Here is a 461,373-nt window from a genome sequence, read left to right on the forward strand (position 1 = left end):
AGCTTGGCTTCAAGGAACTGGTCATGTTCATGGCCGCGCTGTCGGTCAACCTGGGCCTCATCAACCTGTTTCCGATCCCGGTTTTGGATGGCGGGCGGTTGGTGTTTTACGCGGCGGAAGGGTTGCGAGGGCGGCCGGTGGCGCCCAAGATCGAGGAATACGGCATGCGCCTGGGCTTGGCGCTTGTACTGTTTCTGGTCGTGTTCGTGACATGGAATGATATAACCCAGATGCCATGGGACCGCGTCGTCACATGGTTCAAGGGGTTAATTTAACGGATTGCCAATGATTTAGGCTCATAAAGGCGTACACCTGGGGCCTTGGCATGTACGTTCGGGGGAAGAAATTGGAGCGCCTATCACGTCTCCTTCTTGGTTTTGCGCTGACTGCCGTCATCTGGGCGGCGGCTGCGGATGCATCGGCGCAGGGCCGCGACACGATCAGCGAAATCGTTGTCGAGGGGGCCCAGCGTATCGAGCCGGGCACCATTCGGTCCTATCTTCTGATTAAAGAAGGTGAGGCCGCTGATCCTGTTCGCATCAACCGTTCCCTGAAAAGCCTGTTCGCGACCGGCCTGTTTGCCGACGTCACCATGCGTCAGGACGGCACGCGGCTGATCGTCAACGTGGTCGAAAACCCGATCATCAACCGCGTCGCCTTCGAAGGGAACAAGAAGGTTGAGGATTCGACGTTGGAGGGCGAAGTCACGCTGCGCCCCCGCGTCATCTTCACCCGTGCCAAGGTTCAAACCGATCTGCAGCGCATTCTGGCCGTCTACCGTTCGACCGGCCGGTTCGGCGCGACGGTGGAACCCAAGGTCATCCGTCTGCCGCAGAACCGCATTGATCTGGTGTTTGAAATCAACGAAGGGGAGCCGACCAAGGTCGCCCGTATTTCTTTCATCGGCAACGAGTTCTTTGACGATGACGATCTGCGCGAGAACGTTCAGACACGGGAGTCCGTGTGGTACCGATTCCTGTCGAGCGACGATACCTACGATCCCGACCGCCTGACCCTCGATCGCGAACTTCTGCGCCGCTTCTATCTGCGCAACGGGTTCGCCGATTTCCGCGTGCAGTCCGCCGTTGCCGAGCTGACCCGCGACCGCAAGAATTTCTTCATTACCTTCAGTGTCCAGGAAGGAAAGCGGTACCGCTTCGGCAAGGTCGATGTGGTCACCACCATCCGTAATCTTGATGTCGAGTCTCTTCGCAAGGTCGTCGACATTGATTCCGGCGATTGGTACGACGCAAGCGAGGTCGATAAGACCATCGATTCCATCACCGAAGCGGTCGGCGAGAAGGGGTTTGCCTTCGTAGAAGTGCGCCCGCGCCTGGATCGTGACCGCGATAAGCGGACGATCGATGTGGTCTTCGAGGTCAACGAAGGGCCGCGCGTGTTCGTTGAACGCATCAACATCGTCGGCAATGCGCGCACACAGGACGACGTGATCCGCCGCGAGTTCCGTCTGGTTGAAGGCGATGCCTTCAATGCGGCCAAGCTGCGCCGGTCGCGCACCCGCATCCAGAACCTGGATTTCTTCGAAACCGTAGAAATGGAGCCGGTTCCCGGCAGCGCCCCCGATAAGGCGGTCATTAACGTGACCGTGACGGAAAAATCGACGGGTTCAATCTCCATCGGCGCCGGGTTCTCGACCGATCAGGGCGTGCTTGGTGATTTCGGGCTGCGCGAGCGTAACCTGCTCGGCACAGGCCGGGATCTATCGCTGCGCTTCATCCTGGCCGCGCGGCGCAGCGAAATCGACTTGAAGTTCACGGAACCGTTCTTCCTGAACCGCGATATTGCGGCCGGTTTCGACGTCTTCCGTATCACCGAGGATCTGCAGGATTACGGTTCCTTCGATAAGAAACGGACGGGCTTCCGGTTGCGCGCCGGCTACCATATCACCGAACTGTTGACCCAGAACTGGGCCTATGAACTACGGCAAGAATCCATCCTGGATGTCGATTCCGGCGCGTCACTGGTGGTTCAGGATGCGGCGGGAACCAACTTTTTCTCGTCCGTCGAACACGGCATCACTTACGATAAACGCGATAACCGCCTGACACCGACCAAGGGCTATTTCGCCAAACTTGCGACCAACCTCTCGGGTCTTGGCGGCGATATCTACAGCGTGAAGAACGTCGCGTCTGGCGCCTATCACTGGACGCCTAGCGAAGGCTTCCTTCTCACCCTTGGCGGCAGGGCGGGTATTGTCTACGCATTGCAGGATGACGTCGTATTGTCCGAGCGGTTCTTTGTCGGCGGTCGCGACCTACGCGGATTTTCCGTCGGCGGTGTCGGGCCGCGCGATATTACGACGGATGACTCGCTGGGGGGTGAATGGATGTATTCCGGTACGCTGGAGCTTGGCTTCCCCCTGGGCCTGCCGGCTGAATTGGGTGTCGCCGGCCGCGTGTTCACCGATATCGGTAGCGCCGGGGAGATCGCGACCACCCGCACCGGGATCGAGGATACGGGCTCGCTCCGTGCTTCCATCGGCTTCGGTGTAACCTGGAAATCGCCGTTCGGCCCCCTCGGTCTCGACCTCGGCATTCCGGTGGTCAAGGAATCGTTTGATGAAACCGAGCTTGTCCGCGTGAACTTCGGCACGCGATTTTAGGAGGTTCTTTTGTATTACGTTACCAAGTCCGTTGTTTGGCGCGGCATGATGCTGGCTTTGTGCCTTGCCATTCCCGCCGCCGCCCAAGCCCAGCAGGAATCCAAGACCGGCCAGGCAGCGACGGCAGAGGATATCAACGCGCGCGCCGCCAAGGTGGCCGTGCTGGATGTACAACGCATCCTGCGCGAAGCGAAGGCGATGAAGAACATCCGCGACCAGGTGTCCCAGCTGCGCAAAAGCTATCAGGAAGAGATCGAGAAGATGCAGGGCGACCTGCGTACGGCCAACGAAGAACTGCGCCGCAAGCGCACCATCCTGTCGCCCGACGCCTTTGACGAGGAACGCCGCAAGTTCGATCAGAAAGTGGCCGAGGTCCAGCGACTGGTGCAGTCACGCAATCAGCAGCTCGACCGCGCCAACGCCGAGGCCGTCATCGAAGTCCAAAAGGTCTATAACGCCATTGTTCTCGAACTGGCGAACGAGCGGTCTTACGGCCTGATCTTCCGTAAAAGCGCGACCATCGTCGTTCATCCGCCCATTGAAGTGACGCCGGAAGTGCTGGCCCGTCTCGACAAGCGTCTGCCGGCGGTCAAAGTCACGCCGCCGCAAAAATAGACGCCGATGGCCGACCCCCGATTTTTCACGAGGGCCGGGCCCTTCACCCTGAGACAACTGGCGGAGGCCACGGGGGCAACCTTGGGGCCCGATACGTCTGGCGATCTGTCGATTGTTGACGTCATGCCGTTGTCCTCGGCGGGCGAGGGGCACCTGAGCTTTATCGACAACCGCAAGTATCTGGATGCGTTCCGCACAGCCAAGGCATCCGCCATTCTGGCGGTCCCCAGCCTCGCGGACCAGGCGCCGAAAGGTGCCGCTCTATTGTTGAGCGACGATCCCTACCGTGCCTTCGCCCTGGCGGCGGCGCACTTCTACCCGCGCCCACCGATTGAACCCGGCATCCATCCGCGGGCCCATGTTGCCGACGGCGCGGAAATTTCGCCGGAAAGCCGCATCGACGCCGGCGCCGTGGTCCAGGACGGTGCCGTGATTGGTGCGGGAACCGTGATCGGCCCGGGCGCCGTGGTTGAGCACGGCGTTACAATCGGCGCGGATTGTGCCATTGGGGCCGGGGTCACGTTGCAGTATTGCCTTATCGGGGACCGTGTCATCATCCATCCGGGCGTGCGCGTCGGCCAGGACGGGTTCGGCTTCGCGCCGGGGGCTGCGGGCCATCTGAAGGTGCCGCAACTGGGCCGGGTCATCATTGAATCGGATGTCGAGATCGGCGCCAATACGACCATCGACCGGGGGGCAGGGCCCGACACGGTGATCGGCGCCGGCACGAAGATCGACAATCTGGTGCAGATCGCCCACAACGTACGGATCGGGCGGGGCTGCATCCTCGTCAGCTTCGTCGGTATTTCTGGCAGTACCCATATCGACGATTTTGTTATTATCGGCGGCCAGGTCGGTATCGCAGGCCATTTGTCGGTCGGCAAAGGCGTGCGCATCGCGGCCCAAAGCGGGGTCATGCGCGACGTTCCGCCGGGAGCGACCATCGGCGGTTCGCCCGCCAAGGACAGGCGCGAATGGATGAAGGAATTGGCGACATTGTCCAAGTTGGCCAAGAAGAAAGGAGACTAGGGGAGATGGATTCCGAGGCAAGCACGGAAACCATGGAAATTGATATCAACCGGATCATGGAAATGATTCCGCATCGGTATCCGTTTCTTCTCATCGACAAGGTGATCGATGCGATCCCGGGCACGAGCGGCACGGGCATCAAGAACGTGACCATCAACGAACCCTTCTTCCAAGGCCATTTCCCAGGCCATCCGATCATGCCGGGTGTGCTGATCGTCGAGGCCATGGCGCAGACGGCGGGCGTTCTGGTCATGGCCGGACTGACCGATGCCAAGGATGCCTTGGTCTACTTCATGACAGTGGACAGCGCCCGGTTCCGCAAGCCCGTGGTGCCCGGCGACTGCGTGCATATCCACGTCGAATGCATCCAGAACCGGGGCGACGTGTGGAAATTCAAAGGCAAGGCCGTCGCTGACGGCGTCACCAAGGCGGAGGCCGTATTTGCGGCCATGATCGTGAGACAAAAATGACCGACATTCACGCGATGGCGCAGGTCCATCCGGACGCCGAGATCGGCAGTGGGGTCACGGTCGGCCCGTTCTGTGTTGTCGGGCCTGATGCAGTGCTTGAGGACGGTGTCGAACTGCTGTCCCACGTCGTCGTCGAGGGACACACACGGGTCGGTGCCCATAGCCGAGTGTTCCCCTTTGCCTCCCTGGGGCACGCGCCCCAGGACCTGAAATTCAAGGGCGAGGTTTCGCGCCTGGTGATCGGTGCCAACACGATCATCCGTGAACACGTGACCATGAACCCGGGCACCGAAGGCGGTGGCCTGGAAACCAAAGTCGGGAACAACTGTCTGTTCATGGTCGGCGCTCATGTCGCCCATGACTGCCAGGTTTCTGACAACGTGATCCTGGTCAACAACGCCACCCTGGCGGGACACGTGTCGATCGAGGAATGGGCCATCGTCGGCGGTCTGTCGGCTGTCCATCAATTCGTGCGCATCGGCCGTCATGCCATGATCGGCGGTATGACGGGTGTGACCCAGGATGTGATTCCCTATGGTTCCGTCACCGGCAACCGGGCCAAACTTGAAGGTTTGAACCTGGTTGGTCTCAAGCGCCGCAGTTTCGATCGCGAAACGATCCACGCTCTGCGCCAGGCTTACCGCCTGATTTTTGCCCAGGAAGGCACCATGGCCGAACGCCTGGACGATGTTGCAAACCTGTTCGGCGACAACCAGCCGGTCATGGAAATTGTCGAGTTCATTCGCTCCGATTCCTCGCGCTCCATCTGCCAGCCCCTGGTGGAGGATGCGGCCTAGCTTGCCCCGGCTTGGGATCATCGCGGGCGGAGGCCTGCTGCCCGAGATTCTCGTGCAACGTTGCCATGCCGCCGGCCGGCCCGTGTTCGTTGCCGCGCTGAAAGGGCAGGGGGATGCTGGCCGGTTTTCCGGCACCGAGGTCGAGACATTCCGACTGGGTGCCGTTGGCGGCATCATCAAACGCCTGAAATCCTTGGATATCACCGATATCGTGCTATCCGGCGCCGTGCAGCGGCCCCGTGCCGCCGACCTGATCCCGGATTTGTGGTCGGCCCGATTTCTGGCCCGCACCAAGGCCCTGGGCCGGGGCGATGATGGGCTGTTGACCGCCATCTTGACCGCCCTTGAGGATCAGGAAGGATTCCGGGTTCTGGCGCCCCATGATCTGGCGCCGGATCTGCTGACTCCCGCCGGAACGTTGGGCGTACAGGCGTTGTCGCGGGAAATGGCGCGGGACCTTGCCGCCGGAATTTCCGGCGCCCGCGCCCATGGCCGCCGCGACGCCGGTCAGGCGGTGATTGCCGCGGGCGGCCGTGTGGTGGCCTGGGAAGGCCCGCAAGGTACCGAAGCCATGATCGCGGCTGCTGGGCTCGAGGCACGGGGCGGCATCCTCGTGAAGGCTATGAAACCGGGGCAGGAGCCGCGCGTGGACCTGCCGGCTGTCGGCCCCGACACCGTGGATCAGGCCGTGGCGGCAGGCCTACACGGGATTTCCGTCGAGGCCGGGCGGTCGCTGATCCTGGACCGCGACGAGATGATCCGCCGGGCCGATGCCGCCGGTTTGGCCGTTCATGGCTTCACGGACGCGGATACGGACGGAGGAGCAGTATGACGATGTCTGATGCCCCCCTGGTCTATCTGATTGCCGGTGAGGCGTCCGGTGATGCCCTGGGGGCATCGTTGATGGCGGCGCTGAAGATCCGTCTTGGCGGTGCTGTCCGGTTCGCAGGCGTCGGCGGCCCTTTGATGGCAGACGAAGGCCTCGACAGCCTGTTCCCCATGGATGACCTGGCCGTCATGGGGCTGGCCGAAGTCGTGCCGCGCTTGCCGAGGTTATTGACGCGCATGGCGGAGACCCGCGCCGATGTTTTGGCCAAGAACCCGGCCGTTCTGGTGACCATTGATGCCCCGGACTTCTGTTTCCGGGTGGCGAAGAAGATCAAGGCTCTCAGGCCGGGCCTGCCCATCGTGCATTACGTGGCCCCCACGGTCTGGGCCTGGCGCCCCAAGAGAGCCAAGGCCGTGGCCCGCTTCCTCGATCACATGCTCTGCCTTTATCCGTTCGAGCCGCCTTATTTCACGCGCGAGGGTCTGGCCGCGACCTTCATCGGCCATCCCATCGCCCTGTCCATAGGGGCGCAGCCGGGCGCTGATGACCGCGCCGACGATTTCCGTGCCCGCCACGCCGTCGCCGCCGATGCGCAGGTTCTGGCCGTGTTGCCGGGATCGCGCGGCGGCGAGTTGGACCGTCTGCTGCCCGTGTTCGGCGAGACCCTGACTCGTTTGTGGGCCGGCGGCTGGCGCGGGCGCGTGGTCGTGCCGACCCTGACCCGTCACGAAGACCGGATCATGGCGGCCGTGCAGGACTGGCCGGGCAATCCCCTGGTGGTTGCCGGGAATGATGAAAAATGGCGGGCCTTCGCCGCCGCCGACACGGCGCTCGCGGCCTCGGGCACGGTGACCCTGGAACTGGCCGCTGCCGGCGTACCGACCGTGATCGCCTACAAGGTGTCCGGTGTCACCGCCGCCATTGCCCGGCGCCTGATCCGGACCCCCCATGCCGGGCTGGTCAGCATTCTGCTGGGTGAAGAGGTCATGCCCGAATTCATCCAGGACGATTGCACGGCGGACCGGTTGACTCCGGCCCTACAGGCCTTGCTTGGCGACGAGGCGGCCCGCGCCACGCAGCGCGGCCATTTCAAGCAGGCCATGGCCATGTTGCAGGGCCCTGCCGACGGCCCGGCCGCAGCGGCGGCCGAGGTGGTTGCCGGCGTCATCGGCCGGGCATAGCAAAAGGGCCGCCCCTGTGGGACGGCCCTTCACTCATTTCAAACCGGAAGCGGCTTAGCGCTTGTCGATCGGCACATACGGCCGTTCGGTGTAACCGGTATAGAGCTGACGCGGACGGCCGATCTTCTGGCTCGGATCCTCGACCATCTCGTTCCACTGGGCAACCCAGCCGACCGTGCGGGCGACGGCGAACAGCACGGTGAACATACTGGTCGGGATGCCCATGGCCTTGAAGATGATGCCCGAATAGAAATCGACGTTGGGGAACAGCTTACGGCTGACGAAATATTCGTCTTCCAGGGCGATGCGTTCCAGTTCCATGGCCAGGTCGAGCAGCGGCTCGTCCTTGATGCCCAATTCCTCAAGAACTTCGTGACAGGAATCACGCATGACGTTGGCCCGCGGGTCCATGTTCTTGTAGACGCGGTGGCCGAAGCCCATGAGCCGGAACGGATCGTCCTTGTCTTTGGCCTTCTTGATGTACTCGTTGATGTTGTCCTTGTGGCCGATCTCGCCGAGCATGGTCAAAACGGCCTCGTTGGCGCCGCCGTGGGCGGGGCCCCAGAGGGACGCGATCCCGGCCGAGATGCAGGCGAAGGGATTGGCCCCGGAGGAGCCGGCCAGACGCACGGTCGAGGTCGAGGCGTTCTGTTCGTGATCGGCATGGAGCGTCAGGATGCGGTCCATGGCGCGCGACAGCACGGGGCTGACTTTGTATTCCTCGCAGGGCGTCGCATACATCATGTGCAGGAAGTTTTCCGCGAAGCTCAGCTCGTTGCGGGGATAGATGAACGGCTGACCAAGGGCGTATTTATAGGCCCAGGCGGCGATCGTCGGCATCTTGGCGATCAGACGGTAGGACGCGATCATCCGATGGTGCGGATCGTTGATGTCGGTCGAATCGTGATAGAATGCCGACAAGGCACCAACCACGCCGCACATCACCGCCATCGGGTGGGCGTCGCGGCGGAACCCGCGGAAGAAGTTGGCGATCTGCTCGTGCAGCATCGTGTGATAGGTGATGTCTTTCTCGAACTTGCCCTTCTGCTGACCTGTCGGCAGTTCGCCGTAGAGCAGCAGATAGCAGACTTCCATGAAGTCGGAATGTTCGGCCAGGTCCTGGATCGGAATGCCGCGATACAGCAGGATGCCCGCGTCACCATCGATGTAGGTGATCTTGGACTCGCAACTGCCGGTCGATGTGAAACCCGGATCGTAGGTAAAGCAATCCGTTTCCGCGTAGAGCTTACGCACGTCGATGACGGAGGGGCCGACGCTGGCGTCCATGACCGGCAATTCATAGGCTTTGCCGTCACGGTTGTCCGTCAGGGTGAAGGTGGCGTTCTTGCCGTGGCTGGTGTCACTCATACGTGTCCCTCCTTATGGGCGGCGGAGACAGGGGTCTCCGGTTCGTCTCGGCGCGCATGCCGCGGGGTGTAGCGGTTCTAACGCGTCCGTCCGGGGTTAAAGGCCGGCCAGGGCGTCGTCGAGACGCCCCAAAGTTTCCTCACGGCCCAATACATCCATGATTTCGAATACGCTCGGCGAAACCGTGCTGCCCGTGAGGGCGGCGCGGACAGGCTGTGCGACGGCACCGAGCTTAAGGCCGCCGGCTTCTCCGAATCCTTTGGCGGCGGCCATCAGGGCTTCGTCGCGCCAGGTTTCGGTGGCATCCAGGACGGGGCGCAGATCACGAAGCAGGGCTACTCCGTCCGCACCCAGTTGCTGTTGCGCTTTTTCCGTTTTGGGGATGGGGCGTTGAAGGGCGTAAAAAATAGCGTTTTCAGATAGTTCTGAAATTGTCTTCGCGCGTTCCTTCAAACCAGTCATGCCTTTAAATAGCCGATCCTGAGCCTCTTTAGCAAGTCTTCCTGGATAGGCGGTCTGTAAACGTTCCATGACAAGGTCAGTCAGCCGGGCGTTATCGGCCTCGCGAATGTAATGGCCGTTCAGGCTGGTCAGCTTGGTGACGTCGAACCGGGCCGCCGATTTGCCGACGTTTTCCAGCCCAAACCATTCGATCGCCTGATCCGTGGAAATGATCTCGTCGTCGCCGTGGCTCCAACCCAGGCGCAACAGATAGTTGCGCAGCGCTTCGGGCAGGAAGCCGTCGTCGCGGTAGGCTTCGACACCCAGGGCGCCATGACGCTTGGACAGCTTGGCGCCGTCCGGACCATGGATCAGCGGAATATGGGCGAAGGTCGGCGTGTCCCAGCCCAGTGCCAGATACAGTTGTGTCTGCCGGAAGGCGTTGGTCAGGTGGTCGTCGCCGCGGATCACATGGGTGATGCCCATGTCGTGGTCGTCAACGACGACGGCGAGCATATAGGTCGGCGTGCCGTCGGCGCGCAGCAGCACCATGTCGTCCAGTTGCGCATTGGCCACGGTAACCCGGCCCTGCACCAGATCGTCGATCACCGTTTCGCCCTCGAGCGGCGCCTTCATGCGGATCACCGGATCGACGCCGGCGGGGGCCTCAGACGGGTCGCGGTCACGCCACGTGCCGTCATACATGCGCTGACGGCCTTCCTTGCGCGCGGTTTCGCGCATGGCGGTCAGTTCCTCCGGCGAGCAATAGCACTTATAGGCCTTGCCTTCGGCCAGCAGGCGTTCGGCGGCGGCACGGTGCGTATCCGCCCGTTCGAACTGGGAAATCGGATCGCCATCCCAATCCAGGCCGAGCCATTCCAGCCCGGCATAGATGGCATCGACCGCCGCCTGGGTCGAACGGGCGCGGTCCGTGTCTTCGATCCGAAGATAGAACTTGCCGCCGGCGCCGTGACGCTGGTGATGCTTGGCAAATAACCAATTGTACAAGGCCGTGCGCGCGCCGCCGATGTGCAGATAACCAGTGGGAGAAGGGGCGAAGCGGGTCACGACCGTCATGGCTGTCTTTTTATCCTTTTAGATCCCTGAACGCGGGACTTTAACGGGGGGCGCCGGAGGGATAGCATACTTTCTGTGCGGGCGCAGCATTCCTTGTACCGGCACGAAACCCGGGGATGGACAGGCGTGGGGGCGCCGAGGGTGATATGTCCCTAAGGCATTGGTTCCAAAGTGAGTTGGCCGCGACAGCAGCAGCCAACAGGGGGCGCTGGCCGTTTGCCCTGCCGGTCGGCATGGGGATCGGCATCGGCGCCTATTTCCAGATGCCGGAGGAGCCCCTCTGGTTCGCCGGGCCACTGGTTCTTGTCGGCGCGGTCCTGGCGGCGGTTCTGCTGCGCCGATCAGGCGGCGCACCGTTCCTTATTGCCTTGGTTCTGGCCTTCGTGGCGCTCGGTTTCGCCGCCGCCTCGCTGCGCACGCAAAGCCTGGACGGGCGGCTCCTGACCCATGAGACACCCACCACGGTGATCGAAGGCCGGATCGTCGAATTCGAGCCCTTTCACCAGGGATCGCGGGTGATTTTGGACCGGGTCCGCATCGCGGCACTGGGGCCGCCGGAAACGCCGGAGCGTGTGCGTCTCCGCCTGCGGGGCCATCAACCGGCGCTCAAGGCCGGGGACTGGGTGCGCGTTCGCGGCCGCCTGTCAGCGCCGTCACCGCCCTTGATGCCGGGAGGCTTCGACTTTCAACGCCATGCCTATTTCACGGGGATCGGTGCCGTCGGTTTTTCCATGGGGGCGGCGCGGGTGCTGGAAGGGCCACCGCCCGGGCCGTTCGACTGGCGGATTCACCTGTCGAACCTGCGGGTCCGCCTGGCCATGCGGGTGACCACCGCCGTTCCGGGCGACGCGGGGGCGGTTGCGGCGGCATTGATCACCGGTTACCGGTCGCTGATTCCGGAAGCTGTCCTGAACGCCTTTCGCGATGCCGGGCTGGCTCATCTTTTGGCCATTTCCGGGCTGCACATCGGTTTGGCGGCGGGGATCGTGTTCTTCGGCGCCAGGCGGGTTCTCAGCCTTTATCAGCCATTTGCCCAGCGCTTTCCGGTCAAGAAGGCGGCGGCGCTTCTGGCCCTTCTCGCGGCCTTCGGCTATGCCTTGATGGCCGGCGCCACGGTGCCGACCCAGCGGGCCTTCCTGATCGCCGCCATGGTGCTGGTCGCCGTCATGGTCGACCGGCGGGGCATATCGCTGCGCATGCTGGCCTGGGGGGCGACGGTGGTGCTGCTGATCCAGCCAGAAAGTCTGCTCGGCCCCAGTTTCCAGATGTCCTTCGCCGCCGCCATCGCCTTGGTCGCAGCCTATGAGGCCGCCACGGAACGGGGGATCTGGCGACACGACGGCGACCGGTCCCGCTGGGCAGGGCGAGGTATCGCCCTTTACGTGGCGGGGGTGTCCTTCACCACCCTAGTCGCCAGCATGGCGACGGCGCCCTTCGTGCTATACCACTTCAATCAGGTCGCCAAGTTCGGGTTGCTGGCCAATCTGGTCGCCGTGCCGATAACAGCGCTTTGGGTCATGCCCGCGGCCATGCTGTCGTTCCTGTTACTGCCGTTCGGCTGGGAAAAGCTGGCGCTCATCCCCATGGGCTGGGGCACGGAGCAGGTGATCCGCGCCGCCGACTGGGTCGCGGGCCTGCCCGAGGCGACGGAAATCCTGCCCTCGGCCCCGGCCTGGGCGTTGACCGGCTTGGCGTTGGGTGGATTGTGGCTCTGTGTTTTGCGCGGACGGCTGCGTTTGGCCGGTCTGGCCGGGATCGCCCTGTTCGCCGCCGCCAATGCCCGGGTGGTGCCGCCGGACCTCATCGTTTCGGCCGCCGGCGACCTGGCCGCCGTGCGGGGCGAAGATGGGTATCTGTTTTCTTCCCTGCGCCACGGGCGGTTCACCCGGGAAAACTGGCTGGAACACGCAGGGTATCGCGCAGACGAAGCCACCCAATGGACGCGTGACGGAGGATATGGCCGTCTCCAGAGGGACGGTCTTCGCTGTGACGGTGTCGGCTGCGTTTTGACCCGCGCCGGCTGGCGGGTGGTTCTCGCCGAAACCCGCGGCGCCCTGGCCGAGGATTGCGGTCGCGCCGATCTGGTGATCGCCCTGATTCCGGCCAAGCGAGCCTGCGACGGCACGGGGGCGCGGGTGATCGATCTGTTCGACCTCAAGGCCAAGGGTGCGCATAGCATCACCCTGGGCCAGGCGATCGAGGTTCAGACGGTCAACGACGGTCGCGGCAGGCGGCCCTGGGTGGTGCGTCAGGTGCGGAAACACTGAGAAAGAGTGTGTCGGAGCGTGTGAAGGCTCAGTACTTGCGCATGAGGCCGACGAGACAGCCTTGAACCTCGACCTGGTCGGGGCCGAAGATGCGGGTTTCATAGGCCTTGTTGGCGGGCTCCAGGGCGATCGAGGCCCCCTTGCGACGCAGACGCTTCAAGGTCACTTCCGAGCCCTCGACCAGGGCGACCACGATGGCGCCGTTGTCCGCCGTGTTGGTGCGCTTGATGATGACCGTGTCGCCGTCGTGGATGCCGGCCTCGACCATGGAATCGCCATCAACCTCCAGCGCGTAGTGTTCGCCGCCGCCGAGCATGGAGGGCGGCACGTCAACTGCGTTGGAATGATCCCGCAATGCCTCAATCGGCGTGCCGGCGGCGATCCGCCCATAAAGGGGCAGTGATACGGCCTCGCCGGGCTGGCCGACGTCGCCGCCACCGGAAAGCGGCACGGGACCGCTGCCGAAGCGGCCGGGAATGACGTTGGTGGGGGCCGGTGCCGGGGCGGAACGGGGCGCGGATTGGCCATCGTCCATGTTCTCCGGCAGGCGCAGAACCTCAAGGGCCCGCGCGCGGTGGGGAAGGCGGCGGATGAAGCCTCGTTCCTCCAGCCCCGTGATGAGCCGGTGAATGCCCGACTTGGAGCGCAGGTCGAGGGCTTCCTTCATTTCCTCAAACGACGGAGACACACCGGATTCATTGAGCTTTTTGTCGATGAACACGAGAAGTTGGTACTGCTTTTTGGTGAGCATGCTGTCTCCGCCCCTTTGGCCGCTGATGGTTCGGGATCAAATGCAGAACAAAGTCCGCAACCGCCCGTACCATCAAGACCCTTGCCTTGTTACATCTGCTGTTTCGCGGAAATACAACCGCGAACAATATGATGCAACCTGAATATACACCATATGTTCTACTTTGGTTCACGTATCGTGTCAACTTTGAATCGGATTGGTGGCGGAAATATCGCGGCGGGGGGCGGTCAGGGGAGGTTTAGAACCGCAGGGAGCCGAAGCCGAGGGGCAGGATCTGTACCAGATCACCGGCCTTGGCCGGGGGCGCCCCGATATCGCGAATAATCAGGCAATCGGCCTTGGCGAAGGCGGCCAACATCGCGCTGTCCTGGCGGGGGAAAGCGGTGGCCACGGCGCGGCCGTCGGCTGCGGTGTCCAGGCTGGCCCGCATGTAGTCCTCGCGCTTGCCGTTGGCGGGCAGGTCAGTGCCCAGCACGGCGATTGATTCCCTGTGTTCACCAACCAGTCCCAGCATCTTGGCAAGGGCGGCGCGCAGGAACAGAGCGCTGGTCACGCCCGTGGACACTGGATTACCGGGCAATCCCAGCATGGGCGTGCCGTCGATATGGCCGAAAATCAGTGGTTTTCCTGGGCGCATGGCGATCTTGTAGAAATCCAGTTCGAACCCGCGCCCACCAAGCACCTGGCGCACCAGATCATGGTCACCGACCGACGCCCCGCCCATGGTCACCAGAAGATCGGCACCGCGCGCCCCCGCCAGCGTTTCCGCCAAGCTTTCCGGGGTGTCGCGGGCAATGCCTAGGCTGACCGGCTGACCGCCCATCGCGGTGATATAGGCCGCAAGGGCGAGACTGTTGGAGGAAATGATCTGCCCGGGGCCAACGGGCTGGCCCGGCATCACGACCTCGTCCCCGGTGGCGACGAAGGCGACGCGGGGGCGGCGGCGCACCATCAGCCAGGGCACGTTCATGGCGGCGGCCAGGCCGACGCCGCGGGCGGTGATGACTTGCCCGGCACTCAGCAGCACCTCGCCGGCCTTGAAATCAAGCCCTGCCGGGCGCACGAACTCGCCCTTTTCAGCAGGTTTCTCGATCACCCGCACGGTGTCGCCGTCGCGTTCCGTATCTTCCTGGATGACGATCGTGTCGGCCCCATCGGGCAGGGCGCCGCCAGTGAAGATGCGGGCCGCCTGACCGGGGGCGAGGGCGCCTGAGAAGACATGTCCGGCGGCGGCTTCGCCGATCACCGTCAGATCGATGGGAACGGCCGCCAGGTCGTCCCAGCGCACGGCATAGCCGTCCATGGCCGAAACGGCGGTGGGCGGATGGGTCAGGGTCGAGGCCACGTCCTGCGCCAGCACCCGGCCGAGGGCCGCGTCCAGCGAGACCTGTTCGGCCGGCAGCAGGCCGCAGCCGGCGGAGACTTTTTCCAGGGCGTCGATGACGGACAGCATGGCGGCGGGTTTCCTGGTGATTTATGCGGCGTCGAAGGTGCCGGATTTGCCGCCGGATTTATGGGCCAGACGCACGTCTTCGATGCGCATGCCGCGGTCGACGGCCTTGCACATGTCATAAACCGTGAGGGCGGCGACGGTGACCGCCGTCAGGGCCTCCATTTCGACCCCTGTCTGGCCGGTCAGGCGGCAGGTTGCCTGGATATCCACGGCGTTGCGGGCCGGGTCGCAGGTCAGGTCGACCTTGACCGAGGTCAGCATCAGGGGATGACACAGCGGGATCAGGTCCGGCGTGCGCTTGGCGGCCATGATGCCGGCCAACTGCGCTACGGACAGCACGTCGCCCTTCTTGACGCCCCGGTCCAGGATGCGCTGCAGGGTTTCCGGCGCCATGATGACGCTGCCTTTGGCCGTGGCGGTGCGTTCCGTCGCATCCTTGGCCGAAACATCGACCATCACGGCGTTGCCCTCGGCGTCCAGATGGGTGAAATCGTCGGCCATACCCGCCTATCCTTATGTTTGAGCCTTAGGCCGCCGCCCGTGCGGTCGACAGCAGGGTACGCGTGGCGCTTTCGACGTCGTCCTGACGCATCAGGGATTCACCGATCAGAAAGCAGCGCGCCCCGGCGGTTGCCATGCGTTTCAGGTCAGCCCCGGAATTCAGCCCGCTTTCGCTGACCAAAACACGGTCGTCGGGCACGCCGCGGGCCAGACGTTCCGTGGTTTCCAGGGACACCTTGAGGGTCGTCAGGTCACGGTTGTTGATGCCGATCAGGGGGCTTTGCAGGCGCAGTGCGCGGTCAAGCTCGGCCGTGTCGTGGACTTCGATCAGCACGTCCATGCCCAAGTCGAAGGCGCAATGTTCCAGGTCGCGTGCCGTCGCGTCGTCAAGCGCCGCCATGATCAGCAGAATGCAATCCGCACCCATGGCGCGGGCTTCGATCACCTGATAGGTGTCGATCATGAAGTCCTTGCGCAGCACGGGCAGGGCGCAGGCCGCCCGCGCGGCCATCAGGTATTCCGGCCGGCCCTGGAAATAGGGCTCGTCCGTGAGCACGGACAGGCAGGTCGCCCCGCCGGCTTCGTAAGCGCGGGCCAGGGCGGGCGGATCGAAATCGGCGCGGATCACGCCCTGTGAAGGCGATGCCTTTTTGATCTCGGCGATCAGCCCGAACCCGTCCCGCGACGCCCCCCGCAGGGCATGCAGGAATCGGCGTGGTGCTGATTGGGAATGTGCTTGTTTATTAAGATCTTGAAGGCTGACGCTATTCTTCTGTGCGAGTACGTGGGCGCGCTTGTCGGCGATGATTTTGTCCAACACGTTGGCGGGTTTTTCAGCCATCTCATGTCCCCCCGTTGGTGATGGCGACCAGCCGGTCCAGGGCCTGCGCCGCCGCCCCACCGTCGATTGCCTGCGCCGCCTTGGCCACACCCGACATCAGGTCGTCCACTTTGCCGGCGACGACAAGTGACGCCGCCGCGTTGAGCAGCACGATATCACGGTAGGGGCCCTTTTTGCCCGCGACAAGGTCGCGGATCGCCTGGGCATTGATCTCGGGCGAGCCACCCTTGAGATCTTCAGGCCGTGCCGTCGGCAGGCCCGCATCGGCGGGTGTTACGGTGAAGGTCGTGATGGCGCCGTCCTTCAGTTGGGCGACGAACGACGGCCCGGTGGTCGTCAACTCGTCCAGACCGTCCTCGCCGTGGACCACCCAGCAGGCCTCCGATCCCAGGTTTTTCAGGACCTGGGCGAGCGGTTCGACCCATTGCCGGGCGAACACGCCGGTGAACTGGCGGGTGACTCCGGCCGGGTTGGACAGGGGGCCCAGGATGTTGAAGATCGTGCGCACGCCCATTTCGACCCGCGCCGGCATGACATGCTTCATCGCCGCGTGATGGCGGGGCGCCATCAGGAATCCAATCCCGGCTTCGGCAATGGCGCGTTCAACCAGGGGCAGTTCGGCGTCCAGATTGACGCCCAATGTGGTCAGCACGTCCGCCGCCCCTGATTTCGACGACAGCGCCCGGTTGCCGTGCTTGGCCACGGGCACGCCGCAGCCGGCGACGACCAGCGCCGCCCCGGTCGAAATATTGAACGTGCCGGACCCGTCGCCGCCGGTGCCAACCACGTCGATCGCCCCGGCGGGGGCTGTGACGGGCAGCATCTTGGCCCGCATGGCGCGCACCGCACCGGTGATTTCATTGACGGTTTCGCCGCGTACGCGAAGCGCCATGAGAAGCCCGGCGATCTGCGCCGACGTGGCCTCGCCAGACATGATGACGGCGAACGCATCCTCCGCCTCCTGCGCGGTCAGCGCGGTGCCGTCGGCAACCTTGGCCAGGAAGGGCTTGAGCGCGTCGCTCATGCTGCTGCCTTGGTGCCAGTCATGCCGATGAAGTTCCGCAGCAACGTATGGCCGTTCTCGGAGGCGATGCTTTCTGGGTGGAACTGTACGCCGTAGATCGGCATGTCGCGGTGGGCGATGCCCTGGATCACATCGTCCTCGCTGCGTGCAGTGACGCGCAGGCAATCGGGCACCGTTGCCGGGTCGATGGTCAGGGAATGGTAGCGGGTCGCCGTGAACGGGCTGTCGATCCCGGTGAACACGCCGGTGCCGTCATGGGTAATGGTCGACACTTTGCCGTGCATGGGCTTGGGCGCCAGCACGACCTTGGCCCCGAAGGCCTGGCCGATGCACTGATGGCCCAGGCAAACCCCCAGGATCGGCACCTTGCCGGCGGCGGCTGCGATCAGGTCCAGGCAGATGCCCGCCTTGTCCGGGTCACAGGGCCCGGGAGAGATCACGATGCCCTGCGGCTTGAGGGCGAGAATATCTTCCGGCGTCACCACGTCGTTGCGGTGAACGGTGACCTCGGCCCCCAGTTCCCCCAGGTAGTGCCACAGGTTGAACGTGAAGCTGTCGTAATTGTCGATAAGGACAAACATTCAACACCTTGGACATGGTTTCTGACATGCCGGCGGAATGCCGGACAGGAGCCGTAAAATCGGGCGCCACAATGCCCCTTGGCGTCACCACGGGTCAAGGACATTAGCCCTTATGGAACAGCATATATCGGTAGAGTTCAGCCGTTTGGCCAGGGCTTTTTGCAGGGGCCCGTCGTCAACAACTCATCAGGGTTGCCGCTGTCTTGGGAGCCCAAGCGCAGCTGCATGATCTTAGGTCGCGAATACCCGGCGTTCGGCAGCTGGCGGTGCGAAGCCTTTGGCTTTCAGCGATCCCTGGGTGTGCGCCGCCTTGACGGCCCGGGGGGCGGAGGAGTACCAGCACAGATCAAGAACGGGCGTGACGTAACTTAAGCAAGTGAAAGCAATGACGGAACAGCCCAGCGGACTATTCAAGACGGCGATCAAGGATCCTGCGGTGCGTCTCGCGGCGCTGGGGGGTGCCCTGGCGGGCGCGGTTTTGGTGTTGGTCGTGGTCATGCTGTCCAGCGGCGGCCACAAAGACACGCCGGCCGCCGTGCAGTACCCGCCCGCGCAACAAGGCCAGGTCGCGGCGATTGTCGCGCCCGCCCCCCGTCATGTGACGCAATCCGCGACGGCGCCCGAGATGGCGGAGCCGGCGGCCACACTCGTGCCGGACAATTATCCCACGTATCCCACGTTGCCGGTTGCCCGGGTCGAGAAGCCGGAATCGGCCACGCCGGCGCTTTCTGAACCCCCGCTGCCCGTCGCCGAACAGGGACAAGCCCCCGACGCTGCTCCCGACACCGCCGCCGTGGCGCCGCTGCCCGAGGCGGCCCCGCCGCCCTTGGCCGCCAAGCCGATGATCGCCATCGTGATCGACGACATGGGGGTGGATCAGCGGCGCTCTGCCCGCGCCATGAAGCTGCCGGCAAAGGTGACCCTGTCATTCCTGCCTTATGCCCGTGATCTGAAGAAACAATCGGCCGAGGCCGCCGCCATGGGGCATGAGGTCATGCTGCATGTGGCCATGGAGCCGGAAAGTTCGGAAGCCGACCCGGGCCCCAACGTGTTGTTGACCGGCACGCCGGAGGCCGAATTGCTGGCCAACCTGCGCTGGAACCTGGATCAGATGACTGGCTACCAGGGCATCAACAACCACATGGGCAGCCGCTTTACCCGCGATTTGGCGGGCATGCGTCTTGTCATGGGCGAATTGAAGGCGCGTGGGCTGTTTTTCCTGGATTCCGTGACCAGCCGTGACAGTGTCGGCGCCAAGACCGCCCGCGAGGCAGGGGTGCCCTTCGCCACCCGCGACGTGTTCATCGACCACAGGGACGACGAGGCCTACGTCCACAAGCAGCTTGCCAAGGTCGAGGCGGAGGCCCGCAAACGCGGCATCGCCATCGCCATTGGCCATCCCCGCGACATCACCCTGCGCGCGCTGAAGACCTGGCTGACCAAGGTTCAGGCGGAAGGGTTCGAACTGGTTGGGGTGTCCAGGGTACTGCATCGCCCGGAGGCGGCCCAGACGGGCCTGCCAGGAACTTCCGGCTAGGCTATCCCGCGAACTTCACGGCCTCTTCGGCCGCGCGGATCAGGGCGCGGGATTTGTTGATGCTTTCCTGGTATTCGCCCTCGGGGCTGGAATCATGGACCACGCCGCCGCCGGCCTGGACGTACATGGTGTCGTCCTTGACCACGGCCGTGCGCAGCGCGATGCAGCTGTCCATGTCGCCGTCGGCGCCGAAATAGCCGATGCAGCCGGCGTAGACGCCCCGTCGCACGTTCTCAAGTTCGTCGATGATCTCCATGGCGCGGACCTTGGGCGCACCGGACACGGTGCCTGCCGGGAAGCCCGCGTACAGGGCGTCCAGCGCGTCCAGATCCGGCTTCAGCTTGCCTTCCACGTTAGAGACGATGTGCATGACGTGGGAATAGTTCTCGATATTGAATTGTTCGGTCACCGTCACCGTGCCCGTTTCCGCCACCCGGCCGACATCGTTGCGGCCCAGATCCAGAAGCATCAGGTGCTCGGCCAGCTCCTTCGGGTCGGTCAGCAGGTCGTTGGCCAGTTCCTGATCCTCGGCCGCGTCCTTGCCGCGCCGCCGCGTCCCGGCGATGGGCCGGATGGTGACCTTGCCCTCGCGCATACGGACCAGGATTTCCGGGCTCGAGCCGACGATGGCGAAACCGCCGAAATCCAGGAAGAACAGGAACGGTGAGGGGTTAAGCCGCCGCAGTGCCCGGTAAAGCGCGAAGGGCGGGTAGGGGAAGGGAACGGAAAAACGCTGCGACAGGACGACCTGAAACACGTCACCGGCCTTGATGTATTCCTTGCCCTTTTCGACCATGGCGTGGAATTCGCCCTGGGTCATGTTGGACGCGGGGGAAAGGTCAGGCACGTCGCTTTCCGGATGGGCGCGCGCGGCCTCGGGCAAGGGGGTGTCGAAATCACCGACGATGCGGCGCAGCCGCTCCACGGCGATCCCATAAGCGTTCTGCGCATCCACGCCATCCCGGGGCCAGACGGGGGTAAACACGGAAATCACGTCCTTGATGGTATCGAATACGGCCATCACGGTCGGGCGGATGAACACGCCGTCCGGGATACCCAGGGTGTCCGGGTTGCCGTCGGGAATGTCTTCGACCAGACGCACGGTATCGTAGGCGGCATAGCCGACCAGCCCGGCGCTCATGGGCGGCAGGCCTTCCGGCAGGTCGATGCGGGATTCCGCGACCAGGGAGCGCAGCGACGCGATGGTTCCTTCGGTCTCGGCAACCGGGCAGGGGGCGAAGGCATCGATATCGTCCAGGGCATCGCGGTTGATTTCCGCCGTATTGCCCTGGCAGCGCCAGATCAGGTCCGGATCCAGGCCGATGAACGAATAGCGGCCGCGCACGGCGCCGCCCTCGACGCTTTCGAGAACGAAGCTGTAGGGCTTGCCGCGCGCCAGCTTGAGGAACGCCGACACGGGCGTTTCCACGTCCGCGACCAGTGATGTCCAGAGAACCTGCGGCTCTCCACGCTCGTAAGCCGCGGCAAAGCCGTCAAATGCGGGTTCGATCTTCATGGATCCGCGCGTCCGCCCGGCCGGTCTAGTTGGCCGCGGCCGGCGTCGCGCCGGGGTTCAATATTTGGTTCAGCACGTCCTGATGGACGGTCACGCCCAGGTCCTTGCGCAAAGCCCCCGCCAATTGCGTGACCAAGTCATCCTTCAGAACCGACGTCAGTTCCTGGCGCATCGTGTCGACGCCGGTCTTGTCGGCGGCCGGATCAGCCTGGGTGATGGATTTCAGGCGGGCGATGAAATAGCCGCCATCGGCACGGGTTACTTTGGCCTCGCCCATGTTCAGGGTGAAGATATCCTGCAGCACCTGACCGGGAAGGTCCGACTGGCTGCGCGCCATATAGCGTTTCAGGGCCTTGGTTTCAGCGTAGGCGACCCCGGCATCGGCGGCGACGGCCTTGGCGTCCTCGACCGTTTTCAGGCGTTCGGCCAATTGCTTGGCAAAGGCCAGGGCGGCGTCGCGCTTGCGTTCGGCCATGACGGCATCCTTGACCTGATCCTTGACCGTCTCGAAGGGGCGCACCGCCGGTTTGGTCACCTTATCCACGCGCAGCACGAAAAAGGCGTCGTCACCCATTTCGCGAAGGGTGGAATCGGTCCCTTCCTCGGTCTCGAAGGCGGAGGCGACGATGGCCTGGGCATTTTCCGGCAGGCCCGCCGCCGGCTTGCCGTCGGGGCCGTTGCCGGTGGAATCCAGGGCGGCGATTTTCACCGCCTTGATGTTCATGGCTTCGGCCACGGCTTCGATGGAAAGGCCTTTGCCCAGGTCGTCTTCCATGCGGTTGACCTGTGTGTAAAGCGCGTCGATGGCGCGTTCATGGGCGATCGTGGCGCGCAGCTTTTCCTTGACCTCGTCCAGGGTAGCGACGTGGGCGGGGGTGATCTCGCGCACCTTGACGATGTAGAACCCGATCCCGCCGGGGCCGGGCAGGGGGGCCGTCACGCCGCCAGCTGGTGTTGCGAAGGCCGCATCGGCGATTTCCGCAAGGACCTCGTCACGGGCCACGGTGCCCAAGTCCATGCCGGCTTCATCCATGCCGGCGAATTCCTTGGCGACATCGACGAAAGCCCGCCCTTCGGACAGCGCCTTGGCCGCTTTGTCGGCGGCCGCCTGATCGGGCAGAACCATCTGCGACAAGGTGCGTTTTTCCGGCGTGCCCAAGGTTTCCGCCTGTTCCTTGAAGGTCTTTTCCACATCGGCATCGGTCACGGCGGCGGCATCCGTCAAATCCTTGGCGCTGAGCACGGCCAAGGTCACGGCACGGTATTCCGGCGCGGTGAAGGGGGCCGGATTGGCCTTGTGATAGGCACGAAGTTCAAGTTCGGTCGGCTCGGTTGTGATCTGCGCCGCCGCGTCGGTCACGAACAGGGTTTCCGCGCTGCGGGTTTCCTCGCGGTAGCGATAGAAGGTTTCGGCCAGCACCTCAGGCGCCACGACACCGGCCTCGACCGTGTCGAGCAACTGGCCGCGGGCCAGTTCGCGGCGCGCGCGTTCCAGGAACTCCTGTTCGGTCAGGCCGAACTGGTAGAGCATATTCTGGAACTTCTGGCGGTCGAAACCGCCGGCACCCAGGTTGCTGCGGAACGCGTTGGAAGCGCGCACGGCATCACGCACGATGTTGTCGGACACGGCGATGTCCATGTCATTGGCGGCCTTGGTCAGCAGGATATCGTTGATCAATTGGCCCAGCACGGATTGCGGCAGGCCCAGAAGGCGCGCCGTTTCCGGCGTCAGCTGGCCGGCGAACCGGGGGTTGAGGCGCGCCATCTCGCGACGGACCTCGTTTTCCACGTCGCGGCGCGACAATTCCTTGCCGGCAATTTCGGCGACGGGCTGATCGTCGGGACGGAACTGGACCATGTCCCCGATGCCCCAGGCGCCGAAACTGATGACGAGCAGGCCGAGGATGATCTTGACGACGAGTGAGCCGGTCTTTTCGCGAATTTGACGGAGCATGGAAAATCCTTCTGGGTTGCGCCCTTCTCCTTGGGGCGGCGCATCATAGAGGGGGCACGGAATGCCCGCAACACCACTTGGACGCCGATTGCGGCGCTATTCGGGCGGCTTGCCGATTGGCTTGCCGGGGGGCCTGTGTTAGAGGAGGCACAGCAAGAGAAACCATCCGATACATCCAATACATCCAATACATAGGTGTGACATGAGCCAAGGGCGGACGCCGCTGATCGCGGGCAACTGGAAAATGAACGGCGGACTGGACGAGGTCGATTCCCTGGCCGGCGAGCTGGCCCGGCGCATGACCGCACTGGACGGACCGCCCGCGTTCGATATGGCGCTGTGCCCGCCGTTTCCGCTGCTGCCCATGATCGCCGCCCGAATCGAGGAAAGCGGCCTGGCGTTGGGCGCCCAGGATTGTCATGGCAAAGAGCAGGGGGCCCATACAGGCGACGTCAGCGCGACACTGCTGGCCCAGGTCGGCTGCAGCTTCGTCATCGTCGGCCATTCTGAGCGGCGCACGGACCATCATGAAACCGACGCCCAGATTGTGGAAAAGGCCCGGGCGGCGCAGGCGGCGGGGCTGTGCGCCATCGTCTGCGTCGGTGAGACTGAAGCCGAACGCGACGCCGGCCGCGCCGCCGAGGTCGTGGTCGGCCAGGTCGCGGGATCCGTCCCGGAAGGATCAAACCCGGATAATCTGGTCATCGCCTACGAGCCCGTGTGGGCGATCGGCACGGGCAAGACCGCGACGCCCGGGGATGCTCAGGAAATGCATGCGGCGATCCGCGCATCGCTGGCCGATCGGTTCGGTGCGGACGTGGCGGCAGGGGTGCGTATTCTCTATGGCGGATCGATGAAGCCAGGCAACGCGGCGGAGCTTCTGGCCCTGGCCGACGTCGACGGCGGGCTGATCGGCGGGGCCGCGCTTAAGGCCGATGATTTCTGGGCGATTGCCCAGGCCGTGGCGTAAGCGCGCAAAACGCCCTGGTAATCGGCCTTGCAACGCAGTAAAACGCGGCCCAACTGATTGGGGTCGGTGCGCGGGGCGACTGCGCACGGCCCGTTTGGAAGGAAGTTCGATGCAAAACGTGATCCTGGTCATTCACCTGCTGCTGGCCATCGGCCTCGTCGGCGTGGTGCTGTTGCAGCGCTCCGAAGGCGGCGGCCTGGGCATTGGCGGCAGCGGCGGTGGCGGCGGCATGGGCGGTTTCATGACTGGGCGCGCCACGGCGGACCTGTTGACCCGCACCACGGCGATCCTGGCGACCGCGTTTATGATCACCTCGCTTATGTTGGCGATCATCGCCGCCCACGACCGTAAGGCGGCGACGGGGTCGATTCTCGACCAGCCGGCCCAGACGGCGCCCGCATCGAGCGAACCCGCGGCCCCTGCAGCCCCGATTGCCAAGTAGGGAAATGGCAGGAATCCGCGACTCCCGGAACATCGATCAGAGGCGGGGAATTTCCCGCCTCTTTTCTTTTTGCCCCACCAACCGTCAGTGTATTGTGTAGGCCCATGACGCGGTTCATCTTCATCACCGGCGGCGTGGTCTCTTCCCTTGGAAAAGGACTGGCATCGGCGGCTCTCGGGGCCTTGCTGCAGGCGAACGGATTCAAGGTCCGTTTGCGCAAGCTGGATCCCTATCTGAACGTTGATCCAGGGACCATGAGCCCCTATCAGCACGGCGAGGTCTATGTCACCGACGACGGGGCGGAGACAGACCTCGACCTCGGCCATTATGAGCGCTTCACGGGCGTCGCCTCACGCCAGTCCGACAACGTGACCACGGGCCGTATCTATTCGGACGTGATCGCCAAGGAACGGCGCGGCGACTATCTGGGGGCCACCATCCAGGTCATTCCCCACGTCACCGATGCCATCAAGAACTTCGTGACCTCGAACCTGGAGGACGAAGATTTCATCCTGTGCGAGATCGGCGGCACCGTCGGCGACATCGAAGGCCTGCCGTTCCTGGAGGCCATTCGTCAGCTTCGCAACGACCTGGGCCGCGACCGCACGATGTACATGCATCTGACGCTGCTTCCCTATATCCCGACGGCGGGCGAGTTGAAGACCAAGCCGACCCAGCACTCCGTGAAGGAACTGCTGAGTGTCGGGATTCAGCCGGATGTGCTGCTGTGCCGCGCCGACCGGCCGCTGCCCGAGGGCGAGCGCAAGAAGATTTCCCTATTCTGTAACGTGGACGAGCGCGACGTCATCCCGGCACTGGACGTGGATACCATCTACCGGGTGCCGCTGGCCTACCACGCGGAAGGCCTGGATGCCTCCGTCTATCGCCATTTCAATATCGAGACGGGGGAGCCGGACCTCAGCCGTTGGGAAACCATCGCCGAGACCGCGATCCGCCCCGAAGGCGAGGTGTCGATCGCCGTGGTCGGCAAGTACACGGTGCTGCCCGATGCCTACAAATCCCTGATCGAGGCCCTGACCCACGGCGGCATCGCCAACAACGTCAAGGTCAACATCAAGTGGATTGAATCCGAAATCTTCGAGACCGAAAGCGAAGCCCTGCATACCCTTGAGGACGTGCACGGCGTGCTGGTCCCGGGCGGCTTCGGCGAGCGCGGCTCGGAAGGCAAGATTTCCGCCGTCACCTTCGCGCGCGAACGCGGCGTTCCTTATTTCGGCATCTGCTTCGGCATGCAGATGGCGGTGGTCGAGGCGGCGCGTAATCTGGCCGGCATCAAGGGGGCGAGTTCGACCGAATTCGGCGAGGCCAAGGAGCCGGTCGTCGGTCTGCTGACCGAATGGATGAACGGCAACCAGCTGGAACAGCGCAAGCTGGGCGGCAACCTGGGCGGCACCATGCGGCTCGGCGCCTTTCCCTGCACCTTGCAGGACGGCTCGCGCGTTCGCGAAATCTATGCCGAACAGGACATTTCCGAACGTCACCGCCACCGCTACGAGGTCAATACGGAATATCGTCCACGGCTGGAGGCGGCCGGCCTCAAGTTCACCGGCATGTCGCCCGACGGTCTGCTGCCGGAAATCGTTGAAATCCCCGATCATCCGTGGTTCATCGGGGTACAGTTCCACCCGGAACTGAAATCGAAACCGTTCGAGCCGCACCCGCTGTTCACGTCGTTCATCGACGCGGCGGTCAAGCAGGCCAGATTGGTTTAAACAACACCTGGTCTAAGTCAGCCTTTTTAAGGAAACGCCTTTGTCCTCTTCGATCACCGTCGGCGACCTGACCATCGGCAACGGCCTGCCGCTCGTGCTGATCGCCGGCCCCTGCGCGATGGAAAGCCAGAACCACGCGCTGGACATGGCGGGCGCCTTGAAGGAAATGACCGACAAGCTTGGCATGGGGCTGATCTACAAGACGTCCTTCGACAAGGCCAACCGCACCAGTGCCACCAGCCCGCGCGGCATGGGCCTGGACAAGGCCTTGCCCGTGTTCGAGGCGGTGAAGAAACAGATCGGCTGCCCCGTACTGACCGACGTGCATGACGCCGGGCAATGCGCCGAGGCCGCGACCGTGGTCGATGTGCTGCAAATTCCGGCCTTTCTGTGCCGCCAAACGGATCTATTGCTCGCCGCCGGCGAGACTGGGGCCGCGATCAACGTGAAAAAGGGCCAATTCCTGGCCCCCTGGGACATGCAGAACGTGGTCGACAAGATCAAATCGACAGGAAACCAGCGCGTCATGGTTTGTGAGCGAGGGGCGAGCTTCGGCTACAACACCCTGGTATCCGACATGCGCGCCCTGCCGGTGCTGGCCAAGACCGGCTGCCCCGTTGTGTTCGACGCCACCCATTCCGTGCAACAGCCGGGCGGGCAGGGCGCCACGTCCGGCGGGCAGCGGGAATTCGCGCCCGTGCTGGCCCGCGCCGCCGTGGCCGTGGGCGTCGCCGCCGTATTCATGGAAACCCACGAGGCCCCGGACACTGCACCGTCCGACGGGCCCAACATGATTCATCTAACTGACATGCCCGCTGTGCTAGAAACGCTCGCGGCGTTTGACCGACTGGCCAAGGCCCACCCGGTTTCCCTATAACGCCCCGATCCTGATACCCCACCAGACGGCCCACCGGCCCGACCTGACCGGAGAGACAGACATGACCGCCATCGTCGACGTGTTCGCCCGAGAAATTTTGGATTCCCGCGGCAATCCCACAGTGGAAGTGGACGTGACCCTGGAAACGGGCACGCTCGGCCGCGCTGCCGTGCCGTCGGGGGCTTCGACCGGCGCCCATGAGGCCGTGGAACTGCGCGACGGCGACGATGCGCGCTATCTGGGCAAAGGCGTGTTGGCCGCCGTCGACGCCGTGAACGGCGAAATCTGTGATGCCCTGGCCGGTGCGGATGTCGAGGATCAGCTGTTCATCGACAATGTGATGATCGAGTTGGACGGCACCCCTAACAAGGCACGCCTTGGCGCCAACGCGATCCTGGGCGTCAGCCTGGCGGCCGCCAAGGCAGCGGCGGAAGAGGCGGGCCTGCCGCTGTACCGCTATGTCGGCGGCGCCTTCGCCCGCGACCTGCCGGTGCCGATGATGAACATCATCAACGGCGGCGCCCATGCGGACAATCCCATTGATTTCCAGGAATTCATGATCATGCCCGTGGGCGCGGACGATTTCCCCGACGCCCTGCGCATGGGGGCCGAGGTGTTTCATACCCTCAAGAAAGGCCTGGCCAAGGCCGGACACGCCACCAACGTGGGTGACGAAGGCGGCTTCGCACCGAACCTGAGCAGCTCGGAAGAAGCCCTCGACTTCATCATGAAAGCCATTGCCGACGCCGGCTATGCGCCCGGCGAGGACGTGGTCCTGGCCCTCGACAGTGCGTCGACGGAATTCTACCGCGACGGCAAGTACGTCATGGACGGGATCGGCAAAACCCTGGGCGGCGACGAAATGGCGCGGCTTTACCAGGATCTCTGTGCCAATTACCCCATCAAGTCCATCGAGGACGGCATGGCGGAAGACGACTGGGACGGCTGGAAGGCCCTGACGGACGCCATCGGCGCCACGGTGCAGCTGGTCGGCGACGATCTGTTCGTGACCAACCCGGTGCGTCTGGCCGACGGGATCGAAAAGGGCGTCGCCAATTCGATCCTCATCAAGGTCAATCAGATCGGCACCCTGTCGGAAACCCTGCAGACGGTCGAGATGGCCCACAAGGCCGGCTATACGGCGGTGATTTCCCATCGCTCCGGCGAGACCGAGGACACCACGATCGCCGATATCGCCGTGGCCACCAACGCCGGGCAGATCAAGACAGGGTCGTTGTCGCGCTCCGACCGGCTGGCCAAGTACAACCAGCTGCTGCGCATCAACGAGGACCTGGGCCCGACGGCGCGCTACAACGGCGCCGCGCTGTTTGGATGATCCGCGTTAACCTTTTCGAGTTTCCAAAGTACTGGAAAACAAAGGGGTTTTCCGAGTCCTAACCGAAAATTAACCATCAATCCTTAGATTCGTACATGCCGATTCGCGGAACCGGCATGGGGAATACTGGGGAATAAAAACGATGGCGACGCGCATAGCCTCTCTGAAGAAGAAACTGGCCACGGCCCTGGGACCGACCCTGGGCATTCTGGCCTGCACCTATTTCGCTTATCACACCGTGCACGGTGACCGGGGCGTCACGTCCCTGATGCTGATGCAGGAAAAGGTCGCCGAGGCGCAGATCCTGGCCGACGACCTGAAGGCGCAGCGCGACGAATGGGAACACCGGGTCGAACTCCTCGGCTCGCACTCCCTCGATCTCGACATGCTCGAGGAACGGGCCCGCGTCATGCTGAATGTCGGCTTCGACCGCGATTACGTCATCTTCTTTGCCAAGACGGGGGGCTGAGCCATGGGATCGCTTGCGGAAACTCTGCGTCCGCCTTATTACGCGGCCGTCGTCACGCCGGTTGGCGGGGACATCGACCTGCCGGGCCGTCTGGCCATGGATGAATTGATTTCCCTGGCCCCGCGTCTCGACGGGTTTCTCGGTCTTGAGACCGGCCGCCTGGACGACGGCCGGGGGGCTGCCGTGTGTTATTGGAAAACGCCGGCGGCGATCCAAAGCTGGAAAACCCGCGTGCTGGCGCAAATGGTGGAAGAGGTGAGCCTGAAGAACCGGCGCATCGAGGATGCGTGCGCCATCGAGGTGACGCGCATCGTCAAGCGCCTGTTCGGGCGCAAGACGCCGCTTTCCGTCGAAATCATGAGCACTATTGCGTCACCGCCATTACCGGCTGTCGAACGGAGCGCTGCGTAATGTCCGCCCAGGCGTCCATTGCGGTCGCCGAGGGCAGGGATTTGCTGACCACGGGGTTTGTCGACGCCGAACCCGAAGGCGGTGCCCAGCCAACCTATTTTGCGGTCCTGTTCACCGATGTCTGGGACGGCGACCCGCCGACCAGATGGGCCGAGGCCCTGCGTATGCTCGCCACCCTGGCGGAACAAAGTCCGGGTTATCTCGGTTACGATGTCGAGGTCATGGAAGGCGGGCGGGAATATGCCGTCACCCATTGGGCGTCCCCCGCGTATATCCGGCAATGGAAGAAATCTTCGGCCATCGTGATCGGCGACAACGGCCTGTTGTCACGAATTTACGGACGGGAAGGCTGTCTGTGGCCCTGGCTTGATGCGGCCAAACAGGCCTGATCTGTCATCGTAATGATCACGTATTAACTTTTATTAGATTAATTAAATAGCAGCATTCCTGACCTATATTGTATTTCACGCCTTTTTTCAGCTATGATCTCCTGAAGTGATGGCGGGTAACCGCCGACCCTGGGAGGGATGCGAAAAGGCGGACACCTTTGGCGCGCCATCTGGGGATGGAAACAGTCAGCCAAGGGAGGTCCAATGGCTCGGTCACCCAAGACGGCGGCGAAGGCAAAAACGCCAGCCAAATCATCCACCGCGAAATCCCCCAAGACGGGCCCGACGCCCGACGAGCTTCGCCATTATTACCGCGAAATGCTGCTTATTCGGCGGTTCGAGGAAAAGGCGGGTCAGCTTTACGGCATGGGCCTGATCGGTGGTTTCTGTCACCTCTATATCGGTCAGGAAGCGGTCGTCGTCGGCATGATGGCGGCCTCGAAGCCGCAGGATACGGTGATCACCAGCTACCGCGACCACGGCCACATGCTGGCCTGCGGCATGGACCCCAAGGGCGTGATGGCCGAACTGACCGGTCGGCGCGGCGGCTATTCGCGCGGCAAGGGCGGCTCCATGCACATGTTCAGCCGCGAAAAGAATTTCTTCGGCGGCCACGGTATCGTCGGCGCCCAGGTGCCGCTCGGCACGGGGCTGGCCTTCGCCCATAAATACAAGGGCGACGGCGGTGTCTGCATGGCCTATTTCGGCGACGGCGCCATCAACCAGGGCCAAGTCTATGAAAGCTTCAACATGGCCGCGATCTGGAACCTGCCGGTGATCTATGTGATCGAAAACAACAAGTACGGCATGGGCACCTCCATCGAACGCACCTCCAAAACGGCCGACCTGCACACCCGCGGCTTGGCCCACGGCATCGAGGGCTTTGCCGTCGACGGCATGGACGTTCTGGCGGTCAAGGAAGCGGCGGCCGAGGCGCTCAAGCGCTGCCGCGAAGGTAAGGGGCCGGTCATTCTGGAAATGAAGACCTACCGCTACCGCGGTCACTCCATGTCCGATCCGGCCAAGTACCGGACCAAGGAAGAAGTCCAGAAGGTGCGCCGCGAGATGGACCCCATCGACACGCTCGCCCACAAGCTTCTGGAGGCCAAGGTCGTCAGCGAGGACGATCTCAAGGCGATCGACAAGGAAGTGAAGGCCCTGGCCAACGAGGCCGCCGAGTTCGCACAGCAGAGCCCGGAACCGGACGCGTCCGAATTGTGGACCGACGTCCTGGTCGAAGCCTGAACGAAAACGTCGCACGAAGGGAACATCTGAACATGGCTACGCAAGTACTTCTGCCGGCGCTTTCTCCGACCATGACCGAGGGCAAGATCGCCAAGTGGCTGAAAAAGGAAGGGGACACCGTCGCAAGCGGCGACGTGTTGCTGGAAATCGAAACCGACAAGGCGACCATGGAGGTCGAGGCCGTCGATGAAGGCATCCTGGGCAAGATCCTGGTCCCCGACGGCACGGACGGCGTCGCCGTCAACACGCCCATCGCGGTGATCGTCGAGGACGGCAAGGACGTGACGGACGCCGACAGCGCGCCCGCTGCTGCCGCCCCGGCCTCTGCGGCCGAAACATCGGCTCCGGCATCGGCTGCGCCGGCGACGGCCGCGGCCCCTGTTGCCGCAACTGTCGCCGCCGAACCGGATTACACCGGCGCGATGAAAACCATGACCGTGCGCGAGGCGCTTAATTCCGCCCTGGCCGAGGAAATGCGCCGCGACGGCAACGTCTACCTGATGGGCGAGGAAGTTGCCCAGTATCAGGGGGCGTACAAAATTTCCCAGGGCTTGCTCGACGAATTCGGTGACAAGCGGGTGATCGACACGCCGATCACCGAACAGGGCTTCGCCGGGATGGCCGTGGGCTCCGCGTTCCTGGAACTGAAGCCCGTGGTCGAATTCATGACCTTCAACTTCGCCATGCAGGCGATCGACCAGATCATCAATTCCGCCGCCAAGACGCTGTACATGTCGGGCGGCCAGATGGGCTGTCCCATCGTGTTTCGCGGCCCCAACGGGGCGGCTGCCCGCGTCGGTGCCCAGCATTCCCAGTGCTATGCGTCATGGTACGCCCATTGCCCGGGGCTGAAGGTCATCGCTCCGTGGTCGGCGGCGGACGCTAAGGGCTTGCTGAAATCGGCGATCCGGGACCCCAACCCGGTGATCTTCCTGGAAAATGAAATCCTCTACGGCCAAAGCTTCGAAGTGCCGGACGACGAAGACTGGACCCTGCCCATCGGCAAGGCCAAGGTTGAACGCCCCGGCAAGGACGTGACCCTGGTGGCTTTCTCCATCGCCGTCGGTATCTGCATGGAGGCGGCGGAAAAGCTGGCGGCCGAAGGCATCGACGCGGAGGTCATCAACCTGCGCACGGTGCGCCCCATCGACGTCGAAACCCTGGTCGCTTCGGTCAAGAAGACCAACCGCATCGTCACGGTTGAAGAGGGCTGGCCGACCTGCGGGATCGGCGCCGAAATCAACCAGTTGATGATTGAGCATGCCTTCGACGATCTGGACGCACCGCCGACCCGGGTGTCCGGTGCCGACGTGCCCATGCCCTATGCGGCGAACCTGGAGGCATTGGCCCTGCCCAAGGCCCATAACGTGGTCGAGGCGGCGAAAGCCGTCTGCTACGCGTAGAGGCGGGGGAGAGACATCATGCCGATCAAGATTCTAATGCCGGCCCTGAGCCCGACCATGACCGAGGGCAACCTGGCCAAGTGGCACAAGAAGGAAGGCGACGCCGTCGAAAGCGGCGACGTTCTTGCGGAAATCGAAACGGATAAGGCGACCATGGAGGTCGAAGCCGTGGAAGAAGGCATCCTCGGCAAGATCGTGGTGCCGGAAGGCACCGCCGACGTCGCCGTGAATGCGGTCATCGCCCTGCTGCTTGAGGACGGTGAGGACAAATCCGCGCTCGACGGCGCCGATACCTCGGGTAGCGCACCGGCCCCGGCGGCAGAAGCCCCCAAGGCGGCACCGGCTCCTGCTGCTGGCTCCGCAGCACCGGCACCAGCCGCCACTTCGGCCGCATCCGGCGACCGGGTGGTCGCAAGCCCGCTGGCCAAGCGCATCGCCGCCCAGGAGGGCCTCGACCTTACCGCCATTTCCGGCTCCGGCCCGCGCGGCCGCGTGGTCAAACGTGACGTGGAGGCGGCTTTGGCCGCCGGCACGGGCAAGGCCGCCCCTTCGGCGGCTGCACAGGCCCCTTCGGGCGCCAGCGCCCCGGCCGCCGCGCCGACGCCGACCCAAGGCGATCCGGTGTTCGCCAACATGCCGGAATTCGAGGCCGTCCCCAATTCCTCCATGCGCAAGGTCATCGCCACGCGACTGACGGCCTCGGCCCGCGACATTCCGCACTTCAACATCTCGATCGACGTCGAGATCGACAAGCTGCTGGCCGCGCGCAAGGACCTGAACGGACGCGACGGGGCGGACTACAAGATTTCCGTCAACGACTTCGTCATCAAGGCCGTGGCCGTGGCGCTGCGCCGCTGCCCGGACGTCAACGTGTCCTACACGGACGACGCGATCCTCAAGTTCAAGCGCGCCGACGTCTCCGTCGCCGTCGCCATCGAAGGCGGGCTGATCACGCCGATCATCAAGGACGCCGGATCGCTCGGCCTGGCCGCGATCTCGGCCAAGGCCAAGGAACTGGCCGGTAAGGCGCGGGACGGCAAGCTGCAACCCGAGGAATTCCAGGGCGGCACCTTCACCATCTCCAACTTGGGCATGTTCGGGGTGAAATCGTTCAACTCGATCATCAATCCGCCCCAGGGCGGCATCCTGTCCGTCGGGGCCGGCGAACAGCGCCCGGTGGTTAAGAACGGCGCCCTTGCCGTCGCCACGGTGATGTCCCTGACCCTGGCGGTCGATCACCGCTGCATCGACGGCGCCACGGCGGCCGGATTTGCCAAGGAACTGAAGGCGATCCTCGAAGATCCCATTCAGTTGCTGCTGTAGGCGGGGAGGGCGGAACTCATGACCGACACTTCCTTTGACATCCTGATCATCGGCGGCGGGCCCGGCGGCTATGTCGCCGCCATCCGCGCGGCACAGCTAGGCTTCAAGACCTGCGTGGTCGAGAAACAGCACCTGGGCGGCATCTGCCTCAACTGGGGCTGCATTCCGACCAAGGCGCTGCTGCGCTCCGCCGAGATCTATCACTACATGCAGCACGCGGATAACTATGGCCTGAGCGCCAAGGACGTCGCCTTCGACATCGACAAGGTCATCGCCCGGTCGCGTGGCGTCTCGAAACAGCTGAACGGCGGCGTCGGGCATCTGCTGAAGAAAAACAAGGTGACGGTCGTCGACGGTACCGGCGTTCTCAAGGGCGGCGGCAAGGTTGCCGTTACCGGCACCGACGGCAAGGCGCTGCCGGACCTTTCGGGCAAGCACATCATCGTCGCCACGGGTGCCCGCCCGCGGGCCCTGCCGGGGCTGGAGCCTGACGGCAAGCTGGTCTGGACCTATTTCGAAGCGCTCAAACCCGACATCTTCCCGAAAAAGCTGCTGGTCATCGGATCGGGCGCCATCGGCATCGAATTCGCCAGTTTCTATCACACCCTGGGTGCCGACGTGACGGTGGTCGAGGTCATGACCCAGATCATGCCCGTCGAGGACGCGGAGATTTCCGCCGTCGCGCGCAAGCAGATGGAGAAATCCGGCCTCAAGATCATGACCGAGGCCAAGGTTACGAAGCTGGCCAAGGGTGCGAACAACGTGACCTGCACGGTTGAAGGCAAGGACGGCAAAATCCAGGAGATAACCGTAGACCGGGTTATTTCCGCCGTCGGCGTGCAGGGCAACATCGAAGGCATCGGCCTGGAGAACACCAAGGTCAAAACCGACCGGGGCTGCATCGTCATTGATGAATACGGCCGCACGGCGGAGCCGGGCATCTATGCCATCGGTGACGTCGCCGGCCCGCCCATGTTGGCCCACAAGGCCGAGCATGAAGGCGTCATCTGTGTCGAGAAGATCAAGGGCCTGCCCAATGTCCATCCCATGGACAAGAACCATATTCCCGGCTGCACCTATTGCCATCCGCAGGTCGCCAGCGTCGGCCTGACCGAGGCCAAGGCGAAAGAGCAGGGCTACAAGGTCAAGGTCGGCCGCTTCCCGTTCCTGGGCAACGGCAAGGCGATCGCCCTGGGTGAGCCCGAGGGCCTGGTCAAAACCGTGTTCGATGAAAAGACCGGACAGTTGCTGGGCGCGCACATGGTCGGCGCCGAAGTGACCGAGCTGATTCAAGGCTTCGTCATCGCCATGGGCCTGGAAACCACCGAGGAAGACCTCATGCATACGGTGTTCCCGCACCCGACCTTGTCGGAAATGATGCATGAATCCGTCCTTGACGCCTATGGGCGGGTGATCCACTTCTAGTTCATGACAGACAACGTCCGCCCGCTGCGCCATCCGGAGAAAGCCAAGAACCCGGAAAACCCCCACCAGAAAAAACCTGCGTGGATCCGGGTCAAGGCGCCCACGTCACCGGCCTATGCGGAAACCCGCAAGCTGATGCGCGAACGCAACCTGACGACGGTTTGCGAGGAAGCGGCCTGCCCGAACATCGGTGAATGCTGGGCCCAGAAGCACGCCACGGTGATGATCCTGGGCGATATCTGCACACGGGCCTGCGCCTTCTGCAACGTGGCGACGGGCAAGCCGGGCAAGGTGGACCCCATGGAGCCCGATAATCTGGCCATCGCCGCCGGCGAAATGGGCATGAAGCATCTGGTCATCACCTCCGTTGATCGCGACGATCTGACCGACGGTGGGGCGGGGCAGTTCGTGAAGTGCATCGAGCGCCTGCGCGAGACCACGCCGGAAACCACCATCGAAATCCTGACCCCCGATTTCCGGGATAAACCAGGGGCGCTCGAAGCCGTGATCCAGGCGAAGCCGGACGTGTTCAACCACAATCTGGAAACCGTGCCGCGTCTTTATCCTTCGATCCGCCCGGGGGCGCGCTATTTCCATTCCCTGAAGATCCTGGACCGGGCCAAGGACATCGACGCCAACGTGTTCACCAAGTCCGGCATCATGGTCGGCCTGGGCGAAACCCGTTCGGAAGTGCTGCAGGTCATGGACGACCTGCGCTCCGCCCGCGTCGACTTCCTGACCATCGGTCAGTACTTGGCGCCGACCACCCGCCATGCGCCGGTCGACCGCTTCGTCACGCCGGACGAGTTCACTGAATACAGGCGCCTGGCCGAAGCCAAGGGCTTCCTTCTGGTCTCGGCCTCACCACTGACCCGCTCGTCCCATCATGCGGGTGAGGATTTCGCAAAGCTTCAAGCCGCGCGTCAGGCGGGCCGGGGCTAACGCCATGCCCACCCATGCGGAAATCCGACCGATGCCCTACCGGGCCGATCAGATGTTTGATCTGGTTGCCGACGTCGGCCGCTACCCGGAATTCCTGCCCTGGTGTCAGGCGACCCGCATTCGCGAACGCTCGGATACGCTTCTCGTCGCCGACATGGTGATCGGCTTCAAGATCTTCCGCGAACGCTTCACCTCCCGCGTGACGCTTGACTGGGAGGCCAAGCGGATCGACGTCGCTTACTCGGACGGTCCATTCAAGTATCTGAAAAACCATTGGATATTCGCACCGGCTGAGAACGGGCAGGGCTGCGAAATCGACTTCTACGTGGACTTCGAATTCCGCTCCAAACTGCTGCAATCAGCAATCTCGGTGGTATTCAACGAGGCCGTGACCAAGATGGTCAACGCCTTCGAAAGCCGCGCCGAGGATCTGTACGGCGGCGTGCCGACACCCAACGGCGCGGTCAGCCAGCAAGGCTGAGCAGCAGTTCCAACGCTCGTTTCACGGTCGCTGCCCGCACCGCCACCCGGTCGCCGTCGAACACATGGCGTTCGTGAATGATCTTGCGGCCATGGCGCGCCGCGCCGAAGTGGACGAGGCCGACAGGCTTGTCCTTGGAACCGCCGGTTGGCCCGGCGACGCCGGTGACGGCGACGGCGCAGTCGACGGGGGCATGGGTCAACACGCCCCAGGCCATGGCGCGGGCCGTCTCTTCGGACACCGCACCATGGTCGCGCAATGTCCGGGCGTTGACGTCCAGCAGGTCCATCTTGGCGTCGTTGGAATAGGTGACGAAGCCCCGATCAACCACCGCCGATGACCCCGAGATGCCGGTCAGGGCGCCGGCGATCAGACCGCCCGTGCAGCTTTCGGCGGTGCCCAGGGTCAGGCCCCCGGCTGCATAGGTTTCGATCACATGGCGCGCCAGATCGTCTATCACGGCATCGGTCATGGTTGGGTTCCTCCGGCCATCGCATATCCTAATCCGTAGACCACGACCGCCGCAAAGCCTCCGGCGATCAGATCATCCAGCATCACGCCAAGCGCGCCCGGAACCGCACGGTCGGCCCAGCTGACGGGCCAGGGTTTCCAGATGTCGAACAGGCGGAAGGCCAAGAAACCGGCAATGAACAGTACGGGGTCCAGGCCAGCCGGCAGCAGGGCGATCCATTGCCCCGCGACCTCATCGATCACCACGAAGGACGGATCTTTGACGGTGGAGCGCCTGAGCACCACCGCCGTGGCGAGAATACCGATCACCGTCGCTGCAACCGCCGCGACGGCCAGCCAGGGCCACCCCAAATAGAACAAGATCGCCCAGGCGACGGGCAGGGCGCCCAGGGAGCCGACGGTTCCCGGCGCCTTCGGCGACAATCCGCAGCCGAACCATGTGGCGATGATCATCGCGGGATTGTGGGCCGGGGGACGCTCCCGGCCGGGGGTTGGCGCGGCCCCGGACGTGGTGTTTTCGGTCAATCTGATGCTCCTTTTCGGACCCCGTCGACGAGGTGCCGTAACCGCCTTGAACCGTTTGGAAAGGCCGGAAATTCAACACTTTTGCGGAGTGTTCATGGCCGTGCGGAAATGTAGACTTGAACGCCTTAGACCTTCCCTATACCTTCGACACAGGCATATCGCTTCCGGGGCCGATGGGGGCCTGAAGGCGGCCCAAAAACAACAAAGACTGTCTACCCGGCTCAGGCGGGAAAGCCAAGTGCCGGGCGGCGCCGAACTGGGACCGGAATGACCACGCACGAGGGAAGGAATACGGGGGAATGATTAGACGGGGAGCCTTCGAAACGAATGCCGTTAAGCACTTGCGGGCGCTTATCGATCGGCTGTTCCCGGAACGCCAGTTCGTGGTGCGCACCGAAGGGCGGGTGTCCTACTTCAAAGTTTCCCAACCCCTGCAGATCGTGATGTCCGGCGTCGTCGCCGTGGCGCTGTCGTGGAGCACCTTCACCTCCGTCAGCTTCCTGATGCACGACCAGGTCCTGCAGGCCAAGGACGATGAGATTGCCGGCGCGCGCCTGGCCTATCGTTCGTTGCTCAACGAAGTTGCCGAGTACCAGCGCAAGTTCGCCTCGATCACCAAGGATCTTGAGGAAAACCATTCCCTCATGCTGGGGCTGGTGGAAAAGAACGCCGCCCTGCAGCGCAACCTGAGTTCCGTATCCCGCAAGCTGGAAATCACCGCTGCCGAGCGTCAGCAGGTGATCAGCGCCCGCGAGCGCCTGAAGGAACAATTGGCCACGCTTGAGAATGAAATGACGTCTCTGTCAGGCCGCAATTTCGCGCTGAAGGACAACCTGAACGCGGTCGAAAGCGACCTGCACCTGATCATGACCGAGCGCAACAAGGCGCAGAACGATTCATCGCGCATGCGCAACCGGGTCGATGAGCTGACCTCGCGCCTGAAGGAACTTCAGGAAACGGAAGGCGAGGTCGTCCAGCGCATGAACGAGCGCGCCGGTGACCAGATCGCCGGCCTGGAAAAGGTCATCGAACTGACTGGGTTGGAGCCGGACCGGCTGCTCGGCATCACCGAAGAAGACAAGTCAGGTGTTGGTGGCCCGTTCATTCCGGTCGAACCCGACGGTCTGCCGGCCGGTGACCTGAAGCTTGAGTTGGCCAACCTGGACCGTAATTTGAACCGCCTTGAATCCCTTCAGGAATCCATTGCCCGCGTACCGCTCGCAGCCCCCCTGACGTCCTATTACATCACCTCTAGCTTCGGTAAGCGCAAGGATCCCATGACCAACCGCTGGTCCGCCCATTACGGTGTCGACCTGGGCGGTCCGGTGAAATCCCCGGTTTATTCGACGGCCGCGGGCAAGGTGACCTTCGCCGGCTGGAAGGGACGTTACGGCCGCCTGATCGAGATCGACCACGGGCTGGGGCTGAAAACCCGGTTCGCGCATCTCAGCAAGGTTCTCGTTAAGGTTGGCCAAGAAGTGAAGTTTCATGAGAAGATTGGACTTCTGGGTAGTACGGGCCGAAGCACGGGGCCACACCTCCATTACGAGGTGGTGTTCAACAACAAGCCGTTGAACCCGCTCAAGTTCATCAGGGCAGGAAAGTATGTTTTCAAAGACAAGTAAGGGTACGAGCAGCCAAAGCGGCCAACAGCCCACGGTGAAATCGGCCGGCCCGTCAATTATTTCGGCCGACCTTCGCATCATCGGGGACCTGAGCTCGGAAGGTGAAATCCAAATCGACGGCACCATCGACGGCGATATCCGCACAAAAAGCCTGCTTGTTGGCGAAACCGCCAACATCAAGGGCGAAATCGTCGCAGATCGGGTGCAAGTCCACGGCACCATCAATGGCCAGATCAAGGCCCGGTCCGTGACTCTGGCGCGCTCGGCGCGCGTCATCGGCGACATTCTTCACGAAGATCTGGCGATCGAAAACGGGGCCTTCCTGGAAGGTCACTGCAAGCGCCTGGTCGAAAAGAAGGATGTCGATGCCGTCCGGCAGACCATCGCCTCCGCGTCCACGCCCAAGACTACCCCCGCCGCCGCCGAATAAGGCATCGAAAACGGCGTCGGGACCCGACCGCACTTATTTCGTTTTTAGAACGGCAGGGGCCGCTTGAGGGCTTCCGCGTAAATGTCCGCGTCCGCATTGCCGCCGGAACAGACAACCAGCACGTTCTTGCCCTTGCAGTCGACCTTGCCGGTGATCGCGGCGGCCAAGGCCACGGCGCCCCCCGGTTCCACCACCAATTTCAGATACTTGAAGGCGACAGCCATGGCGGTCATCGCCTCATCATCGGTGACGCAAAGCCCGCTGGTCAGGCGTTCGGAATTGACGGTGAAGGTCAGTTCCCCCGGTTCCGGCGCCAGCAGCGCGTCGCAGATGGAGCGCGCGGCCGGATCGTTGGCGAGGCGCTTGTTCGCGGCAAGGGACCGCGCCGTATCATCGAAGCCCGCCGGTTCAGCCGAATAGACGGCCGTGTCCGGCGACAGGGCCCGCACCGAAGTCGAACAGCCGGCGATCAGCCCGCCGCCGCCGCAGGGGCTGATGAAGATATCGGGCGTCCAGCCCTCGGCGGCGCAGGTCCGCACGGCCTCGGCCGCCAGCGTGCCCTGACCGGCCATGATCAGCGGATCGTCATAAGGTTTGATCAGGATGGCACCGCGTTCTTCGCGCAGCTTGGCGCCCAATTCCTCGCGGCTTTCCGTGAAGCGGTCGAAGGTCACGACCTCCGCACCCCAGGCCTTGGTTAATTCGACCTTGGTCTTGGGGGCGTCCTTGGGCATCAGGATGACCGACGGCAGGCCCAGCATGGAGGCCGCCGCCGCCACGCCCTGGGCATGGTTGCCCGAGGAAAAGGCGACCACGCCGGCGTCGCGCCTGTCTTGGGGAATGCGGGAAATGGCGTTATAGGCGCCGCGGAACTTGAACGATCCGGTGATCTGCAGCGGCTCCGCCTTGACGCGCAGGCGAAAGCCCAGCGCCGCGTTGAGCAGCGGGCTTTCCAGCACCGGGGTGACGACGGCGATGCCTTTCAGAACCTGGGCGGCGCTTTCGATATCGGCAAATGTCAGCACTTCAGACGCGGGCGAGGACGGCATCGATGACTTCCTTGGATGGTTGTTCGCGAAGGTTGGGCGGGTGGCCCACGTTCGGCACCGTGGCATGAATCAGCCCGGGACGATCATGGATCATCGCAGTCAGAATTTTGGCGCTCAGAATATCCGACTTCGCCCCCCGAACAACCCCCGTCGGCACCCGTTTGAGGGCGCGAAAATAGGGCCACAGGTCCGTGCCGCCGGGCGGCAGGGCAAGCAGCGGCTTGACGATATCCAAGTCCCAGTCGCGGTGGATGCGGCCGTCGGGTCCCTCGATGAAGGTGGCCTGCGCCAGGTCCATCCATTCCGCGTCCGTGTCGGCGGGAAGGTCGGGAAACCCGTGGCGCAGGGCGAACACGGCCTGATCCCAGGTCGCGAAGCTGCCGCGCCCCCGCATGCTGTCGATGATCGGTTTCAGGGGGTCGGCCAGCACCACCGCACCGACGTCGTTCAGCACCACCCCGGCCAGCATCGTCGGCATGGCGGCGGCCATGGCCATCGCCATGATCCCACCCATGGAGGTGCCGATCACCACCACCCGGTGCAGGCCCAGCACGGCCAGCAGGTTGCGCATGTCGTCCAGATAGGTTTCCACCCGGTAGTTGGCCGGGTCCGGATCATGGGGGGAGCGCCCGCGTCCGCGCATGTCCGGGCAGATCACGCGCCAGCCCAGGTCTTTCAGGCGCAGGGCCGGCTGATGGAAATCCTTGGAATTGCGGGTCAATCCCGGCAGGCACAGCACGGCCGGGCGATGGTCCGGGCCGTTCCGGGCAGGCGCATAGTCGCGGTAATAGAGTTCAAGCCCGTCGCGGGCCGTGAACCGGTGTTCGGTAAAGCCCGCATCCGTCATGCGAGATTACAGGCCGAGCAGGTCGGGCAGGCCGCTCAGATTGTCGAGCTGCGTGATGATCTTGCCCGGCAGGCGTTCCGGCGGCTGCTTGAACCGGTTGACCCAGACCACCCGGAACCCGAAATTCGCCGCCGCCGCCGCGTCCCAGGCATTGGACGACATGAAGCAGATGCGCCCGGCCTCGACACCCAGGCGGTCGACAGACATTTGATAGACGCTGGGATGGGGCTTGAAGATGCCCACGTCGGCAACCGACTGGACGTCGTCCAGAACGGAACCGATATCGGCGTTGGCAACGGCCGCCGCCAGCATGTCGGGTGAGCCGTTGGACAGGATCGTCGTCTTCAGGCCGGCGGCCTTCAAGGCGGTCAGAACGCCCTTCACCTCGGCATAGGCGTCGAGCTTGAAATAGAGGTCGAGCAGTTTCTGACGCAAGACCGGATCGCCGTCGAGGCCGAGGGCCGCCAGGGAGTAATCGAGACCGTCCTGGGTGACCTGCCAGAATTCCACATACTCACCCATGAGCGAACGCAGCCAGGAATAGGACAGCTGTTTGTCCCGCCACAGGGTGGCCAGCGGCGCCATCTTGTCGCCCAGGTCGTCCTTGCAATGGGCTGCTGCCGCGGCGACGTCGAACAGGGTGCCGTAAGCGTCGAACACGCAGGCCCCGATATCCGTCAATTGGTCGTGCGCCATGTCTCAAATTCTCCCCATTTCCATGCCTGATGATCGCTGAATGGCCTTGCCGTTATGGGCGGCGCCGAAAAGAGGGTCAACAACAGGCGGCTTGATTGCGGGTCACTATCCGGTGAATGGATGACTGATTCGGATTTCCCGGGTCTACGGCTCAGCGCGACAGATCGGCGTGTGGGGCAAAGGCGACTTCCGTGCCCGAAAGGCGCGAACGGTAGACATGCAAATTCTCCATCACCCGTTGGACGTAATCGCGGGTTTCGTCGAAGGGAATCATCTCGACCCAGTCGATGACGTCCACGTCCTTCTGCCTGGGGTCGCCATATTCCTTGAGCCAGCGCCGCACCCGGTGCGGCCCGGCGTTGTATCCGGCCACCGACAGCACGTAGGAGCCGTCGAATTCGGTGATCAGACCGGCCAGATAGGTCTGGCCCAGGGTCAGGTTATAGCCGGCATCCGTGATCAGGCGGGCGCGCGAGAACGGCAGACCCTGCCGCTTTGCCACCACCTTGGCCGTGGCCGGCATCAACTGCATCAGGCCTTGGGCGCTGGCACGGCTGACGGCATTGCCGCGAAAGGCGCTTTCCTGGCGGATCATGCCCAGCACCAGGGCGGCTTCCAAGGGCGGCAGGTTCCATTTCGTCGGGAGGCGGGGCAGGGTGATCGCGGGATAACCGTGAGTGGCCAGCATCAGCCCATCGCGGAGCGATTGTTTGGCGACCCGCACGGCAAGGTCGCGGCGTTCGGCCTCCGCCGCCAGATCGGCGGTCAGCACGCGCCAGCCCGGATTTTCGTCGGCCCGGTCCAGCAGGGTTTCCAGCACGGCGCGCAGCGCATAATCGGCGCCGGCGGCGGATAGGGCGCGGAACGCGCGGGTCAATTCATGGGACTGGAACTGTCGGACCAGATCCGCATCCGGTTCCGGGTCAGGCGGCAGGCGCAGGACAGCCGCCGGGTCGACACGGGCCATAGACAGTTGCCCGTAATAGGTCGTCGGATGGTGGGCGGCACGGGCAAACCATTCGATGGCCCGCTGCGGCTGATTTAGGTCGTCGAAGCTGCGCGCGATCCAATAGGCGCCCCGCGACAGGGATACGGGATAATTGACCCGGGCGTACATGCGCTGGAAATGTTGAAGCGCTACCTTGGGTTCGTTCAAAAAGCGCAGGGCGACCCAACCGGCCAGCCATTCGGCCTCGGCATAATCAGCCCCTTCGCTGAGCCCGTGGTTGCGGGCGATGCGGTAGGCGTCGGTGATGAACCCTTTGCGCAGTGACCGGCGCACCAGGGTTGAGCGTTCCTCCCACCACAGTTCCGGATGGGGCTGATCGCCCGGCAGGTAGCGGACGAGATCAAGGGCCGATTCCTTGCCTTTCTTGCGTCGCCAGCGCAACCGCTCATAAATCAGGCCCGGGTCACGTTGCAGGTTATCCGGCACCTTGGCGACCAGGGCATCCACATTGCCCATCTGGCGGCGCAGGGAAATACGCGCCAGACCGAGCTTCTGGTAGGCCTTGGGCACGCGCCATAAATGGCGGCGCACGGCCCAATAACGGCCCTCCCACAACAGGCGGTCAAGGCGGGCGATATGATCCGATGTGCGGAGACGCTTGCCGTGGCGGCCCATGAAGTGCTTTTCGTCGGCCTTGGAGAAATCACCGTTGATCCAGGCATCGCGCAGCATGGCGGTGGCCCGGTCTTCGTCCTTCTTGTCGCCACGGTTGAGCAACGCCACCGCATAGCGTGCCTTGCCCAGGGCCGTGACCGGTTGCCGCCCCGTGAACCAGGCCAGAACCACATCGTCGGCCTCCGTCGCCGACAGGCGTGCCTCGGCCTTGGCGTTGATGCGCCAGGACCGGGGCCATTGCGGATTGTTGTAGAGGAAGGCCGATAATTCGTCGAATTCCGCCGGGCCGCTGTAGGACGACAGCCGCCCCCATTGAATCAATTTGCGGGCGAGGGGATCCTTGGTTTTGGATTCCAAGGATTTGACCTCGGACCACTTGCCCTGGTCCATGGCCTTGAAGGCCTTGGTCATGATGGCGAGGTCGCGGGAATTGACGGGCTCGGGCGCACTGCCGGCCTTCGGCCCTGCCTGGGCGCCAATGGTCAGCCCGACAAGGACGCAAAAGGCACACACCCACCGGAATACCCCCGATGGCGCTAGGCCCCCTCGTTTTGGCGGCCTGATCACGGATTGCGTGGCAATCTGCCGCATCATGGACGCGATGATACGATTTCGGGGGGCTGGCAACAAGCGGTGCAATCGTGGCAGAAACACGGTCCACCTGGCGGCGGTCCATGCTTGCCGAGGAAGCCGGTCAGGGCTATGGTCCGCACAATCCCGAGGCCCGCACGAGACTAAGGAGTGAACGATGTTCAAGGGCTCTTTCCCTGCGCTGATTACCCCCTTCAAGGATGGAGCGGTGGACGAATCGGCCTTCAAGAACTTCGTTGATTGGCAGATCTCCGAAGGCACCGATGGCTTGGTGCCCTGCGGCACGACCGGCGAGTCGCCGACCCTCAGCCATGAAGAGCATATGAAGGTCACAGAATGGTGCATCGAGGCCGCTGACGGCCGCGTGCCCGTGATCGCCGGCGCGGGATCGAACTCGACCAAGGAAGCGATCGAACTGACCAAGCACGCCAAGGCCGCCGGGGCCGATGCGGCGCTGGTCGTCACGCCCTACTACAACAAGCCGACCCAGGAAGGTCTGTATCTGCATTACAAGACCATCCATGACGAAGGCGGCTTGCCGATCATCATCTACAACATTCCCGGACGGTCCATCGTCGACATGTCCGTCGCCACCATGGCGCGGCTGGCGGAACTGCCGAACATCGTCGGCGTCAAGGACGCGACCCAGGACCTGGCGCGGCCCATCAACACACGTCTCGCGATCAAGAAGGATTTCTGCCAGATGTCCGGCGAGGACGGCACCGCGATCCCGTTCATGGCGGCGGGCGGTCACGGCTGCATTTCCGTGACGGCCAATATCGCCCCCCGAATGTGCGCCGACATGCAGCGCGCCTGGCGGGAAGGGGACATGGCCAAGGTGATGGAGCTGCAGGACCGCCTGACGCCCGTACACAACGCCCTGTTCTGTGAAACCAGCCCCGGGCCGGTCAAGTACGCGGCGTCGCTGCTCGGCAAGTGTTCGGCGGAAACCCGTCTGCCGATCTGCGAGATCGCCGAGACGAGCAAGGCCCGAGTTCGCGATGCCATGACCGCCGCCGGGCTGCTGAACTGACCGCGCCCCTGAGCGCGTGAAAGTCCCTTACCATGGCCACGAAAAAGAAAAAGGGTCCGCCCGGCAACGTGGTGGCCCAGAACCGCAAGGCGCGGCACAACTACTTCATCCTTGAGGATGTCGAGGCCGGCTTGATGCTGACCGGGACCGAGGTCAAATCCCTGCGCCTGGGCCGGGGCTCCCTGGTCGATGCCTATGCGGCGGACGAGGACGGCGAACTGTACCTCTACAACGCCGACATTCCCCGGTATGAACAGGCTGGCCCCAACAATCACGAGCCCAAGCGCAAGCGCAAGATGCTGCTGCACCGGCGCGAGATCGCGCGCCTGTCCGGCGCCGTCAACCGCAAGGGCATGGCCCTGGTGCCGCTCGCGATCTATTTCAACAAACGCGGCCTGGCCAAGGTTCAACTGGCCCTGGCCGAAGGCAAGCACCAGTACGATAAGCGCGAAACCACCAAGGCCCGTGACTGGGGCCGGCAAAAAGCGCGTCTGATGCGCGATAAGGGATAACCCCAATGTCGGGCGGTGGTGACGACGACCGCTTCAAAGACCTGTTCGCCGGGCGCGACGGCTCGCTGTTGGGCGACATGAAGGCCCAGGCGGAAAAGGACGCACCGCTAACCGCGCCGCCGCCGGAAAGCAAGCTGACCCAGACCAAGGAACAATGGGCGCGGGACAAGCGCCTGCCCACGGGCCGATTGGACGGCGGCGGGCGCCTGCCGCCGGGCCAGCATCTTGCCAAGGACTGGCCGATTCTGGATTTGGGCCACCGGCCCCTGGTGCCGACCGATCAATGGGAAATGAAGGTGTTGGGGACGGTTGAGCGGCCCCTGACCTTGTCCTGGGCCCAGTTCCTGGCCCTGCCGCAGGTCGATCTGACCACGGACATTCATTGTGTCACGTCCTGGTCGAAATACGACAACCGCTGGGGCGGCGTCGCCGTCCGGACCCTGGCCGAGGCGGCGAGCCTGCGCGACAATGCGGCCTTCGCCGTGCTGCACAGCCACGACGGCTATACCACCAACCTGCCGCTCGACCATTTCCTGGCGGACGACTCCCTGATCGCCCATTCCTGGGGCGGGGCGCCGCTGCCGCGTGACCACGGCGGCCCGGCGCGGGCCGTGGTGCCCAGCCTGTATTTCTGGAAAAGCGCCAAATGGCTGCGCCAGATCACCTTCCTGGAAAAGGACGCTCCGGGCTATTGGGAAACCCGCGGCTATCACAATCTGGGCGATCCCTGGAAACAGCAGCGGTATGGGTGAGAAGCGTCCCTAGCGCAGGGAAAATGCGACCGACACCAAAAGGATGCCGAGGCTCAGGGCCAGGACGGTCAGCAGGATGCGGCGGCGTTGGGTCATCGGGGCCTCAGTCGTAATAGAATCGCTCGGAAATGATCTGCCCGTCGGGGACGCCGCGATCCAGGAGTGTAGCCTCGATCATCTCGATCATCGGCAGCGGGCCGCATATCACGTGCAGCCAGGAGGCCGCGTCGCGGCCGTCGAACGCCTTGTCGAGGGCTGATGCGTCGATCATGCCGGTCTCGCCGGTCCATCCGGTGGGCGGCTCTGAGAGGAAATGCGTGACCTTGAGGTCGAGAACCCGCGTCATCGCGTCCAATTCGTCCCGATAGACGATCTGATCCTCGACCCGGTTGCCGAACAGCAGAACCAAGGGGCGCCGATCGCCCCGGGCCTGGAGCTCGCGCAGAATCGAGAGGATCGGCGCGATGCCGACGCCGCCGGCATAGAGCGCGATCCCAGCGGCAGCATGGCCGCCAAGCGTCATGTTGCCGTGCGGACCGTCGACGAAGGCGGGGGTTCCGGGTGCGAGGTTCCCGAGGCTGCGGGTGAAATCGCCGACCTCCTTGATGACGAAACTCAACCGGTCGCGCGTACTCGGCGCGGAGGCGATCGAGAACGGGTTCTCGTGCAACGAGAACGGGCTGTGCCCGACGTTGAGCCAGACGAATTGCCCGGCGTCGAAGGCGAGGGCCTTGCCCCGGAGCGGAGCGATGGTGAGCGCCCAGGTGCGGTCACCGATCTTGCGTACTGAGCGGACGGCGTAGGGATGACGCGCCTGCCACAGCGGTTTCAGAAAATAGATCCAGACCAGCGCCAGGAGGGCCACCGCGAGCATCGCCAGCCAGAACCACCTGAGAAAAGGATGCTCGCTGTATCGCCCGGCTTCCAGCGTATGCAGTGTTCCGAACACGGCGACGATTGCCGCGCACAGGCCGTGGGATGCCCGCCAGGATTCGTAGCTGGCGCTTTGCTTGTTGCGGAATATCCCGGAAAGGACAAGGGCGAGCAAGGCCACCCAGGCGACGAGCCCGGTCAGCACCGCGACCAGGCTAAAATCGAGGCTCAGCTGGCGCGTCGTATCCCAGGGCATGGAATAAGCGGGGCCCCGAGTGACGTAGAGCATCGGGTGGATCAGCACGAAGACCGTCAGCGTGCGGGCCATGAGCTGATGGACCCGCATCGTCGTATCGATCCCGAGGTGGCCTGAAATCACGCGGAACCGGCCGGACAGCACGAATTCGGTCAGAATGCCTGCGAAGGCGCACATGGCGAGACCCGACGACAGATCGTCCCGCCACGTTCGCGGTGGCAGACCCTGGAGCCAAGCCGCCACGACCGGCAGCACGAGCAGACTGACATACAGGGCGATCAAGGCAGCGGCCCGGAGGAGGGGGGAAACCCCCGCCGGGGTCGAATGGGCGGTCGATGACGGATCGTCTATCGCGCTTATACGAGTCCCCTCCTGGCGTTGCCGTCCGCCCGTCACCGTCAGATGCTCAATAGCTTGCGCCCTGACGGTGACGGACCGATGGCGATCCGGCCTGTGCCGATGATCTTACCGTTTTGCGAACTGTTTGTCCCCGAACATCACCGCCCGTTCCTCGTCGGAGAGCGGCTTGCGCTCCCCGCGCGCGGCTTCCAGCACCGTCACGCCCTTGGCGACGCCCGGCCGTGCATTGATTTCGGCGGACCAGCGCTTCACGTTGGGGAAATCATCGAGAGAATGGCCCTGGCGGTCGATGGAGCGGGTCCAGGGGAAGGTTGCGATATCAGCGATCGTGTAGTCGGGACCGGCAAGGTAGGCGGATTCCCCCAAACGCTTGTCGAGAATGCCGTACAGGCGCCCGGCTTCCTTGGTGTATCGATCGACGGCGTAGGGGATTTCCACCGGTGCATAGCCACGGAAATGGTGAGCCTGGCCGAACATCGGGCCGATGCCGCCCATCTGCCACATCAGCCATTGCAGGGTGTCGTATTTGGCCGTGGGGTCGGTCGGCAGGAATTTGCCGGTTTTCTCGGCCAGATAGATCAGAATGGCGCCGCTTTCGAACAGGGAGTAGGGCTTTCCGCCGGGGCCGTCCTGGTCGACGATCGCCGGGATGCGGTTGTTGGGCGAGATTTTCAGGAACTCGGGCTGGAACTGGTCGCCCTTTTGGATGTTGATGGGGTGCACGTTGTACGCCAGCCCGGTTTCCTCGAGCATGATATGGACCTTGTGCCCATTGGGCGTGGGCCAGGAATAGAGATCGATCATTGTCGTTGCAGACCTTTCAAAGGTTTCGGTGGCCGCGGAAACCGGCCCATGAACACGGGCCGGCGGGACTGGACCTTGGGTGTATTGCCCGTCCGCGGGATTGGCCCTAGTTTAGGGGAAATTCCGCCGGCCGCCAGTGAATGCGCCGGAACAACAGTTGGTCCGCGGATGAACAATCCGTGAGGAAACGTCCAGAGGCAGTCAAAAGAACGGAAAAGGGACTGAATATGTCGAATGCGCTTCTGCATCTCGTTTTCGGGGGCAAGGTAACCGACCCCCAGGGCCAGGATTTCGTCGATCCGGATAATCTGGAGGTCGTCGGCATCTATCCCAGCTATGCCAAGGCTTTGACGGCCTGGCGCGGCGCGTCACAGTCCCATGTGGACGACGCCAACATGAAGTACGTTATCGTGCACCTGCATCGGCTGCTGGAACCGGAAGAAGCCCACAACCACTAGGTTGGTTGGGGTGGTCAGCTCGCGGGCTTGTCGCTTTCGGGGTCGATCTGCTTACCGTCAAGGTCTTGTTCGCTGCGTCGGCGGTCCGTCTCGTCTTCCCGCCGCTGTGCCTTGTCACGGCCGAATCGGACCCGGTTTTGTTCCGCGGTCCGTTCGCGCTCCTGGCGCTGCTTTTCCTTGCGGTATTGACGTAAGTTGACGATCTCCGCGGCCATCTCGTCTCTCCGTTCGCACCGGCGCGTCTCAGACGGGCGCCATAAAAAACGATAACCCGAACAACCGCTTGCCGCCAAGCCCTTGTTCCGGGGGGATGAATGACGGGTCAGGCCGCCATCAGGGCCGCGATGGCGGTGAACACATCGCGGAACATGTCCGGGGTCAGGCGGCCGGTGTTGGTGTTGTAGCGCGAGCAATGATAGCTGTCGATCAGCCGCCGGCCGGATGTCAGGGCATGGCTGTTGCCGTGGCCGAAGGGGAAATCCTTTTTCCGTTCGTCCAGTGTCGACAGCACGTTGGCATGGGCGACACCGCCCAGGGCCAGGATCACCCGCAGGTTGGGCATGGCCGCGATTTCATCCGCAAGAAAAGGACGGCAGGCCTTGCATTCGGCCCCCGTCGGTTTGTTTTCCGGCGGCACGCAACGCACGGCATTGGTGATACGGCACCCCTTAAGGCGCAGCCCATCGTCCGGCACGGCGCCATAGGTCCCTTCGGTCCAGCCGAATTCGCCCAGCGTGGGATACAACAGGTCACCGGCATAATCCCCGGTGAACGGCCGCGCCGTGCGGTTGGCGCCGCGCAGCCCGGGGGCCAGCCCGACAATCAGAAGCCCCGCATCAAGCGGCCCGAAAGCGGGGACGGGGGCATTGTGCCAATCAGGAAAGGCGGCGCGGTTATCGGCGCGAAATTCGGCCAATCTGGGACATTTCGCACAGTCGCGGGGCGGGTTCTGGAACGCGGCGGGCATGCGGCTTAGACGACTTCGACCTCGGCCTCGCCCTCGTCATCATCGTAATCGTCGTCATCATAATCGTCATCGTCGTCATCGGGCATGACGTTGTTGGACGGACCGCCTGCGCGCTGAATGGCCGCTTGCAGGCTTTGCAGCTCGATGAAGATATCGGCCTGGCGGCGCAGTTCATCAGCGACCATGGGCGGCTGCGAGCGCACGGTGGACACGACGCTGACCCGGCATCCCTTGCGCTGCACGGCATCGACCAGCCGGCGAAAGTCGCCGTCGCCGGAAAACAGCACGATATGGTCAAGCTTGTCGGCCATTTCCATCACATCGATGGCCAGTTCGATGTCCATGTTGCCCTTGATCTTGCGCCGGCCGGCAGAATCCGTGAATTCCTTGGTCGGCTTGGTGACCATGGTGTAGCCGTTGTAGTCCAGCCAATCGACGAGGGGGCGGATCGGTGAATACTCCTGGTCCTCGACCATGGCCGTGTAGTAGAAGGCCCGCACCAAGCGGCATTTTCCGGAGAAAACGGCCAACAGGCGCTTGTAGTCGATATCGAAGTTGAGAGCCCGGGCGGCGGCGTAAAGATTAGAGCCGTCAATGAATAGGGCCACGCGCTCTTCAGGATAAAAATTCATTACCATCAATCCCTTGGTGAAATCACAACGTTAATTTTTTACACAATACCAATAATGAAACACTTAAGCCCCATTCCCCCCAAGCACAAGGATTCAACGCCCGCCGGCCCGGGGATTTCGGCGTGATCGGGCCCGTCGTTATTGGTGTCGGCGGCAACCTGCCGACCGCGGAATTCGGGCCGCCGCGCGCCACCTGCGGTGCGGCATTGCAGGTTCTTTCACAACATCCCCGGGTCGAAATCACGGCCCGTGCCGGATGGTATGAAACCGCCCCCGTGCCGATTTCCGATCAACCTTGGTTCGTCAACGGCGCCGTCGCCGTGGCCACGGACCTGACTCCGGATGCCCTGATGGCGGTCTTGCTGGACATCGAAACCCGGTTCGGCCGCCAGCGCAGCGAACGCAACGCCGCGCGCATTCTGGACCTCGACCTTTTGACCTTCGGCGACCGGGTGTTGACGGGCGACCTGGAGGTGCCGCATCCGCGCCTCCATACCCGCGCCTTCGCCTTGCTGCCGATCCGCGACGTGGCCCCCGGCTGGCGCCATCCATTACTGGGCCGCACGATTGAAGCCCTTTGCGCCGACCTGCCGGCAGATCAGGAAATCCGCCCCTTGACCGATGCCGGCGGTTATCTGGGAACGGAATGGCAGGCCTCCGAATAATTCGCCGAAAGGCTTGAAAATCCGAGCGCCTGAGCATATAACCCACAGCCTTGCCAATGATTGGCGACCCATATTCCTGACATTCCGACCCCGGAGGTTCCGCATGGCCCGCGTTACGGTCGAAGATTGCGTCCAAAAAATTCCCAATCGCTTTGAGCTGGTCATGCTCGCCGCGCAGCGTGCTCGCCACATTTCGGCCGGGGCTCCGCTGGCCGTCGATCGCGACAACGACAAAAACCCGGTCGTGGCTCTGCGTGAAATCGCCGAGGAAGCCGTGACGTTGCCGGAACTCGAAGAATCCCTGATCAAGGGCATGCAGAAATACGTGCAGATGGAGGAATCCATCGAGGATCTTGATCCCGCGGTTCCGGAAGCCATGCAGTTGTCCGCTATGGATGCGACCGCCGGCGCGTCTGACGACGATGATGGCGACGATACTTTGGAAGTGGACGACGGCGCGGACCCTGCTACGATGGGGGCAGACGTCGTTTTCAAGGATGCGGAGATTGGGCTGGAGGACTAAAGTCCTCGTCCATGACACATTCCCGACCGGAACCGTGGCGGTGCCGCGTGTTCCGGCAATCTGAGGGCGGCGTCCTGTTATTGACTGAATAAGGCGCCCCCTTCGTGATCCGCCAGTTCGAACTTGTTGAACGGGTAAAGGCCTACGATCCCAACGCGGACGAGGTCGGGATCAATGGCGCCTACGTGTTTGCCATGAAGGCGCATGGCTCGCAAAAGCGTGCCTCGGGCGATCCGTATTTCTCGCACCCCATCGAGGTCGCGGGGATTCTCACTTCCTACCGGGTCGACAGCGCCACCATCGAGACGGCCCTGCTGCACGACACCATCGAGGATACGGTGGCGACGCTGGAGGATATCCGCTCCCACTTCGGCAACGAGGTCGCGCAGCTGGTTGACGGCGTGACCAAGCTGACCCGCATCGAATTCCAGTCGGACCGGGCCAAGCAGGCGGAAAACTTCCGCAAGCTGGTGCTGGCGATGTCCGAGGACATTCGCGTTCTGCTGGTCAAGCTGGCCGACCGCCTGCACAACATGCGGACCTTGCATTACATCAAAAGCGATGAAAAGCGCCGCCGCATCGCCATGGAAACCATGGACATCTATGCGCCATTGGCGGAACGCATCGGGATGCAGGAAATCAAGACGGAGCTTGAGGATCTGGCCTTCGCTGAAATCAACCCGGAAGCGCGCCGCGCCGTGGTCAAACGCCTGGACACCCTGCGCGAGCAGGGCGGGGAACTGGTGCCCAAAATCATCGGTGAACTGTCGGAAACCCTGTCGGAGAATGGTATCGAGGCCGAGGTCAACGGCCGCGAGAAGTCGCCTTATTCAATCTGGCGCAAGATGCAGAAGCACGACGTGGGGTTCGAGCAACTGTCGGACATCATGGCCTTCCGCATCACCGTGAACAGCATCGAGGATTGCTACAAGGCGCTTGGCGTGGCGCATAACGCCTATCGGGTCGTGCCGGGGCGGTTCAAAGATTACATCTCCATGCCAAAGCCGAACGGTTACCAGTCGCTTCATACCGGCGTGTTCGGTCCGCACCAGCAGCGCATCGAGTTGCAAATCCGCACCAGGGTGATGCACGACGTCGCCGAACTGGGTGTCGCTGCTCATTGGAATTACAAGCAGGGCGGGCCGGCCAAGGACGGCACCCAGTACCGCTGGCTGCGCGAACTGCTCGACATTCTGGAACATGCCTCGGACCCCGAGGAAGTGTTGGAACACTCCAAGATGGAGATGTTCCAGGACCAGGTGTTCTGCTTCACGCCGCGCGGCGACCTGATCAACCTGCCGAGGGGGGCGACCACCGTCGATTTCGCCTACGCGGTTCACTCCGAGGTCGGTGACCACTGCGTCGGTGCGAAGATCAACGGCAAGATGATGCCGCTGCGCACGGAGCTTCGAAACGGCGATCAGGTCGAAATCGTGACGTCCAAGGCGCAGACGCCTAACCCGACATGGGAACGCTTCGTCGTGACCGGCAAGGCGCGGGCGCGCATTCGCCGCTTCGTCCGCCTGCAGGAGCGAGAAGAATACGAAAAGCTCGGCCGCTCCATCCTGCAGCGCAGCTTCAAGGAAGCAGACTACGAGCTTACGGAAAAAGGGTTAAACGCGGCCCTGAAGAAGCTGACCCTGGCGACGGTCGACGATCTCTATGTCGCCGTCGGCATGGGCAATCAGAGCGGCCGTGAGGTTTTGGAAGCCGTCTATCCCCGGGCCAAGCGCAAGAACAAAGACGGCGACGACATCGTCGTGCCGCTGGCCGAGGCCCGCAGCCGCAAGCGCGGCAAGGACAAGGGGGAGGGCGGCGGCGTCCCCATCCAGGGCCTGATCCCCGGCATGGCCATGCATTTCGCCGGCTGCTGCCATCCGCTGCCGGGCGACCGCATTGTCGGCATCGTGACCACGGGGCGGGGTGTCACCGTGCACACCATCGACTGTGACACCCTGGAAGGCTATGGCGACGAGCCGGAACGCTGGCTCGATCTGGCCTGGGATCGGGGCGAGGCGCAGCATGATCTGCATGTCGGCCGCGTCCATGTCACCGTCGCCAACGCACCGGGCTCGCTCGGCGATCTGTCGACCATGATCGCCAAGAACGACGGCAATATCTCCAACCTCAAGATCATCAACCGTTCGACCGATTTCTTCGACATGCTGATCGATGTCGAGGTGCGCGACGTCAAGCACCTGACCGACATCATCGCGGCGCTGCGCGCGTCGCCCGCCGTCAATTCGGTCGAACGCGCGAAAGGCTAGGGCAGGCAAGGATTTGAAGACGATGACCGGATATCTCAGGCTCGGCGTCAACATCGACCACGTGGCGACCATCCGCAACGCCCGCGGCGGCGGCCATCCCGACCCCGTGCGCGCGGCCCGCGCCGCCGCCCAGGCCGGGGCCGACGGCATCACCGCCCACCTGCGCGAAGACCGGCGCCATATCTCCGACGACGACATGGCGCGGCTTGTGGCGCAGATCGACCTGCCGCTCAACTTCGAGATGGCGGCGACGGAGGAAATGCTGGCCATCGCCCTGCGCCATAAGCCGCACGCCGCCTGCATCGTGCCGGAAAAACGCGAGGAACGGACGACCGAAGGCGGCCTGGACGCCGCCGGGGGCATGGGATCCCTGAAGCCCTATGTCGACGCCCTGAACGCCGCCGGCATCCGCGTTTCCCTGTTCATCGAACCTGACCCCGTGCAATTGGACGCCGCCAAGGCCCTGGGCGCCCCCGTGGTCGAACTTCACACCGGCGCCTATTGCGACGCCGGGCCGGCCACCCAGGCGGCGCAGTTGCAGCGCGTCAAGGACGCTGCCGCCCATGCCGAGGCGATCGGTCTGGAATGCCATGCCGGGCATGGCTTGACCTTCGATACGGTCGGGCCGGTGGCCGCGATCGCCACCATCGCTGAGCTGAACATCGGTCATTTCCTGATCGGCGAGGCGATTTTCGGCGGCCTGGAAAGCGCCATCAAGCGCATGCGCGCCCTGATGGACCAGGCCCGGGCCGAGGCCCTGGGCGAACGCTCCGCGTGACCCCGCAGGAACGCCCGCAGACCATGACACCCTGCCCATGATCATCGGAATCGGCACGGACCTGTGCGACATCCGCCGGATCGAGCGTACGCTGGACCGGTTCGGGGACCGCTTCGTCGACCGCCTGTTCGCCGAAGGCGAGCAGAAAAAGGCCTATCGGCGGCAGAATCCGGCGGCCTCCTTCGCTCAGAGCTTCGCCGCCAAGGAAGCCTGCGCCAAGGCGCTGGGCACCGGGTTTCGCCTGGGCGTGTTCTGGAAGGACATGGTGGTCGCCAACCTGCCCACGGGGCAGCCCTATATGCTGATCACCGGCGGCGCCAAGGCGCGGCTTGACGCGTTGACGCCGTCCGGCATGACCGCCCAGGTTCATGTCTCCCAGACCGATGAATACCCCCTGGCCCACGCCATGGTGATCATTTCCGCCGTTCCCGCGATGGAAGGCGCTTGACCTTTGCGCCCGACCCGCGTTTCATCCGCCCGCCGAAACCATCCGGCGACCCAGCCATTCCTTCCAGGCAACACCCTAGGCATTCCACGGAAAAACAACATATGAGCGGCGACAAACCAGGCGGATTCTGGGACACCCTGAAAACGGTCGCCTATGCGATCCTGATCGCGCTGGTCGTACGTACCTTCGCGTATGAGCCCTTCAACATCCCGTCGGGCTCCATGCTGCCGACGCTGTTGATCGGCGATTACCTGTTCGTGTCCAAGTTCTCCTATGGGTATTCCAAGCATTCGTTGCCGTTCTCCATGCCGCTGATCCCGGGGCGCGTCTTCGAGGATACGCCGGAGCGCGGCGACGTCGTGGTGTTCAAGCTGCCGTCCGACAACAAGACCGATTTCATCAAACGCATCGTCGGCCTGCCTGGTGATGAAATTCAGGTGACGGGTGGCATCCTGCACATCAACGGCACGCCGGTTGTTCGCGAACGGGTCGAGGATTTCGTCTCAACCGACGATTTCGGCACCACCCGGCGCGTGCCGCGTTTCGTCGAGACCCTGCCGAACGGCGTGAAGCACTTCATTCTGGAAGAAACGGACAACGACCCCATGGACAACACGCGGGTCTACAAGGTGCCCGCCGACAAGTTCTTCGCCATGGGTGACAACCGTGACCGGTCCAATGATTCCCGCTACGGCGATGTCGGGTTCATTCCCAAGGAAAACCTCGTGGGCCGCGCCGAATTCCTGTTCTTCTCAACCCAGGGCTCCCTGTGGCGGCCTTGGCAATGGCCGTCGACGGTGCGCTTCGAGCGCATCTTCCAGGGCATTGAATGAGCGGCGGCAGCACATCCAAGCGCCATTCGGCCCTGCAGGACCGCCTGGGCCATCGTTTCGGCGATCCTGACCTCCTTACACAGGCCTTCAAGCATGCATCGGGGCAGACGGACCGCCTGAATTCCAACGAACGCCTGGAATTCCTCGGTGATCGGGTGCTGGGGCTGGCCGTCTCGGCGTTGCTTTATGAGCGTTTTCCCGGGGAAAGCGAGGGCGAACTCGGCTACCGCTTCACCGCCCTGGTGCGCAAGGATACCCTGGCCACAGTGGCCCGCGATCTGGACCTGGCGTCCTGCCTGGCGCTTTCGCCCGGCGAAAAAGCGGCGGGCGGGCGGGACAACCCATCGATCCTGGCCGACGCCTGCGAGGCCGTGATCGGGGCCCTGTTCCTGGACGCGGGATACGACGTTGCCGCCGATTTCGTCAAACGCATGTGGACCCCCTTGGCCGATGCGCACACGGGGCCCCTGAAGGACGCCAAGACACGGCTTCAGGAACGCTGTCAGAAGGACGCCTTGCCGCTGCCGGTCTATGCGGTGACGGACCAGACCGGGCCGGACCACGCGCCGACCTTTACCGTCACGGTGCAGGTCGCGGGGCGCGCGGAGCAGACAGGGACGGGCAACGCCAAACAGGAAGCCGAACAGGCCGCCGCCACGGCGATGCTGGACAATTGGGGGACAGGATGAACGAGACCAAGGCCCGCGCCGGCGTCATTGCCATCCTGGGCGCGCCCAACGTCGGCAAGTCGACCCTGGTCAACCGTCTGGTCGGGGCCAAAGTCTCCATCGTGTCGCCCAAGGTGCAAACGACGCGAACCCGCGTGCTCGGCATCTTCATCGAAGGATCGGCGCAGGTCATCCTGATCGACACGCCAGGCATTTTCGAGCCCAAGGGACGGCTCGACCGGGCCATGGTCGCCGCCGCCTGGTCGGGCGCCCAGGATGCCGATGCCATCGCCCTGTTGATCGACGCCAAGGACGGTGTGGACAAACGCTCGCAGGCGATCATCGACAAGCTGATCCTGGGCAACCGCAAGGCCTATCTGATCCTCAACAAGATTGATCTTGTGGCCAAGCCGGTGTTGCTGTCCCTGGCGGAAAAATTAATGGGTACAGGCGTCTTCACCGATTGCTTCATGGTGTCCGCCAATACCGGAGACGGTGTTTCCGACCTCGCAAAGCTGTTCGCCACCGCCGTGCCAGAAGGTCCGTGGCTGTATCCCGAGGACGAGATTTCCGACATGCCGGCGCGCCTGCTGGCGGCCGAGATCACGCGCGAAAAGCTGTTTCTCAAACTCCATCAGGAACTGCCTTACAAGATCACCGTCGAGACCGAGGACTGGACCCAGAAGGCCGATGGTTCGGCCCATGTGCGCCAGGTCATCTATGTCGAGCGGGACAGCCAGAAGGGCATCGTGCTGGGCCGCCAGGGGGCCATGGTCAAACAGATCGGCGCCGCCGCGCGCACCGAACTTCAGGATTTGCTGGGCCATCCCGTGCATCTGTTCATCCACGTCAAGGTACGCGGGAAATGGCAGGACGACCGTGAACGCTATGCCGAATGGGGCCTGGACTTCGATGCCTGATCAGGGTCAATCGACTGCACCTGAAACGCGCAGGTAGGGCGTTCCGCCATGGAATGGCACGATAAGGGCTACATCCTGGCGACCCGCAAGCACGGTGAGAGTGCGCTGATCGTCAGCGCCCTGACGCAGACGCGGGGCCGCCAAACGGGGTTGGTGCGGGGCGGGGCAGGGCGGCGCAAGCGCGGCGGTCTGCAGGTCGGCAACCTGGTCACTCTCGATTGGCGCGGCCGCCTGCCGGAACACCTGGGCAGCCTGACGACCGAAGTGCTGGAAACCCCGGCGGCGGCGCTGATGAACTGCCCGGACGGCCTTGCCGCGCTCTCCGCCGCCTGTGCGGTGACCGAGGCCCTGCTGCCCGAAGGCGAAGACCACCCCGCGATCTTCCACGGCCTGGCGGCGTTGTTCGGGGTCCTTGACGATGCCGACGTCGGGTCGGCCTATGTGAAATGGGAAATGGGCGTGCTCGGCGAATTGGGCTTCGGCCTTGATCTCGCCGCCTGCGCTGCCACGGGAGAGACGGAAAACCTGACCTATGTCTCACCCAAGACCGGGCGTGCCGTCTCGGCCGCTGCCGGCAAGCCCTATCATGGGCGTCTGCTGGCCCTGCCGGCGTTTCTGCGCGGCCCCGGGACGGCAGAGACCCCGGACGAGGTCGTCGACGGCCTCAAGCTGACCGGGTTTTTCCTGGAAAGCCATGCCCTGGAAGGCCGGGCCGGGCGCTTGGCCGCCCGTGACCGCTTGGTGGAACGCTTCCAGGCGAAAAAATAACCGATTTGTCGCCATCGGCGCATTGACCGCCCACCCCCTGAATGTACTATATCTGGTGCATGAATTCAGCCCTCCGCCCCAAATGCGCGGAAAACCTGCAATCTAAGGAATCCTTGCGATGACCGCGATCACCCCGCCCGGCGACTTCGGCGGCGAAATCCGCGATACCCCGCTGTCCCAGGCGCTGAGTGAGCGTTATCTGGCCTATGCGCTGTCGACCATCGTGTCGCGCTCGCTGCCGGATGTGCGCGACGGTTTGAAGCCCGTGCACCGGCGGCTGCTCTACGCCATGCGCCAGCTCAAGCTGGACCCGGCCACGGGTTACAAGAAATGCGCCCGCGTCGTCGGCGACGTGATGGGTAAATATCACCCCCACGGTGATCTTGCGATCTATGACGCCCTGGTCCGTTTGGCTCAGGATTTCGCCGTGCGCTACCCCCTGGTCGACGGCCAAGGCAACTTCGGCAACATCGACGGCGATAACCCCGCCGCCATGCGTTACACGGAATCGCGCCTGACCGAGATCGCGGCGGCGTTGCTTGACGGTATCGACGAGGACACGGTCGATTTCCGCACGACCTACGACGGGGAAGAGGAAGAACCCATCGTTCTTCCGGCCAATTTCCCGAACCTGCTGGCCAATGGATCGACGGGCATCGCCGTCGGCATGGCGACCAATATCCCGCCGCATAACGCGGGCGAGTTGTGTGACGCGCTCATCCACCTGATCAAGTTTCCCAACGCGACCTTCGACAAGCTGTGCGAGTTCGTGCCCGGTCCCGATTTCCCGACCGGCGGCGTGTTGGTCGAAGACCATGCCGCCGTGGTCGAGGCGTACCGGACGGGCAGGGGCGCCTTCCGCCTGCGCGCCAAATGGCAGGTCGAGGATCAGGGCCGCGGCCAGTACGAGATCGTCATCACGGAAATTCCCTATCAGATCCAGAAGGCCAAGCTGATCGAGCGCATCGCCGACCTGATCATCGGCAAGAAACTGCCGATCCTGCAGGACGTGCGCGATGAATCGACGGAAGACGTGCGCATCGTGCTGGAACCCAAGAGCCGCACCGTCGACGCGGAAACCCTGATGGAGCACCTGTTCCGCGAGACGGACCTGGAAATCCGCTTCAACATGAACATGAACGTGCTGGACGCCAACAACACGCCCGGCGTGATGTCCCTGCGCGACGTCCTGCAGGCATTCCTCGACCACCGCCACAAGGTGCTGATCCGGCGCAAGAACTTCCGGCTGGAGAAGATCGAGCGGCGCATGGAGGTCCTGGGCGGGCTGTTGGTCGCGTTCCTCAACCTGGATGAGATCATCAAGATCATCCGCGAGGAGGACGAGCCCAAGACCGTGTTGATGAAGCGTTTCGACCTGACCGAGGTCCAGGCCAATGCGATCCTGGACATGCGCCTACGCCAGTTGCGCAAGTTGGAAGAGATCGAGATCCGGCGCGAGAACGAGGACCTGGGCAAGGAACGCCAAACGATCAAGACGCTGCTGAAGGACGAGGGCGAGCGTTGGAAAGCGATCGCCGCCGAAATCGCCGAGACAAAGAAAGCTTTCGGCCAGAAGACCGAAATCGGCGCGCGGCGCACGGAAATCGCCGGCCCCCCGACCGCCGTCGTGGTGCCCCTGGAAGCCATGATCGAGAAAGAGCCGATCACCGTCGTGCTGTCGGAAAAAGGCTGGATCCGGGCCCTCAAGGGCCATGTCGAGCCAGGCACGGAGGTCAAGTTCAAGGACGGCGACAATCTGAAGTTCATGGTCCACGGACAGACCACGGACAAGTTCCTGGTGTTCGCCACCAACGGGCGGTTCTACACCTTGGCCGGCGATAAGCTGCCGGGCGGTCGCGGGCACGGAGAGCCCGTGCGCCTGATGGTCGATATCCCGAACGGCCACGACCCCATCTGGCTTCAGGTCTATCAGACCGGCAAGAAGTATGTCGTGGCGTCGGACAAAGGGCGCGGCTTCATCGTGCCGTCCGATGACCTGATGGCCCAGACCAAGAACGGCAAACAGGTCCTGAACCTGGGCACGGGCGAAGAGGCCGCCGCCATCGCGGAAGTGATGGAGGGGGCGGATGCCGTCGCCGTGGTCGGCGAGAACCGCAAGCTTTTGATCTTCCCCATCGACGAATTGCCGGAAATGGGCCGCGGCAAGGGCGTGATCCTGCAACGCTACAACAAGGGCGGGCTGGCCGACATCACCACCATGCGTTTCGCCGAGGGCCTGACCTGGCGTTCTGGCGGCCAGCGTACGGAGCCGGAATATCAGCAATGGCTTGGCAAGCGGGCCCAGGCGGGCCTTGTCGTACCCAAAGGCTTTCCGCGCTCGGGGACGTTTGGCAGGGACTAGGCTGTGCGTGCGGGACTAGGTTCCGGACGTTGCCGTGAAGTCGTCGAAGTTCTGCCAACCGGTCGCCGTATGGACCTCGAGCGGGCGGAACCGCGCCTTGTAGGACATCTTGTTGCAGCCCTCGATCCAGAATCCCAGATAGACATAGGGCAGGCCGAGACGCTTGGCCTCGTCGATCAGCCACAGGATCATGTAGGTGCCCATGCCCCGGCGCGGCTGTTCCGGGTCGAAATAGCTGTAGACCGCTGACAACCCGTCGCCCAGGCGGTCGGCCAGCATGGCCCCCATCAGCGTGCCCTCATCATCGCGGAAGGTGATCAGGCCCGTGTCGATGGGGGTGTCCTCGATCAGCGCCTGGTAGTCCAGGTAATCCATCTTGGACATGTCACCGCCCGAATGGCGCGACGCCTGATAGCGCTGGAACAGGCGGTATTGTTCCTGGGTAGCGGTCGGCTGCGCCATGCGCGCCGACAGGTCCGTATTGGCCTTCAGTATCCGCTTCATTGACGGGCGCAGGTCAAAGCCGTTGACGGCGATGCGCACGGCCTTACAGGCATCGCAACCGGGACAGGCCGGGGCATAGACGATCCCGTGGGAGCGGCGGAAGCCGGCATAGGACAATTGATCATGCAGGCGGGTGGCGTCGCGCCCGAACAGTTCGGTGACCACGCGCCGTTCGACCCGATCCGGCAGGTACGGACAAGGCAACGGGGCCGTCGCGAAAAAGAATCGCGTGTCCGATATGGGTTTGTGGCGCATGTCGTGTCCCTGTGCCTCCGGTCACGCCGCCAATGCGTCAACCGTTCGGAACCTACTGTGGCTTAATATCACCGCGGATTTCAAGGTTGATCCCGGGTAACGCCGGTGCGGCTGGCTGAGCCGGGGCAGCGCCGCTGGGTGCAGGCAGTTGTATGCCTTCGGGCTTCAACTCGGGCGCGGGTGCGGCGGCGCCATCTTCCTGCCGCTGCTGACGCTTGATCTCGTTCAGGCCGGGCAGGGCTTCGTTCTCACGTTCCTTCCTAGCCTTTTCCTCGGCGGCCTTTTGGGCCTTTTCCTTTTCCGCCTCACGGCCGGTGCCACGCAGAAGAATAATCGAAAGCCGCCGGTTGGACGGATGCTTGGGGTCTTCGGCAATCAGGGGATCCGTCGCTGATTTTCCGACGACACGCTGGATTCTGGCGTCGGGCACGCCGAAGCTTTCGAGCGCGCGGCGCGCCGAATTGGCGCGGTCCGACGACAGTTCCCAGTTGCCGTAGTCCTGACCGGAAAACGGGGTGGCGTCCGTATGCCCGGAAATCGAGATGTCCTGGGGCATCGACAAAATGACCTTGGACACCAGTTCCAGCAGGCGTTCCGTGTGCAGGAACATCTTGGAGGATCCCGACGGGAACATGGCCAAGCCATCGCGGTCGATCAGCTGAATGCGCAGACCTTCGGGTGTGTTGTCGACCAGCAGGCTGTTTTTCAGCTGACGCATCTGCGGCACGCTTTCCAGCGTTTTTTGCAGTTCTTCCTGGGCGTCCTCAAAGGCTTCCTGTTCCTTCTTGGCAGCCTGTGCCTCAAGGTCCTCTTCGGTCGGTTGGGCCTTGGATTCGGCCTCGCCCTCGGACAGGTCACCGCCGGTGCCGGCCTTGGGCGGCGGCAGATCGACGGTCACGCTGTCGCGCGCCGTGGCGTTCGAGGAAATGCCTTCCTCGGTAATCGTCTTGCCCTGAAGGATGTCGCCGGACCCGCTGGTCGTCTGCGACGTGGACACGGGCGCGAAATAGTTGGAAATGCCTTCGAGGGATTCCTGGGTGACCGAGTTCAACAGCCACAGCAGCAGGAAGAAGGCCATCATGGCGGTCACGAAGTCGGCGTAGGCGATTTTCCACGCGCCGCCGTGATGGCCGTGTCCGCCCTTCTTGATCTTCTTGATGATGATCGGTTGTTTTGCGGCTTCTTCCGCCATCAGGCCCTTCCTATGGGGTCCGTCCCGTTTCGGCCGTTCGTCCTGCCGTGGTCATGGGGAGGTGTGCGACCGGCGACAGGCGGGGTGCTTATCACGACGCCGCGGGCAGGTTGGTGACCATTTCCTCGACCTCGGCAAAGGTTGGCCGCAACCCGTGCGCCAAGGTCTTGCGCGCGAATTCAACGGACACCTGCGGGGCATAGCCCTGCATGTGACCGACCAGCGCGATCTTGATGCAGTTCAGGTAAGCGGCGTCGGAAGCGTAGGTATTGGTCAGAGAGGCCGCAATGGGGGCCATGAAGCCATAGGCGAAGAAAATTCCGCTGAACGTCCCGACCAGGGCGGCCGCGATCAGGTTGCCGAGAACTTCCGGCGGTTCGGTGATCGAGCCCATGGTCACGATGACGCCCAAGACGGCGGCGACGATGCCTAGCGCCGGGGTCGCGTCGGCCATGCTCTGCCAGGCGCCGGAGATGGAATGCAACTCCTCGTGGTGCTTTTCCAGTTCGGCATCCATGACCGATTCGATTTCGTGCGGGTTGGAAGCCCCCAGGGTCAACAGGCGCAGATAGTCGCACAGGAATTCGATGGCGTGATGGTCGCCGTGAAACAACGGGAAATTGGCGAACAGGGTGCTTTCATCCGGTTTTTCCACATGCGCTTCCAGCGCCAGGTCGCCTTTGGTCTTGGCCAGGCGGAACACTGAATAGAGGCAACCGAGAAGCTCTTCATAGTGTTCGCGGGTATATGTGGGGCCTTTGATCAGGGTCTTGAACGATCCCATGACCCCCTTGATCACCGACTTGGGGTTGCCCGTGACGAACGCCCCGATGGCGCCGCCGAAGATGATGATGAATTCAAGCGGCTGCCAAAGCACACCGAAGCTGCCGTGGACGCCATAGGCACCGAACACGGAAACCAGTACAACCAATGAGCCTACAATAAACAGCATTCAGCAGTCTCCAAGAGCACGGGCCCGCGCCGGTGTCGGTTTTCGATCTTTGGCGCACGGATGGAAAGCTATCGTCCTATCATCCCAAAATACAAGCATTTCTCGTACCGAAGTGCCATAAGCCAATATGTTTAATTCAAAGAGCCACGCCCTCATTGAACGTCAAATTGATTGGTAATTGGTAAAGGCTTGCCAGCCGTTCCCCAGGCGACGTATTCAAGACGTCATCCGTGTACACCTGCCAACATCCTTAAGGGAAGTGATTCGGCCGCCGATATGGTTGATCAAATTGCATTCAGAAACGCCTTGGCTTGTTTTGCCTCGGGCGTCACGGTTGTCACCGCGCCCGGCGACGGGCAGGGGCCCGTCGGCGTAACCGTCAGCGCTTTCTGCTCGCTGTCCCTCGACCCGCCGTTGATCTTGGTTTGCCTGGATAACCGCACGGGATGCATTGCCCAATTCCTGGAATCAGGCGCCGGGTTCACGGTTAATGTCCTGGCCGCCGATCAACATGCTCTGTCCGACGCTTTCGCCGGGCCGCAGACCTTCGACCTGCACGGACATGGATTTAAGGCCGGTGCGACCGGCGCGCCGATCCTCGATGGCGTGGCGGCGGCACTGTCCTGCCAAACCCACGCGATCCACGACGGCGGCGATCACCGCATCGTGGTCGGCCGCGTGGCGGATGTGCAAGTGGCCCGCGACAAGGCACCGCTGGTCTATTTCCAAAGCTCATATCGTGGGTTAAGTGGGCTCGCCTAACCCTTCAATATCATTCAATTTACCCATCGTTCGCGCGGTGGCGGCGCAGCTTGTCGGCGGGATCGCGACCGTGGCTGCCATGATCATCCTGCGCAATCTCGGCTGGCCGGCGCCGGCACCGGTGCTCTGCGTTATTTGGGGGGCTGTGGCGGCTGTGGCGACGTTGCCCTTGGGGCTCGCGCGGTGGTGGTTGCCGGTCCAGGCGGCCGGGCCGGTCCTGCTCTGGGTCGTGCTCGGCCTGCAGCCGCCTGGATGGGTCATCTTCGCCGTATTCGCGATCCTGCTTGCCGTCTATTGGAACGCCGTGGGTGAGGGCGTTCCCCTCTACCTGTCCAACGCCAAGACATGGCGCGCCGTTGAAAAGCTGTTGCCGAAACGGCACGGCATCCGCATGGCGGACCTGGGCAGTGGGCTCGGGGGGACGCTCTGGCTCCTCGCCGATGCGCGCCCGGATGCCGATTTCGACGGCTTCGAAACCGCCCCGTTGGTTTACCTCGCGACCCGCCTTAGAAAATTCACGCAACCGCGGGCGAACCTGCGAATCCGCTTTCTGTCCCTTTGGCGGGCGGATTTAAGGAATTTCGATGTCGTTTATTGTTTCCTGTCACCCGTGCCCATGGCGCGTCTTTACGCCAAGGCCCGTGAGGAAATGAAGCCGGGCAGCCTGTTCATTTCCAACAGCTTTGCCGTGCCGGATGTCGCCCCGGACGAGATCGTCGAGGTCGACGACAGCCGGCGCACCCGGCTGCTGGTCTTCAGGATGTAGGCCTAGTCCTTGCGGTTCGACAGGACCCGGGTCTGGAACCCAGCGTTGCATAGGGCTTCGACGATCGCGCGGGCATGTTCCGCGTCGATGGTTTCGATCACCACGTCCAGTTCCGTGTCGCGGATCGGGCCGTCGGTGAACAGGCGCTGGTGGTAGACTTCCAGGATATTGCCGCCCAGACCGCCGATCAGCCCGGAGACCTCGGCCAACATGCCCGGACGGTCGCTCATCCCAATGCGCAAGGACACCATGCGCCCGCCGCGCACCAGGCCGCGCAGCAGGACGTTGGACAGCAGGCGGGAATCGATGTTGCCACCGGAAATTACGATACCGACCTTTTTTCCGGCATACCGGCCATCGCCGGCCAGAAGAGCCGCCACGCCGGCCGCCCCAGCGCCCTCGGCAACGATGCGCTGGCCCTCGGCCAGGGCCAGGACGGCGGCTTCGATCTGATCTTCGCCCAGTACGGAGATATCCGTTACGTGGTCGGCGATGATCGGTTGAGTGATTTCGCCCGGCGTCTTCACGGCGATGCCTTCGGCGATGGTGGTGCCGGCACCGGTCGATGCTTCGCCGTTCAGGGCCTGGGCCATTGAGGGGTAAAGCGCCGTCTGCGCGCCGATCATCTCGATCCCCGGGTTGATCGCATGGGCCGCGATGGCGCAGCCGGCCATCAGGCCGCCGCCGCCGATGGGCACGATCAGGATGTCCAGATCCGGTACATCCTCAAGCAGTTCCAGGGCCACCGTGCCCTGACCGGCGATCACGTGGGGGTCATCGAAGGGTGCTATGAACAGTTTGCCGGTTTCCTCGGCATGGGCCAGGGCGGCATCCCTCGCGGCGTTGAAATCGACGCCTTCCAGGACCACCGTGGCGCCCAGGTCCTCGGTTCGCCCGACCTTGGTGAAGGGGGTGCCTTCAGGCATGTAGATGGTCGCCACGATGCCCAGCCGCCCGGCGTGATAGGCCACGCCCTGGGCGTGGTTGCCGGCCGAGGCGGCGACGACGCCGCGCGCGCGCTCGTCACCCGATAGGCTGCCCAGCTTGATCCCGGCGCCACGGACCTTGAACGAGCCCGTGACCTGCAGGTTCTCCAGCTTCAGATAAACATCGGCGCCGGTTGCCCGCGACAGCCGGCGCACCGGTAGGGCCGGGGTGCGAATGATCTCGCCCTGCAATTGGCGGGCGGCGTCGCGGATGGCATCTATCGTCACGGTCATGGCACAAGTTCCGTTGCGGCAACTGAAGCCGCCGTTCTACACGCTTGCTTAGTCTTTTGGCAGAATTTTCAGAACGTCACCCGCCTCGGGCGGGATGGTTTCAAGGGTCAGGGTTTGGCCATCCCGCCAGGCATCGGCCAGATCGCGATACCGCGGGCTGAGCGGATTGCCCGACTGCCCCGTCGCGATGACGAAGCGGGAGCCGTCCAGATCGCTTAAATCCATAAGGGCGCGCAGCCCCGCCCCATGGCGGTGGGCAAAGGGAGCCTCCTTGCGCCCCAGCCACATGGCGCCCCGGTTGAGGGTGTCGTTGCCGCCGTCCGTCGCGACCTCGACCGCCGTCCAATCGCGCAGCAGGGGAAGGTGCCTGAACACCGGATGCTCGAACCGGGCGACATGGACATCGCCCCAAAGCGCCGTGCGACCCAGTTCCCGGTCCAGACCCATCAGGTCGCGGGCCGTCTGATCCAGGGCGCGGATAACCGCCTCGGCACAGGTTTCGATCTTGTCCGCAGTCGTCACGTCGTCGCACCATTGCTGCCCGGCGGTCAGGGCGCGGACCACGGCCTGGATGCGCAGGCCGTGCCAGCGGTCAATCAGGTCGCCCAGGTCGTCGGCGAAGATGGCGCGTTTTAGATTCAAGGCGAAGAACATGAAGGCGAGGGGTGCGCGCTGGCGGCGGTCCATGGCGCCGTCCCAACGCTCCAACATGCGAACCAGGGGCCTGCTGCCGGAAACGTCGTCCAGTTGTGCCAAAGCGAAGGCCAACAGTTCCTCGGCCCCGGCGGAATGAATGTCCATCTGGGGGGTGATCGGATCGGGCCGGTCTCCGGCCAGCAGATCGGCCAGCCGTCGGGCGCGGAAGGGCGGCGGCCAGTCGGCGGCGATCGCGAAGGGAAAGCCCGGAGGCGTGACCTTGTTGTTGGCGTTCAGCAGCACGCCGCCCGGCGGATCGGCATAGCGCGGCATCACCGAAGGGTCTAGATAGCCGTCGTGCCCCACCGGCCCCTGGGTGCGGACCAACGGCACCGCGCCGCCGCGTTTGCGCTTGGGCAGACGGCCCGCCGTGACCATGCCGATATCGCCTGCCCGGGTGGCATACAGGATGTTCTGCACCGGGGCATGGAACTGGCGCAGGGCCGCCGCGACATCGGACTTGGTCTTGGCGGCATTGAGGGCCAGGAGCGCTTCCGGCGTGCGGTCGCCCGCTTTCAGATAAGGGGCAGAGAGGGTCACCGGGCGGCCGCCGGCCTCGGTAATGACGGGGCCGTCGGGGGTTTCCAGCACCTTCAGGGTTTCCGGCGCGCCGTCCCGTACCTTGATGACCTCAGTGCGTGTGCCGAATTCGGCCATCCCGTCACCGGTATCGGTGCGGTAGGTGCCCGGTTGCCCGGCCGGGGTTTCGATAATCAGGTCTTCCGTATCCGCCCCCGTGGTCGTGAATCCCCAGGCGACATGGCCGTTATGGCCGATCACCAAGAACGGCACGCCGGGCACGGTCGCCCCGGCAAGCACACCACCCGGGGTTTCCAGGCGCGCCAGATACCACAAGATCGGCGCCCGGAATTCCAGATGCGGGTCGTTGGCCAGGAACGGCTTGCCGGTCGACGTGCGCGCCCCCGACAGCGCCCAGGCGTTGGACGCCGTGCCCGGTGCGCCCGCGCTGCGCGGATCCCAATCCATGGCGGGAAAGGCCGCCAAACCACTGCCGCCGCCGGGGACGCCGGGAAAGGCCGTCGGCGCGTCACCGGGGTAGGGCGGCCATAGGAAATCCACCTGTTCCGGTGATAGTCTAGCCAGCATGTCGAGACGAAGGCGTTCCGTCCGCCAGTTCCCCGCCAGGCGCAGGGCCATCAGCTTGCCCCAGACCAGGCTGTCGGCGGGGCGCCAGGGTTCGGGCGTGTGACGAAGGGCGAGGAATTCGACGGTGCGCGGCCAGTCGGTATCGTCGATCCAGGCGTTGACCCCATCGGCATAGGCCTTCAGACGGTTCTTCAATTCGGGCGACGCTGCCTTCGCCTGCGCCTCGGCCAGCCGGTAGATTCCCAGCCTGCGCATGTAACGGTCCATGTCGAGGGCCGGCGCGCCCAACATTTCCGCCAGCCGTCCCGCCCCCGCGCGGCGCATCAATTCCATCTGGAAGAACCGGTCCTGGGCATGGACGAAACCAAGGGCGAAAAAGGCGCTGCCCTCGTTATCGGCGCGGATGCGCGGCACGCCATGGCCGTCGCGGGTGACCGTCACCGGCGCCGAAAGACCCGTGAGTTTCAGGCTTCCCGACGTCTTGGCAAAGGTCGGGACGAGCAGGGCCGCACCGCCGCCGACAAGCGCAACGGCCAGCGCAAAGCCCCAGACCTTCAGCCCACCCAGCCGCATCGCGAACCTTTCGGGCCGGAAATTTTCGCCCGCCTGCATTGCGGGGGGTAAATCTTGGCGTTATACATCGCGCGACACCAATCTTGCGCCGGCCCCCGGTTTCCGGGCGTGCCAAGCGTTCCCTACCATCGCCTGACGCCCACAATAAGGCGCGACCAACAAAAGGAAACAGACATGTCCGGACCCTTGAGCGGCCTTCGGGTTTTCGATCTGACCCGCATTCTGGCGGGCCCCTCCTGCACGCAGATTCTTGGCGACTTGGGCGCCGACGTGATCAAGGTGGAAATTCCCGGCAAGGGCGACGACACGCGCGGCTTCGCGCCGCCCTACCTGAAGGACGGCGAGGGCAAAGACACGGACCAGAGCGCCTATTTCACCTGCGCCAACCGCAACAAGCGCTCGATCACCCTGGACCTGACCAAGCCCGAAGGTATCGAATTGGCGAAGAAGATGATCGCCAAGTCCGACGTGCTGGTCGAGAACTTCAAGACCGGCGGCCTCGCCAAGTACGGCCTGGGCTATGAGCAGCTGAAGGACGACAATCCGGGCCTCGTCTATTGCTCGGTCACCGGCTTCGGCCATACGGGTCCCTACGCCAACCGCCCCGGATACGACGTGCTGATCCAGGGCATGGGCGGCTTCATGAGCGTCACCGGCGAGCCGGACAGCGACCCGCAGAAAGCCGGCATCCCCATTTCCGACCTGATCGCCGGCATGTACGCCGCGGTCGGCATCAACGCGGCCCTGCGCCACCGCGAAGTCACGGGCGAAGGGCAGCACATCGACATCGGCATGTTGGACACCACCGCCGCCATTCTGTCGATCCAGGGGGCAAACTTCCTGGCCACCGGCCAGAACCCGCCGCGTCTGGGCAATGCGCATCCGAACATCGTGCCTTACCAGTCGTTCGCGACCGCCGACGGCGACATCATTCTGGCGGTCGGCAATGACGGCCAGTTCCAGCGTTTCTGCAAGGTCGCCGGCTGTGAGAATCTGGCCGAAGACCCGAAATTCGCGACCAACGCCAACCGCGTATCGAACCGGGACGAAATCGTCGCCCTGCTGAAGCCGATCATCGCGGCCAAGCCGTCGGAATTCTGGCTGACCGAGTTGGAAAAGAACAACGTCAGTTGCGGGCCCATCAATCGCCTGGACCAGGTGTTTTCCGATCCGCAGTTCCTGGCCCGCGGCATGCGCCTCGACATGCCGCATCCGAAGACCGGCAGCAAGCCGGTCAGCATGGTCGCAAGCCCCCTGAAGTTCTCGAAATCGCAGGTCGATTACCGCATGGCGCCGCCGGTTCTGGGCCAGCATTCGGAAGAGGTTCTGGGCGAAGTCCTGGGTCTCAGCCCCGACGAGGTCGCGGGCCTGCGTGACCGCGGCGTGATTTGACGCCGTGGCGGACGGGGCAGGGGAGCGTGAACATGCAGCGCAAATCGTTCCTCGGCCGCTCCGCCCTCGGCACGTTTCACGAGGTCGTTTATTGGCAATGGGGCCCGGCCGACGGTCCGGTCCTGCTCTGCGTTCATGGCCTGACCCGTAACGGCCGCGACTTTGATGCGGTGGCCGAACGGTTCTCCGACCGTTGGCGCGTCGTCTGCCCCGACATCGTCGGGCGCGGCGACAGCGGCCGATTGACCGATCCCCTGCAATACGGCTATCCGCAATACCTTGCCGACCTGACGGCCTTGATCGCGCGGCTCGACGTGGATCGGGTCGCCTGGCTCGGCACCTCCATGGGGGCGCTGCTCGGCATGATCATGGCGGCGGGGCCGGGGACACCTGTCGCACGCCTGCTGATGAACGATGCCGGGCCGGTGGTGACCAAGGATTCCCTGCAACGCATCGCCGCCTACCTGGGCACGGCGCCGGACTTCACTGATATGGCCGAGGCGGAAGCCTATATCCGCCAAGTCCACGCGCCGTTCGGCCCCCTGACCGACGCTCAATGGGCGCATCTCGCCCGTCACAGCGTGCGTGAGGGGACCGGTGGGCGGCTGGTGCTGAAGTACGATCCCGGCCTGGCCAAACCGTTCCAGAGCGCAGTCGACAACGATTTGGTGCTGTGGCCCGTGTGGGATGCGATCCGCTGTCCGGTCACCGTGATCCGGGGCGCGCAATCGGACCTTTTGCGCGCCGACACCCTGGCGGAGATGCAATCCCGCGGCCCCAAAGCGAAGGCCCATGAAATTCCCGGTGTCGGCCATGCGCCGGCTTTGATGGACGAGGTTCAGCTGGATCTGATCGCGGACTGGCTTACGGACTGAACCGACTCGAATTTATTCAGCGGACACATACCTTTGTCTGTATTGAAAGTCGCCGGGCCGACGAATACTATGCAGCCACGTTAAGGATCGGTCAGACGCATTTTCGCGCAAGGCCGCCGGAAACCTGGGGAGTGCCGACAATGGCGGAAGTTCAGGCTGTAAATTCGTCCCGCGCGCTGCGCGAAGCGGAAACCCGCGAACTGGCGACGCACCCGGGTGAGGACCTGGAAGATTTCGTGACCTTCCGGGTCAAAAAGCAGCTGTTCGGCATTCCCGTGCTGATGGTCCAGGATATCCTGTCACCGGACCGCATCGCCTCGATCCCGCTGGCGCCGCCGGAAGTACGCGGTTCCATCAACCTGCGCGGCCGCATCGTCACCGTCATTGACGTGCGGGTACGCCTGGGCTTGCCGGCCAGCACGGAAGCCTCGGAAAACGCCATGGCGGTGACGGTGGAGCACGAACACGAGCTTTACACCCTGCTGGTCGACAGTATCGGTGACGTGATCAGCCTGTCCAACGATCTTTACGAGCGGAATCCAGCAACCCTGGATTCACTGTGGCGCGAATTCGCCAACGGAATCTATCGCTTGAAGGGTGAGTTGATGGTGGTGCTTGATGTGCACCGCCTGCTGAACATCAGCGTCCGGCTCTAGAAGCGATCGCCCATCACCCGCGCAACAGACGCGCGACATCCAGGGCCGCATAGGTCAGGATCGCATCGGCCCCCGCGCGCTTGAACGCCATCATGGTTTCCACCACCACCTTGTCGTAATCCAGCCAGCCGGCATCGCCGGCACCGCGCAGCATCGCGTATTCGCCCGACACGTTGTAAACGAAGGTCGGCAGACGGAATTCCTGCTTCACCATGCGCACCACGTCCAGATAGGGCAGGCCCGGCTTGACCATGACCATGTCCGCACCTTCCTCGACGTCCAGAGTGACCTCCCACATGGCTTCGTCCACGTTGGCCGGGTTCATCTGATAGGTCGCCTTATCGCCCTTCAAGGCCCCCTTGGAGCCGACGGCGTCGCGGAATGGCCCATAAAAGCCCGAGGCGTACTTGGCCGCATAGGCCAGCACGGACACGTCCTGACGGCCCGCGTCATCCAGGGCGTCGCGGATGGCGGCGACGCGCCCGTCCATCATGTCCGACGGGGCGATGATGTCGCAGCCGGCCTCGGCCTGGACCAGGGATTGTTTGACCAAAATCTCAACGGTTTCATCGTTGAGGATGATCCCATCCTTCACCAGACCATCATGGCCGTCGGAATTGAAGGGGTCGAGCGCCACGTCGCAGATCACCCCGACGTCCGGCACGGCAGCCTTGGCCGCGCGCACGGCGCGGCACACCAAGTTGTCCGGGTTGTAGGCTTCCTTGGCGTCCGGGGTCTTCAGATCGTCGTTCGTATAGGGAAACAGGGCAATGGCGGGAATGCCAAGTTCGCGGGCTTCGGTCACCGCACCTGCCAGCAGATCGACGGACAGGCGTTCGACACCCGGCATCGACGGAATGGGTTCGCGCTTGTTCGTGCCCTCGACCACGAACACCGGCCAGATCAGGTCGTCCGAGGACAGTTTGTGTTCGGCGACCAGCCGCCGGATCCAGGGTTCACGCCGGTTGCGGCGCATGCGCTTGCGGGGAAATGTGGACACGGGCGGTTGCTTCCAATGAGGGTCAAGTCAGCCAAATGGCTTGGACGGAGCCGACAAAATCCCTTGGGCCCGGGGTAAAGTCAACGTTTCTCGGCGCCCCTTGGCCTCGCGTTAAGGGGATTGGTCCCTTTACCCGATATGGAATTTGCCTTACGTTTACGTAAACGGAAACCATAACGATAATTGGGAACGGAAACACCATCGTGCCGGACGACACACTTCCCGCTGCCGGGTCGAAACAGGCCCCTGGCGCCACCAGCAAGGGGCCGCTGCATCCGGTCCGTTTCGTCACCGCCGCCGCCCTGTTTGATGGCCATGACGCCGCCATCAACATCATGCGCCGCATCCTGCAGGCGCAGGGCGCCGAGGTCATCCATCTGGGCCACAACCGCTCCGTCGACGAGGTCGTGACCGCCGCCATCCAGGAAGACGCCCACGGCATTGCCGTCTCAAGCTACCAGGGCGGGCATGTCGAATACTTCAAATACATGATCGACCTGCTGCGCGAGCGCGGCCGACCGGACATCTGCGTGTTCGGCGGCGGCGGCGGGGTCATCGTCGCCGACGAGGTCCGGGACCTTGAAGCCTATGGCGTGACCCGTGTCTATTCGCCCGAGGACGGCCGTCGTCTGGGCCTGCAGGGCATGATCGCCGACATGACCCAGACAGCACGGCGCGATCTCTCCGCCGATCTGCCCAAGGATCTGGGGGGACTCAAGACCGGCGACGCGGCCGAACTGGCCCGCATCATCACGGCGATCGAGGACGGCCGTCTGCCCAAACCCCTATTGAAAGAATTGAACGCTATCGCCCATAGCCGCGACACGGTGCCGGTGCTTGGCATCACGGGCACGGGCGGGGCGGGCAAATCGTCGCTGACCGATGAGATCGTGCGGCGTTTCCGCTTTGGCTCGGGTGAACCGCGCATCGCCGTCGTCGCCATCGACCCGACCCGGCGCAAGACCGGCGGGGCGCTGCTGGGTGACCGCATCCGCATGAACGCTAACAACGCGCCCAATGTATTCTTCCGATCTCTCGCGACGCGTGACGCCAAGACCGAAGTGCCTCCGGCCCTGGCCGACATCATCGCTGCCGTTAAGGCTTCGGGCGCCGACATCGTGATCATCGAAACGCCGGGGATCGGGCAGGGGGATGCCGGTATCGTGCCGTTCTGTGATGTCTCGCTTTACGTCATGACGCCGGAATTCGGTGCCGCCAGCCAGCTTGAGAAGATCGACATGCTGGATTTCGCCGATGTCATCGTGATCAACAAAATGGACCGCAAAGGCGCCATGGACGCCCTGCGCGACGTGCGCAAGCAGGTCCAGCGCAACCGCGAAGCCTTTGGCGCCAAACCCGACGATATGCCCGTGTTCGGCGCGATTGCCTCCCGGTTCAACGACGCCGGGGTGACGGCGGTCTACCAGGAACTGCTGAGCCAGTTCACGGCCAAGGGTTTTCCGGCGTTGCCCCATCTGCTGCCGTCAGTGGCGGTGCGGACGTCGGAGCCGGGTCAGGCCATCGTACCGCCGGACCGTCAACGCTACCTGGCCGAAATCGCGGACGAAGTGCGCGGCTACCTGGCCCGCGCCGAGGCCCAGGCGCGGATCGCCCGGGCCCGCCAGCAAGCCCTGGAAACAGGTCGCATGCTGGAAGAAATGGGCAAGACTTCCAACGATATAGCGAGTCTTGCTGACTCTAAGTCGAAAGAACTGAGTGCCGAAGCCCATGCCCTTTTGGATGCTTGGCCGGCGCTGAAAGACGCCTATTCAGGCGACGAGATGGTGATCACCGTGCGGGATCGGGAAATCCGCAATGCGCTGACCCGCACGACCCTGTCCGGTAACACGATTCGCCGCGTCAGCCTGCCGAAATATGAAGATCACGGCGAACTGCTTAAATGGCTGATGCGGGAAAACCTGCCTGGATATTTCCCCTATACGGCCGGAGTGTTCCCCTTCAAGCGGACCGAGGAAGACCCCACCCGCATGTTCGCCGGCGAGGGCGATCCCAAGCGCACCAATGCCCGGTTCAAATACCTGTCCAAGGAGTCCGAGGCCAAGCGCCTGTCGACGGCCTTCGATTCCGTGACGCTCTACGGCTTCGATCCGGACGAACGCCCGGATATCTACGGCAAGGTCGGTAATTCCGGCGTCTCGATCGCGACCCTGCAGGACATGGCTGAGCTTTACGACGGCTTCGACCTTTGCGCCCCCAATACCTCGGTCTCCATGACCATCAACGGCCCGGCACCGACCATCCTGGCGATGTTCCTGAACACGGCCATCAATCAGCAGATCGCCAAGTTTGAAGCGGACAAGGGCAGGGCGCCCGACGACGCGGAAGCGGCCGACATCTGCGCCTGGACCCTGGCCAACGTGCGCGGCACCGTGCAGGCGGACATCCTCAAGGAAGACCAGGGTCAGAACACCTGCATCTTCTCGACGGAATTCGCCCTGCGCATGATGGCCGATATCCAGGCCTATTTCGTCGAGAACAAGGTGCGGAATTTCTATTCCGTCTCGATCTCCGGCTATCACATCGCCGAAGCCGGGGCGAACCCGATCTCGCAGTTGGCCTTTACCCTCGCCAACGGCTTCACCTTCGTCGAGGCCTATTTGGCCCGCGGCATGAAGATCGACGATTTTGCACCCAATCTGTCGTTCTTCTTCTCCAACGGCATGGACCCGGAATACACGGTCATGGGCCGGGTCGCGCGGCGCATCTGGGCCGTTGCGATGAAGGAGCGCTACGGCGCCAACGAGCGCTCGCAGAAACTCAAATACCATATCCAGACCTCGGGCCGTTCCCTGCACGCCCAGGAAATGGACTTCAACGACATCCGCACCACCCTGCAGGCGCTGATCGCCGTCTATGACAACTGCAATTCCCTGCACACGAATGCCTTTGACGAGGCCTTCACCACGCCGACCGAGGACAGCCTGCGCCGGGCCATCGCCATTCAGATGGTCATCAACAAGGAATGGGGCCTGGCCAAGAACGAGAACCCTAACCAGGGGGCCTTCGTCATCGACGAGTTGACAGACTTGGTGGAAGAGGCCGTGCTGCAGGAGTTCGAGCGCATTTCCGAGCGCGGCGGCGTGCTCGGCGCCATGGAAACGGGCTACCAGCGGGGCAAGATTCAAGAGGAATCCCTGCATTACGAGACTCTCAAGCACGACGGCAGTCTGCCCATCGTCGGCGTCAATACCTTCCTCAATCCCAATCCGGACGCGGGCCTGGCCGAACCCCCGTTGCAGCGGTCTTCGGAAGAGGAAAAACAGAATCAGATCAAACGGCTGCGAGCGTTTCACGATGCACGGCGCGAGGACGCCCAGGCGGCGCTGGCCAACCTCAAGGCCGCCGCCGCGGCGGACGGCAACCTGTTTGCCGCCTTGATGGAGGCCGTGAAATCGTGTTCCCTGGGACAGATTACGGACGCGTTGTTCGACGCGGGCGGACAGTACCGCCGGAACATGTAGTCGGACCGGCCTGAACGGCCGCTGAAATAAAGGGCTCTGGCTTGGCCACGCAAGACGACGTTTACCTGCCGGAAGTGCTGTTCGAGTTCCAGCCCAAGGGACGCTATGTGCGCGTCACCGCCATCGACCCGCGCACGGGCGTCGAAGTGATCTCCATCTGCGATTCCAAGTATTCCCAATCGATGGTTCAGCGCCTGGCCGTCCGCAAGTTGAAATACGTGCTGCGCAAGCGCCGCGCCCAGATCATGGGGCCGGGCCGCACCGGGCGCACGGACCTGCTGGCCTGAACATTGCCGGGGGACAATTCGGCGCTTGATTTTCCCCGTCGGTTTTTCCACATGTTGCGCGCCGACCCAACGATTTCTACATCTGGAGCGGCACAGAGCCCTTGTGTTCGTGTAGCGGCAAGAATCGAGATGTGGTATCACTGCCGCCGGACGAACGCAGCCTTCCAAAAGCCCTAGGTGGACACCTGTGAGCACCAAACCCATCGCCATCGCCTGCGATCACGCCGGCTTCGCCTTGAAAACCGATCTGCTGAAGCAGCTTGCCGACATGGGCCATGAGGTCCTGGACCTTGGCACCAATTCCGAGGACTCGGTCGATTACCCCGATTTCGGCTTCGCCATGGCCCAGGCCATCCGCGACGGCAAAGCCGACCTGGGGGTGCTGGTCTGTGGCTCCGGCATCGGCATTTCCATTGCCGCCAACCGCTATCCGGAAGTCCGCGCCGCCTTGATCCACGATGCCCTGGGCGCGCGCATGTGCCGCCAGCACAACGACGCCAATGTGATCTGCTTCGGCGGCCGCATGATCGGCGCCGAAACGGCCAAGGATTGCCTTAAAATATTCCTGGAAACCGACTTCGAAGGCGGCCGTCACGGCCGCCGCGTGGACAAGCTGTCCACCCCGGCCTAGGGCCGGCCCGCCACATAGCCTGAACATCCGCGCCCGCTGCCGACGGCGTCCGGGCGCTGCAACCGAACTTCAAGGACCGAGAACCCGCCATGCCCGACGCCGATACCCCGAAATACGCCGACCCGTCCCTCAACCGCTTCTTCGAAGCACCGTTGTCCGAGACGGACCCGGAGCTTTACGCCGCCGAGCGCGCCGAGCTGAAACGCCAGCAGGACAAGATCGAGCTGATCGCATCGGAAAACATCGTGTCCCGTGCGGTCATGGAGGCCCAGGGCGGGGTCATGACCAACAAGTACGCCGAGGGCTATCCCGGACGGCGCTATTACGGCGGCTGCGAATTCGTCGATGTCGCGGAAACCCTGGCGATCGACCGGGCCAAGAAGCTGTTCAACTGCGGTTTCGCCAACGTCCAACCCCATTCCGGCGCGCAGGCCAACGGTGCCGTGATGCTGGCCCTGGTCAAGCCGGGTGAGACCATCATGGGCATGTCCCTGGCCGCCGGCGGCCATCTGACCCACGGGGCGCCGCCCGCCATGTCGGGCAAGTGGTTTGATGCCGTGCAGTACGGCGTGCGCCGCCAGGACGCGCTGGTCGATTTCGACGAGGTCGAGCGCCTGGCCATGGAACACAAGCCCAAGATCATCATCGCCGGCGGCTCTGCCTATCCCCGCACCCTTGATTTCCCCAAGTTCCGCGAGATCTGCGACAAGGTCGGCGCGTTGCTGATGGTCGATATGGCGCATTTCGCGGGCCTGGTCGCCGCCGGGGTACATCCGAGCCCGTTCCCCTATGCGGACATCGCCACCACGACGACCCATAAGACCCTGCGCGGTCCCCGCGGCGGCATGATTTTGACCAACGACGAAGCGATCGCCAAAAAGATCAATTCGGCCGTGTTCCCGGGCCTGCAGGGCGGGCCGCTGATGCATGTCATCGCCGCCAAGGCGGTCGCTTTCGGCGAAGCCTTGCGCCCGGAATTCAAGGACTACTCGGCGCGCGTCGTCGCCAATGCCCGGGTTCTCGCGGAAACGCTGGTTTCCCGCGGCTTCGACATCGTCGCCGGCGGCACGGACACGCACCTGATGCTGGTCGACATGCGCGCCAAGGGGCTGACCGGGGTCGCGGCCGAGGCTGCCCTGGAAAACGCCCGCATGACCTGCAACAAGAACGGTGTGCCGTTCGACCCGGAAAAGCCGACGGTGACCTCGGGTATCCGGCTCGGCACGCCAGCGGGCACCACGCGCGGCTTCGGCGAGGCTGAATTCCGCGAAATCGGCAACCTGATCGCCGACGTGCTGGACGGCGTCGCCGCCAATCCGGACGGCAATTCTGCGGTGGAAGCCAAGGCGGCCGAAGCCGTGGGCCGGCTGTGTCGGGATTTTCCGATCTATTCGAACATCTAGGCCGGTAACGGCTTGTTTAGACCTGAGCGGGTACAAAACACAAAATATTGGGGAGTAGTGACCGATGCGGTGCCCATTCTGCGGACATGACGATTCTCAGGTGAAGGATTCCCGGCCGACCGAAGACGGCTCGGCGGTGCGCCGCCGGCGCTTCTGCCCGGCCTGTGGCGCCCGCTGGACGACGTTTGAACGGGTCCAACTGCGTGAACTTGTGGTTGTCAAGAAAGGCGGGGAAAAGACCCCCTTCGACCGCGACAAGCTGTCGCGTTCCCTGCACATCGCGCTCCGCAAGCGTCCGGTCGACGAGGACCGTATCGAGCGGATCGTCAATTCCATACAGCGTCGGCTGGAAACCCTGGGGGAGAATGAGATTCCCTCCAAGGTGGTCGGCGAAATGGTCATGGAGAATCTGGCCAACCTGGATCAGGTCGCCTACGTCCGCTTTGCCTCCGTCTACCGAAACTTCCGCGAGGCCAAGGATTTCGAGGCCTTCGTCGAGAATTTAAGTGGCGAAGACGACTAAGCCATTCACCAAACACGACCGGCGGTTCATGGTCATGGCGCTGGGCTTGGCACAGCGCGGGCTGGGCAATACCTGGCCCAATCCGGCTGTCGGCTGCGTCCTGGTCCGCCCGGACCTTGAAGGCTGCCCCGACGGTGGCGGCCGCGTGGTCGGACGCGGCTGGACCCAGCCGGGCGGACGTCCCCATGCGGAAACGGAAGCCCTGGCCCGTGCAGGCGACCTGGCATGCGGGGCGACCGCCTATGTCACGCTTGAACCTTGCTGCCACACGGGCAAGACCGGCCCTTGCACCGAAGCTCTGATCGACGCCGGTATTGCCCGCGTCATTGTTGCCGTGACGGATCCGGACCCGCGCGTGGCGGGGCAGGGCATCGCCGCCCTGGAACAGGCGGGCATCGACGTCCTGACCGGCCTTGAGGAAGAACAAGCCAACGAGGTCAATGCCGGCTACTTCAAACGCAACGCCGATAACCGCCCCCTAGTTACTCTGAAAGCCGCTTCAAGCCTGGACGGCCGCATCGCGGCCCAGGGCGGGGACAGCAAATGGGTCACAGGCAGTGCGGCGCGGGCTCGCGGACATTTGATGCGCGCCCAATCCGATGTCATCCTGGTCGGGGTCGGGACGGTTCTTGCCGACGACCCGGAATTGACCTGCCGCCTTCCGGGGATGATGGAAAGCTCGCCGGCCCGCGTGGTGCTGGACACACATCTGCGCATATCGCCTGACAGTGCCCTGATATCGACGGCAAACGATGTGCCGGTTTGGGTCGTTACGACCCCGGATTCACCTTTGGAAGCCGCTGAAAAATTGGAGAAAAAGGGCGCACAGGTAGTTCGCGTCGCCGCAGGGCCGGACGGCCGCCCCGATCCGGCGGCAATCCTTGCCGCGCTTGCGGATAACGGCATTACGCGTCTGCTGATCGAAGGCGGAGGCACGGTTGCAGCGGCGTTTCTCAAAGCCCAATTGGTCGACCGCATGGCTTGGTTCCATGCCCCGGTCATTGTCGGCAGCGACGGCGTGCCTGCGATTGCCCCCTTATCTGTTGTAACCATGAACGAAGCCGTGCGGTTCCACCGGATGTCCATGGAGATGGTCGGCGATGACATTCTGGAAGTGCTGGCGGTTCTCCCGCGACCGGCGTAAGTATCAGGCATGTTTACCGGCATTATTACAGACATCGGGCGCATCCGCGCCATCGACAAGGCTGACGACGGCAGGCTGGAAATCGAAACGGCCTTCGATACTGCCATGATCGACATCGGGGCTTCCGTCGCCTGTTCGGGCTGCTGCCTGACGGTGATCGAAAAAGGCACGGGATGGATGGCCTTCGAGGCCTCAGGCGAAACACGCCGTCTGACGACCGTCGGCAACTGGACCGATGGCACGCGGGTCAACCTGGAACGTGCCTTGAAGGTCGGGGATGAATTGGGCGGCCATATCGTATCCGGCCATGTCGACGGTCTGGCCGAACTGGCCGAGCGCGTGCACGAGGGCGACTCTCTGAAGCTGACATTCCGCGCCCCCGAGACATTGGCCCCCTATATCGCGGCCAAGGGGTCCGTGACCCTCGACGGCGTGTCGTTGACGGTCAATACCGTTGCCGACAAGGACTTCACGGTGAACATCATTTCCCACACCCAGGAACAGACGACGCTGGCCGGCCTGACGGTCGGCGCGGCGGTGAACCTGGAAATCGACATGCTTGCGCGTTATGTTGCGCGGCTAATGCAGATGAACGGTACAGCCCCTTGAAATCAAAAGACGTTAATAGCTACGACAGCATCCTTTCGCCGATTGAGGACATCATCGAAGATGCCCGCAACGGGCGCATGTTCATTCTTGTCGACGATGAAGAACGCGAGAACGAGGGCGATCTGGTCATTCCGGCCCAGATGGCGACGCCGGACGCCATCAATTTCATGGCGCGCTTCGGACGCGGGCTGATCTGCCTGGCGCTGACCCACGAGCGGGTCGAAACCTTGAACCTGCCGCATATGAGCCGCACCAACTCATCACGCCATCAGACGGCCTTTACCGTATCGATCGAGGCCCGTGAGGGTGTCACCACGGGCATCTCAGCCTCGGACCGGGCGCGCACCATCTCCGTCGCCATCGATCCTGCCCGGGGGGCCGCCGACATTGCCACGCCCGGCCATATCTTCCCGCTGGAAGCCCGCGACGGTGGCACCTTGGTACGTGCCGGTCATACGGAAGGTGCTGTCGATATCGCCCGCTTGGCCGGATTGAACCCGGCAGGCGTGATCTGCGAGATCATGAACGACGACGGCACCATGGCCCGCATGCCCGATCTGGTCGGCTTCGCCCAGCACCACGGTCTGAAGATCGCGACCATTGCCGACCTGATTGCCTATCGGCGGCAAAACGACCGGTTGGTCAAACGCATTCTGGAAACGCAGTTCGAAAGCCGCCACGGTGGCGGCTTCACCATGGCGATCTATCAGAACACCGTGGCCTATGCGGAACACATCGCCCTGATCAAGGGCGACATCAGCCAAGGCGGCCCGGTGCCCGTGCGCATGCACGCGCTCAATGTATTGGAAGACGTCCTAGGCGACAATTCGCGGGGGGGCGACGGTCTGTTGCAGCGCTCCATGGAAATCATCGGCGAGATGGGCAGGGGGGTCATCGTGCTGATCCGCGAACCCATGCCGACCAGCCTGTCCGACCGGGTCAAGGCCAAGCTGGGCGAGGGTGAGAAGCCATCCGGCCAGCTCCGTGATTACGGCGTGGGCGCACAGATCCTGACCGACCTCGGCATTACGGAGATGACCCTTTTGACCAACTCGACCAAGACCGTGGTCGGCCTGGACGGCCATGGGCTGACCATCGTCGGCCGCCACCCCATCGATCGAGGTGCCGAGTGAGCGCCGCCGAGGCCCCGAAGGGCACAGTCCTGATCGTCGAATCCCGCTACTACCCGGACATTGTTGACGGCCTGATCGCCGGCGCCCTGCCGCTGCTGACCGAGGCCGGCCTGCATCACGAACGGCTGGAAGTCCCGGGCGTATTCGAAATTCCCGCCGCCATCCGCCATGCGGCCTTCGGCGGGAAATACGCTGGGTTCCTTGCTTTCGGCTGCGTGATTCGCGGCGAGACCAGTCACTACGACCATATCTGCACCGAAGCCAGCCGCGCCATCATGGACCTGACGACGCGGGACGGCTTGGCGCTCGGCTTCGGGGTGCTGACCTGCGAGAACGGGGACCAAGCCCATGTGCGCGCCGACCCCAAGGGCAAGAACAAGGGCGCCGAAGCGGCCCGCGCCTGCCTTGCCATGATCGGCATCAAACAGCGTTTCGGCGGAGGTTGAAGACCATCATGAGTGCAACCCGATCCGCCCCGTTGAGTTCGGCCCGTCTGGCAGCCGTGCAGGCGCTGTATGAAATGGATCTGGCTGGCGCCGGCGCGGATCCGGTACTGGAAGCCATCATGGCCGAACGCTGGTCGTCGTCCGCTCTCGACGCCGATGACGGTAATGGCGGCAACGACGACGAAAACGGCTTCACGCCACCGGATCTGGACCTGTTGAAGGAATTGGTCGCGGGGGTCAGCAACGATCTTGAGGGCGTCGACCGCTACCTGAAGATGGCGCTCAACCACCCGCATACGGTGGAGTCCCTGGAAGCCCTCCTGCGCGCGGTACTGCGTGCGGCGGCCTTTGAAATGGCCAAACGGCCGCAGGTTCCCGCCGTGGTCGTCATCAAGGAATACGTGGACGTCGCCGACGCCTTTTTCGACGGGCGCGAACCGGCCCTGGTCAACGGCTTTCTCGACCATCTGGGCCGCGAACTCCGTCCGGCGGAGTTCACTTAAAGGTCGCCACAATTTCCCTCCCAATGGATGGGGGACACGACGGATGCACCTAACCGCATGAGCGACAACGACGAACCGGACAGATTGGGCGAATTCGACCTGATCGCCGCCTATTTCCGACCCCTGACCGAGGGCCGGCCGGAAGCGCTCGACCTCAAGGACGACGCCGGATTGCTGACACCGCCGGCAGGCTGCCAGTTGGTCGTGACCACCGATGCCCTGGTCGCGGGGCAGCATTTCCTGGCCGATGCCGGCCCGGAATGCCTGGCGATCAAGGCGTTGGGCGTCAATCTGTCGGACCTGGCCGCCATGGGCGCCACACCGGCCGCTTATACCCTGGCCCTGGCGGCCCCCAAGCCGATCGTTCCCGGCTGGCTGCAGACGTTTGCCTCCGGTCTTGGGGACATGCAGGCTGCACACGGCATCTTCCTGCTGGGGGGAGATACCCTGACCACGAACGGGCCGCTCACGCTCTCGATTACGGCACTCGGCTGGGTCGCCGCAGGGCAGGCTCTCCGCCGGTCCGGGGCGCAGGCCGGTGATGATCTTTACCTGTCCGGGTCGATCGGCGATGCAGCCCTCGGCCTTCTGGTTGCCCGCGACGGGCGGACGCTCGCCGGTGTCGACGGTGATGCGTTCCTGCGTGACCGCTATGACCGGCCACGGCCGCGGACGGCCCTTGGCCCACGCCTGGTGAGCATCGCCACGAGTTGCATCGACGTTTCCGATGGCCTTGCCGCCGACGTCGGCCATATCGCGAAGACGTCGGGCCTGGGCGCCGAGATCGGTGTCCAGGATCTGCCGTTGTCCGATGCGGCGCGGACGGCGCTCGCGGCCGATCCCGGCCTGCTGGAAACATTGGTGACCGGCGGCGACGATTACGAGCTTGCGTTTACGGCGCCTCCGTCATCGGCGGCCGCGGTCGCCACGGCCGCCCGCGAATCGGGCGTTCCCGTGGCCCGTATCGGGACCATGACGACGGAACCGGATGTCCGCCTGCTCGGCCCCGGTGGGGCGGTGCTGGACCTGGGCCCGGGGGGGTACCGGCATTTCTAACGGTCGGGGCGGGGTGATCGTCCGCATTGCACGCCCGGCCGCCACCTGCATAATGACGCCACGCGATCTCCCTGACCACAGACGGAACGGCTGACGGCCAACGCCAATGAAAAAGATCTTTATCGGGTTCATCGTTCTGATCTGCATCCTGGGCGGCGCCGTCGGCGTCATGAAATGGATGGAGCTCGGCCCCTTCGCCAACCCCCATGCTGAGGTTGAAAAACCCAAGCGGCCGAGCAAGGGCGAAGCCAAGTTCGTCGAGATGACTCCCTTGCTGGTCAACGTTTTCGGCAACGGAAAGGTGCTTGGAAACTTCCAATTCGAATTGAAGCTGGAAGTCTGGAACGACGATCATTTTGCCGAAGTGCGCAAGATGACACCGGTCTTGAAGGACGCCTTCTTCAAAGATCTTCACACCTTCATCCCGCGCATGTTGAAGGAACAGGACCAGTTGAATTTGGCCATCCTGCAGCAGCGCTTGCAGCTGCGCGCCGACATCGTCCTGGGCAAGGGTGTGGTGCAGAGCGTGCTGATCCAATCGGTCGTCGACACCCCCCAGAAATAACCCGCCATCGGTCGGTTTTTACGGTCCCTGACAGGGGCCTGTGGGGGCCGCGTTCCTGCCCATGGCGGTTGCTTTATGAAAAGTCTTTGCGTATGTTCCCGGCGGCTTTCCGGTCGGAATCGCATGTTGTGACGCCGGCTGAATAATAATCACAAGGGCCGCCGAATGTTGGGGTAGGGGAGTGTTTATCCCGGCGGCACTATTCACATGCATGAAGGATAAACGAGAATGTCGCTTTACACCTTGGTCATCGCTTGCGGTGTCCTGGCGCTACTGTACGGCGCCTATGCCATCCGCTCCGTCCTGTCGGCGCCTGCCGGCAACGCACGTATGCAGGAAATCGCCGCCGCCATTCAGGAAGGTGCGGCCGCCTACTTGAACCGCCAGTACACCACCGTCGCCGTCGTCGGCGCCGTGGTCGGCATTCTGCTTGGCCTGAAACTGGGCATGACCGTGGCCATCGGCTACTTCATCGGCGCCATCCTGTCCGGCGTGGCCGGCTACATCGGCATGAACGTGTCGGTCCGCGCCAACGTGCGCACCGCCGAGGCGGCCCAGTCCAAGGGCCTGGCCGGCGGTCTGGACGTCGCGTTCAAATCCGGCGCCGTCACCGGCATGCTGGTGGTCGGCTTGGCGCTGCTTGGCGTCGCCGGCTACTACGTGGCGCTGCGTGAAATGGTCGACACCACGACCGCCGAAGGCATGCGCCATGTGCTCGAAGCCCTGGTCGCACTTGGCTTCGGCGCCTCGCTGATCTCCATCTTCGCGCGTCTGGGCGGCGGCATCTTCACCAAGGGTGCGGACGTCGGTTCCGACCTGGTCGGCAAGATCGAAGCCGGCATCCCGGAAGACGATCCCCGCAACGCCGGCGTCATCGCCGACAACGTGGGCGACAACGTGGGTGACTGCGCCGGCATGGCCGCCGACCTGTTCGAAACCTACGCCGTGACCATGGTCGCCACCATGCTGCTGGCCGCCATCTTCTTCACGGGCGCCGCCCAGGAACAGATGATGCTGTTCCCGCTGATCATCGGCGCCGTCTGCATCGTCGCCTCCGTGGTCGCCACGTGGTTCGTGAAGCTGGGCTCCAGCCAGTCGATCATGGGTGCCCTGTACAAGGGCTTCATCGCTTCGGCCGTGATCTCCGCAGCGTTGATCGGCGGCATCGTGTCCATGTTCATCGGCTGGGAAACGGTCATTCAGATGGGCGCCAAGACGGTGACCGGCACGCAGCTGTTCATCGCGGCTCTGACCGGCCTGGGCGTCACCGGCCTGATCGTGTGGATCACCGAATACTACACCGGCACCGACTACCGCCCGGTGAAGAGCGTCGCCGCGGCTTCCGAAACCGGCCATGCAACCAACGTGATCCAGGGTCTCGCCGTGTCCATGGAAGCGACCGCCATGCCGGTGATCGTGATCTGCGCCGGCATCATCATCTCCTACCTCAATGCCGGACTGTTCGGCATCTCCATCGCCGCGACGACCATGCTGGCCCTGGCCGGTATGGTGGTGGCGCTCGACGCCTTCGGCCCGGTGACGGACAACGCCGGCGGCATCGCCGAGATGGCGGAACTGCCGGACAACGTGCGCACCACCACCGACGCGCTGGACGCCGTGGGCAACACGACGAAGGCCGTGACCAAGGGCTACGCCATCGGTTCCGCCGGTTTGGCCGCCCTGGTGCTGTTCGCCGCTTATACGGAGGACCTCAAGCACTACTTCCCGGACGTCAAGGTGACCTTCTCCCTGCAGGACCCCTACGTGGTGATCGGCCTGTTCATCGGCGGCCTGCTGCCGTATCTGTTCGGCGCCATGGGCATGATGGCCGTGGGCCGCGCGGGCGGTCAGGTGGTCGTCGAAGTGCGCCGCCAGTTCCGCGAGATCAAGGGCATCATGGAAGGCACCGCCAAGCCGGAATACGGCAAGTGCGTTGACATCCTGACCAAGGCCGCGATCAAGGAAATGATCGTCCCGTCCATGCTGCCGGTGCTCGCACCCGCAGTCATGTACTTCGTGGTCAACGCGATCGGCGGTCAGTCCGCGGCGTTCTCCGCGCTCGGCGCCATGCTCATGGGCACCATCGTCACCGGCCTGTTCGTCGCGCTGTCGATGACCTCCGGCGGCGGTGCCTGGGACAACGCCAAGAAGTACATCGAAGACGGCAACCACGGCGGCAAGGGCTCCGACGCCCACCACGCGGCCGTGACGGGCGACACCGTCGGTGACCCCTACAAGGACACCGCCGGCCCGGCCGTCAACCCGATGATCAAGATCATCAACATCGTGGCGATCCTGCTGCTGGCGATTCTCGCCTAAACCAGGGCCTTCGCGAACCTAATACGACGAAGCCCCGGGGCGGTTTGCTCCGGGGCTTTTTCGTGTCTGATCGAGCGAGAAAAAGAAGGACGGACAGCCAAGCCCGCTCGCTACGTTACGGCAGGCCGCCAGTCGGGCCGCCCGGCGTGACGGTGTCGGTGTTGTTTTTGTTGAAGCGCCCCATGTTGTTGAACAACTGATCCCAGAAGGTGATCTCGTTGCCGGATGTCGGCGTGATCCGCTCGACATGTTTGATATCCTGGGCCGAGGACAGGTCGAGTTTCTTGACCTCCTTGACCAGTCCCTTGTCGCTGAAACGGACCATGATCACATTGCGCTCCAGAACTTTGGGCGCCATGAAGGCAAAGGTTTCCGTCTTTTCGCTGATATAGAGCCAAAGGTGCGAATCGAAAGGCGTGACGCTGGACGGAGAACCCAGAATTTCCGCCACCTCTTCGCGACTCATATCGCCGGGCACGACTTCGGCCAAGCGTTCGGAATCCGGCAGATTACCGCGCACCGCGACCCGCGTGGCGCACCCCGCAACGGCCACGGACACCAGCACGGCGGCCGTCAGGCCAAGCCAGGGGCGGGCGGTGATGAGATTGCGGTAGGTCTTGGGATTTCGTGTCATGTTCGGCCGGTGGCGATCTTCTTGCGTGCAAGGCCCGGCACGACTTGCTAAACGGACCCGGTAAATCGGACTTGATAATTAGTCACGCGAGTGCGCATGTCCAGGGCCCATATGGCGGTTTTTCCCCAAATCCGGTTCAAACGGCGATGATCCTATCCCTTTTCAAGCGTTCTTCCGGCGCCAAGACCGCACGCAGCCTGTATGGCGACGTCGTGCGTCAGGCACGCCAACCCGCGTTCTATGGGGCCGGCGGCGTCGCCGACACGGAAGACGGCCGCTACGATCTGATCCTGCTGCACATGTTCCTGGTTCTGGAACGCCTGAACCGCGTATCCCCGGACCCGGTCAAGCTGAAACAGGACCTGTTCGACGTGCTGTTCGAGGATCTGGACCTCAATCTGCGCGAAATGGGATTCGGCGACGAGGGCGTGCGCCGGCGTATCCAGAGGATGGTCGAGGGCTTCTATGGCCGTATGACCGCCTACCGCGAGGGTCTGACGGGCGGCGAGGGGGCTCTGGAGGGCGCCCTGCGCCGTAACCTTTACCGCAACGCCACGCCCCCTGATGCCGCCGTGGTGCGCCTGGCAGGCTACGTACGGGCCCAGACGGCAAGTCTGACGGCCCTAGGGGATGCGGACCTGCTTGCCGGGCGCGTTGCGTTCACGGGCCCTGAATGGGCACCGGAGGGGGACGGGCAATGACCGCCGGTGTTTTTCCTTTGAGCCAACCGGTTCAGGTGAGCGACCTGCTGCGCGGCGATGTCGTGTCCCTGACCATCGACGCCGACGATGACGAACGCCGGGCATTGGCCGATTTCCTGGACATTCCCGAAGTCAAATCCCTGGTTGCGCGCGTCAAACTGCGGGCCGAGCCGGGGCGCCGGTTCGTCCTGGACGGAACCGTTGTCGCCGACCTGGTGCAGTCCTGCGTGGTCACTCTGGAGCCGGTCGAGACCCGTGTCGAAGGGCCGATTCGCCACGTTTACATCGATACGCCCCCTGAAAATGAAGATGCCGACCTTGACCCCTTCGACGACGATTCTCCCGATCTGATCGAGGGCGGCGTGATTGATGCCGGTGCAGCGGTTTGCGAGTATACGGCCCTGGAAATGGAGCCTTATCCCCGCGCCAAAGACGCGCCGACGGTCGAAAATACGGCCCAGAACGGAGGCGGGGAGGCCGATCCGCCCAAAAACAACCCCTTCGCGGTCCTTGCGAAACTGCGCGATGTTGAAAAATAATGGTGGGTTAGCGCTTGCAGGTAAAAGCGAGATTGTTTAAGTAACCGGCTTTGCGCCGCAGGCGGTTCGCCGCCCGGGCGTTTTTTGAATGAAGGTGTAGTCAACATGGCTGTTCCAAAGAAGAAGATCTCGAAGTCGAAAAGGGACATGAGGCGAGCCCATCACCGCTTGTCGCCGTCTTCGTATAACGAATGCCCCAAGTGCGGTGAACTGAAGCGCCCCCACCATGTGTGTCAGGCGTGTGGTCATTATGACGACCGCGAAGTGATCGAAGCCGACGACGCCGCGTAGCCTGCTTTCCAGGCGCTAACACAACGAGGCAGTCGGGAAAGGACATTTCCTTGTCGGATAACCTGACGCTCTCCATCGACGCCATGGGCGGGGACAATGCCCCGGACATGGTGGTGGAAGGCGTGGACACGGCTCTTGAGCGGCTGACGGGTGTCAGTTTTCTCCTGTTCGGTGACGAAGCCCGCCTGAACCCGCTGCTGGACCGGTTTCCCCGGGCCCGCGCGGCGTGTCAGGTGCGTCATACGGCCGATATCGTGACCAACGACGCCAAGCCGGCCCAGGCACTTCGCCAGGGCCGGAATTCCAGCATGCGCCTGGCCATCAACGCCGTCGGCGACGGCACGGCCGCGGGTATCGTGTCGGCCGGCAACACCGGTGCGCTCATGGCCATGGCCAAATTCGTGCTCAAGACCTTGCCGGGCATCGACCGACCCGCCATCGCGACCTATTTCCCGACGCGGCGCGGGGAAAGCGTCATGCTCGACCTGGGCGCCAATGTGGAATGCGATGCCGAGAACTTGATCCAGTTCGCGGTGATGGGCGAGGTCTTCGCGCGCAACGTGCTGGGCCTGGAAAAGCCCACCGTCGGCATTCTCAACGTCGGCCAGGAAGACCTGAAGGGCAACCAGGCGGTCAAACTCGCGTCCAAGGGCTTGATGAATTCCAAGCTTCCGCTGCACTTCCACGGCTTCGTCGAAGGCGACGACATCGGCGCCGGCACCGTGGACGTGATCGTCACGGACGGGTTCACCGGTAATATCGCGCTCAAGACGGCCGAAGGCACGGCCAAGCTGTTCGGCCAATTCCTGAAGGAAGCCTTGACCAGCTCCCTACCGGCCAAGCTGGGCGCCATGCTGGCGAAATCGGCGCTCATGACCTTCAAGATGCGGGTCGACCCCCGGCGCTATAACGGGGCCATGTTCGTCGGTCTGAACGGAATCTGTGTAAAAAGCCACGGCGGCACCGACGCGGTCGGCTTCGCCAACGCAATCCATGTTGCCTACGAGCTGATTTCCAACAATTTCAACGAAAACATCAAGGAGGATTACGAACAATTCCGTGCCTCCTTCGATCCCAGCATCCTGACGGAAACCGACGACGACATTCCCGCCAACGGCTCGGATGTCCCCGACGGAAACGGCGGGTCCGGAGTGGTGGCCAACGGATGACCATGCCTCGCTCGATCATTCTGGGCTGCGGCTCCTATCTGCCGGAGCGTGTCGTCACGAACGACGAATTGGCCCAACGCGTCGACACCACCGATGAGTGGATCGTCGAACGCACGGGCATCCGCCAGCGCCACATCGCCGAGGACGGACAGTTCACCTCCGACCTCGCTTTCGCTGCTGCGGAACGAGCCATCGACCATGCCGGAATCGCCGTCGACGACATTGATCTGGTGATCCTGGCGACAACGACGCCGGACCAGACCTTCCCCTCGACGGCGACAAAAGTGCAGGCACGGCTCGGGATGTCGAACGGCGCCGCCTTCGATATTCAGGCCGTGTGCTCCGGATTCTTGTACGGAATTTCCACCGCAGACGCCTTCATCCGATCGGGGCAGGCCAAGACCGTGCTGTTGATCGGTGCCGAAACGTTTTCCCGAATTCTCGATTGGGAAGACCGTTCGACCTGCGTGCTGTTCGGCGATGGGGCAGGGGCCGTTGTCCTGCAGGCATCCGCCAACGGCGCCAGCGCGGACAATGACGGCGCCGGCAGCGGCCACAACCGGGAACGCGGCATCCTGTCCACGCATCTGCATTCGGACGGCAAGCTCAACGACCTTCTTTATGTCGACGGCGGGCCGTCCTCGACCCAGACCGTGGGCCATGTCCGCATGGTCGGACGCGAGGTTTTCCGCCATGCAGTGACCAATCTGGCCGCCGTGGTCGACGAAGCGCTGGACGCCAACGGCCTGGAACGCGACGACATTTCCTGGATCGTCCCGCATCAGGCCAACAAGCGTATTCTCGACTCGACCGCACGCAAACTGGGTGTGTCGCCGGAACGGGTCGTTACGACAGTGGACCGGCATGCAAACACCTCGGCCGCGTCCATTCCGCTGGCGTTGGATGCCGCTGTCAAGGACGGCCGGATCAAGCGCGGCGACCTGCTTCTGCTCGAAGCCATGGGCGGCGGGCTGACTTGGGGCTCCGCCCTCGTACGTTGGTAATTTCCCGCCTGATTTTAGGTTGTTACACGCAACCCTTTGACGTTGACGGCTTTCTCCGGCGAGGATACCCTTTGCCTCGCTCGCGGACCTAAGGGGGACCGAAAATTATGGCTGGTAAAACAATCACCCGCGCACAGCTGGGTGAGGCGGTGTATCAGGAAGTCGGGCTGTCGCGGAATGAATCCGCGGCCCTCTTGGAGAATGTCCTAGGCTATATGACGGATGCCCTGGCACGTGGCGAAACCGTGAAGATTTCGTCGTTCGGCAGTTTCTCCGTCCGCCAGAAGGGGCAGCGCATCGGACGCAACCCGAAGACCGGGCAGGAAGTGCCGATCCTTCCCAGGAAGGTTCTGGTGTTCCGGCCTTCGCAGGTCCTGAAAAGCCGGATCAATCGTTCCATAAGCAACAGCTAGGCGCGGCGTAGAGATGCCTGCGGATGACGCCAGGACTGTGAAGAAGTCGGCGGGCGCGTTCCGCACGATCAGCGAAGTCGCCGACGAGCTCGGCCTGCCGCAACACGTGCTGCGGTTCTGGGAAACCAAATCCCCCCAGATCAAGCCCATGAAGCGCGGTGGTGGCCGGCGTTATTACCGGCCCGAGGACATCGTGCTTCTCGACCGTATCCGGCGCTGGCTATACGAAGACGGCTACACCATCAAGGGCGTGCAGAAGCTGTTGAAGGACGGCGTCACCGACGACGGCGGCGAGGGCCAGGACATGCCCGCGGCTCCGGCCCCGAAATCCGTCCCCGCGGACGACGGACAGGCCGCGCAACTGGCCGCCGTATTGGCCGAATTGAAGGATATCCGGGCCCTTCTCAACTAAGCTCACAGCCCGCTCAGAAAAATCGTCCGGACCCGGCCAGGGTTGTTGCTCCCACTGGGCGCAGCAAGTATAGTCCGGCCCGCACGTCACCGGGGTTTTGCCCCGATGCACCTGCCGGTGGCCGCGAGCCCTCCCAAGGCAAATGATCGCGGCGCCAATAATGTAGTCGGAGCGTAGCGCAGCCTGGTAGCGCACCACACTGGGGGTGTGGGGGTCGTGGGTTCGAATCCCGCCGCTCCGACCATTTCTCTTTATTCAGATCACGTCTTCCGCCGCGGCTCTCGCAGACCGCGGGCGGGGTTGGGCTGTCTGCATCGCATCGGTCCGGGCACAATTCAACCAAATAGGTCAATTTAGCATTGGTGAATTTTCAACGAATGAGACATATCCTGACGATAATATTTCGCATAGGAAGCATCCAGGCGATGCCCCATACTGCGGACCAGGAGCGCCCCATCCTTGGACAACGCCAATCCGATCAACGGCGATCAGATCAGCTGGATATTCTCGGCTATTGACCGACGGAAACGGCTGTTTGATGACGGCATCGACGAAGTTGGCTTCGCGAGCCTTGTCGCGATCGCTCATGGACACCTTCGCGGCGCACCGTTCGACATTACCTCGCTCTCAAGTTGGTTAAGCATTCCCCGCACCAATTGCCAGCGCCTCGTCGAAAGTTGGGAGGCCGCCGGACTGTGCGAAAGAAGCCGATCGGGCCGTCGGGCACTTTTGGTACCCACGACGAAATGCTTCGAAAAGCTCGACCTTCTATCGTCCTATATCCGCGCCAATCCCATGCCTGATGGATGTACGGCGGCAGCCCTATCGACCAAATAGGTTACTTCAACGTTTTACTATTTTTTGAATTAAGATTAGCAACCTTAAGTAGTTAATCAATTGCTTGAGGGGCATCCCGTAATGACCAAAACTTATCTCCCTTTGCTCGCTGGTGCCGTTGTTCTTGGCCTAGCAAGTGGACCGGCATATGCCGATAGCTGGTATGTCGCCGGCAACGTCGGCTTAACATCCCTTTCCGACTCGGCGACGACTGACACCTTCGCGGGCGGCAACGTGTCCACCGACATCGAATATGATTCAGGTATCGGGCTTTCCGGCGCGATCGGCCGGTCCTTCGGCGCTTTCCGGGTAGAGGGCGAAGTGTCATACCGGAACAATTCATCGGATCAGGCAACGGACATCACCGGATCGCTGGCTGGTAACCTGTTCACCGCCGCCGGCCCGCTTGCGATCGACGCCGACATGTCGTCACTCGGTCTTCTTGCCAACGCTTATTATGATTTCAAGAACGACAGCCAGTGGACGCCGTTCTTGATGGGTGGCCTCGGCATCACGCGCCTGAATCTTGATGTCAAAAGTATCGGGGGCGCCTCTGTGAATTATGACGAAACCGATACCGTGGTGGCCTATCAAGTCGGCATGGGGGTCGGCTATCAAGTGACGCCGGAAACGTCAGTCACTGCATCATATCGATATTTTGCGACCGCCGATGCCTCGTTCAACGACAGCGTGGACAAGGTTGATGCGGAATATGGAACCCACAATTTCTGGATCGGTGTCGTTCACCAGTTCTAAGGCGTAAAACGCCGTATGGGAGATTTGAAGAGAGCCGTCCCGCCGATCATGGCCGGACGGCTCTTTCCATGTCTACCGATCACTTGCAGGCACAAAGAAAAAGGGCCGGAACACGAAGTTCCGGCCCGCAGTCTGTGCTCTTGAGGGAAGGGAGGATTCATTACAAATCCATCCAACACCCCGACTATGACAGGCCCGCCATAGCGCGGCTGTGATTGCCATCACAACCCTGGGAAAAATTGCCTTATTATGTGCCGGGTGGCGGCAACTCATTGATTTTGTTTGTTTCTTTTTTCAGGTTTAGTTCCAATTCCAGGTCATCCAGGAACCCACCGACGTCATTTGGCGCGAGTCCAAGGTGAAACGCGCCGCCGGGGGCTACCCGCACTGTCGGCCCGAAATCGCAGCGCCCCATGCACACCGTCCGTTCGACCCGAATATCGAGACCACGGGCCCGCACTTCCGCTTCGATGGCTTTGGCCAGATCCTCGCTGTTCCGCGCGGCGCAGGACGCCAGATCAGAGCGCAGACGGCGATTGATACAGATCATGATGGTCCAGCCGGCGGCGGGCGGCGGTACGGGCGGTGTGAAGGGAAGGTTATCCTGCGGCATGACGGGGCGTGACAAACATGGCATGAGGAGGGGAAATCGGGACTGGCATGGAAAGTGCAATTTGCCTCAGTGGTAACCCGGTGGGCCGGAACTTTTCTCCTCCTCCCCCCAAGCACTGGTTCACTGGGTTGCCGACCCTCCAAAAAATCATTGAAAACTCAACGCGTTGGCTGCATTCACCGGTGCAGGGCCAAAACCCGACCGCAGCTGAAACGTGCATTGGGAAAAGTTGTTCTTCGCACAACGCGTGGCGTTTTGAGAAACCTTGGCGAAATGCGACGACCACATCATGGTTCAGGCGTCATCGCCTGTCAGCAAGCGCCGGCCCGCATCGGTCAATTTACAGACCTGCCAGTCGGGCTTGAGGGGATTGTTGAACCAAGGTTCGGCCCAGCCGTGTTCGATACAGGCGTTGACCGTGCGGTCGCTGACTTTCTGGCCGACCTCATCAAACAACGGCAGCTTCCCGCCAGCCTGATTCAAGCCGCGGCGCAGCCATTTGCGCTGCTGCGCCGTCGGCTGCGGCCCCGCACCAGAATCCTGCCGCCTGCGTTCATTGATCTCTGTCTGGCCTTGCGACATCATGCCTCCTGCTCACCTGCCATCATGTCCCGTCCTCCGGGCGGCGTCTTTGGTGATGGTAATTGAGTTCCCGAGCCCCGCCAACCGATTAGGGCCGCAGGCACTGAACATGACCGCGAAATTCATCTACATGACCGCCACCGACATGGACGAGGCGCGGCGCATCGCCGAAACCCTGGTCGATGAGCGCCTAATCGCCTGCGCCAACATCCTGGGCGCCATGGAATCGGTCTATCGCTGGGACGGCAAGGTCACGCGCGGCAGCGAAGTCGCGGTGATCCTGAAGACATGGGGGGACCTGGCCGAAACGGCGATCGCCCGCGCGGCCGAGTTGCACAGCTACGACTGCCCTTGTCTGGTGGTTCTCGATCTGGCCGGCGGCCATGCGCTGTTTCTGAATTGGATATCGGCGGAAACGGGCGGGTAGGGAAACCCTTCGCGGCTCAGGATTTGAGAATGCCCGCGCCGATTTTCTCGACAATGGCCTTGGCCGCCTCTTCCGAGGCAATGCCGCCTGCAAAACCAACCTGAATGGCCTGAGACAAGGGACGCAGCAGCATGGCGCGGCGCAGGTCGACACTGTCCTCGCCCGTATCCCGCAATTGGCCGGCGACGCCGCTCAGGCTGCTGCACAGGCGGGCGACATGTTCGTAGCGCGTGTTCTCAAGCTGATCCTGGGCGCGCATGGCTTCTGCCACCACGCGGGCCAGTGTGTTGCGCAGATCCCGGTCGAACTCACCCTTTTCCAGGCGCGGTGCGATGCCGTTGATCAGTGATTTGATCTCGTCGCCGATGAACTGCAGACGGCAGCCCTTCACATCCTCTTCGGCGGCGGCGACATCCATTTCCTTGTCGAGGAAACCGATCTTCTCGCCCTTCAGCTTTCGGCTCAGGTGGTTCGGCGCGTCGATGGCCTTCGCCCCCTCGTCCTGCACCCGCTTGGGCCCCATGTAGTCCTCGGTCACCACGAAGGGGCGGCGCTTTTCCACCAAACGAGTGATGCGCGACATCAGGCCGACGGCGGAAACGGGTTTCGACACGACATCGTCGACCCCCATGTCGAGGGCCGCCTTGACCGCCTTGGGGTCCTCGTCCTCGACGACGACCAGAATGATGGGCACGAAGGGGTTGTGGCCGATTTTTCCCTGACGGATCTTTTGCGTCACGGCGGCGAAATTGCCGTCAGGCAGGCGTAGTTCTCCGATAATCAGGTCGGGATCGTTCTGGCCAAGGACGGTGACCACTTCCTTGCAGTCGTCACCCAGGCGAATATCCCGGCAGCCTTCGTTGAACAGAATATGGCGGACGCCCTGGCGGGCGCTGGCGTCGCCATCGACCAGAAACACGCCGATATTGCCAAAATTCAGTGTCGCCATTGTTCAGGCGTTTCCCCGGTCTTTTGATTCATCGCGTCCCCACGCCAACTGGCCGGAATATAGAACGTACGCCGGGCCTCTGTGAACCGACGTTCACACGAGGGCGTGCAAGTCACGCCGGACCCGTGCCGCGGTAACGCACCGCCGCCACGGCCTGGGCAGCGATCCCTTCACCTCGGCCGGTGAAGCCGAGACGTTCCGTCGTGGTCGCCTTGATATTGACCCGGTCTCCGGCGATGCCGAGGATCTCCGCAACCCGCGCGGCCATCGCGGCACGGTGCGGGCCGACCTTGGGCGCTTCGCAGATGATCGTCACATCAACGTTGACGATCATCGCCCCCCGGTCGCGGACCAGGGCGGCGGCATGCGCCAGGAAAATATCCGATTCCGCCCCCCGCCATTGCGGGTCCGTCGGCGGGAAGTGCTGACCGATGTCGCCTTCGCCGATGGCGCCCAGAATGGCGTCGGTCAGGGCATGCAGCCCGACATCGGCATCGGAATGACCTTTGAGCTTTTGCTTGTAGGGAACGTCGATGCCGCATAACCGCACGGCGTCGCCGGCCTCGAACTGATGGACGTCGAAGCCGAATCCGGTTCGCGTTTCACCGCCGTTCATCATCTCTTCGGCGCGCATCAGGTCGCCCTCCGTCGTGATCTTGAAATTATCCGCATCACCCGCAACCAGGGCGACTGCCAGGCCCGCGGCCTCGGCCACGGCGGCATCGTCGGTCAGGCTTTGCCCCTTGGCAGTGCCGTGGGCCGCCAGGATATCGGCAAAACGGAACCCCTGGGGCGTCTGCACCCGGTACAGCCCGGTGCGGTCCACGGTCTCCGCAACCCGGTCGTCCGTGCCGCGTTTCAGGGCATCGGCCACGGCCAGGGCAGGGACCGCGCCGGGCGTGCTCTCCAGCGCGGCGACGACATCTGAAATCACGCGGGCAGATACGAAGGGCCGGGCCGCATCATGGATCAATACCAGGTCAGGAACCCCACCAGAGGTCAGACCGGCCGCGAATTCCAGGCCATTGCGCACGGAATCCTGCCGCTCGGCGCCGCCCGCCGTATGACCGGCGATGTCCAGCCCCTGGGCGGCGGCCTCGAACATCTCACGATCATCGGGATGGATGACGCCGATCACCCGGGTCACGGCGGGATGGGCCGCAAAGGCGCGCAAGGCATGGCGCAGCACAGGCTCCCCGGCAAGGGTTCGGTACTGCTTGGGCAGGGGGCCGCCGAAACGATGGCCGCGCCCCGCGCCGACGATGATGGCCGTGCAATTCGCCATAGGTTCCGGTGTCGCCTTGATCAACGCAGAAAGGGAAGGGATATCAGGCGCGGAACATACTGAACAAACGGGGATTTTGCCAATAGGCCATGTCGCCCAGAGGTAATGCGCAAGCGCCCCTTGTCAAACCGGGCCTGTAGCGCGATGTTCTAGCCGCCCGTTGTAATGAAAGACTGAACAAATGGCCGCCGACTCCGTTCTCAACATTGCCGCCCTGGTCGCCCTGCTGCCGGCGCTGCTCGCCGCCTGGAAGGGCGCGGCGGAACAGCCCCAGGCGCGATTTTGGATGCTGCTTGCCGTGGCCGTGGTCGGGCCCGTGGCTTGGACCGTGGCCGCCGCCTCGGCGGTCGCCGATTGGCGCACGGACCTTTCATTCTCGCTTTGGGTATCGGTCAGCGCCAGTATGGCCCTGTTCGCCGCCGCGGCCGTGTTCGACCGCGACGTTGCACGCCTGTCGCCCTTATTTCTCGCGCTGATGACGCTGCTGGCCGTTCTTGCCATGCTCAGCCACGGCACGACCAATGTATCTCCCATGACCATGGCGCCCGGGGACGGCGGTTGGTTGTGGTTCCATATCGGTGTGTCCATCGCGACCTATGCGCTGCTGACCGTGGCCGCCGCGGCCTCTCTCGCGGCCTTGCTGCAGGAACGCGCCTTGAAGCGCAAGACGCCCCTGAAACGCCCCCAAGGCCTGCCCTCGGTGCTGGATTGCGAAGGGGTGGTGCTGCGCTTCCTGTGGCTATCGGCGGCGGTCCTCGCACTCGGCATGGCCACCGGAACGGCCATCAACCTGACTCATGACGTGTCCATTCTGCATCTCGACCACAAGACCGTGTTCGCCCTGGCCGCCTTCGCGGTGATCTGCGCGCTGCTGTACGCGCATCAGAAAACCGGCGCCCGCGGCCGGCAGGTCGCTCGCCTGGTTTTACTGGCCTACTTGTTCGTGACCCTGGCCTATCCGGGGGTCAAATTCGTGACCAGCGTGCTCTTGGCATAAAATTTATGCGGCTTTCCCTCGCATTTAGTTGAATTCTTGCCGTTTCTGCCCAATAAATGGGCACGCAAAATGGGATACCCAACATGTCTATGAAGATTGGTGGGGTCGAGATTTCCGACCCGGTTGTTTTAGCGCCCATGTCCGGCGTCACCGACATGCCGTTCCGCCGCTTGGTCAAGAGCTGCGGCGTCGGCCTTGTCGTGTCGGAAATGATCGCCAGCCGGGCGATGATCCATGCCGCCAAGAAGACCATGAAGATGGCGACCCATTGCGCCGAGGAGCACCCCATGTCGGTGCAGTTGGCCGGCTGCGAGCCCGAGGTCGTGGCCGAGGCCGCGCGCCTGAACGAGGCCCGTGGTGCCGCGCTGATCGACATCAACATGGGCTGCCCCGTGAAAAAGGTCGTGAACGGCGATGCCGGCTCCGCCCTGATGCGCGACGTCGAACACGCGACCAAGATCCTCGATGCCGTGGTCAAGGCCGTCGCCATCCCCGTGACCCTGAAGATGCGCATGGGCTGGGACCACGATAGCCTGAACGCACCGATCCTCGCCCGCGCGGCCCAGGACGTGGGTATCAAGGCTGTCGCCGTGCACGGCCGCACGCGCTGTCAATTCTACAAAGGCAGCGCCGACTGGAAATTCATTCAAAACGTCAAGGACGCGGTCGATATCCCTGTTTTTGCAAACGGAGACATCCTGACCCTCGACGACGCCAAGCGCTGCATGGAAGAATCCGGAGCCGATGGCCTGTTGATCGGGCGCGGTACTTATGGCCGGCCCTGGTTCCCGGCCCAGGTCATTCATTTCCTGAAGACCGGCGAACGGCTGCCCGATCCCACGATCGGCGCTCAATACGAGATGCTGCGCCGGCATTACGAGGACATCCTCAGCCACTACGGCGTCCACGCGGGCGTCAAGATCGCGCGCAAGCACATCGGCTGGTATTCCAAGGGCCTGCCCGGATCGGCGGAATTTCGCGCCGATATCATGGGCCAGGAAGATCCGGATGTCGTGCGCCACAAGCTGGCCGCGTTCTACGGCCCGCAGATGGAAAGGGCCGCGGCGTGATGGAAACCACCATCACTCGGGTCCGTGCCGGCGGGCGCGCCCATTCGCCTGCGGATTCCGCGACCATCCTGGACCTTCTACCGGCCCCCGTGGTGACGCTCGATGCCGAAGACCGCATCACCATGGTCAATGCGGCGGCGGAGAATTTCTTCAGTGCCAGTGCTTCCCATTTGATCGACCGCCCGCTGTCCAATTTCGTGCCGCCCGATTCACCCTTACACGGGCTGATCACCCAGGTGCGGCGGGCCAATGCCCAGGTCTCGGAACACGAACTTGCCATCGAAAGCCCGCGCGTCGGTCGCCATTTCCTCAGCGTGCAGGCGACGCCGCTGCCGGATTCACCCGGCTTCATCGTGCTGATGATGTTCGACCGTGGCATCACGGAAATGATCGACCGTCAGATGACCCACCGGGGGGCGGCGCGCTCCATCACCTCCATGGCCGCCGTGCTGGCCCATGAGGTGCGCAATCCACTGTCCGGCATCCGGGGTGCTGCGCAGCTTCTCGAACAGAACGCCTCCGACGAGGATCGGCCGCTCGCCGAATTGATCCGCCAGGAAGCCGACCGCATCTCGACCCTGATCGGGCGCATGGAAATCTTCACCGATTACGGCCCGTTCGAGCGCAAGCCCGTGAACATCCACAAGGTCCTGGACCGGGTGCAACGCCTGGCGGAAACCGGGTTCGGCGCCAACATCCGGTTTCGCGCCGATTTCGACCCGTCACTGCCGCCGGTGCCGGGCGACCACGATCAGCTGGTGCAGATTTTCCTCAATCTGGTCAAGAACGCCTGCGACGCCTGTCCCGAAGTCGGCGGCGAAATCAACCTGCGCACCTCCTATCAGCATGGTGTGCGGTTTGCGCTGTCGGGCCGCAAAGACAAGGTCGCGTTGCCCTTGAAGGTTTCCATCATCGATAACGGCCCCGGCATTCCCGACGACCTGACGTCCAACCTGTTCGATCCCTTCGTGACGTCGAAACCGAACGGCACCGGCCTGGGGCTCGCCCTGGTTGCCAAGCTGGTCGGCGATCACGGCGGCGTGGTCGAATGCGAAAGCCGCCCGGGTCGGACCGAATTCCGGGTCATGCTGCCGTTCTACGAAGACACTGATCCGGGAGAATTGAAATGAGCGGCCGCACCGTTCTTGTCGCCGACGACGACGCGGCGATCCGCACCGTGGTCGCGCAGGCGCTCGGCCGCGCCGGACTGGACGTCAAGACGACGGGTCAGGCCTCGACATTGTGGGATTGGGTATCGGCGGGTGAGGGCGATATCGTCATTACCGACGTCATCATGCCTGATGAAAACGGCCTGGACCTGATCCCCCGCATCAAGGGAATCCGCCCCGAACTGCGCATCGTCGTGATGAGCGCACAGAACACCATCTTGACGGCGGTCAAAGCCGCCGAAAGCGGGGCCTTCGAATACCTGCCGAAGCCGTTCGACATCAACGAATTGGTCTCCATCGTGCGCCGCGGGCTGGAAGCACCGCCCGAGCAGCCGGGCCTGAGCCCCGAGCACGCCGGCGTGGAAAAGCTGCCGCTGGTCGGCCGCTCGCCGGCCATGCAGGAAATCTACCGTACCCTGGCGCGCCTGATCTCGACCGACCTGACCGTGTTGATCACCGGTGAATCGGGCACCGGTAAGGAACTGGCCGCGCGGGTGCTGCACGATTACGGCAAGCGCAAGCGGGGGCCGTTCGTTGCCGTAAACATGGCGGCAATTCCGCGCGAATTGATCGAAAGCGAACTGTTCGGCCATGAGAAGGGGGCCTTCACGGGGGCCACCATGCGCTCGTCCGGCCGCTTCGAGCAGGCCGAGGGCGGCACCCTATTCCTCGACGAAATCGGCGATATGCCGCTGGAGGCACAGACGCGCCTGCTGCGCGTGCTGCAGGAAGGGGAATACACCTCCGTCGGCGGCCGGGTGACGCGCAAGACCGACGTCCGCATCGTCGCCGCCACTCATCAGGACCTGAACCAACTGACCCGCCAGGGCCGCTTCCGCGAGGATTTGTTCTACCGCCTCAATGTCGTGCCGCTGCGCCTGCCGCCGCTGCGCGAACGGCTTGAGGACATCCCTGAACTGGTCAAAACCTTCCTTGCCAAGGCAGCGGGCGAGGGACTGCCATGGAAGATCATCGAGGGCAAAGCCACGGAACGCCTGATGGCCTACAACTGGCCGGGCAACGTGCGCGAACTGGAAAACCTGATTCATCGCCTGGCCGCCCTCTATTCCGAAGAAACCATTTCCGAGCAGGCAATTTCAGCGGAGCTCGCCGATCGCGGCCGCAGCGGCGACCCGGGTGCCAACCGGGGCCTGTCACAAGTCGTCGAAGAACGTCTGGAAGCCTATTTCGGCGCCCATGCGGGGGCACTGCCGGCGGCGGGTCTGTACGACCGCGTGCTGCGTGAAATCGAACGGCCGCTGATCCTGCTGACTCTGCGGGCCACCCGCGGCAATCAGGTCAAGGCGGCCGAGGTTCTGGGTCTCAACCGCAATACCCTGCGCAAGAAGATCCGCGATCTCGACATTTCGGTGGTGCGGGGCCAGAAATGAACCCGCCGGCCACGCCCGGACAAGGCCCCATCGGCAGCCTTTGGGCGCTGATCGGCCTACGCGGGGCGAGCGCTAAGCGGCTTCTTGCCTACGGGCTTGCGGCGGCGGCGGTCGTGTCCTGCGTGGCCACGGCTTTCATGTTGGTGTTCCGCCCGGCCCAGACCCAGAACATCGAAACCATCGTCGCCATGATTTATCTGGATGGCGCGATCCTGCTATTGCTCGGCATGGTCGTCGGCCAGCGTCTGTTCTCGATCTGGCTTGACCGGCGGCGCGGGCAGGCCGGCTCGGGCCTGCATGTGCGCATGGTGACCCTGTTCGCCCTGGTCGCCACGGCACCGGCCATTCTGGTCGCCGTGATGTCGGCGACCTTCCTGCATTACGGCGTACAGGCCTGGTTCAACGAACGGGTCTCGACGGCGCTTGAACAGTCCATGGGGGTGGCCAGCGCCTACCTGAAGGAACACCGGGAAAATTTCGGCACGGACATCCTGGCCGTGGCCAACGACCTGAACATCAATTCCGGCATTCTCACGCGCGAACCCTGGCGGCTTGAACCGCTCCTGACCTTCCACACACGGTCGCGCGGGTTCACCGAGGCGGTCATGGTCGACGGCACGGGGAAGGTCATCGCGCAATCCGAATTTTCCCGTCCGCGTGAGACCGAGCAGCTCACCCCAGAGCTTTTCCAACAAGCGCAGGCCGGCAAGATCACCCTGATCCCGCTCGACGAACAGGACCGCATCCGCGCCATCTACAAGCTAAACCGCTTCGTCGACGCCTATCTGGTGCTTGAACGGTTCGTGAACCCGGATGTGCTCAACCATATCGACACCATTCAGAACGCGGTGCGTGAATACCAGCGCCTGCAGCGCGAACGGGGCGGCTTGCAGGTCAGCTTCATTCTGATTTTCACCGTGGTTTCCGTGCTGTTGCTGTTGGCTGCCGTGTGGACCGGCCTGACGGTCGCAACACAATTGGCAGAGCCGGTTTCGAGCCTGATCTATGCCGCCGAACGCATCCGCGACGGTGATCTGACGACGACTGTCGATATTCCCGACGCCGACGATGAACTGGCGTCCCTGTCGCGCGCCTTCAACCGCATGACGGCACAGATCCGCGGTCAACAGGAAGGCCTGATTTCGGCCAACCGGGAATTGGACGAACGGCGCCGATTCACGGAAACGGTGCTGGCCGGTGTGTCGGCGGGCGTGGTCGGCCTGGACAAGGATGGGCGCATCAATCTGCCCAACCGGTCGGCCTCAGTCCTCGTCGGTGAAGACTTGATGCGGGCCAAGGGGCGGTTGCTGGTCGATCTGGTGCCGGAATTCTCCCCCCTGTGGTCAGAAGCCAAGCGCCGGCCCGACCGGCAGCAGCGCTCCGAGGTCAAACTTGCCCGCGATGGTAGCGAACGTACCCTGTTGGTCCGTATCGCCGCCGAACGCCTGGCTGGCCAGTTGCTGGGCTTCGTCGTCACCTTCGATGATGTGACTGAACTCTTGTCGGCGCAGCGCGCCGCCGCCTGGGCCGACGTGGCGCGACGCATCGCCCACGAGATCAAGAACCCGCTGACGCCCATCCAATTGTCTGCCGAACGCTTGAAGCGCAAATACCAGGGCGAAGTCACCTCGGACCCGGAAACCTTCACCACCTGCACGGATACAATCATCCGGCAGGTCGAGGACATCGGCCGCATGGTCGACGAATTCTCGTCCTTCGCGCGTATGCCGCAACCCTCCATCGGGCGCGAGAACCTGTCAAACCTGATTCGCGAAGTCGTCATTCTGGAGCGCTCACGCACGGAAGACATCACGCTCGACCTCACCTTGCCGGACGGCGACATGATGCTGCGTTGTGATCGGCGCCAGGTGTCGCGCGCCCTCACCAACATCCTGAAGAACGCAGCGGAAAGCGTTGAAAGCCGTATTCTTCAGGACGAGACCGATGGTGGCGAGAGCGAACCCGGCCGAATTTCCATCACGGTAACCGACAGCCGCGGCCAAGACGGCGGCGACGAAAGCGTTGCCGTGACCGTTGAGGACAACGGCATCGGCCTGCCCGAAGCCGGGCGCGAACGGTTGACCGAACCTTACGTGACGACGCGCAGCAAGGGCACGGGCCTGGGACTGGCCATTGTCCGCAAGATCATGGAAGATCATCAAGGTGACCTGCGCCTCGAGGATCGCCCCGGCGGCGGGGCGCGGATCAGTCTGGTGTTTCGGGACTTGGATGAAACCGCCAACGACGGCGACAAAGATCCCATGAAGGTCGCGACCGGCCTGGGATTGGGGTAGGGCTGTCATGGCACAAGATATTCTTATCGTCGACGACGAAGCCGACATTCGAACCCTCACGGCGGGGATTCTCGAAGACGAGGGCTACGAAACCCGCGAAGCGGCGGACAGCCAGGGAGCCCTTGAAGCCCTGTCGGCGCGGCAGCCGAGCCTGGTGCTGCTCGACATTTGGCTTCAGGGCAGTGAACTGGACGGCCTGCAGATTCTCAAGCAGATCAAGCAGAACCACCCGGAAATCCCGGTTTTAATGATGAGCGGTCACGGCACCGTGGAAACCGCCGTCACGGCCATCAAGGATGGCGCCTACGACTTCATCGAAAAGCCGTTCAAGGCCGACCGCCTGCTGCTCAACGTGCGGCGCGCGGTTGAGGCGGCGCGTCTGCGCTCGGAGAACGAGGAACTGAGACTGCGCGCCGGCTCGTCCCTCGACCTGATCGGCACGTCATCGGCAATGCGCGAAATCCAGCAGGTCATCGACCGCGCGGCGCCGTCCAACAGCCGAATCCTGATCTTCGGGCCAAGCGGCAGCGGCAAGGAAATCGTGGCGCGCAACATCCATGCGCGTTCCAACCGTGCCGACGGCCCCTTCGTCATCGTCAACTGCGCCACCATGGCGCCGGACCGGGTTGAAATGGAGCTGTTCGGCACCGAAGGTGACGGCGGTTCGCGGCGCATCGGCACGTTCGAACGCGCCCACGGCGGCACCCTGGTGCTCGACGAGGTCTCGGACATGCCGCTGGAAACCCAAGGCAAGATCGTGCGCGTTCTGCAGGAACAGAATTTCGTGCGGGTCGGCGGCTCCACCCGGGTGCAGGTCAACGTGCGCGTGATCTCGTCGACCACCCGCGATCTGCAGGCGGAAGTCGCCGCCGGGCGGTTCCGTGAGGATCTGTTTTACCGTCTCAACGTGGTGCCCCTGACGATGCCGGCGCTGGCCAACCGGCGCGAGGACATCCGCGACCTGACCGACCATTTCATGCGCCAGGCCGCCGACGCCACCGGTCAGCAGCCCCGCCGCCTGGGCGAGGATGCCTTGGCGGCATTGCAGAGTTACGCATGGCCGGGTAACGTCCGCGAACTTCGCAACGTGATCGAACGGGTGCTGATCCTGGCCCCCGGCGACAACGACACGGTTCTGGGGGCCAGCATGCTGCCAACGGAGTTTCTCGACGGAATAAAACGCAGCACCATCGGCAGTGACGAAGGCTATCTGGCCAAGCCGCTGCGCGACGCGCGGGAAGATTTCGAACGTGAATACCTGAATGCCCAGATGTCGCGGTTCAACGGCAATATTTCGCGCACCGCACAATTCGTGGGCATGGAGCGCTCGGCCCTGCACCGCAAGCTCAAATCCCTCGGCCTGACGGACGAGGACCGCGACCGCGGGTCGTCATGACCACTTCCCACACAACCGCCGCATCCAAAGAAGGGCGCCCGGCATGAAGATCATCGTTTGCGGCGCCGGCCAGGTCGGCGTCAACATCGCCCGCCAATTGGCGTTGGAAAACCACGACGTAACCATCGTCGACCAAGCACCGGACCTGGTGCGCCGGGTATCCGACACCCTGGACGCTCAGGCAGTGGTGGGCCATGCCTCCCATCCGGACGTGTTGGAGCGCGCCGGCATCGCCGACGCCGACATGCTGATCGCCGTGACGCTGACCGACGAGATCAACATGGTCGCCTGTCAGGTCGCCCATTCCCTGTTCGACGTGCCGACCAAGATCGCCCGCATCCGCCAGAAAAGTTATCTCGACCCCATGTGGGCCAACCTGTTCTCGCGCGATAACCTTCCCATTGACGTCATCATTTCGCCGGAGATGGAAGTCGCGCGCGCCGTGGCACGGCGCCTGCGCATTCCCGGTGCCATGGACATGATTCCCCTGGCCGACGGGGCGGTGACACTGCTCGGCGTGCGCTGCACCGAGGAATGCCCGCTGCTGAACACGCCGTTGAAACAGCTGACCCAGCTGTTCCCTGACCTTAACATCGTCGTTGTCGGCCTGGTCCGCGACGGCAACGCCATCGTACCCAAGGCCGATGACCAGATGGCCCCCGGCGACGAGGTCTATTTCGTGGTCGACACCGCGCAGATCAGCCGTGCCATGACCGCCTTCGGCTATGACGCCGGCGAGGCGCGGCGCCTGCTGATCATCGGCGGCGGTAACATCGGTCTGGTCCTGGCGCAGGAGATCGAGCGCGAATATCCCTGGGTCAAAGCCAAGATCATTGAGCACAACAAGGAGCGCGCCGAATACATTTCCGGCCAGTTGGAAAGCACGGTCGTACTGAACGGCGACGCGCGCGACATCGAAATCCTGGAAGAAGCCAACATCCGCGGCACCGACACGGTGGTCGCCGTCACCAACGACGACGAAAGCAATATCCTGGCCTCGCTTCTGGCCAAGAAGTTCGGCTGCGAACGCACGGTGACCCTGGTCAACACCTCGATCTACGAGCAGCTGATCGGATCCCTCGGCATCGACGTGGTGGTCAGCCCACGCAACATCACGGTCTCGACCATCCTGCAGCATGTACGGCGCGGGCGCATTCACTCGGTCCACGCGGTTCGCGAGGGCCTGGGCGAACTGATCGAGGCCGAGGCTCTGGAAACTTCGGACCTTGCCGGCAAGACGCTGAAGGAAATCCAACTACCGACAGGAGTCGTCGTCGGCGCCATCGTGCGTGACGGCAAGATGCTATTCCCGCGCGGCACGACCACGGTCGAGGCCGGCGACCGCGTGATCCTGTTCTCGGCACCGGAATCCATCCGCAAGGTCGAAAACATGTTCGCCGTGCAACTTGAATATTTCTAAGCAGTGACCGATTCGCATCTTCCGCCGCCGTTGACCCTGCCCAGGGCCGTCGTGTTCGACTGGGACAACACCCTTGTCGATACCTGGCCGATCATTCACGACGCATTGAACCATACCTTCCGTGCCTGGGGCCTGCGTGAATGGACGCTTGAGGAAACCCACGCCAAGGTCCGCAAGTCGCTCCGCGACAGCTTTCCCGGACTGTTCGGCGACGACTGGGAAAAGGCCGGCGATGTGTTCTACGCACGCTATGGGGCGATCCACGCAGAAAAGTTGCAGCCGGCGGCGGGGGCGGCGGCACTCCTTCAAGGGCTGACTGATGCCGGTGTGTACCTTTGCGTGGTGTCCAACAAGAAAGGATCGTTTTTGCGTAAGGAGGCCCAGGCATTGGGCTGGACCGGTCATTTCGGCGCCCTGGTCGGGGCCATGGACGCACCGCGCGACAAACCGGCCCGTGACCCCATCGACATGGCGCTGCATCCCGGCGGCATGACGGCCGGGGAGGGCATTTGGTTCGTCGGCGACGCCGATGTCGACATGGAATGCGCCCATGGAGCGGGCTGTTATCCAGTGCTGATCCGCCCCCAACCGCCCGGACTAGATGAATTTGTCGACTTTCCTCCAGCCCTGCATTTCAGCGACTGCGATAGTCTTTGCAAGTTCACTCAGACACTGTAAGCTTTTGTACAAGGCTGGTTAGCCGTGTAGAAACAAAAGAGAAAACAACAACAGGGAGCCCGGAACAAAGTCGGACGCGGCGTTACGGCCAGCGCGCAGGAGCGAGGTGCGGCCGCAAAAAGACTTTGGGGTGGGGAGTGATGTCGTCAGAAAAATCACAAAACGTGCAGGACGTTTTTCTTAATCACATCAGGAAGAACAAAACTGCGGTCACGGTGTTTCTGGTCAACGGAGTCAAACTGCAGGGAATCGTCACCTGGTTTGACAATTTTTCCGTTCTTCTGCGCCGGGATGGGCATACGCAGTTGGTGTATAAACACGCCATCTCGACGGTCATGCCGTCCGTTCCCGTTCAATTGTTCGAACCGGATGCGGCCGAGTCCGCCGAGGGTTGAGCGAACAAACGCCAGGTGATGTCACGTCCGCCGCCAAGGCGGCGGGCGCGGGCGCTTGCGCCGTCATCCATCCGAACATGTCCGCAGCCGGCGGAGCCGACAGCCGCAGTGCACGCGCCAACCTGGACGAGGCCATCGCGCTTGCCGGGGCCATCGACCTGGACGTCGTCCACGCCGAAACGTTCGAGTTGCCCCGGCCCCGGCCTTCGACCCTTCTGGGCAAGGGCACGGTGGAGCGCATCGGCGAGACCCTGCATGCCCTGCCGGACTGCGAGTTGGTTGTCGTCAACGCCAACCTGACGCCGGTTCAGCAACGCAATCTGGAAACCGCCTGGGAAGCCAAGGTCATCGACCGTACGGGTCTGATCCTGGAAATCTTCGGTGCCCGAGCACGGACCAAGGAAGGCCGCCTGCAGGTCGACCTGGCCGCGCTTAGCTATCAATTGGGGCGTCTGGTCCGCAGTTGGACCCACCTGGAACGCCAACGCGGCGGGGCGGGGTTCATGGGCGGTCCCGGTGAGCGGCAGATCGAACTGGACCGACGCATGATCCGCCAGCGCATCGCGCGGCTGAAGCGCGAATTGGCGGAAGTGAAACGCACCCGGTCCCTGCAGCGCCGCGCACGCCAGCGGGTGCCTTATCCGGTGGTCGCCCTCGTGGGCTATACCAACGCCGGTAAATCGACCCTGTTCAACCGCCTGACCGGGGCCGACGTGGTCGCCCGCGACCAATTGTTCGCGACCCTGGACCCGACCATGCGCAAACTTGACCTGCCGGAAGGCGGGCCGGTCATCTTGTCCGATACGGTGGGCTTCATTTCCGACCTTCCGCACCAACTGGTCAATGCCTTCCACGCGACCTTGGAAGAGGTCGTGGAGGCCGACATGGTTCTGCATGTGCGCGACATCGCCGACCCGGACACGGAAATCCAACGCCGCGACGTGCTGGAGGTACTGGGCGGCCTCGGCCTTGGCGACGACACGGAAACGCCGATCACCGAGGCCTTCAACAAGATCGACCTTCTTGCGCCGGAAGCGCTCGCCGCCCTGGAGGAACGCATCGCCCGCCAGGACAACAACCCGCCGATCGCCATTTCCGCCGTGACAGGGCAGGGGTTGGATACCCTGATCCAGCGCATCCAGGACGCTCTTGGCGACAAGCTTGGAGAATTGGAACTGGACCTGGGCTTCGACGAGGGGGCGACCCTGGCCTGGATCTACGAACACGGCGAGGTTCTGGACCGGGCCGACGGTGAAGCCGGCATCCATCTGCGCGTCCGCATGGACCCGCGCAGCCAATCGCAGCTGCTGACCCGTATCGACAGCGCCCGCCAGAGCCGTCTACACTAGCCTGCAAGGGTTCCAGGGGCGGATTCCCTACACCGGTTGGTAACCATTTCCCATTAAACCGGGGACATCGCATTCCGGCGACAGCAGACATCCGGTACGGACGGAAGGGCACCCATGGCGACAAACCGCAGCCAAAATAAATGGCGTTCCAAGAACAAGTTGGTCAAGCGCCAACTGAACGTCATGGCGAAAAGCCATGTGCACGACCATCTACAGCGTCTGGCCGACGATTTCCGCCTGCGCGGTAAGGGCGAAGCGGTATCCTTCGCCACCTTCATCACCCGCGCCCTGATGCAGCGTGCCGATTACAGCGACGATGTCGCGCAAATGCTGGAAGACCTTGCAGAAGCCTTCCACCGCGATCGCGACATTCATTCCAACTGATCTGCCCTTACAAGGCAGCGTCCGGATTACCAAACCCGTGCCCAATGCCTTCGACATCGATCCCGACCGCGTCGCCGCCATTCTGCGCGAAACGGCGGAGACGGAAATTCTGCCGCGCTTCCGCACTCTGGCAAGCCACGAGATTTCGGAAAAGAACCCGGGCGATCTGGTGACCGTCGCCGACCAGGCCTCGGAAGCCATGCTGACCCGCCGTCTCGCGGATTTGATCCCGGGGGCCTTGATCGTCGGCGAGGAAGCCCATGAAGTCAGCCCGGAGGCCCTGGGCGAGATCAATGACGCCCCCTGGGCCTGGATCATCGACCCCCTGGACGGCACCCATAATTTCGCCCACGGCACGCCGCGCTTCGCGATGATCCTGGCCCTCGCCCGGCGCGGCGAGACCGCCATGGGCTGGATCCTAGACCCCATGGACGACCATCTGGCCTTTGCGGAGGCGGGGGCCGGTGCCGCCATCGACGGCACCCCCCTGCGCCTGGGAGATGCCGGCCCGGTCGCCGCCATGACCGGATCTCTCGGCAACAAGTTCGCGGACCGTCTGCGTGCCCGCGCCGGAACACCCGGGGCCTCGGCAATCCCCAAGGCGTTTTTGCGCTATCGCTGCGTCGGCCTGGAATACATGGATCTGGCGCGGGGGAAGCTTGATTTCGCGCGCTATGCCGGAAAACTGATGCCCTGGGACCATGCGGCGGGGGTGCTGCTGCATGGCGAAGCCGGCGGCAAGGCGGCCATGACCGGCGACGGGCGGTCCTATGCCCCCGGCATGGCGCGGCCCGGCGACGCGTTGCTGCTGGCCCCCGACACGCCGGCTTGGACAGCGCTCGACCGCCTAATGTCCTAAGACATATCCCGCCTTGCCCCGACGCGTTGGGGGCGCTACCAAACGGGACGGCATTTACATCTGGAACGATTTCAAAGGAGGCGGCATGGCACGCTGCGCATTCATCGGCCTGGGCGTCATGGGCTATCCCATGGCCGGGCATCTGGCGAAAAACGGCCATCAGGTCACCGTCTATAACCGCACCACGGCCAAGGCCGAGAAATGGGCGGCCGACCACGGCGGCGCGTTCGGCAAGACACCCGCGGAAGCCGCCAAAGGGGCGGAATTCGTGTTTTCCTGCGTCGGCAATGACGACGACCTGCGCGCCGTCACGTTTGGCGACGACGGCATGCTGGCGGGCATGGCGGACGGCACGATTCTGGTCGACCACACCACCGCATCGGCTGCCGTGGCCCGCGAGATCGCGGCCAAGGCAGCGGAAATGGGGATCGGCTTCATCGACGGCCCCGTATCCGGCGGCCAGGCGGGGGCCGAGAACGGCGTGCTGACCGTCATGTGCGGCGGCGAGGACGGGGATTTCGCCCGCGCCGAGCCTGTGATCCAGGCCTATGCCCGCGCGGTCACCCTGCTGGGGCCCGTGGGCTCGGGCCAGCTCTGCAAAATGGTCAACCAGATCTGCATCGCCGGTCTGCTTCAGGGCTTGTCTGAAGGGCTCGACTTCGGCATGCGCGCCGGGCTCGACGTCAAGCAGGTGCTCGACGTGATTTCCAAAGGTGCGGCGCAAAGCTGGCAGATGGAAAACCGCGGCAAGACCATGGTCGACGACGAATTCGAATTCGGCTTCGCCGTCGACTGGATGCGCAAGGACCTTGGGATTTGCTTCGCCGAGGCAGAGAGCAACGGCGCCGAACTGGCGGTCACCCGCGTCGTCGACGGCTATTACAAGGACGTCCAGGACATGGGCGGGGCACGCTGGGACACCTCGTCGCTGATCCGCAGGTTGCGCCGCAAATAGGGCACAGCCTTCGGGAAAGGGGGCGGCCATGACGTATGACGAGTTCAACGCCTTCTGCAGAACACTGCCGGCCGCGACCCATGTCGTGCAATGGGGCGGATCGGACGTGTGGAAGGTCGGCGGCAAGGTATTCGCCATCGGCGGTTGGAACGCGGGCGATCTCGCTGGTATCACCTTCAAGGTCTCGGAATTCGCCTATGACGTTCTGCGCGATATGCCGGGCCTTCGCCCGGCCCCGTATCTGGCGTCACGTGGCATGAAATGGATCCAGCATTATGCCGAACCGGGATTGAGTGACGGCGACCTCAAGGACCATCTTGCGGAATCGCACCGCCTCGTCTCCTTAGGATTGACCAAGACGCTGCAACGGGACTTGGGGCTGAACCAGGACAGCTGAGCGTTCGCGCGGGTGTTGGGCATAAACAGGGTGGCTCCGCCCCCCCAGACGTCACCCCCGGGCTTGACCCGGGGGTCCATTGATCGGGGTAGGCGTGGATGCCCGTGTCGAGCACGGGCATGACGGCAAATAACACGCCCTAACGCAGGCTGATCTGCATCTGCGGCGTGGCGCGGTAGATGTTGGGGATGCGGTAGATATAGACCTTGGTGCGCGGGCCACGGGCGGGGAAGTCCTTTACCTCGTCGGCGTTATGGCTGATCACCTTGGTATCGGTGATGACACGCAGTTCACCCGACGTATTCAGGCCCGATTGGACGATCTGGTCTTTCTGGCTTTTTCCCAAGGACCGGCCCAGCATGTTTACGATGCGGGTTTCCTTGTTGTAGGCGATGCCGAAGATATGCTCGTTTCGGCGCAGGAAGGTAACCGACTTGGCCTGCAGCAGGTCGCCCTCGCGATGCCAGTGGATCTTGAAATAACCCTGCTTGATGTAGCTGAAATCGGATGCGTCCGGGTCGCGCTCGATATCCGCCTTCAGCTTCTTGACCTCATCGACTTCCTGCGCCCCCTGGACCTTGCCGTCCTTGAGCGCACCGTATAGCCGCGTATCGACCATGTAGCCGGAGAACGTGAGCTTGTAATAGCCGCGCCGATCCAACTCGATCTCGGCGTCGAAGCGCGCCGGCAGATAGCAGCCGGAAAGCGCGACCGCGGCGACAAGGAGGATCAGCAGGGGACGAAGACAGCGGCGCATGCGGAAACTCGGGTTCTCAAGCGGTTTAAGTCCTTCAACCTTCTAGCCTATTGCGGCCGTCCGGTCAGCGGTTTTGATTATCGGGCGGATGTGTCGTGCGCCTTTTCGGCCTGCCAGGCGGCTTCCATCTCATCAAGGCTGGCATCCGCCGGGTTGCGGCCGTCGGCGCGCAGGCGCTTTTCCATGCGACGGAAGCGGTCTTCGAACTTGTGATTGCCCTGGCGCAAGGCCGTTTCCGGATCGATCTTCAGATGGCGGGCCAAATTGGCGACGGCGAACAGCAGGTCGCCCATTTCCTCCTCGACCCGCGCCGGTGAGCCTCCGGCGGCCATCTCGGCCCGCAGTTCGGCCAGTTCTTCCTCGATCTTGGCGATCACCGGCTCGGCCTCGGGCCAGTCGAAGCCGATGCGGGCTGCGCGTTTCTGAAGCTTTTCCGCCCGGGTGAGAGCGGGAAGGGGGATCGCCACGCCGTCCAGCGCACTGGCGTCTTCCGCCGGTGTCTCGCCCTTTTCCGCCCGCTCCCGGGCTTTCAGGTCTTCCCAATGAACGGTCTGAGCCTCGGCCGAATTGATTTCCGTATCGCCGAACACATGGGGATGGCGGCGGATCATCTTGTCGGCGATGGCGCGGGCCACGTCGTCATAATCGAAATGCCCCGCTTCCTCGGCCATGCGGGCGTGAAAGAAGACCTGAAGCAGCAGGTCGCCCAGCTCGTCCCGCAATCCCGCCATGTCGCCCCGCTGGATGGCGTCGGCAACCTCGTAGGCTTCCTCGATGGTATAGGGGGCGATGGTCGCGAAGGTCTGTTCCACGTCCCAGGGGCAGCCGCCGTCGGGATCGCGCAGCTTGGCCATCACGGCACGCAGGCGCTCGGTCGGGATTTGAGAAACGTCGTCCTTTGGCAAAGGGGGGGGAACCCTCCGATCCGGGGCGTTCATGAACGGCCGAAGGTAGCCGACCGAGCCACCCGCCGCCAAGAGTTCAGGACGCGCCGGCCCCCGTTTCAAGGAACCTTCGGAACACGTTCTCCAGAATCCTCGATAAATTGTTGTCGAAATCATTGACCGGCAACGCACCGCAGAAGGTTATCGAGCCCGAGGAAAACACGGCACCGCCGCCGAGAACCTCGAAATACACCATATCGGCCCTGATCAACTCGTCCGCCGGGGCATGGGCCCAGGTCTTTACATGGGTCAGCCATTCTTCGGGAGGAAGCTGGAAACTGGCCGGGTGGTCTTCGGATGTCGCCAAGACATGCACGTTCGGCGGGGTCCCGAGCCGGCTGTCGACGCGGTCCAGCTCATAGCCCGCAGCCCCGCCGCCGCAAAGCCCGAAGTCGCCGATCACCTGATCCTCGACGCCATCAAAGATCCAGGCCACGTCCGGGTGATCGGCACCTTCTTGCCGACGGTAATGGGTACCCTCGAAATCCCCCTGCGTGGTATAGCCGACACCGACCAGTTGCTGCGGCGGTCGGGCATTGCGCCGCCAGGTACCGCCGTATTCACGGTTGAAGGCGTGGTAATACTCACCCGGCTCGGACGCCCAGGCGCGCAACCCGCCTTCGGCCCGGCGAACTTCGATCAATCCGTCCATTTCCGGATGCAGGGCGACCCGCCAGTAAAACCCGTTGCCGCCCAGATACGCCAGCTTTCCCCCGCGATCGCGGTAGTCCCTGAACGCATTCAAGGTCTGGGTCGTGTGGTATTCGGGGTGGCTACAAGTCGATACGGCCGGATAACCGGCGACCAACTCAACCCCTTCGTGATGCAGTTCCCAATCGGTCACGATATCGAACGGGATATCCTTGGCATCCAGCCAAGCGAAAAGGTGCGTGTCGGCCGGAAAGTGCCGCAGACCCGAGCCCGAGGCCTTGTTGCCGAACGCGTGATAGCCCGGCCGAAGGTTGAAGATTGGTCGATGCCAGGTGGTATGGCCAATCCCGGAACCGTCGGTATGGTCGTTGTAGGTCGACAGCCCGAATTGCGGATGTTCCGCCGCGTTATAGGGATAGGATCCCCATTCCGCCGCCCGTGCCTTCCATTCCGGCCCGAATTCAGCCCGCGCCTGGTTGGCGTAAATGACATAGGTAAATGTCGGGACGACGACGCATAGATCGGCGGTCCGTGTCCCTTTCGCCGGGCATACGAACAGCGGGATCATGTCCCAATGAGCGCCCTGGGTCAGCTTTACCGCATAGACGCCGCTGCGCAGGTCTGTCGGGATCTTGAATTCGAAATCGGTCTGCCATCCCGCGTCGGCGATATCGTCGTCGTGAAAATGAATGGCGCCGTACTGATCCGGCGCATGATGCCAGCACATCTGCGAGGCATCCCAATTTGACCCGGTCATCGCCCGCACCGGCGCGCCGACCAAAGCGCCGTCGCCGGCCAGGGGGCCGACGCCGGAGACGGTCAAGGACGCCATATCGCGGCTGAAATCCCAGGCAGCCAATGGGGTCTCGGCGCCGTCCGACAGGATTGCCGGGGCTTCGATCTTGCCGTTGAAATGCGACGCGCTGTCCGTTCCCGTCACCGCCGCAATGATCACCGAGCGCGCGTGCGCTACTGCGGCAGCGGCTGCCGCATCGGCGGGAAGGGTGGTTTCCGCGTCCCCCGTATCATCGACGACGCCCGCTCCGTGAACCGGCGCCTGCGTGACGCGCAACGCCCCCGCGTCCAGATTGATGACCGCCTGCACCTGATACCACGTGCGGGGAAGAAGCGCCTTGCCGACCGCGACGTCAACCCCGCCCACCGTCAGCACCGCGCCGTCCGGCCCGATGGACAGCCCCGCCATGACGTTGCCGCTGCCATCAATGAGGGACATGACCCCTTGTCGGCCCTTGTCCGGCGTGGTCGGCCAGATCGTCGCTCTTAGGATGAACCGCGAGGGAAGGGGGCCGCGCAACGCGGCAGTCATGTGCGATCCCAGGTGGGCGCGCTGCGGACGCGCCGGATACTCGCCTTCGAAGGCGGCCTCGACGGGCACCGTGCGAACCCCCGGCCCGGCCGGGTTGGGGTCGCCGGAAATCACCCGGACCAGTTCCGCGCGATAGCTTCCCCCCAATTCCGAGGAAACCTTGATCGCCACTTTTTCGCCGGGCCGGCCGGACAGTTTGTCCGCATAGCCAATCAATGGAATCATGGCAGTGCTTACAGCTTTTTGGCCGCAAACGCGATGGCCTCAACGGTCTTGGCAATATCCTCGTCCGTCAACGCAAGGGACGGGTAGAACTTACTCGGGGATTTGAAGATTCCTTGTTCGCGCAGCAATGCGTTGAAGCGCGCAAGCTTGCCCGCATCGCCTTTCATCACATCGCGGTAATTTCTCACCGGGCCGTCGGCGAACACGATATCGAACAACACCGGCACACCCGCCACGTGATGGGCATGGCCCGCCCGCCCGAGGTGTTCGTTAATGGCGTCGATAATGGTCTGGCCAGCCTGGCGCAGCCGTTCATACTGCCCCGGTCGGCGCAGGATTTCCATGGTCTTTAGACCGGCGACGGAGGCCACTGGATTGCCGCTCAACGTACCGATCTGCATGAGGGACTTATCTTTGCCGACCTTGGCCGCGTCGAAATGGGCCATGATGTCGGCCTTTCCCGCGATGACGGACAATGGAAAGCCGCCACCGATGATCTTGCCCAGCGTGCAGACATCGGGTGTTACGCCATAAACCTCCTGCGCGCCGCCATAGGCGAACCGAAAGCCGGTAACGACTTCGTCGAAGATCAGGACCGCGCCATGCTTCGTGCATTCCTCGCGCAACACTTCCAGGAAACCGGGAACGGGCGGGATGATCCGCTGCATGGGCTCGACAATGACTGCGGCGATCTCATCGCCGCGCTCCGCCATCAGGGAGCGGAAGAACGCGATGTCGTTGTAGGGGGCGATCAGCATCTCGTCGCGCACGGAATCCGGAATGCCGGCGGAGTCGGGAACGGCAATCGGGAAATTCATCATCTTGATCGGCGACAGGCTCATCTGACCTTCCGACGACATGCCGTGATAGCCGCCTTCGAACTTGAGGATCTTGTCCCGGCCCGTATAAGCACGCGCCAACCGCATGGCGTACATATCGGCCTCGGTGCCCGTGCTGGCGAACCGGACTTGGTCGGCACAGGCCACCGCCTTGCTGATCTCTTCCGCCAGTTCGATGCCGCGGGCGTTATTGGTGAAGAACGTGAAGCCCTTGGCCACCTGTTCCTGAACCGCCTCCAAGACCTCCGGATGGCAATGACCCAAGATCATGGGGCCGGATCCGATGAGATAATCGACATATTCGGTGCCGTCCTCGTCCCAAATGCGCGATCCTTTGCCCTCGCGAATGATCACATTGGCGTCGAAGTTGCCGAAGGAAGCCGCGGGTAGAACGCTGCTTGCCCGAGATACGATTTCTTGCTGGGACATGATGATGTTTCCTGGGTGGGGTGGTGGATGCTTTGGCTTGACAGCTAATGGTACAACTGTATCAATGTCAACAATGAATAAAACGAATGTACAATATCTGGATACGTCCTCGCCGCGCGCAGTCCTCGATGCCGTCGCCGACATCCTGCCGACCCTGCCGGGCGAAGTCCGCAAGGCCGCTGCCTATGTGTTGGAAAACCCCAACGAGATCGGAATTTGTTCAATCCGCGAAATGGCGGTGGCCGCGGGGGTAAAACCAAACACCTTCGTCCGTATGGCCCGGTCCGCCGGGTTCGGTGGGTATGACGACTTTCGCACGGTTTTTCGCGAGGAACTGCGCCACCGACAGGCCGACTTTCCCGACCGGGCGCGCTGGCTGCAATCCTTGCCGCAAAAGGGAGAGCTCTCAGGCCTTTACGCGGACATGGCCGCCAGTTCCCTGGCCAATATCGAGCAGATGTTTTCTTCCTGCGATGCGGCGAACATGCAATCGGCGGCGCAGGACATCGTGCAGGCCCGAATGACCTATGTTCTGGGTGTGGGAGTGGGCAGCGCGCTGGCGCGAAATTTCGCCTACCTCGCCAGCATGGCGCTGGACACGGTCCGGGCAATTCCCAGTGACGCCGCCTTGCCGGTCGACGGCCTGGTTCAGGCGGAGGAGGGCGATCTTCTGATCGCCATGACCATCAAACCATTCCGCCGCGAAGTGATCGAAGCCGTCGACCTCGCCGACCGGATGGGCATGACAGTCATGGCGATCTCCGACACGCCCGCGGCTCCCATATTCCAGACTGCCAAACACCGTTTCGTGCTGCCGACGGAAACCCCGCAGTTCTTTTCCTCGACCCTGGCCATCCACGCATTTTTTGAGACTCTGATGGCCTTCGTCATCGCGCAGGCGCCGGCGTCCGCGGTCGAGAGCATCGAACGCTTCCATGAACGGCGGCAGAGCCTCGGCATCTATGTTGATGGCGGGTAGGAGAGGGGCTTGCCGTGATCGACCATATCTCCATCGCCGTCTCGGACCTGGCCCGCAGCGCCGCTTTCTACGAAGCCGTGCTCGAACCGCTCGGCCTGACGCGACTGGTCGACCGACCGCATACGGTCGGTTTCGGCAAGCGCTATCCGGAATTCTGGCTCAATGCGCGGCCGGGTTTGGTGGCGGCGGGCGCTGACACGGGCATGCACGTGTGCTTGCGCGCACGGACCACGGCGGCGGTCGCGGCGTTCCACGCGGCGGCCCTGGCGGGCGGCGGCGCGGATGCTGGCGCGCCTGGTATGCGCGACGCCTCCATGGGGTCGTACTTCGCGGCCTTCATCCACGATCTCGACGGCAACAAGATCGAGGCGGCAAGCTTCCTTCCGGCCGAGACCACGTAAGGCCGCTATCCCGCGGAAAACCCTCGGGCGGCCAATTGCGCTTCGGTCACCGGGATTTCGATTCCGTCACTTTGAACGTCTCTAAGTTGTGTTAACGCCGCCGACACCAGCGTACCGGCGGCAGGCGTGGGCGACCGCCCGGCACGGGTGATCAAGGACACCGTGCGGTGGATGGGCGGTGCCAAACGGATCGCCGGAATGCCTTCCGACGCCATGGCCTGGGCCACCAGCCCCGGCACCGCGGCAATCCCCAGCCCGTCGCGCACCATGCGGATCAGCCCCCAAACGGACGACACCTCGTAGGCCAGCCCGCTAACGGCAAGCTGGCCCGCCGCGTGTTCCTTGAGAATACCCCGGATGCCGCTTTCACCGGACATGCCCACGGCCGGATGGTCGTTGAACACGTCCCAGGTGAGGGGGCCTTTCTCCGCCGCCAACGGATGCGCCGGCGGACAAACAAGGTGGAAGGCATCGCGCATCACCGGCGTGGCGTCGAAATCGGCATCGGGGAGGGCGATGGTCGTGAAGGCCATGTCCATGTCGCCGGCACGGACGCGCTCGATCGCCTCCGCCGTCAGGATCTCGATGATCCGCACGCGGATTCCCGGGTATCGATCGGCCATTTCCTTGATCGCCGGGACCAGGACCGAGGTGATCATCGTCGCCGTCGCACCAACGACGACCAGACCCTGTTGACGGTCCACATGGGCCCGAAGGTCCTCCATGCCGCGCTCCAGGTCCTCGGTGAAGCGGCGGGCGACAATGGCGAACTGCCGACCGTGGGCCGTCGGTTCGACATGCCGGGTCGTGCGATCGAACAGCCGCAGCCCCAGTTCCAGTTCCAGGTTCTTTACGGAATTGGTCAGCGCCGATTGCGTCATGTTGAGGACGGCCGCCGCCTTTGTGAAGCTGGCCTGTTCCATGACGGCGAGGAAGGCGCGCAGTTGGCGGAGGGTGATGTTGCTATTCATATGATAAATATATCAATCAATTAAAAAAACAAAATAGACAAATAACTGATCAAACCCGATGGTGTTTCCGCCAACAACTTGCGGGAGTGGACCATGACGAACCTAGCCCTCAAAGACACCGTCGACACGGCGCCTGACATGACATCGCCTGATCTGACTCCCGGGCCGGTCGGCGGCCCCGGCGCCTGGCGGGGTCCGGACATGGCGGCATCCGGCGTCTGGATCGAACATCTGACCGAGGGCGAGATCGCCGAAATCGACGCAGCCATTCGCGCCCATCAGGCCAACGACCTCAGCATGGCGGATATCGGGCCCGAGACCTTCCATCTTCCGACCCTGGGTCCGCGCCTGAAGAAACTGCGCGACGAGGTCGTCAACGGACGCGGTTTCGTGCTGCTTCGCGGGTTTCCGGTTGATCGTTACAGCGTCACGGAATCGGCCGTCGGCTACCTGGGGCTGGGCTCCTACATCGGCGGCTTCCGGCCCAGCAACGCCAAGGGGCATCTGCTGGGCCATGTGCGCGACATCGGACGGAACATCAAAGACCCGACCACGCGGTATTACCAGACCAACCGCGGCCTCGAATTCCATACGGACAGCGTCGATATCGTCGGGTTGCTCTGCCTGAAAACGGCGAAATCCGGCGGCGCCAGCCGTATCGTCAGCTCCGTGACCCTGCACGATGTGATCCGCGAACGGCGGCCCGACCTGTGGCGGGCCCTGTTCAATGCCTTTCCCACCGACCGCCGCGGGGAAATCCCGCCGGGGATGAAGCCCTGGTTCGACGTGCCCGTGTTCAACTGGCACGCGGGCCATCTGACGACGATGTACGTGGGGCAGTACATCCGCTCGGCCCAGGAGCTGTTTCCGGAGGCGCGCCGCCTGACGGACCTTGAGGTCGAGGCCATGGACTACCTGGATACGCTCTGTAACGACCCGGAATTCTATCTGTCCATGGATTTCCTGCCGGGCGACATCCAGCTGCTGCACAATCATCAGATCCTGCATTCACGCACGGATTACGAAGATTGGCCCGAACTTGAGAAACGGCGGCACCTGCTGCGCCTCTGGCTGGCGCCCGACATCGGCCGACCGTTGCCCCCGGTGTTCGAGCCGCGCTACGGCGACCTGACTCCAGGCGACCGGGGAGGGATTTTCACCGAAAGCACCAAGCTGACGTTTTCGCTGTCTCCCACATAACGCGGGGCGCCGCGACCAATTCGGCACGACAGTCCCACTAGCAGCGTTCCACGCAGCGGAAATTGAAATCGCAGCGCTGTGACGGCTGCGCGTCCGGCATCGCGAGCGATGCATTGATGGGGCTGCACTTCGTCGTCCTCATCGGTTATCGCGATGCCAACAAGATCGAGACGACGGCGTTGTTCGAAAGAACGAGGGATAACGGGGCACGGTGGCGGGCCAAGCGTCCCCCTTCGCCTATCATCATTTATCGTATAATGTATATTATGGATAATATTGGATATATGTTTTTATCCAGATACTTAGATTCACAATTGAAACCGATCATACGTCCGGCACGTCCAATTCCATGCCGTCATAGGCCACCTCCACCCCGTCCGGTACGTAGGCCGTGAGCGCGTCGTAGTCGATGCGCGGGCTCATATGGGTGATGACCATGCGCTGGGGCTGGATGCGCTCCCGGAGTTCGAGCGCGGCGTCGACATGGAGATGCGTCGGATGCGGATGCCAGGCAAACACGCCGACGATCCAGGTATGCACCCCCTGTACCGCTGCCACGCCTTGGTCGGTCATGCGCACGAGGTCAGTGGTATAGGCCAGCGGCCCGAAGCGCAGCCCATGGGTGGTCGAAAAGCCGTGATCCTGTTCGAACGCCAGGCCGTCGATGCCGCCGGCGGTGAACGGCGTGCCGGCTTCATAGACGTTAGCCGTCAGTGTCGGCTTGTAATAATGCTCCGTACCGGCATGCAGCGGCGCCAGGACATAGGCGAAGCGTTCCTGTACCGACGCCAAGGTTTCCGCGTCGGTCCATAGCGGAATGGCGGCCCCCATGGCACGGTTGATGCTGCGGATATCGTCAATGCCGTGCAGATGGTCCGCATGACCATGGGTCAGCACCAGACCATCCAGATGCCGCACACCCGCGCGCAACATCTGTTCCCGGAAATCAGGTGCCGTGTCGATCAACAGCCGTTTACCGGCTTTTTCGATCAGGATCGACGGTCGTGTGCGGCGGTTCTTGGGGTTTTTCGGATCGCAATCGCCCCATCCGGCCTCGATCGAGGGAACCCCGCTGGAAGCACCCGAGCCCAGGATCGTGACCTTCATTTCCGGTCCCTACCCCTCGCCCCGCACCGCGGCGGCGGCCTTTGTAAACAGGGTGAAGAAGTTGTCGGTCGTGCGCAGGGCAAGATCCTCCGGGGAAACCCCCTTGAGTTCCGCCACCTTGGCGGCGGTCAGGGCGGTGAACGCCGGCTCGTTGCGCTTGCCGCGCTGGGGCACCGGGGCCAGGAAGGGTGAGTCCGTTTCAACCAAGAGCCGGTCGAGCGGCACGTCCTTCACCGTGTCGCGCAAAGCATCGGCGGTCTTGAAGGTGACGATCCCGGAAATGGAGATGTAGAGCCCCATCTCAACGGCCTTTTCCGCCACTTCGGGCCCCGCCGAAAAGCAGTGGATCAGGCCGGGAAACGGCCCGCCGTCGCGGTATTCCTCGTCCATCACACGCAGGGTGTCGTCGTCGGCATCGCGGGTATGAACGATCAGCGGCAGGCCAGTCATGCGCGCGGCCCGGATATGGGCGCGGAATTGGGTTTCCTGGATGTCCCGGGGGCTGCGTTCGTAATAGAAATCCAGGCCCGTCTCGCCGATCCCGACGACCTTGGGATGGGCCGCCAGTTCCGTCAGCTCCTCGGCGCTGGTCACTTTCTCGGTCGCCGCCTGATGCGGGTGGATGCCGACGGTGCAGAAGATGTTGGGAAACCGTTCGGCCACGGCCTTGACCTGGCCGAACTTGGACAAATGGGTCGAGATCGTCACCATATAGGCGACCCCGGCTTCCCCTGCCCGCGCCACCACGGCGTCCAGTTCGTCGCCGAAATCCGGAAAATCCAGATGGCAGTGGCTGTCGACCAGATAGGGTTGCCGGGCGCCGTCCATGATTACGCCGCCCCCTGGGTCTCGTCGTCCTGAAAACGGGGAAACACCCCTTCCGGCTTGGGCAGGGCCGCGCCGGGCGCGAGCGCCACGCCGGGCGCCAGTTGGTCCAGCGTGCGGGCGTCCGCCGCCACGGCAAGCTGATCCAGCAGCTTGGCCGAGGTATCAGGCATGAACGGCTGGGTCAGAATCGCCAAACGGCGGATGGTTTCGGCCAGCACGTAGAGCACCGTCGCCATGCGCGCCGGGTCTTCCTTGCGCAGCTTCCAGGGGGCCTGATGATCGACATAGGCGTTGGCGGCCCGGATCACGGTCCAAATGGCCTCCAGCGCCTCGTGGAACGCCTGTCGGTCCAAGGCCCCCCGCACCACGTCCAGCAGCGCCGCCGCGGGATCGAGCAAGGCCTTGTCCTCGTCGGTAAAGTCACCCGGCGTCGGCACCGTGCCGCCGCAATTCTTGGTAACCATGGACAACACGCGCTGCGCCAGATTGCCGTAATCGTTGGCCAACTCGCCGTTCATGCGGTTGACCATGGCGGAATGGGAAAAATCGCCGTCGTTGCCGAACGGAACCTCACGCAGCAGGAAATAGCGCACCTGGTCGAGGCCGTATTTTTCAACCAGATCAACGGGATCAATGACGTTTCCGACGGATTTTGAAATCTTCTGACCTTCGTTGGTCCACCAGCCGTGGGCGAACACGCGCTTCGGCGGCTCCAGCCCCGCCGCCATCAGGAAGGCCGGCCAGTAAACCGCGTGAAAGCGCAGGATATCCTTGCCGACCATGTGCAGGTCACAGGGCCAATAGGTGGCGAATTCCCCCTTCTCGTCCGGGAATCCCAGGGCCGAGATGTAGTTGGTCAGGGCATCGAGCCAGACATAGAAGATATGCTGATCGTCACCCGGCACCGGCACCCCCCAGTTGAAGGTGGTGCGCGACACGGACAGGTCCTGCAGGCCGCCCTTGACGAAGCTGGTGACCTCGTTGCGCCGGCTCGGCGGGGCGATGAAGTCCGGATTGGCGTCATAGAACGCCAGCAGGCGGTCACCCCAGGCGGACAGGCGGAAGAAATAACTTGGCTCCTCCACCCATTCGACTTCGGCGCCCGAAGGGGCGACGCGCGTGCCGTCGGGCCGCTTGGTCAGTTCGCCTTCACCGTAGAACGCCTCGTCGCGAACGGCGTACCAGCCGGAATAGCTGCCCAGGTAGATTTCCCCGGCGTCGATCATGCGCTGCCAGATCGCTTGGCAGGCCTTGATGTGGCGGGGTTCCGTCGTGCGGATGAAGTCGTCGTGGCTGAAATTCATGAAATCGGCCAGAGTGCGGAAGTTCTGCGACACCTGATCGGCGAAGGTCTGCGGGTCGATGCCCTTGGCCTGGGCCGATTTTTCCACCTTCTGGCCGTGTTCGTCCGTACCCGTCAGGAACTTCACATCATAACCGTCCAGGCGCTTGAACCGCGCCAGCACGTCACAGGCCAGCGTGGTGTACGCATGGCCGATGTGCGGCGCGTCGTTCACGTAATAGATCGGCGTGGTCAGGTAGTAGGGCGTGGCCGGCATTTCGGGTTCCAATGGCACTGGGTCAAATTATGGTGTGTCGCGTCCGCGTTATCGCCGGACCGCCGCTTCGGCCGTGATGAACGCATTGAGAACCACCTGCTTGCGGTCCAGGTTGGCGGCGGTCGTCGCGGCAAGCAGGCGCGACACCTTTTCCCATACCTCCAGCCAGCGATCAAGGCTGGCCATGGCATTGAGTCTGGCCACGGCCTGGGCGTCGATGATGCTCGGCAACGGCCCGCCGCCGGCGGCGATGATCAGGCGTTCCAACCACCAACGCAGCGTCTTGGCGAAAGCCGCGAATTCGGCTTCCTTCCCGGCACCACCCAGACGCCCTGCGAAATCATGTAAATCCTTGGCCGGAATGCCATCCGGCAAGCGCGCGAGCAGGCCCGAGACCTCATCCAGCATGGCCAATCCCCCCTGCTCCGCCAGATCGAGGGCATAACCGATGCTGCCTTCGGCGACTTCGGCCAGACGTGCCGCCTCGGCCGCCCCCAGATCGGGACAGCGCTGAGCGATCAGGGCCGCCACGGCATCCGCCGGCGGCGGCCGCAGGGTCAGGCGCCGGCAGCGCGAACGGATGGTCGGCAGCAAACTGCCGGGGTTATGCGACACCAGGATAACCAAGGCCTGGGGCGGTGGTTCTTCAAGTACTTTCAGAAGCGCATTGGCGGCGTTGCGATTCATGTCGTCGGCGCTATCGATGACGACCACGCGCCACGCCCCCTCGCCCGCCGTCAGGCTAAGGAAGGTCTTGACCGCACGGATGGCGTCGACCGGGATCTGGCCCTTGCGGCGACCGGTTTTCTCGTCGACGGCACATTCGACCACCATCAAGTCGGCGTGGCTTCCGGCCAATGTGCGATGGAACACGGGATGGGTTGGGTCCAGGTAAAGCCCCTGCCCGTCTCCCCCGGCCCCGGCGGGCGCAAGGGCCGATTCCGGCGGCGCGTCGCCGAACAGACCCGGGCCATCCTTCGTGGGCGCCGCCTTGGCCAGGACCGCACCGTGGCTCAGGACATAACGGGCGAAACGGTGCGCCAGGGTCGCCTTGCCGATGCCCTTGGGCCCGGTGATCAGCCAGGCATGGGCCAGGCGGCCGGCCTCAAGCGCCGTGCGCAGGCTCTCCTCGGCCTCCAAATGCCCAATCAGGTCCGGATTGGCGCGCGGGTCCAGGTCCGGGGCATCGTCGGCACTCATCGGCTCGCGGCTTTCAGGTCAGCGCCCAGGCGATGCGACACGGCGGCGCAAATTTCCCGCTGCACATCGTCGACGGTGCCGGTGGCATCGACCACGGCGCAGCGTCCAGGTTCCGCCTCGGCGATGGCCAGGAAGGTATCGCGGATGCGGGTGTGGAAGCCCAGGTCCATGCGCTCGTATCGGTCCTCGGCCCCGGCACGACCGAAGGCGCGGGCCAGGCCTTCCTCCACCGGTATATCCAGGATCAGGGTCAAATCCGGCTGAAAGTCGCCCAGGATGTCTTCCTTGAGGGCCTGAATGCGTTGTAGCCCCAGGCCGTGCCCGCCGCCCTGATAGGCCAGCGTGGAATCGGTGAAGCGATCGCATAGCACCCAGGCGCCGCTTTCCAGCGCCGGCAGGATCGATTTCTCGACATGGTCAACCCGGGCCGCAAAATGCAGCAGCACCTCAGCCACGGGCGGCCAGCGATCAATCGTGCCACGAACCAGCAGATTACGGATATTCTCCGCGCCCGGCGTGCCGCCGGGCTCCCGCGTGGTCAGGACTTCGATACCTGCGTCCTCCAAGACCTTGGCCAACAGGCCAAGTTGGGTCGACTTGCCGCCGCCCTCGCCGCCTTCGAATGTAATGAACTTGCCCGTCGTCACCGGCCGGCACCCCGACTATCCTGGTTATCGCGCATTCCGTGCATGTTTGCGGTCAGTTGCCGCATCCCTGGCCGGGCGGCGCTAACCGGAAACACCCAAGATGATAGACCGGAGAGCGCTCATCACCCTACCGAAAAGGCCCAGGCGTTCGGCGCCGTCACCGGCCAGAAGCGGGACTTTGATCGCTTCGCGCTCGGGGAAGGTCAGGGTCAGCGTGCCAGGCTTGTCACCCGCCTTTACCGGGGCCGGCACGGGCGTTTGGTATTCGACGGTCACCTTCATGCCCGCGCGTTCCTTGCGCGGCAAGGTCAGCAGCATTTCGTCGGTGACGATCAGCGGCACCTGCGCCTTGTTGCCGAGCCAGATATCGACCTTGGCGACTTCCTCGCCGGCCTTGAACAGGGCGTAATTCTTGAACTCGCGGAAGCCCCATTCGAGAAGCCGTTGCGGCTCCTCGCGCCGGGCGCGCTTGTTGGGCAGGCCGTTGACGACCAGGATCAGCCGCCGGCCGAGGCGTTCCGCCGAGGCGGTCAGCCCGTATCCGGCGTTTTCCGTATGCCCCGTCTTCAGGCCATCGACACCGATCCCCTTGCCCAGCAATTCGTTGCGATTGTGCTGAGTGTGGTTGTTGTAGGCAAATTTGCGTTCCGAGTAATAGTGGTAGAACTCGGGGAAATCCTTGATCGTCCGCATGGCCAAGGTCGCCAGATCGCGCGCCGTCATGCGGTGTTCCGGGTGGGGCCAGCCCGACGCGTTGCGAAAGGTGCTGTTCGTGAGCCCGATTTCGCGGGCCTTTTCGGTCATCATCTCGGCAAAGGCATCCTCGCTGCCGGCCAAGGCCTCGGCGACGACGACACAGGCATCGTTACCCGACTGAACGATAATGCCCTGTAGCAGGTCTTCGACACGGACCCGCTGACGCGGTTCCAGGAACATGGTCGATCCACCCGAGGCCCAATTGCCCTTGCGCCAAGCGTTCTCACTGACCACGAACTCCTCGTCGAGGGATAGGCTGCCCTCCTTCAGGCGTTCGAACACCATATAGACCGTCATCAGCTTGCTCATGGACGCCGGCGGCATCAGGGCGTCCGCGTCCTTTTCGAACAGCACGGCGCCGGTCTGATTATCGATCAGGATGGCCTCGCGGGCGACGGTGTCCATGGCCGCAGCCAACGGCGCGCCAAACATCATGGTGGCGATCATCACGGCACCCGCTGCGAGACGGCGCAGATGCGGAACGGAATGGGATACGAAATTCAATGTCGTCATCATACTTCGCGCCCGCTGCTTAAAGGCGCGTCCTTCTGGTTCCTTGTAACGCCCGGGACCGGGCGTCTGGGACAATCTTAGGACCGACCACGCCATGGAAATGGGGCGGAAATGGGGTCAGGACCCCGCCCCCTTGCCGTCGACGATGATCCGTGCCCCTGGATAACCGATGGCCTGGAGTTGCTCAAGGGCGCGGTCGGCATCCTCGACCGTGGCCAGAGGACCGACCCGGACACGATAGAAATCCTTGTTGTCGATCAGGACATGGGAAATCGTCGCCGGCGACACCCGGTTGACCATGATCTGGGTCCGCATGGCGTTCTGGTAATTGGTGAAGGCCCCAGCCTGAACAAAGATGTTGGTCGGCCCGACGGCGACGGTGGTGACTTCCGGTTCCACCGGCGGGGCGGGTTGCACTTCGTCAGCGGCGGCGGCTTGGCTGCTCGACGCCGATACGGGAGGCTGGCTGGACGGCTGGGGGGCGGCCTGAGCACCCGGCGGCGGCGGCAGGGATTCGGCACTGACCGAGGCTTTCGGCATCTTGTCCACCTGTATGGGACTACCGTGTTCAGCAATTGAGTCTTGGCCGAGAATCTGCGCCTTCAGGGCCTGCGAGCGTTCGGCCAGAATCTGCACCCGGACCCGCGCCGTGCCCTGATCCTTGAACCCCAGCAATTGCGCGCCGCGGCGAGAGACATCAATAATGCGCCCCTTGGCAAAGGGCCCCCGGTCGTTGACCCGCAATACGATGGAGCGCCCGTTTTCCAGGTTGATGACCCGCACGAAGGACGGCAGCGGCAGCGTGCGGTGCGCCGCCGTCAAGTCATTCATGTCGTAGGTCTCGCCGTTGGCCGTGTCCTTTCCGTGGAAATCACTGCCGTACCAGGAGGCAATCCCGGTCTCGTCGTAGTCCCATTCCTCGGCCGGATAATACCAGGTGCCGGAAATCTGATAGGGGGTGCCGATCTTGTAATGGCCCGTGGTTCCCGCTGCCCCCTGAAGGCGCTTGGTGCCGGAAATCAGGAACTGGGTTTCGGCGCAACCGCTGACCAGTATGGCCAATCCCAACAAGATCAGCCAGTTAACCTTAATACGCCCAGCCATGGCGCCGCCCCCTGAATACGAAAATGTAGTAGAAAAATTACGGAAACCAGCCTTTATTTAGTGTAGTCGAGTCCGGCCCACCCGGCAACCACGGGCGTTACCCGCCATTGCCGCGCAGATGATCAAGCAGTCGGGAATCCGGATAGCCGTCCGGCGCCAGACCTTCCCGCACCTGATACCCCTTGATGGCACGCCGTGTCATGGCGCCGGCAATGCCGTCCTGCCCCCCGGCGTCGAACCCCTTTCCCGTCAAAAGGCGTTGAATTTCACGCATGTCGGACCTTGACAAGGCCTTGTCATTGCTTGGTTTTTTGGCAACGAGAGGCCCCTTTCCGACCAGCCGGTCGGCGAGATGCCCGACCGCCAGCGCATAGAGGATCGAACGGTTCCAGACGAGAATGGTTTTATAATTGCCATAGACCAGAAAGGCTGGGCCGTCCGCCCCCGCGGGCAACACCAGGGCCGCGTCAATGTCCACCGCCGGCAGATCGCGGCCATCGGCGCGACGCACCCCCTTCGCCTGCCATTCCTTTAATTTCAAATTCTTATCAAGACCGCTTAAAGCAAAATCGAAATCTTTTGGCAGGCGCACTTCGCGCCCCCAGGTCTCGTCCTTGCGCCAACCGGACTTGGACAGGAAATGCGCCGACGAGGCGAACACGTCCGGCAGGGAGCGCCACAAATCGCGGCGCCCGTCGCCATCGAAGTCGACCGCATAGGCACGGTAGGTCGAAGGAATGAACTGTGTGTTGCCCATGGCCCCGGCCCAGGATGCCTTCACATCCGCCGGGATGTCGCCGCGGTCGATGATCTCCAGCGCCGCCATAAGCTGCTCTGAAAAGAACTTGGAACGCCGAGGGTCGAACGCCAGGGTCGCCAGGGACCCGATCAGCGGAAAGGTGCCCGTGTAGTCGCCGAAGTTGCTTTCCAAGCCCCAGAAAGCGACCAGAAAGCGGGGCGGAACGCCGTATAGCGACTCGACTTTGTTCAGGAGCGCGGCATGAGTCTTCAGCAGCTCACGGCCTCGGGCGATCCGCTTGTCGGAAATCGTCTTTTCGTAATACTGCCAGAAGGTCATGGTGAATTCGGGCTGGCGGCGATCCAGCTCGATGACCCGGGTGATGTAAGTCGCACCCGCCAGAGCCCGGTCCAGGGTCGCGGCGGAAATCCCCCGCGCGGCGGCCGTTGTTTTGAAGGAATCGAGCCAAGCCTGGAATTCGGCGGCGCTCGGCGGGGTTACCGGTTCAACAGAAGCAGAAGCCGGCCGAATGCCAAGGCTTCCAAGCCAAAGAGCGCACAACACCAACGCCGCGAGCCATATTGAACGTCTCTGCATGATCCTCAACACCCTGCCCGACCGATGGCGGTTGCCTCGCCTGGGCCATGAAGGCCTTGTGCCATAGGGATTTGACCGCCGCAAGGCCCGGCGCGCGGCCGGCTCCGACCCGGGAGGCGGTTTCCGCTCAGGGAGCCGGGTACAGGCTGTCGCTGCGCCCCAGAACATAGGCCACGGCCATGCCCAGGAATTCATGCACGGCGGCATCCAGCATGGATTGCCCACCCAGGTTTTCCAGGCTCAGCGTCCAGCCCCTTGTGGGCAACGTAATGTAATCGACGGGATAGGGAATAACCGGCCAGCCTTGCTTGCGGAACAGGCCGACGGCGCGCGGCATATGGCGGGCGGAGGTAATCATCACCCAGGGACGATCCGCTTCGACCGTCACCAGTTTCCTGCTGAACACCACGTTTTCCATGGTGTTGCGCGATTCCGCTTCGACAATCACCCGCGACATATCAAGGTTCAGCAAATCGGCCAGGTCCTTGAAATAGTGCCCTTCCTTGGCATCCTGGGCGAACAGGCTGCCCGCCCCACCCGTGAATACCAACGGCACGCCCGGCCGGGTGTCGCCCAACATGGCGAAGAACAACAGCCGTTCCATGCTGCTGTCGACGGCGATCTGGCCCCGCTCGCGAGAGATCACGGGATTGATGGAGCCCCCAAGCACGATGATTCCGCCGATCTTTTCCGGCAATTCCGTCTGCTTTGGAAAGCGCTCCTCCAGATCCCGGATCATCATCTCTCCGATTGGGATCACGGTGACGGCCCAAAGAGTCAGGATGCTCACCCCGAACAGCATCAGGCCGGCGCGGCGGAACCGGGTCAGAACGAGAATAAAGCCGACCGTCATGCCGAGAAACATGACCATCGACGGCTTCAACAGAAACCACATGACTTTGGACAGGATGAAATACATGGCCGGGCTTGTACCTCAAGGCCGGGCCAAGCGCACGAAAATCCGCGCAACACGGTTGATGCCGCGTCATCATCTTCGGACGCCCTTCGCGAGGGCCGGGCATTAAAAAAAGCCCCAAAGGGCCAATCAACATTACGACGCGAAAGGCGCTCGATTCTTAGACCTGAATATCGACCGTCTTGCCGTTATTCGCGGAGAAATCGGGAGATTTGAATTCGCTGTCGGCACCACCGCCGGACGGACGGTCATCTTCGGCGGAATGGTGGGAATTCTTATTTTCGAGGACGGCATCAACGGCAGCGTTGCGGTTGCGGTTTTCCTCAGCCGTCTGAACGACGGCCTCGGTCGCATCCTCGCGCCGATCGGAAATCTGTTCTGCTGCGCGCTCAAAAACAACCTGCCGCACCACCGCCAAATTAAGGGCGGTGAGGGCTGCACTTGCTCCCGGCGCTTTCTGTGCCGAACCGATCATTGTCAGGCGGTCCCTTCTGAACCTACACGTCGCGTGATCAAATCATCTCACACGGATTACATTCGTATATTACCAAGACCGGGCAGGTATCACAACCCTCTATTGACAATTTTTTCATTTTATGGATCGGGGCTGATTTCCGCCATTTTTGCCCACCAAAACGCGAAAAAATCACCGCTAAATCGATTTCTGACAATAACCTGACAGATGTTTTTGGTCTTTTTTTTGGGGGTTTGTGACTCTGGTCACTGCCCTACCGATATGCATTAGCAAGAATGCATGCAGCAGAACGTCAAACAGACGGACATGCCGGGACAGGAGGCTTCACAATGTCGAACCGCTCCACCAGACTCATCGGCAGCACGCTGGGCGTGGTAACCGGGGGCACACTCGCCGCCATTGGCGTCATCCACATCATTCAGTTAAGTCTTCTTCGACTTTTCTAGGCGGGCACGACCGACCTTCGCTTAGGCTTGACAGGCGCCCACGAACACGAGAGACATCCTCCCTCCACTCGGGCTTAATAAGTCCGGACAGGATGGGTGGCCGAGCGGTTGAAGGCACTGGTCTTGAAAACCAGCAAGGGTTAACGCCCTTCGTGGGTTCGAATCCCACCCCATCCGCCATTATTTCAATAACTTAGATAGGAACCGCCCTGGTATATTTATTCTCTCTATTGCTGTTCAGGGACAAATTTGGGACAATCCATTTCATACATTGACGATGTATGGCGAGATTGAAACATGGCGACATTCGAAAAAAGAGGCCCGGGCCTTTGGCGAGCGCGAGTACGCCGGCGAGGATTCCCAACCGCTAGCAAAAATTTTAAGTCAAAAGCCGAAGCACAGGCCTGGGCCCGGGACGTTGAAGGAGAGATTGACCGCGGTTCTTATCAAGGGAAGGCAGAGGCTGATCGGACAACTCTGCTAGAAGCTCTTGACCGGTACGAGAATGAGGTGACACCTCAGAAAAAAGGCAGTCGTGTCGAAAAATACCGATTGGCACTCTGGCGTCGAGATCCCCTTGCCTCCCGGTCCCTGGGCTCTTTGCGTAGCGCGGACTTCGCCAAGTGGCGAGATTCCATGGTCGCTGATGGTTTCTCAGCCAGTAAAATCAGAAATGACCTCAACCTTATCTCGCATTTATTCAATATCGCCCGCGTTGAGTGGGGATTTGAAGGCCTATCGAATCCGATAACACGGATTAGAAAGCCAAAGATGCCCGAAGGACGTGACCGAAGGCTCACGACGGAAGAAGAAATTGCTCTTTTAGCTGCTTGCAAGAACTCAAGGTCACACTGGCTGCTGGCCGTCGTCCAAGTGGCCATCGAGACAGGTATGCGCCTCGGTGAAATTCTGTCACTCCGTCATTCAAACATTGATGTTTGGGAAGAAGGAGGGGTTTACCGTGGCGTCGCGCGGCTTGACGACACCAAAAACGGCACCAGACGCGATGTTCCCCTTTCTCCTGCAGCAGTCCAAGCCCTTAAAGGGGTGCCGATCGATATCAACGGTAAGGTTTTTCCTATTTCACCGGAATCGATCAAAAAATCGTTCGGCCGAGCTGTAAAAGTAGCAAAATTGGCCGATTTGCGATTTCACGACCTCCGGCACGAGGCCACTAGTCGGTTTTTTGAGCAAGGCCTCGACATCATGAGTGTCGCGGCGATAACCGGGCATAAGACTTTGGCCATGTTACAGCGATATACGCATCTCAGAGCCAGAGATATCGCAGCGAAACTCGCCACAAACAGCACTGCAAGCACATAACCGCGCTTTCGTATGGCCCCTCACCCTCATGAGTCGTGGCAGCGCAGCCGCAACCAAAAGCCTGCTGGTTTTCATTTTTTCCACCGATACCATCTGCTCTATTTTGTCTCGTTCCTCAAACAAATCCATGTTTGCGGGCATCAATCGGCCGGTCTTGCTTGCCGGGGGTGGAGGGAGTATGCAGCGTTTATTGAAGCTGATCCTTCCATGAGCAGAGAAAAAACCAGCTCAGCACCTACGTATCTGCCTTCACCCCATACTCGGCGACCAGACGCCGGCACAGCATCTACAATGTGACCTCGGCCTTATCGGTCTGGGCCGTCTACAGAAAGGCGCGATGCGGCCGCCGTCCCAACAAGTCGGTGACCGACCGTGGCTTAAACCGGGGCCTCGCCAGAGGGCCCCCTATTTACCGGCAATCGCAGAGAGCACCTCTATCGAGAGCGATCCGGCTTCCTGGGTTTCCAGGGCCGCCGTTTTCGCCCCCGCTCCTCCTCAGCCATCGATGGATCACTTTGGTCAAGGGAAGGGCTTGTATCTGAACTTGTTGATGAAGATTCATCCTTCGCTGTGTGCATAGCGTTTTGGGCGTTTCGAGCGGACTGGTGATTCTCCCCACCAATGAAATCGGGGGAGTGAATTTGGTGTTTACGGATACCGTCACTGGTATCAGCCGCCCTCAACATATTTTTAATCGCTTGAGACTCCCGACCGATTCGATCAGCCATGCCCTCGGCCCCCGCCATGGCGAGCGCGGCTGGGTCAGAAATAATTCGCCGATCGATATCGGATAATTCCCGACGCAAAACGCGCAGCGTCGCCCTCAGTTCCCGATCCTCAGCATCACTGCGGATCCGACGCCGCCGAAGTTCCTCATCCGCCTCGACTCGGCGGCGCCGGCGTTCCTCGCCCTCAACCGCGGCAAGCTCCGCCGCCGATCGCTCAAGGTCTACCGCCGCCGTCTCGGCGCGCCGGACCTGATCGACACTCAACCCCTCGTCACCGCGCAACCGCTTTACAGCATCCGCACGTCGCAGACCGTGCTCCATATCGCACAGGCGGGACGCAGCTACCTTCGCACCTAATGGCTCCAAGGCCGAAAGAATGTCGATCCGTGCGTCCTCTCGAAGGCGCTCCGCTGTGTCCCGGCGAACTATGTATTCGGCACCCTGTCGGCGCCACTCCCGCTCACTCAGGCGTCCGTCAGTCAATTTGCGCAACGTCACGTCAAGGCCCGTCAACACGCGTCCGCGCTCCGCGAGCAGCAGTTCGCCTCTGAGTTTCTGTTCCGCCAGTATTACTGCTTTTTCCGATTTCGCACGCCGCCGCTTTGCCTCGCGGAACTCCCGAGACGCCCGCGTCCGTTCGCTCTGGCCCCAGGCCCTGAGGTCGGCTGCGATCGCCTTAGCCTCGGCCCGCAGGCCGTCATCATCGTTATACTCGGCTGTGCTCTCGGGACGTCGCAAAACGTCGTTCGCGCGATGAGACGTGATCACCGCATTCGCCTCACATCGGCGATGTTCAATTGCCGCATCCACATATTGTTCGGCGGCCCTCGCCATCTCACGGGCCGCCTGCCCAACCCGAGGCGACAACGAGGCCGAGGCGCGCGCGGCAAGCTCGACTGGACCGACCAGGCGTCGCAGGTCCTCAGCGATGCCGTCGCGGGCCGCAACAACCTCGCCGGCAAGACGGAACATCATCTCCGCCGTCACGTTGCGCCGCCCCTTAACTGTCACCACGCCCTTGCGTTCCAGAGCCGCCGCCGAGACACCGAGATGCACACCGGGTTGCTTATCGATGCCCATCTTCTCGTAGGACCTGGGATCGTAGCGTCGGCGCATGCCCGCCGCCTCCAATTCGGCGTTCACTGCGTCGGCGAAGCGCTGACGCAACATGGGCAGGAACCCCATTTTCCTGGTCTCCGGCGCCTTGCGGTCGGCAAACCGCCAACCAAATACCGTCGGCTCGGCCGGGCGCTCGCAGTAGACCAGATGCATGTGAAAGTTCCGTGGGTCCGAATGGTCATCCGGACGGTGGACCGTCCCATGCCAGCGGAGCCCGAGATCAGCGAGAACGCCGCCGAAAGCCTCGACGATACGCCGGCGGCCATCAGCGCCGATTTCAGGCTCATAGGGCAGTTCGGCGATGATCACGCCCTGGACACGGCCGTCAGCGCGCTCCCGGCGCTCGACCATATCCCAGAACACCTCACGCTCATCAAAGATCTTCGCGATGTTACCGACCGACGAGCGCGTTCCATCATGCTCCGCAATCTCCACGGCCTCGTCACGCTCGATATACTTCTGACGCCGAGCCGCCGTCCCTGGCCGCTCTCCGCTGGCCTCAGTGACAAGGTGCGACACCCGCGCAAAGGTCGTATCGCGCGGCGCCGGGGTACCGACCGGAACCCACCAGGCACCGCGGTGCCCGGCGACGGAAACTCTCTTGTCGTACTTGGCGCCGGCGGCCCGCAACTCAGGCCCCCGTCCCTTTTCGTCGACGCGCAGATACAGGCGCTCGCCAAGGCGCAGGTCAGGGCGATAGCGCTTCGAGACCGTCTTGTGTGAAAAAATGAAGGTATGCCCGCCCTCAGCCGTCCGGGGGCGGCTCGAAAACAGACCGGGCCGGCGCATATCCGCATAGTGCCGACCGCGCCCAAATACCCTCCAAAGCTTGGCGCCGCGACCTCGGATAATCTGCTCCATCATGTGTTCTTCGGCCTCGTTGAAGCGTCCCATCTTGATACGCTCAAGATCGTCCTCAAATACAGCGTCGAACAGGAACGGATTGCGGGCCATACGGTACCTTTTTGGACGAATTGCGATACGAGCACGGCACTGTTCTGTTTGCCGACACGTGCGACTCAGCAGCGCAGTTCTCATCCACCTAAATAAATAATTCCCTGATGTTCACCCACTTGTCCACGGCGAATTTTCCGCGATTAGGCTGGGTGTTACTGATCAATTGTGCAGCGCAAAATAACCGGGCGCGCCGACCTGATCGGCCAGGAAAACGTGCAAGATTTTTTAAAAGGTAGAGCATTTGTGCTACGAATGCGGTAATGCGCCGTTTTAGGGGCTGAAAAAACTAGAGTGCCCGCAAAAGTTCCGCCAAATTTCACGGGTGTCCAAGTTACGGCTAATCGATTCAAGAAAATTGTGCAGCACAGCAAGTTCCGTTGAACTTAACCCTGGTGACGCACGATCATAGGTTTTGATTACGCATTATAGGCCCTAGGGCCGTCAGGACATCGCCCGTTCCAGGCGAAGTTTCCGCTTTTGCCAGTCAGGCATGACGCGTTCCAAGAGATCGAAGAATGCAGCCCCGTGGTGCGGCTCCTGGATGTGGCAAAGTTCATGGGTGAGGACATAATCAATTGCATCGACCGGCGCTTGGACCAGACGCCGGTTCACCATCAGCCGGGATGCCGGAGACATGGATGCCCACCGACTACGTAGATCCCTGATGACCAATCCCCCGGGTCGGTAAGCATCCGGATTGGGGAACCTTTGGAGGCACACCTCAATACGCTCTCCGAACTTCGCCTGAGCTCGATTGTGGTACCAGGCCGTAACCAGGTCGCGGGTGAGATCCGAGTCCTTTGGGCGTGCACTGAACACCTCAATGAACCCACGTTTTATCTTCACGCTATGCTCGCTCCCGGCACGAACTCTCAGGCGATACTGCCGGCCGAGGTAGAGATGCGTCTCGCCAGAGACGAACCGCCTTTCGGGCGTCCGCGGCATGAATTGAGAGAAGTATCGGCGCTGTTTCAGTATCCAACCCGCGCGCTTTCGAACCTTCTCGCAAATGGCGTCCGAAGTTGCATCTACCGACGCTGTCACGACGACTTTCATGTCAGGCTCAACAGCAATCTCCAGGGTCTTGCGGTCCCGTCGTCGAATGATGAAATCAATGCGCTGATCGCCGAAGAGAATATGGCTGGAGAATCCGCTCATCCGGGGAATCTCGCCCGCGCCAGGCCCATGATTTTCTGCTCCAGGTCGTCCATCGTCTCAACCGAAATATCGAGCCCCTTCGCGTCCCGGAGTTCATCGAAGAAATAGTCATCGATCGCGTTCTTCATCTTGTTCTGGATCACCTCGTTGGACCAGACGTCGACGATATGATGCTCGATGATGATGCGGATAATGACCAAGGCGATTTCCGCCAAATCATCGGGTGGCACACTCTGCCCGCCACTTCCGTTAAGGCTGGATTGAAGAACGCCAAAAAACGCTTCCGCGTGGTCGTTGCCACGGATGGAAACAGGGATGTCCTGTCCCCGCTCCTTGCGCGCGACACTGCCGGCCAGATCGACCACTTTGGACAGGTATTCTTTTTCGGAAATCCGCTTCAAGCGATATTCCCGAATGGTCGCTTCCAGCATCTCGGAGAATTCTTGATAGAAGACAGGGTCCGCTTCCATGCGCTCCGTGATGGCTCGTTTCGTGGCGCTGGCAATTCGGTCCGCCTTCGAGCTTTCCGATAACCCTTTGGCCTCGACAACGGCCTCAAGGGCCTGCGTGTCGTTGATGTTGACCAGATCGATGATCGTCTCTGCCGGCATCGCGATGACATGGTCATCGAGAAGCTTCTGGATCTTGGGTTCAAACTCCTTGATGTCGACGACCTCCTGATAGCGGACCTGGACGGACCGCCGCAGTTCCGAGAGCTGCTTCCAGTCCTGCTTGAACCCCGCCACTTCCTTGTCGCTGTGCACGTCGAACAGCTTGTCTGACGACAGGGCGATGTGCAGGCAGCGGCTGAATGCACGAAGGCGGTCATAAAATTCCCGGCGCTTGGCTTCGTCGCCGAGGAATTGCTCGAAGGCTTCCATATCCTTCTTGTTGGCCACCTGTTTGAACAGGTCCCACAACTGGTCGTGCAGCTGCGGCAGCTTACGTATTTCTTCGCGGATGTCATGGACCGTGCCCACCAGATCGGCGGCATCAAAACTTTCGAAAGCGCTATAGGTCGTGAGCGCCCGATCCAGTTCCCCAAGCAACCCCTCGTAGTCGAGGATAAAACCGAACTGTTTCTCCTTGTTCCCGTCCTCGAACAGGCGGTTCACGCGGGCGATGGCCTGAAGCAGGGTGTGCTCCTTCAGCTGCTTGCAGACGTACAGCACTGTGTTGCGCGGCGCATCGAACCCGGTCAGCAACTTGGAAACGACAATCAGGATTTCCGGATCGCCCGATCCCTTGAAGGAATCGACAATCTGTCGGTTGTATTCCTCTTCCGACGCGAACCGCTTCATCATCCCGTCCCAGAATTTACGGACGACGTCCTTTGACTCCTTATCCACTTCCTCGTTGCCTTCATGGTCGTCGGGCGCCGAAATGACGATCTCGCTGGTCACGTGGCCGATCTCGTCCAAAACCTCCTTGAAACGGATCGCCGCGGCCTTGGACGGCGCCACGAGCTGCGCCTTGAAGCCCGTGCCCTGCCAGTGCTGGCGAAAATGTTCGGAGATGTCGAAGGCCTTGGCGCGGATCGCTTGCTGCGTCTTGGCGAGCGCATCCATACGGGAGAACTTGCGCTTCAGGTCCGCCTTCTGCTCGTCCGTCAATCCCGCGCTGATTTTCTCGAACCACTTGTCGATCACGTCGCCGGTGATCTGCTGTTCGACCAGACGTCCTTCGTAAAGCAACGGCACAACCGCCTCATCGGCAACAGCGTCGTCGATGGTATAGGTGTCGATCAGCTTGCCGAAGGTGGAAAGCGTGTTGCGCTCTTTCTTCAGCAATGGCGTGCCCGTAAAGCCCAGGTAACAGGCGCGGGGCAACAAACGGCGCATCTTGTTGTGGAAGGTTCCGTATCCGCCGTAACGGCCTGTCTGGCTGCGATGGCTTTCATCGATCAGGACAAAAAGGTTCGGGTCTTCGTCAGAGAATTTGCCGGCCCGCAAGGCCGTGTCGAATTTATTGATGATGGTCGTCACCAGGGGCGTCTTGTCACGGATCAGGTCCAAAAGATTGCTGCCGCTTGTCGCGCGCACCGGCTCCATCTCGCAGGCCTTGAAGGTTCCCTTGATCTGTCTGTCCAGGTCGTCACGGTCGGTGACGATGATGATGCGTGGATTTTTGATGTCCCGGTCCATGGCGAGTGCGCGGCCGAGCATGACCATCGTCAGGGACTTGCCGGAGCCCTGCGTATGCCAGATCACGCCCCCCTGCCGGACACCACCGGCGCCGAGTTGCTTCACCCGCTCGATGGCCTTGCGGACGCCTAAATACTGCTGATGGCGGGCGATTTTGCGCTCACCACCATCAAACACCGTGAAACGACGTACCAGATCCAACAGCCGTTCCGGCCGGCAAAGCGCATAAATGGTGCGATCCTGATCGGTGATGGCGCGGTCGCCTTCTGCCGTCAGAGCATCGAAATAAGCCTTGGCGCTGGCAAACTCCCCATCGAACACGGCCTGTTCCTCCGCCAACCCCATGGGCTGGTTGACCAGGCCCGACAACGGGACGTCCGCGGCGTCATGCGCCATGTCCTCAAGGGCATCGGCAAACGTGTCCCGCTCATTCTCCGTCAAGCCTCGCGCCGTCAGCGGCGTCAGCTGGGCATCGCTGCCCCCCTCCTCCCGCCAGACCTGCCAGAACTTCGCCGGCGTGCCGACGGTGGCGTAACGCGCCGCCTTCCGATTCATGGTCATCAAAAGCTGCGCGTAATGGAACAGATGCGGGATGTTGTCTTCGCCCTGATACTGGATCAGCTGGCTCTGCGCCTTTTTCAGGCCCACCGTCGGCCGTTTGTTCTCAATGACGACGAAAGGAATACCGTTGACGAAACAGACGATGTCAAGCCGCCGGGTCTGCGTGCTGGCCGTGCGTTCGACCACCATCTCCGCCGTCACGTGATAAACGTTGTTCTCCGGGTTCTCCCAATCCACATAGCGGAATGAATAGCTCTTGCTGTCGCCATCAATGCTCTTGGTGATGGTCGTGCCCAGGACCAGAAGGTCGTAAATGTCCTGGTTGGTGCCGCGCAGGCCTTTCAGCTTGTCCGGCGTGGGCTTCAGGCGGCGGACTGCCTCGTGCGCGTCTTCCAGATCGAATGGATACGCGCGGCCCCGGTGATGGAAACGGTTTAGGTTGAGCACCTGATCGATGAGAACATCATCCAGCACCACATTGCGCAACCGCCCGCCCCGCAGCTTTTCCGCCTGTGCCTGCGACAGCGGCTGATAGCCGAGCGCCACCAGGAGCTGGATGGCCGGGATCTGAGACTGATGCTTCTCTGCTGGGTCAAAGCCTTGAGAACTCATATGCCTTCCACAACAGCTTTGACGAACTTGGCAATTTCCCTTTTGGCTATTCCGTTCGTCACATTTGCATGACAGTACTTTGCACAGCGTGTTTCGCGTCCGGTTTTTTGGCTCCGCTTGAATGCGTGGACGTCGTATCGATTGCCTGCCTTCTTCGATTGTTCGAAGCGATAACTGTATGCTCCATTGCGGCCAACAAAATCACCGTTAGCCTCGACAGTCCAATATCCAGGATAATTTAGCTTCTCCAGCTCACGGCGCATTTCAAGAGCCGACTGATACCTCTCCCTATGATCGGGATGCGTTGCTTTATGGATGATTCTCCTCAGCCGCGAAGGGACGTATGCTGGGAAGTCGGTCGTTGAAATCAGGTTGGCTTGCGCTACTGCGTTGTAATACGCCTGCTCTCCAAGCGCGTTAAACTTCTGCCTAAGGGTATCAAGCCCCACAGCCATACGAAAAAGCGTAAGCCCCGTCTGAAAAACATCCGTCTGCGCTGTAATTGCGTTCGCGTTAAGCACCTCGGGAGCAGCATGAATTTTATAAAAATTCGGGGGGGGGACCGGCGCTCCGCCTTGTGTAACACCGACAATTCCGTAGTCGGTGAGCATACCCTGTCCTTGCGGACCTAAGAGCACATTTTCTGGCTTCACATCATTATGAATGAAGTCATGTCCATGAAGATATTCGAGGCCACGCAGGATATCCTGGCCAACCCTGATGATCTCAGGAAGGGGAAGATAGAGTGATGGATTGGCAAGCTTTATGACCGGGCCATTGGGCATATAGTCCATTGCGATGATGACATAGTCATGCTGGCCGAGGCGGGTAATGTCGGCTTGGTGCACACGGACGACGTTGTTATGGTTGAGGCCGTGCCCAATTTGCGCCTCACGGAGCCGATGGTGAACGGGTATGCCTGGTTTCAGTATCTTTATTGCGTATTCATGGCCGACGGCTTGATCATCGGCGAGCCAGACCTCGCCAAAGCTGCCACTGCCAATGCGATGACGAAGGCGGTATTTGTAAAGCTGGTTGCCTGGTAATAGCTGCGCTATGGGAGACGGATGTGGCATTAAGTGCGCGCTCCGTTCCATGCCGCGATCACGGCATCGGCCATCTTGGTATCCCAGTATTTCACCGTCCGGCCCACACGCTGCTCCGCATGGCATTTCACGTCTGCGCTTCGTGTTGCGAGCGATGCATAGATTTTGACTGTGACCGGTAGAGTTTTCTGTCGACAGAACAGCAATACGGCACCTTCGAGATAAGCGGACTCCCGCTTGGCTTTGCTATCGCTCTGTGTGTACTCATTTGTCTTTATGCAAACCTTCGAGATGTCCTGATTTTCATGCAGAACTCGCTCCAACTCTCTATAGAGCCAGTCAACCTTTTCATCCGGCTCCGTCACATTGGCGGGGTAGGACAAGCGTGACTCAGCATCGGCATTGAGCAGCGTGAAGTCTGTACCGTCGTAGTCGATCAGTGCATATCGGGTTTTCTTCGGATCAACCCGAATTCCCAGGACTTTCATCCGACTGCCTCCTTCTGGGCCTCACTCGTTACACGCCATTCTCCGGTCAGGAGCTTCTGCATCAGGCCACGCTTTTGGCGTGTGAGGGTTTCGATCTGTTTATCGAGAAGATTCAGCTCATCCTTCATCGCTGTAAGCGCCCGACCGATTTGCCGCTGCTCATTGAGCGGCGGCACGGGAACTCGGCAGCCAAAGAAATCTTCTGCGTTCAAATTCAAAAGCCCATCGTTGCGGACGCCTGAATTAATTAGACGTGAAAGCTGGTGGTTGAGCGCCCCTGCCGCGAGGAGATGTTCATAGAACCCGTGGTCGAGTTCCGGCTTCAGCGCAAAGCAGAAATAGACAAACGGCACGAGTGCGCTTGGACGATCGAGTTTGAAGATACAGCCGTAGGGAGCTGTAAGAGAGTTGCCCTTGTTGTAGGCGAACTCACCCTGATGCAGCACGATGTAACGATCTACGCTGCGGCCCGCCATATCGCGACTGAACTTGTCCGACTGCATAAGAAATCCGGACTTCGCCGAGATAGTCATGACAGGGTGGTCATCACCCCCATTCTGGCGGCGGATGCGAGTAGATATTGAGGAAAGTGGCCGCATCTCCCAGCGCTCCAGAAAAACTCCGCCGCGCCCCATCAACTGTTGCGTATAGCCAGCTAACTGCCGTTCCTTCGCCGCCCGCAGCGCTTCCAGCTTTTCGATGGCCTCGTCCCATGTGCGGAGGATTTCCGCGATCTTGCATTGTTCTGGAAGTGGTGGGAGAGAAAAACAGAACTGAGACAGCGTATTCTGGCTGAGGTTGTTGATGCTCGAGCCTCCGCCCATCTTATGAAGATGCTCTTTGAACAACGGCGACCGGACCAGCTTCGACGCAAAGCTGTGGTCGATTTCGTCTGACTTGACGCGCCCCCTGATCGTAAACCCCGAAAACGAAATCGGCTCGGCTATCCCGCTGATCAATACGCAGCGACCGATCAGGGCCTTATTGCCGTTGGAGCGTACGAAAAGCAGGTCATCGTTTTCGAGAAGGTCATCAGGGTTGACCTTCCCATTGAGTGTGATTGATTGGGTCTCGGAGAAATCGTTGAGCACTTCTTTGTCTTTGAAATCGCCGACTCCAATGACCTTAACCTGTTCACCCTGCGATGCCTGTGTGAAGTTCATCCCATTTCGAAACTCTAGAAGGTCAGCAAGGGATTTGCGTTTCCATCCCTCAAGCATCGCCGCCCCCCTTTTTCCGATCTTTTGACGTTTCGGCGATGCGTTCCAGTTCCTCGATATCGTCGGCTTGCTCGGCGGCGATCCGCTCCGCCTCCTTCCGCTTGGCGTCGAATTCCGCATAACGCTGATGCGCAATCCGTCCGGCATCCGCAGCCGATATGCTGCCGGCGTTGCGCAATAGCGGCAGGTCGTTCGATTGCAGGAAGGTGTCGAGGACGCCCTCCCATTCGCTCAGCTTCATCGTCTCGCGGCGCCGGGCGCGGAGCTCCGCTGTATCGAGGAACATCGTGACAATGAGGTTGAGGTCCTTGATCTCGGCTTCGCCGAGATAGTTCTTGGCCGTGGAAACGTCACCCTTGCGGACCCGGGCGCCTTTCCATGTGGTCAGCCCCATATTGGGCTCGTTCGAGTTCGCGCGTGTTGCAATAAGCTCCGCTGCCGTGTGGCTGGTGATCGCGTGGAGCATCTTGTTCTGAATTTTTGCGTAGAACTCGGTCGCCACGCGGGACTTGGGGTCATAGTCCTCGCTCAACGCCAGAAGGTCGCGGACCTTCTGGTAGAAGCGCGCTTCCGATGCCCGGATGTCCCGGATGCGCTCAAGAAGCTCGTCGAAATAGTCCCAGGCCGGGTCCTTGAGGCGCTCGTCGTTCATAACGAAGCCCTTGACCAGATACTCCTTCAGGGCCGTCGTCGCCCAACGGCGGAACTGCGTGCCGCGCGGCGAGCGCACGCGATAGCCCACCGCCAGAATGACATCGAGATTATAATGCTTCAGGTTCCGCTTGACTTGGCGTGCGCCTTCCATGCGAACTTGTAAGAGATTGTTACAAGTTGCCGCCTCGGACAGCTCATCCTCATCGTATATCGTGCGGACAAGCTGGGTGATGGCCTGCGGTGTGGTCTGGAACAGGTCCGCCATCTGGGCTTGCGTCAGCCAGACCGTGCCGTCGACCGCCCGGAGCTCGATCCTCGCCGCCCCGTCCTCGGTGGTATAGAGGATCAGCTCGCCTTCAGACATCGACACCTAGCTCCTTCAGGTAGCCCTCCATCTTCGCCCGCACGTCAGCGAGTTCCTGTTCCAGGCCGTCGATTTCCTTCTGCACGGCGGCGATGTCGATTTCCTCCTCCGGCTCGAAGGTGTCGACATAACGGGGAATGTTCAGGTTGAAGCCGTTCTCAGCGATTTCTTCCGGCGTTGCTTGGTGGGAATACTTGTCGATCACCGCGCGGGTTCGGTGGGTTTCCACCACCTTGTCCGTATGGGCGTCGTCCATCACGTTCTGGGTCTTACCGGGCGTGAATTCCTTGCTGGCGTCGATGAACAGAACGTCCTTGCGGTCTTCGTTGGCGCCGCCCTGTTCGCGCGAACGGTCGAAGACCAGGATGGCGACGGGAATGCCCGTCGTGGTGAACAGATTAGCCGGTAGACCGATGACGGCATCGAGCAGATTTTCCTCGATCAGCGCCTGACGGATTTTGCCCTCCGCCCCGCCCCGGAACAGCACACCATGGGGCACGATGACGGCGACGCGGCCGCTCTGGCGCTTGGCGATTTCGATCATATGGGTGATGAAGGCGTAGTCGCCCTTGGACTTGGGCGGGACGCCGCGCCAGAACCGCTCATACTGGTCATCAGCCGCGTTTTCCGCCCCCCATTTATCAAGGGAGAACGGCGGGTTGGCGACGACCACGTCGAACTTCATCAAATGATCGCCCTCGATCAGGGTCGGATTGTTCAGCGTGTCGCACCATTCGATGCGTGCTGCATCCTTGGAATGGAGAAACATATTCATGCGGGCGAGCGCCCAGGTGGCACCGTTCACTTCCTGGCCATAGAGGGCATAGTTGTCGGAGCCCACTTCCTCCGCCGCGCGAATCAAGAGCGAGCCCGATCCGCAGGCCGGATCGCAGATGGTGTTCCCCGGTTGCGGATTGGCAAGCCGGGCCAGCAGGCGCGAAACGGGGGCCGGCGTATAGAACTCACCGGCCTTTTTGCCGGCGTCGGAGGCGAAGCGGGAGATCAGGTAGATATAGCATTCGCCGATGATGTCTTCCGTCACCCGCGACGGGCGCAGGTCCAGGGCCGGCTTGGCGAAGTCCTCCAACATGTTCTTGAGCCGGCGGTTGCGGTCCTTGGCGCGGCCCAGATTGGCTTCGGAATTGAAATCGATGTTGCGGAATACGCCTTCCAATTTGGTGCGGTTGGTGTCTTCTATCTTTTCCAAGGCGATGTTGATGAGCTCGCCGATATTGGCTTCGGTGCTCTGTTCATAAAGGTCATAGAAGCTCGCCCCCTCGGGCAGGACGAAGCGCTCGCGCTCCAGCCGCCGGCGGATGCGGGCATCGTCCTCGGCAAACTGCTTGCGGTACTTTTCCAGGTGGTCGTTCCAGAGATCGGAGATATATTTCAGGAACAGCATCACCAGGATGTAGTCCTTGTACTGTGCCGGATCGACGGCCCCGCGGAACGTGTCGCAAGCGGCCCAAGCGGCCTGATTGACCTGGTTTTGCGTGATCTGATCGGTCATCTCGGGTTTGTTCCTTTTTCCCCCGCGCTCGCGTTCCGCGCGCAGTCTAGCAAAATTTTTCGCATCATCAGACGCCGGGTTTCAACCAACCGCTCCGACAGCGCCCTCTCTTGTTCAGCAAGTGCGTCGATGGCAACGACGGCTTGCTGGGTCTTCAGGTCCGGGACATCGATTTCAAGGGCTCCCAGGCTGGATTTCGGCACCATGCGAAGGCTTGTGCCTTGAGCGTCTTGCTCAAAATGGCGCTGTGCAGGGGCTTGGTTGATCGCCCAGGCAAGATACTGAGGCAGGATGACATTCCGGTGCGGACGCAGGATCATCAGGGGCGACAACGCCACGGCCGGTTCCGCGAACCGGCGGTCCAACGCCGTTGCCGTGGTTCGCTCGCCCCGAGACCGGAACAGGACATCACCTTCCCGAACCATGTATCGGCCCGAAATTTCACCCAGGGAATAGCGCCCGAGATCTCGGGCGCTGATCTCTCCGTCAGATGCGATATCGCGTAGCCTGATACCCCGCAGGCCGCCGGAAGGCGCAAAATCGAGCGCACCGCGATGGGTGTAGCCAAGCTGGATTTCCGTGATGCCATCAAGGCGCATTATATTTCTCTGTAGCATGCTCTACTGCACGATAATCTCTTGAGCGCCGTCATGCAATAAATTATTTCAGTAGACACGCCTACTGTATAATTGGAGCAGCCCAATGTCGGAATTCGCTGCCCTCGTCGCCAGAATTACTCGTGAAATCAACTCCACCAGAAGGGCGATGCCACCAACCCTCGCGGTACAGCCCGCCCTCCCCGACCGTCCGATCCGAGCGACAGAGCTAATTACCCACAACGGCTGGAAATACCGGGCGCTGATACCAGGCGTTATTCACGCCTGGCCAGATGACCGGGATTTTTACGAAGGTGTCCTGGCCCTCTGGCATGCCGTCCTCGCCGCACCGGCTAGGCGTTTGGTGGACGCCTTCCGCACAGGCCTCGGCCCCATCCTAACTGGCGCTATCGTCGTCACTGGTCGCTCCGTGAGTTTAGACAAGCCCCTGACGGTTATGGCCGATGCCATCACGAACTATTTCGATTTCGATGAACCGGAAATTCTGGGCCAGTTCTGCCCGGTGCTTAGCCTTTCCGCCACCACACCGGTCGAGAGCTTCCTCAAAGAGGTGATGCGCTGCTACCGCTATAATGGGCAGCTATCGGAAGAAGAATACCAACTTGCCGAAACGGAGATGTATTCCGACGCGGAGCCGAGATCCGCAGAATTCCCTCCCGGACGCCTCGACAATATCGGAGAGGTCATTACAAGGCCGGGCGGCGCGGACAAAAAAGCCTTTAGGATCTGGATTGCTGCCGGCGAGATCCTGGCTGAGGATCATCCTCGGTTCAAGGTTGAGCCACGGATGATCGAACCCGCCACCCGCTGGCCGGAATCCCTGAAAGCGACCTGACCAAGCCCGCAGTGCGGCGTTAACTGAAAGTGCTTTTCTTGGATGAGCCGCCCCGTCGCTTGACCCTTGGTTTGAGGTCGACGAATTGGGAGGCAAAGTAGGCCTCGACATCAGCTCTCATGTAGACTGAGTTTTTGCCGATCAGCATGTAACGTGGCCCCTCCCCGCGCGACGCAAGGTAGGCCAGGGTGTTGTAAGAGATCGGGTACTGCGCCGCGACCTCTTTACGGGTTAGATAATCAGGCATGACAACGGACTGTCGGCTTAATTGCAGCACCGCCTTCATTCATCCGATTGGAATTCATTTGAACCCAAAACCCACCATTGATTCTAATATCAAACTATCCTATAAGGTCAATATTAGCAATGATAACTGGATAAATGATGTCCACTGCCACCGTTCAGCTTCAAAATGGGAAGCGGCTCTCCTTGCGGGGCCTAAGAGGCGCTTGCAGGCTTTTTGCCGGAGTCAAAGCGGTCGCTGGTCAGTGCGAAGTGCACTATTCGGCATTGGGTAAATGGCTCAAGGGAGAGCCGGCGCTTGCGCAGGCAAAAGCCGACGCTGTGCTAAACGCCTTGCGCCTGCCAAATGGAGAACCAGTTTCTAACGAAGTTATCGTTTGGTCCTTCAAAGTCTATTGGGATGACATCCAGGGTGCGATGAAGCTGTATTTTCCCGATGGGGCCGAAGTGGTGCGGACGCCCTGGTCAAGGCCAGGACTGAACAATGCCTCGAAATTCCTTCGATACCTCAACAGCGGTTTAGAAGACCCGCCGGAGCTGTTTCTGATTAGCGACGGTCGAACCCGTGCCGTCTTTCGGCAGGCACCAGGATTTTTGGTTTATGAAGACCAACTGGGTGACGGGTTCCGAATGCGTGGCAGATCGACCAAAGACTGCCAGTTCCGAGTAGGCCCACGCAAGGACGCCTGGTTTACCGGAACAATTACCCCGCAAATGTTCGACGAAGCTTTTGCAAGTCGGTTTATTGGTTGGGACGAAGTAGCCAGAACCGCAGAGGACAATGGCATTGACTCGAATGCCGTGTACGAATGGCTGCAGTCAAAAAAGCACCAAACTTAAACTAAAGCCAGTTAGCTGAAATAGGTCATTTTCAATGGATATATTCTCAGGGAAAAGGGCAGTTGTTCGACAAAAACTGCTTCCTCGCCATCCGTCTATTCCCCTGTTCCTGAACCCTGGCCGACAGATTTCCCAACTACCTGTGTGGCCCCTGTTAAAGGGACAAGATCAGGTCTTTCGCGCACCGTCAATCAGCCGACGACGCTCGTCTTCGGTGATAAAATGGCGTCATACCTTAGGCTGAAGCGCTTGCCTTCCGGGCTCGTCTCAACCCCACAAAACGGCGCGTCTTCGTAGCTGCACGCCTGAGAAATTCGATCTCGGAAGCTGTCAGCATCCGGGACCCGGGCAAGGTAGCTACTTTCGGGTCCGGCAAGCTCGCCGAAGCCATGACCGAATTGGCCTTACCACCAGTTTTCGAGGCTGTCGCCATGCTTCTCTCTCAAGCCGACGGTTGTATCGAGCAGGGTGCGAGCATAGTCCCGCCCCTGGACGAGGTCAACGCGGTGACAGCCGGCCCCGGAGGCCATCTTGCCAGGCCCTGCTGCCAAGGCTTACGCTACGCTCCAGCCTGAACAGCAGGGCGTAAACCCGCGCCGAACTCTCTCGTAGGCGTTGGACCACTTAGCGGGGGTAAGTCAGGGCAGCCCGCCTAAGACTCAAAGAAAAATGTCTTTATTTGGCTGTGTGACGTGGTTAAAGGCGAACGCTCCTGACCGCATAGATAGACCGACCCGCAAAGGCGGCATGCCCGTCTGGGCCAGTGAGCATCTGCACCTGCTGATTTCTGTGCTGACTACCTTCACGCCAGCTGCTTGTTCCTTCGGATGGCGCGTTCCATTTGACCTGAGCCCCATTTTCTCCTCCAAAAATGTGTAGAGTCCATCAACCTTGAGAGGAGATGGACATGAAGGCATGCCAATGGTGGATATGGCAGCAACTGAGATCATAAATAAAATTATTACTCAGATAAATTATCGGGAATTTTTATTACTATTTCACACCCGCCATTTTTCCCATCTCTAACAAAAATACTCCCCTCGTGATTTTGTATGATTTTATAACAAATCGCCATTCCCAGCCCTGTTCCCGCCCCCACCGGTTTGGTCGTAAAAAATGGCTCAAAGATCCTGTCCCTGATTTCCTCGGGAATACCCGGACCAGTGTCACTAACGGTAATCTCAAATTGGCCCTTAACGCGGCGTGTCGAGACCTTGATTTCCCCTTCCCCTTCAATCGCATCAATCGCGTTTGCCAATACGTTCATGACGACCTGATTCAGCGTCCCTGGATAGCACGACAAGACATTATCCTTGGCATAATCCGTCGTGATATTGATTCTGTCCTTACATCGATGTCGGATTAAATAAATTGTCGACTCAATGTTTTCCTTCATATCAACCGTTTTGAATTCACCCTCATCTAATCGAGAAAATGTTCTTAGCTTTATAACGATGTCATGCACCCTCTCAAGGCCACCATGGATTTCGGTCAAGCGAAGAAGCGCCTTATCCCACTTCTTTCGCCCGTCATCGCTCATGGCGGGTTCCACCTCGGGCATAATCTTCCTGAGCCGGTCCTCCACCGTTTTTGCGTGGTTCATCACGAAGGATAAGGGGTTATTGATTTCATGCGCGATCCCCGCAACCAACTCACCAAGAGACGCCATTTTTGCGGTCTGAACGAGTTGCCCTTGCGTCTCTTTGAGCTCACGATTGGTCGCTTCCAACGCTTTATTCGCCAGTTCGAGATGCTCTGCAAGTTCCGCTTTTTCCTGGGCAGCTTCGCGGGCCGCGCGTTCGCGCAGTATCTCTAATTCCTTATTCCGGAATTCCGTCATGATGCGTTCATGCTCATCCTGCAGGAATTTTCGCCGGAGAAGGGCTCGTATTCTTGCCTTGATGATGTTGACATCATTTGCTTTGCTAACGAAATCATCCGCCCCTGCCTCCAGGGCACGCATCATTTCATCGTTAGAGTCCTGACCCGTCACCATCAAAAGAGGGAAAGACAGCCCCGCATTTTGACGGAATCCATCAAGTCTTTTGCATAATTCAATCCCGTCGATTCCCGGCATGACCAGATCGACGATGATGCAATCAAAGAATTCCTTGTTAACTTCGGAAATGGCGTCTTCACCAGACAAGGCGGTTGCAACGCTATAACCCTCTTGTTCTAACGCATCCTGAAGGAATGCCAGGTAAGTCCGGCTATCATCGACCAGCAATATACGCGCCTTCCGGAACCGCTCGCCTGTGCGCCATCCCTGCGCCGTCCATTTTCCACGGTTGCGCAACAACGCGTGAATACGGGCCAGCATCGCATCCGCATCCATCGATTTCGAAATGTGATCATCGGCCCCGCTTTCCAGCCCCTGGAGTTCGATTTCACCTTTCGTATCTTCGGTCATCATCAACAAAGGGGTGGATTCAGTCCCAGGATTCATACGGATATGGCGACAAAATTCATCGCCCTCCATTCCCGGCAAATGATAATCCACCATGATCAAGTCGGGCTGATACGAGGCGAGGCGATCAAGTCCATTTTCGGCGCTCGCCTCACGTTCGACGGAAAACCCCTCCTGTTCCAGGATTGCCGTAACACGCAGGGCTTGCGTATCCGAGTCCTCGATAAGAAGGATATTGTGTGTTTTATCCATTATCGGATCATCCCCATCGTCGCGGTCAGTTCTTTTAACCGCGGTCCAATTTTTGGCAGTGGCAGTTGCTCGCAAACTGCACCTAAACTGGCGGCCACTTTAGGCATGCCGTAAACCACGGCCGTCGATTCATGCTCTGCGATCGTGAAGCCTCCAGCGTGTCGGATCGCGGCCAACCCTTCGGCCCCATCGTCTCCCATGCCAGTCAAAAGAACCCCAATGCCATTGCGCCCATGCGACGCCGCCATCGACTTTAAGAGAACGGTCCCTGCGGGCCTTTGACCTGATACCGGGGGCATTTGGTTCACCTTGGCTCTTAATCCATTGATCTCGAGATGATGATCCGCGGCAGCTAGATAAATCACACCTGGTGAAAGGGGTTCGCTGTCACTTACAACGCGGGCTTCAAACCCTGTCGTAGCGGATAGCCACGATGAAAAGCCTCCTAAAAAGCTTGCTGTTATGTGCTGCACCATCGCGATCGGCAAAGGGAAACTGGGCGTAAGGTGTTTCAGTATTTCAACAAGCGCATTAGGCCCCCCGGTTGACGCGACAAGCCCTAAAACTCGGTACCCCCCCTGGCCAGACAAATGCCGCGTTTGCGGAGGCCGGATAGGCGCAGACGCCGAACGTGAAATGATGGGTGAGCGTTGGCGTACCAGCTTTACATCGCTCATTAAAATGAGACTGCGGCACATGCGTTCCGCGATTTTGTCGTAATCCTTATTCGTAACGCCAACCGGTTTTTCCACCACGGCAAGCGCGCCCGCACGTAACGCGTTCATGGAAATTCCAAGATCCTCATCTTCTACATTGGCGGAGACGACGACAATCGGCGTTGGGTGACGCCTCATTATTGTCCGCGTCAGCTCGAAACCGTTCATACCCGGAAGTCGAATATCCACTGAGATCACGTCCGGCTTAACGGAGGCTATATCGCTCAGGGCCTCTTCACCCGTGCGATATAAACCGACCAATTCCAGCCGAGGATCGCTCCGAATGATGTGTTCAAGAAGAACTTGAACCACCCTTTCATCTTCCACAATCATCACGCGGATAGGAGCGTTGGGTTCATTCATAACAATTGCAAAATTGTTTGTAATAAATCCGACTGATCGAAACGCTGTTTCACGACATAGGCGTCGGCACCTAGGGACAGACCTTTCTTTTTGTCTTCCTCATCATCGCGGGAAGTCACGAGAACGACAGGTATTCCTTTGAGGGCATGGTCGCGTTTGATTTCATGCAACAATCCAAACCCGTCCAATCTGGGCATCTCAATATCTGAAACGACGAGATCCGCAGGTTCAGATCGCAATTGTTCAAGGGCGTCCAGGCCATCGACACTCAGTCTGACCTTGTATCCATTCGCTTCTAATATACTCCGCTCCAACGTTCTCGTTGTTATTGAGTCATCCACCACAAGAATTGTTGGAACACTTCGGGCCTGATGTTTCGCTTCAACAAACCGTTGTTGGTTTTGATCCGTGTTTCGAAACTTGGCTATTAAGCCGGAGGGATTGAGAAACGGAACGACATCCCCGCCTTCAAGCATCACGCTACCGGCGACAAGCGCATTCTCAGGAAGAACATGGGTCAGATCTTCAACGAAAACATCCCGAACGGACAATGCGTCGTTGATTGAGACCGCCAATCGAATGCCATCCGCAGACAGCACGGCAACGGTGACTTTACTGCCTGGCTTGAGTGGCGTCGGCGCAGCATCGATTAAACTGCCGATATCGGTTGAATAGATGGGCTCGTCATCATTTTCAGGCAAAAAATAGGTGCTGCCTTCAACAAATTGGAATGAGCCCTCCTCACCATGGTGAAGGCGTTCAATGCAATTGGAGGGAAGGGCAAAAGTTTCTTGCCCGGCAGAAAATATTAGAACCCTTGTCGATGCGACAGAAAGCGGGACTGAAATCAAGATAACCAATCCGCCTGCATCTGCCGGCATAAGTGAAACCGTGCCCTGTAGGCGCGAAACCGCCCGTCGGACCACTGACATTCCAACGCCCCGGCCGGATAGTTCGTCGACTACAGCCGTCGTGGAAAAGCCATCATGAAACAGCACGGGATATGCCCGCTCATAGCTGTCAATGTTCGGTTCATTTTCCCCTATCAGTCCGGACTTTCGGGCGGATCCGTTGATCGCCTCCAAATCCAATCCTCTGCCGTCATCCTCTATTCTTAGTTCCAGGCGACTTCCGCTCGTTGAGATATCGACGCGTATTTTCCCTATGTCCGGCTTGCCCCTAGCCCGTCGTTCATCTGGAGATTCGATCCCGTGGCCCAGGGAATTTCGCAAAATATGAATAAGTGGGTCCTTTAAATCCTGAAGAACCATTCTATCGGCATGAATCCCACCACCCGTTAAGTAGAACTCGATCAATTTCCCTTCGTCCGCAGCGATATCTCGAACCATCTTACGCAAGACGCCGAAAACACTCTCCGCAGATACCATTCGAACTTTCTGTACTTCGTCCCGGAGTGATTTCCCCAATTTCAGCGACCGCCAGGAAGCCTCACGCTGTCGGTAGCCCACAGCGCCGATCTCCGAAATGAGTCTCCGCAAATCCCCCACCATTTGATGAATGGCACGATTTAAATCACCAGATTGTGAAAAATTCTGCTCTCGCCCCGCCATCGCCTCAACTTGGTAACCGTCAAAATCATTCTTGAACCGTTCAAGCTGCGACACCATTCGGCGCAGATCATTCCCCACCCGATGGTGTTCGCCGGACGTCATCAAAATTTCTCCGGCACATTTCAAGAGACGATCCAAGCTTTCCACGTCAATGCGGACTCCCTCACGCAACGACGTTCCTGGGTTTTTTGGCGACGGCCCTTCTTGTGTCACCCCCAGACCAGGTGGCGAACTTGGCGCCTTATTCCGGTTGAGCGAAGAAGTTTTGATTTGCGCCCCTTGCGACGGTCGCGTGTCACCTGACACCTTGCTTCTTGCCGTTTCAGATTCAACAATCTGGGCGTCGAGATCAGGCAACGCCCCCCCTTCCACAAAAGCGGAAAACCAATCCTCTATGCCATCCAAGCCGTTTTGGATAAGACGCCTGTTTGGAAAATCGAGTCGCACGATTCCCTTTTGAATTTCCGAAACAAGCGTTTCCAACTGATGGGAAAGCGTTTCAATCGGCTTAAGGTCTGTTGCTCTCGCCGCACCTTTTAAACTGTGCAATCGACGGTGTAGTTCGGACAGATCAACCCCATCCGGATTGGCATCTTCATCTTCAATATTTGACAGCATATCCCGTATAGCCGCGAGGTGTTCGCGATGCTCAATCGCGAATGCATCCAGCAACTTTTGACGGATGTCGCTCACAGGCGATACCTCTCCACAGACTTTTGCAGTTGCGTGCTCATGGCGTTCAGACTCGCCGCGGATTGCTCCAGCCCACTGATCCCAGCAGCGATTTGTTCACTGGCTTCGCGAATATTCTGGACAGAGGAAGAGACCTGCTCGACCCCTATTTGTTGCTGATTGGTCGCCGCCATGATCTGCTCAAGAGTCGCGATGCTTTGTTCGACACTCTGAGCCAACTCGGTAATGGTGCCTTCTGTACGAGTAGACAAATCGGCCCCGTACTCTGCGCGCTTCACAGCCTCTTCTGTTTGCATAACGGCGGAATTGATACCCTGTTGTATTTCGCTCAACAGTCCGTGGACTTGACCTGTGGCCTCTTTCGCCTGATCGGCAAGGTTTTTGATCTCATCCGCGACAATGGAGAAACTCGCTCCCGCTTCACCGGCAGACGCAGCTTCAATTGCCGCGTTCAAAGCCAACAAGTTTGAACGCTCCGCGATTTCGTTCACGCTTGCGATGATCTCCCCAATCGACTGGGTTTTTTCTGTAAGGGTTACGACCGTCCCGGCAACGCGCTCGGCTTGATCACGTACGGATTGAATGGCGCGGCTAGAATCCGAAACTGCCTGCAAACCAGCTTTACTCGCCGTCGAAGCGGCCTCCGCGCTTTGGGTGATTCCCTTGGCCCTTTCGGTGATTTGTCTTCCCGACTGGGTGATTTCTTCGAGAGTGCTTGTGATCTGTTGAACAGCAGCACTTTGCTCGCTGGTACTGGCCGCTTGCTGCTGGGCCGAGGCCTGCAGTTCAGCCGTCGCCGCGTTGAGGTTTTCCGTGGCCGTTTTGGTTTGTCCAGATACTTCGGCAAGGTTCTCGACCATTTCATTCAATGTCGCCCCCAAACTGCCAACTTCATCAGAGCCGGTGTTGCGCGCGCGTTGCGTCAAATCCCCCTGCCCGACAGCCGCCACGAACTCCATGAACCCACGAAGGGGCCGCGTTATCGAGCGGTAAATCAGCGTCGCGACGATCAGACCAATGATCAAGACAACGGCAATGGAAACGATGCTCGCCCGCTTCACCTCTTCGTACAATTGAACGATGTCTGTTTCCGCGCTGGTTGCGAGAGCTCCCGCTAAATCCTCCGTCTTGCGCACGGTTGCACGGAATTCATTCCGTAGCTCCTCCAAAACTTCAAACTCACCCCGAACGCTTTTTATTTCGTCTTTATCCATCTGGCCAAACTGCGCGATGGTGACCGACGCAATCTCACCTAAGGCTTCCCGATTGTCCTTAGCGTTTACGGCGATGTTACTCCAAAGCTCTTTACGCTCCGGACTGATCGGCGTTTCTCCTTGTTCGATTGCAAGTGTTTCAAGCTCCTTGAGGCGATGTAACGTTCGTTCGCGGGCCAAGTGCCATTGCCGCTGCGCGACCGATGTATCGAGATCGCCAGCCTCCGTTTTTCCTAACAGGTACGCAGCCCAGGCCCGTTCAAACTGGATGCGCATTTCTCTTTGGTTCATGCCGATATGCCGGACGAGTCGTAGCGCATGAAAATCCTTGCTGATCGTATTAGTCGCAAAGTCCCGCATCGTGGCCATGCTGTCGAATTGATAAACCCCCAACCCCAACGCCATGACCAACACCGAGCCGAACCCAAGAATCAATCGATGGGCAATTGTAAGAGTCATGTTCGAAACCTCTCTGAAAAAACTTGATGAGCACGAAGGCGATCCACATCGAGCGCGAACACCTCACTGGCAAGAACGCCGGCGATTACCTCACTGGATCCGAACGCGTCACCCGGCCCAGGTTTCATGGCGCTCATATCGAACGTTCCAATTCCTTGAATATCGTCGACACGGAATGCAGCATGTCGCGGCATGTCCCGCATGAACAAGATGCTGCCGCCGGGATCGGCAACGGGCAGTTCAGCCGCAATGATTTGGGCAAGGTCATACAAGCCCCAAATGATCCCACGTTGAGACAGAACTCCAAGGAGAGCGGGATTCGAATCTGGAATGCGGGAGGGTTTCTGCCAGGCATCAACCTTCACCAGGGCTTCCAACTCGATGGCATATCGTGTGCCTGATAAAAAGAAGATGAGCATCCGCGTGGCGGAGTGCACAGCCTGTTTTGACACGCCGCGCTCGGCCAGTGCCCGGGCACGGGATTTTAGAATCAACGCCGACTGTTGAATGCTTTTCTCCAACGAGCCATCGATTAACTCTTGTGCCCGCGCCACCCGTTTCTTGGCGGCCTGCCAATCCACCTTCGTCATAGTCTCGTTCGTCATTGCCGGCCCCTTGAGAGTTGCTGTCTTGCCAAGTTCTCAAGTTCTTCGCTGAGAAGCCCATCGCCTCCACGCACCGCCGTGCCGCGGGCAATCCCGGCAGAAATATCGACAGAATTTTCAGTAAACCGATGAGACGATTGAAAATCTCCTTTCAAGGCGTAGAGGCGGCCAAGATGAAAGTGTGCAAGTGCATGGTGTCGATCCAGGTAGATGGTCCGTTTAAGCTCCTCTAACGCGGCAGTGGCATCACCACGATGTTCATGGACAAGGGCGAGGATGAAATGCCCATCCGGATCAAGCGGATGTTCAGCAATGTGCTCTTCACAGAACGTAACTGCGTATGACCAATTTCCCGCATCCGCATGCCGACGAGCCTCATCCAGGCGACTCGCCCGATTAATGGCCGAAGCCGTATTCGAAACCGTTTTCGAAGCGGGTTCGCCTGAATGGTCATCGACCGGCTGGACCCTCAATGGAGCTTGTTCTCTGAGCCACTGGGCGTCGTCATCAACCGCAGAGAAGAGAAAAGGCGGCGGGGGCGTGAAAGGAAGGTGTGATTTTTTTGGGGTTCCAGCACCTGCCTTAACAACATTCCTGATGCCGGCGGAAATGCCCGGGGTCGAGTTTGACCGCACATTGTCGGTTTTTTGATATACCGTTGTTCCCGATACCGAGACAGGTGTCAGGAAGTGCGCGATTTCTAGAAACGGCTCGGAATGACCGACGATCAACCACCCGCCATCCACCAGGAGAGAACGCAATTTCGCAAGAACGCGGCGCATGAGATCAACGTCGAAATAGATCAGGACATTTCGGCAAAGAATAATGTCAAACTCTCCAGGAGAATCGTCAATCGGCCCTTCGCAAAGCGTTTTCAAGTTTTGCTGACGAAATTCAACGCGCCGCGCAAACCTCGAGTGCAATTGCCAATTTTTCCCGCGTTTATCAAAGCACGCATCCCTGATCTCGTCAGATAATCCCCGCATCTCCCATTCGGAGAAACGTGCCTGACGGGCGCGCATCAACCGTCGCTCGCAAATGTCGGACCCTGTAATCTGTACGTTCCATCCTCCCGATGCCGCAGGCCACTCACGCTCAAGCAAGATCGATATGGAGTAAGGCTCCGCCCCGGATGCGCAGCCGGCACTCCAGATTCGAAGCGCTTTGTCTCCTACGCGTGCGGCGATACGGTTCGGCAGAATGTGGGTCCGTAAGGCGTCGAATTGCGCGGGATTTCGAAAAAAATAGGTCTCCCCGATCGCGATCAAATCCAATAGTTGATCAAGCTCTTCGCGCCCAGCCAGACTGCGGACGAAATCAACGTACTGGTCGATGTTTTGGAATGTGGTTTCAGATATTCGTTTCCGAACGTGTTGTGCCAGGACGGTGTCCTTGTCTTGGTAATATCCAAGCCCCGTCAATTCGATCAGATACGATTTAAAGTCCTGGAATGCCGGTGCTAGTGAAATCGTTTCAGGGTCGGGCGCATTCACAATCATCACGCAACCTCCAGCCCGTTAAGTCTCGTCTGGGCTCTGTCTGCAAAGCTCCTGAGGCGCCGTGCCTCCTCTTCCGTGAGCAAAGCCTCAACATCAAGAAGCTGAGCGATCGGGGTTCCGTCATTCAGCAATTCCGCTTTCACCATGCCGTTGAATGTCATGCCGTCAGGCAGTTCGGAAATTGAAATAGAGTTCCCGTCGACGACGGAAATAGTGCGTTCCACCAATACGGCCAAAGGAACCGGCGTACCCTTCAGCCAGATAATATGAGACCAAATACTTGGTTCGGCCGTCTCAACACCCAACAGTTCCCCCAAGTCCAGAACCGTGACAGCTTGCCCCCCGATATTGACCACTCCGGTCACCATTGACGCCGTCGTCGGCGGCTTGCTCAGCAAAACGAATGGAAGAATTTCCCGCACAGCGGCAAGAGACAACGCAAGCACCGGGCCGGCTTGAAATATCAGAAACTTGGCCGAGGCGTTCATCGGATTGCTATTCCTCGCAAGGCTATAGCAGATTGATTTCAAACACAGAGGAGGCCTTAGTCCGCATCGGACAATCTGAGAAAGGTTCCCCTGCCCACATCCCACAATTCCCTCTTTTCGAGCTCAACTGAGGATGTACTTTCTGGTCAACTCATACGGCTGCACGGGTGCGTCACGAATATCACCGATGACCCGGCCGCTAATCAGGCTGAAGCCGGCTTGCATCGCTGATCGCACTGTGGCCAGGGAATTCAAACCATATGCCGTGGTGTGAAATCCCTGTGCTTTGGCCCGTTTACCGAAATCCAGAATACGGAGAAGAATTTGCTTCTCAGTCTGTGTCTGCCAATCGGCCTCGACATCTAAGACAAGCATATCGGCACCGTTTGCCTTGAATAGATGTGCATGCCTATCCTCAGGCGCTAAACGCACGGATGTGCGGGAGCTTATCCGCTTGACAAACTCCAGCACCCGGCGGATTGATGTCTCTCCCCTGGCCTCTGGAACTCCAATGATTTCAACGGCGACGCGCCCCAAAAGACGGCTTTGCGGGACGGCCTTGAATATCTCCATCAGGCCGCCGAAATCATCCAATTTTAATGTTTCAAAATGCAATGGCAGCATGATCGCCGGCTCGTTTGCGGTCTGCTTTCCCGTGATCGTTTTGATCACCTGTGCCGCCATAACCGCATCAACGTGGACGGCCATCGGGTCCTGATCGCCGCCATGCAAAACGGCACTTCCGGAAAACACCCCATAGGCTGAACGCCGAAATGGATGACATTCGAATGCGACAACCAATTGGCGAAACGGGTTCCAAAGCGGGCGGAACTGAACGGACAGTTGCGTCGTGAACCAGGACACATCATTGCTGGCCTGACCCTCTTTTTCTTGGGCGATTTGGGTGGCTGCTTGGTGGTCGAATTCTCTCGCCAACAGATCCGGCGTGACCTTTTTGTTCTCTGCCGCAAGTTTGCTTACATCAATCGTATCGGCCGTAACCCCAATACCTCGATAATCTTTGTCCTTGCCCAAAAGTCGTTGACGTATCTCGACCGCTAATTTTTCTGCGCGCTTCTGCGAGGTTGCCAAATCTGCACCGGCGAACAGAATTAAAAATGCGTCTTCGCCGTGTTGCACGTATAAGTCATCTTTTCCCATCGCACCTCGGACAATTCCGTCAGAGATAGCCATGGCCTTATGACGCACCTTTTCCCAACGCCCCTTGAACAGATCGCGGAACTCTTCCAGCGACACGATCTTGAGACGGCCGGTTGCCTTTTCTCCCTCCGTTTTCATCAATTTATCGAGCCTCGCCTTGAAAGGCTCTGGAACCGATAGGGAACCCTCATCCGAGGTAGAAGGCGAGACTGTGCCCGAAACAGGCGCCCTGGTTTTTTCTGCTGCCGCCTGCTTCCGAAGGATGGCTTTGACTTTCATGCTGAGAACATCGTAATCGACCGGCTTCGTCACATAATCGTCAGCGCCAATCTTGTAACCAGCCGTCAAATATTTCTTGTCATCCAATCCTGATAAAAAAATGAAGGGAGTGGTTGCAGGTTCCGTACCTGCTTCCCGGATTTTCCGGAGGACCTCGAACCCATTCAGTCCTGGCATCTTGACGTCACAAATGATGAGCCTGGGGTTTTGCTTCTGGATCGCATTGACGCCTGCGATGCCGTCCGCGGCTTCCGCAACGACATGCCCCTCTTCCTCCAGAATGTCTCGGATCGTTAGCCGGACCAACTCATCGTCATCGATGATTAGAACATCTGGCGCGCCCATGGCATTATCTCCCGCTTCAGAGTTAACTATTTAAAAGTCTCGTTTTCCGGGTATCTGGTTCGTCCGCTAGTTGGAACCCGCAAAGTGCCTGAGCAGCATCCGGATTAACGGGACGGCTTAAATAAAATCCCTGCGCGGTGTCACAGCCGAATGATTTTAACAGGGTCAGTGCCTCGGCCGTTTCCACGCCTTCAGCGCAGACTTCCAAGCCCAGGTTGTGGGCCAAATCAATAATCGAGCGGACGATGGTATCTGCGTCCTTATTGACCCCGAGTTCGAACACGATCGACTTGTCGATCTTCAATTCATTGAACGGCATCTTGTGAAGTTGAACCAGAGAGGAATATCCGGTTCCAAAATCGTCCATCGCCAAGCGAAAATTGCGTAGCCTTAGCCGGCTCAAAACGCTCATTGCCTGGGCCGCATTCTCCATCGCGGCCGTCTCCGTTACTTCCAATACGATACTGTCGTGCGTAATCCCCTTCGCTTCGGCCAGTTCTGAGATGCGGTCCGGGACGGCGGAATCGACGGCCAGATGTGCCGGAAGATTAACGGCGATTACCGGATCAAATCCGTTTTCCCGCCACACGGCGGACTGATGAAGAACATTTTCAACAACTTTATAAGAGAACAAATGGACGAGGTTTGAGGCCTCGATCATCGGGATGAACAAGTCCGGCGACAACGTGCCGTATACCGGGTGTTGCCAACGTATCAGCGCCTCAAACGAATCAAGTGGGTAGGAACCGGCGCGGAGGGAAAGTGTGTGCTCAGCCTTCTTGCCGGTATCTGGTGCAGCAAGGCGGGCTTTCGGCTGAAAATCGAATACAAACTGCCAATCCGAGATAGCGGTCTCGATATCGGAAATCGTGATGGTTTTTGCATCCGACTGAATGCGGGTCAGCAGAACCGATAAGTCATCCATTCGGATCGGTTTCTGCAGCACGCCAGCCATACGTAAGCCCGTTTCCTTTCCAAACCGATTGGCGGCGCCAAGGACGCGGGCATCGTAACCGCTCATCACGACGATATCTGCTCGGCACCCTGTTTCACTCAACAGGCGAAGATACTCAAGGCCGTCCTTATCCGGCATTTGCAGATCAAGGAGTAATCCCGAAAAGGTCTTTGGGTCATAAACCTTCTTAAAACCTTCGAACGTCGATACGACAACCGCAGAGAACCCCGCATCTTCCGCAACATCTTGAATAAACGCCCCGATGTCCGGTTCATCATCAATGATCAACAGTGCATTGGCATTCGCAACTGGTGTCATGACACACTCCTAAAAGCAGGCGCATCTGCTGTTGTCCCCAATCGGCTTGATGCGGCATCGCAAGCAAAGGCTTGATCGATGCGGTCACGAAGACCAGAAACGGAAAAAGGCTTATTCAAAACGCCGACCATGTTCAGGCCGCGTTCAGATCCGAATTTTTGCGCAATCGCGAGCATGGTTTTGTCGAAGCCACTCATCATCAGAATGGGCAGACTTGCAAAGCCCTCCATCCGTGCCATCATTTCCAGACATTCCACGCCATCCCGGTCAGGCATGATCAGGTCAATAATCATCAGGTCCGGCAAGCCGCCTTCCAGCACTCGAATCATTTCATGCGAATTGTTCGCGTGCGCGGCCTGATAGCCTGCACTTTCGACAACCTCTGCAATGAAATCGCAAATGCCCTGATCGTCGTCCACGATCAAAACCCGCTTCATCTCATCCCACCCCTGGTTTGATTTTTCTGTCTTCATCATGCTTGACCACCATCTGTCGCCCTGTATCTCAAGGCTTCGTTTATTTTTTCTCTCAGATGACGTTCTGTGTACGGCTTGGCCAACCAGATACCGTCCGGCGCATCGTGATTGGCATTTTTAAGCGCCTCCTCCGCATATCCAGATGTGTATAGAATTTTGATTTCGGGCCAGCGGGCCCGCACCTCTCGGGCGACATCAATGCCTGACATACCACCAGGCATGACAATGTCCGTCATTACGAGGTCGAACCCTTGATCCGTTTCCAAACGTAATATCGCGGCCGCGCCGTCAGGTGCACTGACGAAGTCATATCCCATGGAATCAAGGAGGTTTTCTGCGGTCTCGCGCACCTCCTCATCGTCTTCGACAATCAATATTCGGCCGGTGAGGGTGTCTTCCGTAGCATCCGCATCAATGTCTAAATCACACTGCCCATTGGTATATAATGGCAGATACAGGCGGAGCGTGGTCCCCTGCCCGACTTCGCTGTAAATATTTATGTGCCCACCTGACTGTTTGATGAATCCGAAGATCATCGCCAAACCAAGACCAGTGCCTTTTCCCGATTCCTTCGTAGTAAAGAAGGGCTCAAAAACCTTGTCCAATACAGCCGGCGGCATGCCCGTTCCTGTATCAGTGACGGCAATCATCACGTAATCGCCAGGCACGACGTCTTGGTGTTTCCGCGCATAACATTCATCCAGTTGAACATTTGCCGTTTCAATGGTGAGCAGGCCGCCATCCGGCATGGCATCACGGGCATTGATGGACATGTTCAAAATCGCACTTTCCAATTGGCCCGGGTCGACGCGAACAGTGTCCAGAGTTGCCATTGGTTTGACGGTGATTTCGATATGCTCACTGATGGAGCGGGCGAGCATTTCCTCCATGCCGCGGACCGTTTCATTCAAGGCAAGCACAGTCGGCTCGAGGACCTGACGCCGGGAGAATGCGAGAAGCCGCGCCGTCAGATCGCCCCCGCGCGCGCCCGCACGGCGCGCCGTGTTGATCCAACGTGAAATCTTCGGGTCCGCCATGGCTTCTGTTTTTTTAGCCAATAGCTCCAAATTTCCATTGATGACCGTAAGCAGGTTGTTGAAATCATGCGCAACCCCCCCGGTGAGTTGCCCCAGGGCTTCCATTTTTTGTGCTTGTTGCAATTGGTTCTGCAATGCCCGGTGCTCGGTAACATCAACCAAATTGCCGCAGGTTGCGATGCCGTCATCCCAGGGCACCAGGGTCACCCGGTTTTCAAGAATGATCTCGGTGCCGTCCTTTTTGACGCCGCGGATCTCGTATTCATTCGGCACGTATTCACCCGCTACTCGCGCCGCATTGAAGTCCTTAAGGCGTTGGTGTTCATCCGCATGGAAAAATTTAAGAAGGGATTTTTGCGCCATCGCATCATCGATACTGTCGTACCCAAAAATGCGGGCGAACGATTCATTGATGAAGATCAATTCAAACTTCCGCATGACGAAGACCCCTTGATGGGACTTCTCCATGATCATCGCGAAACGTTCTTCGGTTCGGGTCAGGCGTTCCTCTGTGAACCGCCGGGAAATGGATTCCCCGATTTGCATGGCGATCGATGAGATCAGGGTCGAGAATTGTTCGTTCTTACATCGCCTTGTCTTGCTGAACAGGCATATCACAGACAAGACATTCCCCTTGCCGTCCATGACGGGAACGGCAACCCCAGACCTCAGCCCACACTGAACAGCCTGCTCTCTCCGTATGAACTTACCGCCCGGCGCCTGGAGGTCTTCGATCCAATCGATCGCTTCATGCTGCCATGCCCGCCCCGGCATGCTTTCCCCTAGCCGGAAAGAAAGCCCCTTGCTTGCGTCGGCGAACGGCATGAATTCATCTGACGCGAGGTAGTACCCAAGATAAGTGCGCAGGACTTCGGCATCCGGATCGAAATACCAACCTTCCGCAACATCCCAGCCGGTAATCTCCGCAATGGACCGAAGTGCGCCCGCAATGGCATCCCCCACCCGTTCGGCAAATGCCACCTGCTCCGTAACCCTAAAAAGAAGCTCAAGCTGCTGTTGTTGGCATTTGAGGGCGGTGATGTCCCGTGTGATGGTGACAAGACCGCTGATCTTTCCTCGTTCGTCGTAAATGGCGGTTTTATTGGTTGAATTCCAACGTGGAAACCCGCCCTCACCGATTTCCCGTTTCTCTGCGTTGAGGGCCGCCCGGCCTGTTTCGAAAACCTGTTTGTCTAATCTTTCCCTCTCGACAACCCAATCTTCTCCAAGCATCTCCGTCGCGCGCCGGCCGATTGCCTGGAACGGGCTATCCAGTTGGAGGATATCCGCCACCACGTCATTTACGCGGAGATACCGGCCATCCGCATCTTTGATTGAAATCCCATCCGCACTGCTGCTCATCAGGGCCTTCATGTACGACCGTTCGGCTGCAAGCTCCCTGTTCACCTGTGACAGTTCGGCAGCATGGTGAACCGTCACCTTTAAACCTTCCGGGTCCCACGGCTTGGAGACATAGGCAAATACCTTGCCATCGTTAATGGCACGGACGACTGCGTCAAAATCCGCATAACCTGTGATCAATATACGGGTCGCGAAGGAGAATTCTCTGGCGCGCGCCAAAAACTCATCACCCGTAATCCCCGGCATCCGCTGATCACTCAGAATGACGGCGATTAACGGGTCATTCTCGGCAATGGTCAGCGCTTTCGCCGGCGACGTCGTGGTGATGACGTCGAATTCGTCCTCTAGGATATCCTCGATCGCCGCCAGAACTTGCTGTTCATCATCGACGATCAGAATCCGTTTGAGTGTACCTGGCCTGGGAACATCTTCGGAGGAGGGGGTAGCATGAGACATTGCCAACTCCCTATATGCCAAACCGGATTGGTGCGGCGCTCTCCACTTCAGACCTCCCACAGCCTAAGTTAGCCTGCGGCGACGCAGGCTCCATCAAGGCAGGGCCAAGGGTAGCGAAAACTTCGGAAGAGTCAGCAAATAGATAATACGTAGTTACTTATACGTACGTATAAGAAAAACACAAAAAAATACATACATATATATTCAGCAATACATGCATGGTATCTCAATTAAACATACGAACGTATTCTTCACGAGGTAAATACAGATGCCATGCACCGGTCAACGGCCAAACGTCGACCCGAATATCGCGCTCACCTGGGAAAATGACCTAACATCCAATTTTTGCATGATAGATGCTCGATGAGATTCAACCGTGCGATGGCTGATTTTCAGCTTTCTGGCGACCTGTTTGCTTGTCAATCCAAGCAACGATTGGCGCAAAACCTGACGCTCCCGCGGCGTCAAGATCGCGAGAAGAGCCTTGTTATCCCTGTTTCTTATCGTTCCTTCCGATGGGCGATCAAAGAACGCCGCCTCTAGCGCCCGCCCACAGTGCCAGAATTTAATTTCCGTGCGTAATACGCCCCAATGGGGATCACCAGATTCATCAATATAGCGGTAAGGGGTGTAGGTCGGGTGGTACATGGTATCCGGAAGGATTTTTGACGTATCGCATAACTGCCGGCCTTGCATAATTTCCTGATCCAGCAGCATCCCGTCGAAGTTGGTAATTTTCCCATATGCCCACCGCGCATGATCCGCTTGGACAACATCCCAAATTCGCATCGTTTGTGGGTCGCAAATCAATTGGATGGTCGCATTCTTGAGATCGGATGCGCGGAGCTTCCGTGCATCCCCGCTAAGAGCATTTGATGGCACCGACTGTGGAAACAGAGCGAGAGTGCTCAAGGCTTCGTCAATTTTGCTAATAACCTCAGCATCTTTTATCCGGGGTTTGTCGGAAAAAAATGCCGCGACGGCCTGCACCTCGCCATCATGAATTACAGGAACCGCCAAGACTGAATGGAGATTAGCCGCCTTGGCGGCAAAGCTGCGCCGAAAAACCCGCCGGGGGTTTTTCTGAATATCCTCGACCCATTCAGGTGTACCAGAAAGCCATGATCTGCCAGGCGCACCTTCTCCTAACTCCAATCCAAGCATGGCGCTCATTCTCTGGAATGTTCTTGTGCGTGAAGGAAGTATCGACCAGCTTGCTTCGACTTTGAGGTGCCCAGCAGGGTCAAGCCGCCAAATTTCACCCAAAACCCAATCGCATTGATGGCAAATTCGCTCCAAAATTGGCCGATGGGACATTCCTTCCGAGGTTTCAGAATCCGTCTCCTCAGAAAAATCAATTTCTGCAACCGGATTGATGACACCGACCGCAATTCCGGGGCCGTGATTTGCCTTCAAAACAAGGACACGGACATCCGCCATGAAAATCGATCTGTCTCGTCTACGCATCGGAATGCGTCGGATGAAAATTCCTTGTTCGTCCAGGCTCCTATGACTTTCTTCGCCAAATAAACGGAATCCACTTGGGTCTGCGTGCAAGTGCTCGGTCACATCCCCGATCAAATCTTCCTCGGGATGCCCAAACAGTTGTTCAGCTGCCAGATTACACGCAAGGACGATGCGGGTACCGTACTCGACGATCAAAACAGGCTCATCCGTCGCGCTCAGCGCGGCCTTAATTGATGCATTCCTCAAACCGCTGCTTCTACTCGAGTCCATTGCCGTTACCCAAAATGGTGATGGGGCAGAATCAGGTCAGGCCAGAGGTACGTTCTGCCAATGCCCAACTCTGTAATGCCGAATGGTTTCTGTTCGTCGCGTTGACGTACTGAAGATTCGCGATACTGACTACCGATTATGAAGGCGAGCCGGCACTGGCAAAGATAGTTTCTCTACGGCTAAGTCCGGCAACGGCACCCGCATAAGTTCCATCGCTGTTGCTACCAAGTCCACTAGTAAAAAAGGCTTCTCGATGATGTGATTGGCACCGAACTCCAAGGTCATTTTAAGGAACTGGAGATACACGCCCCGACCTCCACCTGAGATCATAATGACTGGCACATTTCTATCACGCCTCCGTATTTCGAAGAGTACCTCTATGCCATCCATTCCCGGCATAAAGACATCGACGATCACTAGATTGGGCGACACCAGATCAAATGCCGTAATGCCGTTGAACCCATTCGAGGCCTCGTGCACCGTATGACCTAATCCCTGAAACCCATCCGCGATGACATCGCGAACATCCGTTTCATCATCGATGACTAGAATTTTTCCCATTTCAAATGAATTCAAGTCGGGTTTCGATATTATGCCGCTCGCACATCGGCCAGGAACTTTTCCACCTGTGCCTTCAGGCGGTTCGACTTCTCGTTCAGATCACCAGCCACGCTTTGTACCTGGCTCGCCGAGGTTCCGGTTTCGCCTGCGGCCGAGGACACATCGGCGATATTCGTCGTCACTTCCTGTGTCCCGGATGCCGCCTGCTCCACGTTGCGCGCGATTTCCTGGGTCGCCGCACTCTGTTCCTCTACGGCCGAGGCTATGGCAGACGTAATCTCATCCATGGACTTAATCGTCTGCGCGATCGATTGGATCGCGGTCACCGCCTCCTTCGTCTCAGATTGGACGCTGCCGATTTGTTGGGCGATTTCGCTGGTTGCTTTTGCTGTTTGGTTGGCCAAGCTTTTAACCTCGCTGGCAACGACGGCGAAGCCTTTGCCCGCCTCGCCTGCCCGCGCAGCCTCAATAGTCGCATTAAGGGCCAGAAGATTGGTCTGTTCGGCGATGTCCGAAATCAAATCGACCACTTCTCCAATCTGCTGAGCAGCTTGTGCCAAGCCTTGGACCTGCTGATCCGTCCTCGACGCCTGGTCCGATGCTCGGGTCGCTATCTCTGAGGACTGATTGACCTGGCGGCCGATTTCTTGAATGGAACTGGTCAGTTCCTCGGTGGCAGTAGCGACGGTCTGCACGTTGGCAGATGCTTGCTCTGCCGCACTGGCGACCGAACTTGAACGCACATTTGTCGTCTCGGCAATTTTCGACATGGATGCCGCCGTGGCCTCCATTTCGGTTGCTGAACTGGCGAGTGCGCGTAACAGCTCTGACACATCATTATCGAAATTAACTGTCATCTCCTCTATCGTGCGCGCGCGTTCTTCCCGATCTTTAGCGGCCTCCATCTCCCTTGCCGTCATCTCCTCAGCTTTGATCATGCTTTCCTTGAAGATAAGCACGGTCCTGGCCATCTCGCCGATTTCATCACGATGATCCTGGGCTGGGATATCGACGGTCTTGTCTCCGTCGGCGAGAACACGCATCGTCCTCGTTATGGCGCCGATGGGCCGGGAAATCCCCCCCCCGATTAACCAGGCGGCGACAATCCCAATGATCAGTCCTACGATCACAACGGTGCTCATCACGTATACGGCCCGTCCCATGGCGGCGCTGGTTGCCGGACCCACGGTATCCTGCTCCATCCTGATTTCGGTCTTCAGTTTGCCCATGTCCTTGGTAACGGAGTACCCGATAGGAATCAGGGTATTGTGGAGAAGTTCATTTCGTTCGGTCAGAACCGCATGCACCTGATGGATGCCGCCTGCGTACGTCTTGCCCAATGCAGCAATATTGCCAACTCGCTCGCGCATGCCGGGGTCGGTCATTTCCCCAGCCAAGGCCAAAAGACCTTTTTCTAGATCTCCAGCTTCCTTGATCGCCCGTTCATAGGCAGCGTACTCGCTTGTATCGATGTATTTGGTGACATGAAGGCGCATTCGGAGAAGTTCTTGCTGAACTTTTCCTGCCGAATACGCAGTCGTGAATTGCAGATCGTTAGCGGCGCGCTCCATGATGCCGGTGAGTTCTCGCCTCATTTCCGGGCCGAACTTGTTCAATGTATTCTCGACGATATCCTTTTCCCGAACGTCCAACTTGATGATCTCTTCGAAAGCTTTAGCGTAGCCTTGAATCTTCTGTGAAGCCGCGTCGATGAATGCCTGCCTTTCCATCATGTTGACCATCTCAGCTAGCTTTTCATTGCTGGCTAGGGTTTCTGTTACTTCCTTTTTTGCCTTCTCAATTGCTTCCGTCGACCGCGTCACTAGATACTCCTGAACCGCGATTTGCACGTCTGCCAATTCGTTCTGGACACGGGATGCTTGATTCGATTGAAGGGCGATTTTCCGATAGCGCGTAAAATTATCATCACCGTTATTGAGACTAATGGCGCCCGTTACTCCGACCGCAACCAGCAACGCTAAAATAATCCCAAACCCAAGAGATATTTTCGCAAGCACCTTGATGTTCTTTAAGAAGGCCATGTCCGTAGTCCTACCCCATGATGCCGGTGCATTAGCCGGCAAGTTTAAGTGCGACCGAAAACTGAAATTGCGATGCAGTTATCGGCAAATATTTAATGAGACTGTTAAAAGTATGAGGCTGGCACTTCGCCCCATTGCCGCTGACACATAAGGAAGCCACAGTTTTGTCCAGCCCCGGCCAGCTCATCGAACTCTGCGGTTTTCATGAATGTTGAAATGATCGCATCAATTGACTGCGACGCTATACCCAAGCGCCGTGAAACGACATCGCCCTGACATCCGTAAACCGGACACTAGGTGTCCCGACCGGCTCCACGTTGGTGCTGGGTTCCTTGAACGGCAGCAACGCATCCGGGATGCCCTTCGTGATTATGCAGCAACCGTTGTCGGTGATCAGAATACCTTCCGGTTTTTGATCCCCATCTGCGTCAAGCAAGCCAGTCCAAAACAGCGTTTCCCGCCGCGCAGAATCAGCGACAGAGTGCTCCAAGATATCTGCGTTTTGATAGGTCATCGTAAAAAAGAAAGACAAGGGCTCGCCAGTTGATATGAACTATGAACACGGGCCCTGACGTACGCCTAAACGACCTAACAAACACCACGTGATTACACGTGCCCCAAAAGGGGGCCGTAAGAAGTGATAGATAAAAAATTAAATAATGCTAAGTGGGCACGAGCACGTAGGCATTATCACGTACGTGCTTTCTGCCGTCGCTGAAACAAGCGCCTTGCCAATGAGCCAGATAAAGAAATGGTGCCGAAACGCCTTATTCCTTGCTGTTAATCAGCGGTCCGTACAATTTAATAATCTGAGCAATCGAACTTAGACCCAGCTTCCGCATTATTGCACTTCTGTGCGTCTCTACGGTTCTATGGCTAATGCCAAGCCTCCGCGCAATTTTTTTGCTGGATAAACCGTTGATCACTAACGCAACGATTTCGCGTTCACGTAACGTGAGTGACCTAAATTTTTCTGTGTTGGGGGTGACTAAGGAGGGCGATCCCGCTGGCGTGTCTATTGCTTGAGCAGATAAAGCGTATCCGTTGTGCCACGGGATGAAATAACACTCCAATATACCCCATCTTTCACTCCCATCATCCGGCGTGAACCGATATGGGGAGTAGCTTTTTGTATGCATGCTTCGGGGCACGATCTCTTGGTCGCCCACAAGATGCCTTCCCTGCCGCTCTAAACACTCCAGTAAATTGGACCGAAGACAGCGAATGTGATTTTGCTGGCAATCGGTCTGGACGACTTGGTTGGCGTCCAGTACGACCAACGTGTTCGGTTCACAGACCCATCTAGGAGCATCCTGTTTCAAATGATCAGATGGAGACAGCGCATCGACCTGCTCGACAAAGCCACCGGCACTTAGGTGACTGATGACCTTCTCCTGAAGGCAATTGAGTTCAGAATGGGTTGCAACCAATTCGTCAACCGCCTGGTGCCGAACATCGCAACCAAAGAACGTTGCGATTGCCACGATATCGCTCCCAGCCATAATCGGGATACTCAAGCAGGAACGTAACCCGAGCGCCTTGGCAACGAAGGCCCGCCGGAATACATGCCGCGGCGCCCCCCATAGGTTAGTGAGAAGTTCCGGCCGGCCAGATTCCCAAACACGTCCCGGGGCACCTTCACGCAGCTTAAAGCGAATTGAATATGTAATTTCCTGCAGCGGACGTGTGAGTTTTGAATCCATCGACCATGTTGTGCACAATTCTAGATACCCCTCCGGGTGCGGTAGCCAGACTTCTCCGTAAACCCAACCGTGCGTCCTGCATATGCGTTTCAATATCCCCTGAATCTCCAATTCGACCTGCGATCCAGCATCCCTTTTTGCGGCTCCCGATTCAGGTGTAGGCCGGATGATGCTGATTACAATTCTGGAGGATGAGTAAGTCTCCAGGGGAATAACGTGGGCGTCCGCTAACAACAGCTTGCCCATTTTATCGCGAAGCGGAATTCGCCGTAAAAAGCTCGGATCATTCTCCAGTGCTAACGAGGCTTCCTCCCCGAACAGATTATAAGACACAGAATCCAAATGAAGGTTTTGAGATGTCTCTCCAATCAATTCAGAGGCATCGTAGCCGAACAACCGTTCTGCAGCGCTGTTACACGTGAGAATTGTGCGCGAATCGAAATCAACGACCAAGACAGCATCGGTTGTCTGGTCAATCGCATCGCAAAACGACGGTATGTTCAAAGGCTTGCGTTTTCTGTTAGGCAAAGTGAATTATCCAATTCTGCTCGATTTTTTGGCGGCCTTCATATTTTGCGCGACTATCAAGACCACAATCTGAACGCTTAACGAAAAATCTGCTGTAGATCAAAGTGGGCATATACGTCAGTGATGACGGTCAATTGGAACCAATTTCTAAAGATTTCGCCTTCCAATCTCCCTCTGTTGCTATGGCTCCAGATAGTACGTTTGGGAAATGACCTGAACCCCTATTTCCCTCCCCCATACCGTTTCGGGTGCTGAGGGTTAGTGCTGACTTACTGTGTTTCTGTATTTGCTGTTCTCGGGTTCGATCAGATCGCCGGAGAATGTCAGCGTAGCAAGGTCGCTGTTAGGGCCGCCACCTGCTTCCACATTGCTTCCACGCACAACAAAACGCCTTAGCCGTTTCGGGCAAAGCCGTTAATATTATTGGTTGGGGGGGCAGGATTTGAACCTGCGACCATAAAGTTATGAAATCAAACCTCCGAACCGCACCTTAGGACAAATCAGGGACAATTAGAGTCGTCAACGTTCATAAACGATCGCAAACGACCATATTCCATCGCATTGTAATTGCGCTATTTTTTCCGAATCAGCACAGCATGTAATGGTTAAACGCAAGTCTTGAAAACCAGCAAGGATGCAAGTCCTTCGTGGGTTCGAATCCCACCCCATCCGCCATTTTTTCAATGCCTTAGGCAGGCACTATCACTGATTCAATCTTGTCCCCTATTGCTGTTCAGTGACCTGAGCCCCATTTTCTCCGCGAATTTTGGATAGAGTCCATCATTCGAAGAGGAGATGGATATGAAGAGTTCACGATTCACGGAAAAGTAGATCATCTGGATGCTGTGGGAGCAGGAAGCAGACCAGAAGACGGCGGACGTTTGCCGTCGGCACGGCATCTCTGAAGGCACTTTCTACAAGTGTAAGTCCGAAAAGCTCTGGGGCCCCCGGCGGCTGCGGATGAGACCGCAACCCCGGATCGCTCTAAAGGTTTTGCTCATCGGTTTGTCATTCAGGAATGAAGGGACCATGGCAAAGCGCGGTTATTGCTGCGGTGGAGGCTCTTATCCGCGGACGCGCCATTCAATAGACGTCAATTCTTAGTGTTGACGCCGTGCCCATCTGTCGTGGGGTGGTGGCCCTGCTCGTCCATCATCATGACCCCATCGAATATGGAAAACTTCGCCCTGAGGACGGGGGCAAGTTTCGACTCCGCCATTTCTGTCGCGGCGGCGAGTTTCTGCGCTTGGGCGGCAGGCAGACCGAAATCCACTAAAGCAGCCGCGTCTTTCAGCGCGTCGCCGCTGCACAGAACGATTTCCCAAACACCGTGCTTGTTTCGCATCAGTGCGCGGCCCCCTCTATCGCCCTGTGCCCAGCCGACGACAGCAGCATCCCCAATGATCGTGACGGGATCGACTGTCAACGGCGCTTCCGGTTGATCGAACGTCGAATGCAGCAGGTGCCGGATGGCGCCCGCATCCCCTGCATCGTCGGCTTGAACGGCGCCCGGACAAACAAACACGATCATGCCAACCAGGAAAAGAAGGCGCAGGGAGATGGTATTCATGCGAGGTGGCTCCTTATCGATCCGCGGCTAGTAACCGCATTTGGTCATCGCCATCAAGCTCTGCAACGAAAAACATGCGCTTGCCATTATCGACAACTTCCCGTAACACGATAGCGTCCTTGGTTCCCCGTCAACGGATTGTGTCGGGGGGATCAAAAGGGAACGCAGTAGGGCCTTACCCATCAGGGGGGCTTAATCTGCGGCTGTCCCCGCAACTGTGAGCGGCGAGACGGCGGTCGCATAGCGCCACTCGGGCCCGTCCCGGGGAAGGCAGATCGCCATCGACGACCCGCGAGCCAGGAGACCTGCCAAGGAACGCGTCGCCCAGCCGCCGATCGGGATTTGTCGGAGGCGCGGTAGAGACCGTTTGTGGTGACGCCTTGTTGGTGCGGCAGACCGCCGTCGTCGCCACGGGGTGTCCTGATCCGCTTCTCGGGTTCGGGAAGCGTCCATCTCCCCAAATCGATGCCGACGGTCCGTTCGTGCACTTGGTGTGTGCCGGACGGTCCCCTGAACGCGCGAACGAGGTGTCTGAATCCCGTATTGGGTTCGGCGCCGGTGATCGGCCCGTTCCAGGGATTCAAGGTGGCATCCTGCGCGCGCGTCATGCGGCCCGTCCGGTTGTTCGAGCGAACAACCGGAGGAGGTTCTAATGAATGCTCGTGTTCAGAAAGTCAGGTTCACTGCGCCCCGCGCAGTGGGCATCATATTGTTTTCCACTCTTTTCTCCCTGCCGACGGTGGCGACGGCAGATGAACGCCGTGCCGTTGAATCGGCCCATCATCTGCCGGAAGTCGTGGTTTCCGCGACCATGGTGCCAACGCCCGCCGACGCCGTGGGCAGCGCCATCACGGTGATCACGGCGGAGGAGATCGAACGCAAACAGGTCCGCGTTCTATCGGACGTACTGCGCGAGGTTCCCGGTCTGGCCGTCAACCGGTCAGGCCCCGTGGGGACCCTCACCCAGGTCCGCATCCGCGGCGCCGAAGGCAACCACACACTGGTCATCATCGACGGCATCGAGGTCAACGACCCCAGCGGCGGATCGGAGTTCGATTTCGGCCAGTTGCGCGCCGCCGACATCGAACGGATCGAAGTTCTTCGGGGCGCCCAATCAGCGCTTTACGGCAGTGACGCGATCGGCGGCGTCATCAACATCGTGACCAAGAAAGGCAAGGGCCCGGCGACCGTCGAGGCCAACGCCGAAGGCGGTTCCTTTGCGACAAGCATGGGTTCCGTCAGCCTGCGTGGCGGCACCGAAAAATACCACTATTCCATCGGCGCGAGCGGTTATCGCACAGCCGGCATTTCTATCGCCCCGGAAGAAGACGGCAATACCGAACTGGATGGCAATGAAAACGCCACCATAAATTTCAAGGTCGGTGTCACCCCCCTAGATAACCTGTCCTTCGACCTATTCGGGCGCTACGTGAAGGATTCCACGGAAACGGACAATCAGCCCTCCGTTGGCGGAATCATCAAGACCGTGGATGCCGATAAACAGACGGATACCATCCAGCGCAGCGGCGGGATGCTCGCGACGTACGGATTGTTCGACGGCGCCTGGGTGCAGTCATTCGGCGGCGCCGTTCACACGGACCGCGCCGATTCTCGCACCAACGGGATCGAGACCTACCACGCCGACGGCGACAAGTGGCGGTTCCACTACAAAAGCGATCTGTCCTTCGACACGCCGGATATCGCCGAAGCACGGCACGGCCTGACCTTCCTGGCGGAACGGGAGGATGAAACCCAGTTCACCAAAAGCAACTTCAGCACGTCGGACCGGGACATCACCAACTACGGCTATGTCGGGGAATACCGCGTTTCCCTGTGGGACAGTCTGCACCTGACCGGCGGCATCCGTTACGACGACAACGACATCTTCAACGACAAACGCACCTACCGGATGACGGCGGCTTACGTCCACCACGAAACCGGCACCCGCCTGCATGGCAGTTACGGCACCGGGGCCAAAAACCCGACCCTGTCGGAACTGTTCGGCTCCACCGCCACCTACACGGGCAATCCGAACCTGCGGCCGGAAACCAGCCGTGGCTGGGATGCCGGTGTCGAACAAGGTTTCCTCGGCGACCGGCTGATTGCCGACCTGACCTATTTCAACAACCGCATCACGGACCTGATCTCGGGCAGCGGCAATACCTCGGTCAACCTGGACGGGATCACAAAAATTCAGGGGGTCGAGTTGTCCGTCGCAGCGGACCTGGGCCATGGCCTGAGCCTGAAAGGCCAATACACCTATACGGACGGGCAGGACGCCAACCGCAAGGAATTGGTTCGGCGGGCGAAGCATATCGCAAGCATGAACCTTGCCTATGCGTTTCTGAACGGCAAGGCAAAGGTCGATCTGGGGGTCGATTTCAACGGCGTCCAACGCGATATGGAGTTCTCGAACTCTTACGGCACGAGCCGATCGATCAGGTTGGACGAGTACTTTTTGGTCAACATCGCCGGCTCCTACGAGATCAAGGACGGGGTGGAACTGTTCGCCCGGGTGGAGAACCTGCTCGACCAGAAATACCAGGAAGTCCTGTTCTACGACGAGCCGGGGATCGCTGGCTATTTCGGCATTCGCACCCGGTTCGGCCTCTAGATCCCAGGAAAGAACGACCCATGCATCACCACTCACGGATTCTCCCCGTACTCTCCCCGGCGTGGGGGCTGATGGTCGCGGCGGCCGTTCTTTCCATGGCGCCTCTGGGCGCCCCACTGGCGGGAGCACCGGTTGGTGCTCCCGCCTCCTTCCCGGCCGAGACCGTGAGTGTCAAACCGCGGAGGATCGTGTCCATGAACCTTTGCACGGACCAGCTTGTCCTGCTGCTGGCCGAACGGGACCGGATCACCTCGATCTCCTATATGGCATTCGATCCGGAGATCTCCCACCATGCGCTCCTGGCACAGGGACTGCATGCAAACCACGGCCAGGCCGAGGAAATCCTGCCCCTGCGGCCCGACTTGGTTTTAGCCGGCACCTACACCACACGTGCCACGACGACGATTCTGCGCCGCTTCGGACATCCCGTTCTGACACTGAACCCGGCAAGTGGCTTCGACGCCATTCGCGCCAATATCCGCCGCGTGGCCGGAGCCCTGGGCGAGCATGCAAAAGCGGAACGCATCATCGCCGATTTCAACCGACGCCTCGCCGCCATCCTTGCCCAACGGGCCGGCGACGATCGCGATCAACCCCACGCCATCGTCTTACAACCGCGCGGCATGACCACGGGCCCGGGCTCCTTGATCGACGGTATCCTACATGCTGCGGGCCTGCTTAACCTGCCCACCGACTTGGGCGTGACGGGCATCGGCTTTCTGCCGCTGGAACGGGTGATCGCGGCCCGGCCGGATATTGTGGTCGTTGCCGCGCGCCCGGCGGGAAGGCCGTCGCTCACCCATCAGGCGCTGCATCACCCGGCCCATGCGGCCTTAAGTGGTGCAGGCCGCATCGACCTGCCGGCCAGTCTTTGGACCTGCGGCGGGCCTCAAGCCATCGACGCGATCCTGCGTCTTGCCTGCGCAGCCGACGCATGGCGTGAAGGAAATCCGTTGCCATGATCTCTCCTCACCTGTCGCCAGCGCCCCGTGCGATGACCTTCCCTTTGCTGCTGGCCGGGCTGGCGGTGCTGACGGTGTGTTTGTTCATGGCCTCGGTCGTGTTCGGGCGGGCGGGCATTCTGTTGCCTGACATGGGGTTGCTGACCACCATGCCGGCCACGCCTGAAGCCGTGATCCTGCGCGAACTACGCCTGCCCCGCGCCATTCTGGCCACCGCCATCGGCGCGGCGTTGGGTATGGCTGGCGCGGCGTTGCAGGGACTGCTGCGCAATCCGCTCGCCGAACCGGGGTTGATCGGAGTGTCAGGCACGGCGGCGCTGGGCGCGGTCGCCACTTTTTATTCGGGGCTTTCCGCCGTCTTTCCGCTGGCCCTGCCCCTGGGTGGTATGGCCGGGGCCGGGCTGGCGGTGGTCTTTCTTTATCTTCTGGCCGGACGGGACTCGCCGATCCTCACCCTGATCCTAGCCGGGGTCGCAATCAATGCCATGTCGGGCGCATTGACGACCCTGGCGCTCAACCTGTCGCCCAATCCTTATGCGGCCTTCGAGGTCTTCTTCTGGCTGCTGGGGGCGCTCACCGACCGCAGCATGGACCATGTCGCCCTGGCCCTGCCGTTCATCGCCTTGGGCATGGGCCTGCTGGCGACCACGGGACGCGGTCTAAACGCCCTGACCTTGGGCGAGGACGTCGCCCGCAGCCTGGGTATCGCCATCGGCGGCTTGCAGGCGCGTGTGATCGTCGGCACCGCCCTGGCGGTGGGCGCGGCCGTCGCGGTTTCCGGCGTCATCGGGTTCATCGGTCTGGTTGTGCCACACCTTCTGCGTCCCACCGTTGGCCATGCCCCCGGGCGCCTGTTGCCAGCGGCGGCATTGGGCGGCGCGGCCCTAACGCTGGCCGCCGATATCGCCGTGCGCTTCGCGACCGACGGTACGGAACTGCAACTGGGCGTGCTGACCGCGTTGATCGGCGCACCGTTCTTCCTGACCCTGGTTCTGAGAACGCGGAGGGAGGGACAATGACCATATTGTCAGCCCGCGATCTAGTGGTGATGCGAAACGGGTGCCGCCTGCTCGACGGCGTTTCCGCCGATTTCGCGCCGGGCAGCCTGACCGGACTGATCGGCCCCAACGGGGCAGGCAAGACCACCTTCCTCAAGGCGCTTCTGGGGCTCGTCCCAATCGATGGTGGCGACCTGCGTCTGGACGGAAAGGCTCTCACAGGATTCCATCCCGCCGAGATCGCCCGCCGCGTCGGCTACCTGGCGCAGGGTGCGCCCTGCCATTGGCCCATGTCGGTCGAACGGATTATCGCCCTGGGCCTGTTGGCGAACGGCCAGGACCGCAGGGCGAACATCGCGGCCGGGGACGAAGCCGTGGCGGCGGCCCTGGCCGCGACGGGAACCGCCCCCCTGCGGCGCCGCGCCGTGACGACTTTGTCCGGCGGAGAGAGAACATTGGTCATGATCGCCCGCTGCCTGGCCGGCGGCGCGCCGATGTTGTTGGCCGACGAACCCGTCACCGGACTGGACCCGCGTCACCAACTCGACGTCATGGAAATCCTCCGCGATCGGGTGTCCGAGACGGCGGGCACCGTCGCGGTCCTGCATGATCTGACCCTAGCGGCGCGTTATTGCGATCGGCTGATCCTGATGACGGATGGGCGCATCGTCGCCCAGGGAAGCCCCGCTGCCGTGCTGAGGCCGGAAAACCTTGCGGCGGTCTACCGCATCGAGGGCGGCCTGCATTTCATTGGCGGCCAGCCTATCGTTCTTTCGGAATCACCCAAGGAGACCTGAAATTGATCAGCGACGAGTATTTCATCGACGCCGTGGCGCTGGTGCAACGGCATTTGAAAACCGCGGCCACCGGTTGGAGCATCGGCTCCTTCGGTGTGATCGCAGAATTCCATCGTGACGCGGAAGATGCAGCGGAGGTTCTTGTGTCCGACGGTGGCGGCACGGTGGTCACGGGCAAAGGCGCGATCCGCATCGACCTGAAAGAAGACGCGACGGTCTTTCCCTATGAAACGCCATCACGCAACCGAAACCGCTGGAACCAGGGCGTCAACATCTGCCTGCCCGACGACGAGGCGGGGCACATGGCTGGGCGCGTGGGGCTGACGGAGATCGGACCCGACAACGATGCCGTTCGCAAAGAAGACCGAGGTGCGGTGCTGTTCGACCTAGGTTTGAGACTGCCCCATGTGGATGCCTGCGTGCGGACCCGCGATCCCGACCTTATTAAAACGCTGCGCGCCCATGGCGGCGCCGACATGCTGGCCTTCGAAGGCCCGGCGATGGCGGCAGTCATCGCGAAAAGCCCGCACCGGGTATTTTTGTCTCGCCTGGGCCGGGTCGAGGTCTATCAATACATTCCGTCGCAGGCCAACGGCCTGCCCACCCCCCATGGCCCGCACACACACCTGCTGCCGCGTCTGGCGGCGCACCAACGCACTCATGCCGCCAACGTGCCCTTGCCCGAGGGCTGGCTGCCCTGCCTGTCGATGTATCCGGCCAATCCGCTCAGCGACGGCCTGGGCAACACCCGGCCGTTCGATCCGGACGCGCACGATGCGTTCCAGGACATCGTCCTGCGGTTTGCTCATGCCGATTACCTGCACCTAAAGCGCCGAGTGATCGAGGCCGTCGGCCAAGGCCGGATGATCAACATGACGGATATGGACCGCCCGCACCGGGCCCTTGTGCGTGCATGTCTGCGTCAGCTTCGCTACGCGGACTGGCGAGTTTCGACCGAAGAATGCTGAGTTCTTAATCCTGTGGATGGTTGCGGGAAAATTGGCTTCGTTGCCGTGTTCTTTAGGTGTGCATCTCGAATGTCTTTCCATATGCTTTAAACGCCTCGGCATAGGCGGGCACGGCCTCGTTGATCCGAGGGTCATCTTCAGCGTTCTGGATCATGAGCGCCGCCGTGAGTTTCGGGACATCGGCTGTCATCGCAGCGCGACCGTAATAAGGAACAGCGACAGTGCGCGCGTCACCCATTTCGACCGCAAGGGCGTTGACCACTCCGCCCCAGAAATGGAACCCTGTCGCGCCAAGCCTGCCGGTCGAAAGCGCGTGGGAGTTTATGAAGCGTGCCCCATTCAACAGATCGGTGAAAAGTTACTGCTTGTCTAGCCGGCTTTGCATACCCTTGCCGTCCTCGTCCTTTCCGGGATAGCCACCGACCCGATAGGCCTGCTTGACACAATTCACGAATGCCTCATCATCCTAGTCATGATCGGTCCTGCGTAGAGTTTTGATTCATCCCCGCGACGCCTTCCACCTTGCTCAAACTTGCAGGAACTTGATTTCACCTGATTCCCATAGGTTGACCCCTGGGTTTTTGGGGCTGCGCTTTGCGCAAACAAAAAGCCCCTAACCTTTTGGTTTAGGGGCTTTTTTGTTGGTTGCGGGGGCACGCAACCACATTTACTTTCTCCCATGGTCACTTACTTCAGGATTAAGACGGTTTTTCATCCGTCTTATCCCATCGACCACATCACGCATACTTAAGCTGAGATGCCATCACAAGTTTATGGCCATTGACTTATGTACAGCCCCCGCCCATATCTCAGGAATGTTGGTACACGAAGATCATTTTCGGTTTCTTCTTCTGACCCGCCTGTTTCCCCGGGCGGTTTAGGCGCGTTTACGCCTGTCGCACCTCCTGGGGCTTCCTCATCACCTTGAATTGAGCGCGTGATCATCGATCATGCGAGGAGCGATCATGACCAACTTCCACATCCCTTACGATCCTGACCCGAATATCAATCTGACTCAAAATTGCTCTGCCCAATTTAGCGGTCGCTGTCTGTTGGCATCTGCCAACATTTTCGAGCGCCTCGCCACGGCAACGCCCCCCTCAACTGCGCGCGATATGGCTCAAGGCAAAACGGGTCTGGTCATCTGCGGCTTCTCCGGCGACAGCCCGAGACTTTTGTGACCGCCGCAGAGGTCACTTTCTCCAACCAAACGAAACTCACCCTGTCATCGGTCCTCTCGTGTTTCGGAGCGAACACATGGTTATGTATGCATTGCGCGAGACATGCGCTCGCTGCAACACCACTTTATCCTTTGCTGCGGCCAACAGATGTTCGTTTTGCCACAAAGCACTTTTCTTGAACTTTGGATCGATCCTCATCATCTGCCGACATTGCGACAGGGAACTTCCACGCGCGCACGCCGGTCGGTGCCTGTTTTGCACCACCACTAACTTACATAGAACCGAAGCCATCTCCGGAGAAGGATGCGTACAATGAGCGCGAAACGGCATATGCAACGCCTTGTGTGGCCAACTATCCTGGCAACCGTCAACTTCGGTCTGATTTTCTTTCGGTCTGATCTTAGCGATCATCTTGGAAATGACGAGACGCTCTGGCTCTGCATCAACGCCCTGGCATATTTCGCGGTTGCGTGGTTCATCAGCCGCGTTCTGTCGATCGCGCTCGATAAGACAACAGCGCATCGGCAACCCTACCCGCGACTCTTAAGAGAAATCATAACGGCGCTTTTGTTTCTGGTCGCACTCGCGGCGACCGCCGCGCTTTTCACAGGACAGGGTGCAGTTGGCGCGCTTGCCGGGTCAGGGCTTGTTCTCGCCATGTTCGGCTTCGCCATCCGCAACGTCGTGGCCGATACGCTGTCCGGAATTGCACTTGGTATCGAAGCTCCTTTCCGCATCGGAGATTGGATCGACATCGACGGGATGGCGCGAGGGAAGGTCATCGAGATCGGTTGGCGCACAACGCGGATCTTAACCCGTGACGCCACGTACATGATTCTCCCGAATAGTCAGATCGCGCGTCAGCGGATTACCAACTATTCTGCACCAAAACCACATTACCGCGCACAGATCGCCATCACCCTTGACCACAATATGCCGATCACGCGAGCCCGTGAGCTCATGTTGAACGCGTTGAAGGAGGCAAAGCTCATTCAGCAGGACCCGTTGCCGGACGTCCGCGTTCAGGCCTATGAGGAAGGCGGCATCACTTATGCTTTACGCTATTGGCTTTCTCGCTTCGACCGCGACATCGACTGCCGCGATGAGGTCTTTAGTCTTGTCGACGACGCACTGCGCCAGGCCGGAACCATTGCACCATACAGGCGGATAGAGTTGGTTGGTCCCGCGATACCTACCTGTGCCACGCGGGGAAAAGACGCAGGCATGTTTTCTGAATATGGCTAGCGCCTAATTCTCAGTGCGCGAGCCACGCTTACCCAGATGCATCTCAACCGGCACCAACAGTAAAACATGTCCGCTTAATAGAGGGATATAGGGGGCTTTTATTGGTTACAGGGCAGGAGTTGAACCTCTCCCTTCAGACGATCAATCTGCTGATTTTTGCCTCGTCCCACTCCAGTCCGATACCGGGTTTATTCGGCACGTCAAAGGCGCCATCAACGACCTTGGGCGGCTCGACAAGAATGGCATCCGCCCAATCTACATATTCAAGCCAATGGGCCGTTGGTGTCGCGCACAGCAGATGCGCGCTGATCTCGGGCAATAGATGGCTCGACAATTCCAGGCCGCGCGCCGCAGCGATACCGGCGGCATGGATCCATCCCGTAACGCCGCCGATACGCACCGCATCCGGCATGACCCAATCGGCAGCACCGGCCGATATCGCGTCCGCCATTTGCCGTGGGCCGTCGAAATTCTCGCCGATCTGCAGCGGCACCTCCAAGGCGTCCGCAAGGGCGCGGTTACCTGCCCAGTCATCATGGCGGATCGGCTCTTCAATCCAGTAGATGCCTTCCGTTTCTATTGCCCGCCCCCGCGCCATCGCATCAGCGACGGTGAGTGCCTGGTTGTAGTCAACCATAATGGCGATTTCGTCGGGAAGCCGATTACGAACCGCGCGCAGGACGGCCAAGTCTTCTCTGAGCGTCGGATGACCAAGCCGCAGTTTCACGCCCTTGAAGCCGCCTTCCAATAGCGCCTCCGCTTCATCCGCGGCGGCCTCCGGCGGCATTAAGCCCAGGCCGCTTGAATTGTAGGCCGGGACCGGCCGGGGGCTCGCCCCCAGCATCGCCGCCAGCGGCAGACCGGCCGCCCGGGCATTCGCATCCCAAATCCCCATGTCCAGGGCGGCAAGGGCCATGCGCGCGGCGCCAACCACCCCTAAAAGGGCAAACCGGCGAGCGAGCAGATCGCCGATAGCAACGGGGTCAGCCGTCATTCCCTTCACGACCTCAACCGCATCTTGCAAAAGAGCCGCAATGGCAACGCCGCCGCTGCGCCGGTAGGTAAACAGATAGGTCCGGCCGGTCACCCCTTCCCTTGTATGAAGATCGACAAGCAAAAGCGGAGCTGCCGTTACCCTTGCCGCGCTGGTTCCCAGGGCGAACCGTAACGGCACGTTCACTAGGCGTGTGGTCACGCCTGTTATCGTAAGTAGATCCATCGTTCCCCTACTCATCACGAGTGCCTCAGGGTTTGCACCGGAAAACACAGGACTTCTCCGCCCACCGATGACTTCATGGCTGAAGATTGCTTTCTTCATCCGCCAGGGCGACCGACCGGCCAATCGCAACCCCGCGCATGAGAAAGGCGACGACTGCGATCGACGCGCCGACGATATCCGTCACTAAGCCGCCTTTCATCATCAGGACCGCCGCGACGACAAGTCCGATCCGGATGACATGATGAATCCGACCAAAGAACCAACCCTGGATCCCGGCGGCGAGAAAATAGATTCCGACCGAGGCCGTCATGCTCGCATAGGCAATGTCCCAAACGTCGCCGTTCAACAGCAATGCCGGCGTGTAGAAAAACATGAAGGGAACAATGAAGGCGGCGAGGCCAATCCGAAACGACGTTACCGACGTTTCCATCGCCCCGGCCCCAGAGATTGCCGCAGCGGCATAGGACGCTAATGCGACCGGCGGCGTGATCGCTGACACGACGGCGAAATAGAACACAAAGAAGTGCGCCGCCAGCGGGTCAATCCCCATGTTGATCAGCCCGGGTGCCACCACCGACCCTGCGATGGCGTAGGCCGCCGTGGTCGGCATCCCCATGCCCAGGATGATGGCGATGACCATGGCAAAGAACATGGCCAGGAGTTTGCCGTCGATGATCGTGGTCGACGATGCGATCCCCAGCAGAATAGACGAGAAACGCGCGCCCACTCCGGTCAACGCGATCACGCCGACGACGATCCCGGCGCAGGCACAGACGGCGATGATTTGTATCGACATCACTCCGGCCGCCGACAGGGCGCCGTAGATCGCCTTTGGTCCCATGCGAAACGAAGAAAGCCAGCTGACCATGACCGCGGCGATAACTGCCAGGGTCCCCGCGCGGATGACCGAGTAGCCCATAAAAATCGTCGCGATCAGAAGGATGATGGGAAAAATCAGATATGCCTGCCGCAACATCGCCGACAGACGCGGCAACTGATCGGCCGGCAACCCTGTCATTTTCATCCGCGCCGCCGCGAAATCGACCATGAATAGAATAGAAAGGAAATACAGCACCGACGGAATAACCGCGGCAAGCGCGATGTCGGAATACGGAATGCCCGTGACCTCGGCCATGATGAAGGCACCGGCGCCCATGATCGGGGGCATGATCTGGCCGCCCGTCGACGCCGCGGCCTCGATCGCGCCGGCCATACGCGGCGCATAGCCGACACGTTTCATAAGAGGAATGGTCAACGAACCGGTTGCCACCACATTCCCCGCGGACGTGCCGTTGATCATGCCGGTAAGACCCGACGCAAAAATCGCGACTTTCGCCGGCCCACCTCGCGTTCGTCCGGCTGCGGCAAAGGCCAGATTAATGAAAAACTCACCGACGCGCGACGCCTGAAGGAAGGCAGCGAAAATTATGAACAGAATTATGTAGGTCGAGGATACCGCCGTCGTTGGGCCAAGGATTCCGTTATCCGTATAGATGTAGGTAAAGAAGCGATCGACGGAGAATCCATTGTGCCGAAGGAAGCTTGGCAACCACGGCCCAACAAAGCTGTAGGCGATGAAACAGACCGAGATAACAACAAGCGAGAGCCCGGCAAGACGGCGCGTGAACTCGCAGATCAGCACCACACCCACGATTGCGGCATAGGTGTTCGCCTCAGCGGCGAAGGGGGTGCCGGCCCGCATTCTCAGCGCCGCCCCATCAAGCGCGCAGATCAGATAGCCGGAGGAGACCAAGGCCGCCAGAACAAGAACGATGTCACAGGGATGCACCTTGCCGCGCGCGCGCCCAGGCAACATCCAAGCGCCGACGGTTGCCAATGCGGTTCCAACAGAAAGAGGGATGCCGAATCCCCACCGCTCCCAGTCACCACCAAGTTCCGACCCGGGGATAAGTATATACGCCGTCACCGGCCAGGCCGCGTACACGACCGGCAGACCGGCGATCATTCCCCAAAACAATGCCCATTGGCGCTGCCGCCGACCGTCGCCCTGGGGCGGCGCATTTTTGTCAAAGACATGGGCTGAGAACAGAAGGAAACCGATCACCATGGCGCCCAAGACATGGATCATCCGAAAGGTCCACGTTTCGATCGGGTACATGTTCAAGCTGACGATATGAAATGCGGTATAGCCGAACGTCAGAAAAGCCACAGAGGCCGCCGACCAGCCGGTCATGATCCTCTGGTTCGCGACAATCGGCTCTTCGATGACACCGACCTCGACAACCGCCGCGTCCGCCGGGAGATCGCGATTTCGCGGTGCCCCCTCAATTGATCCCTCGTTGGGCAATTTACTCTCCGTCGATGCAGGCAAAGCCCGTGCGACCCGTCACCTGACTAAAATCCCGCTCCCCCCTCCCCGAATTATCTGAGGTCGTGTTCGGGAAGGGGGAAAGACTGGGCAGGATCCAGGTTTGATTTCTGTCCGGCCCGGCCCTGCGCCATCTGCATCGGTCCGCCGGAAAGGTCCGGAACGTAAGAGAATGACGACGGACCGAGGCGCTCACCCCGATCCGCCGGCATCCTATTTATTCAGGTTGTCCGAGATTTCGGCCCCGATCTCCTTGAAGTAACGCAGGGCGCCAGGATGCCAGGGCAAGGTCTTGTTGAATTTTGCGTTGGCCGACACGGTGGTCTTTGCCGCTTTGTGGACATTCAACATTTTGGGGTTGTTCTCCATCGTCGTCTTGACCACCTCATAGATAAAATCATCCGGCAGGTCGGCGTTGGCGATGGCGAAATTCCACATGGAAACCGTATTGATGACTTGGTTATTCGCCTTCAAGGTTTTGTAGGTGGTCGACGGCACCTTGTAGGCCGATACCGGGAAATTGGCCTCGATCTGGGAAACTTGTTCCGGCGTGAAGCTTAGGAAGTTGATTTCGTCGGTGGCTTCGAGCTCCGTCGCGGCCGGAACCGGCACGCCGGCACCAAAGGCAATCGCGTCAACCAACCCATCCTTCAATTGACCGGCAAGGTCCGACCAACCGGCGTTTCGGGTTTTCGCATCGACACCAATCTGCTTCAGCATGCCAGGCCAGTAAGCATCACCCGTGCCACCGGCAGGCCCGACGCCAACCCGCACGCCCTTCGGCAGCTTTGCGAAGCTATCGACACCGGACCGCTTCAAGGTAATGAAGGTGAACGGCGTGACATACATCGGGAAAATCGCCCGCACTTTGTCCATCTTAACGCCCGGCGCCGCGGGGCTCTTTCCTGCCAACGCGTCTGCAGCGGGCCCAAGAGTCGTAAGCCCGAATTCGGCTTTGCCGACCTGCACTAACGCCAGGTTTTGGACGGGGCCGCCTGTTACCTCGGCACTTCCGACGACCGAGGTCTGTTTACTGATGATATTGGCCCAGCCGGATCCATACTGAAAGAACGTGCCGCCTTGGCTGGCAGTCGCAACGGTGAAGGACTTCGGCCAGTTCGCCTTCTGGGCTGAAGCAATGCCCGTCATCGCGAAACTCGCCACCGCTAAAATGGCAACAAATCCGATAAGCTTCTTCATGACTGTCTCCTCTTTCATTTTCTCTGGCGAATGCCAGTATTTTTCTGCAAGTCGTTCGAAGGCGGGCGACCTCCCAGGTACCCATCGACTCGCAACAATCCCTGTTCAGGCTGCGGCCGCCGGTCCATCGGCATGAGGGGCCAAGGTTGCGACAATGAATTCGTTCGCCGGCGTTGGAACATTCACCTCCCGCCCCAGGTCGACGACCCCGCCACTCAGCCAACGCAGTTCAAGAGGCTTGCCCGCTTCCAGATCGTGAAGCATGGATGCCTTCATCGTATCGGGCAGCGTGTCGACAAAACGCATGCGGTCTTGGGCATAATCTTCAGGCAGGGAAACGCCGCGGGCTCGGCCCACAGCCACGGCTTCGGAGATGATCGCATTCAAAAGGTTCCGCGATTCCGCCGTTGAACGGATGGCCCCGATGGGCATACGGGTGGCTGCGGTCATTGCCGACAAGCCGACCAGGAACACGAACTTTTCCCAAAGCACGCTTTCGATGTCCTGCGATGCGGTGGATTTCAGGCCGGTCGCGGCCAAGCCATCGACCAGCGTCTGCACCCGTTCGGAGATGGTGCGGTCATATTCGCCGATGACAATTTCCTGGAGCTTGCCGGTCTGGCCGATCACGCCCGGTCGGGCAATGGAAGTCGCGACGTAACCAACACCGCCGAGAACCGCCTTTTCGCCAAACCGCTTTTTGAGAATGATGTCTTTGATGACGCCGTTCTGCAAAGACAGAACTGCCGTGCCGTCACTGACTACCGGCTTTACAAAATCGGCCGCTGTTTCCGTGTCCCACATCTTCACGGCGAACAGCAAAAGGTCGGCCTTTCCGATGGTCCGGGGATCATTCGTCGCCTCGACGTCATACTGATTGGTACCGCCATCCGTCAGGTTTTCGATGATCAATCCATTGTTCTGAATTTCTTCGAGATGCGCCCCTCTGGCGATGAACGCCACGTGATGGCCGGCTTCCGCTAATTTGGCGCCAAAGAACCCTCCGACGCCGCCGGCGCCCATAACTGCCACTCTCATTTGGTTGGCCTCATTTCGTTAATTGGTTAATTAATTTACCAATTAAGCCTATGAGTGAGATTTTTGGTTGTCAATAATTATCCCGACGCAGGCCAATAGGCAGCTGCGCCGCGAACAGCCGAACATCGACCGCGCCAAGGCAGCCGACAAACAGAGACCTCATTGGAGATGGCTCAATTCTGCCGGACCGGTTCCCGGCAAACGATCAAGGACAGCTGATCACACCACGGCCCTCATACGCTCAGCATGGCAACCATGATTTTGTTGAGATGCGTTTGCACCAGCGCTTCCGCTTCGTCGGCGTCACGATTTAGAATCGCGTTCAGGATATGCCGGTGTTCGCGCCGTGATTCTTCCCGCCTTTCCGGGGTCAGGAACCGTTTACGCATCGACCCCCAGATAACGGCCCGGCGCTCTCTTTCCACCACTTCATACAGCGCCACCATCAGCAAATTCCCGGTCGCGTGAGCCAAGCATCGGTGGAATTCCGCGTCTGCCAGCTCATATTCATCGAACTTCTTCGCCATTTCGCATTTTACGGCCGCCGCTTCAAGCGCCTCCAAATCTTCGCCCTTAGCCCCCATGACGGCAAAACGCGCAAGCCTCGGCTCAATCAAAAAGCGCGCTTCCATGACTTCTTTCGGGCCGAACCCGAAATGCACTTTCCGCTGCTCGTCACCATACGCCGGCACGCGGCCGACGTATGTCCCGCTTCCGGGCCGACGCACGACGATGCCTTCCTCCTGAAGGACCGCCAGCGCGTCGCGCACGGCACTGCGCGACACCTGCAGATTGTCTGAAAGCGCGCGTTCGGTGGGAAGACGTTCACCGACTGAAAAACGGCCGGTCTCGATCCCCTCTTCCAGATACACGCGAACCGTTTGGCTATCTTTCACCTTGATCCCCCGGAATTCATAATTAGATGGCATCTTATATAATTGGTTGACCACTTTACCAAACACAAACCTCTATCCCGGCGCCCAGGCTTCCCGGTTGGCGTAAGTTTTCAATATTTCTCGGGAACATTTTTCGAACAAAATCCATCTAATGGGCGTGAATGCAACAGCGAGCCGCTTGAAATCGCACCTTTCGGCATTAGGAACAAATCTTCATGAACACATCTCTACAAACGTTGGAACGGACCAAATCCTCGAGCCAGTCCGACATTCAGCCAAGCCGGGTCGATGTCGAAGCCGCGTTTCGAACCATTATCCGCTGGGCAGGAGACGATCCCAGTCGTGACGGACTGCTCGAAACACCAGCGCGTGTGGCACGGGCGTTCGAAGAATTCTTCGTCGGCTATTCCCAAGATCCCGCCGATATCCTGCAGAAAACCTTCGAAGAAATCGACGGCTACGACGAAATGGTGCTGCTGCGGGGCATTCGGTTTGAAAGCCATTGCGAGCATCACATGGCGCCCATCATCGGCCAGGCCTGGGTCGCCTATGTTCCTGACAACCGCGTGGTGGGCATCAGCAAGCTGGCCAGGGTCGTCAATGTTTATGCCAAGCGCTTGCAGATTCAGGAACGAATGACGGCGCAGATCGCCAATACGGTGAACGAGGTCCTAAAACCCAAAGGGGTCGGCGTCATCATCAAGGCGTCGCATCACTGCATGACGACGCGCGGCGTCCACAAACCGGAGTCGGATATGGTGACCAGCCGCATGCTCGGCTGCTTTCGGGATAATCCCCCGACCCGTCAGGAATTTCTCAGCATGGTCGGCTGAGACACGGCCAAGATGAACCTGCGCAATGAGTAGTCTCGCCATTGAAGCAGCTTAATAACCGAATGGAGAGTCGAACATGACGCAGGATATACCACCGCAACTTGGACCGGATTTAAGCCAGGGAGTCGATGTCACCAGCTTTGTCGACGGCAAGCTTGTCGGCCATGTCGACGGCGATGAAGTTCTTCTGGTGGACGGGGAAAGCGGGATCTTCGCCGTCGATGCACATTGCTCCCACTATCATGCCTCCCTTGGCGACGGCCTGGTGACAGGGGATTGCATTCGCTGTCCGTGGCATCATGCGTGTTTTGACTTGCAGTCTGGCGAAGCCACTTGCGCCCCGGCCATAACACCGTTGCCGTGCTGGACGGTTGAAACGCGCGATGGCCGCATCTTCGTTCACGAAAAAAGCAGCCCCGTCAAACCGGTCGCGAGCCCGCCTGTCAATGCACCGGAGAGCATCGTTATCATCGGTGGCGGTGCCGCCGGCTTCGCGGCCGCTGAAATGCTACGGCGTCGCCAGTATCAAGGCAAAATCACCATGTTAAGCGATGATAGCGCCGCACCGGTGGACCGCCCCAATCTGTCCAAGGACTTCCTGGCCGGCAGCGCCCCGGAGGACTGGATTCCCTTATGCCCGAACTCGTTCTACGGCGAGGCCGGCATCGACCTGCGCCTGAACACCGACGTTACCAACATCGATATCGACGCACGACGGATCATGACCGCCGCCAGCGACAGCTTGTCCTATGACCGCCTGTTGCTGGCAACCGGTGCGGAACCTGTACGCCTGTCCATTCCAGGCGCCGATCTGCCGAACGTGCATACCCTTCGTTCTCTTGCCGACTGCCGGGCCCTCATCGCTGCCGCCGAGGATGCCCGTCGGGCTGTCGTGATCGGCGCAAGCTTCATTGGTCTGGAAGCAGCAGCGGCGCTGCGCGCCCGAAACATCGAGGTGCATGTGGTGGCACCAGAGCCGCAGCCGATGGCGCGGGTGTTCGGGTCCGAGTTGGCAGACTTTATTCAAACCTTGCACGAAGATCACGGCGTCATCTTTCACCTGGAAGAAACCGTGGTCGATATCTCCGACCGACGCGTGACGCTCAGGACCGGCACCGTGCTGCATTCGGATTTCGTCGTCGTTGGGATAGGCGTCCGGCCGAGGTTGACGTTGGCGGAGAACGCCGGGCTTACGATCGACCGCGGTGTCCTGGTCGACACCTATCTGGAAACCAGCGCCCCCGGGGTATATGCCGCCGGAGATATCACCCGTTGGCCCGACCCGTATTCAGGCGAGGCGATCCGCGTTGAGCACTGGGCCGTGGCGCAACGACAAGGACAGACAGCGGCCCTCAACATGCTCGGCCATCGCCAGAAGTTCGACGCGGTCCCGTTCTTCTGGAGCCAGCATTACGACGTGCCCATCAATTATGTCGGCCATGCCGAGGAATGGGACGAGATTTCGATCGAGGGAGATATCGCATCGAAAGATTGTTTAGTGATATACAGGAACAAAGGCCGGGTGCGCGCCGTCGCGTCGATTTTCCGTGATATACCGAGCCTGCAAGCCGAGATTGAAATGGAGCACGCAACGGCAGCGGGGAGATGAACGCGATGGCACTGCTACTCCGCGTCGCGCTGAACGACCTCCGAACCGCACCTTGGGACAAATCAGGGACAATTGGAGTCGTAAACGTTCATAAACGATCGCAAATGACCATATTCCATCGCATTGTAATTGCGATATTTTTTCCAAATCAGCACAGCATGTAGCGGTTAAACGCAAGTCTTGAAAACCAGCAAGGGTTAACGCCCTTCGTGGGTTCGAATCCCACCCCATCCGCCATTATTTCAACGGCTTAGATAGAAATCACCACCGATTTAATTGTACCAGGCCGACTTCATCCTCGCGCAGCATGCGGATGGGCTGTCTTGGGGTACAGCGTTTACGGCTCATTCGTTCATCCTTCTCAAGGTCAGAATGCGCCAAACCCTTTCAAACGTCCTGGATCACTTTTAGGGAGTGAGATCAAACCACTTCACGGATACTTAGGCTGAGACGTCATCTCAGGGCATGACCATTGACTTGTCCATGGCCCCCGCCCATATCTCAGGGATGTTGGTCCATGAAGATCATTTTCGGTTTCTTCTTCTGACCCGCCTGTTTCCCCGGGCGGTTTAGGCGCGTCTACGCCTGTCGCACCTCCCGGGGCTTCCTCATTACCTTGAAATGAGCGCGCGATCATCGGTCACGCGAGGAGAGATCATGGCCAACATCCAATTTCCTTACGACCCAAACCCGAAAATTAATTTGACTCGAAACCGCCGTCCCCATTTTGGCGGGCACTGCCAGATGGCATCTGCCAACAATTTCGAGGGCGTCGCTGCGGCAACACACCCCCCATTTGTGCGCGACATGGCCCAAGGCAGAACGGGTCCGATCATCTACGAGTTTTCCGAAGACGGCCCTAGAATGTTGTGACCTCCGTCAGGTCGCTTTCTCCAATCAAACGAAACTCATCGTATCGTTGATCCTCTCGTTTTTCGGAGCGAACACATGACTACGTATGCTTTGCGCGAGACATGCACTCGCTGCAACAACGCTTTGCCATTTGCTGCGGCCAACAGATGTCCGTTTTGCCACAAAGCACTTTTCTTGAACTTTGGATCGATCCTCATCATCTGCCGACATTGCGACAGGGAACTTCCGCGCGCGCACGCCGGTCGGTGCCTGTTTTGCACCACCACTAACTTACATAGAACCGAAGCCATCTCCGGAGAAGGATGCGTACAATGAGCGCGAAACGGCATATGCAACGCCTTGTGTGGCCAACTATCCTGGCAACCGTCAACTTCGGTCTGATTTTCTTTCGGTCTGATCTTAGCGATCATCTTGGAAATGACGAGACGCTCTGGCTCTGCATCAACGCCCTGGCATATTTCGCGGTTGCGTGGTTCATCAGCCGCGTTCTGTCGATCGCGCTCGATAAGACAACAGCGCATCGGCAACCCTACCCGCGACTCTTAAGAGAAATCATAACGGCGCTTTTGTTTCTGGTCGCACTCGCGGCGACCGCAGCGCTTTTCACAGGACAGGGTGCAGTTGGCGCGCTTGCCGGTTCAGGGCTTGTTCTCGCCATGTTCGGCTTCGCCATCCGCAACGTGGTGGCTGATACGCTGTCCGGAATTGCACTTGGTATCGAAGGTCCTTTTCGCATCGGAGATTGGATCGACATCGACGGGATGGCGCGCGGAAAGGTTATCGAGATCGGATGGCGCACAACGCGGATATTAACCCGTGACGCCACATACATGATTCTGCCGAACAGCCAGATTGCGCGCCAGCGGATTACAAACTATTCCGCGCCAAAGCCACATTACCGCACACAGATCGCCATCACTCTTGATCATAATATGCCGATCAAGCGAGCCCGCGAACTCATGTTGGACGCACTGAAGGGGGCGACGCTGATCCAACAGGACCCATTGCCGGACGTTCGCGTTCAGGCCTATGAGGAAAGCGGTATCACCTACGCCTTACGCTTTTGGCTTTCTCGCTTCGATCGCGACATTGATTGCCGCGACGAGGTCTATAGTCTGGTGGACGATACATTGCGCCGAGCCGGTACCACCGCACCATATAGGCGGATAGAGCTGGTCGGTCCCGCGACACCTGCCTGTGCCGTACAACATCCGGACACCTGAAGGCCTGCTGCTGACGATCACCGAAATCTCTACCGGTTAGCTTAAATTCAAGCCTTCTGGATAGCCCCACAGTAGCCCACGCACAAAACCGCCTTAGCGGTTTCCCACTGAGACGTTAGCCTTGAGTAGCAAAAAGCCCCCTAACCTGATGGCCTAGGGAGCTTGAATTTGTTGGTTGCAGGGGCAAAATTTGGACCTGCGCAGTCTACGCTCGGGCCTTCCCGGCTCGTGCTCAAACACACCTTTCATTGCATGATTTCTTGACGCTCTCAGTCTTCAAGTTCTTCTCCTTCGGCTCATAACCCGAGGCCCAAGTCAGACCCGTTCTAAACTCAACAAAAAAAACCCAGAGTCGTTTACTTTGACTTCTGAGCGTTCTCGCCTCCGAACCGCCAATTTTGCGCCAGGGTGCCCGTAGTTTTGGCGCAAGTGCTCAAGGTCACTCGTGTTCCGTCCTGCCAATTGCCGCCACGGGCGCCCAGGCACAATTTGCTGTCCTGATGACGCAGACGGAATGCCCGATCAGTGGCAGGCCCCTTCGGGGTCTTGCCCGGCCCATTCCATAGAATCTCGAACTTCTGCGACGGACTATTCACCAGGCACGGCGCAAGAACCGCCGGCTTGCCGCCGCCGGCCACGGGCAAGGTCAGGCAGGCACCCGTTTCCTCGGCGCGCAGGGTGCCGTCGTCATAGCGGGCAAAGAGCGTCTGCCGCCGCCCGCTCCCGTAAGCCCTCAGCGTCACCCGACCATCCCGCTTGGCAACCGGACCGCTGATGCACATGTCGTTGCCGCCATTCAAGGTCAGACCACGCCACCCTGCCATCGCTTTGGCCCGGGGCAGTTCGGCCATGGGCCGCCAATCCTGATCCGGCTGGCTGGACTTGTCCGCGCAGGCCGCCAGGGTCAGGCCGTTGCCTGCCGTCGCCTGACCTTGTTGCAGGGCGATGCAGCGTTTTTCCGCCACATGCTCCAATCGCAGGGCCCGCCCGCCGTCGGCGGCCTTGGGCGCCGCCTTGCCCTTACCAGTCCAATGCAGGCGCAGGCGTTGACGCGGATCGCGGTAGGAACAGGTTTCCCAAACCGCCGGCATGCGGTCGTTCTCGAACGCGAGACACAGGCCGCTGGCATCGTCGCGGAAACTGTCGTCATCGAAATAGGTGAACCGGTCGGCACCGTCCAGCGCACAGGGCTGGATCGTCGCCGGGCCGCCGGCCTTGTTCGTCGGTCCGGCTAGGCAATGCCAAGCCTGCGCGACGGCGACAATCCCGGATAGCGGTCCGACCGGGGCCGCGCGGTAAGGCGCGACCCAACCCTGCAGGCCCATGAAGGTATAGCCGCCCCGGCCCTTGTCGCCGCCGTATTCCCGGTCATCCACGGTCAGAAGATCGTCGCCGGTCTGATTGTGCCGGTAACGGCGCAGGGCCACGGCCCCCTTGGTTTCGTCCGCCAGCACGTATCCAAGGACACCGTCGAAGGCATAGCCGTCCTTGGCGAACCGGTAATCCAGGAAATCCGTAACATAAAGGTGCTGATCGCGGCCGGCATGACGATAGCGGTACAGAGGTCGCGTCTTCGCCGCCCGCTTGGGCAGGATCGTGCCCTGGGGAATCTCGATCTTGTAGCCTTGTTTGCCCGTTTCCCAATCCGCGGGGCCCAGCTTGAATACATGCGCCGCGCGGTTGCCCGTGCGCGCATAGCGCACCAGGGGCACCGGATCCGACGCGGCGACGGAACCCTCCATCCCCGGCGGCGTGAATTCGGGTCGTTTCGTGGTCAGGGTGAAGGCCTGCAGGTCGGGATCGCTGGTGGCGCAGGCATAGGCCCGGGTTTCAACCCCGTCCTGGCCCGAAGCATCGGCGATGCCCAGGCATTTTCCGGAGTCCGCATGGCTGATCCTGTGGGTCTTATCCCGCGCCGGTTTACCCAGGGTCCATTGTTGCGACCGCGTGTAGTCGCAGCGGTCGACGGTCACCGCCGCCCCCTTGGCCCCGCCCTTGCCCGGCGCCCGCAAGCTGAGGCACAGGCCGCTCGCGTCCTGGCGCAGGGTGCCGTCCTGCCACAAGGTCAGCGCATGCTTGCCGTCCTCCTTGCCGCAATAGCTGGACAACAGCGGCCCGCCGTCCGTCCCGTCCGCATCCAGACAAGTCAGATTGCGATGGGTCGCGGCGAACAGAGCCTGATGGCCCTTGTCCGGCGTTTCGTCATAAGGCGGCACCCAGGCGACGACGCCGTCATAGGCATATCCGTCCTTGCCCGCCTTGCCGCCGAGTTCGTCGGCATCGGCTGTCAGAAGATGATCGCCCCTCGCCTTATTGACGTAACGATGCAGGGCCACCGCGTCCTTGCGCTCGGCGCCATAGGCGAAGCCGACCCAGCCGTCATAGGAGACAGTGCCCTTGGCGAAGCGGAACTCGTGGAAGTCGCCCGTATAGATGGTGTCGCCGGTCTTCGTATCCTTGTAGCGGTAAAGCGGCCGTGTGCCCGGCGCACGGGTGGTGAAGATGAAGCCCTGGGCGGCCTGCATCTCATACCCGTTCTTGCCCAATCCAAAAAGTTCCGGCCCCGCCTGCATCAGGTGATCGCCCTTCCCGGCCTTGGCCGCATAGCGAATGAACGGCACCGGATCCGACGCGGCGACGGAACCCTCCATCCCCGGCGGCGTGAATTCGGGTCGTTTCGTGGTCAGGGTGAAGGCCTGCAGGTCGGGATCGCTGGTGGCGCAGGCATAGGCCCGGGTTTCAACCCCGTCCTGGCCCGAAGCATCGGCAATGCCCAGGCATTTTCCGGAGTCCGCATGGCTGATCCTGCGGGTCTTATCTCGCCCTGGTTTACCCAGGGTCCATTGTTGCGACCGCGTATAGTCGCAGCGGTCGACGGTCACCGCCGCCCCCTTGGCCCCGCCCTTGCCCGGCGCCCGCAGGCTGAGGCACAGGCCGCTGGCGTCCTGGCGCAGGGTGCCGTCCTGCCACAAGGTCAGCGCATGCTTGCCGTCCTCCTTGCCGCAATAGCTGGACAACAGCGGCCCGCCGTCCGTCCCGTCCGCATCCAGACAAGTCAGATTGCCATGGGTCGCGGCGAACAGAGCCTGATGGCCCTTGTCCGGCGTTTCGTCATAAGGCGGCACCCAGGCGACGACGCCGTCATAGGCATATCCGTCCTTGCCCGCCTTGCCGCCGAGTTCGTCGGCATCGGCTGTCAGAAGATGATCGCCCCTCGCCTTATTGACGTAACGATGCAGGGCCACCGCGTCCTTGCGCTCGGCGCCATAGGCGAAGCCGACCCAGCCGTCATAGGAGACAGTGCCCTTGGCGAAGCGGAACTCGTGGAAGTCGCCCGTATAGATGGTGTCGCCGGTCTTCGTATCCTTGTAGCGGTAAAGCGGCCGTGTGCCCGGCGCACGGGTGGTGAAGATGAAGCCCTGGGCGGCCTGCATCTCATACCCGTTCTTGCCCAATCCAAAAAGTTCCGGCCCCGCCTGCATCAGGTGATCGCCCTTCCCGGCCTTGGCCGCATAGCGAATGAACGGCACCGGATCCGACGCCGCCTCGGCGACCTCCATCCCCGGCGGCGTAAAGCGGGGCTGATTGGTACCGGCCGACCAGGTCTGGACATTGTCGCCGGGCGCCTTGCAAGATGTCAGAACGGCGGCGACGCCGTCCTGACCCGAGGCGTCGGCCAGGCCCAGGCATTTTCCGGAATCGACATGAACGATCTGCATGGACCGGGTCGGGTCGGCGGCCTTGGGCGCTGTGCCCTGCCAAGCCGCCTTGAACTGCTGCGCCCGCGTATAGGCACAGCGCGCCAACGTCACGCCGGCCTTGTCCGCATTCAGGCAGAGCTTGGTGCCGTCCTTGGTCCCGCCGTCGAAACGCAGGGTGCCGTCCCGCCAGAACGAGAACTTGGGCCTGTCATGATCGTGGCAGAAGGACGCGCGCACCGCCGCGCCCACTTTGGCCGCGCCGTCCAGGCAGCTCAAATTCTTGGCCGTCGCCAGGTAAAGGCCCGTGTAGCCGTCCGTCGGAGCTTCCGGATAAGCCGGGGCCCAGGCAGCGATACCTTCATACGCATATCCGGCGCGCCCGACCTTGCCGCCGAATTCATCGAAATCGGACGTCAGCAGATGATCGCCCCGAACCTTGTTGACGTAGCGGTGGAGCGCCACCGTTCCCGGCTGCTTGTCCGCGTGCAGATACCCGGCGATCCCCTGGTAGGCGTAACCCGATGCGCCGTATCCCAGTTCGCGGAAGTCAGGTGTCCAGAAATGATCGCCCGTGGCCTTGTGGTGATACTGGTAGAGGGGCGCCGTACCCGCCGCCCGTCCGGCCCAGACATAGCCCTGCGCCGTTTCCATGACATAGCCGTCCCGTCCCAGACCCAGGGCATCCGGTCCCACGGTCAAGCGATGGTCGCCGCTTTTCGATTTGGCGCTGACATATCGGATCAGCGGCTGGGAATCAGCGTTGACCATCGGCGCGTCCGCCCCCGGCGCGGTAAACGTGGGCACGCCGCCATGGGCCCACCAAGTGCCCCGGCGGTCGTCCTTGGCGAACTTGCCGCAGGGCGCCATCACGGCGGGCACGCCGTCGCGGCCCGATCCGTCGGCCAAGGTCAGGCACGCCCCGGACAGCCAATGGGACAGCTGCATGGCCGTACGCCCACTGGGCTGTCCCGGCGCCTTACCGCCCTGCCACACAGGCGTCCAGCGCTGGGCCAGACTGTTGTCGCAGGCCGCAATTTCCGGCGGTGCGGTGCCCGCCCGATCGGTCGTCATGCACTTGCCGCCGCTCAGGTCACGCAGCGTGCCATCGGTCCAGAACGCCAGGGGCTGATCCCCCTCGTCCTCGCAGCGGCGGGACGACAGACTGCCGCCTCCGTCCCGGGTCAGGCACACCATGCCGTCCCGGTTGGCCAAGTGAACTTTGGCCCAACCTTTGCGAACTTCCGCGCCAGTGCCCGGGGTATAGGCGGCAACGCCTTCGTAACGATACCCGTTCTTGCCATTGGCGCCGTCCAGTTCGTCCCCATCCGTCGTCACCAGGTGATCGTGGCGGGATTTGTTGAAGTAGCGGTGCAAGGGCAGCAATCCCGGTCCCTTGGCAGCCTGGACATAACCCAGCACCCCGTCAAACCGATAGCCGTCCGAGGCGAACCGCAATTCGTGGAAATCGGCGGTGTACATATGATCGCCGTCCTTGGCCGCGACATAGCGGTAGAGCGGCACCAGGTCCGCCGCCGCGCGGGTCGCAAACACCCGGCCCATGACGACGTCGGGCAGGAAACCGTCCTTGCCCCGGCCCAATTCGTCCAGCCCCAGCACCAAGCGATGATCTCCCCCCTTGGCCTTGGGATTGACGTAGCGCACCAGCAGTTCCGGGTCCGACGGCCGCACCGGCACGTCCGTGCCCGGCAGGTCATAGGCGGGAACCTCTTGACCTGCGCTCCAGAACTGAACCCCGGCCTTGCCCTCTGCCGCGCATTTCACGAGAACGGTCTCGACCTCGTCGCGGGCGCTGTCGTCGGCCAACCCTAGGCATTTGCCGCTCTGCCGATGAACGAGTTGGAAGCGGGCCGCCGGGTCCGGACGCGACGGTTTCTTGCCGCTCCAGCGGACATCCCATTGCTGGCCCGGCGAGTAATCGCAGGTATAAATCCCAACGTTGGCCGCATTGCCGCTTTGGCTGTTTGTGCCCAGGCACAAATCCTTGGGATCATGGCGCAGGGTGCCGTCGGACCAGAAGGTGAACCGCATGTTGCCGTCGTCGGCGCATAGGCGCGAGTCGAGTTCGCCGCCGTCCTGAGCCTGCGCGTAGAGGCAGCTGAAGTTCCGGTTGGTCGCGACATAAAGGTTGCGGAAGGCCGGCGACGGCGTCTCGTCATAGGCCGGAACATGGGCGATTATCCCGCCGCCCGCATAGCCGCTCTTGCCCGCGAACGCTCCCTTGTCGACGGTCAAGACATGACCGCCGTTGTCGCGGGTGTCGAACCGATGCAGCGGCACCGTCCCGGACCGCGCGTCGGGATAGACGAAGCCGGCCAGGCCCAGATAATCGAACCCGTCGCGACCGAACAACAGATCGCGAAAATCGGTCGTATAGCGGCGCACGTGGCTTTTGCCCCGGCCGTACTCGTAGAGCGGCACCGTACCGGGTGCGCGGGTCTTGAAGATGCGGCCCTGGGCCTGCTCGATCACCAAGTCACCCTTGCCGGTACCATAGGTTTCGGCCCCCGCGACCTGCACGTAGGCGCCGGGTTTCTTGTCGCGGTAGCGCACGAAGGGCACCGGCTTCGATGCTTTTTCCGGCTGCTCCAACCCCGGCGGGGTGAACGGTTTCACCCAGCCGATGACCCCCTGATAACGATAGCCGTCGCGACCCCGCTTGCCGTCGAGTTCGGCGAAGTCGGTGGTGACCCGCGTGTCGCCCGTGGCCTCGTTGACATAGCGATGAAGGGCGACCGTTTCCGGTCCTTCCTTGGCCTGGACGTAGCCAAGGATGCCCTCATAAACGTAGCCGTCGGTCCCGTACCAACGTTCCGAAAAATCGGTCGCCACGTAGGTGTCGTTCCTGGATGCGCTGAAATAACGGTAGAGCGGCACCGTGCCCTTGGCGCGCTTCGGCCAGATGTGTCCCAGATAGCGGTCGGGCACATAGCCGCCCGCCCCCCGGCCGAATTCCTTGTCCCCGGCGGTCAGGCGACTGTCGCGGGTCTTGGCGTTGACGTAGCGGGCCAGGATCACCGGCGTGGATTGCACCACCGGTGTGTCGGCACCGGGTGCTTGGAATTCCGGCACCCAGCCGACGACGGACTGTGCTGTATACCCGGGCTTGGTGTCTCCGTCCCGCGCCAGCATATGTTCGCGATTGGCCGACGAATGATAAAGGCGCAGCGCCACCGTGCCCGGCCGCTGCTTGTCATAGATCCAGCCGGCGATCCCTTGATAGGTCCATCCGTCCTTGCCCCAGGCCAGACCGTCGAACTTCGTCGTGTAATAGGTGTCGTTATTGGCCGCGTGGAAATAGCGGTACAGCGGCACCGTATCCTTGGCCTTTTTGCTGAAGATCATGCCCAGGGGTTTGTCCAGGACATAGCCGTCCGCCCCCTCGCCCATTTCCCCGAACCCAAGGGCGATCACGTGATCGCCGGTGCCCGGATGGTGATAGCGCAACATCATCTCGGGCTCGGACTTGACCGCCCGATCCTTGGCTCCCGGCGGCGTGACGGCGGGAACCCAGCCCTCGACCTTGACGTAACTGAAGCCCTTGGCGCCCTTCTTTCCACCGAACTCGTCGATGTCCGTGGTCAGCAGATTGTCGTTGCTCGCACCGTTGCGGTAGCGGTGGAGCGCCCGGCTGCCCTTCTGTTCCTTGGGATAGACATAGCCTTCCACGGCGACGAACTCGTAGCCGTCCTTGCCGTACCACAATTCCTGGAAATCGGTGGTGAAGATGTGGTCCTGCTTGGCCCCGTTCCAGTAACGGTAAAGCGGCACCGTACCCTGAACCCGCCCCGGGAAGATGGCGCCGGCGACGCCATCGCGGACGTAGCCGTCACGGCCGTCACCCAGCTGCGCCGGGTCGGCGGTGTACAGATGGTCGTTTGCCTTGGGATTGAAATAACGCAGCAAGGGCACGGGATCGACGCGCACGAGCTTAGCATCCTTGCCCGGGCCGTAGTCAGGCCCCGGGTAATGGCCCAGCCCGATATTCTTGCCGTACCGGCGCTGGATGATCGGCAGCGTGCCCGGTCGCTTGTCGGGGAACACATATCCGGCAATGCCCGCAAAATAGATTTCCGGCGAACCATAGCCATATTCCTTGAAGTCGCCCGACAGGATGTCAGGCGCCTGACGGCGACGATTCTCGATGCGGCCGTACAAGTATAGCGGCATCGTGCCTTCGGCCGGCTTGGGGAAGACCTGGATGTTCTTGTCGAACGCCAGGGGCACCGGGTTCGACGGTTCCACCGGCGGCGTCAGCGGCGGCTCTTCCTTGGGCAGGTACCCGGCGGTTCCCTCGAAACGCCAGGGCCCCCTTGGATTGCGCCCCAGCTGGTCGATGTCGCCGGTGTAAAAGTAGTTGGTGTTGTTGCTTTCGTGATAGCGGAAGAACGGCACCGTGTTGGGGATGTCCCTGTTGTAGACGTATCCCGCCACACCATCGAAGCTGAAGCCGCGCTGACCGCCTCGGAATCCGTTGGGCTCGGTCGTGTAGACGTGGTTCTGCCCCTTCCGCGCCGTTCGCCAGAAACGGAACAGGGGCACGGTTCCGGGCGCCCGCTTGTTGAAGATCATGCCGACCTTGCCGTCATAGGCCCAGCCGTCGCGCCCGTTACCGAACTGTTCCGGATCGGCGGTATGGTAGTATTCGTTGGTGCTGCGCTTCCAATAACGCATGAACGGCACCGGCGGATCATTGCTGACCGGCGCCTTGTAAGCGGCCTCCAAGGCCTTGGCTTCCCGGTCGAGCGCCGGATTGACCACACGTCCCTTGAACGGGTCGAAGGGAAGCCAAAGATCCGTATGCTTGTCGCCGACGCGCCCGCATCCCCAAAGGACGATCTTTCCCCGATCGATGGCCAGGCAGGCCCCGCCGCTTCCATCCTTGCGGTGCGCGATGATCTGCCCCGTTGTCAGAAACTCCATCTTCAACACCGACGACGAACTGCAAGATTCCAGCGATACCACGCCGCCTTCATGGTACCTGCGGGCGCCCATGCAGCCGCCTTTCACGTTTCGCAGGTATCCATCGCCGTAGAACCGCCAGCTTTGATTCCATTTGCCGTGGCAGCCCCACGGAATCAGATCCACGCCTGCCTGGTCTTTTGCACCTCGGATGTCGGCGCACCAGCCTTTATCGCGGTTCGCAATGGAATAATGACGCAGCAGGAAATTATCAGGAATCCAGCAGCGCTTGAGGCTGTCGCTCCAGCGCTCGCTGCCCCGGCAGTCAGACGGCCGCGGGCAATCGCCCAGGCGCAGCAACTTGCAGTCCAACGACTTCAGCCCCTTGATGATTTCTCCCGCCAAGTTTCCGACGGCGCCGACCACCACATTGGCCGCGTTCGCCACGTCGCGCAGGCCCTGGGCCGCCACATCGACCGCCGCCGCCGCCATACCGGCAACACGGCTACCGCACTGCAAAGCGTCCTTGGGCGACGGTAGGGAGATTTTCGGCTGAAACTTGACCGCCTGGATGAAATCGATGGGCAGGGCCGTTCCCTGATTGACCTTGAGCGCGAGGTTGCGGATGTCCCCTGCCCCCATGGTGGTCTGAGAGGAAAAGCGCGCACAAGGATGGGTCGAGCGGAACGAGACGTTGGTTTCCGTCAAGTCGCCATCCAGATTGAAATGGATCGAGTCCTTGAAACCCAGCGCAGCCGTCGACATGTCGAGCTTGATCTTATGGCTGACCCCGGCCGGGTTCAGTTCGTAGTGCAACGTGGTTTCGCTGCGCGCCAGATTTCCCAGCACGCCGAGCGGTAGACCGACATTGATCTCGGTTTTTGAATCGAGCGTCAGCCCCGATTTATTGTCAAGATAGGCCGTCGTTTGCGAGAACGGCAGCCCCAGGGCATTGAGCTTGCCGGTGATCTTGAAACGGCTCGACGTATCCCGTTCCGCACTCAGGCTGGCGCTTTCCAACGACACCAGCCCCAGGTTGATCTTGCCCAACGCGAAGGGGTGATCGATCAGATAGGCAAAGAAGCTTTTCCCCATGGCGTCGCCGATGGCGGCGGCGGGCAGAACCTCAACCGGATTGCTCGACGCCCAGGCCGGCTTGACCTTGGCCACGGCCGGTTCCTTCATGCGCGTGCCGAAGAAGCTGTGATCGATCTCCAGCGTCACCTCGCCGCCCTTGAGGAAGTCCACCAGCTTGCCGCGGAACTTGGCGCCATGGATGAAGATCGGAGTCGACGATTTGATGGCGTCGAACACGACCTTCGGAATGCCCATGCGGGGGAAGACTTCGTCCGAGATCAGCTTGTCGATCTCCGTCTTGGTATCGGCCTCGACCAGGAACTCACGTGCGCCGAGCACATCCCCGCTGTCTGTTTGCGCCAGGAACCTAGTCTTGATCAGGCGGCCCAGGTCCCGTTCCAGTTCGAAATGGATGCGATCCTTGGAAAACTCGATATCGATGTTTTCCTTGGCGCCCAGGAAATTGGTGTTCCCCGATACCTTGAAATGGGGCAGTTGCTTGATGTTGGCGACGATGTCGACTTTGGCATTCTGCACCTTGAGAATCGGCGGCAAGGTGATGTCGGCAAGATCGCCTTTCAAAATCAGGCCATCCGACAGGGTCAGACGCAGGTCCGCACCGCCCAGGCGTTTCTTGTTGCCGAACAAGGACATGTAAGCGCCGCCGCCGACGCGCATGCCCATGGTATCCAGCGTATCGTCACGCCCGGGAATCTTGGCCCCCGGCGTGGCGAAGAAGATGACCGGATCGACGACGCTCAAGGTCGGCAGAGGCAGTTCATCCACGCGGATGATGTCGAAAATGCTGCGCTTGAGGATTTCCGTCTGGAGGTACTTGGCGGCGTCGCGGGATTTCTTGTCGGGCAGGACCTTGAGAACCTCATTGGCCATCGGCCCGCCCAGGACACCCTTGAAGTTGGCCTCCATCATTTCCAGCGACGTCCATTGGCTCAACTCGCCTTTGACCTTGTAGGCGACTGCCAGTTTTTTCGGCAGCGGGATGGAGGTAGAGAAGTTGATGTTGACTAGGAAATCCGCATCCGCCGTTACCGTGCGGTCCTGTTTGCGGCCCAAACCGGTCACGATCGCCGAAGCCCCAACACCGAATTCAACGCTGCCTTCGGAATCAAATCCGATCAGGATCGCTGGGTTTCGGAAGGTGTGGTTCTTTGAAATTCCAAACGGCTGATGCCAGTCGCCCCGCATATTAGCCGCCAGCTTGAAACTGCCGGCCCAGGACACGGCGTCGAACGACGTATACAGATCACCGCCGAACTTCAGCTTGTCGGACTTGGTCGGCGTGCTCAGGCGCGGCACGTCCAGGGTGATGTTGCCGTTGACGCCAAGGCCCATCTGCAGCTTCGGCACGTCGACGAACAGGAAGCCCTCGGCGCCGACGTTGTCGATGGACACCAGTTGGCGCCAAGGCTGGCCCTCGGGCAGTTTGAAATTGGGCAGGCGCGCGTCCAGGCGCGCTTCCAGGTTGCCGTCGAACACCCCCTTCAGGCTACCGGCCAGCAACAGCGGCCCATCCACCGCCTTGAAGATGTTGACGTCGCGGGTCGCGACCTGGCGGATCGCCGACGGCAGGTTTTCTTCCGACAGGGCCGCGATCAGGGACACCCCCGCGCCGAACGGTAGGGTGCGTTTGTCCCCACCCGATTTCGGCATCAGCCCCTCGACCATGGACAGCAAGCCTGACGGCAGGTCCCCGACGGGGACATTCGACAGATCCGCCGTGGAAATGGCGAAGACCGATTCAGGCAGGGAAATCTGGGCCGCCCCTTCCAACACCTGCTTGAACTTGCTGGCCGGGCCCGAGTTACCGACCAAGTCGGTGATCTTGAACGGGTCCGCCTTGACCAGGGCAATGGGCTTGCCGCCGTGCAGGAAGATCGCCCCCTCACCGCCGATGCCCAACTTGTCGATACGCACCTTGCCGCCCAGGCCACCGGTGCCGATCCACAGATTGGCGAAACTCAGCTCGTTGATGCCCTTGAGCCCGCCGACCAGCGGCAGTTTGGCGACGTCGATCTTGCCGGGGATCGTGAACCGCAATTCCGGGGCGGCATTGGACTTGAGGGTCAGGGAACTGACGGCCTCGAACTCCTGCTTGTCGAGCCGCGCCATGGTTGAAAGCGATGCATCCAACAGCGCCCGGCCCTCCGCCGTGCGCTCGATGGCGCCGCTCAGGGCCAGATTGTTCAGCCCCAGGAACGGCAGACCGAAGGCCTTGTCCCAGTTCACCGTGGAGGTCGACCGCACGGCCAGCCGGAACGCCTTTCCGCCCGTGGTCTTTTCGATGTCGATGCCGCCGTCGAAGGCCAGCGCATGCCCCGGCAGGTTCAAGATCAGGTCGCCGGCCATGCCGACGCGCAACCTGACCTCGCCCGTGGACTGGCCCTTGATATCGGTGACCGGCGTGCCCTTGATCAGGAAAGTCGGTGCGCCGAGTGTCAGCACCTTGTCGATGCCGGGCAGGTTGATGGCCGGCAGGCGGGCTTCCAGATCGACCGCGGCGACAGCCTGTTTCAAGGCATCGCCGCTCAACCCCCGGCCGGCGCCGCCCGGCCGGGATGCCAGCGCGATAGACGGCAGCACCCCGGCGACCTCCAGGGTATCTTCCTTGACCCCGACGAAGGCCAGGGCCTTGGCCAGGGGGCTCTCGGCCTTGGGTTCGACAATGAAGCCAGCGCGCAGCCCCTGGGACGGCGGCAGCGCGCCGCCGCGCGACACCAGTTTCAGCGCCGCCGTGACACTGTCCGGATAGGCGTCGTTCTCAGGATACGCGTCTTTCTCGCCGGGCACGTAGACCAACGCCCCCCGGGTCAGCTTGGCATTGTCTAAAGGCGTGCCACGCACACCCGGAATAAAATCAGCGGCATCCACACTTTCCGGCACCAGGGCGACGAAGGGTTTCTTGTCCTTCTTGAAATCGAACACGGCCAGGGTCGTCTGAGAGCCGCGCAACTGGACCGTGCCGGAAATGACTTCCGAGCCGATGCGGGCGTCGGTCAGGGCCAGATCACCGATCCCGGGCACCGACGTGCCGATCAGGTCCTGCACGGTGATGTCCGACGCCACCGCCAATTGCAGGCGAGGGTCGGCCTTGTTCAAATTGACACTGCCTGTCAGACGCAAACGGTCGCTGCCGCCCTCCACATCCAGGCCGACACCATCCACCCGTGCCGCAAGCCGCAGGCTGCCCGCGAGGGCCAGCGGTGACACCCCCGGCAGCGTGACCTGCATGTCGCCGGTGATTCGGGTCACCAGGGCGACCTTTCCATTCTCCGACACCCCCTGAATACGCAGAATGGGATCGTCAAAGGCGACCACATCACGGACACCCGGCAGGTTCACAGCCGGCAGCTTGGTTTCCAGGTCAACTTTCTGAACCAGGCCTGCGACAGCCTCTTTGGCGCGGGTCTTGATGGCGCTGTTACCGCCACCGCCGCCGCCCGACACCAGGGATTTCAGCGCCTCTACCGGCAACACGCCCGATAGTTTCAGCGGCTGCCCACCCCCGCTGCCGGTGAAGGCGAACATTTTTTTCAGGGCCGGCAGATCGCTGGGCTTGAGGAAGCTTTTCAGGTTGAGGCCGGGGCGGAACGAGGACCCACCGCCGCCGAAGGGATTGAGCAAGGGGCCGACGGCGGTTTTCACCTTGTCCGGTAGGGCCGCCACGTCGAACGGCAATCGCAGGGAGGTGCCGTCACCTGATCTGCCGGGGATGTAGGTGAACACGGCCTGCGGCAATGTCAGGCCGGCGATGGGCGACGACCCCAGGCCGGGAATGAATTCGGACGGCTTCAACCCGGCGGCGGATAGCGTCACCGCCCAGCGCCCTTCCGTGCGGAACGCGCCGACCGTGGTCTCGAAGCCCTTCAAGGCGATCTTGGCGACCAGATAATCCGTGTCTCGTTCGACCTCTTTCAGGTTGAGATCGCCAATCACCGGAATGTCCACACCGAGCAGACTGGACAGGGTCTGCTCACCCGAGAACTTGAGCCTGAAATCGCGCGGTGATCCCGGCAAGGGCAGAGAGGCCTCGATAAGAGCCTTTCGTCCGCCCGGGTCGAGGGCTGAGCCCGCGAAGGTCAGCAGCCGCTTGCCCCCCTCCATCGGCTCGGTCGTGAAGGATCCGTCGCCTTCATAGACGCGCCCCGGTCCCGGCAGGGCAAAGCGGATGGAGGTATCGATGCGCGTAGTCAATCCCGTGTCGCTTCCCTTCAATGCCAGAACCGGGCGCGACGGGAAATCGATGGCCACGGGGCCGATCTTGTTGAAATTCAGGGTCGGCAGGGTCGCCGTCAGGTCGATGGCGGCGATCAGGTCCTTCCCCGACGCCGTGAAGGGATTGGCGTTGAACCGGCCTTCGATCTCGAGCGGGTCCGTCAGGCGGATGCCCAACCCGCCCAGCAGGTCCGCCAACTGGCCGCCTTGCTTCGGCCGCGCCATCAGTTCGGCATTGAAGCCGTCGCCGACCCTGGCCAGGTCGAAACGCCCGACGAGTTCCGCCGGGAACCCGGTTTCGGACAAGGTCGCCTTGCGGCCGGGGGGCAGGTACAGGAAGGTCGTGCGTTCAAGCGTCGCCGCGTCCAGGGCCGTACCGGCCACGGCGGGCAGGACCTGGGCTATATCCAGGTTCGCCGCGACCACAGCCAGGGCCGGCTTTTTGTCGCGGGCGAAATCAAAGGCCGTAGCCTGGAACGTCCCGCCCTTGACCATGATCTCACCACTGACCAGCCCAGCGCGAACGGCGGCCTTGGTCAGCGCCACATCCGACAGGCCGGGCACGTTCAGACCCATGACATTGGCCAGGGTCAAGCCTTCGCCGTCCAGGGCAAGCGCCAGATCCGCCTTGCGCCCCCCGGCCGTGGCCAGCGATCCGGACAGGGTGAACTGCCCCGCCACGTTGTTCAGCCGCCCGGTGCCGTTGACCGCCGCTGCCAGATTGCGGCCCGCATCCAGGGTGAGCGTGATTTCATGGTCCAGGCTGCCCGACGTGGGCGTGCCCGGCAGAACGAAGTCGAAGGCGCCGGTGATTGCCGTGGTAAGGGCCGCGCCGTTCGCACCCTCGCCGCCCGTCAGCTTGATCTGGGCCGCCCGTGACGACAGATAGTCACCGACCCCCGGCAACTTGATCGCCGGAACCGGAATGGTGAGGTCCGTTTTCTGGATGATCTTGGCGACCACCGTCCCGGCCAGTTTCTTGGCCTTGGCCGCCGCCCCGCCGGACCCACCACTTTTACCCTTGGGCAATTTGCCGCGGATGAAGGCAAGCGCCTCGCCCGGCATGACCGCCTTCAGCTTGAACGGTTTGCCGCCACCGCCGGCCCCCAGTTTGGCCAACAAGTCGGACAGCTTGCCCAATTTGGCCGGATCAACGGCCGACACCAGGTTGAGGCCGGACAGCAGCCTGCCGCCGCCCGACGGTCCGGACAGCTTGCCCGCCAGATGCCTGATCCCCTCCGGCAGTTTGTCCAGGGCCAAGCCGTCCCCACCGCCGCCGCCGAGTGTCGGCAGATAGGCGAACACGAGATCACCCAAACGAACATCCGCCAGCGGCGTTGCCCCCAGGCCGGGAATCACCGACAGACCGGGCAGGTCCGAGACCTCCATCGTCATCAGCCGAGCCAGGGGGTTGCCGCCACCACCACCGCCACCAAGGGCTGCGAGGTTGACCGTGAATTTCGTGTCGCCCAGCGCCAGGGTCCCCTGGACATGACCGAGGGACAATTTCGCTTCGGCCAAGCGCAGGCTGCCGATGCCGGGGACTTCCGTGCCCAGTAGGTCCGACAGGGTCAGGCCGTTGTCGATGGAAACCGAGAAATCCTTGGCCTTGGCCAGGTTCTTGAAATTAAGCGGGGCTTCCGCCGTCAGGTGCAGCTTGGAGGCAGCCTCGATATCCAGCATGGCCATGCGCTGGGCACCCTGCCCGGTAATGCGCGCGTCGACCTGTACCTGCTCATCACGCCTCACGATGGGAATGGTAAAGGTGCCCCCGGATTTCAGGGCCAATTCCATGGCCCCGGCGGCGTCACTGGTCAGCGCCAGTTCCGTCACGTCCGACAGCTTGAACAGGTTTTCCAACCCCGGCAGGGTCAATCGCGGCAGTTGCGCCTTCAAGGACAATCCGGCCAGGACCTTGGGCGCCCGCCCCCCGGCGACCGCCTTGACCACGGCGGCGGGGATGTCGCCCGACAGGAAGGCCGTCTCCGTTTTGGGCACGCCCAGACGCCGGGCCAGTCGCGCCAAGGGATCATCGCCGTCAAACGACAGGCGGCTGAGGAACGAAATCCCCGGCTTGAGAACAATGCCGCCGCCTTCCAGTGTTTTCTTCAAGGACTGGGCCATGGCGGCCGGCAGGCCATCGATCGCCTCCGCGCCACTGCCGGGCCCGGCAATTAGGATCGCCGTTTCCGGTAACTCCAGATCGGCCAGGGGTGTGCGGTTCAACCCCGGCAGATAGGCAGCCGGGCGCACCCCGCGACTGACATCGATCACGGCCAGGCGCGCATCCGGCTTATCGACGATGGTGATGGTGGACCGGGCATTCCCCCGGCCCAAAGCACCAGAAATGACCTTACGGCTCAGATAGACGTCCTGAATTTCCAAATCCGCCAGGCCCGACACCTGGATTTGCGACAGATCCCCCAATCGGAATCCGCCGGCCAATGCCAGGCTCAAGTCAACCGGACGCTTATTGCGGATGCTCCCCGTCAGGGTGACCCGCTGGCCGCCCCGGATATCCTCGCCTTGGGCGTCGACTTCGTCGCCCTGCCAGCGGAATGCGCCGTCGGAACGGGCCGCGGCGGCGAATTCGAAGTAGCGCGGTACCTTGGCCCCCGGCAGCATCAACGTACCGCCGAAATCCAAGCCCGCCGACACCCTGCCTGACGAGCCGCCCTCGAAGACGAATTCCGCCCGGTCGGCGAGACGGAACAGGTTACTCAACCCAACACCTTCCAACCCCGTCACCTCACCCCGTAGGCGCAGGGTCGCCAGGACGCGCTTCAACCGCCCGCGCGCATCACCACTGCGCCAGGCCTCGGCTGCGGACTCATCCGGCTCGTCGAACACCAGGGGATCGATCTGGCCGACAATCTTGATCCCGCCTTCGTTGGTCCGCCCTTGGCGGAACAGCGACAGCAAGGTGGAAAACGGATGCTTTTCGTCAAAGCCGGAGGCCTGAAACAGGTTCATCCCCGGTTTGGCGCTGCTCAGATCCTTGTCCGTGAAGAATTCCTGGAACAAGGTTTGGAATGGCTTCGGCAGGTCCGACAGTTTGGGCGGACCCCGCCCCTTGGGCACGTAAAGGTAAACGGCGCGTCCCGTCTCGACCTTGCCCAGATCACCCAGGACATTTTTGGGCACCAGCATTTCGATGCCGCCGCCATCGACGGACAAGGCCACATAGGCCGCGTCATTGTTGGTGACGGGCCCGATCACCAGCTTCGCCGGCTGGCCGCGGATGATCGTATCGACCGACACGGCGCGGCCCGTTGTCAGCTTCGGCACGGTGCCAAGTTTGATCTCATCGAACCCGGGAATGTCCAGGCCGGCGACGGCTTCCAGGGTGTTGCCGTCCAGCTTGAATAGATCTTTGCCGTCTTCCTCGTCCAATTCACCGGCAATGGGAATACGCTCGCCCGAGCGCTCGCCATAACCTTCGGCCCGCAGCTTGGGCACATAGGCATCATCCAGCGAGAACAGGAAGTCGATTTCCTTGGCCTGGGCGCCATCGACCTTGATATTGCGCAGGTCGCGCAGGCCCGCCTTGGCGGTCATGCGGAATACGGGCTCGCCATCGCCGGACACGGCATCGAAATCAAGCGTCCCGGCAGCCTTGACCTTGCGCGCGCCGAACCCGAACCGGGCCGCCGCCGTTCCCGTCATGTCCAGCCGTCCGTTGCTGTCCGGTGCGATCGTCAACGCCAGGTCTGCAGCATCGACGTAACGTCCGATCTTCGGCGGCCGGAATCCTTCCAGGTTGAACGTCAGCTTGATGTCGTCATCCGTGACGTCCGGCTTTGCCGGCTTCACGCTAAGCCCGACAAGGCGGCGGAACATGCGATAGCTTACGTGCCCCTGCACCAGGACTTCCTTCTCCTTGAAATCCAGGGCCTTATCCAAATTGTCCAGGAACGAATTTTCACGGATGACCAGCCGGGCAAAGATCACGCCGCCCGCGGGCAGATCCATGGCGCGGCGTTTGGCGGTGACGAACTTCTTCAGATAGCGCGTTGTCGCGGGGGGTATACTCAGCTTGGACAAGCGGGTCTCGCGGGCTTCCGAACTGTAGATCAGCACGGCGTCCTTGAGCACCAGATCGATGGCGCCGGTCCGTCCTGCCGCGTCGGCGAACAGCCGGAGCGGCAGGCTCTCGCGCTTGTGCAGAAAATGATAACTCCCCTTGACCGTGTCATCGTCCTGCCTCGACGCGGATGTGGCCGAAGCGGTGGGCGACGGCGGTGCGGGGGCATCCAAGGGGCGGCTTTCCACCTTGTCCACGGGCGCCGGGGTCGGGGCGCCGGGGACGAGGGGCTGGGTTTGTGGGGTCGTCTGCTGATCCGATGCGGCCGGAGACGGCACGGTGTTGTCGTCTTGCGCCCCATCGGGCAAATGGAAAAATTCGAGCTCGCCCTTGTTGCCGGATAATATCAGGGTCCGCGCCTTGCCGTCCTGACCCAGGCGGTCCAGATCCAGTCCCTTGAACAGGCCGGATTTCTTGAACGCCTTGGTGATCTCCTGTTGAAGTTCGGATTCAACCGACGACGGTGCCCCGGCATCCGGCGCCGCAACCTTGGGTGCCTCGACCGTGGGCGCCGTGACGCTGGGTGCGGCAAGGGCCGGCGCGCCGGATCCCTGGGTTTGCGCCTGGGACAGATCGGTCGGAAAAACCGCCAGGAGCCCAGCCACCACCAATGCCGTCACGGTGGTCAAAGCGCGTGTTCGAGGCCGGACCTGTCCGTCCCTGCGCGCGGCGTTATTACGCATGCCGCAATCCTTACACCGACCACTCAGTTGAAATAGAAGTACCGCAACAGTTCCGGGAAAAATCCGTCCTCATAGGTGTTGAGGAACCCGTTTCCGTCGTTGGCCAACAGGCGGTCGAAATCACCGTCCTTGTCGTCATCTGAGAACTTGAGATCGCCCGTGCGAAACTCGCGGTAAAGGTCGGAATATGAAAGGCCGACCAACGCCTTGGTCAGATTGCTGGTCGGGTCGAACCAATTGCGGAACCTCTGACGTAACTGGCGCATAATATTACCGTCCGTCTTCACCCCTTGTTCCCCGGCGGCGGCATCCACGGTTTCCCGGTCGTCCAGGCTTTCGGCCAGACGCGGCGTGACCAGGAAAATCAGCGAGGTGTCCTCTGTCGTCGACGTCTTCGAGCTGAAGAAATACTGCAACAGCGGCACGCGGCCCAAAACCGGCACGTCATCCGACGACTTTGATTTTTCCTCTTCCGTGCCGCCCCCCAAAACCAGGGTCTGACCGATGGACAGGATGGCCGTGCTGCTCAGGCGGTTCTTCAGGGTCGGGATGACGCGGTTGAAGGTGACGCTGGATGTCGATGTGGTGAAGGTATCGAACTCGGCCTTGGTTTCCAGACGCACCCTGCCGCCGTCGAGAATTTCCGGTGTCACCTCGAAGGAAATTCCGACTTCCTTGTCGAAGGAATCCGCACCGTCACCGTCCACGGAATAGGTGACTTCCTGCCCCAGGAAAAAGCTGCCTGTCTCACCTTCCAACACGGTGATCGATGGCCGGGCCAGAACCTCCGTGCGGTTGTCCGTGTTGTTGGCAATGTTCAGACTGTAATCAATTGAGCTTTGGGAATTGGTGCCCAACGCGATCTTGAACGCCTTTTGGATTCGCTTGGTCGCGGTGCTGCCCGACGTGCCGCTGTCCTGGGCGAACTGGAAAACGTCGCCGCTGAAACTCGCCTGAAGCTGGGAGATCAGATTGACGCCCCGCCGTTCGGACAGGGACGAGGCCTGACGGATGATGATCGCGTCGACGACCAGCATGCCCGGCAGTTTCTTCAATTCTTCGGGCTTTTCCTCAGCTTCGGCCGCACCCTGTTGCCCTGTGGCCGGGCTCGTGCCCGAAGCAGTCCCCGGGGACTTGCTGGACGGCACCCCGGCAGGCGTCTTTCCGCCGAAGAATTGGGCCTGCTGGATGTGGCCCCCGCCGCGAATGGCGGCGTTCTTCAGGGCGTTGTCGTGGAACCCCTGCCACTGCTGCACCCGCATGTTCAGGCGCCGGGCCTCCTGTTCGGAGACAAGGTCTCTATATTTTTCGACGAACTTGTCGGCATCTTCGCGGTCATTCAGGGCCGCATTGACCACGGCGCGGGCGCGCACGTTTTCAACCGTCTCGCCGGTCAGTTCGGCCGCTCGGTTCAGGAATGCCTCGGCAGCGGCGGCATCGAAATCCAGATAACTGGCTTCGGCCAGGGCCTCGAAGATTTCAGGGGAATCATCCTTGATCAACGCCGCTTCACCCAGCCACCGCAGGGCCTCCCCGTGCTCGCCGCGACGCATGTGCCACAGGCCTAGCCGATAGGCTGACGGCCAATGGCGCAGGTCGTTGTTCAATGCGGCGATATAACCGGACTGGGCCAATTCGCTCACCCTTGCCCCTTCACTGCGGCTGCGCAGTTCGTAGACATAGGCGTTGAGGAAATGCAGGTCCGGGTCGGTCGGCGCCAGGTTGAGCGCCTGATTAAGAATGAAATTGGCTTCCGGAAGCGCCCCCCGACGGATGGCGTCCAGCGCTTTCCACAAGGGTTTTTCGTAATCGTTCTCGGTCAGTTTCAGATGCGTTTTCGGCTTGGCCTCTGCCGATTCCGCGCCACCAAACCCCGTGGTAAGCCGCGGTTCATCCCCGGACATCTGCATGCAGCCACCAAGCATGGACACGCCAACCATGGCCGCAGCCAATGTGTTCTTATTCATTTTGGATACGCTCCACACTGGATGCCGACTTACTTCGCGCTGCCGGGAAGGACAGTGACGTCGTTACCCAACTTGGCCGCACGGAATCCGACGGGCACCCAACGGCCCCGTTCCTCATCCAGGACCCAACTGCGGCCCGTTTCGCTGTCGATCATCATCGTGCCGTTGACCGTGCGCGGCCCCTTGTCCGCGTCGATATCGCGCTTGATGTTGACGATGCGGTAACGCCCTTCGTCATCATCGGCCCAGGCCGGATCGGTCGCCCAAGTTGATACGGCCAACGCCATTATTGTCGCTGCGATAAACCTCATGCCGTTCTACCCCCTTGCTGGAAACCTTTTATTCAAGAACCGCGCGGACGCGGTTCACGGCCCGAAGACGGCATGTTCCGGACCGATCGGGGCAAAGCATATTTGTTTTCCCTCACCCATGTTTGACTGAGCGTCTCAAACTTCTTGATCCCCCCCCCGGGCGGAGGATACCTTTTCAACCATGCAGAGCGCGGGACGCCGCCTATAAATCGGGGGCTCGTGCCATGACAGTGACGGACCGGTCCCCTATCGGGATGAACAAGTCCCATCGGCGGTATCGGCCATGAACGCAATAAGCAAATCCCAATTTTCGACCACCCGCCTGCCCGCCGACCAACGGTTCGATGTCTGGCGGGAAAGCATTTCAGCCCTATTCGACGTCACGCCACCAGTCCGCGCTGCGATGGACGGCTTTGATGCCTCACTGACCAGTTTTCTCCTGAACGATCAGATCATGTTCAGCCGCTGCGAAACGAAGGCACAGCGGTTCGAACGGGATTCCCTTCGGGCCTCCAAGGACGGGTTGGATCATTTTCTGATTCAGACCCACTTAAAGGGCGGTCAGGAAGTGCGCCGTGGGCGACACCATTCCGAAGCCGCCGTCGGCGACCTACTGATCATCGACCTGGCGGAACGCCACATGGCGGAAACGTCCGATTTCTCGCATCTGACCCTGGTCGTGCCGCGACCGCTCCTCGCACCCTACCTGCGTCGACCGGACAGCCAGCAATGCCGCGTTCTCAAGGGCATCGATCCCTTGACCGCAATGGCAGTTAATCACTTGAAAATGTTGTTTTCCATGTCCGACGGCCTGACCGAGGAAAGCGCCGCCTTGTCGGTCGAACCAACACTGGCGCTGATGGCAAGCGCCCTGAACGGCTCCGCTGACGATGTGGAAAATGCCGCCGCTGCCGCCGCCGCCAGTCTGCTGCATCGAACGAAGACGGAGATTGAGCGCAATCTGGCGTCCCCCGACCTGTCGGTTTCGACCTTGTGCAGCGCCGTCGGACTATCCCGGGCCGGGCTTTACCGCCTGTTCGCCCCCTATGGCGGAGTCCGGGCCTATATCCAGGACCGCCGCCTTCGCCGCGCGGCCGCAGACCTGGTTTCGCCCAGCCAACAGCAAAAATATGTTTATGACATTGCGTTCAACTGGGGCTTCGCCAGCGAGGCCCACTTCTCCCGCGCCTTCAAGGCCCGGTTCGGCATGTCGCCCAAGGACGCCCGCGACTTGGGGCGTACTGGTATGCATATGGAAACGCAAATGTCCGACACACCGCAGATCGGTGATCGTAACTACGAAATCTGGCTGTCGCAGACGCTCAAGATCTAACGGTCACCCATCAGATCGCCAGGTACTGTTGGCGCAGGTCCGCATTATCCAGAACTTCCTTGGCAAGACCGTCGAACACCACCTTCCCCATATCGAGAATGATCGCGCGATCTGCCAAATGCAGCGCGGCGATGGCGTTCTGTTCGACGATGATCGTGGTCATGCCGTGAGACTTGATCTCTTCCAGGGTCCGCTCGATCTCCTGCACGATGACCGGGGCCAGACCTTCGTAGGGCTCGTCCAGCAGCAGTAGTTTCACATCCCGCGCCAGGGCCCGGCTGATGGCCAACATCTGCTGCTCGCCGCCGGACAACGTGGTGCCTTCCTGTTCGCGGCGTTCGCCCAGGCGGGGAAACAGCTCGTAAATTCGTTCGATGGACCAGCCGGTCGGCGGTGCGATTTGGGCCAGGGTAAGGTTTTCTTCCACCGTCAGGCCTTGAATGATGCGCCGGTCTTCGGGCACCAGGCCGATGCCGTTGCGTGACGCCTCATGGGCCCGCATGCTGTGCAGCGGCTTGTGATCGAGCCAAATCTCCCCATGCTTGAGCGCCGGGTCGTCGAGCCGCGCAATGGCCCGGAGGGTCGACGTCTTGCCAGCCCCGTTGCGCCCCAAAAGGGCGACGATTTCACCCTCCCGGATATCAAATGACACGCCCTGAACGATATAGCTTTCCCCGTAATAGGCATGAATGTCCCAGCAGGAGAAATAAGCGGGCTGCCCCCCCTTCGCAGTCACCGGCGGCACGCCCGGCGCGGTGCTGTTTTTGAAACCGCCGTTTTCGAGCAGCGTCTGCTCCTCAGCGCCCTTGTCCATACGAGACTCCCGTTCGTCTATCTGGTTCATAGATGCGCTCCACCAAGGTAGGCTTCTTGAACTTTCGGATTCCCCTTGATGTTCTCAGGCGTATCCTCGGCGATAACCGCGCCCTGAGCCAGCACCGATATCTTCTCGGCCAGGGAGAACACCACATGCATGTCGTGTTCAATAACCACCATGGTCACCCCGCGTTGGGCAATCCGTTTCATCAAATCGATGGTGTTGTTGGTGTCCGCCCGCGCCATGCCGGCCGTCGGTTCGTCGAGCAGCAGCAGCTTCGGATCCTGGACAAGACACATGGCGAGTTCAAGCCGCCGTTTGTCGCCGCGCGACAGATGGGCTGCTGTCTCGTCAGCCTTGGCCGCCAAGCCGACATCTTCGAGCATGGCCATCGCCTTCTCCGCCATCGGACCGTTGCGCCGGATGGAGGCCCAGGCATTGATCTTGAACGCCCCGTCGCGCCGGGCGAAGCTTGGGATCATGACGTTGTCGATCAGGCTCAGATCACCGAAGATTTCCGGCGTCTGAAACACCCGGCTGACCCCGGCCTGATTGATCTCATGCGGCGCCATGCCAAGCAGAGACTGGCCATCGAAGGTCACCGAGCCTGAATCGGGTTCAAGCCGCCCGATAAAACAGTTCAGCAGGGTCGACTTGCCGGCCCCATTGGGTCCAATGATCGCATGGACCGTTCCGGCCTCGATTTCCAGGTTCACGTTGTCGAGGGCTTTCAAGCCGCCGAACCGTTTATTGACGTTTCTTACGGATAAAGTGCTCATGTCCGTTCTCCGCTCATTCAGCCGGTTCGGGATGCGGCGTGCCGCCGGTGCTGCCGCCGGAGCGGCGCCTAGACAGCAGGTTGCTGATCCGGGAGACGCCTTCCATCAGCCCGCCCGGGAGGAAGATGACGATCACCATGAACAAGGCCCCGAGGGTCAGGTGCCAGCCCTCGCCCACGAACATCGAGCTGACCGATACCGCGACCTGCTGCAGGAAATCAGGCAGGAAGTCGAAGATGTTGTTCAGGATGCCCTTGTTGAAGGCCGAGAAGATGTTTTCGAAGTACTTGATGGCGCCGGCGCCGATCACCGGCCCCAACAGCGTGCCGGCACCCCCCAGAATGGTCATCAGGACGACCTCGCCCGAGGCGGTCCACTGCATGCGCTCCGCCCCCGCAAGGGGATCGGTGACCGCCAGCAATCCGCCCGCCAGCCCGGCGTACATGCCGGAAATGATGAACGCGGTGAGCGCGTAGGGCCGGGTGTTGACGCCCGTGTAATTCAGGCGATTCTGGTTCGACTTCACGGCCCTCAGCATCATCCCGAAGGGCGAGCGGAAGATCCGCAGGGTGATGAAGAAACAGATGATCAGCAAGACGGCGCAGAAATAGAACCCCGGGTAGCCCGTCATTTCCAGGCCGAACAGGTCCGACGACGGCAGCACCGCGCCGTAGTCCCGCCCGAAGGCGACATCCAGCGCACGGGGATCGGACTGGGCGAGTTGCAGGCCCGTCTCACCATTGGTAATCGGGGTCAGCACCGAATAGGCCATGTTGTAGCACATCTGCGCGAAAGCCAGGGTCAGGATGGAAAAGTAGATGCCCGACCGGCGCAGCGAGATATAGCCGATCAAGGCCGAGAACAGTCCCCCCATCAGCGTCGCGAAGATGATCGCCGGCACCGGATTCATGCTGAGAAGCTTGAAGGTCCAGACCGCCGTGTAGGAGCCGACGCCCAGAAAGGCGGCATGCCCGAACGAGAGATACCCGGTCAGGCCGAACAGGATGTTGAAGCCCAGCGCGAAGATGCCGTAGATCGCGAATTTCTGCAGAAGGTCGGGGTAACCGGCGCCGATCGGTTTCAGGATGATCGGGCCCGCCAGAACCGCCGCCGTGAACACGGCGAACAGAAGCAGATCTTTTTTTGTGATTGATGTCGGATGCATGGGCTCAGTGCTCCATCACGCCTTTGCGGCCCATCAGGCCGCGCGGACGGACCAGAAGGACCACGACCGCTATGAGATAGATGATGATCTGGTCAATGCCGGGCAGGATGGCCTTGACCTCGTTCATCGATGCGAAGCTTTGCAGGATTCCCAGCAAAAAGCCGGCCGCGACGGCACCGCCAAGCGACCCCATGCCGCCAACGACGACGACCACGAAGCTGAGGACCAGGAAGTCCATGCCCATGTGGTAATCGGGGCTGAGGATCGGCGTGTACATGGTGCCCGCCAGGCCGGCGACGACCGCCGCCATGCCGAACACGATGGTGAACCGCCGGTCGATGTCGATGCCCAGAAGCCCCACCGTCTCCCGATCCGCCATTCCGGCCCGCACCACCATGCCGAACGTGGTGAACTGCAGGAAGGCGAACACGGCGGCGATGACCGCGGTGGAAAACAGGAAATAGATGAAGCGCCAGGCCGGATAGACCACGTTGCCGGCGCCGAATCCGACCAGGATGCCGAAGTCGATCATGCCGTTGGCGACGTCGGGGGCCGGCTGCGGGATCGGGTTGGCGCCGAAATAGCTTTTGACGATCTCCTGCAGCACGATGGCGAGGCCGAAGGTCACCAGGATCTGTTCCGCATGGGGGCGCTTATAGAAATATCGGATCAGGCCGCGCTCCATGGTGATCCCGATGATCAGCATGATCGGAATGGCGAGGAGAATGGAAACCGGCACCGAAAAATCGAGGAGCGTCGTGCCGAAGTCGCCGAACCAGACTTCCACATAGGGCTGCCTGATTTCCATCGGCGCGCCCCAGGGCGTCGTTTTCGTCGGGTCGATCGTCACCATCTGAATGTTCAGAACGGCCTTGACCGCCACCGCACAGAAAGCACCCAGCATGAACAAGGCGCCATGCGCGAAATTAACCACGCCGAGCGTGCCGAAGATAATGGTCAAGCCAAGCGCGATCAGGGCATAGGCCCCGCCCTTATCGAGACCGTTTAAAATCTGGAGAAGAATTGCATCCATGAATCGTCACCCCTACGGAAATAGTTGGCCGCCCCCGGGGAATATCCCCCCGGGAGCGACCGTTGAGCCAGTCGGGAGGACTGATTACTTACCGTCGTTGTACGGTCCCAGTTCCCCACCCAGCAGGCTGGCCGGATACTCGACCTGCGCGCGGGGGGTGACTTCCACGACCTCGAGAACGTCGAACTTGGACGTCGGGTTTTCCTTACCCTTCACGACCAGAACGTCCTTGAAGCACTGGTGATCTTCAGCCCGGTATTCCGTCGGGCCGTTGCCCAAACCGTCGAACTTGAAACCTTCCAGAGCCTTGCCGACGCCGGACGGACGGAACGTACCGGCCCGCTGGCAGGCATCCGCATAGAGGATGGCCTGGCAGTAGGTGGTATGCGCCGCCTGCGAGGGCGGGAAGCCGTACTTCTTGCCGAACGATTTGACGAACGCCTGCGAGCCTTCGTCCTGAAGGGACCAATGCCAGTTGGTCGACCCGAAGATGCCTTTGACGTTTTCGCCGGCACCCTGAGCCATCAGACGGCTGTAGAGCGGCACGACGATGGCGAAGTCCTTGCCGTTGACCTGCTTGTCGCGCAGACCGAACTGCACCGCCTGGGTCAGCGAGTTGACCATGTCGCGGCCATAGTGGTTAAGCACCAGAACGTCGGCGCCCGAGTTGAGCACCGGCGTGATGTACTGCGAGAAGTCACCGGCGCCAAGCGGCGTGCGGACGGCGGCGGCCGTCTTCCAGCCGAGTTCTTCCGTGTACTTCTTGATCGAGCCTTCCTGCGACCAGCCCCAAGTGTAATCGGCGGTCAGGTGATAGGCGACACGATCGGAGCCGAAGTTCTTCTTCAGCACCGGAGCCAGGGCGGCGCCGGTCATTTCCGTATTAAAGAAGTGGCGAAAACCGTTGGCGCGCTTGTCCTTACCGGTGGTGTCGTTGGAGTGGGTCAGGCCGGCCATGAAGATGACACCGGCGTCCTGGCACAGGCCCTGGACGGCGATCGCGACACCGGAGGACGAGCCGCCGGTGATCATGATGGCGCCGTCTTTTTCGATCATGCGCTTGGCGCTGGCGCGGGCCGCGTCGGACTTGGTCTGCGTGTCGCCGGTGACATACACGACCTTCTTGCCGTTGACGCCGTTACCTTTAAGCGCCTTGGACGAGAAGGTGTTCAGCATGCCGCCGTCGCCTTCACCGTTGATGTGTTCGACGGCCAGTTGATAGGCGCGCAGTTCGTCCGCGCCCTCATCGGCGTAGGCACCGGTCTGCGGCACGTTGAAGCCGAACGTGACGGTCTTGCCCTTGGGTTCATTCAGATACCCGGCAGCAAATGCCTTTGAAGAGAAAATGGTCGGGGCCGCCAGAACGGCACCGGCCGCGGCGGTGCTTTGCAGCAGCCCGCGACGCGTAATCTTGAACTCACTCATGTTTGGAGTCTCCCAATTTGAATTGTTGTCGACGGGCCAGATCGATATCTGCGGCTATTTGCGAAGCCTTAACCCACGATGAATTGATCCATCCCGTACGAACATGACGGGAGGCTTGTAAATGAATCAATATTTAATTGATTTATATAGATAATTTGGTAAATAATTTCATATTAGAATATTTAATTTGTAAATCATTGACACGGAGCGCCCTCCGGCGCGTGACAGATACGAGGCGGTCGAATGGTCAACGCAATCCTGGGCACGCGAATTCAGCAATACCGCCGGGAAGTCGGCATCACTCAGGCCGCACTTGCCCGCGAAGTCGGCATTTCCCCCAGCTACCTGAACCTGATCGAATGGAACAAGCGGCCCATCGCCGGCGCCCTACTGCGCAAAATCGCCAGCGCCCTCAACCTGTCCCCCGACGATTTGGGAAGCATGGCTGAAGAGCGATTGAACGCCACCCTTTCAGAGATCGCCCATTTGCCAAGCCTGAAGGACGCGAATGTCGAGAGAGAGCGCACCAGTGAATTCATCGGAAGATTCCCGGGCTGGGCCCGGGCCATGGCAGCCTTGGCCCAGTCCGAGCACGAGGCGACGGTTCGCGCGCAAGTCCTGTCTGATCGGCTGTCGAATGACCCTTACCTCGGCGCGGAGATCCACAAGATGCTGAACCGCATGACGGCCATTCGCTCGGTCGCCGATATTCTCGTCGACTATTCCGACCTGCCCCCGGAACGCCGCGACAGGTTCATAGAGATCATCCATGAAGAAATTCGTGTGCTTTCAGACAACGGCGAAACGCTGGCCACATACTTAGACAAATCGGTACACGCGGAAAAATTTCTCACCCCGGCTGACGAGGTTGAGGCCCTGTTTGACGAACATGGGGGGCGTTTCGAGGTCATCGAAACCATTGCCGGCGAGATATCACATATGCTGACCGACTTGCGCCCCCTGCCCCGAAGGGTCAAGGCACGGGCATTGGTGGACGAACATTTGGAAGGCCCCATTCAACGGATCATCGCCGACAGCAGCCAAATTGAAACAACCGCAGCCGCCGACCGCGCCCGCCAGTTACTTACCGATTACGCGGTCGGCGCAATCCTGATGCCGATGGCCGCGTTCACACAAGAAGCCAAAGATCTCCGCTATGACATCGAAGCGTTGGCGGAGGCCTACTCGACCGAGGTCGATACCATTTGTCACCGGTTGATCTCGATCCCCAGAGGCGATGGCTTTCCCCGCTTCGGATACCTGCAGGCCAACGCATCGGGAATGATTATCGAAAAACTCGGGTTTGAGAAACTGATCATCCCCCGGTACGCCGCCGCCTGCCCGTTGTGGGTATTGTTCCGGGCCCAGCAATCTCCGGAGGCGGTAATCAGACAGCGCGCCCTTTTCCCTTCCGGCGACCGCTTTGTTTTTATCGCCCGAGCGCGAAACACCGGAATGACCGGTTTCGGCCGACCGCGGCATTACGTAACCGACATGCTGGTCACAACCGAAGTTGATGCCGGAATGACGATCTATGCACCGGACACGGCATCCGTTGTCGAAGAAGTTGGGCCAGGCTGCCGATTGTGTTCGCGGCAATCCTGCCCACATCGGGTCGATGCCCCCCTGACTCAGTAACATGTGAATTTCCGCATGGGCATTGCAGACCCGTGTCATCTGGGGTCTAATCCGTCATCGGGAGACATAACAACAATAGAAATCTGGGAGATTTCGTCGAAACATGGCGAAACGTGTGCTGCTTGCCGAAGACGAGCCGAACATCGTCGAATCACTGACTTTCATCTTGGAACGGTCCGGGTTCGAAGTGGCGACCACAACCAATGGGCGCCAGGCCCTTGAAGTCGCGCAATCGGACACGCCGGATATTCTTATTCTCGATGTCATGCTGCCGGAACTGGACGGTTACGAGGTTCTGCGGCGGTTGCGGGCCGACGCCCGGACCAAAACCCTTCCCGTGCTGATGGTGACGGCGAAGGGACAGCGCGAAGACCGGGAAACGGCGATGAAATGCGGGGCCGACATGTTCATCACCAAACCGTTCGTCAATTCCGAACTGATCGCCGCTGTCGAAAAACTCGCGGTCTGCAGGCCCGATTAGGGACTCGCTGGAGACCGCGTCTTGCCTGATCAAAAGATAACGCAACTGTCGGGACGCCGGGCGCGTGATCGGTCAATGGCGATCCTGCTGGTCGGCATTGCCATGGTCATGCCGCCATTCGCACAAGTCGTCCTGGTCGACGCCAGTTTGTTCGGCCTGCCCATTCCGCTGCTGTACATCTTTACGGTTTGGGCAGCGCTGATATTCGGCGCCGCGGTCATGGCGGGCCCGCTCAGCGCTGCCGGCACACCGGCAGCATCACAGCCCCAAGGCGACGGTGAACCGGCCCCCCCAACAAATACCGATCCTGCGAACTGATGATTTCCGTCAATGTCCTGTTGACCGTCTGTCTCGGCTATGTGGTTCTGTTATTTGCCGTCGCCTTCTTCGTTGACCGGCGGGCCCAGCGAAGCCGCACAAGCTGGCTACATTCGCCCATCGTCTACACCCTTTCGATCTCCGTCTATTGCACGTCCTGGACGTTTTACGGCGCCGTGGGCTCGGCCGCCCGAAACGGGCTCGAATTCGTCACCATCTACCTGGGGCCTACATTGGTTTTTATCGGGTGGTGGTGGATATTGCGCAAACTGGTCCGGATCGGGCGCGCCCACCGGATCACCTCCATCGCCGACTTGATCTCATCGCGCTACGGCAAAAGCTCCAGTCTTGCCGTGCTCGTGACCCTGATCGCAGTGATCGCGACCACGCCATATATCGCGCTTCAACTTCAATCCGTGGTCCGAAGCTATCAGATCATTTCCAGCGATGCCGATGCCATCACCACCGCGTTCTGGGTGGCCGCCGGCATGGCGCTTTTCACGATCTTGTTCGGAACGCGAAACCTTGATGCCAATGAACGCCATCACGGGGTGGTCGCCGCCATCGCCCTTGAGGCCATCATCAAATTGCTCGCGCTGATCGCCGTCGGGTTCTTTGTCACCTACGGCATTTCCGGTGGCTTTACCGATGTCTTTGAAAACGTGCATCCCGATGTCATCCGCGGGTCCAGCGACATCTTCGGCCCAAGATGGATCACGCTGACGTTCCTGTCGGCTACGGCGATCATCTGCCTGCCGCGGCAGTTCCAGGTAACGGTGGTCGAAAACGTGGAAGAAAGTCATTTGACGACCGCGTCCTGGCTATTCCCGCTTTATCTGTTCGGCATGACCATCTTTATCATGCCCATCGCGCTGGTCGGCCTGCAGGTCATGCCCACGACGTCAAACCCGGATCTTTATGTCCTGACGATACCGCTTGCCTATGACAGGCACGAACTGGCGCTGTTTGCTTTCTTGGGCGGGTTTTCTTCGGCGACCTCCATGGTGATCGTTGCCGCGATTGCGGTATCGACCATGGTATCCAACCATATCGTGATGCCGGTGGCATTGCGCCTGTTGCACGGAACGCGCGCCGTCAGCGGCGATGTCCGAAATCTTCTTCTGGTATCCAGGCGGATCAGCATTGCCTTTATCCTCGGCCTTGGCTTTCTGTATTTCCAAGCCAGCGGCGGATCCGATGCCTTGGCCGCAATCGGCTTGATCGCCTTCGTCGGCGTCGCCCAATTTCTGCCCAGCCTGCTTGGCGGAATTTTCTGGCGCGGCGCAACCGGGACAGGCGCCTTTGCCGGGCTGATCGTGGGCTTCATCTTTTGGGCCTATACATTGTTCCTTCCCAGCTTCGGAGGCGACTTCGTGCTCAGCGCGGCAACGCTGGCCAACGGCCCATGGGGCATCGACATGCTACGACCCCAGGCGCTTTTTGGATTCAAGGGAATGGATTCCCTGGTTCACGCCGTCATCTGGAGCGTCGGGACCAACGCCCTGACCTTCCTCATCGTGTCGAACCTGAGCAATGCGGGCACGCTTGAGCGGTTTCAGGCAGCGATGTTCGTTGACGTCTTCCGCTCGTCTGGTGGCGTTCCTTCGAACGTCGCGACCAGCACCGCCGATTCGGAAGATTTGTTCATCTTGGCTCAGCGCATCCTTGGCACCGACGCCGCCCGCCGTCTTTTCGATGAAATGGCGATCGAGCAAGGCACCACCGGATTGCCCCAAGCCAGCGACGCCGTCATCGCCAGACTTGAACGGGAATTGGCCGGCTCCATCGGCGCGGCGTCGGCCCACGCCATGGTGTCACGCATCGCCGGGCATGAGACCGTCGGCATGACCGATCTGATCGACATCGCTGACGAGGCGCTGCAGCTCGTCGAAACATCCCGACAATTGTCCGAGAAATCCGCCCAGCTGGAACGCACCGCCCACCAGCTTCGCGAAGTGAACGAACGCCTTCGGGTCCTCGATGCCCAAAAGGACGAATTCCTCAGTCAGATCAGTCACGAACTCCGCACACCGATGACTTCGATCCAATCCTTCTCGGAAACCCTGGCGGCCGATGATCCGATATCCCTCGCCGATCAAAGGCGCTTCGTATCCATCATTCATGACGAAAGCCGCCGGCTGACGCGTCTGTTGGATGAACTGCTGGATATCAGCCGGTTCGAGTCCGGCACCGTGAAGTTGCAAATCGGACTCATCGAAATAAAGACCGCCATCACGGCGGCCCTGGACGCCATGTCGGGCGTTACAAGGAACGCCAATGTCCTGGTCAACATCGAATATGAGCAGGATACCTTATGGGTCAAAGCGAACGAGGATCGTCTGCATCAGGTTCTGCTGAACATTCTGTCGAACGCCGTCAAATACAACGACTCCGACCAGCCGGAGGTTCGTATCAACGCCTATAAAAAGGGCGAATACGTGCTGATCGATGTCATGGATAACGGTGGGGGCGTGTCTCAGGAAGACGCGGCGACAATCTTCGAAAAATTCTCCCGTGGCAGCAAATCCGCGCGCGGCAAAGGCGCCGGGTTAGGCTTGCCGATCAGCCGATCGATCATGCGCGCAATGGGCGGTGACCTGACCGCGGAATTCAGCGAAGCCGGCACCAGCTACTTTCGACTCCGCCTGCCGAATTCAGCCCCACCCGCGTAAAGCGCCGTACCCCCGGACCTGCATGTGGATCCGGGATCAGCCCCTCGGCCAGTGGTCTGCGCAGCAGCCACAAGACCCGCGATGCCCTAGCCCTTGGCCAGCCGCCGCGATCTGTTCATGAAGTAGCCAAACGCGATCACGCCGATTGTGAAGATCAGAATGCCAAGGGACATCCCGCGTTCGACGAAGATCATGGGGGAGCCACGGGAGATGATGAGTGTCTGACGCAGCGTTTCCTCTGCGAGGGGCCCCAGCACAAGCGCCAGAACCGTCGCGGCGGGAGAGAAGCCGTATAACTTCATGAAGAACCCGACGCCGCCCGCGGCGAACATGAGCCAAACCTCGATGATACTGCCGTGCACGCTGAACGTCCCCATCGTACAGACGAGAATGACCGCCGGCGCCAGGACCCGGTACGGTACTTTTAAAAGCGTCACGAACAACGGGATCGCAAAAATATTGATGGCGAGCAGCGCCATGTTCCCCAGATACATACTGGCAACCAGGGCCCAGGCGAATTCGGGGTTCTGCTCCATGAGAAGCGGCCCGGGCTTGAGCCCCCACATCAGCAAGGCCGCCAGCAACACCGCGGTCGAGGCCGAGCCCGGAATGCCAAGCGTCAATAGCGGCACCATGGAGCCGGCCGAGGCCGCGTTGTTCGCGCATTCCGGTGCGACCAGGCCAGGCATCGCACCTTTGCCGAACTTCTCGGGCGTCTTCGAACTGGATTTTTCAATCGAGTACGACATCAGCGACGCAACCGTCGCACCCGCCCGGGGGACAACACCGATACAGAAGCCCAAAATCGACCCGCGCACGAAAGCCATGCGCGATTCGATCCAGTCGCGCATCGACGGCCAGAAATGCTTTTCACTTTGGTACTGAATGATGCCGCCGCTGCCGCCGCGGTGAAGGCCTTGATAGAACGCGAAGAAAAGCTCGCCCAGCCCGAACAGACCGATGGCGATCGGAATAAACGCAATGCCGCCGATCAGTTCCGCCGAACCGAAGGTAAACCGTTGCATGCCGGTTTCCAGGTCAACCCCGACCGTTCCCAGCGCGAACCCGATCAGTGCGGATATGGCGCCGAACCGCCAGTTGTCGCCGATCAGGACGATCAACGTGACGATCCCCATTAGGACAAGCATGAAGAATTCCGGCGGACCGAAACCGCGCGTCACTTGCGCGAATACCGCCGCCAGCACCGAAATCAAAATGACCCCGACCGTCCCGCCGACAAACGACGCGGCCGCCTGCATGACCAAGGCCGGCCCGGCGCGGCCCTGTTGGGCCAGCGGATAGCCGTCGAACGTTGACGCGACAACGGCCGACTCTCCCGGCGTATTCAAAAGAATCGACGTGATCGTGCCGCCGTACATGGCGCCATAATAGATGGCTGCCAGCATGATGATGGCGCCGGTCGGATCCATTCCGAACGTAAGCGGCAGAAGAATCGACAAGCCCGCAGCGGGACCGAAACCGGGAATAATGCCGACGACCATCCCGATAAGCGATCCAAGCATCAAGTAGACGATGTTGATCGGTGAAATGGCGACGGAGAACCCGAGTAAGAGCTGGTCAAAGATTTCCATAATTTAACGCTGCCTAAGAAGTTTGAAGATCGGCCATAACCACGGTTCGATTCCGTCCTAGAACGGAAGACCGAGCATGCCGGGCGGCAACGCCGCGTTGAGGGTATGTCTGAACAGGGTAAAAAGCCCGATGGGCAGCAACAGACCGACCAGGAGGTTTGTTACATGCCGCCCCCGGTTCAGCACGAACAGGGCGAGCAGCATGAAAAGCACCATGCCCGGCAGCGCTCCTAGAAAATGGCTCGCGATGATCAGCAGTGCGACCATTGCAACCACGAAAAGCGTGACCGGCCAATCCATGGAAATCGCGTCGTCAGTATGGCGACGGCGGAATTCGACGACCGTGGCGTGCAGAACAAATGCGACGAGCGCGACGGCAATGATCTGGGGGAAGAACCCCGGACCGATGCGGCCGCGGGAACTCAGGAAGTTCAAATCCGCAAACGCCAACACCGCATAGAACACGGACAGCAGCAGCACGGCGGTCATAAAGGCTATTCTCATGGAAGGCACCAATTACCCGTCTTGATCTTGAAATCGCGACCGGCGGGGATCACGACAACTTTCATACTGTCATTCAGATGATCACTGAACGCCCAAAGAGCAACAAACGACGCTTTGCAAAAAGGCCGCCCGCCGAAAGCAGATCGGCGGGCGGCTCGCATTTCGTAGCAGTCGTTACTTAATGGCGCCCTTGGCTTTGAGGACCCGGGCGAACTGTTCCTGCGAATGCGCCAGGAAGTTACGGAAATCTTCACCCCAAAGGACGGTTTCCGTCAGCTCGTGCTTCTTCACATAGGCGGCCCATTCCGGCTTCTCGACAACCTTTTTCATGGTCGCGATCCACCATTCCTGGGCTTCCTTGGGGGCCTCGGGGGGCAGAACAACTCCGCGCGGCATGGAGATGCCAAGCTCATACCCCTTGTCGCCGAAGGTCGGAACATCCTTCAGGGACTCGGGCGTTTTCTTTCCAGAGAACGCAAGCGCGCGCAGGTCGCCCGATTCAATCAGGCCCGCGACTTCTCCCGGGTTTGCCACCATGGCGTCGAGCGCATCCGACAACAACGCGGTCGTCAGTTCGCCCTGCTTGTTGAAGGAAACATACTCGAACTTATACCCGGCTTTTTCCGCCAGCAGCGTCGGCACAATGAAGTCGACGTTAACGGCACCCATGCCACCGACGGCCGGGGGTTTGGCTTTCGCCTCTTTGATGAACTGGTCGAACGACGTGATCTTGGACTTACCGTTGACGAGAAGCACCAGATCGTCGGCCGCAAGCAGCGCAACGGGGGTGAACGTCGTCGGAGACCAGGGGGTCTTCGCCTTCAGCGGCGTCGTGATGTAGCTGCCAGAGGTCGAGGTGATGTGATAGGGATTGCCCTTCTGATTGTGGACAAAGCCCCAGCCGACAGCACCGCTGCCGCCCGGACGGTTCTGCGCCACGATCTCACCCGGATAGAGCTTGTACTTCTCCAGGATCGAGATAATCGTCCGCGACATGATGTCATTGCCGCCACCAGGCCCGAACGCGATCGTCCAGTTCAGCCGCTCGCTGGGATAGGAATCGGCTTTCGCCAGTCCCGGGGAGAAGGTTGGGATCGCCATGGCGCCGACAAGGGCACATGCCCAAACCGCCTTACCGATCGTGTTTTTCAAGTGCATTGAATTTCCTCCGTTTTCATTCCGTAACGTGCCCAGATGCACAGCAAATGAGGGTCACGGTCTTTGATTGATGGGCCTTATTCGATCTAACCGCCGCCTACTTCGAAGCCAACTTATTGCCAGTCGAATTCTCATTGGGATTCTGGAGTGAATCCTGCTCGTCACCGGTAACCGCCGCCTTCCAACGACGGTAACCGGCAAGCGAATGTTCTTCCCCGAGACGGCGCGCCAGTTCGCTATCCCCCGCCCGCAAAGCCGCGACAAGGTCCTTATGTTCGCGGTTTGATTGCCGCATACGTTCGGGTTCGATCAACGATCGCTGCCGGGCCAAATGCCCTTCGTTAATCAAGGAACGATAGGTCTGCTGCGCCCGTTCGTGCGCCGCATGGACAATGGTATGTTCGTGAAACTGAAGATTGAGACGATAATAGCTGACGGGGTCACCGGCCGCGATGGCGGCATCCATCTGCCGGATACTTTCTTCGAGATCGGCCAGATCCTGTTCGGTGATCTGGGTCGCCAGGCGGGCGCAAATGAAGCCATAAACGACCGCGCGGACGTCATAAACTTCCGCGGTTTCTTCGGGTGAAATCTCCCGCACGAAGAATCCTTGGTTAAGCCGGGTTGACACAAGCTGGGCGCATTCCAAGGCACGCATCGCCTCACGAACGGGGCCACGGCTGACCCCAAAGCGCTGTGCCAGCGCCTGCTCGTTCAGGCGGTCACCCGCGCGCAGCTCCCCGGTGACGATCAATCGTTCCAATTCCTTCTGAACGATCGCGGTCAGGGATTCCGAACGACGCAGCGCTATGGCTTCTGAAACGGTGTCACTCATAGGTTCATTTGCACCAAGGCATCAATTTGTGTCAATCGTATATCGGAAAATGTTTCCGATATATTGTAGACAATATACGATATGAGCTTAACCCTTGCGACCAATATGGAGACCGCACATGCCATTCACCCCTGCCTCGCCTGCCCTGTCGCGCTTTACCGTCCTTGACCTGACGCGCGTCCGTTCCGGTCCCACCTGCGTTCGCCAATTGGCCGATTGGGGTGCCAACGTCATCAAGGTCGAACTTCCCGAGGCATTGGATGCAGCAGAAGGCCCGGGCGGCCCACGGCACGGCTCCGACTTTCAGAATCTCCACCGCAACAAGCGCGCGATGACGCTCAACCTGAAGTCACCGGAGGGCCTTGCCGTGTTGAAACGTCTGGTCGAAAAGGCGGATGTCCTCGTCGAGAACTTCCGCCCCGATGTAAAAGACCGGCTCGGTATCGACTACGAAAGCCTACGGGCCATCAACCCGCAACTGGTCTATGCGTCGATTTCGGGTTTTGGGCAGGATGGCCCCTACGCCAAGCGGCCCGGATTCGATCAGATCGCCCAAGGCATGGGCGGCTTGATGTCGATCACCGGCAAGCCCGGCGAAGGTCCGATGCGTGTCGGCATACCGATCGCCGATCTGACCTCCGGCCTTTATTGCGCACTCGGCATTCTCGTCGCCCTTTTGGCCCGCGATGAGATCGGCGAAGGTCAATGGGTGCAGACCTCTCTTCTGCAGTCCCAGATCGCGATGCTCGATTTCCAGGCGACGCGTTGGCTGATCAATGGTGAAGTGCCGCCCCAGGCCGGCAACAATCATCCCACGTCAATCCCGACCGGCGTCTTCGAGACCTCTGACGGCTACATCAATCTGGCGGTCACAGGTCAGGTGATCTGGGAACGGTTTTGCCAGGCTGTCGACGCCGAACGCCTGATCGAACACCCGGATTACAAGACCTCTGCCCTGCGCTCTCAGAATCGCGACGCGCTCGGCGAAGAGATCAATGCCATTCTCCGCACCGCCGACAGCGACACCTGGATCAGCCGCTTCAACAAATCGGGCGTGCCGGCCGGGCCGATCAACACCATCGACAAGGTCTTCGCCGATCCCCAGGTTCAGCACCTTGAAATGGCCCAAAAGGTGACGTCGAATACGCTTGGTGAACTCACCTTGGTCGGCCAGCCGATCAAGATGAATAAGACACCCAGTTCGATGAAGCTGGCCCCGCCGGAACGTGGCGAGCACTCCGACGAAATTCTGCAGGAATTCGGGTATTCACCTGCGGAAATCGCCGACCTCAAAGACGCCGGCGTCGTATAAGCGGTGCATTGTCATCCCCACTGCTGACGCCTATTCCCATCAATCGACCATGAAGGACCATCACATGATGCCGCCCTCCAACACGCCCCCCAACATCGATGCCGATCTCGCCAGCGAAGCCGGCGAAGACATTCTTTACGAAGTCCGCGACGGTATCGGGTTCCTGACCTTCAACCGCCCGCAGGCGCGCAACGCCATGACCTTCGCGATGTATGAACGCATGGCCCAAATCTGCGCCGATGCCAATGAAACCCGGGATATCCGGGCGCTCGTCCTGACCGGGGCCGGCGAAAAAGCCTTCGCCGCCGGCACCGACATGTCGCAGTTCCGTGCCTTCGACAAGGAAGAGGATGCGCTTGCCTATGAGGCGCGGATCGACCGCACGCTCGGCACATTGGAACGCTGCAGGATTCCGACCATCGCCGCCATTCGCGGTGCCTGTGCGGGCGGTGGCGCCGGCATCGCCGCCTGTTGCGACCTGCGTATCGCGGCGCGGACGTCGCGCTTCGGATTTCCCGTCGCGCGCACGCTCGGCAACTGCCTGTCGATGATGAACTTTGCCAGGTTGGCCGACCTGATCGGCACGGCCCGCGCAAAGGACATGATCTTCCGTGCGAAGATGATCGAGGCTCCGGCCGCACTCGAATACGGTTTCATCACCGAAATGGTCGAAACTCCGGACGAAGTCGCACCGCGCGCCGAGGAGATCGCCCGCCAGATCTCCGAGTATGCTCCCCTCACCTTGCAGGCGACGAAAGAGGCGTTCCTGCGTCTGCGCACCGAATTGCCGCCGGGCGGCGGCCGTGACCTCCTGCTCATGTGTTACATGAGCGAGGATTTCCGCGAAGGCATGGATGCGTTTCTCAGCAAGCGGCCGCCGAACTTCAAGGGACAGTGATGCAACCGCAGTCACTTCCATGAAAGTGACGAGAACCTAAACAAACGGGCCCCTAACGGGGCCCGTTTCCGATTACGGGGGCAAGATCCGTGACTGCGATCAAATCGACAGATACATCATGCCGCCTGGTCGGTGATTTGCTTGCGAATGACCGCCTTAATTTCCCGCCAGACGCTCAGCGTATAATTGTCGCCCGCGCGTTGCGCATCGATAGCCCCTTCGATGGCGACGGAAAGGGCACCGTCCAATCCGTGCTCTTGGATCAAGTTTTTTGCGATTTCTTTGGGATCGTACTGCATGCCTGACTTTCGCGGACCATGTTGTTGAAGAAGATCGTCGATCCAACGGGTTTTGCCCGACAATCATGGCCGCCGTATGGCGAGTCTGCGCCATCATTGCAACGCTGTTGCGCAATCGCCCTGCAACTTCCTTGCCTGCCGTTGATGATCCGGCTTACCGTCGCCCCCACCAACGAACCGTCACCGGATGCCCCCCCAACATGTTCCCTCGCCGATGACTGACCGACCGCCGCCCACGGCACCGACGAAACCCGCATCGTTCCTGGGCGCTCTCGCCTGGGCCATGTACGACTGGGCCAATTCAGCCTATGCGGCCGTTATCTCGACCTTCGTGTTCAGCGCCTATTTCACCAAGGCCGTTGCCGCCGATCCCATCGCCGGTACGGAAATGTGGGGCTACGCCATTTCCGCCTCGTCATTCTGCGTCGCCGTCACGGCCCCGGTCCTGGGCGCCATCGCCGACCGGGGCGGGCGGCGCAAGCCCTGGATCTTCGTGTTTACCCTGGGTCTGGTCGTCGCGACGGCACTCATGTGGTACGTGGAACCCTCTCCGTCATCGGTCGTGTTGGCACTCGTCCTGGCCGCCGCTGCCAATTTCACTTTCGAGACGGCAACCGTGTTCTACAACGCCATGCTGCCCGACGTCGCCGGGCGCGACCGCATCGGACGCCTGTCGGGCTGGGCCTGGGGCTTCGGCTATGCGGGTGGCATCGTCTGCCTGGTCGTATTGCTGGTCGGCTTCGTACAGCCAGAGGTGCCGTGGCTGGGACTCGACAAGGAGACGGCCGAACACGTGCGCATTTCCGGACCCTTCGTCGCGATCTGGCTGGCCCTGTTCTCCCTGCCCCTTTTCCTGTTTACCCCGGACACGCCGTCCCGCGGCCTGCCAGCCCTGACGGCGGTGCGCGAAGGCATCGCCACGCTGCGCGGCACGCTGAAGCGCGCGCGGGATTACGACGGTATCATCGTCTTTCTGGTCGGCTACATGATCTATATGGACGGGCTCGGCACCATGTTCACCTTCGGCGGTATCTACGCCGCCGGCACCTTCGGCATGGAACAGGCCGAGGTCATTCAGCTTGGCATCGGCATGAGTATCACCGCCGGGATCGGCGCCTTCGCCATGGCCTGGGTCGACGATTGGATGGGGCCTAAGCGCACGATCCTGATTTCCTTGTTGGGGCTCATCATGTTCGGGCTCGCCATCGTCTCCGTCACCGACAAGGCCCTGTTCTGGGCCTTCGCACTTGGGATCGGCCTGTTCGTCGGGCCGGGCCAGGCGGCGGGTCGGTCCCTGATGGCGCATCTCGCCCCCGACCACCTGCGCACGGAAATGTTCGGCTTCATGGCGCTTGCCGGCAAGGCGACGGCCTTCGTTGGCCCTGCCGCCGTCGCTTGGGCCACCAGCATGGCCGAAAGCCAGCGCCACGGCATGGCGACGGTGATCGCCTTCTTTGTCGTCGGATTCATCTTGATCCTGCGGGTGCCGGACGCGCGGCGCTGATTTCCACGACGGCCGTCCGCTACCGGCCTTCGGTTTAGACCTTATAGACCAAAATTTTTTTCCGATCGTCCCGGCGCAGCTAAGTACCTGTGCGAGTTCAAAACATTGCCCGATAAACATATAGACCTTTAGATATCCCGCACCATAAAAGCGCACCGTGTGCGTATTTTATGGTATTTTCCGCACAATGTGCGTATATTGATGTCTAGCGATTCTCCACCATGAAAGGAGACCACGACATGCTCTCGCACATCATTCTGTTCCGCGGCTTCATCTTCAACCGGCCCAAGAAGACGCCGGTCACCACGGCCTACCCTTATTCGCCGCCGGAATGGGCCGCGTTCAACCGGGCGCTCTATCAACCTCGGCCGCGCTTCAGCCACTGAGTCACCGGCCAGCCGGTCCTCCCCTCCCCACCGGCAAACCGGGTATCAAGGGGGTGTGCACGTCCGTGCCGCCCCCTTATACTTTGCCCTGATCAGGGATTAAGGGCCCGCCGCGTGGACATCGAAATCATCTACGATACCGTCTGTCCCTGGTGCTACATCGGCAAGCGCCGGTTGGACCAGGCCCTGGCCCTGCGCCCGAACCTAAACGTCACCACCCATTGGCGGCCGTTCCTGTTGAACCCCGAACTGCCGCCCGACGGCGTCGACCGCACGGCCTATCTGGTCAAGAAGTTCGGGTCGGAAACGCGGGTCCGGCGCATCTACGGCGCGATCGGTGAAGCCGGTCAATCGGTCGAGATCGATTTCGCCTTCGAGCGCATACAGAAGACCCCCAATTCCGTCGATTCTCACCGCCTGGTCAAATACGCCGCCCGACACGGCGCCGCCGCCGACGCGGTGGTCGAAGCCCTGTTCGTCGCCTATTTCGTCCATGGCCTCGACATCGGCGAGGAACAAGTATTGCTCGACATCGGTGCCCGACACGGCCTCGATGATGCCGACTTGCGGACCTATCTGGCCGGCGACACCGATCTGGAGGCCGTGACCCAAGACAACGCCCGCGCGCACCGCCTCGGCGTCAACGGCGTGCCGTCCTTCGTGTTCACCGGCCCCATGGTGATTTCCGGCGCCCAGGAACCGCAGATCCTGGCGCGCATGCTCGACGCCGCCGCCTCGGCCGCCTGAGCCGGAGGCCGCGACCCGACCGTGACAAAACGCCTGCATCAGATGACGGTGACCTACGTGCCCACCGAGGACCGCATGATGCTGCGTATCGCGACCAGCGAAAAAACCGAATACCGCCTGTGGCTGACCCGCCGCTTCATCGCGGCGATGTGGCCGGCGCTGGGCGGTCAATTGGCGCAGACGGCGGACCTCAGCGGTCTGCGCCCGCAAGCCAAGGGCGAGGACGCCCCCGCCGGTGCTTCCGAGGCCCCGCCCCCGGCCCCCGACGTGCCGGCCAAGGTGCGCGACGCGGTTCTGGGCATGGAGCATCAGGCGGCCGTGCAGGACTCAGACTTTTCCCGAAAACACGACGAGGACACCGTAGACCTGACCGCCAATACGGGCCCGATGATCGTGACCGGCGCCAAGGTCAAACCCTGGGACGGCAAAAAACTGGTGCTGGGGTTTCAGACCTCCAACGACATGAACGTCACCGTGACGCTGGACAAGAAATTGCTGCACGGGTTCTGTCACATGGTGGCGACCACTGTGCAGAAGGCGGAATGGGGATTGGCGCTGACCGTGGGTGAACCCGTCGTCGCCACTCAGACAGGCACGAAGGTCATTCACTGATTTCCTACTAGTAGAAAGCGCCTAGGCCGCCGCCTTGCCCGCGATGGCCGCCAGTTGCGACACCAGGAATCGCACGCCCTTGGTCCGCGCCTGCTTATCGGGCCAGTCGCTGACGTAGATCAGCCGATGGTCGGGGCGCAGCTTGGCCTTGCCCTTCTGTTGGGTGATCCATTGCACGAGACCCACCGGATCGGCGAAGTCGTCACCGCGGAACTGTACAGTGGCACCACGCGGCCCGGCATCGACCTTGGCGACCCCGGCGCGGCGGCACGATCCCTTGAGCTTCACCAGGTCCAACAGGTTCTGTACGCTTTCCGGTAGAGGCCCGAAACGGTCGATCAGTTCGACCGCCAGGTCCTCCATCTCGTCGTCGCCGGACAGGCGTGAAATCCTGCGGTACAGATCCAGACGCAGGCTCAGGTCGGCGACGTAGTGGTCGGGGATTAACACTTCAGTGCCAAGGGAGATTTGCGGGCTCCAATCCTCGTCCGTGGCACTCTCGCCACCCCCGCTCTTGGCCTCGGCCACGGCTTCTTCCAGCATGCGCTGGTACAGTTCGACCCCGACCTCGCGGATATGGCCGGACTGTTCCTCGCCCAGCAGGTTGCCCGCCCCGCGGATGTCCATGTCGTGGCTGGCCAGGGTGAACCCAGCCCCCAGGGTGTCCAGGGTCTGCATGACCTCCAGCCGCTTTTCCGCCGTCGGTGTCAGCTTGCCGCGCGCCGGGACGGTCAGATAGGCATAAGCGCGGATCTTCGACCGCCCGACGCGGCCGCGCAGCTGATAGAGCTGGCCCAGCCCGAAGCGGTCGGCGCGGTGCATGATGATGGTGTTGACGCGGGGCAGGTCCAGGCCGGATTCGATGATGTTGGTCGATACCAGAACATCATAGGCGCCGTCGGCAAACGCTTGGAACACGTCTTCCAAGTCGCGCGGCTTCATCTGGCCATGAGCCAGGGCGATGCGCGCGTCGGGCATCATTTCCGTGATCTGATTGGCGACGCCGTCGAGGTCGGACACGCGCGGACAAACGTAATAGACCTGCCCGCCCCGGTGCAGTTCGCGCACCATGGCCTCGCGGATGATGACCGGGTCGAACGGCAGCACGAAGGTGCGCACGGCCAGCCGGTCCACCGGCGGCGTGGCGATCAGGCTCATTTCCCGTAGCCCCGACAACGCCATCTGCAGGGTGCGCGGGATCGGCGTCGCGGTCAGCACCAGGACATGGACGTTGGTCTTCAACTGCTTCAGCTGTTCCTTATGGGCGACGCCGAAGTGCTGTTCCTCGTCGATGATCAGCAGGCCCAAGTCGCGGAAGCGCACGTCCTTGGCCAGCAGTGCATGGGTCCCGACGACGATGTCGATGTCACCCTTGGCCATGCCTTCCTTGACCTTGGACGCGTCCTTGGCGGTCACCAGCCGCGACAGCTGCCCGATCTTCACGGGGAAACCGGCGAAGCGTTCCTGAAAGGTCTTGAAGTGCTGACGCGCCAGCAGTGTGGTCGGCACCACGACGGCGACCTGTTTGCCGGTCAGGGCCGCGGTGAAGGCGGCGCGCAGCGCCACCTCGGTCTTGCCGAAACCGACATCGCCGCAGACCAATCTGTCCGTCGGCAGACCCTTGGCCAGATCTTCAAGAGTATCGGAGATGGCGCGCAGCTGGTCTTCCGTCTCGTCATAAGGAAAACGCGCACAGAATTCGTCGTAGGCCCCCGGGTGCCCTTCCAGGCGCGGCGCGTCCTTCATCAGGCGTTCCGCCGCGACCTGCATGAGCTTTTCCGCCATGTCGCGGATACGCGCCTTCATCTTGGCCTTGCGCGCCTGCCAGGCGGCGCCGCCCAGGCGGTCCAACTGCCCCGGCCCGCCTTCGGAGCCGTAGCGCGTGACAATCTCGATATTTTCGACCGGAATGAACAGCTTGTCGTCGCCGGCATAGACCAGCATCAGGCAATCATGCGCCGCCCCGCCGACGTCGATGGTCTGCAACCCGTCGTAGCGCCCGATCCCGTGTTCCGCATGGACGACCAGATCGCCCTCGTTGATGTCGGACACGCTGGCGATCAGGTTTTCCGGGCGCACCTTGACCCGGTGGCGGCGCACCACGCGCTCGCCCAAAATATCCTGTTCCGAGACGACGGTGACTCGGCCCGGCAGCACGAAGCCACGCGGCAGGCCCAGCACGATCGCCGAAGCCCCCGGCCCCTTAAGCGCCGATTGCCAGTCGGCGGCGGGCGTCAGCGTCACGCCGCGTTCCGCCAGCACGGTGATCAGCCGCGTACGGGCACCCTCGGAATAGGTATCGACCACGACGGTGTGGCCATCGGCCAACAACGCCTTCACATGTGCCGCCGTCTCCTGAAACACATCGGCGTCAGGCCGGGCGCGCACATCGCCGAATTCACGGCCCGGCCGGCCGCCCAGGTCGATGGCGTCGGGCCAGTCACCGGCGGCGTCGAAGGCCGACAGTTCGCGCACGTTCAGGCTGCCTTCGATCTGCCGCCATTCGTCGGGCGCCAGGTACAATTGTTCCGGCGGTAACGGCCGATAGGGCACGCCCGCCATGGCGCCCTGGGGCGTGTTCGCCATTTCCACCCGCGCCTGATGATAATCGGCGATCATGGCAAGGCGGCCTTCGGCCGACTCGCCCGCCTGGGGTTCCAGCGCGATGATCACGTCGTCGGGCAGGAAATCGAACAAAGTGTCCATGCCTTCATGGAACAAAGGCAGCCAATGTTCCATGCCCGGATGCGCCCGCCCGGCGGAAATGCTTTCGTACAAGGGATCATCGTCGCCGCCCGTGCCGAAGGCGACGCGGTAACCGGAGCGAAATCGCGAGACGGCTTCCGCATCCAAGGGGGCCTCAAGTGCCCGGCGAATGGCGAAACCGTCGAGCTTGGCGTCGGAGCGTTGAGATGTCGGGTCGAAGGTCCGCACCTGTTCCAACTCGTCGCCGAAAAAATCCAGGCGGACGGGGTTCGCCGCCCCCGCCGGATAGATGTCGATGATGCCGCCGCGCACGGCGTATTCACCGGGCTCGTACACCGTTTCGACCCGCTGGTAGGACGCATGGGCAAGGCTTTCCAGAACCTTTTCCGGCCCCGTGCGGTCGCCGACGCGAAGGTTCAGCCCCGCATCGTCGAAGTAGGCCCTGGGCGGAACGCGCTGCAGAACCGCCGACACGGTCGTCAGCACGACCGGCGGTGTGCCCTTACCTGTCACGCCGTGACGCAGTTCGGTCAGGGTGCCGACCCGGCGGGCGACGATGTCGGTCTTGGGCGACACCCGGTCGTACGGCAGACAGTCCCAGGCGGGAAAGGTCAGCACGGCAAGGTCCGGCGCCATGAAGGCAAGGGCTTCCGCCGCCTGGTCCATGTGCACGTCGTCGCGCGCGATGAACAGAACGGCCTTTCCGGCCCGTGCCGCATCAGCCAGAATCAGGGCTTCCGCGCCGCCGGGCACGCCGAACACGCGGCGCACGCCGGGCGAATACCAATGTTTTTCCATGCCGGTCACGGGGTCTTGTGATTACTGGTCATTGAAGGTGAGAATTTGGCGCATCAGGTCCGTCGCGAATTCGGCAGGCGGTGCTTCACGCCCAGAGACCCAGGTGTAGACATCATTGTCGGGTTGCTTCAACAACACCTCGAAGGCGTCCAGGTCGGCCTCGGACAGGGCCTCGATCCGTGCCTCGGCGAAACCGCCCAGGATGATATCGTTCTCTTTCATGCCGCAGTGCTGGGCACGAAAAAGAATGCGTTTGCGGCGGGCGTCCATCTGGGGGCCGGTTCCTATCGAAAGATCGCGTCGGGGAACGTAGGATATAGTCGCTTCAACCCGCCTTGTCAGCCGTCGAAAAGGCCCTGCCCCAAAATGCGCCCGGAAATCCTGTTCCCTCTGTTCAAGCCCGTGACGACGCTGCCCGGCGTCGGGCCGCGCGTGGGATCGGTGATTGAAAAGCTGTGCGGCGGCGGGCGGCTGCTTGATCTGTTGTTCCATCTGCCGACCGGAATCGTCGATCGCCGTTACGCGCCCAAGGTCGCCGAGGCCGAAGCCGGGCGCGTCGCCACCCTGACCGTGACCGTCGGCCCCCACGCCAAGCCCCACAACCGTCGTCAACCCTACAAGGTTCAGGTTTCCGACGATTCGGGTTTTCTCACCCTCGTGTTCTTTCATGCCCGGGACGACTACCTGGCCAAGATCCTGCCCGAGGGCGAAACCCGCATTGTGTCCGGCGTGATCGAACGCTACGGCGACAATCTGCAAATAACCCATCCGGACCACATCGTGCCGGTGGCGGAGCGCGACCAGATTTTGAAAGCCGAGCCCGTCTATCCCATGACCGCCGGCCTGTCGCCCAAGACCTTCGGCCGCGCGGTGCTGGCCGCGATCAAGGCCACGCCTGAACTGCCTGACTGGCTCGACCCCGCCGTCACCCAGCGCGAGGGCTGGCCCGCTTGGCGGCCGGCCATGGAAGCCCTGCACCACCCGGAAACCCAGGCTGATACGGCCCCCGACGCCCCGGCACATCGCCGCGCCGCCTATGACGAACTTCTGGCCAACCAACTCGCCCTCGCCCTGGTACGCCGCGACATGCGCAAGGTTGCGGGCCGCGCAACCTCGGGCGACGGCAAGATCATGGACCGGATCACCAAGGCCCTGCCCTTCAGACTGACACCGTCGCAAGTCATGGCCGTGGCCGAGATCACCGGCGACATGGCAGCGCCCGAACGCATGCTGCGCCTGCTGCAGGGCGACGTCGGATCGGGCAAGACCCTGGTGGCGCTGTTGGCCATGGCGCGGGCGGTCGAGTCCGGGGCTCAGGCCGTCCTCATGGCGCCCACGGAAATTCTCGCCCGGCAACACTTTGCGACGCTGGAGCCGCTCGCCAAGTCGGCCGGCCTATCCATCGCCCTTCTGACCGGGCGGGAGAAAGGCAAGACCCGGGATGCGATCCTGGCCGACCTAGCCCAAGGCAGCACGGACCTTGCCGTCGGCACCCATGCATTGTTCACCGAAGACGTCGCGTTCAAGGACCTGGCCCTCGCCGTGGTCGACGAACAACACCGATTCGGCGTGCACCAGCGCTTGGCCATCACGGCCAAAGGTCGCAAGTGCGACGTGCTGGTGATGACGGCGACGCCGATTCCGCGCACCCTGATGCTCACAGCCTACGGCGACATGGAGGCCTCTCGCCTGACGGAAAAGCCGCCTGGCCGTGCGCCCATCGACACTCGGGCCCTGCCTGCCGACCGCCTGGCCGAGGTCGTCGACGGCCTGACGCGCGCCCTGGCGACCGGGGCCAAGGCTTATTGGGTTTGCCCATTGGTCGAGGAATCGGAAAAGATCGACGCGGCCGCGGCGGAAGACCGGTACGCCCATTTGAAACAGGTGTTCGGCGACCGGGTCGGGCTGGTTCATGGCCGGTTGAAGGCGTCGGAAAAGGACGCCGTCATGGATGCCTTCGCCAACGGCCCGTTGCAAATTCTGGTCGCAACCACGGTGATCGAGGTCGGCGTCGACGTGCCCGACGCCACGGTCATGGTCATCGAACATGCGGAGCGGTTCGGCCTGGCCCAATTGCATCAATTGCGCGGCCGCATCGGGCGCGGCAACAAGCCGGGCACCTGTCTGCTGCTCTATGCGCCACCGTTGTCGGAAACTGCGCGATCGCGCCTGAAAATCCTGCGCGATACGGACGACGGATTCCGCATCGCCGAGGAAGATTTGAAACTGCGGGGTGCCGGGGAACTGTTGGGCACGCGGCAAAGCGGCCTGCCGACCTTCCGTCTTGCCGACATTGCCCACCATGGCGACCTGTTGGCCATGGCGCGGGACGACGCGGCGCTGATCCTCAACCGGGATGCGGACCTGAAATCGGACCGGGGCGCGGCCCTTCGCGTTCTGCTCTACCTGTTCGAACGGGACGCGGCGGCACGGACCCTGCGGTCAGGTTAGGGCGGGCAGATTAGGTTGGCCGGTTAGGACTTGTCGCCGTTTTTCGGCTTCTTGGTCCGTCCTCGTTCACCCGCCGGCAGCGATGCCTGCAAGTCTTTCTGAATTTCGGCGGGACGCTTGGCCGCCAGAACCACGGGCGTGTTTTCGGTTTCGCGCAGAACCTCCAATTCTTCATACACTCGGGCCGAGGTCACGGGCTGCTTCTTCAGCGCATCCGGCCGGCGGTCGGGCGGCGTGACGATGCCGCCGGAAATCACCATCTTGATCGCTTCCTCGACGGACATATCCAGGCTGACCAGATCCTCCTTGGGCACGAACAACAGGAACCCTGAGGTCGGGTTCGGCGTCGTCGGAATGAAGATGTTGATGCATTCCTCCTGCGTCACATTCTGCACCTCGCCCGTTGTGGTACCGGTGATGAAGGCAATGGCCCATATGCCGCGCCGGGGGTATTCGACCAACACGGCCTCGCGGAACGCATTCGACTGCTGCGCCAGCACCGTTTCGAGAATCTGCTTGGTCGCGTTGTAGACGCTGCGGATCACCGGCATACGGTTGAGGATGTGCTCGCTCAGCTTGATGAAGAAGCGTCCCATGAACCCCGCCGTCAGGGCACCGGTCAGCGTCAGGCCGACGATCAGCACGAACAGGCCCAGGCCCGGCAGGGCGAAGGGCAGATAGGTTTCCGGGTTGTACTTGACCGGGATCAGCGGTCGGATGGTGTTGTCCACGAAATGGATCAGCAGCCAAGCCAGATAGAAGGTGAAGGTGATCGGTGCCGTCACCAAAATCCCGGCGAAGAAATAGGCCCGCATGCGCGGGAAGAACCCGTTCGACGCCGGTTTGGCGTCGGATGCGGGGGTCTGGTCGCCGTGTTGCGTCTCGTCACTCATGTAAAGAGTTGCCTTCTGTTTTCCGGTTCAAATAAGGAAATTATCAATCACGTCTCAATCCCACGGCCCGTCGCCGAGGAAGTCCCGCAGCCGGGCAAAGGTATCGTCCGGCAACTCTTCGGCAAGAAAATGGCCGCAATCAAGCGTCCCGCCGGTCACGTTCTCGGCCCGCTCGCGCCAGGCGGCCAGCACGTCGAACTTGCGGGCGACCAATCCCTTTGCCCCCCAAAGCGCCAGTACCGGACAGGTCAGCTTGCGACCCGCCGCCATATCGTCCCGGTCATGGATCATATCGATGGTCGCCGCCGCGCGGTAATCCTCGCAGGACGCATGAATGGTTTCCGGCGTGGAAAAGCAGCGGACGTATTCGGCCATGGCCGCGTCGTCGAACAAGGTTCCCTTGCCGCTCCACTGTCCCATCTTGCGGCGCAGGAAGAATTCAGGATCGGCGCCGATCATGCGTTCCGGCAGATCGGCCGGTTGGATCAGGAAGAACCAATGGTAATAACCCGTGGCGAATTCCATATCCGTCATGCGGTACATATGTTCCGTCGGCGCGATGTCGAGTACCGCCAGCCGCACAACCTTATCCGGGTTGTCGGCGGTCAGGCGATGGGCGACCCGCCCGCCCCGGTCATGGCCGACGACGGCATAGCGATCAAACCCCAGGTCGGCCATCAGGCCTGCCAAGTCCCCCGCCATGGCGCGCTTGGAATAGGGCTCATGGTCCGCGTCCGTCGGCGGCTTGCCGCTGTCGCCATAACCGCGCAAATCGGGCATGATCAAGGTGTAATGCCGCGCCATCAGGGGGGCCAGCTTGTGCCACATGGCATGGGTCTGCGGATAGCCGTGCAGAAGCAGGACCGGCGGCCCCTCACCTCCCGTGCGGAAGTTGACGGCGACGCCGCCGATCTCCCGGCGATCTTGTTGAAAGCCGTCGAACATCAAGTGGTCCCTTGCCTCCTCTGCGCTGGGATCACTTGCTCATCCGCCTGACAGTTTCCGCCAGGATCTTCAACAAGCCCTGGACGAAAGGGTCCGATTTCATCATGCGGTGCTGAAAATTAGCGCGGTTGATGACGACCACGGTGCAGCCGCTTGCCGACCGGGCAGAAGCGGCCCGGGGCTTGCCGTCGATCAACGCCATCTCGCCGAAGATGCCGCCCGCGCCGATGGTGCTGAGCACTTCCTCGGAGCCCTCGCGGTAAATTTCGACGGTCCCGCTTTGAACGAGATAGGCAAACAAACCCTCATCGCCCTCTTTGAAGATGCGATCACCCGCCTGATACATTTTCCGTTCAAGCACGCCTGTGACCGACATGTCCGAACCCTCACTTCCTGTCCGTACGCAGCCGACGCGCAGCCGCTCACAACCTCTCCGGCACCGTTTTCGTTTCCCGTTTCCAGGCATGTGCCGTTGCGGTTAGTGTACCCCCTCCACCCGCCAAGGGGAGTCTATTTTCAAATGCCCTACCACCCCGCATGAGCCGCGAATATCCCGAACGCCCCATCGTCGGCATCGGCGCCGTCGTCCTCAAGGACGATCATGTGCTGTTGATCCGCCGCGGCAAGCCCCCGCGCCTCGGCAGCCTGTCCCTGCCCGGCGGCGCACAGCATGTCGGCGAGACCGTCCATGAGGGGGCACTGCGCGAGGTCATGGAGGAAACAGGGGTCGAGGCCGAAGTCCTGGGCCTGATCGACGTGGTCGACAGCATGACCAAGGACGACGATGGTCGTCTGCAATTCCATTACACCCTGGTCGACGTGGTTTGCCGCTGGGTCGCGGGCGAACCCCGGGCCGCCGGCGACGCTGCCGATGCCTTGTGGATGCCGTTGGCCGATGTACCCGACCTGCCGCTGTGGTCGGAAACCCGGCGCATCATCGAACTGGCGGCGAAAATGACCGAGGCTTTGCCGCCGTCGGATTGACGCTTACGGAATTTTATAAAAGACGCCGGGGCGCCGACGCCGGCCGAAACAGATATTCCAACAAGGTCCGCCGCCCTGTGCGCACGCGCACGCTGACCTGCATTCCCGGCAAGATTCTATTGGCGTTGGGGTCATCGCCGATGAAAGCCTGATCCAGAACGACCGTGGCACGGTAATAAGGCTTGCCGGCAGTGTCCGTGAAGGTGCCGGCGGAAACGTCGCGCAGTTCGCCGCCGACCAATCCCGCCCGCCCCGATCCCGCACCGGTTATCTGCACGGCGACCGGCTGGCCCACGGTAACGCGGCTGATGTCCCGAGGGGCCAGGCGGACCTCGGCGATCAGATCGTCATCGACAGGCACAATCTCCATGACCGTCGCCCCCGCGGGAACGATGCGGTCCTTGGCATAACCGCCGATGCCCTTCACGAACCCCTTCACGGGGGCATGGATATCGAAGGCGGCGACCCGCGCCGCCAGTTGCTTCACCTCTTCCGACGCCTGGGCCAGCTTGGCTGTGACAAGGCCGAATTCGGCCAGGGCTTCTTCACGGCTTTGGCTTTCCAGGGCATCGAGCTCCGTCTTCGCCTCCTCGACCGCCTGGGTCAGTTTCTCGCGGCGGGTGATGACCGTGGCCATGTCGCCGCGCACGTCGGCGACCTGACGGCGCACGTTGAGCAAAAGGATCTTGGGGCTCAGGCCCTTGCGGAACAGTTCTTCCCGCATGGCCAGTTCCTCGGCCAGAATCTGCGCCTTGCGGGTCAGGGTTTCATCCTCACCCCTCAGACGGTCAAGGTCGGCCTGACGCTGCTGGATGCGCGATTCCAGAATGATGCGGCGGTTTTCCTGGGCCCGCTGATAGCCGTTATAGACCGCCCATTGGTCCTGCACGAGGGACTGGAACTTGGGGTCGGCGAAACCGAAATTGGGCTCGCGGCCATCGCCGATGGCGCGCAGGCGTTCCGCCTTGAGGGCGAGTGCCGCTTCCTCGATCCGCGCCTGCTCGTACCGCGCCTTGATCTGCGCCGGGTCGAGACGCAGCAGCACGGCCCCCTGGTCGACCAACTGGCCTTCCTTGGCCAGGACCTCAACCACCACGCCGCCCTCAAGATGCTGGACCGCGCGCACCTGACCGGCGGGCACGACGGCGCCCTCGGCCTCGACCGTTTCCTGAACCTCAGCGAACGCCGCCCAAATCCCCACGGCAGCGACAATAACGACAGGCCCCGCGATCATGCCCCGCGACCACAGACGGCGGCGGCCTTCACCCGCCGACGCCGTGCCGTCTTCCAGCACGGCAAGGGCCGGCTGCCCCTGGGCCGGTGCCTGGGTTTCGCTGGTATAGGACGGGGTGGTGCCGGGCTGGGTCATCGTTCGGCCAAGGTCATTGTTCAGCGAGAGTCTGTCCGACCCGCCCTTCCGCGTAAAGCTGTTCCAAGACCGCAGACGACGGCCCCTCGGCGCGGGTCCGTCCGCCTTCCAACCAGATCACCCGGTCAGCCAGACGAATGATCTGCGGTCGATCCGTGGCGACGATAACGGTCGTCGTGCCGCGCAATTCCTCGATGGCACGCAGCAAGGCATGTTCGCCCTCCGGGTCCAAATGGCGTTCCGGCCCGTCGAGCAGCAACAGGCCGCTGCGGCGAACATAGCCGCGGGCCAGCGCGACGCGCTTCAGGAATCCCGGCTGCGGATCGTGGTCGATCAACCCCATATTGACGGCCAAACCAAACCGCCGATTGCCGCCGACACCCGTTTCCAATACGCGGATGTCCTCCATCACACCGGCGAGATTGCAGGCGGATTGGATATCCGCCTCCGAAGCGACCGGGTTCATCAGCCGCAAATTGTCCTCGATGCTGAGCGGCAGGAATTCCGGCATCTCCGGCACGTAGGCGACGGACTGCCGCAACTGCACGGGATCGAACAGGCCCGTTTCGACGCCATCCAGACGGGCGTGCCCGGCAGCGGTGGGCTCCAGCCCCGCCAGCACCCGCAGCAGCGCCGACTTGCCCGACTGATAATCACCGACAACGGCGACGACCTCGCCGGGGTCGGCATAAAGCGACACATCGTCGAGCGGCATTTCGATGCCGCCCGTGGACGCCGTCGACAGGCCGCTGACATCAACATGCCCGGCCAAGGTGCGCGGCGGTAACGACGGCCGGGCGGTGCTGCGCTCGGCGCGGATCGCATGCAGGCGTCCCGCCTGGGTCAAGCCGCACCATAGGCGCGCGGCGTTGCCGGCCTCGTCCGTCACGCGGGCGACCGCGCGAAGCGCCGCCGCCGTCAACAGGACAGACGCCGCCAAGGCCCCTTGGCTCAGGCCATCGGAAAGGCTCAGGTAGGCCCCGGCCGCCGCCGTCGCGGCGACGGTGGCACCTGCGATCCAACGTCCGATCAAAGCAACACGGCGGGTGCGGTTGGCAGCATCGCGCCGGGTGCGGACGGCCTCGGCGGTGGTACGCTCGATCCGCCTGGCGACGGCGTCCTCGCAGCCGGCCGCGATTGCCTCGGCACGGACACGGACGGCCTCAAACCAGTTTTGGGCGGATTCTCCGGCCGCACCAACAGCCCGTGCCATCGCGCTGCGCACGCCATCCTTCAACACCCAGCCCGCAACGGCGACCGCGAAGACGCCAAGGACCGGGACGGCAACCAATGCGCCGGCAAGATACGCCACGACGGCAAGGGCGATCACCGCGGCCGGCAGGCCGAGGGCGGCCCGCACCAACCGTACCGCCGGTTCGGGACCGCCTGCGTGAAAGTCATCAAACCGGCTACGACGCGCGCCCGCCGTGGTGTCCTTCAAGGTTTCCGGCGGCAGGAACAGGGTCCGCGTCAAGGCACCCAGGGCAAGACCCGCCGCCGCCGTCGCCACGGGGGCGGCCATGCGGTCCCGCCAGGCGCGGAACGGAATCTCAAACACCATGGTCAGCGCCGCCGCCCCGGTGAAGAACAGAATCATGGGCAGGGCGGCCGACGGCACGACATCGTCGAGTGCCACCAGCAGCAGCAGCGGCCCGGCCAGTGCCAGGATTCCCTGGACCAATGCCACGGCCCCCATGGCACGCAGCCGTCCCCGCAGCAATGACCGGAGAAAGGCAAACGGTTCCGCCGGCGGTGCGGTATCCGCCATCGGTTCGGCGGCGGTGAAGACATGCACCCGCCCGGCGCGCCGATCGCGGGCGATGGGCCGGCGGGTACGCGTTGCTCCATCGAACCCCGGCAAGGAATTCTGCCCGAACCGCTCCAGCACCAGGACGTCCCCGGACTTGGTGGTGAACAGAGCCGGGAAATCCTGCGGCCCCAGTTCATTAAGTCTGGCGCGGAACGAGCGGCAGCGGAACCCAAGCCGGGCCATAACCATCACCGCGTCGGAGGCGTCCAGCGGCGCGTTGAGGGCCGGCAGAACCTCGACCACCTGACGCGGCGCCCCATTCCAGTCCAAGGCCTGGAGCAATTCGCGCAGGCAATGGGCGATGTTGGTTCCCCCCGCCAGCGCTGCCGCCATGGTCCAATCGTCGGGCAGATCCACGGCCTCGGACAACGCCACTTCCAGGTCCTGGGGGCTGGGCGGTGTTTCCTCGGGCTCCGGCTCGGCGACGCCAACAGCGGCCTCGGATGACAGGGCCAGCAGCGGCGGCGGCACCTGGGCGTGGGGATCGATCCCTTCCAACCGGTTGAGGCGCAACGCACGCCACGGCCCCCGGGGACGCACGCTCTCCGCTTCGACGACACTGTCCAAGCCCGCCGACAAGGCGCGGGTGAACAGGGCTTCTGTTGCTTCGAAATGAGGGATGCGGCTCACCATCTCAGCCCTCCCCGTCAGGTCCTGGGATGGGGGTGTCCCCGCCCTCGTCGGCTTCGTCGCCGGCCGCGCCGATTTCCGGCGCCGGCTTCAGGTTATCGAGGTCGATTTCGCGGTCGGCCATGGTGCGCAAACCCGCCTGGGTCGAGGCGAAGACGATGGTGACCCGGCCCTTGAGTCGCTCCAACACCTCCGAGACCGTGCGCACGTCCAGGCTGTCGAGATTTTCCGTCGCACGATCAAGCAACAATATCTTCGGCTTGAAGGCAAGCGCCCGGGTCATTGCGACATGCTGGCGGAACCCGGCGGGGAAACCCGCCGCCCCGCTCTGCAAACGCGTGTCGAACCCGTCCGCCAGACAGGCGGCGCGGGCATCCAAGCCGGTCAGCCGGGCCGCCCCCAGGGCGTCGGCAGCGCGGCCGGAATCAAAGCCCGTCAGGTTTTCCAGCAGGGTGCCCGGCAGGATGTTGCCCAGGTTCGGTACATAAGCAATCTGGCGACGGATGCTGTCCGGGCGATAGGCCGCGAGATCGTAACCGTCGACGGTTACCGTTCCCGATTGCGGGCGCTCCAGCCCGGCCATCAGTCGCAACAAAGTCGACTGCATCTGGACGTCACCACCGGTAACCAGGACCATTTCACCCACTTCGACTTCAATGCGGATACGGTCGAACAGGTTCCGTGCCACGGCGCGCAAGCCGTCGGCGGGCTGATCCAGGCTGACGCGGTTGAGCATCAGGTTGCCCGTCACGCGGGGCAGCGGTTCCTGCGGCACATCCGCGGCCGACGCCGTTGCGTCACCATGGTCGCGCCCCACCCGTGCCAAGGTCCAGGCCGCCGTGCCGCGAAATGCATCACGCACCAGAGCCGAGGAAATCAGCACCCCCGCCGCCAATTGCCCGACCGTAATTAGCCCGTTCAGGCAGAGGACGGTTCCCGTAAGGATGGCCAGGAGAAGGGTGATGTGATCGAACAGGGCCATCGTGCGACCGGCGGCGAACAGTGAGCGTACTTGGTTGCGTCCCGTCGTGGCGGCGTCGCGGGCAGCCCCCTCGGCCTGGCGCAGCACGAGATTTTCCGCCCCCATGGCCTTGACGGTCCAGAGGGTGTCCAGGATACGGACGGCGATACCGTCGGCGGAAGACACGGGGTTCCCCCCGCGATGGATCACATGGCCGGCGCCCGCCGCGGCCATGGCAAGAAGGATCGCCGGCAAAGCCATTGCACCCGCGAGATATGTCAGCGCCACCGCAAGAACCGGCAATCCGGTCAGAATCAATAAATGGGATACCGGCACCGAAATCGCCCCGGTCGGCGGTGCATCGGAAGCCCTTCCCGAAAACAGACGGGCAATGGCCGCCCAGTTGCCGGCCCGCACTTCTGCCTGGGCGGCGGTTTCCGCCAGTGACGCGGCCGCCAGATCAATCACGGCCCGCACCGCAAGCGCCATGGCAACGGCGGCCGTGAGGAGGATCAGGTCATCGCTCCGCCCCCCCGGAAGGACCCGGTCGAAGACCTGCAATACAAGCATGGGAAGGGTGAGCCAAAGCACCGCGCGGATCACGCCGGCAGCCGCAAGTTCCCAACCCGCGCCGCGAACGGACGCAGGACCGAAGACCGCACCAAAGGTCTCTGCCCGTGGAATCATGTCACCCCAGTTTGCCCGGCCAGGCCGCAGAATGGGCCGGAACGTACGCCCAACCTACCCGCCAGGAGTTAACAATCCGCTACCTCTAAACGGCTTGAGCCCTTGAAAATGTACGCTTTTACCGCTTCGCCGCCAACTGTTGGGCGATCAGCAGGCGCGCCATGGTCATGGCTGCTTTGCGCGTCATCCCGGCGAACATGCGCTTGTGATACAGCGTGCGGATCAGGATTTCATCCGTCGGGCTCAGTTTACGCAGCGTGTCGTGGTCGGAAAAAATCGACGGCCGCAGAAAATCCGTGTCGTTCGGCAGGCCCAGGGACTGTGTCAGTTCCTCAAGCAGGCAGTGATCGATGAGGAAGCCGTCGCGGTCCGTATTGACGACAACGAAGGCCCGGTCCAGGGCCCCCATACGCCCCCCAACGAAGGACAGAAAATAGCATCCGCCCGGCGCCGACAGTTCCTGCTGTAACTTGACGCTGACGCCCGGGATCGGCACTTTGGTCAACAGGTCGCGGGGCGTGAATACGATGGTGAGGCGCGGACGCTTCTTGGCGGCGATGGAATCGACGAAGGTCAGCCCCGTCAGGGTTTCGAGTGTACGCAGGTGGTTCCACGCGTACTTGGCCCAGAAACCCTGTGCGGGCACGGGTTTCAACTCGCGCTCACCCTCGCTCTTGAACTGGGTCATGTTCACGGCAATCTCGTCCGTGTCCCAGCGCAACAGGGTCGTGCGCGCGGCCAGTGCCTTGGTTTCCGAACCGAAGGCGACGGTCTCGAACGCCTTCACAAGGTCATCGACCGGCGGCAGAGGGCCATCGGCGCGGGCGGTCGGGACAGTGCCGAAAAAACAGGCGGCAGCCAACAGCAGTGCCGGAAAAAGAGCGCCGCGGAGAGTTAAAAGCTCCCATCTTTCAATGAGTTGCATGAACTGGCGCATGCCGTTCGTCCCGGTCACCCTGCGGGCGGCCGGATGCGGCCGCAAGACCGCAGTCTACTGCGTCAGGGTCCAGGACCGAAGCATGGATTCGGCGACGGGCCGATAACTGTCGAACGACCCCTCGGGCGCCGTGAACGACCAGATATGGGCGATGGTGCCTTCCGGCCGGGGCACGACGACGGCCCATTTGCGATAGGCCTTGCCTGAATATTCATAGCGGGCGATGAACTGGGACCCTGGGGATTCAGCCAGTTTTCCCTCACCCAGCACGGTCATGCCGCGGGTGCCTGCTTCCAGCGCCTTCAGCAAATCCGCTGTCGCCATGACGGCCGACTCGTCGCCCGTCCGCGCGCCCGCCGGATTGACGTTCTGCACGGAAACGACGGCGTCGTGGGACGCTGCCCCTTCCGGCCCGCTGAAGGTCGCCGTAAAGGCCGTTGGTTTGGACACCGTCCATTGCTTGGGATAGTCCATCAAGAAGCCGTAGCCCGGTTCAACGAACCGCTTCATGTCCGGCGGTGGCGCCGCCGAAGGCCCCGGTTCAGGACGGCCGGCAGCCATGGACGCGACGTGGTCGCCGGCACGCACGGGCACGTTGACCGGTGTCTTCGGTGCCTTGGCGTCCGTGGCGTCGGCGACCGGCGCCTGAGCCGGACGTTCGCCCTCACCCGGCACGAAGTTGAGCAGCACCCAATTGAAAATTTGAACGTGCTCGTCATAAAGGTCGAGGGGCGCCGTAAAGGTGAACACGAAATCCGTGCGGGCACCGCGCGCGATGATGACCCGCGTTTTCGTGCGGTGGCCCTGATAGATGGCGTCGATCGCCGACAGGCCCGCCACGACGGTGGTGCCGTCCGCCAACTTGCGCAGCCAGGGGCCCCGTTGTTCGTTCAGGTAATGTGATTCCAAGCGCCCCTGCATGCCCGTCAGCGGCACCAAGGGGTTGCTGTCGCCGGTCTGCAGGTTCATGACATAGCCCTTGGGCGAGCGCACGGCGACGTGCATTTCCTTGCCCCGGTGAGACACGGCGACCCCCGCCGGCAGCGGCAAGGAGAACCCGCGCACCGGGTGAATGAACAGGCTCGGCTCCTTGGTCATCTGGACCTGGGATTGCTCACCCCCGTTGCCGCCCATGCCGTCGCTGTTCCCCGGCTGCGCCTGACGCACCACGGAACCGCCACCCTGACGATCCAACGGCAAAGCCACGCCGGGCCTGTTGATGTCCGGCCCGGTGATACGTCCGGCATCAGCGGCATGGGCAGTGCCCGCAGCGAGCGACGCGGCGGCCAGTTGCGCAATCAAAATCGCGGCGGCAGCCGGGCGGATGCGGGACGGGGGCGTGACGCGGAACATGAAATGTCTCCGAAAATACGTACTTCAACTCCCTAAACCCTACGATATTCGGGTAAATGAGCTGTTAACCAATAAGGGCGTAAAGAAAGACGTACGGCAGACAATTCTGGCTGATTTTTCGGTGGTCCGGGCGTAAGCTCTCGCCGCTCTTGTTGGTCTAGCTCTTGTAATCCCTTTCGGAGTGAAAATGGCCCGCATCAAGGACGACTATCGAGCCCTATCTGGCACCGAGAAAGCGGCGATCTTCCTGCTGTCCCTGCATCAGGACCAGGCGGCCCTGCTGTTCGAGCGCATGGACGACGAGGAAATCCGCGAGCTATCCGCCGCCATGTCGTCGCTCGGCAACGTCCATTCCTCGGTCATCGAACGGCTGTTCGTCGAATTCGCCGACAAGCTGTCGTCGGCCGGCGGCCTGGTCGGTTCCATCGACGCCGCCGAGCGCCTGTTGAAGGCTGCTCTTTCCGGCGAGCGCGTCGACAACATCATGGAAGAAATGCGCGGCCCGGCCGGCCGCACCATGTGGGACAAGATGGGCAACGTGAACGAAGCGGTGCTCGCCAACTATCTGAAGAACGAATATCCGCAGACCGTCGCCGTCATTCTGTCGCGCATCCGCCCGGACCACGCTTCGCGGGTCCTCGCCCTGCTGCCGGAAAACTTCGCCATGGAAGTGATCATGCGCCTGCTGCGCATGGAAGCCGTGCAGAAGGACATCGTCGACCACGTCGAACGCACGCTGCGCAACGAATTCATGACCAACCTGGCGCGCACGGCGCGGCGCGACAGCCATGAATTGATGGCCGACATCTTCAACTCGCTCGACCGCAACACGGAAAACCGCTTCATGACGGCGCTCGAAGAGCGCAACCGTGAGAGTGCGGAGCGTATCAAGCAGCTGATGTTCACCTTCGACGATCTGATCAAGGTCGACCCGGGCGGCATCCAGACCTTGCTGCGTCAGGTCGAGAAGGAACAGTTGGCGCTGGCCCTCAAGGGGGCATCAGACGAGGTCAAGGACCTGTTCTTCTCCAACATGTCGGAACGCGCCGGCAAGATGATGAAGGAAGACATGGAAGCCATGGGGGCGGTGCGCCTGAAGGACGTGGACGAGGCCCAGTCGGCCATCGTGCAGGTCGCCAAGAACTTGGCCGACAGCGGCGAAATCGTCATCGCCACCGGCGACGAAGAAGGCGAACTGGTGTTCTAGGGCGCGTTTCTTCTCTTTGCCCTGCCCGCTATCGCGCCAGCAACACTTCCCACAATGGACCCGACACAACGGGTGGGGCGTCCCTGCCCTCAAACACCGGCGACGGCTGAAAGGTCACCGTGACGTCGCCGGACGGCATGTCCCAGGTCAGGCCTGCACGGGCATGGCCGACCTCGAAATCCAGAAGCAGTTCGTCGCTCGCGACCAAACCGCCCTCGATGGTAAAATCCATGGACGCGCGGCCGAGCCCGATGGACCGCTTGTCCTTGTCGACCGCACGCTGCAGGGGAGAGCCGAAGATACGCCCTTCCGACAGCGTCACGCGTCCGCCGCCCGACGTGGCGGCCAGCATCTCCGGCCCCGAGCCCCCCACCGCCAATACATCGAGATTACCGTGCAGGCGCCCGGCGACACCGTGCCCGCCCAGCAGGCTTGCCGTCATCAGGGCGGCATCCAGGTCGCTGCCTGACACCGCGAGTGACAGCGCCGTCTTGCCTTCATTCGCCGTGGCTTCCAGGCGGGCGCTGACCGTGCCGCCGAACAGCGGCAACGAGCCGACATCGGCCGCCAGGTTCGGTTCCCCCGTGCGCCACGACAAGCCAAGCCCGCCCGCGCCCAGGTCGACCCCGGGTACCTTCAGGCGCGCCCATTTGATCCGCCCGCGCCCACCGATGGCGAAGCGGCGCGGGGCCGACCCCGCCGCCGGTTGAAACAGTCCGGACAGACGCGCAGCGGCGACCGCGTGGCGCATGTCGAGGGCTCCGGCCGCCAGGTCCAATTCGATCAGCGGTAACTTATCGTCCAGATCAACAGCGACGCGCCCTGTCATGTCCGTTGCGCCCAGGACCAGACTGCGTATGGCAATGTCAACACGCCCGCCCTTCACTTCCGCCTGCAGGCGAGCCGAGGTCTGACCGATCAGGTCGGCCGGCGCCGGCGGCCAGGCGGCAGCCAAAGCCTTGGGGTCATCCAGGTCCAGGTCGATCCCCGTGCTCAGCGCCCAGCGATGGCGGTGGGCCACGGTGCCGCGCATCAGGAGACTGCCCGGCGCCGCATCGAGCATGACCTTGAACGGAACGCGAATACCGTCGCGGAAATCGTTTAACCGGTGCAACTCGGCCTCGACATAGACCGGTTCGCCCCGCAACCGGGCATCGCCCCGCAGGCGCAGCACACGGCCCTCGGACGCGCGCGCGATGCCGGCTTCCGTGGAAATGCCGTCGAGCGTAACGTCACGGTCGAGCCCCGCGTCGGTATATCGCAAGGCACCGCCCTCAATCGTCAGCGCCGCGATCTCCACCCCCGGCAGACCGGATGCCTTGAAGGCCGGCGTCCCCGGCGGCGATGCCTCGCCGTCCAGACGCGGCTTGCCCCGGATGCTCCAGTTGTTGACCCCGTCCGGTCCGCGGTCGAGCCGCAGGCTGGGCCGCACCAGAACAAGGCGGCGGGCCCGAACGGTGCCGCGCGCCAGGGCCCATAGGTCGAGATCGGCCTCCAGCCGCGCGATGCGCAACAGCGGCGGGCTGTCCACGGGAACGAAGCGGTTACCCGGCAAACGCAGGATGACGTCATCGGCGTCTAGGCCCGGCGTTCCCCAAAAGCGCAATTCGGCACTGCCTTTGACCTCGACCTCGTAACCCGTCACCCAGCCGCCGACGGCTGCGATCAGGCGCTCGGCGCCGACCAGAATGGGCACCGCAGCGGCACAGAGCGTCAACCCCATCGCCACGGCGAGGGCGAGGGTCAGGCGTGCCAGGGGCCGCGCGCCCCCGGCGTCAACGTCGTCGGTGATATACGGAGGTTCGGTCAAGGTGCGCTATCTGCTCCCCATCGTGGTTCGCCCCCCATCGTGGCATGTGCCGCCATGGTCAGGTCTTGCGCACGACGATGGTGAATTCCCCGCCTTCGGCGCGGCTCTCGAGCAGGCCGTAGCCCGTGGCGGCGCAGAATTCCTCGAAATCCTTGGGCGCGCTGGGATCCGTTGCGATCACCGTCAGTGTATCGCCAGCCGCCAGCGGCTTCAGGGCCTTTTTTGCCTTGAGCACGGGAAGCGGGCATTTCAGGCCGCGCGCATCCAAAGTCTCCGCCATGTCGTTACCCTCAAGATCGATTAGGAAGTCCGCATTTTTCGGGATGCGCCGGGCCACCGCAAGACCAATCGGCGGCCTAATTACATGGTTACACGGAAATTTCCCACTTCCGGGGCTTTTCTTGGCGAACGGACAGGACTACAACGTGCGGGCCGCGACCCGCCCCGGCCTGTCCCGGCAACACGCACAACTCTGCTGATTCTCCCCTAGATCCGTCAGGAAGCTGATTTGGATATCTATATGCCCATCGCCGAAATGTCGGTGAACGTCCCTCTTATCTTGGCGGTCGGCGCCGGTGTGGGGCTCCTGTCGGGCCTGTTTGGAGTCGGCGGCGGGTTCCTGATGACACCGCTGCTGTTCTTCATCGGCATCCCATCGGCCGTGGCCGTGGCGACCGGGGCAAGCCTGATCGTCGCCGCGTCGATTTCCGGGGTGCTGGCCCATTGGAAACGCGGCAACGTCGACTTCCGCATGGGCGGCTTCCTTCTGGTCGGCGGCGTCGTTGGGTCATCGGTCGGGGTCTGGCTATTCACCGTGCTGCGCGAACAGGGTCATATCGACCTTGTCATCCGCGTCAGTTACGTCGTGTTCCTGGCGATTATCGGCGGTCTGATGCTGGTGGAAAGTGCGCGCGCCATGATGCGCAAGAAGAAGAACCAGTCCCGTCGCGACCATATGCACAATTGGCTGCACGGCCTGCCGTTCAAGGTCCGGTTCCGCCGTTCCAGGCTGTATATCAGCGCCCTGCCGCCGCTTGCCGTCGGCCTGTTCGTCGGCCTTCTGGCCGGCATCATGGGCGTGGGCGGCGGCTTCGTCATGGTTCCCGCGATGATCTACGTCCTGGGCATGCCGACGGCGGTGGTGGTCGGTACGTCCCTGTTCCAGATCATCTTCGTTTCGGCCAACGTGACCATCCTGCAGTCAGCGACCAACCAGACGGTGGACATCGTGCTGGCGCTGATCCTGCTGATCGGCGGCGTGCTCGGCGCCCAGTTCGGCGCCCGCCTGGGGGCAAAGATGCAGGGCGAACAACTGCGCGGGCTGTTGGCGCTGATCGTTCTCGGCGTCTGCGCCAAACTGACTTACGAGCTTGTTCTGCAACCGGCCGATCTGTTCTCCATCGCTGAAGTCGCCCGCTATTGAGCTTCGTCCGGCAGGTGTGGTGACGAATTCTGTCCCGATTTCGAGAAAATCGCCGCTCTAGAGCAAATTAAGGGTTTTACAGTGGAGAGTGCTATATTATTACTTCCTCTAGGGGTGCAGGATTTCCTTGTAATTTCACGCGGTTACAAACCTGGCCCGCTGCATTTTCGCGCTAAGCCCACCGGGATACAGAGTTGGATATCTACCTCCCCATCGCCGAGATGTCGGTCAACGCATTCGCGATTTTCGGCATGGGCGCAGGCGTGGGGTTTCTTTCCGGGCTTTTCGGCGTGGGCGGCGGCTTTCTGATGACCCCGTTGCTCATCTTCACCGGCATTCCACCCGCCGTCGCCGTGGCGACCGAGGCCAACCAGATCGTGGCGGCATCCGTGTCCGGCGTGCTGGCCCATTGGAAACGCGGCAACGTCGACCTGAAAATGGGCATGGTGTTGCTGGTCGGCGGCGTCATCGGATCGTCGGCCGGGGTCTGGCTGTTCACCGTGCTGCGCGAACTGGGTCAGGTCGATCTGGTCATCAAGCTCTGCTACGTCGTGTTCCTGTCGATCATCGGCGGCCTGATGCTGGTCGAAAGCGTGCGCGCCATGATGGCGCGCAAACGCGACGTTCCGCGCCGCCAGCACACGCACAACTGGCTGCACGGGCTGCCATTCAAGATGCGATTCCGTCGTTCCAGGCTGTATATCAGCGCCCTGCTGCCGCTCGGCGTCGGCATTTTCGTGGGCCTTTTGGCCGCCATCATGGGGGTCGGCGGCGGCTTTGTTATGGTCCCGGCCATGATCTATCTGCTCGGCATGCCGACGTCGGTCGTCGTCGGGACCTCCCTGTTCCAGATCATCTTCGTCACCGCCAACGTCACCGTGCTGCAATCGGTGACCAACCAGACCGTGGACGTGGTGCTGGCCCTGATCCTGCTGTTCGGCGGCGTCATCGGGGCCCAATTCGGCGCAAGGTTCGGCGGACGCATCCGCGGCGAACAACTGCGCGGCATGCTGGCGCTGATCGTGCTCGCGGTCTGCGCCAAGCTGACTTACGACCTGGTCGCGACGCCCGTGGATCTTTACTCCATCGGCTTGGCAGGGCACTGACAATGCGACAATTAATCCCCTTCCTGACCATCCTGCTGGCGCTCACCCTGCCCGACCGCGCCCAGGCCCGCGACATCACCATCGACCTGACGGATCCCATCGTGTCGATCACGACCGGGTTCACGGGCACGGACCTGTTGCTCTACGGCGCCGTGAAACAGGCCGGCGATCTGGTTGTCGTCGTGCGCGGCCCGGCACGGGACGAGGTCGTGCGCCGCAAGGAAAAAATGCTCGGCGTTTGGGTCAACCAGGATGAACTGGTGTTTGACAAGGTGCCCTCGTTCTACCGGGTCTCCAGCAACCGCCCACTCAAGGAATTCATGAACGCGGCCGACGCCGACCGCCTGCAGATCGGACTGGAAAACCTCGACCTGCGCGCCAAGGTTTCGGGCAAGCTGCTGCCCGAAGCGCCTTATGAGTTCCGCGAAGGTCTGATTCGCAACCTACAGCGCATCGGCCTGTACATGACCAAGCCGGACAACGTGGTGTTCCTATCTGAACAGCTTTTCCGCACACGCCTGCGGTTTCCGGCCAACGTCTCGGTCGGCACCTTCACCATCGAGGTCTACCTGTTCCGCGACAACAAACTGCAATCGACGGCAACGACGCTGCTGACCGTGCGCAAGTTCGGGGTCGAGGCCCAAGTCTATGATCTCGCCCATCGCTACTCGCTGGCTTACGGCGTGCTTGCCGTGATCATCGCCGTGGTGGCAGGATGGGCGGCGAACGCGGCATTCCGAAAGGGATAATCCGATGACCGACGCCAAACAGCCGACCGGCGCCGCCCAGCCGGACGACGATCAGCTTACGTTCCTCTGTGTCGTCGACCGATCCGAGGAAATGTCCCGCGCCGTGCGCTTTGCCAGCCTGCGGGCGCGCAACGCCAATCGCCGTGTGGCCTTGCTTTACGTGACCGAACCCGCCGAATTCCAGCACTGGATGGCGATCGGTGAGCGCATGCGCGAGGAAGCCCGCGAGGAAGCCGAGGAAATGGTGCAGGCCGTGGCCTCGGTGGTGCAACGCATCACGGGCAAGATTCCGCCAGTCTATATCCGCGAGGGTAAGGTCGCCGAGGAACTGATCAAGCTGATCGACGAGGAACAGAACATCGCCCTTCTCGTCCTGGGTGCCGCCACCGGCAACGAAGGCCCGGGACCGCTGATCGAACTATTGGTCGAGAAACAGGCCGGGCGCCTACGCGTGCCGATCACAATCGTGCCCGGCAATCTGACCGACGCGCAGCTCGACGCGATCTGCTGATCGCCTTTTCCCGTACCATCAAACGCGTCTGCCAGAACTGGGCCTTGAGAACTAGCGATGTTCGGGGTTTGGCCCGGGATAATCCGGCTGCATTTCCGGGCCCGCCAGACGAAAGGCCTCCAGCTCGGCGCAAGCGGCGTCGATTTCCAGGATCAGCGGGAACTTATCCAGCGGGAATCCGTACCAGCGCGCGTTGAACAACACGGGCACCAGGTAAATATCGGCAACGCTCGGGCTTTCACCGTAACAGAACGTCGTCTTGCGCGGCCGTTGCCGTAACATCGTCTCCAGCGTCGTCAGACCGGCTGTGATCCAATGGGCGTACCAGGCCATGGATTGTTCCTCGCTCCAACCTTCATTGTCGGTCAGGTGGTCACGCACCCGGTGATTGTGGATGGCGTGAATTTCGCTGGCGATGAATTGGGCGAATGAAATGGCGTCCATCCGGTCCTTCGGGTCTTCCGGGAAAACGGACGGATCCGGATAGGTCCGCTCCAACCAATCAATGATCGCCGTCGATTGGCTGAAGACCCGACCATCGATTTCAATCGCGGGCAAAAGCCTCTGCGGGTTGATGCGCTGATAGTCGTCGGACTGCATGTTCTCGACAGCGATATAGTCGTAGGGCACCTTTTTCAGGTTCATCGTGGTTCGAACCCGTTGCCCGGCGGAGTTCCGATAGCGGGAATACAGTTTGATGGTCATGTTTCCGATCCTCTAATTGGTTGGTCCGGACCATTTGTCGAGGGCCCGTTTCAGGTCTTCGAAATGTTGGGTCATCACAGCACCCGCGCGTTCGGCGGACCGGGACCGGATCGCCCTGGCGATCGGCCAGTGTTCTTCCTGAAGCCCCTTCCATTCCTCGATCGGAACGGCTTCCTTGAAATCAAGGGCGCGGTATTCCTCAAGGGCCATGAGGATCATCTGCGCCAGATAGTCGTTGCCCGAGGCCAGGGCGACGGCGGTATGGATTTCCATATTCAGATCGGTCTCCCGAGAATCGGGAGCGGCCATTTCGCCCATCAAGATGATCGGGCGCTCAATCGCCCGAATTTGTTCCTCGCTGGCATTGACCGCCGCCAGGCGCGCGGCCTGCACCTCCAACAAGGTGCGCACTTCCCAGATCTGCAACAGGGATTCGCGGCGGTCGATCAGGTGTCGGCGACGCAGATCGTTGGCATCCAGCGCGCGGACGGAGCGCACATAACGCCCGTCGCCGTGGCGGCTTTCCACAATCCCCTGCGATTGCAGCACGCGGAAGGCCTCGCGCAGAACCGGCCGGCTGACCTGCCAGCGGTCCGCCAGCACCCGCTCGGGCGGGAATTTGTCGCCCACCTGCAAGGTGCCGGACTCGATGAGCCCCATGATCTGCTCGATGATCGACTGATGACGGAGGACCGCCTTGACCGGGGAAAACGACAGGACGGCATCCGCTTTATCCGGGGTTTCGAGCACCATGGCGTTCTCCGTCAATTCGACCGGGCGGGCGAAATCACCCGCGCGTTGCGTCGTCCTACAAATATCCATATCAAACAAAAAATGGAATAGATAGATAATTGGGTTGCCCAATTTTAAACCCAGAGATACCTTTTCCCATCGGTCTCGGCCGTCCCATCCCATTCGATACCCCCCATTCAACGCACAGGAGGCCCCAACGATGGCGCAAACACAGGAACAGGCAATCGACGAAATGGTCGCGGCCCTGGCCGGAGAAAAAATGCCCGACTGGTCCGTGCAACAGCGCCTGGCGGTCGGCTGCCGGATCCTGGCGGCACATGGTCACGGAAGCGGCCTGGCCGGTCAGTTCACAGCCCGGGGGGATGAGCCGGACACCATGTGGACCCTGCCCTACGGGCTTGGTTTCGAGCAGGTGACAGCATCCGATTATCTTCTCGTCGACGGCGACCTGAAGGTCATCAATGGCAAAGGTACGCCGAACATGGCGAACCGCTTTCACATCCATGTCTACCGCGCGCGCACCGACGTGCAGTCCATCGTCCATACCCACCCCCCCTATTCATCGGCCCTGTCGATGATCGGCGAACCGCTGCGGGTCGCCCATATGGATACGATGGCGTTTTTCGATGACGTCGCGCATCTTCCCCATTGGCCGGGCGTGCCCTTCGGTGACGAGGAAGGCGAGATCATCACCAATGCAATCGGGGACAAATCCGCGATCCTGCTGGCCCATCACGGCCAGCTTTGCGCCGGCAACACCATCGAATCCGCCTGCGTCATGGGGATTTTCTTCGAACACGCGGCGCGCATCCAATTGGCGGCAATGGCGGCGGGTGACATTAAGGAAGTCGATCCGGAACTGGGCAAACTGGCCCATGCCTGGCGCCACAAGCCGGAAGCGATGAACGTGACGTTCCGGTATTTCGCGCGGGCCATCCTGGAACAGCCGGCCCATCCGCTAAGCTGATCAGGCGGCGGCTGTCCGCAGGGCGCCGATGGTCTTGGCGTAGTCGTCGCCTTTGAACACGGCGCTGCCGGCGACCAGAACGTCGGCCCCGGCATCGACCACGGACTTGATGGTGTCCGTATTAACGCCGCCGTCGACCTCAAGCTCAATGGGCCGATTGCCGATCATCTCGCGGATGCGTTTGATCTTGGGCAATTGGGACGGCATGAAGCTTTGCCCGCCGAAGCCCGGATTCACGGACATCACCAGGATCAGGTCCAGGCGGTCGAGCACGTATTCGATGGCGCTTTCCGAGGTGCCGGGATTGAGCGACACCCCTGCCTTTTTCCCCAGGTCCTTGATCGCCTGGAGTGAACGGTCGAGGTGCTTGTCCGCCTCCGCATGGACCGTGATGATGTCGGCCCCGGCGTCAGCATACTCCTTGAGGAACGGCTGCGCCGGGTCGATCATCAAGTGCACGTCGAGGGGCTTGGCGGTATGCGGGCGGATCGCCTTCACCACCATGGGGCCGATGGTCAGATTGGGCACGAAATGCCCGTCCATGACATCGACGTGCACATAGTTACAGCCGGCGGCATCGATCGCCCGGATTTCCTCGCCCAACCGCGCAAAGTCGGCGGACAGGATGGACGGCGCGATCTTGATGTCCCGGCCCATGACGCTGCGCCGCCCTTAGGCGGCTTTCTCCGCTTCGCCGGCGTAGGTCCCGGCGCAAGCGGCGCTGTTCAACTGCGCGCGCTTCAGCAACGCAGCCTGGGCGGCGGGCACATTCGCAGCCTCGCCCTTCCAGGCCTTCAGCGCACTTTGCTGCAGGGCGCGACCATAGGAATAGCTGAGCGCCCAGGGCAGCGGGCCGTGGTTGGCGTTCATGGCGTTGAGGTTGCGGGTCGCTTCCTCTTCCGACTGACCGCCGGACAGGAACATGATCCCCGGCACGGCCGTCGGCACGCAACGCTTCAGCACCTTCACCGTGCGCGCGGCGATCTCGTCGGTCGAGGCCTGCTGCGGACAATCCGACGCGGAAATGATCATGTTCGGCTTCAGGATCGTGCCTTCAAGCTGCACACCCTGCAGGTAAAGCTCGTGATAGACCGCTTCCAGGGTCCTGGTTGTGACGTCTTCGCAGACATCAATGGTGTGCTTGCCGTCCATCAGGACTTCTGGTTCGACGATCGGCACCAGTCCGCCTTCCTGGCAGATGCGGGCATAGCGCGCCAGCGCGTGGGCGTTGGTGTGGATGCAGTAATCGGACGGCATGCCGTCACCGATGGTGATGACCGCGCGCCATTTGGCGAAACGCGCCCCCAGCGTAACGTATTTGGCAACCCGTTCCGGCAGGCCGTCGAGCCCCTCGGTCAATTTCTCATTCGGGCTGCCGGACAGCGTCTTGGCACCGCCGTCGACCTTGATCCCCGGAATGACGTTTTCCGCCTGCAGCAGCTGCACCAGGGTGGTGCCGTCGTCTGCCTTCTGGCGGATGGTTTCATCATACAAAATGGCGCCGGAAATGAACTTGCCGATACCCTTGGTGCGGAACAGCAGTTCGCGGTAATCGCGACGCACCGTTTCCGTGGACTCGACCCCGATGGAATCAAACCGTTTCTTGATCGTGCCCGTACTTTCGTCGGCGGCCAGAAGCCCCCGGTGATTATCGACCATTTCCCGCGCCGTGGCGGCCAAAACATCAAGGTTCATCATTCGTCCCCTGTGCCCCTGCTTATCCCTAGTTGATCCGTGATTTTGCTTCGGCGACCACGGCATCCGCCGTAATGCCGAAATGCTTGTACAGCTCACCCGCCGGCGCCGAAGCGCCGAACCCTGTCATGCCGACGAACCCGCCGTCCGAACCGATGTAGCGGTCCCAACCCATGCGGATCGCGGCTTCGACCGCCACCCGCACCGTGCCCGGGCCAAGCACTTTGTCCCGGTAAGCCTGGTCCTGTTCCTCGAACAATTCCCACGACGGCATGGAAACGACCGCAGTACCGATTCCGTCGGCCTGCAGCATATCCCGCGCCGCCATGGCGATGGACACTTCCGAGCCCGTCGCCATCAGTGTCACCTTGCGCGCGCCCTCGGCCTCGGCCAGGACATAGGCACCTTTCGCGGACTTGTTCTCGGCCCCCGCGTCCTTGCGCAGCAACGGCACGCCCTGGCGCGTCAGCACCATGCCGGACGGGCCATCGAACCGCTCCACCGCCAGTTCCCAGCATTCCGCGGTCTCGATCGGGTCGCAGGGCCGGAACACGGCGAAATTCGGCATGGCGCGCAGACTGGCCAGCGTTTCCACCGGCTGGTGGGTCGGACCGTCTTCGCCGAGACCGATGGAATCGTGAGTCAGCACATAGACCACGCGCTGTTCCATCAGCGCCGACAGGCGCATGGCGCCGCGCATGTAATCGGCAAACACCAGGAACGTCCCGCCGTAGGGAATGAACCCGCCGTGCAGGGCGATGCCGTTCATGGCTGCGGCCATGCCGTGCTCGCGCACGCCGTAATACATGTAGCGGCCCGAGAAATCGTCGGGTGTGACGGGCTCCAGCCCCTTGGCCTTGGTGTTGACCGAGCCGGTCAGGTCTGCGGAGCCGCCGATCAGGTTGGGCACGGCGGCGCAAAGCAGATCGAGGAACTTGCCCGACGCCTGCCGGGTCGCCCATTTCGGGGCCTCCTCGACAACGGCCTTCTTGTAATCGAGAACCGCCTGTTTCCAGCCGTCAGGCAGCGTGCCGGCCACGCCGCGTTCGAACGCGGCCTTGTCCTTGGACCCATCAAGACGGCCCTGCCACCCGGCGCGAACTTCCGCGCCCCGGTTGCCAGCGGCGCGCCAAGCGTTCAACACGTCGGCCGGGATCGTGAACGGCGCATGGGGCCAGCCCATTTTTTCCCGCGCCAGGACGAGTTCGTCGTCGCCGAGCGGCGCCCCATGGGTGCCCGAGGTCCCCTGCTTGTTGGGTGAGCCGTAACCGATGATGGTGCGGCAGGCGATCATGGAGGGCGTATTCGTCCCCCGCGCCTTTTCGATGGCTGCCGCGACGGCGTCAGGGTCATGGCCGTCGACCGCCTGCACGTCCCAGCCGGAGGCCGTGAAGCGCGCCATCTGGTCGTCGGAAACGGACAGGTCCGTGCCGCCGTCGATGGAAATGCGGTTGTCGTCCCACAGCACGATCAGCTTGCCCAGCTTCAGGTGCCCGGCCATGGAAATGGCTTCGTGGCTGATGCCTTCCATCAGGCAGCCGTCACCGGCGATGACATATGTATGATGATCGACCAGGGCGTCGCCGAAGCGCGCATTATGCAGCCGTTCCGCCAGCGCCATGCCGACGGCGGTGGCGATGCCCTGCCCCAGCGGCCCGGTCGTCGTCTCGATTCCCGGCGCGTGGCCGTATTCGGGATGGCCAGCGGTCTTGGAACCCAACTGGCGGAAGTTCTCCAGCTCGCTCATGGGCATGCCCGGGTAGCCGGTCAGATGCAGCAAGCTATAGAGCAGCATCGACCCGTGGCCCGCCGACAGCACGAAGCGGTCGCGGTCCGGCCATTTCGGGTCCGACGCATCGAACTTCAGGAACCGGGTGAACAACACCGTCGCCGCATCGGCCATGCCCATGGGCATGCCCGGATGGCCGGAATTGGCCCTTTGCACGGCATCGGCGGAAAGGAATCGGATGGCATTCGCCATGTCTTGATGGGATACGGCAGGGGTGGCCGACGCTTGCGCGGCCACGCTCGAACCGTTGTCTGGAGCCGTCATGGGAGTCTCCTGAAGCGGACGTCGCCGCCGCCCGACGAACCAGGGAATCTGGCCGGATTTCAGGACCGGACGGCTGCGGCATGAATAACCGTTCGCCGTGCCCAGGGCAAGCCGCCAAACGGGGATAAATCGGGCATAACGGGGAAAACTTGTCGTCACGCAGGGCGGCCCCTAGATTAAGGCCCTAAGACAGCCCGAACACAAGGATGCATGCCGTGCACGTTCAACAGTCGATCGAGAGAAAACTGACCGAATCCCTCACGCCGGACCATCTTGAGGTGATCAACGAAAGCCACATGCATTCGGTGCCCCCGGGATCGGAAAGCCATTTCAAGGTGATCGTCGTCTCTTCCCGGTTCGACGGCCTGAACCGAATCAAACGCCACCAGACGGTCAACGCCGTTCTGGCGGACGAACTCGCCGGCCCCATTCACGCCCTATCCATGGAAACTTACACGGCCGGAGAATGGCAAACGCGCGGCGGACGCACCCTGGCGTCCCCCCAATGCATGGGCGGCGCCAAGGCCGAGGCCGGGTGAGAGCCCTCCCGCCACCGGGCTATTTTCCGCCCCTGCTTCTCCCCTGCCCTGCACCCGCGTCGGGACGCATTAGTAATTTCTTTGCTGCGGTGCAAAATTCACGCTTGAAATTTTCGCCGATGAGGTCGATGTTCACGCCTCCAGCATACTTCGGGCCCGTGCCCGGTTTTTTTTATGTCTATCCAGAACAGTCATTCCGTTAAAAATCAGAGAGCAATTCTCATGGTGACCTTCCCCCGTCTGCTTTCCCTGTCCGCCGTATGGGCGCTCGCCGCCGTCGTGTTCGCGACAGTATCCGACCCCGCCGCCGCCCAACAGGGCCCGATGCCGGTGACCGTGGCCAAACCCCTGATCAAGAAGATCACCGAATGGGATGAATACACCGGTCGCTTTGAGGCGACGAACCGGGTGGAGATTCGCGCCCGGGTGTCAGGTTTTCTGGAATCGATCCATTTCAAGGACGGCGACCTGGTCAACAAGGGTGACCTGCTGTTCGTCATCGACCCGCGCCCGTTTGAGGCCCAATTGGATGTCGCCAAGGCATCGCTGGAAGCCGCCAAGACCCGCGTCAATCTGGCTGAACGCGAATTCAAGCGCGCCGAAAGCCTGTTGAAACGCAACAACATCTCGCGCGAGACCTTCGATCAGCGCCAAGCCGAACTTGCAACAGCACAGTCCACGGTACTGTCGGCCCAGGCGCAGGCCCGCATTGCCAAACTGAATCTGGAATTCACCCAGGTGAAGGCGCCGATTTCCGGGCGCATCTCCGACGCCCGGGTCGATGTCGGCAACCTGGTTGAGGGCGGCTCGGCCCAATCGACCCTGCTGACGAGCTTGGTCTCCATTGATCCGATCCTGTTCACCTTTTCCGCATCGGAAGCCGAATTCCTGAAGTATTCCCGGCTTGACGCCACGGGGCGGCGGGATTCGTCACGAAGTGCCGCAAACCCTGTGTTCGTGCGCCTGATGGACGAAGACAGCTTCACCCGCGAGGGCCGCATGAGCTTCGTCGACAACGAACTGTCGCCCAACACGGGCACCATTCGCGCCCAGGCCGTGTTCGAAAATTCATCGGGCTTTCTGGTGCCGGGTGTGTTCGGGCGTCTGCGTCTGATCGGATCCGACGAATACGAAGCGGTGCTGATCCCCGATGCCGCCGTGGTCTCGGATCAGAGCAAGAAAATGGTGCTGATCGTCGATGCCGAAGGCAACGTGAAGGCAGCGCCCGTCGACATGGGCCCCCTGCACGAAGGCCTGCGCGTCATCCACGGCGGGCTTGGCCGCGACGACAGGATCGTCGTCAAAGGCATTCAGCGTGCGCGGCCGGGCGGCAAGGTCATCGCCAAGGAGGCCGACCTGCTGCCTGATGGTACAATCATGGTTCGCTCGGGGTCCTGACGTCTCATGCGCTTTACACATTTTTTCGTCGATCACCCGATCTTCGCATCGGTTATCTCGATCCTCATCACGCTGCTGGGTTTCATCGCCTATCTGAGCCTGCCCGTCGCGCAGTATCCTGAAATCGCGCCGCCGACCATCCAGATCACCGCGACCTATCCAGGCGCGTCGGCGGAAACCGTGGCCGACACGGTGGCGACGCCGCTGGAACAGGAAATCAACGGCGTCGAAGGCATGCTTTACGCCAAGTCGGAAGCCACCGGCGACGGCGTGCTGAACCTGCAGGTCACCTTCAAGCTGGGCACCAACCTGGACGACGCCCAGGTCCAGGTGCAGAACCGGGTTTCCATCGCCGAGGCCCGCCTGCCCGAGGAAGTCCGCCGCTTGGGCGTGACCGTGAAGAAAAGCTCGCCTGACCTGATGATGGTCATCCACCTATTGTCGCCGGACGGGTCGCGCGACCAGCTTTACATCTCCAACTACGCGCGGACCCAGGTCCTCGACCGCCTGGCCCGCATCCCCGGCGTCGGCGAGGCCCGCGTGTTCGCCGAACGCGCCTATTCCATGCGCATTTGGCTGGATCCGGAACGCATCGCCAATTTCAACCTGACGGCCGGCGAGGTCGTCGCGGCCCTGCGTCAGAACAACGTGCAGGTGGCATCAGGCATCATCAACCGCCTGCCCGTGCCCAAGCCGGCGGCGTTCGAGCTGAACGTGGAAACCCAGGGCCGCCTGATCGCACCCGAAGCCTTCGGCGACATCGTCGTCAAGCGCGGCGAAGGCACCGGCGTGGTCCGCGTGCGCGACATCGCGCGGGTTGAACTGGGGGCGCAGGATTACCAGACCACGGCCTATCTCGACCGCTCGACGGCCCTGCCCATCGTCATCATGCAGCGCCCGGGCTCCAACGCCCTGGAGACGGCGCAGCAGGTCATCGACGCCATGGACGACTTGGCCAAGGACTTTCCCGAAGGCCTGAAGCACACCATCGTCTACAACCCGACCGAATTCATCGCCCGCTCCGTCGACGCGGTCTACACGACCATCGGCGAGGCGATCATCCTGGTGATCCTGGTCATCCTGGTGTTCCTGCAGAACTTCCGCGCCGCCATCGTGCCCATCGTCGCCATTCCGGTATCGTTGATCGGCACCTTCCTGGTCATGGGGATGCTCGGCTATTCGATCAACAACCTGACCCTGTTCGGCCTGGTCCTGGCCATCGGGGTCGTGGTCGATGACGCCATCGTCGTGGAGGAAAACGTCGAACGCTATCTGGCCAAGGGGCTGAGCGCGCGCGAAGCCGCCCACAAGACCATGGACGAAGTCGGCGGCGCCATCGTCGCCATGTCCCTGGTGCTGGTCGCGGTATTCCTGCCGACGGGCTTCATCACCGGCATTTCCGGCCAGTTCTACCGCCAGTTCGCCATCACCGTGGCAACGGCGACCATGATCTCGATGATTGTGTCGTTGACCCTGTCGCCGGCCCTGTGCGCGCTGTTGCTCAAGGCCAACCACGGCAGCACGGAACGTCAGGGCTTCATGCGGCCCCTGATGATGCCCATCGACAAGTTCACGGCCGCCTTCAACTGGGGGTTCGAACGCCTGAACATCGCCTATACGGAAGGCACCAAGCGGTTCGTGCGCAAGGCCGCCATCGTGCTGACCGTCTATGTCGGCTTGCTTGGCCTGACGGTCTATGAATTCAAGACCACGCCCACGGGCTTCATCCCGGAACAGGATCAGGGCTACCTGATCACGGTCGTTCAGTTGCCGGCGGGGTCATCCCTGGCGCGCACGGACGAAGTCGTGCGCCGCGCCATCGATATCATCCTGAAGCATCCGGACGTTGAACACGCCGTCGGCTTCGCCGGGTTCGACGCCGCAACCTTCACCAACGCGCCCAACGGCGGCGCCATTTTCGTGCCCATGAAGCCGATCGCCGACCGCGACAAACGGGGGGCGACCGTCAACAAGGTGCTGGGTGAGTTGCAGGCACAACTGTTCCAGATCGAGGACGCGATGATCTTCCTGGTCGCCCCCCCGCCCGTGCGCGGCATCGGCCGTGGCGGCGGCTGGAAGCTTTATGTCCAGGATCGCCGTGGACGCGGCATCGAGGCCCTTCAGGCCGCGGCGCAGAGCCTTGTTGCCGCCGCCAACAAGGAACCGGGCCTGACCCGCGTGTTCTCGCTGTTCAATTCCGCGACGCCCAAGATCTACGCCGACATCGACCGCGTGAAGGCGGAAATCCTCGATGTGCCGGTGGAAAATGTGCTTGAGGCGCTGGAGGTCTATATCGGCTCCGCCTACGTCAACGACTTCAACTTCTTAGGGCGAACCTTCCGCGTCACGGCACAGGCCGACGGTGAATTCCGCGACCGGCCGGGCGACGTGGCCAAACTGTATGCGCGTTCGACCAATGGCGACATGGTGCCCATCGGCTCTCTCGCCACGTTCCGGGACATCACCGGGCCGCACCGCGTGCCGCGCTATAACCTCTACCCCGCCGCCGAGGTCCAGGGCGCCAAGCTGCCCAGCATCTCGACCGGCGAAAGCCTGGATAAGATGGACGCCTTGGCGGCCAAGGTCCTGCCCGACGGGTTTTCCTACGAGTGGACGGAAATCGCCCTGCAGCAGAAACTGGCCGGCGATACGGCGGTGTTTGCCTTCGGTCTGGCGGTGGTGTTCGTGTTCCTGTTGCTGGCGGCCCTTTATGAAAGCTGGGCCCTGCCTTTGGCGGTCATCCTGATCGTGCCCATGTGCCTGCTGGCCTCGATCGTCGGGCTCAACCTGCGCGGCATGGAGTCCAACATCCTGGCCCAGGTCGGCTTCGTCGTGCTGATCGCGCTGGCGGCCAAGAACGCCATCCTGATCGTCGAATTCGCCAAACAGGCCGAAGAAGAAGGCATGACCGCCGTCGATGCCGCCATCAACGCGGCCAAGACCCGCCTGCGTCCGATCCTGATGACGTCCTTCGCCTTCATCCTGGGCGTGGTGCCGTTGATGATCGCCGATGGTGCCGGTGCGGAAATGCGCCAAGCCTTGGGCACCACCGTGTTCTCGGGCATGGTCGGGGTGACGTTCTTCGGCCTGATCTTCACGCCCACCTTCTATGTCGCCTGCCGTTGGCTGGCCGACAAGATGCGCGCCCTGATGGGCCGGCAGACCCCGGCGACCTAACGGAGGCTGCCGGGGGCCCGCGGCTCGTCGGGCGTGGGAACGTAAGTGAAGTCGTAGGCGACGATGATGTGGCCGATGGTTCCGTCCGCGCCGGCTAGCGGCAGATACACGGATTCGAACGCGGTCGGCAGGTTCTTTTCCACGGCCTCGACATAGGCCACGGCGCGCATGGGCTGCCCGGCGTTAAGGACAGAGCGGTAGCGCGCAAGCACCCCCGCCGCTCCCCGCTTGTAGGTTTCGGCGATCAATTGGCCCGTGCCGTCCACCCCCAGGACCAAGGACAGGCCCGTGCCCGAGAACCGGCAGCGGAATTCCCGGCCGCCGTCGAGCACGTCCCGCACCACGACATGCGGCACGATCTTGTGAATATCCATGAGTTGGATATCGGTCCAGGCCGGGTACGGCCGGTCGCCGCGCTTGGTCTGCCAATAATTGAACAGGGTCCGCGTGATGGGGGAGCGTAAATCCTCCGCCGCTGTGACGTCGCCGATCAGGTTGGGGGTTTCGTTCTCGGCCACGGCGGACCTTTGAGCACAGTTATATGACGCTGGATGAAGAACTCATACCAACCCCAGGATGCTGCGGCAAAGTTTTCCTTGTTCGCGGCGTCGCCGGATCAACTCTTGCCCGGCTTGCGGAACTTGATCCCCAGGTCCTCTTCATACAGCTTGATCATGGAGCTTTTCGGGCCCTGGCCGTAGCCGGCTTCCAGCGCCCGTTCGTAGATCGCCGTCATGGCGTCGGCCAGCGGTGTGGCGGCGTCCGCGTCCTTGGCCAAGCTTTGCACGTTCACGATGTCCTTGTAGGCCCCCTGCATCGGGAAATCGCCCGAGAAGTCGCCGTTCAGGACCTTGGGCACGAAATGCTCCGAGGCAAAGGACCGAGACGATCCCGTCAACACCAGCTTTTCCAATGCCTCAACCCCCATCCCGGATTTGAGGGCCAGCGGCAGCAGTTCGCAGAACGCCGCGATGTTGATGTTATAGATCACGTTGTTCAGGCCCTTCATGGCCTGCCCGGCGCCAAGCGGCCCGGAATGGATGATTTCCTCGCCACAGGCCTTGAGGAACGGCAGGGCCGCGTCATAGCCCTCCTTGGTGCCGCCGAACATGATGGTCAGCGTGCCGTCCGCCGCCCGCCGGGGCAGGCCGGAAATCGGGCAGTCGAAATAGGCAATGCCACGGGCTGCCGCGTCCTCGGCGATGGCGAGCGCATCGGGCCGTTTCATGGTGGTGGCGTCCAGCACCGTGATCCCCGCCCGTTCGGCATCGGCAATGCCGCCCGGGCCGTTGCCGCCCGGGCCGAACATGACGTCGCGCACCTGCGGCGCGTCGGGCACGCAGATGATGACCGTGCCGGCCTTTTCCGCAACCTCGGCTGGGCTGGCACAGGCGACGGCGCCCGCATCGATCAACAGCTTCAGCGCCTCCGGCACGGGATCATAGACGAAAACCGTCTCGGCCGCCTTGACCAGGTTAAGCGCCATGCCCCGGCCCATGGTGCCAAGGCCGATGAAACCAACAGCGGGAAGTGTCATGGAGGTATCCTCTTTACGTTTGTTCTTTGATCGGCGACGTCGTGTTTATCCCTTATCCGCGATCCAGGGTCACCTCGACAACGCCCAAGTCACCGAAATCGGCCACAGCGCGGTCGCCGGGGGCGACGGCCTCGATGCCCGTGCAGGTGCCGGTCGACACCCACTGCCCCGCCGTCAGGCCGCGCCCGCGCCGGGACAGCCCGTTGACCAGCCACAGCAGGGAATTCAGCGGATCACCCAGCGCCATGGAACCGACGCCCTTGCCCCGTTCCGCGTCGTTGATCCGCATGACCACGCCATGGTCGCGGAAATCCATATCCGGGGTGAAGGGTTTCGCGGCGCCCAGGACCAGCGCAACATTGACGCCGCCATCGGCGACCAGCAGCGGCAGCATGGCGCCCCCCTCGGGCCCGCCCTCGAAGCGTCGGCCGACGACCTCGATGGCGCCCGCCACCTGGTCGACGGCGGCGCGGACGTCGGCGATCTCATAGCCGCCGTCCCGCGCCGGCAGATCGGCGCTCAGGCGAAAGGCGAATTCGCCCTCGACCGCCAGGGTGTGGGCGACGGACGGCACCCCGGCCCCGCTTTGCGCCATGAACGACTGCGCCACCGCGCCGAACCAGGGCTCATCCGTGCCCAGCTTTTCCTGGGACGCCTTGCTTGAGGAGCCGATCTTGAAGGCCGCGACGGGCGCCCCGCATAACCGATCGACTTCGCCCTGCACGCCATAGCCCTCGTCCAGGGTCCGAGGCAGGGTCACGGCATTGAGATCGACCGTCCCGCCGTCCCGGCGGGCGGTCCAGAGTTGATTTGCAAGATCGGCAAGGGCGGGAGAAAGCGTTGCGGCCGCCTGCGCGGCCTGCGGATCGGATGACATGGGGATGGGTCCTCTGGATGGGGTTGTTTGCTGGGCGCGGCCAAACGGCCGCCGGTTTTCACCACCTTAGATGGCCCATCGGCCCCTGTGCCATCCCAAAATCACCTGTTCATTTGTACGACATCCGAATGCCCCGGAAAAAATCCACAAGTTTGTTCGACCTGCTGACGGCTCCTCTTGCGTTGCCAGCGCTTCAAGGATTAGTGTTCTGGTTATGTTCTTGTGCGCCAAAAATCATCAGATACTCACTCCCGTGGCCCATCAACGCCTCGCGCTGCCGGTATTCACATCCCGCGTTTCCGCCGGTTTTCCCAGCCCGGCAGAAGATTTCACGGATGGCGTTCTCGATCTCAACGACCTCATAGAACGTCCGGCGGCAACCTTCATCGTACGGGTCTCCGGCTGGTCCATGTCCGGGGCGGGCATCTTCGACGGTGACCTTCTGATCGTGGACCGCAGCCTCAAGTCCCGATCGGGGCAGATCGTCGTCGCGGTCACGGCTGGGGAAATGGTGGTCAAACGCCTGCGTCTGAAGGGGGGGCGCTGGTGGCTGGTTCCTGAAGCGCCGGAACATGACGAATTCAAAGCCGTGGAAATGAGCGAGGACTCGGAAATCTGGGGCGTCGTCAAGAACGTGGTCCGGTGTCTGACGTGACCCGCGTCTTTGCCCTGGCCGACGCGAATAATTTCTACGCCTCGTGTGAACGTGTGTTCCAACCGGAACTGCGCGGCAAGCCCACGGTGGTTTTATCCAACAACGACGGCTGCGTGATCGCCCGTTCGCCGGAAGCCAAGGCCATGGGCATCGCCATGGGCGCCCCCTTCTTTAAGCTCAAAGAACGGGCGGACTTCCGGCGCGTCCAGGTGCGTTCCGCCAACTTCACCCTCTACGGCGACATGAGCCGCCGCTTCATGGACATCATCGCCGCCAACACCCCGGACATGGAAATCTACAGCATCGATGAATGCTTCATCGACTACACCCGCGCGGGTGCTACGGCGGCAGATAGAGCGCGGGACTTGCGGGCCATGATCCTGCAATGGACCGGCCTTTCCGTCAGCTTCGGGCTGGGCGCGACCAAAACCCTCGCCAAGATCGCCAATCGTCAGGCCAAGGCATCGCCGGATGGCGTATTCGCCCTGCTTGATGCGGACACGCGGGCCGATGTCCTCAGGGAAACCGACGTGCGCGACGTATGGGGGATCGGCAAGAAATGGGCGAACCGGCTTCAGTGCCATGACATCCACAACGCCCATGACTTGGCCCAGGTGGATCGGCAATGGGCGCGCAACGTCATGGGAGTCGTCGGTTTGCGTACGGTCGATGAACTGAACGGCCTGTCCGCCGTGTCCCTGGAACAGGTTACCCCCGACAAGCAGACCTTGCGCGTCTCCCGCAGTTTCGGAACCACCGTGCGGGACCGCGCAGAATTGGCGTCCCGCCTGCATCACTTCGCGTCACGGGCGGCGGAAAGACTGCGCCAGGGCGGATTGGTGGCAAGCGCCGTCAATGTGTTCATCAAAGGCAACACATTCCGCCCCGATCTGCCGCAGCACGCAAACAACGTCACGGTGGAATTGCCTTTCCCGACATCGGATACGGGGGACATCGTGCGGGCCACCTTACAAGGCCTCGGCAGGCTGTACCGTCCCGGCATCCCCTACAAGAAAGCGGGCGTCCTGATGCTGGAGGTTTGTAACACCAAACTGGCCCCGCGCAGCTTGTTCGCCGCCCCCGACCCGCGCCGCGACCGGCTGATGCAGACAATGGATAGCCTGAACGCCAAACACGGCCCGGGCACCCTGTGCTACGGTGAAATCCCCCAGCCCCGCACTTGGTACATGACCCAGCGCCACCGCTCACCGCGTTTCACGACCCACTGGCGGGAATTACCGGTGGCGCGCACCTAATCCAAAAGGCCGCGGCCAGGGCCGCTCACCCCGAACAGACCCGACCAATCGTAAATCAGCATGATTTATGGAGAAATGGGGTGGCTGATGGGATTTGAACCCACGACCCTCGGCACCACAAGCCGATGCTCTAACCAACTGAGCTACAGCCACCATTCGGACCCTTTTGGAGCCCCGGAGCCGCCAATTTACTGGGCGCGGCCCACGAAAGAGCGCCCTGTGTAATCCCCTGCCCCGCTTACGTCAAGCGGGCTTGAAATGAAGCGCCAGCCAGACCGTTTCCGTGTCCGCCGCCGTCCATTCGACGCGGTGGCGCTTGTGCGCCGGCAGCAGCAGGAAATCGCCGGGTCCGAGGGTATGGGGGGCGGCCTCGCCCTCGATCAATAGCCCGGCTTCACCCGCGAGCAGAATCACCCATTCATCTTCGGCCTGATCGTACCACGCGCCCTCGAGCGTCGCATGGCCGGTGGAGACGATGCGCTCCAGCCGGAAGGCCCCGCCTTCGGCCAGGCGGGTGAATACCTCTGCCCCCTTCCCGTCCGGCAGATCGGCGAAAAGGTTGGCGATCGCGGCCTTGTTGAATTCGCTCATGACCGTTGCCTCCGCCCGACCGTCTACCATAGAGTGCCGCCCACCGGAAACGGGCCGCCAAGGCCCCGATACAAAGACCACCAGACGGAGAATGCATCCATGGTACAGATGGCCGCCGCGATGTCGCGGCTTGGCACCGAAAGCGCCTTCGAGGTTCTGGCCCGCGCCAATGCGCTGGCCGCCCAGGGCAAGGACATCATCAACCTCGGCATCGGCCAGCCCGACTTCAAGACCCCGCCGCATATCGTCGAGGCCGCCATCAAGGCGCTGAAGGACGGCCATCACGGCTATACCCCCGCCAACGGCATCCCCGAGCTGCGCGAGGCCGTGGCGCGCGACATCGCCCGCCACCGCAAGGTCACGGTCGATCCCGCCGACGTCATCATCGTGCCGGGCGGCAAGGTCACCATGTTCTTCGCCGTGCTGGCGCTGGGCGAGCCGGGGGCGGAGATCATCTATCCCAACCCGGGATTCCCGATCTACGAAAGCGTCATCAAGTTCACCGGTGCCACCCCCGTGCCCATGGCCCTGCACGAAGACAAGGGCTTCGCCTTCTCGGCCGAGGAAGTGTTGGCCCTGATCACGCCGCGCACCCGGCTGATCATCCTGAACTCACCGGCCAACCCCACGGGGGGTGCCGTGCCGCGGGAGGAAATGGACAAGCTGGCGGCGGGCCTGGCCGAACACCCGCATGTCACCATCATGTCCGACGAGATCTATTGCCGCATGCTGTACGACGGGCGCGAGCACGTCAGCCTGCTGGAATACGAGCATCTGCGCGACCGGGTGATCCTGCTCGACGGCTGGTCCAAGACCTATGCCATGACCGGCTGGCGCATGGGCTATGGCGTATGGCCGAAATCCATGGTCGAACCGATCACCCGCCTGGCCATCAACTGCAATTCCTGCGTCAACGCGGCCAGCCAGTTCGCCGGCATCGCGGCGCTGGACGGGCCGCAGGACGCGGTCGACGATATGGTCAAGGCATTTGACGAACGCCGCAAGGTCATTTTGCGCGAGTTGAACCAGATCCCGGGCTTCCGCTGTGCCGAGCCTGGGGGGGCCTTCTACGCCTTCCCCAATATCGAGGGAACGGGATTGTCGTCCATGGAGTTGCAGAACAAGCTGTTGAACGAGGCCGGCGTGGCGATCATTTCCGGCACCAGCTTCGGCGCCCAGGGCGAAGGTTACATCCGCTTTTCCTACGCCAATTCCAAGGAGAACATCCTGAAGGCCGTGGCCCGCATCCGGGATTGCCTGTCCGGTTAACACGGCCCCCGTCCGCAACGATCTCAAGGGCATGTGCCGAAATTATTCGCACATGCCCTTTTTTTCGGCATTATGGATGGGCAGGCGGTTGACTCAGGACCGCCAAATTGCATGGTAAGTCTTTGAATTGGGCCATTTTTCGCCAAGGCCCGGAATTGGCACGCCTCCTGCTATACAGAGGCGGACGAGGAAGGACGGACGCCGCGCAAAGAACGGCTTCCGACCCGAGAAATCCGTCTCTTCTGATGGGGGGGACAACCCCAAGGGAACCAAACTGATGAAAAAAATCGAAGCCATCATCAAGCCGTTCAAGCTGGATGAGGTGAAAGAGGCCCTCCACGAGGTGGGCCTGCAAGGAATTACGGTGGTCGAGGCCAAGGGCTTCGGGCGCCAGAAGGGGCATACGGAGCTCTACCGCGGTGCTGAATACGTGGTCGATTTCCTGCCCAAGGTGAAGATCGAACTGGTCGTCAACGACGACATGGTCGCCAAGGCCGTCGAAGCCATCCAGCAGACGGCGCAGACCGGTCGCATCGGCGACGGCAAGATCTTCATCATTCCCGTTGAAGAAGCGATCCGCGTGCGCACGGGCGAACGCGGGTCGGAAGCGATCTAGCCGTCCGGTTCCCGCCGGCGGTTCCGCCGGCGCGCCAGGAAGGCCTACACCAAAGCGCGTTCAAAATATCGTCTGGACACTTAGTCAAGAAAAGGAAGCAGGTATGAGCTTGGATATAAAAACACCGGCGGAATTCGTTAAATACGTGACGGACAACGAAATCCCCTTCGTTGATCTTCGCTTCACGGACTCCCGCGGGAAATGGCAGCACCTCACCATGGTGTCGGATTTCGTCACCGAGGCTGAATTCGAAGACGGCATCATGTTCGACGGCTCGTCGATCGCCGGCTGGAAGGCGATCAACGAATCCGACATGGCGCTGATCCCCGACGCGTCCACGGCGGTCATGGACCCGTTCTCGGCCCAGCCCTGCGTGATCCTGTATTGCGACGTTCTCGACCCGGTCACCGGCCAGGGCTACGAGCGCGACCCGCGCTCCATCGCCAAGCGCGGCGAAGCCTATCTGGGCACCACCGGCATCGGCGACACGGCTTATTTCGGCGCCGAGCCGGAATTCTTCGTGTTCGACGACGTGCGCTATGCCGTCGACATGAACAAGTGCTTCTACGAGTTCACGTCTGAAGAAGGCCCCTATGTCTCGGGCACCCTGTTCGACGAAGGCAACCTGGGCCACCGCCCGGGCGTCAAGGGCGGCTACTTCCCCGTGCCGCCGGTTGACTCATGCCACGACCTGCGCGGCGAAATGGTCAGCGTGATGCAGGAAATGGGCCTGACCATGGACAAGCATCACCACGAAGTCGCCGCGTCCCAGCACGAACTGGGCATGGCCTTCTCGACCCTGGTGCGCGCGGCCGACAACGTGCAGATCTACAAGTACTGCACCCAGATGGTCGCCCATACCTACGGCAAGTCGGCGACCTTCATGCCGAAGCCCGTGGCCGGCGACAACGGCACCGGTATGCACACCCACCAGTCCATCTGGAAGGACGGCAAGCCGACCTTCGCGGGCTCGGGCTATGCCGACCTGTCGGAAACCTGCCTGTACTACATCGGCGGCATCATCAAGCATGCGAAGGCCCTCAACGCCTTCACCAACCCGTCGACCAACTCCTACAAGCGCCTGATCCCCGGCTTCGAAGCCCCGGTTCTACTGGCCTACTCGGCCCGCAACCGTTCGGCCTCCTGCCGCATTCCGTATTCGGGCAGCCCCAAGGGCAAGCGTTGCGAAATCCGCTTCCCGGACGCCACGGCCAACCCGTATCTGGCGTTCACGGCCATGATGATGGCCGGCCTCGACGGCATCCAGAACAAGATCCATCCGGGCGACCCGATGGACAAGGACCTCTACGATCTGCCGGCCGAAGAACTGGCGGGCGTTCCCACCGTCTGCGGCTCGCTGCGCGATGCCGTCCAGGCGCTGGACGCCGACCGCGACTTCCTCAAGAAGGGCGACGTCTTCACCGACGACGCCATCAACGGCTACATGGATCTTAAGTGGGAAGAAATCTACAACTTCGAACACACGCCGCATCCGGTTGAATTCATGATGTATTACTCCTCCTAAGACAGACGGCGGGCGGGACCGCGCGGTCCCGCCCTGCCCTGTTTTCGGAAACATCACGACCAATCGGAAGACCGGCGTTCAACCGGTTTTACGCGCCAAACTTGGGGGCTCTGTCGTTTCGGCGGCGGGCCCCCGATTTTCTTGGGGGCTACGCCTCGTGGCCCGGCGGCGGCAGGTCGCGGGGGTCGAGGGCCCGGCCGTGCAGCACCGGCATCAGGTCGAAATAGGGCCGGATGATGGGTGACGCCGATCCTTCGAAATCCGCGAACGGCCCGTCAAAGAACACCACGCCCTCGTGCAGCATGACCGTGCGCGGCTGTAGCCGGCGCAGCAAATCCTTGTCATGGGTGACGATCAGGGTCGTCCGATGCTTGCCCGACCGGGTCGGCGCCACATGCGTGCGCGCGATCAGGTCGTGCATGGTCGACGCCGTGGTCGGGTCCAGGCCCGTGGTCGGCTCGTCGTAGAACAGAACCTCCGGGTCCATGGCAAGGGCGCGTGCCACGGCCAGGCGCTTGGCCATGCCGCCGGACAGCTCGTTCACGTCCGTCGCCATGAAATCGTCGGTGTCGGGAAGATCGACCGCCACTAGGACCTTTTGCGCGACGGCGATGATCTCGGGCTCTTCGAGGCCCCGCACTTCCGACAGCCACAGGCCGATATTGTCCAGCACCGTGCCGGAAAACAGGGCGTTCCTCTGGAATACCACACCCCAATGGGTATGCAGGCGGTCGGTCTCCATCGTATCCAGCGCCGTCAGGTCGATCAAGGGGGCGCCGTCCATGTCGTGGTCGGCGACGAACACGCGCCCTTGATCGGGGTCGAGGCGGCCCAAGATGTGGTTGAGCAGAACCGTCTTGCCGCTGCCCGAGCCGCCGACGATGGCGACGATTTCCCCCCGTTCGATCGACAGGTCGATGCCGGTAAGCACCCGATGCGCGCCGAAGGCCTTGCACAGGCCGTCAATCCTGATTTCCGCCGGCGCGCCGTTCATCAGGCCGGGGCCACGCGGGCCCGTGGCGGGTGGGCCCTCATCCCCGCACCTTGACGGGTTCGTACTCCTCCAGCCGGTCCGTGGCCGGGGCCGGGGTGCGCGACAGGGCGGCGACGGCATCCCACAGGTCCTGGGTCATCTTGACGTCCACGGACTTGAGCGAAGGTTCCAACTGCTTGACGTTGCGCGCACCGACGATGGGGGCCGTGACCGCCGGATTGGCCGCGACCCAGGCAACGGCCAGGGTCACCGGATGGATGCCCTGCTTTTCCGCGAACTCCGTGAACCGGCCGGCGGTTTCCAGCATCCAGTCGTCGGAATAGCGCACGGCGTATTCCTGCTTGTCCTTGACCCGGCCGACCTTGGGCTGCACGCCGGGGCGGTATTTGCCCGACAGCATGCCGCCGCCGACGGGGCTGTAGGTGATGACGCCCATGCCTTCCGCCTGGGCCTGGGGGAAAATTTCCGCCTCGACCGCGCGCTTGACCAGATTGTACATGGGCTGGATCACGTCGAACTTGGTCCAGCCGTTCTTTTCCGAAATGCCCAGGGCTTTGGCGACCTGCCAAGCGGCATAGTTCGACGCCCCGATGTAGAGCACCTTGCCAGCACGGACCAAGTCCTCCAACCCGCGCAGGACTTCTTCCAGCGGCGCCAGTTTCTCGAAGCGGTGCATGAACAAAACGTCCAGACGGTCGGTCTTGAGCCGTTTCAACGAGTCCTCGACCGCCAGGGCGACGTGGCGGCGGTTGCCCCCGCCCGAATTGATGTCGCCCCGAATGTTATTGAAGCATTTGGACGTGATGACCAGGTTGTCCCGCTCGCCCTTCATCAGCTCGCCCAGGATGGTTTCCGCCTTGCCCTTGGTATAGGCGTCTGCGCAATCGAAGAAGTTGACGCCGATGTCGCGTACCTTCTTGTACATGGCCTTGGACGCGGCCTTGTCGGCTTCCGCCCCGAAGGACATGGTACCGAAGCATAGCTGCGACACGCGCACACCCGTGCGACCCAAAGTTCTGTATTCCATGGATGGTTCCTCCCGTCGGCGCTCCCGGCGCGATGCGGGACGCGGTTGTGATTGGTTGTGGCGCAGATTGCCGGGCCGATGCGAAAGACGCAAGGAAAAGGCCGCTTTCTTACCCCTTACTTACCCTTTACCCCACATCATCGGTTGCGCAAAACCGTGTGTAATTCCAATATGATGGATTACATCCTTACAGCACCTCTTTTCCCGGATCGCGGAAAATTATGGAACTCTCGAACCATCTCATCCTGATCGGATCTGCCCTGATCTTGGTCAGCATCATCGCCGGCACCTTGTCGTCGCGGTTCGGGGCTCCCTTGCTGTTGGTGTTCCTGGTGCTCGGCATGCTGGCCGGCGAAGATGGTCCAGGCGGGCTCAAATTCAACGACTACGACACCACCTATCTGGTCGGCAGCATCGCGCTCGCCATGATCCTGTTCGACGGTGGTCTGCGCACCCGGTGGAAGGATTTTCGCAGTGTCAGCGCGCCGGCCGCGGTACTGGCGACTGCCGGGGTGCTGATCACCGCCGCCATCACAGGCGTCGCGGCGCGGTTCCTTCTTGGCGTCGATTGGCTGGAAGGCCTGCTGATCGGATCGATCGTCGCCTCGACGGATGCGGCAGCGGTGTTTCTACTGCTGTCGGCGCGGGCCATGCGCCTGCGCGACCGGCTCAGCTCGATCCTTGAGGCCGAGGCCGGGCTCAACGACCCCATGGCCGTGCTGCTGACGATTACCTGCGTCGGTTTGATCACATCGACGGACCCATCCTTGACCCTTGATACGGCGACCATCGTCGCCGGGCAGTTTTCCCTGCAGATTGTCGGCGGGCTGCTGGCCGGGCTGTTCGGGGGGTATGCCCTGCTGACGGCACTCAACGGCCTGAGCATCGCATCCGGCCTTTATCCGGTGCTGGCCGCATCGGGGGCTTTGCTGCTGTTCGCCGGTGCCCAGGAAATCGGCGCCAGCGGGTTCCTCGCCGTCTACATCGCGGGCCTTGTCGTCGGCAACCGGCGGCACAAGGCGACTCTGCTGATCAACCGCTTCCACGACGGCCTGGCTTGGCTGTGCCAGATCATCATGTTCCTGATCCTGGGCCTGCTGATCACGCCCAGTTCCCTTATCCCGGTCATCCTGCCCGCCGTCGCCATCGCCGCCGCCCTGATGTTCATCGCCCGGCCCGTCGCCGTGGGGTTGTCCCTGGCGGCGTTCCGTTATCCGCCCCGTGAAATCGCCTTCGTGTCCTGGGTCGGGCTGCGCGGCGCCGTGCCCATCTTCCTCGGCACCATTCCCGTAATCGCCGGTGTCGACAACGCGGAAACCTATTTCGGGGTCGTCTATGTCGTCGTCATGGCCTCGCTGATCGTGCAGGGGTGGAGTGTCAACGCCGTCGGTCGGCGCCTGGGCGTGCTGCTCGCTCCCCGCCCGGCACAGCCGCCCCGGGTCGAAATCGACCTTCCCTCGGATCTCGGCAAGGACATGACCGCCTATACCGTCCAGGCGCGCAGCATGGCGCTGCGGCGTGATCTGTCCCGCCTGCCGTTGCCGGAAAACATCGACGTCGTCTCCATCATCCGTGACGGCATCCTCCGGACCCCTGCCGATCTCGAACGCCTGGCCCCGGGGGATGATGTGATCCTGCTTGCGCCACCGGATCAGACGGCGGCGCTCGACCGCTTGTTCGGCGCGCGGCAGCCCGGTCAGAACGACCCCGACGCGGTCGGCGAGTTCTCGTTCGATGCCCAAGCCCCCCTCGGGGCGATCGCCGACGCCTACGACTTCTGGATCCCCAAAAACCGACGCGAGACACCGGTCGGCGATTTCCTGCGCCGCAACCTTTTGCGCATGCCCATCGCCGGGCGTCGCCTGCACTTGGTTTCGGTCGAACTGATCGTCCGGCGCGCGGAGAACGGCCGGATCATCACCGTCGGCATTGAACTGGACCCGGTAGCGGGCCGCTGGCGGCGCCTGTTCGATCTCACGAAGGTCTGGCTGGAAAGCCGCCTCGGCCGGCGCTGAGGGAAATCGGCCCGACAACGGTTCAATCCCGGAGAAAAACCCTTTAACCTCGATTCAGGTATGCAGGTCACCGTCCGGTCGGCAAACCTTTCCGGAACCGAATGCTTAAGGACCGCCCATGGGATCGCACGCGACCCTGCCCTATCTGCGGGAAACGATCATCTTCCTGATCGCTGCCGGCGTTATGGTTCCCCTGTTCCACCGCTTCCGCGTCAGCCCGGTCCTCGGCTATCTGGTCGTCGGCGGGGTCATCGGCCCTTTCGGCCTGGGCCTGCTGGCTGATGATTTTCCGATCCTGTCCGAGGTCGTGATCTCGGACATCGCGGGCGTTCAGGCGCTTGCTGAACTGGGCATCGTGTTTCTTCTGTTCACCATCGGCCTCGAACTGTCGCTCGAACGGCTATGGGCCATGCGCCGGCTGGTGTTCGGCCTGGGCAGCCTGCAGGTCCTGGTGACCAGCACGATCATCGGCCTGATCGCCTTCGAATTCGGCAACTCGGTACGGGCGTCGATCGTGCTCGGCGCCTGCCTTGCCCTGTCGTCGACGGCGATCGTCATGCAGCTTTTGTTGGAGGGCCGCCGGATCGGCACGCCCCTGGGCCGGTCCAGCTTCGCGATCCTTCTGATGCAGGATCTGGCCGTGGTGCCCATCCTGTTCGTGGTCGGCGTGCTCGGCACCAAGGTCGACAGCGGGTTCGGGTGGGATCTCGCCCTGGCGCTGGGCAAGGCGGGGTTGACCATCGTGCTGATCTATATGGGCGGGCGGCTGATCCTGCGCCCGGCCCTGCGTCTGGTCGCGCAGACCCGCAGCCCGGAAATGTTCATGGCGGCGGTCCTGCTTACCGTCATCGGCATCGCCGCAATCACCGGCTATGCCGGCCTGTCCATGGCGCTCGGCGCCTTCCTGGCGGGCCTGTTACTGGCAGAAACGGAATACAGCCACGAAATCGAGGTCGATCTCGAACCCTTCAAGGGCTTGATGCTGGGCCTGTTCTTCATGTCCGTCGGCATGGGCATCGACTGGCGGGTGATCGGCGACGAGCCGATGTGGATTCCCTTGTCCGTCCTCGGCCTGTTTCTTGTGAAGTCGGTCATCACGGCAGGCCTCTGTCTTGCCTTCGGCCTGCCCCGTCATACCTCGCTCGAAGCCGGCCTGCTGTTAGGCCAGGGCGGTGAATTCGCCTTCATCGTCGTCGGCTTGGCCATGAGCCTGTCCCTGCTGCCGGCGGATGTCGGACAGTTCATGCTGATCGTCGCCGGCCTGACCATGCTGGTCACGCCGCTGGTCGCCAAAGCCGCGGAGATGCTTGCCGGCCGTATGGAGCGTGAAGAAACAACCCGCGCCCACCAAGGCAACCTGGCAGCCATCGGGGATATGGAGGGCCATGTCATTTTGGCCGGGTTCGGGCGGTTCGGGCGCACCCTGGCCAATACCCTACAGGCGGAATCCATCGCTTACATCGCGCTCGACACGGACCCCGGGCATGTCGCCCGCGCACGGGCCGAAAACCTGCCTGTATTCTATGGCGACGCCTCGCGCCTTGATCTGCTGAATCGCGCCCATATCGAACGCTGCGCCGCCGTCGTCGTTACCATGGACAACCCCGCGGCAGCGGAACGGATCGTCGGTGAAATCCGCAGCACTTGGCCACTGGTCGCCGTCTATGCGCGGGCACGTGACAAGGCGCATGCGGTCCGCATGATGAATGCCGGCGCAACCCAGGCCGTGCCGGAATCGATTGAGGGCAGCCTGCAACTGGCCGGGCGCGTGCTGTCTGGCCTGGGGGCGACGGAAGAGGTCGTGCGCCGCCGGTTGGAACACCAGCGTTCGATCGAGGAACTGTAACGCCGGAGGCTGGGCGCCCTTAGAACGGAATCCAGGAGTGTTCCTTGGAATAATGCAGGTAGCCGATGCTGGCCCCGGCGCGCAGGCCGACGCCCGTGCGGATCGGCGCCAGGATCACCTTGCCCGACTGCTGGTAGTTGATGCCGACACCGGCGACCACATAAAAGCTGCCGTCAACACCCGGATAGCGTTGAAACAGGGCCTCCGTGTCATCTAGGTTATAGATCAACGTGAACACCTTGGACGCATTACCGCCGAAATCGAAACCAATGGACGGCCCCTGCCAGTAGACTTGGCGGCCTCCGCCGGCCTTGCGTTCCAACATGCCTTCGCCATAGCGCAGACCGACGCCGATGGCGCCGGACGCTTCTTCGCCCAGGATCACCGCGTTGGGCTGTCCCTGTTCGGCAAAGACCTTCTGAATGGCCTCGGCCAAGCCTTTGGTGGTGGCCCCGAAGAAGCCCTTGGCCTTGGCCATGATTTCGTCCTGGCTGTAGGTATCGTCGGCATGGGCGGGTGCGGCGACCGTAACGGTGGCGGCAAGAACGCAAGCGAACAGCGTGGGTATCAGACGCATGGGAATTGTTGCTCCTTGGGTTCGTCCGGAATGCGGCCCGAAAATATCCCCGGGCCGCAGGATATCTTCCCCACTCTAGGGGCGGGAATGCGGCGATCCAATGACAATGGTCACAAATGGCCCCCGCGCGCATCTCCGGATTTATTGCAACGCAATATTTTCAACACACACCGCCCTTCTGTTAATTTTCCCTGCAACATCAGGTCGGAGAAAATAATTTCTTTTATTCCATGTTATTACAATAGAAATGCAATCCTTATTACTCACAGAAATTGCGCGCCATGACGTCAATTCGAGAAATTTTGATGATTGTGCAACGCAACATTTTCAGCTTAAGATTTTCACCATAGACATGCAGACCCCAGCGCCGGGAACCTGCACGCATCGAACGGCGGCACCACGCCGCCCCATGCTTCGGACGTGAACAGGGAGCCTCGACCAACCCGCGTCAGCGCCGGCACATCGGGTCACCAGAGACTTTCTGACGATTGAAAGGATGTGATTCCATGATCGCCAGATTGATCGCCTTTCCGCAGAAAACCGTGGACAGCGACACCGGACGTGCCAACCGGCTTTCGGAAATTCTAAGCCTCTTGAATCGGGTCGCCGCCATCGCCGACGATGCCCGCAAGGACGAGAAAACCGCTTTCGAAGAGGTCTTCGAGCAAGTTTGTTCCTTCACCGGCTGGCCCATCGGCCATCTTTACGTGCGCGATCCGGGCGATCACCTGCGCTACGTGTCACGTGACGTGTGGCGGCTGGAGCCGGACATGGACACCGCCGCCATCGCCGAATTCATGACCCTGAGCAAGAACACGGTGTTCACCCGAGGCACCGGCCTGGTCGGCATCATCGCCGAAACCGGCGAAGCCCGTGCGGTGGAGGATGTGACCGTCCTGCCCCAGTTCCTGCGCGCAGAGGCGGCACAGCGCAACGAAGTGCGCGGGTTCTTCGGCTTTCCCGTGATGCTGGACGGCGCCTGCGTGGCCGTGGCCGAGTTCTACGGCCGCCAGACGGGCCTGCTCGACGACACATCGCTTGAAATCATGACCTATGTATCGTCGCAACTGGCTCGCGTGTTCGAGCGTCAGGCCTTCGAAAAACGCAGGACGGCCCTGATGGACCAGTTTGAAACCAGCGTGCAGAGCGCCGTGGGGCGGCTTGGTGCCGCCTCGGGTGAATTGACGGGTTCGGCCGGCGAACTGGGGCAACGCTGCGGGGCGACCGCCGACGCCTGCGCCAAGGTCGGAGCCGGGATCGCCGACATTTCTGCCGCCGCCGGATCCTTGAAATCCGCCATGGCCGCCCTCGACGACGCCGAACGCAACACGGAAAGCAAGACCTCGGCCGTAATCGGCACGGTCAACCAGTTGGCCGGTGAACTGCGCGATGCCGTGACTCAACTTGAGAGATCCAACCAGGCCGCCCAGGACATCGGCGAGATCACCAGAAACGTCAGCGAAATCGCGGGACAAGTCCGCATGCTGGGCCTCAACGCCACCATCGAGGCGGCACGCGCCGGCGAGATGGGCAAGGGATTCGCCATCGTCGCCAGCGAGATCAAGAACCTGGCGCAGCAGTCCGAAGCCGCCTCCGGATGCATCGCCGAGCAGATCTCCGGCTTGCAGGACACCGTACGCGCCAGCGCCGTCAACATGGCGAGCGTGGCCGGCAAGATGGAGGATCTGGTGCAGACTGTCCATGGCATGGCCCAGGTCCTGAGCGGCCAGAAGCAGGCTACGAGCACCATCGGCCGCCATGTCGCCGACTCTCAGGAGACAGTTGCGGGCATCACCGCAGACGTGGCGCTGATGGACGAGGCCATGGCGGTGTTATCGGAACTGTCCCGGGGACTCGGTCGCTTGGCGGCGGACCTGGAAGGCACCGCCCATGACGTATCCCACTCGGGCGAAGCCTTCATGACCGCTATGCGGGGCTGATTCGCCGCCGTATTGCCCTGCTTAGCGGTCCGGCAGGTTGATCGTCACCGTTGCCTTGCCGTAGCCATGCACCTTGTCATGGGCCCGCACGATCACGTTTTTGATCCCTGAGGGCACCTTCACCCCGTCGGTCGAGCGCGTGAACGGTTGCTCGTCGACATGCGGATGATACAGAACCCGGCGATCCAGCAGAGTCCCGTCCGGCGCCAGAACCTCGAAATTGTCGGCGTAATGGTCCCAGCCCGTGTCGCCGTGGTGAACGGTCGCGGTCACCGTATAGGTGCCGTCACCGTTGGGTGACGCCTCTGCATGAACGACACGGGGCGCATCGGCCTGGGCGGCGCCACCAGCCAGCATCAGCGCCAGCATCAGCGACAGAACCATGACGGCGGTGGGAAACGTTCGGGTCAGATGGGGCATGTCGGAGCTTCCCTTTCAATTTCCTCTGGGAAAACCCCCGGAAGTCTTTGGATTTTAGGTCGGAAAAACGGCGGCAGCCAAGGGCATAACGAAAAAGTGTTGACTAAATGTTCTTGTTATGTTCTTTTCTGGTCACACGATGATTCAACCCTGGGAGTGACCCCGATGACCATTTCGCGCCTTCATGAACTGTTCGCCCTCGCCGTCATGTTCACCGCCGGCTATGCCTGCATGGTGGTCGGCTAAGGCCGTTGCCGCCGCGCCTTCGTCGCCTCAGGGCTTGAGAACCGGACGCTTCTTCCCGTTCTCGTCCAAGGCGACGAAGGTGAAGATTCCTTCCGTCACCCTGACCCGCCGGTCACGCGCCCGCTGACGCAGGGCCCAGGCTTCGATCCGCAGGGCGATTGAGGTATTACCGACGCGCACGACTTCGGCGTAACAGCACAGCACATCTCCGACGTTGACCGGTTTGTGGAAAATGAATCCGTCAACCGCCACGGTGGCGACCCGGCCGCCGGCGTGTTGGGCGGCGACAATGCCTCCGGCGACGTCCATTTGCGCCATCACCCAGCCGCCGAAGATGTCGCCGGACGGATTGGTGTCGGCGGGCATGGCCAGGGTCCGAATGGCCAATTCGCCCCGCGGCTGATCGTCGTGGGAAGCGGCCGAATCGGCGGAATTCTGGGTCGTCATCACGAAATTATCCTGTTTCTGCAATAGGGAATTCAGCACAATATATGGTAATTCATTGCACCCCCCCTACCCCATCGTGGTATAGCTTGGGACAGGCTGAGGCCAGCGCAAGGCCATTCGGCCGGAACACGAAAACTAACGAACAAGCGCCCCACAAGACATGGGGCCGGATAGCCAATGAGCGACCTATTTCAACACGCCCAAGACAAAAAGCAACCGGATAAGGCGCCGCCGAAAGCCGCCATGGCAAAACCCGCCAAGGCTGCCCAGCCCTCGGGCGACGGCGAGTATACCGCCAAGGACATCGAGGTTCTGGAAGGCCTGGAGCCCGTCCGACGCCGCCCCGGCATGTACATCGGCGGCACGGATGAACGCGCCCTGCACCACTTGGCCGCGGAAATCATCGACAACTCCATGGACGAGGCCGTGGCCGGCCATGCGGGCCGCATCGAAGTCGCCCTGGGCGAGGACGGCGCGCTGACTGTGCGCGACAACGGACGCGGTATTCCCATCGACCCGCACCCCAAGTTCAAGGACAAATCGGCGCTTGAGGTCATCATGACCACGCTGCATTCCGGCGGCAAATTCTCGGGCAAGAACTACGAAACCTCGGGCGGCCTGCACGGTGTCGGGCTTTCCGTGGTCAACGCCCTGTCGTCGGAACTGGTCGTCGAGGTCGCCCGCGACAAGAAATTGTGGCGCCAGACCTATTCGCAGGGCAATCCGACCTCGAAGCTGGAGGACGCGGGTACGGTCAACAACCGGCGCGGCACCACGGTGACGTTCTCCCCCGATCCTGAGATCTTCGGCGCGCGCTGCGCCTTCAAGCCGCAGGCGCTGTACCGCATGGCGCGGTCCAAGGCCTATCTGTTCAAGGGCGTCGAAATCCGCTGGTCCTGTGATCCCAAGCTGTTGAAGGCCGACGATCCGACCCCGGCGGAAGCCACCTTCCACTTCCCGGGCGGGCTCGGCGACTACCTGCAGGCGTCCCTGGAGGCCCGCAAATGCCTGACCGATCAGCCCTTCGTCGGCGAGGGTAAGCTGGTCGGCGGCACCGGCCGCGCCGAATGGGCCATCGCCTGGCCGCTGGATGAGGAAGGATTCTGTTCGTCCTACTGCAACACCATTCCGACGGCCCAGGGCGGCACCCATGAAACGGGCCTGAAATCGGCCCTGTCGCGGGGGCTGCGCGCCTATGGCGAGTTGGTCAAGAACAAGGAAGCCGCCAAGGTCCAGGCCGACGATATCACCGGCGGGGCCGCGATCATGCTGTCCGTGTTCATCGGCGATCCGCAGTTCCAGGGACAGACCAAGGACAAGCTGGCGACGGCCGAGGCCCACCGCCTGGTCGAAACCGCGGTGCGCGACCATTTCGACCACTGGCTGTCCGGTCATCCGGCCCAGGCCAACGCCCTTCTGGAGCATGCCATCGAGCGCGCGGAAATGCGCCTCAAGCGCCGCGCCGCCAAGGAGACCAAACGTCAGTCGGCGACCCGCCGCGTGCGCTTGCCGGGCAAACTGTCCGACTGCACGCGCAATACGTCCCAAGGTACGGAAATCTTCCTGGTCGAGGGCGACAGCGCCGGCGGCTCCGCCAAGCAGGCGCGCCTGCGCGAGACCCAGGCCGTGCTGCCCCTGCGCGGCAAGATCCTCAACGTCGCCAGCGCCACCGCCGACAAGATGCGCGCCAATCAGGAACTGTCCGACCTGATGGAAGCCTTGGGCTGCGGCACCGGCGATCAATTCATGGAAGACGACCTGCGCTACGAGAAAGTCATCATCATGACCGACGCCGACGTCGACGGCGCCCATATCGCGTCGCTGCTCATGACCTTCTTCTTCCAGGAAATGCCCAAGCTGGTGGAATCCGGCCACCTCTATCTCGCCCTGCCGCCGCTCTACCGGCTCAGCCAAGGCGGCAAGTCGGCCTATGCCCGCGACGACGCGCATAAGGACGAATTGATGGAGACCGTGTTCAAGGGCCGCGGCAAGGTCGACGTCAGCCGCTTCAAGGGCCTGGGCGAAATGCCGCCGTCCCAGTTGAAGGAAACCACCATGGACCCGACCAAGCGCATTCTGCTGCGCGTGACCCTGCCCACGGGCGACGGGCCCGAGATCAAGACCGAAGCCAAAAAGACGGCGAAACTGGTGGAAAGCCTGATGGGACGGAAACCGGAACTGCGCTTCGCCTATATCCAGGAACACGCCAAGTTCGTGCAGGACATCGACATCTAGTCACCGGCCGGCCTGAGCAACCCGCAAAGCCGCCCCCTGCCGTCGCGGCGGTCGCCGCTCAGTTCAACAGGTCGTCGGAAGGATCAAGGCCTGTCGCCTCGTCCATCCCCAGCATGAGGTTCAGGCATTGCACCGCCTGGCCGGACGCCCCCTTGCCCAGGTTGTCGAGCAGCGCCGTCAGCACTGCCTGGCCCGTGGCTTCGTTGGCGAAGACGAAAAGCTTCAGGTCGTTGGTGCCGTTCAGTCCCTCGGGTTCAAGATGCCCCAACCCAAGCGCCGCGTCATAACCTTCGACGGTGACGAAGCGTCGCCCGGCGTAATGGTCGGCGAGCACCGTATGCAGGTCCTTGGCCGTCGGCGTGCCCGGCAGCGACCACAAGGGCACCGGAATCTGCACGATCATGCCCTGGCGATAACGCGCAACGGAGGGCACGAAGATCGGTGCGTGGTTCAACCCTGAATACTTGTGGATTTCCGGCACGTGCTTGTGCGCCAGGCCGAGCGCATAGACCCGCACAGCGGTGTCGATATGGCCTTCCGCATTCGGGTCTTCGAAAGCTTCGATCAGCTGCCGCCCGCCGCCGGAATAGCCTGACACGGCGTTGATGCTGGCGGCAAAGTCCTTGGGCAGCAGCCCCGCCGACACCAACGGGTGCAGCAGCGACACGGAAGCAACGGCGTAGCAGCCCGTGTTGGCCACGCGCGCCGCACCGGCGACCGTGGCCTCATGGCCCTTGTCGTATTCCGGGAAGCCGTAAGTCCAGCCCTGGGCCGTGCGATGGGCGGTCGAGGCATCGATCACCCGGGTCGAATTGTTTTCAATCAGGGTCACGGATTCCTTGGCCGCCGCATCGGGCAGGCAGAGGATCGCGACGTCCGCCGCGTTCAGCAACTCGGCCCGCGCCGCCGGGTCCTTGCGGCGGTCATCGGCCAGACGCAACAGGTCCACGTCGGCGCGGCGGGACAGGCGCTGGCTGATCTGCAGTCCCGTGGTCCCTACTTCCCCGTCGATGAACACCTTGGCAGTCATGGTCTTGGTCCTTGTGGTTGCTTGGCCTTGTCGCGAAATGATCTTTGCGCCGACAGGGTATAGGCGTAGCCGGCCTCGCGCGCAACAATGCGCATTGATCCTTCGGGCATCACGGGTCTAGAGTTTCCGCCACATCCTGCCGCCCCTCCTTTTCCGAAAGCCCCATTCTCATGCTGCTGCCGACTTCCAAGACCTACACCCATGGCGACTTCAAACTGTCCACGGGCGAAACCCTGCCCGACCTGACCGTCGCCTACGAGACCTGGGGCACGCTCAACGCCGCCGGCGACAACGCCATCCTGGTTTGCCACGGCTACACCAACTTTCCCCACGCCACTGGTGACGCCAGCGGCTGGGCCGTCAACCTGATCGGCCCCGGTAAGGCGGTGGATACGGACAAGTACTTCGTCGTCTGCTCCAACATGCTGGGCTCGGCCTACGGCACTTCGGGCCCGGCCTCCACCAATCCGGCGACAGGCAAGCCCTGGGGGCCCGATTTCCCCGCCTATTCCTGCGCCGACATGGTCGAGGCACAGCGCCTGTTGATCGATCACCTGGGTATCGGGCAGTTAAAGGCCGTCATGGGCTATTCCTACGGCGGGCATCTGACCTTTCGCTGGGGCGCCACCCATCCGGACCGCATGCGGGCCCTCGTCCCCATCGCCGGCGTCATCAAACGCGCCACCAAGCCCGAGCAAGTGCAGGCGATCATCGACCGTTACGCCCAATGCCCGGGATGGAACGGGGGCCATTATTACGGCAACGAGATCGCGGGCGGCGTGTTCGACCGCATGGTCGCCGACCGGATTGAGCGGCTAACCAACTACGGCATCGGCACCCACCTGGCCGACACGGTGGACGACCCGGCGGAACGCGAACGCATCATCCGCGGGCGCGCCGAAACCTGGGCCCGCGAGTTCGACGCCAACTCCCTCTATATCCTCTACCGCGCCGGCATCGGCTCCGACATGACGCCGCTGGCGGGTAACATCAAGGCCCCGCTGTTGAACGTGCTGGCCGATACGGATAGCGTCGTCGACGTGGCCCTGGGCCAGCCGACGGTGGACCTTCTGAAATCAAAGGGCGTGGATACGGAGTTTCATGAGATCAAGACCCGCTACGGCCATGCCGGGCCGATGATCGACGCCGACCTGTGGGCGGACAAGCTGCGGGCGTTCCTCGACCGCACGCCGTAAGTTAAGGTCACCAGACCTTGGGCTTCTGGCCGGCTTTTTCCATTTCCTCGAACTTGTGCTGCAGGAAGCGCTGGAACGGCTGGTCCTTATAGGCCCCGGCCTTCACGTATTCGAACATGGACTGGAAATGGAACGGCTTGAAATAGCCGGGCATGCGCACGACCTCGGTCTCGCCCGCCTTCATTTCCTCGGGCGTCGGCAAGAACACGATGGTCGGCGTGAAGTTGACCCGCCAGCGCCGCGCCAGATCCCGTTCCTCCATGGCCTTGCCGTCCAGGTCCGTGACCTCGCGCGAGCCCCATAGGTTCAATTGCAGAACCATGAAGTTCTGCTTCACGAAGTCCGAGAGTTCGGGCACCGCGAAGTTCACGGTGTGCATTTCGCGGCAATAGGGGCAGCCCTTCTGCTCGAAAATCACGGCGACGCGCTTGCCCTGGGCGGCGGCATCGGCCATGTCCTCGGCCAGGATCAGGAAGGTTTCCGCGAACCAGGGCTGCTTGTGCAGGCCGTCGTCGCCAACCGTGGCGGCACGGGCCGTGCCCGAGATCGCCATTAACACCACCACTGCCGTTAAAAGCCGTCGCATGTCCTGTCCTCCCGTCGTTGGGCGAACCAGTATAGCGCGAAAGCCCGCTGCCTGACAGCGAACACGAAAAAGGCCGCTGCCCAATGGCAGCGGCCCTTCTCGACCAAAATCAAAATCTTGGCTTATCGTTTCGAGAACTGGAAGCTACGACGGGCCTTGCGGCGGCCGAACTTCTTACGCTCGACGGCGCGGCTGTCACGGGTCAGGAACCCGCCCGCCTTCAGCTTGCCGCGCAGGGTCGGCTCGAAATAGGTCAGCGCACGGGAAATGCCGTGGCGCACGGCGCCGGCCTGGCCCGAAAGCCCGCCGCCCTTGACCGTGCACATGACGTCGTACTGGCCCAGGCGCTCGACCGTTTCGAACGGCTGCTTGATCATCATCTGCAGCACGGGGCGCGCGAAATAGAGCGCGGCGTCCCGGCCGTTGACGGTGATCTTGCCCGGTCCCGGCTTGATCCACACGCGGGCGACGGCGTCCTTGCGGCGGCCCGTGGCGTAGGAGCGGCCGTGTTCGTCGATCACCGGCTCCGCAGGGGCCGTGTCTTCGACGTCCGGAGCACCCGTCAGTTCCTTGAGGTCCTCAAGCGTTTTCACATCTTCGGACATGGATTAGGCGCTCCTTTTGTTCTTCGGGTTCATGGATGCAACGTCCAGAACCTGCGGCTGCTGGCCGGCATGGGGATGCTCGGAGCCCGCATAGACATGCAGCTTACGCATCTGTTCGCGGCCCAGCGGGTTGCGCGTAACCATGCGCTCGACGGCCTTGATGACAACGCGCTCGGGATGGGCGCCGCCCAGGATGCCGCCGGCCGTGCGGGTCTTGATGCCGCCCGGATGGCCCGTGTGGTAATGGTACTTCTTGTCCGCCAGCTTGTTGCCGGTCAGACGCACCTTGTCGGCATTGATGACGATGATGTGGTCGCCGCAATCGATATGCGGGGTATACATCGGCTTGTGCTTGCCGCGCAGGCGAGAGGCGATGACCGACGCCAGACGACCGAGGACAAGACCTTCGGCATCGACGACGAACCAACCCTTTTCGACTTCCGTCGGTTTCGCGGAATAGGTTTTCATCGGTTCACGTTCCTTAAAAGCTTTCGCGGCCCGATCCCCAGGCAAAACGCGCACAGGGAGGGCCGAAGGCGGCGGAATATGCCACACAAGAGCGGGAAGTCAAGCGGAAAACTGCAACAATTTCCGTCGCTTACACACGCGGTATTATAATACCTTATTGTTTGGAATCAGCTCTTTGGCGGAATTGAATAGGTCCCGGTCATATGCGCGACGGCGGCATCGAAGCCGTCGGAGTGCACGGTCACTTCCATGACTGCGAGCCGCTTGCCGAGTTTCAGCACTGAAGCCTCGGCGATCAGGTCGGCGGGTTCCGGCCGGTGCAGGAAATTGGCGTTGAAACTGGTGGTGACGGCCAGTTTCACGGGGCCTATGCGGCCCAGCAGGGCCGCGTACATGGCCGCGTCCGCCAAGGCCATCATGGCCGGGCCCGACACGGTGCCGCCGGGGCGCAATTGCCGTTCACCCGCCGGCATGCGCAACACCGCCGTGCCCTCCCCGATGGCGTCGGCGCGCATGCCGACCTCATGGGCGAAGGGAATTTCCTGTTCCAGGATACGGTTGAAATCTTCTGCGGTGATTTCCGGCATGGCGTGGGCTCCGGGCTGAAATGAAGGAAATGCGACCGTAATTTACGTTAACGTAAACGTCAATTGAGGGTCCGGCACGCCGGCCCCGCTTGCCATCCCCGGCCACCGGGCCGTAGAAACAAAGGCGGAGGAAACATCGCCTATGACCGATTCTGCCAACCAAGGCGCCAACGAGGCCCTGCTTCTGCGCGACGACCGCGACGGCGTCGCGACCCTGACTCTCAACCGGCCGGACAAGTTCAACGCGCTCTCGACCGAATTGATGGGTGCGATCCAGGACCAGCTGGACGCCCTGATGGACGACCGGTCGGTCAAGGTCGTGGTCATCGCCGCCAACGGCCGCGCCTTCTGCGCCGGGCATGACCTTCAGGAAATGAAGGCCATGGACGGCCGCGCACCGCTGGAAGCCCTGTTCAAGCAATGCTCGCGCATGATGACGTCACTCACCCGCATTCCGCAGCCGGTGATCGCGCGGGTCCACGGGGTCGCCGCGGCAGCGGGCTGCCAACTGGTCGCGCAATGTGACCTTGCCGTCGCCGCCGAGGGCGTGCGGTTTTCGACCTCGGGCATCAATCTGGGGCTGTTCTGCTCCACCCCCATGGTGGCGGTGACCCGAAATCTGCCGCGTAAACAGGCGCTGGAACTTCTTTTTACCGGTGATTTCATTGATGCCGAAACGGCGCGGCAATACGGCCTGATCAACCGAGTGGTGCCGGCGGATAGGCTCGACCGCGCCACGGACGACCTCGCCCGCACCATCGCCGACAAGTCGCCCCGCGCCATCCAGTTCGGCAAGGAGCTGTTCTACAAGCAGATCGAGGAAGGGCTTGAGGCCGCCTACGACCTTGCCACCGAAACCATTGTTCAGAACATGCTGCATCCGGACGCCCAGGGCGGCGTCGGCGCCTTTCTGGACAAACAGCCCATGCCTGCATGGCAAGACCCGTCGAAGGACCCTAAGGACACACCATGAGCCAGCCCGCCGAAACACCGCCCCCGCCCCTCCATTACGACGACGTCCTGGTCGCGGGCGTGCTGAAGAACGTGCGCACCATCGCCATGGTCGGCGCCTCGCCCAATTGGGTGCGGCCGTCCAACTTCGCCATGAAATACCTGTTGGGCAAGGGCTACACCGTCATCCCCATCAATCCGGGTCATGCGGGCAAGGAGATCTGGGACCAGAAAGTCTTCGCCGAACTGGGCGAGGTGCCCGGCCCCGTCGACATGGTCGACGTGTTCCGCGCGTCCAAGGACGCGGGCGGCATCATCGACCGCGCCATTGAATTAAAGGACGCCAAAGGCATCAAGGTCGTCTGGCTGCAACTGGGTGTGCGCGACGATGCGGCGGCGGTGCGGGCCGAAGCCGCCGGCCTGACCGTCATCATGGACCGCTGCCCCAAGATCGAATACGGGCGGCTGTTCGGCGAACTGGGCTGGTGCGGCGTCAATTCCGGCGTCATTTCCGCCAAGCGGCCGAAGCGCTGATCCGATGGCAGATAAAAAAACCGCCCCGGACGGCCCCTATGAATTCGGGTTCGAGACCCGCTCCATCCACGCCGGTGCCCGCCCCGACGCGGAAACCGGGGCGCGGGTCACGCCGATCCATCAGAACACGTCTTATGTGTTCGAAAGTGCGGAGCACGCGGCCGACCTGTTCAACCTGCAGACCTTCGGCTTCATCTATTCCCGGCTGACCAACCCCACCGTGTCGGTGCTGGAGGAACGCCTCGCCAATCTGGAGGGCGGGCGCGCCGCCGTCTGCGCCGCCTCGGGCCATGCGGCGCAGTTCCTCGCCATGTTCACCCTGCTGGAGCCGGGCGACAGCTTCATCGCGTCGAAGAACCTCTACGGCGGCTCCATCACCCAATTCGGCCATTCGTTCAAGAAACTCGGCTGGACCTGCCATTTCGTCGATCCGACGCCGGAGGAGTTCCAACGCGCCCTCGCCGCGCATCCCGACGCCAAGTGCTTCTTCCTCGAAGCCCTCGCCAATCCGGGCGGGCTCGTCGTCGATCTGGAGCCGATCGCCGAGATCGCCCATGCGGCGGGCATCCCGCTCATCGTCGACAACACGCTGGCGACCCCCTACCTGCTGCGCCCCTTCGACTGGGGGGCCGACATCGTCGTTCATTCGACGACCAAGTTCCTGTCGGGCCATGCCAATTCCATGGGCGGGGCGGTGATCGAATCAGGCAAGTTCGACTGGGCGGCGTCCGGCAAGTTCCCCGGCATGTGCACGCCTGACCCGGCCTATCACGGCCTCACGTTCTACGAGACCTTCGGTGACTTCGGCTTCACCATGAAGGCGCGGACCGTGGCGTTGCGCGACTTCGGCCCCGCCATGGCGCCGATGAACGCCTTCCTGACCATCACGGGGACGGAAACCCTGGCGCTGCGCATGGACCGCCACGTTCAGAACGCCCAGGCCGTGGCGGAATTCCTCGAAGGCCATCCCGCCGTCTCCTGGGTGTCCTACGCCGGCCTGAAATCCAGCCCCTGGCACGCGCTCGCAAAGAAATACCTGCCGAAGGGGGCCGGATCCGTGTTCACCTTCGGGCTCAAGGGCGGTTATGAGGCCGGGATCAAATGCGTGGAAACGGTGGAACTGTTCTCCCACCTTGCCAACGTGGGCGACACGCGGTCGCTGATCATCCACCCTGCCTCGACCACCCACCGGCAGTTGTCGGAAGAGCAGCAGATCGCCGCCGGCGCCGGGCCGGACGTGGTGCGGCTCTCCATCGGCCTGGAAACGGCGGATGATCTGATCCGGGATTTGGATAGGGCGCTGAGCGCCGCCTAGCAGCCCTTAGACGTAGTTGGACACTTCCACCAGATTGCCGTCCGGGTCGCGGAAGTAGATGGAGTTCAACTCGCCCAGGGCGCCCGTGCGCTTGGACGGCTTGACCTCGATCTCGATGCCCAGGCCTTCCAGATGCGCCATGACGTCGGCGATCGGGGTTTCGGTGATCAGGCAGAAGTCCCCCGCCCCGGTCACCGGGTTCACGCCCTTGGGCTCGTAGGGGCTCGGGTACGGGTGCAGGTTGATCTTGTTGCGCCCGAACAGCAGGGCCGTGCGGATGTCGCCGGGCCGGGCTTCAAAGTCTTCCCGCGTCATGCCCAGCGCCTTTCCATAAAACTCGCAGGTCTTGTCCACGTCGGCGACGGTGAGGACGAAATGGTCGATGCGGTCGATCTGGAACGGCGCGGTCATGGGAACTCCCTAACGTTTCTGGTTCTTGACGATGAATGGTTGGATTACTTGCCGCGCACGGCGGCGACGATTTCCTGGGCGACGCGGTCGGCGTCGTCCGGATCAACCTGGCAGGTGCCCACGGCGGCATGGCCGCCGCCGCCGTACTGCAACAGCATCGATCCGACGTTGGCCTTGTTGCCGCGGTCGAGGATCGACTTGCCGACCGCGATCTCGACCCGGCCGCGGTCCGGCAGGTTGGTGAGATGGACCGAGATGTCGCATTCGGGATAGAGCGCATAGACCAGGAAGCGGTTGACCGTATAGAGCGTGTCCTCGCCCCGCAGGTCGACCTTGACCACGTTGTCCGTGACCTCGGCGCAGCGCTTGATCTGCATTTCGGCGAATTCCTCGTTCAGGATGTAGGTGCGCACACGCTCCGCCACGTCGGGGATCTGCAGGATTTCCTCGACCGGGTGATGGCGGCAATAGGTCATCATGTCGATCATCAACTGTTCTTCAGAGATCGCGAAATCGCGCAGGCGCGACAGCCCCGTGCGCCCGTCGAGGATGAAGTTGAGCAGCGTATAGCCGTCGGGGGCGAGGATTTCCTCTTCCGTGAACTGGGCAGCATCGGCCTTGTCCACCGCGTCGATCAGGGCCGGGTCGACCAGGGGAAAGGTGTCCTTGCCGCCGTAATGATCATAGACCACCCGCGCCGCCGAGGGCGCCTTGGGATCGATGATATGGTTTTCCATGGGACCGACGCGTTCCGATTCGGATACGTGATGGTCGAAACACAGATGCACGCCCGGCACGTAAGGCAGGTTGGTGGTGATATCCTCGCGGGAGACCTCGATCTTGCCGTGCTGCATGTCGCGGGGATGGGCGAACATGACCGTGTCGATCATGTCCTGCTCCATGAACAGGGCGCCGCAGACGACGCCGTCGAAATCGGGCCGGGTAATCAGCCGGTAGGATCCGGTGTCCGCGCTCATGCCTGTTTCCTCGCCCGTTTCGGTGCGCGTTTCATTGCCTCGAAGGTACCGCCTAAGTTCAGCACATTGCAATATGAACCGGGGACAGCCCAATCATGCGGATCGGCGTGCCAGCGCCCCCGGTGATGTGCTATAGCAGGCGCCGAGACGCGACGCCGCGCCACAGACGAAGGGACAAAGGCCATGGCCAACCACGACGATCACGATCATCACCATCACGGGCATGTCCACGGCCCCGATTGCGGCCACGACCACAGCCATGACCACGGCGACGATGACCATACGCTCAGCGTGCAAATCGCCAATCAGATCATCAACGTCGCCAACACGCGCCTGGAAAGCGGCCTGCAGCCCGAGGTTATCGCCGAAGGCCTGCGTCACGCGGCGGCCAACTTCTCCGCCTTCGTCGCCCAGCATACGGACCCGGAAGCCATCGCCGAAGGCCATATCACCGAAGAATTTCACCACATGCTGGAATACTACGCCCAGGTCCATGGCAGACAGCATGAACAGCCCAAGCCGGCGGCCGGCCTGCATCAGCTGATCAATCAGGTGAAGGACGAGTTCTAACCGGAAATTCCAGAACTTGCGCTTTGTGAAATTGCACGTCTTATGCAAGAATTTACAATGTGCAGCTTGGTTTCCAGATCGCTTCTGACGCTGACCGCCGCCATTATGCTGGTGTTTTCCTTGGTTGCGGCCACCCCATCACCTGCCCCCGCCTCGGACAAGCCTTTTATCGCGACACAGGGCGTCGACATTCTTCTGTCGTCATTGGAAAAGCACACGGCCTGCCTGCCTTCGTCGTCCAAGGCATCTGACGGCACGCGCACCGTGCAGATTGCCGCCAAAAGCGGCACGCAATCGAGCCAGAACATCCGCACATGCTGCTGTCCAACGGCGGCAGGATACTCCTGCTGCAAACAGATGGCCGTGGCCGCCTGTCCGTCGCAGATACCTGGTTGCCTTTGCCAGTAAGCTCCCTCGTCGCCTAGCCTGCGGGCTCAACCACCTTCCGTGATGATGTAGAAGTGCTCAAGCCACTCGTTCACGTGGTGGATATACGGCACGTGCGTGAGGTACTTGGTATTCGATGGCGCGAACGTCTGAATCCTGCGGATACCGGTCGGTGCCTGCACCGCCAACAGGGTCTCGTGAATGTAGTAGGTCGGATAGCGCTTCCCGTCGACTGTCACTTTCTCCAGCTTCGTCCGGACCTGGAGGTACATCGCCCCCGGTACCTTCTGCATCTTCACGATCTCGAACGGCAGGTGATTTTCCATCGAATGCATGAGGCGGCCGTATAGGACGTTGATCAAAAAGTATCCCAGCCTGTCGCCGTCAAAGAATTTTTTGGCCAGCTGCCCAAGGCTTGCGGCCAGCGCCTCGGTATTGGCCATCACACCGGCAATCCCTTCCAGTGTCGCCTGAACCTGAGGACACGACGCCTGATCTTCCTGCATCGGGGCCGCTGGCCCGACCGTGCTTAGCCTTTCCGCATCTTCGAGCGACATCAGGCTGCGCTCCGGCGACGGCACGTAGTCGACAATGATGTAGGGCCTCAACTGCTTAAGGTACTCATGTCCATCAAGGTCCCAGGTCTCGTCGAACAACCAGACATGCGCCTTTCGGTTGTTCGGGTTACGAAGATAGTAGTCTTCCATCCCCTTGCGGTTCTCGGGGCTCAACGCCTTCTTCGTCTTCAGGCTTTCGGTCTCGAACGGCCACATTTTCTCATATCGAAAGCGCACATGAGACTTCAACGCAAAGAAGGCGCTGTCGTCATAGAGGTCGACCTTCGGCGTCTTCGTAAACTTCAACGGGGCACCATACATGGCTCCGACATTGATGAATTTCTGATTGTCCTGCTCGAACAGCCGCATCTCGTAGCGTTTGCGAACGTTGGCGAGATCCTCGGTAAGCCCCTGTATCTTCGTCTCGTATTTGGTGTTCGTAAGTTCAGCTTCCTTGCCGAACATGGTCGATGTCACCGAATAGGTCGCTGCGACGCAGCCCGTACCAACAAACACGACGGCGTAAATCCAACTATTTTTTAAACGCTCAATATAATTCGAAGGATTCGACACCGCAGGCGCTTGCTCCAGAGGCGGCGTTTGCGGCGCTCCGCCGGCTTCCGGTTCACCCTGCGGCGGCTTTCTCGGGGTCCTTGACATACGATACGGTCCTGATTCATTCAGCGGGCGACGCCGGGAACCGGTCCATAGGGCGTGTAACACACACATTGCGCCCCGACCGGCAGCGCAACGCCGAGCGGGCAAGCGCCCAGACTGGTCAGACAAACACGCGCATACCCACGCTGGACCAATGTGACGCCAGGACGTGTTGGGCTGGTTTTCCGAGCCTCGAACCGCCCCGCGAAATCAATTTGGCCGGCGGTGAAGCTTGCGAGCGTCAGAGACATCGCTTTCGCTTCCGCCTCATCCGCACGCGGTTGCGGGGCCAACGCAATCAGCGACACGATCGTGAACGTGAATAAAAAGGTACGCAAAAGCACACTCTGCCTCCCCTGCAAGGAATCCAGAGTGTACTTTAAATTAGAAAAAAATGGAATAAAGCGCGAAGGCTGAAGACGCTACTCCGCCGCGCCGGCGCGGCTGGCGGGAACGGCGTTGGCGTCTGCTTCCGCCTCGGCGTGATAGCGCTCGAGAATTTCAACTTCCTCGGCCGAGCCCATCATCACCGGGATACGCTGGTGGATGTCCGTCGGCTGGACGTCGAGGATCGGGCACTGCCCCGTGGTTGCCCGCCCGCCGGCATGTTCGATGATCATGGCCATGGGGGACGCTTCGTAGAGAAGGCGCAGGCGCCCGCCTTTTTCCCGGCATTTCTCATCGACCGGATACATGAACACCCCGCCCCGCGAAATCGCCCGGTGCACGTCGGCGACCATGGCCGCGACCCAGCGCATGTTGAAATCACGGCCGCGGGGGCCGGTTTTGCCCGCCAGGCATTCCTCGACATAACGCGCGACCGGTGCGTCCCAGAACCGCTGGTTCGACGCGTTGATGGCGAATTCCTTGGCTTTCTCCGGCACCTGGATGTCGCGTTCGACCAGCACGAATTCACCGACGTTGGGATCCAGGGTAAACTTGGTGACCCCTTTGCCCTCAAGCGTCAGCAGCATGGTCGTGGACGCGGAATACAGGACGTAGCCGGCGGCGATCTGGTTACGCCCGGGCTGCAGGAAATCTTCCTTGGTCGCCAGGCGCGTCGGATCGGGTGAGCGCAGGATGGAGAAGATCGTGCCCACCGGCCCGTTGATTTCGATGTTGGACGACCCGTCCAGCGGATCGAATACCAGGAGGTATTTTCCGCGCGGCTCGTCCATCGGGATGATGTAGGGGTCTTCCAGTTCTTCGGACGCCAGGGCCGTCAACTGCCCGCCGCGGCGGGTCCAGGCCAGGAAGGTGTCATTGGCCAGAACGTCCAATTCCTTCTGGGTCTCGTCCTGAATGTTCTGACCGACAGCACCGCCCAGGTTGCCCGCGAGGTCGCCGTGGTTGACCAGACTGGCCACGGCCTTACAGGCCGCCGCGATGTCGTTGATCAGCGAGGCAAGTTCGCCCGTCGCCTTCGGTTCGTTACGGACGTCCTCGTACAGGAAATGGGCGAGTGTCAGTCTTTCGCTACCCATTGTATCCCTCTTGCTTGTTTCATTATTGGGGCGCCGGCCGGCTAAGAACATATGCCAGACCCCCGCCGCCGATACCAGGGGTTTTGCCCCGCCGAACCGGGGCCCTCAAACGGGCTGAGGCCCCTCAGCCTCATCCAGAAAAGTAGCCTCCTTATCCTCGATGTAGCGGCTGAGGGCCAGCACCTTTCCCACGCACTCCCCACCGTCCGTGACCGGCAGGCGAAGTGCCTCATACTGTACGGTCCGGCCCGAGGGGGCTGTGAAGCGGTTGAGGTAGAGAATTGGCGCCCGCGCCGCGACGGCGCGTTCGTTCTGGTGCAGCATGGCATCGGCCAGGCCCGGAATCTTTAATTCCTTCACCGACTTGCCGGTCATGTCGACACCCTGCAGGTTGGTGCGCTCCGTCCCCCAATAGCGGAACACAAAACTGCGGTGGTCCGCGACCACATCCATGACGACCAGCCAGGGCAGAATCGTGGCGGGAAACTCGACAAGCCGGATATCGGCCCAGGCGGGCATGCCGTTCGCACCCGCGCGCGCCGCCCAGTAGCCGTGAAGCCAGGCAAAGTCGCCCGTAAACGTCGATGGATCGACAGGCAACTCCTCGGCGCTGAACGCGTCGTTCACAAAACCCACTCCCAAATCACCGCCAAAATCGGCGGCGCCTCTTCCCACACGCCATTGCAACCGGAAACCGGGTCCGGTGCAATGAATTACGTGTCGGATTTATCTACAGAAAATTGGCGTCCCCAAGGGGATTCGAACCCCTGTCTCCTCCGTGAAAGGGAGGTGTCCTAGGCCGGGCTAGACGATGGGGACGCTGTGGCCCATGGCCCGAAGGCGCACTTGGTATACGGCCCAAGACGCAAAATCAAGGGGACTTTTTCAATAATCGACATCAGCCCGCCGGCTGGGCGTCCTCGATCTGAAATTGCACCGTGGTTCGGCCGTTCCAGTTGTTGAAACGCAGGCGTCCCGCCAAGTGCATCAGACGTCCATCATGGTTCATCAAAGCCGGCCCCAAATCGGAATCAAGTGCCCGGAATGCAATGCCTTCAAGCACCCCCCGGCCGTCTTTCGCAACAGAACACTTCACGTGATTCTCGCCGACCCGGTCGGCATAGGTCAGGCGCACATGCGGCATGACGAAGCGCGGTTCCGGATTGCCGGCCCCGAAGGGGCCCAACAGGGCGATTTCCTCGACCAGGGCTTCGGTCGCCCCGTCGGGGCGGAGACCACCGTCCAGATAGAGTGTCGGCAGGATGCCGCCCTCCGCCACATGGGCCGCCACGCGGTCATCCAGAAAGGCCCGGAATGCCGCCAGACGGTCACGCGCAACGGTGAACCCCGCCGCCATGGCGTGGCCGCCGCCCTTGACGATCAGGCCCGCCTGCCGCGCGGCGATGATCGCAGCGCCCAGGTCCACGCCCTTGACCGAACGGCCGGAGCCAACGCCGAGATCACCGTCCCCGCCGCCGTTAAAGGCAATGACGCAGGCCGGCCGGTTGTAGCGTTCCTTCAGGCGGCTCGCGACGATGCCGATCACCCCCGGATGCCAGCCGTCGCCATGGGCCAGCGCCACGGCCCCCATGGCGTTGGCGCTGCCGCCGCCGGCGTCCTCAAGCTGCGCCATGGCCCCCTGCAGCACCGCGCTCTCTATGGTCTGGCGGTCGCGGTTGAAGGCGTCCAGCTTGCGCGCCAGGTGCCAGGCCTCGTCCTCGTGCTCCGTGGTCATCAACCGGTATCCCAGGTCCGATTCGCCGACCCGCCCACCGGCGTTGACCCGAGGCCCCATGACGAATCCCAGGTGATAGGCGGTCGGCGCCTCGTCCACCCCGGCCACGTCGGCCAAGGCCCGCAGGCCCAGGTTTCGCCGCCCGGCCATGACCTTCATCCCTTGCGTAACCAATGCGCGGTTAATTCCAGTCAAAGGCACCACGTCGCAGACCGTGCCCAAGGCGACCATGTCGAGCCATTGCAGCAAATCCGGCTCGGCCCGCGATGCGTACCATCCCGCACCCCGCAGCACCCGGTTGATGGCGACGACCAGAAGAAACGTCACGCCCACGGCGGCCAATTGGCCGTATCCGGCCGTCTCGTCCAGGCGATTGGGGTTGATGACGGCTTCGGCCTTGGGCAGATCGGCCTCGGCCGTGTGGTGGTCGACCACGACCACGTCGATGCCGGCGTCACGGGCGGCGGCCAGGGGCTCGAAGGCCAGCGTGCCGCAATCCACCGTGACCACAACGGATGCCCCATGATTGTCCTTCAGCCCCAGGATGGCCGCCGTATTGGGGCCGTAGCCTTCCTTGATGCGGTCGGGGATATGAACCGCCGTGCGTCCACCAACGGCGCGCACGAAACGGCTCAACAACGCCGACGAGGTCGCCCCGTCCACATCGTAGTCACCGAAGATGCCGATGCACTCGTTCTGCATGATGGCGCCGGCCAGGCGTTCCGCCCCCTGCCCCATGTCGAGGAACCGGTCCGGATCGGGCAGCAGGTCGCGCAGGGTCGGCGCCAGGAACCCCGGCACCTCCTCCACGTCGATGCCGCGGCCGGCCAGCACGCGGGCCGTCAGTTCGGAAAGTTCCCATCGTTGAACAAAGGTCTGCACGGTGCGCGGATCGACAGGCCTCTCCAGCCACTGCCGCCCGGTCAGCGACCGCTCGACGCCGAGAACCCGGGCCGTTTCGCCCCCAACATGCCGCGGATGGCCCGCTGTCCCGATGTCAGGACCTGCGAGAGAGCTTGGACACATGGTGGTGTCCTTCGATGTAGCGCAGCGTCAGCGTCTTGGAGCGCACGACGAGCGAATGAGTGGTTGCCATGCCGCGACCGGGGAACTGAACGCCCGACAGCATGGGCCCCGTGGTCACGCCGGTGGCGGCGAAGGTGACGTTGCCGGCGGCCATCTCGGTCAGCCCGTACTTGTGCTGGGGATCGGTAACTCCGGCCTTGCGCAGGCGCGCCGTCTCATCGTCATTGCGCACGATCAGGCGGCTTTGCATCTGTCCGCCCAGGCCACGCAAGGCGGCGGCGGCCAGCACGCCCTGGGTTGCCCGGCCACTGCCCAGGAAGATATCGACGCCCGAGCCCGGCAAAGCCGTGGCGACCACGCCGGACACGTCACCATCCAGGATCAGGCGAATGCGCGCCCCCGCTTCCCGCACCTTGGTAACGATCTGTGCGTGGCGGGGCCGGTCGAGCATGCAGACCACAAGGTCCGACACCTTGACCTTCTTGGCCTTGGCGAGGGCCGCCAGGTTATCCGCCGGATCGGCGTCCAGATCGACGACATCCTGGGGCAGGCCCGGACCAACGGCGATCTTTTCCATGTAGATGTTGGGGACCGACAGAAACCCGCCGTCCTGGGCCAGGGCGATGACCGACAGCGCGTTGTAGCCGCCGCGCGCGATGATCGACTTGCCCTCAAGCGCCAGCACGGCGACATCCGCCTTGGGCGCACCGCCGGTGCCGAGCTTCTGGCCGGTGTACAGATCCTCGACCTCACCTTCCTCGCCCTCGCCCATGCGCACGGTACCGTCCACCATGAGGGTGTCCAGGCTGTCCATCATCGCCTTCACGGCGGCCTCGTCGGCGGCGCGTTCGTCGCCGCCGCCCAGATGGGCCATGGCCGCCACGGCGGCGGCCTCGGTCACGCGAACGGCCTCAAGGGCCAGGTTGCGGTCGGTCACGGCATCGGTCACGGACGGATCCTCGTCATTCTTTTATTCGGACTACAGGTCTTCGATGCGAATGATACGCGGCGCCATAACCACGGCGTCAAGGGCGGCGATGGCGGAGACCGCGTCGATCATGTCCGATTCCAGGGTGTCGTGGGTGGTCATCACCACCGGTACGGGCTCTCCGGGATCGCGGGCGCGCTGAATGATCGATTCCATGGACACGTTATGCGCCCCCAATGCCTGGGCGATATCGGCGAACACACCCGGCTTGTCCACGACCTCGAACCGAAGGTAATAGCAGCCCCGGTGTGCCGACATGGGTACCGGCCGGGGGACAGCCAGATCCGCCGCCGGGCGGGCAAAGCACGGCACCATGTTGCCGCGCGCGATGTCGATAATGTCGGCGACCACGGCGGAAGCCGTCGGCCCCGCACCGGCCCCGCGGCCTTGCATCAGCACACGGTCGACGAAATCGCCTTCGGCGACGACGGCGTTGAACACTCCGTCGACATGATTGATCGGCGCGTCCAGCGGCACCATACAAAGATGCACTCGCTGCTCGACCCCCTCCGCCGTTTCCGTGGCGATCCCCAGAAGCTTGATGCCGAAGCCCAGTTCCTTGGCGAAGGACAGATCGACGGGCGAGACATGGCGGATACCCTCGACATGGACCGATTTGAAATCGACCTGGGTACCGAACGCCAGGGCCGCCAGGATCGCCAGTTTGTGAGCGGCGTCGACGCCGTCGATGTCGAAACTGGGATCGGCCTCGGCGTAGCCTTCCGCCTGGGCCTCGGCCAGCACGTCCTCAAATTCACGTCCGGTGTCGCGCAGTTCGCTGAGGATGTAATTGCAGGTCCCGTTGAGGATGCCGTAGACCCGGGAAATCGCATTGGCCGCTAGCCCTTCGCGCAGCCCTTTCAGGATCGGAATGCCGCCCGCCACGGCCGCCTCGAAGGCCAGCGCCACGCTCGATCTCTCGGCGGCGGCGGCAAGCGCCTGACCGTGGTGGGCGATCAGCGCCTTGTTGGCGGTGACGACATGCTTGCCGTTGGCCAGCGCCGCCGCACACAGGTCCTTGGCGACACCGTCAGAGCCGCCGATCAGTTCAACCACCACGTCCACGGTGGGATCGGCGGCCAGCGCCATCGGGTCATCGGTCCAGGAAACCCCGGACAGATCGACGCCGCGGTCCTTGTTGGGATCACGGGCGGAAACGGCGGTGATGTCGATGGCCCGGCCGGCCCGACGGGTAATCTCGTCCCGATGGGTGGCCAGGACCCGGACCGTGCCCGCGCCGACAGTGCCAAGCCCGGCAATGCCTAAGCGCAACGGTGCCGTCATCCGCCGAGGGCCCGCCTGCCGGAGTCCAGATTATCCAGATTGCCGGCGCGATAGCGTTGCATGAAGGACTTGATGGCGCGCAGGGCCTGCCGCGTCCGGTGGACGTTCTCCACCACCGCGATACGCACGAAGCCGTCACCGTGCTCGCCAAATCCGACGCCGGGTGCCACCGCGACCTGGGCTTCGGACAACAGAAGCTTGGAAAATTCGAGCGATCCCAGGTGGGCCATGTCCTCGGGGATCGGCGCCCAGGCGAACATGGTCGCCGGCGGCGCCGGCACGTCCCAGCCGGCCGACGCCAGGCCGGAAATCAGCACGTCGCGGCGTTCCTTGTAAACCGCGCGCATCTCGTCGACGCAGTCCTGCGGCCCATTCAGCGCGGCGGCGGCGGCCACCTGTATCGGCGTGAAGGCGCCGTAATCCAGATAGGATTTGACCCGCGCCAGGGCGGAGATCAGCTCCCGATTGCCGGCCGCGAACCCGATGCGCCAGCCGGGCATGGAATAGGTTTTGCTCATCGAGGTGAATTCGACGGCAATGTCCCAGGCGTTCTGAACCTGCAGGATCGACGGCGGCGGATTGTTGTCGAAATAGACTTCCGAATAGGCCAGATCCGACAGGATGTAGATTTCGTGGAAGCGGCAGAAATCCACGACCTGCTCGTAAAACGCCAGATCACAGAGTTCCGCCGTCGGATTGTTCGGGTAGTTGAGAACGATCGCCGTCGGCTTGGGCACGCTGTGCTGCACCGCGCGTTCCAGTGCTTCGAAGAAGGTCTGATCCGGTTTCACCGGGATGTTGCGCACAGCGGCGCCGGCGATAATGAAGCCGAACTGATGGATCGGATAGCTGGGGTTCGGCACCAGGATCACGTCGCCGGGGCTGGTGATGGCGGCCGACAGGTTGGCGAGACCTTCCTTGGACCCCAATGTCACGATGGCTTCGTGTTCCGGGTCCACGGCGACGTTGAAGCGGCGTTCATAATATGCCGACAGCGCCTTGCGCAGACCGGGAATGCCGCGCGAATTAGAATAGCGGTGGGTCTTCGGGTCCTGTGCCGCCTCAACCATCTTGTCGACGATATGCTGCGGCGTCGGCAGGTCCGGGTTGCCCATGCCGAAATCAATGATGTCCTCGCCGTTGGCGCGGGCGCGCGCCTTCATGGCGTTCACTTCCGCGAACACATAGGGCGGGAGACGGCGAATACGGTGGAATTCCTGTTTCATCGTGGCTTCATCATGTGCCAGAGCGGGGACGGATACAACAGCCATGCCGGGCGCGAACGCGCGCTCTGCGGCGCGTTCCGACCCTGGACAGGCGGCAATCCTTTAGCGGCAAAAGCCTCAGCGCGTCAAAAAGATTTCCGCGCGACGGTTTCCGGCCTCGCCGTTCGGCATGATTTCCTGGTACAGCGGCTGCGTATCGGACAACGCCGCCGTTGCGACCGTGCGACGATTCGCGCCGCGCCGGATCAGCTCCTTGGCCACCATCTTGGCCCGCTCTGCGGACATCTTGTAGTTCACCAGACGGTGCTTTTCCGGGCTCAGGTTGCGCGTCCGCGAAGACGAATGGCCGACCACATGCAGGGTGCCCCCCCGCTCCTTCTGCAAGGCAACGACCTGGGCGAGGATCTGACGGTCGCGCACCGACAACCGGGAAGAGCCGTTGGGGAACACGATGGTCGCGACCCGCGTCGCCCCCGGCGGCAACGGCTGCGACTGGGGAGTCCCCGCCACGGCAGCCCCTTCCATGACCGTGGCCGGAAGCTCGGTCATCCCCGGCTCGATGACGCCGTCACCGGAAATCACCATGGTTTCGCCGACGCCCACGCCGGACGGCATGCCGGTCGGGCGCACGAACTTGGGTTCTTCCCCGGCGGCGGCGAGAATTTCAGCCAACCGTTTCTGCATGCGGTTCTGGAATCCGGAGAATTCGGCTTCCTGTTCAGCCTGGGTCGGGATCGTGAATTGCGGCACGCCCGGCACCGTGGTCGCCAACTGCTCCTCGCCGGCGGGCGGGGTCAGGGTTTCCTTGGGCTGGGTCAGCTTGGGTCCCTCGGCCATGGCCTTGGGCGTTTCGGATGCCGCCGGCTTTTCAGCCATCGGCGTCGGGGCGGGCGGCGCCGCGGGGGCGGCTGCCGGGCGCACCGGGTCGGCGGCGGCGCTTTGGTCTTGGCGGGAAATCGCGGGGGCGTAACGCGGGCGGTCCGGGTCGGCGGCAAGGCCCAGGTTACGGCTTTCCTGCTGCTTGGTCACATCGGACACCTTGGGGTATTCCGTGGACGACTGTTCCTGGCCGGCGGCTTCCGCGACCTGCTGCTCGCGCTGACGGCGCGCCTCTTCCTCGGGGTCACCCGCGGATTTGTCGCCAGAGAACAGGTCGACTGTGCTTTTGTACCATTCGGCCGGATTGACGGCGTCGGGCACCGACGAACAGCCGGTCATGAGGACCGCCAAGACGGCAGCCATCGGCACGGACCGCAACAGGCCTCGATGCAGACTCGCTCGAAACTGAATAACGTCCTCCTTGATCACGCCCATGTGCCGCAATACTCCCTTCCCTAAATTCAGCCCCCGAACGCTGATGATACGTTCTTTCAGGGGGCTCCCCACCTTGAATTTCCTAATATGCCGGTTTACAACCCCGCCAACCGGCGGAGACGGCAGGTATCGTCCGAACCCAGGATTCTCGTCGCCAGAGATGTCGTTTGCACAACAACGATTCCACGCCACCCCGGCTTCTTCGCAATCCGGTATCATATTTTGCCTCAATCGCCTAGTCGGAGCAAAGGACGCAGCGCCCAATGAGTAAGAAGCCCAGCGGCCCGACACCAGCAGACAATACGCCCGAGTCCGCAAACCCCTACATTGAGATCGCGGAACGCAGCCAGCGCCTCGTCAATGACTGGCTGACCCGGCATGGCAATGAAATCCAGGCGCCGGACGTCGACCCCCTGAACGTCGGCGAGGCATTCATCGAAATGACCCGCCACATGATGGCCAACCCCCAGAAAATGATGGAATCGGGGCTATCGCTTTGGCAGGGCTATATGGAGCTGTGGCAATCGACGGCCCTGCGCTTGTTGGGCGCGGAGGCCGAACCCGTGGCCGAACCCGCGCGCGACGACCGGCGATTCCGCGACGAGGCCTGGTCGGAAAACCAAGTCTTCGACTTCATCAAGCAGTCCTACCTGCTGACTGCGAAGTGGCTGGAATCGACGGTTCACGACGTCGAAGGCCTGGATCGCAAGACCCAGCACAAGGTCGATTTCTACACAAAGCAGTTCGTCAACGCCCTGTCACCGACCAATTTCCTGATGACAAATCCGGAAGCCCTGCGCGCGACGGTCGAAAGCAAGGGCGAAAATCTCGTCAACGGACTTAACAATCTTTTGGAAGACCTGGAACGCGGCGACGGCAAGCTGGCGATCCGTATGACCGACATGGAGGCGTTCGAGATCGGCAAGAACGTCGCCACCGCCAAGGGCAAGGTCGTCTACCGCAACGACCTGATCGAACTGATCCAGTTCGACCCCCTGACCGACAAGGTTTCGCAGACGCCCCTGTTGATCGTGCCGCCGTGGATCAACAAGTTCTACATCCTCGACCTGAGGCCGGAAAACTCGTTCATCCGCTGGGCATCGGAACAGGGCCACACCGTCTTCGTCATCTCCTGGGTCAACCCGGACGCCAAACTGGCCCGGAAAACCTACGACGATTACATGCTCGAAGGCCCCCTCGCCGCCATGGACGCCATCGAACAGGCAACCGGTGAACGCGCCATCAACATCATCGGCTATTGCCTGGGCGGCACCCTGACGGCGGCGACATTGGCCTGGATGGCGGCGCAGAAGGGGCAACAGTGGAAGGACCGCATCAAATCCGCGACCTTCTTCACCACCATGGTCGATTTCGCCGAGGCCGGGGACCTTTCCGTATTCGTCGACGAAACGCAGCTCGCCAACATGGAAGCCAAGATGAACGAGCGCGGCTACCTTGAAGGCACGGAAATGGCGACCACCTTCAACATGTTGCGGGCCAACGACCTGATCTGGTCCTTCGTGGTCAACAACTACCTGCTGGGCAAGGACCCCTTTCCCTTTGATCTGTTGTTCTGGAATTCGGATTCAACCCGCATGCCGGCCGCCATGCATGCGTTCTACCTGCGCAATATGTACCTGGAAAACAAGCTGGCCACGCCGGGCGGCATTTCGCTTGCGGGCACGCCCATCGACCTGACCCGGGTCGACGTGCCGACCTACATGATTTCAACCCGCGAAGACCATATCGCGCCATGGAAGGCGACCTACGCGGGGACGCAGATCTACAAAGGCCCCGTTCGCTTCGTGCTGTCGGCATCGGGCCATATCGCGGGCGTGATCAATCCGCCGGCGGCGAACAAGTACTGCTATTGGACCAATGCCCAGACGCCGAAAGACCCGGACGCCTGGTTGGACAAGGCCAAGCAGCACGAAGGGTCCTGGTGGCCCGATTGGGACGCCTGGGTCAAGAAGCAGTCGGGCAAGAAAACGGTGCCGGCCCGCATCCCCGGTGACGGCAAGCTGCCGGCCCTGGACGACGCCCCCGGCACCTACGTCAAGATTCGCGCATCCTGACCACCCGCAAGCGCCCGGCCCACGGCCTGTTCCAACAAGGCCGCCGCGTCTTTCAGGGCATCAGTGGGATAGGCCGTATATCCCAGGACCAGCCCATGGCGGCGTTCGGGCCCGGCGTAATAGCCGGACAAGGCACGTGCGGTAATGTCGACGGCCGCCGCCTCGCGGGTGATCGCACCGTCCGCCAAGTTTCCGCCCGGCCCGCCGGGTGCCAGAGTAACGGTCAATTGCATGCCGGCATCATCATCGGGCACATCGAACAGACCGTCGAACCGTGTGACCAGTTCGTCCCGCAAGACCGTCTGCCGCTCCCCATAAATCTGCCGCATGCGCCGGACATGGGCGCCGAAACGCCCTGACTCCATGAAATCGGCGAGGATCGGCTGCATGGCCAAGGCGGGAAAGTCATCAACGACACCGCGCAGGCGGACGAAGGCGTCAATCAGCGGCTCCGGCACCACCAGATAGCCTAAACGCAGGGCCGGAAACATGACCTTGGAAAAGGTACCGACATAGATCACCCGGTCACCACCATCCAATCCCTGAAGTGCGGCCAGCGGCCGCCCCCGGTAGCGGTATTCGCTGTCGTAGTCGTCTTCCAGCACCCAGAACCCAGCATCCCGCGCCCAAGACAACAAGTCCAGGCGGCGCGCCAGGGACATGGTCGATCCCAGGGGGAACTGATGCGACGGCGTCACCGCCAGCAGACGTGGATGCGGGGCCTGCTTACGCGCATGGGCCACATCCAATCCCTCGCCGTCCACCGGCGCCTGCACGACCCTGGCCCCGGCCGAGGAAAAGGCCGAGATCAAACCCCGATAGCCGGGGTTTTCCATGACCACGGGCGCCCCCGGTTCCAACAGTACGCGCGCGCAAAGATCGATGCCCTGCTGCGCCCCCGAAGTGATGACGACCTGATCGGCGATGCATTTGGCCCCGCGCACGGCAACCAGATAGTCGGCGATGGCCCGGCGCAGGGGCGCATGACCGCGGCCGTCCCGGTCTTCCAGCAAGGCCAGAGGCGGTCGCCGCCAAAAGCGGCCCACGGCGCGGCCCCATTCGTCGAAGGGAAAGGCGGCGACATCGGGAAGGCCCGGAAGGAAGGGACGGTGCGTCCCCGGCCCGGGCGAATGACGGGATATCAGATCAAGCACCCGCGCCGGCAAGGGCGGCGGCGCCGCGGCATCGGCGGGCAACGGCCCCGCGGCGCGCAGGTCGCCGGACAAATCCGGCAGATCCACGGAAACCCGTGTGCCCGCCCCCGGCCGGGCTTCGGTGAAACCCTCGGCCAGCAATTGATCATAGGCAGCAAGCACCGTGTTTCGGGAGATTTCCAGTTCGCGGGCGAGGATGCGGCTGGCCGGAAGGCGCGCGCCCGGGCGCAGGACCCCGGCCAGGATCAGGCTTTTGATTCCTTTGTAGAGCTGCTCGTTCAAGGGCAGCGCACCAGACCTGTCCAAGTCCAGATCGATCAGCTGGGAATCCCGGCCCAGTTTCATGCGGCCCGGAGAGGTCATTTAAATGGCTCCGTAAGAATAACATTTATGGCTCTTTCTTAAGAACCAACTTGCACGGTACAGGGAGATCATCATTGCCGGCAAGGCAGTATTCGATCATGCGAAAAGGAACCGGACCATGCCCACTTTCCCTGACCTGCGGGTCACCGAGCGCTCAAAGGTCAAACGGGTGCCCAAGCGCGCCGCCTATGATCGCGCCACGGTGGACGCGATCCTGGACGCGGGCCTGATGTGCCATGTCGGATATGTGATTGATGACGCCCCTTACGTGACGGCGACCTGCTACTGGCGGCACGGCGACCGTGTGTACTGGCACGGATCGGCGGCCAGCCGCATGCTCCGCACGGTGACCAGCGGCGTGCCGGTCTGCTTCACGGTGTCGCACCTGGACGGCTTGGTCATGGCACGGTCGGGCTTCCACCATTCCGTCAATTACCGGGGGGTGACCCTATTCGGCGAGGCGGTCAAGATCGAGGACCCGGCGGAGAAGCTGGCGACCTTGAAGGATTTCACGGACCGCCTGTCCCCCGGCCGCTGGGAGGAACTGCGCGAGACCACGGATCAGGAGCTGAAGGGCACCACCATCTGCGCGCTGACCATCGACGAAGGCTCGGCCAAGGTGCGCGCGGGCGGGCCCGTCGATGATGAACCCGATTACGATCTCAACGTCTGGGCCGGGGTCGTGCCGATCACCACGGTGGTCGGCGAACCCGTGGCCGATGATCGCCTGAAACCGGGCATTCCTGAGCCCGACTACCTGCGCCGCATTTCCATCGGCGCGCCGCCCCGGGGATAGCGCTATCATGCGCGCATGACCTTCGACGGCCTGACCCTCACGACAATCCTCATCGCCATCAGCGCCATGGGCTTCGGCTGCGCGTTCCAGGCGGCGCTGGGGCTGGGGTTCGCCTTGCTGGCGGCCCCCGTGCTGGCCCTGCTGGACCCTGCCTTCGTGCCTGGCCCCATGCTCCTGGCGGGAACCGTGCTGGCCGCCCTGACGGCTTACGGCGAGCGCGACGCCATCGACCGCCGCACGCTGGCGACCTGTCTGATCGGCTTGGCCGTGGGCACGGTGGTCGGCGCGGTCGTCCTCCAGGCCGTGCGGGGCATGGACCTGCAGCGCGTGTTCGGCGTCATGATCCTGCTCGCCGTCGGCGTCAGCCTCATGGGAAAGACCGTCGCCGCCAAGGGACGCAGCCTACTCATCGCCGCCGGTATTTCCGGCGTCATGGGGATCATGGCCGGGCTGCACGGCCCGGTGATCTCCCTTGCTTTTCAGAATGCCGAACCCCGGGTCGCCCGCGCCATGCTGGGCGCCTATTTCACGGTCGCCTATCTGTCGGCGGTGGCGGCCCTGGCCCTGGTCGGGTCATTCGGCGCGCCGGAGGCCGGCCGCACTCTGGTGCTGCTGCCCGGCGTGGCGGTCGGTCTGGCCCTGGCCCCGATCACCCGGCGCTACATCAACCGCGACCGCCTGCGCATCGCGATCCTCGCCATTGCGGCGGTCAGCGGTCTGATCCTGATCGTGAAATAGCCGACCGCGCCTTACGACGGCTTCAGGGCCTTTTCCAACAGTAGGCGCGCAGCGGCGCGCGGATCGGCCCGCCGCGCGGCCAGGTCATCGATCAGATCGGCCATGTCCGGCGCCAGGCGCTTGAATTCGCGGCGCATGTGGTCGAGCGCCGCCGTTTCAAGCCGCATCAAGGCGATGCGCCGGCGCCGGGCCTTGTCTTCGCCGCTTGATGCAAGGTGTTGGCCGTGGTCGATCACGGCTTGCGCCAGGTCGGCGACACCTTTGCCCGTGTTGGCGCTGGTCGCGATCACCGGCACGCGCCAACCGGTCGCCCCCTCGCCCCGCCCCTGACGGCCGGTCAGGCCCAAATCCTGGGCCCCCGCCAGGTCGGCAGCGGTCTGATCCGCATCGGCGCGGTCGGCCTTGGTCACGACATGAATATCGGCGATTTCCAGGATGCCCGCCTTCATGGCCTGGACCCCGTCGCCCAACCCCGGCGGCGAGGCGACGATCACCGTATGGGCCGCCGCCGCGACATCGACCTCGTCCTGGCCGACACCGACGGTCTCGATCACCACGACCTGGAAGCCACAGGCGTCCAGCACATCCACGGAATCAAGCGCCGGGCGCGCCAGCCCGCCCATGGCGCCCTGGGTCGCGAACGATCGTATGAACACGCCGTTGTCGCTGCCGTGGTCGCCCATGCGGACCCGGTCGCCCAGAATGGCGCCGCCGGAAAACGGGCTGGAAGGATCAATGGCGATGACACCGACGGTCAGGTTCCGCTGACGCAATTCCTTGACCAAGGCGTTGACCAGGGACGACTTACCAGCCCCTGGTGGCCCGGTGACGCCGACCACATGGGCCGATCCCGCGGCCTGATAAACTCGGGCCATCAGATCGCCGTCTGTCGACCCGGATATCGGCGCAGCGTTGCCGGTGGTTTCGGCCAGGGACAACAGCTTGGCAATAGCCCGCCGGTCGCCGCCTTGCGCGGCGGCAAGTAGGTCTGGCGATGGATCCGGCTTGGGGGCTGCCATGGCCAGGGCCTCAGTCGCTCGACGGTATGGGACGGTTGCGGCTCAATTTGCGCAGGTCATGGCCCGCCAAGCGGTATTCGGCACTCAGGTCGTCGTACACGGGCCAGATGTAATCCAGCATCTTTTGGTCATTGGGGCCGACCTTGCGCAGGAATTTGGCCGGCCGCCCGGCCCAGACCTCGCCGGGGCCGATCTGCTTGCCCGGCGTGACCAGGGCGCCGGCGGCGATCAGCGATCCCTTGCCGACCACCGCACCGTCCATCACGCAGGCCTGCATGCCGATCATGGAATCGTCCTCCAGCGTGCAGGCATGCAAAAGCGCCATATGCCCGACCGTGACCCGGTCGCCCAGGATCGTTGGATAGCCCTTGGAATCGACATGAACGACCGTGCCGTCCTGGATGTTCGTATCGTTGCCGATACGAATGAAGTTCATATCCCCCCGCAACACACAGGAATACCAGATCGACGACTTGGTCCCGATCGTCACGTCCCCGATGATGATGGCATTTTCCGCGATGAAGGCGGTTTCGTCGATCTGCGGATGCTTGTCCTTGAAAGGAAGGATCACACCGCCGGGCTGGCGCGAAGATATCATTCAGAAATCACCTTAGTTTTTTGTTTCAATGTATTGTTTTTTAAGAATTTTTAATGAACGGAAGCATTTCCTTGAAAGCCTCCGTTCCGGCCCGCCCCAGCCATTCATAGATAACCATTTCCGTGGTCACGATGCCGGCCCCGGCCGCGCCCAGACGATCCAGGCAGGCCTTTTCACTTTCCAGGGTGCGCGAGGCCGTGGCGTCGGTGACGACGAAGATCTCGTACCCCTTGTCCATCAGATCGACACCGGTCTGCATGACGCAGATATGGGCTTCCATCCCCGTGATGACCACTTGGCGGCGGCCTGTGGCCTCGAACGCCTTCTGGAACAGTTCCTCGTTCATGCAGGAGAAATGAATTTTCTCGAACACCTGGGCCTCGGGCGCGATGCCCTGCAGCTGCGGCACCGTGCGCCCCAATCCCTTGGGATACTGTTCCGTCATCAGAATGGGCACGCCCATGCGATCGGCGGCACGCATCAGCAGCGCCGTATTGCGGATCACCTTGGCCGGTGATTGCATGGCGGGGGCCAACTTGTCCTGGATATCGATGACGACCAGGCAGGAGAGTTCGGGCTTTATCAGCATCTTGATTTCCTTAATCGGCGAGCCAATAGCGCAGAACCGCGCTGACCGCCTCGGGCCGTTCCAGGGGCGAAAGATGGCCGCAGTTTTCGACGATCACCAGTTTAGCACCGGGGATGGCGGATGCCATTTCTTCGTGCACCGCAGGCGGCGTCATGACGTCGAGCCGACCACACAGAACCAACGTCGGACAGGCAATCGCGGCCAGATTGGGCCGATTGTCCGGGCGCTCGATGATGGCCGTCTGCTGGCGCTGATAAGCCTCCGCCCCCACGTTGCGGGCCGAGGCGCGAACGACGGCGGTCAATTCCCCATCGTCCTGGCGGTTTGCAGCGATGAAGCCCGTCATGTGGTGATCGATGACGCCGTCCAGATCGCCCATGGCGGCCCTGGCCATCAGTTCGCGGCGGCCTGCCGTGCGTTCGGGCGTGTCCGGGCCGGGGGCGGTGTCGAGCAAGGCCAAGCGGGTCACCCGTTCCGGCGCCAGACGCATGACGGCCTGGGCCGCGTAGCCGCCCATCGACAATCCGCAGAGCGCGAAGCGGTCGGGCGCCGCGTCCAACACGCGCCGGGCCATGTCGTCAATACTGCCGTCCTGTGTCATGTCGGCCACGGTCATTTCCGCGACGTCGGTCAAGGTCGCCAACTGATGCCCCCATAGCGCCGTGTCACACAGCAGCCCGGGCATGAACAGAAGCGGCGTTCGGTCAGACATGAAACCTCCTTCGGGGACCGTGACAAATCGGTAGCGGTCGGCAGAAATCCGCCGCCCAACCCCCGCTTATCATTGACTTCGGGTCGGGAACACCTAATATCCGGCTCACACGGCCCGGGGAAGTCTCCGAGGGTCAAAATCCAAGCCCCCATAAGGTGACCACCCAGCCCGGGCGGCGCAACTCCCGAAGTGGAGCAATATGTCCTTTTCAGACCTCGGCCTCAGCGACGAACTCCTCAAAGCGATTTCCGACGCAGGCTACACCGACCCCACCCCCATCCAGGCCCAGGCCATTCCCCAAGTCCTGATGGGCCGCGATATTCTGGGCTGCGCCCAGACGGGCACGGGCAAGACGGCATCCTTCACCCTTCCGATGATCGATATCCTGGCCTCGGGCCGGGCCAAGGCGCGCATGCCGCGCTCGCTGATTCTGGAGCCGACCCGCGAACTGGCCGCCCAGGTCGCCGATAATTTTGAGATCTACGGCAAATACCACAAGCTGAACCATGCGCTGCTGATCGGCGGCGAAAACATGAGCGAGCAGATCAAGCGCCTGGAAAAGGGCGTCGACGTGCTGATCGCCACCCCGGGCCGTCTGATGGACGTTTTTGACCGCGGCCATCTATTGCTGCGCGACGTGAAGGTTCTGGTGATCGACGAAGCCGACCGCATGCTCGACATGGGCTTCATCCCCGATGTCGAGAAAATCGTCTCCAAGCTTCCGCAGATGCGCACGACGCTGCTGTTCTCGGCCACCATGCCGCCGGAAATCAAGCGCTTGGCCGACCGCTTCCTGATGAACCCCAAGGAAATCACCGTATCCAAGCCGGCCACGGCGGCGGAAACGATCAAGCAGCTCTTGGTCATGGTCACCGGCGCCGGGCGCGACCAGGCCTCCATCGCCAAGCGCAAGCGCGAGATCCTGCGGAAGCTGATCGAGCGCGAGCAGCCCAAGAACGCCATCATCTTCTGCAACCGCAAGCGTGACGTCGACGTCGTCTACAAGTCGCTGGAACGCCACGGTTACAACACCGCGGCGCGTCTGCACGGCGACATGGTGCAGTCCGTGCGCATGGAAACCTTATCCAAGTTCAAGAGCGGCGACGTGACCCTGTTGGTGTGTTCCGACGTGGCGGCGCGCGGGCTCGACATCCCGGCCATGAGCCATGTCTTCAACTTCGACGTGCCGACCCATGCCGACGACTATGTCCACCGCATCGGCCGCACGGGCCGCGCCGGACGCGAAGGTGTGGCGATCTCCATCGCCGTCCCGTCCGACGGCAAATACGTGGACGCCATCGAAAAGCTGATGGGCCGCTCCATCGATCAGGACCCGATGAGCAGCACCGGCGGCGGCAATGGCAGCAGTGGCAGTGCCGATGACACTGCCAGCGCCCCGGAAAAGGAAGCACGCGGCGAACGTGGCCGGGGTCGAGGACGTGACCGAGGCCGGGGCCGCAAACCGGCATCAGACGACACCAAGACCGAACCGGCGGCCGATGCCGTGACCGAGACCACCGTAACCGCGGAACCGGTCAAGGACGCCCCCAAGACGGAAGCACCCGCCGCAGAGGAACCGGCCGCGAAAACGAGTCGCGCCCGTAGAAGCCGCTCGGACCAGCGCAATGACGCGGGCACGATGGACGACAAGGACGTCGTGTTTGGGCAAAGCGATCAGGTTCCGGCCTTCCTCAAGAACTTCTAAGCCGCCTCCCTCCCGGCCCCTCTGGGGCACGAAAGCCCACCTATTCCCTTCAGGTGAATTGACGCCTCGGCGCCGGTCAATCCGGCGGCCGAGGCTTCGCGCTTTTCGATACAGATCATGAGAATTTTTCGATGTTCGGCGGCGGGCCGCTCTTCGATATTGAGCGCCTTCCGTCAACCATCAACCGAGGAACATCTGCAATGAAACGGACCGTTCTTTCTGCCGCCATCTTCGCCTTCGTCATGGCCCTGGGCTTCTCCGCCGCGTCGACCGCCGTCCTGGCCGCCGACAAGAAGGAAAACCCCTGCGCCAAGATGACCGACAAGGCCGAGAAGAAAGCCTGCATGAAGGCCCAAGCCGACGCGAAGAAAGCGACCAAGAAGTAATTGGGACACCGCGCCCGCAGTTGCGGCGCGCACCGATCAAGAAGGGGCAGACGGCCTGAACCGTCTGCCCCTTTGCGTTTCAGGAGACCGCGTACGCTGCGTCGGTCAGATCAACCCAGACAGCGGTGACGACGGATCGGCGTACATTTTGCGCGGCATGCGCCCGGCCAGATAGGCCATGCGCCCGGCCTTGACCGCGTGTTTCATGGCGCGAGCCATCATCACCGGGTCCTTGGCTTCGGCGATGGCCGTGTTCATCAGCACGCCGTCGCAGCCCAGTTCCATGGCGATGGCCGCGTCCGACGCCGTACCAACGCCGGCGTCAACGATCACCGGCACCTCGGACTGTTCCTTGATCAGACGAATGTTAACCGGATTCTGGATACCCAGGCCGGAACCAATGGGCGCCCCCAGCGGCATGATGGAGACGGCCCCCGCCTCCTCCACCCGCTTGCACAGGATCGGATCGTCCGAACAATAGGCCATGACCTGGAAACCTTCTTCCGTTAGCGCGCGGGTCGCCTCGATGGTTTCCGGCATCATCGGATAAAGCGTGCGCTGTTCGCCCAGAATTTCCAGCTTCACCAGGGTCCAGCCGCCGGCTTCCCGCGCCAGGCGCAGGGTGCGCACCGCATCGTCGGTGGTGAAGCAGCCCGCCGTATTGGGCAGATAGGTGTATTTCTTGGGGTCCAGATAATCGACCAGCAGCGGCTGATTGGGGTCCGTCAGGTTCACGCGCCGGACGGCGACGGTGATCATTTCCGCCTCCGCCGCCTCGGCGGCCTGACGGTTCAGGTCATAATTCTTGTACTTTCCGGTGCCGATGATCAGGCGCGAGCGAAATTTGTGCCCGGCGACCTCCAGAATATCCTCATCCTCGGATACGGGGGCCGAATCCGGGGCACCGCCGCCGATGAAATGCACGATTTCCAGGCGATCGCCGTCTTCCACACCGATCTGGCCGTAGCCGGATTTGGGGACGATTTCCAAATTGCGCTCAACCGCGACCTTGGCCGGGTCCAGGCCGATTCGGGTGAGAAGCTGCGCCACCGACAGGGGAGCATCCAGGGAATGGGTTTCGCCGTTGATCTGAACTTGCATGAAGAATTTATCCTCGGGGCCGTTGGTCGCGCCGTCGTTGAAGCCTGTACAGGCCTTTGTCCGGGGGGCTTTACAGGGATTATGGGGCCGCGGCCAGCCGCTTTCAACGCCGGGATGGGGAGAAACGGGATGTTTCTCAGAACTCAGCGCGTGCTATAAGCCCGCTACCTTATGACGGAAGGCGGCTCGGCGCGTTCGCCGCGCCGGGAACGGAACCATGACAGCGACGATTCTGATCCTCAACGGCCCGAACCTGAACCTTCTGGGCACGCGCGAACCCGACATCTACGGGCGCGAGACGCTGGCGACCATCGAATCCGCCTGCCGGACGCGCGGCCAGGGCCTAGGCCTGGACGTGGATTTCCGCCAATCCAACGACGAAGGCGAACTGGTCACCTGGATCCAGGAAGCCCCCAAGGCGCACGCCGGGATCATCATCAACGCCGGCGCCTACACCCATACCTCGGTCGCGATTCTCGACGCGCTTTCGGCTATCGACATGCCGATCATCGAGGTGCACCTTTCCAACATTCACAGGCGTGAAGAGTTCCGGCATCATTCCTTCGTCTCCAAGGCCGCCGACGGCATGATTTGCGGTCTCGGCGGACAGGGCTACGAACTGGCGCTCGACGCGCTGGCAAAACGACTGAAAAACAACGGGTAAGGGACCATGGCAAGAAGCCCCAAAGCGACCGATATCGACGCGGATGCCGTCCGCAAGCTGGCCAGTCTCCTGGAAGAGACGGGCCTGACGGAAATCGAATACACCCACGACGACTGGTCGCTGCGCGTATCCAAGGGGGCGACCGCCGTGACCGCCACCCCCATGGCCGTGGCCCCCGTCGCCGATGCCCCCTCTGCTGAACAGGGTGTGCCCGCCGGCGCCGTCACCTCCCCCATGGTCGGCGTGGTCTATACCTCGCCCGACCCCGAAAGCCCCGATTTCGTCAAAGAAGGCGATACGGTGAAGGAAGGCGACACCCTGCTGCTGGTCGAGGCCATGAAGGTGTTCAACCAGATCACCGCCCCCCGCGCCGGCACGGTGAAGCGGGTCCTGGTGACCAGCGGCACCCCCGTCGAGTTCGGCGAACCCCTCCTGATTCTCGAATAGGAGGCAGGCCTTGTTTGAAAAGGTCCTGATCGCCAACCGGGGGGAAATCGCGCTGCGCATCCTGCGCGCCTGCCGCGAAATGGGCATTTCCACGGTCGCCGTCCATTCCACCGCCGATACAGACGCCATGCACGTGCGCTTCGCCGACGAAAGCGTGTGCATCGGCCCGCCGTCGGCCAAGGACAGCTACCTGTCGATCCAGGCCGTGCTGTCGGCCGCCGCCATTTCGGGGGCCGACGCCATCCATCCCGGCTACGGATTCCTGTCGGAAAACGCCGATTTCGCCCAAATGGTCGCCGAACACGGCTTCACCTTCATCGGTCCTTCGGCCGATCACATTCGGCTGATGGGCGACAAGGTCCAGGCCAAGGCTGCCGCCAAGGCCGCCGGCATCCCCGTGGTGCCCGGATCGGACGGTGCCATCGAGGACATCAAGGACGTGGCCCTGGTCGCCAAGGACATCGGGTATCCCGTGCTGATCAAGGCCGCCGCCGGCGGCGGCGGGCGCGGCATGCAGGTGGTGCGCCGGGAAGAAGACCTGGAAGACCTGGTCAAGGTGGCCCAGAGCGAGGCCAGCGCCGCCTTCGGCAACGGCGCCGTCTACATGGAAAAGTACCTGGACAAGCCGCGCCACATTGAAATTCAGATCATGGCCGATATGCACGGCAACGTCGTGCATCTGGGTGAGCGCGACTGCTCCCTGCAGCGCCGGCACCAGAAGGTCCTGGAAGAAGCCCCTTCGCCGGCCCTCAATGCGGCACAGCGGGCCGAAATCGGCGAGATCACGGTCAACGCCATTTCCAAGCTGGGGTATCAGAGCGCCGGCACGGTCGAATATCTGTACGAGGACGGGAAGTTCTACTTCATCGAGATGAACACCCGCCTGCAGGTCGAACATCCGATCACCGAGGCGATCACCGGCATCGACATCGTGCGCGAGATGATCCGCGTCGCCCAGGGGGCCAAGCTGTCGATGACCCAGGAAGACATCATCCTGCGCGGTCATGCCATTGAATGCCGCATCAACGCGGAAGATCCCGTGACCTTCGCGCCCTCTCCGGGCAAGGTCGGCGTCTATCATGCGCCGGGCGGCCTGGGCGTGCGCGTCGATTCCGCCCTGTATTCCGGCTACACAGTGCCACCCCACTACGATAGCATGATCGCCAAGCTGATCGTTCACGGCGCGTCACGGAACGAGTGCCTGATGCGCCTGCGACGGGCGCTTGAGGAATTTGTGATTGATGGCATCTCGACGGGCATACCCCTTCAACAGCGCATCATCGGCGAACGGGATTTCGTCGATGGTTCCTATGACATCCACTGGCTTGAAACCCTCATGGCCGCGGACAAGGACAACGCCTGACGTTCCTGCCGAGCGTATTTCATGAGCCGGCGCGACCAAACCCAGGAAAGCCTGCCCGCCGAACTTTTGCTGCGCGCCTATGCCGCCGGCATCTTTCCCATGGCCGAAAGCCGCGACGACCCGCAGGTGTTCTGGGTCGATCCCAAACAGCGTGGCGTACTGCCGCTGGAAACCTTCCACATCTCAAAAAGCCTGCGCAAGGTCCTGCGCCGGGGCGAATTCCTCGTGCGGGCCAACTCGGCGTTCGAGCGGGTGCTTGACGAATGCGCCGCCCCCGGCCCGGGGCGCAAGGGTACCTGGATCAACGAGCCGATCCGCGACGCCGTCATCGAGCTGCACAACCTGGGCTTCGCCCATTCCCTCGAAACCTGGAAGGACGGCGAGCTGGCCGGCGGGCTTTACGGGGTAGCGCTGCGGGGGGCGTTCTTCGGCGAGAGCATGTTTTCGCGCACGGCCAACGCGTCCAAGGTCGCCCTCGCCCATCTGGTGGCGCGCCTGCGCCTGGGCGGCTTCCGCCTGCTCGACACCCAGTTCGTGACCGACCACTTGAAGACCTTCGGCTGCGAGGAAATTCCCGCCCGCGACTATCAGAAACGCCTGGAATCGGCGCTTGAGTATCAGGCCCGATTTCCCCTCAACCCGGCCCCGGACCGGGTTTCTACGGAACTAGAGGCGATGGCGGAAAAATCCGCTATTTAGGGGGGGCTGCGTCCATAGGCTCCGCGCAATCGAGCACCCAGATGTCATAGACCGGGTGTTCCAGGGCGTTGAGCGCCGGGCTGGAGGCGAACATCCAACCGCGGAACAGGCTGATCGCCGGCTCACCGGGGCGAATTTCCCAAATATCGAGAAAGGCCGCGGATTCCGGAGGTTCCTCCGGCGGGCGCTTGTCACAGCTGCGGGCGATGATCTCGAGGGTGCCGAAGCGCACGACCTCGCCGACCCGGGCTTCCAGGGTCGAAACCCGCGCCGTGACCTTATCCAGCCCCTGCAGGATAACCTTGTTCATGGGGGCCGCGCCTGCCGGAAAGGCGGCGATGATGCCAATCAAGGCGATGAGGAGAAGCCGCATCGCGGCCTATTTCCCCCCCGTGGCCAGGAAGATGATCTCGCCGACCTGATCCTCAAGGGACTTGAAGTCCTCAACCCTGGCGATGCGCCCGCCCGCGGGCAGCGTTTCCGAGGCCTGTCCCGGCTTCAGGCGAATGTATTTTCCACCCAGGATGCCTTCGGAGCCGATCGTCGCCACCGTGTCCTTCGGCAGTTTCACATCCGGGCGGATCGACATGATGACAACGGCCTCGAACGTCTGCGGGTCAAGAACGCGGTCAAGAACGGTGCCGATCTTGATGCCGTTGATGCGCACGTCGCTGCCGTTGGACAGGCCGCCGATCTTGAGGAAATGCGCCTTGATTTCGTATCCGGAGACGGCCTTGACCTGGGCCACGTTGAAGGCGAAGAACAGAAACACCCCGGCGACGATCAGCACGACGCCGCCCAGGACCGTTTCGATTGCATTACGTCCCATATCCGGTCTCTCCGCCCCTTATTTCGTCTGCCCGGCCGCCGTTTCGGCGGCGGCCCGGCGCTCTTCCATGGCGGCCCGGCCCTGGGAAATGATCAGATCCAGAATGTCACCGACAACCTGGGCATCCTGGGTAATGGCGATCAGATCGCCGGTTTTCAGCCCCTGCTCCGACGCACCCGGCTCCAAAACGATATACTTTCCGCCGAACAGGCCGTCGGTCTGCACCGAGGCCGACGAATCGTTCGGCACCATCACGCCATCGGTCAGATTAAGGGTCAGCACGGCGCGGAACTTGTCATCCAGGCGCTGGGCCGCGACCTTGCCGATTCGAACGCCGCCCATGCGGACCTCGGCCCCGGGTGCTATTCCATCTACCCGGCCAAACAGGGCATCGACCCGGATGCGGCCGTCCGCGCCGGAGGTCACGTCGCGGCTTTGGTTCATGAAGCCGAGAACCGCCAGAAGCAAGACAAGCGCCAAAGCGCCGATCATCTGTTCCTTGGTTTCGAGTGTCATCGGTATCCGACCGTCATCGCAGCGCCCCGGCCAAGGAGCCACAAATCATTCCGGCTTCCAGGCTTCGTAGTCGCCCGTGGCATGGGCGCGGGTACCGCCCTTGAAATCGTGGCCCGCGGGGCGGTAGGCACCGGCGGTTCCCGTCAGGTTGGGGACATGTTCCTTCTGCCACGGCCGCGCCCGGGTGGCGCTCTCGGTCAGCGGCTCCGCAGAGGTGTGGTGCAGCCAGGAATGCCATTCCGGCGGCACCTTGGAGGCTTCCTTGCGGCCCTTGTACAGAACCCAGCGGCGTTCGCGGCCGTACAACGACCCGCCCTTGTTCTTGTAATAACGGTTGCCGAACTCGTCGGTGCCGACGAGCTTGCCGTGAATCCAGGTATGCAGCAGCGTTCCGATGTCCATGGGGTCTCATATCCGCCTGATGTACCGCGGGAATATGGCACCATGCGGGCGCAAGGTCCAGCCCGCTTGACCGACTTTACCGGCTGTCGATCGCAATATGTAGGACGCCCTCGACTATGACCTAAGGCATAACCCCCGGTTTTCTGGGAGGTTCCACAAAATCAAGTAATTTATTCGTAACATAACCCCTAAATGTTGAAATAATCCTGTTGCTGCCCCCAAAGCCGCTGGCTACATTTAGCGTCCTTCACGCCTGGGCAAATACACTATGTAGTTTCAGGAAGCGAAAGCCTTCCGAGCCAGCGGCAAAGAAGCGACCCGGGTCTGTTGTTGGGCCCGCCGGCCAGTAATAGGGCCGGAAATGACAGGGACCATTAAGGGAGCGCACACGGGGTAGCCATGCAGATCAAGCGGCATTTTACTAAACAGGATCAGTCACCTTACGCGGCAATCAAGTTTCGCCGGGCATCCAGCGAAATCCGAAATCCGGACGGATCCGTGGTGTTCGCTCAGGCGGACATCGAAGTCCCCGACTCCTGGTCTCAGGTCGCCTCGGACGTGCTGGCGCAAAAATACTTCCGCAAGGCGGGTGTGCCTGCAAAGCTGAAAAAGATCGAGGAAAACTCGGTCCCGTCATGGCTGTGGCGCTCCGAACCCGATGCCGCCGCCCTCAAGAAGCTGCCCAAGGACAAACGGTCGTCCGGTGAAACCAGCGCCAAGCAGGTGTTCGACCGCTTGGCCGGGACCTGGACCTATTGGGGCTGGAAAGGCGGCTACTTCGATTCCGAAGCCGACGCCCGGACCTACTTCGATGAAATGCGCTTCATGTTGGCCAAGCAGATGGCCGCCCCCAACTCGCCCCAGTGGTTCAACACGGGTCTGCATTGGGCCTATGGCATCGACGGTCCGGCCCAGGGGCACCATTACGTTGATTTCGAGACCGGCAAGCTGGTTGCTTCCAAGTCCGCCTATGAACATCCGCAGCCCCATGCCTGCTTCATCCAGGGCGTGTCCGACGATCTGGTGAGCGACGGCGGCATCATGGACCTTTGGGTCCGCGAGGCACGGTTGTTCAAGTACGGCTCGGGCACCGGGTCCAACTTCTCGGCCCTGCGCGGTGAGAACGAAGCCCTGTCGGGCGGCGGCAAGTCGTCGGGCCTGATGAGCTTCCTCAAGATCGGCGACCGGGCCGCCGGCGCCATCAAATCTGGCGGCACCACGCGCCGGGCGGCCAAGATGGTCGTCGTCGACGTCGACCATCCCGACATCGAGAACTACATCAACTGGAAGGTCCAGGAAGAGCAGAAGGTCGCTGCCCTGGTATCCGGTTCACGCCTGGCCAAGAAGCACCTGACCCAGGTCATGGCCGCCTGTCAGGCCGACATGGGCCCGGACGTCGGCGCCGATGATCGCTATGACCCCAAGGTCAACGCCGACCTGAAAGCCGCCATCAAGGGCTGCCGCCAGGTCATGATCCCCGACAACTACGTCCAGCGGGTGATACATTTTGCCCGTCAGGGATATACGGAAATCGATTTCCCGACCTACGACACCGATTGGGATTCGGAAGCCTACGTGACCGTGTCGGGGCAGAATTCCAACAACTCCGTGCGCCTGACCAACGAATTCATCCACGCCGTCCTCAATGACGGTGAATGGGAATTGATCCGCCGCACGGACGGCAAGGTGCACAAGCGCATCCAGGCCCGCGAGTTGTGGGAAAAGATCGGCTATTCGGCCTGGGCCTGCGCCGATCCGGGTCTGCAGTACGACACCACCATCAACGAATGGCACACCTGCCCCAATTCGGGCCGCATCAATGCCTCCAACCCCTGCTCCGAATATATGTTCCTGGACGACACGGCCTGCAATCTGGCGTCCCTGAACCTGATCACCTTCTCGCAGAAGGACGGCGCCTTCGACGTCGCCGGGTTCGAGCATGCGGTGCGCCTGTGGACCGTGACGCTGGAAATCTCCGTGCTCATGGCCCAGTTCCCATCCAAGGAAATTGCCCAGCTGTCCTACGAATTCCGGACCCTGGGTCTGGGCTATGCCAACATCGGCGGCTACCTGATGAACGCCGGGCTGTCCTACGATTCCGTCGAAGGCCGGGCTATTTGCGGCGCCGTCACGGCGCTGATGACCGGTGTCTGCTATGCCACCTCGGCCGAGATGGCGGCCGAACTGGGTACCTTCCCCGGCTACGAAAAGAACACCGATGCCATGTTGCGTGTCATCCGCAACCACCGCCGCGCCGCCCATGGCGAGAAGACCGGTTACGAAGGGCTGGAAGTCATCCCCGTGCCGCTGATCGCCGGCGACTGCCCGGATGCGGAACTGTCCAAGGCGGCGGCCAAGGCCTGGGATCAGGCGCTGGAAGGCGGCGAAGCCCATGGCTACCGCAATGCCCAGACTACGGTGATCGCGCCCACGGGCACTATCGGCCTTGTCATGGATTGCGACACCACGGGGATCGAGCCCGACTTCGCCTTGGTCAAATTCAAGAAGCTGGCCGGCGGCGGCTACTTCAAGATCATCAACCGTATGGTCCCCAAAGCCCTTTCAGGCATGGGTTACACGGCCGACGAGATCACCGACATGATCAACTACGCGGTCGGTCACGGCACCCTGGAAGGGGCGCCCGGGATCAATGCAGAAACCTTGAAAATCAAAGGGTTCACGGACAACGTTCTGAAGAAACTTGAAGGGTCTCTCGGCGAAGCCTTCGACATCAAGTTCGTGTTCAACAAATGGAACCTGGGCGACGCCTTCTGCCGCCAAGGCCTGGGCATTCCGGCCGACAAGTTGGACGACATGAGCTTCGACATGCTCAGCTATCTCGGTTTCTCCAAGGCCGAGGTCGAGGCCGCCAACACCTATATCTGCGGCGCCATGACGCTGGAGGGCGCACCCCACCTGAAACCCGAGCACCTGTCCGTGTTCGACTGCGCCAATCCCTGCGGCAAGATCGGCAAGCGCTATCTTTCCGTTGAAAGCCACATCCGCATGATGGCAGCGGCACAGCCCTTCATCTCGGGTGCCATTTCCAAGACCATCAACATGCCGAACTCGGCCTCGGTCAAGGAATGCAACGACGCGTACATGCTGTCCTGGAAACTGGGGCTGAAAGCCAACGCGCTGTACCGTGACGGTTCCAAGCTGTCGCAGCCGCTGCAGTCGGCCCTGCTGGACGACGTCGACGCCGAGGAAACCCTGGGGGATGCCGTGGCTGCTGCCCCGGCCAACGCCTCCAAGGCCGAGATCGTCGCCGAACGCATCGTCGAGCGCATCGTCGAACGCGCCCAGGAACGCCGCCGTCCGCCCAACCGGCGCAAAGGCTATATCCAAAAGGCGTCGATCGGCGACCACAAGGTCTACCTGCACACCGGCGAGTACAGCGACGGCAAACTGGCGGAAATCTTCATCGACATGCACAAGGAAGGGGCTGCCTTCCGCTCGTTGATGAACAACTTCGCCATCGCCATCTCCATCGGCCTGCAGTACGGCGTGCCGCTTGAAGAATACGTGGAGGCCTTCACCTTCACCCGCTTCGAGCCTTCGGGCATGGTCACCGGCAACGACACCATCAAGATGGCGACGTCGATCCTTGACTACATCTTCCGTGAACTGGCGGTGTCCTACCTGGACCGTAACGATCTCGCCCATGTCGAGCCGGCGGATCTGCTGCCCGACACCGTGGGTGACGGTTCCGACGAAGGCGACCTTCCGGAAAATGCCGAGAAGTCCGGCATGATGGAAGCCGTGGCGCAATTGACCAGCCGCGGTTATGTGCGCTCCAAGCAGTTCATGGTCGTTCAGGGCGGGCGTTTCGGCAACGAACAGTCCGGATCAACGGCTGGGGCCGTCCGCACCAGCGGCAGCAATGGCGGCGGCAACGGCGCCGGTGCCACCGTGCAACGGGCGGAAAGCACCGAGACGGTGCTGGAGATCGAGACCAGCGTGATCAGCCAGACCGACAGCAAACTGGACCAGATCCGCGAAGCCCGCATGAAGGGATATGAAGGCGACTCCTGCGGCGACTGCGGCAACTTCACCCTGGTGCGCAACGGCACCTGCATGAAGTGCGTCACCTGCGGCGCCACAAGCGGATGTTCATGATGCCGCGAACCGGCATCCCATCCATTCAGGAATCCTCCCTGGGAAACTTGGGGCGTGCGGCGGGCTTCGGTCTGCCGCACGCCTCTTTTTTGGCCTGACGATCTGACGTTACGCCGCCTTGTCGCACCCGCCGCCGACATTCCGTCCGCCGGCGGATTTCCTATGTCTCGTGACGACAAGAAAGACGGTTTGCGGTTGTCCCCCATGTTCTGCTACAACCCTGAAAACCCTGCCCAAACGATACTTTTCCGGGTACGGTGATAATCAACGTTTTGAGGGATTGTTAATCTGTTCAAGCTCTACTCGCTTGAACAGTTGGGTTTTTTTTGGATGACCGGATCAAGACCGGCACACTGGGACAGGAATGGCAGGTAAGACCGACCCCATCCATTTTGTCGCGGTCGACGACGACCCGATGATCCTTGACGCCATCACTTCCATGTTGGAGGCGGCGGGTCATCGCGTCACGGCGTTCACGGACTCCAAGGCAGCCATGGATAAAATGGTCGCCCTGGCGCCCGACTGCGTCATCTCGGATTTGATGATGCCGGACGTTGACGGTTTCCAGCTGTGCAAGTTCGTGCGCGGCAATGAAGACCTTGCCGATACAGTCTTCATCGTGCTGACGGCGAAAAGCTATGAATTCGACGTCAACCGCGCCTATGAATTCGGCGCCCACGGCTTCATCCGCAAGCCCATCGTCGCGGCAACCTTCCTCGACAAGGTCAACCGCATCCTGCGCGACGACATCGAACTGTCGTTCTGGGGCGTGCGCGGCACCCTGCCCGTTTCCGGCGAAGGCAGCTTGAAGTACGGCGGCAATACGAACTGCGTAACCCTGCAATTTCCGCGCGACCAGATCTTCATCTTCGACGGCGGCACTGGAATCAAGACCTTCGGCGACAAGCTGATGGCCAACGGCCGACGCAACATTCGCGGCCGCATCTTCATTTCCCATCCCCATTGGGATCATATCAACGCCATTCCGTTCTTCGCCCCCTTGTACCGGCAGGGCAACGAGTTCCAGATTCTCGGCGCCAACCAGGGCGACATTTCCATCCGTGAAATCATCTCGGCCCAGATGGATGGCGTCTACTTCCCCATCACGCTGAAGGAATTCGCGGCACGGGTTTATTTCCGCGACTTGGAGGAAGAGGAATTCGAGGTCGACGGCATCCGCGTGAAGACGAAGCTTCTGAGCCATCCGGGCCAATGCCTGGGCTTCCGCATCGAATACAACGGCCGCGCCATCTGTTACGTCACGGACAACGAAATGTTCCTGGAAAACAGCGACGGATATAACCCTCACTACGAGGAAAAACTGGCCGAGTTCGTGCACGGCGCCGACGTGCTGATCACCGATTCAACCTATACGGACGCCGAATACGCGACCAAGGTGACTTGGGGGCATTCGTGCATTTCCAAGGTTGTCGAATTGGCCCAGCGGGGCAAAGTGAAGACCCTCTACCTCTACCACCACGATCCGGACCAGGACGACGCGGCCATCGACGCCAAGCATGAAATGGCCCAGACCCTATTGAAGGAGCGGGGCAGCGACACCATCTGCATCGCGCCCAAAGAACGCGACACCTTCTATATCTGATTTTCCCGCGTTTGATCCGCCTTACCCGGCTGCGCCGGGCGCCAGCTTTATGAAAGGATCCCCCACATGACCGGAACCGTTGAATCCCGTTTGAAGGACCTGGGTATCGAACTGCCCAATCCGTCGGCCCCCGCCGCCAATTACATTCCCTACACCGTCGTTGGATCGACCGTGTTTGTGTCGGGCCAGGTCTGCGTGTGGAACGGCGACATCATGTGCCGGGGACGTCTGGGCGAAGACGTCGCAACCGAAGACGGCTACAAGGCGGCCCGGGTCTGCGGCCTCAACCTTATTTCGCAAGTTCGCGAAGCCTGCGGCGGGGACTTGGACCGCGTGGTGCGGGTCGCCAAGTTGGGCGGATTCGTCAATTCGGCCGCTGATTTCACCGATCAGCCCGAGGTTATCAACGGTGCTTCCGATCTGATGGTCGAAGTGTTCGGCGACGCCGGCAAGCATGCCCGCTTCGCCGTCGGCGCACCGTCCCTGCCCCGCGGCGTGGCGGTCGAAGTCGATGGGGTTTTCGAAATCCGCTAACCCGGCGTCGGCGTTTAACGCGTTATCAGGCGCTCTAAAAACTCCAGCATCCGCGCTTTGGCCGCCGGGTCCTTGGCGACCACGTGCAGGTCTCCCGCAAGCCCCAAGACCTGCATCCCCGTCGTGCCCACGTAATCCAGACATTTGATCGGCCGCCCCTTGCGCCAGGGATCGTTCTCCGAATAGACGGCAAGGGCCGGCTCTTCCGCTGGCCCGTGATAGCCCGTGGAACATCGCGTGCCGCTCATGATGCGGCCCTTGAAGGCACTGCCCGGATAGGACGCGACGGCGTTGGAGCCCTGGGAATGGCCGAACAGAAAGATGTTGTTCCAGTCGACCCAGGAAAAGCCCTTCAAGCCGACAAGGGCGCGGTCCAGTTCCTCAAGCCGCCAGGCAATGACATTCTTATAGATTCCCTTAGGCCCGGCGCGGGAATGGGTCTTCGAATCGCAGGTCCTGACACGCTTGGGTCGGGCAAAGCTGTCGGGCGCGACGACGACGAAGCCCGCCTCGGCCAGCATGACGGCATTGGTGCTGCCCGAATTGCCGAACCCGCCGCAGCCGTGCAGATAAACCACCACGGGCCGGGGCGCCCCCTTTGCCAAGGTGTCGAGCGCCAGACGAACGGAGCCGAGGTCCTGCTGGCCGCCGATCACACCGTTGCCGATGGGATTGGCATCGGCGGGAAAATAGAAGAACGCCCGGGTCCAGGTTTGCTCGACCGCTTCTGGGCCGAGGGATTCCGGCGGCACTTCGTCCATGCCGGCACCGGCGGGGCCGGACGCCATGACGAGACCAAGAACAAGAGAAAGCAAAAAGGGCCGCACGCGCATCACACCACCCCCGATAACGCGGTTGCCGATCGTGAACCGCACGCGCAGATTAGTCCTGATGGAACTGGTCGAGAATAGAGAAATGAAGCGCGTCGTCTCGCTGCTGCCGAGTGCGACGGAAATCGTCGCGGCGCTGGGCTGCGCGGACTGGCTGGTTGGGCGTTCCCATGAATGCGACTTCCCGGACGGAATAGTAGCCCTGCCCGTCTGTACGGCCCCGCGCCTGGACCTGTCCGGCAGCAGCGCCGAGATCGACGCCAAGGTGAAGGCGGCCGTGGCCGACGCCGCGTCCGTCTACGAAGTCCTGCAGGGTCCGCTCGCCGACTGCGCGCCCGACGTCATCATCACCCAGGACCAATGCGAGGTCTGCGCGGTCAGCCTGGCCGATGTCGAGGCCGCGATCTGCGATTTGATCGACACGCCCGCAAGGATCGTGTCGCTGAAGCCGATGACGCTCGCCGACGTATTCGCCGATGTTGAACGGGTCGCCGATGCCCTGGGCCTGGCGGACCACGGCCGCACCGTGGCGGAGGGCCTGCGCGCCCGAGCCCGGGCGCTGACCGCCCCGTCCAAAGGCCCCCGCCCCCGCGTCGCCTGCATCGAATGGACGGACCCGTTGATGGCCGCGGGCAACTGGGTGCCCGAACTGGTCACCATGGCCGGCGGCGAAGACGTATTCGGCACGGCGGGCGAGCACGCGCCCTGGATCACCTGGGACGACCTGGTCACCGCCGATCCCGACGTCATCTTGTTCATGCCTTGCGGCTTCGACTTGGCGCGCTCTACCGCCGAGGCGCGCCTGCTGATGGAACGGCATCCGGCGTTCAAAACCCTCAAGGCCGCCCGCACGGGCCGCGTCTACGCCACCGACGCCAACGCCTATTTCAACCGGCCGGGGCCTAGGTTGGTGGAGAGCCTTGAATTACTTATTTCATTGTTCCGGGATGCGGACGAGTCTGTCGAAGCCAACATGGCGTGGGTGCGCGTTGGGGCACTTTAAAGAAATGCTGGGACGTCGAACCTACCGTGGGCTCGGGTTTTTCAACGTCACGAGATGTTCGACGTTCCGGTCGATAACAAAATCAGACGGCGCAACGAAACCATGCTTACCCGCCTTGACCGGGATATCGACACGCTGCATGCATTTCTCCACGTACTCGGAACAAATCAGCGCTTTATCATCGTCGAAACTCGTCTTGTCGATCATGCCCATCCGGGTTGCCACCACGCGGCCGGCCAATTTGAGAATCTGGTCGCGATCATAGCGATAGCCGAACTGATCGATGGAGTACTGCCCAAAGGAGAGCAGTTTTTCTGCGTGCCCGTTATCTGGAAATCGACGATGCCGGGCAAGTACCAATCCTCCCGGATAGCCTTCTCCGTCCTCGTAATCATTGATGTACTTGCTGAGCGGAATAGCCCTCACGCCGCTTGGCTCGACACTTTCAAACACCATGACCCTGTCAATCTGATCAAACCTCACAACAAAAGCGACATGGCTCCAGACGCTGTTTGTCGCCATCTTGATCAATTCAGAAAACGGATGCACGCCGGAACAGAACAGCAGATCGCCGGTTCGAATTTGGGAACGGAAGGCGTCGTAGACCACCTTGGAGTCGAAGCGCCCGCCCCGGCGGGGAAATCGGTCAGCAACGAGTGGCTTCGACCCGCTCTGACCTCGGTCGACGGTCATTTGCGCAGAACCCGCCGCCGCAGCGTGAGATCATTGATCTGCGCCGTGACTTCCCTGATAGAATCGTTGAGGTTCTGTTGTGCCTGCACATTCGCGGCCGGCACCCCGGACAAGGCCGTCTGTAGCTTGACCAGTTCATCGCGCAACCGTGAGATTTCGACGTCGATCCCCGCACGGTCAAGACCGACCTTCTCCGCAGCTTCCGCAAGCGACTTCACTCCGCTGTAGAATGAACAGCGCTGGTGGTAGTTCTGAGCATCGTTGATCGCATCCCAAACCCGATATTCAGCCGTAGTCTTGCCATGCTTGGCCATGATTTCACTGCGTTTTTCGATACGTTTCTCCTCGATCGCCTTGACGATCGCCGGAGCGATGTATTTCTGATAAATCTCTTCGCCAATCACCGAGCGAGTTGAATTTGTGAAGGTCGCACCACCGGCCAAGCCCTGAGCAACAGTCCCCGAAACGATTGCCGCCGACCCGGCCAAGGCCGAGGTCAGAATGCCGAACGCCGAATTCATCAGCGCGTTGTTCGCCGTGATGTCTCCCTTGTGCTGTTCGCAGACCTTGTCTGACAGCGTCATGATTTCCGATTGAAGGCGATCGCGCGCGGTCGCGTCGGTCAAAGCCAATTCGTAGGCGGGCTTGAGATTAATACCGTGCGGCGGATTAAACATGTAGACGTCAAGATTGATCGTCTCAAAATAATCCGGGAAATCCTTGGCTTTATCGCTTTCCTGTTGCGTCCGATGCACCACCGGATCGACGCGGAACAGCCCCTTCATTTCATCGTATTTGGCACATCCCCCCATGCCGCCGACTAGGAAAAGCGACATAAGGACTCTGCGGCAAGTCGTGATTTTATACATTGGCAATCCTCGCATACCATTCCCCCTTCGCGATCACCGTGATCCCGTTTAGCGCGTACTCAGTGGAAGGTTCCGTATTCCCCGTACCGGCCTCAACCGCTTTCCAACCCAGTGTCCAGACCGGACATGGTCAGTGCGTTCTTTATTTTTCTAATATTAGTATAACATAAAGTATTAGTCGACAATCTCGTAATAGGCATACGTGCGCTTTTTTCCATGGATAATTTGCGCGCATTTCCGCCCATAACTGGCTAGATTCCGGATATGCCCGACGGACGCGACGCGGTCGCCATCAAGATCATCAAATCCCTCTCCGAGGTCTCGCCCGAGGCCTGGGATGCCTGTGCCGGAGCGGACAACCCCTTCGTCCGCCATGCCTTCCTCTCCGCGCTGGAAGATTCAGGGTCGGCGACGGGAGAGACCGGCTGGCTCAGCCAGCATCTGGTGATCGAGGATCCGGCCGGCGGCATTGCCGCCTGCGCACCGCTGTACCTGAAAAACCATTCCTACGGCGAATACGTGTTCGACTGGGGCTGGGCCGACGCCTATGAACGCGCCGGCGGGCGCTATTACCCCAAGCTGCAATGCGCCGTGCCGTTCACACCGGTGACCGGGCCGCGCCTGCTGGTCAATCAGGCCCTGCCCGACGGTCAGCACCGCGAGATGCGCCTTGCCCTGATCGCCGGTATGGCGCAACTGGCGCAGAACCTGGGCGTGTCGTCGCTTCACGTCACCTTCCCGACCGAGAACGAATGGGAAGCATTTGGATCAGCGGGCTATCTGCAACGCATCGGCCAGCAATTTCATTGGGAGAACAAGGGGTTCAAAACCTTCGACGACTTTCTTGGCGAGCTATCGTCGCGCAAGCGCAAAAATATCAAAAAGGAACGCCGTGCCGTCCATGAAGCCGGCCTGGACATCCGCGTCCTCGAAGGCGCCGACATCACCGAGGCCCATTGGGATGCCTTCTTCCAGTTCTACATGGACACGACCGACAAGAAATGGGGCCAGGCCTATCTGACGCGCCGGTTCTTTTCCCTGCTGGGGGAACGCCTGGGCCGGGCCGTGGTCCTGATCGTGGTGGAAAAGGACGGCCGGCCGGTGGCAGGGGCTTTGAACCTGCGGGGGGGCGACACGCTTTATGGCCGCAACTGGGGCTGCGTCGCCGACTACAAATTCCTGCATTTCGAAGCCTGCTATTACCAGGCCATCGACTATGCCATCGCGCAGGGCCTGAAGTGGGTCGAAGCCGGTGCCCAAGGCCCCATAAGGTCCAGCGCGGCTACCTCCCCCGTCGCACATTTTCCGCCCATTGGATCGCCGACAAGGGCTTCCGCGATGCCGTTTCCGGCTTCTTAAAAGACGAATCCAGGGGAATCGAGCGGGAAATGTCCGCCTATGGGGCGTTCTCCCCTTCAAAAAATCAGAATAAAATCAATTTTCTATACAAATTTTTCAAAAAACGCGCACAGGTGTGATGCCGGTCACGTTTCCTTTACCAATATTCCCTAAAGTAAAGGGGTTATGGAACGCTATGTGCAAATTTACCTGCTGACCGCCGCCGCCCTCGTCGCGGTGCTGTTGCTGTCGGCGGCGGCCATCGCGGCGCCCCGGGTGCCCGACGCGGAAGGTATGGGGATCAATCCCCTGATCCGAACGGCGGCGGCCCTGGCCCCTGGCGCGGATTGCATCCGCCACGGTCGCACGGGCACAGGCGAAGTCCTGGTCAACAAATGCAATGCCTGCATGGTGGTCGGGGTGACCCGCCTGCGCCAGGGATATTCCAACCCGGAAGTGCGCAAGTTCAACGTCATGGCGAACATGACCCTGCCCCTGCCGTTTCGCGGCCCGGGCCGAACCAGCCTGGGGTCCATCTATCCCTGCAAGCAGGCCAATCTGGTGAAGCCGGAAACGCTCGTCGACGACAGCAACAAGACATGCATCACCCTTGAAACGGATAAGAGTAACGGTGGGGTGTTCCTGGTGAACAACTGCCGCGCCTGCCGCGCCGCCCAGGTTGTGCGCATGGCCGCCAACGGCAAGCCCCTGGGCAGCCAGTCCTACGTGATCGGCGCCAAGGGCAACCTGCGTTTGTCGTCGCAGGGTGCGTCCATGGTCGGCCTGACCCGCGAAGCCGACTGCCCCCAGGTTGTCGGCCGCTAGGTCTTTACCCAATCCTGTAAAATCTGTTCCGCCGTGCGCAGTGCCAGCGGCGCCCGTGTGCCCGTGGTCATGCCGTCGGCGAAGATCGGCAGCAGTACCTGGACCCCGCCAAGGGGATCGTCCGCCACAAGCCCCCGCGCCTTGACCTGCGGCTGGTCCGCGACACCCGCGTAATCGGCAACCGGCTGCACACAGGTATCGACGCCGTCCAACAAGGCGAGCCAATGGTCCAAAGGCTGCCCGGCAAGATGGCCCGCGACCTCGGCGATCAGGCCCGCTTGCGGCAGCCCTTCCCACTGACGCGGAACCCAATCATCGCGGTCGATGGCGCGGCAGAAATTTTCCCAGAACCGGGGTTCCAGATTGCCCAGCGTCAATTCCCGCCCGTCGGCGCAGACATAGGCCCGGTAGCAGGCGGCCCCACCGGTCAGGAGTGCCGCCCCCCGCGCCTTGCCCAAACCCAGCTTTTCCGCCGTCAATCCGATGGCCTGCCAGGATAGGACGCAATCCGAAATGGCGACGTCCAGAAAGGCGCCCTGCCCATCCCGGCCTCGACGCACCAGCGCCCCCAGAATGGCGAGCGCCGACATCACCGCCCCCGCGCAATCGGCCATGGGCGGCCAGGCCATGGCGGGCCCCGCCGTCGTTCCGGCTTGGCTAAGGGCACCCGTAGCCGCCATGTAATTAAGATCATGCCCGGCGGCCAGACGCAGCGGCCCCGTCTGTCCATACCCCGTCAGCGCGCAATAGATCAGCCCAGAATTCAGATCCTTGGCCGAGCTGTATCCGAAGCCGAGCCGGTCCATGACTCCAGGCCGGTAGCTTTCCAGCAATACATCGGCGCCCTGAACCAGGGCCTGAAACTGCGCCCTGCCGGCGTCGGATTTAAGATCAAGACGGGTCACCGTCTTGCCCGCGTTGAGAACTTGATAAAAGGGTGAGGCGTCGCCGCCTTCAACGACGTCAGGATCAAGCGGTCCCGCCAGGGGATCAAGATGGCGCTGCGGGTCACCCGCGGGCGGCTCGACCTTCACCACCTCGGCGCCCAGGTCGGACAGAACCTGGGCCGCGAGCGGTCCCGGCAGATATTGGCTGAGATCAAGAACCCGGATCCCGGAAAGGAAGGAAAACGCCACGCTGCGTCTGCCCGGGCCGGGGATCGGCTATTCGACCAGGGCGGGAACTTTGCCCTTCTTGCGCTTGGCCGGCAGTCGGGTCGATCCCGGTTCGGGGAAATCGAACACCAATTTGTCGTCGTCGACACCGACCAGGACGATGCCGCCCTTGACCAGTTTTCCGAACAACAATTCCTCGGCCAGGGGCTTCTTGATGTTCTCCTGGATCACGCGGCTGAGCGGCCGCGCACCGAACAATTTGTCGAAGCCTCGTTTGGCCAGCCATTCGCGCGCCGCGTCAGTCAGTTCGATCACCACGCCCCGGTCCTCAAGCTGCAGTTCCAGGTTCATGATGAACTTGTCGACGACACGGGCGACGACTTCCGACGTCAGCGCCGCGAAGGGAATGATGGCATCCAGGCGGTTGCGGAACTCGGGCGTGAACATGCGCTCGATCGCTTCCGTATCCTCACCCATACGGGTTTCCCGTTCGAACCCGATGGCCGGCTTGGCCAGGTCGGCCGCGCCCGCGTTGGTGGTCATGATCAGGATCACGTTGCGGAAGCTGACGGACTTGCCGTTGTGGTCGGTCAACTTGCCGTGGTCCATGACCTGCAGAAGGATATTAAACAGATCCGGATGGGCCTTTTCGATTTCGTCCAGCAACAGCACGCAATGGGGCTGCTGATCGACGGCATCGGTCAACAGGCCGCCCTGATCAAAACCGACATAACCCGGAGGAGCCCCGATCAGACGCGATACGGAATGACGCTCCATGTATTCGGACATATCGAAGCGCACCAGATCGATGCCCATCATGTGCGACAGCTGGCGCGCAACCTCGGTCTTGCCGACACCCGTTGGCCCCGAGAACAGGTAGGAGCCGATGGGCTTTTCCGGTTCACGCAGGCCCGCGCGCGACAGTTTGATGGCGCTGGCCAAGGCCTCGATGGCGTTGTCCTGACCGAACACCATGGTCTTCAGATCACGGTCCAAATTCTTGAGCGCCTTGCGGTCATCCGACGACACGGACTTTTCCGGAATGCGGGCGATCTTGGCGACCACCTGTTCCACATCCTTGACGGTGACCGTCTTGCGCCGCTTGCCCGCCGGCAACAGCATGCGCGACGCCCCGACCTCGTCAATGACGTCCAAGGCCTTGTCCGGCAGCTTGCGTTCGTGGATGTACTTGGTCGACAGTTCTACCGCCGCCTTCAGGGCGTCGTTGGTGTAGCGCACGTTGTGGTGTTCCTCGAAATAGGGCTTGAGGCCCTTGAGGATCTTAACCGTGTCGTCCATCGACGGCTCGTAAACGTCGATCTTCTGGAACCGGCGCACCAGGGCCCGGTCCTTTTCGAAGTAATTGCGGTATTCCTTGTAGGTGGTCGAGCCCATGCAGCGCAGGCCGCCCTTCTGCAGGGCCGGCTTCAGGATGTTGGATGCATCCATGGACCCGCCCGAGGTCGCCCCGGCGCCGATCACCGTGTGAATTTCGTCGATGAACAGGATCGCCTTGGGCATGGCTTCCAATTCAGCCATGACGTTCTTCAGGCGCTCCTCGAAATCGCCGCGATAGCGCGTTCCGGCCAGAAGGGCGCCCATGTCGAGTGCGTAGATGGTATTGCCGAGCAGTACCTCGGGCACGTCCTCGTCCTCGATGCGCTTGGCCAGGCCCTCGGCGATGGCGGTCTTGCCCACCCCCGGGTCGCCCACGAACAGGGGATTGTTCTTGTTGCGCCGACACAGAATCTGGATGGCGCGATCGACCTCTTCGTGGCGGCCGATCAAGGGGTCGATACGACCGTCATTCGCCTTCTTGTTCAGGTTGGTGCAATAGGCGTCGAGCGCTTCCGAGCCCTTGCGGGCGGCGGCCTCTGCCTCGGCTTCGGGATCGGCGCCGGACACGGTGCGCTGTTCCGAGCGCCCGGGCACCTTGGCGATGCCGTGAGAGATATAATTGACGGCATCAAGGCGCGTCATGTCCTGCAGCTGCAGATAATAGACGGCATGGGATTCCCGTTCCGAGAACAGGGCGACCAGCACATTGGCGCCGGTCACTTCCTCACGGCCCGACGACTGGACATGAATAACGGCGCGCTGAACAACGCGCTGGAAGCCCGCCGTCGGCTTGGGTTCAAGCCCGCGCGGATTGTCGATCTCGGCCAGTTCGTTATCGAGGAACTCGGTCAGATCGGCGATCAGACGCTCGACTTCCACGTCGCAGGCCTTCAGCACCGCGATGGAATCGGGATCTTCGGTTAGGGAAAGAAGCAGATGTTCGAGGGTTGCATATTCGTGATTACGCTCGGCGGCGAGTGCCAGGGCGCGGTGAAGGGTCTGTTCTAGCTCGCGTGAAAGCATCTAATCCTCATCTCCGCCGCCATCTTTCTCGATCGTGCACTGGAGAGGATGCTGGTGCTGACGCGCCAGATCCATGACCTGTGTCACTTTCGTTTCGGCGATTTCATATGTGAAGACACCGCATACGCCCACACCGCGCTGGTGGACGTGCAGCATCACCTGGGTTGCCTGCTCGCTGTTCATGCCGAAAAAGCGTTCCAGCACGTGGACGACGAACTCCATCGGCGTGTAGTCGTCATTGAGCATCAGGACTTTGTACATGGACGGACGTTTGGTCCGCGTGCGGGATTTGACCGCCAAACCGGTGCCGGAGTCATCGTCCCGTCCCGGGTCGATGGGAGATTTTGGCGGGTCTGTCGGTCCTGTCATCTCCGTCCTGTCCTTGCCGTGTTCGGGCCAGCGACCGCCGCCCATCGGCGCCGCCGAAGCGGCCTTACCACTCCGACGGTAATCCAATTCTATTTAAAAAGGATTGCCCGGGGAAGCCCCGGGTCCGGGGGGCGGTTGCCGCTTGTCCCTGAATATATGGGCAGGGCGCCTGCCAGCGCCAAGTCCCATCCCTGGGAATTCTCCAACAGACCGTCCACAACCGGAGCAACCGAGGCCCGAAACGACCCGGCCCATGGCCCAGACCTGAGAATCGCCCCTTGCCGCCCCCGAGAAATCGGCAAACGAAAACGCCCGGCATTTTCAGCCGGGCGCTTGTTCAGGGCCGCATCACATTGCGTGAAGCGGAAATCGTCAGGCGGCAATCGGCTTGGTCACCTTTTCGACGGCGACCGTCACGCGGCTGGCGATCGGCGCCGTGGCTTCCTCGGCCAGTTTCACCGCCATGTCGGAAATCTTGCGGCTTTCTTCGAAGGCCTTGGCGTAATTGGTCTTCAGCAGGCTGCTCTGCAGCTTGACCACGTCGTCGACCGACTTGCAGCCGAACATCTTTTTGGTCAGATCGACCGTTTCTTCCACGTTCTTCTGGGCCATTGCGAACAATACCTTGTTCAGGTCCTGCATGCCTTTTGCCATGATGTTATTGGCCTGAACGAAAGCGTCGACGTTTTCCTTGCTGTAGGAAACGGCGTCTTCATAGGTCTTGAACACCTGACCACCAGCCTTGACGGCCGCGGCGATCTGCTCCTGGCCAATGGTGGCGGCCTTTTCAACGCCCTTGGCGGCGACATCGGCGCCGGCCTTGACGACGGTTTCAACGGTTTCCTTAACGGCAGGCGCGGCAACCTCGACCTTGCTGGCCGCGGGTGCCGGCGCGGGGGCTGCAGCGGCGGGTTTGGCGGGGACGGCAGGCGTAGCAGCGGGTTTCGCAGGCGCGGTGGGCTTTTTGGCTTCAGCCATCGTACTCTCCATCTGGGTTCTTTGTCGGGTGATCAACATCATCCTTGGCGGCTTCCGGGCGCTTTGGCGTCTCCGATGCCGCTTCTCACTGCCGGGCAGCGATGCTGCACTGCAGCAACGACCAGAATATAAGCTTTGTCGCGGCCTTTCGTCAAGACCGCATGGTGCGTTGCACAAAAATTTATCCCGCCTGTAACCTTTTGTTTTTATGTCAATTTTTTGTTCCAAAAATGTCCTGCAAAAGCCCCCTTTCGACCTGTTCAGGGGCGCCCGGATACCCCACGAACCGATCCCTTAATCAAATATTTACGATGAATCCTTAAAGAAGATATTGATTCGGCTGCGAAATTTCTGGAGACGCCGTTAGCGGATTCCGCTACGATATCGGCGAATCGGGGGACGACGCGACGACGATAATGAGGCATAAAGCTCAACACGGGGAAGAGAGCTCTCATGACTGAGACGACGCGTCCGATTACACGACGGGGGGGCTTGCGCCTTTTGGCCGCAGCCGCTCTGGTTCTGCTGACCGCCCTGGTGCTTTCGCCGGGACAAGCGGTCGCCAAGTATGCCTCTTTGGTCATTGACGCCGAAACGGGCGAGGTTCTGCACGCGGTCAACGCGGATACGCGGAACTATCCCGCTTCTCTGACCAAGATGATGACCCTCTACAAGATGTTCGAAGCGGTGGAAAACGGTCGCTGGTCCATGAACACGCGTCTGCGCATGTCGGCCCGCGCCGCCGGTCAGCCTCCGTCGAAATTAGGCCTGAAACCTGGTCAAACCATTTCCGTACGCGACGCTATCCTGGCTTTGTCCGTCAAATCAGCCAACGACATCGCCGCCGCCGTGGCCGAAAACTACAGCGGCAAGGAATGGAAGTTCGCCCGGGAAATGACCGCGACGGCCCGCCGCCTGGGCATGGACCGCACGACCTTCCGCAACGCGTCCGGCCTGCCTCATAGCGCACAGATGAGCACCGCCCGCGACATGGCCAAGTTGGCCCGCGCGCTTCTCCGCGACTTTCCACAGTACTATCATTTCTTCTCGCGCACCCGGTTTGATTTCGGCGGCGTGTCGCACAAGACCCATAACAAACTGCTGCTTTCCTATGACGGCGCCGACGGCTTCAAGACAGGCTATATCCGGGCGTCGGGCTTCAATCTGGTGACCTCGGCCAAGCGCGACGGCCGGCGCGTGATCGGTGTCGTGTTCGGCGCCAATTCATCAAGTGCCCGCAACCGTCTGATGGCCAAGCATCTCGACCGCGCATTCGCCGAACTGGGCAGTGCGCCGGTGCTTGCCAAGGCCGACATTCCGGCCCCCGCCCCCCTACCCACGGCCCCCGGCCGCGAGGAAGAACAGGGCGACGGCGACGGGCCGCCCCGGATCGTCGAGTTCGATAAAAAGTCACGCTGGGGCATCCAGGTCGGCGCCTTTGCCCAGTCCGAACAGGCCGAGAACATGGCTATGAAGGCGCGTAACACCGTGCCGTCCCTGCTTGACGGCGGCGTTATCTCCGTCGTTCCCTTGACCAAGAAAAACGGCAAGGTTCTGCACCGGGCACGGGTTTACGGCCTCAGTAAGCGCGACGCTTACCGCGCCTGCAAATTGCTGGAGCGGCGCCATATCCCCTGCATGGAATTGCGCGGGCCGGAAACCTTGGAAATGGCCTCCCTCCCGGCCGACAACTAAACCCTTCTTCCCCTTCCTCCGCATTTTTCTCGACCTGCCCCACCACGGCCTTTCAGGCCATGGTGACGCTTGGGCGTCTGGTTGTGCCCAATATCCGGGATCCCGCGAAGTTTTCATGGCCTTAGCCGACAAATTTTGCCACAATTGTCCGTGGTATCGAAATGCTGCGCGCGGCCCATCGGGTGCCACGCGCGGCAGGGGGAGGGAGAGGAATCGTCTTACGACGGTTCCTCTCCGTTTTTTGGCCTCCCGCACTGGGATGCCAAAGACCTGATAATGGAAATGATAAAGCGGCGACCTAAAGGTCGGGCACAGCCACGTTGCTTTGCGCCAACTGCCCGGCCAGCGCCGATTTCAGCCGCGTCAAGGCATCGGCGTCCGCGGCTTCGCAGCGCGCGACCAACACCGGCTGAGTATTGGATGCCCGCAGCAGCCACCAGCCGTCCGCCGACTGCACCCGAACGCCGTCCATGCCGTGGACATCAATGCCCATTTCCGTGGCCAAACGGGCGCGGACTTCCTCGACCACCTGAAACTTGCGGTCATCGGCGCAATCAAAGCGAATTTCCGGCGTCGAGACGGTCTTCGGCATGGCGTCCAGCAAATCGCCCAGGCTGGCCTCCGTACCGTTCAGCACGTTGAGCAAGCGGATCGCGGCATAAAGCGCATCGTCATAGCCGTAGTAGCGGTCCTTGAAGAAGATATGGGCGCTCATCTCGCCGGCGAGCGGTGCGCCGATCTCGGCCATCTTGCTTTTGATATGAGAATGGCCGGTCTTCCACATCATGGGCTTGCCCCCCAGACGGTCGATTTCGTCGAAGAACACCGTGGAGGTCTTCACATCGGCGATGATCGTGGCCCCCGGATGAGCGGCCAGCACGTCGCGCGCCAGGATGGCGAGCAGTTGATCGCCCCACAGCACCCTGCCCTGTTCGTCGATGATACCGATGCGGTCACCGTCACCGTCAAAGGCGATGCCCAGGTCGCAGCCGTTCGCAGCGACCGTGGCCTTCAATTGCGCCAGGTTCTTTTCCACCGTCGGGTCCGGGTGATGGGCTGGAAAAGTGCCGTCGATGGTTTCGTTCAACAGGATATGGCGGCCCGGCAAGCCGGCGACCATCTTGACCAGGGCCTCACCCGCCGCCCCGTTACCCGCATCCCAAGCGACCGTCAGCGGCTTTGCCCCGTCGAAATCCTTGAGCAGGCGCGCCACATAGGCATCCATGACCTCGATCCGAGCTTCATCGCCGCTGCCCGTGGCGACATCGCCCTGTGCCGCCATCGCGCCCAATGTCTGAATATCGGCGCCAAAGAACGACCGCCCCTGCATCACCATCTTCACGCCGTTGAATTCCGGCGGGTTGTGCGAGCCCGTGACCATCAGCCCAGCATCCGTACCCAGGTGATATGTCGCGAAATAGAGCATGGGCGTCGGCCCAAGGCCGATGCGTTTTACGTCGACCCCGGCAGCGCGCAGGCCCTCTGCCAGGGCCGCTTCCAATTCGGGCGAACTCAGACGCCCGTCATAACCCGTGGCTGCACTTTTGCCGCCGGCGCGGATCAGCAGGGTGCCGAATGCCCGGCCGATGGCGAACAGGTCCGCCGCCCCTAAGGTGTCGCCCACGGTGCCGCGAATATCGTATTCGCGCAGGATGCTGGGATTGAAGCTGTGGCTATCCGCCATGAAGGATTACGTCCTTGTTCACGCCGCGCCGGACCGGTGGTCAGCTTGCCGCCGACACTTTCGACTTGCCGATGCAGGTATAATCGAACCCGGCCTCGGCCATGTCGTCCGGGTTGTAGATGTTGCGTAAATCAATCATCACCGGCGCCTTCATCAAGCCCCGAACCTTGTCGAGGTCGAGGGCGCGGAATTCATTCCATTCGGTAAGGATCGCCAGTGCATCCGCATCGGCCATGGTGTCATAGGCGTTCTTGCACCAATCGACGCCGTCCAACATGTGCTTGGCTTCGTCCATCCCTTTGGGATCATAGGCCCGGACCTTGGCGCCGGCCGCGATCAGGGCGGGCACGATATCCAGGGACGGGGAATCCCGCATATCATCCGTATTCGGCTTGAAGGTCAGGCCCAAGACCGCAATCGTCTTGCCGGAAACGGCGCCGCCGCAGGCGTCGATGATCTTTTGCGCCATGGCCTTTTTGCGCTTGGCGTTGATGTCGACCACGGTTTCCACGATGCGCAGCGGTGACCCCGCATCCTGCGCCGTGCGCACCAAGGCAAGCGTATCCTTGGGAAAACAGGACCCGCCATAGCCCGGCCCCGCGTGCAGGAACTTGCGCCCGATGCGCCCGTCCAGACCGATCCCCCGGGCCACGTCCTGCACGTCGGCATCCAAAATCTCACATAGGTCGGCAATCTCGTTGATGAAGGTGATTTTGGTCGCCAGGAAGGTATTGGCTGCGTACTTGATGAGCTCCGACGTCTGGCGCCGGGTGAACACGATCGGCGTCTCGATCAGATAGAGCGGACGGTAAAGTTCACGCATCACTTCGCGGGCATCCTCCGACTCCGTGCCGATGACGACACGGTCGGGGCGCATGAAGTCCTCGATGGCCGCGCCTTCACGGAGGAATTCCGGGTTCGAGACCACGTCGAACTTGGCGTCGGGCCGGGCTTCGCGAATGATCTTCTCGACCTCGGCTCCCGTGCCGACGGGCACCGTCGACTTGGTGACGACGACCGTATAACCCGTGATCGCCTGGGCGATCTCTTCCGCCGCCGCATAGACGTAAGACAGATCCGCATGGCCGTCACCGCGCCGGGATGGCGTGCCGACGGCGATGAACACCGCATCCGCATCCTTCACGGCCTCGGCCAGGTCCGTGGTGAAGCTGAGACGCCCCGCCTCCGCATTGCCTTCAACCAGTTTCTGCAGACCGGGCTCGTAGATCGGCATTTCGCCTTGCTTCAGGCCTGCGATCTTACCCGCGTCCTTATCGACGCAGATGACGTTATGGCCGAATTCGGAGAAACAGGCCCCGGACACCAATCCCACGTATCCGGTCCCGACGACGGCGACATGCATGTTGTAACTTCCTTCAGAGGTAGGTTTTCAAGGTGGCGCGGACGCGGTCGGCCATATCCGGACGCTCCAGCGCGAAAGCGACATTGGCTTCGATGAACCCGGCCTTCGATCCGCAGTCAAAACGCCGGCCCTTAAACCGCAAGCCGTGGAACGGCACCGTGCCCAAGGTCTTGGCCATGGCATCGGTCAATTGAATTTCGCCGCCCGCCCCTTTTTCGTGGCGATCCAGATGCTCGAACACCTGGGGCTGCAGGATGTAGCGGCCGATGATCGACAGGGTCGAAGGTGCCACCGAGGGGTCCGGTTTTTCCACCAGGCCCTTGGCGCGGGCCAGGCGGCCGTCGTCCTCGGCAACATCCAGGATGCCGTACTTGTTGGTGTCCTCAAGCGGCACATCCTCAACCGCGACGATGTTGCCGCCGACTTCCCGGTAGGCTTCCATCATCTGCGCCAAGCACCCCGGCTCCGCCTGCACCAGATCGTCCGGCAGCAGCACGGCAAAAGGTTCGCCGGCGACCATCTGGCGGGCGCACCAGATGGCATGCCCCAGGCCCAACGGGTTCTGCTGCCGCGCATAGGCCAGATGGCCCGCCGGCACCATGGCGTCGTGGACGATTTCAAGCTCGCGGGTCTTGCCGCGCGCCTGAAGAACCTGTTCCAGTTCGACCGCATGGTCGAAGTGGTCTTCCATGATCGTCTTGCCCCGCCCGGTGACCAGGACGAAATCCTCGATCCCGGCTGCCCGAGCCTCCTCGATGGCGTATTGGATCAGCGGCTTGTCGACGATCGGCAGCATTTCCTTGGCCATCGCCTTGGTCGCGGGCAAAAACCGCGTGCCGAGACCGGCAACGGGCAGGACGGCCTTCCGGACAGGTGCATTCATGTCGGAACTTTCTGCTGTGAACTTTCAGCGTCGAAACGGTGCCAACCGCTGGACGGCACGGCGATGGGGCCTTTTTGTGCCATACCGCCCCCGACGCCGCAACCGCCCGATTGATCCGGCAGCGCCCCCTGGATTTCTCCCGTTTTCGCCTTTTGCGCCGCGGATCGTCACGGAACCGTAACGCGAATCGCTTTTGCACGATCGAAATCCCTTAATCGCCCAGCAACACGTCCTTGGCTTCATTGACCTGGGCCGCCAGATAGTCCGATCCGCCGTGGTCCGGGTGCAGCCCGGAAATGATGCGCTGGTAGGCGGCCTTGATGGCCTGGCGGCTCGCCCCTTCGGACAGGCCCAACACCGCCAATGCTTCCGCCCGCGTCATGGCGCCCGAACGGGACGGTCCGGCACCGCCGGTTTTTGGCCCCGCGTCTTCGGCGCGGTCATGCCAATCGGGATGAACCCGGTCCAGATAGGCTTCGAGGACACGGGCCGAACCCTCATCCTCGGTCCAGCAATGACGCAACAGATCAAGCTTCTCTGACACCGTCATGTCGTCCAGTCGGCGCCCCTTGTAGGGCCCGTCGATGACCTCGCCCCAGACATCGCCCGTGTCATGGTCCAGGCCCATGCGCAGGAAACGGGTTTCCACGTCCGATGTCTGGCCCGTGGGCGCCCCCTGCCCGACGCCGGCCATACGCGAGAAATTGCGCGCCGCGCGGTAGGCCGTCCGGGCCCGCAGAAGCATGGGGATCAGCGCCGACAACGCGAACACGGCCCAGCCGAGCCGCCCGGTAATGACGAAGAACAGCGCCAACACCACGGCCAGGATGCCGAAAACGTAGAACAGGACCTTCTTCAAGGTCTTCACGTTCGCGGTCGCGTACCAACGCGCACCAATCAGGAAGGCCGCCAGCAGGGCCACGCCCAGTACCAGATAGGACATGGCGCCTAAGCCCTCCTGATCTGATGGGCGATGCGCAGCGTCTCGCCGCCCTTGGCCTGGGCATGGTTTTCCAGCGCCCGTCGCCCACCCGCCGCATAGACCGCGACGGCGGCCAACAGTTCCTTCAACGTATCGGCGCTGGCCGCGTCGAACGAACAATACGCACCACCCGACAGCTTGGCGATCTGCTGGAACCCGAACCGGGCGATCGGGTCCTCTCCTTCGTGAAACATGAACACCGGCACGCCCAACAGACCCAGCTCGCCCGCCGTCCGGCCCAATGCGTCCACGTCCTCTTCGAAACTATCGCCGACGTAGACCAAGGCGTTGATCCGGCGCTTGCGGGTTTCGTTCACGGCATGCTTCAAAAGCTTGCCGATCTGCGTTTCACCGGCCAGGCATCCGACGCCGGTCATCAACCGCGTCAGGTCATGCGTGTCGCCGGTCCATTTCGAGACCTTGAATTCCCCGAACCCGCGAAAGAATGCAAGCTGGACATCCAGACCGCCCAGGTCGCGCGTGACCTGAAACATCTCGCCCTGAAGGCGGGCGGCGCTGTCCCAGCTCGGCTGGCGACTGGCCGTCGCGTCCATGCCGAACATCAACCGGCCGCGGCCGTCCCCGCGTGCCTGCACGGGTGCGCGCGCCAATTTGTCCAGAAACGCATCGACGTCCGCCCGCTTGGCGGGTGCGCCGGCGGCGTCTGATTTCGCAAGCTTGTCGTCGTTGCCCATGAATCCCGTCCTTCACCTTGAAAGATAAGGTGTTCGGGCGTCGTTCGCCAGCGCAGCGGGGAAACCGCCGGTCTAAGCCGGCAGCGGCGGCAAGTGCAGTGCGCCGATCAGGGCGCGGACTTCCTGCCGCGCCGCCAGATGCGACATGGACATGGCCGCCGGGTCGCCGGTTTCCTTGATGTCCATGATGGTCAGACCGGCCAGGAACAGTTCGCGGTAGATCACCCGTTCACCGAACCCGGGCAGAAAGCGGAAGCCGATGCGCTGGGCCAGTTGGTTGAGCGCCTTCTCCATCTCCTGGCGATTGCGCGAATCAAGCGGGCTCAGGCGGTTGCGCAGCACGATCCAATCCATCTTGCCGCCGTCGCGCCGGGCGCGGACGATTTTCTGCTTCCAGACCATTTCCGCGTACTGGCTGGGTCCCTTCACGATCATCTCATTGCTTACCTCGACCCGGGCCAGAACGTCCAGGTCGACGAAGCTATCGTTCAGGGGCGTGACCAGGGTATCGGCATGGGAATGGACGGCTTCCGACAACGGCGTGGCGCTGCCGGGGGTGTCGATGATGACGACCTCGGCCGCCGCGCGGGCCGCCGCGAGAACGCCCGGAAAGGTGTCCGTACCGTCGCCGCCCGAGGGGGCAACGTCGAAGAATTCCGGCATCGGGACATGACCTTTGATCGTGCGGGCGTAAGCGCGGCGGTTTTCCAGAAACCGGCGCAGCGATCCCTGGCGGATGTCGGTGTCGAGCACGGCGACGCTGTGCCCGGCCCGCATCAGGCCCACGGCAAGATGCATGGCGGTGGTCGACTTGCCACTGCCGCCTTTTTCGTTGCCGACGACAATGACGTGGCCTTGCATGCCCTGCCCGCTCACGCCGGGCGCATCCAGATGGCGGTGTCGTGGAACGCGGCCCCGCCGCCCGGCAGCGCCGCGTCGGCGCTGACGATCGTGTTGATGCCGCGTCCTTCCTCGAAGGCTTCGTTGGGCCAGATGCCCTCGACCACCACCGTGTGGTCCTGCAAACCGTCGAACGGCCGGACATGCACGACCAGATCGCCCAGATCGTTGCCCAGGCGCACGCGGTCACCTTCCTCCAGGCCGAGCGCCTTGCAGGTATCGGGGTGGATCAGAGCCATGGGGCGGCCTTCCTTCTTGCGGCTGGACGGCATTTCCGTGAATGAGGTGTTGAGGAACCGCCGCGCCGGGGCGGCGACCAGACGGTAGGGATGGACGGCCGACGCACCGTCGATGACGTCCAGATGATCCGGCAGGGCCGACATGGCGTCACAATCCGCGCCAATCTTCGACCAGTCGGCGGCGAAGTGGAACTTGCCGTCGTCATGACCGAAGCCGTTCAGGAAATGCGCCTCCTCGAACGGTTTGGCGCAGTCGACCCAGCCTTCGGCCAGAACGTCATCGGCGCCGGGTCGGCCGCTGCGGCGAAGCGCGTCGTCGATCAGCTCCCAGGCCGTCATATGGAACGCCGGATAGTCCGATCCCAAACGCCGCGCCAGCCCGTTGATGACATCGACGTTGGACCGGCATTCACCGAGGGGCTCGATCAGCGCCTTGTGTACCTGGAGATAGAAGTGGCCGCCGCCCTGATACATGTCCTCGTGCTCCAGGAACATGGTCGCGGGCAGGACGATGTCGGCCAGCTTGGCCGAGGCCGTCATGAATTGCTCATGCACGCAGGTAAACAAGTCGTCACGCATCATGCCGTCGATGACCCGAGTCGTTTCCGGGGCCACTTCGGCCGGGTTGATGTTCTGGGTGAACAGCACGGTGACCGGCGGCCCGTCCTTGAGCGCATGGGCGTCTCCGGTCAGCACGCGGCCGATCTGCGACATGTCGAGCGCCCGTGTGTTCGGATCGACCACGTCGAGCCCTTTGATCAGGGTGCCGTCGACGCCGTAAAGCTCGCGGTTGGAAAAAAGCGCCCCGCCGCCCCGGTGCTTCCACTTGCCCGTGACCACCGGCAGGCAGGTCACGGCATGCATGTTGGCGGCCCCGTTGCGTGACCGCGTAAAACCGTAGCCGCAACGCAGATAGGCGCGTTCCGTCTTGCCATATAACCGCGCGAAGTCACGGATGTCCGCCGCCGGAATGCCGGTAATTTCCTCCGCCCATTCAGGGGTGCGCGTGGTCAGGTGCTGCTGCAGGTGTTCCGGGCCGTCCGAAAACTCGCGCATGTAGTCCCAGTCAGCCAGATTTTCCTCGAACAGCACCTGCATGACTGCGCAGGCAAGGGCGCCGTCCGTGCCCGGGCGGATCGGAATGTGGAGGTCCGCTGCCTCCGCCGTCGGCGTGCGGTAGGGATCGATGACGACCAGCTTGGCGCCCCGCGTCTTCCGCGCCTTGGCGATGTGGGTCATCACATTAACCTGGGTTGAGACCGGATTGCCGCCCCATACGACGATCAGGTCCGATTCGGCGATCTCGCGCGGATCGGCCCCCCAGATCTTGCCGTGCCCGGCGACCCAGCCGTTACAGGCCGTCGTCACGCAGATAGTTTCGTGTTCGCGGGAAAAGCCGAAGGCATGGCGGAATCGGTGGATGCTGTCGCGTTGCACCAGGCCCATGGTGCCGGCAAAGTGATAAGGCCAGACGGTCTCTGCGCCATGGGTCGCGCGGGCGCGTTCGATTGCTTCGGCAACCTCGTCAATCGCCTGATCCCAGGTGATCCGGCGAAATTCGCCCGACCCCTTGGCACCAATGCGTTGCAGTGGATGGGTCAAACGCTCCGGATGATGGACACGTTCGCGATAGGCCGCGACCTTGGCGCAGATCACGCCCGCCGTGTAATCGTTGCGTGGGTTGCCTCGCACGCGGCCGATGGTGTGGTCGTCAAGGACCTCGACCTCAAGGGCGCAGGTGGACGGACAGTCGTGGGGGCAGGCCGTGGGCCGGAATTCGGGTTGCATGGCGGAAATCTACTCTCCACCCCGCCGTCGGACAAGGAACCGATAGGGGCAGGACAGGAGAAATCGCGGCCCCGTTCACCGTGCCGCCGCCGCCGTGCTATGCTGCGGATCACTGCCGGATAAGGACTGATTAACCCTTGCCCACTATGGTATCGGCGGGAAAAAGCATCGACAGGAAGACCATGACCGCAATCCGTCCGACCGCCCTTTCGGGCGTCCTGAGCGCCGCCCTTCTGGCAATGAGTGCCCTCACGCCGGCAGCAGCGCAGGCGCCGGGTCAGGTGCGCGCTCAGGGTGAACCTGTACAGGCTACTCCTGCCGCGCCCGTGCTCGGCAAACTGACCAATTACCGCGACGAAATGCGCCGGTTGATCACCAACATCGCCAAATTCGCCCGCGAGAAAAATCCCGGATTCGTCGTCATCACCCACAACGGGATGGAGCTTCTGCAGAAGCGCGACGAAGTCGACGAAAAAAAGGTCTACCCGGCCCGCGCTTACATGATGTCGATCGACGCCATCCTGCAGGACGGCATGTTCTACGGGTATGAAACCTTCGGACAACCGACTTCCAAGGAGATGAAGGAAACCTTCGCCCAGTTGGTCGAGGTCGCCAAGCGCGACCGGGTCAGCATCCTGACCATGGATTTTGTCCGCGACCCGAAAAAGATCGACGAGGTTCTGGCCGCCAGCCGCAAGCAAGGCTTCCTGCCCTTCGTCGCCCACAAGGAATTGTCCGTGATAAACAGTCTGCCGCCTTATCCGGCCAGGCCGTTTCACGAAAACTCGAACCACGTCCTGTCCATGTCGAACGCCGAAAACTATCTTTATCTGCGCGACACCACGGCTTTCGGCCAGGAAGACGAATTCGCGCTGAAACTGCATGACACCAATTACGACATGGTCATCGTCGACGTATTTCACGGCCGAAAGCCGTTCTCCAAACGCGCGATCGAGACCCTGAAGTACAAAAAGCTGGGCGCGCGCCGCCTGGTCCTCGCGCGCATGGATGTGGGCACGGCGGCGACCTATCGCTTTTACTGGAAACCGGGCTGGCAATCGGGTGCACCGCGCTGGATCACCGCCCCCTACCCCACGGACCCGGACCGCTACTTCGTCGAATACTGGCGCCCGGAATGGCACAAGATCATGTACGGCGACGCCAGTTCCTTCACTTTCGGCCTGTTGGCCCAGGGATATGACGGCGTGGTCATCGAAACGGTCGAGGCTTACCGCTACTTCGAATCCGACGGTCAGGACATGGCGGCCTTCAAGTAACGGGCGGCTCCGGCCGTTTGGGAGGACGGCAGCCCATGCTGACCAGGACCGACAGCTACGACAGGCTCTACGACAGCTTCACCTGGGACATCCCGGTGCGTTTCAACATGGGCGTCGATGTCTGTGACAAGAACGCAGCGCGCAACGCCGACGCCCCGGCCTTGATCGTCACCTCGCCCGAAGGTGACCTGGTGACCTACAGCTTCGGCGCCCTGCGGGCCTTGTCCAACCAGGCCGCCAACATGTTCCAGGCCCACGGCCTGACACCGGGTGACCGCGTCGCCGTGCTGCTGCCGCAGTCGGTGGAGGCCGCCCTGACCCATGTCGCCGCCTGGAAGGCGGGCTTGATCTCAATCCCCCTGTTCACTTTGTTCGGCGAGGAAGCGCTCAGCTTTCGGCTCGCCGATTCCGGGGCCGCCGCCCTGGTCACGGACCTCGCCAATTATCCCAAGATCGCAGCACTGGCGGATGCGCTGCCGGACCTGAAACGGATCTACGTCATCGACGCCGGGGCCGACGGCACCGGGTTCACGGATTTCTGGGGGGCCCTCGGCCGCGCGTCCGACACATTCCGGCCCGTCGATACGGCCACCGACGATCCCGGGTTGATCATCTATACCTCGGGCACCACGGGCAATCCCAAGGGGGCGCTGCACGCCCACCGCTGCCTGCTGGGCCATCTGCCGGGGGTGGAAATGTTCCACAATTTCCTCGGCCAGCCCGGTGACCTGATGTGGACGCCCGCCGACTGGGCCTGGATCGGCGGCCTGATGAACACCCTCATGTGCGCCTGGCATCACGGTGTGCCCGTGGTTGCCCACCGCGCCCGCAAATACGATCCCGAGGAAGCCTTGGCCCTGATGGCGCGCTTGGGCGTGCGCAACACCTTCATGCCGCCGACGGCACTGCGGCTCATGAGTAAGCTGCCGTCGCCCAGGGGGCGCCATGTGCTCAACCTGCGTTCCGTCGCCTCGGCGGGGGAACCCGTGGGGGCTGACCTGATCCAATGGGGCCGCGAGGTCCTGGGCCTGAGCATCAACGAATTCTACGGCCAGACGGAATGCAACGTGGTCGTCGCGACCTGCGCGGAAATCATGGCGGCCAAACCCGGCGCCATGGGCCGACCCGCCCCGGGGCATGTGGTCGACGTCATCGCCCCCGACGGCACCATCCTTCCGCCGGGACAGGAAGGAGAAATCGCCTGCCGCGCCCCCGACCCGGTGATGCTTCTGGAATACTGGAAAAACCCAGCCGCCGCCCAGGCCAACCTGCGGGACGGCTGGTGGCGCATGGGCGACACGGGATACCGTGACGACGAGGGCTACCTGTGGTTCGTCGGACGCGGCGACGATGTCATCACCTCGGCCGGATACCGTATCGGTCCGGGCGAGATCGAGGACTGCCTGAGCCACCATCCCGCGGTGCAACTGGCCGCCGTAATCGGCGTACCCGACCCGATCCGCACCGAAGCCGTCAAGGCCTTCATCGTGCTGATGCCTGGGTTTGAAGGCGGGGCCGCGACGGAACAGGACATCCGTGAATTCGTGAAGACGCGTCTGTCATCCCACGAATACCCGAGGCAGATCGAATTCGTTGACCAATTGCCCATGACCGCGACCGGCAAAATCAAGCGCAAGGACCTGCGCGACGCCGAACGGGCAAAGACCGGCGACACCTGACGACCAACCGCTTCAGGCTTCTTCTTAGGCTTTCGCGGCTGTCCGCAAGCCCTAGGTCAAGACGCCTGGTCCACCCATTGAATGACAAAGCCGTCGTCGGGCGGAAACCGCTCGGCGATCATCTCACGGGCCGTGTCTTCGTCGGTGGCGACGATATCGTGAACCTGGGCGTCGGCCCAGTTATCGTCGAAGAAAGAATGGGATTGATTGTCCTTAACGAGTGACCGGACATCCTTATTGTAGATGGCGACTTCGAAAACCTTGTCGCCGTCCTTGGTCGGGTGCCTCATCCGCCAGCCCCTTTTTCCGCGCGCCTTCCGGATTTGTTTCCTCCGGGTCCACTGCGTCCGCATCCGAAAGAAAAGCGCAAGCAGCGGAATGTCTTTTGTTATGATTATGTGACAATCGTTGCCGCCCACTACTTTCAATGTCAACGAGCACCTGGAATTGATTTATATGTCCGTATAAATCATCGATTTTCAGCCGTTTTCCGCAATTCCCATGGTTCTCTTCAACACCGTGCGCGGCCTGCTTCGGCATCGAATCGCGGAACCTTCTGTCTGAATAGGAACAGTGATGTCCAAAACGATCGACTACTACTTCACCGTGACTTCCCCTTGGTCCTATCTGGGAGACGCCCGGTTGCGCGTCATCGCGGATCGGCACGGCTGGCGGATTGATCACAAACCGGTCGACATGGGCGAGGTCTTCGCCGTTTCGGGCGGGTTGCCGCTCGCGAAACGCCCGCCGCAACGGGTCGCCTACCGCATGATGGAGTTGAAACGCTGGCGCGCACGGCTCGGTGTCCCTCTGACGCTGGAGCCTGCATTCTTCCCCGCCGCCGACAAGTCGGCGCGGCGGCTGATTCTGGCCGCCAAGAAGGACGGCATTGACGCCCAACGGTTGGGGGAACTGGTCCATGCGTTCATGCGCACGGTCTGGGTCGATGAAAAGGACATTGCCGATCCGGCGACCCTGGCCGAGATAATGACCGGCATGGGGTTGGACAGCGCACACCTGCTGGCAAGCGCGGACACCGCCGAGATCGACGATATTGCCCAGGCTTATACGGAACAGGCGAAAAGCATCGGCGTGTTCGGCGCGCCGACCTATGTCATCGACGGGGAACTGTTCTGGGGCCAGGACCGCCTTGATTTCGTAGAGGAAAAGGTGTCCGCTCAGGATCATGGTTGATGCCGCCGCGCTGAGCACCGTCGAATGGGTTTTCGCCTATGGCTCGCTCATGTGGAATCCCGGGTTCGCGTACACGGACCGCCAATCCGCCGCGCTCGAAGGATTTCACCGCGCGTTCTGCATCTTCTCTCACCACTACCGGGGCACGCCGGCCAAACCCGGCTTGGTCCTGGGCCTGGACAAGGGCGGTAGCTGCCGGGGCATCGCCCTGCGTTTCGCCCCCGCCGATCGCGACGCGGTCGTCGCCTACCTGAATGAACGGGAGTTGACCGGCTACGCCTACCGTCCGGCAATCGTCACGGCGACACTTGAAAACGGACAATCCGTCGCCGCCTATACCTTCGTGACGGACCCGACCCATCCGCAATACGCGGGCGACCTTGGCCCGGCGCGCTCGGCGGAACTGATCATGGCGGCCTCGGGACAAAGCGGGCTCAACCGTGATTACCTGATAAACACGCTTAGTCAGTTGGAATTGCTGGGGTTTCGCGATGATGCTCTGCATGCCTTGTTGGCCCGGGTGCAGCATCTGACGGGCCTTCTCGACCAAGGTAGCGGGATTTGACCCGCCCGTGCAGGTCCGTCGGCCATGTGCGCAATTCGGGACGCCGTGATAGAATCCGCCCGGCGATAAGGAAAGTTTAAGGTTTCCCTGGTCAAATTCACGGTTAATGGCAGATGAAGAACCTGCCCACGGCGGGCCACCGGCCCGAATGGCCGCACTCACCGCCGGATAACGGAGCAAAGCAATGGCTGAAGACACCGCCCCCGAAGAGAAAACGGAATCTGAAAAGGTTCATGCTCTCTATGACGTCCAGGTGGAAATCACCGCCGTCCTCGGCACGGCGGAAATGCCGATCAGCCAGATCTTGAAGCTCGGCCGTGGTGCCGTCGTGGAACTGAACCGCACCGTCGGCGAGAACATCGAAATCCATGCCAACAACCGGCTGGTCGCCAAGGGTGAGGTCGTGGTCGTCGAGGACCGCCTGGGCGTCACCCTGACGGAAGTGCTGAAAATCAGCCAATCCCTTAAACAGTAAGGCCGCTTGAAGGCCCCGCCTGACAAGGCCGGGCCCCCTGGAGTAAAGGCAACCGCCATGGCCACCGACAGTGATATCTACCGCGCCGCCAATCTGTTGATTCAGGAATTCGGCGAAATGGCGCCCATCGGCGCGCAGGTGAAGGCAGACCAAATGCAGGACCGGGGCGACCGTTCCGCACGGTCGGTCTGGCTTCGTGTCGCGCGGGCAACCGAGGAACTGCTTTCCAGTTCCACCCCAGACCGCGCCGCCCTGAACTAACGCGCCAAGCCGGGAACAACGCGCCGTTCCGGTTTCTCTAGCCGTCTTCTTCAAGCGGCCGCGCGATGTCGCGCGGGCTGATCATCGTCATCGCCCGCCCGGGATCGATCATGGAAATGAAGTAGGACTTGAGGAAACTGTCAGTCAACACCGCCGCCTGACGCAGCCGCTCTCCCGCCGTAACCAGGCGGTCGACGCCCTGGGTTTCTTCAAGCGCCCGGTTGACCGTTTCCGCATTTCCCACAAGATCGGCAAAACGTGGTTGCCGGGTTGCCGCATCGGATTCCAGATCCGTGGCGAGACCTTGATTGTCCGCCTGGGCCAAGGCCTCCGCTTCGAGACCGCGCGCCAGTGTGGCCGCGCGAATCTCAACCCGACCATCGCGCGCTTCCGTTGCACGCAACCTGTTCAGGCGCGTGGCAAGGTCTTCCTGTACCTCGTTCTTGGACAGGATGCGGTCGATGCCGGAACCGGAAACAATCTCAACCATGCCCAGAATATGGGCGCATTTCTTGGTTAATGCGAGCCCCCAGAACGATCTTCACGCAGCTTTGAAGTATCCCGTGCAATGCCTTAAGAGAAGGGATCATGGTATTGTTTCGCATTCCCAACCTGTCGAGGCTCCCTGCCCCCATGCCCCATTTCCTTCGCACGCCTTCCTTGCTCTTGACCCTGCTTTCCGTAACAGGGGTGATGCTGATGCTGACGGCGACACCTGCATGGGCCGACAGCGGCCTGCTCGACACCATGTTGCGGTCGGCCAAGGAGGCGCCGGTAAAACTCTACGAAGGCAAGGCCAAGACCTACCGCGCCGGAGTGATGACGCCTGAGACGCTGGCGGCCTGTCTCATCCTCGCCCATCGCATCGACGCGGTCGCCATCGAGATCGAGACGGCGAAAGGAACGATCCGCGATCTGGACGGCCGGATCCAAGAAGCCGGGCCGCGCCTGCAGCACCAAGCGATGGCGGCTTTGACCGACCCGGAACGGCGCAAGACCTATGAGGCGCAGATTTCCGATTACAACGCCTGGGTCGAAGAACGGCGCGGCACGGTCGAGGCCCATAACCGTCAGGTTCGCCTGTATTCGGAAATGTCCGGACGGTTCAACGGCGAATGTAACGGCCGGTCGTACTTCCCGAGCGACCTGGACGTCGTCAAAGACAGTCTGCCGCCCGAAGTCGCGACGCGGATCCAATAAGCAGCCCTGAAAGCCGCTCACACCAAAGTTAATGGCGCTCGGCGTCAATCAAGACCAGACTCGGGCCCGTGATGACAATTCATGCGGCCTCACCCCTGCCCCGGCTAATCGCGCTCAGCACCGCGGTGCCGCCGTACAAGTTGGCCCAGGCCGATATCCGCGCCTGGGCCCGTACTCAGTTCAAGGGCCGGGTCCGCGATATCGACCGCATGCTGCCGGCCTTCGATAACGCAGGCATCGATACCCGCTATTCCTGCATGCCGCTGGATTGGTTTTCCAAACCGCGCGGCTGGGCGGAAAAGAACGCGCGTTATCTGGAACACGCGGTCGACCTGTTGACCGAAGCGGCCGAGAATTGCCTTGCCCAGGCGGGCATAACGGCCGAGGACGTGGATGCGCTGGTCACCGTATCGACCACGGGAATCGCCACGCCGTCGCTCGACGCCCGCCTGTTCGACCGCCTGCCCTTCCGCGCCGAGACGACGCGCCTGCCCCTCTTCGGCCTGGGATGTGCCGGCGGGGTCAATGGTCTGGCCCGCGCCGCCGAGATCGCCCAGGCGCGGCCGGGGGCGCGCGTCCTGTTTCTGGTGGTGGAACTCTGCGGCCTGACTTTCCGTGGTGCGGACCTGTCGAAAAGCAATGTCATCGCCACGGCCTTGTTCGGCGACGGCGCGGCGGCAGCGCTGATTACCACGGATGGTCCCGGCCCCCACATCGCCAGATCGGGCGAACATACTTGGCCCAAATCCCTCGACGTCATGGGCTGGACGGTAGAAGAAGACGGACTGGGCGTGGTGTTTTCCCGCGACATCCCGAATTTGGTGGAAATGGAACTACCGGCCGTGCTGCAACGCTATCTGACCCAGGATAATCTAGGCATCGGCCATATCGACGCCTTCGTCGCCCACCCCGGCGGGGAAAAGGTCATCACCGCCCTGGAAACCGTGTTCGGGCAACCGGCTGGCGGACTCAACCATTGCCGGTCGGTGCTGCGCGATTTCGGTAACATGTCGGCGGCCACCGTCTTGTTCGTCCTGCGCCGCACGATGGACGCCGGTTTCGGACACACGCCGGGCAAACGAGCCTTGATGTCGGCCTTAGGCCCCGGCTTCACGGCCGGGTTCCTGACCCTGGAAACGGTTTAGGGCTGCCGCCGTGCCGACCCTTTGGATCGTCATCGCCCTGGTCATCCTGCTGCGTTTGGCGGAACTGGTTTATGCCGGGCGCAATACCGCCCGCCTGCTGGCCCAGGGCGGGGTTGAGCACGGGCGCGGCCATTACCCGGTTATCATCGCCCTTCACGCGGGCTGGCTGGCCTCCCTGGCGCTCCTGGTGCCGCCGGACACCCCGGCGCAATGGCCCTGGCTGGCGCTGTTTGCCATGCTGCAGGTGGCGCGGGCCTGGGTCATCGCCTCCCTGGGGCCTTATTGGACGACCCGCATCATCACCCTGCCCGGCGCCCCCTTGGTGCGGCGCGGGCCCTATCGTTTTCTGCGGCATCCAAATTACTGGGTGGTCGCGGCGGAAATCGCCGTGCTGCCGCTGGCCTTCGGGGCCTGGCAGATCGCGCTGGCGTTTTCCACCCTCAACGCCCTGGTGCTGGCGTACCGCATTCGAGTGGAACAGGCCGCCCTCGCCCCCCGGCTCCCGATCACGGACTAAGCGTCAGCACATCACCGTCGACCCGGTAGCCGCCCAGGCGGCCGAGAAAGCTCATGCCCAGGAGCGAGCGTTTCATCTCCGCCCCGTTGACGGACGCCCGCACATCCGTAACCACGATGGGACCGATGCGGATTTCCGCCAGCCGCACGGGCGCACCCGTCACCGTGCCGTTGGCGGTTTGATAGATACGGTTGAAGTTGAGCGACTTGAGATCGAAGCCCAGGCGTTCGGCATCGCGTGGGCTGAGCACCACCTCGCTCGCCCCCGTATCGACCAGGAAGCGGATGGCCACACCGTTGACCAAGGCTTCGGCGACGAAATGGCCGTGATCGCCGGCGCGGATGGCGACATCGCCGGCGGCGGTTTCCTGGGCCCGGTGGGGCATCAGTTCGCCCATCAGACGGTCGCCCAATGCCTGGAACTCCGCGCGGAAAGAATAACCCAGCAGCAGCACGGCCCCGAGCCCAACCCAGATCGCGGCATGGCGCAGGGCCTGGCGGGCCTGGAACCGGCCATGGGCGATGGCCGCCCCGCCGATCACCGCGACCAGCAGCAAGGCCTGGGTCAGCTGGATTTGCTCTCCCCGCGTCGTCAGGGCTTCGGGGAATTGCAGGGCCAGGAACAGGACCAGCCCGGCCAGGGCCAGACCGATCACAATCATCAGAATGACGGAACGTCTCATGGCGCGGAAGCAGACCGACCCGCCATCATTTCTTTGCGGGCGCCGGCAGGACGCAGCGGAACACGCTGACGCTGGACTGCACGAACAGAAGCGAAGATTGGCGCGGGCCGGTCATCACGTGTTGGGCCTTGCGGCCCAGGGTCTGGCAATAGTCGTCGGCCTTCACCTCGGCGACGAAGAACTGGTTCGCCGCATGCTCGATGGTGATTTCCTCGCCGGTCTTCTCGACGACCGTACAGGCACCGAGCAGGGCAAGCGCGGCAATGGCGATGGTGTTGCGCATGGTCCTCTTCCGTTCCGGCGCGATGGCAGGCGGCAAGATTAGCATATTTTCCGGCAGGATTAAGGCCGCCGGATCAGCGCCCGGTCTTCTTCCGCCACGCCGCGTAATCGGCCTTTGCCTTCGCGGTCGTCGCGGGGTAGAGGCCGATCACGGGGCGGCCCTTCTTCACTTCCTCGGTGACGAAGTCCTCGAAGGCGGTCATTTCGGTCGCTTCCTGGGCGATGGCGTCGGCCAGATGGATCGGAATCACGCAGACCCCTTCGTCGTCGCCGACGATCACGTCGCCGGGAAACACGGCGACGTCGCCGCAGCCGATGGGGCCGTTCAGCTCGATCGCCTGATGGCGGGTCAGGTTGGTCGGGGCCGAGGGCCGGTTGTGATAGGCCGGGATGTCCAGGTTGCCGATTTCCGGCGCATCGCGGAACCCGCCGTCGGACACCACACCGGCGCAGCCGCGCATCATCAGGCGGGTGACCAGGATCGAGCCGGCGGAGGCCGCGCGCGGATCCTTCCGGCTGTCGATCACCATGACGTAACCCTTGGGGCATTCCTCGACGCCGACGCGCTGCGGATGCTTGGGGTCCTGGAACACGGAAATGGCATTCAGGTCTTCCCGCGCCGGGATGTAGCGCATCGTGTAAGCCTGCCCGACCATGTTGCGGCCCTTGGGCGAGACCGGGAGAACGTCCTGGATGAATTGGTTCTTCAGGCCGACCTTGAACAGCGCCGTGCACAGCGTCGCCGTGGACACGTTCATCAGCAGGTCGCGGGTTTTCTTGGTCAGCTTCTTAGCCATGGGATGCTCCGCTCAGAAGATGTCCGGTTCGCCGGTCGGCGCACCGAACTGGGTTTCCAGATAATCGAAATCGCAGCCTTCGTCGGCCTGGCGAATGTGCTGGGCGAACATCCAGCCGTACCCGCGTTCGAACCTGGGCTTGGGCGGTGTCCAGGCGGCGCGGCGGCGTTCCAACTCGTCCTCGTCCACCAGCATGTCGATGGTCCGGTTCGGGATGTCGATTTTGACGATGTCCCCGGTCTTCAGCAAGGCCAAGGGTCCGCCGACATGGCTTTCCGGCGAGACATGCAGGATGCAGGCGCCGTAGCTGGTCCCCGACATGCGGGCGTCGGACATGCGCAGCATGTCGCGGATGCCCTGCTTCAACAGCTTCTTGGGCAGCGGCAACATGCCCCATTCGGGCATGCCCGACCCGCCTTGCGGCCCGGCGCCGCGCAGCACCAGAACATGGTCGGCGGTGACGTCCAGGTTCTCGTCATCCACGGCCTTTTTCATTTCCGGATAGCTGTCGAACACCAGGGCCGGGCCTTCGTGGTTGTAGAACCGGGGGTCGCAGGCCGACGGTTTGATGACGCAGCCCTGGGGCGCCAAGTTGCCGCGCAGCAGCGCCAGCGAGCCTTCGTCATAAAGCGGGTTGTCGAGCGGGCGGATGACGTCGTCGTTATAGACCTCGGCCCCCTCCAGGGTTTCGCCCAGGGTCTTGCCGCTGACGGTCACGGCATCCAGCTTCAGATGCCCGGTCAGCCGCGACATCAGGCCGCGCAGGCCGCCTGCGTAATAGAAATCCTCCATCAGGTAGGTGTCGCCCGAAGGCCGGACATTGGCGATCACCGGCACCAGGCGCGAGAAGGCGTCGAGGTCTTCCAGCGTCATCATCACGCCGGCGCGGCGCGCCATGGCGATCAGGTGGATGACCGCGTTGGTCGAACAGCCCATGGACATGGCGACGATGGCCGCGTTGTCGAAGGCGCGGCGGTCGAGGATTTTTTCCGGCGTCAGGTCTTCCCATACCATGTCGACGATGCGCCGCCCGGTCTGCGCCGCCATGCGGATATGACCCGCGTCGGCGGCCGGGATCGACGAGGCGCCGGGGATGGTCAGGCCCAGGGTTTCGGCCATGGCGGTCATGGTCGATGCCGTGCCCATGGTCATGCAGGTGCCGTAGGACCGGGCAATGCCGGCTTCGACTTCGGTCCATTCCTCGGCCGTCAGGTTGCCGGCCCGGCGTTCGTCCCAGTACTTCCAACCGTCGGAACCCGAACCCAACGCCTGGCCTTTATAGTTGCCGCGCAGCATGGGCCCGGCGGGCACATAGATCATCGGCACCCCGGCCGAGATCGCGCCCATGACCAGACCCGGCGTGGTCTTGTCGCAGCCCCCCATGAGCACCGCCCCGTCCACGGGATGGGAGCGGATCAGTTCCTCCGTCTCCATGGCCAGCATGTTGCGGTAGAGCATGGTCGTCGGCTTGACGAAGTTTTCCGACAGGCTGATGGCCGGCAATTCGATGGGGAAGCCGCCCGCCTGCTGCACGCCGCGCTTCACGTCGTCGACGCGATGCTTGAAATGCGCGTGGCACGGGTTGATGTCGGACCAGGTATTGATGATCGCGATGATCGGCCGACCTTCCCAATCGGCCCGGTCATAGCCCATTTGCATGGTGCGCGAGCGGTGGCCGAAAGAGCGCAGGTCGTCGGGCGCATACCAGCGGGCGGACCGCAGGTCAGCGTAGGTCTTGGTCTTCTTGGTGGTCATAGTGGTCGCACGTCCTGATCAGGAAAAACCGTCCGCCAAGGCGAACATGAACACGATCAACGCCAGCCCGATAAGGGCGCCGGCGATACCGGGCGCAATGCCATAAAAGTCGCTTTCATGGACGCCCTCCTCTTCAAGGTCGTCGTGCAGTTCTTCGGGCGTGGTGAGGGGATTGCTCATGTAACCTCCACTGGACCTAGTTTAACGCCTGGGGCATCCACAGGGCGATCTGCGGGAAGAACATGACCAGCAGCATGCCGATGATCTGCAGGCAGATGAACGGCAGCACGCTGATGAAGATTTCCTGCAGGGTCACGTCCTTGGGTGCGACGGACTTCAGCCAGAAACAGGCCGGGCCGAAGGGGGGACTGAGGAAGTAGATCTGGATGTTCATGACGAACAGAATGCCGAACCAGACCGCCGCCCATTCCGGGGTCATGCCCAATTCCGGTCCCAGATCACGCACCACCGGGGCGAACACCGGCACGGTGATGAAGATGATCGCGATCCATTCCATGAAGGTGCCGAGAACGACCAGGATCGCCATCATCACGAAGACCGTGCCCAGGGGGCCCAGACCCGCACCCTTGATCAATTGGCGCATGAAGTCGGCGCCGCCGATCAGGTTGTACAGCCCGACGAAGGCCACCGCGCCCAGGATCAGCCAAATGATGGTGCCGACCACCGCCATGGTATTGGCCAGGCAGTCGCGCAACAGGGCGTAATTGAACTTGAAGCGCACGGCGGCGACGGCGATGGCGCCGAACACGCCCACGGCGGCCGCTTCGGTGACGCTGGTGATGCCGCCGTAAATCGATCCCATGACGCAGAAGATCAGGGCGACGCACATGACGACCGCCATGATCTGATGGCGGCCCAGCTTGGTCTCCTCCCCGGTCTTCAGGGCGATTTCCGCCGCCGTCGGGGCAAGGCTATGGTTCAAGTTGCAGCGCACGAGAACGAACGTCACATAAAACAACGCCAGCATCAGGCCGGGAACGAATCCCGCGCTGAACAGGTCGCCGATGCCGACGTTGGCGCTCAGCCCATAAACGATCATGACGATCGACGGCGGAATAAGCGTCGCCAGGGCGCCCGCGGCGCAGATCAGGCCGATGGTCAGCTTGCGGTCGTAGCCAAGGCGCAGCATCTGCGGCAGAGCAACCAGGCCAAGCATGACGATCTCGCCGCCCATGACACCCGACATGGCGGCCAAGATCACGGCAACCACGGTCGTCTGCACCGCCACGCCGCCGCGCAAGCCGCCGGCGAAAATCGACATGGCGTCGAACAGGTCCTGGGCGATTCCGGCGCGTTCCAGAATCGACGCCATCAGCACGAAGAACGGTACCGCGATCAGTGGATATTTTTCCAGCAAGTCCATGGCGTTGGTGGACACCAGGTACATGCCCTGCAGGCCGTAGAACGCCAGGGCACAGACCACGGAGATGATTAGTGTGACGATGCCGAGCGGCATGCCCGTCATCATCAGAACCAGAAGCGCCGCGACGATCAGCAGTGAAATGGTCGCGATGCCGACGCTGTCGCGGTCGACTCGAAACTGGTCGATGACGCTGCCGGATGCGTCGTGCAGGTATTCTTCCAGATTGACCCACATGCCGCCGCCACCCTCACCGTAGTGGGCGAAAACCTGTATCAACAGGCGCAGACAGACCAGCGCCAGGACCGCATAGACGGTAACTTGCAGGGCGTGGGTACGGAAATGACGGCCCAGGTTGACCAGCAATTGCACGAGGTAAAGAAACAGGCCGGCGAACAAGATGGTCTTGAGTATCATGGGCAGCGGCGAGTTCCAGGCCGAACCGCCCCGCTCCACCAGGTCAATGCTTTCCAGGGCCCGCACCAGGGTATCGGACACCAGCATGTAAAGGGCGATGACGCCGACCACCATGGCGAACAGGTCGAGCCACCAGCGGACCCGTTCCGACACCATGAGATAGAACACGGTAATGCCGATATGGCGTTTCTGCAGGGTCACGAAACCGGCCGACAGCATCCATGCGCTGGCGCACAGAACCATCACCACCTCGAATACCCATTGCGTGGGCGAATGGAAGACGTAGCGGGCCACGACCTCCCACATCGTGCAGAACGCGGCGATCAGGTAGAGGTTGCCGACCGCAAGGCCGAGAAATCGGCTGAAATGGTCGACGGCTCGGTCGAAGGTTCCGCCCGAAGGCGCACCCACCAAGGTTTCCGTGAATCCAGACATGGGCCCCCTCCTGGATCGGCAAAATAAAAGTTGTGAAATTGAATAGCAGAACCGCCGCGCCCAATCCGGGCGCGGCGGCAAGGTGCTATTTAGTCAAGAAGACCGACGGAGCGCATGTACTTCAGATGCGCGTCCAGGGCCTCCCGGGCGAGGGGCGATTTCGATGCGAAATCTTCCCAGGCGCCGACGGCGATTTTGCGGAACTTGGCGCGTTCCTCCGTCGACCAATCAATGACGGTGATATCGCCGCCCTTGCGTTGCGCGTCGGCGATCTTCTGGTCTTCAAGATCGGCTTCACGGCGCATGGCGTCATAGGCGGCCTGATACCAGACTTCCAGCGCGGTCTGCCCCTGCGGGCCCAGCTTGTCCCAGACCTTCTTGTTCACGATGAACTGCAGAACGGCCATGGAGTGGATACCCGGGTAAATCGGATACTTGGCGACCTTGTAGAGCCCCTGGGCGCTGTTGTTTACGTGGGCGGAGGCATCGGCGGCGTCGATGACCTTCTTCTCAAGGGCCGTATAGACCTCGGAGAACGGCAGCGACACGGGCGCTGCACCAGCGCGCTTGAACACCTCAGCGGCCAGACCTTCCGGGGAACGTACTTTCACGCCCTTGAAGTCGGCAACGCTCTTGATCGGAATGGTCGAAACGAAGGCTTCCTTGGCATAGGGGCCGCAGCCGACGACGTGCACCTGACCCTTGGTGTACTTGTCATACATCTTCTGCAGGATTTCCTTGCCGCCACCGTACTGGCAGAAGGTGCGAACCTGATCGACCGTGTCATAGCCGGCGATCAGATCGCCGATCACGGCAAAAGCGGGATCGCGACCCGAGAAATAGGAAACGGCGTTCAAGTCACCGTCGAGGATGCCATTGGCCACGGCGTCGATGGTTTCACGGTGTGGGACAACGGCCTTGGTCGGCAGAACCTCGATCTTGACCGCACCGGAGGTCATGGCATCAAGCTTCGGCGCCCAGGTGTCCGTCATGAAGCGGTGGGCCCAGTCACCGGCCTTCGAGCTGGCCTGAACTTTGAGCGTTTTTGCAGCGGAACCGCCGGTCGTCCCGGCAATGACCAAGCCGCCGACGGCAAGCGCCATCAGTGTCTTTTTAAACATGATCTTTGGATCTCCCTAAACGTAGTTCTTATGACGGTGATATTGACTTCACTCGCACTGAAATACTAATATATTAGTTACAGAGTCAAGCGCAAAGCTGGCTCGCAGGTGCAGCAAAAACCCAGCTTTTGCGCCGTTTTTCAGGGATACCAACCACGTGACACCTGATTCGACCGGCCTGTTCAGGGAGCGTCCTGCCCCGCCGAAAGGCGGACGTCTGACGGCCGTTCAGCAGATCTATCAAACGGTGCGCGACCAGATCGTTTCCCTGGACCTGCCACCCGGCACGGTGCTTCAAACCCGCCAGATCGCGGAGACATTCGGCGTCAGCCCGACCCCCGTGCGCGAGGCCTTGATCCTGCTTGAGGAAGAAGGTTTGGTCGACGTCTTTCCCCAGTCGCGCACCTGTGTCTCTATCATTGACATACAGAGTGCCCGCGAAGCCCATTTCCTGCGCCGCAGCGTCGAGGTTGAGATTGCCCGCACCCTTGCCATCGACATCAGCGACGACGAAGTCGCTGCCCTGCGCACCGCCATCGACCGCCAAAGAACGGCGCTTGAGGCCGGCGACCTGTCGGCCTTCCTGCCGGCCGACAACCGGTTCCACGAAATGACGTATGAGATGGCCGGCGTCGGCGGCTTGTGGGACATCATCCACGCGCGACGCGCTCATTTGGACCGGCTGCGTCGCCTGCACCTGCCGACCGAAGGCAAGGCGGCGAAGATCATTCGTGATCACGAAGCGATCCTCAACGCAATCGATGCGCGCAATCCCAACGAAGCCGAGGCCGCCGTGCGCGCCCATTTAAAGGATACAGTTTCCGCGACCGAGGAAATGCGCGCCGTCTTCCCTGAATATTTCCGATAAGAGAAAATTCCGAAACACGAACACCACGCAGACAAGGAAACATTCCATGACCACCAATCCCGTGATCGCCGACGATCAGGTCGCGGCCTACAAAGACAAAGGCTACATCGTCGTTGAAGACATCTATTCGCGCGCCGACGTCCAGGAAATGCGCGACGCCCTCGACGGCCTGATCGCCAGCGCCCATGGCTTGACGGACCACACCAACGTCATCGACCTGGAACCCAATCACACACCCGATGCCCCCCGCGTGCGCCGCATCAAAGAACCGTTCAAGAACCACGACGTTTTCAACCGCATGGCCCGCCACCCGCGCCTGATCGCGGCGCTTACGGCGCTGTTGGGTCCCGCGTTCCGCATGCACGGATCGAAGATCAACCTGAAGTCGGCGGAATACGGCTCGCCCGTGGAATGGCATCAGGATTGGGCTTTCTATCCCCATACCAATGATGACGTGCTGGCCGTCGGGGTCATGCTCGACGACATGACGGAAGAAAACGGCCCCCTGCTCTGCGTGCCGGGATCACACACCGGGCCGACCTATGACCATCACCAGGATGGCCGCTTCATCGGCGCCATGGACCCGGAGGTGCCGGGGGCCAACCTGGACACGGCCGAGACCATCATCGGCCCGGCCGGGGCCTGCAGCTTCCATCACGCGCGCACCATTCACGGCTCGGGCCAGAACACTTCAGGCCGCAGCCGCACCCTGTTGCTTTACCAGATCGCCGCCGCCGACGCCTGGGACATTCGGGGATTCGGCAAGGAAGCATCCTGGGACGAATACGCCGCAACCTTCATCGCAGGCGAACCGACGCTGGAACCCCGCGTGGTGCCCGCGCCGATCCGCCTGCCCTACCCGCCGCCCCTGAAGGGCGGGTCGATCTACGAAAGCCAGTCCCTGGCCAAGAAGAAATTCTTCGGCGCCAAGACCGCCGCCGGGTAACCCTCTCCACCGACCACGTCCATCCAGACCAAGACCGGAGCCCCCATGGCCAAGAAAAAAGTTCTCATGACCGAGCGGATCCACCCCGCCGGACACGCAATCCTGGACGCCCGCGACGACATCGAGGTCGTCATCGCCGACGACGTCAGCGCCGAAGGCCTGGCGAAAGCCCTGCCCGGCGTGCATGGCATCGCCGTGCGCACGGCCCAGCTTCCCGAAACCGTGCTGGCCCATGCCAACGACCTGCAGGTCGTCTCGCGCCACGGCGTCGGCTGCGACAACATCGCGGTCGACCATTTGACGTCGCGGGGCATTCCCGTCTGCATCGCGTCAGGCGCCAATGCGCGCTGCGTCGCCGAGCACACCATGACCATGATGATGACCCTTGCCCGCGACCTGACCGGCCAGACCGCCGCAGTGCGCGAGGGACGCTGGACCGACCGCGGCACCTTCAAGGCGAAGGACCTGTACCGCTCAACCATTCTGATCGTCGGCTACGGGCGCATCGGCCGCTTGCTTGCCCCGTTGTGCAAGGCCTTCGGCATGGATGTCGTGGTCGCCGACATCAAGCTTGATCGCGACCTCGCCGCCCAGCAGGGTGTGCGCGCGGTCGAGGATTTCCGCCCCGAGCTTCCCAAGGCTGATTTCGTTTCCCTGCATGTGCCGTTGGATGAAACAACCCGCCACCTGATCGGGCCCGAGGAACTGGCCGCCATGAAACCCGGCGTCATTGTCATCAACAACGCCCGCGGCGGCGTGGTCGACGAACATGCCTTGGCGGCGGCGCTGGACAGTGGCCATGTCATGGGTGCTGGGGTCGACGTGTTTTCCCAGGAACCGCCGCAGGACGGTCATCCCCTGGTCAATCATCCCCGAACCGTGCTGGCGCCCCATAACGGCGCGGCGTCGTTTCTGGCCCTGGAAGCGGCCGCGATGATGACGGCGCAGAACATCCTCGATCAGTTCGACGGTTGCCTGAAGGACGAGATGATTTTCAACCTGGACGGCTTGCAGCGCGCGTCCTGACAAACGGTTCGGGAGGGCTGTACCTTGAAAGAGTCACTTCGCGACCGCATGTTGCGTGGCGACGTTCTGACCGGAACGTTTCTGAAGACGCCGGCATTTCAGTTGGTCGAGGTTTTGGCCATGTCGGACTTCGACATGATCGCCCTTGATGCGGAACACGCGCCGTTCGACCGGGGGTCGATCGACGCCTGTCTCGGCATCGCCCGGGCCATGGACTTCCCCGTTCTGGTGCGGACGCACGACGGCACGCCCGGCACCATTCTCACGGTGCTCGACAGCGGGGCAACCGGCGTGATCGTGCCGCACATCGACAGCGCCGCCAAAGCCGAGGCCATCGCCCGCGCCGCCCGCTTCGGACACGGCGGACGCGGCTATGCCGGCTCGACCCGCTGGGCCGGATACGCGACCCGCTCCATGCCTGAAGTTCTGGAACAAAGCCGCAAGGAGACCGTCGTCATCGCTCAGATCGAGGAACCGGAGGGTGTCGACGAAATTGACGCCATCGCCGCCGTCGAGGGCATCGACGGCTTGTTCGTCGGTCCCGCCGACCTGGCGGTGTGCTACGGCCTGACCGATCCGGCCGCCCCCAAAGTTCGCGCCGCGATCAAGCGCGTCGGCGAAGCGGCGCAGAAACACGGCAAATGCCTGATCACCTTCGCCCCCAACGCCAGCTGGGCGGCGGACCTCAAGGCGCTCGGCGTGACCATGTTCTTCATTGCTTCGGAACATGCCTTCATGCTGGACGGCGCCAACGCCGCGGCACGGGGAGTATCGGACGCATGACCACACAGACGGTTTACATCGGCTCCGGCGCCGGCTTCGCCGGCGACCGCATCGACGCGGGCCTGCCCGTGGTCGAAACCCTGGCCCGGCGTGACGGCCCGAAATACCTGATCTTCGAGGTCATGGGGGAACGGACGCTCGCCATCGCCCAGCGTATCAAGATGCGCAACCCGGAATTGGGCTATTCACCTTATCTGGAACCCTACCTGCGCGGCGTGCTGAAGGCCGCTAAGGACGCCGGCGTGCGTATCGTCGCCAACCTGGGCAACGCCAACCCGCTGGGCGGCGCCCGCAAGACCCTGGAGATCGCGAAGGAGCTCGGCATCGAAGGCCTGCGCGTCGCCGTGGTGCTGGGCGACGACCTGTTGGGCTTCATGACCGCCGAGGACGTTGCCGGCCTGCCGACCATCGAAGGCGTGACCATCGACGGCAAGGAAATCGTCGCTGCGAACGCCTATCTGGGGGCGCGGCCCGTGGCTGAGGCCTTGACCCTCGGCACGGACGTGGTGCTGGTCGGACGCACGACGGACGCGGCCTTGGTTCTGGGTCCGCTGATCCATGAATTCGGCTGGGCGGAAGACGATTGGGACCGCCTCGCCGCCGGCACCTTGGCGGGGCATTTGCTGGAATGCGGTGGTCAGGTCACGGGCGGATATTTCTGTGACCCCGGGTTCAAGGACGTGCCGGGCATGGACGAACTGGGGTTCCCCATCGGCGAGATCGGTGCCGACGGCACCATCGTCATCACCAAGGCCGAGAACACGGGCGGGCTGGTGACCAAGGCCACGGTGACGGAACAGATCCTTTACGAAATGCACGACCCGGCGGCTTATCTGACGCCGGACGTGGCGCTGGACGTCACCGGCGTGACCCTGGCCGACGACGGCAAGGACCGGGTGCGCGTCCTGGGCGCCAAGGGCCATCCGCCGCCGGACACACTGAAAGTCACCGTCTCCGCCGACGGCGGCTGGCTGGGCGAGGCTGAATTGACCTATGCCGGGCCCAATGCGCTCGCCCGCGCCAACCTTGCCGCCGACATCGTGCGCAAGCGCTTGGCCAGCCGCGGCGTCAAAGACCCCGTGCGGGTCGAAATCGTGGGCGCCGGAGCCGCCTTCGACAACGACGCGTCGGACCGCCAGCGCGGCGCCAATATGCCCCTGGATGGCGAATACCGCCTACGCGCCGCCGTGCGCACGGACGACAAGGCGACGGCGCAATACGTGAACGACGAAGTGCTGAGCCTGTTCTGCCCCGGCCCGGCGGGGGGCGGCGGCTATCGCTGCTCGATCACCGGGCAGGTCAACACGGCCTCCGTCCTGGTGCCGCGCGGCCCGGTCGAGGCCCAGGCAAAAGCCGAAGAGGTGACGGCATGAGCGATACGCTAACCCTTCCCCTTCACGCCGTGGCCCACGGCCGCGCCGGTGACAAGGGCAACCGGTCCAACATCTCCGTCGTTGCCTACCTGCCCGACGCCTTCGCCTTTCTTCGCGATCAGGTGACGGAACAGAAGGTGCTGGACCTGTTCCGCCACAAGGGCGCGACCCAGGTCACGCGTTATGAATTGGCGAACCTGAACGCGCTGAATTTCGTCATCGACGACGCGCTCGAAGGCGGCGTCAATTCCGCCCTGACCCAGGACCTGCACGGCAAGACCTTGTCGTTCCTGCTGCTGGGTGAGATCGAGGTCACGGTGCCGCGAAGCTGCGTGCCGGCGGGGTCGCGCTATCTGGCCGACTGATCCAGATTTATGGCGGCTGCCGCGTCAAGCCCGCCGTTGAGGAATTCCGCGTTGTCCTGGATCAAGGTCTTCAGGAAACTATGCACGTTGCGGATGCGCGGAATGTGTTCCAGATCATCGTGCATGCTGAGCCAGAAATCACGCTTCACACACAGGCGGTCCCCCAGCACCCGTTCCAGGCGCGGGTCCTGATCGGCGACGAAGGTCGGCTGCATGGAAATGCCCATGCCCGCCGCCGCCGCGTGATACTGGGCAACCAGGCTGGTCGAACGGAACACGATGTTCTGGTCGCGCAGCACGTCCGACATCCACCGCACCGCCGGGATCGCCACCAATTCGTCGATATAGTCGATGAACCGGTGATTTTTCAGGTCTTCGATCGTCTGCGGGCGGCCGTAGCGGTCCAGGTAGTCCTTGGACGCGTAAAGGAACAACGCGAACTCGCCGATCTTTTCGCTGGTGATGCGATGGCCGCTCGGCCGGGGAAAGCTGATCAGAACATCGGCCTCGCGCTTCGACAGGTTGACCCAGTGGGAGGCCGTGACCAGTTCCACGTTTATCGACGGATGCTGTTCATAAAGCGCCAACATGCGGGGCGCCAGATACAGACTGCCGAGGGCTTCCATGGTCGCCACGCGGATGGTGCCCCTGACTTCGGCCGTCTCGCCGCTGAAGGTCGTGGCGATCTGGGCGATATGGGCCTCGATGCCCTCGGCCTCGCGCAGCAGGTCCTCGCCCCTGTCGGTCAGCAGGAAGCCGCCCGGGGTGCGCTCGAACAGCTTGGCGCCCAGCGCCGCCTCCAGCGTCTTGATCCGCCGCCCGACGGTGGAATGGGTCAGCGACAGCGACCGCGCCGCATGGCTGAGAGAGCGGTGACGCACCAAGGCCAGGAACAACGCAATGTCGTCCCAGTCAAAGCGGGACAGCTCCGAAGCATAGGCGCGCGGTTTAGGTTCCGGCTTGGTCACGGGACGGTTCTCCTAGAATGGAGGGAAACTTTACCCCGCCGCGGCCTCGTCCTCCAGAGCGCCGGCTTCGAGGGCCGCAAACGGGACGGCGCGCCCTTCCCCGCCGATATCGTCGAACTGGGCCGGCGCCTGATCGCGCCGCCGCACGGTCAGCCCGAACACGTCGTAGCGGTTGTAGTAGCCGGACACGTCATGGAACTGTTTGGGCACGATGCAGTCGTCCAGATCAATCTGCTCGATCAACAATTGATCCTCGTCCTTCGAACTTTCGGTGATGGCCAGGCCGCTGGGCCCGACGATCATGGACACACCCGGGGGCGATTCCTTGACGATGCGCAGCGCATCGCCGTTGATTTGGGAAATGATCTCGTAGGCTGTGTCGTCCAGGCGCGCGGCGCAGACGATGTTGAACACCTTGCCCTCAAACGAATGGGCCGCCGCGCGGATGCGGTTGGCCGATGCCAGGTCGTAGCGGTCGTTGGCCGACGGCTCATGGGTCGGCCATACGGGCGGGTAACTGGAAATATGAATCTGTTCGCCCTGGGCGATCAGGCTGAAGCGTGCAAGCGGGTTCGTATTTTCGCCGCAAATCAGCGCGCCGACACGGCCAAGCGGCGTATCGACCACACGCAGGCCCGCCCCGTCGCCGTTCGACCACACCAGCTTTTCATAGAACGTGGGGACCAGCTTTCGGTGATGGTTGAGGATCGAGCCGTCGGCACCGATCAGCAGATTGGTGTTCCAGATGCAGCCGACGCTGCGGTCCGTGGACTCGCTGATGCCGATCGACACGATCATGCCCGTGTCGCGTGCCGCCGAGCAGATCTTCAAAATCTCCGGCCCCGGCACGCGGATCGACTGGCTGACGAACCGTTTGAACAGGTCGTGGTTATGGATCGGCGCCGCCAGCGCCGGCCACACGGGAAATCCGGGCACGAAGGATTCCGGAAAGGCGATCAACTGCACTCCTTCCGCCGCCGCCTTGTGGATGTAGTCGCAAACCTTGTCGACGGTTGCGCGAGCATCGAGGTAGACCGGCGCCAAATGGGCCGCCGCGACCGTGATTTTCTGGTTCATAATCGGTCTCGTGTTGTCGCAAGGGTGCGCCGGCCGTCTCCCTGTGGCGCGGGGAGAAAAACGCAGGTAGAGACGGCCGGCCCCTTGCGGGGTTTCAGGTACCGCAGGCGTGGACTAGAGCTTGTGCGTGCGGAAGTCGTAGCGCGGCGGCAATTTCGCCATCAGGTCCTCGCGGGGAATGCGCTTTTTGAGGACGAACTTGGAGTCTTCGACGCGGCTCATGTAGCAGTCGATCATGCCGCTGTGGTCTTCGGCGCGCAGGATCTTCGAGCCCTGCGGATGGGCCAGGGAGTTCTCCATCTTCAGACCTTCGAGCGCTTCGATCACACCGGGCGTATCCTTGTCGCTCTGCCAGCCTGAGGCCTCGATGGCGGCCTTGAGCGCGAAGAAGTTTTCGTAGCTCTGCCAAGCGTGGCTTTTGGCCATGACCTTGCCGGAGCTTTCTTCCTTCGCATAGACCGGATCGACGCCCATCATCTCGATGAACTTGGCGTGGTATTCGTCGTTCTTGAATTCCAGCGGACGCGGGAAATTCTCGAGGAAGTAGACCCCTTCGGTGGCGCCATTGATGTCGCGGGGGTCGATCGCCTCGATCGTCCCGGACACGGAATACATCTTCATCTTTTCGTCCAGGCGCATGGACTTGGACTGCGTGTAGAATGCGACCGACAAGGCGCCGAAGAACACCGAGAACAGGACTTCCGTTTCTTCCGGAATGCGCGCCAGGTAGGGCACCAGATCCTTGGTGCCGAGCGGCACGGCGATCGGGTCGTTGACCTTGCCGCCGGCGGCTTCGATCAGCTTGCGGTGTTCCTGGTGATGGCTATGGCCCCAGGCGTAATCGGGGAAGATCATGGTCCAGTTCTTGCCCAGATTTTCCATCGCCCAGGGCACCCCGGCAGCGGCCAGGGCATACGTGTCGGTACCGGTACGGAAGCTGTAGCGCGAGCCCTTGGAGCCCGTCGCCTCGGTCGCCTCACCGGCCGAGAAATAGGGCGTCTTCAATTCCGTGGCGATGGGGATCGAGGCCAGCATGATGCCCGAGTGGACGGAGCCGACGACGAACGACGCCTTCTGCCGCTGAATCAGCGAGCGCAACTTGCGGGCACCTGCGGCCGGGTTCGATTCCGTGTCGGCGACGGCCAGTTCGACCTTGCGCCCGGCGATGCCGCCGCCTTCATTGATCACCTTGACTGCCGCCTGGGCGCATTTGTCATGCCAGTACCCCCAGGATGAAAACCCGCCGGTCAGTTCGCACTGATGGCCGATCACGATGGGGCCCGATGCCTTGGCGAAGGCGTTATGGGTAATCCCGAAATAAGCCGTCGTCGCGGCAGCACCGCCCGCCAGGGCGGTCTGCAGGAAGGATCGCCGGGTCTGGCCCGAACGGGGCGCCTTGGCCGGCTTCGATTTCACGTCTTTGGTCATTTTTCTGTCTCCAGCTGGGTTGTGACGGATCGTCGTGAAGCCCCGCCTTCATCGGCGGTTGTTAAACGGTGACCCCGAGATATCGGTGCAGGGTCTCCTTATCGTCTTTAAGGTCCTGGGCGGTGGCCTGATGCACGACGGCCCCCTTCTCCATGATGTAGATGCGAGAGCACAGACGGAGTGCCGTCTTGATGTTCTGCTCGACCAGCAGGATCGACATGCCGGCGTCGTTGACCGCCTTGATCTCGCGGCGGATGTCCTGGACCAGGATCGGCATGATGCCCTCGGTCGGCTCGTCCAGGATCAGCAGCCTGGGTTGCATGACGAGGCAGCGCGCGATGGCGAGCATCTGCTGCTCACCGCCGGATAGCGTTCCGCCCGGCTGGCTCAGGCGTTCCTTGAGGCGGGGAAAACGGTCGAACACATAATCAAAGACCTGCGACGGCGGCGCCTTGGTCAGTCCGATCTCCAGGTTCTCCTTCACGGACAACGAGGGAAAAATGCCCCGCCCCTGCGGCACATAACCGATCCCGGTGCCGGGAATGGTATGCGGTGCGATATCGGTCAGGTTGCGGCCGTCGAATATGATCTCGCCGCCGGTCGCCTTGACAAGGCCCATGATGGTTTTCAGGGTCGTCGTCTTGCCCACGCCGTTGCGACCCAGGAGCCCGACCGCTTCGCCGGATTGCACCTGCAGCGACGTCCCTTGCAGGACGTGGACCTTGCCGTAATGGGCGTGGACGGCGTTCAGCTCAAGCATCGTCATCCCCCAGGTAGGCCGCGCGGACGTCGGCGTTTTCGGAAATCTCGGCCGGTGTGCCGCGCGCCAGCACGGTGCCCAGCGCCATGACGATGATGTCGTCGGAAATGTCGAACACGACCTCGATGTCGTGTTCGATGATCACGATGTCGATGCGCTTGGACAGTTCGCGGATTTTCTCGACGGTACGTTCCGTCTCGGCCGGGCCCATGCCGCAGATCGGTTCGTCCAGCAGCAACAGTTTCGGTTCGGTCGCCAGCGCGATGCCGATTTCCAGCAGCGCCACGTCACCGTAGGACAGGTTGGCGGCCTCCTGCCCTGCCAGATGGGTCAATTGCAGTTCCTCAAGCAAGGCATCCGCCCGCTCGTTCGCCGCCCGGCAGGCCTTCATGGCGGTGAACGGCCGGAACACACCAAGGCGGGATTGCGCCGCGATCCATAGATTCTCGCGCACGGTCATGCCGTGAAACACGCTTTTGATCTGCAGCGTGCGCGCCAGACCCAGGCGGCTGATCTCATGCACGGAGCAGTCCGTGATGTCCTGGCCCATGAAGCGGATGGCGCCGGCCGATGGGGTCAGAATGCCGGTGACGACATTGAACAGCGTCGTCTTGCCCGCCCCGTTGGGGCCGATGACCGCCGTCAGCTTGCCGCTGTCGACCGTGGCATGAACACCGCCCAATGCGGCCAATCCGCCAAAATGTTTCTCGATGCCGTCGATTTCCAGGATCGGGGTCGCGGTCATGGCTTGTCCTCCCCTTTCGCATCGGTACTAGGTGGGGGCGTTTCCGGGCGCGCGATGCGGCGGACCAGGGCCTGCCACAGGCCGCCCAGGCCCTTGGGCGCGAAGATCACGACCAGAATGACGATGATGCCGACCAGGATCAGATAGTGTTCCCAGGCGTGGGACAATTCTTCACGCAGGACGATCAGCAGCGAGGTCCCGACCACGGGACCAAGCAGCGTGCCCGCCCCGCCGATGATGGCCCAGACTACGGCCTCCCCCGACACGTGATAGAACATGTAGGAGGCCGAGGCGTAGCGGCCGAAGAAGGCGAACAGCGCCCCCGCGGTCCCGGCGATGAAGCCGGCGATGACGAAGGCGGTCAGGCGGATCAGATAGACGTTGAGCCCGATCAGCGCGGCGCGATGGTCGTTTTCCTTGACCGCGCGAAAGGCCGAACCAAGCGGGCTTTTCAGGATCACCCCCATCAGTGCATAGCAGATGCCGACGACGGTGATGATGAAGTAGTACTGAATCGTGGGGTCGGTCAGCGACAGTTCCCACTCGCCGATGCTGACGATCGGCGGCATGGTGAACGACAGGCCGTCGTCGCCGCCGGTCAGCGGCTTCCACGACAGGGCCGCGAAATAGAAGATCAGCGAGAACACGACGGTGATGATCGCGAAGTAATGCCAGGTCAGGCGCACGGCGAGCGCCCCCGCGACCACGGCCATGGCCGTCGCCATGACGATGCCGAGCCCGAAGGCGGGCCAGAAGCCCAGCCCCAGCTTGGCCACGCCGATGGCGACCCCGTACATGCCCATGCCGAAGAACAGGGCCTGACCAAAGGACAGCAGACCGACATAGCCGAACAGCAGGTTCACGCTGGCCGCCAGCAACGACCAGATCAGCATCTCGGCGTAGATATCGACCCAGAAGCTGTCGACCAGGAACGGCAGGAACCACGGCGCCGTGAGGGTCAGCAGGGCCACCACGACAAGCCCCAGACGATTGATTGCCGCCGCCGTCATCGGGTCGACCCCGAGAAGATACCGTGCGGACGGACCAGCAGAACGGCGCTCATCAGGCAGAGCGAGCCGATGCGGGCCAGGGTCGGGTCCGTGAAGCTGGCCATCACCCCTTCGAAGAAGGCGAGCATGACCGCCGCCGCGACGGTGCCCTCCAGATTGCCGAGGCCGCCGATGATGACGGCCATGAAGCAGAACGGCAGGATATCGACACCGGCCTGGAAATCGACGGTGGTGATCGGGCCCGCGACGACGCCGCCGAGGGATGCCATGGCGAAGCCGATGGCGAAGGTCACCATGTAGACACGGCGGGCCGGGATGCCCATGGCCGTTGCCGTTTCCGGATCGAAGCGCACGGCGCGCATCCAGGTGCCCAGCTTGGTGCGGTGCAGGAACAGGAAGAAACAGCCGATGGCGGCGATCGACAACAGAGCCGCAAACAGGCGGTAGACCTCATATTCCAGGCCGAACAGCGGCACCGTTTCCTCGATGGGGGCCGTCAGGCGAGCCGGCGTCGCGCCGAAGGTCGCCCGTACGCTTTCCTGCAGGATGATCGACAACCCGAAGGTCGCGACGATGGACAGCGCCGCCGCATTCTTGATCGGTTGGATCACCGTGTATTCGATCACGGCGCCGATGGCGAAGCCCAGGATCGGCACGATGGCGAATGCCAGCCAGTAGTTGCCCGTTGTATCGAACACGAACCAGGCCAGAACCGTGCCGACCATGAAGAAATCGCCGTGCGCGATGTTGATGATGTCGAGAAGCCCGAAGATGATCGACAGCCCCAGGGCGATCAGTGCGATGATCAGCCCCCAAACGATGCCGTTCATCCCAAGTGCGATGACAAGTTCCATGCCGTGTTGGCCCCCTTGTGAACACCCGTTTTTTGGTGCGTGTTACGGAAACGGTGCCTTGAATTAATTTGAACGGCAATTCGAAATTTTTGCACGTATCTGTGCAAAAATAATCAGATATCTCTTTCAGAGATCATAGCTATGTATTCGCGCACAGGTCATAAAAAGCCGCAACGCAGGACAAGCCATTGGAATTAAGGAAGTATTTTCCGCGACCCAAGCCGACGATCGGCGCTACCGGGCGGTTATTTGCCGCACAGGATCGCCCCGTAACGAAGGACAAACAGGGTAAATGCCGCGCACCAAAGACCCCCCGACAGGGTCAGCATCAGGTGATAATCGCCCGCAAAGGGCGCCAGGACTCGGGTCGCCGCGGCCAGGAACACGAAGATATAGACAGCCGCCGTGGCACCGTCGGCGGCCAGTGCGCGACCCGTATGCCCCAGGGTCGCCCGGGTCATCACGGCCAGCACCATGCCGCCCATGGCGCCTGCCGTCAGGGCATGCAGACCCGCCGTTTGCGGAATATCGTCGGCAAACCCGGCCGCCCCCATAAATAGAAGTCCAACCGGAATCCAGATGTATCCGGCATGCAGGCTCCAGACCAGGGGATCCCGCAGGCAGGCCGCGCCCTTCCAACGCCCCAGCCGGATGACATGCAGTCCGCCGGCGGCCAAAAGGACATAGGCCGTCACCGCGTGATCCGGCACGGCGACCCAGCCCGCCAGGGCGACCAGGGTCGCCAATAACACGCCACGGTCGAATCCGCCGAACGGCGTCGGTCGCGCGATATCGGGTCGGTTCTTCGCCAACCAATTACCCGTGAAACTGGGGATGATTCGCCCCCCGACCAGGCAGATCAGCATGACGATCACGGCAACACCCAGGCGCGCACCGATTCCGTCGGGCAATGCCACGCCCGCCGCCTCGGCATGAACCAGGCCGTTGGCGACCGCCAGAACACCGACCGCACCGACAATCGGCAGGTTGCGCCAGTTGCGCCCGGCAAGAATTTCGCGGAGCGCCACCGCCATCAAGGCGGGCAGAAACGCGCCGTCGATCATCGCGGCGGGCAGCACGCCAAGGACCGCGCTGTAGGCCACCGCCGCACGCCCGGCCAGCCACAGCCCGAACAGGGCGATCAGCCCCCAGCCCTGCAGCGGCATCCGCCCGGTCCAGTTGGGAATGGCGGTCAACAGAAACCCGGTCACCACGGCGGCGATAACGCCGAACGTCATTTCATGGGCATGCCATTGAACAGCCGGAAAGACCGTGCGAACCGCGATGTCACCGGACAGAACGGCAACCCATAACGCGACGTAAACCACCGCCGACAGCCCCGCCGCCAGGAAGAACGGCCGAAACCCTTGCTTGAACAATGCCGGACCGGACCATTCCGCGTACCGTGGGATGGCTTCCGAATTCGCGATCCTGATGGCCATGTTGCGTCTCCTCGCTTGCCAACGGGCGCCCGCGGGGCCCGTTGGACTGTCATGCCCCGCCTGCGCCGATCATGTGGCCTTCGCCGACCGCAAGTTCAAGTTGAAGACGAACGCCGCCACGACTGCGACTATGGCGCAGGTCGGCGGGCCGCGACTTGATGAATCTCAAGCCGCGCCGTCAATTTTCCGGGATCTCGGGGGGAGGATGGTACGCGCTGCAGGGATCGAACCTGCGACCTACTGATTAAAAGTCAGTTGCTCTACCAACTGAGCTAAGCGCGCATATCGGTTTTCGGGGCCTTCACCGGGCGGTGCCCGGCAAGGCAGGCGGGAAATTACGGGCCAAAGGCCCCTAGGTCAACGCTGTATACCGCTTTTTTCCAGGTTTTCGCACGACGCCCGGGCGGATAGGCGTCAGTCGGCCGCGTTCTTGCGCTCCGCGAAGCGCACCATCAGCTGTTCCTTGACCGTCGGCGAGACGAAATGGCCGACATCGCCGCCGAGGGAGCCGATTTCCTTGACGAACCGGGACGAAATGAACTGATGGCGTTCCGACGCCATAAGGAACACGGTTTCAACCTTGGGATTGAGGCGGGCGTTCATGCCCGCCATCTGGAATTCGTATTCGAAATCGGACACGGCGCGCAGCCCGCGAACGATGAGCGATGCGCCAACCTGACCGACGAATTCCATCAGCAGATTGTCGAAGGGCTTTACCTCGACCCGCGCCGCGATCCCGGGGTCGAGGGCCGCGATTTCGGCCTCCAACATGGCGACCCGTTCCTCAAGCGTGAACAAAGGCCCCTTGCCCGCGTTGACGGCGACGGCGACGACCAGTTCGTCTACCACCCGGCCCCCCCGCGTGATGATGTCCATATGTCCCTTGGTCACCGGGTCAAAGGTGCCGGGGTAAACGCCGCGATGACCTGGCATCAGGGCTGCTCCTCTTCAGGGGCCTCGGGAGAATCGTCCGGGGCATCGGCTGATGCTTCTTCCGGCGCGGAATCGGACGGTTCGGCGGTTTCGCCCTCGCCGTCTTCCAGGTCGTCGTCGTCTTCGCCATCGTCCTGCACATCGCGCAGACGCGACACGGAGACCACGTGTTCGTCCTCTGCCGTATTGAACACCCGCACACCGCGCGATGACCGCGAATAGATGGAAATGCCATCCACGGGCACGCGGATGATCTGGCCGCCGTTGGACACCATGACAAGCTGGTCTTCCTCCAGCACGCCGAAGGCGGCGACCACGCGGGCGTCGGGCTTGCCCGCGCGTTCCACGTTGATGTTGCCGACCCCCTGCCCGCCGCGCCCGGAAATCCGGTACTCATAGGCGGACGTGCGCTTGCCGTAGCCGTCATCGGTCAAGGTCAGGATGAACTGGTCGTTCTCGACCATTTCAGCGAACTTGGGTTCTTCCAGACGGGCCGCCAGTTCCTCGTCACGGGCCTTGTCCTCGGGCCGCTCCGAATAATCGCCGGACTTCAGGCGCCGGGCCGCGTTGCGGGCCTGCAGATAGGCGTCGCGATCTTCCGTGTCGACCTTCACATGGCGGACCACGGAAAGCGCGATCAGTTCGTCCCCCTTGGGCAGGCGCATGCCGCGCACGCCGTGGGACGAACGGCCGGAGAATACCCGCACGTCGGGAACGGGGAAGCGGATGCACTTGCCGCCGGCGGCCGACAGCAGAATATCGTCGTCTTCCGTACAGACACGCACACGGACCAACTTGTCCTCCGCATAATCGCCTTCGAACTTCATGGCGATCTTGCCGTTGGAGCGCACATCCGTGAAATCGGACAACGCATTCCGCCGCACATAGCCGGACGCCGTGGCGAACATCACGAACAGATCGCCCCAGGTTTCCTCGTCCTCGGGCAGCGGCATGACGGTGGAAATCGTCTCGCCCTCTTTCAGCGGCAGCAGGTTGATGAACGCCTTGCCGCGCGCCTGCGGCGTGCCGACGGGCAAGCGATACACCTTCATCTTGTAGACCATGCCCGCGGAAGAGAAGAACAGCATGGGCGTGTGCGTATTGGCGACGAACACCTGGCTGACGAAATCCTCGTCGCGGGTCGCCATGCCCGACCGCCCCTTGCCGCCGCGCCGCTGCGCGCGGTAGGTCGACAGCGGCACGCGCTTCACATAGCCCGCGTTGGTCACGGTGACGACCATGTCCTCGCGCTGGATCAGATCCTCGAGGTCATGTTCGAACTCGTCGTCTTCCAGCGTCGTCCGCCGGGGGTCGGCGAACTTCTCGCTCATTTCGACCAGTTCGTCGCGCAACAGCTTGAACAGCATTTCGCGCGAGGCGAGCAGTTCCAGGTAATGGCTGATCTGGGCACCCAGTTCCTTCAGGTCGCCGCCGATCTTGTCCCGCTCCAACCCGGTCAGGCGGTGCAGGCGCAGTTCCAGGATCGCCCGGGCCTGTTCCTCCGACAGCTTGTAAACGCCGTCGACCACGGCGCGGCCGGGCTCGTCCAGTAGGCGGATCATGGGTTCGATCTCGTCAGCCGGCCAATCGCGGGCCATCAACTGCTCGCGCGCCGTCTGCGGATCCTTGGCGGCGCGGATCAGGGCGATGACTTCGTCGATGTTGACCACGGCGACGGCCAAGCCAACCAACACGTGGGCCCGTTCCCGCGCCTTGGCCAATTCAAAGATCGTGCGCCGGCGGATGACTTCTTCGCGGAAGGCGACGAAGGCGACGATGATGTCCTTCAGGTTCATCATCTTCGGCCGGCCCTGGTCCAGGGCCAGCATATTGACGCCGAACGACGTCTGCAGCGGCGTGAAGCGGTACAACTGGGCCAGCACGACCTCTGGCTCGGCGTCGCGCTTGATCTCGACGACCACGCGCACGCCGTCGCGGTCGGACTCGTCGCGCAGGTCGGAAATGCCCTCGATCTTCTTGTCGCGCACGGCCTCGGCCATGATCTCGATCATGCGCGCCTTGTTCACCTGATAGGGAACCTCGTGAACGATAATGGCGAAACGGTCCTTGCGGATTTCCTCGATCGAGGTCTTGCCGCGCACGACCACGGAGCCGCGCCCCGTGTGATAGGCGGACAGGATGCCCTGCTTGCCGAGAATCTGCGCACCCGTGGGGAAATCCGGGCCCTGCACATGGTTGGCGATCAGCTCGTCGATGGTGATGTCGGGATTGTCGATATAGGCGCAACAGGCCGAGATCACTTCCCCCAGGTTATGGGGCGGAATGTTGGTCGCCATGCCAACGGCGATGCCCGCCGCCCCGTTGACCAGAAGGTTCGGGAAACCCGCCGGCAGAACCACCGGCTCACGCGAGGATTCGTCGTAGTTGGGCTGGAAATCCACCGTTTCCCGGTCGATATCCTCCAACAAGGCATGGGCGGAACGCGCCAGGCGCGCCTCTGTATACCGCATGGCGGCGGCACGGTCGCCGTCCATGGAGCCGTAGTTGCCCTGCCCGTCGACCAGCGGCAGGCGCATGGAGAAATTCTGCGCCAGGCGGACCATGGCGTCGTAAATCGCCTGGTCGCCATGGGGGTGATACTTACCCATGACGTCACCGACGATACGCGCGGATTTACGGTAGGGCTTACCCGCCTCGTAGCCGTTTTCCTTCATGGAAAACAGGATGCGCCGCTGCACCGGTTTCAGGCCGTCGCGCACGTCCGGCAGCGCCCGGCTGACGATCACGCTCATGGCGTAATCAAGGTAGGACGAACGCATTTCGTCTTCGATGGCGATAAGACTTACGTCCGAATCGGGCGGCAGCGGCTCAGCGCCGTCTGGCGGCAGATCGTCGGGGGGTGTCAAAGAAATTTTTCCTGATTTTTCAGATAATTACAGGCCACAAAGGCCAGCACATCCGGTTCCGGGTAACACAGCGGTAATTCTAGCAGATCGGGCCTGCGGGAACAACTCGATCAGGCCCTCAAATCGCCCGATTTTCTGATTAATTTTCTTTTTTAATTCAATATATTAGCAACGTCTTCCTGAGGCGGCGGCGCAACCGGGAGAATGACCCGCACCGTGGTCCCCTTGCCGAGGCGGCTTTCGACCCTCAAGCTGCCGCCGTGAAGCTCAGCAAAGGCCTTGGCCAGGGGCAGGCCCAGGCCCGTTCCCTCGCTCTTCGACACGTGACTGTGCCGCGCCTGACTGAACGGTTCCATGATCCGCGACATGTCCTCGGGCGCGATGCCGATGCCCGTATCGCTGATGACGAATTCGGCCGCTCCATCGGACATCCGTCGCAGCTGAAGACTGACCGTGCCACCCTTGGGGGTGAACTTGACCGCATTGATCATCAGGTTCAGCAGAATTTGGCGCAGACGGGTGGGATCAGCCTCGATGGTGCCTGGGGCGTCCGGCAGCTCCGAAACCAGCTTCAGCCCGGTCTTGGACGCCCGCTCGGAAACAATGGTGACGCAACTTTCGACGGCCTCGCGCAGATCGACCGTCTGAACCTCAAGGGCCATCGCACCGACCTCGATCCGTGAAATGTCCAACAGGTCGTTGATCAGGGTCAGCAGGTGGCTGCCGGAATCATAGATGTATTGCACGTACTGGCGGGTTTGATCGGGTTTCGCCAGGGCCGGATCGGTATCGCGCACGACCTCGGCAAAGCCCAGGATCGCGTTGAGCGGCGTGCGCAACTCGTGGCTCATATGGGCCAGGAACTCGGTCTTGGCGCGGTTGGCGTATTCGACCTCGGCCTTGGAGCGCAGCAGCTCCTTTTCCGCGCGGTCGCGCTCGTTGATCTCCATGGTCAGCTCAAGCGTACGGTCGGCGACCCGTTGCTCCAGCTCGTTTTTCAGCTGGCGCACGTCGTCGACGATGCGCTCGCGCTCCCGGTCGCGGGTTTGCATGCGGTCGGCCATGGTCGTGAAATTGGCCGCCAGGGAGGCGACTTCGGCAGGAACCAGAAAGCCTTCCGCGTCTACGGAGCCCGGCGGCTCGTCCGCCGCGAGACGGCGCGACGCCGCTTCGATCCGCGCGATAGGAGCCGTCAGCCAGCCCGCAAGCCACCAGGCAAGCCCGCCGGCGACCAGAACCCCGACGATCAGGGCGATCTGGGTGCTTTTCTGGATGTCTTCGGCATGGAACGCCAGTTCCTGTTCCGGTTGGGGCACCATGACCCCCCAACCGGCGCCCGGAACGGAGGCGAAACCGGCGATCATCTTCAGATTGGCGGCGGGCGAATGGAATCGGGAAACGCCGGATTCCCCCTTCATCATACGCGCGACCGGATCGATGGTCGCGATATTCTTGACCGCCGCTTCCCAATCGGGGCGCGGGTGTGACACGATGTTGCCACGGTGGTCGACGATGGCTACGTGTCCTTTTTCACCGAACACGATGGAGCGCCGCAGTTCGCGCAACCGATCAAGCGACATGCGCGCCGCGGCAAGCGGCAGACCGGCGCGGAAATTGACGGCGAACACAGCAGGCTGGCCGTCGCTGTCCGCCAAAACCTCGGAAAACACGACACCACCGCCCGTTGCGGGCAAGCGCGACCGGACGTCGCGCCACATGCGGTTTTCGTCCCTCGGCAGGCAGGAAGCCGTGCCGGAAATCACGACGTAATCCTGAGGCTGGCGCAGTCCGCTCAACAGGCAGACGGCCGACATTCCCCGGTGATTGGCGCTGTCGATCAGCGCCTTGGGCAGCGCAGACAGGGGGTATTGCGTCGTCAGGGCGTCCAAAGTGTACTGAAACTCGTTCAGGTCCCCTGCGATGAACCGGGCCAAGGTCTTGGCCAGCAGCAAGGAGCGCTGCGAAACGTCGTCAACCTGAATATCAATGGCGCGGGCATGCAGCCAGGACGCCAGGATGACAGACGGCACCGAACCGACAACGATCAACACGACCGCCAAAACGAAGCGCAGGCGCACGCCCTGGCGCGGGGGAACCGTCGTGCTCCCTTGGGTCGTCATTCAACGCCTCGCCTGCTTCCTTCAACCGCCCCCCAACGGCATCGGTTGTTTATCGCGGCCCACCTCGGCAACCGTCAGAACGGAATTTCGTCGTCCAGATCGGCGCGACCGCCGCCACCGCCACTTGCACCAGAGCTGTCGTTGCCCGGACCGTCCCAGCTCGATCCACTGTCGTCGGACCCACCGTAGCCGCCACCGCCACCCGCACCACCGCCGCCTTCGCCGCGGCCGTCGAGCATGGTCATGACGCCGTTGAACCGAGGCAGAACGACCTCGGTCGTATATTTCTCGACCCCGTCATTGCCGGTCCACTTACGGGTCTGCAGCGTGCCCTCCAGATAGACCTTGGATCCTTTCTTCAGGTACCGCTCGCAGACGTCGGCAAGCCGCTCATCAAACACCACGACACGGTGCCATTCCGTCTTTTCCTTGCGCTCCCCGGACTGCTTGTCTTTCCAGGTTTCCGACGTGGCGATGGACATGTTGACGATCTTCTGGCCGGACTGGGAAAACCGGACTTCGGGATCGCGGCCGAGATTGCCGACCAAAATAACTTTGTTGACGCTTCCTGCCATCGGAATCCTCGTTCTTGCTGTGTCTTGGTGGTTGTTCCGCCCCCCTGGGAGGAAAGCGAACTTTAGCCGGAATCGTCCGGCCGCGGCTAGGTGTCTGTTGCCCGGGGCGCCGGCGCCTGCGGCCCACCTTGGCGCGCCCGGGCGATGAAATCGGCGACCAGGGCGGCGATGCGTTCCTCGCTCTCGTCAAGTTTGACCAGGGCCAGGATGCCGATCTCCAGCATCGCCATGCCATAGACTTCCTGGCTGACGCCGGCGCTGATGAATTCCTGCAAGGCATTGGACAGGATCATGTCCGCCTTGTCGAATTGCGCGTCGCTGTCGCTGGGCATATGGCGGGGTCCTCGGCCGGGCGTTTCAATCCGGCCCTTTTAAATCACCGGAGCCAATTTGCAAACGCCCATGGCCTTCTGCCCGTTCTCTTGGCCGGGCAGAAAAAAAACGCCGACCCAAAGGGGCCGGCGCAAGTTCCGTTGGTGTGATTCAGATGGCGCCTACGCGATTACTGGGTCAGCCAGCCAGCCGCGTAAGCACCGAAACCAAGGATAAGGACCAAGGCCGTGAACGCGAGCGTCCATTTGAGAGCCGTTTTATCGTCCTGTGTCATATGTGCCTCCATTCGATCGTGGCAGCGCTGCCGGTTTCAAGGGAGGCGCCTCCTTGCTTGACCGTTATATTTTATTCATGTTCGAAATTTAATTCACGTAAAAACGTTCAATATTCTGTTTCAGATGCATTTTTTTGTGAATTTTCACGAGATGTTTTAGTGAAGTTATTCTCAATCGACTCTTGCTTTACGTCGGACGCGGGCCTCTATATGACTCAGCGCTTGTGAAAACAGCACCTTCCGCCCTTCCTTCTGATGGATGGCACTCGAAACACTCATGGAAAAAATTACCGTCCGCGGCGCCCGGGAGCACAATCTCCGCAACGTCGACGTGGAGATGCCGCGCAATAGCCTGACGGTCATCACCGGACTGTCGGGATCGGGGAAATCATCCCTCGCCTTCGACACCATCTATGCCGAAGGCCAGCGCCGCTATGTGGAAAGCCTGTCCGCCTATGCCCGCCAGTTCCTGGAACTGATGCAAAAGCCCGACGTCGACCATATCGATGGCCTCAGCCCCGCCATTTCCATCGAACAGAAGACGACGTCGCGCAATCCGCGCTCCACCGTCGGCACGGTCACGGAAATCTACGACTACATGCGCTTGCTTTTCGCGCGGGTCGGGGTGCCTCATTCGCCAGCCACGGGCCTGCCGATCGAAAGCCAGACCGTGTCGGAAATGGTCGACCGCATCATGGCCATGAAACCGGGCACGCGGCTTTATCTGCTGGCCCCCGTCGTGCGCGGCCGCAAAGGCGAATACAAAAAGGAAATCGCCGCCTTCGCGCAGAAAGGGTTTCAACGCATCCGCATCGACGGCGAATTGTACGACATCGACGAAGCACCGGACCTGGACAAGAAGTTCAAGCACGACATCGAGGTCGTGGTCGACCGTGTGGTGGTCGGCGAAGGGTTGGAGGCACGCCTTGCCGACAGCCTGGAAACGGCGCTGGAATTGGCCGACGGCATCGCCTATGCGGACGACGCCGACGCCGCCAAGGGTGACGCCTCGTCCAAGGAAACCAACAAGTCCACGAAAGGTGCCCGCAAGGGCGGCATTCAGGACCATGTGCCGGCCGGACGCACGGTGTTCTCGGCGCGGTTCGCCTGCCCCGTGTCGGGCTTCACCATCGACGAGATCGAACCCCGGTTGTTTTCCTTCAACAATCCGTTCGGCGCCTGCCCGGCCTGTGACGGTTTGGGCACGGAAATGTTCTTCGACCCGGAACTGGTCATCCCCGACGAAAAACGCACCCTGGCCAGCGGCGCCGTCGCCCCCTGGGCCAATTCGTCGTCCAAGTATTACGACCAGACCCTGAAAAGCCTGAGCACCCAGTTCGAATTCGACCTGGCGGCCCCTTGGGCCAAGCTGCCGGCCAAGGTGAAGGAAATCATCCTGTTCGGGTCCGGCACCACCGACGTGACCATGCATTACCATGACGGCAAGCGGTCCTACGACATCACCAAGCCTTTCGAGGGCGTGATCCCCAACATGGAGCGGCGCTGGCGCGAAACCGATTCAAGCTGGGTGCGCGACGAGTTGTCGCGCTTCCAGACCGTGACCACCTGTTCCGACTGCGGCGGCCTGCGCCTCAAGCCCGAAGCGCTGGCGGTCAAGATCGACGGCCTCAACATCTCAGAGGTCGCCGACCAGTCGATCGCCGAAGCCCATGGCTGGTTCGCGGGGCTGGAGAAAAAGCTGAAAGGTCAGCACAAGGAGATCGCCCGGCGCATCCTGCGCGAGATCAATGACCGCCTGGGCTTCCTGATGAACGTCGGGCTGGAATACCTGAGCCTGTCGCGCGCCTCGGGCACGCTTTCCGGCGGCGAAAGCCAGCGCATCCGGCTGGCCTCGCAGATCGGCTCCGGCCTGACCGGCGTGCTTTACGTGCTGGATGAACCTTCCATCGGCCTGCACCAGCGGGACAACGAACGCCTGCTGGCGACGCTGTTCCGTCTGCGCGACCTGGGTAACACCGTGATTGTCGTCGAACACGACGAGGACGCCATCCGCGCCGCCGACTGGATCATCGACATGGGCCCCCGCGCCGGTGTGCACGGCGGCCACGTGGTCGCCACCGGCACGGCCGAAGACATCATGAAATCACCGGACAGCCTGACCGGAAAGTACCTGACCGGGATCGAGCAGATCCCCCTGCCCGCCCAGCGCCGTCCGGGCAAGAAGGGCCAAGCCCTGAAGCTGCGGGGGGCCAAGGCGAACAACCTGGCCAACCTGGACGTGGATTTCCCCCTCGGCACCATGACCTGCATCACCGGCGTATCCGGCGGCGGCAAGTCGACCCTGGTCATCGAAACGCTGTACAAGGCCCTGGCGCGGCGCCTCAACGGGGCACGCGAACATCCGGGCGAACACGACGCGCTTGAGGGCTTGGAATTCATCGACAAGGTCGTCGACATCGACCAGTCTCCCATCGGCCGCACGCCGCGCTCCAACCCGGCGACCTATACGGGCGCCTTCACACCGATCCGCGACTGGTTCGCCAACCTGCCCGACGCCAAGACCCGCGGCTACAAGGCCGGTCGGTTTTCCTTCAACGTCAAGGGTGGACGCTGCGAGGCCTGCCAGGGCGACGGCCTGATCAAGATCGAAATGCATTTCCTGCCCGACGTCTACGTGACCTGCGACGTCTGCAAGGGTCAGCGCTATAACCGCGAAACCCTGGACATCAAGTTCCGCGGCAAATCCATCGCCGAGGTACTGGACATGACCGTCGAGGAAGCGGCCGACTTCTTCAAGGCCGTGCCGGCGATCCGCGACAAGATGGAAACCCTGAAACGCGTCGGCCTGGGCTATATCCACCTGGGCCAGCAGGCGACGACGCTTTCGGGCGGCGAGGCCCAGCGCGTGAAACTGGCCAAGGAACTGGCGCGCCGCGCCACGGGCAAGACCTTTTACATTCTGGACGAGCCGACCACCGGTCTGCACTTCGATGATGTCCGAAAGCTGCTGGAAGTCCTTCAAGCCCTGGTCGATCAGGGCAACACGGTGGTGGTCATCGAACACAATCTGGAAGTCATCAAGACCGCCGACTGGGTCATCGACCTGGGGCCCGAGGGCGGCACCAAGGGCGGCAAGCTGGTCGCCCAGGGTACGCCCGAAGACGTGGCCCGCACCAAGGGCAGCTTCACGGGCCAGTACCTCGCCCCCTATCTGGAAAAGAAGCCGGAAAAGAAACGGGCCTGACGGCCTTTCCCATTACGGGAAGGCGCATCAGGCCCGGTCAAATTTCCTAATCGGTTTTCCTAACCGTTCAGCACCGTCACCACACCGTTTTCCGGATCGACGATGACCTCGTCCCCGGTCTTGATCAGCGTGGTCACGTCGCCATCGGCGAAGCGGTCGCACATGGTCAGGTTGGCCAGCGCCGCCCCCTGGGCCAGGATCGTGTTGGCCGTGTTGAACAGGATCGCCTTGGGGCAGATGTTCCGCGACTTCATTTCGTGGAGCATCCAGGCCGAGGCCACCCCGCCCTTGGACGTGTTCAGGACCAGAATTTTGTCGTGATAAGATTCACCGCACAGCTTATGGGTCGGGCGGGAAAACACACCCTTCTTGCGGTCCAGGTCATAGCGGGCCGAAAAGTTGTCATCGGCCACCAGGGCAATGCCCTGTACCTTGTCGCCGATCCCCTTATGGCACTTCAGTTCCTTGGTCATACGATTTCTCCTGCAACGGCCGACGCGACGCACTTTTCCATGCTCGCCAGCGCCGGGGTATAGCCGTAGCCGCTGATGATGTTGACGATCTTGGCGGAGTTACTGAGCAGCCGTGTCCAGCCGTTGGCCTCGCCGATCTCACGGGCGTACTGATTATAGAAACAGGTCCCTTCAAGAACCTTGGCGCCGGTGCTTTCGATGGTGTCGATCAGCCCCATGCGGGTCGCGTCCGGATAGACCTGCGGCGAGGTGCAGACGATCACCGCCGACTTGAACGACTTCCCGGCGCAGAGCGTCGCAAGATCCTGCATCTCCACAATGGACAACTGCGGGGCCGCGAACACGACCACGTCGATCTTGTCGCCTTTGCCGCCGAACCCGGCGCGCAGCGCATCCAGATCCGCTTTGGTGATCTCTTCGGCCGGCAGCTTGTCGCCACCGACGTCGGCCAGGGTTTGTGCTTCCGGCGTGATGCCGACCATATGGAACAACGGGGTCGAGCCGAAACTCGCCATGGCCGCGCCCATATGCTTGGCCTCGTCCGAGGTCGGCACGACCTCCAGCCCCTCGATCACCGGCACCGCCCAGTAAGACCCGGCCAGCTTGCCGACCAGGGCGCCGAGCACGCCCCAATCCGTCAGTTCCTTCGGCTGTTCACGGACCACGAAGCGGCGGGTCGCCCGGCGGTTTTCATCCAGATGAAGACCATAGCGCGGCGTGCGGCCGGTCAGCCCGGCGGCCAGCGCCGAAGGCCCGCCCTCGAAGTTGGAGCGCGCCCCGCAGATGCTGTTCGAATAGATCACCACGCCCGTATCGCCGAAGGCGACATGGTCGCCCAGCACCGGCGGCATGATCGTCTGATAGTTGACGCAGGTGTTGGTCATGAGGATACCCATCTTTTCGCAGGCGGCGATCATGCGCCGTTCCAGCGTGGCCATTTCCTCGGACTGGCCCAGCGGCCGATAATGGTTGAGGTCGACGCCCCGGGGATCGGTGATCATCGGGATCGCGACCCGCGCCCCCTTGGCCACCATGTCTTCCAGGAAATCACCCCCGGCTTCGCCCAGGGATTCCGGGTCCGCCATCATATGGGCCTGACTGACCGGCACCAGATCGGCCGCGTCGAACATGCCGCCGACCTTGACCTGATGGTCAAGGGCCCACTGCTTCGCTGCGCCCATTTCGCCGGCCAGCATGGCCTTTTCTTCATCCGTTAACTTCAAGGCTGGGTCTCCTATTTCATCGAATTCGGTAGCCAGAGAACGATTTCCGGCACCAGGTATACGAGGTAGAGCATGCCGATCTGGATCAGCAGAAACGGTAACGCGCCGCGCGCAAGCTTCCAAAGGTCGATCTTGGAAATGCCGTGGATGGTAAACAGGTTGACGCCGATCGGCGGCGAGATCTGCGCGATCTCCATGGAGATCGCGGCGAAAATCCCGAACACGATCGGATCCATCCCCAATTGTTCGGCAACGGGGAAGAAGATCGGGATCGAGATCAGCAGCATGGCCGCGCTTTCGAGAAACATCCCGAGAACGATATAGGCCATGATCATCAGGGTAATGGCCCAGATGCCGCTGGCGTTTTCGATGATCGCGGCCGCGATTGCCTGCGGCACCTGTTCGAAGGTCAGGAAGTGCGCGAAGTACTGGCCGAACACGATCAGCATGAACAGCATCGTGGTCGCCCCCGTCGCGACGACGGCGGCGGCCTTCAGGTCGGCGAAGCTGAGCTTTTTCTGCGCGAAGCCGAGCGCGCAGACATAAAGCACCGACAGGGCCCCGACCTCGGTCGGGGTGAACACGCCCGTATAGATCGCGACGATGATGACGATCGGCAGCAGCACCACACCCAGGGACCGCCGGGTGATGGCCATGCGCTCTTCCAGGCTGATCGAATGGGTCACCATGACTCGAGGCCGCGACAGCATGACGTAGAGGGTAAACAGGCTCATCATGATGATGCCCGGCACCACGCCGCCGATGAACAACTGACCGATCGAGGTTTCCGTGATCACGCCGTAAAGGATCAACGGGATCGACGGCGGAATGATGATGCCGAGAGTGCCGCCGCCGGCCACGAAGCCACCGGCCCGGCGTTCGCCGTACCCTTCTTCAAGCAGTAGCGGGATCGCCACAAGACCCACAGTCGCTGCGGTCGCCACAGACGATCCGGAAATCGCGGCGAAGATGCCGCAGGCGGCGATGGTCGCCACCCCCAGGGAATTGGGGATCGACCCCGTCCAAGCTTTGGTGACCTCGAACAGGTCCCGCCCGGCGTCGGTCCGCTGCATGATCGTGCCGGTGAAGATGAACAGCGGCAGGGCGATCAATTCGAAGATCGACGCCCCCTGCCAAGAGATGTTGATGAAGTTCCTGAAGGCAAGGAACGGGTCCTCGACCAGCAGCGCCGCCGCGAAGGCCGCCAGCCCCATAGCGACGAAAACCGGCACCGACAGCACCATCAGGAAAAACAACAGGAAGATCGCGATGAAGCCAACGTGGTCGTAAATGAAATCCATCAGCATCGGTTATTCCCCGATCCCATGGGCGTCGCTGATCGGCGCCTCGCCGGTGGCCATCTGGACAACCGTCTGCAGGACGAGCCCGATCCCGCCGAGCGGCACCGCCAACTGCGGAATCCACAACGGCACCTCCAGCAACGTCGCCGACAGGATGGCGTTGGAGGCCGAATACCAAACGAAGTAGCTGCCTGTTGCGATGATCAGGAAACCGAAAGCCAGCGTCGACAACTGCGCGATCAGGTCGAACATCCGGCGTTTGGACGGAAACATTTCCCGCAGCATGACCACGCGGAAGTGTGATCCGGATTGCACGGCCAGGGCATTGCCACAAAAGCCGAGAAGGATGAATGCGTAAAGCGTGGTTTCGAAAACCCAGATCGTCGGCGCGTTGAAGAATCGCGCAACGGCTTCATAGGTAATCGGAACGCACAGCAGGATCATCAAGGCGATCGAGACGGCGGTCATGCCTCGGCCGATCGTTCGGAATATTCCGATCATCGCGCGGGCCTCTCCTTTGGAGCGGTCGTTGGGGACAGACGAAAGATGCGGGAGACAGGCCGCACAACGCGGCCCGTCTCCTCAAAGCATCAGTTCTTGGCGAGCAGGGCCTGAACTTCCTTGGAGTATTGCTCTTTCGCGGAGGCCGTCAACGGCTCCAGACGCTTGGCAAATTTGTTCCAAAGATCGCTGCCCGGCTCCACTGCCGTCACTTCGTTACCGTTCTTGCGCACGGTATCCAGCAGGCTCGCCAGCTTGTCGATGGCGAACTGCTGCATATGGTCGCGGGCTTCCCCGGCGGCTTCCATGACCGCCTTCTGATTGGCCGGCGACATCTTCTCGAACTTTTCCTTGTTCATGACGTAGGCATGGATAAGCGTGCCCATCACCCCGTTCGGCACGAACATGTTCGACGTGACTTCGAAATGCTTCAGACCGACCGCGCCGCCCAGGCCGCCCATGGCGCCCTTGACCGTGCCACGCTGCAGACCGGAATAGACATCACCCACACCCATGATCGTCGGCGCGGCGCCCAGCGCCTGCAGGACCTGCGCCGAACCCTTCGAATAGGCGCGGATCGGCATGTCCTTGAACGAATCCGGACCTTCGATCTTGAAGTTGGTGCTGACGACGGGCGGGCCGATATCGAACATGGCGATGATCAGGGCCCCTTCCTTGCGCAGCTTGGCGTCGAAGTAATCGAAGATCGGATTGCCGGGCTTCAAATTGTCCCGGGTCCAAGCCATGGACTTGTCCCACAGCGGCGTCGTGAGAATGCCCACATCGGGCACGCGACCGGACCAGTTGTCGAGGGTCGTCAGGGAAATATCGACGGTGCCCTGGGGCACGGCGGTGGCCACGAACTGCTGCTTCACCATCTCGCCGCCGGCGAAGGTCTTCAGACGAATGTCGCCACCGGACTTTTCCTTCAGCAGCTTCTGAAAGTTCGGCACGAACTGCGCCACCTGATAGTGCTTGGGGCTGCCCCAGGACGACAGGGACAGGCGCTCGGCCGCATCGGCACCGGTCGACGTGCCGGACAGAACGATCAGTGCCGCCGCGGCAACACCGGTAATCTTCTTGAACATGGTAGTCCTCCCAATCTCGAGGGCTCGTTGGCCCTCCTTTGCTTCGGCGACGGCAGGTATCTGCGGGCCGGGCCGAAAAATAAGAATATAGCAATTACATCATAGTAATTTAGTATGTCAATGCTGCCTTGTCCCGCCGGTGCTGGCTGGGGAAGATAAACAAGTGATTCGCTGCGGCAGCTGAAGGGGGAATGGATGGCTGGCTTTTCAACGCGCAAGACCGAGGATTTCGTCAAACGCTACTGGTCGGATGAATCGGACCTGCCGAAACACGAAAAGCTGTCCCGCGCCTTCACGGAATCGATCATAGACGGTTTCTGGGCTGCCGGGGCGCGGCTGCCGACGGAGGCGGAACTGGTGCAGACCACCCCCTGCAGCCTGGGGACCGTGCAGCGGGCGCTGCGAAATCTCGCCTATGCCGGGGTCATTCAGCGGCGGCGGGGCAGCGGCAGCGTCGTCTCCGACCTCAGCCGCCCGATCCATGAACCCTGGCACATGCGGTTTCTGAACGTCGAGGGGGCGCCGGGCAGCTTCATGCCCGTCGCCACCCGTGTGCTGCACCGGGACGTCACCGCCGACCACGGCCCCTGGTCCGCCGATCTGGGCCAGACCACGGAAAAAGTCGTGCGGATCGAGCGCGTGATGGTCATCGCCGACCAATTCGACGTCTACAACCTGTTCTATGCCCTGGCCGACCGCTTTCCGGAATTGGTCGATACCCCCTTGGCCGACCTCAACGGCATCAACCTGAAAGACATGATGGCCAGGGGACAGCATCTCGCCGTGCAGCGGGGCCGGCAGTTGATGCGGTTCGAGGATCCGCCCAAGAACATTTCCCTGAAATGCCGCTGGCCCGAGGGAGAACGGGCGTCCGTGCTGAACGTCGTGGGATATTCGATGGATGGTGATGCGATGTACTACCAGGACTATTACATCCCGCCGACGGACTTGACCCTTGACCTCGGCACGCCACAGCGCACCTACGCACAATAGACCGGCGGCGCGTCAGGTCAGGATGCGCCGCGCCGATTTGCTGAGGTAGAGCAGCCAGAACACCTGCGCACCGATGGCGGCGGCCGGAAGCAAAACCCACAGCCAGCCGCCGAGCGCCAGTCCCGCCACGATCAGCCAGAAATCCGCGCGCGCCAATCCGCGAAAAGCGAACACGGCGACATCGCGCCATCCGGCGTCGCCGCCCAGGTCGGACAGACGGGCGACCTGGGTTTCGCCCTCGGGCACGCCGCCAAGCACCAACGGCAAGGCCGCGCTGATCGTGCCGCCGAGGGCGGCCGCGCCCCCCAGCCACATCCACAAGACATCCCCCGCCTCGGCCATCGTGTGATAGCCGACGGCCAGGAAGAAAGCCGCGTGGACAACCCAATCCGTGAAATCATCGAAGGCGGCGCCGAACCGCGACCCCATGCCGCGGAGGCGGGCCAGTTCGCCGTCACAGTAGTCGAACAGGTAATAAAGAAAGAACATCCCCGCACCCAGCACCTGCACGACCGGCGAGCCGAACGCGAAGCAGGCGGCGGCGGCCAGACCGGAGGCCAGGCCCAAGCTGGTCGCCTGATTGGGTGTCATGCCGAATGCGGCCAGGCGCGGCGTCGTTGCCCGCGACAGCATGCGGATCAGGGGGAGTTGCGACATCACCGCGCGGGCGTGCGACGACGGCAGATCATGTTCCGTGGGTGTCATGGCATGTCCTGTGGCGCGGCGGCATTACCGAACCCTGACCGCGCGTGCTCTCTCGTGCCAAAGGCGACGAAAAAGGTCAAGCCTGCCGAACGGCAGCCCCCTGCAATCACATGAACGGGAAATCAGAAGCGGGCGCGGAACGCGGCAAACAGGCTGCGGAATACATTGCGGAACAGATTGCCGGCATGGAAACCTTCGGCCAGACCGCTGTCCAGTTTCTCTGCCAAATCTTCCGGCTTCGCACTGCGCAATTCATCGGCCAACTGGCCGCCGCGAGCAAGGTTCACGGCTTTGTGACCGCCGCCAAGATCAACCGTGGACAGGTCAACCCGATCTTCGACCGTGCGCCCGCCCAAGGATTGCGCCGGATTTTCCATCGCCTGACGCGCCTCGCGCATCAGCTTTTCGCCGAGCGTGGTTGGGCGCGGCAACGCCGCAGCGGAATTGTGAACTTGGCTCACCATGAGTTGAGCATACGCCGGTCGGGGTTAAATTGACACGGGATTCACGTTCCCCAATCATCCTGACAGGCAACCAGGCCAGTCAGGTAATCGGGAACGTATCCATGAAACATCTTATATTCACTGTCCTGGCCCTCGCTGTGACGCTCGTCACCGCAAGTTCCGTCCCGGCCCAAGACAGAAAGCCCGTGGTTGTCGAACTGTTCACGTCGCAGGGCTGCTATTCCTGCCCGCCGGCGGAGGCATACCTGGGTGAACTGGCCGACCGCGCGGACGTCGTCGCCCTGGAATTCCACGTCGATTACTGGGACAGCCTGAATTACATGTGGCACGGCCAGTGGAAGGATCCGTTCTCGGCGCCGGAACACACGCAACGCCAGCGCCTCTATAACGTCGCCATTCGCGGCCAATCGGGCGTCTACACGCCACAAATGATCATCGACGGCCAGCTTGAGGGCGTGGGGTCGCACCGCGGCAAGATCGGCGATCTCATGAACCAAGCAGCAAAGTCAGAGGGCAAATTGACCGTCACCGTCACGGCCCAGGGCGGCCGGTTTCAGGCATTGGTCTCCGAAGGGGCCGCCGGTGTGGCCGACATCATCCTCGTCCGTTTTCAGGACCGCGCCGAAACGATGGTCCAGAAGGGCGAAAACCACGGCAAGGTGCTGATCAGCCGCCATATCGTACGCGAGACCCGAAAACTGGGGTCTTGGCGCGGCGCGCAGACGGCCCTCGACCTGCCCGCCGACGCGGCCCGCGGTGACGGCATGGGCTGCGCGGTCCTGGTTCAAGCCCCGAACCACGGCCCAATCCTGGGTGCCGCCATCTGCCCCAAGGGCCCGTTATCCTAGAACCGCCGGTTCGGCGTGCCTATATGTCGGCGCATGACCGAATATCTTCACCGCACCGCCCTGGCCGCCCCTGCCGCACTTTTGACCGCGCTTTTTCTGTCTGCCTGCGCAACCGCGCCGGAACACAGCCTGACCTTTCAAGACATGCAGGCCCGACAGACGGCGATCCAGGCTGTTCTGGCGGCGGGTGACATCGACACGCCCCGTCCTTGGAACAGCCCCGACGGCGCCACGGGCACGGCCACTCTTGTCGGCCTCCCGGATGCGGAAGGCTGTCGCCAGGTCAAAACAGTGGGCCCTGGCGGTGCGATTACCGATACCTGGTGCCCCACGCCCCATGGATTCTGGGTTCATCCGGATGAACTGTTCTACCGCAACGCGACGGGGCGCGAGACCTATGGCGGCGCCGTGCGCTCGCGGGACGGCGCCGACGGCGTGAAGGCAGTGACCACCCCCGCAGACACCCGGCCCGATCAGATCGACTGCCTGCGTCTGCTGCGCGAGGAACAACGCCTTGCCGACGACGGACGCGAAGGGGCCGCCCGCGCCAAGCGTCGGGCATTCCACGACTGCCTGAAGCGAAGCCGCTAAAGGCTCAGGCCGGCTTCACCTTGGCCGCGTAATCGTCGGCGTCGGCAACATCCCAGCCCAGCACGTCCTTGAGAACCTCCGCCGTCTGCTGACCTAACGTCGGCGGGGCGGTGCGCACGCTGACCGGCGTTTCCGACAGCTTGAGCGGCGAGCCGATGATGCGCTCGCGGCCGATGGTCGCGTGCTCGACCTCGACCACCATATCGCGGGCATGCACTTCCGGCGCTTCCAAAACCTCGTCAACCGTGCGGATGGCGCCCGCGGGCAGGCCCGCCGCATGCAGATCGACCAGCCAATCATCGCGGCCTTTGGTGCGGAACGCGGCTTCCATGATCTCGTAAAGCGCGACGCGGTTTTCGGCCCGTGCCCGGTTGGTCGCAAAACGCGGATCGTCGGCCATGTCCGGATGGCCCAAGGCGGCCGCCAGCTTGCGGAACTGGCGGTCGGCGCCGATCGCCAGCGCCAGCGGATGGTCCGCCGTGTCGAACGGCCGGTAGGGACAGACCGAGGGATGGTCGTTGCCGAGTCTCTGAGGCCGGTCGCCGGTCATCAGATAAGCCGCCCCCTGGTTGGCCAGCAGCGCCACGGCGCTGTCCAACAATGCGATGTCCACATGCTGCCCCTTGCCGGTCCGTTCCCGGTGAAACAGGGCCGCGAGCACGCCCGCAACCGCGTCCTGGCCCGCGACCATGTCGGTCACGGCGGCGCCGACCTTCATGGGCGGCTGGTCGGCGCCGCCGATCAGGGACATCAGACCGCTTTCCGCCTGGATCAGGAAATCGTATCCGGCGCGTTCCGCGGCCGGCCCCGTGCGCCCATAACCGGACACGGCACAATAGATCAGCCCCGGATTATCCACGCGGAGTTGCTCGTACCCCAGGCCGTATTTCTCCATGGCGCCGCGCCGCAGGTTTTCGACCACGATGTCGCTTTTCAATGCCAGATCACGGGCGATGGCCCTGCCCTCTTCCGTTTTCAGGTCGATGATGATGCTCTGCTTGTTGCGGTTGGTAACCTGGAAATAGGCGCTTTCACCGGCCTCGAACGGCGGGCCGAAATGGCGCACGTCGTCGCCTTCCGGGCTTTCCACCTTGATAACCTCGGCCCCCAGGTCGCCCAAGATCATGGCGCACCAGGGCCCGGCGAGAACACGCGAGAAGTCGAGAACGCGGATACCGTCGAGGGGTCCGGCCATAATTCTGTCCTCCCTAGCGCCGCTGGTCGAAGCGGCGGCCGACCAGGGCGGCGGCGATGTTGACCTTTTGAATATCGATGGCGCCGCCGGCAATGCCCCAGCCCCAGCCGTCTCGCATGCGGCGTTCCATATCGAATTCCTTGGAATAACCGTAGGCACCCATGACCTGCATGGCCGCCCCGGTGACGTCGCGCACCATCTCGTTGGCAAAGCATTTGGCGAGGGAAGAATCGAGGATCGACGGCAGGCCATCGGCGGCGTTCTGCGCCGCCCGCCAGATCAGCAAGCGCGAGGCCTCGCAGCGCAGGGCCATTTCCGCCAGCTTCATCTGCACTGCCTGGAACTCGACCAGCGGCTTGCCGAACTGCTTGCGCTCCTGAACATAGGCGAGCGCCTCGTCCAGTGCCGACTGAGCGATGCCCAGGCACATCGTGGCATTGCCGCAGCGTTCCAGATCAAAGGCCTCCATCAACTGCTTAAAGCCGCCGGCGGGGACGATCAGGTTTGCTTCCGGAACCTCGACGTTGTCGAAGAAGATGTCGGCCGACGGCACGCCGCGGAACCCCATAAGCCGTTCGCGTGCACCGAAGCTAAGCCCTTTGGCGTCCTTTTCCACCAACACCGCGCCGATACCCTTGGCGCCGGGGGCGTCGGACAGCTTGCAGTAGACCACGTAGGCATCGGCATGGCCGCCGCCTGAACACCAGCGCTTCTGACCGTTGAGGACGATCTTTCCACCCTTGATCTCGGCCCGGGTCTTCAGATCGGTCAAGGCCGACCCGGCCTCGGGCTCGGACATGGCCACGGCGACGACCATCTCGCCAGCACAGACCTTGGGCACGATCTGCTTGGCGAGGTCCGCCTGAGCGAAGTGCTCGACCGCGCGCACCGGGCCGACGGAGCTTTCGAAGATGGGAAAGGCGACGGCGGGCGAGACCTTGGCGAATTCCTCCAGCACGATCAGGGCTTCGAGATTACCAAGGCCCAGCCCCCCCAGGTCTTCCGACACGTTGACGCCGAGAAAACCCATTTCCGCGTAGCGCTTGATCCATTCGGCGGGCAGCGCCTTGTCTTCCTGTTCAAGGGTGCGGGCGACTTCGCGCATTTCGCCCTGGGCAAAGGCGCGGGCGGCTTCCTGCAGCTGGCGCTGGTCGTCGGTCAGTCGAAAATCCACGGTACATATCTCCTTTGCCGGTTGACCCTGGGAGCCCGTCACATGGCCGGACCGAATGGGCACGGCAAAGTGCACAGCGCCAAGCCGGAAGTAAATGAAACTTCATTTCATTTGATGAAACACCCGACACGGACACCGTCGGACCCGAAACGCCAAGGTGAATGCGGGATGCTGAAAACGAAAGAGCCCCCCCGGGATGTCCCGGGGGAGCTCAGCCGTGCCTTCAGAACGTCTCCAAGGGTTTAGACAAGACCGCCCCGTGGGACGGTGATTTGCCACCCCCCCCAAACACTGGGGGAGCAAGAGTGTCAGGCAACATCGTTGACGACATTGCCCCTGGCGCCACCGGCATTGCTGCCGGCGTCGGTAGGCGTGTTCGCGGAGTCTTTTCCGCGGTCTTCACCAGAGGAGTTGCTGTCCTGAGACGGCTGAGTGGCCGCCGAAGGAGAGGTCGATTCTTCGAGTGATTGCCGTTCCTCAGAACGGAAACCACTCTCGACAGCTTCCTCGACCTCTTGTCGAGTTTGTTGAAGCAGATTCTCGGTACTTTGAGAAACCTGTTTCGCAAGCGTCAAAGGAAATGACGCGAGATTTGAAGCTTGATCAATCATAGCGTTTCTCCGCTCTGAATTGCGACGTTCTGTCAGCACCTAAAATATGGCACAAGAAAAGGCAAAAATAAATACTATAGAGGAATCGGGGATGCTCACCCCATTACCCCTTGAAAGCACAAGGTTAATAGACCAAGGGCCGCGCTGACAAAGGGCTGCGGAAAGGTTCCGTCCCACCAAAAACGTGCGGAATCAGGAACTGAAGGGTACCGGCGCCACCTTAGGGCACGGCCTCAGGCGGATGCCTTCGCGCGGTAGCCCAACACTCTTTCGGCGAAATCCGGATAGGTTCCGGCGACCTCGCGGCCGATTTTTGCGCGCAGGATGTCCAGCCGCTCAGGTTCCGGTTCCGGCGTGGTCGGCACGCTATCGGGCACGTCGAAATCGAAGCCCGTGTTATCACGGACTTCCTCGACGCTATGCCCCGGATGAACGCTTTCCAGACGGAACCGCCCCCGCACCCGGTCGAACGACATGACGCAAAGTTCCGTGACCAGGGCATGCGGCCCGCCGGGGCGGTGCACGTCGGGCGGGCTGATGCCCGGCGCGCTGATGAAATCGACCTTGTCGACGAACACCCGGCGCGAGTGTTCCGGGCGGAACAGAATGACACGCGGTACGGTGAAGTACATGTAGGCCGACCCGAACGACCCCGGGAACCGACGGTCGAGTGACGGATAGGCGCCGGTACCGACCAGATTCAAGTTGGCCTGGCCGTCGATCTGCACCCCACCTAAGAAGAACACGTCGATGCGCCCCTGCCCGGCCGCGTCGAACAGTTCACGCCCCCCGTCCGTGAACGGGTTGTTGGTGATGCCGTGGATCAGCGACACGCGGAAGGCGCCGCCGGTCAATTCGCGCTGCAACAGGGCGGCGGCGCCGGGAATGGGCGAGGCCGCGCCGATGGCGCCGTTGCCGCGTTCCGGCAGCAGGCGGGTGATGACGGAAATCAGGAATTCTTCTGAGGAATAGGCTTCGCTCACGACGCTGCCTCCGCCTGATGCCCTAGAACCTCGCGCTTGAGATAGGCGTCGAAACCTTCTTGGCTGCGCGCTTCCTTGGCATAGGCACGGATATGGTCCATGTCGATGGGGTAGCATCCGGCGAGTCCCAGGGGCTTCGCCCCTTCCCTCACCTGGGCGGTGGCGCTGATGTACATGGCGGGAATGGTGCCCGCCGCCAGCACGGGATCTGCGGTCAGGTCACCGTCGTGAATGTCCTCATACGTCGCCAAGGTCGTCTTGGCCGCATGAGCGATGGTGAACAACTCATGGCGCTTGCCGACCCAGACGTTACCGTACTTGTCGGCCAGCGGCGCATGAACCAACGCCACGTCGGGCTTGATCGCCGGCAGCAGCAGAATCTTGCCGTTCCCCGCGCCCATGGGGTCGTCAACCACCTTCCAGTCGTCGCGGTATTTGACGATGTCGGAGCCGATGATGCCGCCCAAGGGCATGAACGGCACGCCCTTTTCCGAAGCCTGCAGGGCCGTGTGGATGGCCGGACAGGTGCTGTCCCGCATTTTCAGGCTGCCGTCCTGCACCGCGCGGGTGAAACTGGGCGCCAAACCCGCCTCGCCCAGGCTGACCGCGGCCGCTTCCATCAGCCGGACGCAGCCGGCACCAATCAGCAGGTCCGCCGCCATGCCCGAAATCGGCACCGCCAGCACATGCAAGTCCTTGATCCCGCGGCGGATCAACGCACGGATCAGCGCCATGGGAACGAAGCTGTAATCAGGCGGCAAAGCCAATAGTGCCCCGTCAGGCACCTGTTCGGCGAGAGCGTCAACGTCAGGGATGGTCATGGCGGGCTGTCCGTCGGTGGATGAAGGACGCACAGGGTGTCACAGGGCCTTGGGTACGGTCAATTGCCCGCTATTTCAAAGGCCTGGCCTGTCAGGCAACCGTCACCGGTTGTCCCGCCTTTTTCCAGGCCTTCAGCCCACCGGCCAGCACCGCCACCTTGGTCAGGCCGTTCTTGCGCAGGATGCGGGCCGCGCGGGCCGACAACTGGTCGGTCTTGCACACCACCAGCACCGGGGTTTCGGCATATTCGGCAAGATCGGCCTTGATCTGCTTGATACGGCCCATGAGATCGATCAACGGCAGGTTCAGGGCGTCCTTGATATGCCCGTCCTTGCCGGTGAACTGGCTGGGAGAGCGCACATCGATGACCAACGTGTCCGGGTCTTGGTCAAGTTGCGCCTTGGCCGCATCCGGTTTCACGTAAGGCACACCCGCCATCCAGCGTGGCAACTGGCGGCCGATATAAAAGGCGATGACGATGAGCACAATGCTCATCATCGTGCGTTCGTCGATCTGAATGTTTGAAAAGTCCATGGGGATAATTTCTACGGGCTCGTGGCGGGCGGATCAATCGATAACGTCGTCTTCCCTGACCATGTCGCTGGGCAGTCCCACCGCGCCCCGCTTGTCGGCGCCGGACAGATTTGCACCGCGCAGGTCCGCATTCGTCAGGTCCGCATCCAGCAAGCTGGCGCCACGCAGGTCGGCATCGCGCAGATCGGCGCCACGTAGGTCGGCCGATTCCAGATCCGCGTTGCGCAGGTCGGCGCCGTTCATCTGGGCGTCACGCAAGATCGCGTGGTCCAGGTTGGCGCGTACCTTTCCACCCTGGGCCTTGGTCGAAATGACGATCTCGCCCAACAGCGCACCGACCATATTGGCCCCGGCCAGGTTGGCGCGGCTCAGCTTGGCGCCGCGCAGGTCGGAGCGCGCCAGATTGGCCTTGCGCAGGTCGGCAAAGGACAGATCGGCCATCAACAACTCAGACCGAGAGAAATCCGTGCGCTGTAAAATCGCGAAGGAAAAATCCGATGCCGCGAGATTGACCCCGGACAGGTCCTTGTCCGTCAGGTCTGTCTTGGAAAACACCGCCCGCTGCCCTTCGGAGCCGTTGGAATCAACCCAGCGCGCATGCATCAGGATGGCTTCCTGCAGGCTGACGTCCATGTCCTCGATGCGCTTGGCCAGATAGGCGACATCCAGATTGACCTTGGTCAGATCCATGTTGTCGAAGATCGCCCCGACAAGGTCGGCCCCCGACAGATCGGCATTGGACAGGTTGGTGTTGTTGAACACAGCACCATGAAAGATCGCACCGGACAGGTTGGCGTCGGTGAAATCGGCGCCCTCCAGGTCGCAGCCGGTCAGGTTCGACAGCGACAGGTTGGTGCGGATGAATTTGGCGTGACGCAGGATGCAGTCCGTCATGTCGGTCTGCACGATCATGGAATCGGAAACCTTGGCCCCGGTCATGTTGGCGCCGCGCAGATTGGCCTTTTCCAGGCCGCCGGTGGCGTCCTCGTGAACGACCTGGATCAGATCGCCGCCGCCTTTCTGCGGCTTCAACAGGATGCCGTCGCGCATGTCGGCATCGACCAGCGACGCCCCCTCAAGGTTCGAGCCGGCCAGACAGGCGCCCCGGATATCCGCCTTGTCCAGCACCGTGCGTTTCAGGTTGGTGAAGCGCATGTCGGCGGCAAACAGAACCGCACCTTCCAGATTGGTGTCAGACAGATCGCAATGGCAAAACAGGGTCCCCGCGCATTCGATGCGCGCCAGGTTGCGCCGCGACAGATCGAGGTAGCTTAGATCGTGCATGGACAGCGTCGCCCGCTCGCCGCCGGTCCGGCCGTTGGCGAACAGCATGTGCTTGTCGAGAATCACGTCGAGTTCCTGCTGCGACAGCTTCTTCCACGTGTGGTCGCCGAAATCCCGCGTCTTCTGCAACGACATAGATATCCTACTCCCTTGGTCCGGCGCGGCAGCCCGTGCCTCCCCGGCCCGGGACTATAAAAAACCCATGATAAACGAAGGGTAAACGTCCGTCATGACCGGTAACATTGGCACATCGCCAAGATTGCTCCTACCGCCTTTTACGTCTATCTAAGGGCCATGACGACATCCCCCGCAAATAACGCTCCGGTCCATGTGATCGGCGGCGGACTGGCCGGCTCGGAAGCCGCCTGGCAGCTTGCCCGCGCCGGCGTGCCCGTGGTCCTCCATGAAATGCGCCCCGACCGCGCGACGGACGCCCACAAGACCCAGGACCTGGCCGAACTGGTGTGCTCCAATTCATTCCGCTCCGACGACCATGAGACCAATGCGGTCGGTCTGCTGCACGAAGAAATGCGGCGGCTGGGCTCGCTCATCATCGCAATGGCGGACCGCCACCGCGTGCCGGCGGGCGCGGCGCTGGCCGTCGACCGCGACGGCTTTGCCGCCGCCGTGACCCAGGCCTTGGAGGCCGAGCCCCTGGTCACCATCGAGCGTGGTGAGATCGACGGCCTGCCGCCCGAGGACTGGGCGAGCGTCATCATCGCCACCGGCCCCCTCACCTCGCCCGGCCTGTCACAGGCGATCTGCGACCTGACGGGCCAGGATCAGTTGGCCTTCTTCGACGCCATCGCCCCCATCGTGCACAAAGACTCCATCGACTTCGACATCGCCTGGTTCCAAAGCCGCTACGATAAGGGCGATGGCAAGGACTACATCAACCTGCCGATGGATCGCGATCAGTACGATGCCTTCATTGCGGCCCTGTTGGACGCCGAAAAGCACGAGTTCAAGGAATGGGAAAAGGACACGCCTTATTTCGAGGGCTGCCTGCCCATCGAGGTGATGGCCGAACGGGGGCCCAAGACCCTGTCCTTCGGCCCCATGAAGCCCGTCGGCCTGACCAACCCCAATGCGCCGGACACGCGCCTTGCCGCCGTGGTCCAGTTGCGCCAGGACAATGCCCTGGGCACCCTCTACAACATGGTCGGATTCCAGACCAAGCTGACTTACGGCGAACAAATCCGCGTGTTCCGCACCATTCCGGGGCTGGCAAACGCCGAATTCGCGCGTTTGGGCGGCATTCACCGCAATACCTTCATCAACTCGCCCCGGCTGCTGGACCCGGCGCTCCGCCTGAAGACGCAGCCGCGCCTGCGCTTCGCCGGGCAGATCACGGGTTGCGAGGGCTATGTGGAAAGTGCCGGCATCGGCCTGCTGGCCGGGCGCTTCGCCGCCGCCGACCATCAGGGGGCCGCCCCTGCCCTGCCGCCGGCCACAACCTCCATCGGCGCGTTGCTGAACCACATCACCGTCGGTGCCGAGGCCGATACATTCCAGCCCATGAACGCCAACTTCGGCCTGTTCCCGCCGCTGGACACCGACGATCTGCCGAAAAAGCAGCGCCCGCGCGGCCGCGACCGCAAGATCAAGCTGTCGGAACGGGCACTCGCCGACCTTGACGCCTGGATCAGCGGCGCCAAGGCAGCAGCCGAGTAAGCCCTCTGGCCTTTTTCCGATCCTTCGGTTCAAACATCGCCAAGTCCGCCGTGACCCGCGCCATGACGCCCGGCCAATCGCCGAAGGTATCCTGTCGATACAGCCGCATGGTCGGATACCAGGGACTGTCGTCACGGCCGAGCATCCAGCGCCAGTCAGGAACCTTGGGCAGCATCACCCAGACCGGCTTCGCCAGCGCCCCCGCCAGATGGGCGACGGAGGTATCGGCCGAGATCACCAGGTCGAGACAGGCGATGGCCGCCGCCGTGTCGGCGAAATCGTTCAGCATGGGGGTAAGATCGACCGTTCCTTCGGGCGGATTGCGAAAAGCCCCCGGCGTATCGTCCCGGACCTTCTGCAGACTGTAGAGCGTCACGCCCGACACCCGCGCCAGACCCCCGAACAGGGCCGGATCAATGGCCCGCTTCCAATCGCCGCCGTTGGTCGGGCTGCCGGTCCAGGCGATGCCGATATGCAGTCCCCCGCCGCGCCCGATCCGCGGGCGCAGGCGCGCGATATCCTCCTGCGCCGCGCGCAGGTAAGGCACGTCACGGGGCAAAGCATCGACGCCCGCGCCGAACAACCGCATGGCGGACACGGCCGGGACGTACAGGTCGAACGAATCCCGGGCGATCTTCTCGCCGCAGACCTCGGGCGCGCCGGGAAGCGTTTCCATCAGGCGCCGGATTTCCGGCTTGCAGGGCATGACCACGCGGGCACATCGCGCCGCGATCAGCGGCACATAGCGGGCGAACTGGATGGCGTCGCCGAACCCCTGTTCGCCGTAAAACAGAATGCGCTTATCCGGTTGGGGCGTGCCGTCCCAGTAAGGCTGCGCCACATCAGGCAGCGCGATCTGCCCGGCCCGCCAACGCCACTCGTAATCCTCGATCCCGGCGGCAGGACCGCCCAGTGTCATGCGGATCATGCCTTGGGACATTCTGGCGTCGGCATACTGCGCCCCGCCCTCGTCCAGCTTTGACAGTTGCGCCCCGTAGGCGGCGTCGGCCTCTTCCAGGCGGCCGGCTTCCCACAGCGTCTTGGCGCGGGCCAAAGCCGCCCCGGGCGCCGCCGGGCTCAAGGCGACGGCCCGATCGTGCGCATCCAGGGCCACATCAAAATTGCCGCGCCTGCGGGCCACCACCGCCAATGAGTTCCAGGCCCGGGCATCGTCCGGCCGGGCCTGGGTCAGGGCCCGCGCCGCGTCGGCCGCCCCGGCCCAGTCCCGGTCCCGATAGGCCGCGGCAAAGACAGCGGTAAGATCATCATCACCTGCCATGGGTTGGCGTTTCGGTTTGATGTCGAACACCCGGCCCGGCTTAGCAGGCTGCGGGCGGAGACCGGCAAGGGCGGCCTGGATAGCGGCATCATCAGGAACCAGCACCAACCCGTTCTCAAGATGGCGGACCGCGTCCGCCTTCAGGCCGCAGTCCAGGTAGAACTGCGCACGCTCCAGAATCCGCCGAACCTCTTCCGCTTGGCTGCCCTCGTTCATGCCCCTGCCCCGAACCCGATCCAGCGACCTAGAATTTCCCGCCGATGCGGGCCATCAGCAAGACCAACGGGCGCAGACCGTCCACCCGCATCACCGATCCAGCAAATGGATCGAACCCGGCCTGCGTCAGGCGTTTCAAGTCGCGGGCCGCCAGACGTGCCGGCAACAGCGCCGGCAGGGCCCGACGCGGCACCCGATGACGGCGCGCGGATGCCAAGGCATCCCTGGCCCGCGCCGCGACGCGGGCGACGACGTCGGAAAGTGCGTTCTCCTGCCCCGTGGGGCCACGGTCACGCAAACGGTCCAGATCCAATCCCGCCGTGCGGCACAGGTCGCCGGGCAGGCGCACCACCCCGGCCCGTAGGTGAAAGGGCACGGCCCGCAGAATACCGGTCAGGGCCTGGGCCATGGCGACGTCCGCCGCCGCCGCCGCGGCAGGACCGCTGTCCTGCCCCAATACGCGCAGGGCCAGGGACACCACCGGGGCGGCCGTCCGCTGGGCGAAATCTTCAAGCGCCGCCAGATCCGCCGGTGCCGCGCCCGCAAGATCATCCTCGCGGGCGGCGATCAGGTCTTCCAGCGCGTCCCGGGGCACGGCGAAGCGGGCGACGGCCCAGGCAAGCGGTTCGGCCACGGGGTGCTTGGGCGGCGTGCCCGCATAGATGTCGTCCAGACGGTCGCGCCACCACTGCAGGCGCATGCGCCCGATCAGTTCCTCGGATACGGTTTCCCGCACACGGGCAATTTCCAGGTTGAAACCGTAGAGCGCGATCAGGCCTTCGCGGGCTTCCGGCGGCGCCAAAAGAGCCGTCAGATAACGGTCGCGGTCGTCGCGGCGCAGGTCCGCCATGACCGGCGCCAGGGCCTCCGGGGTGGGGATTCCGGTCGATGATTCGGCGTTATTTGCCATGATGAACGTGAATTTCTCCCGTTTCCGGGCGTTGTGGGATGGGCCGCGCAAGGCGCGGTGGGCCTTGATATATGCCTCTAATCGGAATTGAGAACGAGGAATATCATTGATGGAACCCTGTCAGGCTTTATATTCCGTGACATGCGGGCGGGTTTATTGGGGCTTTCAGCCCGACCGCCGGGTTTATTGGGGTTAATAGACAAACAAGTCGAAGGAGGGATCGGACAATGGCCGCTATCCTGTCAAGCTTACGAAACACGGTGATCGCCGGTTTCATTCTCACCATTCTCATGGTTCTTGCCGTCGCCGGTGTCACCGGCGAAGGTCAACCGGGCGGACATGCCTGGTTCGCGTTCCTGTTCCGCTGGCTGCACGTGCTGTCCGGCGTCATGTGGATCGGCCTGCTGTGGTATTTCAACTTCGTCCAGATCCCGAACATGGGCAAAATTCCGGACGAACAGAAACCGGCCATCGGCAAGGTCATCGCACCGGCGGCCCTGTTCTGGTTCCGCTGGGGCGCCATGGCGACCATCGTCACCGGCCTGATCCTGGCCGGCATGAATGGCTACCTGGTTGATGCCATGACCCTGGGTCTGCAGGGTGGGGTCGCCAAGTCGACCGCCATCGGCATCGGCATGTGGCTCGGCATCATCATGTGGTTCAACGTGTGGTTCGTGATCTGGCCGAACCAGAAGAAGGCCCTGGGCATCGTCGATGCCACGGCCGACGAAAAGGCCGCGGCGGGTCGCACGGCCATGCTGTTCTCGCGCACAAACACGCTGCTTTCGATCCCCATGCTCTACGCCATGGTGTCGGCGCAGAACGTGTTCTAAGCCGATAATAGAATACCGACGTGAAGCGGGGCTGCCATTGGCGGCCCCGTTTTCGTTTGGTCTGAGCCGTCTGAAATTGACCCGAAACGGACATCCGTTTGTTTTGTTGGGCTAGTTGTTATGATGCTAACCCAATGATAGGGGGTGGACGTGTTTTACGCTTTATCACTTTGGGTCACGCGCCTTTATCGACAGTACGAAAAGTGGCTGCGTACAAAAAGCTATCGCGTCTATTTTTTGCTGGGCGCTTACATAGTGTCAGGGATATTCCTCGTCGAGACAGTGGCAAGGTCAAATAGCGATTCCCAGCGACTGCTTAATTTCGTCGCAGTGGCAATCAGCTTGGCGACTTTTCCATTTATCTTCGCAACCCTTTTGATCGCTAGGACGATGCTGAAAGAGTGGAGCGAAGCGGTTAAGCGGCTGCCCCGGAAGTAAGTCCGCTGTTGGCTCAAAGCTGACCACCCGCCATCCCATCACCCGGACGCACGAAATCGCTCCGCACCCGGGGGGTGCGGCCGCGATCAACAAACAAGAACGTTTGCCGGTTAGGCCGTCAGGTTGGCTCCGCCGAAAGCGCCCAGCGTATAGGACGCCGTCTGCACGCCGGCACTGCGGTGGCGGCCGATGGAATCGGCGATGTCGTCGAACACCAGGGCGACGAATTCCTTGCGGCCTTCACGCAATTCTTCAGCGGAGAACGCGGGAATGTCCCGCCCCTCGCCAAGAATGGCGTTCAATGCCGCCGTTACCGCCGGGTCTTCGACCACCTCTTCGTCCGGCACCGCGTCCGCCACGCCTTCAAGCTGGGCACGGGCGTCGGCAAGCGATGCCTCGGCTTCGGCCAGGGTGGAGTCCAAGGTCTTCAGCCCTTCCGTGTCACCGGCGGCGGTCAGCTCGCTTTTGCGGGCCGCCAACACGCGGTCAAGGAAGGGAGCTGCGACCTTGAGGTCGGACAGCAGGGCTTCGAGCGCGGCGCCAGAGGCCGGAGGGTTGTCCTCAGCCTCGGAAAATGCCTTGCTCAGGCTGGCGAACACCGTCTTGAGCGCCTCCGCCGCCGAAACCTCCTTTGTCTCCCCACCGGAAATCGCGCTGGGCAGGTTGAAGGTTGCGGACGCACCCTTGGCGTCGCCGGCTTTGGTATCATCGCCGGGCGCAGCCGATTTATCGGTGCTTTTCGAGGGAGGAACAGGACGGTTTGCGAGCTGGGAGGCCACGCCCCCCACTTTGGTTACGTCTGTCATCTTCTTTGCACGGCCCCGTAATGGAGCGGTCCTTCTGGATCGTTTTCCCGTTCTGGGAGTCGGAATATCCTTCTGGAAGGCCTTTATTATACAGAAACCGGTATATAAAGGAAAGCCGTCCTGATGCCCGTCAATCGACGGCCAAAATGGCCGCCGCGGCGCGGCGATCCTCGCCCAGAAGAACATTGAAGGTGCGGCAGGCCGCCCCCGTATCCATCCATTCCACGGCGATGCCGAGCGCGCGCAGATCCTGGCGCAGGCCCTTGGGCGGCGCCAAAAATGCCGCACCACAGCCGATGATGAGAATTTCCGCATGGGGCTCGGGGGCATCCGGCCCGGTCATGGCCAGATGCAAGGCGTCGACGTCCAGGTCGGCGATGGTGCGCGCGTCCCACGCCACACAGCGGTCGGGCCAGATCAGGATAGAGGTATCGAAGGCTTCGCCGGCGACCCGGAACCGCCCGTCTCCGTAGGCCTGGATGATCTTCCGGCCGGCGGGAACCAGGGGCGTGACGTCAAGTCCGGGCATGGATCAGGTCTTCGCTTACGGCGTTTCCGCCGCCTCCTTGGCGTCGCCGGTGCCGCGGGCGCGGGCGGCCACGTTGGTATAAAGCAACAACGGCGAGGCGACGCAGATCGACGAATAGGTACCGACCAGGATACCGAAGATCATCGCGAAGGAGAAATCGCGGATCACCTCCCCGCCCAGGAAAAACAACGCCAACAGCGCCACCAGGGTGGTCAGGGACGTCATCAGGGTGCGGGACAGGGTCGCGTTGATCGAGTCATTCAAAAGATCGGGCACCGGCTTGGTCTTGTACTTGCGCAAATCCTCGCGGATGCGGTCGAACACGACCACCGTGTCGTTAATCGAATACCCGGCGATGGTCAGCACGGCGGCCACCGTCGACAGGTTGAATTCAAGACCCAGAAGGGAAAACATGCCGAGCGTCAGGAACACGTCGTGGGTCAACGCCATGACCGCCCCCAGGCCGAACTGCCATTCGAAGCGCAGCCAGATGTAGATCAACATGGCGATGATCGCCACGACCACGGCCAACACGCCGTCCAGCAGCAGTTCCGACGACACCTTGGGCCCGACGAATTCCACGCGACGGTAATCGACACCGGCCCCAAGTGCATCTTTCACGGCGGCAACGGCGGCCTGCTGCGCCGTCGCGTCGCCATCCTGCGCGCCGATGCGGATCAACACGTCGGCCGGGTTGCCGAATTCCTGCAGGCTGACCTCACCCAGGCCGAGCGCGCCCAATTGTCCGCGCATCTGGCTCAGATTGGCGGCCTGCGGCATGCGCACCTCGATCAGGATACCGCCCTGGAAATCGATGCCGAAATTCATCCCCTTGACGAACACCAGGGCCAGCGACATCGCGACGGCCAGGGCCGACATCGTCAGGAACACCTTGCGGAACGACATGAAGGGAATGTTGATGTCGTCGGGGACAAGCTTGAGCAGACGCATGATCTTTATCCTACCCGGCGCCTAGACCGGCAATTCCTGTGGCCGCGTGCGACGCAACCAGGCGACGACCATCAGGCGGGTGACCATGATCGCAGTGAACATGGAAGTCGCGATGCCGACGGCGAGCGTCACGGCGAAGCCCCGCACCGGCCCGGACCCGAAGGCGTAGAGCAGAACGGCGGCGATCAGCGTGGTCACGTTGGCATCGATGATGGTGGTCAGCGCCCGGCTGTAGCCGGCGTCGATGGCGCTGATCGGCGTGCGCCCGGCGCGCACTTCTTCTCGGATGCGTTCGAATATCAGCACGTTGGCGTCGACCGCCATGCCGACGGTCAGCACGATCCCGGCGATGCCGGGCAGCGTCAGCGTCGCCTGGATCACCGACAGAACCGCCAGGATCAGCAGCAGGTTGAAGATCAGCGCCACATTGGCCATCACGCCGAATTTGCCATAGGCGATGACCATGAAGACGATCACCGCGATCAGACCGACGATGCAGGCGGTTTCCCCGGCGGCGATGCTGTCCGCGCCCAGGCTGGCGCCGACCGTGCGTTCCTCAAGGATCGAAATCGGCGCCGGAAGGGCGCCCGCGCGCAGCAGAAGGGCCAAATCCTGGGCCGACTGCACGGTGAAGGAGCCGGAAATCTGGCCGCTGCCGGTGATGATCGGCTCGCGGATCACCGGCGCGCTGATGACCTTGTTGTCCAGCACGATGGCGAAAGGCCGGCCCACGTTCTTGGTCGTCACGTCGCCGAATTTCTTGGCCCCGCGGGCATTCAGGCGAAATCCCACGACCGGTTGATTGGTGCGCTGTTCAAAGCTTTGGTGGGCGTCGACCAGGTCCTCGCCCGACACCAGCACCCGGCGCTTGACCAGATAGGCGTCCTGACGGCCGACGGCGCGGTCTTCCTCAGTCGCCTGCAGCAGCACACTGCCCGGCGGCACGCGGCCGCGCTCGCGGGCCTCGGCCACGGAATTTTCCATATCGACCAGTTGGAACGTCAGCTTGGCCGTCTTGCCGATGATCGCCTTCAGGCGTTCCGGGTCTTTCAGACCCGGCACCTGGACCAGCACCCGATTGTCGCCCTGGCGCTGAATCGTCGGCTCGCGCGTGCCGGTTTCGTCGATACGGCGGCGCAGGATTTCCACGGACTGCTGCAGGGCGGACGAGCGCCGCTCCAACAAGGTCTGCTCCAGGGGCGTGATGGTGATGCGCTCACCGTCGACGCTGATCTGTGCGCCCGGCTCGATCGGCTTCAGAAGGTTGCGCGCCTTCTCGACCTCATCCGCCTTGGCGATGGTAACGACCACCGTATTGCCGTCGACGCCCAGGGTGCGGGCGCGGATACGCGCGGTGCGCAGCTCGGCGCGCGCACTTTCGGCGATGCCTTCCAGGTACTGCCTGATGACCTCGTCGACCTCGACCTCCAGCAGCAGGTGTGAGCCGCCCTGCAAATCCAGGCCCAGGTTGACCTGCTGGCTCGGCAATCCGCCGGGCAGCGATTCAGTCAGCGATTTAGGCAGGAAGTTGGGCAGGGAATAGGCCACACCCAGCAGGCAGACCACCAGGACCAACGCAACCTTCCACTTGGGGAAATAGACCATGGGTGCTTAACCGGACGTGTCAGGAATGGGACGAAACGAAGACCAGGGGCAAGGGATCAACCGTCCTTCTTGCCGCCGCCCAGCAGGCCGCGCAGGCCGCCCGGCTTCTTCTTGGCGGCGCCTTCGTCGTTGGCGGCGTCACCCTTGTCGACGGTCTTGCCGGAATCGGCCTGGGGCTCGGACTTGCTTTCGACCGAGGCCAGCGTGCTCTTGCGCACCTTGACCTTGATGCCCTCGGCGATTTCAACAATCACCTCGTCACCTTCGTTGACCTTGGTCACCGTGCCCATGATGCCGCCACCCGTGACGACCTTGTCGCCGCGCCGAACGGCTTCGAGCATGAGCTTGTGTTCCTTCATCTTCTTCTGCTGCGGACGAATCAGCAGGAAGTAAAAGATCACGAAGATCAGGATCAGGGGCAGGAACGCCTCAATGCCGCCACCACCACCGCCACCGGCTGCCTGGGCATACGCGGGCGAAATCAACATGCTTATCTCCTCATTCCCCCCGCATTTACCGTCGGGGGCGGTTCTTAAAATACCCGGAAACCGGTCGTCTTATTTGGGTGCGCGGGACTATAACCGCAAGACCGCGCGATGCAAACGCAAACCGGCGAATTTTTGCCCATCGCCTGCGGCGGCACGCAGACGATTGACGCCTTGCGCTCTCCGGCCTAATTTCCGCCGCCATGACCGATATCGATATGTACAAGGTCCTCGACCGCATCGCCGATGCGCTGGACCGTCTCGCCCCGCCGCCCGTCCCCGAAAACGACATGTCCGTCGCAGACGCTTTCGTCTGGCACGCCGACACCTCATGGCTGGAGCCCGTGCCCAAGGTCAACCGGGTCGAAATGGGCCTGTTGCGCGGCATCGACATGCAGGTTCAGCAGTTGACGGACAACACCCAGCGTTTCGCCAAAGGCCTGCCCGCCAACAACGCCTTGTTGTGGGGCGCGCGCGGCACGGGGAAAAGCTCACTGGTCAAGGCGCTGCACGCGGAAATCAACGCGGAACAGCCGGGTTCCCTCGTGCTGGTGGAAATCCACCGCGAGGATATTCCCTCCCTGCCCGCCCTGCTGTCGGTCGTGCGCGCCGGCGGGCGGCGCTGCCTGGTGTTCTGCGACGATCTCAGCTTCGATACCGAGGATACGTCCTACAAATCCTTGAAGGCAGTGCTTGACGGCGGCATCGAAGGACGGCCCGAAAACGTGCTGTTCTACGCCACGTCCAACCGCCGCCACCTGATCTCGCGCGACATGATCGAGAACGAACGCTCCACCGCCATCAACCCTGGCGAGGCGGTCGAGGAAAAGGTCTCCCTCTCGGACCGTTTCGGCCTGTGGCTGGGCTTTCATAACCTGGATCAGCAAACTTATTTCCAGATCGTCGAAGGCTATGCCAAGCGCTATGGCCTGGACGGCCCGGATGTCGATCTGCGCCGCGAAGCCAACGAATGGGCCGTGACCCGGGGCTCGCGCTCCGGCCGTGTCGCCTGGCAATACATCCAAAACCTGGCCGGACGCCTGGGCAAAACCCTGGAATAGCCGCGGCGTCATCGCCCCCGTGACATTCTTGCAACCATTACGCCGTATTCAATAAATACGGGAACTGGCCGGGCACGCCGTTTGTGCTATGCTAAGTGGTTGCTTGGTAAGGGGGAATACGTGTTATGGCGGGACCGTCAGATGATGACGACTGGCAAGCCAGCATCGCGCACCTGAAACAGATGGCCCACGATGTCGCGGGCCTGCCGCCTTCCGTCAAACACATGATAGAGCAGGCTTGGCTGGCGGCCGAGAAAGGCCAGGAAGACATGGCGCGAGAGCTTCTCGCCCAGGCCAAGCGGAAGATCGAATCCTGAAATCAGGCCGGCTTTGACGACAGGAACTGCTGCGGATTGACCGCGCGCTTGTTCTTTCGCAACTCGAAATGAAGCTGCGGTTCCGCCACCCCGCCGGTGTCGCCCACGGTCGCGATTTTCTGCCCCCGGCGCACCCGGTCGCCCTTGGCCACGGCCAGCTGGTCCGTATGGGCATAGGCGGAAATCCAACCACCGTCATGCTTGATCAGAACCAGATTGCCGAACCCGCGCAACTCGTTCCCCACATAGGCGACAACGCCGTTTTCCGTGGCCACCACGGGCGTGCCCCGGGGCGCTTTGATGTTGATGCCGTCGTTGCGCAGGCCGCTCTGCTTGACCCCGAAACGCGAAATCACCCGCCCCCCGGAAACAGGCCAGTAGAAGCCGCTGCCGCTGCGTTTGGGCGGCCCCGGCAAGGCACGGTTGGCCACGGCCGCCGGTGCCTTGGGCCGGTGCGGTGGCGTCACCTGGATGGATGACGGGGTACCGCCCTGGGGGGCCGCCTGGCCCGGTTCCGGACGATGGGGGGCCTTGACCGATTGCAGGGTGCCGGTCGGGATCAGCAGATCCTCGCCCACGCGGATCGTATAGGGCGGACGGATGCCGTTGATGCGCGCCAGTTCGTTGGGCTCGACATCGTATTTCTGGGCGATGGCGTAGACTGTTTCCCCTGCGGAAACCGTGTGCTGACGCCCGCGCGGCAGAACCAGGCGCTGATTGACCTGCAGGATGAAGGGCGGCTCCAGACCATTGGCCTCGATCAGGGGACGCAGGCCGACGCGATGGCGGCGCGAAATGGCGTAAAGCGTATCGCCCGGGCCGACACGCACGGCCGAGGCCCCGACGAAGGTCAAATCCCCGCCCGTGCGGCGACGGGTCTCCGGGCTTTGGACGGCGCGGGGCGCGGCCGATGCCGGGGCACGCGGGGCCGCCGCTGTCGTCTCGCTGCGGGGCGGCCATTCGGCAGCGCCACAGGCGGCAAGCGTCCACAACAGCACTGCCGCCGTTCCCACCTTCCCGATTTCGCGCCAGCTTCCGGTCATTCGCATCCTCATGCCCGCTGTCACGCCGGTGCGGCGACGCCCGCCACCAGGGGCACGAAGCGGACTTCGCCCATATCCTCGATCTCCAGGCCCAAGGGCCCCTTGTCGACCCGATACAGGCGTTGTTCCCCGTCGCTGGCCTGGCTGCCGACCGGCACGATCATGATCCCGCCCTCGGCCAGTTGCGACAGCAGCACAGGCGGAATGTCCTCGGCCGCGGCGGTGACGATGATGCGCTCGAACGGCGCCTGCTCCGGCCAACCGAGGGAGCCGTCACCCAGATGCGTGGTGATGTTGGTCAGGCCGAAGTGGCGGAACCGGCGTTCGGCCTCGTCCTTCAACCCCTTATGGCGCTCGATCGTATAGAGCCGGCGGCACAGCAGCGACAGCACCACCGACTGGTAGCCGCAGCCGGTGCCGACCTCCAGCACCTTGGTACGGTCCGTGACCTCCAGCGCCTCGGTCATGCGTGCAACCACCCAGGGCTGGCTGATGGTCTGCTGATGGCCGATCGGCAGGGCCAGGTTGCGGTAGGCCCGGTCCTGAAAGGCTTCGGGTACGAACTGTTCGCGCGGCACCCGGCCGATGGCTTCCAGCACCCGTTCGTCGGCGACGCCCAAACGGCGCAGGCTTTCCAGCAGTTCCTCACGCTCCGCCGCCAGGGCCTCCTCAAGCGCGGGGCGGAGCCGGTTCATGGGAAGACCTCGCTCAGGCGTTCAAGCTCCCGCCCCGCCGTCAGGTCGAGGCTCAGAGGCGTCACGGAAATCACCTTGCGCCGGCAAGCGTCCAGGTCCGTGCCTTCCTGGAATTTTTCCTCATCGCGCTGCACACCGACCCAGTAGTAGGCGTCGCCCCGAGGGTCGCGGCCATCCTGAATCTCGCCGCCGATCTTGCGCCGGCCCTGGCGCGTGACCTCCATCCCGGTAACCTCTCCGGGCGGGCAGTCGGGAATATTCACGTTCAGCAGGATCGCCGGATCAAAGTCGTAACCGGCCAGACGTTCGAGAATTTTCGGCATCCAGAATTCCGAGGTTTCCCAGATCACGTTGCGGTTGTCGTCGTATTCCTGGGAAAAGGCGACGGAGGGAATACCCAACAGCGCCCCTTCCATGGCCGCCGCCACGGTGCCCGAATAATGCACGTCCTCGCCCAGGTTGCCGCCCCGGTTGACCCCGGACATGACGATATCGGGGCGCAGGTCCTTCATCACCCGGTTGACGCCCAGAAGCACGCTGTCCGTCGGCGTGCCGTCCACGGCGAAGCGTCCGTCAGACACGTTGCGGATGCGCAACGGGCGGCGCAGAGTCAGGGAATGGCTGGTCGCCGACTGTTCCGTTTCTGGCGCGACGACCCAGACCTCGCGGGCCACGGCGCGCACCGCCTTTTCCAAAACCTTGATGCCCGGCGCATGGACGCCGTCGTCGTTGGATATGAGCACCCGGGCCTGGCTCAGATCAATGTGGCGGCGGGTCATGCTTTTCCGATGACCTCAAGCCCGCCCATGTAGGGCCGCAGAACATCCGGCACGGTGATCGAGCCGTCGGCCTGCTGGTAATTTTCCAGCACACCGATCATGGCGCGGCCGACGGCGACGCCGGAACCGTTCAGGGTATGCACGAAGCGCGTCCCCTTCTCGCCCTTCACACGGCAACGCGCCTTCATGCGCCGGGCCTGGAAATCACCGCAGTTGGAGCAACTGGAGATTTCCCGGTATGCCCCCTGCCCCGGCAGCCAGATTTCGATGTCGTAGGTCTTGCGGGCCCCGAACCCCATATCGCCCGTGGACAGCACCACGACGCGGTAAGGCAGGCCCAGCTTCTGCAGCACCGCTTCGGCGCAGCCGGTCATGCGCTCCAACTCGTCGTCGGAGGATTCGGGCGCCGAGATGGTCACCATCTCGACCTTCTTGAACTGGTGCTGGCGGATCATGCCGCGGGTGTCCTTGCCGGCGGCCCCCGCTTCGGAGCGATAACAGTCGGTCAGCGCCGCATAGCGGAAGGGCAGCCGATCATCATCGACGATCTCGCCCGCCATCAGGTTGGTCAGGGGCACTTCGGCCGTCGGGATCAACCAGTAACCATCATCGGTATGGAACAAATCCTCGGCGAACTTGGGCAATTGGCCCGTGCCGTACATGGTGGCGTCGTTGACCAGGGTCGGCGGGGCGACTTCCGTCAGGCCATGCTCGTTGATATGGGTGTCCAGCATGAAGTTGGCGATGGCGCGTTCCAGCCGCGCCAGGGGCCCGGACAGCACGACGAAGCGCGAACCGGACAGCTTTGCCGCGTTCTCGAAATCCATATGGCCCAGGCCTTCGCCCAGGTCGACATGGTCTCGGGCCTCGAAATCAAAGGCCTTGGGCTCACCCCATTTGCGGATTTCAATGTTGGCGCTTTCATCCGCGCCATCGGGCACGTCCACCGCCGGCAGGTTGGGGATGCCGGACAGGGCGTCTTCCAACACCTGCTCCGCCTCCTTGGCCTCGGCCTCGGCGGCGGCCTGGGCGTCCTTGGACTGCGACACTTTGGCCAGGATCTCCGAAGCGTCCTCACCCTTCGACTTGGCGATGCCGATCTGCTTGGACAGGGCGTTGCGTTCGGTCTGAATTTCCTGGGCCCGGGTTTCGGCCGTGCGGCGCTTTTTATCAAGCGCGATCAGCCCTTCGGCGGCGGGCGGAAGCCCCCGGCGCGCGAGCCCCGCATCGAAAGCGTCGGGGTTTTCACGGATCCATTTGATGTCGAACATCGCGGTCTCTTCGGGGTGTCGTTGACGGGACGGCGGAACAGGTACCGACGCCGTCGGGCAGCCCTGTTCAATCGCGCACTTATAGGCGGGCGAACCGGCCCCGTCCAGGGGTGGCGGGGCGTTTATGAACGGGGAAACTAGGCCTACGGCCCGGGCTCTGCCGCCGTTTTGGCGTTCTCGCCCTGGTCTTCGTCGTCGTCATCCAAATCGTCGTCTTCGGCGTCCAGATCGTCGCCCCGTTTCTTCTCGACCAGGCGCGCGCACCAGATGGAGATTTCGTAGAGCATGATGGTCGGCACGGCCAAGCCGATCTGGCTGATGACGTCGGGCGGCGTCAGGATCGCGGCCGCGACGAAGGCGATGACGATGGCGTACTTGCGCTTTGCCCGCAGTCCTTTGGAATTGACGATGCCGATGCGCGCCAGCAGCGTGATCACCACGGGCAGCTCGAAACAGATGCCGAAGGCGAAGATCAGCTGCATGACCAGGGACAGGTACTGGTCGACCTTGGCTTCCAGCTGGATCGGCAGAGAGCCGTCAATGCCCGCCGATTCAAAACCCAGGAAGAACTTCCAGGCCATGGGGAAGATGAAATAGTAAACCAGGGCCCCGCCCATGAAGAACAGGATCGGCGTGGCCACCAGGAATGGCGCCAGGGTGCGCTTTTCGTGCTTGTACAGACCCGGCGCCACGAACCCCCAGAACTGCATGGCAATAAAAGGAAAGCCCACGAACAGGGCGGCGAAGAACGAGACCTTCAGATAGGTGAAGAAGGCTTCGTGCAAGGCCGTGTAGATCAACCGCCGCTGGCCGCCCGCATCGTGCATGACGTCGGCAAGCGGATGAACCAGGAAGGCGTAGATATGTTCGGAAAACCCATAGGCGACGAAGAACAGTACGATCAGCGCCGCGAAGCAGTAGATCAGGCGCGTACGCAGCTCCAGCAGATGCTCCAGCAGCGGCATCTTGCTTTCGTCGGCGCCGATCCCATCAGGGTCGAAATTGTCGTGGGCGCTGTCGGCCATGGGGGCGCCTAGGTCTTCGCCGTGTCGGCGGCGGGTTCTGCCGCCGGCTCGGCGGTGGTGACCGGCTCGCTCGGCGGCGGCGGGGTGGTGGCGGTCACGGGCGCGTCCGCGGCGGGCTGTGCCGCTTCGGTCGAAGCCGACTTGGCCTCGGTCATGGTTTCACGCACGGCACCGTCCAAATCAGCGGCCTTTTCGATCTCGCCGTCCGGGTCCAGGTTGTCCTTGATTTCCTTGGTCACGTCGTAATGGGCGATTTTGTTGGCCTCGCGGCGGATGTCGTCCAATTCGGCCTCGCGCGCGACTTCGTCCAGACCCGCCTGGAATTCACCGGCCATGGACCGCAGTTTACGGATCGCGCGCATCACCGTGCGCACGGCGCGCGGCAAATCCTTTGGACCGATCACGATGATCGCCAGGATGGCGACAATGAACAGTTCCTGCCAGCCGATATCGAACATGGCGGCGCGGTACTCCGTTTGGCCTTTATGAGTGAGCGGACGGGTCCAAATTCAAAAGGACACTCTGCCCGCGTTGGTTAGCCGGCAGCCTTGTCTTTTTCCGCCGCGGCCGTCTGCGACGGCTTGTCGGCCGACTCGCCGTCGATCGCTTTGCGTTCGGCCGTTCCGTCCGTGGCCTCGTCGTCCTCTTTCATGCTTTTCTTGAACGATTTCAGGCCTTTACCGAAATCCCCCATGAGCCGCGAAATTTTGCCGCCGCCACCGAAAAGAACGAGGACAACGACCAGGACAACCAGCCAATGCCAGATGCTGAATGTACCCATTTTCTGCTTTCTCTTGTGGTTTTTACGATGTGGGAAGCCGGATGATGGCAGATACGATGGTGTGCCGCAATGCCCCCGGTCAGCCCCCCTGACGGGGATAGATGTAAGGGAATCGACCAGCCATGCAAGGCTTTTCGGCCCGCTTTCGCGAATAAGTCCGGCAGGTGGAAATCTTCGCCCGGCCCGCCGGCTATCCCCTACCCCGCGGGCGTCAGACCGTCATCGGGATCAAGGGCGTCAACGCGGTCGTCCTCGGTAATGTCGGCGCCGCCCGGCGGCGGGGCATCGCCCTCGTTATCGTCTTCCGTATCGACGCCGCCACTGCCGTCCGTCAACTCGCCATGGGAACGGTAGACGTTGAGCGCCGGCCCGGATTCCAGAAGCCCCATGGCCTTCAGTTCCTTGATGCCCGGCAGATCACGCAGCGTTTCCAGCCCGAAGTGGTCCAGGAAACCGTCCGTGGTGCCCCAGGTCAACGGCCGGCCCGGCCCGTCCTTGCGCCCGCGCGGCCGGATCCAACCTTCCTCAAGCAAAATATCCATGGTCCCCTTGCTCAAGGAGACGCCGCGGATTTCCTCAATCTCGGCCCGTGTGATGGGCTGATGGTAAGCGACGATGGCAAGCGTCTCGATCGCCGCGCGCGACAATTTGCGCGTGACCTCGATGTGCTTGGTCATCTGTGCCGCCAAGTCTTCCGCCGTGCGAAAGGCCCAGGATGCGCCGGCGCGGATCAGATTGACGCCGCGCCCGGCGTATTGGTCCTGCAGTTCGGCCAACAGAGCCTTGAGGTCCGCGTCCTCGGGCAGGCGATTGGACAAAACCCGTTCGGTCATCGGTTCGGCCGAAGCGAACAGCACGGCTTCCAGCAGGCGCAGGTGGTCGCGGTTGAGATCGCTCATGCCTATTGCTCCCCGCCGTCGGCGTCGCTGCCGGCGACCACGCGGGGACCGGTGGCGGAGACGGCGTCGTTGCCGCCATCGGTGCGGGCCCGCAGATAGATCGGGCCGAAAATATCGGATTGGCGAATGTTCACTTTGCCTTCCTTGGCGAGTTCCAAACTGGCGGCGAAGGTGGACGCCACCGCCGACTTGCCGAACAGCCCGCCCCGCAGTTCCTTGGGCAGATAGCTCCACAGGGACTGCCAGTCGGGGGTCCGGCCGAGCAGATGACGCAGGCGCTTGAGCGCATCCTCGACCGTATAAACCTCGAACGGTTCGATGTGCAACGTCCGGTCGCCGCCGGCCCCCCGGCGGCGCTGACGGGCATAGGCCTGCAGCAGTTCGTACAGGTTCACGTCGAGGATCTGTTCGGTCTCCACCGGATGTTTTTCCGGGGCCCCTCGGGCGAAGAAGTCGCGGCGCAGCTGCGACCGTTCGGTCAGCAGCTGACCCGCGTTCTGCATGGCCTCCAGGCGCTGCATCTGGAACGCCAGGGCGGCGGCCATCTCCTCGCCCGTGGGCTCGTCCTCGCCGCCCAGATCGGGCAGCAGCAAACGCGATTTCAGATAGGCCAGCCACGCCGCCATGACCAGATAGTCGGCGGCGATCTCCAGGTTGGTCTGCTGGGCGGCGGCGATGAACTTCAGGTACTGATCGGCCAGGGCCAGGATCGAAATCTGGGTAATGTCGAGCTTATGGTCGCGGGCCAGGGTCAGCAGAACGTCGAGTGGCCCTTCATAGCCGTCGAGATCGACCACGAAGATAACCTCGCGGTGCACCGTCGGCGTCTCCGGGGTATCGAAATCGTCGCTCATGCCATTCCTTGCGTTTTCGGCCTTGCGCATCCGGCCCCGCCTTCAGGCCCGGTCGCCCGGGTTTTAGGCGAGTCCGAGGCCCGCGAACAGGAAATTCATCAGGGCCGACGCGGGAACCCCCACCAGCCACCAGAACACGTTCAGGTCCATGCCGATCTGATCGCCGATCAGGGGCAGCAGGAACACCGCCCCCCGGATAATCAGGAATCCCACCCGTTCCAACCGGGCAAGCGGAATCGCCAGGAAGTCGGGCAGCAGACCGACGGCCACGCGTCCGCCGTCCAGGGGCGGTATCGGCAGCATATTGAACACGGCCAAAATCAGGTTGATCCATACGGAATTGACCAGATTGCGCCCCATCCATTCACCCAATTCCGGCGGCAGGGCGGCGACGCTGGTCAGCGCCACGGCGGACAATACCGCCAGGATCAGGTTGGCCCCCGGCCCGGCGGCGGCGACAAGGACCATGTCGCGGCGCGGCCGGTTGAGGCGGGAAAAATTCACGGGCACCGGTTTGGCATAACCGAACATGAAGCGCCCGCCCGAGCCCAGCAGCAACAGGGCCGGCAGCAGGATGGTGCCGAAGAGATCAATATGTTTCAGAGGGTTGAAGGTCACACGGCCCAGGTTCTTCGCCGTGGCGTCCCCCAACATATTGGCGACGAAGCCGTGCGCGGCTTCGTGAAACGTGACGGCCAGCAGCACAGGCAAGATCCAGACGGAAACCGTATAGGCCAGCCCGGCAAGGTCGAAATCGGTCATCATGCAGTCGTCTCCGGCGCGGGGCTGCGCAGGGCTTCGGCCCGGGCGGCACGGGCCAAGGCCTTGTCCGACATGATATGGGCAGCCTCGGCCACGGGCGCCATCTCGGCCATCACGCCGTTGCAGTGCAGGACCACATCGCAGCCCCCCGCCAGGGCCCGCCGCGTGCGGTCGGCAAACGTGCCGGAAAGGGCGTGCATGGACAGATCATCGGAAATCAACAGGCCGTCGAAGCCGATGTCGCCCCGAATCACGCGGTCCACCACCTTGGCCGAGAACGTCGCGCAATTGTCCGCGTCGACGGCCGTATAGACGACATGGGCCGTCATCGCCCATGGGGCGGTGTTCAGCGCCCTGAACGGGGCGAAATCCGTGTCGCGCAGGGTCGCAAGGTCCGTATCGACCACCGGCAGGGCCTTGTGGCTGTCGACCGTGGCGCGGCCGTGGCCGGGGATATGCTTGATGACCGGCGTCACGCCGCCCGCATGCAGGGCGTCGATGATGACCCGTCCCAACGCCGTGATGGCGGCGGTGTCCGTGCCAAGCGCCCGGTCGCCGATGATCGGGTCGGCCCCCGGCTGCGGCAGGTCAAGCACCGGCCAGCAATCGACGGTGATGCCCAGGTCCGCCAAGTCGCGGGCGATGGCGCGGGCGTTCACTGCAAGGTCGGCAGATGCTTGGTCAGGGGTCTCCAGATAGGCCGCCGCGAACTTAGATGCGGGCGGTCGATCCGGCCAATGGGGCGGCCTGAGGCGTTGCACCCGCCCGCCTTCCTGGTCGATCAGCACGGGCGCCGCACCGTCGCCGACGGTCGCCCGCAGATCACGCACCAAGGCGCGGACCTGATCCGGGGTTTCGATGTTGCGCGCGAACAGAATGAAGCCGAGGGGATTGGCGTCCTCGAAAAAACGCATTTCCGCGTCCGACAAGGATGGGCCTTCGCAGCCGAAGATCACGGCCCGGGGCGGGCCCTTGCGCCCGCTCATATGTCCGGTCATTTGCCGGGGGCGATCACCAGGCACCCCTCCCCCCGCTTGGCAAGCTGGGCGCAGACGGCGCGGGCCTCGTCCTTATTCCGGGCCGGGCCCAGACGGATGCGATAGAACACGCCCTTTGCGCCCAGGTCGGCGCGGACGATGTTGACCGTCATTTTACCAAGTACGTCCGAATGCTTCTGTTTCATCCGTTCGCCCTCGGTCTTGGCCGCCGTGGCCGCGCGGGAGGCGGCAAGCTGCACCTGCCAACCGCTGACCGCCGCCGTTTCCGTCGCCGCAGGAGTACTCGGCGGCGGAGGCGCAACCTTGGCGACCGGAGCCGGTTGGGCCGCAGCGGCAGGCGCCGCCGCGGATTTCGGCACCAGGGCGATCGGGCTGCCCGGGGTGGATGCCGCGGGTGCCACAGGAACGGGCGGCGGCGGGGCCGGTTGCGGCGTCGGCGCCTTGGCCACCGTCGCGGGCGGCGGTGGTGCGACGTCGCGAACCGGCATGGGCTTCGGCGCCACCGGTTTGGGCGCCGGGGCCGGGGCCGCCGGCAACAGGGCCTCCGCATTCGATTGTTCCGCAGGTGGCGCCAACTGTGCGCCCGCCGTGGCGGCGGGTACCGGCGGAACCTGGGACGGTGCCGTCGCTGCCTGCGCCTGCGGCAATTCCCTGGGCTGTTCCGGCGGCGGCAGCAGGTTTTCCACCCGCCCCGTCGGCGCCTCGCCCTGCATGCGTTTGTTGATGTCGTAGTCGCGGAACGGAATGTCCTGGCCGCCAGGATTGTCCGGCCGCACCTTGATGGCCCCCTCGGCGGCGTGAACCACGGGAACCTGGCCGCTTTCCTCGCCGCTCAATCCGGCCAGACGGTCACCGAACAGAAACCCGCCCAAACCCGCCGCCGTGACCAGGATCAGGACAAGCAGCAACCAGGCCGTGGTCGGGATGCCGCGACGGCGCCGGGGTTCCGGTTCGAACTCCAACGCGTCGGAAGCGGAGACGCGGATGTCGCTGGTGGGCCGGCGGGCCATGATGTCGATCCCTCGAAACTCAGTCTTTTCTCGGCACGGCCCGTCTACGACGTCCGCGCGTGCAGGTCAAACAGGCGGCGATGTTCCTCGCCGGCGTAGCGGTCGGTCATGCCGGCGATGAAATCGCACAGGTGCTGCGCCGTCGCCTGGGTTTCCGGTCCCTCGGCCTTGGCCCGCCATTCCGTCGGCAGGCATTCGGGCTCTCGGATCAGCAGGCAGAACAGGTCCTTGACGACGCGGCGCGCCTTGCTGGTCATGCGGTTCAGCTTGTAGTGCCGGTACATGTTGTCGAACAAGAACTTCTTCAGCGCCGCGTCCCATTCGCGCATATCGTCGGAAAAACCGGCCACGGGACGGCGCAAATGCCGCACGGCGTCGGGGCTGTCGGGCTTGCCGTCGTCTAGGCGGCGGCGGGTTTCCTCGATCACATCCGTCACCATATCGCCGATCATGCGGCGCACGGCTTCGTGAATCAGGTGCGATTCGTCCAAATCGGGCATGTCGTGGCGTACATCATGGAAGATGCGCCCGACCAGGGGCACGTCCGCCAGGTCGTCGATGGTGAACAGCCCGGCCCGCAGACCGTCGTCGATGTCGTGGTTGTTGTAGGCGATGTCGTCGGCGATGGCGGCGACCTGGGCCTCGGCCCCGGCATAGGTATCCAGTTCCAGATCCTGCAATTCCTGATAGTCGGCGATGGCGCGCGGCAGCGGCAGATTGCCTGAATTGACCAGCGGGCCGTTGTGCTTGACCACGCCTTCCAGGGTTTCCCAGGTCAGGTTCAGGCCGTCCCAACCGGGATAGCGTTCCTCCAGCTTGGTCACCACATGCAGGGACTGGGCGTTGTGATCGAAGCCGCCGTAGGGCGCCATGACCTCTTTCAAGGCGTCTTCTCCGGCATGACCGAAGGGGGGATGGCCCAGGTCATGGGCCAGGGCCAGGGCTTCACCCAGATCCTCGTTCAAATGCAGATAGCGGCAGATGGAACGCGCGATCTGCGACACCTCAAGCGAATGGGTCAGCCGGGTGCGGAAGAAATCGCCTTCATGGTTGACGAAGACCTGGGTCTTGTAGGCCAGCCGCCTGAACGCAACCGAGTGGATGATGCGGTCCCGGTCGCGCTGAAAGGCGCCGCGGGTGGCGCTGTCGCCCTCCGGATGCAGGCGCCCGCGCGAGGTCTCCGACCGGCAGGCATAGGCCGCCAGGGGAAAGGCGGAATCGAGGGATCGCCGGTGGGTGTCGATGGTTTCCTCCTGCCGTGGCCGGGGTGAAAGTCGTTGCATGGCTGAGCGGCCCGATTATAACCGGGAGAGGAGGACGCCGACATGCTTGAAATCAAAAGATTGTCCCTGGACGATGCGCGCCTGCTGATCCGGGGTGCCACAAAGCGCGCCCAGGCCGTCAAGGTGCCCATGGTGATCGCCGTGGTCGACGAATCGGGCCACCTGATCGCCTTCGAGCGCATGGACGGCGGCAAGATCCTCAGCACCTCCCTCGCCTTCGACAAGGCCACGACGGCCGCCGTGTCGCGCAAGGGCACGCATGAGTACAACGCCGCCGCCCTGCCCGGTCAGCTGACCTTCGGTATTCAAACGGCACTGGGCGGGCGGTTTTCCATCGTCGGCGGCGGGCGGCCCGTGATGGTGGGCAGCGACGTGGTGGGCGGCATCGGCGTATCCGGCGGCGCGCCGGAACAGGACATGGACGTGGCCCAGGCTGGGATCGACCATTTCCTGAAAACCCGGGCCGCCAGGAAGCCCACGGCCCGCAAGAAAAAATGACGGTGGCGCCGATGCGCGCCGGCATTGAATTTTCACACCGGGACGCCTAGATTCAGGACAACCTGTACCCCACGTAGAATTTAAGGATTTTCGCCATGCCGGACGGCACACAATTGGCACCCGAGGAACGCATACTGATCTCCGACAGCGCGGCCAAGCGCATCGGCGAATTGAAAGACATGGACGGTAACCCCAACCTGATGCTGCGCGTCGCGGTGTCGGCGGGCGGGTGTTCGGGCTTTTCTTATGGCTTCGACCTGGACGACAAGGTCAACGACGACGACCTGATCTTCGAGAAGAACGGCGTCAAGGTGGTGGTCGACGAAACCTCGCTCGACCTGCTCAAGGGCTCGGAACTGGATTTCAAGCAAGACCTCATCGGCTCCTACTTCCAGATGGCCAACCCCAACGCCAACGTGACCTGCGGCTGCGGCTCCTCATTCGGGGTTTAACCGCCTTCGGCGTTTCGTGTTACGAGAGAGGCCCGCGCATCCGCGGGCCTTTTTCATTGGGAGTGCCTGAGCCTTGAAGATCGCCACCTGGAACGTCAACTCGATCAAAGCCCGCCTGCCCCGGGTGCAGGAATGGCTGGCCGAGTTCCAGCCCGACGTTGCTCTGCTGCAGGAATTGAAATGCCAGGAAGAGGGCTTCCCGAAGCTTGAGATCGAAGACCTGGGCTACAACGTCGCGGTTTCCGGCCAAAAGACCTACAACGGCGTCGCGATCCTGTCGAAGCATCCGATGGAGGTCGAACTGACCGCCCTTCCCGGCGACGACAGCGACGAACAGGCGCGCTTCATCGAGGCCGTGATCGAAGGCGGCGAGCGGCCGGTGCGCGTCGCCTCCATCTACCTGCCCAACGGCAACCCGACGCGCGACGAAAACGGCGGCGACCACGAGAAGTTCACCTACAAACTCGGCTGGATGGACCGGCTGGTCGCCCATGCCAAGGACCTATTGAAGACCGAAGACGCCTTCGTTCTGGGCGGTGACTACAACATCTGCCCGACGGACGCGGACGTCTACGATCCGGTGAAATTCGCCGACGATGCACTGTGCCGCCCGGAAAGCCGGGCCCGGTTCCGCACGCTCCTGAACCTGGGATTGACCGAGGCCTTCACCGCCATCAACCCGGGTGTGCATCAGTACAGCTATTGGGATTACACCGCCGGCGCCTGGCAGAAGGACAACGGGCTGCGCATCGACCACCATTTGCTGTCGCCCCAGGCGGCGGACCGGCTGGTTGCCTGCGACATCGACAAGACGCCCCGCGGCAAGGAAAAGCCCTCGGACCACACGCCCGTGTGGATCGAGTTGGCCGATTGACCACGCGATAGGGAACACCGCGCATGCCGACATTCGAAAACTGTCCCGTGACGATCCAGTACGAAGAAGCCGGTTCCGGCTTCCCCTTGTTGGTTCTTCCCGGTGGGGGCCTGAATGCGACGATCGCCGGGCTTGCCAATCATCCTTTTGATCCGCTTCAGGAATTCAGCGACACCTATCGCGTGATCGCGCTCGACCTGCGGAACGCGAATACTGGCGGGACAGTGGGTCCGCTGGAAATCGAACGCACCTGGGACGGTTTCGTCGATGATCAACTGGCGTTGCTGGACCATCTCGGCATCGACCGCTTCATGGTCATGGGGTTCTGCATCGCCGGACCGATGATCTGGAACCTTCTGAAACATGTCGGCGATCGGGTTGTTGCGGCAACCCTGGTGCACCCCAGCGGCTATACGTCGAGCCACCCCGACATCTACGTCAAAAACGCCCTCAAGGGCTGGGCGCCGACGTTCATGAAGCAGCAGCCCGACATCCCCTTGGAAAAGATCACGGAGTTCCTCGACACCATGTACACGAAGCGCGCCGATTTCGTGTTCACCGTCGACCGCAATTTCGTGCGCAACTGCCAAACGCCTGTCCTGGTGCTGCCGGACGACATCCCGGCCCATCCCTACGCGACGGCGATGGAAACGGCTTTATTGGCGCCCAACGCGCAAGTGAGCCTCTACCCCTGGAAAGAAAACGACCGAAAGATCGCCCTGGCGCTGAACCACATCCGCGATTTTCTGGCGGTGAATACCCCTTCGGACACCGCCGCCGCGACGTGACGCAACGCTATTTCCCGGCGTTGCGGCATTCCTCATACCGAAAACACCCCGCCACGTGGTCGTTCACCAGCCCTGACGCCTGCATGTAGGCGTAGACGATGGTGGAGCCGACGAAGGTGAAGCCGCGTTTCTTCAGGTCCTTGGAGAGCGCGTCCGAAATCTCCGTTTTGCCCGGCACGTCGCTCATGGCCTTGCGCTGTCCGTCGATTGGCGTGCCGCCGACGAAGGCCCAGACGTAGGCGTCGAAGGAGCCGAACTCTTCCTGCACCTTAAGGAAGGCGATGGCGTTCTTGCGCACGCCATAAACCTTCAGCCGGTTTCGAATGATGCCAGGGTCGGTGAGAAGCTTTTCCAGCTTGGCGTCGGTTAGTTTAGCGCATTTAACGGGATCGAAATCATCAAATAATTTCCTATAGTTATCGCGCTTTTTTAAGATTGTTTCCCAGCTCAATCCCGCCTGTGCGCCCTCCAGGTTCAGCATCTCGAAATGGTGCCGGTCGTCATGCACGGGAACACCCCATTCGGCGTCGTGATAAGCCTCGTAAAAGTCTTTGCCCTGGCCGACCCAGCGGCAGCGTTGGCGCCCGTCTTCACCGGTTACCGTCATGGATACCTCCTCCGTTACGCCTCATGTGTTCGCATTATGTTCCGTATTCGTCAAGCCTTATGAAGGGGCCTTTGCGGCGTTCCGGTTCTATGGCAGGCTCTGCCCCACGCGGGGATATCCCCTGCCCTTTTGGGAGAACATTCAGTCATGAAACGCTTTCTGACGACGACCGTGATTGGCGCGTTGATCGCCGGTTTCGCCTGGGCCGCCGGCCCGGCCAAGGACGCCCAGGCGGCCGAGGTCAAATGGTACGGACAGGCCGCCTTCCGCATCAAGACGCCGGGCGGCAAGGTGATCGTGATCGATCCCTTCATCACCAAGAACCCGAAAACGCCCGCCGATGACAAGGATCTGGCCAAGGTCGGCAACGTCGACCTGATCCTAGTCACCCACGGCCACGGCGATCATCTGGGCGACACGGCGGAACTGGCCAAGATGACCGGCGCCAAGGTCGGCGTGAACGCCGATATGGGCCATACCCTGCGCATCCTCGGCATGGTCGACGGCAAGCAACTGGTCCGCTTCAATAAATCCGGCCCGATCAATCCCATCGGCCCGGACATCACGGTCACCATGACCCATGCAGAGCATTCGTCGGAGATCGTCAGCAAGGACGCCGCCGGCAAGGAAGGCATCTATCCGGGCGGCGAGCCCGCGGGCTACGTGATCAAGCTGGAAGACGGCTATACCATCTATCACACGGGCGACAGCGGCGTGTTCAAGGACATGGAGCTGATCCAGGACCTGTACAAACCGGACCTGGTGCTGATCTGCATCGGCGGCTGGTTCACCATGGACCCCCGCCACGCGGCCTATGCGCTCAGCAAGTTCCTCAAACCCGCGACCGCGATGCCCATGCATTACGGCACCTTCCCGCCCTTGAAGGGCACGCCGGACGAGCTGAAAAAACAGCTCGCCGACATGGGCGGCAAGACCGAGGTCGTGGTCATGCAGCCGGGCGACGAGAAGACGTTCGGGAAGTAGACCGAAGATTCAAATCGGGACGACAAAGGGCGGCCTCTGCCGCCCTTTGTTTTTCACACCATCACCGCCAGGGCCGCCGGGGCCGCGCCAGCTGCGCGTCCGCACCTTCCATCTGCTCCAGCGCCCGGATGCGCTCGGCCAGGGGCGGGTGGCTGGAAAAGGCCGCCTGCATGCGCCCGGCATTGATCGCGAAGGCCTTCATTTCGTCCGGCATGGGCGGGGTGTCGTGGGCGGCCTGCAGGGCCTTCAGCGCGTTGATCATGTTGCGCCGGCCGGCAAGCTCCGCCCCGCCCTTGTCGGCGCGGAATTCGCGCCAGCGCGAGAACCACATGACGATCATCATGGCGGCGATGCCGAACACGAACTGGGCGATCATCGAAACGATCCAGAACGCCGGGCCGTGGCCGCGCTCGACCTTGAACACCAGACGGTCGACCAGGTAGCCGACGACCCGCGACAGGAAGATAACGAAGGTGTTCACCACGCCCTGAATCAGGGTCAGGGTCACCATGTCGCCGTTGGCGACATGCGCGACCTCGTGGCCCAGCACGGCCTCGACCTCTTTCCTGTCCATGGTGTTGAGCAGCCCCGTGGACACGGCGACCAGGGCGTCGTTCCGGTTCCAGCCCGTGGCGAAGGCATTGGGCGAGGCATGATCGAAAATGCCGACCTCGGGCATGCCGATACCGGCCTGTTTGGCCTGCCGGGTGACCGTATCAACCAGCCACTGTTCCGTCGGGTTGGCCGGCTGGGTGATGACCTTCACCCCCATCCCGGCCTTGGCCATGGTCTTGGACAGGAACAGGGAGATCAGCGCGCCGGAAAAGCCGATGACGGCGGAATAGACGATCAAGGCGTTGATGTTCAGGTCGACGCCATTGGCCTGCAACAAGCCATCCAGCCCAAGCAGGCGGAAAGTCAGGCTGATCAGCGCGACGATCGCCAGGTTGGTGCCGAGAAACAGCAGAATCCGCAGCATCGATTTGTCCTTCGCCCAAGAAAAGGCGCACCCCCATGGGAACGCCGAAATTCTGGAAGATATCTAGGCTGCCGGGCGGCCACCGCAAGGGCTTTGGCCGCGGAATTTCCAACGGCCTCAGGAACCGAGCGTCACCGCGTATTCCCGCCAGCCGCCGAATGCGGAGATGTCCTTGTGTTTGCCTTCCGCCATCTCGCGGGGATAGAGAATTCCGTCCAAAACCCGCCCATCGTCCAGTTCGACCGGCCCGCAGTACAGCCCCGGCGGCTCTCCGGCTTCGACCTTGGCCCAAATCTCGTCGCTCATTTCATAAATTTCGCCGGGAACGGAAATCCCGCCCTCGCCCACCCTGTACATGCCGGGGTGGACGTCGTCGATGGAATAAAGCCGGTATTCGGGCACGGTCCGGGCTTCACCCAGGAAGGCCGCGCCCTCGAGATTACCGTTCAAGGCCAGCCCGCGCATCAGGGTACCGTTGACAAACAGGACCTTCGTCATGCGGCGACTTGCCCTTTCCGCCCGTCGGTACAGCCGACGATCATGCGCAGCATGCGCCGGGGTTCGGTGTAGTCATCGACCGCGCAATGCATGGACGACCGGTTGTCGATCCCGACCAGGCTGTTCAATGTCCATTTATGGCGGTACTGGAATTCGGGTTTCAGGGCATGGTCGAACAGTTCGGCCAGGAGATCGTCGCTCTCATTCTGCTCCAACTCGTTGATGCGCATGGAATAGCCCGGATTGACGTAGAGGATCGGCACACCGGTCTTGGGATGCGGGCGGACCACGGGGTGGATCACGTCCGGATGGGCGGCCTGCTGTTCCGGCGTCAGGGTCGGCGTCGCACCCAGGGTGTTCCAGCCCCAACGGTGGGTGCAGGTCAGGCCGTCGAGCCGTTGCTTGGTTTTATCCGGCAAAGTCGCATAGGCGGCCCGCATGTTGGCAACCATGGTATCCCCGCCCTTAGACGGCAGATGCGTGGAATAGAGGAAAATGGCGTCCGACGGGTTGACCTCGTAGGACAGGTCCGAATGCCAGAAAGCGCCCGCCGGCTTGGGCGTGGTGCGGCTTTCCGCCGTCCCCATGTTCTTGGCGATGATCGAAACCTCGAACCCGTCCGGGTGGTGGTACTGGTTCAGAATGTGCGGAACCAGCGGACCAAACCGGCTGCCGAAATCGCGCAGCCAGGGCACGTTTTCCTCCAAATCCGGAATGACGATGGCGATGTGCTCAAGCATCGCCTGTTCCACGGCACGGAAATCGTCATCGGTCAGGGGGTTGCGTGAATCCAAACCGTGGATCACGGCGCCCATGGGGGCGTCTAGGGGTTCGATCTTAATCGTCATGAATGGGCCTCCAGCGTGTTTTTCCAAACTATATCATTCCGCTGCCCACCGGTTCCAGAAATGGAAAACAGACCAAATAATCATACCCGTGTGTGGTGTTCGCTTGGCGGCATCCCAGATAATCCACTACTCTGTCCCGGAAAGTGCCTTGGAGGAGGTGATATGGGAGAGGTGCCGATGGCCATCAGCCACGGTCCAGCGATGGATGCGGTCGAGGGACCGTTTACCGAACAGACATGGGATTTTACGACCCCCGCACTGCGCTGGCTGCTTGATCATTGGCTGAAAAAGCGGGGCGATTGGGACTGCCCACGCTGGCGCGACATCGACCTGCCGTCCATGTACAAGTACGCGCCCAATATCGTCATCAAGGACGCCGTCGATGGCGGCCGTGATTTCCGGGTCCGGTTCTGGGGTACGGCCGTCACGGAATGGCTGCGGCATGACGCGACAGGCAAGCTGCTGAGCGAGTATTTCCCCACAGACGGGCGGGAACGCATCCTTGAATCGCACCGTCAGGCCTTGACCGGTGATATGCCGATCCGCCGCTGGGGGGTCAGCGCCTATCCGGAACGCAGCTATGTCGGGTTCGAAACCATCACCCTGCCCCTGGCAAACGACACTGGAGAACGCGCGCATATCATCTCCATGAGCCTTTACCGGATGATCGATTTGAAATCCCCCCCATCCAACTAGTCCGGCGCGGGGGCGAAGACTTCTTCCAACTTTTCCTCGATCTGAAGTACGGAAACAATATGGGTCACGGCGGCGCCGTCATCCGACAGGGGAGCCCTAAGCCGCGTATACTCGCGGTACAGACCGTCGTTCCGCATGACCTTGGAAAACCACACGATGGGCCGGCGTTCCTCGACAAGCTGTGCGCATTCGCCGAACACCTTGGCGCTGAACAGCTTGTTCCGGCGAACCGACATGCCCGTGCAGTCATAGCCGATGGTCGCCGTATTGCCGGTTCCCCAGAAGCGGTAGACGAAATCGAGCGGTTCCTGAATCACGTCGAGAATGATTACGAAGGGGATCGTCCGGGGCGTTAGGTCAGGCAGCCGGAAACTCGACCACGCCGGGGCCCAATCTTCGCCCCGCAGCGCGTCCCAATAGGCCAACACTTCCCGCAGCCTGACCGGCAGGTCCGCTGTTTCGGCCGCTTCGGCCCTGACATCGATGTGCACGGCTGGTCCTTCTGCGTCTCGTGTTCCGCCCTGCGGCCAATTAGAGTCTAAAAGATGACCTTTTAGCAATTAGGCCGAAAGTCGACCCTCGCCACGACAATAGGTCGCATTTCACGACCAAATGGGTTGTCCCGCGTGCATCAAAGGGTCTAAGGTTGAATTCTTGGGGTGGGGAGAGCCCAGGTGGGAGGCTCTTCAATGTCGAAATTGCGCCGTGAACTCGCGCAGCAGCAAGGCGCACCGTTCTTTTTTGAACCAACCCAGTCCTTTGACGCCTGGGAACTCCGCTGGCTTCTGGATTACTGGCAGGGCCTGTGCGACGGCCCGAACTGCCCCCGGCTGATTGACGTCGGCCTGCCGACCATCGTGCGCCAGGCGCCAAAGATCATCGTACGCGACGCCATCGACGGCGGCCGCGATTTCGTCAACCGGTTCTGGGGTAGCGAACTTAGAAACTGGCTTGGTTTCGACGGCACGGGCCAGCGAATTTCGGAATATTTCCCGCAGCACGCGCGCGCCGCCATGTTGGCCTCCCAACGCCTTGCCCTGGAAAGCGATACACCCGTGCGCCGCTGGGGCGTGACCGCCTACCCCCAACCCAACCTCACGACCTATGAGGCGATCGACCTGCCGTTGGCGGACGACGACGGCGCCCGCGCTCACGTGTTGTCGATGTACGTCTACCGGTCCGACCGCCTGGATGCTCAGCCCGATGCGGCGCCGCTTCCGGCGGGGGCTGGGAATGCTTCGTCCTGGGATGCCCGAAGCCGCCACAACGCGGAGTCCTGAGGCGCCGCCACCATCTCGACCGTCAGAATTTCCCCGGGCCGGACATCCGCCATCAGACGATTATTAGCCGCCATGTAGTACGGCACCGGCCCGCCGGGAATGGCCGCCTGTGCGGGGCGCACCAAGGGCTCCAACCCGTCGATGGTGTGATGGTGGCCGCCCATGTCCAGAACCTCGCCCACCTTGAATTCGCGGGTCGCGCGGCCGACCAGATCAAACGCCGGCCGGGGCCGGCGCCCGCTGGTCGGCATGCCACCCTGCGCCGCGGCGATGATCGAAGCCGCCGCCTCGATCCCCAGCAAATGCACCGGGTTGTGCAGCAGGCCGTAATTGCCGCAGGAACTGACGGGAATGCCCTTGGCCTTGAGAACCTGCCAAGTCTCATGGTCCGAACAGCGCACGATCACGAACACGCCGCCGGCCAGGCTCAGTTCATCGAACCGGCGCAGGCAGTTGACGATATCGACCACGCCGCCGCCGGCTTCCATCAGGATGCCGCCCTCGGTTTCCGGCCGGAACACGTCGGGCAGTTCCACCGTGCGCGCCAGCGGCGCGTGGAAGGCGTCAAAATCGGGGCGCAGACCGGTCGCGTTGCACACCAGCATCATCTCGCACAGGTCGGGCACGGACTTCAGTGCCGTCGGCCCCAGGGGGGCGGCCCGGTCGGCCAGAACCTCGGGAATGTCGGCGCCGTCCAGATGCCAGTTATCGGCGAAATCGGGCACAGCGAAGGTCTGACCGTGATAGCTCAACTCACCCTTGGCGCGGTGCCAGACGACGTCGTACTCGCTCGCCTTGCCGGCCATCACGACCTCAAGCCCCAGAAGCTCGGCGCGCGAAATCAGGCCGATCAACAGGCTCGGCTGGTCACCGTCGGGCAGGGTGTAGACGACGCCCTTGTCCGCCGCCAGCTTGGCCAGCCAGGAACCGCAGACCGACGCCATTTCCTTGGACGCCAGCACCACATGCTTGCCGGCCAGGATCGCCGCCTCGGACACCGCCGCCGCGGCCTCCGGCGCCCCAGTGGCTTCGACCACCAGATCGATGTCCGTATCGACCAGGAAAAGCCCGTCCGGCACCACGGCGACCTTGCCCGCCGCCATGGCGTCCCGTGCCGTGGCCGCGTCGCGGCAGATCTCGATGCCGTCACCGGCCACGCCGCAGCGCAGCAGTACGTTGACCGCCCGGTCCGGATCGATGTCCGCGACCGCGGGCACGTCGATGGCGGGATGACCCAAGGACTGGGTGATCAGGCTCGCGCCGAATTCCCCGGCACCGACCAGGCCGACGCGCACGGGCACGCCCGTGTCCTTGTAGATCTCGTTGAAATCGACCATCTATCCGGCCGCGATCAGAACGTGATGACCTGACGCACCGTATGCCCCTCGGCCAGATGATCGAAGGCGGCGTTGATGTCTTCCAGGGGAATTTTCTCGCAGATCAGCTTGTCCACCGGCAGGGCGCCACGCTTGTACATCTCGATGTAATGGGGGATGTCGCGCTCGGGAATGCAGCTGCCCAGGTAACTGCCCTTGATGGTGCGCTCCTCGGTCACCAGGTTGACGTGCTGCACGGTCATGTTGGTGGCGGGATGCGACAGGCCGCTGGACGTCGTCGTGCCGCCGCGCTTGGTGACCTTGTAGGCCAAATCCATGGCCTCGACCCGGCCGACGCATTCGAACATGTATTCCAACCCGCCGCCGGTGGCGTCCCGAACCTTTTCGACCACGTCGTTGTCAAGCGCGTTGAACACCGCGTCGCAGCCGAGCTTCTTGCCCCACTCCAGCTTGTCGTCCAGCGCGTCGATACCGACGATATGCCGCGCCCCCGCCATCTTGGCCCCCATGACGGCGGCCAGCCCCGTGCCGCCCAGGCCGACCACGCCGACGGACGCCCCCGCCGGCACCTTGGCCGTGTTCAGGACCGCCCCGACGCCGGTGATGACGGCGCAGGAAAAGGTGCAGGCGATGTCCAGCGGCAGGTCCTTGTCGATCTTCACGACCGAGGAGCGGTGTGCCACCACGTATTCGGAGAAACAGGAAACCCCCGCCTGATGGTACAGCTTCTTGCCGTCCTTATGCAGGCGCATGCCGCCGCCCATGAGGGTCCCGGCACCATTGGCCGCCGCCCCCTTCTCGCAGATCGACGGGCGGCCTTCCTTGCACGGCAGGCACTGGCCGCAGGACGGCAGGAAGGCGAACACCACATGGTCTCCCACTTCCAGGCCCTCGACGCCCGGCCCCACTTCCTGCACCACGCCCGACGCCTCATGCCCCAGTACCATGGGCAAAGGCCGTTCACGCACGCCCGCAACCACGGACAGGTCCGAATGACACACCCCGGCCGCCGCGACCTTGACCAGAACCTCGTTCGCCTGCGGCGGATCCAAGTCCACTTCCTCGATCTTCATGGGCAGAGAGGTCGCGTAGGGGCGCTTGGCACCCAGTTCGTAAACGACGGCGGCTTTGGTTTTCATTCTTGGGTGGGCTCCGAAGGACTTGAATTGCACAAATTATGAGGGCGGAACCTTATCCCCACCGCCCCGCCACGGCAAGACGGGGCCACGAGTCATCGGGTGCCAGCCCCCGCCAAACCGGCTATAACAGGGGCAATTCAAAACAAACGCATCCTTGGGAGTTGATCCATGTTGAAAACCACCGTCGCCGGAAGTTTGCCCAAACCCAGTTGGCTGGCCGAGCCCGAGAAGCTCTGGGCGCCCTGGAAGCTGGAGGGTGAGGAGTTGTGGCAGGGTCAATGCGACGCCGCCCTTATCTGGATCAAGACCCAGGAAGACTCCGGGATCGACATCGTTTCCGACGGCGAGCAGTTCCGAAAGCACTTCGTCCACGGCTTTCTGGAGTTCGTCGACGGCATCGACTGGGCCAAGATGACCACCATGGGCATCCGCGACAACCGCTATGACGCCGACGTGCCGACGGTGACAGCCAAGGTCAAGCGCCGCGAAAGCGCCCATTCCAAATCCACCGCGTTCTGCCGCGAACACGCCAAGGGCGGCCTGAAGATCACCATGCCCGGGCCGATGACCATCTGCGACACCATCGCCGACGAGGTCTATGGCAAGCGCGCCGACATGGCCATGGCCTTCGCGGAAATCCTCAACGAGGAGGCGCTGGAGCTTCAGGCGCTGGGCGTCGACGTCATCCAGTTCGACGAGCCGGCCTTCAACGTGTTTCTGGACGATGTGAAGGAATGGGGTGTGGCCTGCCTGAACCGGGCGTTCCAGGGCATCACCACCAAGAAGGCGGTGCATATCTGTTACGGCTACGGGATCGACGCCAACAACCAGTGGAAGGAAACGCTGGGCAGTGAGTGGCGCCAGTACGAAGAAACCTTCCCGGCCCTGAACGACAGCGTGGTCGATCAGGTGTCGCTCGAATGCGCGGGCTCCCACGTGCCCCATTCGCTGATGAGCCTGCTCAAGGACAAGGAAGTGATGGTCGGCTCCATCGACGTCGCCAACCTCAGCGTGGAAACGCCGGAACAGGTCGCCGAGGTCATCCGCTCCGCCATGCGCTATGTCGATGCAGAACGCATTTATCCCTGCACCAACTGCGGCCTCGCCCCCTTCCCCCGGCACGTGGCCGAGGGCAAGCTGAAGGCGCTGGCCGCCGGGGCCGCCATCGTGCGCAAGGAATTGGGCGCCGCCTGATCCTTGCGATAAACCCGGCACAAAACCTTTTCCCGCAAGCACCCTTGCCTTGCGGGCCGTTCACGCTTTAAACCAACGGTCCCGAATTCAGGATATCCAGCCGTTCCAGGGAGAGCCCCATGGCCAAAAAGTTCGACAAGTCCAAACTGCCCTCGCGCTACACCACCCAGGGCCCGTCCAGCGCGCCGCACCGGTCCTACTACTACGCCATGGGCATGACCGAGGAAGAGATCGACCAGCCCTTCGTCGGCGTCGCGACCTGCTGGAACGAGGCCGCGCCCTGCAACATCGCCCTGAGCCGTCAGGCCCAGGCCGTGAAGACCGGCGTCAAGGAAGCCCAGGGCACACCCCGCGAATTCACCACCATCACCGTGACCGACGGCATCGCCATGGGCCACCAGGGCATGAAATCGTCGCTGGCGTCGCGCGACGTGATCGCCGACTCGGTCGAACTGACCATGCGCGGCCATTGCTATGACGCCATGGTCTGCCTGGCCGGCTGCGACAAATCCCTGCCCGGCATGATGATGGTCATGCTGCGCCTCAACGTGCCCAGCGTGTTCATGTACGGCGGCTCCATCCTGCCCGGCAAGTTCAAGGGCAAGGACGTGACCGTGATCGACGTGTTCGAAGCCGTGGGCACCAATGCCTCGGGCGACATGTCGGACGAAGACCTGCACGAACTGGAATGCGTGGCCTGTCCGTCGGCCGGGTCCTGCGGCGGCCAGTTCACGGCCAACACCATGGCCTGCGTGTCGGAAGCCATCGGCCTGGCCCTGCCCGGGTCGGCCGGGGCACCCGCGCCCTATGAAACCCGCGACGAATACGCCGTGGCGTCGGGCAAGGCGGTCATGGACCTGATCGAAAAGAACCTGCGCCCGCGCGACATCGTGACCCGCAAGTCGTTCGAAAACGCGGCGCGCATCGTCGCGGCCTCCGGCGGGTCAACCAACGCCGGGCTGCACCTGCCCGCCATGGCCCATGAATGCGGCATCGATTTCACCCTGGAAGACGTCTGCGAGATCTTCAAAACCACGCCCTACATCGCCGACCTGAAGCCGGGCGGCAAATACGTGGCCAAGGACATGTTCGATATCGGCGGCGTGCCCGTGCTGATGAAGGCCCTGCTGGACGGCGGCTATCTGCATGGCGACTGCATGACCGTGACCGGCAAGACCATCGCGGAAAACCTCAAGGACGTCGTGTTCCCGACGGACCAGGACGTGATTTACCCCGTGTCCAACCCGATCACCCCGACGGGGGGTGTTGTCGGCCTCAAGGGCTCGCTTGCCCCCGACGGCGCCATCGTCAAGGTCGCCGGCCTGCACAGCCTGCAGTTCACGGGCACGGCCCGTTGCTTCGATTGCGAGGAAGACGCGCTTCAGGCCGTGCTCAAGCAGCAGGTCAAGGAAGGCGAGGTCGTCGTTATCCGCTACGAAGGGCCCAAGGGCGGCCCCGGCATGCGCGAAATGCTGTCCACCACCTCGGCGATCTACGGCCAGGGCCTGGGCGAAAAGGTTGCGCTGATCACCGACGGCCGGTTCTCCGGCGCCACGCGCGGCTTCTGCATCGGCCATGTCGGCCCGGAAGCGGCCGTGGGCGGCCCCATCGGCCTGCTGAAGGACGGCGACGTGATCAAGATCGACGCCGAAAAGGGCACCCTGGACGTTGATTTGTCCGAGGCCGAACTGGACGCCCGCCGCAAGGCCTGGACGCCGCGCAAACACGACTATCAGTCGGGGGTGCTTTGGAAGTATGCTCAGTTGGTGGGCCCCGCCTGCGACGGCGCCGTCACCCATCCGGGCGCCAAGGCGGAAACCCACGTATTCGCCGACATCTAAGCCCCGCGTCCAGACGGGGCCGGACGTCGGCCCGGGTGTGACAAAAACGGGATAACGGCCATGGCCGAAGACGCCTTCGCCTTGAACCGGCGCGAGCACGACCGAAAGTCCTCGGGCTTTCAGGCGCGTGTGACCGTCGGTGGCGCCTCCACCAAATGCCTGATCGAGGACATCTCCCCCGGCGGAGCGCAGATCATCGCCTCCCTGGACCTGTCCAAGGGCCGCCATCTGACCCTCGACCTGGGGGCGTTCGGCGACGTCAGCGCGACCGTCGCCTGGTGCCGCAAGGGGCGGCTCGGCATCAAGTTCGAAGCCGATCCCGAGGTTCTGGCCGAACTGGTCATGTCCCTCGCCATGCAGGCCTGACCCGGGCACCTGACCGGTGGCGTCCTCCCTCGATCTTCCCTTCGTGCGCGCCCAGTTCCCGGATGCCTGCTTCAACGACGGCTGGGCGTTCTTTGAAAACGCCGGCGGCTCCTACGTGCCCAATGCGGTGATCGACCGCATGACGGCCTATATGCGGGATTCCCAGGTTCAGCCCCTCGCCCCCTATCCAAAATCGCAACTGGCGGCGGCGCGCATGGCCGACGGCCACGCCCGCATGGCGGAGATGATCGGGGCAAGTGCCGACGAGGTGGTGATCGGCCCCTCCACCTCGATGAACGTCTACGTCCTGGCGCAGGCGCTCCGGCCGCTGTGGCAGGCGGGGGACGAGGTCATCGTCGCCGTGCTCAACCACGAGGCCAATTCCTCGCCCTGGCGCAGGCTTGCCGACTTCGGGATCGTCGTGAAGGAATGGCCCGTCGATGCGGAAACAGGGGCGCTGCGCACCGATCTACTAGAAGACCTGCTCACGGACCGCACGCGGCTGGTCGCCTTCCCCCATGTTTCCAACATCACCGGCGACATCAACGACGTTCCGGCGATCACCAAACAGGTTCACGCGGCGGGCGCCATGGTCTGCGTCGACGCCGTCGCCTACGCCCCCCACCGGGCCGTGGACGTGAAGGCCTGGGACGTCGATTTCTACCTCTACAGCTTCTACAAGATCATGGGCCCGCACATCGGCATGCTCTACGGCAAGCGCGAACGGCTTTTGGAAGCCCGCGGCCAGGGCCACCTGTTCTTCGCCGAGGACGACATCCAGCACAAGCTGAACCCGGCCGGCCCGAACCATGAGACCATCGCGGCGCTTGCCGGCATCGCGGATTATGTCGAAGCCCTCTGCGCCCATCATTTCGATCAACCCGCCAACACACTCCACGCCCGCACGGCCCAGGTGTTCGGCCTGATCGCGGCCCATGAGCAGCGGCTTGCCGAACGGTTCCTGGATGTCGCCCTCAACACGCCGGGCCTGCGCCTCCTGGGCTGCCACACGGCCCACGACCGCGCGCCGACGTTCTCGTTCACGATCAGGGGCAAGTCATCGGCAGAGGTCGTCCAGGCCCTAACGGCGCAACAGATCGCCTGCTGGAACGGCGATTTCTACGCGCCGAGGCTGCTCGAAGCCGTCGGCATCACCGACACCACCGACGGCGTCGTCCGCACGTCCATGGCGCATTACAATACGGTGGAAGAGGTGGAGCGGTTGGTGGGTGTATTGGGTACAAAATTGCTCTAATGCAACAAAGGCGTCCAGCAAAACGCCTTATTTTCACGTGCACACGAGCCGACAGCATGTAATTTGGTCAGATCATCTTTTTTATTGTTAAATTGGCGTATAGATCGCCTATTTACAGAAATTGTAGATGGGGCTCCATGAGCAAGGAAATCATAGAAAGCGCAAAAGCAATCCAAGAGGCATCTAAGGCTGCCTCCGAAGTTGCCAATGCAACCACCCGTGCAATCAAAGCCGCCCAGGATGCTGGAGGATTTTTAGCTAACGTATTCGGCACTGTGCCTGAAGATGCCGTAGGGCTATTGGGAGGAGACTGGCTAAAAATAAAGCGCAAAGAGCGAATTGCAATTATGGTCGAAGGCACGATTAAACGTTTAAACGAAAGAGGTGTGGATCAGACAAGTTTGCGCCAGATATCTATGGCATTTGGCGTGCCGCTTCTTCAACACGCATCATTAGAAGAAGATGAACTTTTGTCCGCAATGTGGGCAAATTTGTTGGCAAATGCAGTTGACCCTTCTTCAAATATTGAACCGAATAAGAATTATGTAAACTTACTCAATCAGTTGAGTCCCGCAGAAGCCGTACTTTTAAATTTACTCGGGACGTTAGAAAGACCGGACATAGACATCTCGACACGAAATACACTTTTTGAAGAACAATCCAACAATTTCTGGGAGCCTTTATCAGAAGAATCTAAAATTTTATCAATTCAAAACCTGTTCCGACTGAGGTTGGCAGGAGCTTGGCCGGAGATCGCAGATGAATACCACGTATTCAGTGATAATCGAACTGGCGAGGACGCTTGGGAACGTAGAGGCACCGTCCGCGGCGCAGAAATAGATATCGATCCCGATGAATTCTCTAAAATGGTCAGGCAACTCAGTAACAGTTTGATGGTTTTGACAGGCTACCGTGAGCCAAGCATTTTTGAAGAACGCACAGGGAGCAAGAATATAAGAAAATACAATCTAAAAAAGGCTCCAGAATTTTCATTGCATATAACAGTTTTGGGCGAAAATCTTTTACGTGCCTGTCAAGCAACGCGCCCAATCAGTTCTCCATAAATCTACCCCCCCAATCACACCGACTGTCTGTTCAATGTTTCAGAAATTTGCGTTATGACTCCCCCTAATTTGCCCCGCTCGGCATCGGCGGTGATTTCATCTGCGCCGCGTGCAGCACGTCGACCTCGCCCCGCACCTTCTTCAGCTTCTTCTCCAGCATCTTTTCCTCTTTCTCGAGCGCCCGCTCCAGGCCCTTGATCCGCTTGTTGAGGGCCTCGATGTTGGCGAGGCGTTCGATGCGGAGTTGGGCGTCCTTCTTGCGCCGCCATTTTCGGAAGCGCCATTCGCCGGCGCAAATCAGCAGCAAGATGCCCGCCCCGGCGCAGACCAAGGCCCCTGCCAGATAAGCCGTCTTGTGCAGGCTCACGGCCGTGCCCCAGAAGCCGATGGTGGTGAGGCAGGCCGCCGTCATGAACAACAGGCGCCGGGTCACCGGGTCGTCCTTCTGGACCTCGTTCTGGGCGGCGGCGACGGCGATGGCGATTTCCGTCTTGGCCATGGCCTGCCACTGCTTGAAGGACATGCCCTCGCCCACGCTGCGGCCTTCGCGGATGAACTGCTCCAGCCGCATCATGATGTATTCCGCGCGCTGTTCCGGCGTCGGATTAAGGGGCAGTTCGGGGGCCTGAAACTCGGTCATCGTCATACGTCTCCGACGATCAGCCTATTTCAGCGGGCTTAACAGGCGGTTACCGCCGACACCGCGGGGGCGTCGGCGGCATTGGAGTGCCGTCTATTCGGCGGCTTTGCCGACCTGATGCATGTAGACATCCTGCTGCGGGAACGGAATGGTGAAACCGGCGTCTTCCAGGCCCAGCTTCACGGTCTTGCGCAGGTCGAACAGGGTCGGCCAATAGTCGCCGATGTTGACCCAGGCCCGCAGGTTGATGTCGATGGAACTGGCCGCCATGGCCCAGGTCATGACCTCGGGCGCCGGGTCCTTCAAAATGCGCGGATCGGCGTCGAGCATGCCCTTCAGCACCTCCATGGCCTTGGGCAGGTCATCGCCGTAGGAGATCGAGGCGACAAGGTCGATGCGGCGCGTCGGGTTGCGCGAGAAGTTGGTGATCGAGGCCCCCCAGATCGAGGAATTCGGCACCGACTTGAAGATACCGTCGGGCGTCCGCAGTTCCGTGGTGAACAGGCTGATTTCCACCACCGTTCCTGACTGGCCGCCAGCGTCGATGAAATCGCCCGTCTTGAACGGGCGCAGCACCAACAGCATGACCCCCGCCGCGACATTCTGCATGGTGCCCTGCAAGGCCAGACCGATGGCCAGGCCGGCGGCGCCCAGAATGGCGATAAGCGAGGTCGTCTGCACCCCGAACTGGTTGAGCACCGCGACCAGGACGAAGATCTTGACGACATAGCCAACGACGGACGACAGGAACGGCGTCAGCGTGTCGTCGATGGATTTGACGCGGTTGAGGGCCTTGGTCACCGTCCGCTTGGCCCAGCCGGCGATCCACCAGCCGACGATCAGGATGACGATGGCGCCGATCACGCTCATACCGTATTCCGTGCCGACGTCGGCGGCAGTCTGCATGATCGTCTCGATCGCCTTCTGGGCATTGGCGATCTGTTGTTCTGCTTTATCCATGTTCGGCCTCTATCCTTGCGCTACGCCCCGCCCCCCCGGGAATGGAACGCCGATTATGTCGATGTGGGGGGCGGCTCACAAGACCCGCGTGTGGTTGGATAAAAACCTTCAACCCCGGCCCATTTCCGTATCCGCAAACGTAAAAGCCCCGCCGGTTTCAAGGGCGGGGCTTTCCGTTTCAGTTTCGGGATCGGCGTCGCACCCGATCCCACCCGATGATCACCGGGTAAATGGGGTTTGGGTCGATATGTCGGGGAACTGCATCGGTGGTTCCAACTTTGTAACCTCCTTCATCTGCCTACGAAGAAGGCTAGCGCCCCCCGCCCCGGTCATACCAGCCCCTGAAAGTTCCTATTCCGGGCGCATATTAGGAGAAAAGGATCAATATCCACGCGGCTGTCGGAGAAACAGCCGCGCAGTGGGATATTGCCGACAAAAGGCCAAGCGAAGCCTAGGGGGCAGAAGTGGGTCAGGCCACCGCCGCCAGGCGCTTCAAGGCCTCGTCAAGCCGCGCGCGGGTGGCCTGGGCCTCGCCCAGCTTCTCGCGCTCACCATCGACCACCTCGGCCGGGGCGTTGGCGACGAATTTGGCGTTGCCCAGCTTCTTCTCGAAACGGTCGATTTCCGCGTCCTGCTTGGAAATTTCCTTCAACAGCCGCGCTTTTTCCGCATCCAGATCGATGGCGTCGGCGATCGGCAGGATGATCATGGCGCCGTCGAGCACGTCCTGCACGGCGCCCTTGGGCACCTCGCCGGTCAGCACGCCCGCGTCGGACAGGCCCGCCAGGCGCAGGATCAAATCGCGATGGGTCGACAGCGCCGCCTGGGCCGCATCGTCCCCGTCTTTCAGCAGCATGGGGATTTTCGCCTTGGGCGGCACGTTCATTTCCGAGCGCACGGCGCGGATCTGCGAGATCAGGCGCACCACCCAATCCATTTCCGCGTTGACGGCGGCATCGACCAGGGCCGCGTCATACACGGGCCAGGGCGTGGTGATCAGCGGCTGGGCGCGTTCGGCCCGGGTCTGCCAGAGTTCCTCGGTGATGAACGGCACGATGGGATGCAGCAGGGTGATGATCTGATCCAGCACCCAGGCCGTGGTCGCCCGGGTTTCGGCCTTGGCGGTTTCGTCCGTGCCCATGAACACGGGTTTGGCGAATTCCAGGTACCAATCGCAGAAGGTGTTCCAGGTAAAGGCGTAGAGGGCACCCGCCGCATCGTTGAAGCGATAGGCGTCGAGCGCCGTGGTCATGGCCTTTTCGGCCTCGGAAACCTTGCCGACGATCCAGCGATTCAGGGTAGAGTTAACTGAATTCGGATTAAAATTAGGATCGACGCGGCATTCGTTCATGTCGCAGAACCGGGCCGCGTTCCAGATCTTGGTGCAGAAGTTGCGATACCCCTCGACCCGGCTTTCCGACATCTTCACATCGCGGCCCTGGGCGGCGAAGGCCGTCAGGGTAAAGCGCAGCGCATCGGCGCCGAACTTGTTAATGAGGTCGAGCGGGTCGATGACGTTGCCCTTGGACTTGGACATCTTCTGGCCCTTCTCATCCCGCACCAAGGCGTGGATATAGACCGTGTGGAACGGCACCTCGTCCATGAAGTGCAGGCCCATCATCATCATCCGGGCGACCCAGAAGAAGATGATGTCGAAACCGGTGACCAGCACGTCCGTGGGATAATGGCGCGCCAGTTCCGGCGTCTCGTCCGGCCAGCCCAGGGTCGAGAACGGCCAGAGCGCCGAGGAGAACCAGGTGTCCAGCACGTCCGGGTCGCGGGTCAGCTCCACCGTCTTGCCGTAATGGGCGTCGGCGGCGGCCTGGGCGGCCTCTTCGCTCATCTCCACGAAGACGGCGCCGTCGGGGCCGAACCAGGCCGGGATCTGATGCCCCCACCACAGTTGGCGCGACACGCACCATGGCTGGATGTTGCGCATCCATTCGAAATAGGTGTTTTCCCAGGTCTTGGGCACGAACTGGGTCTTACCGCTCTCCACCGCTTCGATGGCGGGCTTGGCCAGGGTCTTGGCATCGACGAACCATTGATCCATCAGCCAGGGTTCGACCACCACGCCGGACCGGTCGCCGTGGGGCACGGTCATGTCGTTGTCCTCGACCCGGTCGAGCAGGCCCAGGCCTTCCATCTCCGCCAGGATGGCGTCGCGTGCCTTGAAACGCTCCATGCCCTGGTACTTTTCGGGCACGTTTTCATTCAGATGAGCGTCGGCGTCGAGGATGTTGATGATGTCGAGCCCGGCCCGCTTGCCGACCTCGAAGTCGTTGAAATCATGACCCGGGGTGATCTTCACCGCCCCCGATCCCTTTTCCGGATCGGCGTAATGGTCGGCGACGATGGGGATCAGGCGGCCGGTGATCGGCAGCACCACGTTCTTGCCCACCAGGTCCGTATAGCGCTCGTCGTCCGGATGCACGGCGACGCCGGTGTCGCCCAGCATGGTTTCCGGGCGGGTCGTGCCGACGGTGATGAACTGCCCGTCCTGGCCCTCGATGGGATACTTGAAGTACCACATCTTGCCCTTGGTCTCGCGCTGTTCGACCTCCAGGTCGGAGATCGCCGTGTGCAGCTTGGGGTCCCAGTTGACCAGCCGCTTGTCACGGTAGATCAGGCCCTGCTTGTGCAGTTCCACGAACACCTTGACCACGGCCTTGGACAGGCCCTCGTCCATGGTGAAGCGTTCCCGCGACCAGTCACAGGACGCACCCAGGCGGCGCAGCTGTTTGGTGATGGTGCCGCCGGATTCCGCTTTCCAGTCCCACACCCGCTCAACGAACTTGTCGCGGCCCAGGTCCGTGCGCTTCACGCCCTCGGCCTCCAGCATGCGTTCAACCACCATCTGCGTGGCGATGCCGGCATGGTCCGTGCCCGGCTGCCACAGAGCCTGATCGCCCTTCATGCGGTGGTAACGGATCAGGATGTCCTGCAGCGTATTGTTGAGGGCATGGCCCATATGCAGGCTGCCGGTCACGTTGGGTGGCGGAATGACGATGGTATAAGGCTGGCCGTTGCCGCCCGCTTCAGGCACCTGGGCAGGCGCGAAGGCGCCGCTTTGTTCCCATTCCTCGTATCGGCGGGTTTCCACCTCTTCGGGGTGGTAGGTCTTGTCCAGTTCGGCCATGGGAACAGATCCTCGGAACGGCTAAAGTCAATCGGTGGGGATTGGCGGGTATACAACGAAAAACCCCGGGGAACAAAGCCCCCCGGGGTTATCATTGTAATTCTTTTTCAGGCAGGACGCCGAGGCGGGATCAGCCCCAGTTATCAAGCCCTTCCGCCCGGTTGACCATGGTGTCGATTTCCTTCTTCACCAGGCGTTCAATCAGGTAGGGCAGGTTGCGGTCCAGCCATTCGCGCAGGATCGGCTTCAGCATTTCACGCACGATGCCTTCCAGCGACGCATCGCCCGAGGACATGACCGGCAGGTCGCGGCGGTCGAGGATCGCCCGGGCCAGTTCGGCCAGGACGTCCGAGCCGTGCAGCGAGGTCGGCCGCGACATGATGGCGTCGGGGGCAACCATATCCGGGGTCAATTCCATGATGTCCGCCATCGGTTCCGGCTCCGGCATGGGGGGCGGCGGCGGGGGCGGAGGCGGCGCAGCGGCGGCCACGGGCTCCGGCTCCGGCTCGAACAGATCTTCCGGCTCAGGCATGGGCTCCGGCTCGGGTTCCGGCTCGTCCATGTCGGTCATTTCGATGTCGGGTTCCGGTTCGGGCTCCGGTTCCGGCTCGGGCTCCGGTTCGGGCGCAGGTGCCGGTTCAGGCTCGGGTTCCGGCGCGGCAGCCTGTTCGGCCGGCGCATCGCCTCCCTCTTCATCCTCTTCCTCCGCCAAAATCTTGCGGATGGAAGAAAGGATGTCTTCCATCGAAGGTTCGCCGCCTTCAGCAGCTTCGGCTTCTTCGCTCATAATCCCGCATGCCCATCAATTCTTGTCGCGGTCCCCGGCTCCCCACTCCCACGCAGGTCCGAGTCACGCCACTTTTCCCAAGATACACCAGCCATTAACTCACGATGATCGTTAATAATTGGTATATCACAGGAATTAATTGTCGGGCGCCGTCATGGGCGCCGCTAGGTTCAGCGACGGCAAGGGGCGAGAGCCGCCCTACTTGCCTTCTTCGCTGCTCGACCCGCCGACCCACTTGCCGCGCACTTCGTCGTAATGCATGCGCGGATCGTAAACATCGACGGCCAGTTTCAGGTCCGTGGCGGTCATCCGGCCAATGGCGGCCGACAGCTCGAACGCGGCGATCCGCTCGTCCCGCTGGGCCTCCGTATGACCGACGCGAGAATCCAGAAGTTCCTGTTCCGCGTCCAAAACATCCAGAACCGTGCGCGATCCAACGGCGGCTTCGCGCTCGACCCCGTCCAGGGCGACCACGTTGGCCTCGATCTGGGCGCTGAACGACACCACGCGGGCGCGGGCCGTCTGCAGGTTCTCCCAGGCGCTGGTCGCGTCCTCGATGGCGTCGCGGCGGGCCTGGTCGATGTTGCGGGTCAGTTCGGCAAGGCTTTGCTTGGCCTCACGCAGGCGCGAATAGACGCTGCCCTGCTGATAGATCGGAATGGTCAGGTTGACCCGAACCTCGGCCGAATCGATGCGACCCGTATCGCCAGAGGATTCATAGGATCGGTCGGCACTGGCGGTGACATCGACCTCGGGCAGCAACTCACCCTTGACCTCACGCACCGTATTCATCCCCGCCTTGCGGTCAAATTCGGCCGCGATAACGTTGGGGTTGGTGGTCGCCGCCATCTTGATGGCATCATGCCGATCCTTCGGCAGCCCCCCGGGCTCGCCCGGAAGTTCCAAATTCTTCGGCGCCGGCAAACCGACCACGTTTTCGTATGTGGCGCGGGAGTTTTCCAGATTGGCTTCGGCCCGGATGCGGTCGGCCGTGGCGCCGGCCAGGCGGGCTTCGGCCTGGTGCACGTCGGTGCGCGTGATCTCGCCGACCTCAAACCGGTCCTTGGTCGCTTCAAGCTGACGCTTGAGCACCTTTTCGTTGTTGATGTTGAGCGCCAGCACGGCCTCGTCGCGGAACACGTTCAGATAGGCCGTCGCGGCGGCCAGCAGAATGTCCTGTTCCGTGTCGATCAGACGCGCGCGCTCGGCACGAACGGCGTTTTCCGCCCCTTCCGTCGCCGCCAGCGTACGCCCACCACGGTACAGCGGTTGGGTGATCGACAGGCCGACGGTTGCAGGATTGCGGTTCTGCGTGCGGTCCGTCGTGCGCAGGGTCGAACGGTTGCGCTCGTATCCGGCATCACCAGTGATGGCGACCGACGGCCGCCAATTGGACAGCGCCTGGGGCACCTGTTCGTCCGTGGCGCGCAAACGCGCCCGGCGGGCCGCCAGGGTCGGGTTATTGGAATAGGCGGCAATCAGCGCCTCAGCCAGGGTTTGCGCCTGGGCCGGCGCCGGCGCGAGAGCAAGCGCACCCGCAAGCCCCGCGGCAACGACGGCAGCGCGGGAAATTCCGGGAACATACTGAAACGGAGAGAGGATTCGCGTGATCAAGGCCGTTACTCGCCTGTGGTTGTGTCGGACTAACATACTACCTGCATTCGCCGCGTCCAGATTTCAACAAAATACGTGCAAAAATACAGATAATTCAAAAACTTGCATATACAACATCTGATCGCCTCGCGGACCCGACCAGCATCGGATTCGGCTGCATCAGAAGGTAAAGGCTTCCTCCAACTCGAACCCCGGGAGGTCCGGTGTTCCCGCGTCGAACAGATCGCGGTGAGAGATATGGCCACCGAAACGCGCCGCCAGGACCGCGCTGCCGACGGCGGAGCCACGCTTCGAGCAGACCGCCACGAGACGGCCGCCCTCGGCCAACTGCTTTTCGATTTTTTCCGGCACGCTGGGCACGGCGCCGTCAAAAAAGATGACGTCATACGGGGCCTGTTTCGGATAGCCGTTGGCCATCTTGCCGTCGATCACCGCAACCGTGTCGATGCCGAGTTCGGCCAGGGTTTCCTGGGCCTGCTTGGCCATCGCCTTGTCGCTTTCGACAACCACCACCGTATTCGCCAGCTTGGACAGCAAGGCCGGCGAATAGCCGGTGCCGCAGCCGATGCACAATACCACATCGTCGGCGCCGATACGTGCGGTCTGCAGCAGACGCGCGGTGATCATCGGCTCCATCAGGTAACGCCCGCCGCCCACGGCAAGGGCCTCGTCGACATAAGCGATGGATCGCTTGGTTTCGGGCACGAATGCTTCACGCGGCGTTTCCGCCATGGCGGCAATGACACGTTCGTCCGTGACCCGGTTGGGCAGGACCTGACAATCGATCATGTTTCGGCGCGCGGCTGCGAAATCCATGTCGCCGGTTCTCCTTCGCGTTGGAACGGACCGCTTGGGGCCCGATTTGGCTGAATTCTGTATAGTCCCAGCCGTCGGCGAACACAATGGCGGCGCGCATTTCAGCGCCCTTTTCCAGGCCATTCCAGGCCCTTAAAAATTCGCCGGAACAGTTGCTTGACCACCGGGGGGTCAGTATGTAATGTCCCGCCCTCTGTGGGCCGAAGCCGGTCAGCCTGGCCCTTGGAAGGGACTCCCGCAATGGGGTCGTTTCCTGGGGGATTAAGCCCCGGCACAGTTTGGTGCCATCTGGGGCGCGGTGGCGGAGTGGCTACGCAGCGGCCTGCAAAGCCGTGTACACCGGTTCGATTCCGGTCCGCGCCTCCACGCCTGATCCGGCGTAGCTCAGTTGGTAGAGCAGTCGGCTGTTAACCGACTTGTCGCAAGTTCGAGTCTTGCCGCCGGAGCCAATTAAAAGGGCCAGTCCTGAGACCAGGACTGGCCCTTTTTCATTGCCACGCCCGCCTGGGATCAATCGGCGAACGTCAGGCACAGCGCCGTTACGTCGTCGGCGCAGGGCCCGGAATGGTTTTCGATCAAGGCCGCCAGCGCCTGTGCTGCGCCGCCGTCATGATCCGTTAGGCGCCGGATGAGCCGCTCGAAGGCATGGGCGCCGGGGGCGTCACCGTCCATCAGGCTAAACATGCCGTCCGTGAACAGGACAAGGGCCCCGCCCCGGGGAATGTCCTAGCGCCGTAATTCGTAGGGAAAGGCGCCGCTGGTGCCGACAGGAAGGCCCTTGCCCAGGCCGGGCGCAGGATCGCCGCCGTCAGCAGGAAACGCGACAGGATGGGGCACCCCGGCGGCCGCATAGTCGAAGCGCCGGGCCGCGATATCGACGACGCCGTACAGCATGGCGGCATATTCGCCCGTCGGCAGAGCCTGTTTCAGGATTTCGTCGAGCCTGCGAAGCACAGTATCAGGCTGACCGTCACATGCCGCCACAAGCGCCTGCAGACGAATCGCATTAACGCCTGCGACGGGGCCATGCCCGGTCATGTCCGCGATGAACAGGGCGAGGCGCCCATCGGCCAGCATCCGCCCGCCCCAGATGTCCCCGTTGACGCCGCTGCAGGCGGTCGACCAGACCGCGAAACGCACACCGGCCCCACCGCCAAGCACCGCGGGATCGGGCAACAGGGATTTCTGGTAGCGGGACAAAGCCGGGGACAGGCGAACACCCGCGTCGCTGCCGATCTCCATACTGGCAGGCAGGATGACCGCCCGCGCCGCGGCTTCGACCAGATCAGGGTCCTCCGGCAGGGTGAGCGGCGGTGTGTCGACATCGCCATGGTGGAGGGTGACCGCCCCTGCCCCGGACGCCGAGATCGTCAATGTCGCCTCAGGCAGCGTGGCGGCGCCGTCATTTGTCACCACGCGCCAATCCCCGACTGCGCGCAATCTGTCTGCGACCCCGTCCGGCACCGGTCCCACCACCGCGATGGCAGGCCGCGGCGCGGCGGTTCCGGTCACCCCCGGCGCCGGCTTGTTCCGCACCATCACCTCGACGATATTTCCGGCCCCCATATAGGCCATCGCTTCGAACGCCATTTTCCGGGCCATCGCGATGCCGCGACCATGGGTATCGAACGCCCGCTCCAGGGTCAGGTCGACATAGGAATGCCAATCGAACCCCTTGCCTTCATCGGTGATTCGGAAACGTGTCTGCGTGGTGGTTCGGGTCACCTCCACCGTAACCCGCCGGTCCTTGTAGGGGGCTTCGCGCAGGCGTGCGTCGATGACCGCATCCCAACGCCCCTCGGCCATCAGGGACGATTTGTTTTTGTAATCCAATTCAAGATTGCCGTGCTCGACCGCGTTTATCATCAGTTCCGACAACCCCATGGCGACGGCTGGTGGGCGCTCGAAACCGCCGGCCAATAGAACGGCCAGGGAATCGGCTTCCTTGGGCGTCATGAAGACAAAGCGGCCTTCGGCCAGCAACCTGATCGCGCCGGATCGTTTGGCCAGTTCCTGTTGCAGGCGCTGTTGGCGGGCAAAATTGTCGGCCGCCCCACGCACGACGGAAACCAAAACGTCAACGTCATAGGGTTTAGTCAGGTAGTAATAGACCCCCGCCTCGATGCCATCGACGATTTCGGCCTCAAGGTCCATGGCCGTCTGCATGATCACCGGAATGGCCTTCAGATCCGGATCGCCCTTGATCTTGGAGAGCACTTCCATGCCATCCATTTCAGGCATTTTCCGGTCAAGGAGAATGGCGTCGTACTGCGCTTCGCCGCCGGACAGCATGGCCCAGGCCTCGGCGCCGTCAGCGGCCTCGTCGATCACGAAGCCCTCGGGCTCCAGACAATACCTCAGGGTCTGACGATTGAAGTCCTCGTCATCGACGATCAGAACCCGGACATTCGGCATGCCGGTTTCCCCGCTGAATCAATATGGATCAGGGCTTGAACGTGAACAGGGTATCGAAACAGGCAAGGTCGAGGACTTCCTTGACGCTGCCGGTCATGCCGGAAAGCGTGATTGTCCGGCCTTTTTCCTGGGCCGCTTCGCGCAGGATCAAAAGGACACCCAACCCCGCCGAATCAATGTATTCGACGGCGGAAAGATCGACGATGATTTCAGGCAGATTGCCACGCATCAAAGCAAGCGCCAGGCCGGAAACCTCACCCCGGTCGGAAAAGGTCATCTGCCCGGAAATCCGGGCCGTGACCGTGTTTCCCTTCTCCGCAACTTGATATTTCACCCTCAAGCCTCCTTCGATCGGGATCCTCCACCCTCGGACACCAGTTTACACACACCCGGGCGCCGAAATCAGCAGATTCTCCCGCCACCCAAGCGGGCCCGACCATCACGCCATGCCCAGCATCGCCCGCGTCTCGGCCGGGGTCGCCGGTTCGCGGCCGAACGTCTCGGCCATCTGCGCGACGCGCCGGACCAGATCGGCGTTTGTCGGGGCACCCAGTTCCGGATAGGGATAATCACCAAGACCAATCGCCACATGCCCGCCCATTTCCAGCGCCAGTGCCGCCGGACCGAACAGGTTTCCGACCTTGTTGTTGACCGACCATTCGAACTTGACGCCCTGTGGCAGAAATTCCAGATGCGCCATCAGGCCCTTGATGGTCCCCGGGTGGCCGCCGAGGTAGCCCGAGTCCGACAACGCGAACAGCAGATAGGCCGGCTGATCGATCAGTTGCATTTCCAGGAATGCCTCGAACATGCGCGTGAACGGCACGGTCCAGGAAACGATCACCGGCTTGACCCCGATTTCGCGCATGCGGTTGGCGAAATAGGCACAGGTCTTGGGCGTGTTCACATAGGCCAATTCGTCCGTCTTCATGCGCTTGGCCGCCCGGTCGTAGACATCGACGTTGGTGGAGCCAATATCGATGGGCGCGAAATCGGGCTTTAGCGCCGGGTCTTCCGACGCCCTGACGATGTGCTGCAAGCGGGCCTCGTCCGAGGATTTCAGCGTTACCTGGCCCAGGGTCGGATGGATCATGATGTCGCTGGCGGCGCGGATTTTACGGATCGTCTCGAAGTAGACGTCGGGATCGTGGTTGGGCGATCCGTCGGCGTTGCGGGCATGATAGTGGCAGATCGACGCCCCCGCCTCGCGGCAGGCGGCCGCCGCCTCGGCGATCTCGTCGGGCGTGAACGGCACGTTCGGATTGACGTCGCGCGCCATGTATTCGTTGACGCGAACCTCGATGATCACCTTCTTGCCGAAGCCCGGCACGGTGGACTGAAATTTCATGGCCTGGATGTTCCCTGCGATACCAAGCCCCCCTCGGGGTCGTTGGTAGCCCCGGACCGAGACCGCGTCAATTCATCCGCTCCGGAATCCTGGACGGGCACGTATTGCGGTACTATCTCAAACAGGGCGGCACCGGCCGGTGCCGCATTATTCGGAGGATTCGCCGCTTGCGGCCCTGTTTGGCGCTTTTGCCCCTTGCCCTGACGGTCTTTACAGCCGTGTCTTGGACGCCCGCACAGGCCGCCGACTGCCGCCTGCCCGGGGTTGAGACCACCACCCGGCTGACGGAAAAGCGCGGCAGCATCCGGTTTTCCAACGGCTTTTCCGGCAAGCAGCTTGAGGCCAAGCGTCGCCGCGCGGGCGGTGCCGCGGCCCAGGCCGACTGGCACCCGGTCGGGCTGATGGGCCGGGATTTGAAATGGGAATTCCGCGTCAAGGTGCAGGGCCAGCGATTGAAGAGGGGGTTTTGCGTCGGCCTGAAGGACGCGGAATTGACCATCGGCTATGACCGCATCGACGTCTATGTCGACCGCCGCTACCGCCCCGGCACCTGCCAGTACGATGTGATTCTGGAGCACGAAAACCAACACGTGCGCAACTTCAGGGACACCCTGGCGAGCTATATTCCGGACATCCGCGCCCGCTTGGCCGACGAAGCCGCCGCCGCCCCACCGCAGGTCACAGGATCCATGAACTCCGGCGCCCGGTATTTCGTCAATCTGCTGCGGGACCGCCTGACGCCCCTGATCGAGCGCATGCAGCGGGACATGGCCGCCGCCGATGCGCGGCTGGACACCGCCGACAGTTACCGCGCGACCCAGGCCCGCTGCGACGGCTGGTGACCCGCCCCGGCAAGCTTAGAGAGACCTGCCCTTCTTGATTGCATCCGCACCGAACTTGCCGCGCACGCGGTCCATGGCTTCCTCGACCTTGCGCGGGCGGTCGCTTGAAGCGGCCAGCAGGTCGCCCGTTTCCGGCTGGCCGGCGCCCAGGGGTTCGATCATCTGCACGCCGGTCCCGATCAGGCGGAACCGCGTCCCATCGGTCTCTTTCTCAAGCAACGGCAGGGCCGCACGGTAGATGGCTTCGGCCAGTTGGGTCGGGCGGTCCAGTCGGCGCGAGCGCGTCAGCTGCCTGAACTTATCCGTCTTCAGCTTGAGCACCACGGTCCCGCCGGTCAGGCCCTTGCGCTTAAGCCGGGCCGAAACCTTTTCCGACAACCGCCAGAGCACCGCCTTCAGGGCGTCCAGGTCGCCGATGTCGTCCTCGAAGGTGGTTTCGGCGGACACACTTTTGGCTGCCCCGCCGGGCGTGACTTGGCGGTCGTCCTGGCCCCGCGCGAAATTATAAAGCCGGCTGCCCATCGCGCCGTAGCGCACCATCAGATCCCGTTCGTCAAAGCGCAGCAGATCGCCGATGCGGCCCACGCCGTCCTTTTCCAGGCGCCCACGCAAGCTGGCCCCCACCCCCCAGATCAGGCCTACCGGCCTGTCTTTCAGGAAATCCGCCGCGTCGGCACGGCCGATGGCGGCAAATCCGCGCGGCTTGTCCAGGTCCGACGCGACCTTGGCCAGGAACTTGTTATAGCTGAGACCGATGGAGGCGGTGACGCCGACCTCGTCCTCGATTCGTTTGACCAAGCGCACCAAGGTCACCGCCGGCGGCCCCTTGTGCAGGGCCTGGGTCCCGGCAAGGTCGAGAAAGGCCTCGTCGATGCTGATCGGCTCCACCAGCGGTGTCAGGTCCTGCATCATGGCGCGGATCTGATGGCCGACGCGTTGGTACTTTTCCATGTCCGGGCGAATGACCACGGCCTTGGGACAACGCTTCAGCGCCTGGAACATGGGCATGGCCGAGCGCACACCGGAGATTCGCGCGATATAGCAGCAGGCCGCAACGACACCGCGCCGGCCACCGCCGACGATCACCGGCTGCCCAGCGATGGCCGGATTGTCGCGCTTTTCCACGCTGGCGTAAAAGGCATCGCAATCGATATGGGCCAAGGTCAGGGAGGCAAGCTCGGGATGACCGAAGGTGCGCCGGCCGCCGCATTGCGGACAGCGCCCGGCCGAAGCCCCCGACGGGGCCTCCCACAGGGTCGCGCAATCCCGGCACACGGCAGTCATCATCCGGCGGCATCCCGGCATAAGCAATTGAACGACAAGCAATCTTGACGCCCGCCCCTGAAGGGCGCGACTATGTTACGAGCAGTCACGACGATGTTCCATCCGCATGCTAAGATGGCGGTCGGAAGATGCTCAAAAAGTACCGCCACAGGCGGAAAGGTGTTCGAGGATGAGTGATCCGGTCTCACCCGCCACAGAGTTGAATGACTTGCGGGATGCACAGCTTGAGATTCGGCAACTGAAAGAAACCGTCGCCGCGCTCCGCGAGGAACTTGAAAACAAGGTCTTCGACATGCAGCGCGTCGAGCAGGAAGCGCGCGCCGAGGGCATCGACGAGATTAAGCAGCTGAAGGACACGGCCGCCGCCCTGCGAGAAGAAATGGAACAACTGAACTTCGCCCGCCAAAAGGAAGTTCAGGAAGAACGCGCCGCCGGCAACGACGAAATCACTCAGCTCAAGAACACCATTCAGGCGCTGCGCGACGAGATGGAAACACTCAAGCTTGAAAAGGAACGGGAGCTGAACGAAGCAGTCTCCGCCGGACGCGACGAAATTCAACAGCTCAAGGCGACCGTGGCGCATTTGCGACAGGAAATGGAAGACCTGAACTTCCGGCACCAGGAGACGGTGCAGGAACTGAACCGGACCCGTCGGGACGAAGTCGGTGAACTGCAGCAAGCCATCGTCACCCTCCGGCGTACCCTTGAGGTCAAGTCCCAGCGGGGTTCCGAAGCGCGGCAATGAGCGGCAATCAACCATCATCCGACACGATCGAACACGATAGCGCCGGCACCCCTCCTGCCCGTCCCGCCGCCCGTCCGGCCGCCAGGACCGTCGTCACGGACGAGGAAATACACCGCAAGCTGCACGAAGCCGACCGCCGCCTGAAACAGGCGGAGATGTTGTTGAACGTGTCCCGCCGAGTGGCCGGCATCGAATCGTTGGACGAGGTTCTGGAAACCCTGGTCGAGGTCATCGTGTTCGAGTTGAAGGCCGAACGCGGCACCCTGTTCCTCAACGACCCGGCCACGGGCGAGCTCTATTCCCG

At 62.1% G+C, this 461,373-nt stretch carries 420 protein-coding genes, 7 tRNA genes, 2 pseudogenes and 1 riboswitch (2 of these 430 cut by a window edge); of the genes and pseudogenes, 193 read left to right on the forward strand and 236 right to left on the reverse strand.

The annotated features are described in order from the left end of the window. The 8 genes in view from rseP to lpxB are tightly spaced (at most 50 nt apart) and all read left to right on the forward strand, a layout consistent with a single transcriptional unit that may run on beyond the window. On the forward strand, positions 1-275 hold the 3' portion of the coding sequence (rseP, locus tag KFF05_08655) for an RIP metalloprotease RseP (protein UTW53388.1). 862 nt of this gene lie to the left of the window's left edge; 275 of the gene's 1,137 nt are visible here — the last part of the coding sequence; its start codon lies off the left edge, out of view; it ends in the stop codon at positions 273-275. A gap of 50 nt (positions 276-325) precedes the next feature. Next, entirely contained in the window at positions 326-2,623 is a 2,298-nt protein-coding gene (gene bamA, locus KFF05_08660) for an outer membrane protein assembly factor BamA (GenBank protein ID UTW53389.1), read from the forward strand. 9 nt (positions 2,624-2,632) lie between these two features. Beyond that, entirely contained in the window at positions 2,633-3,238 is a 606-nt protein-coding gene (locus KFF05_08665; GenBank protein UTW53390.1) for an OmpH family outer membrane protein, read from the forward strand. Positions 3,239-3,244: 6 nt separating this feature from the next. Further along, positions 3,245-4,267 (forward strand): UDP-3-O-(3-hydroxymyristoyl)glucosamine N-acyltransferase, encoded by a 1,023-nt coding sequence (gene lpxD, locus KFF05_08670; GenBank protein ID UTW53391.1) that lies wholly within the window; start codon positions 3,245-3,247, stop codon positions 4,265-4,267. 5 nt (positions 4,268-4,272) lie between these two features. Continuing rightward, the gene (gene fabZ / locus KFF05_08675; protein ID UTW53392.1) at positions 4,273-4,737 is read left to right on the forward strand and encodes a 3-hydroxyacyl-ACP dehydratase FabZ; all 465 of its coding nucleotides are present in this window, start codon (positions 4,273-4,275) and stop codon (positions 4,735-4,737) included. Beyond that, positions 4,734-5,534, forward strand: a complete 801-nt coding sequence (lpxA, locus tag KFF05_08680; protein UTW53393.1) for an acyl-ACP--UDP-N-acetylglucosamine O-acyltransferase — start codon at positions 4,734-4,736, stop codon at positions 5,532-5,534. The genes fabZ and lpxA overlap by 4 nt, the downstream gene beginning before the upstream one ends. A gap of 1 nt (position 5,535) precedes the next feature. Beyond that, positions 5,536-6,366: a UDP-2,3-diacylglucosamine diphosphatase LpxI gene (gene lpxI / locus KFF05_08685; GenBank protein UTW53394.1), complete on the forward strand. Its 831-nt coding sequence runs from the start codon at positions 5,536-5,538 to the stop codon at positions 6,364-6,366. Between the two features lie 2 nt (positions 6,367-6,368). Then, the gene (lpxB, locus tag KFF05_08690) at positions 6,369-7,544 is read left to right on the forward strand and encodes a lipid-A-disaccharide synthase (protein UTW53395.1); all 1,176 of its coding nucleotides are present in this window, start codon (positions 6,369-6,371) and stop codon (positions 7,542-7,544) included. 54 nt (positions 7,545-7,598) lie between these two features. Here lpxB and gltA read toward each other — a convergent pair whose 3' ends face one another. Beyond that, a complete protein-coding gene (gltA, locus tag KFF05_08695) occupies positions 7,599-8,912 on the reverse strand; it encodes a citrate (Si)-synthase (protein UTW53396.1) in 1,314 nt (437 codons plus the stop codon). Between the two features lie 96 nt (positions 8,913-9,008). Beyond that, complete coding sequence (locus KFF05_08700; GenBank protein ID UTW53397.1) at positions 9,009-10,430, reverse strand: glutamate--tRNA ligase; 1,422 nt, start codon at positions 10,428-10,430, stop codon at positions 9,009-9,011. Positions 10,431-10,576: 146 nt separating this feature from the next. Here KFF05_08700 and KFF05_08705 point away from each other — a divergent pair, with 146 nt between their 5' ends. Next, positions 10,577-12,697, forward strand: a complete 2,121-nt coding sequence (locus KFF05_08705; GenBank protein UTW53398.1) for a ComEC family competence protein — start codon at positions 10,577-10,579, stop codon at positions 12,695-12,697. A gap of 28 nt (positions 12,698-12,725) precedes the next feature. Here the strand turns inward: KFF05_08705 and lexA are convergent, their stop codons facing one another. From lexA to KFF05_08735, 6 genes are all read right to left on the reverse strand, one after another. Beyond that, positions 12,726-13,448, reverse strand: coding sequence for a transcriptional repressor LexA (gene lexA / locus KFF05_08710; GenBank protein ID UTW53399.1), 723 nt, complete (start codon positions 13,446-13,448; stop codon positions 12,726-12,728). A 238-nt stretch (positions 13,449-13,686) separates the two neighbouring features. Continuing rightward, entirely contained in the window at positions 13,687-14,901 is a 1,215-nt protein-coding gene (locus tag KFF05_08715) for a molybdopterin molybdotransferase MoeA (GenBank protein ID UTW53400.1), read from the reverse strand. A gap of 21 nt (positions 14,902-14,922) precedes the next feature. Beyond that, positions 14,923-15,402 carry a cyclic pyranopterin monophosphate synthase MoaC gene (gene moaC / locus KFF05_08720; GenBank protein ID UTW53401.1) on the reverse strand — a complete coding sequence of 160 codons (480 nt, stop codon included), beginning with the start codon at positions 15,400-15,402 and terminating at the stop codon, positions 14,923-14,925. A gap of 25 nt (positions 15,403-15,427) precedes the next feature. Then, the gene (gene trpC, locus KFF05_08725; GenBank protein UTW53402.1) at positions 15,428-16,243 is read right to left on the reverse strand and encodes an indole-3-glycerol phosphate synthase TrpC; all 816 of its coding nucleotides are present in this window, start codon (positions 16,241-16,243) and stop codon (positions 15,428-15,430) included. A 1-nt stretch (position 16,244) separates the two neighbouring features. Further along, positions 16,245-17,267, reverse strand: a complete 1,023-nt coding sequence (gene trpD, locus KFF05_08730) for an anthranilate phosphoribosyltransferase (protein ID UTW53403.1) — start codon at positions 17,265-17,267, stop codon at positions 16,245-16,247. Next, the gene (locus tag KFF05_08735) at positions 17,264-17,848 is read right to left on the reverse strand and encodes an aminodeoxychorismate/anthranilate synthase component II (GenBank protein ID UTW53404.1); all 585 of its coding nucleotides are present in this window, start codon (positions 17,846-17,848) and stop codon (positions 17,264-17,266) included. The genes trpD and KFF05_08735 overlap by 4 nt, the downstream gene beginning before the upstream one ends. A gap of 385 nt (positions 17,849-18,233) precedes the next feature. On the opposite strand from KFF05_08735, the gene KFF05_08740 reads away from it, so the two are divergent. After that, positions 18,234-19,385, forward strand: a complete 1,152-nt coding sequence (locus tag KFF05_08740; protein ID UTW53405.1) for a divergent polysaccharide deacetylase family protein — start codon at positions 18,234-18,236, stop codon at positions 19,383-19,385. Position 19,386: 1 nt separating this feature from the next. Here KFF05_08740 and KFF05_08745 read toward each other — a convergent pair whose 3' ends face one another. Both KFF05_08745 and KFF05_08750 read right to left on the reverse strand, forming a co-directional pair. Continuing rightward, positions 19,387-20,901, reverse strand: a complete 1,515-nt coding sequence (locus KFF05_08745) for an anthranilate synthase component I (protein UTW53406.1) — start codon at positions 20,899-20,901, stop codon at positions 19,387-19,389. Between the two features lie 25 nt (positions 20,902-20,926). After that, on the reverse strand, positions 20,927-22,855 hold the full coding sequence (locus tag KFF05_08750) for a SurA N-terminal domain-containing protein (protein ID UTW53407.1): 1,929 nt from the start codon (positions 22,853-22,855) through the stop codon (positions 20,927-20,929). A gap of 202 nt (positions 22,856-23,057) precedes the next feature. On the opposite strand from KFF05_08750, the gene tpiA reads away from it, so the two are divergent. From tpiA to KFF05_08820, 14 genes are all read left to right on the forward strand, one after another. After that, complete coding sequence (gene tpiA, locus KFF05_08755) at positions 23,058-23,825, forward strand: triose-phosphate isomerase (GenBank protein ID UTW53408.1); 768 nt, start codon at positions 23,058-23,060, stop codon at positions 23,823-23,825. A 109-nt stretch (positions 23,826-23,934) separates the two neighbouring features. Beyond that, the gene (gene secG / locus KFF05_08760) at positions 23,935-24,267 is read left to right on the forward strand and encodes a preprotein translocase subunit SecG (GenBank protein ID UTW53409.1); all 333 of its coding nucleotides are present in this window, start codon (positions 23,935-23,937) and stop codon (positions 24,265-24,267) included. A gap of 104 nt (positions 24,268-24,371) precedes the next feature. Continuing rightward, entirely contained in the window at positions 24,372-26,000 is a 1,629-nt protein-coding gene (locus KFF05_08765; GenBank protein ID UTW53410.1) for a CTP synthase, read from the forward strand. A gap of 40 nt (positions 26,001-26,040) precedes the next feature. Further along, positions 26,041-26,877 (forward strand): 3-deoxy-8-phosphooctulonate synthase, encoded by an 837-nt coding sequence (gene kdsA / locus KFF05_08770; GenBank protein ID UTW53411.1) that lies wholly within the window; start codon positions 26,041-26,043, stop codon positions 26,875-26,877. A 61-nt stretch (positions 26,878-26,938) separates the two neighbouring features. After that, positions 26,939-28,213, forward strand: a complete 1,275-nt coding sequence (gene eno / locus KFF05_08775) for a phosphopyruvate hydratase (protein ID UTW53412.1) — start codon at positions 26,939-26,941, stop codon at positions 28,211-28,213. Positions 28,214-28,355: 142 nt separating this feature from the next. Then, on the forward strand, positions 28,356-28,682 hold the full coding sequence (locus tag KFF05_08780; GenBank protein UTW53413.1) for a septum formation initiator family protein: 327 nt from the start codon (positions 28,356-28,358) through the stop codon (positions 28,680-28,682). A 3-nt stretch (positions 28,683-28,685) separates the two neighbouring features. Beyond that, positions 28,686-29,093, forward strand: a complete 408-nt coding sequence (locus KFF05_08785; GenBank protein ID UTW53414.1) for a hypothetical protein — start codon at positions 28,686-28,688, stop codon at positions 29,091-29,093. After that, complete coding sequence (locus KFF05_08790; protein UTW53415.1) at positions 29,093-29,482, forward strand: hypothetical protein; 390 nt, start codon at positions 29,093-29,095, stop codon at positions 29,480-29,482. The genes KFF05_08785 and KFF05_08790 overlap by 1 nt, the downstream gene beginning before the upstream one ends. A 204-nt stretch (positions 29,483-29,686) precedes the next feature. Then, positions 29,687-30,727, forward strand: coding sequence for a pyruvate dehydrogenase (acetyl-transferring) E1 component subunit alpha (gene pdhA / locus KFF05_08795; GenBank protein ID UTW53416.1), 1,041 nt, complete (start codon positions 29,687-29,689; stop codon positions 30,725-30,727). A 32-nt stretch (positions 30,728-30,759) separates the two neighbouring features. After that, positions 30,760-32,130, forward strand: coding sequence for a pyruvate dehydrogenase complex E1 component subunit beta (locus tag KFF05_08800; protein UTW53417.1), 1,371 nt, complete (start codon positions 30,760-30,762; stop codon positions 32,128-32,130). 18 nt (positions 32,131-32,148) lie between these two features. Next, a complete protein-coding gene (locus KFF05_08805) occupies positions 32,149-33,453 on the forward strand; it encodes a pyruvate dehydrogenase complex dihydrolipoamide acetyltransferase (GenBank protein UTW53418.1) in 1,305 nt (434 codons plus the stop codon). Between the two features lie 18 nt (positions 33,454-33,471). Continuing rightward, positions 33,472-34,878 (forward strand): dihydrolipoyl dehydrogenase, encoded by a 1,407-nt coding sequence (gene lpdA / locus KFF05_08810; protein ID UTW53419.1) that lies wholly within the window; start codon positions 33,472-33,474, stop codon positions 34,876-34,878. Between the two features lie 3 nt (positions 34,879-34,881). Further along, on the forward strand, positions 34,882-35,820 hold the full coding sequence (lipA, locus tag KFF05_08815; protein UTW53420.1) for a lipoyl synthase: 939 nt from the start codon (positions 34,882-34,884) through the stop codon (positions 35,818-35,820). A gap of 4 nt (positions 35,821-35,824) precedes the next feature. Beyond that, the gene (locus KFF05_08820) at positions 35,825-36,301 is read left to right on the forward strand and encodes a type II toxin-antitoxin system RatA family toxin (protein UTW53421.1); all 477 of its coding nucleotides are present in this window, start codon (positions 35,825-35,827) and stop codon (positions 36,299-36,301) included. On the opposite strand, the gene KFF05_08825 is transcribed toward KFF05_08820, so the two are convergent. Together KFF05_08825 and KFF05_08830 are read right to left on the reverse strand one after the other, a co-directional pair. Further along, complete coding sequence (locus KFF05_08825; protein UTW53422.1) at positions 36,285-36,773, reverse strand: CinA family protein; 489 nt, start codon at positions 36,771-36,773, stop codon at positions 36,285-36,287. The genes KFF05_08820 and KFF05_08825 overlap by 17 nt on opposite strands. Beyond that, positions 36,770-37,225 (reverse strand): phosphatidylglycerophosphatase A, encoded by a 456-nt coding sequence (locus KFF05_08830; GenBank protein ID UTW53642.1) that lies wholly within the window; start codon positions 37,223-37,225, stop codon positions 36,770-36,772. The genes KFF05_08825 and KFF05_08830 overlap by 4 nt, the downstream gene beginning before the upstream one ends. A 371-nt stretch (positions 37,226-37,596) precedes the next feature. Here KFF05_08830 and KFF05_08835 point away from each other — a divergent pair, with 371 nt between their 5' ends. Both KFF05_08835 and KFF05_08840 read left to right on the forward strand, forming a co-directional pair. Continuing rightward, complete coding sequence (locus KFF05_08835; GenBank protein ID UTW53423.1) at positions 37,597-38,922, forward strand: peptidoglycan DD-metalloendopeptidase family protein; 1,326 nt, start codon at positions 37,597-37,599, stop codon at positions 38,920-38,922. Between the two features lie 34 nt (positions 38,923-38,956). Beyond that, a complete protein-coding gene (locus tag KFF05_08840) occupies positions 38,957-39,352 on the forward strand; it encodes a polymer-forming cytoskeletal protein (GenBank protein UTW53424.1) in 396 nt (131 codons plus the stop codon). A gap of 44 nt (positions 39,353-39,396) precedes the next feature. Here KFF05_08840 and KFF05_08845 read toward each other — a convergent pair whose 3' ends face one another. The 4 genes from KFF05_08845 to KFF05_08860 all read right to left on the reverse strand — a co-directional run bounded on the left by KFF05_08845 (position 39,397) and on the right by KFF05_08860 (position 44,081). Then, entirely contained in the window at positions 39,397-40,401 is a 1,005-nt protein-coding gene (locus KFF05_08845) for a threonine/serine dehydratase (protein UTW53425.1), read from the reverse strand. Next, positions 40,379-41,248 carry an alpha/beta hydrolase gene (locus tag KFF05_08850; GenBank protein ID UTW53426.1) on the reverse strand — a complete coding sequence of 290 codons (870 nt, stop codon included), beginning with the start codon at positions 41,246-41,248 and terminating at the stop codon, positions 40,379-40,381. Before KFF05_08850 ends, KFF05_08845 begins: the two co-directional genes overlap by 23 nt. A gap of 6 nt (positions 41,249-41,254) precedes the next feature. Then, entirely contained in the window at positions 41,255-41,944 is a 690-nt protein-coding gene (locus KFF05_08855) for a haloacid dehalogenase type II (protein ID UTW53427.1), read from the reverse strand. Between the two features lie 151 nt (positions 41,945-42,095). Next, a complete protein-coding gene (locus KFF05_08860) occupies positions 42,096-44,081 on the reverse strand; it encodes a lytic transglycosylase domain-containing protein (GenBank protein ID UTW53428.1) in 1,986 nt (661 codons plus the stop codon). Between the two features lie 235 nt (positions 44,082-44,316). Here KFF05_08860 and KFF05_08865 point away from each other — a divergent pair, with 235 nt between their 5' ends. From KFF05_08865 to KFF05_08875, 3 genes are all read left to right on the forward strand, one after another. Continuing rightward, complete coding sequence (locus tag KFF05_08865) at positions 44,317-45,192, forward strand: 4-hydroxy-tetrahydrodipicolinate synthase (protein UTW53429.1); 876 nt, start codon at positions 44,317-44,319, stop codon at positions 45,190-45,192. A 32-nt stretch (positions 45,193-45,224) separates the two neighbouring features. Continuing rightward, entirely contained in the window at positions 45,225-45,704 is a 480-nt protein-coding gene (smpB, locus tag KFF05_08870; GenBank protein UTW53430.1) for an SsrA-binding protein SmpB, read from the forward strand. A gap of 77 nt (positions 45,705-45,781) precedes the next feature. Continuing rightward, positions 45,782-46,456, forward strand: a complete 675-nt coding sequence (locus tag KFF05_08875) for a sulfite oxidase-like oxidoreductase (protein UTW53643.1) — start codon at positions 45,782-45,784, stop codon at positions 46,454-46,456. Positions 46,457-46,559: 103 nt separating this feature from the next. Here KFF05_08875 and KFF05_08880 read toward each other — a convergent pair whose 3' ends face one another. Then, on the reverse strand, positions 46,560-47,867 hold the full coding sequence (locus KFF05_08880; protein UTW53431.1) for a ferredoxin reductase family protein: 1,308 nt from the start codon (positions 47,865-47,867) through the stop codon (positions 46,560-46,562). Between the two features lie 183 nt (positions 47,868-48,050). Continuing rightward, positions 48,051-48,749 carry a glutathione S-transferase N-terminal domain-containing protein gene (locus KFF05_08885; protein UTW53432.1) on the reverse strand — a complete coding sequence of 233 codons (699 nt, stop codon included), beginning with the start codon at positions 48,747-48,749 and terminating at the stop codon, positions 48,051-48,053. Between the two features lie 227 nt (positions 48,750-48,976). On the opposite strand from KFF05_08885, the gene KFF05_08890 reads away from it, so the two are divergent. Next, positions 48,977-49,207: a DUF4170 domain-containing protein gene (locus KFF05_08890; GenBank protein ID UTW53433.1), complete on the forward strand. Its 231-nt coding sequence runs from the start codon at positions 48,977-48,979 to the stop codon at positions 49,205-49,207. A gap of 14 nt (positions 49,208-49,221) precedes the next feature. Here the strand turns inward: KFF05_08890 and KFF05_08895 are convergent, their stop codons facing one another. From KFF05_08895 to KFF05_08905, 3 genes are all read right to left on the reverse strand, one after another. Continuing rightward, complete coding sequence (locus KFF05_08895; GenBank protein UTW53434.1) at positions 49,222-49,422, reverse strand: DUF4169 family protein; 201 nt, start codon at positions 49,420-49,422, stop codon at positions 49,222-49,224. A gap of 107 nt (positions 49,423-49,529) precedes the next feature. Beyond that, entirely contained in the window at positions 49,530-50,174 is a 645-nt protein-coding gene (locus KFF05_08900; protein ID UTW53435.1) for a uracil-DNA glycosylase, read from the reverse strand. A 5-nt stretch (positions 50,175-50,179) separates the two neighbouring features. Then, complete coding sequence (locus KFF05_08905) at positions 50,180-50,806, reverse strand: NYN domain-containing protein (protein UTW53436.1); 627 nt, start codon at positions 50,804-50,806, stop codon at positions 50,180-50,182. A gap of 125 nt (positions 50,807-50,931) precedes the next feature. Between KFF05_08905 and folK the strand changes: the two genes are divergently transcribed. From folK to parC, 10 genes are all read left to right on the forward strand, one after another. Further along, positions 50,932-51,471, forward strand: coding sequence for a 2-amino-4-hydroxy-6-hydroxymethyldihydropteridine diphosphokinase (folK, locus tag KFF05_08910; protein ID UTW53644.1), 540 nt, complete (start codon positions 50,932-50,934; stop codon positions 51,469-51,471). 103 nt (positions 51,472-51,574) lie between these two features. Next, entirely contained in the window at positions 51,575-51,994 is a 420-nt protein-coding gene (locus KFF05_08915; protein ID UTW53437.1) for a DNA-directed RNA polymerase subunit omega, read from the forward strand. 104 nt (positions 51,995-52,098) lie between these two features. Then, entirely contained in the window at positions 52,099-54,261 is a 2,163-nt protein-coding gene (locus KFF05_08920) for a bifunctional (p)ppGpp synthetase/guanosine-3',5'-bis(diphosphate) 3'-pyrophosphohydrolase (GenBank protein ID UTW53438.1), read from the forward strand. Between the two features lie 22 nt (positions 54,262-54,283). After that, positions 54,284-55,039 (forward strand): pyridoxine 5'-phosphate synthase, encoded by a 756-nt coding sequence (locus KFF05_08925; protein ID UTW53439.1) that lies wholly within the window; start codon positions 54,284-54,286, stop codon positions 55,037-55,039. A gap of 37 nt (positions 55,040-55,076) precedes the next feature. Then, positions 55,077-55,487, forward strand: coding sequence for a holo-ACP synthase (locus KFF05_08930; GenBank protein ID UTW53440.1), 411 nt, complete (start codon positions 55,077-55,079; stop codon positions 55,485-55,487). Between the two features lie 101 nt (positions 55,488-55,588). After that, a complete protein-coding gene (gene lepB, locus KFF05_08935) occupies positions 55,589-56,320 on the forward strand; it encodes a signal peptidase I (protein UTW53441.1) in 732 nt (243 codons plus the stop codon). Beyond that, entirely contained in the window at positions 56,317-57,009 is a 693-nt protein-coding gene (rnc, locus tag KFF05_08940; protein ID UTW53442.1) for a ribonuclease III, read from the forward strand. The genes lepB and rnc overlap by 4 nt, the downstream gene beginning before the upstream one ends. Then, positions 57,006-57,908 (forward strand): GTPase Era, encoded by a 903-nt coding sequence (gene era, locus KFF05_08945; protein ID UTW53443.1) that lies wholly within the window; start codon positions 57,006-57,008, stop codon positions 57,906-57,908. Before rnc ends, era begins: the two co-directional genes overlap by 4 nt. A gap of 48 nt (positions 57,909-57,956) precedes the next feature. Next, positions 57,957-58,676 carry a DNA repair protein RecO gene (gene recO / locus KFF05_08950; GenBank protein ID UTW53444.1) on the forward strand — a complete coding sequence of 240 codons (720 nt, stop codon included), beginning with the start codon at positions 57,957-57,959 and terminating at the stop codon, positions 58,674-58,676. A gap of 118 nt (positions 58,677-58,794) precedes the next feature. Next, a complete protein-coding gene (gene parC, locus KFF05_08955) occupies positions 58,795-61,038 on the forward strand; it encodes a DNA topoisomerase IV subunit A (GenBank protein ID UTW53445.1) in 2,244 nt (747 codons plus the stop codon). Between the two features lie 15 nt (positions 61,039-61,053). Here parC and KFF05_08960 read toward each other — a convergent pair whose 3' ends face one another. The 3 genes from KFF05_08960 to motA form a co-directional block, all read right to left on the reverse strand. Then, positions 61,054-61,797 carry an arginyltransferase gene (locus tag KFF05_08960; protein UTW53446.1) on the reverse strand — a complete coding sequence of 248 codons (744 nt, stop codon included), beginning with the start codon at positions 61,795-61,797 and terminating at the stop codon, positions 61,054-61,056. A 52-nt stretch (positions 61,798-61,849) separates the two neighbouring features. Continuing rightward, complete coding sequence (gene motB, locus KFF05_08965) at positions 61,850-62,989, reverse strand: flagellar motor protein MotB (GenBank protein ID UTW53447.1); 1,140 nt, start codon at positions 62,987-62,989, stop codon at positions 61,850-61,852. Positions 62,990-63,080: 91 nt separating this feature from the next. Continuing rightward, positions 63,081-63,941 carry a flagellar motor stator protein MotA gene (gene motA / locus KFF05_08970; GenBank protein ID UTW53448.1) on the reverse strand — a complete coding sequence of 287 codons (861 nt, stop codon included), beginning with the start codon at positions 63,939-63,941 and terminating at the stop codon, positions 63,081-63,083. Positions 63,942-64,247: 306 nt separating this feature from the next. Here motA and KFF05_08975 point away from each other — a divergent pair, with 306 nt between their 5' ends. Together KFF05_08975 and KFF05_08980 are read left to right on the forward strand one after the other, a co-directional pair. Beyond that, positions 64,248-64,703 carry a flavin reductase family protein gene (locus KFF05_08975; GenBank protein ID UTW53449.1) on the forward strand — a complete coding sequence of 152 codons (456 nt, stop codon included), beginning with the start codon at positions 64,248-64,250 and terminating at the stop codon, positions 64,701-64,703. 70 nt (positions 64,704-64,773) lie between these two features. Then, complete coding sequence (locus KFF05_08980; protein UTW53450.1) at positions 64,774-65,469, forward strand: class I SAM-dependent methyltransferase; 696 nt, start codon at positions 64,774-64,776, stop codon at positions 65,467-65,469. Positions 65,470-65,471: 2 nt separating this feature from the next. Here the strand turns inward: KFF05_08980 and KFF05_08985 are convergent, their stop codons facing one another. Both KFF05_08985 and KFF05_08990 read right to left on the reverse strand, forming a co-directional pair. Next, complete coding sequence (locus KFF05_08985) at positions 65,472-66,689, reverse strand: threonine ammonia-lyase (GenBank protein UTW53451.1); 1,218 nt, start codon at positions 66,687-66,689, stop codon at positions 65,472-65,474. A gap of 48 nt (positions 66,690-66,737) precedes the next feature. Continuing rightward, the gene (locus KFF05_08990) at positions 66,738-69,065 is read right to left on the reverse strand and encodes a penicillin acylase family protein (GenBank protein UTW53452.1); all 2,328 of its coding nucleotides are present in this window, start codon (positions 69,063-69,065) and stop codon (positions 66,738-66,740) included. Positions 69,066-69,239: 174 nt separating this feature from the next. Between KFF05_08990 and KFF05_08995 the strand changes: the two genes are divergently transcribed. From KFF05_08995 to KFF05_09005, 3 genes are all read left to right on the forward strand, one after another. After that, positions 69,240-70,457, forward strand: a complete 1,218-nt coding sequence (locus KFF05_08995; GenBank protein ID UTW53453.1) for a CoA transferase — start codon at positions 69,240-69,242, stop codon at positions 70,455-70,457. A gap of 32 nt (positions 70,458-70,489) precedes the next feature. Further along, on the forward strand, positions 70,490-71,332 hold the full coding sequence (locus KFF05_09000; protein ID UTW53454.1) for an alpha/beta hydrolase: 843 nt from the start codon (positions 70,490-70,492) through the stop codon (positions 71,330-71,332). Positions 71,333-71,472: 140 nt separating this feature from the next. Continuing rightward, complete coding sequence (locus KFF05_09005) at positions 71,473-71,988, forward strand: chemotaxis protein CheW (GenBank protein UTW53455.1); 516 nt, start codon at positions 71,473-71,475, stop codon at positions 71,986-71,988. Positions 71,989-72,001: 13 nt separating this feature from the next. On the opposite strand, the gene hemB is transcribed toward KFF05_09005, so the two are convergent. Next, complete coding sequence (gene hemB, locus KFF05_09010; protein ID UTW53645.1) at positions 72,002-72,964, reverse strand: porphobilinogen synthase; 963 nt, start codon at positions 72,962-72,964, stop codon at positions 72,002-72,004. Between the two features lie 290 nt (positions 72,965-73,254). Between hemB and KFF05_09015 the strand changes: the two are divergent. The 13 genes and pseudogenes from KFF05_09015 (at position 73,255) to KFF05_09075 (ending at position 87,089) form a co-directional block, all read left to right on the forward strand. Further along, positions 73,255-76,470, forward strand: a pseudogene (locus KFF05_09015) (methylmalonyl-CoA mutase family protein). Between the two features lie 65 nt (positions 76,471-76,535). Further along, positions 76,536-76,757 (forward strand): hypothetical protein, encoded by a 222-nt coding sequence (locus KFF05_09020; protein UTW53646.1) that lies wholly within the window; start codon positions 76,536-76,538, stop codon positions 76,755-76,757. A gap of 187 nt (positions 76,758-76,944) precedes the next feature. Next, positions 76,945-77,388, forward strand: coding sequence for a ribose 5-phosphate isomerase B (gene rpiB, locus KFF05_09025; protein ID UTW53456.1), 444 nt, complete (start codon positions 76,945-76,947; stop codon positions 77,386-77,388). A gap of 89 nt (positions 77,389-77,477) precedes the next feature. Further along, positions 77,478-78,791, forward strand: a complete 1,314-nt coding sequence (locus KFF05_09030) for a serine hydroxymethyltransferase (protein UTW53457.1) — start codon at positions 77,478-77,480, stop codon at positions 78,789-78,791. A 64-nt stretch (positions 78,792-78,855) separates the two neighbouring features. Further along, complete coding sequence (gene nrdR / locus KFF05_09035) at positions 78,856-79,314, forward strand: transcriptional regulator NrdR (protein UTW53458.1); 459 nt, start codon at positions 78,856-78,858, stop codon at positions 79,312-79,314. 28 nt (positions 79,315-79,342) lie between these two features. After that, positions 79,343-80,458, forward strand: coding sequence for a bifunctional diaminohydroxyphosphoribosylaminopyrimidine deaminase/5-amino-6-(5-phosphoribosylamino)uracil reductase RibD (gene ribD / locus KFF05_09040; GenBank protein UTW53647.1), 1,116 nt, complete (start codon positions 79,343-79,345; stop codon positions 80,456-80,458). 9 nt (positions 80,459-80,467) lie between these two features. Beyond that, positions 80,468-81,067 (forward strand): riboflavin synthase, encoded by a 600-nt coding sequence (locus KFF05_09045; GenBank protein ID UTW53459.1) that lies wholly within the window; start codon positions 80,468-80,470, stop codon positions 81,065-81,067. Between the two features lie 77 nt (positions 81,068-81,144). Further along, positions 81,145-82,200, forward strand: a complete 1,056-nt coding sequence (gene ribB, locus KFF05_09050; protein ID UTW53648.1) for a 3,4-dihydroxy-2-butanone-4-phosphate synthase — start codon at positions 81,145-81,147, stop codon at positions 82,198-82,200. After that, complete coding sequence (gene ribH / locus KFF05_09055; GenBank protein UTW53460.1) at positions 82,197-82,646, forward strand: 6,7-dimethyl-8-ribityllumazine synthase; 450 nt, start codon at positions 82,197-82,199, stop codon at positions 82,644-82,646. The genes ribB and ribH overlap by 4 nt, the downstream gene beginning before the upstream one ends. Before the next feature lie 8 nt (positions 82,647-82,654). Continuing rightward, positions 82,655-83,149 (forward strand): transcription antitermination factor NusB, encoded by a 495-nt coding sequence (gene nusB, locus KFF05_09060; GenBank protein UTW53461.1) that lies wholly within the window; start codon positions 82,655-82,657, stop codon positions 83,147-83,149. Positions 83,150-83,206: 57 nt separating this feature from the next. Next, positions 83,207-84,205, forward strand: coding sequence for a thiamine-phosphate kinase (gene thiL, locus KFF05_09065; protein ID UTW53462.1), 999 nt, complete (start codon positions 83,207-83,209; stop codon positions 84,203-84,205). Positions 84,206-84,311: 106 nt separating this feature from the next. Then, complete coding sequence (locus tag KFF05_09070; protein ID UTW53463.1) at positions 84,312-84,770, forward strand: hypothetical protein; 459 nt, start codon at positions 84,312-84,314, stop codon at positions 84,768-84,770. Between the two features lie 228 nt (positions 84,771-84,998). After that, the gene (locus tag KFF05_09075) at positions 84,999-87,089 is read left to right on the forward strand and encodes a sodium-translocating pyrophosphatase (GenBank protein UTW53464.1); all 2,091 of its coding nucleotides are present in this window, start codon (positions 84,999-85,001) and stop codon (positions 87,087-87,089) included. Positions 87,090-87,204: 115 nt separating this feature from the next. Here KFF05_09075 and KFF05_09080 read toward each other — a convergent pair whose 3' ends face one another. Continuing rightward, positions 87,205-87,723, reverse strand: a complete 519-nt coding sequence (locus KFF05_09080) for an outer membrane protein assembly factor BamE (protein UTW53465.1) — start codon at positions 87,721-87,723, stop codon at positions 87,205-87,207. A gap of 146 nt (positions 87,724-87,869) precedes the next feature. Between KFF05_09080 and KFF05_09085 the strand changes: the two genes are divergently transcribed. The 10 genes from KFF05_09085 (at position 87,870) to KFF05_09130 (ending at position 93,845) form a co-directional block, all read left to right on the forward strand. Then, on the forward strand, positions 87,870-88,424 hold the full coding sequence (locus KFF05_09085; protein ID UTW53466.1) for a ubiquinol-cytochrome C chaperone family protein: 555 nt from the start codon (positions 87,870-87,872) through the stop codon (positions 88,422-88,424). After that, positions 88,421-88,963: a DUF177 domain-containing protein gene (locus KFF05_09090; GenBank protein UTW53467.1), complete on the forward strand. Its 543-nt coding sequence runs from the start codon at positions 88,421-88,423 to the stop codon at positions 88,961-88,963. Before KFF05_09085 ends, KFF05_09090 begins: the two co-directional genes overlap by 4 nt. 105 nt (positions 88,964-89,068) lie before the next feature. After that, a complete protein-coding gene (rpmF, locus tag KFF05_09095; protein ID UTW53468.1) occupies positions 89,069-89,254 on the forward strand; it encodes a 50S ribosomal protein L32 in 186 nt (61 codons plus the stop codon). 50 nt (positions 89,255-89,304) lie between these two features. After that, positions 89,305-90,423, forward strand: coding sequence for a phosphate acyltransferase PlsX (plsX, locus tag KFF05_09100; protein ID UTW53469.1), 1,119 nt, complete (start codon positions 89,305-89,307; stop codon positions 90,421-90,423). Further along, the gene (locus tag KFF05_09105; protein UTW53470.1) at positions 90,420-91,427 is read left to right on the forward strand and encodes a ketoacyl-ACP synthase III; all 1,008 of its coding nucleotides are present in this window, start codon (positions 90,420-90,422) and stop codon (positions 91,425-91,427) included. The genes plsX and KFF05_09105 overlap by 4 nt, the downstream gene beginning before the upstream one ends. A gap of 107 nt (positions 91,428-91,534) precedes the next feature. Continuing rightward, complete coding sequence (locus KFF05_09110) at positions 91,535-91,840, forward strand: integration host factor subunit alpha (protein UTW53471.1); 306 nt, start codon at positions 91,535-91,537, stop codon at positions 91,838-91,840. A 13-nt stretch (positions 91,841-91,853) separates the two neighbouring features. Next, entirely contained in the window at positions 91,854-92,252 is a 399-nt protein-coding gene (locus tag KFF05_09115; protein UTW53472.1) for a MerR family transcriptional regulator, read from the forward strand. 167 nt (positions 92,253-92,419) lie between these two features. After that, positions 92,420-92,496 (forward strand) — tRNA-Pro (locus KFF05_09120). 215 nt (positions 92,497-92,711) lie between these two features. After that, positions 92,712-93,089 carry a hypothetical protein gene (locus tag KFF05_09125; GenBank protein ID UTW53473.1) on the forward strand — a complete coding sequence of 126 codons (378 nt, stop codon included), beginning with the start codon at positions 92,712-92,714 and terminating at the stop codon, positions 93,087-93,089. An 81-nt stretch (positions 93,090-93,170) separates the two neighbouring features. Then, positions 93,171-93,845: a porin family protein gene (locus KFF05_09130; protein ID UTW53474.1), complete on the forward strand. Its 675-nt coding sequence runs from the start codon at positions 93,171-93,173 to the stop codon at positions 93,843-93,845. Between the two features lie 247 nt (positions 93,846-94,092). Here the strand turns inward: KFF05_09130 and KFF05_09135 are convergent, their stop codons facing one another. Next, the gene (locus KFF05_09135) at positions 94,093-94,458 is read right to left on the reverse strand and encodes a (2Fe-2S) ferredoxin domain-containing protein (protein ID UTW53475.1); all 366 of its coding nucleotides are present in this window, start codon (positions 94,456-94,458) and stop codon (positions 94,093-94,095) included. A gap of 294 nt (positions 94,459-94,752) precedes the next feature. Further along, the gene (locus KFF05_09140) at positions 94,753-95,040 is read right to left on the reverse strand and encodes a hypothetical protein (protein UTW53649.1); all 288 of its coding nucleotides are present in this window, start codon (positions 95,038-95,040) and stop codon (positions 94,753-94,755) included. A gap of 109 nt (positions 95,041-95,149) precedes the next feature. On the opposite strand from KFF05_09140, the gene KFF05_09145 reads away from it, so the two are divergent. After that, positions 95,150-95,467, forward strand: a complete 318-nt coding sequence (locus KFF05_09145; protein ID UTW53476.1) for a divalent-cation tolerance protein CutA — start codon at positions 95,150-95,152, stop codon at positions 95,465-95,467. Between the two features lie 16 nt (positions 95,468-95,483). Here KFF05_09145 and KFF05_09150 read toward each other — a convergent pair whose 3' ends face one another. After that, the gene (locus tag KFF05_09150; protein ID UTW53477.1) at positions 95,484-96,416 is read right to left on the reverse strand and encodes a response regulator; all 933 of its coding nucleotides are present in this window, start codon (positions 96,414-96,416) and stop codon (positions 95,484-95,486) included. A 112-nt stretch (positions 96,417-96,528) separates the two neighbouring features. After that, complete coding sequence (locus tag KFF05_09155; protein ID UTW53478.1) at positions 96,529-97,701, reverse strand: bifunctional 2-C-methyl-D-erythritol 4-phosphate cytidylyltransferase/2-C-methyl-D-erythritol 2,4-cyclodiphosphate synthase; 1,173 nt, start codon at positions 97,699-97,701, stop codon at positions 96,529-96,531. Positions 97,702-97,882: 181 nt separating this feature from the next. On the opposite strand from KFF05_09155, the gene ccsA reads away from it, so the two are divergent. From ccsA to KFF05_09225, 14 genes are all read left to right on the forward strand, one after another. Next, complete coding sequence (ccsA, locus tag KFF05_09160) at positions 97,883-98,698, forward strand: cytochrome c biogenesis protein CcsA (GenBank protein UTW53479.1); 816 nt, start codon at positions 97,883-97,885, stop codon at positions 98,696-98,698. Between the two features lie 83 nt (positions 98,699-98,781). Then, positions 98,782-99,768 (forward strand): tRNA dihydrouridine synthase DusB, encoded by a 987-nt coding sequence (gene dusB, locus KFF05_09165; GenBank protein ID UTW53480.1) that lies wholly within the window; start codon positions 98,782-98,784, stop codon positions 99,766-99,768. Further along, positions 99,768-100,898: a PAS domain-containing protein gene (locus KFF05_09170; protein ID UTW53481.1), complete on the forward strand. Its 1,131-nt coding sequence runs from the start codon at positions 99,768-99,770 to the stop codon at positions 100,896-100,898. The genes dusB and KFF05_09170 overlap by 1 nt, the downstream gene beginning before the upstream one ends. Further along, the gene (ntrC, locus tag KFF05_09175; GenBank protein UTW53482.1) at positions 100,895-102,328 is read left to right on the forward strand and encodes a nitrogen regulation protein NR(I); all 1,434 of its coding nucleotides are present in this window, start codon (positions 100,895-100,897) and stop codon (positions 102,326-102,328) included. Before KFF05_09170 ends, ntrC begins: the two co-directional genes overlap by 4 nt. After that, positions 102,325-104,622 (forward strand): PAS domain-containing sensor histidine kinase, encoded by a 2,298-nt coding sequence (locus KFF05_09180; protein UTW53483.1) that lies wholly within the window; start codon positions 102,325-102,327, stop codon positions 104,620-104,622. Before ntrC ends, KFF05_09180 begins: the two co-directional genes overlap by 4 nt. 7 nt (positions 104,623-104,629) lie before the next feature. Next, the gene (locus KFF05_09185) at positions 104,630-106,018 is read left to right on the forward strand and encodes a sigma-54-dependent Fis family transcriptional regulator (GenBank protein UTW53484.1); all 1,389 of its coding nucleotides are present in this window, start codon (positions 104,630-104,632) and stop codon (positions 106,016-106,018) included. A 43-nt stretch (positions 106,019-106,061) separates the two neighbouring features. Then, a complete protein-coding gene (trkA, locus tag KFF05_09190; protein UTW53485.1) occupies positions 106,062-107,438 on the forward strand; it encodes a Trk system potassium transporter TrkA in 1,377 nt (458 codons plus the stop codon). 30 nt (positions 107,439-107,468) lie between these two features. Beyond that, on the forward strand, positions 107,469-108,116 hold the full coding sequence (locus KFF05_09195) for an HAD family hydrolase (protein UTW53650.1): 648 nt from the start codon (positions 107,469-107,471) through the stop codon (positions 108,114-108,116). A 140-nt stretch (positions 108,117-108,256) separates the two neighbouring features. Continuing rightward, on the forward strand, positions 108,257-108,511 hold the full coding sequence (gene hfq, locus KFF05_09200; GenBank protein ID UTW53486.1) for an RNA chaperone Hfq: 255 nt from the start codon (positions 108,257-108,259) through the stop codon (positions 108,509-108,511). Positions 108,512-108,588: 77 nt separating this feature from the next. After that, positions 108,589-109,860, forward strand: a complete 1,272-nt coding sequence (gene hflX / locus KFF05_09205) for a GTPase HflX (GenBank protein UTW53651.1) — start codon at positions 108,589-108,591, stop codon at positions 109,858-109,860. Positions 109,861-109,974: 114 nt separating this feature from the next. Then, positions 109,975-110,244: a hypothetical protein gene (locus tag KFF05_09210; GenBank protein ID UTW53487.1), complete on the forward strand. Its 270-nt coding sequence runs from the start codon at positions 109,975-109,977 to the stop codon at positions 110,242-110,244. Positions 110,245-110,299: 55 nt separating this feature from the next. Further along, entirely contained in the window at positions 110,300-111,103 is an 804-nt protein-coding gene (locus KFF05_09215) for an inositol monophosphatase (GenBank protein UTW53652.1), read from the forward strand. Positions 111,104-111,188: 85 nt separating this feature from the next. Then, the gene (locus KFF05_09220; protein ID UTW53488.1) at positions 111,189-112,058 is read left to right on the forward strand and encodes an NAD(P)-dependent oxidoreductase; all 870 of its coding nucleotides are present in this window, start codon (positions 111,189-111,191) and stop codon (positions 112,056-112,058) included. 28 nt (positions 112,059-112,086) lie between these two features. Then, a complete protein-coding gene (locus KFF05_09225) occupies positions 112,087-112,455 on the forward strand; it encodes an MmcQ/YjbR family DNA-binding protein (GenBank protein UTW53489.1) in 369 nt (122 codons plus the stop codon). Positions 112,456-112,594: 139 nt separating this feature from the next. Here the strand turns inward: KFF05_09225 and KFF05_09230 are convergent, their stop codons facing one another. The 4 genes from KFF05_09230 to KFF05_09245 all read right to left on the reverse strand — a co-directional run bounded on the left by KFF05_09230 (position 112,595) and on the right by KFF05_09245 (position 117,627). Next, positions 112,595-113,212, reverse strand: coding sequence for a hypothetical protein (locus KFF05_09230; protein ID UTW53490.1), 618 nt, complete (start codon positions 113,210-113,212; stop codon positions 112,595-112,597). A 77-nt stretch (positions 113,213-113,289) separates the two neighbouring features. Then, positions 113,290-114,150, reverse strand: a complete 861-nt coding sequence (mazG, locus tag KFF05_09235) for a nucleoside triphosphate pyrophosphohydrolase (GenBank protein UTW53653.1) — start codon at positions 114,148-114,150, stop codon at positions 113,290-113,292. Positions 114,151-114,193: 43 nt separating this feature from the next. Further along, positions 114,194-116,359, reverse strand: coding sequence for a N,N-dimethylformamidase large subunit (locus tag KFF05_09240; GenBank protein UTW53491.1), 2,166 nt, complete (start codon positions 116,357-116,359; stop codon positions 114,194-114,196). A gap of 8 nt (positions 116,360-116,367) precedes the next feature. After that, on the reverse strand, positions 116,368-117,627 hold the full coding sequence (locus tag KFF05_09245) for an aminotransferase class III-fold pyridoxal phosphate-dependent enzyme (GenBank protein UTW53492.1): 1,260 nt from the start codon (positions 117,625-117,627) through the stop codon (positions 116,368-116,370). A 73-nt stretch (positions 117,628-117,700) separates the two neighbouring features. Here KFF05_09245 and KFF05_09250 point away from each other — a divergent pair, with 73 nt between their 5' ends. Together KFF05_09250 and KFF05_09255 are read left to right on the forward strand one after the other, a co-directional pair. After that, the gene (locus tag KFF05_09250; GenBank protein ID UTW53654.1) at positions 117,701-118,606 is read left to right on the forward strand and encodes a MurR/RpiR family transcriptional regulator; all 906 of its coding nucleotides are present in this window, start codon (positions 117,701-117,703) and stop codon (positions 118,604-118,606) included. A 14-nt stretch (positions 118,607-118,620) separates the two neighbouring features. Continuing rightward, positions 118,621-119,007 carry a VOC family protein gene (locus KFF05_09255; GenBank protein ID UTW53493.1) on the forward strand — a complete coding sequence of 129 codons (387 nt, stop codon included), beginning with the start codon at positions 118,621-118,623 and terminating at the stop codon, positions 119,005-119,007. Between the two features lie 5 nt (positions 119,008-119,012). Here the strand turns inward: KFF05_09255 and KFF05_09260 are convergent, their stop codons facing one another. Continuing rightward, positions 119,013-119,978, reverse strand: coding sequence for a LysR family transcriptional regulator (locus KFF05_09260; protein ID UTW53494.1), 966 nt, complete (start codon positions 119,976-119,978; stop codon positions 119,013-119,015). 138 nt (positions 119,979-120,116) lie between these two features. On the opposite strand from KFF05_09260, the gene KFF05_09265 reads away from it, so the two are divergent. Continuing rightward, positions 120,117-121,178 carry a TauD/TfdA family dioxygenase gene (locus tag KFF05_09265; GenBank protein ID UTW53655.1) on the forward strand — a complete coding sequence of 354 codons (1,062 nt, stop codon included), beginning with the start codon at positions 120,117-120,119 and terminating at the stop codon, positions 121,176-121,178. A 324-nt stretch (positions 121,179-121,502) separates the two neighbouring features. On the opposite strand, the gene KFF05_09270 is transcribed toward KFF05_09265, so the two are convergent. The 10 genes from KFF05_09270 to KFF05_09315 all read right to left on the reverse strand — a co-directional run bounded on the left by KFF05_09270 (position 121,503) and on the right by KFF05_09315 (position 131,619). After that, entirely contained in the window at positions 121,503-122,285 is a 783-nt protein-coding gene (locus KFF05_09270; GenBank protein ID UTW53495.1) for an MBL fold metallo-hydrolase, read from the reverse strand. Positions 122,286-122,294: 9 nt separating this feature from the next. Continuing rightward, positions 122,295-123,113, reverse strand: coding sequence for a TatD family hydrolase (locus KFF05_09275; GenBank protein ID UTW53496.1), 819 nt, complete (start codon positions 123,111-123,113; stop codon positions 122,295-122,297). 2 nt (positions 123,114-123,115) lie between these two features. Further along, on the reverse strand, positions 123,116-124,672 hold the full coding sequence (locus KFF05_09280; protein ID UTW53497.1) for a methionine--tRNA ligase: 1,557 nt from the start codon (positions 124,670-124,672) through the stop codon (positions 123,116-123,118). A gap of 48 nt (positions 124,673-124,720) precedes the next feature. Then, positions 124,721-125,872 carry a DNA polymerase III subunit delta' gene (locus KFF05_09285; GenBank protein UTW53498.1) on the reverse strand — a complete coding sequence of 384 codons (1,152 nt, stop codon included), beginning with the start codon at positions 125,870-125,872 and terminating at the stop codon, positions 124,721-124,723. After that, positions 125,869-126,519, reverse strand: a complete 651-nt coding sequence (locus KFF05_09290; GenBank protein UTW53499.1) for a dTMP kinase — start codon at positions 126,517-126,519, stop codon at positions 125,869-125,871. Before KFF05_09290 ends, KFF05_09285 begins: the two co-directional genes overlap by 4 nt. A gap of 81 nt (positions 126,520-126,600) precedes the next feature. Beyond that, a complete protein-coding gene (locus KFF05_09295) occupies positions 126,601-127,722 on the reverse strand; it encodes a D-alanyl-D-alanine carboxypeptidase (protein UTW53656.1) in 1,122 nt (373 codons plus the stop codon). A gap of 183 nt (positions 127,723-127,905) precedes the next feature. Then, positions 127,906-128,892, reverse strand: a complete 987-nt coding sequence (locus tag KFF05_09300; protein UTW53500.1) for a septal ring lytic transglycosylase RlpA family protein — start codon at positions 128,890-128,892, stop codon at positions 127,906-127,908. 97 nt (positions 128,893-128,989) lie between these two features. Further along, positions 128,990-130,228 (reverse strand): lytic murein transglycosylase, encoded by a 1,239-nt coding sequence (locus tag KFF05_09305; GenBank protein UTW53501.1) that lies wholly within the window; start codon positions 130,226-130,228, stop codon positions 128,990-128,992. Positions 130,229-130,355: 127 nt separating this feature from the next. Next, positions 130,356-131,147 carry a YdcF family protein gene (locus tag KFF05_09310; GenBank protein UTW53502.1) on the reverse strand — a complete coding sequence of 264 codons (792 nt, stop codon included), beginning with the start codon at positions 131,145-131,147 and terminating at the stop codon, positions 130,356-130,358. A 157-nt stretch (positions 131,148-131,304) separates the two neighbouring features. Beyond that, positions 131,305-131,619 (reverse strand): hypothetical protein, encoded by a 315-nt coding sequence (locus tag KFF05_09315; protein UTW53503.1) that lies wholly within the window; start codon positions 131,617-131,619, stop codon positions 131,305-131,307. Between the two features lie 536 nt (positions 131,620-132,155). Here KFF05_09315 and KFF05_09320 point away from each other — a divergent pair. Beyond that, a tRNA-Ser gene (locus KFF05_09320) sits at positions 132,156-132,245 on the forward strand. A 117-nt stretch (positions 132,246-132,362) separates the two neighbouring features. Further along, complete coding sequence (locus KFF05_09325) at positions 132,363-133,388, forward strand: site-specific integrase (protein ID UTW53504.1); 1,026 nt, start codon at positions 132,363-132,365, stop codon at positions 133,386-133,388. Between the two features lie 434 nt (positions 133,389-133,822). Here KFF05_09325 and KFF05_09330 read toward each other — a convergent pair whose 3' ends face one another. The 9 genes from KFF05_09330 to KFF05_09370 form a co-directional block, all read right to left on the reverse strand. Further along, positions 133,823-136,189, reverse strand: coding sequence for a MobA/MobL family protein (locus KFF05_09330; GenBank protein ID UTW50183.1), 2,367 nt, complete (start codon positions 136,187-136,189; stop codon positions 133,823-133,825). Positions 136,190-136,633: 444 nt separating this feature from the next. Beyond that, positions 136,634-137,350 (reverse strand): M48 family metallopeptidase, encoded by a 717-nt coding sequence (locus KFF05_09335; protein ID UTW50184.1) that lies wholly within the window; start codon positions 137,348-137,350, stop codon positions 136,634-136,636. Then, a complete protein-coding gene (locus KFF05_09340) occupies positions 137,347-140,667 on the reverse strand; it encodes an HsdR family type I site-specific deoxyribonuclease (GenBank protein UTW50185.1) in 3,321 nt (1,106 codons plus the stop codon). Before KFF05_09340 ends, KFF05_09335 begins: the two co-directional genes overlap by 4 nt. Further along, entirely contained in the window at positions 140,664-141,743 is a 1,080-nt protein-coding gene (locus KFF05_09345; GenBank protein ID UTW50186.1) for a serine/threonine protein kinase, read from the reverse strand. The genes KFF05_09340 and KFF05_09345 overlap by 4 nt, the downstream gene beginning before the upstream one ends. Continuing rightward, positions 141,743-142,201 (reverse strand): hypothetical protein, encoded by a 459-nt coding sequence (locus KFF05_09350; protein ID UTW50187.1) that lies wholly within the window; start codon positions 142,199-142,201, stop codon positions 141,743-141,745. Before KFF05_09350 ends, KFF05_09345 begins: the two co-directional genes overlap by 1 nt. Further along, positions 142,198-143,421 carry a restriction endonuclease subunit S gene (locus KFF05_09355; protein ID UTW50188.1) on the reverse strand — a complete coding sequence of 408 codons (1,224 nt, stop codon included), beginning with the start codon at positions 143,419-143,421 and terminating at the stop codon, positions 142,198-142,200. Before KFF05_09355 ends, KFF05_09350 begins: the two co-directional genes overlap by 4 nt. Continuing rightward, on the reverse strand, positions 143,414-144,439 hold the full coding sequence (locus KFF05_09360) for a virulence RhuM family protein (protein ID UTW50189.1): 1,026 nt from the start codon (positions 144,437-144,439) through the stop codon (positions 143,414-143,416). Before KFF05_09360 ends, KFF05_09355 begins: the two co-directional genes overlap by 8 nt. Further along, complete coding sequence (locus tag KFF05_09365; GenBank protein UTW50190.1) at positions 144,432-145,949, reverse strand: type I restriction-modification system subunit M; 1,518 nt, start codon at positions 145,947-145,949, stop codon at positions 144,432-144,434. Before KFF05_09365 ends, KFF05_09360 begins: the two co-directional genes overlap by 8 nt. Beyond that, a complete protein-coding gene (locus KFF05_09370; protein ID UTW50191.1) occupies positions 145,946-146,548 on the reverse strand; it encodes a restriction endonuclease subunit S in 603 nt (200 codons plus the stop codon). Before KFF05_09370 ends, KFF05_09365 begins: the two co-directional genes overlap by 4 nt. A 103-nt stretch (positions 146,549-146,651) precedes the next feature. On the opposite strand from KFF05_09370, the gene KFF05_09375 reads away from it, so the two are divergent. Then, on the forward strand, positions 146,652-147,401 hold the full coding sequence (locus KFF05_09375; protein UTW50192.1) for a hypothetical protein: 750 nt from the start codon (positions 146,652-146,654) through the stop codon (positions 147,399-147,401). 19 nt (positions 147,402-147,420) lie between these two features. On the opposite strand, the gene KFF05_09380 is transcribed toward KFF05_09375, so the two are convergent. After that, entirely contained in the window at positions 147,421-147,687 is a 267-nt protein-coding gene (locus tag KFF05_09380; GenBank protein UTW50193.1) for a helix-turn-helix domain-containing protein, read from the reverse strand. A gap of 95 nt (positions 147,688-147,782) precedes the next feature. Here KFF05_09380 and KFF05_09385 point away from each other — a divergent pair, with 95 nt between their 5' ends. Further along, on the forward strand, positions 147,783-148,484 hold the full coding sequence (locus KFF05_09385; protein ID UTW50194.1) for a hypothetical protein: 702 nt from the start codon (positions 147,783-147,785) through the stop codon (positions 148,482-148,484). 961 nt (positions 148,485-149,445) lie between these two features. Here KFF05_09385 and KFF05_09390 read toward each other — a convergent pair. The 16 genes from KFF05_09390 to KFF05_09465 form a co-directional block, all read right to left on the reverse strand. Beyond that, on the reverse strand, positions 149,446-151,143 hold the full coding sequence (locus tag KFF05_09390) for a response regulator (GenBank protein UTW50195.1): 1,698 nt from the start codon (positions 151,141-151,143) through the stop codon (positions 149,446-149,448). Next, entirely contained in the window at positions 151,143-152,192 is a 1,050-nt protein-coding gene (locus KFF05_09395; protein UTW53657.1) for a response regulator, read from the reverse strand. The genes KFF05_09390 and KFF05_09395 overlap by 1 nt, the downstream gene beginning before the upstream one ends. A gap of 26 nt (positions 152,193-152,218) precedes the next feature. Then, positions 152,219-154,486: a response regulator gene (locus KFF05_09400; GenBank protein ID UTW50196.1), complete on the reverse strand. Its 2,268-nt coding sequence runs from the start codon at positions 154,484-154,486 to the stop codon at positions 152,219-152,221. Then, entirely contained in the window at positions 154,483-156,159 is a 1,677-nt protein-coding gene (locus KFF05_09405) for a methyl-accepting chemotaxis protein (protein UTW50197.1), read from the reverse strand. The genes KFF05_09400 and KFF05_09405 overlap by 4 nt, the downstream gene beginning before the upstream one ends. Next, entirely contained in the window at positions 156,156-156,764 is a 609-nt protein-coding gene (locus tag KFF05_09410; protein UTW50198.1) for a chemotaxis protein CheW, read from the reverse strand. The genes KFF05_09405 and KFF05_09410 overlap by 4 nt, the downstream gene beginning before the upstream one ends. Further along, on the reverse strand, positions 156,761-158,263 hold the full coding sequence (locus KFF05_09415) for a hypothetical protein (protein UTW50199.1): 1,503 nt from the start codon (positions 158,261-158,263) through the stop codon (positions 156,761-156,763). Before KFF05_09415 ends, KFF05_09410 begins: the two co-directional genes overlap by 4 nt. After that, on the reverse strand, positions 158,263-158,751 hold the full coding sequence (locus tag KFF05_09420) for a chemotaxis protein CheW (GenBank protein UTW50200.1): 489 nt from the start codon (positions 158,749-158,751) through the stop codon (positions 158,263-158,265). Before KFF05_09420 ends, KFF05_09415 begins: the two co-directional genes overlap by 1 nt. A gap of 123 nt (positions 158,752-158,874) precedes the next feature. Beyond that, a complete protein-coding gene (locus tag KFF05_09425) occupies positions 158,875-160,536 on the reverse strand; it encodes a response regulator (GenBank protein UTW50201.1) in 1,662 nt (553 codons plus the stop codon). 22 nt (positions 160,537-160,558) lie between these two features. Beyond that, on the reverse strand, positions 160,559-161,809 hold the full coding sequence (locus KFF05_09430) for an EAL domain-containing response regulator (GenBank protein ID UTW50202.1): 1,251 nt from the start codon (positions 161,807-161,809) through the stop codon (positions 160,559-160,561). Beyond that, a complete protein-coding gene (locus KFF05_09435; protein UTW50203.1) occupies positions 161,806-162,285 on the reverse strand; it encodes a response regulator in 480 nt (159 codons plus the stop codon). Before KFF05_09435 ends, KFF05_09430 begins: the two co-directional genes overlap by 4 nt. Next, positions 162,282-165,140 carry a response regulator gene (locus KFF05_09440; protein ID UTW50204.1) on the reverse strand — a complete coding sequence of 953 codons (2,859 nt, stop codon included), beginning with the start codon at positions 165,138-165,140 and terminating at the stop codon, positions 162,282-162,284. Before KFF05_09440 ends, KFF05_09435 begins: the two co-directional genes overlap by 4 nt. Positions 165,141-165,422: 282 nt before the next feature. Then, the gene (locus tag KFF05_09445) at positions 165,423-166,853 is read right to left on the reverse strand and encodes a GAF domain-containing protein (protein UTW50205.1); all 1,431 of its coding nucleotides are present in this window, start codon (positions 166,851-166,853) and stop codon (positions 165,423-165,425) included. Positions 166,854-167,006: 153 nt separating this feature from the next. Further along, positions 167,007-167,453, reverse strand: coding sequence for a response regulator (locus KFF05_09450; GenBank protein ID UTW50206.1), 447 nt, complete (start codon positions 167,451-167,453; stop codon positions 167,007-167,009). Between the two features lie 14 nt (positions 167,454-167,467). Further along, a complete protein-coding gene (locus KFF05_09455; GenBank protein ID UTW50207.1) occupies positions 167,468-169,480 on the reverse strand; it encodes an MCP four helix bundle domain-containing protein in 2,013 nt (670 codons plus the stop codon). 767 nt (positions 169,481-170,247) lie between these two features. Further along, complete coding sequence (locus tag KFF05_09460; GenBank protein UTW50208.1) at positions 170,248-171,711, reverse strand: PAS domain S-box protein; 1,464 nt, start codon at positions 171,709-171,711, stop codon at positions 170,248-170,250. 1,093 nt (positions 171,712-172,804) lie between these two features. After that, positions 172,805-173,281, reverse strand: a complete 477-nt coding sequence (locus KFF05_09465; GenBank protein UTW50209.1) for a copper uptake system-associated protein — start codon at positions 173,279-173,281, stop codon at positions 172,805-172,807. Between the two features lie 103 nt (positions 173,282-173,384). Beyond that, positions 173,385-173,609, forward strand: a riboswitch (cobalamin riboswitch). Between the two features lie 381 nt (positions 173,610-173,990). Between KFF05_09465 and KFF05_09470 the strand changes: the two genes are divergently transcribed. The 5 genes from KFF05_09470 (at position 173,991) to KFF05_09490 (ending at position 179,620) form a co-directional block, all read left to right on the forward strand. Next, positions 173,991-175,895, forward strand: coding sequence for a TonB-dependent receptor (locus tag KFF05_09470; GenBank protein UTW50210.1), 1,905 nt, complete (start codon positions 173,991-173,993; stop codon positions 175,893-175,895). 194 nt (positions 175,896-176,089) lie between these two features. Next, positions 176,090-176,857, forward strand: coding sequence for an ABC transporter substrate-binding protein (locus KFF05_09475; GenBank protein ID UTW50211.1), 768 nt, complete (start codon positions 176,090-176,092; stop codon positions 176,855-176,857). A gap of 32 nt (positions 176,858-176,889) precedes the next feature. Beyond that, a complete protein-coding gene (locus tag KFF05_09480) occupies positions 176,890-177,876 on the forward strand; it encodes an iron ABC transporter permease (GenBank protein UTW53658.1) in 987 nt (328 codons plus the stop codon). Beyond that, positions 177,873-178,652 carry an ABC transporter ATP-binding protein gene (locus tag KFF05_09485; protein ID UTW50212.1) on the forward strand — a complete coding sequence of 260 codons (780 nt, stop codon included), beginning with the start codon at positions 177,873-177,875 and terminating at the stop codon, positions 178,650-178,652. The genes KFF05_09480 and KFF05_09485 overlap by 4 nt, the downstream gene beginning before the upstream one ends. Before the next feature lie 2 nt (positions 178,653-178,654). Next, positions 178,655-179,620 carry a hypothetical protein gene (locus tag KFF05_09490; protein ID UTW50213.1) on the forward strand — a complete coding sequence of 322 codons (966 nt, stop codon included), beginning with the start codon at positions 178,655-178,657 and terminating at the stop codon, positions 179,618-179,620. Positions 179,621-179,672: 52 nt separating this feature from the next. On the opposite strand, the gene KFF05_09495 is transcribed toward KFF05_09490, so the two are convergent. Next, complete coding sequence (locus tag KFF05_09495) at positions 179,673-179,963, reverse strand: dienelactone hydrolase family protein (GenBank protein UTW50214.1); 291 nt, start codon at positions 179,961-179,963, stop codon at positions 179,673-179,675. Between the two features lie 622 nt (positions 179,964-180,585). Between KFF05_09495 and KFF05_09500 the strand changes: the two genes are divergently transcribed. Continuing rightward, the gene (locus tag KFF05_09500; protein ID UTW50215.1) at positions 180,586-180,801 is read left to right on the forward strand and encodes a hypothetical protein; all 216 of its coding nucleotides are present in this window, start codon (positions 180,586-180,588) and stop codon (positions 180,799-180,801) included. A gap of 330 nt (positions 180,802-181,131) precedes the next feature. Then, on the forward strand, positions 181,132-182,046 hold the full coding sequence (locus tag KFF05_09505) for a mechanosensitive ion channel (GenBank protein ID UTW53659.1): 915 nt from the start codon (positions 181,132-181,134) through the stop codon (positions 182,044-182,046). Positions 182,047-182,179: 133 nt separating this feature from the next. On the opposite strand, the gene KFF05_09510 is transcribed toward KFF05_09505, so the two are convergent. From KFF05_09510 to KFF05_09530, 5 genes are all read right to left on the reverse strand, one after another. After that, a complete protein-coding gene (locus KFF05_09510) occupies positions 182,180-183,265 on the reverse strand; it encodes a mandelate racemase (GenBank protein ID UTW53660.1) in 1,086 nt (361 codons plus the stop codon). A gap of 73 nt (positions 183,266-183,338) precedes the next feature. Next, positions 183,339-185,459, reverse strand: a complete 2,121-nt coding sequence (locus KFF05_09515) for a TRAP transporter fused permease subunit (GenBank protein UTW53661.1) — start codon at positions 185,457-185,459, stop codon at positions 183,339-183,341. A 348-nt stretch (positions 185,460-185,807) separates the two neighbouring features. Beyond that, positions 185,808-186,794 (reverse strand): TAXI family TRAP transporter solute-binding subunit, encoded by a 987-nt coding sequence (locus KFF05_09520; protein ID UTW50216.1) that lies wholly within the window; start codon positions 186,792-186,794, stop codon positions 185,808-185,810. 105 nt (positions 186,795-186,899) lie between these two features. Further along, positions 186,900-187,832, reverse strand: a complete 933-nt coding sequence (locus KFF05_09525) for a 2-dehydropantoate 2-reductase (GenBank protein UTW50217.1) — start codon at positions 187,830-187,832, stop codon at positions 186,900-186,902. Between the two features lie 233 nt (positions 187,833-188,065). After that, positions 188,066-188,794, reverse strand: coding sequence for a FadR family transcriptional regulator (locus KFF05_09530; protein ID UTW50218.1), 729 nt, complete (start codon positions 188,792-188,794; stop codon positions 188,066-188,068). Between the two features lie 149 nt (positions 188,795-188,943). Here KFF05_09530 and folE point away from each other — a divergent pair, with 149 nt between their 5' ends. The 4 genes from folE to KFF05_09550 all read left to right on the forward strand — a co-directional run bounded on the left by folE (position 188,944) and on the right by KFF05_09550 (position 193,266). Beyond that, positions 188,944-189,561 (forward strand): GTP cyclohydrolase I FolE, encoded by a 618-nt coding sequence (gene folE, locus KFF05_09535; GenBank protein UTW50219.1) that lies wholly within the window; start codon positions 188,944-188,946, stop codon positions 189,559-189,561. A 76-nt stretch (positions 189,562-189,637) separates the two neighbouring features. Continuing rightward, the gene (locus KFF05_09540) at positions 189,638-191,170 is read left to right on the forward strand and encodes an FAD-dependent oxidoreductase (protein ID UTW50220.1); all 1,533 of its coding nucleotides are present in this window, start codon (positions 189,638-189,640) and stop codon (positions 191,168-191,170) included. 657 nt (positions 191,171-191,827) lie between these two features. Next, positions 191,828-192,043: a hypothetical protein gene (locus tag KFF05_09545; GenBank protein UTW50221.1), complete on the forward strand. Its 216-nt coding sequence runs from the start codon at positions 191,828-191,830 to the stop codon at positions 192,041-192,043. 311 nt (positions 192,044-192,354) lie between these two features. Continuing rightward, positions 192,355-193,266, forward strand: a complete 912-nt coding sequence (locus KFF05_09550; protein ID UTW50222.1) for a mechanosensitive ion channel family protein — start codon at positions 192,355-192,357, stop codon at positions 193,264-193,266. A gap of 356 nt (positions 193,267-193,622) precedes the next feature. On the opposite strand, the gene KFF05_09555 is transcribed toward KFF05_09550, so the two are convergent. From KFF05_09555 to KFF05_09565, 3 genes are read right to left on the reverse strand one after another with little or no spacing between them, the layout of a single operon-like run. Next, positions 193,623-211,964: a ricin-type beta-trefoil lectin domain protein gene (locus KFF05_09555; protein ID UTW50223.1), complete on the reverse strand. Its 18,342-nt coding sequence runs from the start codon at positions 211,962-211,964 to the stop codon at positions 193,623-193,625. A gap of 23 nt (positions 211,965-211,987) precedes the next feature. After that, the gene (locus KFF05_09560; protein ID UTW50224.1) at positions 211,988-213,931 is read right to left on the reverse strand and encodes a hypothetical protein; all 1,944 of its coding nucleotides are present in this window, start codon (positions 213,929-213,931) and stop codon (positions 211,988-211,990) included. Between the two features lie 29 nt (positions 213,932-213,960). Next, positions 213,961-214,242, reverse strand: a complete 282-nt coding sequence (locus tag KFF05_09565; GenBank protein UTW50225.1) for a hypothetical protein — start codon at positions 214,240-214,242, stop codon at positions 213,961-213,963. A gap of 283 nt (positions 214,243-214,525) precedes the next feature. On the opposite strand from KFF05_09565, the gene KFF05_09570 reads away from it, so the two are divergent. Further along, positions 214,526-215,575: a helix-turn-helix domain-containing protein gene (locus KFF05_09570; GenBank protein ID UTW50226.1), complete on the forward strand. Its 1,050-nt coding sequence runs from the start codon at positions 214,526-214,528 to the stop codon at positions 215,573-215,575. 10 nt (positions 215,576-215,585) lie between these two features. On the opposite strand, the gene KFF05_09575 is transcribed toward KFF05_09570, so the two are convergent. From KFF05_09575 to KFF05_09595, 5 genes are all read right to left on the reverse strand, one after another. Further along, on the reverse strand, positions 215,586-216,389 hold the full coding sequence (locus KFF05_09575) for an ABC transporter ATP-binding protein (GenBank protein UTW53662.1): 804 nt from the start codon (positions 216,387-216,389) through the stop codon (positions 215,586-215,588). A gap of 26 nt (positions 216,390-216,415) precedes the next feature. Further along, entirely contained in the window at positions 216,416-217,171 is a 756-nt protein-coding gene (locus tag KFF05_09580; protein UTW50227.1) for an ABC transporter ATP-binding protein, read from the reverse strand. 13 nt (positions 217,172-217,184) lie between these two features. After that, positions 217,185-218,336: a branched-chain amino acid ABC transporter permease gene (locus KFF05_09585; protein ID UTW50228.1), complete on the reverse strand. Its 1,152-nt coding sequence runs from the start codon at positions 218,334-218,336 to the stop codon at positions 217,185-217,187. Positions 218,337-218,340: 4 nt separating this feature from the next. After that, on the reverse strand, positions 218,341-219,369 hold the full coding sequence (locus tag KFF05_09590) for a branched-chain amino acid ABC transporter permease (GenBank protein UTW50229.1): 1,029 nt from the start codon (positions 219,367-219,369) through the stop codon (positions 218,341-218,343). Between the two features lie 84 nt (positions 219,370-219,453). After that, positions 219,454-220,794 carry a substrate-binding protein gene (locus KFF05_09595; protein ID UTW50230.1) on the reverse strand — a complete coding sequence of 447 codons (1,341 nt, stop codon included), beginning with the start codon at positions 220,792-220,794 and terminating at the stop codon, positions 219,454-219,456. A 243-nt stretch (positions 220,795-221,037) separates the two neighbouring features. Between KFF05_09595 and KFF05_09600 the strand changes: the two genes are divergently transcribed. The 4 genes from KFF05_09600 (at position 221,038) to KFF05_09615 (ending at position 225,903) form a co-directional block, all read left to right on the forward strand. Next, complete coding sequence (locus tag KFF05_09600) at positions 221,038-222,432, forward strand: DUF2083 domain-containing protein (protein ID UTW50231.1); 1,395 nt, start codon at positions 221,038-221,040, stop codon at positions 222,430-222,432. A 103-nt stretch (positions 222,433-222,535) separates the two neighbouring features. After that, positions 222,536-222,913: a response regulator gene (locus KFF05_09605; GenBank protein UTW50232.1), complete on the forward strand. Its 378-nt coding sequence runs from the start codon at positions 222,536-222,538 to the stop codon at positions 222,911-222,913. A 75-nt stretch (positions 222,914-222,988) separates the two neighbouring features. Continuing rightward, entirely contained in the window at positions 222,989-223,231 is a 243-nt protein-coding gene (locus KFF05_09610) for a hypothetical protein (protein UTW50233.1), read from the forward strand. After that, positions 223,231-225,903, forward strand: a complete 2,673-nt coding sequence (locus tag KFF05_09615; GenBank protein ID UTW50234.1) for a sodium:solute symporter — start codon at positions 223,231-223,233, stop codon at positions 225,901-225,903. The genes KFF05_09610 and KFF05_09615 overlap by 1 nt, the downstream gene beginning before the upstream one ends. 86 nt (positions 225,904-225,989) lie before the next feature. Here the strand turns inward: KFF05_09615 and KFF05_09620 are convergent, their stop codons facing one another. The 4 genes from KFF05_09620 to KFF05_09635 all read right to left on the reverse strand — a co-directional run bounded on the left by KFF05_09620 (position 225,990) and on the right by KFF05_09635 (position 229,992). Further along, positions 225,990-227,495: a tripartite tricarboxylate transporter permease gene (locus KFF05_09620; GenBank protein UTW50235.1), complete on the reverse strand. Its 1,506-nt coding sequence runs from the start codon at positions 227,493-227,495 to the stop codon at positions 225,990-225,992. 57 nt (positions 227,496-227,552) lie between these two features. After that, entirely contained in the window at positions 227,553-227,984 is a 432-nt protein-coding gene (locus tag KFF05_09625) for a tripartite tricarboxylate transporter TctB family protein (protein ID UTW50236.1), read from the reverse strand. 189 nt (positions 227,985-228,173) lie between these two features. Continuing rightward, a complete protein-coding gene (locus KFF05_09630) occupies positions 228,174-229,157 on the reverse strand; it encodes a tripartite tricarboxylate transporter substrate binding protein (GenBank protein UTW50237.1) in 984 nt (327 codons plus the stop codon). A 97-nt stretch (positions 229,158-229,254) separates the two neighbouring features. Continuing rightward, the gene (locus KFF05_09635; protein UTW50238.1) at positions 229,255-229,992 is read right to left on the reverse strand and encodes an FCD domain-containing protein; all 738 of its coding nucleotides are present in this window, start codon (positions 229,990-229,992) and stop codon (positions 229,255-229,257) included. A gap of 118 nt (positions 229,993-230,110) precedes the next feature. Here KFF05_09635 and KFF05_09640 point away from each other — a divergent pair, with 118 nt between their 5' ends. Together KFF05_09640 and KFF05_09645 are read left to right on the forward strand one after the other, a co-directional pair. Continuing rightward, complete coding sequence (locus KFF05_09640) at positions 230,111-231,304, forward strand: CoA transferase (GenBank protein UTW50239.1); 1,194 nt, start codon at positions 230,111-230,113, stop codon at positions 231,302-231,304. Positions 231,305-231,371: 67 nt separating this feature from the next. After that, positions 231,372-232,202, forward strand: a complete 831-nt coding sequence (locus KFF05_09645) for an enoyl-CoA hydratase/isomerase family protein (GenBank protein ID UTW53663.1) — start codon at positions 231,372-231,374, stop codon at positions 232,200-232,202. 116 nt (positions 232,203-232,318) lie between these two features. On the opposite strand, the gene KFF05_09650 is transcribed toward KFF05_09645, so the two are convergent. Then, a complete protein-coding gene (locus tag KFF05_09650; GenBank protein ID UTW50240.1) occupies positions 232,319-232,564 on the reverse strand; it encodes a hypothetical protein in 246 nt (81 codons plus the stop codon). A 151-nt stretch (positions 232,565-232,715) separates the two neighbouring features. Between KFF05_09650 and KFF05_09655 the strand changes: the two genes are divergently transcribed. The 4 genes from KFF05_09655 to KFF05_09670 all read left to right on the forward strand — a co-directional run bounded on the left by KFF05_09655 (position 232,716) and on the right by KFF05_09670 (position 235,750). Continuing rightward, entirely contained in the window at positions 232,716-234,005 is a 1,290-nt protein-coding gene (locus KFF05_09655; GenBank protein ID UTW50241.1) for an MFS transporter, read from the forward strand. A gap of 239 nt (positions 234,006-234,244) precedes the next feature. Further along, positions 234,245-234,391 (forward strand): hypothetical protein, encoded by a 147-nt coding sequence (locus KFF05_09660; GenBank protein ID UTW50242.1) that lies wholly within the window; start codon positions 234,245-234,247, stop codon positions 234,389-234,391. A gap of 114 nt (positions 234,392-234,505) precedes the next feature. After that, positions 234,506-235,138, forward strand: coding sequence for a DsbA family oxidoreductase (locus tag KFF05_09665; GenBank protein ID UTW50243.1), 633 nt, complete (start codon positions 234,506-234,508; stop codon positions 235,136-235,138). A 21-nt stretch (positions 235,139-235,159) separates the two neighbouring features. Beyond that, a complete protein-coding gene (locus KFF05_09670; protein UTW50244.1) occupies positions 235,160-235,750 on the forward strand; it encodes a hypothetical protein in 591 nt (196 codons plus the stop codon). Positions 235,751-235,771: 21 nt separating this feature from the next. Here KFF05_09670 and mfd read toward each other — a convergent pair whose 3' ends face one another. Further along, complete coding sequence (gene mfd / locus KFF05_09675; protein ID UTW50245.1) at positions 235,772-239,254, reverse strand: transcription-repair coupling factor; 3,483 nt, start codon at positions 239,252-239,254, stop codon at positions 235,772-235,774. Between the two features lie 21 nt (positions 239,255-239,275). Then, a complete protein-coding gene (locus KFF05_09680; protein UTW50246.1) occupies positions 239,276-239,524 on the reverse strand; it encodes a succinate dehydrogenase assembly factor 2 in 249 nt (82 codons plus the stop codon). Positions 239,525-239,620: 96 nt separating this feature from the next. Between KFF05_09680 and recG the strand changes: the two genes are divergently transcribed. After that, positions 239,621-241,705 (forward strand): ATP-dependent DNA helicase RecG, encoded by a 2,085-nt coding sequence (gene recG / locus KFF05_09685; GenBank protein UTW50247.1) that lies wholly within the window; start codon positions 239,621-239,623, stop codon positions 241,703-241,705. Positions 241,706-241,728: 23 nt separating this feature from the next. Here recG and KFF05_09690 read toward each other — a convergent pair whose 3' ends face one another. Genes KFF05_09690 through KFF05_09700 form a run of 3 tightly spaced genes read right to left on the reverse strand, consistent with a single transcriptional unit; the run spans position 241,729 to position 243,919 of the window. Beyond that, a complete protein-coding gene (locus tag KFF05_09690) occupies positions 241,729-242,598 on the reverse strand; it encodes a DUF502 domain-containing protein (protein ID UTW50248.1) in 870 nt (289 codons plus the stop codon). Between the two features lie 54 nt (positions 242,599-242,652). Continuing rightward, positions 242,653-243,543 (reverse strand): alpha/beta hydrolase, encoded by an 891-nt coding sequence (locus KFF05_09695; protein ID UTW50249.1) that lies wholly within the window; start codon positions 243,541-243,543, stop codon positions 242,653-242,655. 31 nt (positions 243,544-243,574) lie between these two features. Continuing rightward, positions 243,575-243,919 (reverse strand): cyclic nucleotide-binding domain-containing protein, encoded by a 345-nt coding sequence (locus tag KFF05_09700; protein UTW50250.1) that lies wholly within the window; start codon positions 243,917-243,919, stop codon positions 243,575-243,577. A gap of 161 nt (positions 243,920-244,080) precedes the next feature. On the opposite strand from KFF05_09700, the gene KFF05_09705 reads away from it, so the two are divergent. After that, a complete protein-coding gene (locus KFF05_09705) occupies positions 244,081-244,527 on the forward strand; it encodes an NUDIX hydrolase (protein ID UTW50251.1) in 447 nt (148 codons plus the stop codon). A gap of 13 nt (positions 244,528-244,540) precedes the next feature. Here the strand turns inward: KFF05_09705 and KFF05_09710 are convergent, their stop codons facing one another. From KFF05_09710 to KFF05_09730, 5 genes are all read right to left on the reverse strand, one after another. After that, positions 244,541-245,896 carry an HlyD family type I secretion periplasmic adaptor subunit gene (locus KFF05_09710; protein ID UTW50252.1) on the reverse strand — a complete coding sequence of 452 codons (1,356 nt, stop codon included), beginning with the start codon at positions 245,894-245,896 and terminating at the stop codon, positions 244,541-244,543. Positions 245,897-245,909: 13 nt separating this feature from the next. After that, a complete protein-coding gene (locus KFF05_09715; protein ID UTW50253.1) occupies positions 245,910-248,339 on the reverse strand; it encodes an ATP-binding cassette domain-containing protein in 2,430 nt (809 codons plus the stop codon). Position 248,340: 1 nt separating this feature from the next. Continuing rightward, on the reverse strand, positions 248,341-249,984 hold the full coding sequence (locus KFF05_09720) for an ATP-binding cassette domain-containing protein (GenBank protein UTW50254.1): 1,644 nt from the start codon (positions 249,982-249,984) through the stop codon (positions 248,341-248,343). 118 nt (positions 249,985-250,102) lie between these two features. Then, positions 250,103-250,846, reverse strand: a complete 744-nt coding sequence (locus tag KFF05_09725; GenBank protein UTW50255.1) for a DUF2927 domain-containing protein — start codon at positions 250,844-250,846, stop codon at positions 250,103-250,105. Positions 250,847-250,975: 129 nt separating this feature from the next. Next, positions 250,976-252,274 carry a hypothetical protein gene (locus KFF05_09730; protein UTW50256.1) on the reverse strand — a complete coding sequence of 433 codons (1,299 nt, stop codon included), beginning with the start codon at positions 252,272-252,274 and terminating at the stop codon, positions 250,976-250,978. A gap of 187 nt (positions 252,275-252,461) precedes the next feature. Between KFF05_09730 and fliG the strand changes: the two genes are divergently transcribed. Then, a complete protein-coding gene (gene fliG, locus KFF05_09735) occupies positions 252,462-253,481 on the forward strand; it encodes a flagellar motor switch protein FliG (protein ID UTW50257.1) in 1,020 nt (339 codons plus the stop codon). A gap of 28 nt (positions 253,482-253,509) precedes the next feature. Here the strand turns inward: fliG and KFF05_09740 are convergent, their stop codons facing one another. Together KFF05_09740 and KFF05_09745 are read right to left on the reverse strand one after the other, a co-directional pair. Then, complete coding sequence (locus KFF05_09740; GenBank protein UTW50258.1) at positions 253,510-255,291, reverse strand: hypothetical protein; 1,782 nt, start codon at positions 255,289-255,291, stop codon at positions 253,510-253,512. A gap of 58 nt (positions 255,292-255,349) precedes the next feature. After that, entirely contained in the window at positions 255,350-255,571 is a 222-nt protein-coding gene (locus KFF05_09745; GenBank protein ID UTW50259.1) for a sulfurtransferase TusA family protein, read from the reverse strand. A 228-nt stretch (positions 255,572-255,799) separates the two neighbouring features. Here KFF05_09745 and KFF05_09750 point away from each other — a divergent pair, with 228 nt between their 5' ends. The 4 genes from KFF05_09750 to KFF05_09765 all read left to right on the forward strand — a co-directional run bounded on the left by KFF05_09750 (position 255,800) and on the right by KFF05_09765 (position 259,080). After that, positions 255,800-256,714, forward strand: a complete 915-nt coding sequence (locus KFF05_09750; protein ID UTW50260.1) for a sulfite exporter TauE/SafE family protein — start codon at positions 255,800-255,802, stop codon at positions 256,712-256,714. A 194-nt stretch (positions 256,715-256,908) separates the two neighbouring features. After that, positions 256,909-257,820: a sulfite exporter TauE/SafE family protein gene (locus tag KFF05_09755; protein ID UTW50261.1), complete on the forward strand. Its 912-nt coding sequence runs from the start codon at positions 256,909-256,911 to the stop codon at positions 257,818-257,820. Between the two features lie 2 nt (positions 257,821-257,822). Next, positions 257,823-258,569 (forward strand): TIGR02186 family protein, encoded by a 747-nt coding sequence (locus KFF05_09760; protein ID UTW50262.1) that lies wholly within the window; start codon positions 257,823-257,825, stop codon positions 258,567-258,569. A gap of 4 nt (positions 258,570-258,573) precedes the next feature. Next, a complete protein-coding gene (locus KFF05_09765; GenBank protein ID UTW50263.1) occupies positions 258,574-259,080 on the forward strand; it encodes a universal stress protein in 507 nt (168 codons plus the stop codon). Between the two features lie 51 nt (positions 259,081-259,131). Here the strand turns inward: KFF05_09765 and maiA are convergent, their stop codons facing one another. Together maiA and KFF05_09775 are read right to left on the reverse strand one after the other, a co-directional pair. Next, a complete protein-coding gene (gene maiA / locus KFF05_09770; protein ID UTW50264.1) occupies positions 259,132-259,785 on the reverse strand; it encodes a maleylacetoacetate isomerase in 654 nt (217 codons plus the stop codon). Between the two features lie 12 nt (positions 259,786-259,797). Further along, the gene (locus tag KFF05_09775) at positions 259,798-260,700 is read right to left on the reverse strand and encodes a FadR family transcriptional regulator (protein UTW50265.1); all 903 of its coding nucleotides are present in this window, start codon (positions 260,698-260,700) and stop codon (positions 259,798-259,800) included. A gap of 37 nt (positions 260,701-260,737) precedes the next feature. Here KFF05_09775 and KFF05_09780 point away from each other — a divergent pair, with 37 nt between their 5' ends. Then, the gene (locus KFF05_09780; protein UTW50266.1) at positions 260,738-261,505 is read left to right on the forward strand and encodes an aldolase; all 768 of its coding nucleotides are present in this window, start codon (positions 260,738-260,740) and stop codon (positions 261,503-261,505) included. Here the strand turns inward: KFF05_09780 and KFF05_09785 are convergent, their stop codons facing one another. Genes KFF05_09785 through tkt form a run of 3 tightly spaced genes read right to left on the reverse strand, consistent with a single transcriptional unit; the run spans position 261,506 to position 265,253 of the window. Next, the gene (locus tag KFF05_09785) at positions 261,506-262,162 is read right to left on the reverse strand and encodes a ribulose-phosphate 3-epimerase (GenBank protein ID UTW50267.1); all 657 of its coding nucleotides are present in this window, start codon (positions 262,160-262,162) and stop codon (positions 261,506-261,508) included. 15 nt (positions 262,163-262,177) lie between these two features. Continuing rightward, positions 262,178-263,200, reverse strand: coding sequence for a fructose-bisphosphate aldolase class I (locus tag KFF05_09790; protein ID UTW53664.1), 1,023 nt, complete (start codon positions 263,198-263,200; stop codon positions 262,178-262,180). Positions 263,201-263,228: 28 nt separating this feature from the next. Next, entirely contained in the window at positions 263,229-265,253 is a 2,025-nt protein-coding gene (tkt, locus tag KFF05_09795) for a transketolase (GenBank protein UTW50268.1), read from the reverse strand. 215 nt (positions 265,254-265,468) lie between these two features. On the opposite strand from tkt, the gene KFF05_09800 reads away from it, so the two are divergent. From KFF05_09800 to KFF05_09810, 3 genes are all read left to right on the forward strand, one after another. Further along, positions 265,469-265,792, forward strand: a complete 324-nt coding sequence (locus tag KFF05_09800; GenBank protein UTW50269.1) for a BolA family transcriptional regulator — start codon at positions 265,469-265,471, stop codon at positions 265,790-265,792. A gap of 222 nt (positions 265,793-266,014) precedes the next feature. Further along, complete coding sequence (locus KFF05_09805; protein ID UTW50270.1) at positions 266,015-267,190, forward strand: efflux RND transporter periplasmic adaptor subunit; 1,176 nt, start codon at positions 266,015-266,017, stop codon at positions 267,188-267,190. 6 nt (positions 267,191-267,196) lie between these two features. Further along, the gene (locus KFF05_09810; GenBank protein UTW50271.1) at positions 267,197-270,367 is read left to right on the forward strand and encodes a multidrug efflux RND transporter permease subunit; all 3,171 of its coding nucleotides are present in this window, start codon (positions 267,197-267,199) and stop codon (positions 270,365-270,367) included. On the opposite strand, the gene KFF05_09815 is transcribed toward KFF05_09810, so the two are convergent. The 3 genes from KFF05_09815 to KFF05_09825 form a co-directional block, all read right to left on the reverse strand. Then, positions 270,364-270,885, reverse strand: coding sequence for a PAS domain-containing protein (locus KFF05_09815; protein ID UTW50272.1), 522 nt, complete (start codon positions 270,883-270,885; stop codon positions 270,364-270,366). The two genes, KFF05_09810 and KFF05_09815, sit on opposite strands and share 4 nt — an antisense overlap. Before the next feature lie 98 nt (positions 270,886-270,983). Then, positions 270,984-271,904 (reverse strand): NAD(P)-dependent oxidoreductase, encoded by a 921-nt coding sequence (locus KFF05_09820; protein UTW50273.1) that lies wholly within the window; start codon positions 271,902-271,904, stop codon positions 270,984-270,986. A gap of 52 nt (positions 271,905-271,956) precedes the next feature. Next, positions 271,957-272,781, reverse strand: a complete 825-nt coding sequence (locus KFF05_09825; GenBank protein ID UTW50274.1) for a fumarylacetoacetate hydrolase family protein — start codon at positions 272,779-272,781, stop codon at positions 271,957-271,959. A 214-nt stretch (positions 272,782-272,995) separates the two neighbouring features. On the opposite strand from KFF05_09825, the gene umuD reads away from it, so the two are divergent. Continuing rightward, complete coding sequence (gene umuD / locus KFF05_09830) at positions 272,996-273,436, forward strand: translesion error-prone DNA polymerase V autoproteolytic subunit (GenBank protein ID UTW50275.1); 441 nt, start codon at positions 272,996-272,998, stop codon at positions 273,434-273,436. Beyond that, positions 273,424-274,692, forward strand: coding sequence for a Y-family DNA polymerase (locus KFF05_09835; protein ID UTW50276.1), 1,269 nt, complete (start codon positions 273,424-273,426; stop codon positions 274,690-274,692). Before umuD ends, KFF05_09835 begins: the two co-directional genes overlap by 13 nt. A 76-nt stretch (positions 274,693-274,768) precedes the next feature. Here the strand turns inward: KFF05_09835 and KFF05_09840 are convergent. After that, a tRNA-His gene (locus tag KFF05_09840) sits at positions 274,769-274,845 on the reverse strand. A gap of 90 nt (positions 274,846-274,935) precedes the next feature. Continuing rightward, positions 274,936-275,283: a cupin domain-containing protein gene (locus tag KFF05_09845; protein UTW50277.1), complete on the reverse strand. Its 348-nt coding sequence runs from the start codon at positions 275,281-275,283 to the stop codon at positions 274,936-274,938. Between the two features lie 99 nt (positions 275,284-275,382). On the opposite strand from KFF05_09845, the gene KFF05_09850 reads away from it, so the two are divergent. The 3 genes from KFF05_09850 (at position 275,383) to glnA (ending at position 278,693) form a co-directional block, all read left to right on the forward strand. Further along, on the forward strand, positions 275,383-276,552 hold the full coding sequence (locus tag KFF05_09850; GenBank protein ID UTW50278.1) for a pyridoxal phosphate-dependent aminotransferase: 1,170 nt from the start codon (positions 275,383-275,385) through the stop codon (positions 276,550-276,552). 277 nt (positions 276,553-276,829) lie between these two features. After that, positions 276,830-277,168 (forward strand): P-II family nitrogen regulator, encoded by a 339-nt coding sequence (locus KFF05_09855; protein UTW50279.1) that lies wholly within the window; start codon positions 276,830-276,832, stop codon positions 277,166-277,168. A 103-nt stretch (positions 277,169-277,271) separates the two neighbouring features. Then, positions 277,272-278,693: a type I glutamate--ammonia ligase gene (glnA, locus tag KFF05_09860; protein ID UTW50280.1), complete on the forward strand. Its 1,422-nt coding sequence runs from the start codon at positions 277,272-277,274 to the stop codon at positions 278,691-278,693. Between the two features lie 148 nt (positions 278,694-278,841). On the opposite strand, the gene KFF05_09865 is transcribed toward glnA, so the two are convergent. Then, positions 278,842-279,687, reverse strand: a complete 846-nt coding sequence (locus KFF05_09865; GenBank protein UTW50281.1) for an ATP-binding cassette domain-containing protein — start codon at positions 279,685-279,687, stop codon at positions 278,842-278,844. A gap of 37 nt (positions 279,688-279,724) precedes the next feature. Further along, positions 279,725-280,714 carry an aldo/keto reductase gene (locus KFF05_09870; protein ID UTW50282.1) on the reverse strand — a complete coding sequence of 330 codons (990 nt, stop codon included), beginning with the start codon at positions 280,712-280,714 and terminating at the stop codon, positions 279,725-279,727. 221 nt (positions 280,715-280,935) lie between these two features. On the opposite strand from KFF05_09870, the gene KFF05_09875 reads away from it, so the two are divergent. Continuing rightward, on the forward strand, positions 280,936-282,729 hold the full coding sequence (locus KFF05_09875; GenBank protein UTW50283.1) for a potassium/proton antiporter: 1,794 nt from the start codon (positions 280,936-280,938) through the stop codon (positions 282,727-282,729). 118 nt (positions 282,730-282,847) lie between these two features. After that, complete coding sequence (locus KFF05_09880; protein ID UTW50284.1) at positions 282,848-284,575, forward strand: monovalent cation:proton antiporter-2 (CPA2) family protein; 1,728 nt, start codon at positions 282,848-282,850, stop codon at positions 284,573-284,575. 19 nt (positions 284,576-284,594) lie between these two features. Here the strand turns inward: KFF05_09880 and KFF05_09885 are convergent, their stop codons facing one another. Continuing rightward, positions 284,595-285,152: a DUF1134 domain-containing protein gene (locus KFF05_09885; GenBank protein UTW50285.1), complete on the reverse strand. Its 558-nt coding sequence runs from the start codon at positions 285,150-285,152 to the stop codon at positions 284,595-284,597. Between the two features lie 506 nt (positions 285,153-285,658). Here KFF05_09885 and KFF05_09890 point away from each other — a divergent pair. Beyond that, positions 285,659-287,092 (forward strand): GAF domain-containing protein, encoded by a 1,434-nt coding sequence (locus KFF05_09890; GenBank protein ID UTW50286.1) that lies wholly within the window; start codon positions 285,659-285,661, stop codon positions 287,090-287,092. Positions 287,093-287,113: 21 nt separating this feature from the next. On the opposite strand, the gene KFF05_09895 is transcribed toward KFF05_09890, so the two are convergent. Next, entirely contained in the window at positions 287,114-287,476 is a 363-nt protein-coding gene (locus KFF05_09895) for a hypothetical protein (protein ID UTW53665.1), read from the reverse strand. Positions 287,477-287,785: 309 nt separating this feature from the next. Next, positions 287,786-288,205, reverse strand: coding sequence for an acyl-CoA thioesterase (locus KFF05_09900; GenBank protein ID UTW50287.1), 420 nt, complete (start codon positions 288,203-288,205; stop codon positions 287,786-287,788). A gap of 243 nt (positions 288,206-288,448) precedes the next feature. Between KFF05_09900 and parE the strand changes: the two genes are divergently transcribed. Continuing rightward, positions 288,449-290,440 carry a DNA topoisomerase IV subunit B gene (gene parE, locus KFF05_09905; GenBank protein ID UTW50288.1) on the forward strand — a complete coding sequence of 664 codons (1,992 nt, stop codon included), beginning with the start codon at positions 288,449-288,451 and terminating at the stop codon, positions 290,438-290,440. A gap of 58 nt (positions 290,441-290,498) precedes the next feature. On the opposite strand, the gene argC is transcribed toward parE, so the two are convergent. Beyond that, entirely contained in the window at positions 290,499-291,470 is a 972-nt protein-coding gene (gene argC, locus KFF05_09910; protein ID UTW50289.1) for an N-acetyl-gamma-glutamyl-phosphate reductase, read from the reverse strand. A gap of 170 nt (positions 291,471-291,640) precedes the next feature. Between argC and KFF05_09915 the strand changes: the two genes are divergently transcribed. Then, on the forward strand, positions 291,641-292,666 hold the full coding sequence (locus tag KFF05_09915; GenBank protein UTW50290.1) for an alpha/beta fold hydrolase: 1,026 nt from the start codon (positions 291,641-291,643) through the stop codon (positions 292,664-292,666). A 7-nt stretch (positions 292,667-292,673) separates the two neighbouring features. On the opposite strand, the gene KFF05_09920 is transcribed toward KFF05_09915, so the two are convergent. The 4 genes from KFF05_09920 to KFF05_09935 form a co-directional block, all read right to left on the reverse strand. Next, positions 292,674-293,252: a thioredoxin family protein gene (locus tag KFF05_09920; protein ID UTW50291.1), complete on the reverse strand. Its 579-nt coding sequence runs from the start codon at positions 293,250-293,252 to the stop codon at positions 292,674-292,676. Positions 293,253-293,374: 122 nt separating this feature from the next. Then, on the reverse strand, positions 293,375-293,857 hold the full coding sequence (gene rpsI / locus KFF05_09925) for a 30S ribosomal protein S9 (GenBank protein ID UTW50292.1): 483 nt from the start codon (positions 293,855-293,857) through the stop codon (positions 293,375-293,377). A gap of 3 nt (positions 293,858-293,860) precedes the next feature. Then, complete coding sequence (gene rplM / locus KFF05_09930) at positions 293,861-294,325, reverse strand: 50S ribosomal protein L13 (GenBank protein ID UTW50293.1); 465 nt, start codon at positions 294,323-294,325, stop codon at positions 293,861-293,863. A gap of 167 nt (positions 294,326-294,492) precedes the next feature. Then, positions 294,493-294,912 carry a PaaI family thioesterase gene (locus tag KFF05_09935; GenBank protein UTW50294.1) on the reverse strand — a complete coding sequence of 140 codons (420 nt, stop codon included), beginning with the start codon at positions 294,910-294,912 and terminating at the stop codon, positions 294,493-294,495. Between the two features lie 142 nt (positions 294,913-295,054). Between KFF05_09935 and KFF05_09940 the strand changes: the two genes are divergently transcribed. From KFF05_09940 to KFF05_09950, 3 genes are read left to right on the forward strand one after another with little or no spacing between them, the layout of a single operon-like run. Further along, positions 295,055-295,885 carry an enoyl-CoA hydratase gene (locus tag KFF05_09940; protein UTW50295.1) on the forward strand — a complete coding sequence of 277 codons (831 nt, stop codon included), beginning with the start codon at positions 295,055-295,057 and terminating at the stop codon, positions 295,883-295,885. Further along, positions 295,882-296,397, forward strand: coding sequence for a CoA-binding protein (locus tag KFF05_09945; protein ID UTW50296.1), 516 nt, complete (start codon positions 295,882-295,884; stop codon positions 296,395-296,397). The genes KFF05_09940 and KFF05_09945 overlap by 4 nt, the downstream gene beginning before the upstream one ends. 4 nt (positions 296,398-296,401) lie before the next feature. Beyond that, positions 296,402-297,712: an O-acetylhomoserine aminocarboxypropyltransferase gene (locus KFF05_09950; GenBank protein UTW50297.1), complete on the forward strand. Its 1,311-nt coding sequence runs from the start codon at positions 296,402-296,404 to the stop codon at positions 297,710-297,712. A gap of 6 nt (positions 297,713-297,718) precedes the next feature. On the opposite strand, the gene KFF05_09955 is transcribed toward KFF05_09950, so the two are convergent. Both KFF05_09955 and KFF05_09960 read right to left on the reverse strand, forming a co-directional pair. After that, a complete protein-coding gene (locus KFF05_09955) occupies positions 297,719-298,123 on the reverse strand; it encodes a VOC family protein (protein ID UTW50298.1) in 405 nt (134 codons plus the stop codon). A 44-nt stretch (positions 298,124-298,167) separates the two neighbouring features. After that, positions 298,168-299,100 carry an exopolyphosphatase gene (locus tag KFF05_09960; GenBank protein ID UTW50299.1) on the reverse strand — a complete coding sequence of 311 codons (933 nt, stop codon included), beginning with the start codon at positions 299,098-299,100 and terminating at the stop codon, positions 298,168-298,170. A 183-nt stretch (positions 299,101-299,283) separates the two neighbouring features. Here KFF05_09960 and KFF05_09965 point away from each other — a divergent pair, with 183 nt between their 5' ends. After that, complete coding sequence (locus tag KFF05_09965) at positions 299,284-299,670, forward strand: DUF3144 domain-containing protein (GenBank protein UTW50300.1); 387 nt, start codon at positions 299,284-299,286, stop codon at positions 299,668-299,670. Here KFF05_09965 and KFF05_09970 read toward each other — a convergent pair. The 11 genes from KFF05_09970 to KFF05_10020 form a co-directional block, all read right to left on the reverse strand. Beyond that, entirely contained in the window at positions 299,667-299,978 is a 312-nt protein-coding gene (locus KFF05_09970) for a hypothetical protein (protein UTW50301.1), read from the reverse strand. The two genes, KFF05_09965 and KFF05_09970, sit on opposite strands and share 4 nt — an antisense overlap. 126 nt (positions 299,979-300,104) lie before the next feature. Further along, positions 300,105-301,274, reverse strand: a complete 1,170-nt coding sequence (locus KFF05_09975; protein ID UTW50302.1) for a hypothetical protein — start codon at positions 301,272-301,274, stop codon at positions 300,105-300,107. A gap of 20 nt (positions 301,275-301,294) precedes the next feature. Beyond that, positions 301,295-301,615, reverse strand: coding sequence for a hypothetical protein (locus KFF05_09980; protein UTW50303.1), 321 nt, complete (start codon positions 301,613-301,615; stop codon positions 301,295-301,297). Positions 301,616-301,693: 78 nt separating this feature from the next. After that, complete coding sequence (locus tag KFF05_09985) at positions 301,694-302,755, reverse strand: class 1 fructose-bisphosphatase (GenBank protein ID UTW50304.1); 1,062 nt, start codon at positions 302,753-302,755, stop codon at positions 301,694-301,696. Between the two features lie 105 nt (positions 302,756-302,860). Beyond that, positions 302,861-303,382 (reverse strand): PAS domain-containing protein, encoded by a 522-nt coding sequence (locus tag KFF05_09990; GenBank protein UTW50305.1) that lies wholly within the window; start codon positions 303,380-303,382, stop codon positions 302,861-302,863. A gap of 114 nt (positions 303,383-303,496) precedes the next feature. After that, positions 303,497-303,574, reverse strand: a tRNA-Glu gene (locus KFF05_09995). A 79-nt stretch (positions 303,575-303,653) separates the two neighbouring features. Continuing rightward, positions 303,654-305,516: a single-stranded-DNA-specific exonuclease RecJ gene (gene recJ, locus KFF05_10000; GenBank protein UTW50306.1), complete on the reverse strand. Its 1,863-nt coding sequence runs from the start codon at positions 305,514-305,516 to the stop codon at positions 303,654-303,656. Continuing rightward, positions 305,488-306,465 (reverse strand): class II fructose-bisphosphatase, encoded by a 978-nt coding sequence (gene glpX, locus KFF05_10005; protein UTW50307.1) that lies wholly within the window; start codon positions 306,463-306,465, stop codon positions 305,488-305,490. The genes recJ and glpX overlap by 29 nt, the downstream gene beginning before the upstream one ends. A gap of 30 nt (positions 306,466-306,495) precedes the next feature. Beyond that, entirely contained in the window at positions 306,496-307,788 is a 1,293-nt protein-coding gene (locus KFF05_10010) for a homoserine dehydrogenase (protein UTW50308.1), read from the reverse strand. After that, a complete protein-coding gene (locus KFF05_10015) occupies positions 307,785-309,014 on the reverse strand; it encodes an LL-diaminopimelate aminotransferase (GenBank protein ID UTW50309.1) in 1,230 nt (409 codons plus the stop codon). The genes KFF05_10010 and KFF05_10015 overlap by 4 nt, the downstream gene beginning before the upstream one ends. A 117-nt stretch (positions 309,015-309,131) precedes the next feature. Continuing rightward, positions 309,132-310,328 carry an OmpA family protein gene (locus tag KFF05_10020; GenBank protein ID UTW50310.1) on the reverse strand — a complete coding sequence of 399 codons (1,197 nt, stop codon included), beginning with the start codon at positions 310,326-310,328 and terminating at the stop codon, positions 309,132-309,134. Between the two features lie 263 nt (positions 310,329-310,591). Here KFF05_10020 and phaC point away from each other — a divergent pair, with 263 nt between their 5' ends. Then, complete coding sequence (gene phaC / locus KFF05_10025) at positions 310,592-312,403, forward strand: class I poly(R)-hydroxyalkanoic acid synthase (GenBank protein UTW50311.1); 1,812 nt, start codon at positions 310,592-310,594, stop codon at positions 312,401-312,403. Here the strand turns inward: phaC and KFF05_10030 are convergent. After that, the gene (locus tag KFF05_10030) at positions 312,379-313,902 is read right to left on the reverse strand and encodes a PLP-dependent aminotransferase family protein (protein UTW53666.1); all 1,524 of its coding nucleotides are present in this window, start codon (positions 313,900-313,902) and stop codon (positions 312,379-312,381) included. The two genes, phaC and KFF05_10030, sit on opposite strands and share 25 nt — an antisense overlap. Before the next feature lie 136 nt (positions 313,903-314,038). Here KFF05_10030 and KFF05_10035 point away from each other — a divergent pair, with 136 nt between their 5' ends. Then, positions 314,039-314,716, forward strand: coding sequence for a pyridoxamine 5'-phosphate oxidase family protein (locus KFF05_10035; GenBank protein UTW50312.1), 678 nt, complete (start codon positions 314,039-314,041; stop codon positions 314,714-314,716). Between the two features lie 15 nt (positions 314,717-314,731). Further along, positions 314,732-315,454 (forward strand): TSUP family transporter, encoded by a 723-nt coding sequence (locus KFF05_10040; protein UTW50313.1) that lies wholly within the window; start codon positions 314,732-314,734, stop codon positions 315,452-315,454. 11 nt (positions 315,455-315,465) lie between these two features. Here the strand turns inward: KFF05_10040 and meaB are convergent, their stop codons facing one another. From meaB to KFF05_10060, 4 genes are read right to left on the reverse strand one after another with little or no spacing between them, the layout of a single operon-like run. Beyond that, entirely contained in the window at positions 315,466-316,473 is a 1,008-nt protein-coding gene (gene meaB / locus KFF05_10045; GenBank protein ID UTW50314.1) for a methylmalonyl Co-A mutase-associated GTPase MeaB, read from the reverse strand. Between the two features lie 10 nt (positions 316,474-316,483). Further along, the gene (locus KFF05_10050) at positions 316,484-317,071 is read right to left on the reverse strand and encodes a gamma carbonic anhydrase family protein (GenBank protein UTW50315.1); all 588 of its coding nucleotides are present in this window, start codon (positions 317,069-317,071) and stop codon (positions 316,484-316,486) included. A gap of 40 nt (positions 317,072-317,111) precedes the next feature. Continuing rightward, the gene (locus tag KFF05_10055) at positions 317,112-317,660 is read right to left on the reverse strand and encodes a hydrolase (GenBank protein UTW50316.1); all 549 of its coding nucleotides are present in this window, start codon (positions 317,658-317,660) and stop codon (positions 317,112-317,114) included. 10 nt (positions 317,661-317,670) lie between these two features. Continuing rightward, complete coding sequence (locus KFF05_10060; protein UTW50317.1) at positions 317,671-318,372, reverse strand: alpha/beta fold hydrolase; 702 nt, start codon at positions 318,370-318,372, stop codon at positions 317,671-317,673. 199 nt (positions 318,373-318,571) lie between these two features. Between KFF05_10060 and KFF05_10065 the strand changes: the two genes are divergently transcribed. Beyond that, positions 318,572-320,077, forward strand: coding sequence for a DEAD/DEAH box helicase (locus KFF05_10065; protein UTW50318.1), 1,506 nt, complete (start codon positions 318,572-318,574; stop codon positions 320,075-320,077). A gap of 200 nt (positions 320,078-320,277) precedes the next feature. After that, entirely contained in the window at positions 320,278-320,463 is a 186-nt protein-coding gene (locus tag KFF05_10070; GenBank protein ID UTW50319.1) for a hypothetical protein, read from the forward strand. A gap of 105 nt (positions 320,464-320,568) precedes the next feature. Here KFF05_10070 and thiS read toward each other — a convergent pair whose 3' ends face one another. Beyond that, positions 320,569-321,564, reverse strand: a complete 996-nt coding sequence (gene thiS / locus KFF05_10075) for a sulfur carrier protein ThiS (GenBank protein UTW50320.1) — start codon at positions 321,562-321,564, stop codon at positions 320,569-320,571. 217 nt (positions 321,565-321,781) lie between these two features. Between thiS and aroQ the strand changes: the two genes are divergently transcribed. The 4 genes from aroQ to aat are packed head-to-tail and all read left to right on the forward strand — an operon-like array spanning position 321,782 to position 324,737. After that, positions 321,782-322,228, forward strand: a complete 447-nt coding sequence (aroQ, locus tag KFF05_10080) for a type II 3-dehydroquinate dehydratase (GenBank protein ID UTW50321.1) — start codon at positions 321,782-321,784, stop codon at positions 322,226-322,228. A 6-nt stretch (positions 322,229-322,234) separates the two neighbouring features. After that, positions 322,235-322,675, forward strand: coding sequence for an acetyl-CoA carboxylase biotin carboxyl carrier protein (locus KFF05_10085; GenBank protein UTW50322.1), 441 nt, complete (start codon positions 322,235-322,237; stop codon positions 322,673-322,675). A gap of 10 nt (positions 322,676-322,685) precedes the next feature. Beyond that, positions 322,686-324,038 carry an acetyl-CoA carboxylase biotin carboxylase subunit gene (gene accC, locus KFF05_10090; GenBank protein ID UTW50323.1) on the forward strand — a complete coding sequence of 451 codons (1,353 nt, stop codon included), beginning with the start codon at positions 322,686-322,688 and terminating at the stop codon, positions 324,036-324,038. A gap of 21 nt (positions 324,039-324,059) precedes the next feature. Next, on the forward strand, positions 324,060-324,737 hold the full coding sequence (gene aat, locus KFF05_10095; GenBank protein UTW50324.1) for a leucyl/phenylalanyl-tRNA--protein transferase: 678 nt from the start codon (positions 324,060-324,062) through the stop codon (positions 324,735-324,737). Here aat and KFF05_10100 read toward each other — a convergent pair. Genes KFF05_10100 through KFF05_10115 form a run of 4 tightly spaced genes read right to left on the reverse strand, consistent with a single transcriptional unit; the run spans position 324,730 to position 326,484 of the window. Continuing rightward, positions 324,730-325,110, reverse strand: coding sequence for a DUF2155 domain-containing protein (locus KFF05_10100; GenBank protein UTW50325.1), 381 nt, complete (start codon positions 325,108-325,110; stop codon positions 324,730-324,732). The genes aat and KFF05_10100 overlap by 8 nt on opposite strands. A gap of 6 nt (positions 325,111-325,116) precedes the next feature. Continuing rightward, positions 325,117-325,566, reverse strand: a complete 450-nt coding sequence (locus KFF05_10105) for an outer membrane lipid asymmetry maintenance protein MlaD (protein ID UTW50326.1) — start codon at positions 325,564-325,566, stop codon at positions 325,117-325,119. A gap of 18 nt (positions 325,567-325,584) precedes the next feature. Continuing rightward, positions 325,585-326,082: an MCE family protein gene (locus tag KFF05_10110; GenBank protein UTW50327.1), complete on the reverse strand. Its 498-nt coding sequence runs from the start codon at positions 326,080-326,082 to the stop codon at positions 325,585-325,587. Between the two features lie 45 nt (positions 326,083-326,127). After that, positions 326,128-326,484: an NADH:ubiquinone oxidoreductase subunit NDUFA12 gene (locus KFF05_10115; GenBank protein ID UTW50328.1), complete on the reverse strand. Its 357-nt coding sequence runs from the start codon at positions 326,482-326,484 to the stop codon at positions 326,128-326,130. Positions 326,485-326,883: 399 nt separating this feature from the next. On the opposite strand from KFF05_10115, the gene KFF05_10120 reads away from it, so the two are divergent. The 3 genes from KFF05_10120 to KFF05_10130 all read left to right on the forward strand — a co-directional run bounded on the left by KFF05_10120 (position 326,884) and on the right by KFF05_10130 (position 332,740). Beyond that, the gene (locus tag KFF05_10120; protein UTW50329.1) at positions 326,884-330,603 is read left to right on the forward strand and encodes a vitamin B12-dependent ribonucleotide reductase; all 3,720 of its coding nucleotides are present in this window, start codon (positions 326,884-326,886) and stop codon (positions 330,601-330,603) included. Positions 330,604-330,967: 364 nt separating this feature from the next. Continuing rightward, positions 330,968-332,206, forward strand: coding sequence for a response regulator (locus tag KFF05_10125; GenBank protein UTW50330.1), 1,239 nt, complete (start codon positions 330,968-330,970; stop codon positions 332,204-332,206). Positions 332,207-332,272: 66 nt separating this feature from the next. Next, positions 332,273-332,740: a RidA family protein gene (locus KFF05_10130; GenBank protein ID UTW50331.1), complete on the forward strand. Its 468-nt coding sequence runs from the start codon at positions 332,273-332,275 to the stop codon at positions 332,738-332,740. A gap of 14 nt (positions 332,741-332,754) precedes the next feature. Here the strand turns inward: KFF05_10130 and KFF05_10135 are convergent, their stop codons facing one another. Beyond that, on the reverse strand, positions 332,755-333,615 hold the full coding sequence (locus tag KFF05_10135) for a hypothetical protein (protein UTW50332.1): 861 nt from the start codon (positions 333,613-333,615) through the stop codon (positions 332,755-332,757). 40 nt (positions 333,616-333,655) lie between these two features. Between KFF05_10135 and KFF05_10140 the strand changes: the two genes are divergently transcribed. Continuing rightward, on the forward strand, positions 333,656-334,573 hold the full coding sequence (locus KFF05_10140; GenBank protein ID UTW53667.1) for a cobalamin-binding protein: 918 nt from the start codon (positions 333,656-333,658) through the stop codon (positions 334,571-334,573). 21 nt (positions 334,574-334,594) lie between these two features. Here the strand turns inward: KFF05_10140 and KFF05_10145 are convergent, their stop codons facing one another. Together KFF05_10145 and KFF05_10150 are read right to left on the reverse strand one after the other, a co-directional pair. Then, positions 334,595-335,266, reverse strand: a complete 672-nt coding sequence (locus tag KFF05_10145; GenBank protein UTW50333.1) for a hypothetical protein — start codon at positions 335,264-335,266, stop codon at positions 334,595-334,597. Further along, positions 335,263-336,135 (reverse strand): hypothetical protein, encoded by an 873-nt coding sequence (locus tag KFF05_10150; protein ID UTW50334.1) that lies wholly within the window; start codon positions 336,133-336,135, stop codon positions 335,263-335,265. Before KFF05_10150 ends, KFF05_10145 begins: the two co-directional genes overlap by 4 nt. A 264-nt stretch (positions 336,136-336,399) precedes the next feature. On the opposite strand from KFF05_10150, the pseudogene KFF05_10155 reads away from it, so the two are divergent. Both KFF05_10155 and KFF05_10160 read left to right on the forward strand, forming a co-directional pair. Continuing rightward, positions 336,400-337,613 (forward strand): annotated as a pseudogene (locus tag KFF05_10155) (N-acetyltransferase). A 46-nt stretch (positions 337,614-337,659) separates the two neighbouring features. Beyond that, positions 337,660-338,298, forward strand: a complete 639-nt coding sequence (locus tag KFF05_10160; protein ID UTW50335.1) for a hypothetical protein — start codon at positions 337,660-337,662, stop codon at positions 338,296-338,298. Here the strand turns inward: KFF05_10160 and KFF05_10165 are convergent. From KFF05_10165 to KFF05_10180, 4 genes are all read right to left on the reverse strand, one after another. Continuing rightward, complete coding sequence (locus tag KFF05_10165; protein ID UTW50336.1) at positions 338,295-339,434, reverse strand: CoA transferase; 1,140 nt, start codon at positions 339,432-339,434, stop codon at positions 338,295-338,297. The genes KFF05_10160 and KFF05_10165 overlap by 4 nt on opposite strands. A gap of 27 nt (positions 339,435-339,461) precedes the next feature. Next, a complete protein-coding gene (gene clpA, locus KFF05_10170) occupies positions 339,462-341,774 on the reverse strand; it encodes an ATP-dependent Clp protease ATP-binding subunit ClpA (protein ID UTW50337.1) in 2,313 nt (770 codons plus the stop codon). After that, positions 341,775-342,188: an ATP-dependent Clp protease adapter ClpS gene (gene clpS / locus KFF05_10175; protein ID UTW50338.1), complete on the reverse strand. Its 414-nt coding sequence runs from the start codon at positions 342,186-342,188 to the stop codon at positions 341,775-341,777. A gap of 327 nt (positions 342,189-342,515) precedes the next feature. Further along, positions 342,516-343,121 (reverse strand): phasin family protein, encoded by a 606-nt coding sequence (locus KFF05_10180; protein ID UTW50339.1) that lies wholly within the window; start codon positions 343,119-343,121, stop codon positions 342,516-342,518. Between the two features lie 453 nt (positions 343,122-343,574). On the opposite strand from KFF05_10180, the gene KFF05_10185 reads away from it, so the two are divergent. Next, the gene (locus KFF05_10185) at positions 343,575-344,816 is read left to right on the forward strand and encodes a D-alanyl-D-alanine carboxypeptidase (protein UTW50340.1); all 1,242 of its coding nucleotides are present in this window, start codon (positions 343,575-343,577) and stop codon (positions 344,814-344,816) included. Between the two features lie 298 nt (positions 344,817-345,114). On the opposite strand, the gene KFF05_10190 is transcribed toward KFF05_10185, so the two are convergent. From KFF05_10190 to KFF05_10220, 7 genes are all read right to left on the reverse strand, one after another. Continuing rightward, positions 345,115-346,500, reverse strand: a complete 1,386-nt coding sequence (locus KFF05_10190) for a phosphomannomutase/phosphoglucomutase (GenBank protein UTW50341.1) — start codon at positions 346,498-346,500, stop codon at positions 345,115-345,117. 40 nt (positions 346,501-346,540) lie between these two features. Beyond that, entirely contained in the window at positions 346,541-347,863 is a 1,323-nt protein-coding gene (locus KFF05_10195) for a UDP-glucose/GDP-mannose dehydrogenase family protein (protein UTW50342.1), read from the reverse strand. Positions 347,864-347,876: 13 nt separating this feature from the next. Further along, entirely contained in the window at positions 347,877-348,746 is an 870-nt protein-coding gene (galU, locus tag KFF05_10200) for a UTP--glucose-1-phosphate uridylyltransferase GalU (protein ID UTW50343.1), read from the reverse strand. A gap of 211 nt (positions 348,747-348,957) precedes the next feature. After that, positions 348,958-349,689, reverse strand: coding sequence for a molecular chaperone DnaJ (locus KFF05_10205; protein ID UTW50344.1), 732 nt, complete (start codon positions 349,687-349,689; stop codon positions 348,958-348,960). A gap of 5 nt (positions 349,690-349,694) precedes the next feature. After that, on the reverse strand, positions 349,695-350,423 hold the full coding sequence (locus KFF05_10210) for a VWA domain-containing protein (protein ID UTW50345.1): 729 nt from the start codon (positions 350,421-350,423) through the stop codon (positions 349,695-349,697). Positions 350,424-350,495: 72 nt separating this feature from the next. Continuing rightward, the gene (locus KFF05_10215) at positions 350,496-351,284 is read right to left on the reverse strand and encodes a P-loop NTPase (GenBank protein ID UTW53668.1); all 789 of its coding nucleotides are present in this window, start codon (positions 351,282-351,284) and stop codon (positions 350,496-350,498) included. 11 nt (positions 351,285-351,295) lie between these two features. Beyond that, positions 351,296-353,350: a molybdopterin oxidoreductase family protein gene (locus KFF05_10220; GenBank protein ID UTW50346.1), complete on the reverse strand. Its 2,055-nt coding sequence runs from the start codon at positions 353,348-353,350 to the stop codon at positions 351,296-351,298. A 182-nt stretch (positions 353,351-353,532) separates the two neighbouring features. Between KFF05_10220 and KFF05_10225 the strand changes: the two genes are divergently transcribed. Both KFF05_10225 and KFF05_10230 read left to right on the forward strand, forming a co-directional pair. Then, entirely contained in the window at positions 353,533-354,627 is a 1,095-nt protein-coding gene (locus KFF05_10225; GenBank protein UTW50347.1) for a hypothetical protein, read from the forward strand. A gap of 35 nt (positions 354,628-354,662) precedes the next feature. Next, positions 354,663-356,306, forward strand: coding sequence for an acyl-CoA synthetase (locus tag KFF05_10230; protein UTW50348.1), 1,644 nt, complete (start codon positions 354,663-354,665; stop codon positions 356,304-356,306). A 56-nt stretch (positions 356,307-356,362) separates the two neighbouring features. Here KFF05_10230 and KFF05_10235 read toward each other — a convergent pair whose 3' ends face one another. Continuing rightward, positions 356,363-356,596, reverse strand: a complete 234-nt coding sequence (locus KFF05_10235; protein ID UTW50349.1) for a hypothetical protein — start codon at positions 356,594-356,596, stop codon at positions 356,363-356,365. 286 nt (positions 356,597-356,882) lie between these two features. On the opposite strand from KFF05_10235, the gene KFF05_10240 reads away from it, so the two are divergent. The 4 genes from KFF05_10240 (at position 356,883) to KFF05_10255 (ending at position 358,801) form a co-directional block, all read left to right on the forward strand. Continuing rightward, the gene (locus tag KFF05_10240) at positions 356,883-357,500 is read left to right on the forward strand and encodes a 2-hydroxychromene-2-carboxylate isomerase (GenBank protein UTW50350.1); all 618 of its coding nucleotides are present in this window, start codon (positions 356,883-356,885) and stop codon (positions 357,498-357,500) included. Continuing rightward, positions 357,493-358,065: a gamma-glutamylcyclotransferase gene (locus KFF05_10245; protein ID UTW50351.1), complete on the forward strand. Its 573-nt coding sequence runs from the start codon at positions 357,493-357,495 to the stop codon at positions 358,063-358,065. The genes KFF05_10240 and KFF05_10245 overlap by 8 nt, the downstream gene beginning before the upstream one ends. A gap of 184 nt (positions 358,066-358,249) precedes the next feature. Then, positions 358,250-358,540, forward strand: a complete 291-nt coding sequence (gene fliN / locus KFF05_10250; protein UTW50352.1) for a flagellar motor switch protein FliN — start codon at positions 358,250-358,252, stop codon at positions 358,538-358,540. Positions 358,541-358,597: 57 nt separating this feature from the next. After that, positions 358,598-358,801, forward strand: a complete 204-nt coding sequence (locus KFF05_10255) for a hypothetical protein (GenBank protein ID UTW50353.1) — start codon at positions 358,598-358,600, stop codon at positions 358,799-358,801. Positions 358,802-358,838: 37 nt separating this feature from the next. On the opposite strand, the gene KFF05_10260 is transcribed toward KFF05_10255, so the two are convergent. Then, positions 358,839-359,291 carry a hypothetical protein gene (locus KFF05_10260; protein UTW50354.1) on the reverse strand — a complete coding sequence of 151 codons (453 nt, stop codon included), beginning with the start codon at positions 359,289-359,291 and terminating at the stop codon, positions 358,839-358,841. A gap of 143 nt (positions 359,292-359,434) precedes the next feature. Here KFF05_10260 and KFF05_10265 point away from each other — a divergent pair, with 143 nt between their 5' ends. The 3 genes from KFF05_10265 (at position 359,435) to KFF05_10275 (ending at position 361,663) form a co-directional block, all read left to right on the forward strand. Next, positions 359,435-360,001, forward strand: a complete 567-nt coding sequence (locus KFF05_10265) for a hypothetical protein (protein UTW50355.1) — start codon at positions 359,435-359,437, stop codon at positions 359,999-360,001. Positions 360,002-360,072: 71 nt separating this feature from the next. Continuing rightward, positions 360,073-361,146, forward strand: a complete 1,074-nt coding sequence (locus KFF05_10270; protein ID UTW53669.1) for a type III polyketide synthase — start codon at positions 360,073-360,075, stop codon at positions 361,144-361,146. A 10-nt stretch (positions 361,147-361,156) separates the two neighbouring features. Then, entirely contained in the window at positions 361,157-361,663 is a 507-nt protein-coding gene (locus tag KFF05_10275) for a hypothetical protein (protein UTW50356.1), read from the forward strand. Here the strand turns inward: KFF05_10275 and KFF05_10280 are convergent. From KFF05_10280 to KFF05_10310, 7 genes are all read right to left on the reverse strand, one after another. Next, on the reverse strand, positions 361,653-362,345 hold the full coding sequence (locus KFF05_10280) for a TIGR02281 family clan AA aspartic protease (protein UTW50357.1): 693 nt from the start codon (positions 362,343-362,345) through the stop codon (positions 361,653-361,655). The two genes, KFF05_10275 and KFF05_10280, sit on opposite strands and share 11 nt — an antisense overlap. A 25-nt stretch (positions 362,346-362,370) precedes the next feature. Beyond that, the gene (locus KFF05_10285; protein ID UTW50358.1) at positions 362,371-362,628 is read right to left on the reverse strand and encodes a hypothetical protein; all 258 of its coding nucleotides are present in this window, start codon (positions 362,626-362,628) and stop codon (positions 362,371-362,373) included. A gap of 73 nt (positions 362,629-362,701) precedes the next feature. Next, a complete protein-coding gene (locus KFF05_10290) occupies positions 362,702-363,424 on the reverse strand; it encodes a ribonuclease activity regulator RraA (protein ID UTW50359.1) in 723 nt (240 codons plus the stop codon). Positions 363,425-363,436: 12 nt separating this feature from the next. Further along, a complete protein-coding gene (locus KFF05_10295; GenBank protein UTW50360.1) occupies positions 363,437-365,179 on the reverse strand; it encodes a dihydroxy-acid dehydratase in 1,743 nt (580 codons plus the stop codon). 18 nt (positions 365,180-365,197) lie between these two features. After that, positions 365,198-365,359, reverse strand: coding sequence for a hypothetical protein (locus KFF05_10300; protein UTW50361.1), 162 nt, complete (start codon positions 365,357-365,359; stop codon positions 365,198-365,200). A 16-nt stretch (positions 365,360-365,375) separates the two neighbouring features. After that, the gene (locus tag KFF05_10305) at positions 365,376-367,412 is read right to left on the reverse strand and encodes a TRAP transporter large permease subunit (GenBank protein UTW50362.1); all 2,037 of its coding nucleotides are present in this window, start codon (positions 367,410-367,412) and stop codon (positions 365,376-365,378) included. Between the two features lie 89 nt (positions 367,413-367,501). Further along, positions 367,502-368,533 carry a TRAP transporter substrate-binding protein gene (locus KFF05_10310; protein UTW50363.1) on the reverse strand — a complete coding sequence of 344 codons (1,032 nt, stop codon included), beginning with the start codon at positions 368,531-368,533 and terminating at the stop codon, positions 367,502-367,504. Positions 368,534-368,711: 178 nt separating this feature from the next. On the opposite strand from KFF05_10310, the gene KFF05_10315 reads away from it, so the two are divergent. The 6 genes from KFF05_10315 to KFF05_10340 all read left to right on the forward strand — a co-directional run bounded on the left by KFF05_10315 (position 368,712) and on the right by KFF05_10340 (position 373,894). Beyond that, positions 368,712-369,401, forward strand: a complete 690-nt coding sequence (locus KFF05_10315) for a GntR family transcriptional regulator (protein ID UTW53670.1) — start codon at positions 368,712-368,714, stop codon at positions 369,399-369,401. Between the two features lie 61 nt (positions 369,402-369,462). Further along, on the forward strand, positions 369,463-370,347 hold the full coding sequence (locus tag KFF05_10320) for a phytanoyl-CoA dioxygenase family protein (GenBank protein UTW53671.1): 885 nt from the start codon (positions 369,463-369,465) through the stop codon (positions 370,345-370,347). 45 nt (positions 370,348-370,392) lie between these two features. Further along, positions 370,393-371,373, forward strand: a complete 981-nt coding sequence (locus KFF05_10325) for a hydroxyacid dehydrogenase (GenBank protein UTW50364.1) — start codon at positions 370,393-370,395, stop codon at positions 371,371-371,373. Positions 371,374-371,421: 48 nt separating this feature from the next. Further along, complete coding sequence (locus tag KFF05_10330) at positions 371,422-372,156, forward strand: aldolase (GenBank protein UTW53672.1); 735 nt, start codon at positions 371,422-371,424, stop codon at positions 372,154-372,156. Continuing rightward, positions 372,153-373,529: a DUF1446 domain-containing protein gene (locus KFF05_10335; GenBank protein UTW50365.1), complete on the forward strand. Its 1,377-nt coding sequence runs from the start codon at positions 372,153-372,155 to the stop codon at positions 373,527-373,529. The genes KFF05_10330 and KFF05_10335 overlap by 4 nt, the downstream gene beginning before the upstream one ends. Beyond that, a complete protein-coding gene (locus tag KFF05_10340) occupies positions 373,526-373,894 on the forward strand; it encodes a hypothetical protein (GenBank protein ID UTW50366.1) in 369 nt (122 codons plus the stop codon). Before KFF05_10335 ends, KFF05_10340 begins: the two co-directional genes overlap by 4 nt. On the opposite strand, the gene KFF05_10345 is transcribed toward KFF05_10340, so the two are convergent. From KFF05_10345 to KFF05_10410, 14 genes are all read right to left on the reverse strand, one after another. Further along, positions 373,879-374,862, reverse strand: a complete 984-nt coding sequence (locus KFF05_10345; protein ID UTW50367.1) for a LysR family transcriptional regulator — start codon at positions 374,860-374,862, stop codon at positions 373,879-373,881. The two genes, KFF05_10340 and KFF05_10345, sit on opposite strands and share 16 nt — an antisense overlap. Positions 374,863-374,892: 30 nt before the next feature. Beyond that, the gene (locus KFF05_10350; protein ID UTW50368.1) at positions 374,893-375,939 is read right to left on the reverse strand and encodes a carbon-nitrogen hydrolase family protein; all 1,047 of its coding nucleotides are present in this window, start codon (positions 375,937-375,939) and stop codon (positions 374,893-374,895) included. Between the two features lie 114 nt (positions 375,940-376,053). Beyond that, positions 376,054-377,367, reverse strand: a complete 1,314-nt coding sequence (locus tag KFF05_10355; GenBank protein UTW50369.1) for an ABC transporter substrate-binding protein — start codon at positions 377,365-377,367, stop codon at positions 376,054-376,056. A 61-nt stretch (positions 377,368-377,428) separates the two neighbouring features. Continuing rightward, complete coding sequence (locus KFF05_10360; GenBank protein UTW50370.1) at positions 377,429-378,133, reverse strand: ABC transporter ATP-binding protein; 705 nt, start codon at positions 378,131-378,133, stop codon at positions 377,429-377,431. Then, the gene (locus KFF05_10365; GenBank protein ID UTW50371.1) at positions 378,120-378,872 is read right to left on the reverse strand and encodes an ABC transporter ATP-binding protein; all 753 of its coding nucleotides are present in this window, start codon (positions 378,870-378,872) and stop codon (positions 378,120-378,122) included. The genes KFF05_10360 and KFF05_10365 overlap by 14 nt, the downstream gene beginning before the upstream one ends. Beyond that, complete coding sequence (locus tag KFF05_10370) at positions 378,869-379,882, reverse strand: branched-chain amino acid ABC transporter permease (protein UTW50372.1); 1,014 nt, start codon at positions 379,880-379,882, stop codon at positions 378,869-378,871. Before KFF05_10370 ends, KFF05_10365 begins: the two co-directional genes overlap by 4 nt. Next, a complete protein-coding gene (locus KFF05_10375) occupies positions 379,879-380,736 on the reverse strand; it encodes a branched-chain amino acid ABC transporter permease (GenBank protein UTW50373.1) in 858 nt (285 codons plus the stop codon). The genes KFF05_10370 and KFF05_10375 overlap by 4 nt, the downstream gene beginning before the upstream one ends. A 245-nt stretch (positions 380,737-380,981) precedes the next feature. Continuing rightward, positions 380,982-382,178, reverse strand: a complete 1,197-nt coding sequence (locus KFF05_10380; GenBank protein UTW50374.1) for an NnrS family protein — start codon at positions 382,176-382,178, stop codon at positions 380,982-380,984. 206 nt (positions 382,179-382,384) lie between these two features. Then, a tRNA-Lys gene (locus tag KFF05_10385) sits at positions 382,385-382,460 on the reverse strand. A gap of 132 nt (positions 382,461-382,592) precedes the next feature. After that, positions 382,593-383,111 carry a pantetheine-phosphate adenylyltransferase gene (gene coaD, locus KFF05_10390; GenBank protein UTW50375.1) on the reverse strand — a complete coding sequence of 173 codons (519 nt, stop codon included), beginning with the start codon at positions 383,109-383,111 and terminating at the stop codon, positions 382,593-382,595. Continuing rightward, positions 383,111-385,891 (reverse strand): DNA gyrase subunit A, encoded by a 2,781-nt coding sequence (gene gyrA / locus KFF05_10395; GenBank protein ID UTW53673.1) that lies wholly within the window; start codon positions 385,889-385,891, stop codon positions 383,111-383,113. The genes coaD and gyrA overlap by 1 nt, the downstream gene beginning before the upstream one ends. A 239-nt stretch (positions 385,892-386,130) precedes the next feature. Continuing rightward, the gene (locus tag KFF05_10400) at positions 386,131-388,098 is read right to left on the reverse strand and encodes a HAMP domain-containing protein (GenBank protein ID UTW50376.1); all 1,968 of its coding nucleotides are present in this window, start codon (positions 388,096-388,098) and stop codon (positions 386,131-386,133) included. 74 nt (positions 388,099-388,172) lie between these two features. After that, positions 388,173-388,673: a single-stranded DNA-binding protein gene (gene ssb / locus KFF05_10405; protein UTW50377.1), complete on the reverse strand. Its 501-nt coding sequence runs from the start codon at positions 388,671-388,673 to the stop codon at positions 388,173-388,175. A gap of 86 nt (positions 388,674-388,759) precedes the next feature. Further along, the gene (locus tag KFF05_10410) at positions 388,760-389,005 is read right to left on the reverse strand and encodes a hypothetical protein (protein UTW50378.1); all 246 of its coding nucleotides are present in this window, start codon (positions 389,003-389,005) and stop codon (positions 388,760-388,762) included. A gap of 552 nt (positions 389,006-389,557) precedes the next feature. On the opposite strand from KFF05_10410, the gene uvrA reads away from it, so the two are divergent. Continuing rightward, entirely contained in the window at positions 389,558-392,485 is a 2,928-nt protein-coding gene (gene uvrA / locus KFF05_10415; protein ID UTW50379.1) for an excinuclease ABC subunit UvrA, read from the forward strand. 59 nt (positions 392,486-392,544) lie between these two features. Here uvrA and KFF05_10420 read toward each other — a convergent pair whose 3' ends face one another. The 5 genes from KFF05_10420 to dctP form a co-directional block, all read right to left on the reverse strand. Next, positions 392,545-392,958 (reverse strand): DUF126 domain-containing protein, encoded by a 414-nt coding sequence (locus KFF05_10420; GenBank protein UTW50380.1) that lies wholly within the window; start codon positions 392,956-392,958, stop codon positions 392,545-392,547. Beyond that, positions 392,955-394,181, reverse strand: coding sequence for an aconitase X catalytic domain-containing protein (locus KFF05_10425; GenBank protein UTW50381.1), 1,227 nt, complete (start codon positions 394,179-394,181; stop codon positions 392,955-392,957). Before KFF05_10425 ends, KFF05_10420 begins: the two co-directional genes overlap by 4 nt. Positions 394,182-394,192: 11 nt before the next feature. Further along, positions 394,193-395,482 (reverse strand): TRAP transporter large permease, encoded by a 1,290-nt coding sequence (locus tag KFF05_10430; protein UTW53674.1) that lies wholly within the window; start codon positions 395,480-395,482, stop codon positions 394,193-394,195. A 9-nt stretch (positions 395,483-395,491) separates the two neighbouring features. Continuing rightward, complete coding sequence (locus KFF05_10435; GenBank protein UTW50382.1) at positions 395,492-395,983, reverse strand: TRAP transporter small permease; 492 nt, start codon at positions 395,981-395,983, stop codon at positions 395,492-395,494. Between the two features lie 89 nt (positions 395,984-396,072). After that, positions 396,073-397,071: a TRAP transporter substrate-binding protein DctP gene (gene dctP / locus KFF05_10440; GenBank protein UTW50383.1), complete on the reverse strand. Its 999-nt coding sequence runs from the start codon at positions 397,069-397,071 to the stop codon at positions 396,073-396,075. Between the two features lie 195 nt (positions 397,072-397,266). On the opposite strand from dctP, the gene KFF05_10445 reads away from it, so the two are divergent. Next, positions 397,267-398,064 (forward strand): GntR family transcriptional regulator, encoded by a 798-nt coding sequence (locus KFF05_10445; GenBank protein ID UTW50384.1) that lies wholly within the window; start codon positions 397,267-397,269, stop codon positions 398,062-398,064. Between the two features lie 12 nt (positions 398,065-398,076). Here the strand turns inward: KFF05_10445 and KFF05_10450 are convergent, their stop codons facing one another. Both KFF05_10450 and KFF05_10455 read right to left on the reverse strand, forming a co-directional pair. Then, complete coding sequence (locus KFF05_10450) at positions 398,077-398,769, reverse strand: CDP-alcohol phosphatidyltransferase family protein (GenBank protein UTW50385.1); 693 nt, start codon at positions 398,767-398,769, stop codon at positions 398,077-398,079. 122 nt (positions 398,770-398,891) lie between these two features. Further along, the gene (locus tag KFF05_10455; GenBank protein UTW50386.1) at positions 398,892-399,233 is read right to left on the reverse strand and encodes a hypothetical protein; all 342 of its coding nucleotides are present in this window, start codon (positions 399,231-399,233) and stop codon (positions 398,892-398,894) included. A 101-nt stretch (positions 399,234-399,334) separates the two neighbouring features. On the opposite strand from KFF05_10455, the gene KFF05_10460 reads away from it, so the two are divergent. Both KFF05_10460 and KFF05_10465 read left to right on the forward strand, forming a co-directional pair. Then, the gene (locus KFF05_10460; protein UTW50387.1) at positions 399,335-400,081 is read left to right on the forward strand and encodes a DUF1223 domain-containing protein; all 747 of its coding nucleotides are present in this window, start codon (positions 399,335-399,337) and stop codon (positions 400,079-400,081) included. A 33-nt stretch (positions 400,082-400,114) separates the two neighbouring features. Continuing rightward, positions 400,115-400,672 (forward strand): hypothetical protein, encoded by a 558-nt coding sequence (locus tag KFF05_10465; protein ID UTW50388.1) that lies wholly within the window; start codon positions 400,115-400,117, stop codon positions 400,670-400,672. Positions 400,673-400,676: 4 nt separating this feature from the next. Here the strand turns inward: KFF05_10465 and KFF05_10470 are convergent, their stop codons facing one another. The 7 genes from KFF05_10470 to KFF05_10500 form a co-directional block, all read right to left on the reverse strand. Then, the gene (locus KFF05_10470; GenBank protein ID UTW50389.1) at positions 400,677-401,867 is read right to left on the reverse strand and encodes a CoA transferase; all 1,191 of its coding nucleotides are present in this window, start codon (positions 401,865-401,867) and stop codon (positions 400,677-400,679) included. 13 nt (positions 401,868-401,880) lie between these two features. Then, complete coding sequence (locus KFF05_10475; GenBank protein ID UTW50390.1) at positions 401,881-403,041, reverse strand: acyl-CoA dehydrogenase family protein; 1,161 nt, start codon at positions 403,039-403,041, stop codon at positions 401,881-401,883. Between the two features lie 308 nt (positions 403,042-403,349). Beyond that, positions 403,350-403,652, reverse strand: coding sequence for a hypothetical protein (locus KFF05_10480; GenBank protein ID UTW50391.1), 303 nt, complete (start codon positions 403,650-403,652; stop codon positions 403,350-403,352). A gap of 233 nt (positions 403,653-403,885) precedes the next feature. After that, on the reverse strand, positions 403,886-404,635 hold the full coding sequence (locus tag KFF05_10485; protein UTW53792.1) for a CoA synthetase: 750 nt from the start codon (positions 404,633-404,635) through the stop codon (positions 403,886-403,888). Continuing rightward, positions 404,632-405,456 (reverse strand): CoA synthetase, encoded by an 825-nt coding sequence (locus tag KFF05_10490; GenBank protein ID UTW50392.1) that lies wholly within the window; start codon positions 405,454-405,456, stop codon positions 404,632-404,634. The genes KFF05_10485 and KFF05_10490 overlap by 4 nt, the downstream gene beginning before the upstream one ends. A gap of 91 nt (positions 405,457-405,547) precedes the next feature. Then, on the reverse strand, positions 405,548-405,991 hold the full coding sequence (locus tag KFF05_10495) for a rhodanese-like domain-containing protein (GenBank protein UTW50393.1): 444 nt from the start codon (positions 405,989-405,991) through the stop codon (positions 405,548-405,550). A gap of 33 nt (positions 405,992-406,024) precedes the next feature. Then, a complete protein-coding gene (locus KFF05_10500) occupies positions 406,025-407,410 on the reverse strand; it encodes a pentapeptide repeat-containing protein (GenBank protein ID UTW50394.1) in 1,386 nt (461 codons plus the stop codon). Between the two features lie 159 nt (positions 407,411-407,569). Between KFF05_10500 and trmFO the strand changes: the two genes are divergently transcribed. Further along, positions 407,570-408,949: a methylenetetrahydrofolate--tRNA-(uracil(54)-C(5))-methyltransferase (FADH(2)-oxidizing) TrmFO gene (gene trmFO / locus KFF05_10505; protein ID UTW50395.1), complete on the forward strand. Its 1,380-nt coding sequence runs from the start codon at positions 407,570-407,572 to the stop codon at positions 408,947-408,949. Here trmFO and KFF05_10510 read toward each other — a convergent pair. Both KFF05_10510 and KFF05_10515 read right to left on the reverse strand, forming a co-directional pair. Next, a complete protein-coding gene (locus KFF05_10510; GenBank protein ID UTW50396.1) occupies positions 408,921-410,444 on the reverse strand; it encodes a hypothetical protein in 1,524 nt (507 codons plus the stop codon). The genes trmFO and KFF05_10510 overlap by 29 nt on opposite strands. Before the next feature lie 28 nt (positions 410,445-410,472). Then, on the reverse strand, positions 410,473-411,354 hold the full coding sequence (locus KFF05_10515) for a squalene/phytoene synthase family protein (GenBank protein UTW50397.1): 882 nt from the start codon (positions 411,352-411,354) through the stop codon (positions 410,473-410,475). Positions 411,355-411,581: 227 nt separating this feature from the next. Between KFF05_10515 and KFF05_10520 the strand changes: the two genes are divergently transcribed. Continuing rightward, positions 411,582-412,187, forward strand: a complete 606-nt coding sequence (locus tag KFF05_10520; protein UTW50398.1) for a urate hydroxylase PuuD — start codon at positions 411,582-411,584, stop codon at positions 412,185-412,187. Between the two features lie 548 nt (positions 412,188-412,735). On the opposite strand, the gene KFF05_10525 is transcribed toward KFF05_10520, so the two are convergent. The 5 genes from KFF05_10525 to yajC form a co-directional block, all read right to left on the reverse strand. Next, the gene (locus KFF05_10525; GenBank protein UTW50399.1) at positions 412,736-413,404 is read right to left on the reverse strand and encodes a hypothetical protein; all 669 of its coding nucleotides are present in this window, start codon (positions 413,402-413,404) and stop codon (positions 412,736-412,738) included. 157 nt (positions 413,405-413,561) lie between these two features. Next, entirely contained in the window at positions 413,562-413,960 is a 399-nt protein-coding gene (locus KFF05_10530) for an Mth938-like domain-containing protein (GenBank protein ID UTW50400.1), read from the reverse strand. Positions 413,961-413,975: 15 nt separating this feature from the next. Further along, on the reverse strand, positions 413,976-414,911 hold the full coding sequence (gene secF, locus KFF05_10535) for a protein translocase subunit SecF (GenBank protein ID UTW50401.1): 936 nt from the start codon (positions 414,909-414,911) through the stop codon (positions 413,976-413,978). A 21-nt stretch (positions 414,912-414,932) separates the two neighbouring features. Beyond that, entirely contained in the window at positions 414,933-416,516 is a 1,584-nt protein-coding gene (secD, locus tag KFF05_10540) for a protein translocase subunit SecD (GenBank protein ID UTW50402.1), read from the reverse strand. Positions 416,517-416,572: 56 nt separating this feature from the next. After that, positions 416,573-417,004, reverse strand: a complete 432-nt coding sequence (gene yajC, locus KFF05_10545; GenBank protein ID UTW50403.1) for a preprotein translocase subunit YajC — start codon at positions 417,002-417,004, stop codon at positions 416,573-416,575. A gap of 200 nt (positions 417,005-417,204) precedes the next feature. Here yajC and KFF05_10550 point away from each other — a divergent pair, with 200 nt between their 5' ends. Together KFF05_10550 and KFF05_10555 are read left to right on the forward strand one after the other, a co-directional pair. Beyond that, a complete protein-coding gene (locus KFF05_10550; protein ID UTW50404.1) occupies positions 417,205-418,062 on the forward strand; it encodes an ATP-binding protein in 858 nt (285 codons plus the stop codon). A 125-nt stretch (positions 418,063-418,187) separates the two neighbouring features. Continuing rightward, the gene (locus KFF05_10555) at positions 418,188-418,379 is read left to right on the forward strand and encodes a hypothetical protein (protein UTW50405.1); all 192 of its coding nucleotides are present in this window, start codon (positions 418,188-418,190) and stop codon (positions 418,377-418,379) included. Positions 418,380-418,381: 2 nt separating this feature from the next. Here KFF05_10555 and KFF05_10560 read toward each other — a convergent pair whose 3' ends face one another. The 13 genes from KFF05_10560 to KFF05_10620 form a co-directional block, all read right to left on the reverse strand. Next, positions 418,382-419,422 carry a LysM peptidoglycan-binding domain-containing M23 family metallopeptidase gene (locus KFF05_10560; protein ID UTW50406.1) on the reverse strand — a complete coding sequence of 347 codons (1,041 nt, stop codon included), beginning with the start codon at positions 419,420-419,422 and terminating at the stop codon, positions 418,382-418,384. A gap of 20 nt (positions 419,423-419,442) precedes the next feature. Beyond that, positions 419,443-420,117: a protein-L-isoaspartate(D-aspartate) O-methyltransferase gene (locus tag KFF05_10565; GenBank protein ID UTW50407.1), complete on the reverse strand. Its 675-nt coding sequence runs from the start codon at positions 420,115-420,117 to the stop codon at positions 419,443-419,445. Next, entirely contained in the window at positions 420,114-420,896 is a 783-nt protein-coding gene (surE, locus tag KFF05_10570; GenBank protein UTW50408.1) for a 5'/3'-nucleotidase SurE, read from the reverse strand. The genes KFF05_10565 and surE overlap by 4 nt, the downstream gene beginning before the upstream one ends. After that, positions 420,893-422,167 (reverse strand): serine--tRNA ligase, encoded by a 1,275-nt coding sequence (gene serS, locus KFF05_10575; GenBank protein ID UTW50409.1) that lies wholly within the window; start codon positions 422,165-422,167, stop codon positions 420,893-420,895. The genes surE and serS overlap by 4 nt, the downstream gene beginning before the upstream one ends. A gap of 143 nt (positions 422,168-422,310) precedes the next feature. After that, a complete protein-coding gene (gene tatC / locus KFF05_10580; GenBank protein UTW50410.1) occupies positions 422,311-423,192 on the reverse strand; it encodes a twin-arginine translocase subunit TatC in 882 nt (293 codons plus the stop codon). Between the two features lie 8 nt (positions 423,193-423,200). Then, positions 423,201-423,650 carry a twin-arginine translocase subunit TatB gene (gene tatB, locus KFF05_10585; protein ID UTW50411.1) on the reverse strand — a complete coding sequence of 150 codons (450 nt, stop codon included), beginning with the start codon at positions 423,648-423,650 and terminating at the stop codon, positions 423,201-423,203. Positions 423,651-423,727: 77 nt separating this feature from the next. Then, positions 423,728-423,973 (reverse strand): twin-arginine translocase TatA/TatE family subunit, encoded by a 246-nt coding sequence (locus KFF05_10590; protein UTW50412.1) that lies wholly within the window; start codon positions 423,971-423,973, stop codon positions 423,728-423,730. A 197-nt stretch (positions 423,974-424,170) separates the two neighbouring features. Next, positions 424,171-424,872 carry an SMC-Scp complex subunit ScpB gene (gene scpB, locus KFF05_10595; protein UTW50413.1) on the reverse strand — a complete coding sequence of 234 codons (702 nt, stop codon included), beginning with the start codon at positions 424,870-424,872 and terminating at the stop codon, positions 424,171-424,173. 2 nt (positions 424,873-424,874) lie between these two features. Then, positions 424,875-425,726 carry a segregation/condensation protein A gene (locus KFF05_10600; GenBank protein ID UTW50414.1) on the reverse strand — a complete coding sequence of 284 codons (852 nt, stop codon included), beginning with the start codon at positions 425,724-425,726 and terminating at the stop codon, positions 424,875-424,877. 63 nt (positions 425,727-425,789) lie between these two features. Beyond that, entirely contained in the window at positions 425,790-426,491 is a 702-nt protein-coding gene (locus tag KFF05_10605; protein ID UTW50415.1) for a site-2 protease family protein, read from the reverse strand. Next, entirely contained in the window at positions 426,488-427,474 is a 987-nt protein-coding gene (gene nagZ / locus KFF05_10610) for a beta-N-acetylhexosaminidase (GenBank protein UTW50416.1), read from the reverse strand. Before nagZ ends, KFF05_10605 begins: the two co-directional genes overlap by 4 nt. Positions 427,475-427,482: 8 nt before the next feature. Beyond that, positions 427,483-428,496, reverse strand: coding sequence for an SPOR domain-containing protein (locus tag KFF05_10615; protein ID UTW50417.1), 1,014 nt, complete (start codon positions 428,494-428,496; stop codon positions 427,483-427,485). Between the two features lie 44 nt (positions 428,497-428,540). Further along, positions 428,541-429,779, reverse strand: coding sequence for a deoxyguanosinetriphosphate triphosphohydrolase (locus KFF05_10620; protein UTW50418.1), 1,239 nt, complete (start codon positions 429,777-429,779; stop codon positions 428,541-428,543). Positions 429,780-429,821: 42 nt separating this feature from the next. Between KFF05_10620 and KFF05_10625 the strand changes: the two genes are divergently transcribed. From KFF05_10625 to KFF05_10640, 4 genes are all read left to right on the forward strand, one after another. After that, positions 429,822-430,277 (forward strand): heme-binding protein, encoded by a 456-nt coding sequence (locus KFF05_10625; protein UTW50419.1) that lies wholly within the window; start codon positions 429,822-429,824, stop codon positions 430,275-430,277. 95 nt (positions 430,278-430,372) lie between these two features. Continuing rightward, a complete protein-coding gene (gene erpA, locus KFF05_10630; GenBank protein ID UTW50420.1) occupies positions 430,373-430,729 on the forward strand; it encodes an iron-sulfur cluster insertion protein ErpA in 357 nt (118 codons plus the stop codon). Between the two features lie 73 nt (positions 430,730-430,802). Further along, entirely contained in the window at positions 430,803-431,603 is an 801-nt protein-coding gene (gene xth, locus KFF05_10635; GenBank protein UTW50421.1) for an exodeoxyribonuclease III, read from the forward strand. Positions 431,604-431,626: 23 nt separating this feature from the next. Then, the gene (locus KFF05_10640) at positions 431,627-432,391 is read left to right on the forward strand and encodes an alpha/beta hydrolase (protein ID UTW50422.1); all 765 of its coding nucleotides are present in this window, start codon (positions 431,627-431,629) and stop codon (positions 432,389-432,391) included. A gap of 7 nt (positions 432,392-432,398) precedes the next feature. On the opposite strand, the gene KFF05_10645 is transcribed toward KFF05_10640, so the two are convergent. After that, on the reverse strand, positions 432,399-432,998 hold the full coding sequence (locus KFF05_10645; protein UTW50423.1) for a DNA-3-methyladenine glycosylase I: 600 nt from the start codon (positions 432,996-432,998) through the stop codon (positions 432,399-432,401). A 147-nt stretch (positions 432,999-433,145) separates the two neighbouring features. Between KFF05_10645 and KFF05_10650 the strand changes: the two genes are divergently transcribed. After that, positions 433,146-433,982, forward strand: a complete 837-nt coding sequence (locus KFF05_10650; GenBank protein UTW50424.1) for a metal-dependent hydrolase — start codon at positions 433,146-433,148, stop codon at positions 433,980-433,982. A gap of 61 nt (positions 433,983-434,043) precedes the next feature. On the opposite strand, the gene htpX is transcribed toward KFF05_10650, so the two are convergent. From htpX to KFF05_10665, 3 genes are all read right to left on the reverse strand, one after another. Then, entirely contained in the window at positions 434,044-434,961 is a 918-nt protein-coding gene (htpX, locus tag KFF05_10655) for a protease HtpX (protein ID UTW50425.1), read from the reverse strand. A gap of 117 nt (positions 434,962-435,078) precedes the next feature. Next, positions 435,079-435,459 carry a gamma-glutamylcyclotransferase gene (locus tag KFF05_10660; protein ID UTW50426.1) on the reverse strand — a complete coding sequence of 127 codons (381 nt, stop codon included), beginning with the start codon at positions 435,457-435,459 and terminating at the stop codon, positions 435,079-435,081. Then, on the reverse strand, positions 435,456-436,307 hold the full coding sequence (locus KFF05_10665; protein UTW50427.1) for a TauD/TfdA family dioxygenase: 852 nt from the start codon (positions 436,305-436,307) through the stop codon (positions 435,456-435,458). The genes KFF05_10660 and KFF05_10665 overlap by 4 nt, the downstream gene beginning before the upstream one ends. A gap of 177 nt (positions 436,308-436,484) precedes the next feature. Here KFF05_10665 and KFF05_10670 point away from each other — a divergent pair, with 177 nt between their 5' ends. Then, the gene (locus KFF05_10670) at positions 436,485-437,003 is read left to right on the forward strand and encodes a PAS domain-containing protein (protein UTW50428.1); all 519 of its coding nucleotides are present in this window, start codon (positions 436,485-436,487) and stop codon (positions 437,001-437,003) included. Here KFF05_10670 and KFF05_10675 read toward each other — a convergent pair. Next, a complete protein-coding gene (locus KFF05_10675) occupies positions 437,000-437,494 on the reverse strand; it encodes a hypothetical protein (protein UTW50429.1) in 495 nt (164 codons plus the stop codon). The two genes, KFF05_10670 and KFF05_10675, sit on opposite strands and share 4 nt — an antisense overlap. A 198-nt stretch (positions 437,495-437,692) precedes the next feature. Between KFF05_10675 and KFF05_10680 the strand changes: the two genes are divergently transcribed. Further along, complete coding sequence (locus tag KFF05_10680; GenBank protein ID UTW50430.1) at positions 437,693-438,283, forward strand: hypothetical protein; 591 nt, start codon at positions 437,693-437,695, stop codon at positions 438,281-438,283. Here the strand turns inward: KFF05_10680 and KFF05_10685 are convergent. Both KFF05_10685 and KFF05_10690 read right to left on the reverse strand, forming a co-directional pair. After that, the gene (locus tag KFF05_10685; protein UTW50431.1) at positions 438,199-439,620 is read right to left on the reverse strand and encodes a hypothetical protein; all 1,422 of its coding nucleotides are present in this window, start codon (positions 439,618-439,620) and stop codon (positions 438,199-438,201) included. The genes KFF05_10680 and KFF05_10685 overlap by 85 nt on opposite strands. 14 nt (positions 439,621-439,634) lie before the next feature. After that, complete coding sequence (locus KFF05_10690) at positions 439,635-440,759, reverse strand: zinc-dependent alcohol dehydrogenase family protein (GenBank protein UTW50432.1); 1,125 nt, start codon at positions 440,757-440,759, stop codon at positions 439,635-439,637. A gap of 168 nt (positions 440,760-440,927) precedes the next feature. Here KFF05_10690 and KFF05_10695 point away from each other — a divergent pair, with 168 nt between their 5' ends. The 5 genes from KFF05_10695 (at position 440,928) to KFF05_10715 (ending at position 446,479) form a co-directional block, all read left to right on the forward strand. Beyond that, complete coding sequence (locus KFF05_10695) at positions 440,928-441,953, forward strand: methionine synthase (protein UTW50433.1); 1,026 nt, start codon at positions 440,928-440,930, stop codon at positions 441,951-441,953. A gap of 119 nt (positions 441,954-442,072) precedes the next feature. Then, complete coding sequence (ilvD, locus tag KFF05_10700; protein ID UTW50434.1) at positions 442,073-443,794, forward strand: dihydroxy-acid dehydratase; 1,722 nt, start codon at positions 442,073-442,075, stop codon at positions 443,792-443,794. 60 nt (positions 443,795-443,854) lie between these two features. Then, a complete protein-coding gene (locus tag KFF05_10705; GenBank protein UTW50435.1) occupies positions 443,855-444,160 on the forward strand; it encodes a PilZ domain-containing protein in 306 nt (101 codons plus the stop codon). 16 nt (positions 444,161-444,176) lie between these two features. Continuing rightward, a complete protein-coding gene (locus tag KFF05_10710) occupies positions 444,177-445,415 on the forward strand; it encodes an aminotransferase class V-fold PLP-dependent enzyme (protein ID UTW50436.1) in 1,239 nt (412 codons plus the stop codon). Between the two features lie 137 nt (positions 445,416-445,552). Further along, positions 445,553-446,479: a DUF4393 domain-containing protein gene (locus tag KFF05_10715; protein UTW50437.1), complete on the forward strand. Its 927-nt coding sequence runs from the start codon at positions 445,553-445,555 to the stop codon at positions 446,477-446,479. Positions 446,480-446,543: 64 nt separating this feature from the next. Here the strand turns inward: KFF05_10715 and KFF05_10720 are convergent, their stop codons facing one another. The 6 genes from KFF05_10720 to KFF05_10745 form a co-directional block, all read right to left on the reverse strand. Beyond that, positions 446,544-447,119 carry a hypothetical protein gene (locus tag KFF05_10720; protein ID UTW50438.1) on the reverse strand — a complete coding sequence of 192 codons (576 nt, stop codon included), beginning with the start codon at positions 447,117-447,119 and terminating at the stop codon, positions 446,544-446,546. A 93-nt stretch (positions 447,120-447,212) separates the two neighbouring features. Next, a complete protein-coding gene (locus tag KFF05_10725) occupies positions 447,213-448,079 on the reverse strand; it encodes a mechanosensitive ion channel (GenBank protein ID UTW50439.1) in 867 nt (288 codons plus the stop codon). A gap of 469 nt (positions 448,080-448,548) precedes the next feature. Then, positions 448,549-451,218, reverse strand: coding sequence for a valine--tRNA ligase (locus KFF05_10730; protein UTW50440.1), 2,670 nt, complete (start codon positions 451,216-451,218; stop codon positions 448,549-448,551). Between the two features lie 130 nt (positions 451,219-451,348). After that, the gene (locus tag KFF05_10735) at positions 451,349-451,963 is read right to left on the reverse strand and encodes a DUF2497 domain-containing protein (GenBank protein UTW53675.1); all 615 of its coding nucleotides are present in this window, start codon (positions 451,961-451,963) and stop codon (positions 451,349-451,351) included. 240 nt (positions 451,964-452,203) lie between these two features. Then, a complete protein-coding gene (locus KFF05_10740; protein ID UTW50441.1) occupies positions 452,204-453,655 on the reverse strand; it encodes a TolC family outer membrane protein in 1,452 nt (483 codons plus the stop codon). A 123-nt stretch (positions 453,656-453,778) separates the two neighbouring features. Beyond that, complete coding sequence (locus tag KFF05_10745) at positions 453,779-454,435, reverse strand: protein-L-isoaspartate O-methyltransferase (protein UTW50442.1); 657 nt, start codon at positions 454,433-454,435, stop codon at positions 453,779-453,781. Between the two features lie 292 nt (positions 454,436-454,727). Here KFF05_10745 and KFF05_10750 point away from each other — a divergent pair. Both KFF05_10750 and KFF05_10755 read left to right on the forward strand, forming a co-directional pair. Beyond that, a tRNA-Cys gene (locus KFF05_10750) sits at positions 454,728-454,801 on the forward strand. A gap of 7 nt (positions 454,802-454,808) precedes the next feature. Continuing rightward, positions 454,809-454,884 (forward strand) — tRNA-Asn (locus tag KFF05_10755). 61 nt (positions 454,885-454,945) lie between these two features. Here the strand turns inward: KFF05_10755 and KFF05_10760 are convergent. From KFF05_10760 to KFF05_10775, 4 genes are all read right to left on the reverse strand, one after another. Beyond that, on the reverse strand, positions 454,946-455,119 hold the full coding sequence (locus KFF05_10760) for a hypothetical protein (protein UTW50443.1): 174 nt from the start codon (positions 455,117-455,119) through the stop codon (positions 454,946-454,948). Positions 455,120-455,161: 42 nt separating this feature from the next. After that, positions 455,162-456,850, reverse strand: a complete 1,689-nt coding sequence (locus KFF05_10765; protein ID UTW50444.1) for a response regulator — start codon at positions 456,848-456,850, stop codon at positions 455,162-455,164. Between the two features lie 28 nt (positions 456,851-456,878). Continuing rightward, the gene (locus KFF05_10770) at positions 456,879-457,184 is read right to left on the reverse strand and encodes an STAS domain-containing protein (protein UTW50445.1); all 306 of its coding nucleotides are present in this window, start codon (positions 457,182-457,184) and stop codon (positions 456,879-456,881) included. A gap of 105 nt (positions 457,185-457,289) precedes the next feature. Beyond that, a complete protein-coding gene (locus KFF05_10775; protein ID UTW50446.1) occupies positions 457,290-458,198 on the reverse strand; it encodes a 3-keto-5-aminohexanoate cleavage protein in 909 nt (302 codons plus the stop codon). 218 nt (positions 458,199-458,416) lie between these two features. On the opposite strand from KFF05_10775, the gene KFF05_10780 reads away from it, so the two are divergent. Then, positions 458,417-459,040, forward strand: a complete 624-nt coding sequence (locus KFF05_10780) for a hypothetical protein (protein UTW50447.1) — start codon at positions 458,417-458,419, stop codon at positions 459,038-459,040. Positions 459,041-459,055: 15 nt separating this feature from the next. On the opposite strand, the gene KFF05_10785 is transcribed toward KFF05_10780, so the two are convergent. Next, positions 459,056-460,324, reverse strand: a complete 1,269-nt coding sequence (locus KFF05_10785) for a DNA polymerase IV (GenBank protein ID UTW53676.1) — start codon at positions 460,322-460,324, stop codon at positions 459,056-459,058. A gap of 169 nt (positions 460,325-460,493) precedes the next feature. On the opposite strand from KFF05_10785, the gene KFF05_10790 reads away from it, so the two are divergent. Both KFF05_10790 and KFF05_10795 read left to right on the forward strand, forming a co-directional pair. After that, positions 460,494-461,069: a HAMP domain-containing protein gene (locus KFF05_10790; protein UTW50448.1), complete on the forward strand. Its 576-nt coding sequence runs from the start codon at positions 460,494-460,496 to the stop codon at positions 461,067-461,069. After that, positions 461,066-461,373, forward strand: the start of a protein-coding gene (locus KFF05_10795) for a GAF domain-containing protein (protein ID UTW50449.1). Its footprint extends 2,065 nt past the window's final position; the window shows 308 of its 2,373 coding nt (coding positions 1-308); it begins with the start codon at positions 461,066-461,068; the stop codon falls past the right edge of the window. Before KFF05_10790 ends, KFF05_10795 begins: the two co-directional genes overlap by 4 nt.

It is taken from the genome of bacterium SCSIO 12827, assembly GCA_024397995.1.
Taxonomy (GTDB): Bacteria; Pseudomonadota; Alphaproteobacteria; order Rhodospirillales; family Casp-alpha2; genus UBA1479.

What these genes read in the sequence shown, in the direction of transcription:
- bamA (UTW53389.1), top strand. Translation starts at nt 326, where the DNA reads ATGTACGTTCGGGGGAAGAAATTGGAGCGCCTATCACGTCTCCTTCTT.
- lpxD (UTW53391.1), top strand. Translation starts at nt 3,245, where the DNA reads ATGGCCGACCCCCGATTTTTCACGAGGGCCGGGCCCTTCACCCTGAGA.
- fabZ (UTW53392.1), top strand. Translation starts at nt 4,273, where the DNA reads ATGGATTCCGAGGCAAGCACGGAAACCATGGAAATTGATATCAACCGG.
- lpxA (UTW53393.1), top strand. Translation starts at nt 4,734, where the DNA reads ATGACCGACATTCACGCGATGGCGCAGGTCCATCCGGACGCCGAGATC.
- lpxB (UTW53395.1), top strand. Translation starts at nt 6,369, where the DNA reads ATGTCTGATGCCCCCCTGGTCTATCTGATTGCCGGTGAGGCGTCCGGT.
- gltA (UTW53396.1), bottom strand. Translation starts at nt 8,912, where the DNA reads ATGAGTGACACCAGCCACGGCAAGAACGCCACCTTCACCCTGACGGAC.
- KFF05_08700 (UTW53397.1), bottom strand. Translation starts at nt 10,430, where the DNA reads ATGACGGTCGTGACCCGCTTCGCCCCTTCTCCCACTGGTTATCTGCAC.
- KFF05_08705 (UTW53398.1), top strand. Translation starts at nt 10,577, where the DNA reads ATGTCCCTAAGGCATTGGTTCCAAAGTGAGTTGGCCGCGACAGCAGCA.
- lexA (UTW53399.1), bottom strand. Translation starts at nt 13,448, where the DNA reads ATGCTCACCAAAAAGCAGTACCAACTTCTCGTGTTCATCGACAAAAAG.
- KFF05_08715 (UTW53400.1), bottom strand. Translation starts at nt 14,901, where the DNA reads ATGCTGTCCGTCATCGACGCCCTGGAAAAAGTCTCCGCCGGCTGCGGC.
- moaC (UTW53401.1), bottom strand. Translation starts at nt 15,402, where the DNA reads ATGGCCGACGATTTCACCCATCTGGACGCCGAGGGCAACGCCGTGATG.
- trpC (UTW53402.1), bottom strand. Translation starts at nt 16,243, where the DNA reads ATGGCTGAAAAACCCGCCAACGTGTTGGACAAAATCATCGCCGACAAG.
- trpD (UTW53403.1), bottom strand. Translation starts at nt 17,267, where the DNA reads ATGAGCGACGCGCTCAAGCCCTTCCTGGCCAAGGTTGCCGACGGCACC.
- KFF05_08735 (UTW53404.1), bottom strand. Translation starts at nt 17,848, where the DNA reads ATGTTTGTCCTTATCGACAATTACGACAGCTTCACGTTCAACCTGTGG.
- KFF05_08740 (UTW53405.1), top strand. Translation starts at nt 18,234, where the DNA reads ATGACGGAACAGCCCAGCGGACTATTCAAGACGGCGATCAAGGATCCT.
- KFF05_08745 (UTW53406.1), bottom strand. Translation starts at nt 20,901, where the DNA reads ATGAAGATCGAACCCGCATTTGACGGCTTTGCCGCGGCTTACGAGCGT.
- KFF05_08750 (UTW53407.1), bottom strand. Translation starts at nt 22,855, where the DNA reads ATGCTCCGTCAAATTCGCGAAAAGACCGGCTCACTCGTCGTCAAGATC.
- tpiA (UTW53408.1), top strand. Translation starts at nt 23,058, where the DNA reads ATGAGCCAAGGGCGGACGCCGCTGATCGCGGGCAACTGGAAAATGAAC.
- secG (UTW53409.1), top strand. Translation starts at nt 23,935, where the DNA reads ATGCAAAACGTGATCCTGGTCATTCACCTGCTGCTGGCCATCGGCCTC.
- KFF05_08765 (UTW53410.1), top strand. Translation starts at nt 24,372, where the DNA reads ATGACGCGGTTCATCTTCATCACCGGCGGCGTGGTCTCTTCCCTTGGA.
- eno (UTW53412.1), top strand. Translation starts at nt 26,939, where the DNA reads ATGACCGCCATCGTCGACGTGTTCGCCCGAGAAATTTTGGATTCCCGC.
- KFF05_08780 (UTW53413.1), top strand. Translation starts at nt 28,356, where the DNA reads ATGGCGACGCGCATAGCCTCTCTGAAGAAGAAACTGGCCACGGCCCTG.
- KFF05_08785 (UTW53414.1), top strand. Translation starts at nt 28,686, where the DNA reads ATGGGATCGCTTGCGGAAACTCTGCGTCCGCCTTATTACGCGGCCGTC.
- KFF05_08790 (UTW53415.1), top strand. Translation starts at nt 29,093, where the DNA reads ATGTCCGCCCAGGCGTCCATTGCGGTCGCCGAGGGCAGGGATTTGCTG.
- pdhA (UTW53416.1), top strand. Translation starts at nt 29,687, where the DNA reads ATGGCTCGGTCACCCAAGACGGCGGCGAAGGCAAAAACGCCAGCCAAA.
- KFF05_08800 (UTW53417.1), top strand. Translation starts at nt 30,760, where the DNA reads ATGGCTACGCAAGTACTTCTGCCGGCGCTTTCTCCGACCATGACCGAG.
- KFF05_08805 (UTW53418.1), top strand. Translation starts at nt 32,149, where the DNA reads ATGCCGATCAAGATTCTAATGCCGGCCCTGAGCCCGACCATGACCGAG.
- lpdA (UTW53419.1), top strand. Translation starts at nt 33,472, where the DNA reads ATGACCGACACTTCCTTTGACATCCTGATCATCGGCGGCGGGCCCGGC.
- lipA (UTW53420.1), top strand. Translation starts at nt 34,882, where the DNA reads ATGACAGACAACGTCCGCCCGCTGCGCCATCCGGAGAAAGCCAAGAAC.
- KFF05_08820 (UTW53421.1), top strand. Translation starts at nt 35,825, where the DNA reads ATGCCCACCCATGCGGAAATCCGACCGATGCCCTACCGGGCCGATCAG.
- KFF05_08825 (UTW53422.1), bottom strand. Translation starts at nt 36,773, where the DNA reads ATGACCGATGCCGTGATAGACGATCTGGCGCGCCATGTGATCGAAACC.
- KFF05_08830 (UTW53642.1), bottom strand. Translation starts at nt 37,225, where the DNA reads ATGATCATCGCCACATGGTTCGGCTGCGGATTGTCGCCGAAGGCGCCG.
- KFF05_08835 (UTW53423.1), top strand. Translation starts at nt 37,597, where the DNA reads ATGATTAGACGGGGAGCCTTCGAAACGAATGCCGTTAAGCACTTGCGG.
- KFF05_08845 (UTW53425.1), bottom strand. Translation starts at nt 40,401, where the DNA reads ATGCCGTCCTCGCCCGCGTCTGAAGTGCTGACATTTGCCGATATCGAA.
- KFF05_08850 (UTW53426.1), bottom strand. Translation starts at nt 41,248, where the DNA reads ATGACGGATGCGGGCTTTACCGAACACCGGTTCACGGCCCGCGACGGG.
- KFF05_08855 (UTW53427.1), bottom strand. Translation starts at nt 41,944, where the DNA reads ATGGCGCACGACCAATTGACGGATATCGGGGCCTGCGTGTTCGACGCT.
- KFF05_08865 (UTW53429.1), top strand. Translation starts at nt 44,317, where the DNA reads ATGTTCAAGGGCTCTTTCCCTGCGCTGATTACCCCCTTCAAGGATGGA.
- smpB (UTW53430.1), top strand. Translation starts at nt 45,225, where the DNA reads ATGGCCACGAAAAAGAAAAAGGGTCCGCCCGGCAACGTGGTGGCCCAG.
- KFF05_08875 (UTW53643.1), top strand. Translation starts at nt 45,782, where the DNA reads ATGAAGGCCCAGGCGGAAAAGGACGCACCGCTAACCGCGCCGCCGCCG.
- KFF05_08885 (UTW53432.1), bottom strand. Translation starts at nt 48,749, where the DNA reads ATGATCGATCTCTATTCCTGGCCCACGCCCAATGGGCACAAGGTCCAT.
- KFF05_08890 (UTW53433.1), top strand. Translation starts at nt 48,977, where the DNA reads ATGTCGAATGCGCTTCTGCATCTCGTTTTCGGGGGCAAGGTAACCGAC.
- KFF05_08895 (UTW53434.1), bottom strand. Translation starts at nt 49,422, where the DNA reads ATGGCCGCGGAGATCGTCAACTTACGTCAATACCGCAAGGAAAAGCAG.
- KFF05_08900 (UTW53435.1), bottom strand. Translation starts at nt 50,174, where the DNA reads ATGCCCGCCGCGTTCCAGAACCCGCCCCGCGACTGTGCGAAATGTCCC.
- KFF05_08905 (UTW53436.1), bottom strand. Translation starts at nt 50,806, where the DNA reads ATGAATTTTTATCCTGAAGAGCGCGTGGCCCTATTCATTGACGGCTCT.
- KFF05_08915 (UTW53437.1), top strand. Translation starts at nt 51,575, where the DNA reads ATGGCCCGCGTTACGGTCGAAGATTGCGTCCAAAAAATTCCCAATCGC.
- KFF05_08925 (UTW53439.1), top strand. Translation starts at nt 54,284, where the DNA reads ATGACCGGATATCTCAGGCTCGGCGTCAACATCGACCACGTGGCGACC.
- KFF05_08930 (UTW53440.1), top strand. Translation starts at nt 55,077, where the DNA reads ATGATCATCGGAATCGGCACGGACCTGTGCGACATCCGCCGGATCGAG.
- lepB (UTW53441.1), top strand. Translation starts at nt 55,589, where the DNA reads ATGAGCGGCGACAAACCAGGCGGATTCTGGGACACCCTGAAAACGGTC.
- rnc (UTW53442.1), top strand. Translation starts at nt 56,317, where the DNA reads ATGAGCGGCGGCAGCACATCCAAGCGCCATTCGGCCCTGCAGGACCGC.
- era (UTW53443.1), top strand. Translation starts at nt 57,006, where the DNA reads ATGAACGAGACCAAGGCCCGCGCCGGCGTCATTGCCATCCTGGGCGCG.
- recO (UTW53444.1), top strand. Translation starts at nt 57,957, where the DNA reads ATGGAATGGCACGATAAGGGCTACATCCTGGCGACCCGCAAGCACGGT.
- parC (UTW53445.1), top strand. Translation starts at nt 58,795, where the DNA reads ATGACCGCGATCACCCCGCCCGGCGACTTCGGCGGCGAAATCCGCGAT.
- KFF05_08960 (UTW53446.1), bottom strand. Translation starts at nt 61,797, where the DNA reads ATGCGCCACAAACCCATATCGGACACGCGATTCTTTTTCGCGACGGCC.
- motB (UTW53447.1), bottom strand. Translation starts at nt 62,989, where the DNA reads ATGGCGGAAGAAGCCGCAAAACAACCGATCATCATCAAGAAGATCAAG.
- motA (UTW53448.1), bottom strand. Translation starts at nt 63,941, where the DNA reads ATGCTGTTTATTGTAGGCTCATTGGTTGTACTGGTTTCCGTGTTCGGT.
- KFF05_08985 (UTW53451.1), bottom strand. Translation starts at nt 66,689, where the DNA reads ATGACCGTGACGATAGATGCCATCCGCGACGCCGCCCGCCAATTGCAG.
- KFF05_08990 (UTW53452.1), bottom strand. Translation starts at nt 69,065, where the DNA reads ATGCGGCTGGGTGGGCTGAAGGTCTGGGGCTTTGCGCTGGCCGTTGCG.
- KFF05_08995 (UTW53453.1), top strand. Translation starts at nt 69,240, where the DNA reads ATGTCCGGACCCTTGAGCGGCCTTCGGGTTTTCGATCTGACCCGCATT.
- KFF05_09000 (UTW53454.1), top strand. Translation starts at nt 70,490, where the DNA reads ATGCAGCGCAAATCGTTCCTCGGCCGCTCCGCCCTCGGCACGTTTCAC.
- KFF05_09005 (UTW53455.1), top strand. Translation starts at nt 71,473, where the DNA reads ATGGCGGAAGTTCAGGCTGTAAATTCGTCCCGCGCGCTGCGCGAAGCG.
- hemB (UTW53645.1), bottom strand. Translation starts at nt 72,964, where the DNA reads ATGCGCCGCAACCGGCGTGAACCCTGGATCCGGCGGCTGGTCGCCGAA.
- KFF05_09030 (UTW53457.1), top strand. Translation starts at nt 77,478, where the DNA reads ATGCCCGACGCCGATACCCCGAAATACGCCGACCCGTCCCTCAACCGC.
- nrdR (UTW53458.1), top strand. Translation starts at nt 78,856, where the DNA reads ATGCGGTGCCCATTCTGCGGACATGACGATTCTCAGGTGAAGGATTCC.
- ribD (UTW53647.1), top strand. Translation starts at nt 79,343, where the DNA reads ATGGTCATGGCGCTGGGCTTGGCACAGCGCGGGCTGGGCAATACCTGG.
- KFF05_09045 (UTW53459.1), top strand. Translation starts at nt 80,468, where the DNA reads ATGTTTACCGGCATTATTACAGACATCGGGCGCATCCGCGCCATCGAC.
- ribB (UTW53648.1), top strand. Translation starts at nt 81,145, where the DNA reads ATGTTCATTCTTGTCGACGATGAAGAACGCGAGAACGAGGGCGATCTG.
- nusB (UTW53461.1), top strand. Translation starts at nt 82,655, where the DNA reads ATGAGTGCAACCCGATCCGCCCCGTTGAGTTCGGCCCGTCTGGCAGCC.
- thiL (UTW53462.1), top strand. Translation starts at nt 83,207, where the DNA reads ATGAGCGACAACGACGAACCGGACAGATTGGGCGAATTCGACCTGATC.
- KFF05_09070 (UTW53463.1), top strand. Translation starts at nt 84,312, where the DNA reads ATGAAAAAGATCTTTATCGGGTTCATCGTTCTGATCTGCATCCTGGGC.
- KFF05_09075 (UTW53464.1), top strand. Translation starts at nt 84,999, where the DNA reads ATGTCGCTTTACACCTTGGTCATCGCTTGCGGTGTCCTGGCGCTACTG.
- KFF05_09080 (UTW53465.1), bottom strand. Translation starts at nt 87,723, where the DNA reads ATGACACGAAATCCCAAGACCTACCGCAATCTCATCACCGCCCGCCCC.
- KFF05_09085 (UTW53466.1), top strand. Translation starts at nt 87,870, where the DNA reads ATGATCCTATCCCTTTTCAAGCGTTCTTCCGGCGCCAAGACCGCACGC.
- KFF05_09090 (UTW53467.1), top strand. Translation starts at nt 88,421, where the DNA reads ATGACCGCCGGTGTTTTTCCTTTGAGCCAACCGGTTCAGGTGAGCGAC.
- rpmF (UTW53468.1), top strand. Translation starts at nt 89,069, where the DNA reads ATGGCTGTTCCAAAGAAGAAGATCTCGAAGTCGAAAAGGGACATGAGG.
- KFF05_09105 (UTW53470.1), top strand. Translation starts at nt 90,420, where the DNA reads ATGACCATGCCTCGCTCGATCATTCTGGGCTGCGGCTCCTATCTGCCG.
- KFF05_09110 (UTW53471.1), top strand. Translation starts at nt 91,535, where the DNA reads ATGGCTGGTAAAACAATCACCCGCGCACAGCTGGGTGAGGCGGTGTAT.
- KFF05_09115 (UTW53472.1), top strand. Translation starts at nt 91,854, where the DNA reads ATGCCTGCGGATGACGCCAGGACTGTGAAGAAGTCGGCGGGCGCGTTC.
- KFF05_09130 (UTW53474.1), top strand. Translation starts at nt 93,171, where the DNA reads ATGACCAAAACTTATCTCCCTTTGCTCGCTGGTGCCGTTGTTCTTGGC.
- KFF05_09135 (UTW53475.1), bottom strand. Translation starts at nt 94,458, where the DNA reads ATGCCGCAGGATAACCTTCCCTTCACACCGCCCGTACCGCCGCCCGCC.
- KFF05_09140 (UTW53649.1), bottom strand. Translation starts at nt 95,040, where the DNA reads ATGTCGCAAGGCCAGACAGAGATCAATGAACGCAGGCGGCAGGATTCT.
- KFF05_09145 (UTW53476.1), top strand. Translation starts at nt 95,150, where the DNA reads ATGACCGCGAAATTCATCTACATGACCGCCACCGACATGGACGAGGCG.
- KFF05_09150 (UTW53477.1), bottom strand. Translation starts at nt 96,416, where the DNA reads ATGGCGACACTGAATTTTGGCAATATCGGCGTGTTTCTGGTCGATGGC.
- KFF05_09155 (UTW53478.1), bottom strand. Translation starts at nt 97,701, where the DNA reads ATGGCGAATTGCACGGCCATCATCGTCGGCGCGGGGCGCGGCCATCGT.
- ccsA (UTW53479.1), top strand. Translation starts at nt 97,883, where the DNA reads ATGGCCGCCGACTCCGTTCTCAACATTGCCGCCCTGGTCGCCCTGCTG.
- dusB (UTW53480.1), top strand. Translation starts at nt 98,782, where the DNA reads ATGTCTATGAAGATTGGTGGGGTCGAGATTTCCGACCCGGTTGTTTTA.
- KFF05_09170 (UTW53481.1), top strand. Translation starts at nt 99,768, where the DNA reads ATGGAAACCACCATCACTCGGGTCCGTGCCGGCGGGCGCGCCCATTCG.
- ntrC (UTW53482.1), top strand. Translation starts at nt 100,895, where the DNA reads ATGAGCGGCCGCACCGTTCTTGTCGCCGACGACGACGCGGCGATCCGC.
- KFF05_09180 (UTW53483.1), top strand. Translation starts at nt 102,325, where the DNA reads ATGAACCCGCCGGCCACGCCCGGACAAGGCCCCATCGGCAGCCTTTGG.
- KFF05_09185 (UTW53484.1), top strand. Translation starts at nt 104,630, where the DNA reads ATGGCACAAGATATTCTTATCGTCGACGACGAAGCCGACATTCGAACC.
- trkA (UTW53485.1), top strand. Translation starts at nt 106,062, where the DNA reads ATGAAGATCATCGTTTGCGGCGCCGGCCAGGTCGGCGTCAACATCGCC.
- hfq (UTW53486.1), top strand. Translation starts at nt 108,257, where the DNA reads ATGTCGTCAGAAAAATCACAAAACGTGCAGGACGTTTTTCTTAATCAC.
- hflX (UTW53651.1), top strand. Translation starts at nt 108,589, where the DNA reads ATGTCCGCAGCCGGCGGAGCCGACAGCCGCAGTGCACGCGCCAACCTG.
- KFF05_09210 (UTW53487.1), top strand. Translation starts at nt 109,975, where the DNA reads ATGGCGACAAACCGCAGCCAAAATAAATGGCGTTCCAAGAACAAGTTG.
- KFF05_09220 (UTW53488.1), top strand. Translation starts at nt 111,189, where the DNA reads ATGGCACGCTGCGCATTCATCGGCCTGGGCGTCATGGGCTATCCCATG.
- KFF05_09225 (UTW53489.1), top strand. Translation starts at nt 112,087, where the DNA reads ATGACGTATGACGAGTTCAACGCCTTCTGCAGAACACTGCCGGCCGCG.
- KFF05_09230 (UTW53490.1), bottom strand. Translation starts at nt 113,212, where the DNA reads ATGCGCCGCTGTCTTCGTCCCCTGCTGATCCTCCTTGTCGCCGCGGTC.
- mazG (UTW53653.1), bottom strand. Translation starts at nt 114,150, where the DNA reads ATGAACGCCCCGGATCGGAGGGTTCCCCCCCCTTTGCCAAAGGACGAC.
- KFF05_09240 (UTW53491.1), bottom strand. Translation starts at nt 116,359, where the DNA reads ATGATTCCATTGATTGGCTATGCGGACAAACTGTCCGGCCGGCCCGGC.
- KFF05_09245 (UTW53492.1), bottom strand. Translation starts at nt 117,627, where the DNA reads ATGTCCCAGCAAGAAATCGTATCTCGGGCAAGCAGCGTTCTACCCGCG.
- KFF05_09250 (UTW53654.1), top strand. Translation starts at nt 117,701, where the DNA reads ATGAATAAAACGAATGTACAATATCTGGATACGTCCTCGCCGCGCGCA.
- KFF05_09260 (UTW53494.1), bottom strand. Translation starts at nt 119,978, where the DNA reads ATGAATAGCAACATCACCCTCCGCCAACTGCGCGCCTTCCTCGCCGTC.
- KFF05_09265 (UTW53655.1), top strand. Translation starts at nt 120,117, where the DNA reads ATGACATCGCCTGATCTGACTCCCGGGCCGGTCGGCGGCCCCGGCGCC.
- KFF05_09270 (UTW53495.1), bottom strand. Translation starts at nt 122,285, where the DNA reads ATGAAGGTCACGATCCTGGGCTCGGGTGCTTCCAGCGGGGTTCCCTCG.
- KFF05_09275 (UTW53496.1), bottom strand. Translation starts at nt 123,113, where the DNA reads ATGGACGGCGCCCGGCAACCCTATCTGGTCGACAGCCACTGCCATCTG.
- KFF05_09280 (UTW53497.1), bottom strand. Translation starts at nt 124,672, where the DNA reads ATGCCGGCCACGCCCTACTACCTGACCACGCCGATCTATTACGTGAAC.
- KFF05_09285 (UTW53498.1), bottom strand. Translation starts at nt 125,872, where the DNA reads ATGAGTGCCGACGATGCCCCGGACCTGGACCCGCGCGCCAATCCGGAC.
- KFF05_09295 (UTW53656.1), bottom strand. Translation starts at nt 127,722, where the DNA reads ATGATCGCCACCATGATGTTTGGCGCGCCGTTGGCTGCGGCCATGGAC.
- KFF05_09300 (UTW53500.1), bottom strand. Translation starts at nt 128,892, where the DNA reads ATGGCTGGGCGTATTAAGGTTAACTGGCTGATCTTGTTGGGATTGGCC.
- KFF05_09305 (UTW53501.1), bottom strand. Translation starts at nt 130,228, where the DNA reads ATGCAGAGACGTTCAATATGGCTCGCGGCGTTGGTGTTGTGCGCTCTT.
- KFF05_09310 (UTW53502.1), bottom strand. Translation starts at nt 131,147, where the DNA reads ATGTATTTCATCCTGTCCAAAGTCATGTGGTTTCTGTTGAAGCCGTCG.
- KFF05_09315 (UTW53503.1), bottom strand. Translation starts at nt 131,619, where the DNA reads ATGATCGGTTCGGCACAGAAAGCGCCGGGAGCAAGTGCAGCCCTCACC.
- KFF05_09325 (UTW53504.1), top strand. Translation starts at nt 132,363, where the DNA reads ATGGCGACATTCGAAAAAAGAGGCCCGGGCCTTTGGCGAGCGCGAGTA.
- KFF05_09330 (UTW50183.1), bottom strand. Translation starts at nt 136,189, where the DNA reads ATGGCCCGCAATCCGTTCCTGTTCGACGCTGTATTTGAGGACGATCTT.
- KFF05_09335 (UTW50184.1), bottom strand. Translation starts at nt 137,350, where the DNA reads ATGAGCGGATTCTCCAGCCATATTCTCTTCGGCGATCAGCGCATTGAT.
- KFF05_09340 (UTW50185.1), bottom strand. Translation starts at nt 140,667, where the DNA reads ATGAGTTCTCAAGGCTTTGACCCAGCAGAGAAGCATCAGTCTCAGATC.
- KFF05_09345 (UTW50186.1), bottom strand. Translation starts at nt 141,743, where the DNA reads ATGCCACATCCGTCTCCCATAGCGCAGCTATTACCAGGCAACCAGCTT.
- KFF05_09350 (UTW50187.1), bottom strand. Translation starts at nt 142,201, where the DNA reads ATGAAAGTCCTGGGAATTCGGGTTGATCCGAAGAAAACCCGATATGCA.
- KFF05_09355 (UTW50188.1), bottom strand. Translation starts at nt 143,421, where the DNA reads ATGCTTGAGGGATGGAAACGCAAATCCCTTGCTGACCTTCTAGAGTTT.
- KFF05_09360 (UTW50189.1), bottom strand. Translation starts at nt 144,439, where the DNA reads ATGTCTGAAGGCGAGCTGATCCTCTATACCACCGAGGACGGGGCGGCG.
- KFF05_09365 (UTW50190.1), bottom strand. Translation starts at nt 145,949, where the DNA reads ATGACCGATCAGATCACGCAAAACCAGGTCAATCAGGCCGCTTGGGCC.
- KFF05_09370 (UTW50191.1), bottom strand. Translation starts at nt 146,548, where the DNA reads ATGCGCCTTGATGGCATCACGGAAATCCAGCTTGGCTACACCCATCGC.
- KFF05_09375 (UTW50192.1), top strand. Translation starts at nt 146,652, where the DNA reads ATGTCGGAATTCGCTGCCCTCGTCGCCAGAATTACTCGTGAAATCAAC.
- KFF05_09380 (UTW50193.1), bottom strand. Translation starts at nt 147,687, where the DNA reads ATGAAGGCGGTGCTGCAATTAAGCCGACAGTCCGTTGTCATGCCTGAT.
- KFF05_09385 (UTW50194.1), top strand. Translation starts at nt 147,783, where the DNA reads ATGATGTCCACTGCCACCGTTCAGCTTCAAAATGGGAAGCGGCTCTCC.
- KFF05_09390 (UTW50195.1), bottom strand. Translation starts at nt 151,143, where the DNA reads ATGGATAAAACACACAATATCCTTCTTATCGAGGACTCGGATACGCAA.
- KFF05_09395 (UTW53657.1), bottom strand. Translation starts at nt 152,192, where the DNA reads ATGATTGTGGAAGATGAAAGGGTGGTTCAAGTTCTTCTTGAACACATC.
- KFF05_09405 (UTW50197.1), bottom strand. Translation starts at nt 156,159, where the DNA reads ATGACTCTTACAATTGCCCATCGATTGATTCTTGGGTTCGGCTCGGTG.
- KFF05_09410 (UTW50198.1), bottom strand. Translation starts at nt 156,764, where the DNA reads ATGACGAACGAGACTATGACGAAGGTGGATTGGCAGGCCGCCAAGAAA.
- KFF05_09415 (UTW50199.1), bottom strand. Translation starts at nt 158,263, where the DNA reads ATGATTGTGAATGCGCCCGACCCTGAAACGATTTCACTAGCACCGGCA.
- KFF05_09420 (UTW50200.1), bottom strand. Translation starts at nt 158,751, where the DNA reads ATGAACGCCTCGGCCAAGTTTCTGATATTTCAAGCCGGCCCGGTGCTT.
- KFF05_09425 (UTW50201.1), bottom strand. Translation starts at nt 160,536, where the DNA reads ATGGGCGCGCCAGATGTTCTAATCATCGATGACGATGAGTTGGTCCGG.
- KFF05_09430 (UTW50202.1), bottom strand. Translation starts at nt 161,809, where the DNA reads ATGACACCAGTTGCGAATGCCAATGCACTGTTGATCATTGATGATGAA.
- KFF05_09435 (UTW50203.1), bottom strand. Translation starts at nt 162,285, where the DNA reads ATGATGAAGACAGAAAAATCAAACCAGGGGTGGGATGAGATGAAGCGG.
- KFF05_09440 (UTW50204.1), bottom strand. Translation starts at nt 165,140, where the DNA reads ATGTCTCATGCTACCCCCTCCTCCGAAGATGTTCCCAGGCCAGGTACA.
- KFF05_09455 (UTW50207.1), bottom strand. Translation starts at nt 169,480, where the DNA reads ATGGCCTTCTTAAAGAACATCAAGGTGCTTGCGAAAATATCTCTTGGG.
- KFF05_09465 (UTW50209.1), bottom strand. Translation starts at nt 173,281, where the DNA reads ATGAATACCATCTCCCTGCGCCTTCTTTTCCTGGTTGGCATGATCGTG.
- KFF05_09475 (UTW50211.1), top strand. Translation starts at nt 176,090, where the DNA reads ATGAACCTTTGCACGGACCAGCTTGTCCTGCTGCTGGCCGAACGGGAC.
- KFF05_09480 (UTW53658.1), top strand. Translation starts at nt 176,890, where the DNA reads ATGACCTTCCCTTTGCTGCTGGCCGGGCTGGCGGTGCTGACGGTGTGT.
- KFF05_09485 (UTW50212.1), top strand. Translation starts at nt 177,873, where the DNA reads ATGACCATATTGTCAGCCCGCGATCTAGTGGTGATGCGAAACGGGTGC.
- KFF05_09500 (UTW50215.1), top strand. Translation starts at nt 180,586, where the DNA reads ATGACCAACTTCCACATCCCTTACGATCCTGACCCGAATATCAATCTG.
- KFF05_09505 (UTW53659.1), top strand. Translation starts at nt 181,132, where the DNA reads ATGCAACGCCTTGTGTGGCCAACTATCCTGGCAACCGTCAACTTCGGT.
- KFF05_09510 (UTW53660.1), bottom strand. Translation starts at nt 183,265, where the DNA reads ATGGATCTACTTACGATAACAGGCGTGACCACACGCCTAGTGAACGTG.
- KFF05_09515 (UTW53661.1), bottom strand. Translation starts at nt 185,459, where the DNA reads ATGACCGGCTGGTCGGCGGCCTCTGTGGCTTTTCTGACGTTCGGCTAT.
- KFF05_09520 (UTW50216.1), bottom strand. Translation starts at nt 186,794, where the DNA reads ATGAAGAAGCTTATCGGATTTGTTGCCATTTTAGCGGTGGCGAGTTTC.
- KFF05_09525 (UTW50217.1), bottom strand. Translation starts at nt 187,832, where the DNA reads ATGAGAGTGGCAGTTATGGGCGCCGGCGGCGTCGGAGGGTTCTTTGGC.
- folE (UTW50219.1), top strand. Translation starts at nt 188,944, where the DNA reads ATGAACACATCTCTACAAACGTTGGAACGGACCAAATCCTCGAGCCAG.
- KFF05_09540 (UTW50220.1), top strand. Translation starts at nt 189,638, where the DNA reads ATGACGCAGGATATACCACCGCAACTTGGACCGGATTTAAGCCAGGGA.
- KFF05_09545 (UTW50221.1), top strand. Translation starts at nt 191,828, where the DNA reads ATGGCCAACATCCAATTTCCTTACGACCCAAACCCGAAAATTAATTTG.
- KFF05_09550 (UTW50222.1), top strand. Translation starts at nt 192,355, where the DNA reads ATGAGCGCGAAACGGCATATGCAACGCCTTGTGTGGCCAACTATCCTG.
- KFF05_09555 (UTW50223.1), bottom strand. Translation starts at nt 211,964, where the DNA reads ATGCGTAATAACGCCGCGCGCAGGGACGGACAGGTCCGGCCTCGAACA.
- KFF05_09560 (UTW50224.1), bottom strand. Translation starts at nt 213,931, where the DNA reads ATGAATAAGAACACATTGGCTGCGGCCATGGTTGGCGTGTCCATGCTT.
- KFF05_09565 (UTW50225.1), bottom strand. Translation starts at nt 214,242, where the DNA reads ATGAGGTTTATCGCAGCGACAATAATGGCGTTGGCCGTATCAACTTGG.
- KFF05_09570 (UTW50226.1), top strand. Translation starts at nt 214,526, where the DNA reads ATGAACGCAATAAGCAAATCCCAATTTTCGACCACCCGCCTGCCCGCC.
- KFF05_09575 (UTW53662.1), bottom strand. Translation starts at nt 216,389, where the DNA reads ATGGACAAGGGCGCTGAGGAGCAGACGCTGCTCGAAAACGGCGGTTTC.
- KFF05_09580 (UTW50227.1), bottom strand. Translation starts at nt 217,171, where the DNA reads ATGAGCACTTTATCCGTAAGAAACGTCAATAAACGGTTCGGCGGCTTG.
- KFF05_09585 (UTW50228.1), bottom strand. Translation starts at nt 218,336, where the DNA reads ATGCATCCGACATCAATCACAAAAAAAGATCTGCTTCTGTTCGCCGTG.
- KFF05_09590 (UTW50229.1), bottom strand. Translation starts at nt 219,369, where the DNA reads ATGGATGCAATTCTTCTCCAGATTTTAAACGGTCTCGATAAGGGCGGG.
- KFF05_09595 (UTW50230.1), bottom strand. Translation starts at nt 220,794, where the DNA reads ATGAGTGAGTTCAAGATTACGCGTCGCGGGCTGCTGCAAAGCACCGCC.
- KFF05_09600 (UTW50231.1), top strand. Translation starts at nt 221,038, where the DNA reads ATGGTCAACGCAATCCTGGGCACGCGAATTCAGCAATACCGCCGGGAA.
- KFF05_09605 (UTW50232.1), top strand. Translation starts at nt 222,536, where the DNA reads ATGGCGAAACGTGTGCTGCTTGCCGAAGACGAGCCGAACATCGTCGAA.
- KFF05_09610 (UTW50233.1), top strand. Translation starts at nt 222,989, where the DNA reads ATGGCGATCCTGCTGGTCGGCATTGCCATGGTCATGCCGCCATTCGCA.
- KFF05_09615 (UTW50234.1), top strand. Translation starts at nt 223,231, where the DNA reads ATGATTTCCGTCAATGTCCTGTTGACCGTCTGTCTCGGCTATGTGGTT.
- KFF05_09620 (UTW50235.1), bottom strand. Translation starts at nt 227,495, where the DNA reads ATGGAAATCTTTGACCAGCTCTTACTCGGGTTCTCCGTCGCCATTTCA.
- KFF05_09625 (UTW50236.1), bottom strand. Translation starts at nt 227,984, where the DNA reads ATGACCGCCGTGCTGCTGCTGTCCGTGTTCTATGCGGTGTTGGCGTTT.
- KFF05_09630 (UTW50237.1), bottom strand. Translation starts at nt 229,157, where the DNA reads ATGCACTTGAAAAACACGATCGGTAAGGCGGTTTGGGCATGTGCCCTT.
- KFF05_09635 (UTW50238.1), bottom strand. Translation starts at nt 229,992, where the DNA reads ATGAGTGACACCGTTTCAGAAGCCATAGCGCTGCGTCGTTCGGAATCC.
- KFF05_09640 (UTW50239.1), top strand. Translation starts at nt 230,111, where the DNA reads ATGCCATTCACCCCTGCCTCGCCTGCCCTGTCGCGCTTTACCGTCCTT.
- KFF05_09645 (UTW53663.1), top strand. Translation starts at nt 231,372, where the DNA reads ATGCCGCCCTCCAACACGCCCCCCAACATCGATGCCGATCTCGCCAGC.
- KFF05_09655 (UTW50241.1), top strand. Translation starts at nt 232,716, where the DNA reads ATGACTGACCGACCGCCGCCCACGGCACCGACGAAACCCGCATCGTTC.
- KFF05_09660 (UTW50242.1), top strand. Translation starts at nt 234,245, where the DNA reads ATGCTCTCGCACATCATTCTGTTCCGCGGCTTCATCTTCAACCGGCCC.
- mfd (UTW50245.1), bottom strand. Translation starts at nt 239,254, where the DNA reads ATGGAAAAACATTGGTATTCGCCCGGCGTGCGCCGCGTGTTCGGCGTG.
- KFF05_09680 (UTW50246.1), bottom strand. Translation starts at nt 239,524, where the DNA reads ATGGACGCCCGCCGCAAACGCATTCTTTTTCGTGCCCAGCACTGCGGC.
- recG (UTW50247.1), top strand. Translation starts at nt 239,621, where the DNA reads ATGCGCCCGGAAATCCTGTTCCCTCTGTTCAAGCCCGTGACGACGCTG.
- KFF05_09690 (UTW50248.1), bottom strand. Translation starts at nt 242,598, where the DNA reads ATGAGTGACGAGACGCAACACGGCGACCAGACCCCCGCATCCGACGCC.
- KFF05_09695 (UTW50249.1), bottom strand. Translation starts at nt 243,543, where the DNA reads ATGTTCGACGGCTTTCAACAAGATCGCCGGGAGATCGGCGGCGTCGCC.
- KFF05_09700 (UTW50250.1), bottom strand. Translation starts at nt 243,919, where the DNA reads ATGTCGGTCACAGGCGTGCTTGAACGGAAAATGTATCAGGCGGGTGAT.
- KFF05_09705 (UTW50251.1), top strand. Translation starts at nt 244,081, where the DNA reads ATGAGCCGCGAATATCCCGAACGCCCCATCGTCGGCATCGGCGCCGTC.
- KFF05_09710 (UTW50252.1), bottom strand. Translation starts at nt 245,896, where the DNA reads ATGACCCAGCCCGGCACCACCCCGTCCTATACCAGCGAAACCCAGGCA.
- KFF05_09715 (UTW50253.1), bottom strand. Translation starts at nt 248,339, where the DNA reads ATGGTGAGCCGCATCCCTCATTTCGAAGCAACAGAAGCCCTGTTCACC.
- KFF05_09720 (UTW50254.1), bottom strand. Translation starts at nt 249,984, where the DNA reads ATGATTCCACGGGCAGAGACCTTTGGTGCGGTCTTCGGTCCTGCGTCC.
- KFF05_09730 (UTW50256.1), bottom strand. Translation starts at nt 252,274, where the DNA reads ATGTTCCGCGTCACGCCCCCGTCCCGCATCCGCCCGGCTGCCGCCGCG.
- fliG (UTW50257.1), top strand. Translation starts at nt 252,462, where the DNA reads ATGGCCCGCATCAAGGACGACTATCGAGCCCTATCTGGCACCGAGAAA.
- KFF05_09745 (UTW50259.1), bottom strand. Translation starts at nt 255,571, where the DNA reads ATGGCGGAGACTTTGGATGCGCGCGGCCTGAAATGCCCGCTTCCCGTG.
- KFF05_09760 (UTW50262.1), top strand. Translation starts at nt 257,823, where the DNA reads ATGCGACAATTAATCCCCTTCCTGACCATCCTGCTGGCGCTCACCCTG.
- KFF05_09765 (UTW50263.1), top strand. Translation starts at nt 258,574, where the DNA reads ATGACCGACGCCAAACAGCCGACCGGCGCCGCCCAGCCGGACGACGAT.
- maiA (UTW50264.1), bottom strand. Translation starts at nt 259,785, where the DNA reads ATGACCATCAAACTGTATTCCCGCTATCGGAACTCCGCCGGGCAACGG.
- KFF05_09775 (UTW50265.1), bottom strand. Translation starts at nt 260,700, where the DNA reads ATGGGATGGGACGGCCGAGACCGATGGGAAAAGGTATCTCTGGGTTTA.
- KFF05_09780 (UTW50266.1), top strand. Translation starts at nt 260,738, where the DNA reads ATGGCGCAAACACAGGAACAGGCAATCGACGAAATGGTCGCGGCCCTG.
- KFF05_09785 (UTW50267.1), bottom strand. Translation starts at nt 262,162, where the DNA reads ATGGGCCGGGACATCAAGATCGCGCCGTCCATCCTGTCCGCCGACTTT.
- KFF05_09790 (UTW53664.1), bottom strand. Translation starts at nt 263,200, where the DNA reads ATGAACCTTGATGTTTTGGCCGCCACGGCGCGGGAAATGGTCGATAAT.
- tkt (UTW50268.1), bottom strand. Translation starts at nt 265,253, where the DNA reads ATGACGGCTCCAGACAACGGTTCGAGCGTGGCCGCGCAAGCGTCGGCC.
- KFF05_09805 (UTW50270.1), top strand. Translation starts at nt 266,015, where the DNA reads ATGGTGACCTTCCCCCGTCTGCTTTCCCTGTCCGCCGTATGGGCGCTC.
- KFF05_09810 (UTW50271.1), top strand. Translation starts at nt 267,197, where the DNA reads ATGCGCTTTACACATTTTTTCGTCGATCACCCGATCTTCGCATCGGTT.
- KFF05_09820 (UTW50273.1), bottom strand. Translation starts at nt 271,904, where the DNA reads ATGACACTTCCCGCTGTTGGTTTCATCGGCCTTGGCACCATGGGCCGG.
- KFF05_09825 (UTW50274.1), bottom strand. Translation starts at nt 272,781, where the DNA reads ATGTCATCCGATCCGCAGGCCGCGCAGGCGGCCGCAACGCTTTCTCCC.
- umuD (UTW50275.1), top strand. Translation starts at nt 272,996, where the DNA reads ATGTTCTTGTGCGCCAAAAATCATCAGATACTCACTCCCGTGGCCCAT.
- KFF05_09845 (UTW50277.1), bottom strand. Translation starts at nt 275,283, where the DNA reads ATGAGCGAATTCAACAAGGCCGCGATCGCCAACCTTTTCGCCGATCTG.
- KFF05_09850 (UTW50278.1), top strand. Translation starts at nt 275,383, where the DNA reads ATGGTACAGATGGCCGCCGCGATGTCGCGGCTTGGCACCGAAAGCGCC.
- KFF05_09855 (UTW50279.1), top strand. Translation starts at nt 276,830, where the DNA reads ATGAAAAAAATCGAAGCCATCATCAAGCCGTTCAAGCTGGATGAGGTG.
- glnA (UTW50280.1), top strand. Translation starts at nt 277,272, where the DNA reads ATGAGCTTGGATATAAAAACACCGGCGGAATTCGTTAAATACGTGACG.
- KFF05_09865 (UTW50281.1), bottom strand. Translation starts at nt 279,687, where the DNA reads ATGAACGGCGCGCCGGCGGAAATCAGGATTGACGGCCTGTGCAAGGCC.
- KFF05_09870 (UTW50282.1), bottom strand. Translation starts at nt 280,714, where the DNA reads ATGGAATACAGAACTTTGGGTCGCACGGGTGTGCGCGTGTCGCAGCTA.
- KFF05_09875 (UTW50283.1), top strand. Translation starts at nt 280,936, where the DNA reads ATGGAACTCTCGAACCATCTCATCCTGATCGGATCTGCCCTGATCTTG.
- KFF05_09880 (UTW50284.1), top strand. Translation starts at nt 282,848, where the DNA reads ATGGGATCGCACGCGACCCTGCCCTATCTGCGGGAAACGATCATCTTC.
- KFF05_09885 (UTW50285.1), bottom strand. Translation starts at nt 285,152, where the DNA reads ATGCGTCTGATACCCACGCTGTTCGCTTGCGTTCTTGCCGCCACCGTT.
- KFF05_09890 (UTW50286.1), top strand. Translation starts at nt 285,659, where the DNA reads ATGATCGCCAGATTGATCGCCTTTCCGCAGAAAACCGTGGACAGCGAC.
- KFF05_09895 (UTW53665.1), bottom strand. Translation starts at nt 287,476, where the DNA reads ATGGTTCTGTCGCTGATGCTGGCGCTGATGCTGGCTGGTGGCGCCGCC.
- KFF05_09900 (UTW50287.1), bottom strand. Translation starts at nt 288,205, where the DNA reads ATGACGACCCAGAATTCCGCCGATTCGGCCGCTTCCCACGACGATCAG.
- parE (UTW50288.1), top strand. Translation starts at nt 288,449, where the DNA reads ATGGCAAAACCCGCCAAGGCTGCCCAGCCCTCGGGCGACGGCGAGTAT.
- argC (UTW50289.1), bottom strand. Translation starts at nt 291,470, where the DNA reads ATGACTGCCAAGGTGTTCATCGACGGGGAAGTAGGGACCACGGGACTG.
- KFF05_09915 (UTW50290.1), top strand. Translation starts at nt 291,641, where the DNA reads ATGCTGCTGCCGACTTCCAAGACCTACACCCATGGCGACTTCAAACTG.
- KFF05_09920 (UTW50291.1), bottom strand. Translation starts at nt 293,252, where the DNA reads ATGCGACGGCTTTTAACGGCAGTGGTGGTGTTAATGGCGATCTCGGGC.
- rpsI (UTW50292.1), bottom strand. Translation starts at nt 293,857, where the DNA reads ATGTCCGAAGATGTGAAAACGCTTGAGGACCTCAAGGAACTGACGGGT.
- rplM (UTW50293.1), bottom strand. Translation starts at nt 294,325, where the DNA reads ATGAAAACCTATTCCGCGAAACCGACGGAAGTCGAAAAGGGTTGGTTC.
- KFF05_09935 (UTW50294.1), bottom strand. Translation starts at nt 294,912, where the DNA reads ATGCCGGAAATCACCGCAGAAGATTTCAACCGTATCCTGGAACAGGAA.
- KFF05_09940 (UTW50295.1), top strand. Translation starts at nt 295,055, where the DNA reads ATGACCGATTCTGCCAACCAAGGCGCCAACGAGGCCCTGCTTCTGCGC.
- KFF05_09945 (UTW50296.1), top strand. Translation starts at nt 295,882, where the DNA reads ATGAGCCAGCCCGCCGAAACACCGCCCCCGCCCCTCCATTACGACGAC.
- KFF05_09950 (UTW50297.1), top strand. Translation starts at nt 296,402, where the DNA reads ATGGCAGATAAAAAAACCGCCCCGGACGGCCCCTATGAATTCGGGTTC.
- KFF05_09955 (UTW50298.1), bottom strand. Translation starts at nt 298,123, where the DNA reads ATGACCGCGCCGTTCCAGATCGACCGCATCGACCATTTCGTCCTCACC.
- KFF05_09960 (UTW50299.1), bottom strand. Translation starts at nt 299,100, where the DNA reads ATGAGCGCGGACACCGGATCCTACCGGCTGATTACCCGGCCCGATTTC.
- KFF05_09965 (UTW50300.1), top strand. Translation starts at nt 299,284, where the DNA reads ATGGCCAACCACGACGATCACGATCATCACCATCACGGGCATGTCCAC.
- KFF05_09970 (UTW50301.1), bottom strand. Translation starts at nt 299,978, where the DNA reads ATGTTCTGGCTCGATTGCGTGCCGCTTTTGGCGGCAATCTGCACGGTG.
- KFF05_09975 (UTW50302.1), bottom strand. Translation starts at nt 301,274, where the DNA reads ATGTCAAGGACCCCGAGAAAGCCGCCGCAGGGTGAACCGGAAGCCGGC.
- KFF05_09985 (UTW50304.1), bottom strand. Translation starts at nt 302,755, where the DNA reads ATGGGTAGCGAAAGACTGACACTCGCCCATTTCCTGTACGAGGACGTC.
- recJ (UTW50306.1), bottom strand. Translation starts at nt 305,516, where the DNA reads ATGTGTCCAAGCTCTCTCGCAGGTCCTGACATCGGGACAGCGGGCCAT.
- KFF05_10010 (UTW50308.1), bottom strand. Translation starts at nt 307,788, where the DNA reads ATGACGGCACCGTTGCGCTTAGGCATTGCCGGGCTTGGCACTGTCGGC.
- KFF05_10015 (UTW50309.1), bottom strand. Translation starts at nt 309,014, where the DNA reads ATGAAACAGGAATTCCACCGTATTCGCCGTCTCCCGCCCTATGTGTTC.
- KFF05_10020 (UTW50310.1), bottom strand. Translation starts at nt 310,328, where the DNA reads ATGGGCGTGATCAAGGAGGACGTTATTCAGTTTCGAGCGAGTCTGCAT.
- phaC (UTW50311.1), top strand. Translation starts at nt 310,592, where the DNA reads ATGAGTAAGAAGCCCAGCGGCCCGACACCAGCAGACAATACGCCCGAG.
- KFF05_10030 (UTW53666.1), bottom strand. Translation starts at nt 313,902, where the DNA reads ATGAAACTGGGCCGGGATTCCCAGCTGATCGATCTGGACTTGGACAGG.
- KFF05_10035 (UTW50312.1), top strand. Translation starts at nt 314,039, where the DNA reads ATGCCCACTTTCCCTGACCTGCGGGTCACCGAGCGCTCAAAGGTCAAA.
- KFF05_10040 (UTW50313.1), top strand. Translation starts at nt 314,732, where the DNA reads ATGACCTTCGACGGCCTGACCCTCACGACAATCCTCATCGCCATCAGC.
- meaB (UTW50314.1), bottom strand. Translation starts at nt 316,473, where the DNA reads ATGGCAGCCCCCAAGCCGGATCCATCGCCAGACCTACTTGCCGCCGCG.
- KFF05_10050 (UTW50315.1), bottom strand. Translation starts at nt 317,071, where the DNA reads ATGATATCTTCGCGCCAGCCCGGCGGTGTGATCCTTCCTTTCAAGGAC.
- KFF05_10055 (UTW50316.1), bottom strand. Translation starts at nt 317,660, where the DNA reads ATGCTGATAAAGCCCGAACTCTCCTGCCTGGTCGTCATCGATATCCAG.
- KFF05_10060 (UTW50317.1), bottom strand. Translation starts at nt 318,372, where the DNA reads ATGTCTGACCGAACGCCGCTTCTGTTCATGCCCGGGCTGCTGTGTGAC.
- KFF05_10065 (UTW50318.1), top strand. Translation starts at nt 318,572, where the DNA reads ATGTCCTTTTCAGACCTCGGCCTCAGCGACGAACTCCTCAAAGCGATT.
- KFF05_10070 (UTW50319.1), top strand. Translation starts at nt 320,278, where the DNA reads ATGAAACGGACCGTTCTTTCTGCCGCCATCTTCGCCTTCGTCATGGCC.
- thiS (UTW50320.1), bottom strand. Translation starts at nt 321,564, where the DNA reads ATGCAAGTTCAGATCAACGGCGAAACCCATTCCCTGGATGCTCCCCTG.
- aroQ (UTW50321.1), top strand. Translation starts at nt 321,782, where the DNA reads ATGACAGCGACGATTCTGATCCTCAACGGCCCGAACCTGAACCTTCTG.
- KFF05_10085 (UTW50322.1), top strand. Translation starts at nt 322,235, where the DNA reads ATGGCAAGAAGCCCCAAAGCGACCGATATCGACGCGGATGCCGTCCGC.
- aat (UTW50324.1), top strand. Translation starts at nt 324,060, where the DNA reads ATGAGCCGGCGCGACCAAACCCAGGAAAGCCTGCCCGCCGAACTTTTG.
- KFF05_10100 (UTW50325.1), bottom strand. Translation starts at nt 325,110, where the DNA reads ATGCGGCTTCTCCTCATCGCCTTGATTGGCATCATCGCCGCCTTTCCG.
- KFF05_10105 (UTW50326.1), bottom strand. Translation starts at nt 325,566, where the DNA reads ATGGGACGTAATGCAATCGAAACGGTCCTGGGCGGCGTCGTGCTGATC.
- KFF05_10110 (UTW50327.1), bottom strand. Translation starts at nt 326,082, where the DNA reads ATGACACTCGAAACCAAGGAACAGATGATCGGCGCTTTGGCGCTTGTC.
- KFF05_10115 (UTW50328.1), bottom strand. Translation starts at nt 326,484, where the DNA reads ATGGACATCGGAACGCTGCTGCATACCTGGATTCACGGCAAGCTCGTC.
- KFF05_10120 (UTW50329.1), top strand. Translation starts at nt 326,884, where the DNA reads ATGCAGATCAAGCGGCATTTTACTAAACAGGATCAGTCACCTTACGCG.
- KFF05_10125 (UTW50330.1), top strand. Translation starts at nt 330,968, where the DNA reads ATGGCAGGTAAGACCGACCCCATCCATTTTGTCGCGGTCGACGACGAC.
- KFF05_10130 (UTW50331.1), top strand. Translation starts at nt 332,273, where the DNA reads ATGACCGGAACCGTTGAATCCCGTTTGAAGGACCTGGGTATCGAACTG.
- KFF05_10140 (UTW53667.1), top strand. Translation starts at nt 333,656, where the DNA reads ATGAAGCGCGTCGTCTCGCTGCTGCCGAGTGCGACGGAAATCGTCGCG.
- KFF05_10145 (UTW50333.1), bottom strand. Translation starts at nt 335,266, where the DNA reads ATGACCGTCGACCGAGGTCAGAGCGGGTCGAAGCCACTCGTTGCTGAC.
- KFF05_10150 (UTW50334.1), bottom strand. Translation starts at nt 336,135, where the DNA reads ATGTATAAAATCACGACTTGCCGCAGAGTCCTTATGTCGCTTTTCCTA.
- KFF05_10160 (UTW50335.1), top strand. Translation starts at nt 337,660, where the DNA reads ATGGAACGCTATGTGCAAATTTACCTGCTGACCGCCGCCGCCCTCGTC.
- clpA (UTW50337.1), bottom strand. Translation starts at nt 341,774, where the DNA reads ATGCTTTCACGCGAGCTAGAACAGACCCTTCACCGCGCCCTGGCACTC.
- clpS (UTW50338.1), bottom strand. Translation starts at nt 342,188, where the DNA reads ATGGGCGGCGGTCGCTGGCCCGAACACGGCAAGGACAGGACGGAGATG.
- KFF05_10180 (UTW50339.1), bottom strand. Translation starts at nt 343,121, where the DNA reads ATGGCTGAAGCCAAAAAGCCCACCGCGCCTGCGAAACCCGCTGCTACG.
- KFF05_10185 (UTW50340.1), top strand. Translation starts at nt 343,575, where the DNA reads ATGACTGAGACGACGCGTCCGATTACACGACGGGGGGGCTTGCGCCTT.
- KFF05_10190 (UTW50341.1), bottom strand. Translation starts at nt 346,500, where the DNA reads ATGGCGGATAGCCACAGCTTCAATCCCAGCATCCTGCGCGAATACGAT.
- KFF05_10195 (UTW50342.1), bottom strand. Translation starts at nt 347,863, where the DNA reads ATGCATGTCGCCGTCGTCGGGACCGGATACGTGGGATTGGTGTCCGGG.
- galU (UTW50343.1), bottom strand. Translation starts at nt 348,746, where the DNA reads ATGAATGCACCTGTCCGGAAGGCCGTCCTGCCCGTTGCCGGTCTCGGC.
- KFF05_10205 (UTW50344.1), bottom strand. Translation starts at nt 349,689, where the DNA reads ATGTCCTATCTGGTACTGGGCGTGGCCCTGCTGGCGGCCTTCCTGATT.
- KFF05_10210 (UTW50345.1), bottom strand. Translation starts at nt 350,423, where the DNA reads ATGGGCAACGACGACAAGCTTGCGAAATCAGACGCCGCCGGCGCACCC.
- KFF05_10215 (UTW53668.1), bottom strand. Translation starts at nt 351,284, where the DNA reads ATGCAAGGCCACGTCATTGTCGTCGGCAACGAAAAAGGCGGCAGTGGC.
- KFF05_10220 (UTW50346.1), bottom strand. Translation starts at nt 353,350, where the DNA reads ATGCAACCCGAATTCCGGCCCACGGCCTGCCCCCACGACTGTCCGTCC.
- KFF05_10225 (UTW50347.1), top strand. Translation starts at nt 353,533, where the DNA reads ATGACCGCAATCCGTCCGACCGCCCTTTCGGGCGTCCTGAGCGCCGCC.
- KFF05_10230 (UTW50348.1), top strand. Translation starts at nt 354,663, where the DNA reads ATGCTGACCAGGACCGACAGCTACGACAGGCTCTACGACAGCTTCACC.
- KFF05_10235 (UTW50349.1), bottom strand. Translation starts at nt 356,596, where the DNA reads ATGAGGCACCCGACCAAGGACGGCGACAAGGTTTTCGAAGTCGCCATC.
- KFF05_10240 (UTW50350.1), top strand. Translation starts at nt 356,883, where the DNA reads ATGTCCAAAACGATCGACTACTACTTCACCGTGACTTCCCCTTGGTCC.
- KFF05_10245 (UTW50351.1), top strand. Translation starts at nt 357,493, where the DNA reads ATGGTTGATGCCGCCGCGCTGAGCACCGTCGAATGGGTTTTCGCCTAT.
- fliN (UTW50352.1), top strand. Translation starts at nt 358,250, where the DNA reads ATGGCTGAAGACACCGCCCCCGAAGAGAAAACGGAATCTGAAAAGGTT.
- KFF05_10255 (UTW50353.1), top strand. Translation starts at nt 358,598, where the DNA reads ATGGCCACCGACAGTGATATCTACCGCGCCGCCAATCTGTTGATTCAG.
- KFF05_10260 (UTW50354.1), bottom strand. Translation starts at nt 359,291, where the DNA reads ATGGTTGAGATTGTTTCCGGTTCCGGCATCGACCGCATCCTGTCCAAG.
- KFF05_10265 (UTW50355.1), top strand. Translation starts at nt 359,435, where the DNA reads ATGCCCCATTTCCTTCGCACGCCTTCCTTGCTCTTGACCCTGCTTTCC.
- KFF05_10270 (UTW53669.1), top strand. Translation starts at nt 360,073, where the DNA reads ATGACAATTCATGCGGCCTCACCCCTGCCCCGGCTAATCGCGCTCAGC.
- KFF05_10280 (UTW50357.1), bottom strand. Translation starts at nt 362,345, where the DNA reads ATGAGACGTTCCGTCATTCTGATGATTGTGATCGGTCTGGCCCTGGCC.
- KFF05_10285 (UTW50358.1), bottom strand. Translation starts at nt 362,628, where the DNA reads ATGCGCAACACCATCGCCATTGCCGCGCTTGCCCTGCTCGGTGCCTGT.
- KFF05_10290 (UTW50359.1), bottom strand. Translation starts at nt 363,424, where the DNA reads ATGGCTAAGAAGCTGACCAAGAAAACCCGCGACCTGCTGATGAACGTG.
- KFF05_10295 (UTW50360.1), bottom strand. Translation starts at nt 365,179, where the DNA reads ATGACCACCAAGAAGACCAAGACCTACGCTGACCTGCGGTCCGCCCGC.
- KFF05_10300 (UTW50361.1), bottom strand. Translation starts at nt 365,359, where the DNA reads ATGAGCAATCCCCTCACCACGCCCGAAGAACTGCACGACGACCTTGAA.
- KFF05_10305 (UTW50362.1), bottom strand. Translation starts at nt 367,412, where the DNA reads ATGTCTGGATTCACGGAAACCTTGGTGGGTGCGCCTTCGGGCGGAACC.
- KFF05_10310 (UTW50363.1), bottom strand. Translation starts at nt 368,533, where the DNA reads ATGTTTAAAAAGACACTGATGGCGCTTGCCGTCGGCGGCTTGGTCATT.
- KFF05_10325 (UTW50364.1), top strand. Translation starts at nt 370,393, where the DNA reads ATGGCCAAGAAAAAAGTTCTCATGACCGAGCGGATCCACCCCGCCGGA.
- KFF05_10330 (UTW53672.1), top strand. Translation starts at nt 371,422, where the DNA reads ATGTTGCGTGGCGACGTTCTGACCGGAACGTTTCTGAAGACGCCGGCA.
- KFF05_10335 (UTW50365.1), top strand. Translation starts at nt 372,153, where the DNA reads ATGACCACACAGACGGTTTACATCGGCTCCGGCGCCGGCTTCGCCGGC.
- KFF05_10340 (UTW50366.1), top strand. Translation starts at nt 373,526, where the DNA reads ATGAGCGATACGCTAACCCTTCCCCTTCACGCCGTGGCCCACGGCCGC.
- KFF05_10350 (UTW50368.1), bottom strand. Translation starts at nt 375,939, where the DNA reads ATGAACCAGAAAATCACGGTCGCGGCGGCCCATTTGGCGCCGGTCTAC.
- KFF05_10355 (UTW50369.1), bottom strand. Translation starts at nt 377,367, where the DNA reads ATGACCAAAGACGTGAAATCGAAGCCGGCCAAGGCGCCCCGTTCGGGC.
- KFF05_10360 (UTW50370.1), bottom strand. Translation starts at nt 378,133, where the DNA reads ATGACGATGCTTGAGCTGAACGCCGTCCACGCCCATTACGGCAAGGTC.
- KFF05_10365 (UTW50371.1), bottom strand. Translation starts at nt 378,872, where the DNA reads ATGACCGCGACCCCGATCCTGGAAATCGACGGCATCGAGAAACATTTT.
- KFF05_10370 (UTW50372.1), bottom strand. Translation starts at nt 379,882, where the DNA reads ATGACGGCGGCGGCAATCAATCGTCTGGGGCTTGTCGTGGTGGCCCTG.
- KFF05_10375 (UTW50373.1), bottom strand. Translation starts at nt 380,736, where the DNA reads ATGGAACTTGTCATCGCACTTGGGATGAACGGCATCGTTTGGGGGCTG.
- KFF05_10380 (UTW50374.1), bottom strand. Translation starts at nt 382,178, where the DNA reads ATGGCCATCAGGATCGCGAATTCGGAAGCCATCCCACGGTACGCGGAA.
- coaD (UTW50375.1), bottom strand. Translation starts at nt 383,111, where the DNA reads ATGCCAGGTCATCGCGGCGTTTACCCCGGCACCTTTGACCCGGTGACC.
- gyrA (UTW53673.1), bottom strand. Translation starts at nt 385,891, where the DNA reads ATGCGTTCGTCCTACCTTGATTACGCCATGAGCGTGATCGTCAGCCGG.
- KFF05_10400 (UTW50376.1), bottom strand. Translation starts at nt 388,098, where the DNA reads ATGACGACCCAAGGGAGCACGACGGTTCCCCCGCGCCAGGGCGTGCGC.
- ssb (UTW50377.1), bottom strand. Translation starts at nt 388,673, where the DNA reads ATGGCAGGAAGCGTCAACAAAGTTATTTTGGTCGGCAATCTCGGCCGC.
- KFF05_10410 (UTW50378.1), bottom strand. Translation starts at nt 389,005, where the DNA reads ATGCCCAGCGACAGCGACGCGCAATTCGACAAGGCGGACATGATCCTG.
- uvrA (UTW50379.1), top strand. Translation starts at nt 389,558, where the DNA reads ATGGAAAAAATTACCGTCCGCGGCGCCCGGGAGCACAATCTCCGCAAC.
- KFF05_10420 (UTW50380.1), bottom strand. Translation starts at nt 392,958, where the DNA reads ATGACCAAGGAACTGAAGTGCCATAAGGGGATCGGCGACAAGGTACAG.
- KFF05_10430 (UTW53674.1), bottom strand. Translation starts at nt 395,482, where the DNA reads ATGGATTTCATTTACGACCACGTTGGCTTCATCGCGATCTTCCTGTTG.
- KFF05_10435 (UTW50382.1), bottom strand. Translation starts at nt 395,983, where the DNA reads ATGATCGGAATATTCCGAACGATCGGCCGAGGCATGACCGCCGTCTCG.
- dctP (UTW50383.1), bottom strand. Translation starts at nt 397,071, where the DNA reads ATGTTCAAGAAGATTACCGGTGTTGCCGCGGCGGCACTGATCGTTCTG.
- KFF05_10445 (UTW50384.1), top strand. Translation starts at nt 397,267, where the DNA reads ATGGCTGGCTTTTCAACGCGCAAGACCGAGGATTTCGTCAAACGCTAC.
- KFF05_10450 (UTW50385.1), bottom strand. Translation starts at nt 398,769, where the DNA reads ATGACACCCACGGAACATGATCTGCCGTCGTCGCACGCCCGCGCGGTG.
- KFF05_10455 (UTW50386.1), bottom strand. Translation starts at nt 399,233, where the DNA reads ATGGTGAGCCAAGTTCACAATTCCGCTGCGGCGTTGCCGCGCCCAACC.
- KFF05_10460 (UTW50387.1), top strand. Translation starts at nt 399,335, where the DNA reads ATGAAACATCTTATATTCACTGTCCTGGCCCTCGCTGTGACGCTCGTC.
- KFF05_10465 (UTW50388.1), top strand. Translation starts at nt 400,115, where the DNA reads ATGACCGAATATCTTCACCGCACCGCCCTGGCCGCCCCTGCCGCACTT.
- KFF05_10470 (UTW50389.1), bottom strand. Translation starts at nt 401,867, where the DNA reads ATGGCCGGACCCCTCGACGGTATCCGCGTTCTCGACTTCTCGCGTGTT.
- KFF05_10480 (UTW50391.1), bottom strand. Translation starts at nt 403,652, where the DNA reads ATGATTGATCAAGCTTCAAATCTCGCGTCATTTCCTTTGACGCTTGCG.
- KFF05_10490 (UTW50392.1), bottom strand. Translation starts at nt 405,456, where the DNA reads ATGACCATCCCTGACGTTGACGCTCTCGCCGAACAGGTGCCTGACGGG.
- KFF05_10495 (UTW50393.1), bottom strand. Translation starts at nt 405,991, where the DNA reads ATGGACTTTTCAAACATTCAGATCGACGAACGCACGATGATGAGCATT.
- KFF05_10500 (UTW50394.1), bottom strand. Translation starts at nt 407,410, where the DNA reads ATGTCGTTGCAGAAGACGCGGGATTTCGGCGACCACACGTGGAAGAAG.
- trmFO (UTW50395.1), top strand. Translation starts at nt 407,570, where the DNA reads ATGACGACATCCCCCGCAAATAACGCTCCGGTCCATGTGATCGGCGGC.
- KFF05_10510 (UTW50396.1), bottom strand. Translation starts at nt 410,444, where the DNA reads ATGAACGAGGGCAGCCAAGCGGAAGAGGTTCGGCGGATTCTGGAGCGT.
- KFF05_10515 (UTW50397.1), bottom strand. Translation starts at nt 411,354, where the DNA reads ATGGCAAATAACGCCGAATCATCGACCGGAATCCCCACCCCGGAGGCC.
- KFF05_10520 (UTW50398.1), top strand. Translation starts at nt 411,582, where the DNA reads ATGGCCGCTATCCTGTCAAGCTTACGAAACACGGTGATCGCCGGTTTC.
- KFF05_10530 (UTW50400.1), bottom strand. Translation starts at nt 413,960, where the DNA reads ATGCCCGGACTTGACGTCACGCCCCTGGTTCCCGCCGGCCGGAAGATC.
- secF (UTW50401.1), bottom strand. Translation starts at nt 414,911, where the DNA reads ATGCGTCTGCTCAAGCTTGTCCCCGACGACATCAACATTCCCTTCATG.
- secD (UTW50402.1), bottom strand. Translation starts at nt 416,516, where the DNA reads ATGGTCTATTTCCCCAAGTGGAAGGTTGCGTTGGTCCTGGTGGTCTGC.
- yajC (UTW50403.1), bottom strand. Translation starts at nt 417,004, where the DNA reads ATGTTGATTTCGCCCGCGTATGCCCAGGCAGCCGGTGGCGGTGGTGGT.
- KFF05_10550 (UTW50404.1), top strand. Translation starts at nt 417,205, where the DNA reads ATGACCGATATCGATATGTACAAGGTCCTCGACCGCATCGCCGATGCG.
- KFF05_10555 (UTW50405.1), top strand. Translation starts at nt 418,188, where the DNA reads ATGGCGGGACCGTCAGATGATGACGACTGGCAAGCCAGCATCGCGCAC.
- KFF05_10560 (UTW50406.1), bottom strand. Translation starts at nt 419,422, where the DNA reads ATGACCGGAAGCTGGCGCGAAATCGGGAAGGTGGGAACGGCGGCAGTG.
- KFF05_10565 (UTW50407.1), bottom strand. Translation starts at nt 420,117, where the DNA reads ATGAACCGGCTCCGCCCCGCGCTTGAGGAGGCCCTGGCGGCGGAGCGT.
- surE (UTW50408.1), bottom strand. Translation starts at nt 420,896, where the DNA reads ATGACCCGCCGCCACATTGATCTGAGCCAGGCCCGGGTGCTCATATCC.
- serS (UTW50409.1), bottom strand. Translation starts at nt 422,167, where the DNA reads ATGTTCGACATCAAATGGATCCGTGAAAACCCCGACGCTTTCGATGCG.
- tatC (UTW50410.1), bottom strand. Translation starts at nt 423,192, where the DNA reads ATGGCCGACAGCGCCCACGACAATTTCGACCCTGATGGGATCGGCGCC.
- tatB (UTW50411.1), bottom strand. Translation starts at nt 423,650, where the DNA reads ATGTTCGATATCGGCTGGCAGGAACTGTTCATTGTCGCCATCCTGGCG.
- KFF05_10590 (UTW50412.1), bottom strand. Translation starts at nt 423,973, where the DNA reads ATGGGTACATTCAGCATCTGGCATTGGCTGGTTGTCCTGGTCGTTGTC.
- scpB (UTW50413.1), bottom strand. Translation starts at nt 424,872, where the DNA reads ATGAGCGATCTCAACCGCGACCACCTGCGCCTGCTGGAAGCCGTGCTG.
- KFF05_10600 (UTW50414.1), bottom strand. Translation starts at nt 425,726, where the DNA reads ATGAGCGACGATTTCGATACCCCGGAGACGCCGACGGTGCACCGCGAG.
- KFF05_10605 (UTW50415.1), bottom strand. Translation starts at nt 426,491, where the DNA reads ATGATGACCGATTTCGACCTTGCCGGGCTGGCCTATACGGTTTCCGTC.
- nagZ (UTW50416.1), bottom strand. Translation starts at nt 427,474, where the DNA reads ATGAGCGGGCGCAAGGGCCCGCCCCGGGCCGTGATCTTCGGCTGCGAA.
- KFF05_10615 (UTW50417.1), bottom strand. Translation starts at nt 428,496, where the DNA reads ATGGCCCGCCGGCCCACCAGCGACATCCGCGTCTCCGCTTCCGACGCG.
- KFF05_10620 (UTW50418.1), bottom strand. Translation starts at nt 429,779, where the DNA reads ATGCAACGACTTTCACCCCGGCCACGGCAGGAGGAAACCATCGACACC.
- KFF05_10625 (UTW50419.1), top strand. Translation starts at nt 429,822, where the DNA reads ATGCTTGAAATCAAAAGATTGTCCCTGGACGATGCGCGCCTGCTGATC.
- erpA (UTW50420.1), top strand. Translation starts at nt 430,373, where the DNA reads ATGCCGGACGGCACACAATTGGCACCCGAGGAACGCATACTGATCTCC.
- KFF05_10640 (UTW50422.1), top strand. Translation starts at nt 431,627, where the DNA reads ATGCCGACATTCGAAAACTGTCCCGTGACGATCCAGTACGAAGAAGCC.
- KFF05_10645 (UTW50423.1), bottom strand. Translation starts at nt 432,998, where the DNA reads ATGACGGTAACCGGTGAAGACGGGCGCCAACGCTGCCGCTGGGTCGGC.
- KFF05_10650 (UTW50424.1), top strand. Translation starts at nt 433,146, where the DNA reads ATGAAACGCTTTCTGACGACGACCGTGATTGGCGCGTTGATCGCCGGT.
- htpX (UTW50425.1), bottom strand. Translation starts at nt 434,961, where the DNA reads ATGCTGCGGATTCTGCTGTTTCTCGGCACCAACCTGGCGATCGTCGCG.
- KFF05_10660 (UTW50426.1), bottom strand. Translation starts at nt 435,459, where the DNA reads ATGACGAAGGTCCTGTTTGTCAACGGTACCCTGATGCGCGGGCTGGCC.
- KFF05_10665 (UTW50427.1), bottom strand. Translation starts at nt 436,307, where the DNA reads ATGACGATTAAGATCGAACCCCTAGACGCCCCCATGGGCGCCGTGATC.
- KFF05_10670 (UTW50428.1), top strand. Translation starts at nt 436,485, where the DNA reads ATGGCCATCAGCCACGGTCCAGCGATGGATGCGGTCGAGGGACCGTTT.
- KFF05_10680 (UTW50430.1), top strand. Translation starts at nt 437,693, where the DNA reads ATGTCGAAATTGCGCCGTGAACTCGCGCAGCAGCAAGGCGCACCGTTC.
- KFF05_10685 (UTW50431.1), bottom strand. Translation starts at nt 439,620, where the DNA reads ATGGTCGATTTCAACGAGATCTACAAGGACACGGGCGTGCCCGTGCGC.
- KFF05_10690 (UTW50432.1), bottom strand. Translation starts at nt 440,759, where the DNA reads ATGAAAACCAAAGCCGCCGTCGTTTACGAACTGGGTGCCAAGCGCCCC.
- KFF05_10695 (UTW50433.1), top strand. Translation starts at nt 440,928, where the DNA reads ATGTTGAAAACCACCGTCGCCGGAAGTTTGCCCAAACCCAGTTGGCTG.
- ilvD (UTW50434.1), top strand. Translation starts at nt 442,073, where the DNA reads ATGGCCAAAAAGTTCGACAAGTCCAAACTGCCCTCGCGCTACACCACC.
- KFF05_10705 (UTW50435.1), top strand. Translation starts at nt 443,855, where the DNA reads ATGGCCGAAGACGCCTTCGCCTTGAACCGGCGCGAGCACGACCGAAAG.
- KFF05_10715 (UTW50437.1), top strand. Translation starts at nt 445,553, where the DNA reads ATGAGCAAGGAAATCATAGAAAGCGCAAAAGCAATCCAAGAGGCATCT.
- KFF05_10720 (UTW50438.1), bottom strand. Translation starts at nt 447,119, where the DNA reads ATGACCGAGTTTCAGGCCCCCGAACTGCCCCTTAATCCGACGCCGGAA.
- KFF05_10725 (UTW50439.1), bottom strand. Translation starts at nt 448,079, where the DNA reads ATGGATAAAGCAGAACAACAGATCGCCAATGCCCAGAAGGCGATCGAG.
- KFF05_10730 (UTW50440.1), bottom strand. Translation starts at nt 451,218, where the DNA reads ATGGCCGAACTGGACAAGACCTACCACCCCGAAGAGGTGGAAACCCGC.
- KFF05_10735 (UTW53675.1), bottom strand. Translation starts at nt 451,963, where the DNA reads ATGGAAGACATCCTTTCTTCCATCCGCAAGATTTTGGCGGAGGAAGAG.
- KFF05_10740 (UTW50441.1), bottom strand. Translation starts at nt 453,655, where the DNA reads ATGTTAGTCCGACACAACCACAGGCGAGTAACGGCCTTGATCACGCGA.
- KFF05_10745 (UTW50442.1), bottom strand. Translation starts at nt 454,435, where the DNA reads ATGGATTTCGCAGCCGCGCGCCGAAACATGATCGATTGTCAGGTCCTG.
- KFF05_10760 (UTW50443.1), bottom strand. Translation starts at nt 455,119, where the DNA reads ATGTTTAGCCTGATGGACGGTGACGCCCCCGGCGCCCATGCCTTCGAG.
- KFF05_10765 (UTW50444.1), bottom strand. Translation starts at nt 456,850, where the DNA reads ATGCCGAATGTCCGGGTTCTGATCGTCGATGACGAGGACTTCAATCGT.
- KFF05_10775 (UTW50446.1), bottom strand. Translation starts at nt 458,198, where the DNA reads ATGAAATTTCAGTCCACCGTGCCGGGCTTCGGCAAGAAGGTGATCATC.
- KFF05_10785 (UTW53676.1), bottom strand. Translation starts at nt 460,324, where the DNA reads ATGACTGCCGTGTGCCGGGATTGCGCGACCCTGTGGGAGGCCCCGTCG.
- KFF05_10790 (UTW50448.1), top strand. Translation starts at nt 460,494, where the DNA reads ATGAGTGATCCGGTCTCACCCGCCACAGAGTTGAATGACTTGCGGGAT.